Raw genomic sequence first — 454,576 nt, 5'->3', positions numbered from 1 at the left:
GGCGTCTCGGTATGGACCTGATGGCGGCTCGAGGTCACCCAGAGCAGGCGTTCGTGCCGCACGAATTCGGCCGCACCCTTGTGCTCGACATGGGTGATGATGGCAAGGTCGAGATCATTGGCGTTGATGCGATCGATCAGCATCGGTGTCGGCTCGCAGACGATCGTCACCTCGACCCGGGGATTGGCCTGCGAGAACCGCGCCATGATCTCCGGCAGATAGCGATCGGCGTAATCGTCGGGAATGCCGATGCGGACGCGCCCGGTCAGTTCGTTCTGAGAGAAGGCGCAGACCGCATCCATGTTGAGCTTGACGATGCGCCGGGCATAGTCGAGCAGCTTGTCGCCGTCTTCCGTCAGCTTGGAGGCTCGCCCGTCACGCTCGAAGATCGGCTTGCCGATGCGTTCCTCCAGCCTCTTCATCTGCATGGAGACGGCCGATTGCGTCTTGAAGACGATGTCGGCGGCTCGGGTGAAGCTGCCCGTTTCGGCAATGGCGATGAAGGTCCTGAGCTGATCGATATCCAACAGCACGGCCATGGCACCCTCCCCTCGAATAAAGCGCGTTCCGCCCTACATCGCCTGAGGTGCGTGCCTCGCTGAGCCATCAGGGGTACGATAACAATCGCTTATGCTGAACATTAGAAACATTCGTTGGATTGATCAATGCCAATGTTTCATAGTGTTACCGTTCAGTATTGGTGATGAGTTGAGCGGTCCATCCGGGAGCGCAGCATCACCGGCCGCCCGATGGAGAATCCGATGAACAGCGTTGTCGTCAACAGCCAGTCTTCCTCTCTCGTCTCGACCCTCGTCGAGATGGTGCGCGCTGTGTTCGGCAAGGTAACCCGTCTCGCCGTCGCGCTTCACAATCGCCGAGAAATCAATCAGTTGGCCACTGCGGATGCGGCGATGTTGCGCGATCTCGGCCTGACGCCGACCGATGTCGAAGGTGCCCTTTCGCAGCCGCTCTGGCGCGACCCGTCGGCTCAGCTCGTCGCTGCGCAAATGGATTGGCGCAGCTCAGTCAAAGCCGCCAAGCATGACAATTTGGTCGGTCTGCACGTCTGATGCATGACCGGCACGACTTCTGGCCGCTTCCCCTGCGGCAGAACGCCCCGGAAGCGTGACTTCCGCACCTCAGCCCGCTTCGCCTGAAGCGGGCTTTTTCATGTCACATCCGCTACTTCTTGCCGAACCAGGTTTCGAGCAGCGACTGCATCGCCTCGGCCTGCGCCTTCTGGATCTGGCTGCCCGCTTCGAGCATCTGATCCATCACCGCCGTCGCATCGTTCTTGGGAGCAGGTGCCGACATCGGCGCCAGGAACGGCGCCCACAAGACCGATAGGGCGCTGTTATCGAACCAGGGCGCCGGTTTGGCCTGAGGGGGCTGGAAGGCCCGCATCATCGCATCGAACATCTCGCCCAGCGGATGGCTGGGTGCCGGCGGCACGGCCGCCCGCGCCAGGCCGCTGACCAGGATGGAGGCCAGCGACGGCAGCATGGCTGAGATCACTGGGGCGGCGACACCGCTCTGCAATGCGGCAAGCTGGGATAGCGCCTTGGTCATCTCGGACGTGCCGAACAGGGCGGCCATCACGCGCTGGCCCTGCTGAGTCGCCTGCTGGGTGAAGGCCAGCGCGGCGTCCTGGAAGCTGTCGACCTGCGGCACCCCCGACAGGCCGAAGAAATCCGGCGGTTCGGACGCCGTCTTCGCCTTCTCCACCTCTCGCTTCAGACCGAGCGAAAAAGCCGGCATCAGCGCCTCGGCGGCCGCCAGGGCCTGATTCTGGCTGAGCTCGAAATGGCGGGCCAGATTGTCGATCGCCTGCCCGTTCTGTGCGGTGTTCAATAGATCGAAGAGTGTGTTCATGCCGCTTCCCATTCCACCGCCGTTGCGGCTCTCAGACCTGTTCGGGAATCTTGAGCCACCGCAGCGAGCGATAGGCCCACCATACACCAAACACGCCGAAGATCACCGCGCCAAGCCCCTGCCCGGCCAACGCCCCTTCCGCTCCCCAATATTTTGCGCCGAGCATGGCAAAGGGAATGGTTCCCAGCGTGGCCTTGCCCCAGTTGGACAAGGTCGCGGCAAGAGGAAAGCCGAGATTGTTGAAGGAAGCGTTGGCAACGAAGAGCAGCCCGTGAAAAACCCACGATCCCGCCGCGAACAGGCAGAAGAAGGTGATGAGCTGGGCGGCCTGCGGATCGACGATGTTGAACAGGCGGATCACCAATTGGTGGGCGGCCGCCAGCACCGCCCATACCAGCAGGGCATAGAGGGTGGTGAAGGTGAAGGCATCGGTCAGGGCACGGCGCACCCGGTCGAGCCGCCCGGCACCGTAATTCTGCCCGAGAATCGGCCCGACGACGCCGGAGAGCGAGAAGATGCCGCCGAAGCAGAAGGCGATCAGGCGCCCCATCACGGCATTGCCTGCCACGGCGCCGTCACCGAAGGGAGCCAGCACGGCCGTCATGTAGCCATTCGCCACGGGGGTGGCGAGATTGGCGAGCATGGCCGGACCGGCGATCGCCATGATCGGCCTGGTATCGGCGAGCGCCCCGCGCAATGACAACTGGCCGACCAGATCGTGGATGCGGGAGGCGCCATACCAGCCGACCCAGACGGTAACCAGCCGCGAGATCACGATCACGATCGCCGCCCCTTCGACACCGAGGCCGAACCAGAGGATGAAGATTGGATCGAGGATCGCCGCAGCGATAGCTCCCGACAGGGTGACATACATCGCCCGCTTGGCGTCGCCGACCGAACGCAGCACGCCGGAGAGCGCCATGCCGCTGCCCATGAGCACGCCGCTCGGCACGCTGATCTGGAGGAAGATGGTGGCAAGCTCCAGGGTGCGGCCAGTTGCCCCCAATTGTGCGAGCAACCAGGGAATCAGCGGAAAGGCGATCGCAGCCACGCCGGCATTGATCAGGATCATCCAGACCAGGATGGAAGCACCGTAACGCCGCGCCAGTTCGCGATTATGGGCTCCCAATGCGCGCGAGCACAGAGCGCCCGCCGAGATCATCACGCCGATGCAGATCGAGGTCGCCAGAAACAGCACCGCCGCGCCATAGCCGACCGCCGCCGTCGCCGCAGTATCGCCGAGATGGGCGATGTACCAAAGGTTGATGAGGTCGACGGCGAACACCGACATCAGCCCGATCGAGCCCGTCGTGGTCATCACCACGACATGACGCATGATCGAGCCGGTCACGAACTTTGCCGTCGGTGACAGGGAGGCCGGCTGCGCCGGCGCCTCGGCGGGCGAGGCGTCGTCGTCGGCTTGAGGATGGCGCATTTTCAGTCCAGTTCGAACGGACAGGCTGCCCGAAGCGGCTCGCAGCGGCGGGTCGGCCCTGCCCTTTGCCCGTGGCCGGGCGGTCAGGGCTTCGATATAGGCCGATATCCCACGGTGGGAAACCCCAATCCTTTCGCCCCTTCTCTCGCCCCTCGCCACAAGCAACTCGGCGCGGTAGCCTATTTTCGAGCGGAACGCGGACGGTTGGACATCCGTTTCGATCGGCCACATTCTGTAGGGACTTCAAATCTTTGCGGGCCTCGCCAGGCTCACGCCTTTTAGGGGCGAAGCTGACGAATCCTGCCTGGCTGGGAAGCCACGCCATGATTGCGCAAGAACCGATTGCCGACCTGCCGACCCATCAGGTGACCAACCAGGTCCCGCCTCTGCTCGACTACAATCTGTTCGAGAGCGATCCCGGCCTGCAGGCCGCTTTGGAGCGCGAAGGCGCTGGCTGGGCCCGGGACGCCGCAAGCGCCTTCGGGGCGTCGATCGGAAGCGCCGATGCCATCGCCCTCGGCGAGGCGGCCGGCCGGCATACACCCGAACTGCATAGTTTCGACCGCTTCGGCCAGCGTATCGATCATGTCGAGTTTCATCCTGCCTATCATGCGCTGATGGCCTGTGGGCTAGAGGCCGGCATCCACTCTTTGCCTGCCTCCGGGCAGGCCGGAGGCTTCGTCGCCCATGCCGCATTCGAATATATGCTGACGCAGATCGAACCCGGCGTGTGCTGTCCGATCACCATGACCGGCGCCAGCCTGGCCGTGCTACGCCAGGCTCCCGATCTTTATGCCGAATGGGGACCTCGCATCCTGGCGAACGTTTATGATCCCTTGTCCCGGCCGGCGGGTGACAAGGCGGCCGCGACCATCGGTATGGCGATGACGGAAAAGCAGGGCGGCTCTGACGTCAGGGCCAATACCACGCTCGCCAGGCCTCTCGACCAGGATCTCTACGAACTCACCGGGCACAAATGGTTCTGTTCGGCTCCGATGTCGGATGGTTTCCTCACTTTGGCCCAGGCTCCCGGTGGGTTGAGCTGCTTCTTCACGCCGCGCTGGCGGCCGGATGGCCGGCGCAACGCCATCTTCATCCAGCGTCTCAAGGACAAGCTCGGCAACCGCTCCAACGCCTCGGCCGAGATCGAATATGCCGGGGCCCTGGCCTGGCGTATCGGCGAGGAGGACCGCGGCGTCGCCACCATCATGGCCATGGTCAACCAGACCCGGCTCGATGCTGCCCTGGTCTGCGCCGGCATGATGCGCCAATGCGCGGTCCAAGCGGTGCATCACGCCGCCCATCGCCGAGCCTTCGGCAAGCTCCTGATCGACCAGCCCTTGATGCAGCCGGTTCTCGCCGACCTCACGATCGAGGCGGAAGCCGCCACCATGCTGGTGATGCGCGTCGCCCGCGCCTTCGACGGGGATAGCCCGGAAGAGAGCGCATTCGCCCGCATCGGCGCCGCTATTGCCAAGTTCTGGGTGACCAAGCGCCTGCCCAATCTGAGCTACGAGGCGCTGGAATGTCTCGGGGGCAACGGTTTTGTCGAGGAAGGCCCGCTCGCCCGCTTCTATCGCGAGGCCCCGGTCAATGCGATCTGGGAGGGCTCCGGCAACGTCAACGCGCTCGACGTACTGCGCGCACTCGGCCGTGAGCCCGCGACCGCCGAGGCCCTGCGCGTTGAACTGGAAGCCGCGCGCGGGTTGGATCGGCGCTACGATGCTTTCATCACAGCCATCGAGGCAGGAATGCGGGCGGATGGCATGCAGGAAGTGCTGGCCCGTCGCCTGGTCGAAGACCTGGCCCTGGCGCTGGAGGCCTCATTGCTGCTCCGCCACGGCCCCCCAGCGATGGCTGAGGCTTTCGTGGCGGGCCGTCTCAATGGTGGCATGCGCGGCTGCTACGGAGCCCTGCCCGCCGGCTTGAGCCTGCAGCCGATTCTGGATCGGGCGAGGATCTGAGTCATGCCAAAGCCCACGGCGGTCCCAGCCTTGGCGGCAGCTCGACGTCACTTCAGCTTGTCGAAACCTTCGCCGAAGCCCTTCAGGGTGAGGGGAATGCCGATTCCCTCTTCCGGGGTCTGGAAGATGATGAAGGTGGCTTCCTTGCCGGTGCGCAGCATGCCGATCTGGGAATCGTCGAGCACCACGTCGGCCAGGCAGCCCGTCGGCAGGCAGCGCACGAAGGCGGCGCGGCCGACATCCTTGCCGTCGATCTTAAGGCCGAGGCCGGAAGGCAGCAACACGCCGAGCGGCGCGATCACCCGCAGCAGCCGGCTCTTCTGGTCAGCCGTGCGCAGCACCAGCACCGACAAGGCCACGTTCGGGCGATCGGACGCCGTGACCGCCTGCACCAGGGCGCATTGCTCCTGCTGGGCGCCTGGCGGGGTATCGCAGCGCACCTGCCAATTGTCGTGCGTGGAGCGCAGCACGCCGAGCTGATCGGTCTGCTGCGCCACGGCGGGACCGCCGAGCACGACAGCTGCGAGCAGGCCCGCCAGGGAGAGGCCGGCGGCGCGGCGCGCCGTAGCCGCAAGACCTCGAGCCGCAAGACCTCGGGCCGCAAGAGCATGGTCCAGCATATGTGCCAACAAGTTACATCCTCGCCGAATCAGGGCCCGCGGGCCCGGTTTGGATTTCAGCCGCGACGGGTAGCAGACGGGTCCTGCCTGTCAAGCGTAGCGCCGCGACGGCGTCAGACCCAGGTTGACCGCACATCATGGCGCTTTCGCGCCCAATTGCCGCACAAACCGGGGCTGTCGAACCATTGCGATGCGCTGTGGATTATGGTTTTTGAGTGACCGTGTGCTTTACATGAGTTCCAATCCGTGAAATCTGCGCGCCAGATAGTTTTGCGCGATTGGCGCTCCCGACCGGTAACGAGCCAGGTGACGTACTACGTGCCGTATCGGCTGCGTCGTATCGGCGGGGAATTGGAGAGAAGGCGGATGGCTTTCCAGGCTAGGAAGAAAATGGGCGGGGTGGCACTGTCATCGCTGCTGTGGGGCCTCATGATCGGCACGGCCTTCGCCGAAGAGCCAGCCAAGGGCGGCCTCGGCGAGCCGCAGCCCTGGCAGATGGGCCTGCAGGAACCCGCCACGCCGGTCATGGAATATATCAACTGGTTCCATACCTATGTGATGTGGTTCATCGTTCCCATCACCCTCTTCGTGATGGTCCTGCTGCTCTATGTGATCGTCCGCTTCAACAAGAAGGCCAATCCGGTCCCCTCCAAGGTCACGCACAACACCATCCTCGAAGTGGCGTGGACGGTGCTGCCGATTCTGGTGCTGGTGTGTATCGCCCTGCCTTCGTTCAAGCTCCTCTATATGGAGGAAGTGATTCCGAAGGCCGACCTGACCATCAAGGCGACCGGCAGTCAGTGGTACTGGGATTACGAATATCCCGACAATGGCGACATTTCCTTCTCGTCCACCATGGTGCGCGACTTGCCGATGACCGACCCGCTGCGCCTGCTCAAGGTCGACAACGAGGTCGTCGTGCCCGTCAACAAGACGGTGGTGGTCCAGGTCACTTCCAACGACGTCATCCACTCCTTCTCGGTGAACTCCTTCGGCATCAAGGTCGACGCCATTCCCGGCCGACTGAACCAGACCTGGTTCAAGGCAACGCGCGAAGGCATGTATTATGGCCAGTGCTCGCGCCTGTGCGGCCGCGACCATGCCTTCATGCCGATCGCCTTCCGCGTGGTGAGCGACGAGGAATTCCAGAAGTGGGTGGCCAGCAAGAAGACTGCAATGAACGGCGCCGCCCCGGACAAGGTCGCAGCCGCGACCTCCGTCGTAGTACAGTAACGGCCTGACGGCTCGACTAAAGGATTGAATGTGATGGCCACTGCTCAGAACGCATCGGCGCATGATGATCATGCCCATGACGCGCATGATCATCCGACCGGCTGGCGCCGCTATGTCTATTCGACCAACCACAAGGACATCGGGACGCTCTACCTGATCTTCGCGCTGGTCGCGGGCGTCATTGGCGGCCTCCTGTCGGTGGCGATGCGCGCGGAACTGATGTATCCGGGCCAGCAATTCTTCACCAACCCCTACACGTTCAATGCGTTCGTGACCGCGCATGGCCTGATCATGATCTTCTTCATGGTCATGCCCGCGATGATCGGCGGTTTCGGCAACTGGTTCGTGCCGCTGATGATCGGCGCGCCGGACATGGCCTTCCCGCGCATGAACAACATTTCCTTCTGGCTGCTGATCCCGGCCTTCGGCTTGCTGCTCATCTCGATGTTCGTGCCCGGCGGCCCCGGTGCCGACGACCTCGGCGTGGGCACGGGCTGGACGGCCTACCCGCCGATGTCCTCGCTCAAGGGCACGCCCGGACCGGCGATGGACTTCGCCATCCTGTCGCTGCATCTGGCCGGCGCGTCCTCGATCCTGGGCGCCATCAACTTCATCACCACCATCTTCAACATGCGCGCACCGGGCATGACGCTGCACAAGATGCCGCTGTTCGCCTGGGGCGTGCTGATCACCGCCTTCCTGCTGCTGCTGTCGCTGCCGGTCCTCGCCGGCGCCATCACCATGCTGCTGACGGACCGTAATTTCGGCACCGCCTTCTTCGATCCGGCCAATGGCGGCGACCCGATCCTGTGGATGCATCTGTTCTGGTTCTTCGGTCATCCCGAAGTCTACATCATGATCCTTCCCGGCTTCGGCATCGTCAGCCACATCATCTCGACCTTCTCGCGCAAGCCGATCTTCGGCTATCTCGGCATGGCCTACGCCATGGTCGCCATCGGTGTCGTCGGCTTCGTGGTGTGGGCTCACCACATGTATACCGTCGGTCTCGACGTCGACACGCAGGCCTATTTCGTGTTCGCCACCATGGTGATCGCAGTGCCGACCGGCGTGAAGATCTTCTCCTGGATCGCCACGATGTGGGGCGGCTCGATCGACTTCAAGACCCCGATGGTATGGGCGACGGGCTTCATCTTCCTGTTCACCGTCGGCGGCGTCACCGGCGTGATGCTGGCCAATGCCGGCGTCGACCGCTCGCTGCACAACACCTATTACGTGGTGGCGCATTTCCACTATGTGCTGTCGCTGGGCGCCGTCTTCTCCATCTTCGCCGGCTGGTATTACTGGTTCCCGAAGATGTTCGGCTACATCATCCCCGACTGGATGGGCCAGGTGCATTTCTGGATCGCCTTCGTCGGCGCCAACACGCTGTTCATGCCGCAGCACTTCCTCGGCCTGGCCGGCATGCCCCGCCACCTCGTCGACTACAACCCGGCCTTTGCCGGCTGGAACTGGGTCTCCTCTCTCGGCGCTTTCATTTTCTTCATCGGCGTGATCTGGTTCCTGGCCATCAATTTCTACGCAGTCTTCGTGCGTAAGGAGCAGGCCGCCGGCAATCCGTGGGGCGAAGGCGCCACCACCCTGGAATGGACGCTGTCCTCACCGCCTCCGTTCCACCAGTTCGAGACGCTGCCCCGCATCCGCTGAGCCCCTCGAACTATGAGCTTTCGTGAGGGCGGCCGCTTCGACGGCCGCCCTCACGCCTCCACCGGATTTCCGTTGCTTCCTCGAGCCTTCTGCGAAAGTTCGAGCAAGCAACCGGCCTCAGAGCCTTCCACTGAAGCCGGCACGACGAAAAGGAACGTTCATTGACCGATATCGGCATGCCCATCCAAGGCGAGGCTGACGATGCTGTCCCCGTGATCAGCATCGCGTCGGTTGGCGATTTCCTGGCCTTGCTCAAGCCGCGCGTGATGTCGCTGGTGGTCTTCACCGCCCTCACCGGCATGGTGGTAGCCCCGGCCCATATCCATCCGGTCGTCGGGCTTGCGGCCCTGATCGCTATAGCCGTCGGCGCAGGCGCCTCAGGCGCCCTCAACATGTGGTACGACGCCGACATCGATGCGGTGATGTCGCGCACCCGCAACCGGCCCGTACCATCAGGCCGAGTCAGTCCCGGCGAAGCGCTTGCCTTCGGCATCATCCTGTCCGGCCTGTCGGTGCTGGCGCTCGCCGTCTTCACCAATTTCCTCGCCGCCGGCCTGCTGGCCTTCACCATCTTCTTCTACGTCGTCGTCTACACGATGTGGCTGAAGCGCTGGACGGTGCAGAACATCGTCATCGGCGGCGCCGCAGGTGCCCTTCCCCCTGTCGTGGCCTATGCGGCCGTGACAGGCACCGTCACGGTGGAAAGCCTCGTGCTCTTCGCCCTGATCTTCATGTGGACGCCACCGCACTTCTGGGCGCTGGCCCTGTTCAAGTCGGGCGACTACGAGAAGGCCGGCGTGCCGATGCTTCCCGTGGTGGCCGGAGCCCGCGAGACCCGGCGCCAGATCCTGATCTACACAGTGCTGCTCGCCCCGATCGGCATGCTTCCCTGGCTGCTCGGCTATGCGCATTGGAGCTACGGCGTGGTCGCGGGGCTGGGCGGTCTCGGCATGCTGTGGCTGGCCGTCGACATCTGGCGCAAGCCCGACGACATGGGACCGGCCAAGCGCATGTTCGGCTATTCCATCCTCTATCTGTTCGTGCTGTTCGCCTGTCTGCTCGGCGAGGCCCTGGTGATGAGGATACTGGCATGATGGCGCATCATCTGTGGTTCGTCGGACCGGCGCTGATCATCCTGCTGCTGATCATCCTGTTCCGTCCCCTCGCCTTTCAGCGCCCACCACGGGACAGTTGGGTGGGGCAGTTGCCGCCTGACCAGGCCCGCAAACTGCATTGGCGCTCCATCGCGATCGCCGCCGCCCTGATCGCCTTCGTCCTGCTCGTTTATGCCGTGAGCTTCGTCAAAGGCCCCGGTGTTCTGGACAAGGGCTTCTAGGATGACCGGAATGCCCGACACCCCTCCTCCCCGCCCCAAGGTCAGCAATGGCGTGATTGCGGTGTCCTGCATCGCCTTCGTGGCATCGATGGTGGGCGCGGCCTATGCCTCGGTGCCGCTCTATACGCTGTTCTGCCAGGTCACCGGCTTCGGGGGCACCACGCGCGTAGCCGAAACCGCGCCGAGCCAGGTCCTCGACCGCACGTTCGAGGTGCGCTTCGATTCGAACATCAATCCGGCCCTGCCCTGGAAGTTCGAGCCCGAGCAGCGCTCCGTGACGGTCAAGGCCGGCGAGGTGAAGACGGTCTATTACAAGATCACCAACCTTTCCTCGGAAACCACCTATGCCGCGGCGGCCTACAATGTGACGCCGCAGGAAACAGGTGCCTATTTCTCCAAGATCCAGTGCTTCTGCTTCACCAACCAGAAGCTGGGTCCGGGTGAGAGCCAGGAATTGCCGGTGGTCTTCTTCGTCGATCCCGCCATCGACAAGGCCGACTATCTCGCCGGTGTGCACACCATCACGCTTTCCTATACCTACTATCCGGCCAAGCCTCCCGTGACACCGGTCGCGGCGGCCGAACCGAAAACCGACAATTCGAGCAAACCGCAGTTATAAGTTCCCGGGCGACCGGCATCTGGAGAAAACCATGGCTCAAACCAAGAACCATGATTACCACCTCGTCAATCCGAGCCCGTGGCCGTTCGTCGGCGCGATGGCGGCTTTCGTTCTGGCGATCGGCCTGATCACCTGGATGCATAAATATTCCTATGGCCCGCTGGTGTTCGGCGTCGGCCTGATCGGCGTGCTCTACACCATGCTGATGTGGTGGTGGGACGTCATCAAGGAAGCGTCCGAGGGCGATCACACCCCGGTCGTGCAGTTGCACCATCGCTATGGCATGATGCTGTTCATCGCCTCGGAAGTGATGTTCTTCGTCGCCTGGTTCTGGGCCTATTTCGACGTCGCCCTCTTCCCGGGGGACGCGGCTGAGGTCGCCCGCACAGCCCTGACGGGAGGCGTCTGGCCGCCGAAGGGCATCGAGACCCTCGATCCCTGGCACCTGCCGCTGCTCAACACGCTGATCCTGCTGACCTCGGGCACCACGGTGACCTGGGCGCACCATGCCTTGCTCGAAGGCGACCAGAAGGGCCTGAAGAACGGCCTGATCCTGACGGTGGTCCTTGGCGTGATCTTCACGCTGTGCCAGGCCTATGAGTACGCCCACGCCCCGTTCTCCTTCTCGGGCCACATCTACGGCTCGACCTTCTTCATGGCGACGGGCTTCCATGGTTTCCATGTGATCGTCGGCACCATCTTCCTGGCGGTCTGCCTGCTGCGCGCCAATCTCGGCCAGTTCACCCAACGCCATCACCTGGGCTTCGAATTTGCCGCCTGGTACTGGCATTTCGTCGACGTGGTCTGGCTGTTCCTCTTCGCCTGCATCTATATCTGGGGCTATGGTCCCGGCGGCGTGCACGGCTGAGCTGCCTTCACATAGCGTTTTGCGATTTTACGGTGTCACCAAGAATCGCAAAGACGCGTCCGAACAAAGAGTTAGAGCAAAACGCGTTCACACTTGAACGCATTTTGCTCTAGGATCAAAGGGGCGGCCGGGGTCACCCGGCCGTTTCCTTTTGGGGCTCCCACGATGCCGCAAGATCACCATTACGCGCCGCTTTCGCCCTTCCAGACAGGCTCGCGCGGCAAATGCCCCCGCTGCGGGCAGGGCAGGCTCTTCGATGGCTTCATCAGCCTCAAGCCTGGTTGTAGCGCCTGCGGCCTGGACTACAGCTTCGCCGATTCGGGCGATGGGCCGGCCGTGTTGGTGATCCTGGTGGCCGGCTTCATCCTGCTGGGCGCGGCACTTTATGTCGAATTCACCTTCTCGCCGCCGGTCTGGGTGCACATCGTGCTCTGGCTGCCGCTCTCGCTCATCGTTTGCCTGGGCCTGCTGCGCTGGATGAAAGGCGTGCTGGTCGCCCTGCAATACACCAACAAGGCGGCGGAGGGCCGGCTGGAAGAATGACGACGTCCGCAGTTTCCTCACACCCGCGCTCGCTCATCGCGCTGACCCTCTCGATGCTGGTGATGTGCGCCTTCCTGATAGGGCTCGGGGTCTGGCAACTCGAACGCCTGCAGTGGAAGCAGGGCCTGTTGCGGGAAATCGCCGAGCGCACCACCGCCGCCCCCGTTTCTCCGCCGCCCGAAGCCGATTGGCCCGGCCTGACGCGGGACGGTCTCGAATACAAGCATTGGCAGGTCGCGGGAACTTTCGACCATGCCAAGGAGATTCGGTCCTTCACCAACCTGCCGGACGCCAAGGGGCGGTTTCGCGGCGTCGGCTATTGGGTGCTGACGCCTCTCCTGCGCCCGGACGGCTCCACCATCCTGGTCAATCGCGGCTTCGTGCCCGAGGACGCCAAGGATCCCGCCGGCCGCCAGGCCGGACAGATTGTAGGTCCCGTCACCATCACAGGCCTGGCCCGCTGGACCGAGGACCGCAATCTGTTCACGCCGTCTGACGACCCCGGCAAGGGCAACTGGTTCACCCGCGACATCGCCGGCATCGCCAAGGCCGAGGGCCTGACCCGCGTCGCGCCTTTCTTCATCGATGCCGATGCCAGCGGGCCCGGCGGGCTGCCCCAGGGCGGGGAGACCATCCTCACCTTCCCCAACAACCATCTGCAATATGCGCTGACCTGGTTCGGCCTCGCTCTCGGCCTGGTCGGGGTCTACATCGCCTTCGTCCTGCGCCTGAAGCGACGGCCGGGGCGATAGTGGCGGCGCACAGCATTTTGCGATTGGACGGAATCACCAAGAATCGCAAAGACGCGTCGAACCAAGCGCGAGAGCAAACAAGCGCTCATATTTGGAGCGTTTTGCTCTAGCAGGCCAGGAGGCGGCGATACGCGCCTTGCCCGTCAGGCCCGAGCGGATTACAGGATGAAGACTTGTGTCGAAGACGGCGCTTCACTGCCATAGGAGCGTCGCCGACACCGAAAGGATAGAACCGTGCACTATGTTTCCACACGGGGCGAAGCTCCCGTCCTCGGCTTTTGCGACGCTCTCCTCGCCGGCCTTGCCCGCGATGGCGGGCTCTATGTGCCGCAGCATTGGCCGGTTCTCTCCCATGCCAGGATCGCCTCCTTCGCGGGCAAACCCTACTGGCAGGTGGCTGAGGCCGTGATCGCGCCTTTCGCCGGCGATGAGATCGAGCCGGCGGCATTGCGCCGGATGATCCAGGATGCCTATGCCGGCTTCGACCATCCTGCCACCGTGCCCCTGGTGCAGATCGGCGACAATCTGTTCGTGCAGGAGCTGTTCCACGGCCCCACCCTGGCCTTCAAGGACGTGGCGATGCAATTGCTCGCCCGCCTGATGGATCACGCCCTGAAGGCCCGCAACAAGCGCGCCACCATCGTCGGCGCCACCTCGGGCGACACCGGCAGTGCCGCCATCGAGGCCTTCCGCGGCCTCGACCAGGTCGACATCGTCATCCTCTATCCGCATGGCCGCGTTTCGGAGGTGCAGCGCCGCCAGATGACCACGATCGACGCGCCCAACGTGCACGCCGTCGCCCTGGAAGGCAATTTCGACGATTGCCAGGCGCAGTTGAAGGCGATGTTCAACCATCTCGAATTCCGCGACGAGATTGGCCTGACCGGCGTCAATTCCATCAACTGGGCCCGCATCGTGGCCCAGATCGTCTATTATTTCACCGCGGCGGTGGCGCTGGGCGCGCCCCATCGCAAGGTTTCCTTCTCGGTGCCGACAGGCAATTTCGGCGACATCTTCGCCGGCTATGTCGCCAAGCGCATGGGCCTGCCGATCGAGCGGTTGCTGATCGCCACCAATGTCAACGACATCCTCGCGCGCACCATCGCCACCGGCGTCTACGAGGCCCGCGGCGTAAAGGAGACCTCCTCCCCCTCGATGGACATCCAGGTTTCCTCCAATTTCGAGCGCCTGCTCTTCGACGCCTATCGGCGCGACGCCAGCCAGGTGCGCCGCCTGATGGGCAATCTTTCTCAATCCGGCGCCTTCGAGATCGATGAGGGTGCCTATGAGGCCATCCGTGCGGAATTCGACGCCGAGCGCGCGGACGAGAGGGAAGTCGCCAAGGCCATCGGCATGATCTGGCGTACCGCCGGCTATCTCCTGGACCCGCACACCGCCGTCGGCGTGATGGCCGCCTGGAAAGCGGAGCCGGATCGCAGCGTGCCCATGGTCGTACTCGGCACCGCCCATCCCGCCAAGTTTCCCACTGCCGTCAAGGATGCCTCCGGCATCGAGCCCAAGCTGCCCGACGCCCTGGCGGATCTCTATGAGCGGCCCGAGCGCTTCACGGTCCTGCCCAACGATCTTGGGGTGCTGGAAGCCTTCGTTCGCAAGCATTCCCGCGCAGCCCAGGGCGCAGCCGCATGAGCGTGCAGGTTACCCGCCTCCCGTCCGGCCTGACCGTCATCACCGATGCGATGGCCGAGCTCGAGACCGCCTCGCTTGGCGTGTTCGCCGGCGCCGGTGCCCGTTCGGAAGGCGAGAAGGAGCATGGCCTCGCCCATCTGCTCGAGCACATGGCCTTCAAGGGGACTCGCACCCGCGACGCCAAGCGCATCGCCGAGGAGATCGAAAGCGCCGGCGGCGAACTCAACGCCGCTACGTCGGGCGAACAGACCGCCTATTATGCCCGGGTCCTGAAGGAGGACGTCGGCCTCGGTTTCGACATCCTGGCCGACATTCTCACCCAGTCCGTCTTCGACGCCGACGAATTGGCACGAGAGAAGAACGTCATCCTGCAGGAGATCAGTGCCGTCGAGGATACGCCGGACGATCTGGTCTTCGACATGTTCAACCAGGCGGCCTTTCCGGACCAACCCCTCGGCCGTCCGATCCTCGGCACGCCCGAGACGGTAATGTCGTTCGACCGCAAGGCGATCCAGAGCTATCTCGACACCCATTACCGAGCCGGCCGCATGGTGGTATCAGCCGCCGGCGCGGTCGACCATGAGCGCATCGTCGAGGAGGCAACCCGCCTTTTCGCAGGCCTGCCCGAGGGCAGCGGTCCGGAGCCGGTGCCAGCCGTCTATCGGGGTGGCGAAGATGTCGTCGAGACCGATCACGAGCAGGCCAATGTGCTGATCGGCTTTGCCGGCCGGTCCTACCGGGACGCCTTGAGCCCGGCGCTGGGCATCTTCACCAACCTGGTCGGGGGCGGCATGTCCTCTCGCCTGTTCCAGGAGGTCCGTGAAAAACGGGGCCTGTGCTATTCGGTCTATGCCTTCCAGTGGGGCTATGCGGATACCGGGATTTTCGGCATTTCCGCGGGCGCCGGCGCCGGTGAACTCAAGGATCTCGTGCCCGTGATCCTGGATACGGTGGCCGCTGCCGCCTCCGCGCCCACCGAGGCTGAGATCGCCCGCGCCAAGGCGCAGATGAAAGCGGGCCTCTTGATGGCGCTCGAATCCTCGGCCATGCGGGCCGAACAGATGGCCCGCCATATGCTGATCTGGGGGCGCCCTCTGCCGCCGGCCGAACTGATTGCCAGGATCGATGCTGTTACGGCAGAGGACGTGCGCAAGGCGGGCGAAGCCGTACTGGCATCGTCGCCGACCCTGACAGCCCTCGGACCGGTCAGGAAACTGCCCCGTCTCGATAAGATCCGTGCCCATCTGGCCTGACGAGCAAAGAATGTCCTTCCTCCGCCCCTTCTCCTTCGCCGACGTACTGCCGCCGGTTCGGGGCGAGAAGGTGGAGCTGCGGGCCCCGGAAATGCGCGACTTCGAGGCCTGGGCCGCCCTGCGCGGCGCAAGCCGGGAATTCCTGCGCCCCTGGGAACCGACCTGGCCGCCCAATGACCTGACGCGCCCGGCCTTTCGAGCCCGGATCAAGCGCTATGGCCAGGACGCGAGGGCGGATGCCGCCTATCCCTTTTTCATTTTCCGTTCGAGCGACGGCGCGCTGGTCGGCGGCCTCACGCTCGGCCAGATTCGCCGCGGCGTGGCGCAAACCGGTTCGCTCGGCTACTGGATGGGTGAGGCCCATGCCGGCCAGGGCCTGATGAGCGACGCCGTGCGCGCTTTGCTACCCTATGCCTTCGGCACGCTGCGCCTGCGCCGTGTCGAAGCCGCCTGCTTGCCGGAGAATGCCCCTTCGATCCGGTTGCTGGAGCGCGTCGGCTTCATCCGCGAGGGCTATGCCCGCTCCTATCTGTGCATCGCCGGCGCCTGGCGCGACCATCTGCTCTACGCCATCCTGTCGGGTGACGAGATCCGGTAACGTCTTTCCCGGAGAGCGGACATCCCAGCGACATGCCTTCATGTCGCGATGTCCGCTTTTCCTTTTGCGACCGTCGCGTTTTCAAAGAGCGGACAGTATGTCCGCGCTCCCAGGAAGATTCGACCCCAAGGCGATCTGGTATAATTTCAGGGCATCACCGCGCGGAGAGCAACATGATCACGGGATCTCGGACTGTCATCACCCGAGCTGAGGAGCGGCCGCGGGAAGCCTGGGACGATCCTGCCAAAGGAAGCGTGGCCTGGCACACTTTGTTCAGCGCGGATATCACGCCGACGGACAGCCTCAGCGCAGGGATCGCCATCCTGCCGCCCGGCGGCAGCAATCCGCCGCACCGCCATGTCGAAGCGGAGGTCTATCTCATCCTGGAAGGCAGCGGCGTGCTCACGGTCGATGGCACAGAAAGCCTCGTCGGCAAGGGAGCGGCGATCTTCATTCCCGGCAATGCCTGGCATTCGCTGCGCAATGAGCTCGATACCGAACTCCGGCTCTTCTATGTCTTCCCGACCGGGCGCTTTTCGGACGTGGTCTACGACTTTCCCGATTGAACCCGGATATCGTCGCCATGATGTCCGCGCCCAGGAAAATGGCCCGGTTTCCCGGGCCATTTCATTCAAAACCTTGTCAGCCCAGCAAGGCCTTCAATTCCGCCCTCAGCTCGTCGCCCAGCCCCTCGCGCTCGAGCGCATAGGCGACATTGGCGGTCAGGAAGCCGATCTTCATGCCGGTGTCGTAGATGCGGCCTTTGAACACCGACCCGTAGAACTTCTGCCCCTGGGCCAGCTTCAGCATGGAATCGGTGAGCTGGATTTCGCCGCCCGCGCCACGCTCCTGCTTTTCCAGGAGATCGAAGATCTCCGGCTGCAGGATGTAGCGGCCGGAGACCGCCAGGTTGGACGGCGCCGTGCCCTTCTTCGGCTTTTCCACCATCTGGGTGATCTCGAAGGCGTTGCCGCCGACGCTGTCGCCCTTGCCGACGATGCCGTACTGATGGGTCTGATCCTCCGGCGCCTCGAACACAGCGATGTGGTTGCCGCCGACCTTGTCATAGGCCTCCACCATCTCGGCAAGGCATCCCTTGCCCTTGCCGTGATGCAGCATGTCGGGCAGCAGCAGGGCGAAGGGCTCGCGCCCGACGATCTCGCGGGCACACCAGACGGCGTGGCCGAGGCCGAGCGGCGCCTGCTGGCGCGTGAAGCTGGTCTGGCCCGCCCCCGGCAGCGAACGCTGCAATTCTTCATAGGCCTCCATCTTGCCGCGCTCCTTGAGCGTGGCGTCGAGTTCGAAGGCAATGTCGAAATGATCCTCGATCACACCCTTGTTGCGGCCGGTCACGAAAATGAAGTGCTCGATGCCGGCTTCGCGGGCTTCATCCACCACATGCTGGATGACGGGTTTGTCCACCACGGTGAGCATCTCCTTGGGCACCGACTTCGTGGCAGGCAGAAAGCGCGTGCCGAGGCCGGCGACGGGAAATACAGCTTTGCGAATGCGCGTCATTGGAAACCTTTGATACATGCCCTTGGGGAAGGTTGATTGTTCTTATTGCCCCCTCGGATGAAGGAACGGTTTAAGAGACCCTACTCAGAGTCTGGCCTTGCAGCAATCTCGCCCTTGCCTGCCCCAAGCGTCAAAAATGAGGTGGATTCGAAATCGCCCCCAACTTCCCACCGATTTCTGCCCGTTGGAGCCCGGATGTGACGAGGGGCATGGAGATCGCATTCACCATCCAGATCATTCCGCCAACAGGAATCCGACCGGTGCAGCTTGCCCAATTTCACATTGCTGGCTACTGCTTCTCGACACAATTGAGTGGCAGGTGGGCAGGCCCTTCGAAGAGAGATGAACCAGGACCCGCGCAAGGGGGCGTCGGGAAGCCTGGCTGGAGATCGTATGTTGCAGTTCATTCGCGTCGTCGCAGCCTCTGTGGTCATGATGCTCGTCATGGCAATGGTCGGCGGCGTTGCGCATGCCCTGGAGCCGGTTGACGTCAACGGTGAGGTCGATGCCATCGACCTGTTGCCCGCTGTCGAAAACTATTCCAGCCAGGGTGACCGCATCCAGATCCAGACCGCGCCGGGCGCCGATGGCATCGTGCGCCGTATCGAAGTGCGCTCGAAGCAGCCGGGAACCAATCCGCATTGGATCGTGTTCGCCCTCGCCAACACCACCGACGAGCAGATCGACCGCATCGTGGTGGCGCCGCATTTCCGCCTGGTCGGCTCCGGGCTGGTCTGGCCGGATCTCGGCGCCTCGCGCATCGCGGAAATCACGCCCAGCCAGGGCTTCCAGCCCGAACGGCAGGAGGATGACGACGCCGACGTCTTCCGGGTTACACTGGATCCGGGCTCACGTGTGACCTTCGTGGCCGAGTTGCGTACCACCAAGCTGCCCCAGCTCTTCTTGTGGGATCCCGATGCCTATAAGGACAAGGTCAACTCGCTCACCCTCTACAAGGGCATCGTGCTCGGCATTGCCGGCCTGCTCGCCTTGTTCCTCACCATTGCCTTCGTGGTGAAGGGCACGGCGATGTTCCCCGCCGCCGCCGCGCTGGCCTGGGCGGTGCTGGCCTATCTCGCCATCGATTTCGGCTTCCTGCACAAATTCCTCGCCATCCCGCCGGATGGAGACAGGGTGTGGCGCGCGGGCGCCGAGGCGGTATTCTCGGCAACGCTCCTCGTTTTCCTGTTCGCCTATCTCAATCTGAACCGCTGGCATGTGCGCTATTCCGTAGTCTCGGCGCTCTGGCTGGTCGCGCTCGCCACCCTCGTCGGCCTGGCGGTGATCAACGCGCCCGTCGCCGCCGGCATCGCCCGCATCTCCATCGCCACTCTCGCCGTCGTCGGCCTCTTGATCATCCTGCTGCTGGCCTTCTACGGCTATGACCGGGCCGTGATGCTGATACCCACCTGGACCTTGCTGCTGGGCTGGGTGGCGGCGGCGGGATTGACCATCATGGGCCATCTCACCAACGACCTGGTGCAGCCGGCCCTCACCGGCGGCCTCGTGCTGGTGGTGATGCTGATTGGCTTCACGGTGATGCAGCACGCTTTCGCCGGCAGTGCCTTTGCACCCGGGCTGATGACCGATACCGAACGCAAGGCCCTCGCCCTCACCGGCTCGGGCGACGTGGTCTGGGACTGGGACGTGCCGGCCGATCGCATCTATGTCAGCCCGGAGGCGGACCAGTTGCTCGGCGTCGCCCCCGGCGCCCTCGACGGACCGGCCAGCGAATGGCTCGAGCTCGTCCACATCTTCGATCGCGATCGCTTCCGCACCGCCCTCGACGCGGTGATCGACCAGCGCCGCGGCCGCGTCAGCCTGGATTTCCGCATCCGCGCCGCCGACGGCCACTATATGTGGCTCAACCTCAAGGCCCGGCCCGTGGTGGGCTCGGACGGCGAAGTGGTGCGCTGCGTCGGCACCGTCTCCGACGTCACCGAGCAGAAGACGGCCGAGGAGCGCCTGTTGCACGACGCCGTGCGCGACAACCTGACCGGCCTGCCCAACCGCGAGCTCTTCACCGACCGGCTGGAAGCAGCATTGGTCCAGGCCAGGCAGGACGGTACCACCAAGCCGACCGTGCTGATCCTCGACCTCGACCGCTACAAGCAGGTCAATGACGCCGTCGGCCATTCGGTCGGCGATTCGATCCTGCTGACGGTGTCGCGTCGGCTTTCACGCCTGATGAAGCCCCGCGACAGCGTCTGCCGCATCTTCGGCGATCAGTTCGGCGTGCTTCTCATGTCGGAACCCGACCCGGAACGCATCTCGGCCTTCGCCGAGTCGATCCGCCGTTCGCTGCGCGCGCCCATCGCCGTGGCCGACCGCGAAATCTTCCTCACCGCCTCGATCGGCGTAGCGATGTTTGATCCCCAGGCCCCGGTGAAGGCGGACGAGCTGATCAAGGATGCCGAGATCGCCATGTACAACGCCAAGAAGATCGGCGGCGATCGCATCGAGATCTTCCGGGCAGCCATGCGGGTCGAACGGCCGGATCGCTCTTCCCTCGAAGCCGATCTCCGGCGGGCGATCGAACGCGACGAGCTGAAAGTGCTGTTCCAGCCGGTAGTGCGCCTGCAGGATCGCACCATTGCCGGCTTCGAGGCGATCGTGCGCTGGGAGCATCCCAAGCTCGGCCGCCTGCCGCCGGGGGAATTCAACGCCATGGCCGAAGAGACGGGGCTGATCGTCGATGTCGGCCTGTTCGTGCTCGACCGCACCGCTCGCCAGCTGTCGATCTGGCAGCGCCTCGTCGAGGTCGAGCCGCCGCTGTTCGGCATGGTCAACATCTCCAGCCGGCAATTGCTGCGCCAGGACCTCGTCCAGGACATCAAGGCGGTGATGGCGCGGGCAGGCATCGAGCGCGGCTCGCTCAAGCTCGAGGTCTCCGAGAGCCTGGTGATGGAAAATCCCGAATATGGTGCACAGATCCTGGCCCAGCTCAGCGATCTTGGCGTCGGCCTCGCCATGGATGGCTTCGGCACCGGCTATTCCAGCCTGTCCTATCTGCAACGCTTTCCCTTCGACATGCTCAAGATCGATCCGAGCTTCGTGAAGGAAGGCGAGCGCGGTCGCCCGGTGATCCTGCGCTCGATCATCGCCATGGCGGGCGACCTCGGCATGGAGATCATCGCCGATGGTGCCGAGGCCGACAACGACGCGGAGGAGCTCGGCGAGCTCGGCTGCCAGTTCGCCCAGGGCGAAGCCTTCGGCGATCCCGTCACGGCGGAAGAAGCCCGCAGGCTGATCGCCGGCCCGATACGACTGAGAGCGTAATCCGGAGCGCGGACGTCGCAGCCCCGTGACTTCATGGGGCGATGTCCGCTCTGGAATCTCGCCGGTTCCGCCAAATCCGCAATCGGTGGCCTCCTTGGCGTGTCTCAGAACTCGCCCCTCTTGCTTTATGTTGAGCGGGCCGCACTCGAATGAGGCCAATCCTCGGCCTGGGCACACAATCCGGCTGTGACTGCGTTGGTCTCAATGTAGTGAAGCGCACGTTCAAAATGGCTCTCGTCCCTGATCCGACGATCAAAATATTCGGGAAACCAGAGCATGCCGTGTCGTCCCAGCGTGCGATTGATCCGAAGTGCCGTGAAGGATTTCCAGGAATGAACGATGGCGGATAGCGCGTGCGGCACGATAGAGCCAATATCCGGACGGGTCAGCAAAGCCTCCCCATGCCCCTTATCCAGCGCCTCCTCGTAGCGCCGGCGCTGCTCGATTGAATCAGGTCCGCACTCGGATGCTTTCAGATCCTGCGCCCAGCGATTCAGCAGTTCGGCAGGCAGGGAATCCGCAAGGCGGAAGCTAATGCTTTGCGGGTGCTCACCAGCCTCCCAATGCGGGAGATACCCTCGGGAATGCCACTCTACTTCGGGCCGCAACGGATGTTTCTTCTCCGCCAGGGAGCTTCCCTGGAGGCATCTTGCACCGGTTGAGGATCAAGCGCGGACATCGCCCCATGAAGTCATGGGGCGATGTCCGCGCTCCAAGATCAGGCGTGGCCGGACCGCATCTACGCGTGGCCGGCATCCCGCGAAAACAGGCCGGGCTCGATGCCGAGCTTGCGCAGCGCCCGCGTATATTTGGTCGCGACCTGATCGTCGAACAGCAGCCCGGGATCGGCATCGCAATGCAGCCAGCCATTGGCCTGGATTTCGCGCTCGAGCTGCCCGGCGCCCCAGCCGGCATAGCCCAGCGCCAGCAAGGCCTGTTCCGGCCCCTCGCCGATGGCGATGCTGCGCAGGATGTCGAGCGTCGCGGTCAGGCAGATATTGTCCTCGATCGGCATGGTCGAATTGTCGATGAAGACGTCGTTGGTGTGGAGCACGAATCCCCGCCCGGACTCGACCGGCCCGCCATTGACGATACGGATCGGCGCGCCCCTCGGCGCCCGCATGTCCGAGACGCCGTCGATGACGCCGAGTTGCTTGAGCAGGTCCGGAAAGCGAATGTTCTTGGCCGGCTGGTTGACCACGATGCCCATGGCACCATCGGACGAATGCGCACAGATGTAGATCACCGTGCGGGCGAAGCGCTCATCCTGCATGGACGGCGTGGCCACGAGCATTTTACCGTCGAGGAAACCGCCGGATGAATCGCTGCCGAATGGAATGTAGCCTGTCATGGACATGATCGTGCCGTATCGTATCGGCTTTGTTAAGGCATAAATTTGGCCAACCTGGGCGAAGCGCCAAAGGCGAGCCTCACAAGAGTGTCACGCCTTCGTGCATGGCGCTATTGACCATTCGTAGTTATCCGTCTGCCGATAATCTCTCCTTGGAGCCGCAAGCTATCCGAATGTTCAGCCGTCTTGCCCTTCCTGCTCTCGCCTGGCTTCTCGCCGGGCTCGGCCAGCCAGCCCTTGCCGGCCAATCGGATCCGAACCAGTCCGATCCGGAAGCCGTGATCCGGCTGCTGCCGGGACAAGCCCATCCGGAGGGCCTGGCGGGCCTTGAAATCCAGCTCGCGCCCGGTTGGAAGACCTATTGGCGCAATCCGGGCGATGCCGGAATTCCCCCGACTTTCGACTGGTCCAGATCGGAAAATCTCCGCGAGGTGACGGTGCTCTGGCCGGCGCCGAGCCGCTACGACCAGGAGGGCGCATCGTCGGCCGTCTATCACGATGAGGTCGTGCTGCCTCTCAAGGTCAGCGCGATCGATCCGACCAAGCCCGTCAAGCTGGCACTCGGCCTCGACTATGCCGCCTGCAAGACGATCTGCGTCCCCGCCAAGGGCAATGCCGACATCACCCTTTCGCCCGGCACGCCTGCGGAAGGGGGAGGCAGCGCCGAGATCGCGCAAGCCTTGAAGAAAGTACCGGTATCACAGGAGATCGGCGCGGCCGCTCCCCTCGCCGTGAAACAGATCCGCCTCGACACCTCGACCAACCCGGCGCGCCTGACCATCGACGTAACGGCTCCCTCCTCCTCCGCTTTGTTCGTGGAAGGGCCGATGAAGTGGTACCTGCCCATGCCGGAGCCGGCTGATGATGCCGACAAGGCCAATCCCCAGCGCTTCGTGCTGCCGCTCGAGGGCCTGCCGAAAGGCGCGACCATCGCCGGAAACGAACTGCGCTTCACGCTCTCGACTGGCGAGGCAGGCATCGAAAGCCTATATCGGTTGCCGTAGACTCTCGTCATCGCAATGGAGATATCAGTGACGATCAAGCCCGGCGACAAACTCCCCGATGTGACCTTCCGTGCGGTGACGCAGGACATGCCAGAGCCCAAGAGCACCGCCGACATCTTCGGCGGCAAGAAGGTGGTGCTGTTCGCCGTTCCCGGCGCCTTCACCCCCACCTGCCACCGCAATCATCTGCCGGGCTATCTGGAGCATTACGATGCCTTCAAGGCCAAGGGCATCGATACGGTGGCGGTGACCGCGGTCAACGACGCCTTCGTCATGCAGGCCTGGGCCAAGGCCACGGGTGGCCTCGGCAAGATCGAATTCCTCGCCGACGGCAGCGGCGACTTCGCCAAGGCGACCGGCATGGAACTCGACCGGGTCGCGGCAGGCTTGGGCGTGCGCTCGCAGCGCTATGCCATGCTGGTCGATGACGGCGTGGTGAAGGTGCTCAACCTCGATGATGGCGGCAAGCTCGACATTTCCGGCGCCGACACGCTGCTCGGGGCGATCTGATCGCTCGGTGTGCCTTCGGACCGGCATAGAAACACCATGCCTTCGGAAAGAGGCCGGCCCCCCTCCATCTCTCGATGGAGCTGAGAAGGCCGGCCCACCGCCCCTCACGACAAAGCCGCCGCCCTATCCCGCTTTTCCTGCTGATAGGGCGCCATGCCCTCACGCGCGAGCTGGTCGGCCTCTTCGTTGAGGGGGTGGCCGGCATGGCCCTTCACCCAATGGAATTCGACCTCGTGGCGCTCCAGTGCCGCATCGAGGCGGCGCCAGAGATCCTCGTTCTTCACCGGCTTCTTGTCGGCAGTGCGCCAGCCATTTCGCTTCCAGCCATGGATCCAGCCGGTAATGCCGTTCTTGACATATTGGCTGTCCGTATGGAGGTCGACCGCGCAGCCGCGTGTCAAGGCTTCCAGGCCCTCGATCGCCGCCTGCAGCTCCATGCGGTTGTTGGTGGTCTCCAGGGCACCGCCGCACAAGGTCTTGCGGTGCTCACCGAACATCAGGATGGCACCCCAGCCGCCAGGGCCTGGATTGCCCGAGCAGGCGCCATCGGTATAGAGCGTCACCTTCTTGGTCGTCATGGCTCGAACCCGTATTCGGCCGGGCTGGCGATGCGCTGGTGGAAACGCAGCTTCTTCCAATATTCCAGCGGATCCTTCGGCTTCACCAGGGCACCGGGCGGCACGTTGAGCCAATCGACAAGGCGCGTCAGCATGAAGCGCAGAGCCGAGCCGCGGGCCAGCACGGGCATGGCTGCCACCTCGGCATCGGAAAGCGGCCTGATGGCACGATAGCCGGCCAGGAGCGCCCTGCCCTTGGTGGCGTTGTAGGCATGATCCGGCTCGAAGCACCAGGCATTCAGGCAGATCGCAACGTCATAGGCTAGACTATCGGTGCAGGCGAAATAGAAGTCGATCAGGCCCGAAAGCCGCCCGTTCAGGAAGAAGACATTGTCGGGGAAGAGGTCGGCATGGATGACGCCCGTCGGCAAACCCTGCGGCCAATGGGCCCTATGAAAGGCGAGTTCCTCGGCAATGGCTGCATCGAGCCCCGGCTGCACGCTGTCGGCCCGACCGTCCGCCTGCTGGTAGAGGGCCTCCCAGCCGGCAAGAGACAAAGCGTTGGGGCGCTCCATCGGGAAGCCGAGCGTGGCGTTGTGCATGGCGGCGAGCGCACGGCCGACGGCGCCGCAATGCTCTACATTCGGCTTCTTGATCCAGACGCCTTCCAGGAAGCTGATCAGGGCGGCGGGCCGCCCGGCCAGCTCGCCCAGCACCTTGCCGTTCCGTCGCCGGATCGGCGTCGGGCAGGTCACGCCACTTTCGGAAAGGTGCTCCATCAAGGCCATGAAGAAGGGCAGGTCGTCCCGCTTCACCCGCTTTTCATAGAGGGTGAGAATATAGACGCCCTTCTCGGTCCGCAGGATGTAGTTGGTGTTCTCGACGCCCTCGGCGATGCCCTTGCAGGCCAGCACGCCGCCAATGTCGTACTCGGCGACGAAGCAGGCGAGATCCTCGTCATTGACTTCAGTGTAAACGGCCATCAGCGAGCAACATCTTCTGCAATTTTACGCACGTCGTTCTCCCTCAAATCCCTAGGCAGCGGGAAGAACACGCTCTCATCGGCGGTCGAGACGGTCTCGACGGTGATGGCGTAGCGCTCCGCAAAGGCATCGAGGATCTCCTCGACCAGGATTTCCGGCGCAGAGGCGCCGGCCGCGACGCCGAGGGATTTAAGGGTACCGAACCGGCTCCAGTCGATATCCGAGGCGCGCTGCACCAGCTCCGAGATGAGGCAGCCGGAGCGCTCCGCCACTTCGCGCAGGCGCTGCGAATTGGAGGAGTTCGGCGCGCCCACCACGATGAAGCCTTCCACCCGCGGCGCCACCGCCTTGACCGCCTCCTGGCGGTTGGTGGTGGCGTAGCAGATGTCTTCCTTGTGCGGGCCGACGATCGAGGGGAAACGGGTCTTCAACGCCGCGACGATGTCGCGGGTGTCGTCGACCGACAGGGTGGTCTGCGTCACATAGGCGAGGGCGTCCGGATTGGCCGGCGTGAAGGCGGCGACATCGGCGACCGTCTCGACCAGGCTGACGGCCCCCTCCGGCAGTTGCCCCATCGTGCCGATGACTTCGGGATGGCCGCGATGCCCGACCAGCACGATCTCGCGGCCGCGCTTGTGATGGATCTCGGCCTCGCGATGCACCTTGGTCACCAGCGGGCAGGTCGCGTCGATGGCAAACAGATTGCGATCAGCGGCGGCGGCTGGCACCGACTTGGCGACGCCATGGGCCGAGAAGATCACCGGCGCGCGCGTCTCGGGCACCTCGTCGAGTTCCTCAACGAAGATGGCGCCTTTCGACTTGAGATTCTCGACCACATATTTGTTATGCACGATCTCATGTCGCACATAGACCGGCGGGCCATAGATCTTCAAGGCTTGCTCGACGGCGTCGATCGCCCGCACCACCCCGGCGCAGAAACCGCGGGGAGAGCAGAGCAGAATGGTGAGGGCGGGTTTTTCAGCTATCATCTCGGCCCGGATATGGGGCCGCGTCGCAAGGCCCGTCAAGCGCTTTGGCGACATAGCTGCCGCTATCCCCGACCTGCCGGTTTGCCCGGCAGCCCGAGGCGGTCCGCCATGCGGATGAGATCGGCCAGCGTATCGGCCTGCATCTTGCGCATCACCTGGCCGCGATGGATCTTCACGGTAATCTCGCTCAATTCCAGTTCCGCGGCCGTCTGTTTGTTGAGAAGCCCCTGCACCACCAGCGCCATCACCTCCTGCTGGCGCTGCGACAGGGTAGCATAACGCTTGCGCAGGTCTGCCACCAAACCCGTTTCGAAACTCTCCGCACGGCTTTTCTCCAGGCATGCTGTCACAGCGTCGAGAAGATCCTGCTCGCGGAAAGGCTTGAGCAGGAATTCCATGGCACCGGCCTTGATGGCGCGGACCGACATCGGCACGTCGCCATGGCCGGTCAGGAAGACGATCGGGATCGCATCCCCTGCCCCGGCCAGTTCGGTTTGAAAGTCAAGCCCACTTTGTCCGGGCATGCGCACATCGAGCACCAGGCAGGCAGGCCCCTTCGAGCGCGGTTGCTGCATGAACTCGCGGGGTGAGGCAAAGCAGCGGACACGATAGCCGACCGATCTCAGCAGGCTGTCCAGCCCATCCCGGACCATGGGATCGTCATCCACCACATAGACGGTCGCGATTTCTTCCGACATGGGTCTAATCCTTGCGTCCACGTGCCAACGGCAAAGTGAAGCGAAAGACGCTTCCGCGCGGTGCGGCAGCCTTGGCTTCGATACTGCCGCCATGTGCCTCGATGATGGAACGACTGATGGCCAGTCCTATCCCCATACCGTCTTCCTTGGTGGTAAAAAAGGGGTCGAAGACGTGCTCCATCGCCTGCGGCGACAGGCCAGACCCGGTATCGGTGACACCAATGGTGACCTCCCTGTCGTCCGAGGAGGTGTTGATCGTTATCTCCCGATCTCCCTGCCTCGTTTCCACCGTCGCCTCGATGGCATTGGTGATGAAATTGAGCAGGACTTGCTGCAACTGGACCCGATCGCCCATGACGGGCAACGGACCCTGCAGCAGCTCGGTCCGCAGCGGGATGGCATTCGCGCGCAGCTTGCCCCGCATCAGCGCCAAGGTCTCGTCGATCACGTCGACCATGTCGACAGGCTCGCGCGAGGGAGGGGCCCGGCGCACCAGGCGACGGACCCGTTCCACCACCTCGCCTGCCCGTTCGGCGGCTTCCACGATCCGCTTGAGGGCATGCTGGGCCTCGGCCTGGTTGGGCGGCGATGCCGAGAGCCAGCGCAGCGCAGCATTACTGCTGGCACCGATTGCCGCCAGGGGCTGGCTCACCTCATGGGCAATGGAAGCCGTGAGTTCACCCAGCATGGTGATGCGCGAGATACGGGCAAGATCGGCTTCCGCCCGGCGCACCGCCAGATCGGCGAGTTCGATCCGGATGGCGAGATAGGTGGTTGCGCCGATGGCCAGCAGGCTGAGACCGCTATTGGCGATGCCGGCCTCGGTATCGCCCCTCACCGTCATGAAGAAGCTGAGCACGGTGAGGATGCTGCAGACCAGCCCGACGATCAGCACTGTCCGTGGCCGCCCTGTCCATACCGAGATCAGCACCACGGCGACATGCAGCACGGCAACGGCGATCTCCAGATCGGTGACGGTATCGGCGACGAAAATGAACAGGGCCAACCCTGCCATGGCGAGCCATAGCAGGGGCGTGTCGACCATCGATTCCAGGCGTTCGCGTCTCACCAGCAGCGCTCCTCGGAGAAATCGCACTTTCCTGCCAGATATTGCCGCCGCCATCCGCACGAAGCGCATGACCAGGATGATCAGGCGCGATGGCGGGAATGCCGCCTCAGATGTCGGCGCAACAGCACGATACCCATCTTGTTGAAGCCTCCGGCAATCCGAAGCAAGCCTCGTGTCTCCGATGGCAACAGCTTGCGGCGGAGGAAAAGCCGGCGCGTGAGCCGGGAGAGTCCGTCCGCTCCCGACAGGAGCAGGCCGATGGCCAGCAAAGATGCCCTGTTTTCGACCCGACCGCCTGCCTCCTGCAGCGCGATGAGGGCCCGCGCGAGTTCTTCATTGTCCCGGAGCATGTTTCACCTGCCTTCACCATGAAGGATGGCAAGGCTCCCGCCGGCGCCGGTGGCGGGAGCACGACCACGATATCGACGATGATCAAGCCGTCGAGGCGTTCAACTGGGATTCTCCAGCGTGAAGAGATCAGCCGCCTCGTCATAGGCGAAATATTCGGCATAACGGGCAAGGCTGATCACGGCCTGCACGGTGCCGGCCGCATAGTCCTCGGACATGTGATCCTCCAACTCGTCGCGGAAGCGGCGGGCCGGCGCCTGATGGCTCGGCCTTTCGTCGAGGATGCGGCGAATATGGGCCGCCAGCGGCACATAGGTCGCCAATTGCTGTGCAAACTGCCGTTTGCGCTCGTCCACCTCGCTTTCGGCGAAGCGCTTGCCGGCCGCGGTGAGGCGGATGTCGCCGCCCTCCAGCTCGGCGAAACGCAGCAGCTGCAGGGTTTCAGCGACCGGGAAGAGTTCGTCGATCTCCAGATGCAAGCCCGCGGCCAAAGGCGGCAGGTCCGCCTTGCCGTGATAGGGGGCCGCCGCCACCGCCTCGATCAGGCCGGCGAGTTCGTTGGAGGAGACCTTGGGAAGCACCATGGCGATGCCGGTGCCGGGGAAGAGGCCATCCCGCGTCGGAGCCGAACCCGGGCGAGCCGTCATGCGCGCATAGATATCCTCCACCAAGGCGCGAAAGGCCGGGTCGAGCCGGTTACGCGGCTGGGGCAGATCGACCCGGACCTCGCCGATCACCCGGCCCGGATTGGAGCCGAAGATCAGGATGCGATCGCACATCAGCACCGCCTCCTCGATGTTGTGGGTGACCATCAGGATGGCTTCGATCGGCATGCGGCCTTCGCACCACAGATCGAGCAGATCCGTGCGCAGGGTCTCGGCGGTGAGCACGTCGAGTGCCGAGAAGGGCTCGTCCATCAAGAGCAGCTTGGGGTGCACCACGAGGGCACGGGCAAGGCCGACACGCTGGCGCATGCCACCCGAAAGCTCCTTGGGATAGGCATTCTCATAACCATCGAGCCCGATCAGGTCGATCGCGGCCAGGGCTCGCTTGCGGCGCTCGGCCGGCAGGACGCCCTGTGCCTCGAGCCCCAACTCGACATTCTGCTGCACGGTGAGCCAGGGAAACAAGGCAAAGCTCTGGAAAACCAGCGCAATGCCGCTGCGTGTGCCGCTGACGGGCTCGCCCTGGAAAGAGACTTGCCCCTCGCTGGGCCGGAGCAACCCGGCGATGGCGCGCAGCAGCGTCGACTTGCCGGAGCCGGAACGGCCAAGCAGGCCGACGATTTCGCCGGCCTGCAGCATGAGGTCGACCCTGTCGAGCACGACCAGCGGGCTCGACCCGCCCTTGTCATAGGTCTGACGCACGCCGAGGACGGAGACCAGCGGGGTATCCTTGATGGTGACGGGAGCATTCATTGTGACGGGAGCATTCATGGCGATATCTCCGGAAGATCAGTCGAGGCGCAGGCGGCGTTCCGCGAAGACGTAGAGCGGACGCCACAGCAGGCGGTTGAACAAGGTGACGAAGAGCGACATCACGGCGATGCCGAGCACGACACGCGGAAAGTCTCCCGCCTCGGTCGCCCTGGCGATGTAGGAGCCGAGGCCATAGGCCTCGAGCTTGGTATTTCCCCAGCTCACGAGTTCGGCGACGATGCTGGCGTTCCAGGAGCCACCCGAAGCCGTGAGGGCGCCGGTCACGTAATAGGGAAAGATCCCGGGCAGGATCACCCGGCGCCACCAGGTCCAGGACCGGATCTGGTAGACCGAAGCCGCCTCCCTGAGGTCGGTCGGAAAGGCGCTTGCGCCGGCGATGATGTTGAACAGGATGTACCACTGGGTTCCCAGCACCATCAGGGGCGACAGCCAGATGTCGGGACTTGCCCCGGTCGCGACGATGGCGATGACGGCGAAGGGAAACAGCACGTTCGCCGGGAAGGCGGCCAGAAACTGGGCCAAAGGCTGAACCCGCTCGGCCAGAGCCGGGCGCAGGCCGATCAGCACGCCGATCGGCACCCAGATCAGGCTTGCCACCGCGATGAGGACGATGACGCGCAACAGCGTCGCGAGGCCGCCGCCCAGCGCTTCGAGCACATCGCTCCAGGACAGGCTCTGGCGCATATAGGCGATCGCCACCCAGATCCCCCAAGCCGTGACGGCCAGCACCAGGCCAAGCCAGAGGCGATCGATCAAAGGCGAGGTCGCCCGTCCGGACCGAAAGGATGCCTTGTCCGATCGTCCGATGCGCACCAGCATCAGGCGCTGCCAGATCCAGGCCAGCGGCGCGATCTGGCGCTTCACCAGCCTGGTATGGCGGATGAGGTCGTAGACCCAGGACCGCGGCCTTTGCTGGCTGGCCGTCTGCTCGACCCGGAACTTGTCGGCCCAGGCGACCACCGGCCGGGACAGCAATTGATCGTAGAGCATGATCAGGATGCCCATGGTCGCCACGGCCCAGCCGACTGCGACGAAGTTCTTCTGGTCGATGGCGAGCGCCAGGAAAGAGCCGATGCCGGGAAGCTGCACGGTCGTATTGCCCACTGTGATCGCCTCGGAGGCGACCACGAAGAACCAGCCGCCGGACATCGACATCATGGTGTTCCAGATCAGCCCCGGCGCCGCGAACGGCGCCTCCAGGCGCCAGAAACGCTGCCAGCCGGACAGCCTGAAGCCACGGCTCACCTCGTCCAGGTCTCCAGGCACCGTGCGCAGGGACTGGTAGAAGGAAAAGGCCATGTTCCAGGCCTGGCTGGTGAAGATCGCGAAGATCGAGGCACACTCCGCCCCGAGCTGGCTGCCGGGAAACAGGCCCATGAAGAAGGTGACGGTGAAGGTCAGGAAACCCAGCACCGGAACCGACTGCAGGATGTCGAGGGCCGGGATGATGATCAGCTCGGCCCGCCGGCTCTTGGCCGCCAGCGTAGCCACCACGAAGGTGAAGACCAGCGAGGCGATGATGGCGGCGAACATGCGCAAGGTGGTGCGCAGCGCGTATTCCGGCAGGCGGGCCGGATCGAGCGAGACCGGGGCCCCCGAGAGGGCATCGAGCGGCGTCCGCATCGCGGCAGCGCCATGCAGCACCAGAGCGATGAGCGCGATCACCAGCCCGCAGGCGATCAGATCGTAGAGATTGGGCAGGAGGCGCCCACGGGCGAATGCCGCGACTGAGCGCTGACCGGAACGGTCATGGGGTAGGAAAACCATGGCGAACCTCGTTGGAGGGCAAGGTCGGAAAAGGCGGGATGTCGGCAGGCAGGCGGGCGCTGAACGCAGGGGGTCCTCCCGAGACAAGCTCAGTGCGTGCCGGCCATCCCGGCGCATTTCGAACAAAGGGATTGGGAGGCATCCGTCTCTTCATCGGCACCGGACGGGCTCCAGCGGCATTCGAGCCGCCCCGTATCCGGATTCAGATGCCAGGATGCCAGGAGACCGCTACGGATCGCGCCAGGGCGCTTTTCCATCCGACCGGATCGGAAAGACGCATCCAATTCCTTGAATGATGCGCCAGGTGCAACCGCACGGGCCTTGGCCTGGAAGGCAAGGATGACGGCGCCGCGAACATGCGGCGTGGCGGCCGAGATACGGCCGCGGAACGGAATGACGTTGTTCATGTTTCACCTCGTCGGGCCGCCTTTGGCCAGACCCGCGAGGCAAGCCGGCGCGGACTAGAGCAAAACGCTTTAGAGCCGGCCGGTCATCGCCCGGCGCGCGAGACCGCCGGCGTTCCAGATCGATGGCGCACCCCTCCGGCGACGGCCTAGGACCGAAGCCGGACGGCTACTGCGATCGTTGTCCATGTGCTTCCACAGCTGATTTTTCGATGGATATTCAAGGTGTCGGGCACCGCGAATACAGAGCCCTTCTGTCATTGCCCCAAAGCAGGGTCAACCGTGCCTTGGTGTGTGAGAACCATACCTTGGTATGGGCTTATGGACGCGTACGAACGCCGGGCGGCATCGTTCGACGTACAGCGTGTATAATAGCCGCATCCACGGTAAATAAGGCGCGACCCGCCTTCTCCACGCAGTGGGGAAGGCGGCCCGGCGAAGCCGGGTCGGATGGGGTGTGGCGTGCCGCGCAGTATTCTTCCAAGATTGGCACGACAGTCGTGCCAATCTTTTGAGTTCCGTGCGCTGCCCGCTACACCCCATTCGTCATTTCTGCGAAATGAACAGCCACATCTTCGTTTCGAAGATGTGGCGGACTTCCCCACTGCGTGGAGAAGGCGGGTCGCGCCTTGTTCTGCCCTATCTCAGACCGTTGCGAGCTACAAATCCCGGCCACGACGTACGATCCGGAAGCATCGCTTCGGCGGCATCACCCCTGCCCGCGCTTTTCGAAATCCTCGACCTTGATTGCGCCGGTCATGATGGCCACCACGTCGGCCATCGAGTGGGTCTTGGGGCTTACCACGGCGGCCCGGCGGCCCAGGCGCATGATGTGGATGCGGTCGGCCAACTCGAAGACGTTGGGCATGTTGTGGCTGATCAGCACGACGGGCAGGCCGCGATCACGGATAGTGCGGATCAGTTCCAGCACCTGGCCGGTCTCGCGCACGCCGAGCGCCGCCGTCGGCTCGTCCATGATCGCCAGCTTCTTGGCGAACAAAGCGGCGCGGGCCACCGCCACACCCTGGCGCTGCCCCCCCGACAGGGCCTCCACGGCATTATGGATCGAAGGCAACCGGAACTTCAGTTCCGCCATGGCCTTGCGCGCTTCCTCGCGCATGCGTGTCTTGTCGAGGCGACGGAACACGGAGCCGAGCACGCCGGGCATGCGCAGCTCGCGCCCGAGGAAGAGATTTGAGGAGATATCGAGGGCCGGGGCCACAGCCAGGTCCTGGTAGACGGTCTCGATGCCACGATGGCGGGCATCGAGCGGCCCCTTGAAATGCACTGTCTGGCCGTCGAGCAGGATCTCGCCGCTGTCGGGCCGCAGCGCTCCGGTCAGCGCCTTGATCAAGGAACTCTTGCCGGCGCCGTTGTCGCCGACAACGGCAAGGATCTCGCCCCTGCGCAGCTCGAAATCCACCCCGTCAAGCGCCGTGACATGGCCATAGCGCTTGATGATGTTGCGGGCCTCGAGAATGACCTCTGAAGAAGAAGGTGCCGTCATATCAGCGCCTCCCGCGCGAGAGCTGGTCGAAGGCCACCGCCACGATCACCAGCACACCCGTGATCAGGTCCTGCCAGAGCGGATCGATGCCGGCGAGCGTCAGGCCGTTGCGCAGCACGCCGACGATCAGCGCGCCGATCAGCGTGCCGATGATGCCGCCGCGGCCACCGAACAGCGAAGTACCGCCGATCACCACGGCGGTGATCGAATCGAGATTGGCCGTCTGCAGCGAATTCGGATCGGCATTGGGAATGCGGCCGAGCGCCAGCCAGGCGGCGATGCCATAGAGCAGGCCGGCGAGCACATAGACCGAAAGCAGGTGCCGGCGGACCGGGATGCCGACCAGCCGTGCCGCTTCGGCATTGTTGCCGATGGCATAGACGTGGCGGCCCCATTTGGTCTGGTTCAGGAGATACCAGACCAGGGCATAAAGCAGCAGCATGGCGATGACGCCATAGGTGACCACGAAGCCGCCGATCACCTCGCCATTGCCCGTCCAGCTCAGGAATTCATCGTCGACCGGAAAGGCACCGCCGGCCGAGATCAGGCGAAGCGCAGCCGTGATGATGCCGAGCGTGCCGAGCGTGACGATGAAGGGAGGCAGCTTCAGGCCGCTGATCAGGCCGCCAGCGACGGTGCCCGACAGGGTGCAGAGCAGGATTGCCACGCCCATGGACAGGACGGGATCATAGCCGAGCGCCGCCATCTTGCCTGCGATGATGGTGCCGAGCACGCAGATCGCGCCCACGGCGAGGTCGATGCCCGCCGTCAGGATGATCAGGGTCTGGCCGATCGCCAGCGTGCCGACCACCACGGTCTGCTGCAGGATCAGCGATATGTTCTGCAGGGCCAGAAAGCGCTCGTTGATGCTGGCGAAGATGACGCAGAACAGCGCCAGTACCAGGAAGGGTCCAGCCGAAGGCACCGCGAAGATACGCGCCAGGAGGCTGCGCTTCTCTTCGGGCGCGGGAACCGTGGTCGTGCTCATACAATCCTCGACGATACGGATGGCGGTACGCATCCCCTGGCCAAGCCGAATAATGCGCGAGTATCCTTCCCCGGTTTCGGGGAAGGTAGACCGGCAGAGCCGGGCCGGATAGGGGAGAGTAGCGCAACCTGACAGATTATTGCCCTGTCACGCCACCCTCCCCCTTCCGTCATTTCTTCGAAATGCCACCTTCCCCGAAAAGCCGGGGAAGGAAAGCCTGCGCTCTATTCCGAGTACGCAGGGTATGCGGGTATACCGGTTCCAACAAAGTGAGATACCAGTGCGGCTTATTCGCCGCCCCAGCAGTTCTTGAGGCCCCAGGCGGTGTCCTTGGAATCGAGGCCCGACATCGGCTTGTCGGTGATCAGTTCCGAACCGGTGTTGATGAAGCCGCTCGGCTTCTTGCCGGTCTTGGCGTATTCGGCGACGGCATCGACGCCGGCGACCGCCATCTTGTAGGGGAACTGCATCACGGTCGCGGCGACCTTGCCGGACTTGACGTCCTTCACGCCCTGGCAGCTGCCGTCGATCGAGGTCAGCATCACGCCCTTGGCCTTGCCGAAGGATTTCAGCGCCGCATAGCCGCCGGCCGCCGCCGGCTCATTGATGGTGTAAACGACGTTGATGTCGCCATTCTTGGACAGGAGGTTCTCCATACCGGTCTGGCCCTTGTCCTGCGCGCCATTGGTGATAGCGGAGCCGGCGATGACCGGGTCGCCCTCCTTGATGCCGAAGCCCTGCAGATAGCCGTTGTGGCGGAAGGTATCGACTGTGCCGCCCGGCGTGCCGTCGAGCATGGCGAGCACCGGCTTCTTGTCGCCCAGGGCCTTCTTGGCATAGGTTCCCTGCTTCACGCCGGCCTCGAAATTGTCGGTGGCGTAGGTGGCGTCGACCGCATCGGCAGGATCGGTCGCCGTGTCGAGCGCGATCACCAGGACGCCGGAGTCGCGGGCCTTCTTGATGATGCCGAGCATGCCGGTCGAGTTGTTGGGCGTCACCAGGATGCCCTTGGCGCCCGCCGAGATGAGATCCTCGATCGCTGCGACCTGGCCTTCGTTGTCGCCGTCGAACTTGCCGAAGCGGGCGATCAGCTTGATGCCCTTCTTCTTGGCTTCGGCCTCGGCGGCCTGGCGCAGTTTGACGAAATAGGGGTTGACCTCGGTCTTGGTGACCAGGCCGACGATCACCTCCCCTGCCGCCTGGGCCTTGTCGGCCACGGCGAGGGACGAAAACACGGCAAAGCCGAGGGCGGCCGTGGTGGCGAGAGCAGTGGATGCGAAGATGCGGCTCAAGCGGAGCGCTGACATGAAATCCTCCCAGATTTATGAATGGAGCTTAGCGCTCTCTTCTCGACGATGGCCTTTCCATCGTAGGCTGCGGATTAATGCATCATCGCTGAATGAATGCAAATATATTTTGCCTGTTTTCAGGCATAACATTCCGTGCGTCTTCCGGGCTATCGCGGATTGCCGATCCGGTTGAGCGCATGCATCACGCTACGCAAGGATGTATCGCCTGCCAGCGCGGCATAGTTGCGATAGAGATCGGCATAGACGGATGCCGCCTCGCTCCCCGGCCGATAGATCTTGAATTCGCGCGCGCCGAACCGCGCCGCGCCTTCCGGATAGTCGGCGACCACGCCGGCCGCGACCGCGCCATGGATGGCAGCGCCCACCGCTGTGGGATTGTCGATCTCCGGCACCTCGACCTCCTGCGCGAGGACATCGGCCATGATCTGCACCAGCAGGGGGTTGTTGCGGGCCAGGCCACTCGACAGGATGAGACGGTCGATGTGAAAGCCTCCGGCAACGAAGAGGTCCCGGATGCTGCGCGCGCCATAGGCCAGGGATTCCAGCAGGGCCCGATAGATGCCGGCAGCCGTCGTGCCCGTGGTCAGACCGACGAGCAAACCGCTCAAGCCTGAATCGGCTAGGGGCACGCGGTTGCCGCTCCACCAGTCGAGCGCCAGGAGGTGATTGGAGCTCGGCACCAGGCCGGCTGCCTCGGCATTGTAGAGCCGGAAATTCTCCGCCGTCTCAGCAGCGCGCGGAAAAGTTTTAACGAACCAGGCGAGCGTATCGCCGAAACCAGCCTGCCCCGATTCGTAGCACCACAGGTCCCGCACCGATCCGTCGAAGGCCACGCCCTCGATCCCCTGTGGCAAGGGCCGGAACTGCCGCCCCAGCATTAGATAGACGGCGGAGGTACCAAGCGCCCCGACGAGGCAGCCATCGCTGACGCCGCCGACGGCCGGCAGGACGACGTGGGAATCGATCACCGCCACGGCGATCGCCGCCTGCCGGCGAATGCCGGTGCGTTCGCGCCAGGCCGGCGACAAGCCCCCCGCCGAGGTACCGACCCGCCGGGGCTGCGTCAGGCGATCGGCGAGATCGGGAACGATGCCGTCGGGATAGCCCGTCCCTTCGGCATATTGCGCCTTGTAGGCGGCAAAGCCGAGGCTGCGTGTTTCCGCGCCCGTCAATTGCCAGACGAGCCAGTCACCCGCCTCGATGAAGCGTTCCGTCTCGTGCCATAGCCGCGGCGCCTCCTGCGCCAATTGCGCCGCTTTTGCCAGCAGCCATTCGGCCGAGAGTTTCCCGCCGAAATTGTCGAGGAAGGCCCCTCCCCGAGCATTGATGGCCTCGGCCTGCGCCTGGGCTGCCCCATGCTTCCACAGCTTCACATAGGCATGCGGCTCTCGCGGATGGATGCGGGAGAGCGGCACGCCCTCGGCCGTAACGGGCAACGGCGAACTGGCGGTGAAGCCGAGGCCGATGCCTTCGATCTGCCTGTCTCGGCCGAGAGCCGAGAGGATCGCCTGGGCCGTCTCGACATAGTCGTCCGCGTTCTGGAGCGCCCAGAGCGACGGCAGGGCCGGACCATCCGGCAGGCGGGTCATCACGCCATGCCGATAGGGCAGCGCATGGCTGGCGACCTGCTCGCCGCTATCGGCATCGACAAGCACGCCACGCGCCGATTCCGTGCCATAGTCGAGGCCGATCAGATAGCGACGTGTCATGGCTGGGCCTTTCCTGCAAGAGCGGTTTGCGATCTGGCGGGACCGCCAAGAATCGTAAAGACGCGTCGAACCGAAGAGTCCAGAGCAAGCAAGCGTTCACACTTGAACGCGTTTTGCTCTGGTACAGGCCCAGCTTAGGCGTCGGCCCCAGCAAAGCAACACTTTTGTATACTTTCAAGCAAAAGCGTTGCTTTGAGATCCCTATGCCGGGACGGGAGCCAGCGCCTTGCGGACGGCGGGGGCGACCACGGTACCGAACAGCTCGATCGATTTCATCATCTTGGCATGGGGAATGCTGCCCATCGAGAACTTGATCAGGAAGCGCTGGTGCCGGAACAATTCGTGTTCGGCCAAGATCTTGTCGATGACCTGCTGGGGATCGCCGACGAAATCCGAACCGCGAGGCGCGCGCGAGGCCTCGAATTGCGCCCGGCTCAGCGGCGGCCAGCCGCGTTCACGGCCAATGCGGCCCATGACGTCGGCATAGTAGGGAAAGATCTCGTCCGCTGCCTTGTCGCCGTCCTCGCCGATATAGCCATGCGAATTGATGCTGACCGGAAGCTTGGCCGGATCGTGCCCGGCCCGGTGCGCCGCCTCGCGATAGAGATCGACCAGCGGCTTGAAGCGTGCCGGCTCCCCGCCGATGATGGCGAGTGCCATCGGCAGGCCGAGCGTGCCGGCGCGGATCACCGATTGGGGATTGCCGCCGACACCGACCCAGATCGGCAGAGGCTGCTGGACCGGCCGCGGATAGACGCTCTGGCGGTCGAGCGGCGCGCGATGCTCGCCCTGCCAGCTCACCGTGGTCTGTTCGCGCAATTTCAGCAGCAGTTCCAGCTTTTCCGTGAACAGGCTGTCATAGTCCTTGAGGTCGTAGCCAAAGAGCGGGAAGGACTCGATGAAGGAGCCCCGCCCCGCCAGGATTTCGGCCCGCCCGCCCGACAGAAGGTCCACGGTCGAGAATTCCTGGAACACCCGCACCGGATCGTCCGAACTCAGCACGGTAACGGCGCTGGTGAGGCGGATGCGCTTGGTGCGCATAGCCGCCGCCGCCAGTAGCACCGCGGGGGTGGAAGCGGCAAAATCCGGACGGTGATGCTCACCAATGCCGAAAACATCGAGACCGAGCTCGTCGGCAAGCTCGACCTCCTCCATCAGATTGGCGATGCGCTCCCCGGCGCCGATGACGGTGCCGGTGGCGGGATCCGCGGTGGTTTCCGCGAAGGTGTACAGGCCGAGTTCCATATGTATCGCGCCTCACCAGGAACGAAGCGTCCCGGGTTTTCCAGGTTGAAATTTTCTGGTTACAAAACGTAACTGAGGCTAAATATGGTACAGGCATGTAAGGCACAAGGAGGCACATTCATGGCCGTAGGTGACATGGGTGTAACCGGCATGAACGAGGACAAGGGCAGCCTCACCGAGAGCTGCCGGCCGGTCACCGAGATCCTGTCGCGCATCGGTGACAAATGGAGCATCCTGATCGTGATGGCGCTGAGCCAGGGGCCTTTGCGTTTCAGCGAGATCAAGCGTCGGATCGACGGCATCTCCCAGCGCATGCTGACGCTCACACTGCGGGGCCTGGAGCGCGACGGCCTCATCAGCCGCAGAGTGACGCCCAGCATTCCGCCGCGCGTCGACTATGAGCTCACCGAACTCGGCCATTCCCTGCGCATGCCGGTGAATGCACTCGGCCAATGGGCCTTCGCCAACCGCGCCGCCATTTTGGAGGCGCGTGCGATGTTCGACCGGACCTGTCCAGTCCAGCGGGCAACCACACTGGATGAGCAGCGCGCGCCGGCGGCTATTCGGCCGGCGCCACAGCGAGCTTGACGGTCTGCGCCTTCACGCCGCTGATCTGCAGGGAGACCGGCCCCGGCTGCAGGTTGAAGCGCACGCTCTTGCGCAGGCCTGTGCAGGCCTTCTGGCCCGTCGCGGCCGAATATTTCACCGTTGCCCCGGCCTGCACGACGTCGATCCAGCCCTCTTCCGAGAGCGTGACCTGATAGAGGCCGGCCTTTTCGATCGGCGGCAGGGTCAGCAAGGCCCCATAGGTATCGGTTGCCGGCTTGCGGCCGGACGTCACGGGAAATTTCAGATCCGACACCGGGCTGAGCTGGAGGTCGGCGGCACCGTCGACCTTGGCCAGCGTTGCGCCCGAAGCCAAGGTTGGCGGTGAGGCCTGGAACCAGCCCTGTTCCCGCGTAAGCGACCATTTGAACGGCTTGCAGGCCGCCGTCTCGGCCAGGACAGGCCCGGTTTGCAGGGCAATCAGCGCCATGAGGGCCAGGCCGGCGCGGCTGAAGGTGGGCATTGCGCAATCTCTCCGAAGGGAAGGAATGCGCAATCATACCTTGGCGCGTGCCAGAAACAAGAACAATTCACGAACAAACTGCGGCTATGCTTCGAGGGCCGTTTCTTTTCAGAAACGACTTATCAGGCCCTGCCGGGCACGAAAGCCAAAGCCAGCCCATTGATGCAATAGCGCAGCCCTGTCGGCTTCGGACCATCGTCGAAGACATGGCCGAGATGCCCCTCGCAACGGGTGCAGGCGACCGCGGCCCTGACCATGCCGAGACTGGTGTCCCGGCTGGTGCGTACCGACCGGCCGATCGGAGCCCAGAAGCTCGGCCAGCCGGTACCGCTGTCATATTTGGTCCGGGACGAGAACAGGGCCGCGCCGCAGCCCGCGCAGGCGAAGCGCCCTGCCCGCTGCTCATGCAGCAACGAACTGGTGAAGGCCGGTTCGGTACCGGCCTCTCGCAGAATGGCGAAACGGGATGGCGTCAACCGCCGGCGCCATTCCGCCTCGCTGAGCGTGAGGCGAGCAGGCCCCGCCGCAGCCGACTGCGCGAAGGCGGAGCTTGCGCTTCCCAGCAGCGCCAAGCGCAGAAAATCACGGCGTGTCGGCATGGGCAAGTCTCCTCGCAGGATGGTCGTCAGACCCCTCCCCCATCCTACGACAACCGCACCTGCCTTGTTACCACTCCTGGCTCCGCTCCGACGTGGCCACCCTCATCACTGGCGATTATAGGCAATTCTCTTCGAAATTGCCGGCGTTGAGTTCGCTGCCATTGAGCGTGAGCCTGGAACCCGCGGGCTGGGTGAGCGAGCCATTGACATAGGAACCGAAACTCGAGACCAGGCAATTGCGGGGCGTGCCGGAAACCGCCACGTCACCACGGATGTCGATCGCCGGGCCCATGAAATAGAGCCCCGCCGTGCCGGCCTTGTCGACGCGCATATTCTCGAAGCTGACATTCTTTACCGGACCGCCCAGGAAATCCCAGTCGCTGCCATAGATGAAGGCACCGTAGGTGCCGGCATTCGAGATCGAGACGTTCTTGAAATGGATGTCGGAGACCGGGTTGAGGAAGATGCCGGCATTGCGGGTGCCGTCGACCGTCAGGCCATCCACGCGCACATTGGTGGTCCTGGCCGCCTCTGGCAGGGTCGAGGCCGTAACCAGCATCAGTCCATTGATGCCGCCCTTCAGGTTCATGTCCCTGATGGTGACATCCGAAGTGCCCTGCAGCACCACCAGATCCATGTCCAGGCCCTGCTGGGAATTGTCGACACCGACCTTGTTCATCGTCACCCCCTTGGCGGCGACCAGCAGCACGCCTTCGCGCCGCGAGCGGCTGATGGCGACATTGTCGATGCTGATGTTCTCTGCCGCATGGGTGATGACCACAGGCCAGTCGCTGTCGTCGATACGGCTGCCGACGAAGATGCCGTAGGTCACGCTGTCGATCGCCGTGTTGCGGATGGTGAGATCCCGGCTGCCGAGAGCACTGATGGCCGCATGGGGCGCGCGGTTGGGGTTACCGACAGCGAATTCGCATTCGCTGTTGTTGTCGCAGATATAGAGGTCATGAATCCTGGCCCCATCGATAAGGGCGCCGGTGACGTTGTCGAGCCGAATGCCGTCGGCCGCCGTGCGGTTGATATCGACGTCACGGATCGTCAGATTGCTGGCGCCATTGCCGGCAATGCCGGCCAGCCCGCCCGAGATCGCCAAGCTGGCGACTTCGCTGCCGCTGGCCATGGTGACGACATTGGCCAGTGGGCTGCTACCCGTCAGCCGGGCCGTAGGCCCCTGGTTGCGGAACACGGTTTCTTGTCGGCTGGAGGCGCCGCGCACGGCGATCCCACCGCCCCCGCCGAGCAGATGCTGTCCCTGACCCAGTTGCAGCGACTGGTCGAGGGCAATCTCGCCATTGGCGAGCACCAGTGCGTTGTCGCCGCCCGCGGCAAGCCTGTCGTTGATCACCGCGGCACGACCGCTCCCGGAGGTAATCTTGACGACCTTGCCGACGGCCTGGCCGCTGGCGACATATTCGGCCCGCTCGATCGGGCCGGAAGCGCCGGCATAGGTGCGCACCAGGCTGGCGCGCTCGACGCGCTGGAACATGGCGTCGAAGGCGCCGTCTCCGCCACGCGCGCTGCCGCCCAGCGGCACGCGCAGCCGGGCCGTCAGGCCGAACTTGGTGCGGTCCCCCCTGTCGTAGGAGACGGAGGCGCCGAGCGCGAAGGTCGCCCCGGGAAGGCCCGGCACCTTGGCGAAGGTGATTTCCGTCCGGGCCTTAACCCCGGGGGTATCGTCGACGCGATTGCGGCCGTCATACCAATAGGCGCCGCCGAACACCTTCACCTGCGCTGCCATCTCCTCCAGGAAATCGGGCACACGGAAACCGACTTCCGCATCGCCGCCTGCCCGGGCAAACTCGCGGCCGGCCTGGAAACGCAGCTCGTCCCCGGAGACGAAGGCGCGGCTCAGGCCGGGCAGATAGGTCTCCCGGCTCCCGGGCAGGTAGACATTGGCGCGCCCCTCATAGGCGGGGCCGATCGCCTCGACGCCGAAGGACCACTGATTGAAGCGATTGCCATAGTCGCTCTTGAAGAGATCGAAATAGCCATAGGTGCCGATCACCCAGTCCTGCCCGAAGCGACGGCGGTAGCCCAGGCCGAGGGAGGCCTGCCGGGCCGAGCCCTTGGCGAGCCTGCCGCTGGCATCGAAAAAGATGCCATTCCGATCATCGATGAGAAACGGCAGGAAGACGCCGATGCCTCCATAGCCCTTGTTCTGGATGAGGCCGCCCTCGATCTCGACCAGGGGTTGCTGCATCTGCGCGAAGGCATGGCTGGAGAGAGCGGTGCTGGCGAGGAGAACCGCGGCGAACAAGCTCGAAGATTTCATGATGAAAGACAAGATTCCAATTAACGAGCCGCTGATAGGCCTGAAAATTGCTAAAATCCAGTACTATATAGAAATAATTATCTAGAATGCTCAATTCCAATAAAATATATACTTAAGATCAAAGAAAATATGTGCAGAATTTAAATATTATAAACAGAAAGAAGCCTTCGAACGAGAAGTTTCCCTCAGTGGCTACAACTTCTCCTGGATGACGCCTGGAGGCCTAGGGCTGAAATCCGGTATCGTCACTCCGCCTGAGAAAGATCAGCACGATGCCCCCCGAGCTTGGTGCATCCCGGGCTAAAGCGCACCTGGGTGCAGGCCTTGATTGACCATGTAGCCCCGGAAATGTCAGCTTGCCGGGAGCCAGCTGGCACATGGAGGATTTCCCATGGTGAGAAAATTCCTGCTTTCAGCCCTTTGCTTGACCGGATTATGCGTGCCCGCGGCGGCCCAGACCCTGCCGAACAGCGGCGACTATTATCGCGCCGCCTGCCGCAGTCTGGCGGCCAATACCGCGCCGACGCCAAATGAACTCGTACTTCCCTCCTTGGACTGCGCCATCGAGATCGAGGATCTTGCCTCGATGGGGCGCCTGCTGACCTCGGATAAGCGCATCTGCAAGCCGGTCGACGTCTCTGTTGCACAGACGGCAGCCGTCGTCTCCGCCTTCCTCGATGCCCATCCAGACCGGCTCAAGGAACCCTTCGTGGTCCTTGCCACCACGGCCCTGCAGGAGAAGTGGCCCTGCTCCTGACGCTTGCGGCGTCGGGATGGCGCGCTGCTGGATGACATCTGCAATGGCATCGGTGGCATTCTGCTCCACCCGATCCAGCGCCTCGTTTTGAGGCGTCTCCTTTGCGAAAGGCAGAACTGCCTTTCCGGAGGGTGCCCTGGGCGGCCAGTTTCGAGCCATATCATGGATCGACGGCGATCTCGCTCTTTGCTGCAGACTTGACGAATTCATAACTCCTCAGCTATGGATTTAATCCATAGCTGAGGAGTTATTGATTTTGACGCCGCTCTCCCCCGACCTCCTGTTCAGAACGCTCGCCGATCCGACCCGGCGGGCGATCTTCGAACGCTTGTGCCGCAAGGGAGAGCAGACGGTCGGAGCCCTCACGGCCCATGCCCGGGTCTCGCAGCCGGCCGTCTCGAAGCATCTTGCGATGCTGAAGCAAGCCGGGCTGGTCCGCGACCGCCACGAAGGCCGGCAGACCCATTATTGCGCGCAACTCGGTGCCCTCAGCCCCCTCATCGACTGGGCAAGCCAGATGACGCAATTCTGGGAAGCCCGGTTCGACGATCTCGAAGATTTGCTGAACAGGATGGACCAATGACCAACAGCGCGAGCGAAACCCGTACCGTCGTCGTCGAGCGCGAGATTCCGCATCCGCCCGAAAAGCTTTGGCGCGCCCTCACCCAACCCCACCTGATCGAGGAGTGGTTGATGAAGAACGACTTCGACGCGGTTGTCGGTCATCGCTTCAATCTGCGCGGCGAATGGGGCGGCGTACTCGACTGCGAAGTCCTCACCGTCGAGCCGCATCGGAGCCTGTCCTATAGCTGGAATTTCAGCCATGACGATGCCGCCTACGATCTGAAAAGCGTGGTGACCTTCACGCTCACGCCCACCGGCGCGGGCACGCATCTGCGCATGGAGCAGGCGGGCTTCCGGCCCTCCCAGCGCCAGGCCTATGGCGGCGCCAAGACCGGTTGGCAGCAGTTCCTCGCCAATCTGGAGCGGGTCCTGGCGCGGTCGGAATAAGCCTTGGCCCCTATACCATCGCGGGTTACCCGCTCGATATCGACAAAGGGAGGCTTCCTTGAACATCAATGCCTGGATTCGACGGACCCATCGCTGGCTGTCCATTGTCTTCACATTGACCGTGATCGCCAATTTCGTTGCCATGGCGTTAGGCGAACCGCCTGCCTTCGTGGTCTATGCGCCCCTGCTGCCGCTCTTCCTGCTGCTGTTCAGCGGCCTCTATATGTTCGTGCTGCCCTATGTCGCTGGAGCAAAGCGCGTTCATGACTGAGCGGCTTTTGCGCGGCGGGTGATGGGGCGACGTCAGCCCCCAGCCTGCCTCTGTGCGGCCTCCAGGATGGCGACGGCCCGCTCGGCCATCCCGGCAGGAACGAAGACGTGATCGTGATGATAGGCGGCCACCATATTGCAGGGGATCCCGGCGTCAGCCAGGGCGGAGGCGACCGCGGCCGTCAATCCGACACCATCGAGCGCCGAGAAAACCTCCAGCTCGATGCGTTTCATCGCCATGGCGGTGTCGAAGCCGAGGGTGGCGGCTTCTTCCACCAGCAAGATCAAAGTGACGCCTTCCTCTTCCCGGAAGAATGACAGAGCCTGCCTGGCAGCCGCCTCGATCACGGCCGGCGATGTCGTGGTGCAGAAGACAAAGTCCCCTTCCTTGAGGCGTGGGGTCATGCCGGCAATCATGGCCCCGGTATCACGAACACTGTGTGGCATGCGGCCTCCCTGAATTGCCGGTCCGCCTCGGCGAAATCGCGACGCGGGTCTCCCGTCCCCGATACTACAGCCAAAGATTTGATTGCCGGGTTTTTTGCGAGCCTTGCCGATCGAATGAATGGCCAGGCTCGCAGGAACGGTTGGGAAAGCGCCGAAATCAGCAAGAGAGCTGAAGGCTAGGCCGTGCCGGCGCGGGTCGGCCGATCCATCACGCGGCGCCCCATCAGGCTGGCGACGAGATCGACCATCAGCAGAGCCGTGCGGCCACGATCGTCGAGGAAAGGATTGAGCTCGACGAGATCGAGGCTGGCGACCAAGCCGCTGTCATGCAGCATCTCCATGATCAGATGTGCCTCACGGAAAGTCGCACCACCCGGCACCGTGGTGCCCACGCCCGGCGCGATGCCGGGATCGAGGAAATCGACGTCGAGGCTGACATGCAGCACCCCGTTCGCCTCGGCCACGCGGCGCAGGAAGGCCTGCAGCAGCGGGCCGACGCCATGCTCGTCGATGGCTCGCATGTCATGCACGGTGACGCCGGCAGCGGCGAGCGCCGTCCGTTCGGCCGGATCGACGCTGCGGATGCCCATCATGCAGATGTGGTCGGGCTTCACCGGTGCAGCAAGCGGGGGAAAATAGCCTTCGAAGCCAGGCTGGCCGGTGGCATAGGCAACCGGGCAGCCGTGGAGATTGCCGCTCACCGTCGAGTCCAGCGTGTGAAAATCGGGATGGGCGTCGAGCCACAGCACGAAGAAGGGCCGTCCCGTCTCGGCTGCCCGGCGGCTGAAGCCCGCCAGCGTGCCGGCGGCCATGCCGTGATCGCCACCGATGACGATCGGCAGGCCTTCGGCCCCGAGGCGATAGGCCGCTTCGGTGAGAGCCTCGGTCCACGCCACCACTTCGGGCAGGTGCTTGATGGCGGGATTGGCGTGGCGGATCGCACGCTGGGGAGTGGGAGTGAGATTGCCGCGATCCTCGACGCTGTGGCCGAGTTCCTGCAGGGCACCGGCCAGGCCGGCGGCCCGAAAGGCGCTCGGGCCCATGTCGCAGCCGAGCCGCCCCGTGCCTTCCTGCAGTGGCGCACCCAGCAAGATACAATGTTTCGAAGTCATGAGAGCCTCTTGAAAATCGGCGGCAGTCTATCGCCCAGGCTTGGCGGTATGAACGATGCAAATTGGCAAAAGGCTCAATATACCTTATCGAATTGGCATAAACTCCTGATCATTTCGGCAGGCTCATGGACGACATCGACCGCCAGCTCCTCACCTTGCTGCGCCATAACGGCCGGCGCAGCATTTCCGACCTCGCCGGCGAACTTGGCCTGTCGCGCGCCACGGTGCGGGCGCGGATCGAGCGCATGGAAGCCCAGGGCGACATCATCGGCTATACGGTGATCCTCAAGGCCGACGCGATCGCCATGCCGGTGCGCGGCATCGTGATGATCGAAGTCGAAGGGCGGGCAGCCGACCGGGTCATCGACATCCTCGGCGGCTTTCCGGAAATCAGTGCCGTGCATACCACCAATGGCCGCTGGGACATCGTGGTGGAGTTCGCCACCCTCAATCTCAGCGACCTTGACGCCGTGCTGCGTCGCGTGCGCCTGATCCAGGGCGTCACCGCCTCCGAGACCCACCTGCTGCTCGCCACGCCGCGCAGCACGCAGGCACGGCTGTAGAGACGTCTTCGGCAGGACTGCCGCCTCCGCACACGCTCACGCCAACGATACTTTCATCCGGCCCGCTGCTGTGCTTGACTGGGGTGCCACAGGCCTTGCCGGTGGATATCCCGGCGATATCTACCGCGGATCGCAGTCCCATGGAGACCCAGCACAAGCTTTCGGAGTGATGGAATGAGCGCAGTCAGCATCCGACCTGCCCATCTCGACGATGCCAGAGCCATGGCCGACCTGCATGTCGCGGTCTGGCGCCACACCTATCATGCCCTCGCGCCCTCCAAGGCCTTCGTCGTGCTCGACGAAGAGCATCGCTTCGCCAGTTGGCACAAGCGGCTGACCTCGGCCGCTACAGACCAGATCGTGCTGCTGGCCGAGAGCGGAGCCGGACTGGTCGGCTTTGCCGCGGCGGGCCCCCCCTCGCAGGCGATCTTCGACGGACGCAGCGAGATCAAGCACCTCTATGTCGATCCGCTGCACAAGCGCCAGGGCATCGGGCGAACCCTGCTCGAAGCCATCGCGGCACGGCTGGTCGAACAGGGACGCCGAAGCGCCGCCATCGGCGTCGTCGCCGGCAATCAGCCGGCGATCGCCTTCTACGAGGCGCAGGGCGGCAGGCAAGCTGGATCCTATACCGACCCCGGCCCGCTCTGGCGCTCGCATAACCTCGTCTATGCCTGGGACGATCTAGAGGCGCTCGTCAGGCGGCAACCTGTGTCTTCGGCTCCTTGATCCGGTACCAGGCCACGTAGAGGGCCGGCAGGAACAGGAGCGTCAGCACGGTTGCCACCAGGATGCCGCCGATCATGGCATAGGCCATCGGTCCCCAGAACACTTCGCGGGCGATCGGGATCATGCCCAGACTCGCAGCCGCGGCCGTCAGCATGATCGGGCGCATGCGGTGGACGGTTGCGTCCACCACCGCCGTCCAGCGATCCATGCCCTCTTCCTCGTGATCCTCGATCTGTTTCACCAGGATCACCGAATTGCGGATGATGATGCCGATCAGCGAGAGAATGCCGAGGATGGCAACGAAGCCCATCGGCTGGTTGAAGGGCAGCAGGCCGAGCACCACGCCGATCAGGCCGAGCGGCGCCACGCTGACCACCAGGAACAGTTTCTGGAAGCTCTGGAGCTGGATCATCAGGATGGTCATCATGGTCAGAAGCATGATCGGCACGATGGCGATGATCGGTCCCTGGCCCTTGGCGGATTCCTCCACCGCGCCGCCGACCTCGAGCTTGTAGTGGTCGGGAAGCTGGGCCTTGAACTGCGCCAGCTTCGGCGCCAGCCGCTCGACCACGGTCGCTGGCTGGACATTGCCTTCCAGCGCTGCCCGTACCGTGATGGTGGGCAGGCGCGAGCGCCGCCAGACGATGGGCTGCTCCATGCCGTAGCCGATATTCGCCACCGCCCGCAGTGGCACCACCGTGCCGCCGGAAAGCGGGATCTGCAGGTTCTCCAGCGTCTCCACCGAATTGCGCTGGTCCGCCGTCGCCCGGCCGACCACGTTGATCAGATAGATGTGGTCGCGCACCTGGGTGAAGGCGGCCCCCGCCAGCGTGCCGTTGAGGATGGAGGCGATGTCCTGCGAGGTGACGCCGAGCAGCCGGGCCTTGTTCTGGTCGACCTCGACCTTGAGCACGCGCGCCGGCTCGTTCCAATCGAAGGTGATGGTGCCGAGATTGGGATCGGTCGCGATCAGGCCGGCCAGCTTGATCGCCTGCTCGCGCACCTTCTGGATATCGGCGCCGCTGACGCGATATTGCACCGGGCGCCCGACCGGCGGGCCGAGTTCGAGCGGATGCACGAGAATGTCGATGCCGACGAACTTGTCGCGCGCCAGCACCTCCAGCTTCTTCTGCACCCGATCTCGCGCCTCGATATCCTTGGTGACCACGACGGCCTGGCCGAAGAAGGGATTGGAGAGCTGCTGGTCGAGCGGCAGATAGAAGCGCACGGCGCCCTGGCCGATATAGGAACTCCAGCGCACCACGTCGCCATCGCCGGCCAGAGCCTTCTCGAAGCGGTCCATCTGCGCCTTGGTTTCGCCGATGGCACTGTTCTGAGGCAGTGTCATGTCGACCAGGAGTTCAGGCCGGTCGGATGAGGGGAAGAACTGCTGCTGCACATGGCCCATGGCCACGACAGAGGCGCCAAGCAGGCCGAGGCAGATTGCAATGGTGACCCAGCGCCATCGCATGGCCGCGAGCAACGCGCTCTTGAAAGCGGCGGCGAAGCGGCCCGGCTTCTCGTCGTGCTTCTTCATGGTGGCCGGCAGCACCGTCACGCCCACCAGCGGCGCAAACAGCACGGCGACGATCCAGGACACCAGCAACGCAACCGCGATCACCACGAACAAAGTGAAGGTATATTGACCGGCCGAGCTCGAATTGAGCCCGATCGGGATGAAGCCGGCCACCGTCACCAGCGTGCCGGTCAGCATCGGAAAGGCGGTCGAGGTATAGGCGAAGGTCGCAGCCTTGAGGAGGTTGTCACCCGCCTCCAGCCGGCTGATCATCATCTCGACCGTGATCATGGCATCGTCGACCAGAAGGCCGAGGGCGATGATCAGCGCGCCCAGCGAAATGCGCTGCAGGGAGATGCCCGTATATTCCATCACCAGGAAGACGATGGCCAGGACCAGGGGAATTGAAATCGCAACCACCAACCCGGCACGCAGGCCGAGGCTGACGAAGCTGACCGCCATCACGATGATCACGGCTTCGAGCAACGCCCGGGTAAAGCCGGAGATCGCCTCCTCGACCACCGCCGGCTGGTTGGAGACCAGATGCACGCCGACGCCGACCGGCAGGGTCGCGGTAACCTCGGCCATGGCTTCCTTCAGGTCCTCGCCGAACTGGAGGAGGTTGCCGTTGGGCGCCATGGCGATGGCCAGGCCAATGGCGGGCTTGCCATCGAAGCGAAACAGCGAGCTCGGCGGATCGACATAGCCGCGTGTGATGTTGGCGACGTCGCTCAGGCGGAAGAAGCGGTCATTGACGCGCAAATTGATGGCACTGAGGTCCTGTTCCGACTTGAAGCCGCCATCGACGCGCACGCTGACGCGGTCCTGGCCGGCCTGGATCACACCGGCGGCCGATACGGAGTTCTGCGCCTGCAGGGAGGCGATCACCGCCTGGCGGTCGAGCCCGAGACTGGCAAGACGCGCGGTGTCGAAGTCGAGATATACAACCTCGTCCTGCGCGCCGAGAATCTGGGTCTTGCCGGCATTGGGCACCGCGAGCGCACGGTCGCGGACCTGCTCCACATAGTCGCGCAGTTGCCGGAAATCGATCCCGTCGGCGGTGAAGGCATAGACATTGCCGTAGACGTCGCCGAACTCATCGTTGAAATAGGGTCCCTGCACACCGCTCGGCAGGGTGTACCAGATATCGTTCACATGCTTGCGTATCTGGTAGAAGGCATCGCTCAGCGCCCGGCCATTGGTGGTGTCCTTCAGGTTGACCATGATGGTGGCCGTACCGGGCCGGGTATAGCTCTTGGTGTAATCGAGCGCGCCGATCTGCTGGAGTTCCTTCTCGACCCGGTCGGTAACCTGGTTGAGGGTCTCCTCCAGCGTCGCCCCAGGCCAATTCACCTGGACGACCATGGTCTTGATGTCGAAGGAAGGATCCTCCTCGCGGCCGAGCCGGACATAGGAGAGGGCCCCGGCGATCACCGAGGCGATCATCAGATACCAGATGAAGGAGCGATGCTTGAGCGCCCAGTCGGACAGGTTGAATCCGCTCATTTATGCCCCTCTGGGTTCTGGCTACGCTTGAGATCGATGGCCTGGCCGGCCTGCAGAGTGCCGACGCCGGCCTCCACCACAATGTCGCCGTTCTCCAGGCCATCGACGACGGCATAGCCCGCCTTGCGGGAGACCAGCTTCACCGGCCGGGCCGTGACCACGGCCTTGACCGGATCGACGATCCAGACCGATGGCTTGTCGGCAGGGCCAGCCAGAGCCGAAACCGGAACGGCGATGTAGGGAGCGACCTTTCGCGTGGCCGAGACCGAGATGGTGGAGCCGAGGCGGAAGGCATTGGGTGGATCCTGCAGCGCCAGGCGAGCCCGGCGGGTGCGTGTCACCGCGTCCGAAGCGGGGGCGAGCTGGCGCAGCGTGGCGGTCGTCCGGATGCTTGGCTCGCCCGCAAGGACGACGTCGAAGCTGGCATAGGCCTTGAGTTCGTCCGACAGATAATCCGGTACATCGACCACGGCCTCGCGCACATCGGGCCGGGCCAGGGTGACGATGATGTCGCCGGCCGACACCACCTTGCCGACATCCGAATTCACGGCGGTGATCACCCCCTCATAAGGAGCCACCAGTTCGGCATAGCCGAGGACATTCTGGGACTGCCGCAGCGAGGCCTCGGCCTGGGACACCTTGGCTGCGGCGGTCTCGCGGGCTGCCACCGCCGTGTCGACCTGGGCCCGGGAAGCCGTTTCGGTGACCACGAGGGCACGGCTGCGGTTCTCTGTCAGCACGGCATTGGCGAGCTGTGCCTTGGCGTTGGCAAGGTCGGCCTGGGCCGATTGCACGGCTAGCCGCAGCAAGGTGGCGTCGACGGCCGCCAGCCTGGCGCCCTGCTTGACCCTGTCGCCGACATTCACTTCGCGCGCGATGATGCGCCCGCCGACCTGAAAGCCGAGATTGGTCTGGAAACGGGCATCGACACTGCCGACGAAAGGCCCGAAACTCGCCGTATCGACGCTGCGGGCCGTCAATGTCAGCACCGGCCTGGCAGGCTCCTGGGACAAAGCCACGGCCACGGGAAATGCGCCGATGAGCAGCGCGGATATGGCAGCGCCGAGTGTGGTTGGCCTCATTGCCCTTGCTCCAAGACTGTTTCCACGCTCTGGACGGTTTTCTCGATCTGGACAGTCTCGACAATCTGGCCGGGGCGCAGCAACTGGCCGCCCTGCACGACGACGGCCTCGCCATCCTCGAGCCCGCCCGACAGCACGACGTCATGGGTGGTGTAGCGGTCGAGCGTGACTGCGCGCGGCTGCGCCTGATGTTGATCGGCTGTCACGGTCCACACCGCCGGCTTGCCCTGCCATTCGAACAGCGCCGAAGCCGGCAGCACGAAACGCCGCTGCGGGGCAAGGCTCGCCTCACCGCGCACTGCCGTGCCCAGCGACATGCCGGGTGGCGTCTCCTTGAGGCCGATCTTCACCCGGATCGTGCCCTTGCGGGCATCGACGATGGGCGAGACCTCCCGGACATGGCCGGTGGTTTTCACACGAGGGTCCGCCACCAGCGTGATGCCGACTTCGGGCGAACCCGGCGGCTTGTCGATCAAGGCTTCATAGACGTCGAAAACCGCGTCTCGCGGCCCGTCCTGCGCAATGCTGACCACGGTCTGGCCGGCCTGCACCACCTGCCCCGTCTCGGCGTTGCGTGCCGTCACCGTGCCGGCGACACCCGCGCGAAGACCGGCGTAGCCGAGCTGCTCCTTGGCCTGTTCGACCTGGGCCGTCGCGGCCGAAACCGACGCCTGTGCCACACTCAGATTCTCCTGCGCCGCATCGAGGGAACTTTGCGAGGTGGCATTGCTGGTGATCAGTGTCTTCTGACGCTGATAGGCTGCCTGGCTCTGCTGCAGTTGCGCTTGCGCCGAGGCAAGGGCGGCGTTGGCGGTGTCGAGGGCGATGCGTTGTTCCTGCCCGTCGACGCGAGCCAGTACCTGGTCCGGCGTGACATGATCGCCGACATCCACCAGCCGCTCGATGATGCGCCCGCTCACGCGGAAGGAGATATCGCTCTGCACCTGGGCCTCGACATCGCCGGTCAGGCTGACGCTCGGCCGGTAATCCGTGGCCCGGGCCGTGACGATGCCGACGCGCGCCGGCGGCCCTCCGCCCCAGGCGATGGCAGGCGAGAGCATCGCGACCAGGCCTCCGAAAAGAAGGGCACGGCGCAATTGCATGGGATTGCCGAGGTTTGAGATCATCGTCGCCCTCGCTGTTTCATGCGAATGTCGTTCGATTGGGTCGTTTCGGCGGGAAGGCCCGAGCCCTTGCAGTCCACGCATCGCCCTTGCCGCTCCGCAGCGTCCGGAGCAAACCGTGTTCAAACGAAAACACCGTCCTGCTCCATCTTCTTGTTTCGACGCGACTCTGCGATTCAAGGCGATTCCGCCAAATCGCAAAACGCTTTAGGAAGATCACTCAGCCAGCAGCGGGACTCCCCGCTTGCACGGCGTTCCCATATCAATTAAAAACAAAACCGTCCAGACGGTTTTTATTATATCGAGATCGTTCCAGGAATTATGCCCCAGACTCCTCCCCCGCCCCAAACTCTTCGCGCGCGCAAGTTGCAGCGGCGCAGCATGGAAACCATCGGGCAGATCCTGACCGCTACCGTCGGCGTGATCGAGCGCGTCGGCGTTCACAACCTCACCATCGATCTGGTGGCGGCGGAAGCCGGAGTCAGCAAGGGCGGTGTGCTGCACCACTTCCCGACCAAGACGGCCCTGATCGTCGCCGCTATCAGCCAGGACATGGAAACGCTGATGATGGAAATCGACGAAACCGCGGGCTCGACCGTGAATTTCGCCTCGGCCTTGGCTCAGTTCGCCCGCCGCATCGCTCTGGAGGAAGGCGGCGTGTCGCCGGCGTTCCTGGTGACCGCCGCCGAAATCCCGGAAGCGGCCTCCGTGCTTGCCACCATGTTCAGCACATTGGTCGAGAGGGCAAACAAGGACGGCAAGGCCGGGAGCATCGACTCAACCCTGGTGCTGTTCGCGTCCTACGGCATTCTCATCAGCCTGGGCATGAAGTCCTTCCAGCCGAGCGCGGAGCAATTGGCCACCCTGTTCGAGAAGCTGGACAGTTTCGCCGCCAAGGCCTGATGTCGCGGCCAGGTCCTTTTACTCGGAACCTTGCTCACTCTCGTCCGGAAAAAGGCGCGGTGCGGAGCTCTTGATGAAATCGATGAACGCCCGCAGCGGCGCAGGAACCAGACGGCGCCCGGGATAGTACAGGAAGGGGCCGGAGAAGCGCTCCCACCAGGGTTCGAGGACGGGTTCGAGGGCCCCGCTGTGGAAATGGGGGCGCAACCAATCCTCAAACAGATAGATGATACCGGTGCCCGCAATTGCGGCATCGACGGCCAGATCCGTCGCCGTGCCGACGCTCACCAACAGCGGCCCCGTCGTATCGACGGTCACGACCTCGCCATCGCGCTCGAATTCCCAGGCCGGCATCGCCCCGGATGAAAATCGGCCATGCAGGCAGGCGTGATGAAGCAGATCGCGCGGGTGCTCTGGCCGCCCCCGTCGATCGAGATAAACAGGCGCAGCCGCGGCGGCAAAGCGCTGCACACGCGGCCCGATGGGCACGGCTATCATGTCCTGCTCAAGCCGCTCGTCGTAGCGGATGCCGGCATCGCAGCCGGCCGCCAGCACGTCGACGAAGCTGTCCTCGGCCATCACCTCCAGGCGGATATCGGGAAAAGCGGCCAGGAAATCAGGCACGATCGCCGGCAGCACCAGCCGAACCGCGCTGACGGGCACATTGAGCCGGAGCGTCCCAGCCGGCTTGTCGCGAAAACCGTTGACGACGTCCAGCGCCGCCTCCATCTCGGTCATGACCGGGCCGAGCCGTTCGAGCAGGCGCTCGCCGGCCTCGGTAGCCGCGACACTGCGCGTCGTGCGGTTCAGCAGCCTGACACCGAGCCTCGTCTCCAGCCGGCTCACCGCCTCGCTCAAACCAGACGGACTGGCACCGCTCGCACGGGCACCGTCGCGGAATCCCCCAGCACGCGCGACGGTCATGAAAGCATGGAGATCGTTGAGGTCGACTTTCACTGTTCGTAACTCCGAACAACCTGTCCCAATTATGACTGATTGTCGCGCAAGTTGACAGCCCCTAGCTACGCAGGACGAACAGGAGATCGGCTATGACCACAATCGAGCAGTCCGGTAGTTTCACCCTCGGCGACCGTCATGTGAGGCGGCTCGGCTATGGCGCCATGCAGCTTGCAGGGCCGGGCGTGTTCGGCCCGCCCCGGGATCACGATGCGGCATTGGCCGTGTTGCGCGAGGCCATCGCATCCGGCGTGAACCATATCGACACCAGCGACTTCTACGGCCCGCACATTACCAACCGGCTGATCCGCGAGGCCCTGCATCCCTATGCGGACGATCTCGTCATCGTCACCAAGGTGGGCGCGCGGCGCGGGGAGGACGCTTCATGGATTCCTGCCTTCTCGCGGGAGGCCCTCACCCAGGCTGTGCATGACAATCTTCACAATCTCGGGCTCGATGTCCTCGATGTCGTCAATCTGCGCGTCATGTTCGACGTTCACGGGCCGGCCGAGGGCTCGATCGAGGCACCGCTCAGCGTCCTGGCCGAGCTTCGGCAACAGGGCCTGATCCGGCATGTCGGACTGAGCAACGTCACCGCAACGCAGATCGCGGAAGGACGCCGCATCTGCCCGATCGTCTGCGTGCAGAACCACTATAACCTCGCCCACCGGGCCGATGATATCCTGATTGACGATCTCGCCCAAGAAGGTACCGCCTATGTGCCCTATTTCCCGCTCGGCGGGTTCACGCCGCTGCAATCCTCGACGCTGTCGGAGGTTGCCCAGCGCCTCGAAGCTTCACCGCTGCAGGTCGCGCTGGCCTGGCTCTATCGCCGCGCGCCCAACATTCTGCTGATCCCGGGCACCTCCTCCGTGGCGCATCTGCAAGCCAACCTCGCCGCGGCAAAGCTCGATCTGCCGGAAGACGAGGTCGCCGCGCTCGATCGCATTGCGGCCGGGCATTCCTGAGGGAAGCAAGTGAGCCGCCTGGAATGATCCGTTCCCCATCTCGCTCTTTCGCGAGATGGGGGTGCGCCTCGCCCTAGTGGAACAGCTTCAGCGCATTGGAGAAGGTGATCCACACACCCCACAGGATGGGAATGCCGACGGCGAGCCAGGCCAGGACGGCTGGCCCGTTCAATCCGCCCCGCCCGATGCCCGAGGATTTCCCCTCTTGCGTCTGGCCGCGCTTTTGCAGGGCCGCAACCTCGGCATCGCTCATGAACCAGCGGGAAGCCACCGGCTTGATCATGAGGTTGACGACGAAGCCGACGGCCAGCATGCCGGCAAGGATATACATGGTGCGGTCATAGACCTGCGCGCGCGGTACACCCGCGGCGATTTGGGCATCGCGAATGTAATTGATCACCACCGGACCAACGATCCCCGCCGTCGACCAGGCCGTCAGCAGCCGGCCGTGGATGGCACCGACGAACTGGGTGCCGAACATGTCGGCGAGATAGGCCGGCACCGTCGCAAAGCCGCCGCCATACATCGAGACGATCACGCAGAAGAAGGCGACGAACACCGCCAGCAGCCCGGCATGGGCGGCCCAGGGCGCCGAGGCATAGAGCACGATGCCGAGGCCGAAGAAGGTGGCATAAGTGAGCTTGCGCCCGAGCTTGTCGGAAAGCGAGGCCCAGAAGAAGCGTCCGAAGATGTTGAACAGCGACAGCAGGCCGACGAAGCTCGCGGCGATGGTGGCGACCAACTTGGCCTGCCCGGCATCGAGTGTCGCAAAACCGATCTCCGGCTTGTCGATCAGGGAACCGGCGAAGATCTCCTGCAGCATGGGCGAGGCCATGCCGAGCACGCCGATGCCGGCCGAGACGTTGAGGCAGAGCGCGGCCCAGATCAGCCAGAATTGCGGGGTCTTGTGGGCATTGGACAAATGGACATGGCCCGAGGTGATCATGGCCTTGGTGCTTTCGGGCGGCGTCCATCCTTCCGGTTGCCAACCCGCCGGCGGCACGCGATAGCCGAAGGCCCCCGCCATCATGAAGACGAAATAAACAACCGCCAGCGTCACGAAAGTCTGCCAGACGCCGACACTATCGGCGCTCTTGAAATGGTTCATCAGGATGTCGGCCAAGGGCGAGCCGATCATCGCACCACCGCCGAAGCCCATGATGGCCATGCCGGTCGCCATGCCACGCCGGTCGGGGAACCATTTGACCAGCGTGGAGACGGGCGAGATGTAGCCCAGCCCCAGGCCGATGCCGCCGATCACGCCCGAACCCAGCCAGATCAGCCAGAGTTGGTGGATGTAGACGCCTATGGCCGAGATAAGCAGCCCGCCGCACCAGCACAGCGCCGCCACGACGCCGGCCTTGCGCGGCCCGGCCCGCTCCAGCCAGCCGCCCCAGATCGCCGCAGCCGAGCCGAGCAGCACGAAGAAGAGCGTATAGGTCAGGGTCAGGTCGGAGACGCGCCAGTCACAACTCGTGGTGAACAGGGCCCGCCCAAGACCGACGAGAGCGCCCCAGAAGCCCGGATCGACCGCGCAGGCTACCGGCTTGGTTATGCCAAGCGCCTGTCCTAGAGGCAACCAGAACACGCTGAAGCCATAGGCCATGCCGATGCACAAATGGATGGCCAGTGCCGCAGGTGGCACGAGCCAGCGATTGAACCCCGGCCGTGCAACGATGCGCTCTCGATCCAAAAGCCCAGGAGACAGACCGCCGCTCCCGGCGGAAACACTGCTGTTCATTGGTGCTTCCTCATTATTTTATTCTTAAATTCGTGGACGACGAGCCACTTCAGCACGCAAACTTCCACGAAACTGAGGAACACGCAATGACAGGACTGGTGAATTACTGAGCGAGAAACCCTCCATCCACCGGAAGCGTGTGGCCGGTCACCATGGCGGCACCGGGACTGGCGAGGAAGAGGATCGCCGGGGAGACCTCATGCGGTTCGGCGATGCGGCGCAGCGGCGTCATCGCTTCGATGCGCTGCATCAGTTCTGGCTGGGCCAGCAGGGGGGCGATGAAAGGCGTGCGCACATAGGTGGGAGCAACCGCGTTCACCCGGATGCGGTGCGGAGCCCATTCCACCGCCAGGGCACGGGTGAGATTGACGATGGCGCCCTTGGTGGTCTGGTAGGAGATGTTCGGGTAGATGCCGCCCCCCGACAAGGCCATGATCGAAGCCGTGTTGATGACGGCCCCGCCCCGCCCGGCCGCGATCATGTGGCGGGCCGCGGTGCGCGCGCACAGGAAGACGCCCGTCATGTTGACGGCCACCACCTTGTTCCATGCCTCCAGGCTGAGATCCACCGCGGCATCGCGGATGGCGAGGCCGGCATTGTTGACGAGAATGTCGATGCGGCCGTGGCGGGCGACGATCTCGGCGAAACGCGCCGCCACCTCGGCTTCGTCGGTCACATCCATGACGAGGGCCTCGGCAGGCCGGCTTCCCTCGACGCTGGCAAGCACGTCGTCTCCCACTGGCGCCCGATCGAGAATGACGACCTCAGCGCCCGCCGCGGCCAGGGCCTGCGCCGCCGCCAGGCCGATGCCGCTGCCGCCACCGGTCACCGCAGCAACCTTGCCCTCCAGGCCGAAGAAGCCGGAAAGGCTGACCGCGCCAGTTCCCCGCTGCTCTTGTTGTTCGTGCACGCCCATGATCGGTTTCCTCACTTGGCGCCTTCCTGGGAAGGGCGCCTGCGCAGTGCTACGACAGCGGCATGGACCGCCCCGGAGCCTGCTTGTTCTTGAAGCTGTGGCCGTCCTCGAGGCGGAACCGGGGTTCCGACTCAAAAGTCCGACATAATTATCTCTGGCATCAAACCGGATCGCGCGGAAGGCCGGAAATGCGAGAGCACCGTGCCACGGCCCAGCGCCCGCGTTCTGGCTGAAAACGATGCGACAACAAAATCTTACAGCACCGAACCTGATGCATGAATCGAGGCTGACGTCGCCTGTTGGCGCAGATGCTCCGTACACGCCTCCACGAAGGCCCTCAGCTTGGGTTGGCTGCGGCTCGTCCTGGGAAAATAGATGAACAGGCTGTCGCCCGCCGGCGAAAACTCTTCCAGGACCGGCTCGAGCAGCCCCTGTTCCAACTCCCGGGCCGATTGCAGGGTCGAGCCGTAGAGCAGCCCCATGCCCTGCACCGCCAGCGCACGCAGCAGGCCGGGATCATTGGAGACGATGGTGCCGGGCGGATCGATGCTGAGCGCCTGGCCGTCGCGCTCGAATTCCCAGCGATAGATATCGCCGACATCCGGACGTCGATATCGCAGGCATTCATGTCGGGCGATGTCCTCCAGCATCTGCGGCCGCCCCTGCTGGGCAAGATAGCCCGGAGCCGCCATCACCACCCAGCGGAAGATCGGCGTGACACGCACGGCGATCATGTCCCTGTCGATGAATTCACCGACACGAATGCCGGCGTCGAAACCGCCTTCCACCAATTCGGCATGGGTCGAATCCACGGTCACATCCACCCGCATCTCCGGCCAGCGCCGATGGAACTGCGGCAGGACGGGTTCGAGCACATGCACGAGCGCCATGCGATGCACGAGCAGGCGCAGCGTGCCCGAGGGTTTCAGCCGCGACTGCACGAGTTCGTCGAGCGTCCCGACGATGGTTTCGGCTGCCGGGCCGAGTTGGGAAAGCAGCCGCTCGCCATCCTCGGTCAGGGCGATGCTGCGCGTGGTCCGATGCAAAAGCGGCAGGCCGAGCCGTCGCTCCAGCGCCTGCAGAGCCTGGCTCACCGCACCTGGGGTAACCCCCAACTCGATCGCCGCGGCCCGAAAGCTGCCCCGGCGCACGATGGCGAGGAATTCGGAGAGGCCGTCGAACGGGTCACTGCGTGCCATATCCGAACCGTACAATCAAAACCGTCATGTCAAATCATGCGCTCTCGCCTCGAGGCGTTCGCATGGCTCGACAAGGGCTGAAGAGAATTCCGCCTCATGGCAAATCGCCTCACGAGGAGCCCTCCTGCATGTCGGCCCGCAATTGCGCCAGGGCACGGCGCAGCCCATGGAGTTGATCCGTAAGATGCAAGATGACGTCGATGCCCTCGTCATTGGCTCCGATATCGTCCTTCAAATCCCGGATCAGGCGGGCGCGTGCGAGATCGATCTCGGTGAATTGCACGCCGGCATCGGTCTGCCGAGGGATGAGCCAGCGCTGCTCAAGCCACAATTCCAGCGTCTGCACCTGGAGGCCGGAACTTGTCAGAAATTCGTGCTTGTTCATGCTCATGATGCTCCATCCTCACGCGGATCGAAGTCCTTCCCCCTGGCCCAGTTCGAAACGAAGGCTTCGAGTTCTGGGTCCGGTGGCTTCGGCAGAACCACCTTCAGCTTGACGAACTGGTCGCCCTGACCGCCGCCACGGCGGGGAGCGCCCTTTCCTTTCAGGCGCAGGGTCGTGCCGGTATTCGAGCCTTTCGGCACCGACATCGTCACGTCCCCCGTGGGGGTGGGAACCCGCACCCGTCCTCCCAGCACAGCTTCCGACAGCGAGATCGGCAGTTCGAGCGTGATGTCGTCGCCCTCGCGCGTGAAACGTCGATCCGGCAGGACTTCCACTTCGATCAAGGCATCGCCAAAACTGCCCGCTCCCGCGCCCGGCATGCCCTTGCCCTTCAGGCGAAGGGTCTGTCCATCCACCAGGCCCGCTGGAATCTTAACGTCGAGTGTGCCGCCCTCGGGCAGTGTCAGGCGCTTGTTCGCGCCCGTCACCGAATCGGCGAACTCGATCGACATCCGATAATGCATATCGTGGCCACGCCGGTTTGCACGGGCCCGCTGCCCCCGCCTCAGGAGCTCGGCAAAGGCATCCTCTTCGTCCATGAAATCGGCAAAACCGGAGGCGTCCGCATAGGGGTGATCCTGGTCCGATCCTGCGTATTCCCGGTAGAAATGCTGCGGCGGCCGTTCCGCCCCGCTCGCATCGATCTCGCCATTGTCGAAACGCTTGCGCTTGTCTGCATCGCTGAGCAGATCGTACGCACCCGTGACTTCCTTGAATTTGTCTTCCGCGCTCTTGTCTCCGGGGTTGAGATCGGGATGCAGCTTTTTTGCAAGCTGGCGAAAGGCGCTCTGGATCTCGGCGGGAGACGCCGTCGAGGCAACACCGAGAACCTCGTAAGGATTTCTCACAATCGGCTCCGACGCGATTCGAATGGCGAGGAAACAGCGTTCGCGGATGCTAATGCCTTTTGCGATGAGACGGAATGAAGAACCGCCTCAGAATTGACGGCACGGGCTTCGCAAAGCGCTCCGCGTATCCCTCCATCATTGTATAGCACGGCTATATAGCGTGTGGAGCAGTCGCCGGCTTTTGATACCGGCCGCCATGGCCTAACCTCCTTGAGGACGCGAGACGAGATCCCGCGCCTTTCCATGCCGCATGGACGGCAGGATCCCTTCATTTCACGGACATCATCTCATGCGCTACAAGACACTTGGCGGCACTGGCCTGCACGTCTCTGAACTTTGCCTGGGCACCATGACTTTCGGCGGCGGCAATGAATTCTGGAACGCGATCGGCCAGCTCGACCAGACGGTCGCCGACGGCATCGTCGCCCGCGCCCTCGACGCCGGCATCAATTTCATCGACACCGCTGACGTCTATTCCGGCGGCCTGTCGGAGGAGATCACCGGACGGGCCATCGTCAATTCCGGCCACAAGCGTTCGGACGTCGTGCTGGCGACCAAGGCCTTCGGCGTGGTCGGCACCGGCCCGAACGACCGCGGCGCCTCGCGCGGCCACATCATGGATGCGGTCAAGGCGAGCCTGAAGCGGCTCGGCACCGACTATATCGACCTCTACCAGATCCACGGCCTCGACCGCATAACCCCGATCGAGGAAACCATGCGTGCCCTCGATGATCTCGTGCGCCAGGGTCACATACGCTATGTCGGCGTCTCCAACTGGTCGGCCTGGACGATCATGAAGGCCCTCGGCCTCGCGGACCGGCATGGCTGGACCAGGCCCTCGACCTTGCAGGCCTATTACACCATTGCCGGCCGCGACCTCGAACGCGAGATCGTCCCGCTGCTGGAAGCCGAAAAGCTCGGCCTGATGGTGTGGAGCCCGCTTGCCGGCGGCCTACTCTCCGGCAAATATGACCGCGACGGCAATGGTCCCGAAGGCTCGCGTCGCGCCAGCTTCGACTTCCCGCCCGTCGACAAGGAGCGCGCCTTCGCCTCCATCGACGTGATGCGCGAGATCGCCGCGACGCATGGCGTCTCCGTCGCCCGCATCGCCCTGGCCTTCGTGCTGCATCAGCGCTTCGTGATGTCGGTGATCATCGGCGCCAAGACCATCGAGCAGCTCGACGACAATCTGGCTGCCACCGACGTGGTGCTGAGCGAGGAGGAACTCGCTCGCCTCGACAAGGTGAGTGCCCTGCCGCGTGAATATCCCGGCTGGATGATCGAACGCCAGAGCGCCACCCGCCTGCCGACGCCCCAGGGTTGAGCATCGGGCCGAAGGGGATGGCCATCGCCTGCCTCTTCGGCCAGGATGGCGCGGCATTTCATCGGAGACAGCCGCTTGGGTACCGTCAGGACCGCCTATTTCATCACCCATGCGGAAGTCGAGATCGATCCCTCCATTCCCGTGCCGCAATGGCGTCTCTCAACGAAGGGACGAGCCCGGCACGAGGCCTTCAACCGGCACGGCTTCGTGGCTGGAATCAGCGCCGTCTATGCCAGCGACGAGCGTAAGGCTCGCGATGGCGGCGAGATCCTGGCGAGCCCTCTCGGCCTGGAGCTGCAGATCGAGCCGGCCCTGCACGAGAACGACCGATCGGCCACCGGCTTCCTGCCGCCTCACGAATTCGAGGCAACCGCCGACGCCTTCTTTGCCAATCCCGAGCAGAGCATTCGCGGCTGGGAGCGGGCCATCGACGCCCAGGCCCGCATCATCGCAGCCGTCGAGGCCATCCTGGACAAGGATGGCGGCAGCGGGGACATCGCCCTCGTCGCCCATGGCGGGGTCGGCGCCCTCCTGCTTTGCCATCTTCTGTGCGTGCCGATCGACCGCCGTTACGACCAGGCGCCGGGCGGAGGCAATTACTTCGCCCTCGACGTGACGAGCCGCCGCCTGCTGCATGGCTGGCGCCGCATCGAGCCGTAGAGTTATCCGCTTCCACGCACAATCGTTCAAGATCGCCGTCCAGCGCGAAGATACCATTCCACGATTGGAAATTTCGGAACGAGAAACGCGTCGTCATGCCAGTCGGCTTCATCGGTCTCGGCGTCATGGGGGAGCCCATGGCGCTCAATCTTGCACGGTCGGGAACACCGCCGGTGGTCTGGAACCGCTCCCCGGACAAATGTGCCAGCCTGCAGGCGGCGGGGGCCGAGGTTGCCGGCAACCCCGGTGAGCTCTTCGCCAAGGCCGGCATCGTGATCCTGATGCTGGCGAACACGGGCGCGATCGATGCGGTGCTCGGCCGGGACACCAGCGATTTCGAAGACCGGGTCGCCGGTCACATCATCGTGCAGATGGGCACGATCTCACCGGAGGATTCGCGCCGGCTCGACCAGGATATCCGCGCCGCCGGCGGCCACTATGTTGAAGCCGCGGTTTCCGGCTCCCGCAAGCCTGCCGAAGCCGGGCAGCTCGTGGCCATGCTGGCGGGCGACGCCGAGGCACTCGCCCAGATCCGCCCCCTGATCGACAGGATGTGCCATCAGGCCTTCGATTGCGGGGCCGTTCCCGGCGCATTGACGATGAAGCTCGCCGTCAACCTGTTCCTGATCACCATGGTGACCGGCCTGGCCGAGGCCGCCCATTTCGCGGAGCGGCACGGCCTCGACATGCAGCAATTCCAGGCCATCCTCGATGCCGGCCCGATGGCGAGCCCGGTCTCCCGTATCAAGCTGGCGAAACTGGTCGAGGGCGATTTTGCGGTGCAGGCCTCGATCGCCGATGTCTTGAAGAATAACCGCCTGGTCTCGGAGGCCGCCCGCCGCGCCGGGCTCGCCTCGCCCCTCCTCGATGTCTGCCACGCCCTCTATGGCGAAACACAGGATCTCGGCCACGGCTCGCTCGACATGGCGGCGGTGATCCGTGCCATCGAGGCGCGGACAGCGCATTGAACAAGGCGAAAACCCTGCCGCCGCGCTGCCATTGACACAGGAGTGCTATTTCGGCGCGGGGTGACTGCCGCCTGATGTGTGATCCGACGGCTTACCAGCACCACCCGGCGACGGCATGTCGCCACCACCCGAGGGCGACACGTCACCGCCACCAAACGTATTGCGCGGCCCGACCACGGCGCCCCAGGCCTCGCCGACGCGCAGGCGGCTCCAGGGTGCAGGCTTGGCTGGCGCAGCCTGCATACCGGTGAGCTCGGTGCCGAAACCAGGGGTAAGCCGCACCGTTCCCCCCTTGGTGGCGACGTCGACGACACCATTCTCGACATAGACGCCGAACTTGCCCCAGCTCGGCCCGGCGAAGAACCGGGTGCCGCGAGCGGCGATCAGCCCGAAAGGCGTGGTAACGCTGAGTTCGCCCGAGGGCCGGTCATGCGGGCGGTCGAACAGAATGGCACCCCGCTCGAGCACCAGCCTGCCGCCACGGTCGACCAGGAACTTGTCGATACGCACTCTCGTGCGGGCGCCGAGCAGCAAGCGGGTGGCCTCACCCAGTTGCGCCGACAGTCGCGCGCTCTCGCCGGTCGCCAGGAGATCGTTGAGATAGACGGGATCGCCGACGGCAAGCAGACGTGTCTGGCCGCGGGCCTGCGCTGTGCTTTCGCCGCTGGCGCCCAGAATCGAGCCAGCCTCCACGGCCGCCCGAGCCAGGACTCTCTCCGGCCGCAGCCCGGCAAGCAGCAGGCCAGCCAGGAGGGAACGGCGATGGATCGGCATGATGAGCTTTCCAAACGAGGGGTGGCGGATCACGGGAAAACCGGACCCGACACCGCCAAGCCGACGGTATCCCTCCTGTCGGGACGATCCGTTTCAAGGAATGTCCGCAGATGGCGGTACCGCTCTATTCTTGATGTGTACGCTTCTTCCGGCACCGGCCGCAAAGTAAGATCCTCGAACTCCTTGCTCGCGGCCAGTCATTCATCCTAGCTGAAACCCTTTCGTCTACAAGCCCCTCGCACTCATACAGAAGCCTTAGGCTTCTACAGCAAGGAAGGACGATAAGATCAGGCCCGCACCTCGGCGACCCCCATCATTCCCAGTTGCTCATGTTCCAGGATATGGCAGTGATACATGCGCAGGCCCGGCTGGTCCTGTCGCACCAGCAGACGCACTGTTTGGCCCCTCGCGACATTGATCGTATCCTTCCAGGCGCGATAGGGCGCCTTGCTCACCCGGCCGTCCCGCTCGGTCTCCACCAGTTGGAACTGCGTGCCGTGAAGATGGAAGGGGTGATCCATGTCGGCGAGATTGGCGATCTCCCACAATTCGGTCTGCCCCGCTTTGGTGACGACATCGACACGGCCCATGTCGAAGGCGGCGCCGTTGATGAGAAAGCCCATCTTCATGCCCCCCTCCCCCATCGACATGGTTTCGGTGAACTCGAGGCGGCGCGTGGCGACGGGCAGGCCGAGATCGGCAATGCGGCGAAGCCTGGCGGGCAGAGGCGGGGCCGGCTCGGCCCGTTCCTGCGTGACTTCGATGGTCATCAGCTCAGCAGCGGTATCGGGACGTCCGGGGCCCATCCAGCCGCGATCGACATCCTCGGTCCGCAGCACCACCCGTCCCGGCTGCTCGAAGGCGACGATGACCTCCGCCCTCTCGGCGGGAACCAGGTCGATGGCGCGAAGGCCGGTCACCGGCGCTTCCAGCAGGCCGCCATCGCTGCCGATCAGCGTTATCGCCGCCGTGCCGAAGGTGAGGCGCAGGAAGCGCGCATTGGTGGCATTGAACAGGCGGAAACGGCGCCGGCTGCCGGCCGGCAGCGTCAGGACGGGCTTCTTCTGGCCGTTGACCAGGACATGGTCGCCGACCCGCCCGTTCATCAGGTCCGCCATGGTGTTGGCCGGGATCGAACCGTCCGCCGCCAGCCTCAGATCGGTGAAGAACAGCGGCGTGTCGCCATAGGCGGCCGGGATCGGATCCTGGCGGGGCTTGATGATAAAGGCCCCTGCGAGACCGAGATAGACCTGCTCGGCCGTACGGCCGTGGGGGTGGGGATGATACCAATAGCTGCCGGCGCTGCCTTCCGGCAGTTCGAAGGCGTAGAGCCGATCGGCGCCGGATACCACTGGGTCCATGGGATTGCCGTCCTGCTCCACTGGCACCGGCATGCCGTGCCAGTGGATGGTGGTCTCCTCGCCGGGCAGGCGATTGGCAAAGCGGATGGCGACCTTGTCGCCCTCGGTCACTTCGATCAGGGGACCGGGCGTCTCGCCTTCATAGGCGAGGATAGGTGTGTCGATCCCCTCGGCAAAACGGACGATGGCGGGCTTGGCCGTGAGTTCAGCCTCGAAACGGCCCGGTTCGCTGGCCTGGTTGGCGAGACGAGGCAGGTCGCGTAGCGGGGCTCCTTCAGGCAGCGTGGGCAAAGGCCCCGGAGCCGCCATCTTTCCGTCCCCATGCGACATGCCCGGCATGTCCATGCCATGCTTGGAATGGTCCTGCATCTGCGCCGCGGCCGGGCCTGAAATCACCAGGGCCGCAACGCCCGAGAGCAGAAATTCACGTCTGTCCATAGTTCCAATCCTTATTCAGAGCTGGCGTGCGCGCAGGCGGAGCGCATTGGTGATGACGCTGACGGAGGAGAGCGCCATGGCGGCCGCGGCGATGATGGGCGACAGCAGGATGCCGAAGAAGGGGTAGAGCACCCCGGCGGCAACCGGTACGCCGGCTGCGTTGTAGACGAAGGCGAGGAAGAGATTCTGGCGGATATTGGTCATGGTGGCCTGCGACAGCCGCCTTGCCCGCACGATGCCCATGAGATCGCCCTTGACCAGGGTGACGCCGGCACTTTCGATCGCGACATCCGTGCCCGCGCCCATGGCGATGCCGACATCGGCCGCTGCCAAGGCCGGCGCATCGTTGACGCCGTCACCGGCCATGGCCACCACCTTGCCCTCGCGCTTGAAGGCCTCGACCAGCGCGCTCTTGCGTTCGGGCAGGACCTCGGCCTCGACGGCATCGATGCCGAGCCGGCGGGCGATGGCTTCGGCGGTAACGCGGTTGTCCCCGGTGACCATCACGACATGGATGCCCTCCTCACGCAGGGCGGCCAGGGCAGCCGGCGTGGTTTCCTTGACCGGATCGGCAATGGCGAGCAGGCCGGCGAGACGCCCGTCGACAGCGGCGAAGATTACCGTCGCACCGTCGTGGCGCAGCCGGTCGGCTTCCGCCGCCAGGGCGACCGCAACGCCCTCCTGCGCCATGAAGGCCGCATTGCCGAGAAGAACCAGCCGGCCTTCGACCGTCCCCCTCGCACCCTTGCCCGTGGGTGAATCGAAATCCACAACCGCGGACAAGGCGAGGCCCTTCGCCTCCGCCGCCGCGACCACGGCCCGGGCGAGGGGATGTTCGGAGGCGCGCTCCACGCTGGCCGCCAGCCGCAGCAGCTCGTCCTCGCCAAAGCCTTCGGCGGGCCAGATAGCGGTAAGGGTTGGGTGCCCTTCGGTGAGCGTACCCGTCTTGTCGACCACCAGGGTGTCGACCTTTTCCAACCGCTCCAGCGCTTCGGCGTTCCGGATCAGCACACCGAGACCGGCTCCCTTGCCGACGCCGACCATGATCGACATCGGCGTCGCCAATCCCAGGGCACAGGGACAGGCGATGATCAGCACCGTGACCGCCGCGACCAAGCCATAGGCGAAGCGAGGCTCGGGGCCGAACACGGCCCAGGCGGCAAAGGCCGCCGCCGCGACCAGGATGACCAGGGGTACGAACCAGCCGGCCACCTGGTCGGCCAGGCGCTGGATCGGAGCACGCGAACGCTGCGCCTGCGACACCATCTGCACGATCTGGGCCAGCATGGTGTCGCCCTCGACCTCGTCGGCGCGGATGACCAAAGCGCCGGTCTGGTTGAGCGTACCGCCGATGACGCTGTCGCCAACGGCCTTGCTCACCGGCATGGATTCGCCGGTCACCAAGGCCTCGTCGAGCGAGGAGCGACCCTCCAGCACACTGCCGTCCACCGGCACCTTCTCGCCGGGACGGATACGCAGATTGTCGCCGACCGCCACCTTGTCGAGCGTGATCTCCTCTTCCGAGCCATCCGGCCGGATGAGCGTCGCCGTCTTCGGCGCGAGGTTGAGCAAAGCCCGGATCGCCCCCGAGGTATGTTCGCGGGCCCTGAGTTCGAGCACCTGGCCGAGCAGCACGAGCACGGTGATCACCGCGGCCGCCTCGAAATAGACGGCCACGCTGCCATCGTCGCCACGGAAGGCTTCGGGGAACAGGCCGGGCGCCAGCACCGCCACCAGGCTGTAGACCCAGGCAATGCCGGTGCCCATGGCGATCAGGGTGAACATGTTGAGGTTGCGGCGCAGGATGGACTGCCAGCCGCGCACGAAGAAGGGCCAGCCGCCCCACAGCACCACGATACTGGCCAAGACGAGCTGGATCCAGGCCGATCCGGCCGGCGGCACCAGATGATGCAGCGCGGGGACGAGATGAGAGCCCATCTCCAGGACGAAGACGGGCAAGGCCAGCACCAGGCTCACCCAGAAGCGCCGCGTCATATCCGTGAGTTCGGGATTGGGGCCGGCTTCGGCCGTGACTTGGAGAGGCTCGAGCGCCATGCCGCAGATCGGGCAGGATCCAGGTCCTTGCTGCCGGATCTCAGGATGCATCGGACAGGTATAGATCGTGCCCGCCGGCGCGGTCGGCTTGGGTTTGCGCTCGCCAAGATAGCGTCCCGGCTCCGCCTCGAATTTCGACTTGCAGCCGGCCGAACAGAAATAATAGGGACGCTCCTCATGCTGGAGCGAATGCCTGGCGGTTGCCGGATCGACCTCCATGCCGCAGACCGGATCCTTCACGCCGGCATGAGCGTGGTGGTGATCGTGATGATGGTGATGGTCGTTCATCAGCCCGTCCCATGCTTCTCAGTCGATTCCCGCTGGTCTCCCAGCTTTCTGAGACTGGGCGTAAGGCTTGACATCATGGGAAGGTCAAGCCTCTTGCGAGGCAAGGCGGGCAATTTATTTGGCTTGGGAAAGAAACCCCTGCGATCAGCCTACCGCACGTACATGCACAGGCTGCAATTCGTCGAGGTCGCTCACGCCCAGCATGGCCATGTTGCGCGCAATTTCCGCCTGGAGGAGGCCGAAGGCGTGACGAATGCCGCCCTCGCTCCCCACGGCGGCGGCGAACAGGAAAGGACGCCCGACGAAGACGAAGTCGGCCCCGAGTGCCAAGGCCTTCAGGACATCCGTGCCACGGCGGAAGCCGCCATCGATCAACACGGCCATCTCGCCAGCCGCCGAAACGGCCTCGGCCAGGACCGTCATGGGGGCGATGGCCGTATCGAGCTGGCGCCCGCCATGATTGGAGATCCAGACGCCATCAACCCCTTTGTCACGCGCGATGGCAACGTCTTCGGGTGCGAGGATGCCCTTCACCACCAGCTTGCCACGCCACAATTGCCGGATGAGATCGAGATGGCTCCAGTCGAGGCCGTCGCGTGCGCCGATGTCGCGCACGGCGTTGCGGGACAGCAGGGTCGGGCCGCGAAAGGCGTCCATGTTCTCGAAGCGCGGCATGCCGTCGGCCAGGGTGCGGGCGAAGGTTCCCAGCGACCAGGACGGATGGGTAATGCCATCCCAGAACAATCTCAGGCTCGGCTTCAGGGGCGTCGAGAAGCCCGTGCGGGCGTTGTTCTCGCGATTGGCGGCGACCGGCACGTCGGCTGTGAGCACGAGCGTCTCAAAGCCCGCGGCGGCCACGCGCGCCACCATGCGGCTGATGCGTTCGGGCTCGCCCGGCAGATAGGTCTGGAACCAGCGCGCCCGACCCTCCTCGGCCAACCGCTCCAACGGGATCAGCGAGGTGGCGCTGGCCACCATCAGGGCGTTCTCGGCAGCCGCGGCCTTGGCGAGGGCCAAGTCGCCCTCGAAAGTCGCCAGGCCCGACAGCCCCATGGGCGCAATGCCGACCGGAAGGGCATAGGCCTGGCCGAACAGGGAATGGCGCGTCGAACGCGCCCTGGTATCGACGAGCACGCGTGGCACCAGCCCGAGGGCGGCCAGCGCCCGGCTGTTGCCGGCATGCGCGGCGTTCGTCTCGGCGGCACCGGCATAATAGCCATAGATCTGGCGCGGCAGATGCCGGCGGGCTGCCGGTTCGAAATCCGCAAGCGCGAGGAAGCGCCGTAGTGACGGCGGTACGTTGGTTTCGATGCGTCGGGCGGTGACCACCGTTCGGGAATTCGAATTGTCCGGCACTCTTCCTGCTCTTCTCCAGCCTACCCCATTTCCGCATCGTTAGCCCCTTATCCCTTGGCGCAAGCAGGGGCGTCTCGTCAATCAAGGTCGAGGATCAGATCGTCCAATGAATCAAGTATACCGTACAGTGAGTGTACAGGCCGGTCATTCGGGTGAATCGTCCCCGCCATCTATTGAGCTCCCTCGAGAAACGGGATGAAGCGGCGGCGTCGGGAACGCGATCGCCCTCTCCCGAGGAGATGGAAATGGCCCTGTCCGATCCGATCAAAGCCAGGCCCGTATTCAGTCGCCAGACACTGCTGATCCTGTCCGCTGCCGTCATCCTGAGCGCGGCCATGGGCATCCGGCAGACCTTCGGGCTTTTCGTCGAGCCTTTCTCGATGGACCGGGGCCTTCCCGTCACCCTGATCGCCTTTGCCATCGCCATCCACAACCTAGTCTGGGGCGCGGCGCAGCCTTTTGCCGGCGCTGCGGCCGACCGCTACGGCTCGGCACCGGTCGTGGCATTCGGCGCCGCCATGTTCGCCTTGGGCCTCGGCATTGCCGCCATGGCACCCTCAGGGATCATGCTCATCCTCGGTCTCGGCGTCCTGGTCGGCATCGGCATCAGTTGCACGGCCTTCGGTGTCGTTCTGACCGCGGTCGGCCGCAGGACCTCGCCCGAAAAGCGCAGCATGGCCATGGGCATCGCCAGCGCCGGCGGCTCGTTCGGCCAGGTCGCGATGGTGCCCCTGGCGCAGATCGTCTCGGAGCATTCGGGCCTGTCCACCGCCCTCATCGTCTTGGCGCTGGTCATGCTGGCCGCGGCGCCTTTCGGCCTGTTTCTGGATGGCCGGCCAAGGCTGGCCGCGGTCAAAAAGGAAGAGGCAGCCCTGCCGCTGAAAGCCGCGCTGGAACAGGCTCTCGGCCATCGCGGCTATTGCCTTCTCACCCTCGGCTTCTTCACCTGTGGCTTCCAGCTCGCCTTCATCGCCACCCATCTGCCGGGTTATCTTTCGCTCTGCCACATGCCCGCCGGTACCAGCGCGAAGGCCCTCGCTTTGATCGGCCTGTTCAACATGGCGGGAAGCTGGGCCTGCGGCTGGCTCGGTGGCCGCTATCGGCAGCAACATGTGCTCGGCTGGCTCTATCTGATCCGGGGTGTCACCATCGCCGCCTTCTTCCTGGCGCCGAAGTCGGACATATCAGTCGCCCTGTTCGCGGCCGTGATGGGCCTGACCTGGCTCGGCACGGTTCCCCTCACCAGCGGTCTCGTCGCCAAGGTCTTCGGCGTACGCCATCTCGGCACCTTGTTCGGCATCTGCTTTCTCAGCCACCAGATCGGCTCGTTTCTCGGCGCCTGGCTCGGTGGCCTGACTTTCGACCTCACCGGTTCCTACACGCTGGTGTGGTGGGCGACCGCCCTTGCCAGTCTGATGGCAGCGGCGCTGCATTTCCCGATCAACGACACGCCGCAGACGGCGATGGCCTCGGGACGGGCGTGAGGCGGCCCGGGAGGTTTCCTCAATCCCGCGCGAAATTGGCCCGCTCGGCCCGCACGCGGGCCGTGATGTGGTCGGCGACAGCGGCGACGCGGCGGGTGTTGTGCGTGTCGGGGTGGGAAACCAGCCAATAGCTGCGGGTGAAGCGCGTGCCCGGCAGCAGACGCTTCAGCTCGGGATATTGCCGGGCGGCATAATCGTGCAGGATACCGATGCCGTGGCCGGCCCGCACAGCCTCCATCTGGGCGACCACGCTGCCGCATTCGAAACGCCGGCGCATCAGCCTGCCCAGCGTCTCGGCATAGTCCAGCGCCCGGCTGTAGACAAGGTCGTCGACATGGGTGACGAAGAGGTGGCCAGCCAAATCCTCTTCGCAGGTGATGGGGGCGGTCTCTTCGAGATAGCGCCTGGAAGCATAGACGCTGAGCGTATAGTCGGTCAGCTTCTTGACCATCAGCCGCCCCTGCACCGGGCGGTCCAGCGTCACCACGATATCGGCCTCGCGCCGTGACAGCGAAAAGGTTCGCGGCAGCGGCACCAATTGCACCACCAGTTCCGGGTGGCGGGCGGCCAAGGCGCCCAGTTCATGTGACAGGAAGTAATTGCCGAGCCCGTCCGGCGCGCCGACACGCACCGTGCCGCTGATCTCCGCCGTGGTGCCGGAAACCAGGGAACCGACGCGCAGGAATTCGGATTCGGCCTTCTCCGCCGCGACCAGTAGGGCCTCTCCGGCCGGTGTCAGCGTACAGCCCTGGGTCTGGCGCTCGACCAGCCGCGCCCCGAACGTCTCCTCGAGCGCCGTAAGCTGGCGGCCGACAGTGGCATGGTTGAGCCCGAGTTGCCGCGCTGCGCCGAGCAATTGGCCGCTGCGCGCCACCGCCAGGAAGATGCGGACGTGATCCCAGTTCATGACGGGCTCCTGTTCCGGATGCACGGGCATCCTGCCCGTTCTTCCGATCCTGCGAGCTCGACGTTTCCAAAAACGGGCAGGATGTCCGTGCACCCGGGAAGATCATTCGCCAATCACTTTAATTTCTGCACATCGGAAGTGCAATCCTTCTCATTGCTGTGCGAACGGATCAACTGCATAGATCGCGCCGAAAGCCGCCCGATCGACGGACGGAGCGACAGGAGGAAGAGGATGACGCGCGAGATCTCCCATTTCATCAGCGGCAAGCTGGTCGCCGGCCGCAGCGGCCGCAAGGCCGCGGTCTACAATCCCGCCACCGGCGAGGCTGCGGCCGAAGTCGCCCTCGCTTCGGTTGCCGAAGTGCGCGAGGCCTCCGCCGCCGCCAAGGCCGCCGCCCCCGGCTGGGCCGCTACCACGCCGCTGCGCCGCGCCCGCATCCTCAACAAGTTCCTGCACATCCTGGAAGAACGCACCGACGAGCTCGCCGCCGCGATCACGGCCGAGCATGGCAAGGTGCTCTCCGATGCCAAGGGCGAGATCCAGCGCGGCATGGAAGTGGTGGAGTTTGCCACCTCCGCGCCCCAGCTCCTCAAGGGCGAAGTGACGGAAAATGTCGGCACGCGCGTCGACAGCCATTCCCTGCGCCAGCCGCTCGGCGTCGTTGCCGGCATCACGCCGTTCAACTTCCCCGCCATGGTGCCGATGTGGATGTTCCCGGTGGCGCTGGCCTGCGGCAACTGCTTCATCCTCAAGCCTTCCGAGCGCGACCCGTCCGCTTCGCTCCTCCTGGCGCAATGGCTCAAGGAGGCCGGCCTGCCGGACGGCGTCTTCAATGTGGTCCAGGGCGACAAGGAAGCCGTCGACGCCATCCTCGCCGATCCCGACATCTCGGCCGTCAGCTTCGTCGGCTCTACACCGATCGCCCGCTACATCTATGAAACCGCCTCGCACAACGGCAAGCGCTGCCAGGCACTGGGCGGTGCCAAGAACCACATGATCGTCATGCCCGATGCCGATATGGACCAGGCCGTCGACGCCCTGATGGGCGCGGCCTATGGCTCGGCCGGCGAGCGCTGCATGGCGATCTCGGTTGCGGTGCCGATCGGCGAAGCCACCGCCGAGGCGCTGCTCGCCAAGCTCGAACCCCGCGTGCGCGCCCTCAAGATCGGTCCCGGCACCGATCCGGAAGCCGAAATGGGTCCGCTCGTCACCAAGCAGCATCTCGACAAGGTGCGCGGCTATATCGACACCGGCGTCGCCGAAGGCGCCAAGCTGGTGGTGGACGGGCGTGGCTTCGCCATGCAGGGCTACGAGAACGGCTATTATCTCGGCGGTACCCTGTTCGATGGCGTCACCACCGACATGACGATCTACAAGGAAGAGATCTTCGGCCCGGTGCTCGCAGTGGCCCGCGCACCCGACTATGCCACCGCTGCCCGCATGATCAACGAGCATGAATTCGGCAACGGCACCGCGATCTTCACCCGCGACGGCGACGCCGCCCGCGAATTCGCCCATCAGATCCAGGTGGGCATGGTCGGCATCAACGTGCCGATCCCGGTGCCGATGGCGTTCCACTCCTTCGGCGGCTGGAAGTCCTCGCTGTTCGGTGACCATCACATGCACGGCGCCGAGGGCGTGCGCTTCTACACCAAGCTCAAGACCATCACGAGCCGCTGGCCCACCGGTATCCGCGCCGGCGCCGACTTCGTGATGCCGACGATGAAGTAAGCGACCCATCGAACGAAGAACGCCGCCGGAGAGAGATCCCGGCGGCGTTTTCATTCCATGCGGCTCCGACATGGATCTATATCGTCAATTGACAAATAGAACAAATTAAGAACTTTTCTGCATGATGATTCGGAGCTAGGTTGCTCTGGAAATCAGGATCGGAGTTTGAGACGTGAAAATCGCAGGACTGTTCGCTGGTATTGGTGGCCTCGAACAAGGCCTTGCGAAAGCAGGACATGAGAGCTGCTTTCTTTGTGAAATCTGGGAGCCCGCGAGAGCCGTTCTAGCCGACAAAATGCCTGACGTTCCTTGTGAACGTGACGTTAGCGATCTCATAAGCCTTCCTGCGGATATCGATCTCCTAGTTGGTGGATTCCCATGCCAGGATCTCAGCCAAGCAGGACGGACCAAAGGTATTTCCGGTACTCGATCGAGCTTGGTTGGTCATATCTTTCGTCTCATAGATCGACAGCCTGTACCGTGGGTCGTGTTGGAGAATGTGTCATTCATGCTTCAACTCGACAAAGGCAACGCCATGCGATTTCTGGTCGAGGCATTCGAGGAAAGAGGATATCGCTGGGCTTATCGAGTGGTAAACAGCCTCGCCTTTCTTCCGCAACGCAGAGAGCGGGTGTTGTTCGTTGCGACGACGACAGATGTAGATCCCGCGTCGGTGCTTCTTACCGATGAGGCCGAACCCATTTTGGCGGAGACCAATCTGGAGAAACGTGCGCATGGTTTTTATTGGACGGAGGGCGTTCGCGGCCTTGGATGGGCTGCCGACGCCATCCCTACGCTCAAGAATGGCTCGACAGTAGGTATTGCTTCCCCGCCGGCAATACTTTTGCCTTCAGGAAGTATTCTCACTCCCGACATTCGTGACGCCGAGAGACTTCAAGGGTTTCCAGAGGATTGGACCAAGGCTGCAGAGAGAGTTTCTCGAGCATCGTTGCGTTGGTCTCTTGTCGGCAACGCAGTCTCTGTTCCTGTTGCCGAGTGGTTAGGCGCCCGTCTCATTGAACCTGGCACTTACGACACCGACAGAGATGGGGACCTTCCAGCAAATGGCCGATGGCCAAAAGCAGCTAGATTTGATGGCCAACATCGGCATTCAGTGGCCATTGGAGCCTATCCTCATTGGCAGGCTCGACTGCCTTTGACCGAGTTCCTTCGCCACCCTGGGAAACCATTGTCCGCTCGAGCTACGCGTGGCTTCCTTTCGAGAACAGAGCGTGCGACTTTGCGCTTCGCGGAAGGCTTCCAAGATCGATTGCGAAATCATTTAGACAGAATGGAGCTCTCGTCGAAAATGGACGACCACGACCTTCTTGTTGCTGCCGAATGATCACATTCAACGCACGTCCTGAAACGTCCGCTCGAATGGCGAGAATTAGGCAAAAAGATACAAAAGCTGAGAATCTTGTTGCTATTTCCCTGCGCAATCTGGGCCTGCATTTTCGGAAAAATGTAAAGCGGTTGCCTGGCAGTCCCGATTTCGCCAACGCCTCCAAACGCTGGGCCGTATTCGTCAATGGTTGCTTCTGGCATCATCACAATCACACTGGTTGCCGCAAAGCTACAGTACCAAAGTCGAATACCGAGTTCTGGGCAGAGAAATTCCGCGCCAATCGTAAGCGCGACGCCTCAGCCATTCGGCGACTTCGAAGCAGCGGTTACAAAATTGCCGTTATTTGGGAATGTCAATCTGAATGCACTCAAGAGAAGCTAAGCAAGATCCTTGAACCGCGTAGCATAAAGACTCGATAGGCGCGCTATCATCGTCTCGTAGTGATGGATGTCACCCTTCTGGGGTGCGGGAGGCTCTTCCATGAGATTGACAGGCGAGCCATCGTTCGACATGTCGACCACGACGATAGAAAGTGCGTCATATCCCGTATCTCCGGGCTTTGAACGTCTCGGCAGTTGCTTGATTTTATCGACGGCAAGCTGAGCATCACGTGGTTGTTTGTGCTGGCTCCAGTCTGGATCGCTCACGCGGTTCTTCTTGTTCAAATCGGGACTAAGATACCGGTCTGCGACGTTCACCATCGCAAATCCTACGGCGATCGCCTGATCATTCCCTCCATGAACAGTGAGGTGGGAGGAGTTGAGCTCGTCATAAAGCCGGGGAAGAGCACGTTGATGAGCCGTCATGCACGCTTTGGCCTCAAGCGCCATAATTACCGAACCGACAGGAGCTCTCTGCAGAGGGGGTAAACCATCGAGTAACGCCCGCTCGCCATCGCTCAGGACGATGTCATAGTTTTTTGCCAAGCCTACAAGCTTTTCGCCAGTTGGTATCCCGCCAGGCGTGCATAGAACCAAATCGAGATTCTTCTTACGATCGTGTACGAAATCTCGCATTTCGTGATTGATCCCGAAGCAAATAACGCCTGCTTCCACGTGCCTACGCAACAGAGGCGTTGTAGTGAGAAGGTCAAAAATAACGCCCCAACAGGCAACCTTAGAATGATGGTCGCTGCGAGAATGATACTGCCACGGATTTCCATATCGATCCTTTCGCAAACTGGTCGATAAGGTTCGTACTAAAATCTCCGGCCCATACATTCGCATGCTCGAACTTTCAGGAGCTCTAAGAAGTAGACATCGGCATTTACCGATTTGATCTAACTTGGATGGTTTGCAACCGCACTCCTAGTGAAGTCAATGGGGGTCAACCACGATTGCTTCGAATTAAATCGAGCCTTTCAAGATATGATCTATTGCACGAGATCAATGTCTGCCAGTACGGAAACGCCGCCGGAAATGCTCCAGCGGCGCTCTTCTTGGGGTGGACAGAAATTATCCTCTCATCCCATCAGGGACGATGCACGGTCTTCACCTCGAGGAAGTCCTCCAGGCCGAAGATGCCGCCTTCGCGGCCATTGCCGGACTGCTTGTAGCCGCCGAACGGGCTGCCATAGCGATGCGGCCCGCCATTGATGTGCACCATGCCGGCGCGCAGCCTGGCCGCCACCCGCTCGGCCCGCTTGTCGTCACCCGTCTGCAGATAGGCGGCAAGGCCGTAATTGGTATCGTTGGCCAGCTCGATCGCCTGCTCCTCGGTGTCGAAGGGGATGATCGACAGTACCGGGCCGAAGATCTCCTCGCGGGCGATGCGCATGTTCGGATCGACATTGGCGAAGATGGTCGGCTTGACGAAATAGCCCTTTTCATAGCCTTCCGGCTTGCCGGGACCGCCGATCAGCACCCGCGCGCCTTCGGCGACGCCGGCTTCGATCAGAGCCTGTACGCGGCCGAACTGGATATCGCTGACCAGCGGGCCGATATGCTCGCCTTCCTGCTTGGGATCGCCGACGGCCTGCGTCCTGCCGGTGCGCTCGGCGATCTCGACGACCTTATCGTAGACCGAGCGCTGCACCAGCATGCGCGTCGGGGCATCGCAGGACTGGCCGGAGTTGTTGAAGCATTCCAGCACACTGCCGGCAACGCGATCCTCGAGGTCGGCATCCTCGAAGATGATGTTGGGCGACTTGCCGCCGAGCTCGAGCGTGACGCGCTTGACGGTCTCGGCCGCATCCTTGCTGACGGCGATGCCGGCGCGGGTCGAGCCGGTGAAGGACATCATGTCGATATCCTTGTGCTTGGAGAGGGCAGCGCCGACCGAGGGGCCGTCGCCGTTCACAAGGTTGAACACGCCGGCGGGGAAGCCGGCTTCCTCGACCATTTCGGCATAGAGCAGCGCATTGAGGGGGGTGAACTCGCTCGGCTTGAGCACGCAGGTGCTGCCGGTGGCGAGCGCGGGCACCACCTTGAGCGCGATCTGGTTGATCGGCCAGTTCCAGGGGGTGATCAGGCCGCAGACGCCAATCGGCTCCCGCAGCACCACGTCGCCATTGGGCAGGGTGTCACGGGCCTTGAGATGACGCAGCGCGTCGATGAAGCCCTGCAAATGGCCCACGCCCACATCGGCCTGCTGGGCCCGGCTCATCGAAATCGGCGCGCCGAGTTCGAGCGTGATGGTCTGCGCCATCTCCTCATAGCGGCGCTTGTAGACTTCGAGCAGCTTTTCCAGGAGCGCCAGGCGTTCCTCGACGCTGGTGCGCGAATAGGTGGCGAAGGCTTTCTTGGCGGCGGCGACAGCCTTGTCGACATCGGCGGGCGTGCCCATGGAGATCACGGCGACCGCCTGCTCGGTGGCCGGATCCAGCACCTGCAGATCGTTGGGAACGACGGGATCGACCCATTTGCCGTCGATGTAGAATTTGCGCTTGTCGAGCATCTCTCACTCCCTCATTGCGGAGGCTGTCGCCGGCCTCTCGTGATTTCGTCAGACTTACACTGCTCTGCGCCGCCAATCCACGGGGACGGCCATCTTGTCGCAGGCGTGGGCCTACCCTCCCCTTCCAGGGGAGGGTAGAAAATCGCCCCCGGTCACAGGCCGAATTTGTCCCTCAAGCCGTACCACCAGGCGCCGAGCACGGTCAGCGGCACCCGGAAGGTCTTGCCACCCGGGAAGGGGTAGTAGGGCAGGCTGCTCCAGACATCGAAACGCTCGGCCTGGCCGGCCACCGCCTCGCCCAGGATCTTGCCGAGCAGATGGGTGGTGGTCACGCCATGGCCACTGTCGCCATGCGAGAAATAGATCGACGGCGACAGGCGCCCGACATGAGGGATACGCGTCAGGGTCAGCGCGAAATTGCCGCTCCAGGCATAGTCGAAGCGGATATTGGCAAGCTGCGGGAAGGTCCTGGCAAGGCTCGGCCGGATCTTGGCTTCGATGCTGGCCGGATCGCCGCCGCCATAGACGATGCCGCCGCCGAAAAGCAGGCGGTTGTCGGCGGTGCGGCGGTAATAGTCGAGGATGTAGTTCATGTCCTCAACGCAATAATTGGCCGGCAGCAAATCACGGATCACCGCCTCGTCCAGCGGCTCGGTGGCGACGACCTGGCTGGAGACCGGCATCATCTTGCCGCCGATCTCGGGCAGGAGATTGCCGATATAGGCATTGCCGCAGACGAGGAGATAGGTGCAGGTCACCGCTCCATGCCGAGTGCGCACCACCGGCCTGGCCCCCTGCTCGACCGAGACGACCGGCGAGTGCTCGAAAATGCGTCCGCCATGCCGCTCGACCGCAGCCGCCTCGCCCAGCACCAGGCTGAGCGGGTGGATGTGACCGCCCTTGTGGTCGACCAGGCCGCCGACATAGCGATCCGATTTTACGATGGCCGGCAGGCCAGCTCGGTCGATCCGCTCAAGGCCGCCATGGCCATGGCTCTCCCAGATGCGCTGCTGATCGTCGAGTTCGCGCAACTGCTTGTCGGTGAAGGCGGCGAAGAAGCCGCCCGGCACCAGGTCGCAATCGATGTCGTAGGAAGCGATGCGGCCACGGATGATATCGGCGCCCTCCCCGGCCATGGCGCCGAGCGCCTTGGCCGCCTGGTGGCCATATCGCTTTTCGATCACGTCGAGGTCACGGCTATAGCCGTTGACGATCTGGCCGCCATTGCGCCCGGACGCGCCGAAGCCGATGCGGACGGCTTCCAGCACCACCACGCTGTAGCCTCGCTCGGCCAGTTCCAGCGCCGCGGAAATGCCGGTGAAGCCGGCGCCGATGACGCAGATATCGGCGCTCAGATGCTCATTCAGCCTGGGGCGCTCGAAGGCGCCCTTGGCCGTCGCAGCATAGTAGGATGGCGCATGGCCAGCGTTGGACGACGGGGGCTGCGCAGCGGTGAACTCGACGGTGGACATGGCAGGCATACCTCAACAGACCGGTCGCCGCGCAGTCAGGCCAAACCAGGGGTTTAGCCTGGGGCCGCAGCCGGGATCTCGGTGGAACGGATGGCGGTCAGACGATTTCGAGATAGGCGGCGAATTCGTAGTCAGTGACCTGTTCGGTGAAGCCGGCGATCTCCTGGCGCTTGCAGGCGATCAGCATGGAGCGCAGCACGGGGTCGAAAATCTCGGCGGCGATCTCGCCTGCCTCGAAGGCATCGACCGCCTGTCCCCATTCCGAGGGGATCTTGGCCGAGGCACTCGGCAGATGGGCGCGCCCGACGATGGGCTCGGGCGGGGTCCATTGCTTGCGGATGCCGATCAGGGCAGCGCCAAGTATGGCGGCGACCACCAGATAGGGATTGGCATCAGCCCCGGCGACCCGGTGTTCGATGCGCCGCGCCGCCGGGCTGCCGCCGGGGATGCGGACCGCGGCGGTGCGGTTCTCATAGCCCCAGGCGATCGTGGTCGGGGCGTGGGTATCGGGCCGCAGGCGGCGATAGGAATTGAAATGCGGCGCGAACAATAGCGTGGTCTCGGCCATACCGCGCAGCAAGCCGGCGACTGCATGCCGCAGGATCGGCGAGCCTTCCTTGCTGCCGTCGTCGAAGACGTTGCGCCCCTCGGCGTCGAGGAGGCTGAAATGCACATGCATGCCGTTGCCCGAGCGCATGCCATAGGGCTTGGCCATGAAGGTCGCAGCCAGACCATGCTTGCGGGCAACGCCCTTGACGATGCGCTTGAAGAACACGGCGTCGTCGGCCGCCTTCAAGGGATCGTCGCTGTGCAAGAGGTTGATCTCGAACTGGCCGATGCCGTTCTCGGCAACAGCGGCGTCCGCCGCCACGTTCTGGCGCGCACATTCAGCATAGACGTCGGAAATGAACTCGCCGAAATCGTTGAGCTCGTCGATGGAGAGAATGGCGTCCGAATCGAGCCGCTTGCCGGTGTAGGGCGAGATCGGCGGCACTGCGCTGTCCGGCTCCGGATCGATCAGATAGAATTCCATCTCCGTCGCCACCACGGGACGCAGGCCGAGCTTCTGGTATTCGCGCACCACGGCAGCGAGGGCCTGGCGCGGATCGGCGAGAAAAGGCTCGCCATTCTCCAGGAAGAGCCAGAGCGGCACCATGGCGCTCGGCCGTGACGTCCAGTTCACCGGCAGGATGCCGCGTCCGGTCGCCCCGCAGATGCCATCCATGTCGCCGCTGGCGAATACCTGCTCACTGCCGATGATATCCTCGCCCCAGACGTCGACGCCGACGATTGACAGGGGCATGCGGATACCCCCGCCCAGCACCTTCTCGGCCTGCCTGACCGGCACGCGCTTGCCACGCATGATGCCGTTGAGATCGCAGACCACGGCCTGAATGCTCTCGATCGGACTGTCCTCCTTGAGCAGGTCTGCCAAGGTGTCCCGATCGATGCTTTCGGACGTCATCATGCGCACTCCATTTTGTGATCACATTATTAGGTATGTGACATCATATCTGACTGGAAGCAAGCCCGACTTCGCGATAAGCAGATGCTGGTTTGATGAGGAGGCGAGGTTATTGAAGAAGCTGGCACTGCCGCCATTGGTCCGGGCCGATGGCATGACGACGCATGATTATGTCTTCCTGCGCCTCAGGCAGGCCATCATGGTGGGGGCTTTCCGGCCTGGAACCTCGCTGACCATACGCGGTCTCGCCGCCGCGCTCGAAAGCAGCTCCACGCCCGTGCGGGAGGCGCTCAGGCAACTCACCTCGATCGGCGCCCTGAAACTGCTCGAGAACCGCCGGATCCAGGTGCCCGCCGTCACGCCGGACCTCTTCGAGGAGCTGATCTCCCTGCGCGTCGTGCTGGAACAGCATGCGGCACGGCGGGCCGTTGCGCATATCACCGAACGGCAGATCGGCCAGCTGGTCGAGATGGATCTCGCCATCGACCAGGCCATCCACAGGCAGGACAAGGTCGGCGCCCTGCTCGCCAACCAGCAATTTCACCGCACCATCTACGCGATCAGCCCGGACCGCATCATCCTGCCGATGATCGAGAGCGTCTGGCTGCAGCTCGGCCCGGTCCAGGGCGTCGCCATGGAGCATGTCGCCGAACTCTATGTAATCGACCGGCACCAGGAAATCATCCAGGCCTTGCGTCAGCGCAACGAGGAGGGGCTGGCTGCAGCCATCGGCGCCGACATTCGCGAAGGCATCGGCGGCTTCACCTCCTCGGCGATCGCCTCCCTGCTCGATGTCGCGGCGGCCTGAGGCATTCAACCCTCAGGCCGCCGCCCTGCTCGTTCCGCCCGCTGGGCGCTGGCATCGGCCGGAATCGCCTCCGGCTTGCGTCGGCCAAAGAGCTTCATCACCACCCCATAGAACACCGGCACGAAGAACACCGCCAGCAGCGTGGCCGAGACCATGCCGCCGAACACACCGGTGCCGATGGCGTGCTGGGTCTCGGCGCTGGCGCCGCGCGCCAGCATCAGCGGCACCACGCCGAGCGCGAAGGCGAGCGAGGTCATCAGGATCGGCCGCAGCCTGAGGCGCGCGGCTTCGGTGACGGCCTCGTGCAGGGGCCGGCCTGCCGCGCGCAGCGACTGAGCGAACTCGACGATCAGGATGGCATTCTTGGCCGAGAGGCCGATGATGGTGACGAGACCGACCTTGAAGAACACGTCGTTCTCCAGGCCGCGCAGCAGCACCGCGGCGACGGCACCAAGAATGCCGAGCGGCACCACCAGCATGACCGAGAACGGCACGGACCAGCTTTCGTAGAGCGCGGCCAGGACCAGGAACACCACCAGCATCGACAACCCGAGCAGGGCCGGCGCTTGCGCGCCCGAGAGCTGTTCCTGGAGGGACTCGCCGGTCAAGGCGATGGCGAAGCCGGCGGGCAATTTCGCCGCAAGCCGTTCCATCTCGGCCATGGCATCGCCGGAAGAAACACCGGGAGCCGCCGAGCCGGCGATGCGCGCGGCCTGGAAGCTGTTATAGCGCACCAATTGCAGCGGGCTCGTCTGCCAGACCGGCGTGACTACCTCCGACAGGGCAACCATGCCGCCGGCATTGTTGCGCAGGCGCAGCTTGAGCACATCGTCGATGCGCATGCGCGCCGGCGCATCGGCCTGCACGATCACCTGCTGCAGCCGGCCGAGATTGGGGAAGTCGTTGACGTAGGACGAGCCGATGGCGACAGACAGCGCATCGTTGATCGCGGTGAAGGGCACGCCCAGCGCCTCCGCCTTCTGGCGATCGATCTTCAGCCGCATGCTCGGGCCGTTGGGCAGGCCTTCGGCATAGACGCCGGTCACCAGGCTGCTCCTGGAAGCAAGCTCGATCAGCTGGCTCTGTGCCGCCATCAACGCGGCATAGCCCCTGTTCGCCCTGTCCTGCAGGCGCAGCGTGAAACCGGATGTCGTGCCCAATTCGTCGATGGCCGGCGGCTTGAGGCTCATCACGGTGCCCTCGCGGATATCGGCCATGGCTTGCGTGGCGCCGGCAATGGCGTCGTCGACGCTGGTGCTGCGCTCGCTCCAATCCTTCAGCGTGGTGAAGGCGATCGCCGTATTCGGCCCGGCACCGGCAAAGCCATAGCCCATGACGGCAATGGAGCTGGAGACATCGGGGCGCGCGACGACATGTCGGTCGAACTGCTTGACGATGGCAAGCGTGCGCTCGGCGGTGGCATCGGAGGGCAGCGAGAAGGAAGTGATGAAATTGCCCTGGTCTTCCTGGGGCAGGAAGGAGGACGGCAATTGCCCATAGGCATAGACCAGCCCGCCGATCAGGACGAGATAAACAACCATCACCCGGCCCGTCCGCCGGATCAGCCCGCCGACCCAGCCCGCATAGCCCGCCGTCAGGCGGTCGAAGCTGCGATTGAACCAGCCGAAGAACCCTCCCAAGATGCCACTTTGGGCATGATGCCCGGAGGCGACCGGCTTGAGCAGCGTGGCGCACAGGGCCGGTGTCAGCGTCAACGCCAGCAAGGCCGAGAACAGGATGGACACCGCCATCGACATGGTGAACTGGCGGTAGATTGCACCGACCGATCCGCCGGCCAGGCCCATCGGGATGAACACCGCCGCCAGCACCAGCGTGATGCCGACGATGGCGCCGGTGATCTCCTTCATCGCCTTTTCGGTCGCCTGCTTCGGGGGCAGTCCTTCGCTCGCCATGATGCGCTCGACATTCTCGACTACGACGATGGCATCGTCGACGATGATGCCGATGGCCAGCACCATGCCGAACATGGTGAGCACGTTGATCGAATATCCCGCGCCCCACATCACGGCGAAGGTGCCGAGCAGCGCGATGGGCGCCACGATGGCGGGGATCAGCGTATAGCGGACCTTCTGCAGGAAGAGGAACATCACCGCGAAGACCAGGACCATCGCTTCCAGCAGCGTAGCCACCACCTTCTCGATCGACACCTTCACGAAGGGAGCGGTGTCGTAGGGGATGGAATAGCTCATGCCCTTCGGCATGGTGGTGGCGAGTTCGGCGAGGCGCGCGCGCACGCCGTCGGCGGTCGCGACTGCATTGGCGCCGGGCGAAAGCTGGATGGCGACCGCCGTCGACGGCTTGCCATTTTCGCGAATGGAATAGCTCAGGCTTTGCGCGCCGATCTCCACGCGCGCGACATCGCCCAGCACCAGCTTGGAGCCGTCGGCGCGGGCCCGCAACACGATGGCGGCGAATTCCTGCGGGGTCTGCAACTGTCCCTGCACCGTCAGGGGAATGGAGACCATCTGGCCCGGTACCGTCGGCTCCGCGCCCACCCGCCCCGGCGCGATCTGCGCATTCTGGGCCTGGATGGCGCTGGTGACGTCCGAGAGCGACAGTGAATAGGAGATCAGCAGAGCCGGATCGACCCAGATCCGCATCGCCTTCTCCGAGCTGAAGGACTGCACCCGGCCGACGCCGGACACGCGCTTGAGCTCTTCGGCGATGTTGCGTGTCATGTAGTCGCCGAGCGTCAGCTCGTCATAGCGCCCGTCCTTGGCATTCAGGCCGACGATCATCAGGAAGCCCGAGGAAGCGGCCTCCACCGACAATCCCGTCTGGCGCACGGCCTGGGGCAGGCGCGCTTCGATCGCCTTGAGCCGGTTCTGGATGTCGACCTGCGCCATCTGCGGGTCGGTGCCGGGCTTGAAGGTGACCGTGATATCCGCCGATCCCGAGGTGTCGGTCGAGGATTCGAAATAAAGGATGTCCTTCACCCCCGACAATTCACGCTCGATCAGGCTGACGACACCGTCTTCGATCGTCTGCGGCGAAGCCCCGACATAGCTGGCGGCAATGCTGACGCTGGGCGGCGCGATCGGCGGAAAACGCGAAATCGGCAGCTGCGGGAGGGCAATCAAGCCCAACAGGGTGATGAAGATGGCGATGACCCAGGCAAACACCGGGCGATTGATGAAAAACTGGGCCATGTCGGGTCTCGCCGGTTCTCAGCGTAGCAGGGGTTGCGATGGTTTGGCGGCCAGCGCCTCGTCCTCGAAAGGCACCGTTCTCACCGCTTCGCCGTCCTGGGCGCGCTCCTGGCCCTGCACGACATAGATCTCGCCCGCCCTCAGCCCGGAGGCGACGATGACGCGGCCTCCGACGGCGTCGCCGAGCCGGATGGCGCGGCGCTCCGGCTTGCCCTCGGTGAGCACCACGAGCTGGGACTGCCCGGCGGCGTCTCGGGCCACGGCCTGCTCGGGTACCAGCAGGACGTCCTTGCGGATGCCGCGCGGCAAGCGGGCCCGCACATACATGCCCGGCAGCAGCGCGCGGCCGGGATTGTCGACCTCGACGCGCACCATGAGATTGCCGGTACCCGGATCGACGCTGATGTCGGAGAACAGTGCTCGTCCGGAAACCGGGTAGCGCCGGCCGTCGGCGGCGAAAAGGTCGACCGGCAGTTTCGAGGCATCGTCGAGCAGCCCGTCGCGCGCCGCCTGCCTGACCGCCTCGATGCTGACGGCTGGCTGGAGGATGTCGACATAGACCCTGTCGATCTGCTGGATCGTAGTCAGGGCATTGGTATCGTTCGCACTGACCAGAGCTCCCTCGCTGACCAGGCTCCGCCCCGTCTGCCCGCCGATCGGCGCCCGTACCGTGGTGAAGGCGAGATCGAGCTTGCGCCGCTGTAGCGTCGCCTTGGCTTCGGCAACGCCGGCCTGTGCCTGTGCCAGACTGGAGACGGCCTCGTCAAAGGCGTCAGCACTGATCGCCTTGACCTTGACCAACCTCTCGGCCCGCTCATGCGCCTTGCGGGCCCGTTCCAGCATGGCTTCGGCGCGCAGCAGCGCGGCAGCCGCCATGTCGACATCGGCCTGGAATGGCGCAGCGGCGATCTGATAGAGCGCCTGGCCTTGAACGACTTCGGATCCCTGCTCGAACAGGCGGCGCTCGACGATGCCGCCGACCTGCGGCCGGATATCGGCCGTGCGAAAAGCGGAAACCCGCCCCGGCAACTCGTCGAAGAGCGTCACCGTCTCGGATGTCGCCTGCGACACCGAGACGAGCGCAGCCTTGGTTTCCGCCGCATCGGTTCCTTCAGCCATGGATGTTCCACCGGCCGTCCAGACGAACAGCAGGGCGAGGAGGATGAGAAGCAGACACAGACGTGAGATCTTGATCATGGCTTTCGGCTTGCTGGCGATCCGAAGATGGATCACGAGGCGCCGGCTATCGCGTGCCTTGGTTGGGGAACTGTCGAGACTTGATGGAGATCGTATGGAGGCGGCGTCGCAAGCATCGACTGCCGGGCCGCCTCGTGGCACAAACCGCACGACATTGCCGAGAAGCATGTCCCATGACTCTCGGTTCCCGTCTGCGATTTTCGCCAATCCCTGACTTGGTATCGAGAACCATCAGGCGATCGAAACGCGAATACGCCGGCATTTTCGAGTTTTACAATGTTACGTGCCGACGGAGACCCGACATGAGCGCCCTCATCCTGATCGCCGAGGACGAGGCCGAAATTGCCACTATCCTGGAGGCCTATCTGGAGCGGGAAGGCTTCCGCACGGTCCGGGCCGCAGACGGGCGCATCGCGCTCGACCTGCACCAGGCACTCAAGCCGGATCTGGTGCTGCTCGACGTGATGATGCCGCGCGTCGACGGCTGGGAAGCATTGTCGGAACTGCGCCATCGCGGCGACACGCCGGTGATCATGATCACGGCGCTCGAACAGGATATCGACCGCCTGCAGGCGCTGCGCATCGGGGCCGACGACTATGTGGTCAAGCCTTTCAATCCGGCCGAAGTCGTCGCGCGCGCCAAGGCTGTGCTGCGCCGTTCGAGTTCGGCCAAGACCAGCGGCATCCTAAGGATCGACACTCTGGAACTCGATCTCGACGCCTATCTCGCCCGCGTCAACGGACGTGAGGACAGCGAGGTGCTCAACCTGACCCTCACCGAATTCCGGCTGTTGGCCCATATGGCGCGCTCGCCGCTGCGTGTCTTCACCCGCAGCGAACTGGTCGATGCCTGCCTGCCCGGCAGCGATGCGCTGGACCGCACCGTCGACAGCCATGTCAGCAATCTCAGGCGCAAGCTCGAATGCGCCGGCGTCGCCGGGATGCTCGTCAATGTCCGTGGCGTCGGCTACAGGCTGGGCAGCACGCGATGATCCGCTTCCGGGGCCTCAGCCGGCAGATCACCCTGTCGATGATCTATGTGTCGCTGATCGCGGCGCTGGTGCTGATCGTCGGCTCTTACATCTTCTATGCCTTGCTCGTCGCCTTCTTCCCGGACCTGGCCGAAAATGACAGCCTGATTCCGACCGGGCCGGACCTGCTGGCCATCGCGATCATGGTGTTCTTTGCCCTGGTCGCGGCGATCATCGCGGCCTTTCGGCTGGCCGGACGCATCCTGGCGCCCCTTAATTCGGTGGCGGCGAGTGCCCGGCGCATCGCCGACGGCGATCTTTCGGCCCGCGCCGTGGCGGGCGACCGCTCGCTCGGCGAGACCGCGCATCTGGCGGATGATTTCAACGAGATGGCCAGCCGCCTGCAGAAAATGGCCGCCGACGTCACCGCCTGGAACGCCGCGATCGCGCATGAGCTGCGCACGCCGCTCACCATCCTGCGCGGTCGTATCCAAGGCTTGGCGGATGGGGTGTTCCAGCCCTCGCCAGCGCTGTATCGAACTCTGCTGACACAGGTTGAGGGCTTGTCGCGTCTGGTGGATGATCTGCGCGTCGCCACGCTGGTCGACAGCGGCAGGTTCGACCTGCGTTTCGAGCTCGTCCGCCTGGCAGGCGAGGTCGAACGCGCCGTGGACGTGATGCGGCCGGCCATCGAAGCCGGCGGCTTTCATGCCGAGGTGACACTGGAAGACGTGCGGGTCTGGTGCGACGGTACGCGCGTGCGCCAGGCCCTCCTCGCCTTGATCGACAATGCGCTGCGTTATGCCAAGCCGGGGCGCATCCTCATCAGCATGGCAAAGGCGACGGCCACGATCACCATCCGGGTGGAGGATGAGGGCCAGGGCCTGCCGCCCGATTTCGTCGCGCAGGCCTTCGAGCCATTCTCCCGCGCTGAATTCTCACGATCGCGCGCCAAGGGCGGGTCCGGGCTGGGGCTGACCGTGGTGCGGGCCATCGCCGTCGCCCATGGCGGCACTGCAACCTATCAGCCTGCTGCGTCCGGAGGAGCTGCCTTCGAGATCACCCTGCCGATTGGCCCGCGCGATCGTGCCAGCACCGCCGCCGAGCCTCCTCGATAACACCGGGCGGGACGACGGAGAGTCTCGTATTCAGAGCTTGTGAGCACCTGATCTATTAAAAAACACAGACCTTGTCATGCCCGGGCCTGCCCCGGGCATCCAGCGCCTCCGGATCCGCCCGCTGAAAGAGCGGTGGATTGCCGGGTCGAGCCCGGCAATGACAAAAGTCGAGACCGCGCGGGGCGTAACGCCCGACAAATACCGCGAAAGCGCCTTGCCTCTCACGTCCAGAAGCCCTGGTGGGGCACCGCGGCCTCCTCCTCCAGTGCGGGGCCGACCACTTCGATCCGCCGTTGTCCCCGCGCGAAAATCTCGCGGCAGGGCAGCGAGAAGGTCGGATTTTCGGGATGGGCGCCGGTGAGTTCGAGCAGGCGGCGCTCGGAGAGGGCATAGACCACCCGCCCGATGCCCGTCCAATAGACGGCTCCCGCGCACATGCAGCAGGGTTCGGCGCTGGTGTAGAGCGTCGAGGCGGCAAGGTCTTCCGGCGTCCTTGCCTTGGCTGCCGCCGCAGCGGCCACCAATTCGGCGTGCTGGGTCGGATCGCCCTCGGGCGGCATCGAATTGTTGCCGGCCGAGGAGACGACATTGCCGTCCCGGTCGACCACCAGCGCGGCAAAGGGATGGCGGCCGCGTCGCCTGGACTCGTCCGACAGCGCGATCGACTGCCGCAGGAAGGCCAGATCCAGTGCGGACAGACCGTTCACTTGTGTATCGTCGCTGGCGCTCACGTCGCCCTCCCCCATCATGCTCCGGTCGGCGTCACGATATCGCGCTTCGCCGGCCGGAGGGAAGCAGGAGGCAAAGGCTCAGATTGCGGTGAAGCCGTTGTCCACGAACAGGTGGGCACCGTTGACGAAGCTCGACTCGTCGCTGGCCAGATAGAGCGCGGCCCGCGCGACATCCTCGGGCTCACCGATCCGCCCCTGCTGAGCCGCGATGGCAGCGTCGGAGACGTCGACCCCATGCGCCTGCAATTCGGCAACCTCGCGCAGGCCGTGCGGCGTGCGGATGAAGCCCGGGCAGACGGCGTTGCAGCGGATGTTGCGGTCCCGGAACTCCACCGCAATGGCCCGGGCGAACATGTGGCAGGCACCCTTGGTGGTGTCGTAGAGCACTTCCATCGGCGTTGCCGCCACCGCCGAGATCGAGGAGGTACAGACGATCGCCCCGCCACCATTGTCGATCATCTGCGGCAGTACCGCCCGCGTCATCAGGAACATCGAGCGGACATTGACCGCATGCAGCCAGTCCCACTCGGTGAGCGAGATCTCGAGGAAGGGTTTGATCAGGATGGTGCCGGCATGGTTGAACAAAGTGGTCACGGGTCCGAAGCGCTCCTGCACTACCTTGACCGCTGCCTCGACCTCGGCCTCCTCCGAGACATCGGCGATGAAGGCGGCCGCCTCTCCTCCGGCCGCACGGATGGCGGCCGCCGTCTCCTCCGCCGCGACGGCATTGCGGTCGATGATGGCGACCTTGGCGCCCTCGGCCGCGAACAGCTTGGAAGCCGCCCCGCCCATGCCCGTCGCCCCGCCCGAAATGATGGCGGTCTTGCCTGCTAGCCTTCCGGCCATGATGTCCTCGCTTGTATTTAGACTATTCGATCCATAATCGGCCGGCTATCCGGCCGATATCCGTTCGCCCACGCCGGCGCCTCAAGGCTCGCCGAGCGGGCGGCCGCGCGTGCCGCCGGACACCGCGAACTCCTCTTCCGGCGATAGCACCAGGCGATGGCGGCGGTAGAAACCAAAATAGCCGAGCCCGATGAGGTACCAGGCCGCCGCCGCGATCGCCGCCCAGCGATAGAGCGGATCGAAGAACTGGTAGCCGAGCGTGAGGATGCAGATGCCGATGGTGGCGTAGGCCCCGAAGGCGCCGAAGGGGCTGCGGAACGGCCTGGCGATGTCGGGATAGAGCCTGCGCAGGCGCAGGAAGGCGATGCTTTGCAGGATGTAGGACACCATGCCGGCAAACACGATCATGCTGACCAGGAAGCCGGCCATGAAGGCGACATTGTCCTTGCCGCCCAGGAACCAGATCGCCAGCAGCACGATGAGGGCAAAGCCCGCGCCGGTGGCCAGCGCGATGTTCGGCGTCTTGGTGCGGGGATTGGTCACCGACAGGACGGTCGGCAAATAGCCGGCGCGCGACAGCGAATAGATGTTGCGGCCCGAGGCAAAGCTGCCGGCAAAGAAGCTCGCGGCAAGCCCCAGCACCGCCACGCCCGCCAGCAGCTTGGCCCAGCCGTCGCCGAAGATGGTGCGGAAGCCATCGAGCAGCGGCTCGCCCGACGAGCCCATGGCATGGGCGCCCGGCGGAATGGAGGCGCTGAAGAACAGCACGCCGAGGGCGAGCGCGATCAGCGTCAGGATCGACAGGATCAGAGCGCGCGGCATGTCGCGCGTGGGGTTCTTGGCTTCCTCGGCGGTGAGCGGCAATTGCTCGACCGCCAGGAACATGTAGACGCCGAAGGGCAGCGACAACATGATGCCGGTGAGGCCGAAGGGCAGCCAGGGGCCGTTACCGTCAGCGACAAGCTTGCCCTCGGCGCCGATGTTGAGCGCATGCCTGACGAAGTCGACATGCGGGATGGCCACGGCGAAGAAGAACAGCAGGACCAGCACCGCCGCGACGGTGATCCAGACCACCACGCGCATGGACAGCTCCAGGCCGCGGACGGACAGGCCGAGCATCACCATGTAGCCGGCGACCCACCACAGCGGCAACCAGCTGTCGGGCGTACCGAAAATGGCGGCGAGATAGGAGGCCATGAAGAACATGTTGGCGCCGGGCGCCAGCACGAATTCGATGTTCTCGGCCAGGCCCGTGGTGAAGCCGCCCCAGGGCCCGAGCGCGGTGCGCGCGAAGGAATAGGCGCCGCCCGTATGCGGCAGTGCCGCGCTCATCTCGCTGATCGAGGAGCACAGACAGACATACATGAAGCCGATGATCAGGGCACCGAACAGCATCCCGCCGAAGCCGCCCTGGGACAGGCCGATGTTCCAGCCCGAATACTCACCGGCGACGACGGCGCCGACTCCCATCATCCACAGCGTGAACAGCCCGGCATGGCGCTTGAGCTGGCGTTGTTCGAAATAGGCCTCGTCGACACTCTGATAGGTCACGCCGCCGGCTGGGCGGCTGGTCGTCTCGATCGTCATGGAAGTCCCCTCTTGCCGAGGAGCTTGTAAAATTCTCCTCTTTGCGACATCCCGATGATCCGCGAAGCAGCGTTGCGATAAATATCCCTAAAGAGATAGAGGCCATCGCCGGCTGGAACAGGCATATGGGCAAGGCAGGAAACGAGGGATGAAGGAACGGCCATGAACAGCCGCGAACAATCGGCCGCCGATGGCTGGCATCGGGCCACGCCGGACCTGGTCGCCCTGCTGGGTTCACCGCAATTCGCGCCCGCCCTCGATGCGGCCCTTCGGCACCTGGCCCCCTTCGATTTGAGCTGCATCTTCGCATACCCGCTCGAAGACAGGCCGACACTGCTCCATGACGGTCTGAAGGCGGTGTCGTCGTCCCAGATCATGGCCAATTATCTCGCCGGCACCTATCTGCTCGACGCCGTCTACACCGCCTGCGTGCACACCATGCCATCAGGCCTCTATCGCCTGCATGATCTCGCCCCGGACGATTTCTTCGAGGGCGAATATTTCAATTCGCCCGATGTCCATCCCTGCATCTCGATGGAAAGCGGCTCCCTCACCGAGGAGATCGTCTTCCTGCACGCCCTTAGGCCGGATCTCTATCTCGCTTATTCGCTCTTGCGCCAGAACGGTTCATCCCCGTTCGCAGCCGCCGAAATGGCGGATTTCGCCCGGGCAGCGCCGATGGTGCTCGCTCTCCTGGGCCGCCAGTGGCAGGCCCTTGCGGAGGGAAGGGGCCCTGGGGTCGCACCCGCCCCACGCGAACATGCCATCGAACAGGCCTTTCTTAGTTTCGCGCCGACCCTGCTGACACCACGCGAGCAGACCATCGTCAGCCTGGTGCTGCGCGGCCATTCCAGCCTCTCGATCGGCAGCCTGCTCGATATCGCGGAGGGTACCGTCAAGATCCATCGCAAGAACATCTATGCCAAGCTCGGCATCTCCAGCCAAACGGAGCTGTTCAACCAGTTCATCCGCCACCTCCTGGTGGAGAAATAGGGCGCTACGGTATCGAGCGCGAAGATGCGGTGCGCCGATCGAGCGATAGCGTTGCGTCATTCGCTTTTTGAATGATCGCCATGGGGACATTTAATTTCCAAATAGCCGGATGGGAAGTTATCGGTCTGCACTGGTAGGAGGCCGGCCGTGTGCAGACCCTTGTCGAGACGCAATGTCCTGATCATCCTGGCGGGAGGTAGTTTCATGTCCATCGCATCGCAAGGCGCCTCGGCGAATGCCGCGCCATCCCCGCTCATTTCTTCAGCCGAGCAGGGTGACCTGCCCGCAGTGAAGGCCGCCATGGCCGCCGGCGCTTCGCTGGAGAAGCGGGACGGCAACCGCCGCACGGCCCTGCTGGCTGCCGTCCAGGGCAATCACATCGCCGTTGCCCGCCATCTCATTGAGGCCGGCGCCGACGTCAATGCCAAGGACGCCATCGAGGATAGTCCCTATCTGTTGGCGGGCGCACGCGGCTATCTCGACATTCTGCGGCTGACACTCGCGCATGGCGCCGATCTCAAAAGCACCAATCGCTATGGCGGCACGGCCCTGATCCCGGCCTCCGAACGGGGGCATGTCGAGACGGTGCGCACCCTGATCACCGCGGGCGTCGACGTCGATCACGTCAACAGGCTCGGCTGGACCGCTTTGCTGGAAGCCATCATCCTGAGCGACGGCGGGCCGCGCCATGTCGAGATCGTCAAGCTTCTGATCGAAGCGGGTGCGAAAACCGATCTGGCCGACAAGGACGGCGTCACGCCGCTGCAACATGCACGCCAGCGCCGCTATCGCGAAATCACCGGCCTGCTCGAAGCCGCCGGCGCGCGTTGATCGGGACAGCGGCTGACTGATCATGCCCGAAACAAATCCGCAATCTTCCACCCAATCCTCGCCCCAAACCTCTCCCCTGGTGTTGCTGTCCCTGGTGGTGCTGATCGGGCTCAATCTGCGTCCCTTCCTGACCGGCCCCGGCCCCCTGATCGCCCAAATCGAGGCCGATACGGGCCTGGGCTATGGCGGCATCGCCATGCTCACGCTGCTGCCTATGCTGCTGATGGGTCTCGGCGCTTTCCTGGTGCCCGGGCTGCAGGCCAGGATCGGCACCAGGCGGGGCATGCTGTGGGCGCTTGTCCTTCTCCTGCTGGGATCGTTGCTCCGGCTCTGGTCTCCGGGTGGGCTCTCCCTGATCTTGACGGCAGCCTTGTGCGGCGCCGGCGTGGCCTTCATCCAGGCGGCCTTCCCGGGCATCATCAAGCAGGGCTTCCCGCACAAGGTCGCCGCCGTGACCGGCCTTTACTCGGCCATGATCATGGGGGGCGGCGCGGTAGGCGCCCAGCTGACGCCGATCCTCGCCCATGGCGGCCAGGATTGGCGGCTTGCACTGGCCTGGCTGGCGCTGCCGACGCCAGCAGCCCTGCTCCTGGCCTGGCGGGTGCTGGCGGATGGCAAGACAGCCCGCCCCGACAAGGCCTTGGTCTCGCGCCTGCTGGGTCGTCCGCGCAGCTGGCAGTTGATGGCCTGCTTCGGCCTGGTCAATGGCGGCTATTCCTCCATGGTCGCCTGGCTCGCCCCCTATATGCAGGGGCGAGGCTGGGGCGTGGCGCAAAGCGGCAGCCTGGTCGCCATCATGGCCGTGGCGCAGGCCGTGGCCGCCCTGATCCTGCCGATCCTGGCCTCGCGCAGCCACGATCGCCGACCCTGGCTGTATCTCACGCTCGCCATGCAGGCGGCCGGTTTCTGCGGCCTTGCCTTCCTGTCCGATACCGCGCCGGTGCTATGGATCGTGCTGGGCGGCGCCGGCCTCGGCGGTTGTTTCTCCCTGTCGCTGGTAACGGCGCTCGACCATCTGCCGCGCCCCGAGGAGGCCGGCGCCCTTGCGGCGCTCATGCAGGGCGGAGGCTTCCTCATCGCCGGGCTCGCCCCCCTCGCCATGGCCCTGCTGCAGGCCTGGACCGGCAGCTTCGTCCAAGGCTGGGAGATGCATCTCATCTGGGTAGCGATCGCAGCGCTCATCGCCATGCGTTTCGACCCCGCGCATTACGATGCCGCCATGGGCGTGGTTACAACGCACGCGGTCGCCACCGATCGCGCGTTGACGCCAGCGGGCGACTGACGCCGTCCTTCGCTCTGCTCAGCCGACGGGCAAGCCTAGACGCACGGCATAGGCGGCCAGTTCGGCCACATTGTGCAGGTCGAGCTTGCGCATCAGATTTTCCCGATGCTTGCGAGCGGTGAGATATTGAATGCCGAGCCGCCCGGCAACTTCGCGTGCGGTAAGGCCTTGTGCCGCCAGAAGCAGGATCTGGCGTTCGCGCTGGGTGAGCGGAACCGGCGATACGATGCCGCCGGCCGCCGGCGGCTTCACCCGTCCCGCGCCATCGCCCAAGGCAAAGCGCAGGGAAGCAGCCAGATAGGTACCGCCCTCCGCGACGGCCTGCAGAGCGTCGGCAAGCTCCATGGGATCACCATCCTTGGTGAGATAGCCGCAAGCCCCGGCATCGAAGGCCGCCCTCACCGTTCGCGGCTCGACATTGGCCGTCAGCACCAGCACCTTCAGGCGTGCAGCCAGGCGCTGCACCTCTGTGATGACCTGGATGCCGGAAACGCCGGGCATGCCCAGATCGAGGACGAGGAGATCCGCCTGCGTCTCGCGGACCAGCGCCAGCAAGGCTTCCGCCGAGGCCGCTTCGCCGACCACCGCCACCTTGTCGAGCGTGGCGAGCAGTCCCTTCACGCCCTCCCGGACGATGGCATGGTCATCGGCCAACAGAACCCTGAGCGCCCGCTCCATCACGCCATCCTTGCTTTGGCGCAAGCCCATATTGCCATCGAACCGCTCCAGTACAGAAAGTCATCGGCGGCACCGAATTATTAACTCAAAACCTCGAAGTCCAAAAACTCTTGGCTTCAAATCATCGATCCCAGGCCGCATCCGGGATTTGTTCAAGAATCATGAAAGTAATATGGCAGACCATAACATAAGCAAAGCCAGCGCCAAGATTGCCGGATCGAGCTATACCGCCTCGGTTTCCGAAATGGCCCGGCAGATCGCGCTCCGCAGAAGATCGGGCGCCAGGGGCTTATGCAGGACCTCGTGCCCGCTCCCGGCAAGCTCGCGCAATCGTTGCGGCGTGGTGTCGCCAGTGACGATCAGCGCCGGGACCGTATAGCCCAGATGCGCGATCAACTGCTCGATCGCCTGGCTGCCGGTCACGCCGCCGCCCAGGCGATAATCGGCGATGATCAGGCCGACCCGGCCCGGCCGGATAGCGTCGGCATGGTGGCGGCAAAGCTCCGCCACATTGGCGCCGCCGTGAACGCGATACCCCCAGGCCGCCAGCAGCGTGGTGATGCCGTCGAGCACGCCGGCATCGTCGTCCAGCACCATGATCGCCTGTCCGCCGCCCGGCTCCTGGCCTTCCATAGCGGCGCTGTTCATTTCGGCTGCAGGCGACGGGATGCGCGGCACGGTGATCGAAAAGGTGGAGCCTCTGCCCGGTGCGGAGCGCAGGCCCACCGGATGCTGAAGCAGTTCCGCCAGGCGCCTGACGATGGCAAGGCCGAGACCCAGTCCTTGATGCCGGCTGCGCTCGGGATTGTCGATCTGGGTGAATTCCTCGAAGACCAGTCCCTGTTGATCGGCGGGAATGCCCGGGCCGTCGTCGGCGACCACGATCTCCAGGGTCTTTCCGCGCCGCCGAGCCCCGACAACCACCCGGCCTGCCGGCGCATAGCGCAGCGCATTGGACAGGAAATTGTCGAGGATGCGCTTAAGCTGTACCGGATCGCTGTGCACCCAGGCGCTGCAGGTGACGATGCGCAGGTCGATGCCCCGCTCTCGTGCCTGGCCGGCATATTCCTCACGCAGGCTGGAAAGGAGCTGGGAGAGTGACAGGGACTGGGGCTCGACCGGCACGAGGCCGGCATCGAGGCGGGAAACGTCGATGAGCCCATGCAGCAGTCCGCCAAGCGCTGAGATCCCCAAGCGCAGCTTGTCGGCGAGAAGCCTCGCCTCTTCCGCGCGCACATCGCCCTTCCCAGCCATTGATGACAGCGTCGCGGTGAACAGGCCGAGTGCATGGATGGGCTGGCGCAGATCATGGCTGGCCGCGGCCAGGAAGCGGGTCTTGGCCCGGTCGGCTGCGGTGGCGCGGTCACGCTCGCGCTCCAGCCCGGCGACCAGGGCGACATTCTCGAAGCGCAGCGCCACCGTCTCGCGCAGCGAGAGATAGGTGATGCGGCTGTAATAGAGATAGACGACGATCAGGCAGGTCAGGAAAGTGAGATAGACCGAATAGATCGTACCTTCCATGCCGAGGCAGCGCAGAGCGAAAGGCAAGGTCATCGCAATCAGCAAGCCGGCATAGGCCGGCGGATAGGCCGACAGCGAAGGCACTGCCCCGCCCGCCATGCCGACGATCACGATGCAGACGAAGGCGATGAGATGCGGTTCGGCCGGCACGAAGCCGATCCAGCCGACCACGCCCCACAATAGGCTCGACACCACCGACAAGAGGGTGAAATAACGGGCCCAAGCCAACGGCACCCTGCCCTTGCCCTGGCTGCGAAAATAGAGGTGCGACAAGTAAAGTCGCCCGCCGGTCAGCACGTAGATCGAGGCGACCCAGGCCAGGAGCTGGCCGCCCGGCACCACGTGGCGAAGGACATAGGCGACCGGCCAGGGAATGATCAGATTGGCGAACATCACCGCGCGGGACTGGCGGTAGAGCAGATCGATCAGGGCGGCTTGCAGGCGCTCGTCCTTGCGCCTGTCGCCTTGCGAGTGGGTCACGGTCCCGGCTCCGGGGGATAGGATGGCGGGCGTCTCGCCCATGGGCCCATCAATGCGGCCAGGAAAGCGTCGTCGCAAGATGAAAGCTCCGCCGCGAGATGGATGCCGAGTATTTGATCACGCGACAAGCAATCGGTCATTCCTTGCCCTCCCGCGACACCGTCAATTGTAATGCGCCACCAAGGCGACGCTGAGGGCTATCAGGATCGAGCCGGACACTTTGGGCACCAGCCGTCCCACCGAACTGGCCGCCAGCGTGGCGAGGCTGAGCGAGGCAAGGCCGACTGCCGCGAGATCGGCAATCGAAAAGGCGCAATTGACGACGAGCCCCAATACGAGAAACTGCAGCCAGACCGGGGTCGCGGCAGCCGGGTCGACGAATTGCGGCAGGAAGGTCAGGAAGAACAGGGCGGTCTTGGGATTGAGGACTTCGACGACGATGCTGTCGCGCAGGACATTGGGTTGGGGCCGCGCCGTCGCTTCGCAGACGGCGGTCCGGCTCAAAAATATGGTGAGGCCGAGCCAGGCAAGATAGGCCGCTCCGGCGAGGCGGATCGCGACGAAGAGCGCCGGCGCGTGTTCGAGCAGCGCCGCCAGCCCGATGGCCGCCGCCGCGATATGGGCATAGCAGCCGAGATGGACGCCGAGGGCGGCCATCAGGCCGGCGCGCCGGCCATGGGCGAGCGTCTGCGCGGTCATATAGAGGATCGCCGGTCCCGGCATGCAGGCAAAGGCCAGGGTGGCGAGGGCAAAGGGGATCCAAGGCTCCAGAATGGGCATGGCGGTTCCTCAACGATGGGTATGACCGGGCGCGGAGACGCAAGCGGGTCCGAACGGCCTGCGAGGCAGGGGCGCAGCTTCGCGCCGTTCGCCTGAGAGAACTATGCCTGACCGGCACCGAAACACATACGACAGCTGTCGTATTTCGTTGGGACGAGCCTCGGCACGTCACGGCAGTATCACGCCGTACGGCACCCGGCGAAGACGCGTGGGCATCAGTCCCCGATCATCGCTCCGACCAGTGCCTCGCCTTGGTTTTCGGCCAAAGTCGGCCGTCGCCCTGCGGTCGGTAGCCGCCGTGTCACGATTCAAATATCTATATTGTCTATAAATTTAATATAATTCCATTGACGGCAAAGCATCCGCCCGTCTATGCCTAGTGCCGTGGCCGATGGGGCCACGGCATCTGGCCCAAGCCCCCGCTGCACTCCTCTCCAGCAACCGTCCTGCGACGGCTTGCTTCCTATGCAGGCCGGCATGATCAGACTGACGGGCATATCGAAACATTATGGCGTGGCCGGCCGCGCCGTGCCCGCCCTGGACGGCATCGACCTCGAAGTTCACGCAGGCGAAATCCTGGGCATCATCGGCTCCTCGGGCGCCGGCAAGTCCACTCTGGTACGTCTGATCAACCTGCTGGAGCGTCCAACCAGCGGCGAGATCTTCATCGGCGAACGGCGGACGACCGCCCTGGCGGGCCGGGATCTGCGCGATCTGCGCCGCCGGATCGGCATGGTCTTCCAGCATTTCAACCTGCTCAATGCCCGCACCGTCGCCGCCAATGTCGCCTTCCCGCTGCAGCTCGCCGGCGGTTTCGACCGCAAGGCAATCAAGGCGCGCGTGGATGCGTTGCTCGAACGCGTGGGCCTTGCCGCCCATGCCGACAAATATCCGCGCCAGCTCTCGGGCGGGCAGAAGCAGCGCGTCGGCATCGCCCGCGCCCTTGCCTGCTCGCCGCAGATCCTGCTTTGCGACGAAGCCACCAGTGCACTCGACCCGCAGACCACCCGTTCGGTGCTCGACCTCCTGCAGGAGATCAACCGCGAACTTGGCCTCACCATCGTGCTGATCACCCACGAGATGGACGTGATCCGCCAGAGCTGCGACCGCGTCGCCGTGATCGACGCGGGCCGGATCGTCGAGGAAGGCCCCGTCTCCCGTGTCTTCCTGCATCCGAGCCACCCGGCCACGCTACGCCTTGTCCGTGAGGCCGAGCATGATGGCGGCGATACCGATCCCGGCCTGACCGGCGGCAGCACAGGCCCGCTTTTCCGGCTCACCTTCCTCGGCGAGACCGCGCATCGGCCGATCCTCGGCCGCATCGCGGCCGAGACGGGCGTCGACTACGCCATCCTCGGTGGGCGTGTCGGCCGCATCCGCCAGACGCCCTATGCCCAGCTCACGGTCGCCCTCGTCGGCGGCAACAGCGCCGCTGCCATCGGCCGCCTGACGGCAGCGGGCGTCGACGTCGAGCGGTTGAACGGTGAAGGCGTCGAGGCCTCTGCCGGGGAGGCGCTCCATGCTGTCGCTTGAAGCGATCGACTGGGCCGACATCTGGGCCGCACTGCTCGATACCCTGTCGATGCTGGGAGGCGCGCTTGGCTTCACCATCCTGGTCGGCCTGCCGCTCGGCGTGCTGCTCTTCCTCACCGGGCGACGCCAATTGCTGCAGCAGCCGTTTGCCTATGGCGTGCTCTCCTTCGTGCTCAACATCGTGCGTTCGGTGCCCTTTATCATCCTGCTGGTGGTGCTGATGCCGGTCACCGTGCTGATCTCGGGCACCTCGTTGGGTGTGCGCGGCGTCATCCCGCCTTTGGTAATCGGCACCATCCCCTTCTTCGCGCGATTGGTGGAGACCGCCCTGCGCGAAGTCGACCGAGGCGTCATCGAAGCCTCGCAGGCGATGGGCGCTTCCCATAGCCAGATCGTGTTGCGCGCCTTGCTGCCCGAAGCACTTCCCGGCCTGATCGCCGCCGTGACCGTCACCGCCATCGTCCTGATCGAGTACACGGCGATGTCGGGCGCCATCGGCGGCGGCGGCATCGGCGATCTCGCCATCCGCTACGGCTATCAGCGCTTCCAGACCGAGATCATGGTCGTCACCGTCCTGATCCTGGTGCTGCTCGTCCAGGCCATCCAGGCCAGCGGCAACCGGCTGGTCGCCCATTTCTCCCGCAAATGACCCCTTCGGAAGGACCTCCCATGCGCATCTTCAAAGCGCTGCCCGTCATCGCCTCCCTGCTCGCTCTCGGCTTCACCTCGGCGCGGGCGCAGGAAACACTCACCGTCGGCGCCACCGCCGTGCCGCACGCCGAGATCCTGGAATTCGTCAAGCCGATCGTGGCGAAGGAAGGTCTCGACCTCAAGATCAAGGTCTTCTCCGACTATATCCAGCCCAATGCCCAGTTGGTCTCGGGCCAGCTCGACGCCAATTACTACCAGTACCGGCCCTTCCTGAACGACTACAACAAGCAGCGCGGCACCGACCTGGTGCCGATCGTGCCGGTTCATGTCGAGCCCTTCGTGGCTTACTCCAGCAAGATCACCGCCATCGACCAACTCAAGGACGGCGCGACGGTGGCCATCCCCAACGATCCCGTCAATGGCGGCCGGGGCCTGTTGTTGCTGCAGAAGGTCGGCCTCCTGAAGCTGAAGGGCAAGCCGGAGCTGGAGACGCCTGAGGATCCGCTGCCCACCCTCAAGGACATCACGGACAACCCCAAGCATCTCAAGATCGTCGAGCTTGAGTCGGCCATGCTGCCGAGGGCGCTGTCGCAGGTCGATCTCGGCGCGCTGAACGGCAATTACGTGCTGGAGGCCAAGCTCGACGTCAACAAGTCGCTCTATATCGACCGTGGCCAGGACGGCCGCAACATCTGGGGCGAATATCTGGTGACCCGTCCGGCCGACAAGGACAAGCCGGCCATCAAGATCCTGGCCAAGGCCCTCAACAGCGACGCCACGCGCGACTTCATCAAGACCCGCTATCAGGGCCAGATCTTCCCGGCCTTCTGAACGCGCACGCAGGAATTCCTCTCCGGTTTCGGGGAGGGTGGCCTCGCGCAGCGAGGCCGGGTGGGGGAGAGTGGCGCAACTAGCATAGCTTATGCCGCTCGCCCCCTTCCGTCGCTGCTAGGCAGCGACACCTTCCCCGAAGCCGGGGAAGGATTGATCGTGCCTCAATCCAACAAACTCGCGCCAATCGGATTGTCGTCCCCTTCCCCTCCCGGAGCCCCCCGTGACCGCATCCTCCACCTCCCCTGCCCGTCCCGCCACGCCGGCTCACGTCATCGCCGACGATGCCGAGGCCATTGCGGTTGCCGAAAGCCTCGCGCCCGGTTTTGCCGCGGGAGCGGCGGAACGCGATCGCGAGCGTCGCCATCCGGTGGCCGAGCTCGACCGCCTGTCCCAGAGCGGGCTCGGTGGCATCACCATTCCCAGGATCCATGGCGGCGCCGGGGTTTCGCAGGTCACCGTGGCCCGGGTCTTCGCCATCCTGGCGGCGGCCGATCCCTCGCTCGCGCAGATCCCGCAGAACCAGTTCGAGATCCTCGACGTCATCGAAGGATCCGGCAGCGAGGCGCAGAAGCGAGACCTCTTCGCCCTGGTGCTATCAGGCCATCGCCTCGGCAATGCCTTCTCCGAATTCCAGGGCAAGAATGTCGAGAGCTTCGAGACGCGCCTCAGCCGTGAGGGCGACAATTTCCGGGTCAACGGCCGCAAATTCTATTCGACCGGTGCCCTCTTCGCCCATCTCGTGCCCATCGTCGCTCTCGACGAGGACGGGCGGATCGTAGTGGCCGTTGCCGACCGCGACGCCGAAGGCCTTTCGGTGATCGACGACTGGTCTGCCTTCGGCCAGCGTACCACCGCCAGTGGCACGGTGACGCTCGACAATGTCGCCATTCCAGCCGAGCGCGTCCTGCAGGCCCATCTGGTCTATGAGCGTCCGAGCGCGGCCGGTCCGCGCAGCCAGCTGATCCATGCGGCTATTGATGCCGGCATCGCGCGCGGGGCTCTCGCCACCACCATCGACTTCGTGCGCGAGCAGGCCCGTCCCTGGATCGACAGCGGTCGCGACACCGCCCGCGAGGATCCCTATGTCATCGGCGAAATCGGCAATCTGCGTATTCGCCTGCACGCGGCCGAGGAATTGCTCTGGCGGGCCGGGCGGCAGCTCGATGCAACCCTGGCCGATACCAGCGAGCACTCGATCGCCCTTGCCAAGGTGGCCGTGGCGGAAGCCAAGGTGCTCACCACGGAGATCGCCATCCTCGCCGCCAACAAGCTGTTCGAACTCGCCGGCACGCGCTCGACCCTGGCCCGGCACGGGCTTGACCGCTATTGGCGCGACGCCCGCACCCATACGCTGCACGATCCGGTGCGCTGGAAATACAACGCCGTCGGCCAGTTCTACCTCAACGGCGTGCAGCCGCCGCTGCATTCCTGGATCTGAACGCCCCGTCAGGTCACCCAGCCGAGCGCCCGGATCAGCAACGCCGACACATAAAGACCGGCGCCGAAGGCGAGATGGGCAGCCAGACTGCGCAGACGGGCAATGCCGGGGTTCGGCGTCTTGCGGGCCGCGATACCTGCCCCCAGCCCAGGTTGCAGGATGAAGAAGGGCGCCACCAGGCTGACGACGCCGAACACCAGCGCCGGCAGCGGCGTGGGATGCCGGAGCCAATCCGGCCCGACCACGGTCAGAAGCAGGCCGGCAAACACGACTCCGATGGCATAATGGGCAAGCCAGCCGATGGCTTTTTCGCCAGGAATCGCATCCGTCCGGCCGATGCCGGCATGGACGAGGCGACCCCGCGGCAGATGCCCGATCCAGCGCCCGACCATGGCATAATCGAGAGAGGCTATGGCGAATCCATGCTTGAGCAGCAGCGCCCACAGATCCATCACAATGGTGGCGCCGATGCCCACCAGCAGCATCGACACCAGCAATTCACCTACCCCGCTCACCATCGCAGCATTCCTTTCCGGCCCCACTCGTCTTCGCGGCGGGCAGAAGATAATAAATCATTCAATAAATTGATTGATTATTAGAGATCATCTAGTCTTCCGTCAATGAGCGACTCAGATCCCCAGATGCAGATCCTCGGCGAATTCGCCGAGCTTGCCCGCACCCTCGGCAATGCCCATCGCCTCATCCTGCTCGAGCACATCGCCCAGGGTGAACGGCCGGTGGAACGCCTGGCCGAGCTGGCCAATCTCTCCATCGCCAATGCCTCCCAGCATTTGCAGCAGCTGCGCCGTTCGGGCTTCGTGCAGACGCGACGGGAGGGCAAGCATGTACTCTACCGGCTCGGCAATGGTCCGATCCAGCCCTTGCTCGCCGCCCTCAGGGCCTATGCCGAGTACAACCGCGCCGAGATCCGCGCCCTGATCGCCGACAGCTTCGAGCGGCGCGACAAGCTGCAGGCGATCTCGCGGGAGGAACTGGCTACGTGCCTGCGCGAAGGCGTCGTCGTGCTTCTCGATGTCCGCCCCGAGGATGAATATGCGCTCGGCCATCTGCCGGGCGCCATCAACATCCCGGCCGAGCAGCTCGAGCAGCGCCTGGGCGAGCTCCCGGCGGACCAGGAGATCGTCGCTTATTGCCGGGGCCCCTATTGCGTGTTGTCCTTCGACGCCACCGCAATGCTGCGCGCGCACGGCATGCGGGTGCGCCGCCTCGACGGCGGCTATCCGGCCTGGAGCGCGGTGGGCCTGGAGACGAAGGCAGCCACCACAGCCGCTTGACCAGATTCAGGCCGCCAATTGGCGCTCGATCAGGCTGACATAATTGCTCTTCGGCCCGAGCCCGACCATCTGGTCGACCGGACGGCCGTCCTTGAAGACGATCACCGTCGGGATGCTGCGAATCCCCAAGGCGCCGGCGATCTCGGGTTCGGCATCGATCTCGACCTCACCGAAGGCGGCCTTGGTGGCGAGCGTCTGCGCCAGATCCTGATAGAGCGGCTCCATCATCCGACACGGGCCGCACCAGGGCGCCCAGAAGCGGATGACGCTCACACCGGGCTTCTTGATGACTTCCGCCTCGAAATTGCTTTTGGTCAAGGTGGTGATCGACATTGCATACTCCATGATGAAAAGGATTGGCGGACTGGCCATGGCGGGCCGATCCCGAAATCGCGGACGGCCTTCAGCAGCTTTCGAACTGGAAGCCTTCGCCATAAAGGGCGGCCTGGCGTGCCCGTTCTTCAGTCGCCTTGCGCCGGCATGCGGCCATGTCCTCGAAGCTGGCCGCATCGTCTTGCCACGCGCTGGCCGGGGCTTGGCCCCGCGTGGCGCGCCGCCCGAGCAGCCGGCCCTGCCGGAAAACCGCCAGCGTGTTGGGCCGCAGGCAGGCCCAGGCCCGCGCGTCCTCTGATGGATAGCTGGCGATCAGCCGCATCGGCCGCTCGCCTTCGATCTCCAGCACGTGCAGGCTGGTATGGGCATGCACGAATAGATGCTCGCCATCGGCGAGCAGGAAATTGAAGGTGCCATGCGCGTTTATGGCGGAGACGGTATCGGCGAAGCGATCCAGCATTGTGTCGAGCTCATCGCCACCCCCGCTCCAGCCGCTCAGCGTCTCGAGCAGCAGGACGAACGCGCGTTCGGAATCGCTGTCGCCGAGCGCACGGAACCTTGACGTCACAGGCTCGCCGATGCCCGGCAGCGAGCCGGCATGGGCGAAGACCCAGGAGCGTCCGGCCAATTCCCGGTCAAAGGGGCGAAGCTGGCTGAAGCCGGGCTGGCTCTCGTCGACCCCCTTCTCGCCAAATTGCCCCACCATGCTGGTGGCGGTGAAGGTTCTCTCCCTGAGTATTCGCAGCATGGCGTTGTGATTGACCGGCCCGGCTTCCTTGTAGATGCGCGCGGCACGGCCATCATGGAAGGCGATGCCCCAGCCCTGCCGGTCCGGACAGAGCCCTTCCTCGGCTGCTCCGAGCAGTGACAAGGCCACGGCAAGGTCCTCGGCATGACTCGCATTCACGCCAATCAATTGTGGCATCGGCACCTCCAATCCGAAAATGGATAGATGAAACTATCATTCAATATAACTATTGAATGATAGTTTCAGGAAGGCACCCCGTCAACTCTCTATCGGGAGAGTCCCGCAGCCCGCAAAGCGCGGATGCGCACGCCGCCACGCGCAGGACGGATTTCAGTTTGGACAGACCAGGCCGGCCATCGACACCGACCCGCGAGGAGACGCCCGAGCAGCATGCCGGGCGCCACCTTCCCTCACCGGCTCAGGCGTTCGGCATGCCAGGCGAGATGGTCGTCCATGAAGGTGGAGATAAAATTGTAGGAGTGGTCGTAGCCCTCCTGCATGCGCAGGGTCAGCGTAATACCAGCCTTGGCGCAGGCCTCTTCCAGGAGCCAGGGCCGCAGTCCTTCCTTGAGGAAGCCGTCCGCCGTGCCCTGGTCGACCAGGAAGGCGTCGAAGCGATGGCCGTCGGTGATCAGGGCCGTGGCGTCATAGGAACGCCAGGCAGATTCATCGGTGCCGAGATATTTCTCCAGGGCTGGCCTGGACCAGCCTGCGGTGCTTGGCTGCACGATCGGCGCGAAGGCCGAACAGCTCTTGTAGTGCTGCGGGTTCTTGAGCGCGATGGTCAGCGCGCCATGGCCACCCATCGAATGGCCGAAGATCGACTGGCGCGCCATGTCGGCCGGGAAATGCTCGCCGATCAGGGCCGGCAGTTCCTGGGTAAGATAGGAATACATCCGGTAGTTGCGGACATAAGGCTCTTGCGTGGCGTCGAGATAGAAGCCGGCACCAAAGCCGAACTGCCAATTGTCCTTCTCGTCCGGCACGCCTTCGCCGCGCGGGCTGGTGTCGGGGCAGACCACGATCAGGCCGAGTTCGGCGGCGAGGCGGCGATATTCGCCCTTGTCCATCACGTTCTGATGCGTGCAGGTCAGGCCTGACAGATACCAAAGCACGGGGCAAGCACGCTCCGCGGCCTGGGGCGGCACGAAGACCGCGAAGGTCATCTCGCAATCGCAGCTCGACGAGGCATGGGAATAGACGCCCTGGGTCCCGCCATGCGATCGCGAGGTTGAGATGGTTTTCATCGGCTAGGCCTTTCGCTCAGAATCGAGCCGACCATAGCCACCTCAGCCCTCCCCCGTCGAGTTTCGAGCCGGTTGCAGCCCCGCGCTAAATGCCGCGGCATCTTTCGGCAACCTTTCCAACGCTCTCTCATCAGCAATAAAAACGTTTTTATTTTTATTGAAAACGTTTTTATTCGCTGTTATCAGAATCCTGCAATCGTCAGACCCGGAGGGGAGGATGGCCGGAAAAACCTCGCAACCGTCGCGCCCCGCACCGCCCACCATCAAGACGCTGGCGGACAGGACAGGCTATTCCATCGCCACCATCTCCAAGGCCCTGCGTGGCCATGCCGTGGTTGCCCCGGAGACGCGGGAGGCAATCTTTAAGGCTGCCCAGGAGATCGGTTACCAGGCCAATACGCGCGGCATGGCGCTGCGCACCGGCAAGACCTACCAGGCCGCCGTGTTGATGCCGGTGACGGCCGCCCCCGACTATGAGTGGGACGGCGTCGAATATACCCAGATCCTCAGCGGCATCAGCCAGGCCCTCGACGGCAGCGACTACAACATCTCTGTGCATGTCATCCGCGACGCGGCCGATGGCTGCGAGGTTGCTCGCCGCATCGTCGAGCAGGGCCTCGCCGACGGCCTGATCTTCTCGGGGATTCTCGCCGACGACCCGCGCGTCGATTTCCTGGTGGCCCGGGACTTCCCCTTCGTCTCGCTCGGGCGCTGCCGTGGGGAGCTCGATTATGCCTACGTCGATATCGACAATGAGTGGGCCGCCCATGCCGCTACCGCCAGGCTGATCGCCGGCGGCCATCGGCGCATCGCCCTGGTCAATCCGCGGCGGCGCCTGTCTTACGCCATGGACAGGATCGATGGCTTCACCCGTGCCTTCGCCGAGGCGGGCCTCTCCGCATCCACAGATCTGATCGTCGAAGGCGACCTTTCGACGGCATTCGGCCGCAAGGCCGCGATCGAGCTGCTCGGCCGCGCCGACCCGCCGACCGCCTTCGTCTGCGTCAACGAATCCACCACGCTCGGCGTGCTCTCGGGCCTGTCCGGCCTCGGGCGCGAGATCGGCACCGATGTCGATGTCATCGCCTATGACGACATCAATGTCAGTGCCTATTTCAACCCGCCGGTCACCACCTTCTACCAGCCCATCGAGATCTGCGGGCGGTTGCTCGGCCAATACCTGCTGCAGCGCATGGCCGGCACCGGGCCCGAGGCGCTGAAACAGGTGTTCAGGCCCGAGCTGGTGGTCCGGCAACCCGACGATCTCGGCAGCCGCAAGAGCTGACGCATAGAACCAACAAAACCAATGGAGGAGGAAACCATGAAAAAACTGAACGCGATCACGGCCGCCTTGCTGTTGTCGGTCTTCGCCGGCAGCGCGCAGGCTGCCGATCTCGGCGGCAAACTCCTGAAGGTCGGCTCCGACACCACTTCGCCGCCGATGGAAAGCGTCGACCCCGCCACCAACCAGATCGTCGGCTTCGACGTCGACGTGGTCAACGCGATCTGCGTCAAGATCAACTGCAAGGCCGAATTCGTGACCACCGGCTGGGATGGCATCTTCGCCGCCCTCGACCAGGGCAGCTTCGACCTCGTCGCCTCGGGCGTGTCGATCACCGACGAACGCAAAAAGGCGATGGATTTCTCCGATCCCTATATCGTCAACAGCCAAGCGATCCTGGTGCGCGTGGCAGACCAGGACATCTCGCTCGATGGCTTCAAGGGCAAGGCCAAGAAGCTCTCAGCCCAGGCCAACACCACCGACGCCCAGGTCGCCGAGAAGATCGTCGGCAAGGACAATGTCGTGGCCTATGACAGTTTCAGCGCTTCCGTCATCGCCCTGAAAAACAAGGATGTCGACGGCGTCGTCATCAACGGCGCCAATGGCCCGGCCTACGACCGCGAATTCGCCGGAGACCTCGTGGTCGGCATCAAGGGCCTGGAATCCGACCCTCTCGGCCTCGTTTTCCGCAAGGGCGACGACAATGTCGCGGCCTTCAACGAAGGCATCAAGCAGATCAAGGCCGACGGTACGCTCGACAAGCTGATCGCCAAATATTGGGGCGCCAAATAAAGCGCCCGCCCCTCCCCTGGAGGGGTCGGCCATTCCCCCTGGAATGGCCTGGGGTCGACGCGCAGCGTCGGGTTGGGCTGAGCTCTCCGCAAGACTGAGCCGCTTTTACCATTACACCCCAAGCATCTTCACCCCACCCCGGCCCTTCAGGCCGACCCTCCCCCTCCAGGGGAGGGTCGTGTCGGCTCACATCGAAACCGCGATCGCCCCGTTGGGGGAGGACCGAATGAACACTCTCAGACGCATCCGCCCCAGCAATCTGATCATTCTGACGGCCCTGCCCTTCATCATCTATCTTTTCTCGACATCGCGCGACTATCAGCGCTCGCTGCGGGCGATCCTCGGCGTCGAGAACGGCTCTTCCGCCTTCGTGCCCGGCTTCGCCGCCCTGGCCGTCGCCTTTTCGGCCGGGCTCGCCGTGCTGTTCTTCTCACGCGCCCATGCCTACAGGCCGCGCCTCGCCCTCATCGCCGCCGGCCTCACCCTCGCGGCCGCGCTGGCGATCGCGCTGGGCGGTTTCACGCATCCCTATCTCGCCTCGGCCCTGGCCAATGCCGTCGACCCCTTCACCTCGGCTCTGGTGGTGAAGGGCGTCACGCCGCGGCAGCTCACCCCGGACGCCGATATGATGCTGGGCCATGCCGAAGCCTGGCTGCTGCCTGCCTATCTCGGCCTGACCCTGCTGGGCCTCGGCCTCTTCTTCGCCGGCGGGCGCCCGAACGCGGAGCGTGAAACGCAAGTGCGGCGTGCCGGGCGCTGGATCCTCGGCCTTGTCAATGGCGTCGGCGCCGTCGGCCTGTTCTTCTTTGCGCATGTCGCCTTCGCGGCCGGCGTCGCCACCACCATCCGCGCCGCCGTCGCCGCCTATCTCCTGGCTGCCCTGCTCGGCCTCGTCTGGGTCGGCCTCCTACAATTGCGCTACAGCGAGCGCGCCAGCCTGATCTTCGTCGCCCTCACCCTGGCGCTTGCCGTGGCTGCGGGCTGGTTCCTGATGCAGCCGCGCGACAGCTACGTCCTGGCCGGTACGCTCGAAGGCAAGGTGGCGGTCGTCGGCAATACGCCCTCCAGCCTGATCGCCTCGGTACGCGAGGGTGACTTTCCCGGTGGGCCTAACGCGCCGGTGCCGGTGCGCAGCTTCGCCGGCTCGCCCGAGGCTCTTGCCGCCATCGCCAGGAAACAGGACGTCTCGGCTGCCCTCGTCCCGGCCTCCGCCCGGCCCGGCGACCTGCCGGTGCTCTGGCAGACCGAACTCCTGAACGATCGCGACCGCTCAGCCGGCATCACTTTCGCGGTGCTCGCCATCATTCTCGGCCTGCTCACCTTCGGCGGCCATCTCAATTTCCGCCACCCGCTCGCCATCGGCTCGGAGTTCATCGTCGACATCATCCGCGGCATCCCGATGCTGGTGATCGTGCTCTATATCGGCCTGCCACTCAGCGGCGCGCTCAAGGACGCCACCCAGGGCGCTCTCGATCCGCCCAACCTGCTGCGCGGCATCGTCGCCATGGCCTTCGCCTATTCGGCCTACCTCGCCGAAATCTTCCGCTCCGGCATCAATGCCATCCCGATGGGGCAGATCGAGGCGGCCCGCAGCATCGGCCTGTCACGCTGGAAGACAGCGCGGCTGGTGGTGCTGCCGCAGGCCTTCCGCATCATCATTCCCCCGCTCGGCAACGAGTTGATCGCCATCCTCAAGGACACCTCGCTGCTCTCCATCCTGTCGATCCGCGACATCACCCAGCGCATGCGCGAGTTCCAGTCGGCGAGCTTCCTGCCCTTCGCACCCTACAACTCCGCCGCCATCTTCTACATCGTCCTGACCCTCGCCGCGGCGAGCCTGGTCAACACCATCGAGAGAAAATATGACGTCAAGCATCGCTAACGACCGGCAAGCCCTGGAAACGCGCGCCCGCAGCCTGGTCTTCCCCAAGGGCTTCGTCTTCGGCGCCGCCACGGCCGCCTACCAGATCGAGGGCGCCCACGACCTCGACGGCAAGAGCGAGAGCATCTGGGACCGCTTCTGCCGCAAGCCCGGCGTGATCGTCGATGCCAGCAGCGGCGAGGTAGCCTGCGACCACTATCATCTGTGGCGCGAGGACATTGCGGTGATGAAGCAACTCGGCCTCGACGCCTATCGCTTTTCCGTGGCCTGGACGCGCATCCTGCCCGAGGGGACGGGCACGCCGAACACCGAGGGGGTCGCCTTCTACGACCGGCTGATCGACGGCTTGCTGGAAGCCGGTATCGAGCCCTATCTCACCCTCTATCACTGGGACCTGCCCCAGCTCCTGCAGGACCGCGGCGGCTGGTACAATCGCGAGACCTCCGAACATTTCGCCGCCTATGCCTCGGTGGTGGCGCGCGCCTTCGGCGACCGCGTCAAGCATTGGACCACCTTGAACGAACCCTGGACCTTCTGCTGGTCTGGCCATGCCACTGGCGAGGACGCGCCGGGCCTTCATGACGGCGCCAAGGGCGGCGTCGCCGCCAGCCATCACGCTTTGCTCGGCCATGGCCTCGCCGTGCCGGCCGTGCGCGCAGAAGCGCCCGAAGCCTCCGTCGGCATCGTCTTCGACCTCAACGTGGTCGAGCCGGCCAGCGCCGATCCGCGCGATGCCGCCGCCGCCCGGCGTTTCGACGGCGCCCAGAACCGCTGGTTCCTCGACGCCGTCTTCAAGGGCAGCTATCCCGAGGACATGCTGGCGCTCTACGGCCCGATGCTGCCGGAAATCCGGCCCGGCGACAACGCCGTCATCGCCGCCCCGGTCGACTATCTCGGCGTCAACATCTACCGCCGCTCGGTGATCGCCGAGGGCAGCGAGCTGACGCCGCTCAACTACAGGCGCATCCAGCCCGAAGGCGTCTATTCCGCCGTCGACTACGAGATCTGGCCGCGTTGCATCTACGACGTCCTCCACCACGTCCATGCCAACTACCGGCCCAGGCGTATCTTCATTTCCGAGAACGGCGTGGCCACGGCCCCCGAGACCGTGACCGCCGACGGCCGCATCTGGGACGACCAGCGCGCGCTCTATTATGTCGACCATCTCGCCGAGGTCGCCAGGGCCGCGGCAGAGGGCGTGCCGGTGCAGGGCTATTTCGCCTGGACACTGATGGACAATTTCGAGTGGGCCTATGGCTACACCACGCCCTTCGGCATCACCCATGTCGATCTTGCAACCCAGGAGCGGAGGATCAAATATTCGGGTGAGGTCTATGCCCAGATCGCGGATCAGGCCCGGAGCGTCGTCCAGCCGGCGCAGAGCGCCCAACTTGGCTGACGGCGACCTGATTCATATGCGGCAAGATGTCGGGATAGAGCGCGGGTATCCTTCCCCGACTTCGGGGAAGTCCGGAATATCTTCGAAGACGAAGATGTTCCTGACATCGATGCGGTGCAGCGACGGAAGGGGGCGGGCCGGAAAAAGTATGGTCGCGCCACCCTACCCCACCCGGCCCGGCTTGGCCGGTCCACCCTCCCCGAAACCGGGGAGGGACTCCCGCGCTCCACTCGGCATGATCAAGATGCGTGAATTCGACAGCACACCAGAACGAACCCCTACGCCCGGCACGGTGCTGATTACCGGCGCGTCGCGTGGCCTTGGGTTGGCCTTGGCCCGGCACTATGCCGGCGCGGGCTGGCGGGTGATTGCCTGCACCCGCGCCGACACGCCGCCCCCTGACGAAAATGGCCTCGAATGGCGCCGGCTCGATGTCGCCAGCCCGGCCTCGATAGCCGAGCTTGCCGCCAGCCTCGCCGGCACCCCGCTCGACCTCATGATCAACAATGCCGGCATCCGCGGCGACGTCGATGGCCTCGCCACGCTCGACGCCGACGATTTCATCGAGGTGATGCGTGTCAATGCCCTCGCGCCCCTGTTGGTGGCGCGGGCGCTCCTGCCGAACCTGCGGGCGGGAGGCGGCCGGATCATCGCCAATATTTCGAGCCGCGCCGGATCCATCGCCGAAGGCATGATCGGCGATGATGACGGCGACTATGCCTATCGCTGCTCCAAGGCAGCGCTCAACATGGCGACGGCCAAGCTGGCCCACGACCTCAAGCCCGATTGCATCACCGTACTTGCCCTCCATCCCGGCTGGGTACGAACCGATATGGGCGGCATCGAAGCCGAAATTCCGGTATCGGACAGCGCGGCAGCCCTGCAGGGCCTGATCGACCGGGCCACATTGGCCGACAGTGGCAGTTTCCAGGCCTTCGATGGACGGCCGATCGCCTGGTGAGACACGCAGTGCGACAACGCATCGGATGAACGATATGGCCGCGGCGTCGCTGAACGTGTAATCACAGGCATGGCGACGAAGAACGGGCCGGGAAGCGACGCCCGATCGCTGCCGTCGCGAGGCAGCCGCCTGGCCGGCCGGACGATCACGCCGCTGGGAAGCCGATGGAAGTCTTCAACTATCCTGCCTGGAACCTGATTTCCTTCGAGCGCGGCTCCGCCATCCCCCTCTACCAGCAGCTTTTCGCCCAATTGCGTGGATTGATCGCCGACGGACGGATCCCCCGCGGCGCACGCCTGCCGCCGAGCCGCATGCTGTCGGACGAACTCGCCATCTCCCGCAGCACGGTGGTGTTGGCCTATGAGAAACTGGCGACGGAAGGTTATCTGCAGAAGCGCGTCGGTTCCGGCACTTTCGTGGAACAGGTCTTTCCGGAAGATCACGTGCTGCGTCCGGCGATCATCCAGCCCGCCGGCAAGCGCCGCCCCGCTCGTCCTTCGGTACACGCCGAAGCATTGCTCGCCTTGGACGTTCCACCGGAGCGCATCGAGAGATTCGGCCTCAGCCCCGGCATCCCCGCCCTCAACGAACTCCCCTACGAGGTCTTCGCGCGCCTTGCCGGGCAGCATTGGCGTGCCCATGCCGCCTCGCATACGGGCTACGACTATACCCGAGCAACACTGCCGCTCGGCCGGCAGATCGCCGCCTATCTCGAGGAGACGCGCGGCATCCTCTGCCACCCCGAACAGGTCATCATCCTCTCCAGCACGGTGCAGACGGCTGCCATGGCTGCCCATGTGCTGATGAACCAGGGCGAGCGCGTCCTGCTGGAGGACCCCTGCCATGTCACCCAACTGGCAACACTGACGGCCTGTGGCCTCAGAGTTGAGCCCGTCCCCGTCGACGACCAGGGCTTCGACATCACCGCCATCATCAGATCCAGCCTGCCGGCTCGGCTTGCCATCGTCTCATCGGTCGAGCAGTTCCCCTTCGGCTGCACCATGTCCGCGCCGCGCCGACAGGCCCTGCTTGATTGGGCCGTGGCGGAGGATGGCTGGATCCTGGAGGATGATTTCAACAGCGAGATACGCTGGTCGGGTGCGCCGGTTGCTCCACTCTATGCCGGCAATTCCGGTCGTGTGATCTATACCAGCTCCTTCAACCGCGTGCTGGCGCCCGGGCTGAGGCTCGCCTATCTGGTGGCCCCGCCGGAGTTGATCGAGGCCTTCAAGCTGGCCCAGCGCATCTTTTCCTTCTACGCGCCGCTGCCCGACCAGGCTCTTGTCACCGAATTCATGAGTTCGGGCCATTTTGCCTCGCATCTGCGGCGCATGCGGGCGATCTACCGCGAAAGAGCGGGGACACTGGCGGACTGCCTGCGAGACCGGCTCGGCAGCGATTTCATCGTTCCCGACGTCAGGGCCGGGCTCCACCTCACCATCCGGTCGCATCAGCCATTCGACGACCGCGCCGTCTCGAAGAGGCTGCTCGATCACGAAATGGACTGCCCGCCCCTCTCGCGCTACTGCCGCAGCGCGCTGAAGCGGTACGGCTTCGTGCTCGGCTTCGGCAACAATCCGGTCAAACGCATCCGCCGCTACGCCGAAATCCTGGCCCGCACCATCGAAGAGCTTGGCTGACGCCTCGTTCCCGCGGCGGAATTGGACTGTATCGCCACTCGAAATTGGCTCTTGGGTACGACCGGCAAGTCGCCCAATCTCGTGCAAACACCACCGCGCTATAGCGTTTTTGCGATTTAACGGCGTCACCAAGAATCGCAAAGACGCGTCCAACCAAAGAGTTAGAGCAAACAAGCGTTCACACTTGAACGCGTTTTGCTCTGGAGCACGGGACATTCCATGGGGAATCAAGAACAAGTCGTGCTTCGCGCGACGGGTATTCGCAAGAGTTTCGGCACTCTTGAGGTGCTGAGCGGCGTCGATCTCACCGCCCGCACGCATGACGTCATCAGCATGATAGGCGCTTCCGGCTCGGGCAAGAGCACCTTCCTGCGCTGCATGAACCTCCTGGAGATTCCAAGCGCCGGCTCCATCGCCGTGGAGGGCGAGGAGATCACGCTCGACCGGCGCGGCGATCGCACCAAGCTGAACGCCAGGCAGATCAATCGCCTGCGCAGCCGCATGGGCATGGTGTTCCAGAATTTCAATCTCTGGAGCCAGCTCACCGTGCTGGACAACGTCACCATCGCGCCGATCAAGGTGCTCGGCCTGTCACGGCGCGAGGCGCTGGAACGCGGCGAGGCCTATCTCGCCAAGGTGGGCCTTTGGGAGAAGCGCTCGCACTACCCAGCCCATATTTCGGGCGGCCAACAGCAGCGCGTCGCCATCGCGCGGGCCCTTGCCATGGAGCCGAGGCTGATGCTGTTCGACGAACCGACCTCGGCCCTCGACCCCGAACTGGTCGGCGAGGTGCTCGGCGTGATGCGCACCTTGGCCGAGGAGGGCCGCACCATGATCGTGGTCACCCATGAAATGGCCTTCGCCCGTGAGATCTCGGCCGAGGTGGTCTTCCTGCACAGGGGCGTGATCGAGGAGCGCGGCCCGCCGGGCGAGGTGTTCGGTGCGCCGAAATCCGAGCGCTGCCGCGCCTTTCTGCAACGCGTACTGTGAATCCGAAGCTTCAAGAACAATGGAGGGGAATTCCATGAAGAAGATCGCCATCCTTCTGGCCGCCGGGGCCATGACTTCGCTGGCTTGCCTGGCCTCCATGGCCCAGGCCCGGGAGTTGCGGGTGGGCAGCGAATGCACCTATCCGCCCTTCAACTTCAAGGATGCCAGCGGCACCCTGCAGGGCTTCGACGTCGACGTCGCCCGGGAAGTGGGCAAGCGCATCGGCGCCGACATCAGCTTTGTCTGCCAGCCCTTCGATTCGCTGATCCCGGCGCTGATGGCGGGCAAGTTCGACCTCCTGGCCGCCAGCATGTCGATCACCGCCGAGCGCAAGAAAAGCATCGAGTTCAGCCTGCCCTACCGCTCCTCCACGGCCCGCTTCATCGCCGCCAAGGGCTCCAGCCTCACGCCGCTGACGGCGGACGGCAAGGCCAATCCGGACGGAATCAAGGGCAAGGCGATCGCCATCCAGCGCTCCTCGACCTATGAGAAATACATGCGCGACAAGTTCCCCGATGCGGACATCGTGCTCTACGACACCGTCGACAACATGCTGCTGGATCTCACCTCCAAGCGCGTCGACCTGGTGTTCGCCGGACCGATCAAGCTCGCCCAGGACTTCCTCGATAAGCCGCGGGGCAAGGACTACGCCTTTGTCGGCCCCGAAATCAACGACGTGGAATTCTTCGGGCCCGGCGTCGGCATCGGCCTGAGGAAGGACGATACCAAGCTACGCGACGAGGTGGATGGCGCGTTGAAGGCCATGTTCGCCGACGGCGCCTTCAAGGCCATCAACGACAAATACTGGTCGTTCAACGTGCTGCCGGCGGCAACCCAGTAGGGCAGCGCTGGCAGGCATATGTTCTGTCATTCCCGGCACGGCCATAGGCTGTGGGAAGGGGCCACCTCCGGTGGCGCCGGGGATGACGGGGCACGAACCGCAAGCAACCCCAAAAGCCTCGCCGTCAGCTGCGCTGGCTTCTCTTCCAACCCCGCTGTCGGAGCGTGTTGGCCATGGATTTCTTCTTGGGCTGGGGGACGCAGATCGCCTTCGGCTTGCTGGTGACCATCGAGGTTGCCGTGCTCTCGCTGCTGCTCGGCTTCGTCTGGGCCATGCTGGGGGCCTTGGCGCAACTGTCCTCGAACGCCTTCCTACGCGGCCTCGGCCGGGGGTTTGCCGTGGTCGTGCGCGGCACGCCCGAACTCCTGATCATCCTGATCGTCTATTTCGGCGGCACCGTCGCGCTGACGGCCCTGATGAAGACCATTCGGCCCGATGCCGCCTATGTCGAGATCCCGGCTTTGCCGGCGGGCGTCTTCGCGCTCAGCCTCGTCTTCGGCGGCTACGCCTCGGAGGTGCTGCGCGGTGCCTTCCTGGCTCTCCCGAAAGGCGAGGTCGAGGCCGCCCAGGCCTTCGGCATGTCGTCTCTGACCAGCTTCATCCATATCCGCCTGCCCCTGATGTGGCGCTACGCCCTGCCGGGCCTCGGCAACAACTGGATCTCGCTGATCAAGGACACCTCGCTGATCTCTATCGTCGGCCTGGAGGAGATCATGCGTGTCAGCTCCATGGCGACCTCCGTGGCGGGTGACCCCTTCCGCTTCTACGTCATCGCCGCCTTCGCCTATCTCATCCTGACCATCGTCAACACCTCGGCGGTGGACGCCCTCGAGCGCTGGGCCGCGCGCGGCGAAAGGAAGCTCGCGCAATGAACCTCGATCTCATGCTCGAAAGCTTGCCGGCCCTGCTCAAGGGCACGGCAATCACGCTGCAGCTCCTGGCCGCTTCGCTCGCCTGCGGCATGCTCATCGCCATTCCGGTGGCGATCCTGCGCATCAACGGCAACGCCGTGGTGCGCCTGATCCTGCATTGCTACATCTATTTCTTCCGGGGCACGCCGCTGCTGGTCCAGATCTTCCTGGTCTATTACGGCCTCGCCCAGTTCGATGTGGTGCGCGACAGTGCCCTCTGGCCCTATCTGCGCCAGGCTTGGGTCTGCGCTATCCTGACCTTCAGCCTGAACACCGCGGCCTATACCGCCTATATCCTGCGCGGCGCGATCCAGGCCGTGCCGGCCGGCGAGATCGAGGCGGCCCGCGCCTGCGGCATGTCGACCGCCCTCGCCTATCGCAGCATCATCCTGCCGCACGCCTTCCGCCTGGCCTTGCCGGCCTACGGCAACGAGGTCGTCAGCATGCTGAAGTCGACCTCCCTCGCCAGCACGATCACCGTGATGGAACTAACCGGCGTCGCCAACACCATCGTGGCGCGTACCTTCGCCCCCTACGAGCTCTTCATCACCGCCGCGCTGATCTATCTCGTCATCACCTATGTCCTCACCTCGGCCCTGCGTGCGCTCGAGCACCGGCTGAGCCGGCACAGGCGCCCCCTTCTCCAGTCGCGTACCAACCTCTCCGAAAGCTCCCATGCAACGACCTGACCTCGAAGCCTTCGCCGCCTTCGCCGATTCTCTCGCCGATGCCAGCGGTGCCATCATCCGCGAGGCCTTGGCCAACCAGCGCGATTTCCTCACCAAGGATGACGCCAGCCCGGTCACCGAGATCGATCGCCGGGTGGAAGCGCGGCTGCGCGAGGAGATCATGCGGCAACATCCAGGGCACGGCATTCTCGGCGAGGAGTTCGAATCAACCGACCTCGACGCCGAATGGGTCTGGGTGATCGATCCAATCGACGGCACCAAGGCCTTCATCACCGGCCTACCGACCTTCGGCACGCTGGTAGCCCTCGCTTATCGCGGCGTGCCTGTGCTCGGTGTGATCGACAATCCCGTCACCCATGAGCGCTGGATCGGGGCGGACGGCATTCCCAGCACGCTGAACGGCAGGCCCATCCGAACGCGGGCCTGCACCGAGCTGACAAACGCCATCCTCGCCAATGGCAATCCCGAGCCCTTCGACGCGGCCGAGCAGGCCGCCTTCCAGGACCTGCGCAGCCGGACTCGCTGGTGCGTCTATGGCGGCGGCTGCCATGCCTATGGCCGCGTCGCCGATGGCGCGCTCGACATCAGTACCGATGGCGGGCTCGACGCCTTCGACTATTGCGCGCTGGTCCCGATCATCCGCAATGCCGGCGGCGTCATCAGCACCTGGCAGGGCGAGGAGCTGACCATCCGCTCCGGCCGTCAGGCTATTGCCGCCAGCGCCACGCCGGCCTTGCACGAGCAGGTGATTGCTCGGCTCGCCACGCAGGCTCCCGCTTTGCGCGCCAGCCGCTGACGCCGGAAGGATTTGACATGACCACAAGCACTTGGGACATCGAGGCCGTTCGCGCCGCCTTTCCTGCGCTTTCCCTCCGCGACGATGGCAAGCCTCGCATCTATCTCGACGCGCCCGGCGGCTCGCAGGTTCCCCGCCGCGTCGTCGACGCAATGACGCATGTGTTGATCGACAGCTGCGCCAACGAAGGCGGCCCCTTCCGCACCTCGCAGGACAGCGATCGCATCCTCGCCGGGGCCTACCAGGCGGCTGCGGCCCTGCTCGGCGCGGCGGCCGACGAGATCGTGTACGGGCTGAACAGCACCTCGCTGCTCTTCCATTTCTCGCGCATGATCGCACGCGACTGGCAGGACGGGGACGAGATCGTCCTCACCCGCATGGACCATGACGGCAATGTCGGCCCCTGGCTGATCGCCGCCGAGGAACGCGGTGTTACCGTGCGCTGGCTCGATTTCGATCCCGAGACTTACGAATATCGCTACGAGGCGCTCGACCGGCTGATCGGGCCTCGTACCCGGCTGGTGGCCTGCAACCACGCCAGCAACATGTTCGGCACCATCAACGACGTCGCCCGCATCGTCGCCGCCGGCAAGGCAGTCGGTGCAGTGACCATGGTGGATGCCGTGCAATCCGCCCCGCACATTCCGGTCGACGTGCAGGCGATCGGCTGCGACCTGCTCGCCTGCTCGGCCTACAAATTCTTCGGTCCGCATGCCGGGGTGCTCTATGTGCGCGCCGAGCTGCGCGACAGGCTGGTCCCGCTCAAGGTCCGACCCGCCGCCATGGACATGCCCTGGCGCCTAGCCCCGGGCACGCCCTCCTTCGAGGCCCTCGCCGGCACGCAGGCTGCCATCGAGCATATGGCCTGGCTCGGCGAGGCTTTCGGCGGGACGCAGGCAAGTGAGCCGCTCCGGACCCGGATCGTCGCCGGCCTGGAGGCCGCCACCGCCTATGAGGCGGAGCTGATGGACCGTTTCCTGGCTGGCCTTGCCGATATAGAAGGACTCAAGCTCTTCGGCGTCGCCAGCCGCAACCGGCTCGATGCCCGCGTGCCGACCTTCAGCTTTCGCCTGGAAGGCCAGACACCGCAGGAGACCATGGCGCATCTCGCCGCCGGCAACATCTTCGGCTGGGCCGGTGATTTCTATGCCCATGAGGCGTCGGGCGCTCTCGGCCTGCGCGAGACCGGCGGCGTCGCCCGTCTCGGCCTGTCACACTACACCAGCATGGCCGAAGTCGACGCCACCCTCGATGCGCTCGCCCGCTGCGCGTCGAAATCCTGAGTGGGAGAAAACAGCAATGAAATATGCACGCATGGTGATCGAGAAGGAGGCGCCGGAGGAATATGGCTATGACCGTATCCGCTACAACCTCTCCGAGAGCTCGGTCCGTGACAGAAAACTCTCCGATTTCGGCCTCGATATTCCCGATCTCACGCTATTCTACGGCGAACATCGTGGCGAGGAGCGCCTGCGCCGGCTGATCGCCTCGCAGGATGAAGGCCTCTCGCCCGACGACGTGCTTGTGACGGCGGGCGCGGCCGGCGCCCTCTTCATCATCGCCACCACGCTGCTGTCGCCGAGCGACCATCTCGTGGTGGTCAGGCCCAATTACGCCACCAATATCGAGACGCCCCGCGCCATCGGCTGCGCGATCACCTATGTCGATCTCGATTTCGAGACCAGCTTCGCACTCGATCTGGTCAAGGTGGCGGAGGCCATGAGGCCGGAAACCCGCTATGTCAGCGTGACCTGCCCGCATAATCCAACCGGAACCATGCTCAGCCGGGCCGATCTCGACGGGCTGGTCGCCCTGGTCGAGCAGGCCGGCTGCAAGCTGCTGGTCGACGAGACCTATCGCGACCTCAGCCATGGCGGGATCCTGCCGGTGGCGGCCTCGCTCAGCCCGAGCGCCATCAGCGTCTCCTCGCTCTCCAAGGCCTATGGCGTGCCCGGCATTCGCGTGGGCTGGATCATCACGCGCGACGCCGAACTGCAGGAGCGCTTCCTTGCCGCCAAGGAGCAGATCGGCATCTGCGGAAGCGTGGTGGACGAATGGATCGCCGGCAGCGTGCTCGAACGGCGCGGCCCCTTCCTCAGGGAGCAGGCGGGCTTGATCGCCGATCGCCTTGCCATCATGCGCGAGTGGATCGCGGGCGATCCCAAGCTCGAATGGGTCGAACCCAAGGGAGGCGTGGTCTGCTTTCCGCGCTTCCGCCATCCGCCCGGTTTCGACTTCGATGCCTTCTACAAGGATCTGCTGGAAAGCTTCGGAACCTATGTCGGGCCCGGGCACTGGTTCGAGATGCCGCGCAACCATCTGCGCATCGGCTTTGCCTATCCGCTCGAGGAAGAACTGAAGCAGGGCCTGGCGCAGATCTCGGCCGCCATCCGCAAGCACGGTGCCTGAGCGGGAACGGCGGGCAATGGCGAAGATCAAGGCCAGGGACCAGAAATCACTGACGAGCGGCGCTGCGCTCCGTCAGGTCGCGGCCCTGCCTTTTCGCCGGCGCAAGGGCGGCGGCATCGAGGTGCTGGTGCTCACTTCGCGCCAGACCCGCCGTTTCATCATCCCGAAGGGCTGGGCCGAAGGCCCCAAGACCTGGAAATGGGCCGAGCGCGAAGCGCTGGAGGAAGCCGGGATCCTCGGCAAGATCAAGCGCAAGCCTATCGGCCAATACCGCTATTGGAAGCGCTTCAAGAGCCATTTTGGCATGGTCGAGGTCGACGTCTATCCATTGAAGGTCGAGAACGAACTTGAAAGCTGGCCCGAAGAAGCCCAACGCCTGCGCAAATGGCTCTCGCCCGAGGACGCCGCCTTGCTGATCGACGAGCCGCAGCTCGTCTCGCTCATCCGCAAATTCGCCCGTTGAGAGATTGGATGGCGACCGTCCTTGCGGAAGCAACGAAGCAATCCAGCTTTGCGTTCATGCAAGGTTGAATTGCCACGCTGTGCATCCTGATCGCGATCATTGGTGGTCGGGTCCCGGGACCCGGCCACCAAAACCTCACGCCGCCGCCTTGGTGATGGCGTCTATCACCTCGTCCACGGCCGTTTCGACGTTGGCGCGGTCGTCGGCCTCGGCCATGACGCGAATCACCGGTTCGGTGCCGGAGGGGCGGATGACCAGGCGGCCGCCATCCCCGAGCTGCTTGCGCGCGCCCTCGATCACACTGGCCACCTTGGGATCATCCAGCACCTTGCGGCGGCGGATCCGTACATTCTTGAGGATCTGGGGCAGCGGATCGAAGCGATGGCAGACTTCGCTGACCGGGCGATCGGTCTTCTTGAGCACCGCCAGCACTTGCAGGGCGGCGACCAGACCATCGCCGGTGGTGGCGAAATCCGACAGGATGATGTGGCCCGACTGCTCACCTCCGACATTGTAGCCCTGCGCCCGCATGCGTTCGAGCACGTAGCGATCGCCCACCGCGGTGCGTTCGAGTTGCAGGCCGAGCCCGCCGAGATAGCGTTCCAGGCCGAGATTGGACATCACCGTGGCGACGATGCCGGGCTGTGTCAGCTTGCCTTCTTCCTTCCAGTCGGAGGCAACCACCGCCATCAATTGGTCGCCGTCGATGACCCGCCCCTTCTCGTCGACCATGAGGACGCGGTCGGCATCGCCATCGAGGGCGATGCCGATATCGGCACGCAGATCCCGCACTTTCTGGGCGAGTGCCCTCGGAGCGGTCGAGCCGACATCGCGGTTGATGTTGAAACCATCCGGCTCGACACCGATGGTAATCACATCTGCGCCGAGTTCCCAAAGTGCCTCGGGCGCGACCTTGTAGGCGGCGCCATTGGCGCAGTCGAGCACGACCCTGAGGCCGTCGAGACGCAGCCCGCGCGGCAAGGTGCGCTTGGCGAATTCAATGTAGCGGGCATGCACGTCGTCGATGCGCCGCGCGCGGCCGAGATCGCGCGAACCAGCCAGCCGCGACGACAGATTGGTGTCGATCAGGGCCTCGATGGCGCGCTCGGTCTCGTCCGACAGCTTGAAGCCGTCGGGGCCGAACAGCTTGATGCCATTATCTTCATAAGGATTGTGCGAGGCCGAGATCATCACGCCGATGTCGCACCGCAGTGAATTGGTGAGCATCGCCACGGCGGGCGTCGGCATCGGGCCCAGCAGCATCACGTCGACGCCCACGGCGGTGAAGCCTGTTACCAGGGCATTCTCGATCATATAGCCCGACAGGCGGGTATCCTTGCCGATCACCACCCGGTGGCGATGTTCGCCGCGCTGCAAGGCAAGGCCGGCCGCCATGCCGACCTTCATCGCCAGTTCTGGCGTAATGACACTATTGGCTAGGCCACGGATCCCGTCCGTGCCGAAATATTTGCGACTCATGTGATAACCCCGAGCTTTCGAGGCATGGCTGCAGCATCCTGACTGCAGAGCCTCAATTATTGTTTCCGCGTTACTTGCGCCGCTTGCACCAGCATCGGGCTGGCCCAGTTGCCGTCTTGAGGCTCGGTTCCGGCCCGATGCTGCAATCTCACAGAGCAAGGCGCGTTCATGGCTGAACGCCCGTCTGCTCCAACGCTTTGTTTCCTAGCCAATCCAACGGATTGGCTAGAGCGCCCTTGCGATTCCAGGTAATGCCGTCAAATCGCAGGGCGCTTCGGCGATCTGGTGCCTATTCCACCGTCACGCTCTTGGCGAGATTGCGCGGCTGATCGACATCCGCCCCGACGAGCGCCGCTGTGTGATAGGCGAGCAGCTGGATCGGCACCGAATAGACCAGGGGCGAAACCACTTCCGGCATTGCCGGCATCACGATCGTCCTTGCACCGGAAAGCGAAGCGGCCTCGGCGCCTTTCTCATCGGTGATCAGGATGATACGACCTCCACGGGCGGCAACCTCCTGCATGTTCGAGACGGTCTTCTCGAAGATCGCATCGAAGGGAGCGATGACCACCACGGGCATGCTCTCGTCGATGAGGGCGATCGGGCCATGCTTGAGCTCACCAGCGGCATAGCCTTCCGCATGGATGTAGCTGATTTCCTTGAGTTTCAGCGCACCCTCCAGGGCGAGCGGGTAACTGGTGCCGCGGCCGAGATAAAGCACATCCTTGACCTTGGTGAGGTCGCGCGCGCAGGCCTCGATCTCATGATCGAGCCGGAGCGCCTCCGTCATTAGGCGCGGCGCTTCGATCAACGCCCGCACCAGCTCCTTTTCCGCCTCGACGGTCAGCGTGCCGCGGGCCTTGCCCGCACCGATCGCCAGGCAGGCAAGCACCGCCAACTGGCAGGTGAAGGCCTTGGTGGAGGCAACGCCGATCTCAGGGCCGGCAAGCGTGCGCAGCATGGCGTCCGCCTCGCGCGACATCGTGGAGGTGGGCACGTTGACGACGGCAAGCGTGTGCTGGCCATGCTCCTGGCAATAGCGTAGCGCTGCCATTGTATCGGCCGTCTCGCCCGACTGCGAGACGAAGAGCGACAATCCGCCCTTTTCGAGCGGCGCTTCGCGGTAGCGGAACTCGGAGGCGATGTCGACCTCGACCGGCAGGCGCGCATAGCGCTCGAACCAGTATTTCGCCACCTGTCCGGCGAAGGATGCCGTGCCGCAAGCCGAGATGGTAAGGCGGCTAAGGTTCTTCCAATCGAAAGGCAGGTCCGGCAGACGAACGGTTTCGCTGGTCATGTCGATCAGCGAAGCCAGGGTGTGGGAAATCACCTCCGGCTGCTCGTGGATCTCCTTGGCCATGAAGTGGCGATAATTGCCCTTTTCGACGATGGCCGCCGAAATCTCCGCCTTCTGGATGGGGCGATCGACTTGATTGAACCCCGCATCGTAGATAGTCGCGGTAGAGCGGGTGATCACGACGCTATCGCCGTCTTCAAGATAAGCGAAAGTATTGGTCAGTGGACCGAGAGCAATAGCGTCCGATCCCAGGAACATCGCCCCATTGCCATAGCCGACCGCCAGTGGCGGCCCAAGCCGGGCACCGATGATGAGATCATCCTCCCCCGCGAACAGGAATCCGAGCGAGAAGGCACCGCGAATACGCTTGAGGCATGCCTGCACGGCCTCGATCGGCGTAAGGCCCTTTTCCAGCTCTCGCGTGACGAAATGCGCGATGACCTCGGAATCGGTTTCCGACTGGAAGCTGGCGCCATCGGCCCTTAATTCGTCGCGCAATTCGCGGAAATTCTCGATGATGCCGTTATGAACGACGGCCACCCGCTCGGTTGCATGCGGATGGGCATTGTCTTCAGTAGGCCTGCCGTGAGTCGCCCAACGGGTATGGCCGATACCGCTGGTACCGCTAAGCGGTGCCCGACCGAGCTTGGCTTCCAGATTGACCAGCTTGCCCTCGGCGCGCCGGCGGACGATGGCTCCGCCCTCCAGGGTTGCAATACCGGCGGAATCATACCCCCGATATTCCAGTCTTCGCAGCGCATCCACCAGCGGCATGGCCACCGATTCGCTGCCAAGAACACAAACAATACCACACATGTGCTCTACCTTATCTTGGTCCGAATCAAAACAATGATGTTTTCGATTAAGGAACTCTGGATAGTAGGCATATTCAAAATGCCCTATGTTTTGTAACGGCAGGCGGCCGCCACCCATCTCGGCGCAAAGCCGCATGACGGGGTTGGCCAGACATTCGAGCAAGCTTCCGGCACCTTACAAGGCGCCCGCCACCCCCTGCCGATTTGTTGTGATGAGATTGACGGTCAACCGTCGAAATCCCTTGCCGCGACAGGCTGGTGTTGGATTGCCCACCCTGCGGCGACCGGTCCGGACACAGTGCCAAAACGCACGGAATGGCGGCCCGAAATCGAACTGCCCCATACTTCCCTGCCTCGCAACTGATCGCACCCCGGTCATAAAAGATTCATCTACAGTCAGCCCCGTGAACTCAACATACACAATATGTTCAGAATATGGTCAGTGTAAATACAGCACATTTCTTCTGTTATACCAATCACGTTCATATTGATGAACAAAATGGGGTTTGATCAGCCTATTTATGGTTATTCAAAATTGGCTTCACCAAGCAGAAAACATTATAAGCTTGCAATCCATTTTCGATGAGTCTAAAAAGCCGACTCGCTGAGGTTAGCAATGCCATAGGTACTGATGAATCGTGCCGTATGGGGCATTGGTTGAATCGGAGGACGGATGGCGAAAGAGGCCTGTGCGCTATCGATGTTTCTGGGCGCAGCAGCTCCACTCGCTCACGCTGCCCATCCATTCGCCAGAGCTCCGGCGCTCCGTTCGGCTGCGCGGACATTGCTGCAATGCAATATCTGCAGGTCTCGTGCGGGGCGAACGTTCGGCGTGATTGCGCATGTCGGGCCACCGCCACGCGCTGCAACCGACTGCCCAAAACGGACATGACGCCGCCCGAGGGGAAAACAAAAGAAATTGGAATCGCCCAAAGAAGCGACCCACATTTCTTGCTGTAGACGCCTAGACAATCATCAGTTGAAAACCAAATAGTTGCCTTACTTGCGTCATTCTTTTGTAAAGATTATCTGATCTTTATGGAATTAATGATTGAGTATGGAATCTATACATGGGCAACCACGGGATAGGCACTATTGAAACCTAACAGATTTCCATCGTCGGAGACCGCCGACGCGCCTTTACTCTCGGTCCATGAGAGTGGACACGCTTGGTTTTCTACCGTCGACGTCTATTCGCAAGCCGTGCGCGCCGAATGCGCCGATCTGGTCAAGCGTGCCGACAATGCCGAAACCGCCCAGGTTGCGCTTCCGCGCCTGAAATATCTGCTTTCCCGCTTCCCGGGGGAGCTGGACGTCAATCTCTCCCACGCACTCGTCGCCGAGATGACCCGTGTCCGCGAGGGCATGCTGGAGCTATGGACTGACGTCCACGAAAAATTCCCCGACAATTACCGAGCCCTGCAATATCGGTTGCGCTGGCTGTCACGGCATCAGCGCACCACCGAAGGCCTCGAAATCCTGGAGCGCCATTATCCCGGCGTGCCCTCCGACGCGGATCGGCGCCTCAACAAGGCCGAACTCCTCGTCGAACTGCGAGAAATCGCACCTGCCAAGGCACTGTTCGTCTCAACCCTGGCCGATTTCCCGGACTCCAAGAACGCGTCGCTCATCTACGCCAAGCGGCTGCGCGAATGGGGGGAACTGACCGAAGCCCTGGCGATCCTGGATCGGCTTCTGGCAACCGAACAGGCGCCCAAGAATGCCTCGGTGATGGCCGAGGAACTACGCAAGGGCATGGAAGTCCTCGACCGGCACGCACCGGACTGGCGGACATGCGGCATACCTGCACGCATCGTGGTGCTGAGGACGGCCATCGACATCTTCCGCAACCGATCCGTGCGTCCGATGGCGCCGGGCCGGCTCGGCTCCGTCTCGCTGATCACGGGCAGCCTCGGCACCGGCGGCGCGGAACGGCAGCTTGCCCGCACGGCGGCGCGGCTGGAGCGCACCCGGCGCGAAAGCGGCAGCATCTCCGGCCGGCAGATCCGCGGTCCGATTCAGGTCGTGGTCAAGTCGCTCAGCCGCGAGAACAATCACGATTTCTTTCTACCCATGATCGCCTGCGAGCAGGTCGAGGCCTATCAGATCGACAACATGACGCCGGCCCGCCCGGTGGACCTCGTGGCGGAAGACAGCGATCTTCGGCATTTGCTGCCCCTGGTGCCGGCCCATGCCGCCTTCGGCGCCCAGCGCCTGGTCGAGCACTTCCGCCGCCATGGCACCGACGTGGCCTATATCTGGCAGGACGGTGCCGTGCTGTTCGCCGCACTGGCAGCGCTCGTGGCCGGTGTTCCACGTATCGTCCTCAATGCGCGCGGCCTGCCGCCGGTTTTGCGCCCCCATCTGTTCCGGGGTGAATATGAGCCGATGTACCGGGCCCTGGCTCAAATTCCAGGCGTGGAGTTCATGAGCAACAGCCATGCAGCCGCCAAGGCCTATTGCGATTGGCTCGGCCTGCCGCAGGAGCGCTTCAACATCGTTCATAACGGTGTCGAGCATCTGCCGCCCGACCCGAACGAGACCGATGAAGAACGCTGGCAGAAATTCGAGCGCCGTACGGCGGATGCCACCGAAACGATCGGCGGCGTGTTCCGCATCGATGTCGACAAGCGCCCGGAACTCTGGATCGATTTCGCCCGCGCCTATCACGAGGCCCGGCCCAACGCCCGCTTCGTCCTGGTCGGCAGCGGGCCGCTGCTGCCCCGCGTGCGCCAACGTGCTGCCGAACTCGGCATAGCAGACCGAATCCTGTTCGTGGGCCGTTCGGCCAGCGTCGGCTATTGGCTGGCGAAGATGGATGCCTTCGTGCTGCTGTCGCGCTTCGAGGGCCTGCCCAACGTGCTCATCGAGGCCCAGCTCGCCGGCATTCCGGTGGTGACCACCCCGGCCGGCGGCGCCTGCGAAACCTTCACGCCGGGCGTGACGGGATTGGCCACCGACACGGTCGAGGCGGTCGATCTCGAAGCCTTATGCGCCAAGGTGGCCCACGTCGTCGACTGGCGGCGCTCCGATCCAAGCCTTGCGGATCGCATCCGGCAGATCGCTTCCGAACGCTTCTCCACCACCCTGATGGTGCAGCGAACCGTGGATTTATTGGCAAGTCCGCCGGCGGCAGATCCTCCAGCCGAGCAACCACGGAAATACAGGAGGGCCCGCGCCCGCTGAACGCCACAGCCGGAGGCGAGCTGTCGACGATACCGACGACATGGGACCTGATAGCACCAGAGATCGAGCCATAAAAAATTAAATCTGCAGTAAAATGCGTTCATTTTAATAATTATGATCAACATCTCTAAGTATATGAAATATAATATAGTTTACTAAAATTTAATTATTGCCACCGTAACGCCAAATTCAGATGCTGTACTGGCCTAAAGCCCAAAAAGACGCACTGATTCCTACAGAACGCTTCTGATCATCTCCGAGTGATCAGATAAATTGATCACATGTGGTGATCGCCGAGTGCCTGCCCAGGCAAATATGACGAGTGAGATAGAAGATGGATATTGCGAACGACGCCCTCTCGAACGCCTCCTTCGGCCATAGCGTCATTCCCGGCCCCGCAAGCTGGACCCAGCCAAAGCGGCGTATGTCGCCTTCGGCACCGGAATTGCGCAGCCATCTCGAAACCATGCGCGATGCCTGGCAGGCCTCGAACTGGGACGCGGTGATCGCGGAAGCCGACAAACTGCTGGCGATTTCGCCCAGCCACGCCAATGCGCTGAAGATGCGTCTGAGAGCGGCCATGAATACCGGCGTGCTCGACAAGGTCGCGCAATCAGCCGTCGCTGCAGCCGAAGCGCATCCCTCGACCGCATTCCTGGCCGCCAAGAAGCTCCTGAGCGGCCAGCAGATCGAAGACGCAGCCAAGGTCCTGATCGCCATTCGCCATGCCGACGCCGGCACGATCGAAGGTTTCGAGGAGATCATCGCGCGGGTCGGCAGCAATCTCGCCAAGGCCGCCGTCGAGCTCGATCGGGCTGGCGACCAGGACGGCTATCGTCGCGTGCTTCGCCTCGGCAACGCGGTGGCGCCCGCCGATCCAATCCTGCGCAAGCGCATCATCGCCCTGCGCAACGACGTGGTGGACCAGGCCAAGCAGGCCGATTTCGAGCAGGATCCCGCCGGTTTCGCGGCCGCTTGGGAACAGGTCCTGAAGGTTGATCCCCGCCATCCCACGGCGACCAAGCGCCTGGCGACCGCCGCCGAGCGCACCGGCACCCCGAAACGGGCGCTGGAATTGTGGTCGCGCCTGCTCGATATCGATCCCACCGATCAGGTTGCCGCCAAGCGCCTCGCCCGGGCCGCCGGACAAGCAGAACTGGAATATACGGGTCTGGTGACCCTGTATCAGGCCGGCTTGGCTTCACCCGAGGTCGACTATGTCGGCCGCCTGATCCAGCGTGTCCGCCGTGCCAGCAAGCTTGCCCTGCGCGGTGGCGAGGCCCGCCAGGCAGCGCTTCACCTGGCGCTGCTGGCCAAGGTTGGCCAGGATGACGACGAACTGCAACTGCTCCGCCGCAAGGTCGCCGCCATCCTCTCCAAGGAGTTGAGCGCCCATCGCCGCGAGAAGCGGCCGGCCGAGGCTGCCGAGGTTGCTTATCTCCTGCTCCAGATCGATCCGGAGAACGTGCCGGCTCTGACAGCGGTGGCTCATCATCTCTACCAGACGCACGCTTTCACCGACTCGGCCGACTACTACCAGCGCGTCCTCGAGCTCAAGCCTGACTCAGCCACCCATTGGCTGCATCTGGCTCGCGCGAGCCATCGGGCCGGTGATCTTGCCACAGCCTCATCCGCGGTCGCCCGCAGCCGCGAACTCGCCCCGGACAACAGCGCCAGCAAGAACCTGGAAGGCCTGCTGAACCTGAAGCTGGCGAGCTGAGCCCAAAACGTCTTGCGATCCGGTGTCCGCACCAGGCTTCGCATGACGCATCCGCACGAAAAGTTGGAGCAAAGGCGCGTTCTGCCTGAACGCGCCTTGTTCCGAGGAGCCGGAGATCAAGGTGAGCAGAGTGACCGAAGCGCCCAGGCTGCATCGTAATGGTGATGGAACGGCGGAGCATGTGAGTCCCAGGACGACGCCCTTCGACGACCGTCAGCTCGAAGGGGCGGCGATTACCATGGACAGCGGCTTGCACGATTCCAACTCCCCCGACCGCCGCAAAGCCAGGCTTGCGGCCGTTTCCGCGCCGCCTGCTTCCTCTGGTACCGAGCTTCAGGCTGCGCTCGACCGCGAAGCGGCTGCGACACGGCGCATCAGGGAGCTCGAAGCCGAACTGGCCGAGCGCTCACTGGCCGAGGACAAGGTGGCGCTGACCACCCGCCTGCAGCAGCTGGAACGTGACCTCGACGTCTATCGCGAGGCCAAACGCAGTGCGGAACTCGCCGTGCTCGACACGCGCAGTGTCTGGAAGCATGCCGAGCAACGCATCACCAAGCTGCGCGAAGGCCATACCTACCGGCTTGGCCAGGTGATGATGACCGGATTTTCGAGCTGGCGTGACAGCATGCGCCTGCCGGCCCGCATCGCCGAATGGTATCGGGATTATCGCCATTCGCTCTCGCTGCCGGCCGATCTCATCCCGACCGGCGTGGCCCCCGAATATCTGCAACTGTCCGAGATCGCCCTCGCCAAGGCGCAGAAGGATGGCCTGGCAGCGGCCGAACGCTGGATTCAGGACCAGCGCCCGCGTGGCAGCGTGCTGTCGCGCGTGCTGCTCGATCTCGCCAAGCAAGCCCGCGCCGCCGATCCGGCCACCGCCGTCGCGCTCGCCAAGGCCGCTGCCGAAGCCGATCCGAACGAGGGACGGGTCAAGCTCCTGGCCTTCACGCTCATGGACACCGGCTCGATCAATGAGGCCAGCGCCATTCTCCAGGAAGCCCTGCGCACCGGGGCGGCCCTCAATGCGACGGAGACCCGACGCTATGAGGAACTGATGGCGCTGGAGCGCTTCAAGGACCAAGGCATCCGTCTGCCCAAACAGGTCTCGCGCAAGGCGCCGGGAGCACGCCTCAACGTGCTGCTCTATGTGCCGCAATCCCTGCCCTATCACTGGTCCTCCATCAGCATGCGTACGCATGCCCTGGCCCAGGAGTTGGCCAAGCATGACTGCTCGGTGCGGGTGGTGACCCAGCCCGGATATCCCGTGCGCAACACCGGGGCTTCCCGTAAATCCGGGCCTGACATGGTCGATGGCATCGCCTATCACCGTATGGCCCCTATCGAGACCGCACCGGCCATCATCGATCAATACGGCCGCGACGCCGGCGTCGCACTGGGGCGCACTGCCAGGACGCTCGAAGCCGATATCATTGTGGTGGCCACCGATCTGGAGGCGGCTTATCCGGCCGCCATCGCGGCGCGGATGTCGGGCGCCACTCTGGTGCTTGATTGCCAGCGTGTCGCGGCGGGGACCGACACCGCGTCGGCGAACGACAAGGAAACGCTGCTTCGCCAGGCTGACGATGCTCTCATCGCGGAGGCGAGCCTCGTCCTCACCCGCTGGCCCGGCGCATCGGATGCCGTGGCCGCCCGAAAGGTGCCGCCGGCCAAGCTGCTGATGCTCGGAGAGAGCGTGCCCGCCTTCAAGGCGGATGAGAAGACCCCCGCCTGGCGCAGCGACCCCGCCCTCAGAAACCGGCTGGTCCTGGGCTATGTCGGAGATCCCTATGAGGACCTCGATCTGGAAGGTATCGGGGATGCTTTCGACAAGCTCGTCGCCAATGGCATTGATGTTGGACTGGCGGTTTTCGGTGTCGGTTCCCGCTTCCTCAAGCTGCATGAGCGCCTGAGCCATATGGGCCATGGCGAGCGCGTGCTCTTCCCCGGCCGTCCCAAGGTCGGCTCGATCGCCGAAGCCTACAAGACCATCGACATCTTCGTCACCCCGACGCTCGCAGGTTCGAGCCGAACCGAGCGGACCCGGTTCGAACTCGTCGACGCGCTCCTGCATGGCAAGACCATCGTTGCATCCGATGGGCCGGTGGCGCGCGCCATCCTGGGCAACGCCGCGGTCTGGATCGGTGAAGGCGAGAATGGTCTCGTCGAAACGCTCAACCAGCTCGCTGGCGACGCCTCGCAGCGTAGCGCGCAGCAGGAAAAGAGTGCCGGCCGCGCCGAGGAATGGCGCTCGCTGTCCTCCGCAGGGGCCCTGGTCGAACGGCTTCGCAAGGCGCGGGCGGTCTCATCGTCATGATGGCTTTCCGCACCCAGTCTGCCGTACAGCCGGTGGATGACGCCGGGGCGAGCGACGCCACGCCGGCGCCTCCCCTCGAGACCTCGGCCCGTGACATCGTCTCGGCCGCGGTAGCCAGCGGCCTGCGCGCAGGCAATGGCGCGCAACGCGTGACCACCGCCGAGGTCAACCAGGCCCGCGACATCTCCGGCGCGATGCGCCGGCTGCCCGAACTGTCCGAAGCTCTCGACAAGCTGCTTCCCTATGTGATCAAGCACCCACGCGAGGAGCGCTTCCAGGCACTGGTCGCCCGGGCCCTGGAACGCGTGCAGGATCCACGGGCCCTCCTGGTCTGGCGCGGCATCGACGAGCGTTTTCCGACCTCGCGGGAGGCCTTCTTTCGCGTGCTGCGCTGGACCATCCGCATCGACGGCGTCGATGCCGGCAGGACGCTCCATTCCGATCGCTTCGCCGAAGAACCGGAAGATCCCTCGCAGCTGCTGATCTACGGGCGCGGCCTGATCGAGCTGAAGGATTTCGACGGCGCCGAGGCGGCCTTCGGCCAGCTCGTCGAGATGGACTCGACGCCTGAATCGGTGCTGGTCGCGCTCGGACGTCTCTATGTCTCGTTGGGACAGCCGATGCGGGCCCGCGAGATCATCGAATTCGCGCGCGACAAGTTCGGTGAGACCAAGCACATCGCCCAGACGCAGGCACGGATCGAACAGGATCTGCGCAGTCTCAGCGAGCTCGTGCCCGATCACGCCGACAGCGACGACCATCTGCCCAATCTGGTGATCGAACGCGTGTTCGAGATGGCTATCGCCCAACGCGAGGCGAACACAACCTTCGAGCCGCGCCGCTTCGTCGGACCGGTCGTGTTGATCAATGGCAGCCTGGGATCGGGCGGTGCCGAACGCCAGTTCACCAACACGGCGCTCGGCCTGAACCGCGCCATCCATGCGGCGAGCCCTATTGCCGATGCCGACATCATGGGCCCCATCCATGTGATCTGCAGCTCGCTGCATTCGCGTGCCGGCGCCGATTTCTTCGTGCCGCAATTTGTGGAAGCGGGCTTGCCGATCCACGAATATTCGCTGTTTGCCGAATATGGCGGACGGCCGCGCTATTCCCGCGTCAAGGAACTGATCGGCTTCCTCGATCACCTGCCGACGCAGATGCGGACAGGCGTGATCCGGCTCACCGACGCACTGAAATATATCAGCCCCGACATCGTGCATATCTGGCAGGACGGCTCGGTCCTTGCCACTGGGCTGGCCGCCCTGCTGGCGGGCGTGCCTCGCATCCTGCTCGGCGTGCGCACGCTGCCGCCCGAAGATCGCTTCGAACGCAACAAGCCGGAATATGAAGCGGTCTATCGCTCGCTGCTCTCGGCTCGGGGCGTTGCCATCGTGGCGAACTCGCAGGCCGCCGGCGAGCGCTACGAGGCCTGGCTCAAGCTACCGCGCGGATCGGTGCGCATCATCCCCAACGGGCTCGATCCCCTGAGCACGGCGACGGACGAGAAGACCTTGGCCCTCACCCAGAAGCTCGAGAGCTTCGACGTCAAGGCCGGCTTCACCATCGGTTCGGTCATGCGCTTCGACGACAACAAGCGCCCGCTGCTCTGGCTGGAAACCGCGGCGAGCCTGGCCGCACGCGTGCCCGATGCCCGCTTCATCCTGGTGGGTGACGGGCCCCTGCTCGGCAAGGCCACCTCCTATGCCGAGGAGCTGGGCATTGCCGATCGCGTGCTGTTCACCGGCCGCTCGCCTCGGGTCGGCCATTGGCTGTCGCATATGGACGTGTTTCTGCTGCTGTCCCGGCACGAGGGCCTACCCAATGTGCTGATCGAAGCGCAGTTCAGCGGGGTTCCGGTCGTCACCACGCCGGCCGGAGGCGCCGCCGAGACGCTGGTGCCCAAGGTGAGCGGCACCGTCCTGCCCTCGATCGACAATCTGGAACCGGATGCCATCGCCAGCCAGGTGCTGGCCTGGCGCCGCGACCCGCAGGAGCGCGCGGAACTCGCCACCAATGTGGCGCAATGGTCCCGCGAGCGCTTTTCCATGCGCCGCATGCTGGAGCTGACCGTCGATGCTTATCTCGACCGCTAATTCGCGAGGCGACAGCGCATGAAGCGAATGACCGAACAAGACACCAAGGCCACGGATTCGAGGCAGGCGATCGACGAGGTCCTCGCTCTGGCCGGGGGCGGTCGGATGCAGGACGCCCTCGCCTTGCTGACGTTGCCCGTGGCCGCCGTGCCGCGCAATCGCAACCAGGTCCGGCGCCTCGTCGTCGCGCCGGCCATGCGCGCCGGCGAACTCGACACGGCCCGCAACTTCCTGGAACGTCTGGTCGAGGCCAATCCCTCTTCCAGCGACGACCTCCTCACGCTCGGCAGCGTGATGATGCGCTCAGGCCAGCGCGATGCCGGCCAGGCGCATATCGAACGGGCCGGAGAACTCGACTCCGACAATCTTGCTATCGCGGCGGTAAGGCTGCAGGCCCTGGTCCAGGCGAACGATTTCGATGCCGCCCGCGACTTCGCACGCCGTTATGCCGAGCGCAGTCCGGAGCATGCGCGGCTGGCCCAGCTCTGCCTGATCGCCCTGACGCGGGCGGGTGACCTCGATGCCAGTCTCGTCATCGTCGAGCGCTTGCAGGACCGGACCGACCTTACGGCGGATCTCGCCCTCGAAGTCGCCCAGGTCCTGCAACTGGCGGGGCGCCACCAACAGGCGCTGGCCATCGGCCGCAAGGCCCTTGAACAGGGCGGGGAATCGCCGAGGCTGCATCTTGTCGTCGCCAATGCGATGCTGTCGCTCGGCGGTAACGACGCCGAGATCCTCGAGCATCTGCGCCAGGCGCGCGACAAGGCCGCCAAGGACGTGCTGCTGCTGCGCACACTCGGCGAGACTTTGCTCAGGCTGCGGCAGAACGAGGAGGCGGTCGACGTCCTCCGGCAGGCCAGCGAGCTCGCACCGGATCTGCGCAATCTCAAGATGCTGCTGGCGCGTGCCCTGCGACTGGCCCGCCACTATGACGAGGCGGCCACGCTGCTGCGCAAGCTGGCTCAGGAAGACCCTCATTCGCCGGCCCTGCAGCGCTACACCATCTCGACGCTGCTGCAAGCGGGCCTGAAGGAAGAAGCCCAGGGGCATTATGCCGACCTCGTCGGCCGCAAGCGGGCCTATCTCAAGGACTCCTTCGCCGATACCCTGGCCCGTCTCGACGAGAACCTGGCCAGCGCGCCCATCCCCAAGGGCAGGCTCGATTTTGCCTGGTCGCTCGCAACCCGTCTTGCCGGCGGCGAGCCCAGTGATCGCAAGGCCTGGGATCGCAAGGCCTGGGACGACCGGGCGCGGTGGGGCTGCCTCGCCGACCTGCTGCTGCTCGACTGGCTCGAATGCGCGCCCGAACGAACCGGCGAAGTGGCTGAAATCCTCGATGGCATCGACGCGGCCGTGGCCGGCATCCGCGAGGGGTTGGACAAGGGCAAGGGCGCCTTGCTGATCAGCCCGCATATGGGACCGATGTATGCCGGGCCCCTGGCGCTGCACATGGCGGACATACCGATGAAATGGCTCGCCTCTGCCCCCAAGATCGCCTCCTTCCCGCATGTCGGCTCCCTGATTTCCACCAGTGAGCACTCCGAACTCGAGGTGACGCGCGAGGTGATGACCTCCCTGCGCCAGGGCAGTGCGGTTGTTATCGCCATCGACGGTGCCATGAGCCCTTCGGCTCCTCGGGTCGGCTGGGAAGGCCGGCAGGTGACCTATTCCCAGTTCGCCGCCGGGCTCGTCCATCGCCTCGGCGTTCCAAGCTTCATCACCATTCCCTATTGGCAGGAGCGCCGGGTGAAGTTCCACGTCGAGGCCATGCCTGCCAAGCAGGAGGGCCAGGAATTCCCGGCCTTCGCCGAAGCCTATCAGGGCGCGTTCTTCAGGGAAGTCGAGCGGCAGATCCTGCGCGGCCCCGAAAACCTTCGGCTCAGCGGCGGCATCTGGCGAGGCATCCGCTGATGGTCCCGATCCATACATTTTCGCCTTTTTCGAAAACCTGTCCGCCTCCCGCAGGAGGACGGTGACGTACGGACGATCCGCCGGCTTCGGCGATCGACCCACTCAACCGCCCTTAGGGCGTCGCAATGACAAACCGCAAGGAGTTATGTCTTGAGTCAGAAACGCAAGATCGCAGTCATCGGGCTGGGTTATGTCGGCCTGCCGGTCGCGGTAGCCTTTGCCAAGCATGGCTATGAGACGATCGGCTTCGACATCGATCAGGCCCGCGTCAAGGAACTGCAGTCCGGCGAGGATCGGACGCGTGAGATCTCCAGCGAAGAGCTGAAGGCAACGCCGCCGATCTTCTCCTGGAACCCGGCCGACCTCAACAAGGCCGATTTCTTCATCGTTACCGTGCCGACCCCGGTCGACAGCGCCAACCAGCCCGATCTGGGCGCACTGCGCGCAGCATCGCGCACCGTCGGCGGCGCCCTCAAGCGCGGCGACATCGTCGTCTACGAATCCACCGTCTATCCCGGCGCGACCGAGGAAGAATGCGTACCCGTGCTGGAAAAGGCCTCCGGCCTCACCAGCGGTGTCGACTTCACCGTCGGCTATTCCCCCGAGCGCATCAATCCGGGCGACAAGGAGCACACCTTCACCAAGATCAAGAAGGTGGTGTCCGGCCAGGACGAGGAGACCCGCGGCATCGTCGCCGACGTCTATGGCTCCGTCATCACCGCCGGCGTGCATGTCGCTCCCACCATCAAGGTTGCCGAAGCCGCCAAAGTGATCGAGAACGCCCAGCGCGACATCAACATCGCCTTCATGAACGAGCTCTCGCACATCTTCCAGCTCCTCGATGTCGATACCAGCGACGTGCTCGAAGCGGCCTCCACCAAATGGAACTTCCTGCCCTTCAAGCCGGGTCTGGTCGGCGGCCATTGCATCGGCGTCGACCCCTACTACCTGACCTATCGTTCGGAGAAGGCCGGCTACCATCCCCAGGTCATCCTGTCGGGCCGGCGCATCAACGACTCCGTCGGCGAGCGCATCGCCCGCGAATGCGTGCGCCTGCTGCTGCAGGAGGGCCGCAAGGTCGAGAACGTGCTGCAGCTCGGTCTGACCTTCAAGGAAGACGTGCCGGATCTGCGCAACTCCAAGGCGGCAAGCATCCTCAAGGAGCTCAACCGTTTCGGCATCCAGACCGCGGTGCACGATCCCTGGGCCTCCAACGAGGAGGCACTACACGAATATGGCGTCGAGCTTTCCGAGCTGGACGACGTCGAACCAGCGGATGCCATCATCCTGGCCGTTCCCCACAAGGAATATGCCACCAAGGGCTGGCCACTGATCAAGTCGCGCCTGCGCAACGGCACGGGCGTGGTCATGGACGTCAAGGGTGTACTCGATCGCGCGACCGCGCCGGAGGGTGTCACGGTCTGGCGGCTGTGACCTCGCGCCCTTGAACGCCCAACAGACCATAGGCGCTTCGGCGCTTCGCCTGTCCCCCGCTTGGGGGACGGGCACAGGCCTTTGCCTCTCCCTGCGCCGATCCGGCGCGGGGTCGAGGCGTCGTGCCCCTATCGATGCCGTGACGAGGAGTGCACAGCTCCTTCGCGGTTCCTGCCGTCACCGGCCCATGGCAGACAGAAGGATCATGGCCGATGACCTCCGCTAACGTTCTTCAACAAGATTGGGACGGATATCTCACCCTCCTGCGCCATGCGCTACGCGATCTGCCTGACAACAACATCAAGACGCGGCGGGCCGTCTACAATCATGCCGAAAAGACCCAAAAGCAGATCTTTGACGAAGACGACGGCGGGACCGATGCCGAAGATCACGACTATCACCATCGTCTGCTGAGGACGACGATCCGGATTCTCGAAAACGACATACGGGCCGATATCGACGTCTTCGACGATGGCTATGCACCGTCAGATCTGCGCGAAGCCGCCATCAAGCTGGCCGAAGCGCGCGATCTCAGGCGCTCCCGTAAGCGCGACGCCGCCGCCCGGGAGGCACGCCTGGTCGAGGGCGGCGTCCAGGAGGATTATCTCAGCCGCGCCAGCCGCCAGGATCTGGAGCTGATCGCCCATCTCAGCAATGGGTTGTTTCTCGCCGATCCTGCCCGCGGGAAGAACGGCCGTGGCACGCGGGTCGCCGGCGCGATCGGCGTGATCCGCGCCATTCTCATCGTCCAGTTCCAGCTCATCGCCTCCGAAAGCCGCTTCGGCATCCTCTGGATGCTGATTCAGCCCGCCGTATTGCTGACGCTGATCTCGCTGGTCTACTTCATTCTTCAGACGCAGTTCATCATGAACATGGACGTCCCGACCTTCGCTTTGGTCGGAAGCACGACCTGGATCATGGTCCGCCAGGTGATCTTCCGGGTGAGCACCGCCGTCGCGCACAACCGCGTCTTCATCAATCTACCGCCTGTCCGGCCGATCCATCAGGCGCTCGCCTATGCGGTCCAATATCTGATCATTTATGCCGTCGTCTTCATGATCCTGCTGTCCTGCGGAAGACTGGTCAACATGATCACCCTGCCGGCCAACGTGCCCCTGGTGATCAGCTATGTCGTGAATATGTGGCTCTACGGGCTGGCAATCGGTCTCATCTTCGGCGCCATTGCCGTGCATTGGCCATTCTTCCTGCGCCTGGCTTCGGTGCTCGAACGCGCCTTGCAGCTGTTCTCGTCGGTCTTCTTCGTGACCGAGCAACTGCCCGAGGAATATCGCGGCTATGTGCTGTGGTCACCGACCTCTCATGGCATGCAGCTTCTGCGGGCGGCCTATTTTCCAGGCTATGCCTCCTCGGACGCCAACCCGACCTATTTCTTTCTGTGTCTGATCGCCGTGTTGGGCATCGGCCTCCTGGCCGAAAAGCACGCGCGGCCTCGTATCCAACCCGTGTGAGGACCATGATTGCGCTCGAACATGTCGTGGATACACCGCTGGTGGGGGGCTCGCCCTACCCGGTGGCGCTCGACATCACCATGACGCTGCCGACAGCACGCTATGCCGTCGTCTCGCCGGATCCGATCGCGCGCAAGCCCGCCATCGACCTGCTCGCCGGCCTGCGCCCTCCCAGCAGCGGCCATGTTGTCCGCGGTGGCAGTTGCTCCTGGCCCATCGGCCGCGCGGGCTTTGTTCGCGGTAAATTGAGCGGGAGACAAATTGTAGCCTTAATCTCCCGTTTGTATCATCTTGACTATAGATTCTGTATATACCTCGTCGAGTTGATGTTGACTCTGCCGGAATATCTCGACGAGTTCGTAGAGCATTGGCCGGCCACAGCGCGTCAGGAATTCGGGTATATTTTGCCGCTCCTGCCGACATTTGAAATTTACGTCGTCGACGGCACATTCCCCTATCGGAAAGATCGCTTCACCTTGTTGTGGAGAGCCCTTTTCGAGCAGCGCATTGCCGGTCGGATGCTCCTCCTGTCGACCGTCCGCAAAACCGAAGTCGACGAGTTCTGTGACACCGCCCTCATCCTCAATCAGGGTCTGATCGAAATAGAGAGCCAACTTGACGAAGTCATCCGCAAATTCCCTCTCCGTCCCGACATCAACGACACTGGACGAGGTCAACCCGAGCCCCTTGTCGACGATCAATTCGCTTAAAAGCGAGATCGCTCCGGAGGAGAGTGCGGCATTTTTGCGCTACCAGCACAAGGTGCGGCGGCGGCGGCGGCGTTTTTCCTTGATCGCACTGACGCTGGCTTTGCTACCGTTGGCGCTGACGGCGCTCTATGTCTTCGTTCTCGCCACGCCTCTTTATACTGCGGAGTCGCGGTTTGCGATCCGGGGCGGCGATGTCCAGCCACAGGCCGGCGTCGGCGGCCTGCTCACCCCCGGCTCGTCCGGCATGGGTGTCACCGGCTTCGTCGATGGCTACGCGGTTCGCGATTTCCTGCAGTCTCGCGAAGCAATGGACGGGCTCGCCAAGAAGATCGACCTGGCCAAGATGCTCACCGAGCATCCGGCCGACCCACTGGTGCGCCTGCCAGACGATCCGACGCCCGACGATCTCTACCGAGCCTATAAATCGCTGATCACCGTGCGCTACAACATGATCGAGCAGATCGTCGTCCTGCAGGTCGAGGCCTTCACCCCGGAAGATTCCGTCAAGATCTCCAATGCGCTAATCGATCTTTCCGACACCTTCGCCAACAACATGAACCAGCGCGCCCTCAACGATGCCCTCAAGGTCGCCCAGGAGGAGGTCTCACGCAGCGAACAGCGCGCAGCCGATGCCCGCCTGGGGGTGGCAGACTGGCGCAACCGCAACGCCAATGTCGATCCGACAGGCGATCTGACCGTGCTGACCAATTTGATCGGGCAGCTCGAAGCCCAGCTGGCCGCAGCCCAGACCGATCTCGGTCAGCTCAAGGTAACGCAGGGCGACAATCCGCGACGCAAGAGCGTGGAGACGCGGATCGTCACCCTCCGCAAGGAGATCGACGATACCCGCCAGCGGCTGGGTGGCGGCAGCGAGACGGTGGCCAAGCAGCTTTCCACCTATGAAAGCCTGAAGATCGCGCAGGACTTCGCCGACACCAATCTGGCCTCGGCCCGCCAGTCCCTCGACCAGGCGCGCGTGGCAATCCTGCGCCAGCAGCGCTATGTCTCGCCGATCGCCCAGCCCAAAGCCGATTATACGCCGACCTACCCGCAGAAGCTGACCGCTCTCGGCTCCTCCCTGCTGGTGGGCCTGGCGCTGGTCTTTCTCACTTCGGTGGCCGGCGGCCTGATCCGAAACGCGATCTCAGGCCGATGAGGTTTGGCGATGAAATTTGGCTTTGGCCGTTCAACTCTCCAACTCTCCCGCTATCCCATTCATGCAAGGAGTGACGCGCGATGAAGGTATTCGTTCTGGGATCCTGCCGTCTGCACAGGCCGATGGAAGAGATCGCGGCCACGGGCCGTTGCAGCCACTATGACGGCGGTTCACGCGCCTATCTGCATTCGGTCGGCGAAGCCGTCCAGCGCCTGCGCTGGATGCGCGGCGAATGCGTCATCCCCGACGGTATGGCGCCCTATGTCTTCTCGACGGAGCGGGTGCCCAGGCTTTCTGCCAATGCCCAGAAGGAACAGGCCAAGGCCGATTTCCTCCTCGTGGAGGTCGCTTCCGAGAAGGAGCTGATCTGCGACGGCATCTATCTCCAGCTCAACTATCTTCACCGCCATTTGCTCAGTCCCCTGGGCGAAGGGGGCAAAATGTGGTGGAAGGAAATGCTGCAGAAACGCAGCATCTCGGCCGAGACTGCCAAGAAAGTCATCGCTTCCGAGCAGTTCGCCGAGGCCGGCTTCGGCGAGGCAGACGCCCGGATCCTGCGCGATGCCCATTGCGAACTTGCCGACGAAGATGCGTTGCGCCAGGGCTTGATCGAGCTCAAGCAGCTCTGGGGCAAGCCGATGGCCGCGGTGTCGCATGTCGGCCTGCCGCTCCAGGACGGACGCGTCCTGCAGAGCCGCGAGGCCTTCATCACCCGGGTGAGGAAGGTCGGCACCGAACTCGGCATTCCCGTCTTCGAGCCGCGCGGCGTGATCGAGGCCGTCGGCCGCACGCGTGCCCTCGAACGCCAGGGCGCCGATCTCGACCATTACGATCCGGGCTTCGAACAAATGTATGGCTGGTATCTGCTCAACCGCGTGATCAAGCCGAATGTTTCTGCCATTCCCGACCTGGCGGCCTGACGGTCCGCCGCGTCGGCTTTATCCACCTCGGAGCAAAGCGCGTTTTGGTGCGACCGCCGCTCTGCTCCAGCTCTTTATTGTGACGCGTCTTTGCGATTCTCGGCGATACCGCCAAATCGCAAAACGCTATGAAAGGACTGACCCTTTATGCGCTTTCTGATTACCGGCACGGCTGGCTTCATCGGCTTCCACCTTGCCCGCCGCCTGTTGGCCGACAGCCACTTCGTGGCGGGCGTGGACGGCATGACGCCCTATTACGACGTCACGCTCAAGCAGGCCCGGCACGCCATGCTGGCCAAGACCAATGCGTTCCGCGAACACATCCTCATGCTGGAGGATTTCAGCGCGCTCGAAAAGGTCGTCGCCGACGAGAAGCCCGATGTCATCGTCCATCTCGCCGCCCAGGCCGGCGTACGCTACAGCCTCGAAAATCCACGCGCCTATGTCGACGCCAATCTGATCGGCACCTTTAACGTGATGGAACTGGCTCGGGCTCATTCCGTCGGCCATTTCCTGTTCGCCTCGACGAGTTCGGTCTACGGCGCCAACAAGGACATGCCCTTCAACGAGCGCGAGCGTACCGACCATCCGCTCACGCTCTATGCGGCGACCAAGAAGGCCACCGAGGACATGGCGCATTCCTATGCGCATCTGTGGAAGATCCCGACCACGGCCTTCCGCTTCTTTACGGTCTACGGCCCCTGGGGCCGGCCTGACATGGCCCTGTTCAAATTCGTCAAGGCGACGCTGGCCGGCGAGCCGATCGACGTCTACGGCCATGGCAAGATGCAGCGCGACTTCACCTATGTCGACGACCTGGTCGAATCCATCGCGCGCCTCACCCAGGTGCCACCCATCGAGGGTCAGCCCGTCAGCGACATCGATTCCCTGTCACCGGCCGGCCCCTATCGTGTCGTCAATATCGGCGGCGGCCAGCCCGTCGGCCTGCTCGACTATGTCGACGCCGTCGAAAAATGCCTGGGAATGCCGGTGAAGCGGAATTTCCTCGACATGCAGAAGGGTGACGTTCCCGCGACCTTCGCGGCTGCGGATCTCTTGGAGAAGCTGATCGACTACAAGCCCACGACGACGATCGATGTCGGCGTCAGGAACTTCGTCGAATGGTACCGCTCCTACTACCGGGTCTGAGCTGAGCTCCGACCTCGATTGCACGCCACCGGCCCGGCTCGCCGCAAAGAAATTCCGCGACGAGCCGGATGCCAGATCCACCTCCCCCGACCCGGGGCAAACGCCGAGTTGTCAAGATGACCCTAGCCTCTCCAGCGGAGTCGCATACACGCGCCAGCGTGGCACTCTTCAAGCTTGAACGCTTCGCCGAAGCTGCCGAGGAAGCACGGACCGCTCTGGCGATCACGCCCGATGACAATATTGCCCTGCGCACCCTGGCGCGCAGCACTCTGAGCCTGGGCGATATCGAAGGCACCATCGCCGCCCTCACCCATCTCCTGCCGTCTTCGATCAACGAGGCCGTAGCCGGCATCCGTGGCCTGCTGCGCCATGGCGAGGTACAGGCCGCCGCGCGTGTCGCGACGGTGGCACCGGCCAGGATCCAGTCCTGCGATTCCGAGGTGCTGCCGCGCATCGTCACGCTGCTCCGCCAGCAGGCGTTGCGAAAGCAGAACCCGTCTCAGGAGCGGGTGACGGCCTTCGAAATGGCGCTCTCCCTCGCCCCGGACAATGTCGCCCTTCGCATCGATTTCCTGCGCCTGCTCGCCGCCGCTGGAGAAGCCGGCGAGTTCGCCCGCAATGCCGGGCTGGTTGCCGATGCCGCCGCCTTGGCCGATGCCTCGGCAACCCTCTCTCGCGATGTCGGCAACCGCGCCAGGCAAGCCTTCCGGGACCAGGCCTGGCAGGAAGCGCATGCATGGCTGCAGGCGGGCAGCCGGCTCGGCCTGGAGGCAGCGGCCGGCGACCTCGCCGAGCGCATCAAGGCGCGCAGGCTGGCCGAAGCGCGCAAGGCGCTGGTCGCCAAGGAACCGGACAGCCATGAGCACACGGCCGCCCTGCTCGAAGATTATCCGGAGGACGGTGCCGCCCGTAGCCTGCATGCGCGCGCCCTGATCGCCAACCGGCAATATGCGCAGGCCAAGACACTGCTTCAGGCTGTTTCCGCCCAAGGCGCTGCCACGGCCGACGACTATGTCCAGCTGGCGCGTGCCTGCCGAGCCAGCCAGGATATCGAAAACGCCATCGGCGCCTGCTTCGACGCCCTCGCTTTGCGCCACGAGGATCCCACCGCCCTGGTTCTCTTGGATCACCTCCTGCCGGGCCGGGAATAGGCGTCAGCCTCCAGCTCGGCTGGGGGCTGTCAACTTCTCGGCGAGGTCGGGACGCGGCGCATACGCACACAGATCAACGGAAGAGCCATGCTGCAAAAACATCTGAGTTTCGGCATTGCCGTCACCGTCTCCCTCGTGGTTGGGAGCGCAGCCCTGGGGCAGCAAAGCGTGGCGCATCCGGAGACCGTGGACCGGATTCCGCGCGCCCAGATCTTCAACAATCACATGCAGTCACCCGGCAATCTGCCGAATGTCGGCTTCGTCTGGGGCTCCAAGACACCCCTGCGTTCGAACAAGGTTATCGACAGTTTTTACTATCCCAATCAGCGCGATCTCAACCGCGCCCACACGGCGGAATGGTACAAGGCCAATCATCCCAGCTGGATCACCTATCAGTGCGACCAGCAGACGCCCTCCTTCGGCTACACCTATTCCTGGGGTGCCTATGCGCCGCTGGACACCAGCAATCCCGAGGTACGCCAATATCTCCTGAAGACCTATATCGAGCCGGCTTTGGCCAAGGGTTATCATTCCATCGCGTTCGACAATGTCGCCCTGCCCAACACGGACAAGCGTTGCGGTGTCTGGCGCGACGGCAAATGGGTGCAGCTTTTCAGCGGGCAGTCGCGTGATCCGGCTCATACCGCCCAGAAGCTCGATTATATCGGCTGGCTCGCCAAGGAGATCCATCAACGCGGCGGCCTGATCGCATTAAATGCCAAGATCGACCCCAAGCAACCCGATGAGACCAAGGCCCTGATCAACCTTGCCGATATCTGGGTCGATGAAGGCGGCTTCAGCGACAGTTGCCGGCGCCGCATCACCGACGATGCCTGGCGCCTCAAGCGTGAGCTGATCCAGCAGCGCAAGGATCGGGCCTATGTCTCGATCAACTACACCTGCACGGACGCCCCCGCGCGCCCCGACAACGCCGAACTGTCCTGGATCGTCGCCAGCTTCCTGGTAAACCGCAACAATCGCAGTTATCTCGCCGTGCTGCCGCAGAAGGACACCGGGCGCTGGGTCGAATATCCCAATCTCGATCCGCCCGTCGGCCCTCCGGTCGGCGCCTCACAGCTTCAGGGCACGCTCGCCTGGCGCAACTACCAGCGCGGCTACGCCGCCGTGAACTTCTCGGACCGGGAATCGGCCACGATCCAGCCGCCTGCGGGCAGCTGGCGCGACCTGTCCGGCCAGGCGGTCAGCGGCCCGATCGAACTCAAACCGCGATCTGGTGTCGTGCTGCTCCGGGCGGAGGGATGATTGCCATCTGAGATGGTTTCAAGGATGCATTAATGAAAATAGCCGGCTTTTAGCCGGCTATTTTCATTGTTTGCCGAGGACGTTCTCGGAGCGCAGACATCCTGTCCGCATTTTTTTGCATGCCAAGCCTGGCGTTCACGGCCAAAGCAGCGGACACCGCAACATGCGAGCATGTCGCGAGATGTCCGCGCTCCCGGCGTATCTTCATCCCTTGGACTTGGCTTCCTTCTCAGCCTTCTTCTTGGCACGATAGGCCTTGGCCCAGCCATCGATTCCGACCTGCCGGCCGCGGGCCACCGCCAGGGCATCGGCTGGCACGTCCCTGGTAATCACCGAGCCGGCGCCGATATTGGCGTTGTCTCCGATCGTCACCGGGGCCACGAGGGCGGAATTGGAACCGACGAACACGCCCGCGCCGATATCGGTGCGATGCTTGAGATAGCCGTCATAATTGCAGGTGATGGTGCCCGCGCCGATATTGGCTTCCGCACCCACCCGGGCATCGCCGATATAGCTGAGATGGCTGATCTTGGCGCCCTTTTCGACGCTGGCCGCCTTGACCTCGACGAAATTGCCGACCTTGACGTCCTCGGCGAGCTTGGCTCCGGGCCGCAGCCGCGCGAAGGGGCCGACTGAGGCGTCGCTGCCGACATGCGCACCTTCCAGATGGGAAAAGGCATGGATCACGGATCCGCTTTCGATGGTCACGCCCGGGCCGAACCAGCAATTGGGTTCGATCACCACGTCGTTACCGATGCGGGTGTCATGGGACAGGAAGACGGTCTCGGGCGCGATCATGGTCACGCCTTCGCGCATGGCGACGGTGCGTAGACGCGACTGCATGACGGACTCCGCCGCTGCCAGTTGCAGGCGATCGTTTACCCCCTGCACTTCTTCCTCGGCAATCGGGCGAGCAACGGCCCGGAGCCCTTGCCGATGCGCGATCTCGGCTGCGTCGGTGAGGTAGTATTCGCCCTTGGCATTGTCATTGCCGATGGCTTCGAGCAAGGCAAGGCCGTGCTCGCCGCTGAGGGCCATCAGGCCGCCATTGCAGAAACCGACGGTCTTCTGTTCGGGCGTGGCGTCCTTTTCCTCGACGATGGCAGTGAGCACATCGCCCTCGATGATCAGGCGGCCATAGCCGGCGGGATCGGCGGCATGGAAACCGAGCACGGCCACGCTGGCGCCATCCGCCAAGGCCGCCTTCAGCGTCTCGATCGACTGCGGGCGCACCAGCGGCGTGTCAGCATAGAGGACGATGATATCCTTGCCGTCGGCCAGGGCCTCCTTCGCCGCCAGCACGGCGTGGCCGGTGCCCTTGCGCTCGACCTGGGTGAACACGGCACAGCCCGGCAGTTCCTTCTGCGCGAGCCTGGCGACGTCCTCCCGGCCGGGTCCGACGACGACGGCCGCGTCGGTGATACCGGCCTGCTTCACGCTCGCCAGGACATGGGCCAGCATGGAACGGCCGGCGATGGTGTGCAGCACCTTCGGCAGCGATGATTTCATGCGGGTGCCTTCACCTGCAGCGAGGATGACGGCTAGGGTCGGTCGGGACATGGCATGATCCGTATACGTTGCGATAAGTTTCCTGCGCTCCATAAGACGTTCGGCATCAGTTGATCGAACGACAGTTTCAGTGTCAGAGCGACAGCGTTACGTCATTGATGTCGACACTCCTGTCTCCTCATCATGACGTTTGTGTGATTGTTCGGTCGAATCCTGGGGCTTTATAAAGTTCCAGCCGCCAGTGATCAACGCAGGCCGCGCACATCCTCGGGGAGAGGATGAGACGATACAAACCTGCTCCGAGAGAGCGGCTGCAGGAAACCTATCGACGTGGATCATGTCAGAAATGCAGGCGAAGGGATGGAGCGCGCGCTCAATTCGCCGCCGGCACCGAACAGCTCAAATCACCTTCCGAGCAGTTGAGATAGGTCTTGAAGGTCTTGATGCGATCCTTCGTCAAGCCGTCGCGGCACTGCGTCACCGCCAACGGATAGAGGGTGCCGCCGGTGACCCCGGCGCTCGAGAAATTGCATTCGGCGTCGCGAAAAGCGACCCAGGCTCTTTGCGCCGCCACCAGCAATTTCGTCTTGTCCGCATCGTCGTTCAGGCGTTTCTGGATCTGCTTGTAGAGCGTGTTGAGCTCGCCGTCGGACGCCTTCAACGATTTGCCGGCGCATTGGTTGAGTGCAGCCTCGTCTGGTGCATTGGCGCAGTCCCCGGCCGCAAGGGCCGGTCCTGCCGCGGAGAGCACTGCCAGTCCCATCAAAATGGTTCGTATCAGGCTGGGCAGCCGCATGTCATTCTCCTCGATAGGCATGGCGATCACGAAGGACGGGCAGCCTCTCACAATTTTCAGCTGCGGGCATCGGACTAATACGACGCCCCCATCAACCATCAACAGAAAGGGACTCTTCGCTCCGTCAGCCCAGCGGATTCGAGGGCGATTTGCGCCAATCGGCCGCGGCCGGCACCGAGGCCAGGTTGCATAAAGCGGTTGACACGCTCTCATTTGCTGGCATCTTGTATACCAGAAGACCACAAAGAGGGCGGAACATCCATGGCCAGAATGCGCGCAATCGACGCTGCCGTCAGGGTGCTGGAACGCGAGGGTGTGGCGTGCGCCTTTGGGGTGCCGGGCGCTGCGATCAACCCACTCTATTCGGCCATGAAGGCGCGCGGTTCGATCAACCATTACCTTGCCCGCCATGTCGAGGGCGCCTCGCACATGGCTGAGGGCTATACGCGCGCCAGGGCCGGCAATATCGGCGTGTGCATCGGCACCTCCGGCCCGGCCGGCACCGACATGATCACCGGCCTCTATTCAGCGGCGGCCGACTCCATTCCGATCCTGTGCATCACCGGCCAGGCCCCTCGCGCCCGCCTCTATAAGGAAGACTTCCAGGCCGTCGATATCGAGGCGATTGCCAAGCCGGTGGCCAAATGGGCGGTCACCGTGCGCGAGCCGGCTCTGGTGCCGCGCGTGTTCCAGCAGGCCTTCCATCTGATGCGCTCGGGCCGCCCCGGCCCGGTGCTGATCGACCTTCCCGTTGACGTGCAATTGGGCGAGATCGAGTTCGACGACGAGGTCTACGCTCCGCTGCCCGTCTACAAGCCGGAGGCGACACGGCTTCAGGCCGAGAAGGCCATCGCGCTGCTGCAAGAAGCCGAGCGCCCGCTGATCGTGGCCGGCGGCGGCATCATCAATGCCGATGCCTGCGACAAGCTCGTCGCCTTTGCCGAGTTGACGGGCGTGCCTGTCATCCCGACCCTGATGGGGTGGGGTGCGATCCCCGACGACCATCCCTTGATGGCCGGCATGGTCGGTCTGCAGACCAGCCATCGCTATGGCAACGCGACGCTGCTCGCCTCCGACTTCGTCTTCGGCATCGGCAATCGCTGGGCCAACCGCCACACCGGCTCGGTGGAGGTTTACACCAAGGACCGCAAATTCGTGCATGTCGACATCGAGCCGACCCAGATCGGCCGCGTCTTCAATCCCGATCTCGGCATCGTCTCCGATGCCGGCGCCGCCCTCGACCTCTTCCTCGAGGTTGCCCGCGACCTCAAGGCGCAGGACCGGCTCAGGGACCGCTCCGAATGGGCCGCCGAATGCCGCGGGCGTAAAAGCAGCCTGCTCCGGCGCAGCCATTTCGACAATGTGCCGCTCAAACCCCAGCGCGTCTATGAGGAGATGAACACCGCGTTCGGCCGAGACGTCTGCTACGTCTCCACCATCGGCCTGTCACAGATCGCCGGCGCCCAGTTCCTGCGTGTGCACCATCCGCGCCACTGGATCAATTGCGGCCAGGCCGGCCCGCTGGGCTGGACGATTCCCGCCGCCCTCGGCGTGCGCGCGGCCGATCCCGACCGGGAAATCGTGGCCTTGTCCGGCGACTATGACTTCCAGTTCCTGATCGAGGAACTGGCGGTCGGGGCCCAATTCAAGCTGCCCTATATCCATGTCGTGGTGAACAACGCCTATCTCGGCCTGATCCGCCAGGCCCAGCGCGGCTTCGACATGGACTTCCAGGTCCAGCTTTCCTTCGAGAACATCAACGCGCCGGACCTCGAAAGCTATGGCGTCGACCATGTCGCCGTCGCCGAGGGGCTCGGTTGCAAGGCGATCCGGGTCCGAAGTCCCAACGAGTTCGGGCAGGCTTTTGAAAAGGCCCGCGAATGGATGCGCGACTATCAGGTGCCCGTCGTCGTCGAGTTCATCCTGGAGCGTGTCACCAACATCGCCATGGGCCCGGAGATCGACGCGGTGACCGAGTTCGAGGACATCCTCGACCTGCCCATCCGGTCGGAAGCCGTCGCGGCCGAATGAGGCTCTTTACCCTCCCTTGGAGGGGTCGACCATTCCTCTTGGAATGATCTGGGGTCGACGCGAAGCGTCGGGGTGGGGTGGGAAGTGCTGCCCTAACCAAAACCATTCCAGGGGAAGTTCGGCTCATTCATCAACGGCCGGGCTGCCACCCCACCCCGGCCCTACGGGCCGCCCCTCCCCATCGACGGGAGGGTAAGACACCGGGAATCGCCATGCCTAAATTTGCCGCCAATCTGACCATGCTGTTCAATGAAGTGCCGTTCATGGAGCGCTTCGCGGCAGCCGCCCGCAACGGCTTTGCGGGCGTGGAATATCTGTTCCCCTATCCCTTCCCGGCGGCCGATCTGGCTGCCGCCCTGAAGGAGCACAAGTTCACCCAGGTCCTGCACAATCTGCCGGCCGGCGACTGGGCGGGCGGGGAGCGCGGCATCGCCGTGCTGCCCGATCGCAAGGCGGAGTTCCGTGAAGGCGTTGCAGAGGCCATCACCTATGCCAAGGCGCTGGACTGCAAGCTGGTCAACTGCCTGGCCGGCATCGCGCCCGCCTCCGTCGATGCGGGGCAGGCAAGGGCCACCTTCGTCGAAAACATCGGCTATGCCGCAAGCGAGCTCAAGAAGGCCGGCATCCGCCTGGTGATCGAGGCGATCAACACGCGCGACATTCCCGGCTTCTACCTGACCAACACCCGCCAGGCGGCCGAGATCATTGCCGAGACCGGCTCGGACAATGTCGGTCTGCAATACGACATCTACCACATGCAGATCATGGAAGGGGATCTGGCCCGCACCATCGAAAAGCACCTGCCTGAGATCTGGCACGTGCAGCTGGCCGACAATCCCGGCCGCAACGAACCGGGCACCGGCGAGATCAACTACCCCTTCCTTTACCAGTGGCTCGACCAGCACGGCTACGCCGGCTGGATCGGCTGCGAATACAAGCCCAAGGGCGAGACCGAAGCGGGCCTGGGCTGGTTCAAGGCGGCGGGCGCCGCTCGCTGAACCTATCGAGGCACTTGCCTTCTCCCCCTGCGGGAGAAGGCGACTGGCTGGCGTTTATGCTTAAGAAACAAGGATCTTCACCATGAATATCGGCTTTGTCGGACTTGGCATCATGGGTTCCCCGATGGCGGGGCACCTGATCGCGGCCGGCCACACCCTCTTCCTCAACACGCTCGGCAATGTGCCCGAGGACCTGATCAAGGCCGGCGGCAAGGCCGAGGCGAGCGCCGCCGATGTCGCCCGCAAGGCCGACATCATCATCACCATGGTGCCCGATACCCCGGACGTGGAGACGGTGCTGTTCGGCAAGGGCGGCGTCGCCGAAGGCCTCTCCGCCGGCAAGCTCGTCATCGACATGAGCTCGATCTCCCCGGTGGAGACCAAGAAGTTCGCCAAGCGCATCAACGAGCTCGGCGTCGACTATCTCGACGCGCCGGTCTCGGGCGGCGAGGTCGGCGCCAAGGCCGCCTCCCTCACCATCATGGTCGGCGGCCCGGAAGCCGCCTTCGAGCGCGCCAGGCCGCTGTTCGAAAAGATGGGCAAGAACATCACTTTGGTCGGCGGCAATGGCGATGGCCAGACCACCAAGGTCGCCAACCAGATCATCGTCGCCCTCAATATCGAGGCCGTCGGCGAGGCCCTGCTGTTCGCTTCGCGCGCCGGTGCCGACCCGGCCAAGGTGCGCCAGGCCCTGATGGGCGGTTTTGCCGCCTCGCGTATCCTGGAAGTGCATGGCGAGCGCATGGTCAAGCGCACCTTCGATCCGGGCTTCCGCATCGCCCTGCACCAGAAGGACCTTAATCTCGCCTTGACCACGGCCCGCCAGCTCGGCCTCTCCCTGCCCAACACCGCCACGGCCCAGGAATTGTTCAATGCCTGCGTCTCGCATGGCGGCAAGGATTGGGACCATTCCGCCATGGTGCGGGCCCTCGAACTCATGGCCAACCACGCCGTCACCACCACGACCAACTGAAACTGAAGACCCGCAAGGCGGGCGGCAACTCTTTGTTTTTGCGCATTTTTTAATCGAAAAATCTATCACCTTTTCTGAAAAATGCTCGAGGGGAGCGACATCATGAAGATCTGCATCTACGGCGCCGGCGCGATCGGCGGCTACATGGCAGTGATGCTGCAGCAGGCGGGTGCCGAAGTCTCGGTCATCGCACGTGGAGACCATCTCAAGGCCATGCAGGCCCGCGGCCTCAAACTGCTCGTCGACGGGCAGGAACTGACGGCTTCGCCCACGGCCACGCAGAACCCGGCCGATCTCGGGCCGCAGGATTATGTGATCGTCGCCCTCAAAGCGCACCAGGCCTGGGAATCGGCTGAAGCGCTCAAGCCGCTGCTCGGCCGCGACACCGCCGTCGTCACCGCCCAGAACGGCGTGCCCTGGTGGTATTTCTACGGCCTGCCCGCGCCTCATGGCGACACCCGCCTCGCCAGCGTCGATCCGGGTAACCGGCAGTGGCAGGCCATCGGCCCCGAGCGGGTGATCGGCTGCACGGTCTATCCGGCCACTGAGATCACCGAGCCCGGCGTGGTCAGGCACATCTACGGCAACCAGTTCGGCCTTGGCGAGCCCAACCGCACGGAGAGCCTGCGCGTGGCCAGGCTCGCCGAAGCGATGACGGCTGGTGGCCTGAAGCCCCGGCTCTACGAGGACATCCGCGACGACATCTGGCTGAAGCTCTGGGGCAATCTGTGCTTCAACCCGATCTCCGCCCTCACCCATGCCACGCTCGACGTGATCGCGACCGAGCCCGGCACGCGGGCGCTGGCGCGCGCCATGATGGTGGAGGCCGAGCAGATAGGGCTCAAATTCGGCGCACGCTTCCGGGTCGGCGTCGACCGGCGCATCGACGGGGCGGCAGGGGTCGGCGCCCACCGCACCTCCATGCTGCAGGATCTCGACAAGGGCCGGGCACTGGAGATCGACGCCCTGCTCACCTCGGTGCAGGAAATGGGACGCATCGCCGAGATCGCGACGCCGCATATCGATGCCGTGCTCGCTCTGGTGCAGCAGATGGCTCGGGTCAGGGGGCTCTACCCCACCTTCCCGCAAGAGGTGGCGCCGGCTCCGCTGCGCGCCGTCGGCCAAGCCTGACCGGGCACGACGAATATTGTCGAAAGGCGGCGAGATCGTCGCCGCCTTTCGAAAATCCCTCATGCCATCACAGGGAGGCAAAACCGCCATGTCACAATGGATCCGTTTCGAGGAAGACGGGCAGGCCCAGTTCGGTACGCTCGAAGGCGATGCCATCCACATCCATCGCGGCGACATGTTCGGCATCGCCGCCGCCACCGGCCGTACGCTGCCTTTGGCGAAGGCCAGGATCCTTGCACCAACGGTGCCTAGCAAGATCATCGCGCTCTGGAACAATTTCCACCAGCTCGCCGCCAAGCTGAACGTCGCCGTGCCGCCGGAGCCGCTCTATCTGCTCAAGGCGCCCACCAGCGTCACCGCCCCGGGCGCGACGGTTGCAAGGCCTTCTTCCTATGATGGCCGGGTCGTCTATGAGGGCGAGCTCGGCATCGTCATCGGCAAGCCTTGCAGCAACGCCTCCGAGGAGGAGGCCGCGGACGCTATCTTCGGCTATACCTGCGTCAACGACATCACCGCCGGCGACATCATCACGCGGGACTCGACCTTCGCTCAATGGGTTCGCGCCAAGAGCTTCGACGGCTTCGGGCCGTTCGGTCCGGTGATCGCCACCGACATCGATCCCGCCACCCTGGTGGTGCGGACGCTGCTCAACGGCGACGAGCGCCAGAACTACCCGATCGCCGACATGGTCTTCCCGCCGGCCAGGCTGGTCAGCCTGATTTCCAGGGACATGACCCTGTTGCCGGGCGACCTGATCTGCTGCGGCACCTCGCTCGGCGTCGGCGCCATGAAGGAAGCGCAGAACGATATCCGCGTCAGCATCGAGGGCATTGGCTGCCTGGAGAACCGCTTCGTGCAGTAAGCAACGAAGAAGCCGGGTGTGCGGGCATCTTGCCCAACCCAAGCAAATACCGACAGAAAGAAAGAGCGAGAAAGATACCCGTAGACGCGAACCTAAGCCAGGAAGAACTGGCGTTCTTCCTGGCTTAAATTATCGTCTTTGAGCATCCTGCCCGCGCACGCGACGAAATTGCTTTCAAGCCGCTTTCGCCTTCGCGGCGAGCGCCCGGCCAACCGTAGCGCCGACCAGATGCGGGCTTGACGCAACGGTAATACCGGCCTTCTCGAAGGCGGCGATCTTGGCGTCCGCCCGGTCACGGCCATGCATGGTCAGGGCACCGGCATGGCCCATGCGCCGCTCGGCCGGGGCATGCAGCCCGACGACCAGGCCGACGATCGGCATGGCCGGCCTGACAGAGGCGACATAATCGGCTGCTTCTTGTTCTTCCTCGCCACCGATCTCGCCGATCAGCACGACGCCCTCGGTCTTGGCATCGGCAAGGAACAGTTCGAGGCAATCGCGCATCGACAGGCCATGCACGGGGTCGCCGCCGACCCCGACGGTGGTCGACTGCCCGAGACCCGCGGCGGAGATCTGGGCGATCACCTCGCTGGTCAGGGAGGCCGAGCGCGAGATGATGCCGACGCTGCCCGGGCGCTCGCTGCCGGTTGCCATCACGCCCATCTTGCACAGGCCCGGTGACAGGATCCCCTGCGAATTGGGGCCGATCAGCCTAGTCTTCGATCCGGCGAGCGCATGACGCACCCTGATCATGTCGAGTACGGGCACCCGTTCAGTGATGGCCACGACCAGCGCGATCTCGGCCTCGACAGCCTCGATGATGGCGGCGGCCGCCCGGGCCGGCGGCACGAAGACCATGCTCGCATTGGCGCCGGTCTCCCTCGCGGCTTCGGCGACGGTATCGAACACCGGCGCGCGGAGATGGGATTGCCCGCCCTTGGCGGGCGTGACGCCCGCCACGACCTTGGTACCATACTCGATCATCGCAGCAGTATGATGGGTTCCCGCCCAGCCGGTCATGCCCTGGCAGACGACACGGGTTTCACTGTCGATGAGGATAGCCATTCCGCCCTCCCTTAAGCGCCAACGGCGCTATTGGCGTTATTTTGGATTTATCAGTCCGGAACTGCAGCAAAATCGCCGTCAGCGTGCGGCGGCAACGGCCTTCGCGGCCGCCGTCCACATGTCCGGGCATTCGATGATGCGGCAGCCAAAATTGGCGAAGCGCGAGCGGGCATAATCGGCATTGTTGCCGGCGAGCCTGGTCACCACCGGCAGCGTGCGCCCGGCCCGGCGCATGGCGATGCCGAGCCCTTCGGCAACCGTGTCGCAGGACTGCATGCCACCGCCATGCACATTGATGAGCAGTGCGCGCACCTGGGGATTGTCGAGCAGCAGGCCGAAGCCATGCGCGATATCGAGGCTGGTTGCCGTGGTGCGGATATCCATGAAATTGGCCGGCGCGCCGCCAGCGGCGTGGACGAGATCGACCGTGGCAAGCCCGAGCCCGGCACCATTGGCCGCGATGCCGACGGTGCCGTCCATGCGGACATAGTTGAGCTGGCGCTGGCGGGCCCTGACCTCGTATTCGTCGCCATCTTCCTCGCGCAGCTCCGCCAGGGAAGCCTGGCGGAACAGGGCATGGTCATCGATGATCATCTTGACGTCGAGCGCCAGCAGCCTGTCGTCGGCGGTCAGGACCAGCGGGTTGATCTCGATCAGGCTGGCGTCGAGTTCCAGGAAAGCGCGTCGCAGGCCATCGGCAAGATTGGCGAAAGCTTCAGCCGGCTGCCCGGTCAGGCCGAGACGCGCCGCCAGGGCCTGCAGGTCCTCGAGCCTCGCCTGGCTGCCGTCCCCGAGGGAGAGCCGCTCGAGACCGTCTTCTCCGGCAAGAACCCGCTCCTCGATATCGTCACCGCCGGCAGCGCTGGCGGCCAGGACGAGGGTGCCGCTGGCGGCATGCACGCTGAGCGACAGATAGAAGCTGCGGATGTGGTCGACGGCCGCCTCTACCAGCACGCGTTCGACCACGCGCCCATGCGCGCCACTCTGCTCGGTGACCAGACGCCGGCCTATCAGCGCTTTGGCCGCCTCCTCCGCCGCCTCGGGAGAGGAAACGATAGGGACGCCCCCGGCCCGGCCACGGCCACCCGCATGGATCTGCGCCTTCACGGCGAAACGGGAACCACCGAGGCGACGTGCCACCTGCCCGGCCTCGCCGGCCGTGATGGCGACGGCACCCTGCGGCGCCTCGACGCCATAGGATGCCAGGATCTGCTTGGACTGGAACTCGTGCAGTTTCATCATTCCCTCCCATGCATGGATATCGTTCTTATCTGGTATAACGTATACCAAATACCAAAACTGTCAAAGCGGAAAGTCTGGGAGCGCGAATGGAGTACCGCCCTGGCGTGCCGGTCCTCAGACCGGCATGGAAATGCCATGCTTGCCTGCAAAGGCACGGGCCGGTCTGGAGGTCGCCCCACCGACACAAAAAAGGGCGGGCACCACGACGGCACCCGCCCCATCATCTCAGCGGGACAACCTCACTCCGCCGCCATGGCCACGGGATTGCCAAGCGCACCGCTTCCGGCGATCTCGTCGATCCGGTGCTGATCGAAGCCGAGGACGTCGCGCAGCACCTCCTGTGTATGTTCGCCTAGCAGCGGCGAGCGCTCGACCACGGTGGGGCTGTCGGAAAGCTTGATCGGATTGCCGACCGAGAGGTAAGGCCCGCGTTCGGGATGGTCGACCTCGACGACGGTCCCCGTCACCCTGAGCGAGGGCTCATTGGCGATCTCGCGCATTGACAGGATCGGTCCGCACGGGATGTCGTACTTGTTGAGGATATCCATCGCCTCGAACTTGTCCTTGGTCTCCGTCCATTTCTCGATGGTGTCGAAGATGGAACGAAGCCGCGGCAAGCGCGCTTCCGGCGTGGCATAATCGGGATCGGTGATCCACTCTTCCTTGCCGATCACCTTGCAGATGGCGCCCCAGACCGGCGCCTGGGTGATGAAGTAGATATAGGCGTTGGGATCGCTCTCCCAGCCCTTGCATTTGAGGATCCAGCCGGGCTGGCCGCCACCCGAGGCGTTGCCGGCGCGCGGCACGGCATCACCGAATTTGCCATTGGGATATTGCGGATATTCCTTCATGGGCCCGCGTTCGATGCGCTGCTGGTCGCGCAGCTTCACGCGGCATAGATTGAGCACGCCGTCCTGCATGGCGGCATCCACGCGCTGGCCGCGCCCCGAATGGGTGCGGTGGTAGAGCGCTGTGACGATGCCGAGCGCCAGATGCAGGCCCGTGCCTGAGTCGCCGATCTGGGCCCCCGTCACCAGAGGCGGGCCGTCATCGAAGCCGGTGGTCGAGGCCGCGCCGCCGGCGCATTGAGCGACATTCTCGTAGACCTTGCAGTCCTGGTAGGGACCGGGGCCGAAGCCCTTGATCGAGGCCACGATCATGCGGGGGTTGAGTTCCTGGATGCGCGCCCAGGAAAAGCCCATGCGGTCGAGCACGCCGGGGGCGAAATTTTCCACCAGCACGTCGCAGCTCTTGACGAGCTCCTCGAGCACCGCCTTGCCGGCCTTGTTCTTGGTGTCCAGCGCGATCGAGCGCTTGTTGTGGTTGAGCATGGTGAAATAGAGGCTGTCGACATTGGGAATGTCGCGCAGCTGCGTGCGGGTGATGTCCCCCACGCCGGGCTTTTCGACCTTGATCACGTCGGCACCGAACCAAGCCAGCAACTGGGTGCAGGTCGGGCCGGACTGGACATGTGTGAAATCGAGGATGCGCACGCCTTCGAGTGCTTGTCCCATGGTTCCCTCCTCGGAAATATCATCTGTTATGGCGAGGGAGCGGGATGGCCGGGCCGGGCACCTGTCGCAAGGTTGGCCGGCCATCCCGCGGTCTCACTTGTACATGGTCTGGTTCTTGGTGCCTGGCGCGTATTCGTTCGGATCGACCCAGATGTTCACCAGCGCCGAGCGCCCCGTCTTGGCCATGGCCTCCCGGGCCCGTCGCAGCGCCGGCTGGATCTCGGCGGGGTCGCGGACTTCCTCGCCGTGATTGCCGAGCATCTGGGCAAATTTCGAGAAGGCCACGTCGCCGAGCTTGTTGCCGACATTGCCGCGCTCCTCGCCATATTTGGCAACCTGGCCATAGCGGATCTGGTTCATCGAGGAGTTGTTGCCGATGACGGCCAGATAGGGCGCCCCGAAGCGATCGGCAGTTTCCATGTCGAAGCCGGTCATGCCGAAGGAGCCGTCGCCGTAATAGCACAGCACCTCCTTGTTGGGGTTGGCGAGCTTGGCCGCCAGGGCAAACCCGGTGCCGACGCCGAGCGAACCGAGCGCGCCCGGATCCATCCACTGGCCCGGTCCGCGTGGACGCACGGCCTGGGCCGAGATCGTCACCACGTCGCCGCCATCGCCGATATAGATGGTGTCCTCGCCGAGGAACTCGTTGAGCTCATAGGCGACGCGATAGGGATGGATCGGCGTCTGGTTGGAGAGGAACAGAGGCATCAGCTTCTCGGTCGCCGCCGCTTCGGCATCCTGAAGCATCTGCATCCACTGCTGGCGCAGCTGGCGCTTGCCCTTGTCCATGCGCCCGGAGGCCGCCTGCAGCACCGCACCGAGAATCGCGCCGGGATCGCCGACCAGGCCGAGATCAATGTCGCGGTTCTTGCCGACGGTGCGGTAATCCATGTCGATCTGGATGAGCTTCAAGTCCTTGCTGATGCGCTTGCCATAGCCCATGCGGAAATCGAAGGGCGTGCCGACGATGACGAGCACATCGGCCTTGGCGAAGGCGAGCGAGCGCGTGCGGTCGAAATGGTGGGGATCGCCGGGGGGCAGCAGGCCGCGGCTGGCGCCGTTGAAATAGCCGGGAATGTCGAGCCCGCGTAAGAGCGCAATGGCCTCATCCTGCCCGCGGCCGGTCCAGACCTGCTGGCCATAGAGGATGGCGGGGCGCTCGGCGCCAACCAGGATATCGGCGAGTTTTTCGATATCGGCGGGATCACCGATCGACTTGGTCGAGGCGCGATAGCTGCCGGAGGCCGGCAGGACCGCGCGGTCGAGGGAGACTTCCCGGTCGAGCACGTCACGCGGGATCTCGAGATAAGACGGGCCATAGGCACCGGCGAAACATTCGCGCGCCGCCATCGAGATCATGTCCGCCACGCGTTCGGTGGAGGAGACCGTCGCGGCGAATTTGGTGATCGGCTTCATCATGTCGACATGCGGCAGATCCTGCAGCGACCCCATCTTGTGCTGGGTCAACGCACCCTGCCCGCCAATATGCAGAACCGGGCTTTCCGAACGGAAGGCGGTGGCGATGCCGGTCATCGCATTGGTGCAGCCTGGACCGGCCGTGGTAACGACGCAGCCGAGCTTGCCGGTCTGGCGCGCATAGCCATCGGCGGCATGGGCGGCAACCTGTTCGTGACGCACGTCGACGATGCGGATGCCTTCGTCGAGACAGCCGTCATAAATGTCGATGATATGCCCCCCGCACAGGGTGAAGATCGTATCGACGCCCTCGGCCTTGAGCGCTTTGGCGACGAGATGTCCGCCGGAGACAACGCTGCCGTCGCGGGCTTTTTGCTTGAGCGTATCTTCGGCCGTCGTGGTCACGGGCTTTTGCAGTGCTGTAACCGTTGCCATTGGGGCAATTCCTCCCGTTGTTCTTCGCAACGATATGCCGCTGAAAGCATCGGCCGGCTTGTTGCCCATCGCATAGGAATGGACGGGATCAACTGTGCCGATATCGCCTTCTACTTGGCGGAGTGACGCCATGGCATGCCGTATGTCTCGACATTGGCATGCCAGATACCAGAGTGTCAATCCGAATTTTCCGGCCTGCGTGGCGGCTGGCATCGGCCTCTTCCACTGCCATGAGGAAAGATGAATTCTCTTTTATTTCAATGGCTTGATGTTCAACTCCAAGCGAAAATCGCGTGGAGTTACGGCAGCAGGGAAGCACGATTTTGCCGGCTTGAAAGACCGTCTCTGCAGCCAGGGTCGCGTCATGATGGTGTGAGCGAATTCATGCCGCGATGCAGTAAAGGCTATAAGAAAGCCTCGAATTTTCGTGTTTAGTATGGAGCTGGCCCTAAACCAGTTTCAGCCTATGTCGCCCCGCCCAACAGGGACACTGACGGCCTGGAGGTAAGTGGCGGTTGTTTACTTCGCATTGCAAAGAGCGCATGACTGCAATGCAACATCGGCGCTTTCCATCTGGGCTCTGGCATGCCAGATTCGCAGCAACAAAAGATCTTTCCTCGAACCCCAACGCGGAGAACGACCATGACCACTTCTGCTCTGTCCCGTAGCCCCGCCGCCCGTCCGCTGTCGGCCCGTATCTGGACTGCCTTCTCGGGCTTCCTGATGAAGATGGCCCAGGCCGATATCCGCGCCGGCTCCCGCGAACCCTTCGGCCTCTAAATACTCTGGATCGTCGCTGCCGTGCCTCGCCAATGGCCTGGCACGATGGTCCCGGAGACCGCGCTGGTGAAAACGATTCGACTGGGATCGCTGGCGGGTCACTCGATTGACAGGCCCTCTCTCCAATTGTCGAAAGCGTGGGCCGGGTGGACGCGATCACACCCCTTCGGCGCAGCCAGACGCATTGTCTGGAGAGCAAATCCGAATCTGGCATGCCAGAAGATTATATCTAAGAATCGACTATTCCTACCTTATTTACGACGTGGGGCAGCGTTGCGACTGCTTCCCTGCAACTTTTTTTGATCTATTCGCAACTGCGCCGGCCATCGAAGTACGCGGAACGAAGATCTCAGTTCTTTCCGTAACTTGATGCCGATCGTCTTTCCTGCTCATCCGTGCTGAAGCCCCCTGGAAGACGTCTCTTCCGGGGCCGTTCGGCATGCGTCGATGAAAAACGACGCTTGCCAACTGGCATGCAAGATACCAATATGCCCTCACAACCTGCTTAATGGAGCCTGAGCTCCGTCCAACCTCCAACAAAAACCAAGGGGGACTGCAATGGTAGGGTCGCAAGGAGAGGAAAGCCTGCCGAAGGTATCCAATGCCTTCCGCTGGACACAGCTTGCAATCGGCGTCGTCTGCATGGTGATGATCGCCAACCTTCAATATGGCTGGACATTCTTCGTTCCCGACATCCAGAAAACGTTCGGCTGGGACAGGGCCGCGATACAATGGGCGTTCACCTTGTTCGTCCTGTTCGAAACCTGGCTCGTGCCGGTCGAAGGCTGGTTCGTCGACAAATACGGGCCGAAACTCGTGGTGGTCTTCGGCGGCGCGCTCTGCGCCATCGGCTGGGTGATCAATTCCTACGCCACCTCGCTTTCTCTATTCTATCTCGGGCAGATCATCGCTGGTATCGGGGCCGGCGCCGTCTACGGTACCTGCGTAGGTAATGCGCTGAAATGGTTCCCGGACAAGCGCGGCCTGGCGGCCGGCATCACCGCAGCCGGCTTCGGCGCCGGCTCGGCCCTGACCGTGGCCCCCATCCAGGCCATGATCGCCAATGACGGGTTCCAGGCTGCCTTCTTCTGGTTCGGCCTCGGCCAAGGCATCATCGTCATCATCTTCGCGCTATTCATGCACACGCCTCGCAGCGGCCAGGTGCCAGCTCCGGTGCAGAACAAGAACATCGTGCAGACCCGCCGCAATTTCGCACCGACCGAGGTACTGCGCCAGCCAATTTTCTGGCTGATGTACTTCATGTTCGTGATCGTCGGGGCCGGTGGCCTGATGGTAACCGCCAACCTCAAGCCCATCGGTGCCGATCTCAAGCTCGACGGCATCCCGGTCTCGCTGTTCGGCCTGACCATGACAGCCGTAACCTTCGCCGCGACGCTCGATCGTATCCTCAATGGCCTCACCCGTCCCTTCTTCGGCTGGGTGTCGGACAAGATCGGCCGCGAGAATACCATGTTCATCGCCTTTGCGATGGAAGGGGTCGGCATCTACCTGCTGTACAAATTCGGCCATGACCCGGTCTGGTTCGTGCTGCTCAGCGGCTTCGTGTTCTTCGCCTGGGGCGAGATCTACTCTCTCTTCCCCTCGACCTGCACGGATACGTTCGGCTCCAAATATGCGGCCACCAATGCCGGGCTGCTCTACACGGCCAAGGGAACGGCCGCCTTGCTCGTCCCCTTCGCCAACGTCCTGCAGCAGCAGACCGGTAGCTGGGACCTGGTGTTCCTCATCGCAGCCGGTGCCAACATCCTGGCTGCTGTCCTCGCCATCGGGGTGCTCAAGCCCTGGCGGGCGGGCGTGGTGCGCAAGCACGAATTGCAACAGCCGGCGAGCACCGCAGCCGCATAACCCTCGCGTGGCGGGCATCGACAGCCACGTCCGATCATCAAAAGCCGGTGCCGCCGACAGGCACCGGCCGGGATTATCGAACCCGATCCCAGGCTGCACTCTTCGTCACGATCGCGACATGGTGCTCCAGCGGCGTTGAGGCCCTGGATCCTCCGACATGCGGCCAAGAACCGAATACGGTTCTTCGCACTCAAGCACTTGCCGCCCGCCGGATTTGTCGGGATTCGCAAAGACAAGCCCAAACAAAGAGTTCGAGCAAAAGTGCGTTTCCTTCAAAGCCTGCTTTAGGCCTCGCACGACAGCCAAGACCGGGCTTGACAAATTCAAATCTGGCATACCAGATACCAGCAATTCGAATTCTCGCCGATAGGACGACGCTTCGAACCGGCAACGACCAGGGAGAAACCCCCATGAACATCCAGGCGAAACCCGCGCATTCCATCCAGGCCGATGTCCGGGCCGTTCTCGATGCCGTCAAGGCATCCGGCCGCACCAGCCTCACCGCACCAGAAGGCAAGCTCGTCTGCGACGCCTACGGCATTCCCGTGCCGCAGGAGGGGCTGGCGCGTTCCGGCGCCGAGGCCGCCAAGCTCGCAGGCGAGATGGGCTTTCCGGTCGTCATGAAGATCGTCTCGCCGGACATCCTGCACAAGACCGAAGCCGGCGGCGTGATCGTCGGGGTGGCCTCCGCGGCCGAAGCCGAAGCCGCCCACGACAAGATCCTCGCCAATGCCAAGGCCTACAAGGCCGATGCCCGTATCGAGGGTGTCCAAGTCCAGCAGATGCTGAAGAGCGGCCAGGAAGTCATCATCGGCGCCGTGACCGACGACAGCTTCGGCAAGCTCGTCGCCTTCGGCCTCGGCGGCGTGCTGGTGGAGGTGCTGAAAGATATCACCTTCCGCCTGGCGCCTATCGACCGTGACGAGGCTCTGTCCATGCTCGACGGCATCCAGGCTGCCGAGATGCTCAAGGGCGTGCGCGGCGGCGATCCGGTCAATCACGATGCGCTCGCCGACACGCTGGCGAGGGTTTCGCAGCTCGTCACCGATTTTCCAGAGATCACCGAGCTCGATCTCAATCCGGTCTTCGCTACCAAGGATAGTGCCGTCGCGGCCGACGTCCGCATCGTGGTGGACTTCGAGGTCAGGCCATCCCGCCCCCGGCCCTCGCAGGAGGCCATCGTTACCGCGATGAACCGCATCATGCGCCCCGAGGCCGTGGCTGTGATCGGCGCCTCCTCCGAGGATGGCAAGATCGGCAATTCGGTGATGAAGAACCTGATCAATGGTGGCTACAAGGGCCAGATCTATCCGATCCACCCCAAGGCCGACGAGATCCTGGGCTACAAGGCCTATAAGAGCGTCAAGGATGTGCCCGGCACCATCGATACGGCCGTCTTCGCCATTCCCGCGAAATTCGTGGCGGGCGCCCTGATCGAATGCGGCGAGAAGGCCATCCCGGGCGCCGTACTCATTCCCTCGGGCTTTGCCGAAACCGGCAATGAGGAGGGCCAGCGCGAGATCCAGGAGATCGGGCGCAAATACAATATCCGCCTGATGGGACCGAACATCTATGGCTTCTACTATACCCCGTCCAATCTCTGCGCGACCTTCTGCACTGCCTACGACGTGAAGGGCTCGGCGGCCCTCTCCTCCCAGTCGGGCGGTATCGGTATGGCCATCATCGGCTTCTCGCGCTCGGCCAAGATGGGTGTTTCGGCCATCGTCGGCCTCGGCAACAAATCCGACATCGACGAGGACGACCTGCTCACCTTCTTCGAGCAGGACGACAACACCAAGATCATCGCCCAGCATTGCGAGGACCTGAAGGATGGCCGCGCCTTCGCCGAAGTCGCCAAGCGCGTCTCCAAGAAGAAACCGGTGATCGTGCTCAAGGCCGGCCGCACCTCGGCCGGCGCCAAGGCGGCGAGTTCCCACACCGGCGCGCTTGCCGGCAATGACCGCATCTATGAAGACGTCTTCAAGCAGGTCGGCGTCATCCGCGCCCGTTCGCTGCGACAATTGCTGGAATTCGCCCGCGGCGTGCCGATTATGCCGACGCCCAAGGGCGAAAACGTGGTCATCATCACCGGCGCCGGCGGCTCGGGCGTGCTGCTCTCCGATGCCTGTGTCGACAACGGCCTGTCGCTGATGTCGATGCCCGATGATCTCGACGCGGCCTTCCGCAAATTCATCCCGCCCTTCGGCGCAGCCGGCAATCCGGTCGACATCACCGGCGGGGAACCGCCCTCGACCTACAAGAACACCATCAAGCTCGGCCTGGAAGACGACCGCATCCACTCGATCATCCTGGGCTATTGGCACACCATCATCACGCCGCCGATGACCTTCGCCAAGCTGGTGATCGAGGCCAAGGAAGAGATGAAGGCTCGCGGCATCGAAAAGCCGATCGTCGCTTCCCTCGCCGGCGACGTACAGGTCGAGGAAGCTTCCGAATATCTCTATGCCCATGGCGTGCCAGCCTATGCCTATTCCACCGAGCTGCCGGTGGAAGTGCTCGGCGCCAAATATAAATGGGCTCGCGGGGCTGGGTTGCTCTGAGGCCAAGCTTGCTGATGACGTCGGCGCACCGCGCCGGCGTCGTTCACCCCCTCTTCCCTCAATCGAACAGCCCATCCAGCCTGTGCTCCCTCATCGGGATCGCGGGAATGGCGGAACTATGCCTCATGACCGGCAGGCACCATCCCATGACAGCGACGAGGTCCAAGAAGAATGAACATCCATGAATACCAGGCGAAAGCGGTCCTGAAGGAATTCGGCCTGCCCATATCGAAGGGCGTGCCTGCGCTGACGGTTGAGGAAGCGGTGAAGGGGGCCAAGGAGCTTCCGGGTCCGCTTTATGTGGTGAAGTCGCAGATCCATGCGGGCGGGCGCGGCAAGGGCAAGTTCAAGGAACTGCCTGCCGATGCCAAGGGCGGTGTGCGCCTGGCCAAGTCGATCGAGGATGTGCGTGCCAGTGCGCAGGAGATGCTGGGCAACACGCTGGTGACGGTGCAGACCGGTCCGGCCGGCAAGCAGGTCAACCGGCTCTATATCGAGGACGGCTCGGACATCGAGAAGGAGTTCTACCTCTCGGTGCTGGTCGACCGCGAGACCAGCCGCGTTGCCTTCGTGGTTTCCACCGAGGGCGGCATGGACATCGAGAAGGTGGCCCATGAGACGCCGGAGAAGATCGTGACCTTCTCGGTCGATCCGGCCACCGGGGTGATGGGCCATCACGGCCTGGCGGTCGCCAAGGCGCTCGGGCTTTCCGGGGACCTGGCCAAGCAGGCGGTCAGCCTGACCACCAAGCTCTACACCGCCTTCGTGGCCAAGGACATGGCGCTGCTGGAGATCAATCCCCTGATCGTCACCAAGGACGGCCAGCTCAAATGCCTGGACGCCAAGATGGGCTTTGATGCCAACGCCCTCTACCGCCATCCCGACATCGTGGCGCTGCGCGACGAGTCGGAAGAGGATCCCAAGGAGATCGAGGCCTCGCGCTACGATCTCAGTTACATCGCCCTCGACGGCTCGATCGGCTGCATGGTGAACGGGGCTGGCTTGGCCATGGCCACGCTCGACATCATCAAGCTCTATGGCGAGGAGCCGGCCAACTTCCTGGATGTCGGCGGCGGTGCCACCAAGGAGAAGGTGACGGCGGCCTTCAAGATCATCACGGCCGATCCGAAAGTGAAGGGCATCCTGGTCAACATCTTCGGCGGCATCATGAAATGCGACGTGATCGCCGAGGGCGTGATCGCCGCGGTGCAGGAAGTCGGCCTGAAGATCCCGCTGGTGGTGCGGCTCGAAGGCACCAATGTCGAACTCGGCAAGCAGATCATCCGTGAATCCGGCCTCAATGTGATTGCTGCCGACGACCTCGACGATGCCGCCCAGAAGATTGTCAAAGCCGTGCGGGAAGCCAAGTAATGTCGATCCTGATCAACAAGCAAACCCGAGTGATCTGCCAGGGCTTCACTGGCAAGAACGGCACCTTCCATTCCGAGCAGGCGCTCAAATATGGCACGCAGCTGGTGGGGGGCACCTCGCCGGGCAAGGGCGGCTCGCAGCATCTGGGCCTGCCGGTGTTCGACACCGTGGCCGAGGCGCGCCATGTCACGCAGGCCGATGCCAGCGTGATCTATGTGCCGCCGCCGGGGGCGGCCGATGCGATCTGCGAGGCCATCGATGCACAGATCCCGCTGATCGTGTGCATCACCGAGGGCATCCCGGTCGCCGACATGATCAAGGTGAAGCGGTCGCTGTCGGGTTCGAAGTCGCGCCTGATCGGGCCGAACTGCCCGGGTGTGATGACGGCGGACGAATGCAAGATCGGCATCATGCCGGGCAACATCTTCAAGAAGGGCTCGGTGGGCATCGTGTCGCGCTCGGGCACGCTGACCTATGAGGCGGTGTTCCAAACCTCCAATGAGGGGTTGGGGCAGACCACGGCGGTGGGCATTGGCGGCGACCCGGTGAAGGGCACCGAGTTCATCGACATGCTGGAGATGTTCCTGGGCGATCCCGACACCCATTCGATCGTGATGATCGGGGAGATCGGCGGCTCGGCCGAGGAGGATGCGGCGCAGTTCCTGATCGACGAGGCCAAGCGCGGGCGCAAGAAGCCCACCGTCGGCTTCGTGGCCGGCCGCACCGCACCGCCCGGACGGCGCATGGGCCATGCCGGCGCCATCATCTCCGGCGGCAAGGGCGATGCCGGCTCCAAGATCGCCGCGCTCGAAGCCGCTGGCGTCAGGGTATCCCCATCCCCCGCTCGCCTCGGTACCACGCTCACCGAATTGCTGAACGACTGGTCGCCTCGCCGCCGCCAGGCAGCCACGGGCTGACACGGTGCTCCCGAAACACTCATGAATGCCGGTCCCCCGACATTCACCATACCGCCTTCTCCCGGGCGGTATGGGTCTTTCCTTCCGGCGGCGGGTGCGCAGCATTGCGATCCCGCCGCCAACACGACGATGAAACAGCGACAGACTGCGACGAGGAAGCCACGAGGACAACAATAACGAGAATCGCTCTTCCGGTCCGGGCGTCATCGGCTTGAGGGCGACTTATAGGCCGTTTTAGGTATACCTAATGCAAGACCGGATCGCGTATATGCGCTATGAAGAGCATGGCACTATCCGGTCGATATAGGCGTTTTGAGAGAGGAAGAGTTCGTGGCCCCCAAGATTCAAGCGCGTTGGCCCATCGCCGACGAATCCACCCCCGAACTGGTGCTGGAACGTTTCTCTCCGGAACAGACCTACAAGACCAAAGTCTATGCCGCGCTCAAGCATGCCATCGCCCATATGGACATCTACTCTTCGCCCGACCCCACCTGGATCGACGAGCGCCAGCTCTCAGAACGCCTTGGTGTCAGCCGGACGCCGGTGCGCGAGGCTATCGCAATGCTCGAGCAGCAGGGCTTCGTCAAATCCCTGCCCCGGCGGGGCATCATCGTGCTGAAAAAAACCAAGCGCGAGGTGATCGAGATGATCCAGGCTTGGGCAGCGCTGGAAAGCATGGCGGTGCGCCTGATCTGCCAGCGCGCCAGCGACCGGGAAATCGCGCGGCTGCGCACGATCTTCCACGAGTTCAACGAAGCTCATAAGCCGGCTGACTATCCACACGAATACTCGACCGCCAATATCCGCTTCCATCAGACCATCATCGAGCTCTCCGGCTCGCAGATCCTGGCCGAGATGACCGAGAACCTCGTACTGCATGTGCGTGGCATCCGGCAGATCACCATCGGCCGCGACGATCGCGCCAGCAAATCGATCGTCGATCACCTCAACATCATCGAGGCCCTCGAAAAGCGCGATATCGCCAAGGCCGAGGCCTATGCCCGCGACCACACGCTGGGCCTGGCCGATTATGTCGCCAAGCATAGCGAAGGCATCTTCGACTGACGTCCCGGCCAAAGCGCCCTGCGACCGTAAGGTAGCGAGCGAGAACCGCCAAGACGCGTCTAAACCAAGACGCGTCGAAACAGGGAGTGAGAGCAAAAGGGCTTTTTTTTAAAAACGCACTTTGCTCTGGGAAAGGCCGATCAAAAGCAGCTTTTTTGCGATCGGTCCCCTCCCCTCAAACGATCGGAATCGACCATGCCCGACCTGCCCACCACCATGACCGCCATCGCCATCAGCCGGCCGGGCGGCCCCGAAGTGCTGGTGCCCGAGGAGCGCCCGGTGCCGCAGCCCGGTGAGAGCGAGATCCTCATCCGCGTCGCCGCCGCTGGCGTCAACCGCCCGGACGTGCTGCAGCGCGCCGGTGCCTATCCGCCGCCCAAGGGCGCCTCCGATCTGCCCGGTCTCGAGGTTGCGGGCGAGGTCGTCGCCGTCGGACCGAAGGCCGCTCGCTGGAAGATCGGCGACAAGGTGGCCGCCCTCACGCCCGGCGGCGGCTATGCGCCCTATGCCGTGACGGATGCCGGCCATGCCCTGCCGGTTCCTGCCGGCCTCGACATGATCCAGGCGGCGGCCATCCCCGAAACCTTCTTCACCGTCTGGCACAATGTGTTCCAGCGCGGCCGCCTGCAGAGCGGCGAAACCCTCCTCGTTCACGGCGGCTCCTCCGGCATCGGCACCACGGCCATCATGCTGGCCAAGGCCTTCGGCGCCACCGTCATCGTCACTGCCGGCTCTCCCGAGAAATGCGAGACCTGCCGCAAGCTCGGCGCGGATGTTGCCATCGACTACAAGGCCGAGGACTGGAGCGCGGCCGTCAAACAGGCGACGGGCGGGCGCGGCCCCGATGTCATTCTCGACATGGTGGGAGGCAGCTACATCGCCAAGAATTACGAGGTGGCGGCGATGGAAGGGCGCATCGTCAACATCGCCTTCCTGCAGGGTTCGAAAGTCGAGGTCGATTTCGTACGGCTGATGACCAAGCGCCTGAGCCATATGGGCTCCACCTTGAGGGCCCAGTCGGTGGCAGCCAAAGCGGCCATCGCAGCCGCGGTGGAAGAGCATGCCTGGCCCCTGCTGGCGCAAGGGCGTTGCCGCCCGCTGATCCATGCCGTCTTCCCCCTGTCGGAAGCGGCCAAGGCCCATGCATTGATGGAGAGCAGCAGCCATAGCGGCAAGATCGTGCTCACCGTGTGAGCCCGGCGGTTCATCGCACCGCCAAAGCATTTTGCGATTTCATGAAATCACCTGGAATCGCAAAAAGGCCCCAGTCAATCCTTCGGATTGGCTGGGAAACAAAGAGTTAGAGTAAAAGTACGGTGCAGAGAAATCGCACTTTGCTCTCGTAAATTCAGCCCGATCGTATCCGCTCTTTTCCGCAGGTCCGAAGTCCTCATGCTGCGGCAAGACTATGAGGCCGGGGCCTCATCCCGTCTTTCGATCATCTCTTCGGTAAAACGCAAAAAAGCCGGCACGGTCCCTCGCGGGACCGTTCCAGCCATCAACTCGAGATAAGGCGAGCCCCTCAGCCAGCCTTGGCGGTCTTGGCCGGCGGCGTGCTGCGCCCCCAACGCAGCGACCCAAGGCCAGCGGCCTTGGCGAGGCGGGAGCGTTCAGCAGCATAATTCGGCGCAACCATGGGATAGTCGTCCGCAAGACCCCATTTGCTACGGTATTCCTCCGGCGACATATTGTATTTGCTGCGCAGATGCCGCCTCAACGATTTGAATTTCTGGCCATCTTCCAGGCAGACGATGAAATCCGGCGTAACCGACTTGCGTACTGGTACAGCTGGACGCAACGGGGTGGCTTCTTCGACTACTGGCTGCTCCCGCAGCTTAGACAGGCTGTCGTGAACCATTGATATGAAAGATGGCAATCCGTCCGTCGGAATAGAATTATTGGCGACGTAAGCTGCGACGATATCCACCGTAATATCGATTAAATTATTGTGAGCTTCCTGCATATCCGAAATGATCCCCGCGTTACGTTTGACGAAAGCAGCATTTTGCCACGTTGGGCCAAAAAAGCACATTACATTTCGTTATAGTTAGGAATCTCTGCCTGGGTCGGCATCCAAAGACCGCGACATATTGAGGCAGCGGCATAGATAAACCGGGAATATTTGCTCAAATACCATCTCTCCTCATTCCTCAGACATGCCTTGGTTTACTGAGCATGCAACAACACAGATGATCGCCTTGCTTCCTCTGCTAACTGGCGTCGGCGCATTGGGTTGCGGGATTCGGGTCATCCGACCTCTTTTTCTGAGCAAGTAGCCCTCGGCGCTCCCCCGCCCCCTCCACCAGCCCATCGCCAGGTTCCCTTCGTCAGAGAGCGGTTAGAGATCGTCGAGGGCAGAAAGCGGCTCGGAGCGTTGCACACCGGTTCGAGAGCCAAGCACCAGCACCAGGACCGCCGCCAGACCGACAAGGCCGGCGACGACGACGGCTAGGCAGAACCCGTCCGCAAAGGCACGAGCGAGCACGTGCCGGAAGTCGTGTTCAGCCATGATCAAGCCGGCCGGCATCTCATGCCGACGCACGGCAAGACTGGCCAGCGCCAGCGGAGACGTGACACCGGCTCCAGCCAAGGCCTGCGCCATCGTCGCCACCGCGCGGCCAGCCATCATGGTGCCGAGCAGGGCGATACCGATGGTCATGCCGCCTTGGCGCAGAGCGTTCATGGTTGCGGATGCGGCGCCGGACCGCGCGCGCGGAGCAGCGGCCGTCGATGTCTGGCCCCCCGTAACGACCATGTCGCCCGGCTTTCGGCCTGGATCGGCGGCGCCGTTGCCGCCTATCTCGTCAATTTCCAGCTGCACGACGTGGTCTTCCACGACTTCCCCCACAACCAGCGGCAATCGCGCGAGAAGGATACCGTGATTACCCAGCTTGTCGCCCTGCTGGACGAGGGGCGCGCCGCCGGTGTCTGGACCGTTCCGCACAGCCGCGCGGTGGCGCTCGTCCTGTTCGACGGCATGCACGGGGTCGTCGACGACGCCATCGCCGCGGGCGAACACGAACCGCAACCTCTATGCCGCCTGCTGTCCAGCTTGTTTTCGCGCATGCTCGCGGCCTGAGCCGTCAAATCGCAAAACGCTTTAGCGCAGCGATTGGGTGAGCGATACCGAGCGGCCCGGGCCCGACATCGGCCTTTTCTTCAAGGTGGCGGATTCGACGATCACGGTCAGCAGGATCGCAATTGCCAGAACGGCGACGATGCAGATGGAGAAATGGAACTGTCGACCAGCATCGCCCCGCGAGACGCGGCGGAGGCGATGATTTTCCTCGGTGAAGTCCAACAGCGTTTCGTCGCGAGGCATGGCAGCACTCCCTCTGTCACGACAGGCTTCCGATACCTCTCAATGACAGCGGACCGGTGCTCCGCTCTGTGCGAAATGGCACAGCAGTCTTTTGAAATTCCGGCTCTCCGATACAAGAAATGACGATACATTTTGGTTCAAAAAGATGAAGTATTATCGTAAGATGTAAAAAATCTGGGCGTTATACGGGAAGCAATCTGTAAGAATGCCTTCCATTTTGATGCAAGGAAGCGCTCGTTACCCCTTACGCTACGACATTATCCGGTCCCCGCGGCTGATCTCCATGCCGCTCGGATCGAAACGACATCGCATCGAAGGAGCCTCGTTCGGTAGGCGTTGGGGTTGTTGCCCAGCCGAGGGCCCAGCATCCTGAGCTTGAGACAGGAACATTTGAGCGCCTGGATGCATTCCCCTTACAGAGAGGTAGTGCAATCATGATCCTAGACGACAAGAACACCCTCGTGCTGGTCGGAGACGGCAGGAAGGCGCTCTTTCTGCGCCAGGTCGGACGTGGCAACAAGGCCAGTCTCACCGTCGACCAGGTCCTGCAGGAAGACAATCCCGCCACACGCGAACAGGGCACCGATCAGCCGGGGCGTACCGGCACCGGCACCAATGGCCGCACCAGCGCCATCAAGGAGACCGACTGGCATCGGCTGGGCGAGGAACGTTTTGCGGCCGGGCTCGCCGAAATCCTGTATCGACGCGCCCATGCCGGCCAGTTCGACAAGCTGATCGTGGTCGCCCCACCCAAGGTGCTCGGCGACCTCCGCCAAGCCTTCCACCAGGAAGTGGTGGAGCGCATCAGCCGCGAAATTCCCAAACAGCTGACCTCGCATCCGATCGAGGATATCGCAAAGATGCTGCGGGACTAGCCACGCCGCCATCCGATGCCATCGAACTTGGCCTGAGTCCGGAACACCAAGCTGGCAAGGGAGAGGCAGCAGCCTCCCCGCCCGCTTCCTCATCTCTCCGGCGATGCCGCTATCCAACCGCGCCTGCGGCTTCGTCGATCAGTTGACTGACCTCCACCGGCCTGGAGGCGAGTGAAGCATGGCTGGCCTCGAGCGTAATGACCTTGCGCGGGTTCATGCGCGCGGACATGCGCTTCTGGTTGTCGGGGGCGATCATGCGGTCATGGCTGGAAATCTGATACCAGACCGGCTTCGCCTTCCAGGCAGGTGTGGTGACATTGTCGCCGAAGGTGGAGGTCAATGGCGCTTTCTGGGTGACGGCCATGATCCTGGCTTCCTCCGCGCTCAGATCCTGGCAGAAACTCTCGCCGAACTTGTCGTATTTGATCCAGAGATAGCCATCGCTGTCCGGCGCGATATTGGGGAACGCCTCGGGCGGGCTCTGCTGGCTGATCGCGCCGGGGCTCTCGCCGGCATCCGGCGCGAAGGCGGCGATATAGACCAGGCCCGCCACATTCGGCAGGCCTCCGGCCTCGGTGATCACCGCGCCCCCATAGGAATGGCCGACCAGCACCACCTTGCCTTCCTGTTGCTTGACCATCTTGCGGGTACGCTCGGCATCATCGGCCAGGCCGGTGAGCGGCAGTTCCACCGCACGGACCTTGTCATATCCCAGGCGCGTGAGTTCCGTGATCACCTTGGCCCAATGGGCCGCGCCGCCCCAGAAGCCATGGACGAGCACAATCGTCGTATCCTTAGCCATCATATGCCTCACCTGTGCTGAGTGCCCTTGCGCGCGCCATTCTATCGCGCTTTCGGATCGGCCATGCATGAAATGACGCCAAGGAAGAACGCAGTTTCGTAACGGGCATTGCCGGAACGTGCCCTCGAAGGACCTGGACAGCGATTTTCAGGTCACCCCATGGGCACCCCTTAGGGGGCCGGACCGCACCACTCGGAGAGTGCCTGGCTCAGGGTCACATTGACCGGGCGCAACCTGGCCTGGGGATGGCGGCCCATATATCGCTCAAGCAGTTCGACCACCGCCTTGTCGGTCACGCCGGCGAGGCATTGCCTGCGGTGGCGTGTAAGGCTGCAGCCCTCACCGAGGCAGGTCGAGAGCTGTTCCATCACGATGGCCAGGGCGAAGCCGCGCTTGTAGTCGTCGGGCCAGGCGAGCCAGGCATCATAGCCCTGCGCCTGCACCGGCCCGTTGCACAGCAAGGACGCCGCCCCGATGAGCAGTCCGCCTATCGCAAGCCAGTTGCCGCCCTTCATCGCGCGCTCCCGACGTTCCGGATGGCAGTCTCGCATCTTTTGCCGAAAGCCGGCAGGTTTTTCAGATTGGGAAAAGACGCCAGAACAACCAGTTGCGGACGAGGTTCGCTTCACGGGCATCACGTCTTGCGGCGACCAAGAAGAAGCTATTTGAACGGGCGCGCCCATTCGGCAAGCTCCGGGCAAACGAAGGTGCACCGTCAAAGTAATTCCTGTTGTCCAGCGAAGGTGCATTCGATCGCTCAACGCCGGTAGAAACGGTAATTTTTACCGGACATCTTATCGATGCCGGCCTCCCTTCCGCTCTACGGCGGCGGCGCCTCGACGGCCGGCGTCTCAAAACCCCGACGATAGCTCCAAAAAAGCGAAACTGCGGAAATCCTGCTATCGGGCTGTGAGGCAGAGCAACGGCGCTTGAGGGGCAGCCCCGTTTGATGATCCAGCCAAGTGTGACAGGCTAGCGCCTGCCGGGCATTCGGTTTTTCATCCGCGTAGCTGAACTGATAATTCCATATGTCGTAGTCCTTGCCCAAAAGGCGCTCGGAACCGGCAAGGACGCAATCGGAATGGATGGCCTCTTTTGGCAGCCCATCCCGCCTGAATACGAAATTGCTTTCAACGTATTTCGATCCGGGATTGTTGCGTCGGTAGGCCTTCGTTCCGATCACGACAAGCTCACCATGGACCACCTTTCCATCGGAGTATTTCAGGTCTCTGACGACCTGAAACTGCTCAAGTGACCCTAGCTTGTCATTGGCCTCGAGTAGCGGCTGGCAGGAAGCATCGACTACCGCTTCCGCGGCGGCGCCTGCCGATGAGCAAAGGGCGACGATCACGATGCTCAAGGCAAGAGTCTTAGACGCAGGTCCCATTGCAGCTTCGCCTCAATCTCGAGGAAGCATGCGTTGCCTCGCCCTGTTCTGCAAGCCCCGCCCGCATCGTGAATGAAAACGAATAAGCGAGTGGATAGGCACCTAACGAACCGCGCGACCTGTTCTGCGTTTTTATCGCCAGCATGCCTGTCCACCGCAGGCAAGCACGCGAGCCATGCCTGCTCCATATCACTGGATATCTGCCCCTGGATGAGAGCATCACTTCGGCCAGGTTGGCGGTAGCGTGAGAGCGTTTCATTCGTTCTCACCGACAGAGCATCGCCTATGGCGTGGGAACGGCGGCGGTTCGGGGATGGTAGGACGGTTCAAATCCGAGGGAGGGATTTGAACTGCCGACACCTCCCGTGTGAAGGGAGCGCCCTCCCTCTCCAGCCCAAAAGCCAGAATGCAACCTGTTCATGAGGCCGATCGGGGGGTATAAGTTCGACGCGCCGAAAGGCTTCTTTATGGGATGAATTCGACATGAGCACTGGAACGGTCAAATGGTTCAACGAGCAAAAGGGCTATGGTTTCATTCAGCCGGATGACGGCTCGAAGGATGTTTTCGTTCACATCAGCGCCGTAGAGCGTGCTGGCTTCCGTTCCCTGCAGGAGGGCCAGAAGGTCAGCTATGAGCTGGTTGAAGATCGCCGTTCCGGCAAGCTGTCGGCAGATAACCTGCAGGCCAAATAAGGCCTCTGAAGCGCGAAAGCCCTCTGGCCCGAAGGCCAGAGGGAACAAATCTGAAACGAAATCCGTGGAAACGGCACAAAGTGGGGAAGCGGTGAGTGCCTTTGCGCCCTCCCCGCGCTTGGCGCTATCCCCTCAGATAACGGCATGAAAAGTCGGGGGAAATTCATTAGCGCAACTCGACTGCAGGAGCCGGAAGTTCGCGTAATGTTCCGGGGTGAGCACTTCCCTGCTTGGACGGGATCCCGCCGGGCGGCGAACAAGATGTCTGCCCCAAACCGCAGATACTTGAAGGGTATGCTCAAATCTGAGCAGTCCAGTGATTTCAGTGGGTTAAAGCCGCTTTGATCGCCTTCGGAGCCATCCTAACCCGATAGCCTTTCACGCCACCGTCACGTCAGGAATGCGGAGATAGTGGAATGGGGAGGCAAGTCGCATGAGCGATGAAATCGTGACCCTGCAGGTTCAGGTCGAAACGTTGACTGCATTATTTGGCGCGATTACCGAGGAACTGGAAAACGACGATCACGGAGCCAAAAAACGCATAGCCCTTGCTGCAGCATCCACCATCCGAAGAAAAATGGGCGATGAGATGATGCAATCGAGGCGAGATCTATGTCTCATGCTGATAGCTCGATCGCTCGATTTACCGTTTGGGACCCTTTCAAACTGAATTAGACGAAAGCTCGCACTCAAGGTGCCAGGGATTCCCTCAGGCCAAATTCATGCTATGCAATTGCCCTCGGAGCGTCAGGCGGGGTCGTTTCCATGAAATTGGTCATCGAAAATTCGGAGAAAGACCTGGCCCGGAACGCGGCTTCGGAGGAAGTCGAGAAGACGCTCAGGGAATTCGCGATCAACTTCCTGCGGGTAGTCGCTGGCGGCGGTCGGCCATACGAGATCTACGGCGACATGGTCGGATGCATCGAGGCTGCCCAGGCCTATCAAAAGGCCCACGGCCTCCTCCCCTCCTCCTGGGACATCTCCAACGCCATCGATGGCAATAGGGCCGATCGGGAGCGGATGGAGAGCTGGTCACAAAAGGATAGGGAACGCTGGTGGGCGGATGGTTACGCGTCCACGATCGACACTCACATGGATATTCGCCAAGCAAGCCTGCGCATTATCGCTGCCCAAATGGCGGGCCAGAAAACAATTCAGCGCAATGCCGAGAACTTATTCGATAAGGGCTTGCGACGGCTCGACGATGTTCGTGAAGAACGGCGGCGAGCGCGCGCGGAGGCCGCCAAGCCACAGCGAAGGAAAGGCGGCAAGTCCAAGTGGAGCACCCCTCGCCTGTAGTTGTGATATCCGCCGGTGAGGCTCAATTGGTCGGCCCACACCACCACAGCCGCCGTTCTTCCCGCGCTGCAGCCCCTGCCTTCCACGGCCTAGCCAGGTCTTCGCGAACCAACTGCATGCCAGCATTGACTTTGCCATCCGCCTGCCGAAGGCTTGGGCACTAGTCGCGGTCTAAATTAGAGTGTTTCGAGTTCGATTTTTGCAATAGGAGCTAGCATGTATTCGAGGCTGTGCGCGACACTCAGCGCTGTTTTGCTTTGTTCGTGCGTCGCAACGCATGACACGAGCGCGCCGCCGAATAGAAATCTTGTATCTCTTAGCAATGCGGAAATCGAAATAGTCAAACGAGATCTCCTCAAATCCCTCAAAGGCGCCGCGTCTGCAACATATGGGCGGATGCACGCGTCGAGTGACGGCAAATGGGTCTACGTATGCGGCTTGGTCAACGGCACGAATAGGCTTGGAACACCATCAAGAATGGAGCCGTACTTTGGAATTCTTGAGGGTCCGCCGGGTAATCCTACTGTATTTTCACCGATTATTTTAGGAACCGATGGCAATAAGCAGGCGGAAATTGATACGATGTGCGCCAAGTTCGGGACTTACGTTGAGCAGTTCCCAATGTGATTGAGGATCAAGCCCGGTTCGCGTGACAATATCGAACCAGATCCAGCCGACCTGATGGTCCCGTATCCGTCAAATCTCATGGACATGTGGCCGATCTCCACCAAGGTGAATTCGCCGGCCTATAACGAACCCAGCATCCTTGACCCGCTCTAGTAGCGTCAGCCGGTATCGTAGGCCTTTAGCGAATCTCTTGAGGGATCCCCTATATACCCATGTTAGTCAGTTGTTGAACTGATGTAGGCCACCATTCGCGCATTGCGATCGTCGCATAGCGTGGAGGGATATCTGCAATGCGAGGAACGTCTGCTTCAGTGATCGGAACACCCTCATCCGCTATCGCTGTTGCAAGAATGTTGCGAGCCTCAAGAGGCAACAAGAGCGCGATAGCAACATATTCTGCGAGCCTATCTACATTAGTCGCCCAGCCATCATTGGGCGCGTCCTGCATTCCCGGGGGAGACCAATCTTGTCAACCAACTCTACGATCGATTCTCTAGAGGAGGATTTAGCCTCTTCCGGGTTTGCTAGGTGCACTAATTCTTTACAAGTGATAAAGCGCTGCCAACTCGCATCGGCTCCAATATGATAGTAAACGTTTGCGCAATTCAACGTCTCGCCGTAAACGCCAGTTTGGCGTCGAAATCTCTTAAACTGACCTAACATGACTTGAGGATCGAACTCGACGCCAACAAACGTGATCTCGTCCTGCACTCCATTCGCGATTAAGAAATCCCTGACATCATTTACATCAACAGGAAGAGTCTTAACTGCAGAGAAGTGTTGGATCATACGTGTTAGCAGCATGCTTACTCGCACAAAAAAAAGAGCCTAAGGAATCAACCTAGGCTCTTTTGCGGCTTTGCTAAAGATTTTTCTAGAGGGAATTCACGAATTCTTGCACATCGCGAACAGGAAAAGTGCTGCGCGGCGCATCGCGCGAAATATGCGCTTGCCCTAACTTCTCCTGCATAATTGCCGAGTGCGCCTGCTTACAAATTTCCTCTGCCGTAATGACGTCATTACGCAGCCCACGAAAAAACTTCACGTCAGCCAAGTCGCTTCCGTGATCGGAAGCTAGGCATTCAAGGAGCCCGTTCCTATTTTCGTGCGACACAATAGCCTCCGTTACAGGCAGCAATTTCAGACCAGCATGCCACCACGCCAGTCGTTGATATCTGCCCAGTTATGCGCCGATGGACATCCAGCGACGCGCTCCCCCATAATATGGTGAGCATTATGTCAATAGCAAGAAAACGATTGACTTAATGCTAACGATGGTCCTTGACGGCGAAACCAGCCTAGACCGTGCTAGAGCTATGAACAGGATTCCCCGCCGTGTCAAACGCTGTAATGACGCTAGCTGTTCCGCAAACTCCTATTTGACAAATATGCGGTAAAAATGTCGCAGCAAGTGCGACAGTGCACGTACCGCTCCCAATGGCACTCAACGCTAGTCGACGTCGTAAGTGTCGCGCAAACGTATATGGCATGCGAAACTGCGCTCGATAACGTCGATATCACCTATTTCAGTAAATTACTCTTACGCACGCAAATAGCACTCCATCGCTCTCTCCATCCTCGATGCTCTCCATGTGAACAAATAATGAATTAGCTATGGCAACACCTCAACGGCGCGAGTATTAAAAAAAATAGAGAGTCTTCCGCTTGCCTTCTCGAAGAAGGAGGAGGGGTTGAATTGGCGGCTTCTCTAGCAACAGCAAGGGAGCTTTCCTTCGTTCCTCATCCGGTTCAGGAGAGTGAATGCGTCGCTGTCAGAGTGAGGATTAATTAGCGCGGCCCACTCGTCACCGGCCGGTTCACCCGGTTCTGATCCTCGAGTGATCGGGTGAGCACTTCAACCTTTGTGCCTACAGCATTCACGTCCTTGCGCAGCTCTTTCAATTGCTCTGAGAACGAATCTACAATGCGATCTATGCGCGCGTTGGCCGCGACGATATCGGCTTCCTGCTTTCCAAGACGGAACTGAACCGCCTCGATCGGCGCGACTTTGGCCTCTAGCGCGGAGAACCGTGCATCAATCATGACACGCCGCTCGGCGATCTGCTTTTCCAGAGTCTCTTGCCAGATTTTCACCTTGTCCTGATTGTTCTGCAGAGTGTTGTAGTTGGTGACCATGGCAACGGCGACACCAACCACGGCAATGAGACTGCCGATATCAACCTGTGGCTTGAACCATGATGGCGTCTGCATTGGCTTCTCCTCCATCGCTCACTTCCAACACCCTGCGGCCCGGCCGCGCTCATAATGCGCGCCAAGCCGGCGCTCTCCTTCGCTTGAGTTGGGGGTGACACCGATCAGGCTATCGCGGATCACGCCGCACGGCATTGTCACCGGGACCGGTGAGGCACACCCGGTTAGCCCGATCCCAGCTACCGCCAGCAGAGCGGCACTGATCAAAGCGCTGGTAGTAATCCGCCTCTGCCTGGTCGGCGTTCTGGTTCGTGACATTGTTCGCCCTCTCGATGGCGCTGGTAGCGTTGCTGGCGCCCTGGTTGATGAAGTGCTGACGGAAGTAGAGGGCGGCCGCCACGGCGGCGACGATGGCGGCGATGATGAGCCAGCCCCGCGGCGAGATCTCCTTGCGGAGGGAGAGGAGCCAGAGGAGCCAGGTCATACGCCCTGCTCCTTCGCAATCTTGTGCCGCAAGTAGATGGTGGCGAGCCCGATAGCCACGATCACGATGCCGACAGCGACCATGATCGAGGGCGACGGCATCCAGGCGGCCAACCCCTGCGAGGTTTCACGAATGGTGGTCACGGTCTCGACGGCCTGCGTGGCGGTATCGCGCACAGTGGTCACAGTCGAGTTGACGGCTTGTACGCCAGCTTGAGCCGCAACGATCGTGCCGCCTACGGCAGCGCCGGCACCGGCCCAGTTCACCGGCTGCTTGGCCGGTGGGGCGGGCTCAGGTTCGGGGGCGGGAACAACGACAGTTGCCGTGTCGGGCTCGGTGCTGGCCAGGATCGCCGCATAGAACTGCTTGGCGATGGTGGCGATAGCGTCGGCCTTGTCCATGCCGTTGATGATGCGCCGGGCCTGCTGCCAGTCGGTGACCTTGACGTTGAAATAATCAGCCAGCTTCTTGCCGGTGAACATGCCCTTGATCGTGCCGTCAAAGAGCGCGGGGAGCGCCTTGGGCCAGGTCAGAAGCTGGCCGGGTGCCGTGGCTCCGAACTTGCGGTGATTGGTCTCCCACGTCACCTGCACGAGGCCCTCGCCAACCCACGGATAGTACTTCTTGGATTTGAGGTACTTTTCTCCGCCCTTCTCTCGAATGGGCTGCATCTCGTTGGCCGTCTCCCATTTGACGGTAGCGAGCATGTAGGCCAGCCAGCGGGCGTCGGTGAGCAAGCGCCTCTCCCATTCGTCGAGAATGCGATTCAGGCCGTCGACCTGCCCTTGATCATAGGAGCCACCGAAGATCGGTTTGGCGTGGGAGAAGAAGGCTACGCGGTCAATTTTCATGCCGAGGCTCCAAAAAGAAAGGCGCCCCAAAGAGCGCCTGTGATCAATTCACCGATTGCGATACCGGGACTTCGGAGCCGCCAGCCGATTTCGTAGGCGGCCACCTGCAGCGGCCCGAGCAAGATCCAGGGCCAGCCGAAGCAGAAGGCCATCGGGATCAGGAAGAGCGTGGTGCGGTAGCTGAAGGCTAGGTAGGGATTGCCGTAGCTCCAGCGGATGAACAGCGCCTCGTACCAGCTGGGTTGCCGGACATCGATCGGCCCAGGACCACGCCCCAAGCCCTGCAGGAAGCCATGGGCGGGTGTGGACCAACACAGCCAGCACAGAGCGAAGAGGAGAGCCGCGAGCGCGGGGAAGCCTGCCAGCCATGCCAGCAGGGCGACGAAAGGCGCAGCGGTGATATCCCCGTTACCAGGGATGCGCTGGAGCGCCGCGACCACACGCGCGCCGAACAGCCCGCCGCCGCCGCGGATATGGTTCAGCACGGCGAAGGCCAACACCACCAGCAGCAGGCTCACCATTTGCGGATCTCCTTGGAGACCGCGGCCCAATTGGGCGCTTCAGGCTGACGGGTGGCGCAGCCGCAAAGGGCGAGAGCCAGCGGCCCGCAAAGCAGGATCCTGTTCATGAGTTCACCAAAATGTCGGGAGGGTCAGAACCGGGCTGCAAACGCCGCAAGTTCAGGGGAGAGGGTCGGCCAGTTGCTGTCGTCTTGGTAGGCAGTGTTGCCGATCAGGCCTGGACACGCACCGCGCATGGCGTTGATCCAGCCCATTGCCGAGGCAAATGTGACTAGATCGGCCGTCTCGGCGTCTGTCAGCGACCCCTGATGCAGAACCTTGGCGTTCAGGAGATTGATATAGCCGTTGAGATTGGATTGGGTAGCCTGGGAGGCTACGGCATAGATGCGCCGGGCACATTCGGCGCGTACCGCCTCGGGGGTGGCCTTGCACCCTTCCCATGCGGCGATTTCGTCGGAGGTTGCGTCCCGGTCTCCCGGCTGACAATCGCCAAGATAGATCTCACCCGTCTTCGTATCGATCCACATTCGAGCCTCACCAAGTGCTTGTTGCGATCATGATGTAGCGCCAGTTGGCTGCAGTTAGGGTTGAGCCCGCGCCGGTCGTTGCGTGCTGCAGTAGCCATGGCGAAAAATTAGCGGTGGTGAAGTAGAACGAGTTTCTCGCTATGACGGCGGCGGTGCTGAACCAAAATGGGCCGGAGCCCGATTCCTGCACGGCGCAATATACGATGTCGCCCACCGCATAGCCGAACTCGGCGGTCACGCAGACAATACCCACCACCCCGGTAACGCCGACTGATGTCCCGAAATTGTGGTTCTTGGAAACCTTCGTTCCCGACCCAGGCAGCGAAGCCGTATCGGTGTACTGGAATATTCTCTGATAGGCATAGGCCACCGTCGACGTGATCGCGCTGCCGCTGGCAATTGCCTCACCGATGAAGACGCGATTGGTCGGCGCCGCGACCGAGCCGTTGCCGACGTACATTTGGCCCTGGCCGATGATATAGGTGTGCTGCCCAGATGCCACGCTGGCTGTGCCGCCGTACTGGTAGATAGGCGCCAGCGTCGAGGCCCCTAGGACCCCGGTATCATCAAGCCAAATGAAGTTGGTGGCCGACGCGTTCGCGGTGACAGCGAGGTTGCTGTTGACCACGACAACCAGATCTTGCTGCCCCTGGGCGCCGAAGCTCTGAGCGATCGTTGCGATGAGTTGGGTGGACGGGCTCACATTCTGCATTGTCAGCGTGAGGTTTGCTGAGGTCGCAGGGAAGAAGGTCGGCAACCCATTGGCGTCCATCGGACCTTGCAGCACGGTCTGGCGCTTCGGGACCTCAATGCCGGTCAGAAGGAGCGACGCCCGCTGATACGTAACCACCTGCCAATTGCCGCTTCCAAGATAGAGCGCAATGGCTGTGTCGCCCGCCCTGGTCAGGATATTCGCCGCGCCTGGCAAGATCAGCGACGTGGCGTTGTAGGTCAGCGTCAGGGCACCCGCGAAGGTCAGGAAATACAGCGGGAACGCCGTGCTCGCGGCCGAGCCAAACGAGGTGATCGTGGTGGTGCCGGTGACGCCGATGTTGCGGCTGGGGATCGTGCCAAGATCGGTCGTGGCGGCCGATACGAGAGAGGTTCGCGGGCCGGTCTCTGCGGCCACATTCTGCAGCAGGATATATTGCGTCCCGTCATAGAGAACTTCGGTTTCCTGACCAGCGACCATTTCGCCACCCGCCAACGGCAGAAGGCCAAGCGGGCTCAGTTTCATAATGTTCTTGGCCGCGATCACGGGCGCCGTGATCGCGAGCGTAGTCGCGCCGGTCGGCGTAAAACCGGGCGTGAAAACGATGCGATAGCCCGCCGTCAGCGTGAAGGTGTTCGGGCTGACGCTGGCAAGAACCTGGGCGCTGGCCGTCCCGGTCGTGGTGCCACCTATGAAGGTCGTGGCGCTGCCGGAAATCTGCCCGTCCACATAGCTCTTCGTTGCTGCGTCCTGGGCACCCGTGGGATTGGCAAGCAACGTGATCCTGTTGTTGCCCATGGGCAGCGCGGCGTTCATCGCCTTCGTGCCGGAAACGTTCACCGAGTTCGTCAGCTCGTTCCCAATGTCGGCAACCAGGTTGTTGTACGGCGTGGCATAGATAACCTCACCGTCAACACCAGCGGTGCCGGCCGGCTGAATGTAGGTTCCAGAGCCGTTACGAGGCATCGGGCATTCTCCAAAGTAAAACCCGCCACTTAGGGCGGGCTGGATTTCACGGGACGGTCACGGTGAATGTAGTTCGAAAGAGGTATCCGCAGTGGTGCGGATCAGGGGGCCATCTCGATGATCAAGATTGTGTTCGCCGCGTTAGTCGCGGCGATGTTCTCATTTGCAGTTGCACCGGCCTTCGCCGGCAGCTGCGATCATTCCTGGCAGCAAGCTAAGGACGGGTCCTCGTGCGGCGATCGTGCCGCGGATCGGCGTCAAGGTGGGGATGACGATTAAAATATTCTGAGCGGGGTCCAGACTCCGCTCATGACCGCCTGGGGGCTAGAATGAAGTCAGCGCTGAATACAATTTTTAGCAGCGTATTTGGTATTGTTTGGGCGCTAGGCGGCCCGATAACCTATATCCTGTTGGTTGTGGATACATGGCAAGGCAGAGCCTCCCCATTCGTCAAAATATTGATAAATCTTACGCTTGACGCGTTTCTTGCTACCATATGGCCAATTACAGTAATTTTTTGGGCACTTCGCGCAGCTTTTCCAGGGGTGTTTTAGATGAATAGAATTACAATCGTTGTTTTAGCTTGCGTCGACGTGGTGGCCACCCCCCTAGATACACAGTAGTGCCTGGCGAGTGCAGGGAACTTAGCACTGTGATATTGAGGTGGGATGCGCCAAACCAAATCCGACACAGACCCCAAAGAACCATTTTTCGGGCCGAACGCGATTCCGTGGGTCCTATCCCTGGTTGCTGCTCTGATGGTTGGCTGGCTGGTGGCCAGATTCATCAACCCTGCCCTACAACCCTATGACCAAGCTATCGCGCATTTTATTGTGACCAAGCTGGGCCTATAGCCCTCGCCTCCATGCCGCTCTGTTGGATCAGAGCATTCACCACCGCGCGCATCCCAGGGGAGAGTTGCGGGTTGGTCTTGCCGGCCTGGTAGTTGATCAGGGCATTGACGACACGGTCGCGAGCATCGCCCTGAGATACCGATAGGCGCCCAAGCTGGCTCGCAAAATCAGCAGCAGCTTTCTCGCCGCTCCGACTGCGAACCATATCTAGCCCCTTTTTCCCGGCCCAGCCCAACAAGCCAAGGGTGGTCACGTTCGGGGGGAGATCGGCCGGCTTCTCCAGCCCCTTCATCGCTTCACGAAAGCCCTGCGTCATCCCGGTATCAGAGCCATTTTCCACACGGTTGCGAGTGGCGTTGAAAACAGCCTCGCGATCACCGGCCGCTAGAACCGCATCGGCATTGTCCCGACCAAAGAGCGAACCAAGCTTTTCACGGTTCCAGTCGCCGTCACCACGCATCAGGCGATTCCAGGCAACAGGATCATTGGCATTCGTGCCAACAACACGATCGATCTCCGCCCGTGCTCCTTGGGCAAGTCTCTGCGGTGCCAGCGAGGGGCCATTCCCGCCAACAGCAAAAGCGCCGCTCTCCTTTGCCAACTCTTCCGGCCGAATGGCGCTAGGGCCATTGCCAAGAACCTGCTGGCCGCGCTCCAGGGCATTCGATTGGCTCATCAGATCTGCATAGGCAGCATCAGCCGCCTTGATGCCGGGGACGCTGGCAGTCAAGCTTTCGTCAACAGACTTGCGCGCCTCGGAAAGGACGCGCCGGACGTTGCTGTCCTGCGTCGAATTCAGTAGGCCATCAATAGCCTTCCGGGTCTCCATCAATGAGCGTGGATTGGGGTCAAGGGCGCCGGTGCCGTGGACGTTCAACATTCCACGAACACGCTCAGCCGCCGCTCGCGCATCTCCTCGAAGATCGACAATCGCCGTGTCAAGCTTCTGGGCAAGCGGAGCCGTATCCACCGCTTTCGCGCCCTCGAAGGCCTTTTCATAAACGGGGCTGAGAGCCTGACGCTGCGCCTTCAGGCCGGCTTCAACCTCAGATGGGATGACGCGAGGGCCAAGGGCATTGTCAAGATCGCCCGCGAGACGCGCATTGGCGCCCCTGCCACGTTGCAGCAACGCGTCAACCACGGCACCGCGGCTGTCCGGAACCGAGGCGGCACCGCGTGCCACCCCGAGCCATTCGGGCGAAACATCTGCCAGCGTTCCCAGCGGGCCAAGCCCCTGGGCAGATTGCAGGAGATCCGGCGAGATATTGCGGCGTGCATAATCGAGAGCCGGCTTCGACAAAGTGCCGATTTCGGGATCGCGGAAGGCCTTGATATAATTGGTGATGACAGGAATTGTCTTGCTGGCCGCGCCAATAGCACCGCCTGCAGCACCCCCCACCCTTGCGCCTTCCAATGTGCTCGACAGCCGATTTTCGGCGCCCCCCTCACCGGATCCAAATCCCTGGAGAGCACCATAGCCGGCCCCTTCGGCCGCTCCTTTCCAGATGCTGGGCGCACCCTTGAGCAAGGTTAGGCCTGCCTCCTGGGCCTTGCCGCCGAGCATTAGGCCGCCAGCGAGATTGCCGGCACCGGTTGCAATGGGGTGATCGGCTTCAGCCTGGTGGAGCGTGCCGCGCTCGCGATCGAGGGCGCGGCCATAGGCATCTGCCATACGCTGGCCAAAGCCCTTGTCAGCGTCTTCGCCCGTGATAGCCCCCTTCAGCGCCTCGATCGGAGACAGGGCGCCGGCCATCAGCTCATCGCCGAAGCCGAGCGTCATGCCCTGCTGAATGCCAGTATTACCGGCGGCCAGCGCCCCTCTCGTCGCGAACCGATGCAGGGCGCTATCGTCATCCTGACGCCCCGACGCTGCATGAGGCGCAAACTGACGATTGATGGTCTCGGCTATCTGCGCGGCGTCGATGGACGGTGTGGGGGCAGGCGCTGCATATTTCGCCCATGGCGGCACGTCTGCCGGAGTGGCTTCAACGGGCGCAGCATATTTTTCCCAAGGTCCGGCCATTACTGCACCTTTTCCCAGCTTTCAGGCTTGCTCGGGTCACCGCCCTTGAAACGAAAGCCGCCTTCAACCGTACCAGGCTGCGGGGCGCCAGGAGGTGCCTGCGTGGCCTGTGCGGTCGGAACAACGCCGCCCTGCTTCGGTGCCTCCTGGGGCCCTGTCGCCGCCTTCAGGGCAGCGAACGGATCCGGCAGAGATTGCAATTGCTTCATGCCTTCCTGCCGGTTCATCTGGTTGGTGGTGACCAGCGTCGCGATGCGGGCCTGTTCAAGCCGCTGCTGCGCCAGGGCTTCCATCGTGTCCATGATCAGCGCGTTGCCTTCTGGGGTGTTCGACAGCTTGGGCAGGGCATCGCGGAACATCTGCACGTCGCGATCGGACGCAGCGCCCGGCATGCCCTGCCGCTGGGCCGGCGTGAGTTTCGACAGGATGGCGTTGGCATATTCGAGGTTGCCGGCGTTCTCGCCCAGCTTGATGCCGTACTGGTTCGCAATGGCCTGGGCACCGCCGAGGAAACCGCCCGGCAGCGTGGCAATCGCCTTGCGCAGATTGGCGATGTTGCCCAGATCGGCCTTGGCCTGCGGACCATCCTCAGCGAGCCCGAGAAACATCTTGCCCTGGCCCTCGCCAACGGTCTTGTCGAACTGGCTTTCGCCGCCCTGGATGCTGACTGAAGTCTGCGGGCCAAGGCTGGCGGGCTTGCCATCGGGGCCGAAGTAGAGAGGCATGCCAGGGGCGATGCCATACTGCGCGCGCTCCTGATCGGTAGCAGGGCGGTAGCCCGAAGGAACCCCGTCTGGCGTGACATCGCGAGCGCCGCCGCTGCGCGGATCAAAGGCAAGCGCGCGCCCGTTCAACTCCTTGTATTCCTGGTTCGGAGGCGCCTGAAAGACGACTTGCCCGGTCTTGGTATTGACGATGTTATTCCCGACAGTCGCGGTCGGCGGTGCCGAGAAGTCGGCCACGACTTTCCCATCCGGCATGACCAGCCTGTCACCCACCTGCATCGGCTTCGGCGTGGCCTGATAGATCGGTGCCACCGTGCCGGTGCGCGGATCGGTGCGCAGAATTGTGCCGTCCGGCAGGCTCTGAAATCCGTATTCATTCGGCTTCATGCGCTGCTGGATGATGCCGGCGACAAGCTGCTTGTCAGCAGGCGAGGCAAAGGGGTCATTGAGCACCGCGGAGAACTGCTGGAGCTGCTGAGGCGAGAGACTGCCCTGAGCGGCAGAGGCCGGGGGTGGGCTCATCGCATTCGCCACCGCCTGCCCACCCGGGGAGAGATTGGCCGCTGCCTGGGCAACCTGCTGGGGAGCAGAGGCGATGGCATTGGTGACGGCAGCAGCGCCCGATTGCGGCGCGGGTGCTGTCTGCGGATTTCCCGCAGATGGCGCTGCCGGCGCGGCTTCCTGCCCCCAGTTGATCGCCTCGTTCGGGACATTGTAGCCATTGTTCGCGTAGGTCTTCGCCTGGTCAGGCGTGAGCGAGCCGGGCTTGAAATTGCCCTGCTTCAGGTCTGCGCTAGGCGTGAAGGGGCTCGCGGGCCGGCCGGCAGCACCAGCGGATGCCGGCACAAAGCTGGGATCGGCAGAGGCGACCTGTACAGGGGCCGGCGCAGCCTGGGGCGCGGCAGCAACAGCACCATTGCCATAGCGGCCTAGATTACTCGCATAGGCCTGGGCAAAACGGTTCTGGTTGGTGCCTGCCTCGATGCCGCCGGGAAGGCTCGTCCAGACACCAGACAACGCCGAACCAATCGCGCCAGCCTGGTTAGGGTCGCTCAGGTCGGCCGTCAGATCGCGGCCGGTCTTGCCCTTGTAGGTCGTAGCCGCCAGATCCCAAGCGGCTAGATCCTGATTGGCCGGCGAAAAGTCAGCGAGCCCCAGCTTTTTGGCCTGGGAATTCCAAGTCGAACCGAGGAACTGATAGCGGCCGGCCGCCGATGAGGTCTTACCAGCGTTCGGCCCGCTGCCGATCGGCACGGCGACGCCGGGGTGCGCGGCATAGCTGTCAAACTTCTTGCCGCCATAAATCGTATTGTAATCCGGGCTTTCGGTACCGGCGATGGTATCGAGCAGCGCGCGCTGCGCCGGTGAAAGGCTGGAGTTCGCCGCCTGCGTGACCCTACCGCCCGAGGGAGAAGAAGACGCCCCACCGTTGCCCGCGCTCGGGGCGGTCACTGCGGCCTGAGGCCCCGCCCCGCCGCCCAGCAAGCCGCCGAGCAAAGATGAGGTGCGCTGAGAACTCGCATTGCGCGCGTTCTTCTCGTCGGTATCGGCCCAATAGTTCTGAAGCGTGCCGGACAAAGCATCCGTGACGCGGGCCACGCCCTGCCAAGGGGATTGGATCGGGGAACTGTCCGAACCCTGCTTCATCAAGGCCATGGCGAGCATGCGCCGACGCTCCAATGCCTCGGGCGAGAGCGCGCCGGCCTGGGCGGCCTCTTCGGGCGACGGGCCGGAAATGAACGAAAGAGCCATGGTCTACCCCTCAGAGGTGGGAGCCGCCGCCCACGCCGCCATGGGTGCGATTGTCGTCGAGATAGTTGGGGTTCGCCCGGAAACCTGACTGTTGCGCCCCTTGGGCGGCCGGGTTCCACGTCCCACGCGGCGCCGAACTGGGAGAGGATCCCATCATGCTCCCCATGCCGCGCTGCGGGCTCCAGGAGCCGCCCAAGATCGCATTGGTGACGTTCTGGGCTCCCGCGCTCTGCGTGGCCTGCTGACCATTGGTGCGCCAATCCGGGCCAAACAGACCTCCGAAAATCATATCCTGCACCTGCCGCACGACAGGCTTGTTGGGATCAGCGGACATCTGAAAGGAAGAGCTGGGATCGATAGGCATCACATCACCGCCTGTTCATAATTGACGTGTTTGACGCCGCCGAACTCGCGTACCGCCCATGGCTTCACACGCTCGACTTCCTGAGCCAGGAGGCCGATTTCACGGGCGCCACCGATCTCATAGGCATGGAACGAAATGCCGTTCCTGAGCGCGCCCAGGCGCCGGATATTGCGTTTCAATCGGCGATCTGACCGGAGCCAGCCGCCAAGGCCCATGCCGGCAATGTTGCCGAGCGTGCCGAAGATGCCACCCATGCTGGCCGCATTCGCTTGGTTCTGGGCGTTGTAAGCTCCGAGCTGGGCATTGTAGGAATTGTAGACATCACCCTCGTAGTCGGCGGGTTTGATCTGCGTACTCGGCGTCTGGCCATAGGTGGGGTTCGTCACCTGGGAGCCTGACATGAGCGCGTTCAGTTCATTGATCGGCTCCTGGCGCTGCGTCACCATCTGCTGAACGGCCTGTTGGCGCCCGTTGAGCAGCATCTGATTCCACTGATCGCTGTTGCCCTGACCCTGCAGCTTTATGGCGTTGTTGTAGGCCTCCGAGCCAGCCGTGACACCCTGGGCCGCAAGCTGGGCCTGCAGAGCCTGTCCCTGCCGGTTTTGCTGATCGGTGATGCGAGGCGAATAGAGGTCGTAGAGGTGCTGATCGATCGTGGAATCGGACAGATCCAGTGGCGTGTTCAGCAGATCGCCCATCCTCTTAGACTGGTCGACGCCGATTTGAGCAACCGTCTGCTTGGTCTGATTGCTGAGGTCGTAGAGCCTCTGCTGGTCTGGCGAATAGGTCTGCGTCGCCGTGAATTGCGGGATTTCATACTCGTGCCAAGCACCATTCGCATCCTGCATCCGGTACTTGTTCATGCCGGTCTGCGAATAATTCAGGGTGCCCTGCGGCGTGACCTGGTTCGTCTGGTTGATCAGCTGCGTGCCGATCGCGCTCGCGATGTTCTGGCCAGTTTGCGCATTCGCGGTCTTGACCGGATCCGGTGCCGGGGGTGGATCAGGCGCGTCGCCCATTTTGCACCTCTAATTTCAACCAGGGAAAATCTTCGGGCAGCAGCCCGTAAATGATGGCATCCTCATCGCCGTAGCCGCGACGCTTCACGCCTTCGATCTTGAAGCCACAACGGCCGGCCAGACGGTGCACGAGATGATTGCTGACCCGAACCGTCATCGAAACGCGCCGGCATCCGGCCTGCACGAAAGCGTAGTGGGCCAGGGCCTTCATCACCTGCCGGGACAAGATGCCAGGGCCCGCGATCGTCATGTGAATGTCGGAACCGGTCCAGCAATTGAAGACCGCGCCACCGATCAGATCACCACCTCGAGCAACGCCGATCGAGACGAAGGGCGGCGACAAGGTGAAGCCGATCAGATCGCCGACCAACCGGGCCACTTCCACATCGCAGCCCGTGACGATCTCCATCAGAAATAACCGCCGGGCTCATACAGGACGTTCATTTCAGTGATCTTGCAGTTCACGCCGACATTAGGCGTTGCCGGCAAAGCCTTGATCGAGACAGCCGCGGCCATCTGGTAGCCTTCGCCGGTCACGGCAACCCACTTCGCCATCGTATTGTTTTGAGCCGCCCAGCGGGCCGTGCCCCACCGTGCCGAACCCCAGAGAGACCCGCTCAGCACCGGAGACGATTGGGCGGCGGTCGGCGCTACAATGTTATAGTCGACGCAGACGGCCACCTGGGCAGCGATGCCGGGATCCGTGATGAATACCGGGCGCGCCATGCGGGCCGACTTCGTGCGCCCTTTGATGCCCAGATCGTTGAAAGCAGAGATCCATGTCGCGGCGATCGCGGTGTTATTGTCGGCACTGCCGATTTCGGCCTGGAACACCTTGCCGGCGACGTCGCCGAAAAACAGATCGTCGCGCCGGATCCCCCAGGATGAGGCATTGAGCCCGAGATACCGGCACCAGGCACCCGTAAGCACGTTCATCACATACTGGATCGAGGTCACGCCCTCGGCGGTCGGTATGTTGATGATCGCCATGTTGCCCTTGGCATAGCTCAGGATCTGCCATCCGAAGTTCTGGCCGTAGAGGGCGTAGGCGTCTGTGAAAGCCTTTTGGATGTTCCAGGTGAAGGCAGCTCGAGCTGCAGCGGCGCGATCGATATTGATCGCCTGCGAGCCCGGCATCAGACCATCGGAGCACAACAACACCACGTCAGCGCCGATGTTCAGCGTGCAGCGCCTGCCGATCGGCCGGCCGACAACGAAGCGCGCCACTATTGACCATGTGGTACTGCTGGCTGGGTCGGTGCCGGCATAGACGAAAACCTCTCCCTCGGATGAGAGGAAGACGCAGTAATCTTGCGGTCCCTGGCCAGCATCATGCGTCCAGGTGCAGCCGCTGATCAGAGAACCGCCTTTCACCATCAAGGAGCCGAGCGGGAATTTCGTCGCCGCGCCGCCAATGGCGTTCGGGGCGAGATACCAGGCGTCAGCCGTGCCGCTCTCGATAAACCAGAGGCGCTGTTTTGAAGCCCAGACATGAACGAGCGCGTTCGGATTTGCCGGCCCGGTGATTGCCGGCGACGTGCTCCAGTTCGTGCCATCATAAAAGCGCGGGGCATCGAAGCCGTTGACGGCCACCAGAAATTGCCCGCCAGGCGTGGAGAATTCCAGCCACTGCCAGCGATTGTTGCTCAGTCCAGAGACCGCGGCCGATGCGACGTTGCCGCCATTGGTGACGTCGTAGATCTTGTTGCCGACGCAGGCGAACATCTTGGTAGAGCTGCCGCCTTGCCAAACCATGATGGTTTCAACCGGCGTTGTTTCCGGCGTCGTGGCGAAGACCTGAGAACCGGGGCGCCAGCGGAGGCCATCCGGGTCGGGAAAGAAATTATCCAGCACGACAGCCGCTTGCGGGTCCATCATGCTGATCGCCTCGTTCGCAACCCATCCCTTCGTTGAGGCCGGGATGGTGTGCTGGCGAGAGATGACATTCCGACCATTGCCGGGGCGCAGCGGCTTCCTCATCACGGCCCCGGATAGCTGATGATGCCGGGGTACCACGTATCCGCCGGCTCAAGGAGTTGGGTCGTGCTGATTTCTCGCCCGGTGTTCTCCTGGCCGGCATTGGTGTCGAAGGATGCTTCATAGCTGCGGAATTCCTCCGCATAGTCGAGACCCTTGGACCGCTTCCACATCCAGATCGTGCCGAGCATGATAAGGCGCTCGGGAATGATCGAGGTATCGGTGTCGGCGCTCCATTCGAGCTTTCGCGTCACACCGTCCTGATCGAGGATCCAAGGCGCCGTGGCATAGACATAGGTCGCTACCTCTCCGACGCCGAGAACCGGGAAGAACTCGATTTTGTTGTTGATCAAACGCCAGCAGGAAGGCTGCACCGAAACCGGCAACGCCTTGAGGCGCAACAGATCCTCTTCGTTGACCGGGCCTGGCATCGTCAGCGTGGGATAGCTGCTGGAAATGAAGGTATCGGAGGGCGACAGCGTCGCAAAGTTCGCCGGCAAAGGGAACTGTGCGGTTGCGCCATCGCCCGTGAAGGTGGCATTGCTCGATTTCAGATTGCGCCATGTCCAGCGCTCGCGCAGATCGTCGCCTGCGTCCTGGGCGAACGCCACAAGTTGCTGGATGGTCGGATCTGGCGAGCTGAAAGCCGATTGCGGAGGCAAAAGCCCTATCCGCGTGGCGGCCTTCTGGACGATGGACAGCAGGGACATCAGGGAGCGTCCTTCCTGGGTCGACCAGGCCCGCGGCGCTCGTCGTCAGACTGGGATTTGACGAGCGCCGAGAGTTCAGCGAAATCGCTTTTGAGAGTGGCCATTTCATCCTTGAGACGCTGGTTCTCTTCGGCCATTTCGATCGCGAAAGCGTTGTCCGCGGCGTTCTTCAGCCATGCCGACGCCTTGTCGCGCCATTCACGCAAGCCGTGGTGCTTGGACAACTGGGCATCGGCGACGGCTGCCAGTCCTTCCACGTTGAAGATGGCCAGGGCCTCGAATTCCTTGAGCCGGGCCGGCGTCATCAATGGCCACTGCCTGAGCGGGGTGCCGGTGATTTGGTCGGCGTTCTCGCGGTCTGCCTTCCACTTCCCGTAGGCCTCAGCGAAGCGCTCCCGGTAATGGTCGGTAACCGGCGAAGAAATCTGATTGAAGGGGTCGCCAGCGACGAAGATTCGAACGGTCTCGATCTCATCGAAGATCGGGCGCCCAGCCTTTGCGGACGCAGCGGGATTTTCGACCGGCTCCATGTAGAAGATGGGGGTGACGCCCCTATTCATTTCAATCCATTGCTCATGGCCGTTGTGACCGATCGTCATCATCGGGTCGCCGGCATCGCCGAGCATGTCGGTATAGCTCATTGGGGTTTTTCCTGTTGATGGGAAAAGAAAAGAGGCCCCGAAGGGCCTCTCTGGTGTCATCAGCCAACCTGATCAGTTGGTCTTGTCGATGTACGGCCATTTGAAATAGGCCTCGACATAGCCGTTGGCAGTGATCGCCACCGCCGTGCCATTCGCCGTTGCATTGGCGCTCAGCGTGATCGTGTAGTTGCCGGGATTGCCGTTGATCGAGGCAATCGTGGTGGAGCCGGGGATGCCGGTGCCGGCCACGGTCTGACCAGGATAGAGGCCGGCGATGTTCGAGATATTCGTCAGCGTCGGCGAGCCGTTGGTGGTGTTCGCGGTGAACGCCACATTGGTTTGCGCCAGATAGAGGCCGACGATGAGCTTGGAGCCGACAGTTGCCGACGCCGGGGCATTGGCCTGGCCGGCCGTTGCCGTGGTCTCTGCGAGGTTGCCGGCAGCGGCGGCGGAAGCCGCCTTGAGCAGGCTGACGCCCGAGCGCTGAACCCAGATCCCATAGGTGCCCGTGGCCGGGAACACATAGGAGAAGGGAGTGGCGGCGGGATCGCCATACCGGCCGCCCAGATAGAAGGCACCGACAGACTGGCCGCGAACGCCGGCAGCCGTGGTGAGCTGCGCAGCGGTGCCGTTGTTGTCCCACTGGAACAGGTCGCCCTGGTTCACGGTGAGCGGGGCAGAGCCGACAGTGAAGAGGAGAAACACAAACTCCGCTTCCTGATCGCCGCTGACCACTTCGCCAACGCGGAAGGACGGCAGGGGGCCGGACTTGCCGGTGATGTCGAGAGGGCCTTCGGGCGCGTAGAGACGCGGGCCAATGCCCCCATACTGGAGGTATGCAATGGTCATTGTGAGGATCCTTACTGCCAGAGCACGCCCTGGAGGGACAGGTTGTCAGCGGACATGTTGCCCGCCCACGCGTAGATCCGCACCGTGGCGTCCTGATTGGCGTTCTGGCGATTGCCGCCAACCACCTTGAAATTCCGCTGAGTGTGGGGGCGGTATTTCAGGAAGTCGGTGTTCAGGAAGTACATGGTGTTGACGGGGATCTGGCCGTTCTTGCCGCCGTCGAGGATGACATCGACCGACTTGCCGGCGCCGTAGTATTTGAGGCCGGTGAAGCCCATGCCAACCTTGTCCCCGCCGCCATCCGTGATGCGCTGGATGCTCTGCAGGGAGCTCAGATAGGCGAGGTAATAGTTGTTGTCGGCCACGATCAGATTGACGCCGTCCTGATTGCGCTTCAGGCCGATCGTGGTCTTGTTCATGTACTGGACGACGTTGGTCGACGTGACCACGCCCAGCGGATCGGTGTTCGCGTTCACCGACACGTTGCGCCACCAGGGATTTGCAGCGCGATCGATGCCGCCGATCAGGCCCGTGGTCGGCGCTTTGGAGATCAGGGCTGCAAGGCCGGTGATCTGCTTGCCGGACCAGCCGGTACCATCGGAATAGATGCCGGCAGACATCTGGTTCCAGAAAGTATCTTCGGCGCCGTCGACGCGAGCTTCGATGAGGTCGATCATCTGCTCTTCGCCGGTATTCTGGAGCTGCTCCAGGCCGGAAATCACGACTGCAATCGATGCCTGTTTGATGGGGAATCGCGCGGCGGTCATGGTGTCGTTGAGCGTGATGTTCAGGAACTCGTAGCCCGAATAGAACATGAACGTCTGGTTCTGCGCGTAGCGCAGTTCCTCGATGATCTCGCGGCCACCGGAAAAGGGCTTGCGGCTCTTATCCTTCATGTAGGCGAGCAAGGCGTTGTTGTTGGTGATGTTGTCCGACAGCTTCTTGGAGCGGTTCTCCAAGGTGGTCGTGACGACATCGCCCCAGTCAACGGAAGTGACGAGAGGTGCAGGCATCTGCCTATGTCCTTATGATGATACTCAGGCCTCGCCGCGCTGCTCTGCGATAGAGCGCCGGATAGTCTCTCTGAGCGATTCATTGGCGGGTGGCGCGTTGGTCGGGGTCTCACCTCGAGCCGGTGCGCCGGTCACGGCTTTGGAGGCCTGGCGGGCTTGAGCTGCCGCATTGGCCTTTGCCGCGTTTGATGCGGCGGGAGTGGTGGCACGCTCGTTGATGAGCAACTGCCTGACGTCGGGATGCATCCAACAGGCCGTTTCGTAGATCGCGGGAAGGTCGATTTTCTGCCCGCTGGTGTTGGCCTGGTTGATGAGGCTCACCATGATCTCCGACACGTTGTCGGCATACCTGTTCTTGGGATCGGCAAAGAACGTGTCGACGTTCTGAGCCACGGTCTGCCTGTGCTGGTTGGCTCGTTCACTCTCTTGATTGGTGACGATGCTTTTCAGCTGGGCAAGTTCTTGCAGCAGAGCCGGATGGATCTGCATCGCGTTTGGGTCGGCGTCGGTCTGTGGCTGCTGGCCACTACCCAGACGCTGCAGGAGGGCCTGCGCAAACTTTTGCGGATGAATCCCTATATTGCCGGCGAGATGGGCGACGGCAGCAAACGGATCACGCCTGAAAGAATCTTCCCAGTTTGTGTAGTTGGTTAGGGCAGCTTCGAGCGTCGTACGAGCCTGACGCGCCCGTTCAGCAAATGGCTCCAGTCCCTTATATTCCGTGAGCTTGGCAAACCCCTGGTTCACCTCCTGCTCACGCTTGACGATATCGGCCTTTACCTCGGGCGGCAGGCTGTCAAAGGCGGCCTTGCTCTTGGGAGACCAACCGGGAGGCGGCCGGATAGCTTGCTGATCCTCCTGCGGAGTCTCAGGAGCGGCATTGTCGCCCTTCGGGGCATCAGCCGCGCCGGCCTTCTGCTCCTTGCCCTCTTGGGGCTTCTCCTGGGCCTTCTCCTGGCTGGCGAACCGGCCGCTCTCGTCGCGGGCGCGGGCCTGCTTTGCCTCTTCCTGCTCATTGGCAAGGGGAGTTTCAGCCGGGGTTTCCGTGACGGCTGCCCGCTGCTGCTCAATAGCCGCGGTGATCGTCGCACGCAGGTCATCGCCCGCTGGCGTCTCAATGACGCCCTCGTTCAGGACTTCGTCGGTCATGCTCTCTTGGGGGTTGCGCCGCTACCCGTTGATGTCGGGCTGGCTATTCGTCCTCAGGAAGGACAGAGGTCGGAAGAGGATCGGGCTTGTAGCCCTGCTTTACCTTCTGGACTGCCTCGGCAATTTCAGCCTTGGTCACCGGGGGGCGATCGGGCCGGGACGGTTCTTCGCCGGCTTCCATGATGCGAACGCCCTGGTCTTTGTAGGAGCGATAGAGAGCGGAACGGCTGTCGTAGAATTTGCCGTCCTGCATGCTCTTCACGGCGCCGATGTCATCGCGAACGAGCATCGGGCACGGCAGGTCAGAGCGCGCGCCGCGTGAGCGCTCAGGCTTCACCGTCTCGATCGGTATCGACCAATCGATCAGCTTGAAATTGTCGCGGTATGCCTGGTCTGCGTTCATGCTCAGTGCCCCCAAGGCAGTGTCACCGGGACGAACAGGGTTTCGCTGTCCATGACATGGATCGGAAGCGTTCCCAGCGAAGGCACCCAAGCGGCATAGGCCGGATCGTTCAGGAGACGCGCCGGCAACACGAAGAGGCCCACCAGCGTGCCAAAGCCCAGATTGTTGGCCAAAGTGTTGGTGACCACCTGAGGCATTACCGCAGCATCGGGACTATTGAGCGCGGCAGCCGCGTTTTTTTGGTCTGTGTCGAGCACGATGAAGGCTTGGACGGTCATTAGACGTTTGCTCCTATCGCGGTCATGTAGGCCTGGATAGCGGTGTAAAGCTGCCCCTGCATCGTCACGCCAAGGCTTGCTCCAATCGTGGCACAGCCAACTTGATCGGTGGTGAAGCCAAGAGAACCGCCGTCAGATGTAATGAATAGAATGCCGAATTGAGCGGCGTTCGTCGGGGCGGTGCTGGCGATCACCGACGTTCCAACTTGCGCTCCGTTCTTGAACGCCAAGAATTGCGCAGAGGATGCGCGGTCAATGGCATAGAGGCCGGGGTTTGCGGCATTCGCTATTGCCGGTGCCGAACCAGCATCGTTGAGGGCTTGATTAAACTGATCACCGGTGCCGCGTGTTTGTAGGTATGTCGCCGTCGAGCCGGTGAATACTCCCATTTGGATTGAGGCATCGGCCGCGCGCACCGAGCGATTGTAGAAAGAGATATGAGAGCTGTCCTGCTTGAACTTGAGACTGGCTGTCGCTGGAGTTATTCCGGTGACAAGGCTCGATGTCGAGCCGTCGCCAGCGTATCCACGGTCCACGGTGAATGTAGGCGCGTTTATCGCCGTCAGATTGTAGAGGTCCTGTACCCAGTTAAGCCGAGCGGACTGCGCATCATGTGCGGCCGTCACGTAAAGCGCGTCTGCCTTGGCCCATATGCCGCTGGCCTTCAACCCCACGATCGTGGAGTTGATGAGCGCCTTCCGGGTGTTGTCGGGCTGCACGGTCATGCGAGCAAAGAGAGCAGTGGCGGCCGGGTCGAAGAGCGCTGCCGAGAACGTACCGAGGGAATTCCAGTCCGGTGCGCCGTTCGCAATCGCAAAGGCGGCCATCGCCCCGTTGATCTCGGTGTAAGGGGTGCCGAGCTTTAGATTGATATAAGCCAGTAGGCGGCCATTCCAGTCATAGGCAGGCACGCCGGCCAGGTCGAACAGCGCAGACCAGTCGCCGTTATAGTCGTAGGCGGTGCCCGTGGCGGCCCGCACTGAGGCTTGGCGCAGCGCCTGGTTGGACATCAGGGTTGCCCCGTGTTCTTCGGCCGTAGCATCCCGTTCACAGCGTCCTGTGCCACCATGCGGCGCTCGTCCATCAGGACCTGCTGCTCAAGCGTGCGCATTTTGATGGCGTGATCGGCCTGCATGGCCTCCAGGCCCATCTGATGCTCCTGGGCGGCCCGATCCATTTCCATCTTGGTGTGCCCCATCTTGGCCTGAGCTTCGAACTGGGACGTCTGCGCCTCGGTGTTCGCCTTCTGGATCTCCGCTTGCCCCTTGATCTTGGCGGTTTCCATCTTGATCTGCTCATCGGGCGAGGGCTGCGGCGGCTGCTTGGGCTGGCCGGCCATCGCCATCAGCTTGTCAGTGGTTTCCTCGATCACGTTCTGCAGCTCACGAGCGACAGGGAAGGCGCGGACACCAAACAGCAGGAACTGACAGGCCATCGGTGCCAGGTCAGGCTGCTGCTGAACCATCGGCCCCCAGACCGTCATGAACTGGCTCACTGCCTGCAGGAACTCGGTGCGGTCCTGCTTCTCCTGCGTCTCGTCGGCCGACACAGTGCTGTCAGTCTCGATATCGAGGCGGAAGCGGCGAAGAACACCATTGCGGAGCAGTTCCTGAACGTCTTCCTGTGTCGGCCCGAGGTTGTTCAGGACCTGCGGCGGCTGAGGCTGGGGAGGAGGCTGCTGGCCCTGCTGCTGCGCCATCTGAGCTGCCTGCTGCCATTGCGATTGAGCTTTCTGGAACTCAAGCGCGGCCTGCTGCTGCTGCATGGCCACATCCTGCCGAGTGGGAAGCTGCGTTTCCGACACTTCCATCATCGTGGAGAGCTGGAATTGCTCGGCGATGATCTCCCCCGCCATGCTGACGATATCGCGGGCAACCCGGGCAAGCTCCTTCTTGCGATCCCCCATGCGGGACGAGCCGTATTGCGCCTTGAGATTCTGCGCATGCGCTGTCTCGTTCGGATCGGTGTCACCGCGCATCAGGTCGGAAATGCCGGTTATCTCCCGAACATCATCCTTGAGCTGTTTGCGAAGGTTGATGCACTCCACAATGATCTTGGCGACCTGATCGACGGGTAGCCAGACGATCGGCGCCCCGCCCTGGGCCTTGTCGGTGAAAGCCGCCCAAGACTTCACAGCGATCATCTTGTTTTCGACGCCGGGCGTCATTGCACGCTCGATTTCCGGAGCGCCTTCACCCTGCGGCCCAGCCGGATAGAAGCCGATGAGCTTTAGAGCATCGGTCAGGGCCGCGATCCGGTTCGTCAGATCGTCAATTTCCTCGGTCTGATCCTGGTAGAAAATGAAATCCGGGATCGGCTCCAAGCTGTCGTTGGTCAGCGTGCCATAGGCGGGACGAGGTGACGGATAGAAGCCGTTGAGCTTGAGATAGGGCGCACCCTCCTCCAGGACCTCGGCGCATCCCTTGGCAACCCACAAGACGCGCTGGTTCACCTTGTCCCAGATTTCGAATATCTCAGCCTTGCGGGTTTCGCTGTCCGAAGGCTGCCCGTCACTGGTTTCGCGGCTTTCGGAACTGTTGAGCGGCACGGCGCCGGGATAGTCGGGGAACCTCTCCTTGAACTGCTTTCCCGTCAGATAGGCCCGATATGCCAGCCAGGGCAGCTCTTCCCACGTCCGGCCCTTGGGGTGAATGAAATCCTCGCGCTGCACATAGTCCAGCCGGACATTTTCAAAGGCGAGCACTTCCGTAGGGCCTGCCTCTTCGGCCTCGGCACGCTGCTCCTGCGGAGCCTCGGTCAAGCCGTCTTCGACATCAGCCTCTTCGAACACCGCTTCATAGCGCAGCCTGGGAACGCCGCGGGCATAGAGCAAATAGTCGTCGCGGATCTGCTTCAGGAATCGGTCGAAATCGTTGGCGTCGAACTGGAACTGGATTGTCCGCTCGAGCAACTGCGAGGCGATGCGGGCGACAGGGTTGCCAGTGCGAAAACGGGTGTCCACCACCGCCTTGGGCGTCTGGGCATAGACGGCCGGCTTCATGGTCTCGATATTCGACCAGAACAACTGGAACCGCCGACGCTTGGCCGTGCGGCTGCTGTCATACCGGTAGAACCTGCGGATCTTGTTGCACCGCGTGCGGTATGGCTGCATGTCGCGCTGGGCGGCCTCGATCTCCGATAGCCATTTCATGGCCACGGTGCCGGGCTGTTCGCGCGAATTGTAATCGTCTGCCATCAGGCGCGCTCTCTGCGATCTGTCATCAAGTTCGCGTCCTCGTGCAGCTCATCAAATGTCCAGTCGGACAGCCCGAGCTTGGGCTTTTCTTCCTCTGGATCCTTGGGAACCAGCACGTCAGAAATCATGTGCCGGCTCACCGACAGGTACCGGAAAGCGTCGGCGCCATGGCTGGGCCAACCGTGCCAGGGCTTATCCAGCCACATGCCCCGATCGTCCGACCACTCCTTGCGGTAGGCAGACAGGGCCTTGCGGCCTTCGCTTGTCGCGCCTTCGTCAAAGTCGCAGAGCGGCAGCGTGGAGCGCACCGCGTTGATACCGTCATCGATACTGAGATCGGCGCCGATGATGATCTTCAAACCGTGCTGCAAGCCTTGCTCGACACGGCCCAGGCCTGAGCCCCATTCCGTCACGCGGCCATCGTGCGGCCATATCTGCGTGCCGAGCGTCCAGCCGCGCTGCTTGGCCAGATCCTTGATCTCCTTGGCGTGGTGCGGCAGGCCCTCACCGGCCTGCTGGTAATACCCGACAATGCGAATCCGGCCGCCGATGATCTGGAAAAACCAGATCGCCGTATAATCGTGCCTGCCGATATCCCAAGCGCCGTGAACCAGAAACTTCGGATCGGCCGGAAATATCCCGATGCCGCCGCGAAGCTCCAGCTTGGCCAGCTCATCAGCGTAGTAGGCGCCCTCCACAGCCGCCTCGAAAGCCTCTTCCGGTGTCGACGGATATTCCCGCTTCATGTCCGAAAGCTGAGTTTCCGCCTTCTTGACGTACCAGGCTTTCTGCCCTGGCCGCAGGCTGACCACGGTCTTGGCCAGCTTGTCGAAATACTTGGCCATGTCATCGCCGATGACGACGCCGGCCGGGTCAATCTCGTATTCCGGGTTCTTCCACCATGGGAAGAAATGGAATTTGAAATCGAGTGTCGTCAGAGGCGTGCCGGTGCGCTGTTTGGCCTGGGCAATCGTGCACGTCTCGTAATAGTGGCCTTCCTGCCCTTCCGCCGTGCTCTCGACAAAGACAAGCTGGCCAGCCTGCACGGTGTTCAGCGCGCCGGTTCGAACCTCCCTCGCCTTCTCGGGGAACTTCGCGCAGAGTTTTCCGTACTCAGACACATGCAGATATTGCAGCGTGCCGGATCGGAGCGACGTGCCCACCCTCACGCTCGAATTGTTCTTCAGCAACAGTTCCTGCGAGTTGCTGTTGACGATCGGCACCGCGTCTTTGATGCCATCGGGCAGATGATCATAGGGGAGCTTCACCTTGTCCCGAAAGATCGTCTGCGCGTCGCCCAGGGTGTGAGCGATGGTGCCGCACCGGATGTTCGAATTGAACACCGCGGCGTCCAGCATGAAAATCTGAATGAACGTCGTGAAGCCGAGCTGACGCGCTTTCAAGATGACGTTCTGGTAGTGCATCTCCTCGAATAGGGCCTCTTGAGCCCAGTTCATCCGAAACCGGACGCGATGGCCTTCCTTGTCCACGATCCAATAGAGGTTGCTCAGCCTCCAGCGGACGTCAGAGAACTGCTCAACCGCCGCTTGGAAGGCCGCGCGTTGTGCCATCGATCGCTTTCAGCAGTTCAGAGACTTCGCCGCTCACACCGTGTTCAACAGCGGTCTTTTCGCCGTAGACCTTGGGCCGAAGCTTGCCCGCCATCCACCGCCGCGTTTCGATCCGCAATTTGGAGCGCTGGATATTCTCGCCATTCGCTTGCCAGCCGGGATTTTCAGGGTCGTTGCGCCGCATCCAATCGTTGCTGCCATCGTCCGCAATATCCAACGACTCGTCGAAAAGCGCATCCGCCTGGGCCTCCCGCGCGTGGGCGTACTGCTCGCGAAAACTGGCGATCGCTGCCAGCCAACGAAAAACCGTCGACTGTGCCGGCATGTTCCCGTCAAGGCAGATGCTGCGCAGGCTCTCCCCGTTTGCCAGGCGTTCGCAGATGCCGTCGGCTATCTCCTGGGTAAAGCTCGACGGGCGCCCAATCTTTGCAGCGTCGGCAGCGACATCTTGTGTAGAATGCGCATCGTCAGTCATCGAAGCTCGCTCGGTTGATGGAGCGCCTTCTAGTTGGGAGGTTGAATTGAAAAGAGAAGATCTGACTGCTGAGCAGCTGAGGTTGCTTCAGCGAGTGGTGAACGGCACAGCTCAGCTTAACGTCGACTACCAGACCCTTGAGGAGCTGCGAGCGATGGGCCTTGTGGAACAGAAACTTGGGGGCACCGGCCCGACTGCAGCTGGCAAAGCGTTGCTATTTGTTCGTCGCCCAGTCGGTCGCCTGTAACGCCATCTGATTTGTATGAAAATCTATCGTGTTAGAGACCCGATATGCTCCATACAATTTCGCGAGATTTCCTTCAGTTTCTGCTGAAGCGGCATGATTTTTATGTGGAGCAGGTCAACGCCAGGGTTTTGTCTCACTTTGCCAATATTGACGCAGAGGCAGACGATATCGTTGATGCAGAATATAATCGTGCGGCGTCTGCCCTCTACGCTGTCAGCGAAAACCATCCTGCCGATATAGCAGACGCGGCTAGAGGTGCCGCGTACGAGTATTATGGCCTTCTACAAGACCTTCGAAAACAGACTCTACTTGGAGCGCTTGCCGGCTGCTTTCATCAGTGGGACAAGCACTTACGAGATCTAATCGAAAGAGAGCTTCATTGGCATTATTCGGCCAAGGACGTCGAGAAAATTTCATGGGAGACGAATGCCAAAGACCTATTCGACGTCTTAAATCAACTCGGCTGGGATGTAACCACAGAGAGTTTCTACCCGAAGATTGAGGCCTGCCGACTTATCGTAAACGTCTACAAGCACGGACAGGGAAAATCTCTCGACGAGTTGGCTTCCAGGTATCCAGTTTATCTGAAATCACCCGGTGGGGTACCATTGCCAAGCAGCTTTGGACCTCCCCGCCATGAGTATCTTGAGATTTCAGAGTCTGAGTTTCAGGATCTCACTGGCGCCATGCGGTCATTTTGGCTGAAGTTTCCGGCAACCCTGCAGTTGCCGTGACGCCGGAAGGGCGCCCATTCATATTCCCGGCGCAAATATCCTCAGGTACCATTAGAGACGATGAATTTCTGACATGGGGGTTGTCAAGCCTAGTCGACGCCAACCCTTAGAAATATCCGGTAAATTGCCGTGAGGCCGATACGCAGATCGCTGTACATGTGATGCAGGTTTGGCGTCTGGCGATGAAGGATGTGATCGAAGGCGGAAATGATCGGCATGCGGGCGATCGTGGACGCCACCTGCAGGCAGTTCATGATCTCGTCCCACTTCAACATTGTGCGCCTGCACCACCGGGCATACGCCTCCGGATCGCCCTCTTCCGGCAGGACGACACGGTTCGATACGGCGCCGGGCGCTACAATCGCCTGAAGGTATTCATTCCGCTTGCCCAGATACCATTCTGCTGCCTGGAATTGATCTTTGTTCAGTTCGCCCTGGATCCGCAGCCATCCCTGCGTGGTGCCGACATTGGGCTTCCCCAGTTCGGGCCGGCCATCCACCAAGCTTTCAGGCAATCCCGTCTGGCGCATGCGGGCTGAAATCATCACGGCCTTGATATCCTTCTCGCGTTCGATCCTGGCTGGCTTCGAGCGCGACAGGCGCCCATTCGGTTCCCGAATGCCAAGCTGTCGTTTGCGTCCTGCACGAGCCATGGATCACCTCGTTTCATAATCGGTGGAGACGTAGCGGCGCTTCTCAAGGTCGTAATTCAGTCCGACCTTGCAGACGTAGCCCAGCTCTTCGAAGCGAGCTTTCCGCTGGTAGAGGTCTGCTTCCGTGCAGCGCTTGCCGTCCTTGAAGAAGTCAGGCCGGTGTACGACAAATCCCTGATCCACCCTGTTGAACCAGTTCATGGAGCCCGAGATGTCCTCCAGTTCCGGCGGTTCTTTCCTCAGGTGGCCATCGCGTTTGGACGGGTGCGCCAGAATCTGGACATGGCAGTGCATGTCTCGAGCGAACTGGATGACCGCGTTGAGACAGCGCCCGATGTAGTCGGTCTCGCTCTCCCGCCCTTCTCGCTTGTGCTCCATGCGGTTCCAAGGATCGACCTGGATCGCTTTGACGCCGTAGCGCACAACCGCGACCTCGGCGCGATCGAGGAGCCAGTTCAGATCCGGCTGCCCTTCGGGGTGCTTGAGGAACACGTAATGATCGTCAATGAAGCGATCGGCCGCCGCCATCATCCGGCCATCCATGTTCATCTCAGGGACGAGGCTGTGCAGGGTGCGGATCTGCCGGCGAAGGTGGGGCTTTTCGCCGGTCTCGAAAGACGCCATCGCCATGCGGAATCCGTATTTGCGCACGATCTGGAACCAGATCTGAGCCCATAGGACCGTCTTGCCGTGGTTGGGCAGACCCGTGACGACACTGAGCATGCCGGGCGCGAGCTTGATCTTGTTTTCCCACTCGTCGAAACCGGGCGACCAGGTGAAGATCGGCGGCGGCTCCGGGATCTCGCTCATGAGATACAGACCGTCTACCGGCCAAGGCAGCGAGCCTTGTTCGACCATTTCGCGAAGCGCATCGGCGCCGTCGCTCAACAGGAAATCGTTGGCGTCCTTCACCCCGTCCGGCCATTCGAGGAAGTGAAAGCGAGCCTGCCCGAGGATCTTCGCCATGATGCGGCGCAGGATCCGTCCGGGGCCGTCACTGTCGCCGCACCAGACGAATTTCCGAACCTTGTTCAGGCCCATCGCAAGCGCATCGAGAACGTACCCGAAACCGTCAGTGCTCTCCTCGTCCTCCTCGCGCAGCTTCTCAGGCGCGCCACCAGGGACAGACAGCACGCGATTGAGGGAGATGCCGGCCTCGATCAGCGATGCCGCGTCGAACTCCCCTTCCGTGATGTAGACGACGTCGAGTGGACCGTTCAGCACGTTGTCGAGATTGAAGAACGAAGCCTTGGCGTCCTTCTGCGACACAAAGGTTTTTTCCGAGAGCGCCCTCGCCTTCCAGTAGGTTCGCTGGCCGCCGACGAAGTAGGGCCAGAAAAGCGCCTCGTCCCGCCGCTCAATGCCCGGGAAAAAGGTTGTACCGGACTCGGCGTTGAGCCGATCCAAAGTCGCTGAACTGATACCCCTGCTCGTGGCGTAGGCCGTTGCCGCTGCGCTGCGTTTCGAAGAATTCGCCGCCGTTCCATCCGCAGTGGTGGCAGTACCACTGGGCGCCGCTCCCATCGACCTTGACGGAGAGGCACCGGTCGCGCTTGCGCTTCCGTTTGGCGCTGCACTCGGGGCAAACTGTTCTGAAACGTCCATTGCGGTTTGACCTGGCCTGAATGTGATGTTCTCGGAAAATCTCGTCGACGTTGCGCGCTACCATCCGGTCAGCCTCCCCTCGTCGTCGTAGGTGTTGCCGCGGGATGCCCATTGGTTCGGGCCGATCGGCGTGACCGTCTCGCCTGCCTCTCGCCATTCGCTCACCCAAGGAGGGACCTTTTTGCCGTTCTTGGCCTGGGTGATCTGCTTGGCCCTGGTGACGCCGGCCTCATCCTCAAGCTCTCGGATGGTGGCGCCGAAATAGGTCGAAGGGTCTTTTGCCTTCAGGCAGCTCTGCACCAGCCGCGTGGCTGCCGGCATGGTGGTTGCCCCAGCGTGGGCGAGCTTCAGGAGTTTGCCGAGGCGTGACCGGACGATGCCCTTCGCCTCGCATTCCTTGGCCAGGGACCAGAACAGATCTTCGTCGGACTGTTCTTCGGGCAAGGCGGCCGCAGGCTGGGCAGGCGGCACCTCGGAGGTTGATACGCTAGTATCAACCGTAGAGGTGGAACTATCTAATCTAGCTTCTGGAATATGGTACGCGGACGTGCGCGTACTATGGGCTTTATCCTCCCCCTTATCCCCTTCATCGTCTTGGGGGTTAACCCCTCCGTTAACCTGAGGGATAAGGTTCGGGTTGCCTCCCCCTTTACCGTTGTTTCTGTCGCGCTCCGCTTTCTCGATATCCCGCACCATGCGCCGGCTATAGATCGCGCCGTCTTCGCTCACGCTGTAGACTGCTGCCTCCTGCAGCTCCGCGAGGAGAGCAGAGCATTCCTTCAGGCTGATGCCGGCCAGCGATGCCAACTGCTTGGGCGTAACCGCTCGATCATTCACCAGCAGATGCCCGCGCTGGCTGGACTCCCACATCAGGCAAATGACTTCCATCCACAGGCCGCGCGCCGCGATGCTGCACATGCGCAGCTTTGGATCTGCCCGCCAGTCGGTGGGGTAGAATTTCAGCCAGGGGCTTTTGCGTTCAGTCTTTGCACTAGCCATTGCTGAGCCCTGCCGCCGCCGCGATGATGCGGCCAGTCTGAAAATCAATGATGGAATTGATGGCCTGATCGGCGCACAGGCCGACGGCCGCGGTGATCTCCGTGCCGGTGAAATGGAAGGCGCCGATGCCGTGGGCGCGCAGCTGGTTGGCCCATTGGAAATAGTCGTCGATCTCTGGCGATGTCTTCTCATTCCAGCCCACGGGGTCGATCGTCACGGCTAGAGAGAAATCTGCGCCGTGAAAGGTCATGCTCACCAACAGGTCGGCATTTCGGTCGCAAACCAATCTGTTGCGCTCGATCACGATCGTGTCGTTGCCCCCGATCCGGTTCGAGACCTCATAGCCAAGGTCAAGCGCCAGTTCGCGAAGGCACGCCCGGAAAGCATGGACGAGATCAGACTTCTGGAGGCTCGGCATCGTCATTCGGCAGATCCCCTCTGCCGGGTGAGGTCCTTGATCGCCGTCCGAGCCTTCTGAAGCGCAGTCTGAGCCGTCGATATTTCATCGCGACCAGCGCCGACACCGCATTGCTCAGCAAAAGCAACCTCTGCCTCCAGAGCGCGGATTTCCTTTTGAAGCTCACGTATCACGGCTCCTTGGATGCGAACGAAAAGGCCAACGGAAATGCCCTTGCGCCGGCCGCGCCGGATGTTCTCAAGCGTACCTGAGCCAGCGCCGATGGCGCGCGCTGCACCATCCCGACCTCGCAAATCTTCTAAACGCCCAACGAAACTGCGGGCAGCATCGTCAAAATCGACAGCTGTCGCGGCACTCATCTTTTCGGCCTCGTTTGGAGAAAATATCCGGTTCTCGTGGATGAACTCGCGCGGCATCTCGTGCTCCTGTTGCGGGGCACGAGTCCGGCCACTGATGCCGGGATTGAGGATGGTCGAAGGCACTGCGCGGCGACCGCCAAGAAGACGCGCATGCCAAAGGAGAAACGATGGAAGGGATCTGGGAACTGACGAGCCGCATCATCAAGCGGCTCAAAGAAGAGCGACGGAGAGCAAGGCGGCCAGCATTGCGCCGGCTGCCCACGCGCCGCTATCGGCATCCGCCTGCGGACGGCAATCGATGATGGCGCTACCGTACAGCCGCTGATCGTGGTGGCAGTGAAGGTCATTCGACCTTTACTCCGCGCGAGCTGAACGCGAGATGTTTAGGATTAACTGTGAGAAAATCCGACAGCGTGATCGGCAAGCCCGAGGTCAGAGCCGTTTCAAGAATTAGCTCGTGATGGCGCGGATGTATGTATCCCGATTGCTTCCACCGCTGCACCGTCGATTTTGAGATTGAAAGCGCAGTTGCTGCGGCTGAAATCCCCCCAAATCTACCGATAATTCGGTCGGCCTGCGTCTCGCCAATCATGCAAATCTCGCCTCATTTCAAAATTGCACGCCATTAGCGTATGTATAACACACGCAATGTGCGTACAGCAAGGACGTAGCGCCAGAAAGATGGATGTGGCACTAGATATGCTGGAAGCGTACGAAATGAGAGGACAAGCCAGTGACGAATACCCCGCCATCCGCGGCAGAGAAATTAAAGGCGCTTCGCGAGCGCGCTGGTTTCTCAATGGGAGAGATCGCGCGCATGATCGGTTATCGGACTCCGTCAGGCTACCAAAGGCTTGAGGACCAGTCTTCTTATCCTGACGAATTGCCGTTGCCCGCCGTCCGCAAGGTGGCGACGGCAATAATTGGACGGGGCGAGCCGCCGATACGAATTTGGGACATCGCGCCTTTGCTCGGCATTTCAGTTGCTCGTTGGACACTCAACGAGGCAATCGCGATGCATCGGCTGCTCAACATCCCTGTGGGCGATGACCTCACAGACCTTCAGATGAGCCTGTCTAATTATTCGCAAATCCGCGTAATAGGAAATGTGCAAGCTGGGGCCTGGGTTGAGGAAGCTCTCGTTGGAATATATGACAATTTCTTGCCTATCGGCCCTGATATACGATTTCTAGATCGAGAACAAATAGCCTATGAAGTTGTCGATCATTCATTCGATGTAATGTTTAATAAAAATGACTATGCGATTTGCGTTGTAAATCCATTTACGCATGTATTATCAGACGGACAATACGTCATAATCCATCGCGTGCGCGGTGGTGTTGCAGAAACTACTATACGCACTGTGAGATTGACACCAAATGGTGCTCAATTCAGCCTTAGCAGTACTCAGCCGGAACTCGGAGATCGCCGAGCGACCATCGAAGGACGACCTGAGGTAGTGCGCCTACCTGACGGAGGATCGCTTCCGTTCAAAGAAGTCGGAGTGTCAGAGCCCACTGATATTTTCATAGGCGGCACCGTCATAGGCGGATATCGCCATTTATGAACGCCTTTTGCGTTTGACATCCTACGCAATAAGCGTACGCTCTCCATACCGGGCCGTCCCCCCGGATGGAGAGCACTCACATGAACATGCAGGTTCAGAACTTCACCACCGCCACCGCGATCCCCGCGCCGCTGACAGCCTCCAACAATGATGAAATGCTCGCTCTGGTCCGCGAGTATCGAGCGCTTCTGGCCGCTCACAACGATGCCCCGCTCGACATCGCCCGCGAGGAGCTTGAACGCCTCGGATATGCGAGCGGTGTGCCTTTCCACCGACTGCTGGACGAAACCCCTAAGGTCACCTCACTTGCAGGAGCTATTGCCGCGATTGAACTTGCGCGGGAAGAGGCTGTCGATGATGCGTGCAACGGCTTCGGCCCAAACCTTCTTTCGGCCGCTCTGGATTATCTGAAATCCTCACCTGTCGGTGCTTCTCTTGTTCATTCCGACGCCGAATTGCTGGTCCTCGGTCAGCAGCTCGACGATCTATATGCCAAAATTGATCTGAATTGTGAGAGGGATAGCCTGCTAACTGAAGGCTGCAACGCGGTCTATTACGACGTCCCAGCCGCACTGATTGTCACTGAAAAGGACGTCAGGTGGTTCAATATCAATGAACGCCCTGGCCAAGCGTGGAACCAGGAAATCGCCAAGGAAGTTAAGGCGCCTTCTTCGCTAGTTTATTATGCGTCTCTCAACAAAATCAAAGAGATTGAAACTCGGGCTGCGGAGCTGAGGCAGGCCGCCAAAGAGCACGGTGAACGATACAGAGCTTATCAGCTCGAATGCGGAGACACGGCTAACGAAGAGGAATACATCGCCCTGTGCGAAGAGCTAGACAGTCTCATGCTTCGGGCTATGGCAATCCAGCCCCGAACTGTCGCCGGCTTCATTGTCCAGGCCAAGATCGTCAAGCGCCAGCACACCCTTTGGAGCAGATCGCCGGACGATCTCGATATTGGCGATAAAGAAGTCGTCAGCTTCGTGAACAACGTCCTAGCGCTCGAAAGCTGCGTTATATGAACACACGTGGCGACATCACGAACGAAAAGCGCTTCATGGCCGTGCCCGCTCGCAAGCTCACCACCTATGACCATGCGCTCGACAAGGCCCGGAACATGGTCGAGCACAACGGCATGACCGTCCGCGTCATGGAGGTTCGGGAGACGATCTATTGCTTGCCCAAGAACGCGAAGGAGGGGCATTGCGCCGATGGCTAGCCCCGCCCTACCATCCCCCGCGCTTGGGGGCGGCCGTTGCAACCAATTGCAGCGGCCGCCAGATCCGCTCTTAATCGAGTTCGTTCAAGCATTGGCACGGCGTCAGGCGCGCATCGATCACGCCCGTCTCGTCACAAACACATCGGGAAGCGGCAATGAACACCAAGCGCGGGGCGATCTACGCCAGATACTCGACTGACCTGCAGAACGATCGCAGCGTCGAGGATCAAATCGCGCTTTGCCGCTCCTACGCCGATCGAAACGGTATCAATGTCGTTTCCACCTTTCACGATCGCGCCCGTTCTGGCGCCTCTGTATTCGGGCGTGACGGGCTCCTCAGCCTGATCGACGCGTCGAAGACCGGCAGCTTCACCACCATCATCGTCGAGGCCCTGGACCGCCTCTCCCGCGATCAGGAAGACCTTGCTGGCCTCTACAAGCGCCTGTCTTTCCGTGGCGTTGAAATCCTCGCCGTTCACGAGGGCAAGGTTGATCAGGTCCAGATCGGCGTGCGCGGCATGCTCGGCAGCCTTTATCTAGCTGACCTCGCCAACAAGGTGCGCCGGGGCCTGGCTGGCGTCATCCGAGACAAAAGGCATGCCGGCGGCCGTGCCTATGGCTACCGGCCTATTCCCGGCAAGCCTGGCGAGATGGAAATCGTGGAGGAAGAGGCCGCCGTCGTGCGCCGGATCTTTACCGAGTATCGGGCGGGATCCAGCCCGCGCACCATTGCCATTGGCCTGAACCAGGATGGCGTGACTGCACCTCGAGGTGGCCGCTGGGCGGCGTCAACGATCAACGGGAATGCCAAGCGCGGGAACGGGCTGCTGCAAAACCCTCTCTACAGCGGCCGGCTTGTCTGGAACCGCGTGCGCATGGTTCGCGACCCCGATACCGGCAAGAGGGTGTCGAGGCCGAACCCTGAAAACGAATGGCAGACGGTCGACATGCCGCATTTGCGGATTGTACGGGAAGATGATGCCGGCGAGGCAGCCGCCCGAAAGCAGGCTCTGGCGCGTGGGCCGAACTCTCGCGGCGGCCGACCGGGGAAAAGGCTCCTGTCCGGTCTGATGCGCTGCGGTGCCTGCGGCGGCAGCATGGTCATTCAAGGCCCCGACCGCGGCGGCCAGCGCATCATCTGTTCGAACCATAAGGAGGCTCGAACCTGCAACAACCAATCGCGCTACTATGTCGAGCGCATCGAAGCCGCCGTCGTCGACCACCTGCGGGCACAATTGAAAACGCCCGAGCTGCTGGCGGCCTATGTCGCCGCCTATCGAGAAGAGAGGCGAGCGCTTGAGGCCGCGTCACGGCGCGGGCGTGCGAAACTGGAGAAGGGACTGGCGGACGCTAAAGCCGGGATCAGCCGAATTGTCGATATGATCGGAGCGGGAATTCTTGACGCTGGCGAGGCCGCTGAGCGTCTGGCGCCATTGCGCGCCGACCGGGACCGCTATGCTGCGGAGCTGGCGACAGCCGCCAACGAGACGAACGTGATCGAGCTTCACCCCACGGCAGTGAAGGCCTTCCATCAAAATCTGGAAATGCTGCACGTGATCTTGAGCGGAGGCTTCGGCGATATCCCCGCCGATCTGCGCAATCTCTTCCGGGTATTCGTCGAAGCCGTAACCATCCGCCCAAGGCAGGCGCACGAGCCATATGTCTTTGAAGTGACTGGCCACCTTGCGCCGCTCTTGAGCGATCTGTCGGTGAATTCGATGGTAGCGGGAGAGGGACTTGAACCCCCGACACGCGGATTATGATACTTCTTTCGCTTGTTGATTCATCTAGTCTTTCTGACCTGATGTTGCAACCGTGTTGCGTCAAGCCATCAAAGCTGATGCCGCATCGGCCATTTCTCGGCCGTCGTCATCGGAGGGAAAAAGATGCCCGTACGTGTCCAGGGTAACGGTAATGGAGGAGTGCCCCATGCGGCTTTGAACAGTCTTCGGCGGCAGCTCAAGCCCGCCGTCGGCCTTCCGGTTGATGCACCAACTCGCATAGAAATGGCGCAGCGCGTGCATGCCTTGATACTTGGCCGCAACGACAGGTTTGCCGTCCTCATCGACCTTGCCAGTGCCTTCGACAATACCGGCAGCTTCCCAGGCAGGCACAAGGCCCCTGTTGCGGATGTTGGCAAGCGACTCGACGTTGCCGGCGCCATTCGGAAACGCGAGCCCCAGCTCCCCTTTGGGGCAAATCGCTTTCCACTTTTCCAATTCGGCCACCAGCGCCGACGGAATGGGAACGGTACGCCAGCCGCTGGCCGACTTGGGCGCTCCGATATCGTCATATCGATCGGCTCGCTGCGAAACTTCGATCTTCGCAGCTTCGAGGTCAATATCATTCCAACGCAGGCCGCGCAGTTCCGAAGCTCGCAGGCCGGCGAAGATTGCTGTCATGATCATGGGGCGCCAGCGGCCTTCCAGTTTACCCAGCAGCGCCCTGATTTCGGCACGGCTCGGAATATCAACGCCGATGCGAAGCTTGCCGGTGGCGCGTTTTTCGGCTCGCTTGTCGGTGCCGCTGCGCCGAGCCCTGCCCCGCTCCCGCACGACATTGCGAGTAGCGATGCCCCGATCCATTGCATCGGCCAGGATGGCGCCCAGCGAAGTGCGAACCTTGCGGATAAGCGCCACCGACCGGCCGTCGGCGCGAAGCTGATCTTCCCAGGCCCGCACCATCGCAACAGTCAGCTTCTGAAGCGACGTCGCACCGATGTAGGGTTTGATGTGAAGATCGATGTGTTGCCGATACTGCGCCGCTGTGGATCTCTCTCGGCCCGCTGCATCGACCGTTTCGAGCCAAAGCTTAGCCGCCTCGGCGATCGTGCTGGCTTGGCTGTCGGGGATGTGGAGCCCCTGCCCCACTTCATGCCGCGCCTTCACGAGCCATGCGTCGGCGTCCTTCTTAAGAGAGAACTGCTTAGAGCGGCGTTTTCCGGCCGCGTCGCGGTAGTCGCATTGCCAAGCGGTATCGCCGGAGGACAGCACTCTTTTGCGTATTGTCGCCATGCAGAACAGCTAGCCGACACGCGGACTATTTGCAACATGCGGAATGGAGGAAAATAAACGACATAAATCTTGACAGAAAGCGTGCTTTAGCGCTAGCTATCAGATTGCGCTTACAAAAAGCCCAGCAAGCACCCTATGTCAACAACCTTATGAACGCGTTCTGAGGGCCCGTCAACATAAATGTGAGGAAACATGAATTTTCCGCAAGAAAGTCTGGCAACGGATGTTCTGAAAGGCGCCGATGCCATTGCGGCTTTCATCGGCGTGCCCAAGCGGTCCGTCTATCACGCCGTTGCCACCGGAAGTTTGCCCACCTTCCGGCTCGGCGAAACCATTCTTGCTCGCAAATCCACGCTGCTTCGGTGGATCGGTGAGCAGGAACAGGCTGCCGGCCCCACCAAGATGGCAGCCTAGCTAACCCGCCCTGCGCCAATCGCCTTGTGCGACCCGTGGAACACTTGTGCGGGGCGGCCCCCTTCCAATCCCAAGCCTGCCCAACCTTCTTCGGAGGGAACGGCGAAGCCGTGTCCGTACGCGGGCGTGGACCTTCCAACCACAGTCATGCCGCTATGTGCGGCACCACCAGAGGTCAATTCGATGCAAATCGAAATCATGAATATCAAGCCGTTCGATGGCCTGCAGAACGATCGATTCCCCGACTACGGTCGCGGCGTCGCCAACTTCACGGCGCTCATCGACGGCCAGATTTATATCTATCGCGCCGTGCTGCGCGAGCGCTCGGATGGCTCATCCTTTGTCGTCCTTAAGGACGGCCCGCGGGCGGCCGGGCGTCACTGCATAACTATGCGCGAAGGCCCGATGCGCCGGGCGCTCACACAAGCCGTTATTGCCGCCTACCAAGCGCTTACCGTTCGGGTGGCCGCATGATGCGGGCTCCCGAATTCAATCCGCCCTATAGCCGTCTGGAAGACGTGCCCGAGCCTTTGCTTGACCGGGCACTGCACTTCACTGTCGAGGGGCCACCGCCTTATGCAAGGTCGGGCCGATACTCGCGCATCCTCATGGAGGTCGTGCAGTTCTGGATGCTCAAAGGCGGGCCGGCTGTTGTGGTGCCTACGGCCATGGCTCGCGCCTACGGCATGCCCCGCCGCTCCATCTGCCGGTTTCTCAATCGCCTTCGCGAGCATGGCGCCCTCACGCAAGTAGGACGAACTGACACTGGCAGCCCTATCTTCCTTCCCAATCTGGATCTCACTGAAGAAAGCTATTTGAGGCACAAGCGCGACCTCGAAATTGAGATGGCCGAATATGACCGCCTTGATGCGGAGGCCGCCAATGTCGAAGCCTGATACCGACGATGGCTTGCTTGCGCGTTGGAAGTTCATTGGTCGATTGTTGCTCGACCGCAGGAAGGAGGATCGTCACACCAGCGTCGCGTACTGCGTTCTGGACACCTACTATGCAAAGTACAAGAACGCTCGCGCCAGCGTTCGTTACATCGCCCAGGAAATGGGGATGTCCACGCGGACGGTAATGAAGGCAACGCAGGAACTGGTCGAGTGGGGTTACTTCATTCGTGTCCCTGGCATAGGTACCAGGCCGTCGGAATTCGTTCCAAAATGGGATAGCGTGGTACCCGTGGAATACACTAAAGGGCAATGCGCTAGTGTAGTACCCGTGGAATACACAAGTGTAGTACCCGTGGAACACACTACGGTCTCTAGTGTGTTACCCGTGGAATACGAATCCTACTTACCTAGCCCGCTTACAAGCGGGCCTACGGGAAGTAGGAACCCCGAAGGGGAAGGCACCCACGCCCCGGCTTCCGGGTCTGGCGCTGCGCCGGCAAACGCCGGCTTGGCCGCCCCTCCACCGGGTGCGCGGGACCCGAAAGAGCAAAGCGGATTTGAGCAGCTCTGGCAAGCATGGGGCAAGAAGGTAGACCGCCACAAGGCCAAGGCGGCGTACGACAAACTTCGCCCCGACGGCGAGTTGCATGCTGAGTTGGTTGCCCGAGCTACGGCGTGGACAAACCACTACGCCGCTATCGGTCGGGAGAAAAAATACCAGACCAGCCTCGCCAATTGGCTCTCGCTGGAAAAGTATCACGAGGACCTGCCGGAAGCCTACCAGGATGCCAAGGAAGCGGCCGTTGCTCGCGCCAAGGCAAACGGCGGGGCCAAGCCGGCGAAGTCTGACGTGAGCGAGATAGGCAAGCATGGGCACAATCTGCCGCGCGGCAGTAACGTTGTTGAAATTACCGACGTCGCCGCAATGGGCAGTGTGTTCGACATCATGACCTACCGCCTCTCACTGACGGGAGAGAACGGTGGCGAGTACATTCATGAGTTCACGCCGTGCCATCCCACCGACGAAGCGCTGATGGGAATTGGAACCTCAATGGTTTCTCAGCTTTGCCGGGCGCTCACCCTCGGTCAGCTAACTAGTACAGATGACTGGCTGAACAAGCCGCTACTCGCACGTGTCGATGCGCGCGGCGCCGTCGAATATGGCGCCGCGTCCTAACCAACCCACCCCGCGCCATCCCGGCGCGTCTCCATTCATTCAGGACACCAACATGAACCCCACCACAAGTTTCGCCTTCGGCCCCTTCTCGGCTCACCTCCCTGGTAGCGGCGATGAGGTCGATGTTATCGGCATTCTCGTGACGCCAGGCGGCGCGAAATTCGTCGCCCTTTCCAATCAGGCGGACGGCTCAATCGTCCCGATCATCGCACCGGCCGTGTTCGGCTTGGAGAAGGAAGAGGATACTGCCCATGTCGAATGAGTTTCTATCGTTCGACTTCACCAGCTTTCAGCGAATGGCCGATCGGCTGGGTGTCGCGGCCAAGCAGCTACCGTTCGCGTTGTCCAAGGCGCTCAACGAAAGCGCTTTCGCCACCAGGGCTGAGTTGGTCAGCATGTGGCCCACTAAGGTTGAAGCAAAGAACCCGAGCTTCATTGGCTGGGCTCTCGGCGTTCGCAAGAGCACAAAGATGGATCTCTCGATCGAGATCAACGATGCCCGCTCCGATGGCCGTGGACATCTCCGCCTTCATGCTTTCGGCGGCACGCGGCAGGGCCAGGGCAGCTTGGCTATCCCAATCGGGGCGAAGCGAGGCCGGCATGGCGTGGTGTCATCTCAGCGGCCAGTAAACCTGAAGCGCAAGTTCCGGCGTGGTGACGCCCTCTATGTCGTCACCGGCAGAGGCAGGAAGAAGAAGCTCAAGTTGATGTATGTCTTGAAGCGTACGACACCAGTGAAGATGGACGTTCCATTTGTGCAGGTTTTCCGCGAGACAATCACACGCGAGATGATGCAGAGGGGGCCGAAGGCGATGCTGGACGCGATGAAGACGGCCATTCGCAGATAACGCAGCGGCTGGTAGTCGGCCTGCCAAAAAAACCCAAGGTACCTCTGTGGATATAGCCATGTAGGTCCCGCGCAAGCTCGATCTGTGTCTAACTAACAGATTCAAAAAGGTCTTACTTCATCATCATCGTGCCCCGGAGCCAGTAATTACGGGCACTTGGGCGTGCAATCCCCCTGCAAACACCACGCGCAATCTGCGCACAATTCATCATCATTTTCGCACTGGCGGCCGGGGTTCTCCGATCGGCGGAAGCACAGCCATAAAAGGATTCGAAATGGCAACCATTACCGAAATCGCTCTCGACCTCGATGTGTCGAGCCGCTGGGTCTCACAGTTAATTGCCGAAGGTGTGCTGCCTGGCGCGCCGAAGGGGCAGCACGATCTGGAGGCGTGCCGCCGGGCTTACCTCGTGCATGTCCGCGAGGGGATTATCGAGCGCTCCCCAAACCCTCCGCGCGAACGTGCGGCGATGCTGGCCCGACTCCGCAAGAACGGTCCGAACGTCTACGCGGACGACCTCGAAAAGAACAATGGGGAAGAGACCAGGGGCCGGTATCTGCCAAAGGCAGCGTAGGGCATAGCGGAAGCCCCTGGCGCCGGGAGGGTGGCGGCAACCCTTCTGCTCCTCCCAGGTCCACCGGGAGCACTCCACACTTGTGTGGAACACGCGGCCGCCGAAACATGCGAGAATGGAATCGCTGGAACGCATCCAGGGCCGTCGCTGATGCAATATAGAATTGAACTCACGCCGGATGACAACGGCACATTGCTTGTCACATGTCCGACGCTGCCTGAGGTCGTGACCTTCGGAAACGACAGAGCGGACGCAGCCCGGCACGCCCGGGATGCGATCGAGGAAGCCCTAGCGTCGCGCATAGCCGATGGAGAGGACATCCCGTCCGGTGACCGTGAGGCTCCCCGTAATGTCATGGTTCGACCTTACCTAGGGACGCAACTCAAGGTGCAACTGTACAGCGCATTACGTGCTGCCGGCATCACCCGTGCCGAGCTAGCTCGCCGGCTTGGCTGGCATCGCGAGTCAGTTGACCGTCTATTCCGGCTTGATCATGCCTCAAAGCTTGAGCAGATGGACGCGGCGTTTGCCGCGCTTGGTCTGATCATAGAAATTCAGGTACGGAGTGGCCGAGCCGCACGGTCGGGTGGAGCAGCGGTCGGACAAACGGATCAATACTAGCATTGTCAGGCCTGGCTTTTCTGGAAGTATAAATATACCTCTTAATATTAAATAACTAGAATTTTCTGGACTTACCTTATGGAATATCGTCTTCTTGAGACTATGCAGCGAAGTATCTGGCCATAGAATTCGAAGACATCGGTGACTTCTAAGTGATGTCTTGCTTTGTGGTGCCCCTAAATTGCAGAATCTATCGAGCTATTTTTCCAACGAAGCGCACGCAAAGCGCGTTCTGCACCATCTCTGGCGCTATCTGCATCCGGTCGAAGGCTCGCGACCGGATGGGTGGGAGCCTGCACCTGTCGAAGTGGCAGTACTGGATCTGACGATCGTACCCGGCATAGGGCGGCAGAGTATCACGGTGATTGCGAAGTGGCTCTCTGAGAACGACTGAGAGAAATCGTATCACTCGCCTGAATCAACGAAAAAAGGGAGACCGAAGGCCTCCCTCAAATCTCGATTATCGTTAGGTCATCAAGGTCGAAAATCCACGCCTGCCTCTGCGCTATGGCAATGATCTGGCGAATAAAGTCCCCGACTTCCATCGTTCCAACGTGATGCTGGAATTGAAGGCAACATTATACCTGATATTGATGGTGTCAACCTCTTCAGGGCGTACGTCCACTGGATACACTTATCAATGTTAATTGGTAATCGGTGCTCATCTAATCATAATTAACAAGATAATCTTTTTTACAGTTTGACCGGCTTGAGAATGTGTACCTTCCCTTGCCGTCCCCTTGAACGCCTAGATCTGAAGCTTGAGCTTCACGGTCGCGTCAAGTTGGTTGCTGATATTTAATACGCTAAATGTTGACTCTATTCACCTAGAGTCATACTAAATCTAGTAGCAAGAGCTCCCATGAAAACGACGAAGCCGACCCTGACCGGATAACCGGCAGGGAATTTTCTGCGAGGGTTTTTGCATGCCGAAGACGGCTCGACTTTCTATTCCTGTAGCAGCCAATGATAACTTTCCCTCTGAGGGACCAAGCTCCGAATATAAGCGCCTGTGGCTCCAGACGGAGGCATGCCGGCCATTTATCGATGAGGGCTCGGCGCCTCCTGGCCCACGCCCTGCCAATGAATGGCACCGAGCCGCATTTGCGGAGATCGGGGATGTAGACTTTGACTTCGATTACCTGTCCGGCAAGGCCACGCACCAATTCCCGCTTCTGACGAGGGCGAAGACGGGCGAGCTTGGCCCCTATGCTGTCGATGCCATTGAATGGCTGGAGGGCATACTGGAGCGCGCCGTGGCGGACGCCAGCGCCATTCCTTCCCCTGCCTATGGCGCGATCACCGAAGACTTCTTCGAGATCAGCGACAGTGGGCGGTTCGTACGGCCCGACGGATTTAATGTCGATAGGGAGCCGACCTATGGCCCCACGCCGGAATGGCTGACCGCACGCGCAACCCACGGCTTCGAATTCAACCGCGCGAGAGCGAAATCCGGCGCCAGGAGCGGTCGTATTCTCGCGATCGGCGTTCGGATGGAAGACGAAGATGGCAACCAGTTCACGAGCTGGCACACCATGAAAGAAGGCGTTGATCGCACCAAAGGATCGCGTCGCCCGGAACCCGTTGACCCAACGCCTGATAAGATGAAAGGCGAGGACGACCCCCAGATTGCGTGGACACGCCAGATGCATCGTACCGGCAATAGAGGCGGACCCAACGTCCAGACACCCCTTGCTCTGCATCGGGCTTATGCCTTGCGGACCATGCACAGGTTGCGCAATCGAATTGGCGAGGAGTCCCTCGACGTACTTGTGAGGGCTATCCTGCAAAGGCAAACCGCGACGGAAATCGGAGAGGCTCCGAAGGTGACCTATAGCCGCGCAACCAAGCGCGGGGCCGATCTCATCAAGCACGCCGTTGAAGGACTTATAGAGTTTTGGGCCGAAACAACGGCCCCAGAAAAGCAGGCAGCGTAGGAGTCTGCCAAGTCTGGCCTCGGGCGCATTATAGGTAGAGCACGATTTTCGTCTTCACGGGCTCTCCTTCGCAAGACTTCGCCGCTCAGGGAAACCTGGGCGGTTTTTTATTTGCGCCCATACTTTTCAGCCATCACGAAAGGAAAACATCATGCCCGCCGCCATCCGGCAGGTGGCAGCGCTGCTTGACCGCCACCTAAATCTGATCGCCCCTCGCGGGCGATATTATGTCGATCGCCTTCGCGCTGTCGGCCTCATGCCAAACACGCCCGGCGTGCCCGAACCTGCCACGGTCGAGCACGTCGCGCTCCTACTTGTCAGCGCCATGATCGGCCCGTCACCCGCACTCCCAAGTGCCGAATATTTGCGCCTGGCCAGCCACACCGGTGAGACATTGCTCCAGGCCCTGGAACGCTTCCTGGCTGCCCCGCAAGATCTGTTCGAGCTTGGGCTAGACACGGTCAGCCCTGCCGCCCTGATCCGGTTTCGGGAGCCCAACGGCAATATCGCGGAGGAGTCATTTCTCCCCGAAGTCGAGATGCCCAGGTCGAAGATCCGCCGCATCGCGATTGTCGACGGCAACGCCTTCAATGCCCTGGCAATTGCCATTCGCACATCAACCATTCCCACCCGCTCGCGCCGCCGTCGGCGCCGGAGAATTCAATGACTGAACCATCACCAGTCGAGGCCCTGACATGGGGCATCGCCGCCGCAGCTATCGTCGAATACGCCGAGGCGCCTCCCAAGCAGCGCAAACAGATCCTGGCCGTGTGCCGAACGATTATCGAGGGTGTCGGCGAACTGGCCGAGCTAACCAAGAAGCTGGAGGCCCAACAGTGAGTATTTTGAACGTTATTTCGAATGCATTCAAAGGCAAGAAGGCCCCGGACTCCACCAAGCTCGCCGAACTGCTCGCCCAAGCCGGAAACGAAACTGCCACGGCCTGCGCTCGTCTGGCCGAACTGGAGTCGCAGCGGCCAGAAATGGCCCTCGCCGATGAATCCGACCGTCGTCGTTTCCGTGCAGAATTGGCCGAGACTCGCGACTTTGTCGAAGGTGCTGAAGACGCTATCGCGGCCTTGCGTACCAGACACGCCGCAGCCGTTGAGGCCGAAGCGGAGGACGCCAGGAAGACGAAGCACAAGGCTGCCAAGGCCAAGGCAGCCGAGTTGCCGGGGCTGATCGACGAATACGGTCGTGCCGCCCAGGCTGTCCGCGATGCCATTCGACGTATTGCCGAGGTCGACGGTGTGGTGCGAGCTGCTAATCAGGACCTGCCTGCCAATGTGGCGCGCATCGTGGACTCCGGCGATCTGCGTAGTGTTCCAGCGGTGCCGCCTGAGATTTTGAGCGAGAAGGTTCTTGACCTTTGGTTGCGCCCTGGCTCGTCGGATCCACTCGGCGAAGAATACCAGAAGACCGTGAGCCAGCAGCCGGACGGCACCGGAAGTTTCCCGCGCCACGGTGGTGGAGCAAGCCGAGTACATCGCGGTCGCTTCACCCGCCGCGAGTTTCGCGCTGCCGAGACCGCTGTGCACGCCGTCGGATTCGACAAGATCGTGCTGCCGGACGCCCGCGCCTCCAAGCCCGCGAATGAGCGCCCCGTAGTGGTCGAACTTATTCCCGTGAGGGACGCAGCATGACCCCGGAACTTTGCCTTTTTGAGGGGATTGGTACCGATCCCGAAACCGGCCAGGGTTTAACGGCCAAGCAGTTCGACGCGAACCTTAAGGCGCTGAGAGATCCCAGCGCCTTTTTGCTGCGCATCAATAGCCCGGGCGGTGATGTGCTCGAAGCGATGGCAATCTACACCATGCTTCGGAACTCTCGCGCCAAAATCACCGCCCGGATCGAGGGCATTGCCGCAAGCGCGGCTTCGCTGATTGCGATGGCCTGCGATCGTATCGAGATCGCAGAAAACGCGTACATGCTGATCCATCAACCGTATACCACGGCGCAGGGCAGCAGCGACGACTTGGCCACAGCGGCCGGCGACCTGAAGCGGATGAGCGATCAGTACGCTCGCATCTATTCGAGTCGTTCCGGTCAGTCGGTTGCCGCAGTGCGCTCGCTTATGGACGAAGACAGGCTGATGAGCGCTGAAGAGGCCGTGAAGCTTGGCTATGCCGATTCACTGGCCAGCTCTGTGGGTGATGCTCCGAACATGTCGGGCCTGCCCAGGCGGCACCGCGCGGCGATCAAAGCGGCACGCCGTGACCGTAGCCATGGTTGGGACGCTGCGTTCGCCTTGGCCTTTGGCAAGCGCAAGCCGGTTGGCATCCGTGTCGACCCGAAGATCGCCGCCAGTTGGGAGCGCGCGGCCGCGACAGTGAAGGCCGAATGTGGCGGCGCAGCTGGCAACCATGGATGGGACGCTGCAATTCGCAAGACCTTCGGGAGGCGGTGATGGCCGAAGAACTCATTTTGCCGGCATCCGTCAGCGACAAATTTAGCAAGCCGTTGCAGGATTTGCAGCGGCGCCTGCGTGATTTCAAGGCCACCCCCGGCCTGGCCGCAGTCGAGAAGCACTTTGTGGGGCTCCGCAAACAAATAGAGGCCGCTACCGGCGCTATTCGCTCGGCTGGAAATGGCCTTGCAAGCGGCCTCGGACTCGGAGGTCTGTCGATAGGCGCTCTTTCCGCCGCGAGCGCCATGGCGACCCTGGGCGCAAGCGTCCAGAGTTTCGCAAAAAACACGGTCGACATTCGTAAATTCACGCAAGAGACCGGCATTGCTGGCCAGAAGCTGAAGGAGCTGAAGGCCGTCGCCGCTGGCCTCGGGATCGATGAATCGGTTGTTCGGGGCGGCCTGGTCTTCGGCGCTCAGAACTATGCCGGCCTCAAACGCGGCCAAGGTAATTACGCCGAGATTGCGAACCTTCGTGGCGGTGGGCAATCGATCGCGAATGAGCTGAAGGGCGCTAAGGATGCCAACGACTATACGGAACGTGGCCTTTCGATTCTGAATCGACAGAAGACCGCTGAAGAGCGGCGCACCCTCTCGCGTTTGATCTTCGGCACCGAGGAGTACTCTCCCTTTGGCGCCCAAGGCCTTGCCGACCTAAACCAGCGCCGCACAGCAGCACGCGCTTCGATCGGCGGGCAATCGGCCCAGGACGAAAAGAACGCTGAGAAGTTCTTGGACGCCACAAGCAAGATATCGCTCAGCATCGAGCGCCTGACGAATGCCACAGGCGGCACTTTGGCGCCTTACATCACCGCCTTGGCGGAAGCCATCAACTCGTTCGGCAACGAGCACAACGACGATGTAAAGCGTTTCTTCGACGACGTTGGTAAGGCCCTACGCGATCATGACTGGAAGGCAGACGGCGTCGCGATCAATACGGCCTTGGAGGCCGTTAAGGCGTTCTTCGAAGAGCTGAACAGCATCAAGACCACGCTGGACGGTGCCGCCGATAGCATTCACAACGCCGGCAAGCACTTCATTGACGGGCTACTCGGCAAGGAAAAGGTGCAGGACCGTCCAATTGGTCCGCCTGTGGGCAGCGGTGGTACCGGTGCCTCGCGAGATCCGCAAGCTGGCCAGGGCACACAGTCGCCTAATGTCCAGAACAACGGCGACGATGTCCTAAAAGGCTCCCGCTACGACGATGGGCTGCTGCATAAGTCGGCGTATAATCCTGGCAGCCGCATGGCTGCTGCTGGCATTGCTGGAGCAGCCAACAGCATGGCTGTGGCAACCATAGCAGCCGGCGTGCTGAAGGGCATGACGGACTTCGCTTCCACGCTACAGGGTGGTGGTGAAAGTGCCGGTGGTGGCCTGACGAAGGCTGCGTACCACCCCGGCGAGGGTGGAATTCGCATGGGTGGCGGTGGCAGTGGTGGCAGTGTGCACGCGGCCGGAGTTAAGACACTGGCAGCGCGCGGCAACCTGGCAAAGAACCAGCGCGAAGCCTATGCGGCAGCCCGTGCCGAAGGGCTGAGCCACGAAGCTGCGCTGGCTTGGGTCGCGAACACGTCTGGCGAGTCTCTGGCGGACCCAGCCAACCGAACCGGAGACGGCGGCCGGGCTCAAGGCATCGTCCAGTGGCATGGCGACCGCGCCAGAGCGATCAAGGACAAATACGGACTGTTCCCTTTTCAAATGTCCGTCGCCGACCAGACGAAAGCCGGGCTCGACGAAATGAAGCGGAAGTACCCAAAGTCGTGGAAGATCCTGACAGATCCGAATTCCACGGCGGAGGAGAAGACGGCGGCCCTGGTTGATCACTACGAGATGCCGGCCGACCGCGCTAAAGCGAAATGGCAGCGCTATGGGTTCCTGAAGGGGCTGCCCAAAGATATCGGTAATCGCGATGTCGCCAATCGGCCAGATACCTACAAGTCTAAAGCTAAGGCCGACGCCGCCGCTGCCGGCAAGAATGGCGCTAACGGCAAGGTCGATATTCACGTCCACAGCAAAGACCAGCCCGTGGATATGAAAACGAACAACTCTCCGGTGTTTGGAGAGACAAAGCTGAACCGGGGTAAGTCCGTCGGTCTGATGGATATCTAGCGCTGCTCACCCCCTCCAATCCCAACACAGCCCCGCTTCGGCGGGGCTTTTTCATAGGAGCGCCCATGACCGGCGTTGTAACGAATTTCGTCCCCAATACACTAGCAAGCGCCACGCAGGTGAATGCTGCTTTCTTGCAGTGTTTCCCTGCTTCGGCTGTGTCTGGATTCAGCGAAAGCGTGCTGTCGAAGACCACGGGCACAACGTGGCGTGCTGCTGCGGGCGCCATAGGTGCACCGGTTGCAGCCAATGACAATGAAGTGGCTGTATTCGACGGCTCTGGCGCACTGCTGAAAAGCAGCGGCACGCTTTGGAGCAGTGTTGCGCGGATTAATGCGAACCAGTCGTGGACAGGAAACCAGAATTTCACCGGCGCGGTTGTTACGGTTGCTGATCAGCCCAGTTTTAGTTATGACGCGTCTGCTGCAAACACCAAGTTTGTAGGAGACTTTTTTCAGTCGATATTTCCGAGTGTCATCGCGCCGGTTGCCTCGCCCGCCTTCACTGGCAACCCCACGGCCCCGACGCCTGCCACAAACGACAACGACACCAGCCTTGCCACCACCGCCTTCGCCAAGTCGGTCATCGGCAACTACGCTGGCTTTCTTTTTGTCGGCACCAACACCACTCTCACGGCGGCCGACCACGGCAAAGCTATTCAGGCGGCTGGGCTAACACCGTTTAATATCACGTTGCCTCTCGGTGGCGGGTGGGGCGCGAGCGTTGCGGGGCCAGCTATCCACGTGTTCAATCACGGCACGGCGGCGTGCTCGATTGTCAGGCAGGGCACGGACTTCCTCTATTGCCCTCCTGCTGGTCTCAGCGGCACTGGCAATACGTCATTAACTCTGGCCCCTGGCGAGAATGTTACCCTGCTGAATCGGGGCGGCACAGAGTGGGATGTAGTTGGTGGAACGTGGTTGACCAATCATACCGCGAACATTCCAAACACCTCCGTTACTGGCCTCGGCACGGCCTCCACGAAGAACGTTGGCACCGCCGCCAACAACGTGGTGCAGCTCAACGGCTCGGCGCAGCTCCCGGCTTTGGATGGGAGTCAGCTGACGAATGTGAATGCCAACAGCGTTCCGGTTCGTCAAACAGTTCTCATCGGCCCTGCAACCAACGGCTTGCCGAACTTTCTGCCAACCTCGTCGGGCAGTCTAAGCCTGACCAGCCAGAACATTTCGACTGGTACTGCGGCACTTGTTGTCACGGCTGCGGGCGGTTTTGGACTGGCGGGACAGATTAATGTCATCGGTCAGGCCACCAGCAATCTGACTTGGAGCGGCCTCGCGCCGTCATCGACCGTTTTTCTCGGCGTGACGATCAGTGCGGGTGCACTGTCTCCATTTTCTACGAACCTCGCTCCGATCTACCAGTACGGCGGCACGATCTCGACGACAAACGGGCAGTATACCTTCGATATCGTTGGGATGCAGATGTATCTCGGCAATGGTTCGGTCGCGAACCCCGTCAATGCCGTCTTTGTTGGCGAGGCTGTGACTACCGGCAGTGCAGTAACCAGCACGGTGGCCTATGCCTACCGACGTGCCTATCGCTACGTTGACACGGGGTCTTTCCCGAGTGCCGGCACAGCAGTTTCAAAGGCACACAACATTGGCACGTCCGTCGGTCTCATCGGCACTCTCAGCCTCGTCTGTGCGGTCGCCGAGGGTGGATACAATGTGGGCGATGTCGTCAAAAACATCGGCATGTCGTCGGCAGGCCCTTGGTATTCTCCGCTCAGCCTGGGCATCGACAACTACAACGCCAAATTTGCCTCGGGCACAAACGTGCCGTTCCTCATCGCAAACGCGTCGAATGGTACTGTTCTGACAGCTCCCACGCTGTCGAGGTGGCGCTATGCCATTCAGGTTACGAGCGCCTGGTGATGTAGATCTGACCTAAAAGCGAAGGCCCGGCAGCTCCACGAAGCCGGGCCTTCTCCCCCTGATACGCAACGCGGGGCAGGGCAATGGATAGCGTGGAAGGATGGCGGTAAGGGTTAGCTGATTGAGAGGGGGTATTAAAAAATTGTCACGGCATAGAAATACGGTAATGTCAACATTATCTCGTATCTGAAGCGCGTTCGATTCGTAGAAAGGAGGATCCGATGCACGACAGCAAGATTGTCGCCAACCGTTTCCTCGCTTTAGCGGGGGAACAGGGCGACGCCATCACGCCCATGCAGTTGTTGAAACTTGTTTATATAGCGCACGGTTGGATGTTGGGCTTGTACGGCCGTCCTTTGATAAAGGACGATATTCAAGCATGGCAATATGGCCCGGTTATCCCAAGGTTATATAACGCTATCCGTCAATTCAGAAGTCAGCCTGTCGTTGGTCCACTCTCGGCGCCTGCTGAAGAATTGGACAAACAAGAAAGTAGCATCGTCGATCAAGTCTACAAAATTTACGGCTCCCTATCCGGGCCGGAGCTGTCTCGAATGACTCATGCTGAGAATACTCCCTGGCAATTGACATATCGCCCGAATGAGTTCGGGTTGGTCATCTCCAATGACGTCATCGAAGACCATTACCGTAGAAAGGCTGCTGAGACTGGCAGCACGCCCGATTGACAGACAATGCCGACGACTCTCAACACAAAGAGGCCGGGGACGAGTTAAAGCGCGTCCCCGGCCTCTCGCGAGGAGATCTCTTTCCCGCAGCTATCGTTCCAGCAAGTGATACTGGTCTAAAGGAAGCGAAGCTTCTCGGTAAGAATTTTACCCAAGAAGAGATAGCTGCGATATCTGCCAATAACGAACATGACCGCACCGAAAGATTTCGCGACCATTTCGAACGCATAGCAATTTGCGGCTTATGGATTTTGGCCGTCGTTTTTCTTGTATTTGCCGGTGTGTGGTTTTGGCACTCCGTTACCCCAGACAGTTGGCATTGGCTAACCACGGATGTGGTCGCTCGCATCCAAAACCTGCTTACTGGGGGGATCTTTGCAACCATGGCCGGCGGTTATCTTAAAAAACGCATGTAGAACCGTGATAGTCCATAGTCGCCGCCGGGCCTGACCTTCTTCCGTCCTGAGCCCCGTTTTTTGGATTAGAAATACCTGTTTACTCTGCATTCATTACGCTTCATCACGCCCCATTAAGATTCAATCCAGCACTCTTCTTGGGTTGTGCTCGACGGGAGCGTTCGATGAATCAGCTTTGGTTTGGTGACAACCTCACCATTCTGCGAGAAGAAATAAAGACCGAGAGCGTTGATCTGGTCTACCTAGATCCGCCATTTAACAGCAATGCAAACTATAACGTCCTGTTCAAAACGCCAGCAGATGAAGCGGCCGGGGCGCAGGTAGAAGCGTTCCGAGATACATGGACTTGGGGAAGCGAAGCGCAATGGGCACTTGATGAGATAATGCGCTCTGGCGGCTCCGTAGCGACAATCATTCACGCCCTGCACTCCGCACTAGGCGAGAGCGACATGATGGCCTATCTAGTCATGATGGCGCAGCGGCTGAACGAACTTCGACGTGTCCTGAAGTCAACCGGCTCTTTGTATCTGCATTGTGATCCGACAGCCAGCCATTACCTTAAAATCATCATGGATACTGTTTTCGGCCCAACACGTTTTCTCAACGAGGTTGTGTGGAAGAGGACCAGTGCGCACAGCAGTGCGCGTCGATACGGGCCGATCCATGACGTCATCTTGTTCTATGCCAAATCTCCAGATTTCCAGTGGAATCATCAATATCTGCCGTATGATCAGGAGTACTTGGACCGTTTCTTTGATCAGACCGATGACAGAGGCCGGAAATGGAAGCGATCGGACCTCACAGGTGCCGGAACTAGGAATGGAGAAACCGGAAATCCTTGGCGCGGCCTCGATGTGACAGCAAAAGGAAGGCACTGGGCCTATCCCCCCGCTAAACTTGAGGAATTAGACGCGGCAGGCCGGGTTCACTGGCCAAAAAAAGAGGGCGGGATGCCGCGCTTGAAGCAGTATCCCGAGGATCTGCCGGGCGTTCCTCTACAAGACATATGGTCTGATATCCGCCCCCTCCACAACCTGATGGCCGAACGACTTGGATATCCGACCCAGAAGCCACGAGCGCTGTTGGATCGGATCATCAAATCTTCGTCTAATCCAGGTGAGATCGTGCTCGACCCCTTTTGTGGGTGCGGCACCACCGTTGCATCTGCCCAAGTAAATGGTCGCCAATGGATCGGCATCGACATTGCGTTCCACGCGATCAAGGTTATCGAAGGACGCATCCGGCAGCAAAGCCCTGATGTTGAGTATCAAGTTGGGGGTATCCCCGAAGACTTCGAAAGCGCGCAACGTCTTGCCAAAGACGACAAATTTCAATTTCAGTGGTGGGCTAACTATCTCGTCGGCGTTCAAGCGCTGAAAGAAATTAAGAAGGGACCGGATCGCGGCATTGACGGCCAGATGTACTTCATGAATGGCCCTCGCGGCTGGGGCAAGATCTTGACCTCGGTAAAGGGCGGTCAGAATGTTGGCGCCAAGGATGTCCGCGAGTTCAAAGCCGTGATTGGCCGTGATCAGGCTGAAATGGGACTATTTATCTGTCTGTATCCACCTACGCGCGAAATGGCGTCAGAGGCTGCCTCCTTTGGCTTCGTGGACACAGCTCATGGCCACCTGCCAAGGCTTCAGATCGTCTCGATTGCCGAGTGGTTCAAAGGTAAGCGTCCCTTGTTACCTTCACTAGGACATGTCTCCCGTGAGTTCTTCGAGCCGGAAAAGAGCACTAAGGCCAAGAAGGTCAAGCGCCCCAATCCTAACGCCCCCGAATTTACATTCAGTTTTCCGGGGCAGAAGCAGGAGGGTGCCGTGCTATATCTGAACCCTGCCGCGCAAGCAGAGGAGAAGTCTGCGTAACTATCCCAGCCCGGAGCGAGCGCACCACCATAGCCGTCGTTCCTCGCGCACCGTTAAGGTTTCGCCCGATAACTCTCCATAATCCGCCTGGCCTGTAGCATACGAGAAGGCGCATCTTGATCGCGCGCCAGGCCGCTGTAGTAGATGTCGGCGAGCCGGAGTGCGGCGTCGGCCTCCTCGGCGCTCAAGCACAGCCGCTCGGCCATTTCGCCGATATCCCGATACCAGCCCAGCGCGATCCCCTCTGAGTAGCGTTTTGCACGCTGGCAGACGCGTCGGAAGGCGACACGAGCTGAGGCCAGCGCTAGGCCAAAAGGACGGCCCACCTCTTGGAAACTCGTCCCTGCCAGGTGAGAACGGAATATCTCGGCATTCCTCTCCCGCATCAGTTTGACGATCGGCCGCTGCTTCCAGATCGCTCTCAGGCCCTCCTTCGCGGATAGCAGGGCCTCTGGCACGCTACTGGCGCCATAGAGCTGCACGCCGCCGCGCGGATCCTCTCGGATATCGACGGCATCCCATTCGATTCCTAGGTCGGCCACGACGCCCCGGGCGGGCGTGTACCGCCAATCCTTGGCGTCAGCTATGACAAGGATATCTTCCTTTTGTTTTTCCATAGGCGCCGCTCTTCCAAGTCCGGGAAGACGGAAGATTAGCTTGGGCGCATCACGGTTGAATTACGCTGGACCTACCACGAGACAATGAGCGTCGCCAATCACAGCGACATTCGTCCCCGTCCACGAAAAAACCAGCCCGACCGAGGAACGGATAAGCCGGGCTGGATAGGGACATGTACAATCAGGGGTAGCCGACGCGACTGGCGTTACCGGTGCTGGAGGATCGAACGGTGCCATATCTTTCGATCTGTGCGCCAGCCGCGTCAACGGTCGCGGTTTCTAACGCGCCAATCGGATAACATTAAGAAAATTCATTGAAATTTTTGTGGCGAGCCGCCCCAGCGCAAACGGGCTTTGCCCAGAGGGACGATCAAAGGGCGCAACTAGGAATTGTCAGTTCAAAATTTCACACGCAGGTCACGCCAAGACATGATACTTTTCTGCGCGGCGCAATGAGGCACCGCAGGCAACCACTTCGGCCCAGCGCTCCGACAACGCTGGGTTTTTCTTTTTCGCGAGCGCCGCCAATTTTTGCACATTTTGGTTGTGTACTACATGCAGGTTCTGTGTGACCTGACTTGCCCGCTTATGTGCCGCGTAGCGGGCGTTTCTTTTGGCAGTGCGTCGCCTCGTTTGGTGCGGAACCTTTCCCACTACCCAGCGTTGCAGCGATGCCATGAAGTTCTCTCTTGGCAAGGCTGGCGCTCAACCCGCCCGTTCCAGTGCCAGCCAGCGACCCGACCCGACAAAAACGGTCGGGTCGCTCCGTAGAAATAATTTCCAGTTTGGTAGTGCGGGACCATGATCCCCTCAAGGTCTCGCGGCGCCCCGGTCTTCTTTTCCCGCCAGAGCGAAGTCGGCCGGGGCGCATCCGTCGGGAGAGCCTATGCGTCATCTCTCCAGACCTGCTTCAGGATCTTTTCGGCGAGGGGTAGCCAAATAACCTGTTCGATTTTTCCGTTTTTACTGGCGGAACGTAACAGCCGGCCGGGTCGATATTTGTCGGAGCAACCTTTTCGGCCGTTTCCATAAGAGGCTCGCCGCCGATCTTTTGAATGGCGTGCCTGGTCCGCTTAAACGGCGCCAGCGTCAGGACGCGCCTATTCGGATCCATCGTGAGGTAGTTATAAACCACAACCATGACTTTGCCTCTCTACCGGCGGGAAAGAAAGGCGTTAGATTTTAGACCCGAGGCCACCCGCAGACCAGTGAAAAAACGTCACAGTTGGGCAGCGCCGACGCCGGGGCGGGAACAAATGACCGACGTTTAACGTAGCCGTTCACGATCTATCCAAACCAGCGCTAGGCTGTCGGACGCCTAGCTTTGTGGCGCGCCGACAGGGCAATTTAACCCGGGGACGCTACATCCTTCAAAAAAGTTGGGACCTTCGGGAACGAGTCGGGAGAATCTCAGTTTGAGGCGCGCGGAGGTTCCAACGACCTTCGTTCGGCCGGTGTCAACTGGCCGCGACCCGACCGCGATGTGGCGCCAGAGGCATTCGGTCGGGTCGTCCGGATTCCGAAACTCCTCGTCCCCCCTTGGGGTTTCGGCTGTGCGAAGTTGGCGGACCCTGCGCCCCTGACACCAGCTTCGCCGAGCGGCTCGACCTCGCTCCTGATCGTCCCCTCGGCGCCTGGTCGAGCCGCTACTTTTCCGTGCAGATCCCTTGCCCAAGTCAAAGCAAGGCAGAGCGGCTTTCGTAGACTTTCCCGGGTAGCCCATCCGTGGCGGTGCCGCTTGTGGACCACAACTTAGACTGGTTTATTCAATATTGGCCGGGGGGCTCCTATTCGTCATCCCTCCAAACCTGATTCAGGATCTTCGCCGCCAGCGCCGCCTTGTCCTGCGGCAGGAAGCGCCCGTAGTGCTGGGCGACCATATCGGGCGTGTCCTGAATGGCGTAGCTGGCCTGCTCGTAGGAGCCCGTCTGTTTCAAGATGTGGGTCGCCAGCACGTCCCGTACATTGTGCGGGCCGTGGGGCAGGAGCCCTTTGATTGCGCCGCGTCCGGTATATGGGTTGTAGACGCCATAGCGCTGGATCGTCAGGCGCCATGCCTCATAGAACGTATTTTCATCGTATGAGGCATCCCGGCTGTTGAGCTTCACCGTCTTCACGAAGAACGTGCCAGGGTCGGCTATACCGCCCAGCAAGATACGGCGATGGCGACTGATATAGGCCCCGATGTGGTCGTAGAGATCGACAACGTTCGGCAGCACTAGACGAAAGGGCTTGTTCCCAAAATACGAGGAATTGTAGTTCTTGAACGCAATGGCCGGAATTAACACTTCCCAGCCACCGTCGCGCTCGCTCCAGCGAAGTTCACCTCGCTTCATGTCTTCTAATTGCCGCTCTGTTCGCGGCAACTGGCCGCGAGGGCACAGCATCAATTGACGTAGGTTCTTCTGGCGTAAGCCGAGATGGAGGCCCAGCCGGAGCAGGAGGAATGACCGAACGGCCTCCGCCGCGTCGCGAGGATATCGCCGCTCATCGGGAATTCGCCGCAGGATCTCGTCAGTGATCTTGCGGTACTCCCCAACGGGGCTCGGTGCTTCCAGGATGGGCATGATCGGCTCGAACGGGTCTCGGTGAACTCGTGCGATCCTGCTAATCTCCCGCACGCGGACGGTTGCGTGTTTGCAGAATGCGTCACAAGCGCCATGCCAATCGGTTTTCGCTCGCTCGATTTCTTCAGAGCTAACTAATCCGGCAACCGGGTGCACGCGTTGCGCAAGCTGCCCGTGCTGTCTGAGCCACCCCGTTTCCTGCCGCGTCAGCGCCAGTGCAATGCGTAGCATGTCGACTTCCCATGAGGTGTAGAAGCCACGACGACTCTCTCGCCATTGCAGGTACCAATCCCAGACGCCAGGGAAGGCCAGTAGCGCCAAAGTCAGGTGCGAATGAGGAACGCCAAGCCCTTTAACTTCGCCATTGGGAGAAGCGGACAAAGCGCCCAGCATGAGACCAAGGTGCTCAAGCTTCTGGGATGCAGTCTCTTCACCCCATACGCCATTTCGCTGCAATCCGAGCGCTGTCAGTGTCGACGTCTTGAAACTGATCAGCGCCGCCATCTCCGTTCTTAAGCGTGGGGGAGCATCGACAACGCCGGAAAACAGTTCCGGGTCGACGTCGAGATGTTCGGAAGATGAATCCTCTGTATCAAACTTGTCCCAGCCTAGCCTGCTGGAACGCCCGTAGATGATTCCAGGGAATCGGATCGCGTAACGCTGCTTCATCGCAGCGGCTTGGAACCGTCGATAGTCGGTGGCCGCGCTAATGATTACGCGCCTAACCCACTCGACAATCTCCTCCTGTTTGTCGATCGGCAAGTGGTTGAATTCTGGAGGTAGGTGCCATGCCATACGGCGACGCTCTGAAGGAGATACGTCGTCGAGACAAAAGCCAGTTGACGCGCGGGACTGATGGGGAAGTTTGCTGGTGAAATATCCTTCTGGCAGCCGATAGCGCCGCCCGATGCGTGCCAAAATCTCCATACTTTCTACACTGCGGGGAACCTTAGTCCCCTTGATCCAGCTAAAGATGGTTTTTCGATCTGTCTTGTCATCGGGGTCCACAACGGCGCGATGGAGATGCCATGCTGTATCGTCATGGCGCCGCATCTGTAGGGCCAAAGCCTCGGAAAATGTCGAGGGGTCCTCTTGGACGTCGAAAAGTGCCTTCGGAAATTCCACCACGGGCTTTGGCGGGACACCGGTCTTTTTCCGCGCAGCCTGTTCGCTTAGCGGCTGGGAATAGGTGACTAGCTTCGTCGTCGCTGCGGCGTGGCTAGAACGGAGTTTGGTCCGATCGGGGGGGCGCAAGGTGCGGTCGCGCCCCAAAGTCTCATAGGTCATAATGTCTTTCTTGCTCAAGCTAACATATTCGCCCTCCCACTACATCAAAGGAATAAAAGGCGAATCACAGCAGTAATCGACCCTGATACAAGAAAGAACTCAAGAAAAATATGCATATCTTGATAATCGCGCGCACCAACGATGCGATTTTCGCACAAAAAATGTGATTTTCGCGCAACACATTTCGTATTGAACCGTGAATACAATTCGTGTTGTCTAAATTTTGAAAACTGAATTATGCGTTTCTTTTTATTTGAAGGCATAATTCAATTTAGTATTGCGTCCGAGCGCAGTGAATGGCCCCGCAGATGCGACCGACGGGACCAGCGCAGCGGGTTGAATCAGCCGGAGAGCAAGAAAAGAAAACGGCCAGCCGTTACACTGGCCGTCGCGTTCTTATTTTAAGTTCAGGCGCTCGCTCGCCCCATCGAGCAGGCGGACCTGATCGTGCAATTCGGCAAGGCGCTCCCGCCTACCCGCTTTCTTGGCCCGGTCAACTGCCCGAATCTCAAGGAAGGCCGCACGAAGGGCGCGTTCAATCTGCTTACGAACGATATTGGTGGACATAGGTATTCTCCAACGCAAAGCACCGTGTACCCGGTGCGGGCTGTCTCATTGCGTTGACGCGCTTGCCGGCGGTTCCAGACAGAGAACCAAGTCAGTGGCTGCTGAGGGCGCGTACCTCACCACGAGAAATGCTCGCGAGCTTGGACTTTGTCAAGCGGTCTTCCTCAGCCGCACGCCCGGCCCTTCGCCGTTCTCGTCGACGAAGATGACGCCCGCCATTTCGAGGGCGGTGCGGATGGCGGAGATGGTGCGGGGCTGGAGTTGTTCCCCCCGTTCGAGGCGGACAATTGTGTTCGTCGATACGTTTGCAGCAGTCGCAAGGTCCGTGGTGCTCAATCTGAGCGCGGCGCGAGCCATACGGCACTGAGCATCATTGAGCAAAATCGCCTCCAAATAGCGAACGCGCCTTTACAAGGCGATTAGATGATGATATCGCCTTGTTATAGCGAAATCGCCAACAAGCCGCAACACGAGGCGCTCCAATGCCCCAGAACAAGGTTAACGAACCCGCGCCTCCCACATGGGATGAACTCGCCAAGATGTTTTCATACATCGCGATCATGTGGGACAGCCACCCCGATCCGGCCAAGCTGTTCGCCCACCTAGCATCGGCCTGCCAGGAGATCGCAGCCGGCAAGTGACCTGTTATGGCCCGCTAGCAAAACTGGAGAATGCGCCGGAAGTTCTACTCCGGGAGGTGCACGTTCGAATCGTGCGCGGGCTGCCACTCTCACCGCCGCTAAAAAAATTACGGGCAACCGAAAAAATCTTCGATTTCGACACGCGGATTTTCGGAGATTCGTGTTGCATCGTGTTGCATGGACTCTTTTGCAACACTCGAAAACAGACGGAATATGCGGAAATGTTGCAACGTTTTTGGGGTTTTGCAACATATCGTTTTCGACTGAATTTTTCCTAAGTCGTTGTTTTTGCTTAAGAAAAAATGGTAGCGGGAGAGGGACTTGAACCCCCGACACGCGGATTATGATTCCGCTGCTCTAACCAGCTGAGCTACCCCGCCACGGGGCCCGGCACTGCCGGGACGGGCGGCTTATGCAAGGCTGGGCCGAAACTGTCAAGCGGGCGGGAGAGGAAATCTTCTCCCCTCCCCGTTTTTGCTGGCGTCTCGCCCCAGCGGCCGCGATGTCAGGCCCAATATCAGGCCTTGGTAAGCAGACCGAGCAGGCCCTTGTGGATGGCTTCGTTGCCGGCCACGATGTCGCCGGTGTCCAGCATGGTGTCCCCGCCCCGGATGTCGGAGATGAAGCCGCCGGCTTCGCGTACCAGCACGATGCCGGCCGCCAGGTCCCAGGAGGAGAGCCAGCGCGCGGCCAGGCCGTCGAGCCGGCCGGAAGCGACATAGGCCAGGTCCAGGGCGGCGGCGCCGAAATTGCGCACGCCGGCAACCTTGCCCATCACGGTGCCGAGATCGGCGAGATTGGTCTGGTGCTGGCCGCGGCCGAGGCGCGCCAGGCTCATGCCCACGATCGAATCCTCCATCAGGCGGCGGCCGGAGACACGGATGCGGCGTTCGTTGTGGAAGGCGCCCTTGCCGCGCTCGGCCACGAACAGGTCCTCGGTGGCGGGATTATAGACGACGCCGGCTACCAGCAGGCCCTCGCGCTCCAAGGCCACGGAAACGGCGAAGAAGGGCACGCCGTGCAGGAAATTGGTGGTGCCGTCGAGCGGATCGATATGCCAACGATGGGTCTTGTCCGCGCCTTCGACGACGCCGGCTTCCTCCATCACGAAGCCATAGCCCGGACGGGCCCGCTCCAGTTCCTGATGCAGCGTGCGCTCGGCCTTCTTGTCGGCGACGGACACGAAATCGCCCGGCCCCTTGGTCGAGACCTGCAGGTTCTCCAGCTCGCCGAAATCGCGCTTGAGACCCTTGCCGGCCTTGAGCACGGCAGCAACCATCACATTCATCAAAGGTGAACGCAGCATCATGAAACTTTCAAATAACAGCCGCCCCGGAGCACGGGGCACGGGAATGGGAAGCGGCCTGTCTAATGGAAAATGCCGCCGATATGAACGGGAAAATGCGACCGGCGTGAAAATTCGAATCGCAGCGGCCCTTAAGGTTCACAGGCCCTGATAATAGGCCTTCCAATGGCTGCGCAGCGCCTCTTCCTCGGCGCCGATGTCATAAGCGGGCGATGAAATCGGCTTCACCGTCTCGACGCGAACACGCACGAAATGGCGTATGCGGTCGGCAAGGGCGCCCCAGCGGTCGAAATGCGGACGCAAAGCCGCGAAAGCCTCGCTCTCCTTGGCGATGATCTCGCAACGGCCGCGGATGCGCACGCCCTTGCGGGCCAGCACATCGACGAAATTGATCTCCACCACCGGGCGCTCGCGTATGTTGCGCAAGGTTCCCGGGGAGCGCGCCTCCCCGAAAACGATATGGTGGTCGTCCAAGGCCAGCATCATGCCCTTGGGCGACAGATTGGGCGTCCCGTCAGGATTGACGCTCGCCACATAGCCGAGCGAATGGCGCTCGATCACCGCCCTCGCCGCCGCATCCAGCACCGCCAACCTCCCCTATCGATCCTTCGTACCAACCTGAAGAAAAAGATCGGTTGGCATTACATGCCGTAGTAGCGGGCGCCTTGAATGGCCGCCGCCCGCACCTCCGGCGTTTGTCGGGCGACATATTCGTCGAGCTGCTTGTCGTCGAGCCCCGCCGCCTTGGCGAGCAGATGCCACATGCAGGCCAGCACCGGATTGGGCGCCAGGCCAATGCCGGCCGCATACATCCGCGCCAGGCGATTGCGGGCGATCGGCGAGCCGCGCCGGGCCGCGCGCTCGAACCAGTCGGCCGCCATCTCCTGGTCGCGCGGCACGCCCTCCCCGTTGAAGAGGGCGATGCCATATTCCACCATGCCGTCGATATTGCTGGCATTGGCCGAGGCCAGGAAGAACTCGGTCGCCTTTTTCTTGTCGGCCGGCACGCCCTTGCCGTCCTTGGTCAGCACGCCGAGCGAATAGAGGGCATCGCCATTATTGGCGAGAGCCGCCTGGCTGAAGCGCTTATAGGCGGTGGCGTAGTCGGGCGGACCGTTGGTGGTACGCAGGGCGATGATGCCGAGATTATAGGCCGCCTCGGGCACGCCCAGTTCGGCGGCGCGGTTGAGCAGCAGCATGCCGCCCGGCTCGTCCTTGGGCACGTTCTTGCCCAGGAGCTTTGTCATGCCATAGGCGAACATGGCGTTGCGATCGCCGCGCTCGGCCGCCTCGGAATACCATTGCGCTGCCTTCACAGGATCGGGCGGCACGCCCAGGCCATTGGCATAGAGCTGGGCGATCAGGGTCATCGCCGCAGGATCCTTGTCGGCCACCACGCGCTTGGTGGCTTCCTCCAGCGCCCTGAGATAGTAGCCGCGCTGGAAAGCGCCATAGGCAAGATCCGGCGGCGGCCCGCCCGGCACGGCGGGGGCTGCCGCCTCCGCGGGCTTGGCGGCATCGGATGGCGGCGCGGCCTCGCCAGGCGCGTTCTCCGCGGGCTTGGCGGCTTCCGATGCGGGTTGAGCAGCCGTGGCCGGCGCACCTGCCTCTGCCGGCTTGCCCGCCTCGCCGCCATTGGCTTCGGCCGGCTGTGCGGCGTCGGCAGGGGGCGAGGGTTCCGCGCGGCCCGGCAACGAGGCGAGAAGGACCGGCAGCGCGAGCGCGGCCGCAACAGCGATGCGCTTCATGCGAGACTTCCTCTCTGCTTCAGCAGCCGGTCCGCCAGCGCAACCGCTTCGGCGGGCCCCTGCTCGTGATTCCAGACGGCATTGCCGAGCGCCACGAAATCGGCACCGGCATCGGCGAACAGCGGCACCGCCGCCAGATCCGGCGCGAAGGCGACGCAAGGCACCTCGAAGAGCTCCGCCCACCAGGCGGTGCGCTCCACAACGCCCTCCAGCGGCGGCAGGCGGCCATCGCGCGCCGGCTCCCCGAACATGACATAGTCGACGCCGCTTTCGGCCACGGTCATGGCCTCGTCACGCGTGCGGATGCCGCCCGCTCCGACGATGCGCTCAGGCTTGAAGCTGTCGAGCGCGTCGGTCAGGCCCTTGCGGCCGTCATTGAGATGCACGCCATCGGCACCCGCCCGCGCCACCACCGCGCTCCAGCCGCTGACGAGCAGCGCCGCGCCCGCGCCTTGCACCACCGGCGCGATCTCCTTGATCAGCTTCTTGGCGCCGTTGTCGTCGCCGGCCACCGGGGTGAACAGCACGCAGGCAATGTCGCCGGCCGACAACGCGGCCCGCAGGGCCGGCAGGAAGGCGGCGACATCGTCGAGGGCGGGGGTGACCAGATAGATCTGGACGGGAGGGCGGGATGGAACTTCAGCCATGGAGGGAATCCCGGGCGTCCTTCTTCTTGCTACGGCATCGGGGCCGATCCCGGGATCGGCTCCGATACTGTACGATTTCGTTGTCGTCTCGCTCAAGCCGAGAGGCGCGAGGCGGTTTTCCGGAACCGCTCAAGCGAATTTCGGCTCGAATTTGCCGGCCTTGTAGCTCTTGGCCATCTCGTGAAGCGGAATGACCTTGATCTTGGCCGCCTGGCCCGCGGTGCCGAATTCCTCATAGCGCTGCTTGCACAGCTTGATCATCGCATCCTGGGCCGGCTTGAGATATTTGCGCGGATCAAATTCGCCCGGATTTTCGGCAAAGATACGGCGGATCTGGCCGGTGATGGCCATGCGGCAATCGGTATCGATATTGACCTTGCGCACGCCGTATTTGATGCCGAGCTGGATCTCCTCCACCGGCACGCCCCAGGTCTGCGGCATCTCGCCGCCATATTTGTTGATGATGTCCTGGAGCTCCTGCGGCACCGAGGAAGAACCATGCATGACCAGATGCATGTCGGGCATGCGCTGGTTGATCTCCTTGATGACGTTCATCGCCAGGATGGCGCCATCGGGCTTGCGGGAGAATTTATAGGCGCCATGCGAGGTGCCCATGGCGATGGCGAGCGCATCGACCTTGGTGTCCTTGACGAACTTCACCGCCTCGTCGGGATTGGTGAGGAGCTGGTCATGCGAAAGCTCGCCTTCGGCGCCGTGGCCGTCCTCGGCCTCGCCCGTGCCGCTTTCGAGGCTGCCGAGCACGCCGAGTTCTCCTTCCACCGAGGCACCGACCCAATGGGCCATGTCGACGACGCGGCGCGTGATGCCGGCATTATAGCCATAGTCGGCCGGCGTCTTGCCGTCCTCCTTGAGCGAGCCGTCCATCATCACCGAGGTGAAGCCGGCCTGGATGGCAGTAAGGCAGGTCGCTTCGTTGTTGCCATGGTCCTGGTGCACGCAGACCGGAAGGTCCGGATAGATCTCGACTGCCGCATCCATCATCTTGGTCAGCATGATGTCGTTGGCATATTGGCGCGCACCGCGAGAGGCCTGCATGATCACCGGCGAGCCGGTGGCCTTGGCCGCCTCCATGATGGCGATCACCTGCTCCATATTGTTGATGTTGAAGGCGGGGACGCCATAGCCATGCTCGGCGGCGTGGTCGAGCAACTGGCGAAGGGTGATGCGTGCCATGAGAAGTCTCCGAAATTTGCCGAGGCGCGAGCGATTGGCCGGACGCGTCAGGCGCGCAGGATCTCCACGCCCGGCAACGGCTTGCCTTCCAGCCATTCGAGGAAGGCGCCGCCGGCGGTGGAGACATAGGAGAACTGTTCGGCGACCTTGGCATGGTTGAGCGCCGCCACCGTGTCGCCACCGCCCGCGACCGACAGCAGCTTGCCGGCCTTGGTGCGCGCGGCGACATGCTTGGCCGCCGCCACCGTGCCGTGGTCGAAGGGGTGCAGTTCGAAAGCGCCCAGCGGGCCGTTCCACACCAGCGTCTCCGCCTCGTCGATGGCACCCTTGATGCGCTCCACCGATTGCGGCCCGACATCGAGGATCATGCCGTCATGCGGGATCGAATCGAGGCCATAGGCGTGGTTCGGCGCATCGGCAGCGAAATGATAGGCCACGATGGCATCCACCGGCAGGATGATGGCGCAGTTGACCTTCTCCGCCTTGGCGAGGATGGCGCGGGCGGTATCGGCGAGGTCGCGCTCGGCCAGCGATTTGCCGACGCCGACGCCCTGGGCGTGCAGGAAGGTGTTGGCCATGCCGCCACCGATGATCAGCGCGTCGACCTTGCTGACGAGATTGCCGAGCAGCTCGAGCTTGGTCGAGACCTTGGCACCGCCGACCACGGCGACGACAGGGCGCTTGGGCTGCTCAAGCGCGCGCGACAGCGCCTCGATCTCGGCCTGCATGGTGCGTCCGGCATAGGCTGGCAGGAGGTGGCCGAGGCCTTCAGTCGAGGCATGGGCGCGGTGGGCGGCCGAGAAGGCGTCGTTCACCCAGATGTCGCCATTGGCGGCCAGCGCCTTGACGAAGTCAGGATCGTTCTTCTCTTCGCCGGGATGGAAACGCGTGTTCTCCAGGCAGAGAATGTCGCCCGGCTGCAGGGCGGCGACCGCCTTGGCCGCAACCTCGCCGATGCAATCCTCGGCAAAGGCGACGGGACGCTTGGCGATTTCGGCGAGCTTGGCGGCGACAGGCTTCAGGCTCTCCTTGGGATCCACACCCTTGGGCCGGCCGAAATGGGCGAGCAGGATGACCCTTGCCCTGGCGCGCGCCAGCTCCAGGATGGTGGGGATCACACGCTCGATGCGGGTGGCATCACCGACGACGCCATTCTCCATCGGGACGTTCAGGTCGACGCGTACCAGAACGCGCTTGTTTTCCACATTGACGTCGTCGAGGGTGCGAAAAGCGCTCATGCCTGTCCTGTCCATCTGTTTTCGGCAAGGTGCCTAGCATACCGCGCCCGCCTCGCAAAATCACCGGCGAGCAATAGAGCAAGCTGCCGGATCGATAAAGCGCTCAAGACGACGGAAGGACCTAAATTGCGTCAAAAGATTGCTCGGCGCGCGGTCGTCTTCAGCGCTCATCGGAACAATTGCGTATCGAGCTTTCGCACCGCCAGCTCGATGAAAGCCTTGATCAGAGGCGATAGATGCCGGCTGCTGGGATAGACGACATAGAGGCCACCGGCTGACATGGTATGATTTTCGAGAATACGCCGCAGCCTCCCGTCTTGCAGGGCAGACTCTGCGAACTGGTAGGGCAATTGGGCGATGCCATAGCCGGCAATCGCCGCCGATAGCGCCGAATGCATGTCGTTGACGGCGAAACGGCCTGAAACCGTCACCGTTTCCTGGCCCCCTGGCCCCTCCAGTACCCATGGCGCGCCGTCCACCGATGGGCCGACGATCACGCAGGCATGCCGGGCGAGATCCGCTGTGGCCTGCGGGGTTCCGAACTGCGCAAGATAATTCGGGCCGGCACACAAGATTCTATGCGTGACGCCGAGCTTGCGCGCGATCAAAGTGGAATCCGGGAGGATACCGGTCCGGAAGGCCAGATCGATCCCATGCTCGATCAGATTGAGCCGGTCATCGGTCAGGATCAATTCAGCCTTGGTCTTGGGATAGGCGGCAAGGAAATCGAACACGGCACTGTTGAGCAGATGGTCGGCAAATCCGGCAGGCGCGGAAATGCGGATCGTACCCGAAGGTTCCGTTCTTGCTTCCGCAAGGCGCAGATTTGCCTCTTCGATCAGCCTCAGCGCCACGCTGCTGCGTTCGTAATAGAGGCGTCCGGCCTCCGTCATGGCGAGGCTCCGCGTCGTGCGCTGCAGCAGGCGCGCACCGACGGCCTGTTCGAGCGCAGCAATGCGGCGACTCACTGTGGTCTTGGGCGCACGGAGCAGCCGTGCGGCTCCGGTGAAACTGCCGGCCTCGACCACCCGGGCAAAAACCAGAATGTCGTTGAGATCAAGCATTATATCCAAACTTGGAACAATGTTTTCCAATAATAGCCCATTACGGTTCGATGTGGCAGCGCTAAATTTGCTTCATCACAAGCAAGGAGCGGTGAAATGACCACCAAACGGACTGTATTGGTTACCGGTGCCACGGGTCAGCAGGGAGGTGCAGTCGCCCGCGACCTGCTTTCCAGGGGGCATCACGTCAAGGCATTGAGCCGCAGACCCGACAGTGCCGGTGCGCAGGCCCTGGCAGCGGTGGGCGCACAGATCGTGCCTGGTGACCTCGACGACACGGCCTCTATCGTCAAGGCAGCCAGCGACGTCGACACGATGTTCTTGATGGGAACCATGCTGGCTGGCGGAACTGACGGAGAAACCCGCCAGGGCATCGCCGCCGCCGACGCGGCCAAGGCAGCCGGTATCGGGCACTTGATCTACTCATCCGTCGCCGACGCCGACAAGGCTACCGGCATTCCGCATTTCGACAGCAAATATCTGGTCGAACAGCATATTGCTGGGCTCGGCGTGCCCTATACGATCAGCGCGCCGGTCTTCTTCATGGAAAACAGCGTGGCCCCCTGGTCGATCGACAGCCTGCGCCAGGGTGTGTACGCCCTCGCTGTCCCGGCCAAGCGCGCCTTGCAGCAGGTGGCGCTGGCAGACATCGGCGCGTTCAATGCCGCCCTGGTGGAGCGTCGCGAAAAGGTCTTCGGCAAACGCTTCGACTATGCAGGGGACGAGCTCTCCGGCGAGGAGCTGGTGAGAATTCTCTCGCGGGCAACCAACCGTCCGATCCGTTACCAGGAAGTGCCGGCCGCCGCGATCCGCCAGCAGAGCGAGGATACCGCCATCATGTTCGAGTGGTTCGATCGGGTCGGCTACGACGTCGATGTCGCCGGCCTGCACAAGGATTTCCCCGAGGTGAACTGGCACAATTTCGCCGACTGGGCAGGCAGCTTCGACTGGCGCATCCTGGATCCGCAATAAACAAGCGGGCCATTGCCGCCGACAATCATGTGCAAAACGGCGTCCAGGATCATCCGGGGCGCCGTTTCCGTCGGAGAAATACGCGCAAGTTGCGAAATCCGGCTGGCGAACGGCCATCCGGCCAGCAAAGCCTCCTCCATGGAGGAGGCGGACGAGCAGCCTGTTCTGCTTCAACTCGTCTTGGCATGGCGAAAACGCCACTCCGCCGCCGGGGAAATCACGATTACCAGCCCGCCTACGAGCCAATGGGAGTGTTCGGCCGCTGCGTCGGAGGCAAAGCGCAGCGCCCATGGCGCCACGATGAGCCAAACACCCAGTCCTAGTGTCACCCACTCCTCCCATTGCCTGGCCTCGCTCAAAGCCGCCAATGCCAGATAGGCAAGCAGGAAAGCCATCAGCCAGGCATGCCATGTCGGCACTTCCATCGCCCTGAATCCGGCGAGCCAGGGCGCACTGAACAGGCCGAGCGCCACCAGCAGCAACAGCCAGTCCTGTGCTCGTTTTCCTGAAAAAAGAGTCGAAATCATCGTCGTCTCCACAGTTGCCGCAAACGTGTTTGGGCATGGAAAATTATATCGTATTGCGATATAATTTTCCAACGCGAAGCCTATCGCTCGCGAGGCTGTGAAGGGACTTAACCGTGGCTGCCGATCCCAACCCCGACGTATCCTCCCCGTTCATGCCTATGAAGGGCAGCGACGATACGATCGCATGCGCCCGACAGGTGCTACGCGTCGCTCGAAGAAAGTTCTTCACCAAGCCCTATGACGCCGTGAGCATGGAGGAGATCGCCACGCGCGCCGGCCTATCCGAGGCCAAGGCGTTGGGCCTGTTTGCCAGCAAGGAAGAGCTGTTCGCATCGCTCGTCGTGCAGGAAATGGCCGCCGCCGCGGTCGAGATCTGGTGCAGCACGTTCGGATCGACCGACATGGAAGCGGTCTTGCTGCAAGTGGCGCGCAATTATGTCGGCTTGTTCGGTTCCAACCGGGCCACGGAGATCTATCGCTCGCTGATCTGCGTGTCGGCGCGCTTTCCCCATCTCGGCCGCATCATTTACGAACATGGTGCAAGGGTGCTGCTCGAAAGACTGTCCGCCTACATCACCGCCCGCAGTGCGGAAGGACACTTGGCCGTCCCCGATCCCGATCTCGCCGCCCAGCAATTCCTGAGCCTGGTCCACGGCAATCTGCATCTGCGCGAGGTACTCGCCGCCCGGCGAGTCAGCGATAGGGAGATCGACCGGGTGATCGAAAGCGGCGTCCGCCTCTTTCTGGCCGGCTACCGGGGCGATCACTGCGATGCAGCACAGACCACCCAGCCCGGACGCCGTGCAAGGGAGGCGGGGACACGCGGCTCGGCAAAGCATTGACCGAGAGAGTACCGCGCGTGATGCATGCCAAGACGGCCACCTCATCTGCGGCGCCGACGGCCTCCAGATCAGCACTAAGGCATTGTCCGGTAATAACTGAAGCGCCACCTTTGTCATGCCCGTGCTTGACCCGGGCATCCAGGGGCTCTTCTTCGACGTCCGGAAGGAGGAACTGGATTGCCGGGACAAGCCGGCAATGACAAGGTCGAGCCAATTGGACTCGTTTGTTGACGGACGAATCCTAAGTCAGCGCTGCCTGGGATTCTGCAGGAACACGACATAGCCGCGAAACCAGGGATTGCCGGCAAGGCCAGGCGGCTCCTGCCAGTCGCCGGCCTGCACGAGGCCGATGCGGAAAGGCATCCGGAGCCGGCCCAGACCCGAAAGATAGGTGGCATAGCCGGGGATCGTGTTGCGGCCCTGATAGGTCTGGATGATCACCTCGTCCACGACGCCGCCAAGCGCTTCGAGCCCCCTGGGATCAGCATTGCTGCTCCAATCCATCAGGCCGGTAATGCCGAGCCTGTACTCCGCCGGCAATTGGCGGCGCAGGCCCGAGAGGAAGGAGGCGTAGCTCTTCAGATGGCGCGTACGGGCATCGAAATCGATCTGCAGGCCGATGACACGATTGCCTGCCGCTTGCCAGCGCCCGAGCTGAGCGAGAACCTGATCGTAGATCTGCGGCGGCCATGCCAGGGTCTCGACGCGCACCACCAGCCATAGCGGCGTGTCGGGAAGGCGGGGAACGGCGCTTCGTCGCGACAGGAGGCGAACCGGTTCCCGGGCACCGACCTCCGAGCCGAGGAGATAGAGTTCGCGAGCCCGCGCGAGCTCCGGCTGCGTCTTTACCCCCGCCCAGAGCCAGAAACTGTGATAGCGCCCGATGTCGACGGTTGCCTCCGCCGCGACGCCGCCGGAGGCAACCGCCAGGAAAACGGCGAGGACACACGCCGAGCGCAGCATGTCTACCAATAATATTCCAGAGACTGCGCCCAGCGTGATTGCGAGTAATCGCGTTTCAGCTTCCGGAACCAGGCCTTTCGCTGCGCAACGGGCACGACATTATCGTCGCAACTATTCTTGCTCGTCGGCGCGAAACACCAGATGGCGCGATAGAGGGAATAGGCCTTCTGATCGGATGTCGCGCCCGCTGCACCGATGATGGAGCGATAGGCTTCGAGCCGCGAAAATTTCCTGCCCGGGAAAAGGACTCCGTTGCCGCCGAGTTCATCCTTCGCCGGCAGCGTGTCCAGGAAAGCCTGATCGAGGCCGTTGAGACGGATGAACTCCCCCAGACACAAGCGTGCCCCGATGTGGCGCGGATTGGCGGACAGCGTTGCAACGCTGCTCTTGAGATCGGGGCAAACGAAATCCGATGCCGTTTCCGGCTTGATGAATACATTCGAGGATGGCGTGCCGTCGCCTTCGGCGCCACTGGCATCCGCCTCAGGCTTGGCATCGGTAGGCACCAGCGCCAAATCCCCCGGAAAGGCCTTGTAGGCACCGCGGGTAAGATCGCGATAAAGCAGCGTGTAGAGGGCTGTCGCCCGCTCGGCCGGTGAGGCGGCGGCATCGCCTGCCTGGCGGCGCAGCAATTGGAGACCGGCGCTGTAGCGCAGCAAGGTCTGCCGAATGGTCTGGTTGCGCACCGGCGAGGCTGGCTCGAAGCTGCGTTCGGGCTTGCCTGCCCGCTCGTCATGCATGGACAGGGCCAGTTCGACGACGACGCGTTGGCTGGTTGGGCTCGCCCCCCGATGAGATCGAGCCAAAAGCCGCGGGCGTTACGGTCCTTCACCGAGTCCAGCGCCAGCCCGCGCAGCACCTGCCGGCTGAATTTGAGATTGCTGTAGCTTTTCTGTTGTGCCCGATCCGGCAGCAAGCCCAGAACGGCACGCGGCTGGCGAGCGACATGGAACTGATAGGAGGCGACGAGATAGTCGAACAGGTCCGTCTTGCCTGCGAAGAATTCGCGTTGCCCGTTCAGCTCCTCCAAGGTCAGGGCCTTGCTGCAGCACGCTTCACCACTGAGAGAGCCGCCCTTGCGCATGCGAACCAGGTCAAGGGTTGCTAGCAACACGGGCGAGCGCACCTGTTCCGCCCCCAAAAGGGGCAACAGCTTGCTATCCAGTTCTTGAGCGAGATCGGCATCGGAAATGCCGCGCTCGCTCGCCTTCTGCTCCACGAGGCGCTCATATTCGGCGAGCAACTTGGCATTGGCGCCGCTCATCCAATAGACCCGGCGCAACAGGCCGCGCGCGGAGGTGGCGTATCGCCCGTTCGGATAGGCCGTCAGATAGTCCAGCAGGCCCGTTTCCGCCTCGGTCGCCTTGCCGGTATCGCGCTGCGGGACTTCCCTCAGATTGCCATATTCGTCAAAGGCGCCGGCCTGCAGATGGTTCACCTCCACGCGCCCCAGAAGATAGCGTCCGCTCTCCCGCAGCCAGGGCTGGGTCGAACGGCTCAGGGCAACAAAATGCCGGGCGGCCGCGTCGAAATCACCGGCATAGAAGGCTGCCGCTCCCGACAGATAGGCGGCAAAGTCCTTGGCCAGGGGCGACTGGGCATGCTCGGCGGCCGCGGAAACGGCCTCTCGTCCCGCCCCGGCTCCGCTGCAATCGGGCCGCAGGCCCTGCCGGGCGGCGATCAACTCATCCCTTTCAGCGGATGTGACGCCCTGCTCTGCCCTGAGAGCCGTCACGAAATCGGCTGTACCCGCATCGTTGCTGCGGCAGCGCGAGCCCTCGCCCGCGGCATAGAGCCCGTTGCCGCCCGTCGAGGGTGGTGGGTAGAGCGCGCTACGGAAGGTGGCCCAATCGCTCGGCTCAGCCAGCACCTTGCTTGCCTCCTCCTCATCCGACCGGACCGGCGCGGGCTGCGCATCGTCTTGGCCGGCGAGCAGGAGCAGCAGATTGGCACGCGTGTCGTTGCCGGGTTGCAGCACGGCGAGATTGCTGCAGGTGTTCGATCCCGTGCCCGCGATCTTCCAACTCGGCTTACAGTCACCATCGGAACTGGCCCGAGCCGCCATGGGGCTCAAAACGGCGAAGATCAGAACGACCAACCAGACGCCTCGCCGAGCCATATGGCTTCACTCCCCTTCGCGCCGCCCATTGCGGCGCCACTCAATCACAGCCACCCGTCCCGGGACAAGCAAACGATGCCTGGCGCCGGCAAACTCGGATGTGGAGGCTACACAAAAGAAAAGGCGCCGCAGTTACCCGCGGCACCTTGCTCACTTCACTGAAAAAGGCGCTCAGATCAGGCTGGCGAAATGCACCGCCGTGTCGGCCATGCGGTTCGAGAAGCCCCACTCATTGTCGTACCAGGTCAGGATACGCACGAACTTCTCGTCGATGACCTTGGTCTGGTCGAGCGCGAAGATCGAGGAAGCCGGGTTGTGGTTGAAGTCCCGGCTCACCAGCGGCTCGTCGGTATAGGCCAGCACGCCCTTGAGCGGACCGCGCTTGGAAGCCTTGATGATAGCCTCGTTGATCTTCTCGACGCTGGTCTTCTTCTTGGTGTTGAACTTGAGATCGACCACCGAGACGTTGGGCGTGGGTACGCGGATGGAGGTGCCGTCGAGTCGGCCCTTCAACTCAGGCATCACCAGGCCGACGGCCTTGGCGGCGCCGGTCGAGGTCGGGATCATCGACAGCGCCGCCGCGCGGGCGCGGTAGAGATCCTTGTGCATCTGGTCCAGCGAGGGCTGGTCGTTGGTGTAGGAGTGGATCGTGGTCATGAAGCCGCGCTCGATACCGAAGGCATCATGCAGCACCTTGGCCACGGGCGTCAGGCAGTTGGTGGTGCAGGAGGCGTTGGAAATGACCAGGTGGTCCTTGGTCAGGTCCTGGTGATTGACGCCATAGACCACGGTGAGATCGGCGCCATCGCTGGGGGCCGAGACGATCACGCGCTTGGCGCCGGCCTTGAGATGGGCGGCCGCCTTGTCACGCGCGGTGAAGATGCCGGTGCACTCCATCGCGATGTCGATGTTCAGCTCCTTGTGGGGAAGCTGGGCCGGATCCTTGATGGCGGTGACCTTGATCTTCTTGCCCTGCACGACGATGGAGTCGCCCTCGACCTTCACCTCGGCGGGGAAGATGCCGTGGATCGAATCGTAGCGCAGCAGATGGGCGTTGGTCTCCACCGGCCCGAGATCGTTGATGGCCACGACCTCGATATCCTTGCGCTTGCCCTCGACGATTGCGCGCAGGATGTTCCGGCCGATGCGGCCAAAGCCGTTGATGGCGACACGAACTGTCATCCGATATTTCCTTTCTCTGCCTTCAGCTAGAGCATTTTACAGAAAAGCCGACAGGCTTTTCGATTAAGAAAATGCGTCAAAACAAAGAGTTAGAGCAAAGCACACTTGCGTGCGCCCTGCTCGTTTACAGCTCATGCTCAGCCATTGTGGCGGCGCAAGGCGGTTTCGGCCACGGCTTCCGCCGTGATGCCAAAATGGTTGTAGAGGTCCTTGATCGGGCCGGAGGCGCCGAAGCCGGTCATGCCGACGAAGCCGCCATCAGCACCGATCACCGCATCCCAGCCGAAGCGGACGGCGGCTTCCACCGCGACCTTCACCGGAGCGTCGCCGATGATCTTGGCCTTGACCTCTTGCGACTGCCCGATGAGCAGTTCCAGCGAAGGCACCGAGACCACACGGGTCGGCACGCCGCGCTGGTTGAGGATGGCGCGGGCATTCATGGCGATCTCGACCTCGGAACCCGAAGCGAACAGCGTCACCGCGGCCTTCTCGCCGCCGGTGCCGGCCAGTTCATAGCCGCCCTGGGCGCACAGATTGGCCGAGGTGGCTTCTCGCAGCAGCGGCAGATTCTGGCGGGTCAGCGCCAAAATGGTCGGCCCGTTGGTGCGCTCCAGCGCGAGCTGCCAGCATTCCGCCGTCTCGATCGCGTCGCAGGGACGGAACACGCGCATGTTCGGCATCGCGCGGCAAGCCGCCAGATGCTCGACCGGCTGGTGGGTCGGACCGTCCTCGCCGAGGCCGATCGAGTCATGGGTCATGACATAGACAGGAGCGGTTCCCATCAGCGCCGCAAGGCGGATGGCGGGGCGGGCATAGTCGGTGAAGACGAAGAAGGTGCCGCCGGCCGGAACGAAGCCGCCATGCAGATAGATGCCGTTCATCGCGGCAGCCATGCCATGCTCGCGAATGCCCCAATGGATGTAGCGGCCCTTGAAGTCCTTCGGGGTGATCTCCACCAGGCCCTTGGCCTTGGTGTTGTTGGAGGGCGTCAGGTCGGCCGAGCCCAGCACCAGTTCCGGCATGACCTCGACAATGACGTTGAGGGCAGCCTCGGAGGATTTGCGGGTCGCCATCGCGGTGGGATTGGCGGCGAGCGCCTTCTTGTGGGCGAGGATGGCCTTGCCGAGCTTGGCGGGACGCACATGATCCATGCGGCGCGTGAACTCGGCCTGCTTGCGCTCGGACAAAGTGGCGAAACGCTCTTCCCAGGCCTGGCGGGCACCAACGCCGCGAGAACCCGCCTCGCGCCAGGCCTTGAGCACGTCGGCGGGCACCTCGAAGGGCGCGCCGGTGATGCCGAGATTCTCCTTGGAGAGCTTGGCTTCTTCCGGCCCGAGCGGCTCGCCATGGGCCTTGGAGGTGCCGGCACGATGGGGCGAACCGAAGCCGATCGTGGTCTTGCAGGCGATCAGCGTCGGCTTGCTCGACTTCTGCGCAGCCTCGATGGCGGCGGCGATGGCATCCTGGTCATGGCCGTCGACATTCACCGCGCGCCAGCCAGCGGACTGGAAGCGCTTGATCTGGTCAACCGAGTCCGAAAGGGTCAGCGGGCCGTCGATGGAGATGCCATTGTGATCCCACATCACGATCATCTTGTTGAGCTTGTAGTGACCAGCAAGAGCGATCGCTTCCTGGCTGACGCCCTCCATCAGGTCGCCGTCGGAGGCGATGACATAGGTATAGTGATCGACAACCTTCTTGCCGAACTGGGCAGCGAGCATCTTCTCCGCGAAGGCAAAGCCGACGGCGGTCGCGATGCCCTGCCCGAGCGGGCCGGTGGTGGTTTCAATGCCGACGGTGTGGAAATTCTCAGGATGGCCGGGGGTCTTGTGGCCGAGTTGGCGGAAATGCTTGAGTTCCTCGACCGTCATGCCTGGGACGCCGGTCAGATAGAGCAGCGAATAAAGTAACATAGAGCCATGGCCCGCCGACAGGATGAAGCGGTCGCGGTCGGCCCAATGGGGATTGGCGGCATCGAACTTCAGGAAACGCGTGAACAGCACGGTGGCGACATCAGCCATGCCCATCGGCATGCCGGGATGACCGGATTTGGCTGCCTCAACCCCATCGATCGCCAAGCCACGAATGGCATTGGCTAGGCGGTTCTGCATTTCGGTGAGTGCCATGGAGTGTTTCCTGATGATTTCAGCCGGAATTTGGCAAAAAAGGGCGGTGGGTTCTTAGCACCTCATCCCCGACTGTCAATGATCCCCGGGCTTGTGCCTGAAATTCACGCAACCGGCGGTGGGGTGATCGAAAGCCGGTCGTATCACCAGGGGAAGGCTGGCGGCTTTCACTTGGCCCTTGGGCGAAACCGCGATACTTTGATATTTAAGCAAAAACGCGGAGCGGCCCTGTCATGATTCGACGAAATGCCGCTATAGGGAAAGAGTGAGTAAGCCCTTGTCTGTGGATGCAGCCTTGCAACGATTGAATATGGCCCTGGTTCAGCTCGAAGAGGCCGCCGAGCATCGCGCGGAACTCGACCGGACCATCGGCGGACATCGCATCGAAGTGCAGGCCCTCTCGGAAGATCGCAATCGCCTCGCCTTGGAACTCGATGCGAGCTATGCACGCTTCACGGCGATGGAAACCGCCAATCGCGACGTATCGCGACGCCTCGACCAGGCGATGGATTCCATCCGTCACGTGCTTGAGCCGCAGGACAGCTAGCATGGCGCATGTATCCGTCACCATTGCGGGCCGCGCCTATCGTATGGCGTGCGACGAGGGCCAGGAAGAGCATCTCCTCGGCCTCGGCCGCCAGCTCGATGCCAAGATCGATGCCCTGCGTTCGTCATTCGGCGAAATCGGGGATATGCGTCTCGCCGTGATGGCCGGCATCATGGTCGCGGACGAGCTGGCTGAGATGCAGCGGCGGGCGGCCGGATTGCAGCATGATCTCGACGAATTGCGCCAGACCCGCGACAATGCGCTGCAGCGCGAGCAGCAGACCCAGATGCGGGTGACCCAGGCCCTGACCGATGCCGCCGTCCGGGTCGAGAAGCTGATCGATTCTCTGTCGAAGACAGGCGTATAGGGCATCTGAATTTTCCGGGAGAGCAGGCATCTCAGGAAGCCAGCGCTCCCAGCAATATTTTCATCGACCTCTGGCGCTCGCACCGTCTCGCCCTTATTATCTGAATGCGGTGCTGCCTGGTTCGTCAGGACAACTGTATCCCCGGGGCCATACGACTCCCAAGGGAGCTGTCACTGTTCTTGCTCGAGGGCTCGGACATTACGGCGCCCACCTACATCAGTAGGCACCCGGGATCGAAACGTCCAACGGCCGAGGTGGCCCGCTCCCTCCTCTTTCCAAACGTGTAATGGCCTCTACCGATCACAAGACCCAGTTGCGCCACAAAGCAATGGCGGCACGTGCAGAGATCCGCGGTCATCAGCGCCAGTCAGCGACGGCCAGAGCCGCTCATCACGCCTTCAGCCGCCTGAAATACACCAGCGGTATCGTCGGTCTCTACCAGGCCTTTCGCGACGAGATTCATCCCGGCGAAATCGCCGAGCGCCTGCACCATACGGGCCGCAAGCTGGCCTTGCCGACCACACCGAAATATGGCCACCCCCTCACCTTCCGTGCCTGGGCACCGGGCGATCCGCTGGTGGTGGGACGCCACAACATCCCCGAGCCCTCGCCCGAGGCGGAGGAAGTGCATCCTCAGGTGCTTCTGGTGCCACCCGTCGCCTTCGACCGGCGCGGCTACCGCATCGGCTATGGCGCGGGTTTCTACGATCGCACCATTCCGCAATTGCGGGCGATGCATCCTGTCTTCACCCTCGGCTACGCGTTCGCCTGCCAGGAAGTCGCGGTCCTCCCGGCCGAGCACCATGACGTGCCGCTCGATGCCATCGCCACCGAAAACGAAATCATCACAGTGACGGGGCGTTAGGGCCTGCCCTCAGCTATGGTTTGGAATTTGATGAGATCAAAAATGGTTGGATGGGAGGAGCGAGCGCTGCCAAGACTTCTGTCTTTGCAAGCGAAGCGACGCTGCAGACGACCATTTTTCACCTCACCGCCTTCGGCGGCGGGGCGCTTTTGGCCGATGAGCACGTCATTCCAGCCACAGGCAAAGCCTGTGGCGGACGTAGCAAGCCGAAAGGCTTGCGTCCTCGAACTCCCACGCACTTGCGAAGCAAGTGCGGACATCCTCGGCCAAAATCGCTCCCGTCAAATCCAATCCATAGCTGAGGGCAGGCCCTAATATGCGTCTGTTGTTCCTGGGCGACATCGTCGGCCGCACCGGCCGCAACGCCGTGATCGAACGCCTACCCGGCTTGCGCGAGGCCTGGAAGCTCGACGCCGTCATCATCAACGGCGAGAACGCCGCCGGCGGCTTCGGCCTGACGGAGGCAATCTTCGACGAGGTCGTCGCTTCCGGCGCAGATGTCGTGACGCTCGGCAATCATTCCTTCGATCAGCGCGAAGCTCTCGTCTTCATCGAGCGGGCACCGCGGCTGATCCGTCCTGCCAACTATCCCAAGGGCACGCCGGGGCGCGGTGCCACGCTGGTGGACCTGAAGAACGGCATGCGGCTGCTGGTCGTCCAGGTGATGGGCCGGGTCTATATGGACGCACTCGACGATCCCTTCGCGGCCCTCGAGCGCGAGCTCGCCGCCTGCCCGCTCGGCCTCGGCGCCGACGCCGTGGTGGTGGACGTGCATGCCGAAGCCACCAGCGAAAAGCAGGCGCTCGGCCATTTCGCCGATGGGCGCGCCAGCCTGGTGATCGGCACCCACACCCATGTGCCGACATCAGACCATCAGATCCTCGGCCACGGCACCGCCTATATGTCGGATGCCGGCATGTGCGGCGACTATGACAGCGTGCTCGGCATGGACAAGGAAGAGCCCATCCGCCGCTTCATCCAGAAGACGCCGGGCCTGCGCTTCGAGCCGGCGACGGGCGAGGCAACCCTGTCGGGCCTGGCCGTGGAAACCGACGATCGCACCGGCCTGGCGGTGAAGATCGCGCCTGTACGCATCGGCGGAAAGCTGTCGCAGGCCGAGCCCGATTTCTGGCTCGAATGACCTGATTCAGTAACGACGCCTCGCTCTATTGTCGCTTGGCTTGCAGGAGAGCGATCAATTCAGCAGGATCAAATTCCTGCTCCGCATTCAACCCGAGATAGATCTTCGCGGCATCGGCGAAGTCATCAACGTGACAAGTCGGCGTCAACAGCTCCTCGATCAGATAAGCGACGGCGCGGCGATCCTTTCGCCGGGCGAGGCCTTGCAACGCTTCTGTCCGCACGATCTCATCCTCGTCCACGGCATTCGCCAGGAGGGCGTCGCGGATGGCCTCGCCATCTGCCTCCGACAAACCCAGAGCTCTCGTCGCCCAATCGCGAACGCGAACTTCTTCCCGTTCCTTCATGAGGCGCAACAAGGTCTGGACGGCTTCCTCCGTCTGCGGTGCATGAAAGGAAAATGCCACCGCATAACGAACAAGCGGGTCCGTATGATTGGCGAACCGCATGAGATCGGGTTGGCAGCGCGGATTGGCAAGGTGACCAAGTGAAAACAGCGCGCATCGCAGCACTTCCAGTTCCGGATTCGATCTGACGAGCTCCAGCAGGATGTCGCAACACTCTTCCGGGAAACTGCGTGGGTTACCGAGTTGTCCGAGAATTGTGGCACCGACATTGCGTCGGACCGGGTTTTCCGAACGGCAAAGCATTATGGCAGCTTCCAGAACCTCACGGCTGCCACGGGCCTGCAAGATGACAAGCGCCTGATTACGGGAACAGTCCTCCTGTCTTTCATGCTCGACAGCCCGTTCGATCAAGTCGCTGGTCTCCTGCGGGAAGATTGGACCAGACGGATTTTCAGCCGGCTGAGAAGTGAGGCGGCGGCTATCATTCAAAGCAGCACCACTGTACCCTGGTAAAAGCCCACGCCATATGATGACGTCCTTGCCTGAATCGCCAAGCCGGGATGGATTTTTCTCGCCACCAATTCTATAAGCCGGCCACAATTCACTCGGCTCGCGCTTCGCCGAGCCCGCAGACGACATCAAGGCAAGATACACACATGGCCGGTCATTCCCAATTCGCCAACATCATGCACCGCAAGGGCAAGCAGGATGCCAAGCGTTCGAAACTGTTTTCCAAGCTCGCCCGTGAAATCACCGTCGCGGCCAAGCTCGGCCTGCCCGATCCCAACATGAATGCACGGCTGCGGGCCGCCATCCTGGCCGCGCGCGCCGAAAACATGCCTAGGGACAACATCGACCGCGCCGTCAAGAAGGCCGCCGGCACCGATGGCGAGAACTATGACGAGATCCGCTATGAGGGCTATGGCCCGGGCGGCGTGGCGCTGATCGTCGAAGCGCTCACCGACAACCGCAACCGTACTGCATCGGACGTGCGCTCCTATTTCACCAAGGCTGGCGGCAACCTCGCCGAGACCGGCGCCGTGTCCTTCATGTTCGACCGAGTTGGCGTGATCGAATATGACGCGGACAAAGGCTCCTCCGACGCGATGCTCGAAGCGGCACTGGAAGCCGGCGCCGACGATTGTTCTTCCTCCGAAGACGGCCACGAATTCATCTGCGCCGCCGAGAACCTCGCCGAAGTGACCAAGGCTCTGGAGACCCAGCTCGGCGAAGCCCGTAAATCCAGCCTGGTCTGGCGGCCGCAGAACACAGTGGCCGTCGATGACGAGACCGGCGAAAAGCTGATGCGCCTGGTCGACAATCTCGACGACCATGACGACGTGCAGCATGTCTACGCCAATTTCGAGCTTTCCGACGCCATGATGGCGAAGCTGGCGGAGTAAATCCTGGGATCGCCGGCTTCCAGCCGGCTCTTCCCATCCTGCAAGCACAGCGATTCCAAGAGCCGGCAGGGATGCCGGCGGTCCCAGGAAGTCATGCCACAGACCCCCATCCGTATCCTCGGCGTCGACCCCGGCCTGCGCCGCACCGGCTGGGGCGTGATCGAGGTACTGGCCAACCGGCTGACCTTCATCGCCTGCGGCACCGTATTTTCCGATGACAGCGAAGAACTCGCCCACCGCCTGCTCGCCTTGCATGAGGGCCTGACGGAGGTGATGACGCGCTTCGAGCCGGACGAGGCCGCCGTCGAGAAGACTTTCGTCAACAAGGACGCCACGGCGACCCTGAAGCTCGGCCAGGCCCGCGGCATTGCCATGCTGGTGCCGGCCCAGGCTGGCCTCGCCGTCAGCGAATATGCGCCCAACCTCGTCAAGAAGACCGTGGTCGGCTCCGGCCACGCCGACAAGAAGCAGATCGGCCTGATGATCAAGGTGCTGCTGCCCAAGGCCGATCCGAAATCGGAGGACGCGGCCGATGCCCTCGCCGTCGCCATCACCCATGCCCATCACCGCACCAGCCATAATCTGGCGGCGATCCTGAAGTAATTCCCTGGCGGCGCCCACTGGACCCGCAGGTTGAGAAGCGCCGGCCCCAGGGAAATAGCGCTTGCCTCCCGCGCTTCGCGCCCCTAGAACAAACCGTGAATTTATCTGAGGATTCGCCATGACCCAGGCTCGCCGCGCCGCCATCTTCTCCGAACTGCACCAGCGCCCCGAACTTTTCCTCATACCCAACGCCTGGGATGCCGGATCCACCAAGCTTCTTGATTCACTAGGCTTTTCAGCGATCGCTACCACCAGTGCCGGCCTGGCTTTCACGGTGGGACGCAAGGACGGCCAGATGACGCGCGAGGAAACCCTCGCCAATGCGCGGGTCATCGTGGAAGCGACCAGCCTGCCGGTAAGCGCCGATCTCGAAAACGGTTTCGGCGACTCACCCGAGGATTGCCGGCGCACCATCCTTGCCGGCATCGAGGTGGGGCTCGCCGGAGGCTCGATCGAGGATGCCACCGGTCGACCCGACCGGCCGATCTACGAGTTCGGCCATGCCGTCGACCGCGTCCGCGCCGCGGCCGAGGCGGCACGCGCCGGGGGATTCGTGCTCACCGCCCGCGCCGAGAACTTCCTGCATGGTATCGCCGACCTCGACGACACCATCCGCCGCCTCCAGGCCTTCCAGGAAGCGGGAGCCGAAGTGCTCTACGCGCCTGCCTTGACCCGCCTCGACCAGATTTCCAGCGTGCTGAGCTCGATCGACAGGCCGCTCAACGTCCTGTTCACCGTGGGCGGGCAGGATTTCACCGTCGCCGATCTCGCCAGGCTCGGCGTGCGCCGCGTCAGCGTCGGCGGCTCCTTCGCCCGGGCGGCTTTCGGCGCCTTGAAGCGTGCCGCCCTCGAGCTGCGCGACCAGGGGAGCTTCGGCTTTGCCAAGGATGCCATGTCCTATGCCGAGCTCAGCGCCCTGTTCGGCAAGGGCGCCTGAGACGGGACCCCGGCACGTGAAGCGGGCGCACGAATCAATCGAAACCGCTAGATATGGCCCGATGAGGGTCTCATGATTGGTAAACTGCGCGGCATCGTTGACAGCTATGGCGAGGATTGGGTGATCCTCGACGTGCAGGGTGTGGGCTATGTCGTCTATTGCTCCAGCCGCACGCTCGGCGCCCTGCCCTCCGCCGGCGAAGCGGCTGTGCTCGCCATCGAGACCTATGTGCGCGAGGACCAGATCCGGCTGTTCGGCTTCACCAGCGACAATGAGCGGGACTGGTTCCGCCTGTTGCAGACGGTGCAGGGCATCGGCACCCGGGTGGCACTCGCCATCCTCTCCACGCTCAAACCGGCGGACCTTGCCTCTGCCATCGCGCTCGGGGACAAGGCCGCCGTGGCGCGGGCTCCTGGCGTCGGTCCCAAGGTGGCCCAGCGCATCGTCACCGAACTCAAGGACAAGGTGCCGAGCTTCGGCCACGTCCCCGCCGATGTGATCAGCCTGCAGGCCGATCTCGGCGAGCAGCGCGCCGCCGGCCCGATCAGCGACGCCGTCTCAGCCCTGGTCAATCTCGGCTATGGCCAGACCCAGGCCTCGGCCGCCATCGCTTCCGCCCTGCGCGAAGCTGGCGAAGGTGCCGAGACGGCCAAGCTCATTCGCCTCGGCCTGAAGGAATTGTCGCGATGAAGCCGACGCGGCGACAATCCGGCGCTGAGGCGCCCAAGGCTGCCCGCCTGCTGGACGGTGACCAGCGCAACGAGGATACGACCGACTCCACGCTGCGCCCGCAGGATCTTTCCGAATTCGTCGGCCAGGCCAAGGCACGCGAAAATCTCTCCGTCTTCATCGAGGCTGCCCGCAAGCGAGGCGACGCCCTCGACCATGTGCTGTTCGTCGGCCCCCCCGGCCTGGGCAAGACCACGCTGGCCCAGATCGTCTCGCGCGAACTCGGGGTCAATTTTCGTGCCACGTCGGGGCCGGTGATCGCCAAGGCGGGCGATCTCGCCGCACTGCTCACCAATCTCGAGGAACGCGACGTCTTGTTCATAGACGAGATCCATCGCCTTAATCCGGCGGTGGAAGAAATCCTCTATCCGGCGATGGAGGATTTCCAGCTCGACCTCATCATCGGCGAGGGACCGGCGGCACGGTCGGTGCGCATCGATCTTGCCAAGTTCACACTGGTCGGCGCCACCACCAGGGCCGGCCTGTTGACCACGCCGCTGCGTGACCGCTTCGGCATTCCCATCCGCCTGCAATTCTATACGGTGGAGGAGCTCGAGCTCATCGTGAAGCGTGGCGGGCGCGTGATGGGTACGCCGATCGCCGAGGACGGTGCCAACGAGATCGCCCGGCGCGCGCGCGGTACGCCCCGCATCGCCGGGCGCCTGCTGCGCCGCGTGCGCGACTTCGCCTCGGTTCTGGGCGCCGAGACCATTACCCGCACCATCGCCGACAAGGCCCTGAGCGCGCTGGAAGTCGACCAGGCCGGGCTCGATGCCATGGACAACCGCTACCTCAATCTGGTCGCCCTCAGCTTCGGCGGCGGCCCTGTGGGCATCGAGACCATCGCCGCAGCCCTCTCCGAACCGCGCGATGCCATCGAGGACATCATCGAGCCCTATCTGATCCAGCAGGGCTTCCTGCAGCGCACGCCGCGCGGCCGGGTGATGACCCCGCATGCCTATCGCCATCTCGGCCTGGCAGTGCCGAGTTCGACGACGCCGCAGATGCCGCTGTTCACCGACGAAGAGTGATGGTGGGGTGGGTCTTCGGACCCGTCTTCTTCCAATGGAAAGGGCGCCTCGATGGGCGCCCTTCTTATGCATAATCACGATCCGGCCACGGGTCAGGCGGGTCCGAAGACCTGCCCCCCAACTTAGGAATTGCCGCCGTTCAGCACGGTGACGGCGCGGCGGTTCTGCGACCAGCAGGAGATGTCGTTGCAGGTCGCGACCGGGCGCTCCTTGCCGTAGGAGATCGTGCGCATGCGACCGCCGGAAATGCCCTGCGCCATCAGATAGTCGCGCACCGACTGGGCGCGGCGCTGGCCGAGGGCGAAGTTGTAGTCACGCGTGCCACGCTCGTCGGCATGACCTTCGACGGTGACGGAGTAGCGCGGATAGGCCTTCAGCCACTGGGCCTGCTTGTTCAGCGTCTGCTGACCCTCAGGGGTGATGTCGGACTGGTCGACGAGGAACAGCACGCGATCGCCGACATTCACGACGAAGTCCTGTTGGCTACCGGGCGATGCAGCGCCACCGGCTCCGTAGCCGCCACCGCCGGCTCCACCGGGACCGCCGAGGCCACCATCGGCACCCGATTTGCTCTTACAGGCCGCCAGTGCAAGCACGCAGGTCAGTGCAGCGGCAAAGCGCAGTGCGGGGACCGCGCGCAGGGACGTCATCATTCCGGTTACTCCTCCGGTCGTCAGAATTGGTAAACCAGCCATAGCGAAAGCTGGTTAATCGAACGTTCTGGAAACACGGCCCGTGGCGATTTCTTGGCCGCTGTGGTACCGCCGCGCCTCGCCGCAAGAGCCAAATTGCCACTATGGTTAACCAAGTGCTGATCAATTCCGGCGCAAAGGTGGCTCCGGCTGGGCTCGGGCAAGGCAGGCCGCCTTTCTCATGCACTGTGGCAATCTTGTCACACATCCACTTCATGTGAATTGATTTATAATACCATTAATCTATGCATTTTATGGATTGACAAGGTCGATTGATTTAGTGGACATTCGGGACACGCTTCTCCCGACTGGAAACCGACATCATGACGATCAAAACACTCCGCCTTGCGCGCCTGAGGGACACGCTCGGCGTACTCCTGGCCCTCGGCCTCGTGCTCTGGCTGGTTTTCGGCGCTCTTGCCGGCGCCCGCGCCGCCGAATTGCTCAATGTCTCCTATGATCCGACGCGCGAGCTCTACAAGGAGATCAACACCGCCTTCATCGCCGACTGGAAGGCCAAGGTCGGTGAGGACCTGACCATCAAGCAGTCGCATGGCGGTTCGGGCAAGCAGGCGCGCTCGGTCATCGATGGCCTGGAAGCCGATGTGGTCACCCTCGCTCTGTCCGGCGACATCGACGCCATCGCCAAGGCGACCAAGAAGCTTCCGGACAATTGGCAGTCACGCCTGCCGCACAATTCCTCGCCCTATACCTCGACCATCGTCTTCGTGGTGCGCAAGGGCAATCCCAAGGGCGTCAAGGATTGGGACGATCTGGTCAAGCCCGGCATTGCGGTGATCACGCCCAATCCCAAGACGAGCGGCGGCGCTCGCTGGAACTATCTGGCCGCGTGGAGCTACGCCTTCGACAAGAATGGCGGCGACGAGGCCAAGGCCCGCGACTTCGTGGCGGCGCTCTATCGCAACGTTCCCGTGCTCGACTCGGGCGCCCGCGGCTCCACAGTCACCTTCGCCCAGCGCGACACCGGCGACGTCCTGATCGCCTGGGAGAATGAGGCCTTCCTAACGCTGCAGGAGTTCGGTGCCGACAAATACGAGATCGTCTCACCTTCCTCCTCGATCCTGGCCGAGCCGCCGGTGGCCATCGTCGACGCCAATGTCGATGCCAAGGGCACGCGCAAGCAGGCCGAGGCCTATCTCAACTTCCTCTACACCCCGGCCGCCCAGAAGATCATCGCCCACAACTTCTATCGGCCGATCGATGAAGCCGCAGCCGACAAGGCCGATCTCGCCCGCTTCCCCAAGCTCAAGCTGGTGACCATCGACGATCCCCGCTTCGGGGGCTGGAAGACCGCCCAGCCCAAGCATTTCGGCGATGGCGGCGTGTTCGACGAGATCTACAAGCCGCAATAAGGCGCACAAACGAACGCGATCAGAGCGGGCCCCAAGGGCCCGCTTTCCTTTTGGCGGCAGCCGCCATATAACACACAATTGTTGTGGAATTTATTGCATTTAACACATTGACAATGTCGATTGATTTAGTGGATATATAAAGAAGTTGTAAATTCCCCTTTCCCACTTCCAGGTTGTGAAATGAACGGCATGACCAGCCCCACCCGCCTTCGCGACACTCTCGCCGTGCTGCTGGCTCTCGGCTTCGTGCTGTGGATGACCTTTGGCGCGCCCGCGCGCGGCCATGCCGCCGAGCTTCTCAACGTGTCCTATGACGCCACGCGCGAGCTCTACAAGGACATCAACAAGGCGTTCGCGGCGGACTGGCAGGCCAAGACGGGCGAGGACGTCACCATCAAGCAGTCCCATGCCGGCTCCGGCAAGCAGGCGCGCGCCGTCATCGACGGGCTCGATGCCGATGTGGTGACGCTGGCCCTGTCCAACGACATCGATTCCATCGCCAAGGCGACCAACAAGATCCCGGAAAACTGGCAGTCCCGCCTGCCGCGCAATTCCACGCCCTATGCCTCCACCATCGTTTTCGTGGTGCGCAAGGGCAATCCCAAGGGCATCAAGGACTGGGGCGACCTCGTGCGCCCCGACGTCGCCGTGATCACCGGCAATCCCAAGACAGGCGGCGGCACGCGCTGGAACTATCTGGCTGCCTGGGGCTATGCCTGGGACAAGACCGGCGGCGACGAGACCAAGACCCGCGATTTCGTGGCTGCGCTCTACCACAACGTGCCGGTGCTCGACTCGGCGGCCCGCGGCGCCACCATCACCTTCGCCCAGCGCGAAGTCGGCGACGTGATGATCGCCTGGGAGAACGAGGCCTTCCTGACGCTGAAGGAATTCGGCGAGGACAAGCTGGAGGTCGTGGTTCCCTCGATCTCGATCCTGGCCGAACCGCCCGTCAGCATCGTCGACGCCAATGTCGACGCCAAGGGCACGCGCAAGCAGGCCGAGGCCTATCTCAATTTTCTCTACACCCCGGCCGCCCAGAAGATCATCGCCCACAACGGCTATCGCGCCAGCGACGAGGCAGCCGCCGATCCGGCCGATCTCGCTCGTTTTGCCAAGCTGAAGCTGTTTACGATTTCCGAGCCCCAATTCGGTGGCTGGGCCAAGGTTCAGGCCAAGCATTTCGCCGATGGCGGCATCTTCGACCAGATCTACAAGCCGAAGGGGTAGTGGACCTACCCTCCCCTGGAGGGGGAGGGTCGAGGCGAAGCCTCGGGGTGGGGTGACTCTCCGTGGTGAGGTCCCCCCGCATCCATTTCCAGCGCCCCCTATTTCACCCCACCCCGGCCCTTCGGGCCGACCCTCACCCTCCAGGGGAGGGTAAGGGAATGCGATCGCCACAGGACACCCATGGCTCTTGCCGCCACCTTGCGAGCCCCCTTCGTCAAGCCGACCGCCCTGCCGGGCTTCGGGCTGACGCTGGGCTACACGATCTTCTATCTCAGCCTGATCGTGCTGATCCCCCTGGCCGCGCTGTTGCAGAAGGCGGCCGTGCTCGGCCCTTCCGGCATCCTGGCAATCGCGACCGAGGGACAGGTTTCCGCCGCCCTGAGGGTCACCTTCGGCATTTCGCTCCTCGCGGCCCTGGTCAATGTCGTCTTCGGCGTCATCGTCGCCTGGGTGCTCGTCCGCTATGACTTCCCGGGCAAGCGCCTGGTCGATGCCGCCGTGGACCTGCCCTTTGCCCTGCCGACAGCCGTGGCGGGGCTCGCCTTGTCGAGCCTCTATGCCTCCAATGGCTGGATCGGCCAGTTCTTCGCCCTTGCCGGCATCAAGGTCGCTTTCACCACCAAGGGCATCTTCGTCGCCCTCGTCTTCATCGGCCTGCCCTTCGTGGTGCGTACGCTCCAGCCGGTGCTCGCCGAGATCGACAAGGAGATCGAGGAGGCCTCGGCCACGCTCGGTGCCACGCGCTTCCAGACGGTGACGCGCGTGCTGCTGCCGCCCTTGCTGCCGGCGGTGCTGACCGGCTTTGCCCTCGCCTTCGCCCGCGCCGTCGGGGAATATGGCTCGGTGATCTTCATCGCAGGCAACATTCCCTATGTCTCGGAGATCGTGCCGAGCCTGATCTTCCAGAAGCTCGAGCAGAACAAATATGCCGATGCCGCCGCCATCGCCATCATCATGCTGGCGATTTCCTTCGCCATGCTGCTGGCGATCAACCTGATCCAGGCCTGGAGCCGCAGGAGGATGGGTGATGCCTGAAGCGACCTCCGAACTCGCGATCGAGCTCTATCGCGAACCGCCCGTCTCGCGCGAACACAACGTCACCAGTGAATCCCGCCTGGTCCGGCGCGTGCTGATCGGCATCGCCCTCGCTTTCCTGGCGGCCTTCCTGGTGATGCCGCTGATCGAGGTGTTCTACCAGGCCTTCCGCAGCGGAGCGGCCGCCTATTTTGAGTCCTTCGAGGACCCGGATACCCGCACGGCCGTCTGGATGACCTTGATCGTCGCCCTGATCGCGGTGCCGCTCAACATCGTCTTCGGCGTGATCGCGGCCTGGGCCGTGGCCAAGTTCGATTTCAAGGGCAAGAGCCTGCTCATCACCCTGATCGACCTGCCCTTCTCGGTGTCACCGGTGGTGGCGGGCCTCGTCTTCGTGCTGCTGTTCGGCGCCCAGGGCCTGCTCGGCCCCTGGCTATCAGCCCATCGCATCCAGATCATCTTCGCCCTGCCCGGCATCGTGCTCGCCACCATCTTCGTCACCTTCCCCTTCGTGGCGCGCGAACTCATTCCGCTGATGCAGGCCCAGGGCAAGGCGGACGAGGAGGCGGCGCTGACGCTGGGCGCCTCGCCGCTGAAAATGTTCTGGACGGTGACCGTGCCCAACATTCGCTGGGGCCTGCTCTATGGCGTACTCTTGTGCAATGCCAGGGCCATGGGCGAGTTCGGAGCGGTCTCGGTGGTATCGGGCCACGTCATCGGCGGCACCAACACCATGCCGCTGCATATCCAGATCCTCTATGAAGGTGGAGGCTCGGCCGCGGTTGCCGCCTTTGCCGTCGCTTCCCTGCTTGCCCTGCTGGCCCTGGTGACCCTCGTGGCCAAGACGCTGCTCGAATGGCGCTATGGCGATGAACTCGCCCACGGCGCCAAGCACTGATAAGGACCAGATCCATGGATATCCGCGTTACTGGCCTGACCAAGAGCTACGGCGTCTCGCCGGCCTTGCACGGCATCGATCTCGACATCAAGTCAGGCGAGTTGCTCGGCCTGCTCGGCCCTTCCGGATCAGGCAAGACCACGCTGCTGCGCATCATCGCCGGGCTCGAGCGCCCTACCACAGGCACGGTCTTTTTCGGCACGGACGACACGGCCGGCCTGACGGTGCAGGAGCGCCGGGTCGGCTTCGTATTCCAGCATTATGCGTTGTTCCGCCACATGACGGTGGCTGACAATGTCGCCTATGGCCTGCGGGTGCGCCCGCGCGCCAAGCGGCCGGCAGAAGGCGAAATCGTCCGGCGTGTGGCCGAACTCCTCGATCTGGTGCAACTCGGCGCTTTCGGCCAGCGCTTCCCGTCCCAGCTCTCCGGCGGCCAGCGCCAGCGCGTCGCCCTCGCCCGCGCCTTGGCGGTGGAACCCAAGGTATTGCTGCTCGATGAGCCCTTCGGCGCCCTCGATGCCAAGGTCCGCAAGGAATTGCGCAGCTGGCTGCGCACCATCCATGACAAGACCGGCCACACCACCATCTTCGTCACCCACGACCAGGACGAGGCGCTGGAGCTGTCGGATCGCATCGCCGTGCTGGACAAGGGCCGCATCGACCAGCTCGGCGTGCCCGACGAAATCTACGACCATCCGGCCACCCCCTTCATCTTCGGGTTCATCGGCGAGTCGAGCCGTGTGCCGGTGACGATTTCGCAGGGTCGCATCCTGCTCGAAGGCACCGCTTTGCCCTTCAATGCCGACGGCCTGCCGGACGGGCCGGCCAGCCTGTTCTTACGCCCGCACGACGTCGCACCGGTCGAACCGGGCGCATCGGTCCTCAACGGGTTGATCGTGGCGCAGCGCCGCGTCGGCGCCACCCGCCGCCTGGAGGTGGCCCTGGGCACCCAAGGCACGGTGGTGGAGGTCGATACGCCCAGTCTCAGGACCAGCGAGAACAACAAGCCGGTCGGCCTGAAGCTGCTCAACGCCGCTCTTTTCGCCGGCAATGGCGAGGCCCGCTATTTCCGCGGCGCGGCCACCGAACCGGTGGTCGTCCGGCCGAGCGCCTTCCAGCGCGCCTGACCCCGCCGATGGTGCGGCACAGCAGCGCTGCGAGCGTCCTGCTCCCACACGGCGCGTGCATGGCAGGTCTGCGCCTGCCCGCCACGGCGCTGGTGAGGCTTCCGCCCCTCGCAAGGATGGGTTAACGCTGAGCGGCGTTTTCGGCGCCGGTCCTTTCGGCAACACCGTCTCTCCCCGTCAGGTGGTCATCAACTTGTTCTCGCGCTTCCGCCCCGACAATTTCATGCTGATGCTGCTGGGCGTCGTGGCGTTGGCGAGCTTCATGCCCATCGCGGGCAAGCCGGCCGAGATATTCGGAGCCCTGACCAACGGCGCGATCGCCCTGCTCTTTTTTCTGCACGGTGCCCGGCTCTCGCGCGAAACGGTGATTGCCGGTCTTTCGCATTGGCGCCTGCACCTGACCATCCTGCTATCGACCTACGCCCTCTTCCCGGTACTGGCGCTCGCCCTCGATTACGGCCTGGTCTCGGCGCTGACGCCGACGCTGGCCAGCGGCATCCTCTTCCTCGCCATCCTGCCCTCGACGGTACAGTCCTCGATCGCCTTCACGTCGATAGCGGGCGGCAATGTCCCTGCTGCCGTCTGCGCGGCATCGGGCTCCAACATTCTCGGCATCTTCATCACACCGCTGCTGGCGGGCCTGCTTTTCGCTTCGCGCGGCGCGGGCTTTTCCGGTTCCGTCCTGATCACCATCGTCACCCAGCTCCTGCTGCCCTTCGTGCTCGGCCAGGTGCTGCAACCCTGGATCGGTAGTTTCGTGCGCCGGCACCGCTATGTGCTGAGCTTCGTCGACCGCGGCTCGATCCTGATGGTGGTGTATCTGGCCTTTTCCGATGCCGTCACAGGCGGCCTGTGGCGGCAATTCTCGGCTACGGCCTTGCTCACCATGGTGTTCGTCGATGCCGCCCTGCTCGCTTTGGTACTGGTTATCACCACCTATGGCAGCCGCCGTCTCGGCTTCTCCAAGGAGGATGAGATCACTATCGTGTTCTGCGGCTCGAAGAAAAGCCTCGCCACCGGCGTGCCGATGGCAACCGTGATTTTCGCCGGCCAGAACATCGGGGCCATCGTGCTGCCGCTGATGCTCTTCCACCAGATCCAGCTGATGACCTGCGCCATCCTGGCGCAGCGCTATGCCCGGCGCCTCAAACCGGTGGCGCTCGACGAGGCTGAAATTGCGGACGAGGACTGGCCCACCCGCAAGGCCGCCGCGAAGGAAGCAATCGTCGCAGGCCAAATGAAAAACCCTCCCCGATGAAGGGGAGGGCTTGAGCCGATACCTGAAAGCCGAACAGCTTCCCCCGTTAATTCCGCTTGAACAGATTGGCGGACCAAGCCGGGTCGGAGGCATAGCCTTGCGTCGGCACGCGCTGCTCGGGGGTGCCGAAGATCGAGGCCTGCCAGAGCTGCGGGCCCTGGCCAAGGTCGCGGAACCACATCAGATAGAGACCGTTGGGGGCCCAAGTCGGGCCTTCATTGTGGAAGCCCTCGGTGATCATGCGCTCGCCCGTACCGTCCGGCTTCATGATGCCGATGCCGAACTGGCCGCCTTTCTGGCGGGTGAAGGCGATCAGGTCGGAGCGGGGCGACCACACCGGAGTCGAGTAGCGAGCACCGCCATCACCGCCGGTGATGCGCTGCTGGTTCGAACCGTCGGCGTTCATGATGTAGATCTGCTGGGTGCCGCCGCGGTCCGACTCGAACACGATGCGGCTACCATCCGGCGAATAGGATGGCGAGGTATCGATCGCGCTGCCATTGGTGAGCTGCGTCGCCTGCTTCGACTGCAGATTCAGCAATTGGATGGTCGAGGAGCCGTTCTTCTCCAAGCTCATGATGACCTTGCGGCCATCGGGCGAGAAGCGCGGCGAGAAGGTCATGCCCGGGAAGTTGCCGACCACTTCACGCTGGCCGGTCTGGACATTGGCCAGATAGACGCGGGGATCGGCATTGCCGAAGGACAGATAGGTCAGCTCCTGGTTGGTCGGAGAGAAGCGCGGCGTCAGCACCAGATCGGTGCCACGGCTGAGATAGACGGTATTTGCGCCATCCTGGTCCATCACGGCAAGACGCTTCACGCGCTTATCCTTGGAGCCGGATTCGGAGATAAAAGCGATGCGTGTGTCGAAAGCACCGGGCTCACCCGTCACTGCCTTGAATACCGCGTTGGCGGCGACATGGCCGAGCTGACGCCAGTTATTGGCAGAGGTCGAGAACTGCTGGCCGGCAATCTGCTTGCCTTGGACGACATCCCAGACACGAACCTGGATGCTGAGACCGCTCCCACCTGCCACTACTTGGCCGGCCACCACGACCTGGGCATTCAGCGTCTGCCAGCTGGCGAAATTAGGCGCCGCGTTTGGTCCTACCTGCTCGACGAAAGCCTTGGAATCGATCGGCTGGAACAAACCCGAGCGACCAAGGTCGTTGCTGATTACGCCCGAGAGATCGCGTCCGCCCCCGCTGATGGGCATAACAGCAACGGAAACAGGGGTAACCGCCGTCGCTCCATCATAGGTCAGCGTCAATATGCTGCTCTGCGCAGCCGCTGGTACCGTCATGCTCAAAGTGGCCACGGCCAATGCGGCCAATAGGAAGCTGACCTTTTTATGTAACAAGGAGGCGATGGACATTCTCATCTCTCGATTTTTCGGAAGACCTTACACTCGGTCAAAAGCTGCCGGGCTTCACGACATAGTTGAAGACCTTCCAGGATGCGTAGAGGTCTCGTTTGAACTTCAAGGGGTTCTCTGCTGTGATGCAGCGCTTGACTGCACGCGTAACAGCACCGGCGACCGTCGGATTGCTTGCACTCACCAATTGGGCGTCCGCAATGGTGCCATCCTCATTCATATGCAGGCGGATGGTTGCGCTATCACCGGCCCCATCCTTACCAAAGGAGGGATTTAGACAACTCCTGATCTGACTGTTGATCATGCTCTGCATCGCCATTTGCTCGCCCATACTCAGGCGGGGCGCACTAGCGTCTGGCCTGCCGGTGGATGCGGTCTGGCCAACATTATCGCGGGTATTGCCCGCCCGCCCGGAGGGCTTGCTCGGCGTCGTTGCCGGAACATTGCTCGCCACCTGCTGGCCTTCCTTAGCCTTGCGCTTGGCCAGGATACCGTCAATGCCGTCGAGCTGCTTGGCGTTCTTGGCGGCCGCAGCCTGCTTGGCAGCCTCTGCCTTCTTGTCGGCGATGGCCTTGTCGATGGCAGCCTGACGCTCGGCATCAGCCTTGGCCTTGGCATCGGCGAGTTGTTTCTGCTTTTGGGCTTCCGCTTTCTTGGCGGCCTCGGCGTCAGCGATCTTCTGCTGTTTCTCGGCCTCAACCTTCTTGGCGGCCTCCGCCTCGGCGATCTTGCGCTGTTTATCGGCCTCGGCCTTCTTGGCAGCTTCGGCTTCGGCGACCTTGCGCTGCTTGTCGGCCTCGGCCTTCTTGGCAGCCTCCGCGGCCTCGGCGAGCTTCTGCTGCTTTTCGGCCTCCGCCGCTTCCTTGGCCGCAGCATCGGCCTTGGCGGCAAGCTCGGCGCGGGCCTGAGCCTGCGCCTTGGCAGCAGCATCGGCGGCAGCCTTGGCCTGGGCCGCCTTCGCCGCGGCTTCCGCCTTGGCCTGCGCAGTCTTGGCCGCGGCCTCGGCCTTGGCTTGTTCCTGGGCCTTGGCGGCCGCCTCGGCAGCAGCAGCGGCCTCAGCCAGCTTGGCGAGGGCCTGAGTATCTGGTTTCGATTCGGGCTTGGGCGTCGGCAATCGCGGCGGGGCGTCGTCGGAAGTGTCAGCGACTTCCGCATCCGGCACGTCACGCGACGGCGGCAGAGCCTGCACCTGCTGCGGCGCTTCCTGTCCGCCGCCACCGCCGGCCGACGGTGTCGGATCGCCCTTCATGATCTGGTCGTATTGTTCCGGCGTGACCATATTCACCGGAACGGCCGGGGCCGAGTTCGAGCGGCTGGGCGGCCGGAAACGCGAACAGCAACGCTCCCAGCAAAATTACATGCACCGCCGCCGAAACGGGAAGTCCATAATCACGCATCGTACTCAAACCGGCCTTTCAAACCCCAATCCCGACGTCATCGCCTGCTCGATATTCCGCGACGTCGCCAAGCTACCCCGCCCCCATGCCGCCCGCCTGTCAGCGCGAACATCAGCCGAAACGAGGTAAATGCGAGCATTCCCGTTTCTAGCTCTGCGGCTGGGTTACCAGCGCTGCCTTCTTGAACCCCGCGCTCGTGATATCGCTCATCACCTTGGCAATTTGATCCCAGCTCGCCTTGCCGTCGCCCTTGACGAAAATGCGCTCTTCGACCCCTGCCCCGTTCTCCGTCATCGCCTTGAGGCGGCCGAGCAAATCAGGCTCCGGCTTGTCGCTGTCGTTCAGATAGGACTGGCCGTCCGCCTTGATGGAGACGGTGATCGGGCGCTTGTCCACCGAAATGGCCTTCGCCTGGGTCTGTGGCAGATCGATATCGACGCCTTGGGTCAACAGCGGCGCAGCGACCATGAAGATGATGAGCAACACCAGCATGACGTCGATGAACGGCGTCATGTTGATATCGGCAATCGGCGCCTTGTGACGGCGGCGGCGGCGTGTTCCGCCACCCGAGCCGCCTGAACCTGTCGCGACACTTCCACCCATGATGCTTTCCTTGAATGAGGGACCGGAACGAGGCGGCCGCTCAGGCGGCCATGCGCTCGTCGATCTGGCGCGACAGGATGGCGGAGAATTCGTCGGCGAAGCCTTCCAGACGCGCCTGCTGCTTGGCGACTTCCGCGTTGAACTTGTTGTAGGCGATCACCGCCGGAATGGCGGCGACCAGACCCATCGCGGTGGCGAACAGGGCTTCGGAAATACCGGGCGCCACGGCGGCGAGCGAGGTATTCTTGGTGGCCGCGATCGACTGGAAAGCGGTCATGATACCGACCACCGTGCCAAACAGACCGATGAACGGGCTGGAGGAGCCGACGGTGGCGAGCACCAGGAGCTTGGATTCCAGGCGCTCCACCTCGCGCTGAACGGTGACGTCCATCACCTTTTCGATGCGGGCCTGCAGGCCGAGGAAGGAGCGGCCGGGGGATTCGAGCGAGCGCTTCCACTCGCGCATGGCGGAGACGAACAGGCCGGCCATGCCGTAGTTCTGGCGCTGCGACAGCGAACGATAGAGCTCTTCCAGGCTCTGGCCCGACCAGAACACCTGCTCGAAACGATTCATGGCGGCACGCGAACGCGAGAACAGGATGGCCTTGTCAATGATGATGGCCCAGCACCACACCGAGGCTGCCATCAGGCCCAGCATGACGATCTGGACGACCAGACCGGCATTCATGATCAATCCGAGCAGGCTCACATCGGTTACCGGAGCCAGGGCCGTCTGGGCCATATCGGCGGTCGCTTCCATTCCTTCAATTCCTCGTCCTGAGGCCGACGGGCCAAGCCGGTCCGCAGGGGATCGGCACATTCGTAGCTAAGCGGATCCGTGCAAGATCAGCATAGTCGCAACAATAATCGGCGAGCCTGATCTCGATCCCGCGCATCGAGCCAACATCAAGCCTGCCTCAGGCACCGCCCCGGCACACACCAAACGTTACTCGGGAAATCCACGCACCTGGTTGTGCAGAGCAACAACACCAAGCGTCACGGGCTCCTTTTGACGTTTGAATGTGACCGCAGTGCGGCACCCCTTCCCGACCGCGATAAACGGCGGATTCCAGGCCTATTGATCATCGGTACCGTTAATGTCGGGTTACGGCCGACCTCGATTCGCGAATTCTTATTTACGATGCGCTGCAACATTGATGACGGCGGCTCCAACGCCGACCGATTACTGATCCCGACTAAAGCGTTTTACGATTTGATGGAAACAGCCCAAACAGCGAAGAAGTGCGGAAACAAGACGTTGGCGCCAAAAAGCATTTACGCTTCAATGCACTATGCTTTGGACAGCACGTTGCGCAGACTCTCCGGCAGGCGCTGGGGCCGGCCGTTGCGGATACAGACCACCAGAACCTTGGCGGTGGTCAGGACTTCCTCGCCCCGCCGGATGCTCTGTTCGAGATGCAGCGAAGGCCCGCGCACCTCGCTGGCCTTCGTCTCCACTTCGACGATGTCGTCCATCAACGCAGGGCGCAGGAACTCGACCTGGATCGAACGCACGGCAAAGGCGATGCCCTCTTCGCGGTGAAGGGCGAGTTGATCGACACCGAGCGCGCGGATGAACTCGGTTCGTCCCCGTTCGAAGAAGCGCAGATAATTGGCATGGTAGACGATGCCGGAGAAATCGGTGTCCTCGTAATAGACCCGAAGAGGCAGGCTGTGGCACGCCTCATTAAGCACGCCGCCGAAATTCGGCGGGGTTTGCGCCATTTCTATCATGGGGAAAGCCGTTTGTTCAAAGTTTCGCCTGACTTGACCTGTGTGGTATCGACGTGACTGGAGCAGGATGTGTTTTTATGAGAACACGCCTTGCCTGAATACCGAGTTTCGACCCATCCTTGCGATTTACGGCGATTCCGCCAGATCGCAGAACGCTTTGGATTGATTGCAACCGAATGAGCCGCCTCATGCTCCGCCCCGCTTCCGCCGCGCTTTTGCTGGCCGTGACCCTGGCCCTGCCCTTGGGCCCGGTGCGCGCAGCGTCCTATGACGAGGGACTGATGCCGCCCGGCAGCGTCGGGCAGGACCAGTCCACGCAGGACAACAGCTACACGCCCGACCAGCCTTACCCCCAGCCGCCCGCACAGGCCGGGTATGACGGCAACGTCACAGGCTCGACCGATGAACAGCCCCCCGCGGCTGCGGCCCCGAGCGCGCCGCAGAACGGCTATGTCGTAGCCCAGGAATCCACTATGGGCGATCTTCTCGTGCGCGTACAACGGCTCGAAGGCGAGAATCGCCGACTGCTTGGCACCGTCGAGGATCTACAGTCACAGGTGCGCAAGCTTCAGGACGACATGAAGCGGCAGCAGGAGGATACCGAATATCGCCTGCAGGCCCTCGAAGGCGGCGGGGGCAAGGCGTCCGCTCCAAAGCCGGCGCCCAGCGCGCCTTCGCGCCAGAAGAGCGGCCAGAGCGCCCCGGCCACGCAGCCCAATTCCCTGGGCAGCCTTCCCGCCCGCGGTGGCAACGATGTCGCCATGCAGGACTCCACAGGCGATGTTCCCGAACAGGCCCCGCCGCCCTCGACACCGCGCCCGCGCAACTCCACCGTCTCCCCTGGCCTGCCGGGTATCGCCGTCGATACATCGCGTCCCATGGCCAGCAATGCGCCGGAAGCCGGCGCTGAACCGGCACCGGCACCGGCCGCCCCCGCTACGCCGGAGGCCGAATATGCTTCCGACTATCGCCTGATCGAGACCCAGCGCTACGACCAGGCCGAGGCCGCCTTTCGCAATTTCGTCGCCAGCCATCCCAAGGACAAGCGCGTGCCCGACGCCATCCATTGGATCGGCGAGAGCCTCTATCAGCGCAAGCAATATACCGATGCGGCCGAGCAGTTCCTGAAGGTCACCAAGACCTACTCCAATTCCAGGCGCGCACCCGCCAGCATGCTCAAGCTGGGCATCACGCTGGCGGCCATGGGTGAGAAGGATGCAGCCTGCGCGGCTCTTCAGGCCGTCGGCAGCAAATACCCCAAGGCCGGCCCGACCATCCTCAGCGGTGCCGATCGCGAGATCAAGAAGAACGCCTGCAAGGTGGGGTGAGTCAGGCATCTGCAGATGCCTGACCGGAACATTGCCATTGCGGACGCAAACCGCGCGTTCGGGGACTGAGCCGTGTCCGCAGCCATTGCCCTGCAGGAACTTCCTGCCCTCTTCGCCGATTTCCACAATCGCGCCCATGTAATCCTCGCTGTCTCGGGCGGCGGCGATTCCACCGCCCTGATGCTGCTGGCCGCGCGCTGGCGCGAGCAAAGCCCGCAAACCCGTCTCACCGTCGCGAGCATCGATCACGCCCTGCGTGCCGAAAGCGCGGAGGAATGCCGTATCGTTTCCGCAAGTGCCGTCGATCTTGGTTTGCCCTGTATCGTCAAGCGCTGGGAGGGCGACAAGCCGGCCGCACGCTTGCAGGAAGCGGCTCGCAGCGCCCGTTACGCCCTGCTGACTGCGGTGGCCACCGAAGTCGGAGCGGACGCGATCGCCACGGCCCATACGCTCGACGACCAGGCCGAAACCGTGCTGATGCGGCTGCTTCACGGCTCGGCCGTCGACGGCCTGGCGGCGATGCGTCCCCTCACGCCCCTGGCCGACCTCAGCCTTCTCCGCCCCCTGCTCGGCACGACGCGAGCCCGGCTGGTGGCGACCCTGCAGGCCGCCGGGGTGGCCTGGCTCGAAGATCCCTCCAACCGCAATCCCCGATTCGAGCGCGTACGCTTGCGCGCCCTTCTCGCCCAGCTCGCGCCGCTCGGCCTCGACCCGGCACGCCTGGCCTTGCTCGCCCGCCGCGCCGCGCGCAGCAACGATGCCCTTGAGGCCGTTGCGGCCGAGCGTTTCGAGATTCTCGCCCGACGGGAACAAGACCGCCTGCATCTCGACGGCCCGGGGTTTGCGGTCTGCCCCGCCGATATCAGGCTGCGTATCCTGGAGCGAGCCGTCCTGCTGATGCAGGACAAGAGCAAGGCATCAGCCTATGGCCTGCGCCTCGAACGGTTGGAGGCGCTGGCCGCAGCACTCGATCAAGCCCTCGACCCGGCTCTCGGCCAAGGCGGATCCTGGCAGCGCAGCCTCGGCGGCACGCTGCTGCGGCTGGACAAGGCCGGCAATCTGCAAATCACCCGTGAGCCCGAACGCCGGCGCGGTGCTGCAAAAACCAAGATGTAGAAATTGTCATTTTCCACCGGCCTTGCCCTAGAAGCGGCAAAATAATGGCCTATTTCAAGAAATTAGCGGCGCATGCGCCACTCGAATCTTCACCGTGACAAGCCCTCGCCACTTCTATAAGGGAGCGCAGGGCTATCTATCCCACGGGCTTGGCTTGGCATTTGGCTCGCCCGTGCCTATTTTAGCCGCGATATGCTGTGGCGTCTCCTGCACAGGCAGGCCGTCCGCCGCGAAAGGCAAGAGATGAACGCGAACTTCCGAAATTTTGCGCTTTGGGTGATCGTAGTGCTGCTGTTGCTGGCACTCTTCACTCTGTTCCGGCAGACGGGTAGCCAAAGCGCTTCCGCCGACAGTTCGATCTCCTACTCCGAACTGGTGAAATCGGCCAAGGAAGGCAAGGTCAAGGACGTCACCATCACGGGTAGTGAGCTCAAGGGCAGCTACGTCAATGGCGGCTCGAACTTCACCACGCAATTGCCCAACGACCCGGGACTGGCCAAGACATTGAATGATCTGGGTGTGCAGGTCAGTGCCGCGCCGCCCGCCGAAACACCTTGGCTGCTGCAGCTCCTGCTGCAGGCCTTGCCGATCCTGGCTCTGATCGGTGTGTGGATCTTCCTGTCCCGCCAGATGCAGGGTGCCGGCGGCAAGGCCATGGGCTTCGGCAAGTCCAAGGCCAAGCTGCTGACCGAGGCCCATGGCCGCGTCACCTTCGATGACGTGGCCGGCATCGACGAGGCCAAGGAGGACCTGCAGGAGATCGTCGAGTTCCTGCGCGATCCCCAGAAATTCCAGCGCCTGGGCGGCCGTATCCCGCGCGGCGTACTGCTGGTCGGCCCGCCCGGCACCGGTAAGACGCTGACGGCGCGTGCCGTCGCCGGCGAAGCCAACGTGCCTTTCTTCACCATTTCCGGTTCCGACTTCGTCGAAATGTTCGTGGGCGTCGGCGCCAGCCGCGTGCGCGACATGTTCGAACAGGCCAAGAAGAACGCGCCCTGCATCATCTTCATCGACGAAATCGACGCCGTCGGCCGCCATCGTGGCGCCGGCCTGGGTGGCGGCAATGACGAGCGCGAGCAGACCCTCAACCAGTTGCTGGTCGAGATGGATGGCTTCGAAACCAACGAGGGCATCATCATCATCGCGGCAACCAACCGCCCCGACGTGCTCGACCCTGCCTTGCTGCGTCCCGGCCGCTTCGACCGTCAGATCGTGGTTTCCAACCCTGATTTGTCCGGCCGCGAGAAGATCCTGCGCGTGCATGTGCGCAAGGTTCCGCTCGCCCCCGACGTCGACCTCAAGATCATCGCCCGCGGCACGCCCGGCTTCTCGGGCGCCGATCTGATGAACCTGGTCAACGAGGCTGCCCTGCTCGCAGCGCGCCGCAACAAGCGCATGGTCACCCATCTCGAATTCGAGGACGCCAAGGACAAGATCCTGATGGGCGCCGAGCGTAAGACCATGGCGATGTCGGAAGAGGAAAAGCGCCTCACCGCCTATCACGAGGCGGGCCACGCCGTCGTCGGCCTCAACGTGCCCAAGGGCATCCCGGTGCACAAGGCCACGATCATCCCGCGTGGCCGCGCGCTCGGCATGGTGAAGTTCCTGCCCGAGGGCGATCGCTACTCGATGAAATTTGTCGAGTTCACCTCCCAGCTCGCCGTCGCCATGGGCGGCCGCGTGGCCGAGGAGATGATCTTCGGCAAGGAGAACATCACCTCCGGCGCCGCCGGCGACATCGAGCAGGCCACGCGCATGGCAAAGGCCATGGTCACCCGCTACGGCTATTCGGATGAGCTCGGCACCGTGATGTATGGCGAGAACCAGGACGAGGTCTTCCTCGGCATGTCCATGGGCCGTACGCAAAGCGTGTCCGAGGCGACCTCCCAGAAGATCGACGCCGAAGTGCGCCGCCTGATCAACCAGGGCTGGGAAGACGCCAAGCACATCCTTACCGAAAAACGGGACGAGCTCGAGGCCCTGGCTCAGGCGCTGCTCGAGTATGAAACGCTGACCGGCGACGAGATCCGCGACCTCCTCAACGGCAAGCCGCCTTCGCGCGATCCGCTGGACGAGCCCCAGACGACCCGCGGCTCGGCCATCTCCGCCGGCAAGCCACGTCGCCCGCCCCCGCAGACGGAAGGCGGCATGGAGCCGGCCCCTTCGGCCTGATGGCGCATTGACATTCGATATGATCAAGGCCGGTCTCGCGACCGGCCTTTTTCGTGACTCGGCCGTCGAAGGTTGCGGCTGGCCGCCGGGGAATCGGAGACGAGCCGCATTTCAGGACATCAGATCCGACCAGGCTTGGTAGAGGCCGCTGACCGCGATCGCGGCGAGGAAGGACCATACCAGCCACCGTACCCATGTCAGCCGCCATAGGCGGCGCCCGACATAGATTTTGAACAAAGTGCCCATCGCCGAGAGGACCGGATAAAGGAAGACGAGCTGGATGATGGCGGCCAGGGAGAAAAAGAACAGCAAGGCCACTGCCCTGCTCGGCAGGATGCCTTCAAAGGCAAGCGCGCCCCACATCAGGGCAATGATCAGTACCAGAAGCAGGAATGACCACCCGATCCCCCAGCCAAGATCGCGCCAAGCCCGGCTCTTCTCGTCCGCAAGGCCGCGATCTTCGTTCCCGGGAGCCTGTTCCACCCCAAATCTCCGATCGAAGAGAGGCCGTAGCCGAACTCTTTATGTCACGGCGTATCCCACCTACCGATCTGCCTTGTCATCCTCGGCCAGCAAGTATCCTGCGAAACAGCAACCCGATAGCCATCGAATTTCTTCTATTCCCGTAGTGGTAGGTAGCTTATGCACGGATGGTCATGATGGATTGCCTCGCTCTCCACTGTGATGTCCCCGGACCAAAGTGCGGTTTATCCGAACCGTGCCTTGCTCTAACTCCTTGTTTCCAGGCCAATCCAACGGATTGGCGAGAGCGCCTTTGCGATTTGAAGTGATCCCGTCAAATCGCAAAACGCTTTAAGCCATCGCCGACCGGGGCCCGGCGGCAGCCAGAGATGTTTCCATGCTGAAGAATATTGCCGGCGCCGCCGCGCTCGCTCTCCTGATCGCCTCACCCGCCGCTGCGCAAAGCTGCGCGCAGAACTTCAAGAGTTCCGGCGTGCCGTTGCTCACCGGCCTGACCTATAGCACCTGGGCAGTCTTTCCCAAGGTTGCTCCGGCCAAAGCGCTCGACAATGTCGGGCGTGCCCTGTCCGCTGAGGGTATCGACGTCGTCAGCGTCAACAAGAAGGCCGGTGTGTTGATCGCAACCCAGGACGGCGCCAATTCCGGCCGACCCCAGACAATCCGGGTCATCGCCCGCAAGACTGGCAGCGCGACCCGCGTCGATCTCGAATTCCATGTGCAGCCCGGCCAGTTCTCGACCGAAAGCGCCCTGCGTACCCATATCTGCGCCGTCGTGAACGCGGCGGGACGATAGGAGCGCGGCTGGTGTGCCGATCTTCAGATCGACATTCTTGAAAACACCGCGTTCATCAACACGGGAAATGCCGGTCTGAAGACCGGCACACCGCTCCTCCGGCTCAGGCCGCGTCCCTGAATTGCAGCTGTGCCAGCCGGGCATAGAGGCCACCGCGCGCCACCAGGGCCTCATGTGTGCCCTCTTCGACGATGCGTCCGTCATCGAGCACGATGATGCGATCGGCAGCCTGCACCGTGGCCAGGCGATGGGCGATCACCAGGGTGGTGCGTTGGGTCATCAGGCCATCGAGCGCCGCCTGCACCGCCTTTTCGCTTTCGGAATCCAGCGCCGAGGTCGCCTCGTCGAGCAGCAGCACGGGGGCATCCTTGAGGATGGCACGGGCGATGGCGATGCGCTGGCGCTGGCCACCCGACAGCGTCACGCCGCGCTCGCCGATCGGCGTGTCGTAGCCCTGTGGCATGGCCCGGATGAAGCCGTCGGCCGCGGCCAGGCGAGCTGCTTCCTCGACCTCGGCGTCACTGGCGTCAGGACGGCCGAAACGGATATTGTCGCGGGCGGTCGCCGCGAAGACCACCGGATCCTGGGCCACCACCGCGATGCGCTGGCGCACGCGCTTGGGATCGGCCTGCGGCAGCATCACGCCGTCCAGCGTTATCAGGCCGAACTGGGGGTCGTAATAGCGCAGCAGGAGCTGGAACAGCGTGCTCTTGCCGGCTCCGGACGGCCCGACGATGGCGACCGTCTCGCCCGCCTTCACCGCAAGATCGATATCGTGCAGCACCGGCCTGTCCGGCTGGGTGGGATAGGCGAAGGTCACGCCCTCGAAGGCCACGGCACCGCGCGCCGGCTCGGGAAGGGCCAGCGGCCGGGCCGGCGCCGATATCGCCGGCCTTTCGCCAAGAAGTTCGCCCAGACGCTCGGCGGCGCCGGCCGCCTGCACGATCTCCGCCCAGACCTGGCCAAGCTCCGAAAGGGCACCGGCACCGAACACGGCATAGAGCACGAATTGCGACAGGGTGCCCGGGGTCATCACACCCGCCACCACATCATGGGCGCCGAGCCAGAGCACGCCGACCACCGAGGCGAATACCAGGAAGAGGGCGATTGCCGTCAACACGGAGCGCGAGCGGGTCGAAATCGCAGCGGCCTGGTAGGCGCTCTCCACTTCGCCCGAAAAGCGCCCTATGGCGAGGCGCTCGGCCGTGAAGGCCTGCACCGCCCGCATGGCACCGATGATCTCCCCGGCATAGGCGGAAGCATCGGCCAGGGTGTCCTGCGCCTTGCGCGAGCGGGTGCGCACGGACCGGCCGAAGGCAACCAGCGGCAGCACGATGATGGGAATGGCGATCAGCACCAGCGCCGAGAGTTTGGGGCTGGTCCACACCATCATCACCGCAGCGCCGGCGAACAGGAAAAGATTGCGTAGGGCCACCGAGGCGGACGAACCGAACGCAGCCTTGATCTGGGTCGTGTCGGCGGTGAGGCGAGAGAGCACCTCGCCGGTCTTGGCCGTATCGAAGAACACCGGTGAAAGGTCGGTCAAGTGGGCAAACACGGCGGTGCGCACGTCGGCGACCACCCGTTCGCCCAGTGTCATCACCAGATAATAGCGGCAGGCACTGGCCAAAGCGAGAATCAGCACCACGCCGGTCATGGCCAGGAAGTAGGAATTGATGGCGACGGCATGATCGGCCGAGAAGCCGTGATCGATCATGCGGCGCATGGCAATCGGCACCACCAGCGTCGCCGCCGCCGCCAGCGTCAGAGCCAGGAAAGCCAGCAGGATGCGGCCACGATAAGCCAGGGCATAGGGTGCCAGCGCCATCAGCGGGCGCAAGGTCCGGCTGTTCCTGGCGGATTCCGCGGTATTTTCTCGGGTTTTCGGGTCAGTTTCCGTGGCCACGTAGTATTCTTCCTTTCGAGCGCGCGGGACAATGCCCCGCTGTGGGCGCTGCTGCAATCGCACGGGCCCAAACCGCTTCAGTTTGCCGCGCTCTCCATATTATCGCGCAGTGCAAAAAAGCGCTTGACTGCGACGGCGGAGAGGCGCAAGTCGCGATTGTTCCGGCCTTTGGATTTATTCCAAAGGAATCGTCACTGGCCGGACCCCACGAGATCAACGAGATCATGCCAAGCGACAGTAGCAGTCGAATGTTCGCGCCGTTGACGGCTTGTAAGGACTGACCGCTCGCGGGCTCGTCCTTCCGGCCGGCAACGGCCGAGAGGAAGGAAGAGCCATGGAAGACCTGGCTGAAAAGACCGTTGACGTTGCTGACCGCGACATCCTTGAGGTTTGCCTCGGCCTCGAGCACGTAGCCGACATCGTCGAGCTGCTCAACGAGCAGGAGATCGAGGAACAGGCGCATGTCCTCGTGCACCTGCCCGACGAGCGGGCCATCGAGGTGCTCGACCAGCCAGGCCTGGACGATCCTGCGGCACTGATCGAGGCCCTGCCCGCCGAACGGGCGCTCAAGCTGATGGCCGGCATGTCCTCGGACCGTGTGGCGGATGTCTTCCGCTACATGGACGATCCGCCGCGCACCGATCTGCTCAATCGGCTCGATCCTGAGACCCGCGCTTCGCTCGACAGGCTGCTGTCCTATCCCGAGGACACCGCCGGCGCGCTGATGACCACCGAATTCGTGTCCGTGCCCTCGTCCTGGACGGTGGAGCAGACGCTCGACCATATCCGCCGGGTCGAGCGCACGCGCGAGACGATCTATTCGGTCTATGTCCTCGATCCCAAGACCCGCCAATTGCTCAAGGCCGTGGCGCTGCGCCGCCTGATCACCGCCGATCCCAAGGCCTCGGTGCTGACGGCCGCCCGCTTCGACAAGCCGATCACCGTCGCGCCGACGGCCGACCGTGAGGAAGTGGCACGCCTGATCGCCAAATACGACCTCCTGGCGGTGCCGGTGGTCGACGACAGCATGCATGTCATCGGCATCTGCACCTTCGACGACATCATCGACGCGATCGTGGCCGAGGGCACCGAGGACGCCCAGAAGTTCGGTGGCATGGAGGCCCTCGACGATCCCTATGACCAGATCGGCTTCTGGTCGATGATCAAGAAGCGCGCGGGCTGGCTGTCGGTGCTGTTGCTGGGCGAGATGCTCACGGCGAGCGCCATGCAATTCTTCGAGGGCGAACTCGAAAAGGCAGTGGTGCTCACCCTGTTCATCCCGTTGATCATGTCCTCGGGCGGCAATTCCGGCTCCCAGGCAACCTCCCTGCTCATCCGCGCGCTGGCGCTGAGCGAGGTGAAGCTGAAGGACTGGTGGCGGGTCGCCCTGCGCGAACTACCGACCGGCATCGTGCTTGGCGCAATCCTCGGCCTGATCGGCATCGTGCGCATCGTGGTCTGGCAGAAGGCCGGCTTCTACGACTACGGGCCGCATTGGGCCCTGCTGGCCCTGACCATCGGCTGCGCCCTCACGGCGATCGTCACCTTCGGCTCGCTGACCGGCTCCATGCTGCCCTTCATTCTCAAGAAGGTAGGCTTCGACCCCGCCAGCGCTTCTGCGCCCCTGGTCGCGACGCTGGTCGATGTCACCGGCCTCGTCATCTATTTCACCGTCGCCCTGGTCATTCTGCGGGGGACATTGCTGTAGCCTCGGCGAGATGACGTTTCCCGCATGTGAGAAATGCGGGAGCGGTGCTTGTATCCGGACCGAAATTGCGCTATCGAGCCGCCCACTCATTCGAATTTGACTTGTCCGACCGGGGTAGCGCTCCGGCACAGAGCAGGATTTGACCCCATGAAGTCCGACATTCATCCCGACTATCACAAGATCAAGGTTGTCTTCGTCGACGGCACCGAGTTCCACACCCATTCGACCTGGGGCAAGGAAGGCGACACCCTTCAGCTCGACATCGATCCCAAGACCCATCCGGCTTGGACCGGCGGTTCGCAGCAGCTCCTCGACCGCGCCGGCCGTGTGTCGAAGTTCAACCAGCGCTTTGCCGGCATCAGCTTCAAGCGCTGAGCCTAGAGCGTTTTGCGATTTGACGGAATCGGCAAGAATCGCAAAGACGCTCAAGCCAATCCTTTGGATTGGCTTGGAAATAAAGAGTTAGAGTAAATAAGCGTTCATGCTTGAACGCGTTTTGCTCTAGCAGACATGGCTGGGACGATGAGAGCGGGCCTTCGGGTCCGCTTTTGTTTTTGGGCTGTCCTGGTCGTGGGAGGCAGGTCTTCAGACCCGCCCTGCTCTTCCATCGAGCCTCGCGCCTCCAGGCGGATCCGAAGATCCGCCCCCCACGCACAAAAAGAAGCCGCGATACGGATGATCGCGGCTTGTCCAAGTCGAAACAGGGAGGCGTCAAACAGAGTGAACAGGAGCCACTCGAACATCCAGCGAGCTGGAATGGCGTGAGGTTATCGCGGAATTCTTGATATTCGGTTAACGCCCGCCGGTTCGAGAGCAAAGCGTGCCTTATCCGAGTCGCATTTTTTCTCTAACTCTTTGTTTTGACGCATTTTTCTTAATCAAGAAATCTATCAACTTCTTTGGAAAATGCTTTAGTCAGGCGGCCGCCGCGCATAGCCCGTCCTCTTTCGCTACCGGCGTCAGCCTGCACGAACCCAGCAGCGCAACCGTGAGCGCGACGATACCGGCCGCAAAAGAGATCCAGAAGCCGTCGGCAGCACCAAAGCGATCAATAACCCAGCCCGAGGCGAAGGAGCCGACTGCCATGCCGATGCCGATGCCGGTCATCGCCCAGGTGATCCCCTCGGTGAGCTTGGCCGCCGGCACATGCCGCTCGACCAGACCCATGGCGGTGATCAGTGTCGGCGAGATCGATACACCCGACAAGAACAGCAACAGCGCCAGCATCACCACATTGGAAACGAACAGCAGCGGCACAGTTGTAGCGGCGGCTACCGCAATGGCAACGACGAATTGACGCTCGAGCGGCGTCTTCAGCTTCAACGCCCCGAACACCAGGCCGACAATGAGGGAGCCGGCGGCGTAGCCAGCGAGGACAAAGCTGGCTGCCGTCGCCTGCCCCAATTGTTTGGTAAAGGCGATCACCGTGACCTCTGCCGTTCCGAAGATAGTGCCGATGGCGATCAGGACGAAAGTCAGGATGCGCACCGAGGGCAAGCGGATGGCGGAGGAAGCACTGGGGCCGGTGAAGCGGCCGGGCGGTTCGGTGGACTTTTGCATCACGAAAAGCACCGTGCCGACGGCAAGGAACACGGTCGAAACCAGCGGACCGGCCTCAGGGAACCACGCCACGCTCAGCCCGACCGAAAGGATGGATCCAGCCATGTAAACGACTTCGTCGGCCACCGATTCAAAGGCGAAAGCAGTGTGCAATTGCGGCGTATCGCGATAGAGCTCCGACCAGCGTGCCCTGACCATCGCAGGCATGCTGGGCATGGTGGTCGCGAACAGGGCCGCAACGAACAAGATCCATGCCGGCCAATGGAAATGCGCGGCCAGGAGCAGAACCGAGAAGGCGACAACCGACAGACTCGTCGCGGGAATGAGGACGCGGCTCTGGCCGAGGCGGTCCACCAGGCGGGAGATTTGCGGAGACATGAAGGCATTGCCGAGGGCGAAGGTCGCCGAGACGGCGCCGGCCAGCCAATATTCGCCGTGGGTCTGCGAGATCATGGCAACGATACCCATGGTCACCATCGCAAGTGGCAGGCGCGCCAGGAAACCGGCAGCCGCGAAGGCTTTTGCCCCCGGCGCTCGGAAGATCAGGCTGTAGGGATTGGACATCGGGCACTCCAAGGGAAAAGGACGCGCTGACATACGCAACGTATGTATTCGACATAGTTGCATACGTCTCGTATGTCAACTAATATACGCAGTGTATGTAAAGGAGAGGACATGGCCCGCAAACCGCGAGCACAAATGATCGCCGAGACCCGCACCAAGCTGGTGGCGGCGGCACGCGCCGCCTTCGGCACGGCCGGCTATGCGGAAGCGTCGATGGATGATTTCACGGCGGCTGCCGGCCTGACGCGCGGCGCTCTCTATCACCATTTCGGCGACAAGAAGGGCCTGCTCGCGGCGGTGATCACGGAACTCGACGCCGAGATGTCCAAGCGGCTCGCCGCCGTTTCGGCCCAGGCTGAAGATCCCTGGCAGGGTTTCGTCGCCGAATGCTCGGCCTATATCGAGATGGCGTTGGAGCCCGAAATCCAGCGTATCCTGTTTCGCGACGGCCCGGCCTTCCTCGGCGATCCCTCACAATGGCCGAGCCAGGATGGCTGCATCGCCTCGATGAGTGCCACATTGGCCGCGCTGAAGCGGGACGGTGTTCTTGCCGATGTCGACCCGGAGGCCGCAGCCCGGCTGGTCAATGGCGCCACCTGGCATGCCTCGCAATGGATCGCCAATGCGGCCGATCCACAGTCGGCGTCCAAGCAAGCGGTGAAGGCCTTTCATGCCTTGCTGAACGGCCTCCTGCGTCACCCCGCCTGAACGGCGGGTTTGGCTTACAGGCTCAAGTCTTGAAGAAGGCACTCGCCGCCGAAAGCGAGGCTGCCTTGCGGGCCTTGGCTTCCTCCAGGCGTACCATCTCCTGTTTCAGGGCCGCGATGCGTTCGTCGAGCTCATGCAGCGACAAGGTCGAGAGGTCCTGCCCGATCTGATGTGCCACCGGCACCTTTCGCGGCTCTTCGTCGAAAATCGCCATTTCGTCTCCTCACATCAAATACGGCGCTGCTCGGCGAGTTCCGCCGACGTCGCCATTCTAAACCCATTGGCATCGAGCACAAAAAGCTCGTCCGTGAGCGGATGCGAGCGCGACTTGGAATCTTCGCTCACTTTCGCGGCAAAATCAGCCCTTGCCGAAAAGTCGGGCGTCCAGGCCACCAGGAAATCCCGATTGGGAATGCCGGCGATCACAAGGTCGCTCCCCAGCGCCTTCAGCAGCCTTTGCCGGATCGAGGGCAGCAGCAGGCGGGCGGCATCATAGCCATCCTGGGTCAGGATGGTCGCGTAGGCGCCCCGGCCTCTCGCCGATTTCTTGGCCCCGATCGCCAGCGCGCCGGAGGCGGCCTCCAACCCCACCAAGGCTGCTTCGTGGACGGCGTCGGCATTGACGCCCCATGTCTTCAGATCATCCGTCGTAACGAGGGAATAGCGCTCACCCTGATCGAGCGCATAGGCGATCACCACCGTGGCCGTCAGATCGAGCGAGATCAGCTCCTTGGCCTGCTGGCGATATTCGATAGGCACGATCTGCAGGCGCAGTTTTGCACGCGCATCCTGCCAGTGCCTGCGCTCGTCGTCATCGGCGGGCCGGACGGCCAGGATACCATCGAAGAAAGCAAGGATTTGACTCTCCCGGTCCGCCCCCCGCGCCGTGCCGAGCTGGCGCTGCAGATTGCCGAGATAGACCTGCTTAGTATCTTCGCCGACCTTGACATGCACGCTCTCGGGATCATCGCCGGGCAGAGTGAATTTCAAAGCGGGCCGGTGCCGGCGGAGCAGGCTGACCACTTCCTCGCGAAAGCTCTCGGGAGCGCCCACCGCCGCGGCCGGGACACCGGCAACCACCAGCCCCACCATCGCTTCCATCACCCGGCGGCGTCCAATCCCGTCTAAGCAGAGTTCTCCGGTGAGGCCCGCAGATGCGTCGCGCCAGAAAACTCTGCCAATGTTTGATATCCTGCAAATTCCTCCTGATCGTGCCCGTGGCACAATCAGGAGGAATTCGCTTGGGCTCCGCCCTGCCATCCCGTCCGCTCCCACCTGCCCGCACCGAGGGGATCATCATAGCCAGGATGGCTCCCTGTCGACAATCCTGGCGGGAAAGCGGTGCAACAGGCTTCCCTTTCGGGCGAACGACGACTATATGAGGTATGAATCCCGACAATCAGCTCGCGTCGGGCTTCGTTCCAGGAGGCTGGAGCGAGGCGGCAGCGGGCTCATGCTTTCCGAGGAGATGCCAATGTCGACCGCCCCGCTGATGCCGAAGGCCACCGCCGTCTGGCTGGTTGAGAACACTGCCCTCACCTTCGACCAGATCGCCGAGTTCTGCAAACTGCATCCGCTGGAGGTCAAGGGCATTGCCGATGGCGAGGTTGCGGCCGGCATCAAGGGCCAGGATCCTGTGATCGCCAACCAGCTCACCCGCGAGGAGATCGCCCGCGGCGAGCGCGATTCCCATCACCGCCTCCGGTTGGCCGAGCCGAAGGTCAAGATCGCCATCGCCAAGGTCAAGAAGGGCCCGCGCTATACGCCGGTCTCGCGGCGCCAGGATCGCCCCAACGCCATTCTCTGGCTGGTGAAGAACCATCCCGAACTCAAGGACGCCCAGATCATGCGTCTGGTCGGCACCACCAAGACGACGATCGCCGCCATTCGCGATCGCACCCATTGGAACACCGCGCAGCTGGCCCCGGCCGATCCAGTCATGCTCGGCCTCTGCACCCAGATCGATCTCGATTTCGAAGTCGCCCGCGCCTCCAAGGATCGGCCGCCCGAGCCCGAGAGCGCCACGCTGCTGCCCGCCGAAATCACCACCGGACCGACGGCTGATCGCGGCCATAGGCAAGACAATCCCTTCGCCTCTCTTGGCAACACGCCGCGCCAGGCGGAAGAGGAGGACGAACTGGACGTCGCCAACGTGTTCGCCAAGCTCAAGGGTATCAAGCAGAAGGACGACTGAGCCCCAGGCGGCCAGCTCAGATCCATCACTTGAAAGGGCTTTTTCGCCAGCGCGGAAAAGCCCTTTTGCTTGTGAAGATTGGAAGCCGGCTTCAGCCGTGCTTTCCCGGACCCGTTGCGACCTAATACCGGCAACAAGAAAGGGCGCGATCGGTGATCGCGCCCTTTTTGTCATCCGATAGAATCCAGGAACTTCACCTTTATGGAAGCCGGCGACCGAACTCGTCGCGCACGCCCTCATAGCGGGCATAGCGGATCGGCGGGACATCGTCATCGCCATAAACGTCGCGCTGATGCCCCATCGCAACTGTCTGATCCTGCCCCCTGAGCTGTGCCAGGCCGGCGGAGATCGCTTCGACGAAGGATGTGGCCCCCTCGACCAGAATGGCGGCGATCGAGTAGTTCAGGCGCACCTGCGTCCCGTGTAGAGCGGGGGCATAGCTCCAATGCCGGCCCCATTCATCTTCGTGGAATTCGACGCTCGACATACTCGTACCCTCAACAAAAAGTAAATACGCTCTCGCGATATGTTTCCTATTTTCAATGCTTTATGCTAGATTATCAATGGAGCAAACCTTTCTTCACCATCAACAAAAACTTGATGACCACAGGTAGGGCATGAGCAGATCGGGAGCTGGCCTCGGTGCATTGTGGACCTTTGCCGTCGCCGCTCGTCATCTGAGCTTTGCCAAGGCCGCGATCGAGCTCGACGTGACCCCCGCCGCCGTCAGCAGCCAGATCCGCGCTTTCGAGGACCGCCTCGGCACCCGGCTGTTCTTTCGCACCAGCCGCAGCATGAAGCTCACCCATGCAGGCGAGGAACTGCTCGAAGCGACCGGCGGCGCCCTGCGCACCATCGACGAAGCCTTGCACAGGGCCGCCAACACCACCCAGCGCAAGAGCTTCACCGTCTCTTCCGGCTCATCCTTCGCGGCCAAATGGCTGGTGCCGCGCCTGCCGCGCTTCCGCCAGCAATTTCCCGACATCGACATGCGCATCGATATTTCCGATACGCTCGCCGATTTCAGCCGCCAGGAAGTCGACGTCGCCATCCGCTTCGGCCGTGGCGCCTATGCCGGCCTGCGCTCGGACCGCCTGTTCGTCGAGGACGTCTTTCCGATCTGCAGTCCGCAGCTTCTGCATGGACCCATTCCGCTGCGAGAGCCCAACGACCTGCAATATTTCACCCTGATTCATCTCGACTGGCACAGCCAGGATTCGATGTGGCCGGATTGGCGCATGTGGCTGATGGCCGCCAAGGCCGACAAACCCGACCCGATACGCGGCCTGCATTTCAGCCAGTCGATCATGACCCTGCAGGCGGCCGTCGACGGCCAGGGTGTGGCGCTCGGCAACACCAGCCTAGTCGGCGACGATCTGGCGGCGGGCCGGCTGGTGCGCCCCTTCGACCTGTCGCTGAAGATCGCGCCGGAATTCGCCTATCATTTGGTGGCACCGCGGACAAAGGCGGACAAGCCGATGATCAAGGCATTCCGGGACTGGGTGCTGGCCGAGATCACCAGCGGCAAGGCCGTCTGACGGCCCGGTTCGCGCGCACGCCCTATCGTGACCCGCGCCCCATGCAATGCCGGTGACGCAAAAGCGTCAGGCGATGATATCCGGCGTCAGCAGGTCCTCCAGCAGGGACATGCGGTCCTTGAGATGGAGCTTGCGCTTCTTCAGGCGTTGAAGCTGCAGACGGTCGGGAGTTCCCACCTGTTCCAAAGCGGCAATCGCGGAGTCGAGATCGCGGTGTTCCTGGCGCAACTGCCCCAGTTCCGCAATCATCGCGGCTTCCTCCTCCTCGGTGAGTGGATTTGACAAGCCCATACCCTTCCATTCCGAATGGCAGCCTCGGTATTTGGACCGTCCTGCCGCCCCATGCCCCTTCGGGCACGGTGCCGAACTATGCCGAGCCGATTTCTTGCCCGCAAGCGCTGCGGCAAGATATCGCCATCTATTTACACCCGTTTGGCAAAGCTTGCCGGACAACTTTCACAAGCCCTTCCTAGGCCTTTGATCCAGCATTCTTTTTGGCTCTTCCACACTGCATTACCGTGCGGTAAGCTATTGTTCTGACTAAATTTATTGTTGCTTTGCACAATCGATTCACGGCGAGAATCCACGATTTTCCTTCGACATGCGTACCGTTTCGTGAGAACGTTGAATGTCGGAACTGTGACACAAGGAGCCGTTAATGCCTGTGCAGTCGCATTTGGTCGAACTGGAGCGCAAACATCACGCTCTCGAAACAGAACTCACCATCGCACTGGCTCATCCCTCCTCGGATGACCTCAAAATCGCAGAGCTGAAGCGCAAGAAACTCCTTCTGAAAGACGAAATTGCAAGATTGAAGAGCACCGAGAGGTTGCACTGAACCAGTCAAAGCTGGTGTATTCTGACCGCCGGACCGGAGCAAAATCCGGTACCGGCGGTTTCATTTTGTGGCCACTTTGTGCCAATTGATACGGACGGCTCCCCCAAACAGGTTCATCATCGGCCGTTATCGAAGCAATAACCCATGGAGGGGTTTGCTATGGCCGGCACGACACGCCATCTGGGGATTGGCCTCGTTTCTTCCTTCCTGCTGGCCTGTGCCATCCTGCCTACTGCAGCCACATTCGCGGACCGGGCGCGGGCCGCGCCCGTCGCCGCCATCCAGACGCAGGCTCCCAGCCTCGAAGAATTCAAGACCGTGCTGTCGGGCTACGGCCAATACATCTATTCCGAACGCTATGGCGAGGTCTGGAAGCCTTCGGTGGTGCCTGCTGGCTGGCACCCCTATCCGGCTTGCCGCTGGGTCTATGACCGCAATTTCGGCTGGACCTATGACGATCCCACCGTCTGGGGCAAGATCATCCATCATTACGGTCGGTGGGCCTCGGACGGCAGCAATGGCTGGGTCTGGATACCCGGCACGCAATGGAGCCCCGCCTGGGTGATCTGGCGCGGCGGCGGCGACTGGACCGGATGGGCACCGACACCGCCCGCAACCGACCAGCAGGAAATCAGCCTCGCCAATTTCAACGTGGACAGGCAATGGACCTTCATCGAGACGGCCAAGCTCGGCAATCGCTGTGAGGGTGAAGCTTCGGCGGCGCCAGTCGGCACCTTCGCCGGCTCGGTCCCGGTGACACGCATCAAGATCGTGCGCGGCATTGCCGTGTTCGTGCTGCCGCCGCCTGCAACCGTCATCGACTACGACACCGGCCCGGTTGCGCCCTGGCCGGCCGCGTTTCTCGGCGAATGGCTGCTCTGGCTCAATACCGCCGCCTCGGCCGCCTCGCTGACCGTCGGTGACAGCCTTGCTGCTGCCTGCGCGCCGCCGCCGCCAGCAGCGCCGGCCGTCACGCCCATCGCCTTGCCGACGCCGGCAGCCTCCCGCTTCAAGTCCTGGAGCCCACCTCCGCCCCGCTATACCAAACGGCGCGACCTGCGCCGGGTCGATGCGCCGGAAGCCCCGCGCAGCAGGCGGCGGATTTATCCTGCGCTGGACTATGTCGACGAGCCACCGATCTACAGCCCGCCGGCCCGCCGCCGCCCACCTGTCTGGAATGATGGCCCCGTGGTCCAGAGGCCGCCTCGCTACCCGCCGCCGGGCCCGGTGGTAACGCCCTCCAACAATCCGATTTCACCCAATTCCGGCCAGCGTTATCGTAGACCCCGTCCGCCCGGCCCCTATCGCGGCCAGCAAGTCTGGTAGCAGGCACTGGCTGGCCGGACGGAGAATGCAGCGGGGCGTTGTAATGGCGCCTCGCGGCTGTATGGTTCGGGTATCCTTTTTCCTGGAATCGATCATGCCCGCCTCCACTTCCCTGCCCCGCCGCCAATGGTTCGAGATGACGACGGAGGATTTCCGCACCCGCGAAACCGCCGATTGGATCGCCGTCTTGCCGATCGCCGCCGTGGAGCAGCACGGGCCCCATCTGCCGGTTGGCGTCGACAGCATGATCATGCAGGGCTATCTCGACCGCGCCATCCCGCTGATTCCCGCCGACATTCCCGCGACCTTCCTGCCGATCCAGACCATCGGCAAATCCAACGAACATCTGGAATTCCCAGGCACCCTCAGCCTTTCGGCCGAAACTGTAATCCGGGCCTGGGTCGAGATCGGCGAAAGCGTGCACCGGGCCGGTATCCGCAAGCTCCTGATCGTCAATTCCCACGGCGGCAACATGGCGGCGATGGATATCGTGGCCCGCGAATTGCGCGTGCGCCACGGCATGCTGGTCGCCTTCACCTCCTGGCACATGTTCGGCTACCCCAAGGGCGCCTTTTCGGATGACGAGACGCGCCTGGGCATCCATGCCGGCGAGATCGAGACAGCCTTGATGCTCGCCTTCCGGCCCGACCTCGTGCGCATGGACAAGGCCAGGGACTTCCGTCCGGTCACCTACGAAATGGAGCAGACCTTCAAATATCTGCGCACCGGCCGTCCCGGCGGCTTCGGCTGGATGGCCCAGGACATCCGCCCCGAGGGCGCGGCGGGCGATGCCGGGAAGGCAACGCCGGAACACGGCGAACTCTCGGCCGAATTCGGCGCTCAGGCGCTGGTCGACCTGCTCAGGGATATCCGGGACTTCGATCTTTCACGTTTGAGGAACGGGCCGCTCAAGGAATGAGGGCGCACAGCCTTGTCCCGCAAGGAGAGAAGGATGCAGCCCTCAGGCCGCGACCTTCTCGACCTCTTCCAGCAATTGCAGATCACCGCGGCCGAACGACACCGTCACGTCCTCGCCCATCTGGGGGGGCGGGGCACCCGGATTGTTGAAGGTATCGAGCGAGACCACGTTCTCGTCGAAGCGCACGCGGATGCGCACGATCGAGCCGAGGAAGCTGACGAGCTCGATGCGGCCGGTGAGGCTATTGCGTCCCTCGCCGCCGGTGCCCAGCACCACGGCTTCGGGGCGCAAAGCCAGCGTGCGCGTCTCACCATTGCTGGCACCCTGCAGGCCACGGCTGGTGATCACCTCCTGCCCGTCGACCGAGAAGCGTCCGGCAGCGGCATCGACGACCTTGCCCGTGAGGAAATTCAGCGTGCCTACGAAAGAGGAGACAAAGCGCGTCTTGGGGAAATTGTAGATCTCGAAGGGCGTGCCGACCTGTTCCATCTGCCCGGCGCTCATCACCACGACGCGGTCGGACATCGACAACGCCTCTTCCTGATCATGCGTGACGAACAAGGTGGTGATGCCGAGTTCCTGCTGCAGCACCCGGATCTCGTCACGCAGGGACACACGGATCTTGGCGTCCAGCGCCGAGAGCGGCTCGTCCAGCAGCAGGATCTTGGGGCGCACCGCAATCGCGCGCGCCAGGGCCACGCGCTGCTGCTGGCCACCGGAGAGTTGGAAGGGATAGCGGTCAGCGATCTGCGGCAGCTTGATCATCTCCAGCATCTGCTTGACGCGAGCGTCGATCTCGGACTGGGATTTCTTGGCGATCTTCAGGCCGAAGCCGATATTCTCGACCACGGTCATGTTGGGAAACAGGGCATAGGCCTGGAACACCATGCCGACATTGCGCTGGTTGGGCGCCAGGCCGGTGATTTCCTTGCCGTCCATGCGGATCGAGCCGGCGGATGGCGACTCGAAACCGGCGACCATGCGCAGGACCGTGGTCTTGCCGCAGCCGGAGGGACCGAGCAGGGTGATGAATTCCCCCTTCTGGACCGACAGATCGAAACGCTTCACCACCTGATTGGCGCCGAAGCTCTTCTGCAGCCCGGTGATCTCGAGAAAGGACATCTTGACCTCCAGTAGCAGTTTCAGCGTGCCGGCCGGGCGCCGCGCGAGCGTCCGACCAATTGCAGCAGGCCCATGCAGGCCCAGGTGATGATGAAGGCAACGATGGCCAGCGCCGAGGGCTCATAGGCCCGGTTCGCGCCGATCAATTGCAGATAAGTACCGAAGACCGGCCGGTTGAGCAGGCTGGCAAAGGTGAATTCGCCGATGACGATGGCAAAAGCAATGAAGGAGCCGCTGAGCACGCCCGAGCGAATGTTCGGCAGGATGACTTGCCACAGGATGGTGAAACCGCTGGCACCCAGGCTCTGGGCCGCCTCGGTCAACGTCTTGACGTCGATGGCGCGCAGGCCTGCATCGACGGAACGGTACATATAGGGCAGCGCCAGCACGACATAGCCGAAGGTAAGCAGGAGGTCCGTGGTCCATTCGCTATCGGTCAAAGGCAGCCAGGACGACGAGTTGAACATGCGGATATAGCCGAACACGATGATGATTGCCGGAATGACCAGCGGCAGCAGCGTGACGAACTCCACCGGCGACCGCCATCGCGGTAGGCGCAGGCGCACCAGATAGGCCGCCGGCACCACCAGCAGGATGCTCAGAATGATCGTAGCAAGCGCGAGCAGGATCGAACGGATGAACGCGTTCTGGAACTCCGCCTGGGCGAACACCACGCGATAGGCTTCGAAACTGTATTGCCCGCGCAGCATGCGCAGCGAGAACTCGAAGGTGGAGAGCAACGGGATGATGAAATAGCTGATTGCCAGCAGGATGATCAGCCAGGACAGCACGGAGGATTTCTTCATCGCACCCACCGCTCGCTATAGCTGCGCAGCCAGATATAGGCGCCGCTGGAAATACTGGTGATCACCACCATGCCGAAGGCGATGGCGTAGCCCAGATTGGGATTGCTGAGCACGTCGCCGCGGATCTGGGCAAAGAGCTGGATGGGAATGATCGGCAGGCTGGATCCGGTAAGCGCATAAGCGGTCGCCACCGCGCCGAAGGCATTGGCAAACAGCAGCAACGTCGCGCCCAATATGCTCGGCAGCAGGATCGGCAGTGCGATGTGCCGCCAATAGTGGAAATTGCTGCCGCCCAGCACGGCATTGGCCTCGCGCCATTCGCGCTTCAATCCATCGAGAGCCGGCGCGATCACCAGCACCATCAAGGGAATCTGGAAGTAGAGATAGACCACGGTCAGACCGGTAAAGCTGAGAATGTTGAATCCGGTCGAATAGAGGTTGAAGCCGAGCCAGTCCCGCAGCAGGACGGTGACGAGACCCACCCGCCCCAGCGTAGCCAGGAAGGCGAAGGCCAGCGGCACACCGGCGAAATTCGAGGCGACCCCCGAAAATGTCATCACGGCGCCGCGCATCCACTCGGGCAGCCCACCGAGAATGACCGCATAGGCCACGAAGAAGCCGATGAAAGCACCACCGAGGGCCGAGGCGAAGCTGATCTTGATGCTGAGCCAGAAAGACGAAACGATCGCCGGATTGGTGAACAGCTCGAAGATGTTGCCGAAGGTGAAATGCCCCTCCCGGTCGAAGAATGCCCCGACCAGCAGCAAGGCCGTCGGGACCACCAGGAAGAGCAAGGCGAAGAGCACGAAGGGCGCCATGCCCAGCACGGCCAGCCCTCCACCGGCTCTGGCCGAGCCTGGAGCTGCAGCTGGGGCAGTGTTTGCGGTGGTATTCATGCGGCGACCACAATAGCACGCGTCCTGCCCGGAGAAACCGGACAGGACGCGCAGGAGATGACAAACGATCTTACTTGACGGCGGCGCCGACCACGCTGTCCCAATCCTTGGTGATCTCGGCCTTGGCAGCGCCCTGCTCATCAAGTGTCGGGAACACGGCCTTGGCATAGGCTTCCGCCGGCGGAAGCTTGGCAAGCAGGTCAGCCGGGATCTTCTTGTTGGCGACGAGGTCGTTGAAGCGGATCGGATGGCAATAGCCCTTCAGATAACCGATCTGGCCTTCGTCGGAATAAAGATACTCCATCCACAGCTTGGCGGCATTGGGATGCGGTGCGTAGGCGCTGATGGCCTGGACATAGACGCCAGCCACCACACCGCTGGCGGGAATCACCACGTCGACATCCGGATTGCCCTTGAGCGTGTCGCGATCGGTAAGGGCGTTGTAGTCCCAACGCAGCACGATCGGGGTCGCGCCCTGGGCGAGCGAGGCGGCCTTGCCGATGGTGGGCACGAAATTGCCCTTCTTGTTGAGTTCGGCAAAGAATTTCAGCCCCTCGGCGGCAGCCTTGCTGGCATCGCCCTTGGCGGCGGACAGGCCGGCGGCATAGACACCCTGGATCGCCTGGTTGGCTGTGCGGGGATCGCCAGCCAGCGCCACGGCATTCGCGTAGTCGGAGCTCAGCAGGTCGCTCCAGTCCTTGGGCGAATTCTTGACGATGTCCTTGTTCACCTCGAAGGCGAGCACGCCGTAATAGTCGCCGTACCAATGGCCATCGGCGTCCTTGGCATTGTCGGGAATGGAAGCCCAGGTCGCCACCTTGTAGGGCTGGATCAGGCCATCCTTCTTGGAGGTCGGGCCGAAGGAAAGACCGACATCGATCACATCGGGCGCCTGCGGGCCGGTATTGCCCTTGTTGGCCTTGATGGCCTCGACTTCGTCGCCCGAACCGGCGTCCGGATTGAGCTCGTTGACCTTGAGGCCATACTTGGCCTTGAAGCCCTCGATGATGGCGCCGTAGCCGCACCAGTCATGCGGCAGCGCGATCGTGGTGAGCTGGCCTTCCTTCTTGGCGGCGTCGATCAGCTCCTGGCTCTGGGCCAACGCGCTGCCCATCGAAGCCGCCAAGGCCAGCACGGATACCGATGCGATACCCAGCCACGTTTTCCTGCTCATTTGTCCAACTCCTAAGATGGTGCCGCGCCGGCCCATTTTTCCGTAAAGGTTTTTACAGCGGCGCTGGTATCAATGACGGTTGACACTTTTGTGTCAATAGTGGCCGTCATATATGACAGCCTCAATATTCACTGTTTGCAGCGATTTTTACGGGTTTACGACGCCCGCTCGATCCGTTAGGAAGTGAAAAAGCCCGGCCATCGGATGAGCCGGGCTTTTGCGTGTCCGGGTTTTGGAATTCCGTGCGAAGGTGTTTTACGATTTGGTGGAACCACCAGCGATCGAAAAACGTATCGAAACGAGAGAGTTAGAGCAAAACGACGTTTCCACTTGAACGCGTTTTGCTCTCGGAATTTCGGGGCCGAGGGCCAGAGAGAGAAGGGAGATCACCATGGCCAATGTCGTCGTGGTCGGGTCGCAATGGGGCGACGAAGGCAAGGGTAAGATCGTCGACTGGCTGTCGGAACAGGCCGACGTCGTCGTACGCTTCCAGGGCGGCCACAATGCCGGCCATACCCTCGTCATCGGCGACAATGTCTATAAGCTGTCCCTGCTGCCCTCGGGCATCGTGCGCGGCAAGCTCTCGGTGATCGGCAATGGCGTGGTGCTCGACCCCCGCGCCTTCGTCGCCGAGGTGAAGAAGCTGACGGAGCAGGGCGTTTCGGTGACGCCCACGACATTACGCATCGCCGAGAACACCCCGCTCATTCTCTCGCTGCACCAGGACCTCGATCGCCTGCGCGAATCGGCGACCGATGGCACCAAGATCGGCACGACCGGGCGCGGCATCGGTCCCGCCTATGAAGACAAGGTCGGCCGCCGCGCCATCCGCCTGATGGACCTGGCCGATCTCGGCTCCCTGCGCCCGAAGATCGCGCGCCTGCTCAACCATCACAACGCCCTACGCCGCGGCACCGGCCAGAACGAAATCGATCCGGAAGCCCTCTATCAGGAACTGGCGGACGTGGCGCCGCTCGTCCTGCCCTTCATGGACGACGTCGGCGCCCTGCTCGACAAGGCGCGCAAGGCCGGCAACCGCATCCTGTTCGAGGGCGCCCAGGGTGCCCTGCTCGACATCGACCATGGCACTTACCCCTATGTGACCTCTTCCAACACGGTCGCGGGGCAGGCCGCCATCGGCTCCGGCCTCGGGCCGGGCGCGCTCGACTATGTGCTGGGCATCACCAAGGCCTACACCACGCGCGTAGGCGAAGGCCCCTTCCCCACCGAACTCACTGACGAGACCGGCCGCCTGATCGGCGAGCGCGGCCGCGAATTCGGTACGGTCACCGGCCGGGCCCGCCGCTGCGGCTGGTTCGATGCCGCCTTGGTGCGCCAGACCATCCGCACCTCCGGCATCACCGGCATCGCCCTCACCAAGCTCGACATTCTCGATGGCTTCAAGACCATCAAGGTGTGCGTGCGCTATGAACTCGATGGTCGCGAAATCGACTATCTGCCGGCCAGCCAGGCCGCCCAGGCGCGCGTGAAACCGATCTATGAGGAGATCGAGGGCTGGCAGGAAACCACGGCCAAGGCCCGCTCCTGGGCCGACCTGCCGGCGCAGGCGATCAAATATGTGCGCCGCATCGAAGAGCTGATCGGAGCGCCGGTGGCCGTGCTCTCCACCAGCCCCGACCGGGATGACACGATCCTTGTGCAAAATCCCTTTCAAGTCTAAGAGCAGACCTAATCCCGTCAGATTCGGGCATTAGTGCGTGATCTGCTGCGATGGCACTGTGCGGGTTGCGATCCGCGCGGCGCCAGGCGTATCCGGCGATGGTCTTGTTCCCAGGGGCAGGATCAGGCGTGGTTTCGACCACGTCTTGGCAGCCGGGCCTGCCTGCAGCGGATCATGGGCCCGGAGCAAACTGCGATTTCTCCGAATCGCATTTTGCTCTTACGTCTTGTTTTGACGCATTTTCCTAACCGAAAAGTCCATAAACTTTTCTGGAAAATGCTTCTGTGAAGAGATCGAGCCAGAACGCGTGTCGACGGACTATTTTCCTCCCATCCAGCGAGCCGTGCAGGGTCTTTCCCCCAATACGCAGGAAACCCGCCAGGCGCTCTATGAGAAAGCCCGCTCCGCCCTTCTCCGCCAGCTCAATGCCGCTGATCCAGCGCTGACGGAGGGGCAGATTGCGAGGGAACGCAACCTGCTCGAAGAGGCCATACGGCGCGTCGAGCACCATTACGACGAAGCCGAGTTCACGCCCGAGCCGGTCGTCTCCGAGCGCCCGGCCGCTCCCCAGTCCCAGTCCGATGGCGAGCCTGCTGACAACGATGCCGTGGACGATGAGGCGCCCTCGCCTGCCTCGTCCCGGCCGAACGGCTTGCCGGCTTTCGCCGAGCGCAAGACCGAGAAGCGGCGGCCTCAGGCGCCTCGTCGCAGCAGTTCCAACGGCAATTTCCGGCGTTATGCCGTGATGGCCGCGCTGGCAGCCGTCATCATCGGCGGAGGCGCCGCCACTGCGCTCTATTTGCGCGGAAGCGACGACAGCCCGGCGCCGGTGCCTCAGCCGGGCCCCGCACCACAAGCATCATCCAAGCCCGCACCCGAGCCTGGCAAATTGAATGACCGCCTCGGCGGCGCGCCGGCCGCCCCCGACCGAAGTCGCCACCGGCAATCCTTCGGCACCGGCGCCAGCCGCCCCGCAGCCTGCCGCACCGGCGCCGCAGGTTCCAACAGCGCCCGCACCGCTGCTGCCCTCGACGCAGTCGGAGGCGCCGGAGGGGCAACGCGCGCGCCTGATGGAGGAAGACCCGAGCGCCCCGATGAAGGGCCGCCTCTTCGAAGGCACCGTGAACTGGCGTACGGAATCGCAGGCCAGCGGTACCAACGGACCGCTCGACACTGTCGTCGTCGGTGAAATCACCGTTCCCGACCGCAAGATGAAGGTGCTCCTCACCCTCAGGCACAATTCCGACCGTTCCCTGCCGGCAAACTACCTCTTGAACATCCAGATGAGCGTACCGGCCGACTATCCCAGCGGCGCCGTCGGCGACGTCAAGAGCGTGAACGTCAAGTCCGATCCGCAGGTCCCTGGCTTGCAGCTCGACGGGGCGTTGATGAAGGTCACGACGGGCGTGTTCCTGATGGGTCTGCTCGACCCACCCGACGAGAAGGGCCGCAACGCCAAGATGTTGCAGGCCAATCAATGGTTCGACCTCGTGTTCACCTTCGCCAACGGCCGCAACGCCGTATTCACCTTCGAGAAGGGGCCGACTGGCGAGAAGGCCTTCAACGACGCCATGGCGGCCTGGAACACCGACGCCGCCGCGGCGCAATAGATCACGGCGCCCCTTTCAGGATGCCTTTACGGTCGTGACGCGCAATTCGTGCTCGCGGCCGTCACGGGCCTTCCAGGTGATCGACTGCCCCGGCGACAGGCCCAGCAAGGCCGTGCCGATCGGCGTGAGGATCGAGACCTTGCCCTCGGCAATGTCGGCCTCGCCCGGATAGACCAGTTTGACCTCGCGCAAGGCGCCGCCCTCCGTCTCGAAGCTGACGACGGAGCCGATTTGCACCACACATTCGCCGACCTGCACCGCCGGAACGATCTCGGCCCGGTCGAGCTCGCCGAGCAACGCCTCGGCCACTTCAGGGAACCGATCGAGGGCGGAGGTGGCAAGCTGCGTCAGGCGCTCGAAATCGATCTCGTTCACGATGATATTGGGCTTGGTCTGGTTCTTGATGGGTTGATTCATGATTGGATACCTCAGAATAGGCGCGACATGGCACGCCCACCTGCCAAGCGGCTACCCGCTGAGCATGGCGACGAAAAATGGATGCGCCGGCCCCGCGCTTGGCGCGAGCCTGCCGGCGACAGCTTTGCGATTTGACGGATTGAAAAATGCGCCGGGTGGTATGCCGCCCCGTATGGGAAGCGGCGCGCCCCGCAGCTCGGGGCGCAAACGGCCGAGCCCGGGGCTACGCTTCCGCGATCGGGAAGAGACGAAGGGTGATTTTGACCACGGTGCTCATGGCTCCACCATGTTGATCGACACCGATCCTGTCAAGCCAGATCGGATGATGTCCCGAACGCGCTTTACATCGAGGCATGGAGACAGCTGCGCCCCCTAGAGCAAAGCGGGTTTAGACCGAAACGCTGTTTTGCTCTAGCTCTTTGATTCCAAGCCAATCCAATGGATTGGCTGGAGCGTTTTGCGATTCTTGGCGATTCCACCAAATCGCAAAACGCTTTAAGGAAAAAGCCGCCCGAAGGCGGCTCCCCTTTCGGCTATCGCGAGCAGTATCAGGCCGGCGCGTGCGCGGCTTCCAGACGGGCCACGCCGGAGCGCACTGCCGCCTGGATCTTTTCGAAGGCCCTGACCTCGATCTGGCGTACACGCTCGCGCGAGACGCCGAACTCGTCGGAGAGTTCTTCGAGCGTGATGGGATCATCGGCAAGGCGGCGTGCCTCGAAGATGCGCCGCTCGCGATCGTTCAGCACATTCAGGGCCTGGCGCAGGGCGGTGGAGCGGTTCTCGCTTTGCTCCGTCTCGGCCAGGCGGGTCTCCTGACTGACAGAATCGTCCACCAGCCAGTCCTGCCACTCGCCGTCGCCTTCCTCGCGCACGGGAGCATTCAGCGAAGCATCGCCGCCGAGACGGCGGTTCATCTCCACCACTTCCTGCTCCTGCACGCCGAGCGACTTGGCGATCGACTTGACCTGCTCGGGGCGCAGATCACCTTCATCCAGCGCCGAAATCTGGCTCTTGGCCTTGCGCAGGTTGAAGAAAAGCTTCTTCTGGTTGGCGGTGGTACCCATCTTCACCAGCGACCAGGAGCGCAGAATGTATTCCTGGATCGAGGCGCGGATCCACCACATGGCGTAAGTAGCGAGGCGAAAGCCTTTTTCAGGCTCGAAACGCTTGACGGCCTGCATCAGGCCGATATTGCCTTCCGAAACCACCTCGCCCAACGGCAAGCCATAACCACGATAGCCCATGGCGATCTTGGCCACGAGCCGCAGATGCGAGGTCACCAATTGATGTGCAGCCTCACGGTCGCCATGCTCGCGCCAACGCTTGGCAAGCATGTACTCCTGCTCCGGCTGGAGCATCGGGAAGCGGCGAATTTCATCGAGATAACGCGACAGGCCACTCTCGGCGGCCAAAACGGGAAGCGCGGCAGAAGCCATATGTTCCTCTCCTCTGAACCCCCATCGAGGGCGGTTCAAATCGCCATCCCTCCTTACGAAGCAGACGGCGCCTACGTGATATGGGGACGATACCGGCCCTTGTGAAGACCCTTGTGGATCTTCCCGGTCACGGCATCTCGCGGCCCCGCATGTGCCACCCTCGGCAAATCTATTGACTTGCTTTCACCGAGGACGTCTCACCGGCCATTGGACATTCGTCACCCGGGCGGCTGAGGCACGGACCAATCCCGATCACCCAACTCATCATGCGCCCGATTGCGGCGTTTTCACGTTGCAATTTTTCCCAGGCGGCCATGCATTAATGTGACAGCTCGGTAACATTGTCAAATTAAGGGATGTTAATCGATTTCCAGGCTGAGGGAACCGCCGCCCGTCGTACCGCGTTTACCGTAACGCTTTGTTTACCTTGCACCAACCACCCGTCGGCCTAACTCTTCTAGAGTGCCCTCCGCCATCGCAGCCCGCGATGCTGGAAACCGGCCGCGGCCCTTCACTGTTCACCAGACAGGAGACATCAGTATGGACGGCGATAAGCGCACGGCGCAGGCCAAGGCCGATCTTTCCGAGAGCCTCAGCAAGGATCTCGACGCTCTGAGGGCTGAAGTTGCCCGCCTGACCGAGCAGCTCAGCGCCTATGTCGACGCGGAGAAGAGTTCCTGGTCGAAATTCCTGTCCAAGGAAGCCAGGCATGCCAGGCAGGTGCTCGACGACAAGGTGAACGAGGCTGGCGCCAAAGCCAGCGAAATCGGGGATGCCGCTAGGGAACAGGCATCCGACCTGCAGAAGGCGACGCTCGACTACATCACCCGCAAGCCGCTGCAATCGGTGGCGCTCGCTGCCGGCATCGGCCTGATCCTCGGCCTGTGGAGCAAGGGGCGCTCGTGACTCGTCTCCTTGCTTTAGGTGCCCTCGCCAAGGAGGAACTGAGCGCCGTCCTGCGTCAGTACGGCACTGTCCTCCTTTGGCGCTTGCTCGCAGGCTGCTGCGTTGTCGCGATGGCGATCATCGGGCTGATCAGCCTGCACCGTTTCCTGGCTGAAACCTATGGCCCCTATTGGGCCGACGCAGCGCTCGGCTGTGGATTTGCAGTGCTGGCGGTGTTGGCTCTGGTTGGGGCCCAGGCCGCCGAAAGGAAAGCCAAGCGCCGCCGGCTCCTCGCCGCGACCCTGGTGACAGCGGCGGGCGTCGTCGAGGAGAGCCTGCCGGACAAGAAGACGGTCAGCGGCGCCCTGGCGCTCGCAGCTCTGGCAGGTGGCTTCTGGCTCGGCCGCAAGCGCTAGAGCAAAGCGCGTTCATAACTGAACGCTTGTTTGCTCTAACTCATTGTTTCGACGCGTCTTTGCGGTTCTTGGCGACTCCGTCGAATCGCAAAACGCTTTAGCTTCGGCTTCAACCGGTGCGCAAGGCCTTGGCCAAAGCGGCGAGGTCCGCCGGCAACGGGCTTTCGAACATCAGATGCTTGCCGCTGACGGGGTGCTCGAAACCGAGCAGCCGGGCATGCAGTGCCTGTCGCCCGAGAGAGGCAAGCACTGCGCGCGGCGCCTCCGGCAGGAGGGCCGCCTTGGTCTTGAAGCCGCTGCCATAGACGGCATCGCCCAGCAGCGGATGGCCGAGATGGGCCATGTGAACGCGGATCTGATGGGTCCTGCCGGTCTCCAGCCGGCATTCCACCAGGCTGACCAGCGGCTGGCCGCCGTGGCTGCCCAGGGCCTCGACCAGAGAATAATGGGTGATCGCCTCCCGCCCGCGCCCGAGCGCCACCACGGCCATCTTCTCGCGATTGCGGGTGGATCGGTCGATGCCGGTCTCGATCGTGCCATGCGCGCGCGCCGCCCCCCAGACGAAGGCGAGATAGGCCCGTTCCAGCGGTCCGGTACGGCCATGATCGGCGAACTGGGCCGCCAATCCCTGATGCGCCCTGTCGTTCTTGGCGACCACGAGCAGGCCTGACGTATCCTTGTCGAGGCGGTGCACGATGCCGGGCCGTTTCACGCCGCCAACACCCGACAGCGAATCACCGCAATGGGCGATGAGCGCATTCACCAGCGTGCCGCTCTCATGCCCCGCCGCGGGATGCACGACCAGGCCGACCGGCTTGTCGATGACCAGGAGGTCGTCATCCTCATAGACGATGGCAAGCGGAATATCCTCGCCCTGCGGCTCGGCAGGCTCCGGCTCGGGGACCCGCAGCGCAATTCGTTGCCCCGGCTTGAGGATCTGGCCGGCATCGAGCACCGCACGGCCATCAATCGTGGCATGGCCGGCTTCGATCAGGGCCTTGATGCGCGTGCGTGACAGAGGCTGCAGATCGGGCCTGTTATCGGCGCCCTGGCATTGGCGAGCCAGGAAGCGGTCGATGCGCTCACCGGCTTCGGCGACCTCGAAAAGCGTCTCTTCGGAGTTGTTGGCGATGCTGTTCATGGGCGCCTACTAGAGCAAAACGCGTTCAAGTGGAAACGTCATTTTTCCCTAACTCTTTGTTTCGACGCGCCTTTGCGATTCCTGCCGATTCAATCAAATCGCAGGACGCTTTAAGCGGGAATGTCAGCAATGCCAAGAATTCAAACCACAAATGCGCCAATCGTGCAGATTGCCGCTTGCCGACGGCCTGATTTGCCGCTATAGGCGCACTCCTTGCCGCTGCTCCCATCGTCTAGTGGCCTAGGACGTCGCCCTCTCACGGCGAAAACACCGGTTCGAGTCCGGTTGGGAGCGCCAAGCTTTTCAAGCGCTTAAGCAAGCATTTCCAGAACATCGGCTGATTTGCACGGCCATGCGGCGTCGAACACGCGCTTCGCCGCTGATCGTCCTACGCGCCAAACGAAAAGCGCCACGGTTTCCCGCGGCGCCCGTCAGATTTTCATTGGAAATGAGGTCTGGGTCGGCGCGTCAGCGCATGCCGACCAGACGCTTGGGCGTACGATATTCAACCACCACGGCCCGCGGCGCGACCGCCGCGCGGGGCGACTTAGCAATCGGCAGGCTGAGACGACGCTCGGTCGGCTTCACCGACCGCTTGGCAATGGCACGCACGTCTTCAACGGCGATACCGAGCAGCGATGCGGCGATCTCGACCTGCTGGTCGAAGTCATCATTGAGACATTCGGCGGCGACCAGGGCTTCCTCGATGGTCGGAAGGGCCTGCTTGACGCGCCGGCTGCCGAATTTCGTGTTCCAGGTCTCGCTCACGGATCTATGCCTTCTCTTTCACTTGACGGCACCATAGCAGGATTCTCGCAATGTTGCAGTGCAACAAAGGCTGAGCAGCTATGCGTTGCAATTTCGGCAAAAGTTGGGATCGACGTGCCGAAAAGCCGCTGACGGCATACGAGCGACGCCGCTACCCCAAAGCGTTTTGCCATTTGGCGGTCACGCCAAGAATCGCAAAGACGCTCTAGCCGATCCGTTAGATTGGCTTGGAACCAAAGAGTGGGAGCAAACAGGCGTTTCTGTCTAAACGCGCTTTGCTCCAGGGATGTCCGACGCCCCCCCTATGCCGGTCTGCAATAATTTCCAGGCGCACAAAGTACCGCAAAGGCCTGCCTGATTTCGATCAGCAACCGGCATGCGGTTGAAGCGGGATCAAGCCACGCAAGGGGCATGGCACCTCAAATACCTCCACGTAAGAAATACCAATAAAGAATAATTTACCCAATGGAATCCCAGAAAACCCTATCCCTAATTTGGCTAACCCTGGCAATTCTAATCCAGACGCTTCCGTAGCTACTTCTATCAGATCACCCGCTGCCACCTCGTCGCAACGCGATACACTGCGCTAGACTGCGATGCAAAAACGCAACAGGCCGCTTGGTTTCCAATGGATGAGCTCTGCACATGCTTAATAAGCCTTCACTTTTCGGCTACCGCAGCGCTATGATGACACCGGCTAGATACCGCGTTGATCCCACCTTCGAGTAACGGTTCGATATTTGTCATGACACTACGTTTCCCGCGCCTGGCACCGGTGCTGTTCATCCTGCTTGCTGCCTTCTCTACACAGACGGCCGCCGCCCAGACCGCTCCGACGAAGCAGGGACCTGAAGTCATCGGCGACGTCGTCGGCTTGACGCCGGCCGTACATGGTTCGATGTCCGGACGCCTGGAAATCGGGTCCAGCGTGCATCAGGGCGAGAAGATCGTCACAGGCCCAAGCGGCGTTATCGAACTGCGTTTTCTCGACAATACCCATCTGATGCTCGGCTCCAAGTCGTCGGTCACGCTCGACAGCTTCGTCTATGCCGGCAATGGCAAGGCTAAGTCCGTCGTGCTGCAATTCGCCAAGGGAGCCTTCCGCTTCGCCACTGGCGATTCGGCCAAGAGCGCCTACAAGATTCACGCTCCGCAGGCCTCGATTGGCGTGCGCGGCACCAAATTCCAGGTCGATTCCCGCAGCCCCACCAGCGCCATCACCCTCTATGAGGGCAAGACCTTCATCTGCCCGCCACGGCGCCCCATCCGCTATTGCAAGCTGGTGAAGCCTGGCGAGACCGCACTGGTCGGCGAGGATCGCATCATCCGCATCGTGCCTGCCGCGGGTTCACCCACCGAGCACTGCACGGGCACGGCCAATTCCAAGATCTGCGACACTTTCGGCGGCAAATAAGGGCCTCGAGCCGAGCCGGACAGGCGATCGCGACACGTCCTTGGCGGGCCCCTCCGGGGGCCCGTTTTCGTTTGTGCTTGGGATATCAGAACTTCTTGCTGAGGAATTTCGAGCCGCTCCAGCCGAAGCGCCAAGGCCGTTCGATTGCCTTGCTGATACCGATGCGGGGGCCGGCGGCGATGGGTGGCTCATGGGCTCGCCGCAGGAGCTCGAAGGGGAGCTGGGTCATCGCCAGCCCGTTCTGACCGCCGGTCAGCCCCAAGGCCTGGCAAAGCCGCCCGGGTCCAGAGCAGAACAGGGCCGGATTGGCGAGCCCCCGCCTCTGCGCCATGCGATCGAGTCCCGCAGTCGGTTCCAGGGCTCGCAGCAGCACCGCACTGGCGCGGCCGGGCTCTCCGGATACGATATTGGCGCACCAATGCATGCCGTAGGACAGATAGATGTAGATATGGCCTGGCGGGCCGAACATCACGGCGTTGCGCGGCGTCGGCCCGCGATAGGTGTGAGAGGCCGGATCGTCACGGTCATAGGCCTCGGTCTCGACGATGACGCCGCCGACGCCATCGACCAAGAGGGTCATGCCGATCAGATCTCTGGCAACGGTGAGAACGTCGCGTCTATAGAAGGCGGCGGGAGCATAGGCCTGGGATGAATTGGGCATTTCTCAGATTTTGGAAGATTATTGGGTTCTTTTGAGCTTTTTTGCGCAAAATTCTCGCTCAAATTAATCTATTGTCACGAAATCGACGCGGTTTGAAGCGCCACGGCATTGACAGGCGATAATCCCTGTTTAGCTTGCGGGCGCAGTAGAAGTTAGGAACTTGTTGATGAACGACGCTTTCGACCGACGGCTTTTCCTCCAGGGAGCCGTAAGTCTCTCGACTCTGATGGCACTGGGCCTTCCGACCGCAGCATTCGCCGACGAGGGCGCGCTGACTTTCGGTCCGCCTGCGCCTTTTTCCTTCGAGGGTCTGGTCGAGCGTGCCAAGAAGCTGGCGACGGAGGCCTATGTTCCGACCGAGAAACCAGCGCCCGACATCACCTCCAAGCTGACTTATGAGGAACTCGGCAAGATCAAGTTCAAGACCGAGGACGCTCTGTGGGCCGATGGCCCAGCGCCCTTCCCGGTCACCTTCTTCCATCTCGGCACCTTCTTCCAGAAGAAGGTCACCATCAACGTGGTCGAAGGCAAGAACGCCAGCGAGATCATCTACCGCAAGGCTTCCTTCGACATGCCGACGGACAGCCCGGCGCAGGCCATGCCCGACGGCGTCGGCTTTGCCGGTTTCCGCTTCCAGGAGCCCCGCAACGGGCCGGTCGACTGGAAAAAGAACGACTGGGTCGCCTTCCTCGGCGCCTCCTATTTCCGCGCCATCGGTGAGCTCTATCAATATGGCCTGTCGGCCCGCGGCCTTGCCGTCAACGCAGCCGATCCTAACCCGCCCCATCAGGAAGAATTCCCCGATTTCAAGGAGTTCTGGCTGGAAGCCGTTCCCGGCTCAGCCGACCAGATCAAGGTCTATGCCCTCTTGGACGGTCCGTCCGTCGCCGGCGCCTTCTCCTTCCTGATGACGCGCGCCAAGGCCGTGCTGATGGATATCGAGGCGCAGGTCTTCACGCGCAACGATATCAGCCGTTTCGGCCTGACCCCGCTGACCTCGATGTACTGGTTCTCCGAGACGGCCAAGCAGACCGCAGTCGACTGGCGCCCGGAAGTGCATGATTCCGACGGCCTGGCCATGTGGACGGGCGGCGGCGAGCATATCTGGCGCCCGCTCAACAATGTGCCGGCCACCACCACCTCGGCCTTCACCGATACCAACCCGCGCGGCTTCGGCCTGCTGCAGCGCGACCGCCTGTTCGATCACTATCTCGACGGCGTCAAATATGATCTGCGGCCCTCGCTGTGGGTGGAGCCCCTGGCGCCGTTCGGCGAAGGCACCGTCCAGCTCATCGAAATCCCCACCAATGACGAGATCCACGACAACGTCGTGGCGATGTGGGTGCCGAAGGATCCGGTCAAGGCCGGCCAGCAATTCACGCTGAAATATCGTCTGCACTGGTCGGCGGACGAGCCCTTCCCCACCAATCTCGCCCGCGTGGTGGCGACGCGGCTGGGCAATGGCGGCCATCCCGGCACGCAGCGACCGGTCGGCTTGCGCAAATTCGTGATCGAGTTTCTCGGCGACCCGCTCAAGGACCTGCCCTACGGCGTCAAACCCGAGCCGATCATCACCGCCTCGCGCGGCGAGCTCTCTTACGTCTTCACCGAAGCAGTGCCCGACGGCATCAACGGCCATTGGCGCGCCCAGTTCGACCTGCACGCCACGGGGCCGGAGCCGGTGGAACTGCGCTGCTATCTCAAGCTCGGCGACAAGGTGCTGAGCGAGACCTGGCTTTATCAGTACCATCCGTTCGTATAGCGCTGGATGATCTGAGATATCATGCTCTGGTGATCCGGGGGCACCGCCCCCCGGAAGCCGTGCCCGCTTGTCGCACAAGTCGGATACGAAAGCTCCGCATCCGCCGGGATCAAAGTGACAAATGAACGGCTGCTGTCGATACTTTGCAGCTCAGACCCAGCCCGGTCACCTCACTTCAATTCGGCGCAGCCAGCCGACACCGCGGTCTTGATTTCGCCGAAAGAGATGGCGAAGCTCCGCAGGCGTCAAAGTCGGGGGTGCATGAGATGGCCACCTTTATCCTGATACCCGGTGGCTGGCAGGGCGGCTGGGTCTACCAAAAGGTGGCCGATCTACTGACCACGCACGGGCACAAGGCCCTGCCGATCACCCTTTCGGGGCTCGGCGACGCTCCGGCCCCAGCGGCCAATCTCGAAACTCACATAGGTGAGGCCGTTCGTGCCGTGAAATCGCATGGCGACGATGTGGTCCTGGTTGGACAATCCTACGGCGGAATGGTCGTAAGCGGCGCAGCCGATGCAGCGTCATCCCAAATCCGGGCGCTGGTCTATGTGGACGCCTATGTGCCTGAGTCCGGCGACTCTGTCTGGTCGCTGACGACTCCTCGTTTTCGAGATGTCTTCATCGCTGGCGCGGCGGCTGACGGACTGACCTGCACGCCGCCCTCCCATCTGGATCCTCGATGCCGGCCACATCCAATCGGAACGTTTCTCCAATCGATCAATCTCAGCGGGCGTTGGCGTGAAGTGCCGCGCAAGACCTTCATCGGCGCGTTTGGATGGGAAGGGAGTCCGTTCCTTGACCTTTACCGGCGCCTGAGCAGCGAGCCGGATTGGGCGACCCATGCCTTCGATTGCGGGCACAATGTCGCGCGGCTGAAGCCCGAGGCCCTGGCCGAGATATTGCTGGCCCAGGTTTGAGCAACCCATGGCTGCAATCCTCCCAGCTGCGATATGCCATGCGGGGAAATTCCTGATTTCGACGACGGTGCAGAAATCAGGTACTAAATTCACTACAGAATGCGGAAGTTTTGCGACGTAGGACCGGATTGAAACTGGGAGCGCATCATGAGCAAGAAGTGTACGTTCGCAAAGCTGGTTTCAACGCGCCTTGGATCGACGTTGTTCTTTATCGTAGTCTGGACGATCTTGATGTTGGGCATTCAATCAGCGTGGCATCCCGCACAGAGCTGGACGGCCACGCTGATAGGGCAAGCCATAGGGAGTGTTGTAGCTGGCGGGCTCTGGTTTTTGCTTTGGCCGCGTTTCTCGCGAAAGTCGTGATTTTTGTGGCGCCCGAACTCCCTTTGAAATCATCCACCTATTCGTATCGCAAAAGTCCGTGGCGGAGAGCATGCGCGTCCTTCCCGCAAAATAACCTTGCCCGGAGGCTCGTCCCCGCCAGTGGCGCGCAAGTCAGGCGGAGAAGAACACGCTGCCTTCCCAAAACCGGCATCTTGCTCTAGACACCCCTTTTGCCGAAGGGAGTCCCGATGCCATCCAGCACCGCGGCGGGGCAGGCCGTGCCTGTCGCCATCATCATGGGAAGTCAGTCCGATTGGGCCACGATGCGCCACGCTGCGCAGACCCTGGATACGCTCGGCATCGGTTATGAAGCCCGCATCGTCTCGGCACACCGCACGCCCGACCGCCTCTACGACTTCGCCAAATCGGCAAAGGCGAAGGGCTTCAAGCTGGTGATCGCTGGCGCTGGCGGCGCGGCCCATCTGCCCGGCATGGCTGCGGCCCTCACCCCGCTCCCCGTCTTCGGCGTTCCGGTTGAATCCAAGGCGCTTTCAGGCGTGGACAGCCTGCATTCCATCGTGCAGATGCCGGCCGGCATACCGGTGGGCACCTTGGCGATCGGACGTGCGGGCGCCGTCAACGCCGCTTTGCTCGCCGCCGCCGTGCTCGCCCTCCACGACGAGGCCCTGGCGACGCGGCTCGAGCGCTGGCGCGCCGCCCAGACCGAAGCGGTTGCCCATCATCCCGTTTCCGACGACACGGTGAAGGCATGAGCCAGGGTATCCAAACACCGCGCGTCGGACCGGGAGGAACGCTCGGCATTCTCGGCGGCGGCCAGCTCGGCCGCATGCTGGCCCTGGCGGCCGGACAGCTCGGCATACGCTGTCACATCTATTGCCCCGACGATACCAGCCCGGCCTTCCAGGTCGCCGAGCGCTTCACATGTGCCGCCTATGAGGACGAGGCGGCGCTTGCAGCCTTTGCCGAAAGCGTCGATGCCATCACCTATGAGTTCGAGAACATCCCGGCCGCCACGGCGGCGATCCTTTCCGCGGCGCGCCCCGTCCTGCCGGCCGTGCGCGCCCTGGAAACCACCGCGGACCGCCTGACGGAAAAGAACTTCGTGCGCTCGCTCGGCATCGGCACCGCCGAATTCCGGGCCGTCGACAGCCATGCCGACCTCGCCTCCGCCGTTGCCGCCCTGGGCCGCCCCAGCGTGCTCAAGACCCGGCGCTTCGGCTATGACGGCAAGGGGCAGACCATCATCCGGCCGGGCAACGACCTCTCGGAGGCACTGGCCCGCATGGGTGGCCAGCCCGCGATTCTGGAGGCCTTCGTCCCTTTCGAGACGGAAGTCTCGGTCATCGCAGTCCGGGCCGACGACGGCGCCGTGCGCACCTACGACCTCACCGAGAACCTTCATCACGACCACATTCTCGATCAGTCGATCGTACCTTCCCATTTTTCGGCGCTGGTCGAGGTCGAGGCCCGCGAAATCGCCGCCCGGATCATCGCTGCGCTCGACTATGTCGGCGTGCTCGCCGTCGAAATGTTCGTGACCTCGGACCGTCAGGTCCTCGTCAACGAAGTCGCCCCGCGCGTGCACAATTCCGGGCACTGGACGCAGAATGCCTGCTTGGTCAGCCAGTTCGAGAATCACGTGCGCGCCGTTTGCGGCTGGCCGCTGGGTTCCACCGAACGCCACTCAGACGCCGTGATGACCAATCTGATCGGCGACAGCGTGCATGCCTGGCGTGCTCTGACCGCTGAACCGAACGCCTCGGTGCACCTCTATGGCAAGCGCGAGGCACGTGCGGGACGGAAAATGGGCCATGTCACACGGATAACGCCGAGATCGCGCTAATCCGTATGGACAGCGGCGATACCTTCTGATATGACCCCGCTTCCAAATTCGGCGGTGCTTTGGCACCGGGTTTCCTGTTGCCAAGCCGCCGCAGCGATTCACACCAGGATAATAGGACAGCACGCGTGCAGGTTCTCGTTCGCGATAACAATGTTGATCAGGCGCTGAAGGCGCTCAAGAAGAAGATGCAGCGTGAAGGCATCTTCCGTGAAATGAAGCTGCGCGGCCATTACGAGAAGCCGTCCGAGAAGCGCGCCCGCGAGGCTGCCGAGGCCGTTCGCCGCGCCCGCAAGCTGGCTCGCAAGAAGCTGCAGCGCGAAGGCCTGATTCCCGCAACGCCGCGCGTTGTGAAGAAGTAAGTCTGATTTTTGATCGGAAGATAGGTTGAACGAACGCCCGAGCCATTTGGCCCGGGCGTTCACGTTTGTAGCGTATGAGGTCGCCGGGGGTGCGCCGGCCAGGTGAGATGCGTCGAAATGCATGGAAAGGCTTTACTTTCCAGCAAGGTTAATGCGGCAGATTGCCGGTCGAGGACTCGCAGCTCCCGTAACTCGTCTCGATGGATCCGGACCGACAAGATGACATTTTCCACGACAACCACGGCAGAGTCCCCAGCCAGAACCTCCATCTCCCGTATCGCCGCCCTCCTGCTGCTGGGCGTTGCGGGCCTCGGTCTGGTCGGCTGTGCCTCCACCGGCAGCGGTGGCGATGATGGCGATGCCAGCAGCCGCCAGGTCTCGTCGGCCGATATCGGTTCACTTTCCTCGGTGATCGAAAAGAATCCCAACGATCCCGAAGCCTGGAACATGCGCGGCTCGGCCTATGCGCGTTCCAACCAGTACGGACCGGCGATCTCCGACTTCAACCGCGCGCTGCAGATCGATCCGAACTTCGTCCAGTCCCTGGCCAACCGCGCTTTGGTCTACCGCAAGACCGGCCAGACGGCCCAGGCCCTCGCCGACTACAATCAGGTGATCACCCACGATCCCAATTATGCGCCAGCCTATGTCGGCCGCGGCAACATCTATCGCCTGCAGGGCCAGACCCAGCAGGCCATGGCCGACTATGACAAGGCCATCAAGATCAAGCCGGAGACGGCCGAGGCCTATTACAATCGCGGCTTGATCCGCCAGGCCAGCGCCAATCATGAAGTCGCGATCGACGATTTCACCTCGGCGATCTCCAACGATCCGCGCGCCGAGGCCCCCTATTATTCACGCGGCAGCTCCTATCTGCAGTTGCAGAAATACAAGGAAGCACTGTCCGACTTCGATCAGGCCCTGCAGATCAACAACCGCAACGCCGCCTCCTGGGCGGGCCGCGGCTATGCCCAGGCCGGCTTGAACGACACCCAGAAGGCACGCGAGAGCTTCCAGCGCGCGCTGGCGATCGATTCGAGCAACGCAGCGGCTAAGAGCGGCCTCAGCCGGCTCGGCGGCGGCGCCTGAGGGCACGGCTGCAAGGCAACGCGCCTCAAGTCGGTGAGGGCGGCCATCCGCGAGTGGCAGGCCGTCTCACCCTTGCGTGGCGTCCCCCTGCCCGTTCGGCTGGAAGGCAGGGCCCTCAGTGGGACCCGCCTTTCTCACGTCCGAGCGCCGTCTCGGCCGCGGCAACGATTTCCTGGGCGGAAGGAAACTTCCCGATTCCCGCCAGGCCCTCGCTGCATTCGATGTGGGTCCAGCGCACCAGCCCCTCGCGATCAATGAGAAATTGCCCCTTGAGCTGAGGCCATTGCCGCTCCAGATCGGCATGATCGGTCTGGTTCTCGATGTAACCGTCGAGCTGGGCCAGCGCCTCTGCGGCTTGCCGAACCGGCAAAGGTTCCGCCAGCTCACCGGTGGGATTGACTCGGGTCTCCGCCAAGGCGGCCATCAGCTCCGGTGTCGGCAGCGGCTTGGGGACACCATAGGCCCGGTGCGTCGACAGCGTCGGATCGGTTGCGATGCGCAGCGGGCTCGGCCTGAACTTGAAATAGAGCCGGGCATTTTCGAGTTCGGTCGCGACGACGCCGAGCGTCTCGATCCCCAGCGCCTGCAATTGGGGAGCCGTTGCGGCCATCTGCGCGATCGCCCTGCGGCAGAACGGGCACCACAATCCGACGAACAGGGCAAGAAACAACGAATTCCTGCCGCGAAAATCGGCGAGCGATACGCTGCCCGACCCGTCGAGAGCGGGCAACGAGAAATCCGGCGCGCGTTCACCCAAGGCAATCGGCACCAGTGTCGGCTGCATGTTCATGCAAAACCCCTTTCATCGTGGCCAAAAACATCGTGTCGAAAATTTAGGGTGTGCCGTCCGTGATGGTTTCGGCGGAAACGATGCGACGACAAGGAATGGAGTTAACAAAGAAACGGCAAGACCATCAGGGCGTCTGGCTCCAGGCCGGCACGCTGACAAACCTCCTGCGACTTGGCCAAGTATAGCGCCGCTTGCTCCTGGTTCCCAGCGTCCAGATGGAGCGTGCCCAAGCCATCATAGCAGGGAAACAGGAATTGCGGCTCGCCCATGCGTTCGGCCAGGCGCAAGGCTTCCTCATAGGAGGCGAAGGCGAGCCGGTGTTCGCCGCGACATTGATAGATCTGGCCAAGGATGATGAGCGGCGCGGCCAGGTGATCGAGCAGGCCGAGCCGCCGGTCGAGATCGACCGCCATCTGCGCCGCTTCGACGCCCTCCGCCTCACAGCGATCGGTCAGCGCACAATAGGCGACCGCGAGATTGGCGTAGATCCGGGACTGGAAACCAAGGTCTCCTACCTTCTTGGCCATCTCCAAGCCACGCAGGCAGGTTGCGATGCTGCGCTGCGGATCGAGGGAGCTGTAGAGCACGCCGAGATTGGTATAGCCACGGCAGGCAGCCTGCAGCAGGCGATGGTCCTCGGCGAGCCGCACGCTCTGCTCGATCTGCTCGATCGCATCCGCCGGCCGGCCGATGCGCGCTAGCGCCACGCCGATGGTGTTGTAGGCCTGAGCCCGTATCGCAGCCAGTTCCCGCAGACGTTCCTGCTCCGTATCGGCACCCTCACGATCCGTCTCGGCAAGGGCTCGTTCCGTCCAGGCGATCGCACCGTCATTGTCGCCGGTGCGAAAGGCCAACCGCCCGACCTCCTGGAGCAATTGCGCACGCTCGGGCGAATATCCCTCGCCCCCGATCAAGGCGAGGCCCTGCATGAAGCAGCCCCTGGCTGCCTGGCGATCGCCCGCTTCCCAATGCAGACCACCGATCTTGCGCTGGAGGCGCGCCGCCGCGGCCGAATCCGCCGCGGCCTCGAAGGCCTGACGCACGGCCTCATAGTGAATAGCCGCCTCTGTTCGCCGCTCGGTCAGCGCCAGCAGGTCCGCCAACCTTTCCCGTGTCGCCAAGCTGTCACCTTCGCAGCCGGCGCAGTAGGACAGAATACCAAAGGCCCGCTCATAATGGCGGATGGCATCGTCATTGGCGTAGACGGCGCGGGCCCGGTCGCCAGCCGCCATGAGATAGCGCGCGCCCTTGGCCTTGTCGAAGCTCAGGCTCCAATGATGGCCCAACGCCTCCAGATCGCTCAGCCTCTCGGGACGGCTACCCACGGCCCGTTCGAGTGCGCGGCCGGCCCGTTCGTGCAGTTCGGTCCGGCGGGCAAGCAGCAGGTTCTGGTAGACGGCTTCATGGATGAGAGCATGGGTGAAGCGATAGCTGCCCGCGCCCTCGCTGACCCGGACGATGAAATTTGCCTCGGTCAGGTCGCGGAGAGCGGCTTCCACTCGAGCCGGTTCGGTGGCGATAGCCGCAAGATGGGCATCCTCGAACGCCATGCCGAGTACGGCTACCTCATGCAGCACACGCCGCTGGTCCGCCGGCAGTTCATCGACGCGCGACAGCAGCAAGCCCTGCAGGGTCGGCGGGACATTGTCGGCTTCGAGCGGGGCCGCGCGGATCCAGCGATCTCCCTCGCGCCGGAGCACGCCCCTGGCCACCAGGCTTCGGACGATCTCTTCCACGAAGAGAGGATTGCCACCGGACCGACGGATGACGAAGGCCCGGATTTCATCGAGAGTATCCGCGTCGGCCTCCCCAAAAAGGGCGCCGACGAAGGCCCGCGTCTGATCCGCCGAAAGGGGAGCCAGGGGAAGGCTCGATTGCACGGCGTGGGCAAAGCATAGCGGGGGCCGGCCGGGGCGGTGGGACAGCACGATCATCAGGCGCCGATCCGCTAGGTGATCGGCGATGTCGCACAACAGCTCCACCGAGGCCATGTCGGCCCAGTGCAGGTCTTCGACGACGGCCAGCAAATGTCCCTGGTCCAGGCGGCGCCCGATCAGCATGCGCGCGGCCAGGGCGATCTGGCGTTTCACCTGTTCGGGCGCGAGTTCGTCGGCGCTCGCCCCCTCCATGCCGAGCATGTAGCTCAGGACCGGGATGACGGCCTCGGCCATTTCGAGTTCGGCACCCAGCCCGACAAGTCCAGCCGCAAGCTTTCGGCTCGCCGTTTCGAGCGTATCGTCGCGGTTCACCCGATAGGCCTCGCGGAACAGGGCGCCGAAGACGCCATAGGCCGGTTCGCCAAGGGAGGAACACGCGGTGCGGCGTACGGCACCGCCGGCCAGCCTGTCCTGCGCTTCGAGCACCGCCAGGAATTCGGCGACCAGCCGCGATTTGCCCGAACCAGCTTCCCCCACGAGGTTGACGATCTGGGCAGATCCCGTCTGCGCTCGATCGAAGGTGGCGATCAGCCCCGCCAATTCGTCGTCACGGCCGATCATCGGGCTTTCCAACCCATGGGCAGCCAGCCCGCGCGCCGAAGCGGGCGTGGTCGACAGGCCGATTAGCCGATAGGCCGCCACCGGCTCCGCCTTACCGCGCAGAGCCAGGGCATGCGCCGGCTCGAAACTAAAACGGTGCTGGGCCAGGGCATGCGTGGCCGCGGAAACCAGGATAGTGCCTGAGGCCGCCGCCAGTAGGCGTGCCGTCGTGTTGACGGTGTCGCCGGTCACCGCATAGGCGGCGCCGGCGGCCTGGCCAAGGCGCCCCGCAACCACAAGACCGGTATGGACGCCGATATGGAGGCTCATCTGCTGCCCCAGCCGCCCGGCCCAGCGTTCATTGAGCCGGACGCTCTCCTCCGTCATGTCCAGCGCAGCGCAGAGGGCCCGCTCCGGATCGTCTTCATGGGCAATGGGTGCACCGAACGCGGCCAGGACAGCATCGCCGACGAATTTTTCCACGAAGCCTTGATAACGCGTCACCACGCCCGCCAGGGTTTCGAACAGGGCGTTCTGGAACGCCCGCACTTCCTCGGGATCAAGCCGCTCGGCGAGCTGGGTGAAGCTCGAGACATCCGCAAAGAGCACTGTCACCTGTCGCCTGTCGACCTCTGGATCGGCGCGCGTCTTGGCCGGCACCAATGGCGCAGGGGCGACGGGTTCGGCGGCCGGGCCAGCTGCGCCGAGCGTCCGCGCCGTGCCGCAACGAGGACAAAAGGCAAATCCGGCCTCACAGAGGAAGCCGCATTTTGCGCAAGGTGCCGGTTGCGCACATCCGCATCGCGGGCAGAACGCGAAGACCGATGTCAGCTCAAGACCGCACCCGGCGCACACCATAGGACGATCCGCCAGAGATAATGCGGGCCCACCGCCCCGCCCATGGCCGCGATAGCCGGTCGGCGCCAGACCAGATCCAATTCCATGTTCTGATGGATCGAGCGACGCCAGGTGGAAGGAAATACATCTTCCTGCTCCAAACGCAGGATTTTGCTCACGTTTTTATTCTAGGCGGCGCATAGGGGCACAGCAAGCGTCTTTTGAGCCGGCCACTCGTAACCTCCTTCTTCCTTGGCAAAGAGTAGATATGAATGTTTCGCCGCGCCCCGTCCGTCACACCAACTTCAATCGATAAGTATTTCGATTACAATTATCCGTATTTCCCGGTATTTTGACTTCAGGCACCGACCGAAGACCACCTCACTCAAGTCGTGTGCGCTATTGGTACGAGGGAGCGGTGAAGCAAGAGCCCATGCCGAGCATCCAGGCCGAGGCGCCCGGCCGGGGGGCCATCGAGCCGGCGGCGGATGGCAAGACGCTCCCACCATTGTTTGTCTATATTTGGCGCACCAGCCGGCGGCAGCAGATCATTATCCTGGTCGCGGTCCTGCTCTCCTTGCCGTTCTACTTTCTGTCGCTCGACCTGCCCCGCAGTATCGTCAACGATGCCATCCAGGGTCGCGCTTTCCCGCACGAAGTTACCGAGGCGCCCCTTTTCGCCCTCAGCCTGACCCTGCCGGCCTTTCTGGGCGGCGGCACGCTGAGTTATGCAGGCGTCACCTTCTCCCGCATCGCCTATCTGATGGTGCTCAGCTCCGTCTTCATGCTGCTGGTGCTGGTCAACGGTGCTTTTCGCTATGTCATCAACATGCAGAAGGGCAAGCTCGGCGAGGAATTGTTGCGTCGCCTGCGCCTCGATCTCTTCGATCTGTTGCTGCGCTTCAGGCCCGAAGCCATCCGCACGATTCGCTCGGCAGAGGTCGCTACCATCATCCGTGACGAGGTCGAGCCGATCGGCGGCTTCGTCGGCGACGCCTATATCCAACCCGCTTTTCTTGGCAGCCAGGCCCTCACCGCCCTCGGCTTCATCCTGCTGCAAAGTCCCCTGCTTGGCCTTCTCGCTGCGGCCATGGTGCTGGTCCAGGGCCTGATCATCCCGCGGCTGCGGCGCGAGCAGCTCAGGCTCGGGCGCCAGCGCCAGGCACGCTCACGCTCGCTTGCCGGTCATGTCGGCGAGATCGTCGACGGCATCGGCGAGGTCAGCAACCATGGCACGGCTGCCTACGAAAGGCACAGGATCGTCGGCATTCTCGATGAGCTCTTCTGGATCCGCTATCGCCTTTATGGCCGGAAGTTCATGGTGAAATTCATCAATTCCGTGCTGGCGCAGGTGACGCCCTTCCTGTTCTACGCGCTGGGCGGCTATTTGGCCTTGCGCGGTTCGCTGGACATCGGCCAGTTGGTGGCGGTGATCGCGGCCTATCGCGACCTGCCACCGCCCATCAAGGAGTTGATCGACTGGGACCAGCAGCGCCAGGACGTCGAGGTCAAATATGAGCAGATCCTGGAGCAGTTCTCCCTGGCCGAACTGCCTCGGCCCGCCGGAGCGGCCCCCGACCTGACGTCCGGCGGCTCTATCGCCGTCGAAGCCCTGCGGATCCACGCGCCAAGCGGCGACGTCCTCCTCGACAACGCCAATCTCACCCTGCCGCTGGGGTCGCATGTGCTGTTCACCGGCTCCCGCGGCGAGGGCTTCATCGCCCTGGCCCAGGTTCTGGCGCGCCGCCTGACGGAATTCAGCGGCAGGATACGCTTTGCCGGACAGGACATCGCCGCCTTGCCCGCTGACTGGATCGGGGAAAATCTCGGTTATCTCGGTTCCGATTGCAGCATTTTTGGGCGTTCGCTGCGCGATAACATCGTCTACAGCCTGCTAAACCAACCTGTTGGCGCGAGCGCGGGCGCCCTCGATCTGAGCAGGGCCGGGGCCACCGATTCGCGGGAACTCGACCAGCTTATCGTCAACCTGCTGGCCGAGGTCGGCCTCGCCGAGGCTGTCTATGGCTTCGGCCTTGCCCGCAAATTCGCCGTCGAGCCCGATCCCGAGCTTGCCCAACGCCTCGTTGCCTGCCGCCGGCAGCTCATCCGGGAACTCGAAACGACGCATCTGGCTGAGCTGATCGAGCCTTTCGATCCGGCCTGCTTCAACCCCTATGCCACCCTGGGCGAGAACCTGTTCTTCGGCGTGCCGACTGCCGAAGGCGCCATCGAAGCCCTGATCGACGACCCGCAGATCGCCGCCTTGCTGGCCGAGCAGGGACTCGATCGCAGCCTCGCCGACCTGGGACTGAAAATCAGCGCGACCATGGTGGAGGTCTTCTCGCAGATCGCCGCAGATCATATCGCATTCGAGCGCTTTTCCTTCATCTCTTCGAGCGATCTGCCGCACTTTGCCGAGATTGTCGCCCGCGCCGGCGCACGAGGCACCGGCGCCCTTGCGCCAACCGAACGCAAAAGCCTGCTCATGCTGGCGCTCAATTATGTCGAGACCCGCCACTGGCTTGGGCTGCTGACCGATGCCCTCGCCGAGACGATCGTGCGAACCCGCAGGCAGATCATGGCCCTCGATCCCGCCCGGTTCGTCCGAAAGCTGGAATTCTACGCGCCCGACCGGCTCTGCCCCGCCGCACCGCTGCGCGACAATCTGCTGTTCGGACGCATCGACCATGCGATGGCCGGCGCCGAAGAGCGCGTCATGACCACCCTGCGCAAGGTCGTGCAGGATTGCGGGCTCGAGCCTGTCATCTACCGGCTCGGCCTCGATCAGGAGGCCGGCCCCGGCGGACGCCTGCTGCTGCCGGCCCACAAATGCGCCCTTGCTTTGGCGCGCTGTCTCATCAAACGCCCGAAGATCCTCATCCTCGACCAGCCCGACCTGATGTTTCCGGAAGGCCAGCGCGCCCTCATCCTGGAGACGGCGCGCCGCCGCATGGCCGGGTGTACCCTCATCGTCGCCACGCGGGACGACACGGCGCGGACTTCGTTCGATGTCGTGGTTGCGACCCGTGGCAACCGCATCGAAACGGTGACCCGGCTATCCGCGCCGACGGCGCCCCAGGAAGCCGTGCCCGAGACGCTGATCGAGGACTTGCCCGAGGTCCAGGCCCTGCGCGACGTGCCGATGTTCGCGGCCCTGGACACGCCACGCCTGAAGCTGATCGCCTTCACCTGCGAACACGTGGCGTTCGCACAAGGCCAGACCCTGTTTCGCCAGGGCGATGTCGCCGATGCCGCCTATGTCATCCTCTCGGGCACCGCCGACGCCTTCATGGAACATGAGGGCGAGAGCTTTCATCTGTCCACGACCGAGCGGCATTCCATCATCGGCGAGATGGGACTGATAGGCAGCTTGCCTCGTTCGGCCACGGTGGTGGCGGCCACTGACCTCGGCACCCTGAAGATCGCCAAGGACATTTTCGTCAATCTCCTTACCGAACTGCCCTCCGTTGCGCTCGTGGTGATGCGCGACCAGATCAAACGGCTGGTCCTTGCCGAGAGCCGCCTCACCCGCCTGATGCAAGGCCTGCCTCCCTTCGGCGCGGATGACCCCGGTCCGTCCTGAGCGGAAACGGGCCGGCGCACGAGGCCTTTGAACGCGGCGTCAAGAATCGCGCGCTTTGGGGCTTACATCTCGGGCCATCAATCCAATATAAGGCTGAGCGAATGCGGCTGGGACGAATGCGCACCCGGCCGTGCGCCTATCCGTTGCTGAAGAGTGCGTCCGCGCTCCGGAGATTGCCATGGCCGACACGATTGCTTCCGAAAGCAAGACGTCCGACAAGATTCCCGTCACCGTTCTCACCGGCTATCTCGGCGCCGGCAAGACCACCCTGCTCAACCGCATCCTGACCGAGCCCCATGGCAAGCGCTATGCCGTCATCGTCAATGAATTCGGCGAGATCGGCATCGACAACGACCTCATCGTCGACGCCGACGAAGAGGTGTTCGAGATGAACAATGGCTGCGTGTGCTGCACGGTGCGGGGCGACCTCATCCGCATCATCGACGGCCTGCTCAAGCGCAAGGGCAAGTTCGACGCCATCCTGGTGGAGACCACGGGCCTCGCCGATCCCGCGCCGGTAGCGCAGACCTTCTTCGTCGACCAGGATGTCGCCGAAAAGACCCGCCTCGACGCTGTGGTCACCGTGGCCGATGCCAAATGGCTCAAGGATCGCCTCAAGGACGCCCCCGAGGCCAAGAACCAGATCGCCTTCGCCGACGTCATCGTGCTGAACAAGACCGACCTCGTCACTGCGCCCGAACTGCATGAGGTCGAGATGCGCATCCGCGCTCTCAACCCTTATGCCAAGCTGCACAAGGCGACCCGTTCCAACGTGGCGATCTCAGATGTGCTCGGCCGCAACGCCTTCGACCTCGACCGCATCCTGGACCTGGAACCCGCTTTCCTCGAGGTCGACGATCACGACCATGATCACGACCATCACCATGGCCATGACCATCATCACCATGACCACGGCCTGAAGCACTATCACGACGAGACCATGCAGTCCTTGTCGCTGAAGATCGATGGCGATGTCGATCCGGCCAAGTTCATGCCCTGGATCGACCGCATCGCCCAGAGCGAGGGGCCGAGCCTGCTGCGCTGGAAGGGCATCCTCTCCTTCAAGGACGAGCCGCGCCGTTTCGTGCTGCAGGGCGTGCACATGATCGTGGATGGCGACCTCCAGCGGGAGTGGAAGCCGGACGAAAAGCGCGAATCGCGTCTCGTCTTCATCGGACACAATCTCAACCGCGACGAGCTCGAAAAGGGCTTCCGCGCCTGCGCGGCGTGATCGTATACCCTCCCCTGCAGGGGGAGGGCCGGCCTGAAGGCTGGGGTGGGACGAATTCACCGCCCACCCGGACCCATCACCTCCCGACGCTACGCGTCGACCCTCCCCCTCCAGGGAGGGTGTAAGTTCCAAGAGTCTCCCTTGAACACCACCACCTTCCCTTCCCTGTCCGAGAGCGTCACCTCGATCGAGGCCGGCAGCCATGTGCTGGCCTGCCATTGGCTTGGCCGCACGCCTGTCTTTGCGTTGGCCGACGGCACCGTACTCAGGGCGGAGATCTGCGAAGAGAAGCGCGACGCCCTGTTCGGCGATGCCGGCCTGCTGGCCGTCACCGCCAATGCCACCACACTCGTCGCCGGCGGCGATGACGGCCGAATCATGGCCCTCTCCGCCAATGGCGAAATCGGCCAGATCGGGCAGGCCGGCAACAGATGGATCGACGCGGTGGCGGTGTCCGCAGGAGGCGCAACGGCCTGGTCGGCGGGCAAGGCCGTCTATGCCCGCGACGAGAAGGGTACTGTGAAGCAGTGGACGGCGCCGTCCAGCGTGCGGGGCCTTGCCTTCATGCCTAAAGGCTACCGCCTCGCCGTGGCGCACTACAATGGCGTATCCGCCTGGTTTCCCAATTCGAGCGCTGCCCCCGAATTCTACGAATGGAAGGGCAGCCATCTCGACATCACGATTTCGCCCGACAACCGCTTCATCGTCACCTCCATGCAGGAGAACACCCTCCATGGCTGGACTGTGGCCGAGAAGAAGCACATGCGCATGTCGGGCTATCCCTCCAAGACACGCTCCTTCTCCTGGTCGCATGACGGCAACTGGCTGGCGACTTCCGGCGCCGATGCCGGCATCGTCTGGCCGTTCCAGAGCAAGGACGGTCCCATGGGTAAGGCTCCGCGCGAATGCGGTATCCGCCACGCCAAGGTGACGCAGGTGGCCTTCCACCCCAAGGCGCTGGTGCTGGCGCTCGGCTATGAGGACGGCTGCGTGCTGCTTTGCCGCCTGACCGACGCCTCCGAAATCCTGGTGCGCCGTGCCATACCCGGATCGGGCATCACAGCCCTGGCTTGGGACAAGACAGGAGCCCAGCTCGCCCTCGGCGCCGAGGATGGCGCTGCCGGCATCCTCACTTTGCCCGGAGCTGCCTGAGGCGATGTTCGGCCTGTTCCGCAAATCCAGCCAGGCCGAGCGCGACAGGGCAGCCACCATCAAGCAGATGGCCCGGGAGATCCTGGACCTCGGCGAGGAGACCACCATCTCCGTCAGCGAAATCCAATGCGGCGATGCCGCCTGCCCAGGCACGGAAACGGTGATCCTGGTGATGCAGCCGGGCGTCAAGACCAAGGCCTACAAGGTGCTGGCGCCGCTTCTGGAGGTGGAACGGGCTGCAGTAGAGCGGGCCTTGGCTGGATAGGGCCAGCTGGAAACCGGCGTTCCAGGAGTGCCCCTACACCCCGCGCCTTTCCAGTGCATCGACGTAGCGCGTCAAGGGGAAGCAGATCACGAAGAAGATCAACGCCACGCAGCCATAGACGATGAAGGGCTGGAAGGTGGCGTTGTTGATGGCATTGGCCGTGCGCAGCAATTCCTCGAAGCCGATGATCGAGGTCAGCGCCGTGCTCTTCACCAGCTGCACCAGGAAGCCGACGGTCGGGGCGCGCGTCATCGAGAGGACCTGGGGCAGGACGATCAGGCGCAATTGGCGCCAGTAATGCAGGCCAAGGCTGGCGCTCGCCTCCCACTGGCCCCGCGGCAAGGCCTCGACGCCGCCCCGCCAGATCTCGGCGAGAAAGGCGCTGGCGCACAAGGTCAGGCCGAGCACTGCCGTCAGCCAGGGGTCGATGCGCAGGCCGATGCGCGGCAGACCGAAGAACACCAGGAAGAGCTGCAGCAGGAGCGGGGTGCCCTGGAACAGCCCGATATACCATTCGGCCGGCCGGCTCAGCCATCTGCGGCTGTCGATGCGGGCGATCAGGATGGCGAGGCCGACCAGGCCGCCACCGATGAAGGCGACGATCGAGAGAAGCACGGTCCAACGGGCTGCCAGCAACAGATTACGCGCGATGTCCCAGAAGGTGAACTCGATCATGCCAGACCTCCGAACAGGAAACGCCGGCCGCCGAACTGCAGGAGACGCCGCAGGACGATGCTCAGCACCAGATAGATCAAAGCGACCACCAGATAGGTCTCGAAGGGCAGGAAGGTGCGCGCCTGGATGAGATCGGCTTCATAAGTGAGTTCCTTCACCGCGATCTGCGAGACGGCCGCCGATTCCAGCATCATGATGACGATCTGGCTGCTGAGGGCCGGAAAGATCACCTTGAGGGCCTGAGGCAGCACGATCTTGACGAAGACCTGCCGTGGTCGCAGGCCCAGGGCCAGCCCCGCCTCCTTCTGCCCCCGCGAGACGGCGTCGAGGCCGGCGCCGACGATCTCGATGCCATAAGCGGTGAGGTTGATGGTAACAGCCACGATGGCGACCATCAGCGGATTGAGCAGGATGCCGAGGCTCGGCAGCCCGAAGAAGATGAAGAACATCTGCACGATGAACGGCGTATTGCGGATCAACTCCACATAGACAGTCACCAGATAGCGGACCGGCGCATGGCGGCTGCGCCGGCCGGCGGCACCCAGAACGCTGAGGAACAGGCCGAGCACGGCCGAGACCAGGATCATCAGGATCGTGATCCCGGCGCCTCTTGCGATCGCGGCAAGCGCGGCGCCGAGCCAGCCGAAGTCGAGACTACTGCCCATTTCCGTGCCCTTCCCTTCAAAGCCGGAGCGTACCAACGGCCTTGATGCCTGAACGATGAGGCGTCGTCATTGCGAGAGGAGCGAAGCAATCCAGGTCCCTGGATTGCCGCGTCGCAGTGCTCCTCGCAATGACGTGCGGGTCAATTTTGAGAACCGCTCAGTCCTTGAGATCCTTGGGATCGAGCGGCTTTTGCAACCACTTCATCGAGATCTCGTTGAGCTTGCCATCCGCCAGCAACTTGGCGACGGCGTCATCGAGAGCCTGCTTGAGGCGGGGCTCGTTCTTGTTGATGGCGATATGATCGGGCGAAGACAGCAGCTGGAACTTCTGCTCGGGCTTGAGATCCACCCGCTTGGCCAGCACCTGCGAGCCGACATCGTTGCCGACCACCATCACCTGGGCCTGGCCGGAGAGGAAGGCCTGGATCACCGAATTGTAATTGTCGAAGCGGCGAACATCGGCGGAAGCCGGCACCACCGCCGTGAGGGAAGTGTCCTCCAGCGTGCCGCGATTGACGGCAATGGTCTTGTCGCCAAGGTCTTCCTTTCCGGCCACCTTGAGGGCCTGTGGGCCGATCACGGCGATGTAATAGGGCGCATAGGCCGATACGTAATCGACCACCTTCTCGCGTTCGGCGCTGTAGCCGACGCTCATCAAGAGGTCGACGCGCTTTTCGGTCAGGAAGGGAATGCGATTCTGGCCGGTCACGCTGACGAGGTTGAGCTTGACCTTCAGGCCGTCGGCGAGGATCTGCGCGACGTCGATGTCATAGCCCTTCAGGCTCATATCCGGGTTGACCGAGGAGAAGGGCGGGAAGTCACCGAAGACGCCGACATTGATCACGCCGGCCTTGGTGATGTCGTCGAGTGCGTCGGCCTTGGCCGCGACGGTCGCGGCAAACAGGGCGGCCGTCAGGGTGGCGGCCCGCAGGAGACTGCGTAGGATCATGATGTCGGTCCTTTCCTTGAATGGTTTGTTCTGGTTGGAGGAAATGGCTCAGGCTGCAACCGGCACCACCACGCAGCCTTCGGCCGGCAGCCCGACGATGACCGGCTGGCCGAGGCCGTGCACGTCACCGCCGCGGTTGGGCTGGACGGCGAGGACCTGCCCGCCGCCCTGCAATTCGACCAGGATCTGCCGCATGGCGCCGAGCGGCGTCACCTCCAGCACCTGGCCCGGGATGCGGTTGCGCTCACTGGAAAGAGCCGCCGCCTGCAGCGGCATCAGATCGATGCTCTCGGGCCGCACGCACAGATCGACCTCGCTCCGCCCAGCCGTATCGTGCGGGGTCGAGACCACCAGCTTCAGGCCGTTGGCACCGACAAAGGCGGCAAGGCCGTTGCCCTGGGCTTCCAGGCGGCCACGGAACCAGTTGGCCCGGCCCATGAACTCAGCCACGAAGCGCGAGCGAGGCTTGCCATAGACCTCGTTCGGCGGTCCTTCCTGCACGATGCTGCCGCTCTTCATCACGAAGACACGCTCGCCCAGGCTCATCGCCTCCTCCTGATCGTGGGTGACCACGATGGTGGTGGCGTCGACGGCGGCGAGCACCTGCTTGAGTTCGGCCCGCAATTCCTGGCGCAGCTTGGCATCGAGAGCGGACAGTGGTTCGTCGAGCAGGACCAGGCCAGGCCGCGTCGCCAGGGCGCGCGCCAGGGCGACACGCTGCTGCTGGCCGCCACTGAGTTGATGGGGCTTGCGATGGCCGAAATCCGGCAGGCGCACCAGTTCCAACATCTGCGCGACGCGGTCGTCGATCTCGTTTCGCGGGCAGCCGCGATAGCGCAGCCCGTAGGCAATGTTCTCGGCGATGGTCATATGCGGAAACAGCGCATAATGCTGGAACAGCAGGCCGACATTGCGCTGATAGGGCTTGAGCCGTGTGACATCCTCGCCGGCGATGCGCACCGTGCCTGCATCCGGCCTTTCGAAGCCGGCGATGATGCGCAGAATGGTGGTCTTGCCGCAGCCGCTCGGTCCCAGAAGGGCAACGGTCTCGCCGCCGGCGATCGAGAACGAGACGCCGTCGACCGCCGTCACATCGCCGAAATGCTTGACGGCATCGATGAATTCCACGGAGTTCGCCATGTCTCGCTCCCGTTATTTGAAGAGTAGGTCGTTACCTGAACATTCCTTGGCCGATCAGACGATCGAAGCCGACGAGCCGTTCCAGGATGATGATGAGGATGGCCGTGATGCCGACGAGCAGGACGGCCGCGGCCGCGATGGTGAGATCGAAGGAGGCCCGCATATTGCTCACCAGCGCCACCGGTAGCGTGTAGGTGGTGGGATCGGTGAGGAAGAGGCTGACGGCGACATCGTCCATCGAGATGGCGAAGGTGAAGACGGCGCCGGTGACGATGCCGGTGCGGATCAGCGGCAGGGTGACGCTCCAGAAGGCCTGCCGCTCCGTGGCGCCCAGGATCAGAGCCGCCTCGGTCAAGCGCTTGTCGCGGCCGACCAGGCTGGCCAGCGTGGCGCGCAGCGCATAGGGCAATGTGATGATGATGTGCCCGGCCAGCAAGCGCGGAAAACCGCTGATCACGCCAATCTTGGAGAGGAAGAGCAGGAGGGCGAAACCCGTCACCACCGCCGGCACGATCAGCGGCGACAGGAAGGCCCCCATGATGACACCCTTGCCGCGGAAGTCGCCGCGGTCGAGCCCCACCGCCGCTGCGGTCCCGATGACCACATTGACGAGGGTCGCCAGCACCGCGATCTCCAGGCTGGTGCTCAGGCCCGCCACGACATAATCCTGCGAGAACAGTTTTTCGAACCAGTGCAGCGACAGGCCGGGCGGCGGCAGCGGCCCGAGATAGTCGCGGGCGTCGAAGGCGAGCAGCCCCGCCACCAGCAACGGCACGATCAGGAAAGCCAGGCCTAGCCCGATCACGATGTTCGTGGTGGAGATGGCGACACGGTCGCCCCACAGCTTGGTCTTGCCCTCGGCGGTCATGCGCGTTGCCTCCGGCCATGCTGCACCAGCGAGACCAGATAGACGACGATGAGGGTCAGGATCAGCATGGTGATCGAGACGGCGGCGCCGCTGGGATAATTGGAGACGTCGCTGAAGCGGTTGTAGATCACGTTGGAGATGAACAGCACCCGCCCCTTGCCGAGCACCATCGGAATGACGAAGGCGCTGATCGAGAAGGTCAGCGAGACCAGGAAGGCCGAGACCAGCGACGGCAGGCTGCGCGGCAGGGTGATGTCGAGATGGGCCCGCCAGGCGGGCGCACCCAGCGACTGTGCGGCATCGATCAGGCGAGGATCGAGATTCTGCACCGTGCCGATCAAAGTCAGCACGCTGATCGGGATCACCGCATGCAAGAGCCCGGCCCCGACCAGCGTCTCGATATACCAGCGGCTGGTCGGCGCTATCCCCAAAAAGGTGAGCAGTGGACGGGCGATGCCGACCGAGCCGAAGGTGAGCTCCAGCGCATAGGTTCGCACCAGCATGGACAGCAGCACCAGCGTGATCATCAGACCGATGCAGGCGACCCGCCAGCGCTTGGAAAAGCGCCGCACGACGCCATAGGCAATCGGGAAGGCGATGATCATGCCGACCAGCGAGGCGGCGACGCTGATGCGGAACGTCTCCATCAGCACGCCTGCGAAGGACGGGCTGACCAGTTCGCGGTAATTGTCGAGGACGAAGGGCGAATCCGCTGCCGAGCCGATGCGGCCCGGCACGAATTGACGGAAGCTCTCTAGGGCGAGGTCGAGGAGCGGCGCGGCAAAGATCAGGACGAAGACGGCGAGCGCCGGCACGAGCAGCAGCATCGCGCCGCGATTGGGGGATGGCGTCGACAGGCTGGCCGCCGGATTGGCTTGAGACGACAAGGCGATAACCTCCTGCAGACGGGACAGGCGAGGAGAAAGGTGCGAGCGAAATAGGCGTTGACTTCACCCTCCCCTGGAGGGGTCGGCACTTCCTCTTGGAAGTGCCTGGGGTCGACGCGAAGCGTCGGGGTGGGGTGACCTGCCCCCGACTAACGTGGAGTGCTTGCCGCCCCAATCCGAGAATTTTTGCGAGGTGAGTCACCCCCCCCCGGGCCTACGGCCCGCCCCTCCCCCTCCAGGGGAGGGTTGAGAACCTCAAAGCAGCGGGGCGATGTCGGCTTCCCAGCGCTTGGCCCAGGCATCCTGGTTGGACAGCACCTCATTGTAGTCGGGTACATGGACGAATTCGTCCATTTCGGCTGGCGTGAAGATGAGATGCTTGAGGTTCTCGGGCTTCTCGGCCTTGGCGTTGAGCGGCGCTTCGCCCGCGACCTTGGCGTAGAGCGTGTTCATCGCCGGGCTGATGGCGAAATTGATGAAGTCCAGCGTTGCCTTGAGATTGGGCCGGTTCTTCAGGACGGCAAAACCGCTCTGATAGAGGAAGGTCGCCATGCCTTTCTGCTTGGTCAGGCGGGTCACCGGGAAATTCTTGGCGACCGCCGCCCAACTCGGTTCTGCAAAAAAGCCGACGGAGGTCTCGCCTGCGGTGAAGGAATTGGTGAAGTCGACATCCGTCACCGCGATGCGACCGATATTGCCGGACTTGGCGAGATCCGCCATCAGCTTCCAGCCCGGCTCCATGTTCTTCTCGTCGCCGCCGCCATGCAGGGCCAGCGCCACGATCTGCAGCATCATGCTCTGGGTCGGGCCGGGCCAGCAGATCGCCCCTTTGAGCTTGGGGTCGAACAGGTCGTCGATCTTGGCGACGGGCATCGGCACGGTATCGGTGCGATAGCCGAAATACATGCCGCCGACGGCGCGCGGCACCGCCATGATGCCGCCCTTGTCGTTCTTGATGATCATCTTGGCGGGAATATCGGCGAGATTGGGAATGTCGGCTGGATTGACGGTTTCCAGCCAGTCTTCCTTGATCATCGAGTTGAAAGAGCCTTCCCAGCCGGCGACATAGTCGAAATCGGTGCGCGGCCAGATCGCCTTGATCTTGGGCAGGATGGCGGCGGCGCCGCCCTGGTGCAGCACCCAATCGACATCGACGGCGCTTTGCTGCGCGGCGATTTCCTTCATCGCCTTGACGACATCGCCGCCCCATTCGATGGCCGTCAGCTTGGTGCCGGCCGCCCGGGCCGGTGCGGCCTGCCCCAGCCAGACGGGCAGGCTCAGCGAACCCATGAGAGCGAGCAGGTTCCTGCGCGACAATTCGACCATGATGTTTCCCCTCGGTAGCCATCACCATGCCCTCGTCGTGGATCGACTGTTATGGACAGGCTCGGTACGAGGCCAAGGGGCCTGAAAAAGGCAGGCTGCGGTAGCCGGATAATTCGCGTGAGGGTATAAGCGTTGCTGAATGCTCCCCGGGGGAAACGGATCATCTCATACAGAAGATACGGAGTGTCTGTTTGTCATCCCCGGCGAGGCTACAGGCCTCGGGAAGGGGATCCAGGGGCCAAGAGATTCTACCTGCGGCCCCCTGGATCCCCTTCCCCTCGCTTCGCTCGGCCGGGGATGACAAAACACTCGCCCGGATCGATATCAGGCGTGGCCGAGTTCGACTTTTCGTGGCGATTTTGTCGAGCTCGGGTCGGTCACTGAAAACAGCTCAGGCGTGGCCGAGCTCGACTTTTCGTGGCGATTTTGTCGAGCTCGGGTCGGTCACTGAAAACAGCTCAGGCGTGGCCGAGCTCGACTTTTCGTGGCGATTTTGTCGAGCTCGGGTCGGTCACTGAAAACAGCTCAGGCGTGGCCGAGCTCGACTTGGCGCAACACGAAATCGGCCAGGAAGCGCGATTCCTCGCGCGCGCCGCTGCGAACGTACAGGCCGATGTCGATCCGGGCCGAGCCTGGCATGTCGATCGACTTGTCGAGGGCGCGGCAACCCTCGGGAATCGTCGCCGCGATCATCGGACCGATGCCGATGCCGACGCGCACCGCCGTCGCCATCGCCACCAGGGTCGAAGCCTCGCAGACGATGCGCCAGTTGCGGTTGCGCGTAGCCAGCGTCGCCATGGCCGGTCCCCGCCAGGGACAGCTCTCCACGAACATGATCACGGGAAGCGGCATGTCCGGCGTGAACTCGATATCGGCACGCCCGACCCAGTGCAGATATTCGTTCCAGACATGCGCCGGCTTGCGGCTGCAGCGGCTGGTATCGCACACCGCGATATCGAGTTCGTCATTCTCGAGCATGGCGGCCAGGCGCGCATTGGACTCGACCAGGATGTCGATGTCGACACGGGCATTCTTGTCGCGGAAATCCCGGAGAATATCGATCAGGCGGGTAGCGGCAAAATCCTCGACCACGCCGAGGCGGATGCGCCCCTCTATCTGCCGGCCATTCAGGCGCTTGCCGACTTCGTCGGTCAAGGTGAGGATCTCACGGGCATAGGGCACCAGGAGCAGCCCGTCCGCGGTGAGCGTCAGCCCCTTGGGGCTACGCTCGAACAGGTCCGAGCCGACCAGCGCCTCGAGCTTGCGGATCTGCATGCTGACCGCGGCCTGCGTGCGATGCAGCGACAGCGCCGCACCGTTCACCGTCCCCACTTCGGCGACGGAGAGAAAGGCGCGAAGCAGATAGGGATCGAGATTCAGCATGCGGGGCGCCGGATAGGGTGGTCCATGCTTTCGGTCCCCTTGTCTGGCGCCCCCACCTGTGCTGGCTGGCCTTCTGCGACCTGAGGACACCTGTCGGCATTGTTCCACACCGATCGAAAATCACAAGGGCTTATACCGCTCGGCGACAGGTCCCCTTGCCCCCTGGAGCAAAGCGCGTTTAGCCGGAAACGCTTGTTTGCTCTAACTCTTTGGTTCCAAGCCAATCTTACGGATTGGCTGGAGCGTCTTTGCGATTCTTGGCGTCACCACCAAATCGCAAAACGCTCTCGGCTCTCACGCCTTTGCAGCCACGACCTCCACCTCGACCTTGAATTCCTCACGCGTGAAGCCCGAGACGATCATCAGGGTGGAGGCAGGCGGCGGATCGGCGACCACCGCGTCGCGGGCCTTCATATAGCCGGCCATGTGCTCGCGGCCGGTGACATAGGCATTGATCCTGACGATGTCGGCGAGCGCCATGCCGGCCTCGGCCAGGATCGCTTCGATCGCCCTGAAGATCAGCCTGGCCTGCGCTTCCGCACCCTCCGGAATCGACTCGTCCGGGCCGATGCCGAGCTGGCCGGAACAAAACACCATGCGGGCGCCGGCCGGCACCTCCACAGCATGGCTGTAGCGGGCGAAGGGCGCACGCAGCGAGGACGGCGTGATGGCGCGAAGCATGACGGGTCTCCGAAAATCTGGCCGGCGCAAAATTAATCGTGATCACGACTTGTGCAAGCTTGAATTGGCGCTAACAATCGTGCGTCGGCGTTGCGGCAATCCGATACCAGAAACTCGCAAGACGAACCGAACAGAGGCGACAGGAATGAACAGCATGCTCAAGACCGCCGTGCTTGCAGCAACGGCCGTGGTTTTTGCCGGCTTGAACGGCGCCTATGCCGAGGAACTGGTGAAAGTGCGCTTCGGCACCAACTGGCTGGCGCAGGGTGAGCATGGCGGCTACTACCAAGCCGTGGCCGACGGCACCTACAAGAAGTTCGGCCTCGACGTCGAGATCGTGCAGGGTGGCCCAACCGCCAACAACGCCACTGCCCTGGTTGCTGGCAAGAACGACTTCTATATGGGCGGCAATCTCGTCGAGGTCTTCTCGGCGGCCAAGGAGGGCGTTCCCCTCGTCGCGGTGGCCGCGACCTTCCAGAAGGACCCGCAGATCCTGATGACGCATCCCGGCGTCGGCCTCGATAGCTGGGATGACCTGAAGAAGGCCAAGACCATCTTCATCGGCCCCGATTTCCAGGCCACCGGCTATGCCTGGATGAAGGCGGCCTTCGGCTTTACCGACGAGGTGGTCAAGCCCTATGACTTCAATCCCGGTCCCTTCATCGCCGACAAACAATCTGTGCAGCAGGGTTATGTGGCGTCCGAGCCTCTCCAGGTGGAAAAGGGCGGCGGCTTCAAGCCCAATGTCTTCCTGATCGCCGACCAGGGCTGGAACACCTATTCGACCCTGATCGTCACCCGCCAGGACATCATCGATGCCAAGCCTGACGTCGTGCAGAAATTCGTCGACGCCTCGGCGATCGGCTGGGCCACCTATCTCTACGGCGACAACAAGCTCGGCAATGCGGCGATCCAGAAGGACAATCCCGACATGACCGACGAGAACCTCGCCTTCGCCGTCAAGCAGATGAAGGCCTATGGCATCGTCATGTCAGGTGACGCCGAGAAAAACGGCATCGGCGCCATGACCGACGAGCACATGAAGTCCTTTTTCGACAAGATGGTCACCGTCGGCCTCTACAAGCCCGATTTCGACTTCAAGAAGGCTTATACGCTGAAATTCGTGAACAAGAATGTCGGTTCCGACCTGATCAAGAAGTGAGCATGGTCAATAAAGTGCATTTCCCGGGAGCGCGGACGTCCATGTCCGCTCTTGGAAACGCCGAGGATGCAGAAAGGAAGAGCGGACATCGCGACATGCCACGCATGTCGCTGCGACGTCCGCACTCCCAGGAACAGCCCCTCTCCGCGGGAGCTATGCCTTGACGCCATCCTCCAGCCGCCCGATCGTCGTCTCGCTGCGCGACGTGGGCAAGACCTTCTCCTCGGGCACCACCGCGCTCCAGCATCTCGATCTCGACATCCGCCAGGGTGAGATCCTCTCTTTGCTGGGTCCCTCGGGCTGCGGCAAATCGACGGCACTGCGCATCATCGCCGGGCTGGGCGAGGCCTCGAGCGGCAGCGTGGTCTGGACCGATGGCGACAGCGACCATTCCCGCGACGTCGGCTTCGTCTTCCAGGAGCCGACGCTGATGCCTTGGGCCAGCGTGTTCGACAATGTCTGGCTGCCGTCGCGGCTCAAGGGCGTGTCGCGAAAGGCTGTCCGGGACAAGGTGATGCAGGCCCTCGACAGCGTCGGCCTCACCGCCTTTGCGCAGGCCTATCCGCGCGAACTCTCCGGCGGCATGCGCATGCGCGTCTCCATCGCCCGGGCCATGGTGACCCGCCCGAAGCTCCTCCTCATGGACGAGCCCTTCGCGGCGCTCGACGAAATCACCCGCCAGAAGCTCAACGACGATCTGATGCGCCTGCAGGCAGAGCTTGGCTGGACGGTGGTGTTCGTCACCCATTCGGTATTCGAAAGCGTCTATATTTCCGATCGCATCGTGGTGATGGCGGCTCGGCCGGGACGCGCTTTCGCCGAGATCGCCGTCGACGCCGAGCGCCCGCGCGGCGCTGCCTTCCGCACCACGCCCGTTTACGTCGACTATTGCCGCCAGGCCTCCGCCACGCTGACCTCGGCCATCGGCAAGGCGGTCGAGAGCGTCGATGGACATTGATCGCCAAGAATTTGGACCGGGGGGCAGAAACAGGATGAGCGTGATCAGTTCGGCGGGCGATGCCGCCACTCCTCCCGTCACAACTCGCCGGAACCCGTCGGCACTCCTGAAATGGCTGCTGCCGCTCGCCTTTCTGGTGATCGTGCTGGGGGCCTGGGAATATTGCGTGGCCGCCGGCCTTACCCCGATGAAGGTGGTGCCCGCCCCCAGCGAGATCTGGGCTGCCTTCTTCCGCGAATGGGAAACACTGGGGCCGGCCTGGCTCTTCACCCTGGAAGTGACGTTGAAAGGCTTCGTGCTCGCGGTGGTGGGCGGCGTTTCGCTCGCCATTCTGTTCTCGCTGTCGCGGCTGGTCGAATATACGCTCTATCCCTATGCCATCATCCTGCAGGTCACGCCGGTGCTCGCCCTGGCGCCGCTCTTGCTGGTGATCTTCTCGCAGGCCACCGTGCTCCTGATTTGCGTATGGCTCGTCGCCTTCTTCCCGGTGCTCGCCAACACGCTGATCGGCCTGCGCTCGACCGACCATAATCTGCTCAACCTCTTCGAGCTCTACCGCGCCTCTTCCTGGCAGAAATTGTGGCTGCTGCGCCTGCGCGGGGCCCTGCCCTATTTCCTCGGCGGCGTGCGCATCGCCGGCGGTCTTTCCCTGATCGGCGCCGTGGTGTCGGAACTCGCCACCGGTGCGGGTGGCGCGCGCGGGGGGCTTGGCTATATCATCTATCTCGCGCCACGCTATTTTGCCTATCCGCGGGCTTATGCCGCGCTGGTGCTGCTGTCGCTGACGGGCATCGCCATCTTCCTCGCCCTGTCCTATCTGTCGCATCTCCTGCTGTACAAATGGCATGAGAGCGCGCTGAAGCGGGAAAACTGACCGTGTCCAAGCCCCTCGCAGTTCCCACCGATGGCCGATGGTCGGTCGAGGCCAGCGTACCGGCCTGCCTGGTGTCGCAACCACTGGCCGGCGCCGACCAGGATGGCCTGGCACGCATCTGCCTGACCGTCGCGGACGGGCGCATCGAGGCGATCGAGGCCGTGACAGGTCCCTCCGGTACACTCAGCGCAGGCATGGTCTTCCCGAGCTTCGTGGAACTGCACACCCATCTCGACAAGGGCCATATCTGGCCGCGCCGCCGCAATCCCGACGGCACCTTCTTCGGGGCTCTCGACAACGTGACCCTGGATCGCGAGGCTCATTGGTCGGCCGCCGATGTCGCCGCCCGCATGGATTTCTCACTACGCTGCGCCTATGCGCACGGCACCTCCGCCATCCGTACCCATCTCGATTCGATCGGCAAGCAGATCGGCATCTCCTGGCCTGTTCTTGCCGAAATGCGCGAAAAATGGGCCGGCCGCATCGAATTGCAGGCCGTCGCGCTGTTTTCCATCGAGCATGTGGCCGATCGCGCGCACATGTCCGACATCACCGCCGCCCTGCGCGCGCATGACGGTATCCTGGGCGGCGTCACCTACATGGTGCCCGAGCTCGACCAGGGCCTGGACACGCTGTTCCGCCTCGCCGCCGACAACGGCTTCGATCTCGATTTCCATGTCGACGAGACCCAGGACCCCGAAGCCCGCACACTAAGCCATATCGCCGAGGCGGCCCTGCGGCATCGCTTCGCCGGCCAGATCACGGTCGGCCATTGCTGTTCCCTCGCCCGGCAGGAGGGGGACGAGATCAAGGCTACCATCGACAAGGTGGCGCAGGCCGGCATCGCTGTGGTCTCGCTGCCAATGTGCAATCTCTATCTGCAGGACCGCGTGCCCGGCCGCACCCCCCGCTCGCGCGGCGTGACGCTGCTGCACGAATTGAAGGCTGCGGGCGTGCCGGTCGCGGTCTCCTCCGACAATACACGCGACCCCTTCTATGCCTATGGCGATCTCGATGCCCTCGAGGTCTTCCGCGAGGCGACGCGCGTGGCCCATCTCGACCATCCCTTCGGCGAGTGGCCAAAGGCGGTTACGGCGACGCCGGCCTCGGTGATGGGCATCGATGCCGGGCGGCTGCGCGTCGGTGGGCCTGCCGATTTCGTGTTGTTCAAGGCCAGGAGCTGGACGGAGCTGCTGTCCCGCCCGCAGGCCGATCGCATCGTGGTGCGCAAGGGCCGGGCCATCGACACCGCTTTGCCGGACTATGCGGAACTCGATGCGGTGCTGTCAGACCGAACCGAAGGTTTGGTCCGGCGATCGCAGGCCAGCGGCCCCTAGGCGCCCAATCAACCAGACTTGACGCACCAGACATGGTGTGCCGATCTCCAGATCGGCATTTATCTTCGACGGAACGCTTCGCTTCCAAGAATGCCGATCTGGAGATCGGCACTCCGAGATCCGCCCATGACCGACATCGCCGCCCTCAAGACCCGCCTGCCCGACATCCGCATCGAGGATCACCCGACCTTGGTGCGGCAGAAGAGCCGCGACTTCTTCTGGTATTCGCCGGTGCTCAAGCGCGAGCTCGACCACATCACCGGCGATTGCATCATCTTCGCCAAATCCACGGACGACGTCGTCGCCACGCTCGCCGCCTGCTACGCGCTCGACATTCCGGTGACGCCCCGCGGCACCGGCACCGGCAATTACGGCCAGGCGATGCCGCTGTCGCGGGGGGCCGTGCTCGATCTGTCCTTCATGGACAAGATCATCTCGATCGAGCCGGGCGTGCTGGTCGCCGAAGCCGGCGCGGTGATGGCCGACATCGACAAACAGACGCAAGCCCATTCCGGCCAGGAATTGCGTCTGCATCCCTCCACCGCGAAGACGGCCACCATCGGCGGCTTCGTCGCCGGCGGCTCGGGCGGCGTCGGCTCGATCACCTGGGGCGGCCTGCGCGACTGGGGCAATATCACCCGCCTCAAGGTGGTGACGATGGAGGCAAGCCCACGCATCCTCGATCTCACCGGCGAGGATCTGCACAAGGTCAGCCATGCCTACGGCACCAACGGCATCATCACCGAAGTCGAGATGCCACTGACATCGGCCTTCAAGTGGATCGACGTCATCGTCGGCTTCGATACGCTCGCCGAGGCGGCCGCCTTCGCCAACGAGACCGGCGAGGCTGACGGCATCCTCAAGAAGCAGCTCGCGGTGGTGGCCGCGCCGGCCGCGCATGACTATTTCAACCGGCACCGGCGCTGGATCCCGCGCGACAGGCATATCGTCTGCGCCATGATCGCCCCGCAGAACTACGATGCCTTCCTCACCATCACCCGCCGGCGCAAGGGCGCAGAACTGTTGTTCTCGACGTCGGGCATAAGCGAGGCGGACCGCAAGGGCCTGCCCGACATCTACGAACTCGGCTGGAACCACACCACGCTGCGTGCCCTCAAGCTCGATCCCACAATCACCTATCTTCAGACGCTCTACCCCTTCCCCAACCAGCTCGAACTCGTCTCCAAGATCCATGCCGTCTTCGGCGACGAAGTGGTGGCCCATCTCGAATTCGTGCGCTTCGACGGCAAGATCACCTGCTTCGGCCTGCCGCTCGTCAAGTTCACCACCGAGGAGCGCCTCGACGAGATCATCCGCATCCACGAGGACATGGGTGCGCCGGTGTTCAACCCGCACCGCTACACGCTGGAGGAAGGCGGCATGAAGCAGACCGACGAGATGCAGCTCGCCTTCAAGCGCGAAGCCGATCCCAAGGGCCTGCTCAATCCCGGCAAGATGATCGCCTGGGACGATCCCGATTATGACTATTCCTCGAACCGGACCTATCTTTTCCGGGGCATGCAAATGGAAGCCTGATCGGCTTGCCAGGATATCGGACACACTCGCCTGCCAAATGCACCTCGCCACGAAATGGCGAGGTCCAACACCAAACCATAGCTATGAAAGGCCCTGCCATGTGTGGAGCACACAACAGCGACAACACCAATCTGGCGACCGGAACGCTCCAGGTCGACGATGAGCGGGTGCGCATCACCCGCTACGATTTCGAGCCCGGCCAGGAGACGGGCTGGCACCGCCATGAATACCCTTATGCCGTGGTGCCATTGGTCGACGGCACGCTGCGTATCGTCGACACGCAAGGCGAGAAGCTGGTTCCACTCGCTGCCGGCACCTCCTACTCGCGCCCGGCCGGCGTCGAGCACAATGTCTTCAACGGCGGCCAGTCCCACATGGCCTTCGTCGAGGTCGAGATGAAGGGCTGATGCGGGTCCTCGTCCTCTTCTCGCACCCTTGCGAGGAATCCTTCGGCGCGGCGCTGCATACCTGCGCCGTGGAGACCTTGCGCAAGGCCGGCCATGAGGTCGACGACTGCGACCTCTATGCCGAAGGGTTCCAGCCCGTGCTCACGGCCGCCGAACGGCGCACCTATCACGACACCGCAAAAAACCGCGATGGCGTGGCTGATTATGTCGAACGCCTGCAACGGGCGCAGGCGCTGGTGATCGTCACGCCGATCTGGAACTACGGCTTTCCGGCCATCCTCAAGGGGTTTTTCGACCGGGTCTTCCTGCCCGGCGTGTCCTTCACCCTGGTCGACGGCAAGGTCCAGGGCAATTTGCACAACATCACCAAGGTGGTGGCCGTCACCACCTATGGCGGCTCGCATCTGAAGGCCCTGCTGATGAGCGATCCGCCCCGCCGCGTGGTTACGCGCATGCTGCGGGCGGTGGTGAAGCCCTTCGCGCGCTTTCAATACCTTGCCCATTACTCGATGAATCTGTCGACCGACAGTTCGCGCGCCGCCTTCCTGGCCAAAGTGGAGAAGACGCTAGGCAGGTTTTGAATTCTTCGCTAATTTTCTCTGCTTAATGAATACCGCTAATTTACTGAATAAATAATACATTCTTCCACTACATTCGACCAATGCGATATCATGTGGATTATTGGGATTGTAAAGAATATTTACCCAATCGCCAACCTTATAAGAATTACTACAAACACCAAATTTAGGATATTCCTTGAAAACAACATTACTTACTTCATATTCAAAAAGATATTTATAAATTGGGCCATCGGCATCACCAATTATATTGGCTTCACGCACGGTTGATGAAGTGCTTTTCCAATCAATTGTACGGAATACAATGCAAAAAGTCGCAGTCCACATGGCCAACAAGGCGAGGCCAAGCGCCGCAAACAGAATGAGTCCGTCCATGGTTACATCCCGATGCTCCACCCTCGATTACAGAAACGAAGGTCTGAGCATGTTCTGAACTATAGTTGCGGATGTCGGATTGCTCAAGCCGGTCAAATATTGAAAGGTCACCCACTACATGAATCCGCGGCGATCCCGTTGCCCAGAGAATCCAGCTGCACGACGTCATTTGAACTAAGGCTCACTAAATCCTCGACATTTTCTGCCAGAAACTGTATCTGAAGCCGGCTACAGCAAATCATCAGCCGGCGGATCATCACCATGCGACATCCGGCCTCCAAGACACTTGGTTATCAGTTGATCCACGTGGCCCGCCTGCATCGGGCCCGCACCGCCAAGCTCCTCGAAGGACTTGGCCTGTTCCCGGGCCAGGAACAGGTGCTCGAAGCCCTTGCCGGGCGAGAAGCCCTGTCGATGAGCGAATTGGCGGAAATCCTGCGCGTCAGGCCCCCGACAGCCTCCAAGACGATTGCGCGCCTGTCGGCCGCCGGCCTGATCGAGCGCAAGGCGACCGACGGTGATGGGCGCGTCGTGCGCGTGGGCCTGAGCGCGGACGGCAAGGAAAAGGCCGCGGCTATCGCGGCCCTGGCGCTCGACATCGAGGCGGAAGCCACCAGCCATCTCGACAACAAGGACCGCAAGCGCCTGCGCAAATTACTCAAGCGAGTCGAGAAAGGCTTCAAGCACGCGCTCGGCGGCGAGATCGACGCCGATGATGACGACGAGGGCGACGCCGACGAGGCTTGAGGAGTGGGAAAGCCTTCTCCCCTTGCGGGAGAAGGTGGCGCGAAGCGCCGGATGAGGGGTTTTGCAACCTTACCGTTCTTCGTGGCTCAACGCCCGCCTCCGATTCGAATTGGATGAGTCGGGAGACCCCTCATCCGCCCCTTCAGGGCACCTTCTCCCGCAAGGGGAGAAGGGAAGTCGCGCACCTCACCTCGCCATGATGGCCTCGACCAACTCCTTAGCCCGGAACTGGTAGCCAGCATTGTCGACGGCCGCCCATCCGCCCTTGCCGTCATCGACGATACGGCTGCGCATGCCGCCGGCCTTGGCGATGATGTCATAGTCCTGGCCTGAGTCGGCGGGATAGGCGAAGGTCATCACCAGATCGGTCGAGCCGACATTGACCGAGCGGTGGATCCAGTAGGGCGGCACATAGCACAGGCTGCGCGGCCCGATCTCGACGCTGCGGATTTCTCCGGCCGGCGATTCCAGCAGCATGATGCCGTGTCCGCTCTCGCCGTAATACATTTCCGGACGATTGGGATTGGCGTGGATGTGGCCGCGCGTGAGGAAATATTCCCGCCCCACCTTGCCTGGAATCATGCGGGTAACCCCGATGATCATGTCGCCGGCATCCGCCGAGGGCTTGTAATCCGTCACCTCGTAAACCACCTTGTCGCCGAGTTCGGCGAGGACGGTTCGATAGGCAGCCTCGTCTTCATAGAGGCCGGCAAGATCGCCCATCGTCTTGGTGTAGCGGTTGGTTGCCCCCCGCAATTCCCCGTTCTCGACATCGACGACGCACAGACCCGGCTCGCGCATGGGCATATCAACCAACCTTTCTTTTGATTGCGGCGCTCTTGGAAGCTCGCCATTCTGTAGCATCACTACATTTTTATCAGCACCCCGACAACCCTCGGCGCACTATTTTAACTCATTTTAAGCTAATTTAGACAATATTGCGTTGCAATATTTCACGTATGTGATTTTGTTTCAATTTTTTAAAATTTGGATCGCTTGACCCCTGTCAAAAAATGTACTTATGCTACAGAACAGGGCCAGGAAAAACGCCCTGACGGACGACGTGGAGGAGAGAGCCAATGAAGAAAACCCTTTTGGGCGGCAGCCTGGCCGCAGCACTGCTGGCCGGCACGATGGGCATGGCGAGCGCCGCCGACTGCAAGATCGGCGTGGCGATGTACACGCTGAGCGCCCCCTATTTCGCCGCCCAGCAGGCCGCCGCCATCGATCAGGGCAAGAAGGCCGGTTGTGAGGTCACCACCTCCGATGGCCAGAACGACATGGGCAAGCAGATCTCCGACGTCGAGGACATGGTCGCCAAGGGCGTCAACCTCCTGATTCTCAACCCGCGCGATCCGGAAGGCCTCGTCGGGGCAGCCAATGCCGCCACCGCGGCTGGCGTGAAGGTGGTGGTGATGGATTCCTCGATCAACACCAAGGCCAAGATCGTCACCCAGGTGCGCTCCTCCAACGACCAGAACGGCTTCCTCGTCGGCCAGTGGCTGGCCAAGAAGATGCAGGGCAAGCCCGTCAAGATCATCCTGCTCTCCGGCTCCCAGGGCAATGAAGTGGGCCGCGACCGCCGCCTCGGCGTCTTCCGCGGCCTTGTAGAAGGCCAGCTCGTCAATGACGGCAAAGCCAGCTTCGAGGTGCTCGGCCAGGGCTGGGGCAATTGGGCGACCGAGGACGGCCTCAAGGCCGCCGAGGACCTGCTGCAGGCCCATCCTGACGTCACCGTGCTGCTCGCAGAGAACGATTCGATGGCGCTGGGCGGCATGAAGGCGCTGCAGGCCGCCGGCAAGACCGACGTGCTGGTGCTCGCCGCCGCCGATGGCCAGAAGGAAGCGCTCGCTCTCATCAAGGACGGCAAATATGGCGCGACCGGCCTCAACGATCCGGATCTGGTGGCGCGTACCGCTGTCGATATCGGCCTGAAGGCGCTCAAGGGCGAGCTCTCCCCCGACACGCCCAAGCTCGAACTCACCACGCCGGCGGTGATCACGCAGGAGAACGTCGACAAGTTCTACAAGAAGGACGCGGTGTTCTAAGCGGCGGCTTCGGCGTCATGCGCCTTCTCCCTTTGGGGGAGAAGGTGCCCCGAAGGGGCGGATGAGGGGTCTCGTACCCCATCCGAAACAACTTCAGGGACAAGCACCAAGAACAGAGAGGTTTCGTCAACCCCTCATCCGGCGCTTCGCGCCACCTTCTCCCACACGGGGAGAAGGCAATAGTCGCCCTGCGATATCCAAACCAGCGAGGCATCATGTCCGAACTCGCCAGGCTCACCGCCATCACCAAGTCCTTCGGCGGCGTACATGCCCTCAAGGGCGTCGACTTCGACGTCCAGAGTGGCGAGGTTCATGCCTTGCTCGGCGAGAACGGCGCCGGCAAGTCGACGCTGATGCGTGTGCTGGGCGGCGAACTGCACCCCAGCAGTGGTGAGGTGACGGTCGCCGGACGTCACGTCGACTTCCGCGATCCGCGCCTGGCCAGGGCACTCGGCATTGCCGTGATCCATCAGGAATTGGCCCTTGCCCCCGATTTGTCGGTGGCGGAGAACATCTTCCTGGGCGAACTGCCCGGGGTCTTCGCGGGGCCGGGGCTGAGAAAGCGCGCCGGCGAATTGATCAAGCGGCTCGGCTTCGACATCGATCCCGGCGAGCGCGTCGGCAATCTCGCCGTCGCCCATCAGCAGGTGGTCGAGATCGCCAAGGCGCTGTCGCGCGAGGTCAAGATCATTATTTTCGACGAGCCGACCGCCGTGCTGTCGGATCGGGATGCCGAGCGCCTGCACAAGGTCATCGCCGATCTGCGCAGCCATGGCGTCGGTGTCGTCTATATCTCCCATCGCCTCGAGGAGGTGATGCGGATCTCCGATCGCATGACGGTGATGAAGGACGGCCAGCTCGTCGGCACCGTCGCCGCCAAGGACGTGACCATCGACGACATCATCCGGATGATGGTCGGCCGGCCGCTCTCCGCCCTCTTTCCCGAGAAGGGGGAGCGCAGGATCGGCGAGGAAGTGATCAGCGTGTCCGCGCTCCATGCCGGCCGCAAGGTCCGCAATGTCAGCCTCGCTGTGCGCGCCGGCGAGATCGTCGGCCTCGGCGGCCTGGTCGGCTCCGGACGTACCGAGGTCGCCCGCCTGATCTTCGGTGCCGACAGGCCCGATAGCGGCGCCATCAAGTTCAAAGGCAAGCCGGTGCATTTCCGCTCGCCGCGCGACGCCGTCGCGGCGGGCGTCGGGCTGGTCCCTGAGGATCGCAAGCATCAGGGCGTCATCCTCGACAAGCCCATCCGGGTGAACGCCACCATGGCTCGGATGTCGTCGGTCACTACTGCGCTCGGCTTCCTGCGCCGGGGCCTGGAACGGCGCACCGTTGGCGAACTCGGCCAGAGCCTGCGCCTCAAGGCCGCCAGCGTCGACGCGCCCGTATCGAGCCTGTCGGGCGGCAACCAGCAGAAGGTGGTGCTGGCTAAGTGGTTCCATGCCGACGGCGATCTCATCATCCTCGACGAGCCGACCCGTGGCGTCGACGTCGGCGCGAAGACCGAGATCTACACGCTCGTCAACCGCCTGGCGGAAGCCGGCAAGGCCGTCCTGGTAATCTCTTCCGAACATCAGGAGCTCTTCGGCTTGTGCGACCGCGTGCTGGTGATGCGCGAGGGCGAGATCCGCGGCGAACTCAGCCCGGGCGATTACAGCGAGGAAAACCTGCTTTCCCTGGCCATGAGCGAAGGCGGGCAACCCGGCAAAGCAATTCAAGCGGCGAATGGTATAGGACAATGACAGCTCTCAGCGAGAACCGCGGCGACGGCAAGCGCGGCTATGATCTCGGCGCCCTGGTGCAGCGTTTCGCGACCCTCGGCATCTTCCTGGTCCTGGTCATCGTCGCCTCCGTGTGGACCGACAGCTTCCTGACCAAGAACAACATCCTGAACGTGCTCCGCCAGGTCGCCTCCGGCGCTGGCATCATGTCGGTTGGCATGCTTTTCGTCATCCTCACCCGCGGCATCGACCTTTCGGTCGGTTCGGTGCTGGCGCTGGGCTGCGTGCTCACCGCCTATTTCATCGCCAAGCTCGGCTATGGCGTCGGCGTCAGCATCGCGCTGGTGATCTTGTGCGGCGCCGCCTGCGGCCTCGCCGTCGGCTTCTTCGTCGCCTATATGCGCCTGCCCTCCTTCGTGATGTCGCTGGCCATGATGGCGATCGCCCGCTCGCTCTCCTTCATGATTTCGGAAGGGCGGCCGATCTCGATCGGTGACGGCGGCCAGGCCCTGGCCGATTTCGGTGCCGGCTACTGGCTCGGCATACCCCAGCCCGTCATCCTGATGTTCGCGGTGTTCATCGTCGGCGGCATCGTGCTCTCCTTCACGCGCTTCGGCCGCATCATCACCGCCATCGGCTCCAACGAGGAAGCGGTGCGGCTGTCCGGCATTGCGGTGCCGCGCTATGTCCTGGCCGTCTATGTGATCTCCGGGGCGCTGGCCGGCCTCGCCGGCGTGATTTCCGCCAGCCGCACCACCATCGGCTCGGCCCAGGTCGGCGTCGGCATGGAGCTCAACGTCATCGCAGCCGTGGTGATCGGCGGCGCCAGCCTGATGGGCGGGCGCGGCGACGTGGTCAACACGCTGCTGGGCACGCTGGTGATGGGCATCATCGCCAACATCATGAACCTCGCCGGGGTGCCCGGCTACAGCCAGCAGCTCTATACCGGCCTGATCATCGTGGTCGCGATGCTGCTGCAATACGCAACCGGCACTCTGAAGCGATAGACGACAACCCAACGCGCTGCCGACTCCGTTGACAGCGCGTATTTTTCTGTCTAAATTTTCACATAAATGATCTTATTTCACAAATGTGAATATTGATCATTCATCGCCACCAGGCGATGCGACACAGGGAATTCTTCCAATGGCTGAACCTCGCGGGTGGCACAGCGCACAGGGCCGGGCCTTCGGTGGTCCGCTCAAATACATCCAGCGGGCCGGCGAAATCGGCCGCCTCGCCGATCATTTGCGCCCTCTCGGCAAGCAGGCCTTCCTGCTCGTCGACGGCTTCGTCTTCGAAAAGCTCGGCGCCTCCATCCTCGCCTCGCTCGAAGGCAGCGGCCTCGGCCTCACCATGGAGAAATTCAACGGCGAATGCTGCCGCGAGGAGATCGACCGGGTGACATCCCTGGTCTCCCAGGCCAAGGCGGATATCGTCGTCGGCATCGGCGGCGGCAAAACCGCCGACACCGCCAAGCTGGCCGCGATCGCCAACGATGCCCGCATCGCCATCGTGCCTACCATCGCCTCCACGGACGCACCGACCAGCGCCATCGCGGTGACCTACACGCCGCAGGGTGTGTTCAAGGAATCCTTCATGCTGCCACGCAATCCGGACGTGGTGGTGGTTGACAGCGCCCTGATCGCCAAGGCCCCCGCCCGCTTCCTGGTGGCCGGCATCGGCGATGCCCTCTCCACCTGGTTCGAAGCCCGCTCCAACCTGGAATCGCGCTCCGACAACTTCATCGCCGGCGGCTATCCGGCCCCGCTGGCTGGCATTGCCATCGCCAAGGCCTGCCATGAAGTGCTGATGCGCGATGCGCTGGCAGCCAAGCTCGCGGTCGAGAAGGGCGCGCTGACGCCAGCCGTCGAGAACATCATCGAGGCCAATACGCTGCTCAGCGGCCTGGGTTTTGAGAATTGCGCTGTTTCCGCCGCCCACGGCATCCATGACGGCCTGACGGCTCTGGAGGAAAGCCATGGCTTTTTCCACGGCGAGAAGGTCGCCTTCGGCGTGCTCTGCCTCCTGATGCTGGAAGGGCGTCCGCTCGCCGAGATCGAAGAAACCGCCCGCTTCTGCAAAGCGGTGGGCCTGCCGACCACCCTTGCCGACCTCAGGCTCGGCAAGGCCACAGCCGCCGACATCGAGCGCGTCGCCAAGGCGGCCCTCAAGGAGGGGTCGATCACCTGGCGGGTCGCGGTGCCCTTGTCGGTGGAAATCGTCCGCGATGCCATCATCGCCCTGGACGCCTTCACTTCCTCACTCTTCGGCGCGGAGCGGCAGGCCGTTTGACGGCCCCTGCTCCCCCTTCCCCAACACCTCCTCCATATTCAAGGACTTTGACCATGCGCGCAGCCGTCATGTATTCGCCAGGTGACATCCGCCTCGAGGACGTTCCCAAGCCGGTCGCGGCAACCGGAGAGGTGCTATTGCGTGTTGCGGCTGTCGGGGTATGCGGCTCGGACCTTCCTCGCATGCTGACCAAGGGCGCCCATCGCATGCCGATCATCTGCGGGCATGAATTCTCGGGCCATATTTCGGAGATCGGGTCGGGCGTGACCGGTTTCGAGAAGGACGAACTCGTCGGCGTCGCCCCGCTCATCCCCTGCCGGGTCTGCGATCAATGCGCGACCGGCAATTTCTCGCGCTGCCGCAACTATGACTATTTCGGCAGCCGGCGCGACGGCGCCTATACCGAATTCGTCTCGGTGCCGGTGGGCAATCTGCTCAAGGCCCCGGCGGATGCCGATCCCCGCGCCATCGCCATGACCGACCCGGCCTCGATCGCCCTCCACGCCGTCTGGAAGGCCCCGCCCACCGTTGGTCAACGCGGCGGCGTCATCGGCTGCGGCCCGATCGGGCTGTTCGCCATCCAGTGGATGAAACTGATGGGCTGCACGGAAGTCGTCGCCGTCGACGTCTCCGAGCAGAAGCTCGAACAGGCGCGCGAGGCCGGTGCGACCCACACCCAGCTGATCACCGATCCGCTGCCGGCTGGGCTGAACTGCGACCTCATCGTCGAGGCCGCCGGCCATCCCTCCTCGATCAACTTCGCCGCCAAGCTGGCCGGCCCCGGCGGTCATGTCGTGTTCATCGGCATCCCTGTCGGCGAGGTCGCGCTGGAGAACCAGACCTTCCAGCACTTCCTGCGCCAGGAAGTGTCGCTGCACGGAGCCTGGAACTCCTTCGGCGCCCCGTTCCCCGGAAAGCAGTGGACGGTGTCGCTCGAGGCTCTCGCCACCGGCAAGCTCAAATGGGAGTTCATGATCACCCATGAACTCACGCTCGAGGAACTGCCCGGCATGTTCGAGAGCTTCAAGCGCAAGAACGAGTTCTTCTCCAAGGTGATGTTCAGGCCGTAAACTGTAAAATCGACACAAAAGCACGTCGATCCTTACCATCCCCTGGAGGGGGAGGGTCGGCCTGAAAGGCCGGGGTGGGGTGAAAGAGCACCGGCTTTGATAATCTGGCGGTAGTTTCGACTAGAGAGTCACCCCACCCCGACACTGCGTGTCGACCCTCCCCCTCCAGGGGAGGGTGAAGCGGACAAGATGTCCGCGCTCCCGGAGAACCACTCATGCCACGTCTTCTCGGCCTGGATTTCGGCACCGGAGGCATCAGGGTCGGCGTGTTCGACCTTGAAAGCCGTGCGATGCTTGGTGAGCGGGAGGTCCAGTACCCCACCCGCCACCCGCATCCGGGCTGGGCGGAGCAGTCGCCGATCGACTGGTGGGACGCGCTCGGACAGGCCAGCCGCGGCCTGATGCGCGACCTCGGCTCGCCTCATATCGATGGCGTCTGCGCCGCCACCACGGCCTCGACCGTGGTCGCCTGCAAACGGGATGGCACGCCCCTGCGCCCCTCCCTCCTGTGGATGGACTGCCGGGCTGCCGAAGAAGCGGCCCGGACCGCGCTCTCGCAGCACCCCGTGCTGGCCTATGCCGGCGGCGGCGATGCGGCCGAATGGCTGGTGCCCAAGGCGATGTGGCTCTCGCGCCACGAGCCGGACGTCTATGCCGGGGCCGACATCATCTGCGAGTGCCTCGACTACATCAATTTCAAGCTGACGGGCCTGTGGGTCGGCTCGCGCATGAACGCGACCTGCAAATGGAACTACGATTCCGTCACCCGCCGCTTCCCTGACGAGCTCTACGCCGAATTCGGCATTCCCGACCTCGCCACCAAACTGCCAGATGATATCAAGGCAGTGGGCGCACCGATCGCGCCGGTCAGCGCCGCGGCGGCCGAGCATCTCGGCCTCGTTAACAGACCCATGCTGGCCCAGGGCGGCATCGATGCGCATACCGGCATCGCAGGCGCAGGCACGCTGCGGCCGGGCGAACATCTGCTGATCGGCGGCACCTCGATCGTCCATCTCTTCCAGCTCGCGGCGCAGGCACCGGTCACCGGCTTCTGGGGGCCATATCCCCATGCCCTGGTCGATGATTATTGGCTGGTGGAAGCGGGCCAGGTTTCTGCCGGCTCCGTGATGTCCTGGTATGCGCGCGATATGTTCGGGCTCGACCAGCAGGAGCGCGCTGCCCTGGTGCAGGAAGCGAGCGCGTTGCCGGTCGGCGGCACCGGTCTGCTCACACTCGATTATTTCATGGGCAACCGGACGCCCTATCGCGATCCCCTGCTGCGCGGCGCCGTACTCGGCCTGTCGCTCAGCCATTCCAGGGCGGACCTCTATCGCTCCGCCGTCGAAGCGGTGGCGCTGGGTTCGGCAAACGTGTTCCGCCGCATCCAGGAACTCGGCATTGCCTGCAACCGCATCGTCTCTTCGGGCGGCTATGCCAAGAACCCGCTGTGGCTGCGGGCCACGGTCGACGCCATGGGCATGCCCGTCGAACTCCTCAGCCAAACCAATCTCACCCTTGTCGGCACGGCCGCCTGCGCCGCTACCGGCGCCGGCCTGTTTGGCGACCTCTTTGCCGCGGCGGATGCGGTGGCCCAGCCGGTTACGCTGGTCGAGCCCGACCTCGCCGCCCATGCCCGCTATGGTGAATTGCTGCAGGATTATCTTGAAGCGACCGAGCTTCTTGCGCCACTCTCGCGCAAGCTGGCATCAAGACAGCTTGAGGGATCGCGTTGATGAGTGTCGGCAATCTCGACCATGACGTCCAGTTCAGGACGATGTCCGGCGAGCAGCGCGAACTCCTGATGATCCAGGTCGCCAAGCGCTATTATGAGCTCGACATGACCATGGGCGACCTTGCCAAGGAGCTCAACCTCACGCGCTGGCAGGCCAGCCGCCTGCTGACCGAGGCGCGCGAGGCCGGCATCGTGCGCATCGAGATCGTGCCGCGGGCGCCGCGCTCTCCTGACATCGAGTCCAGGCTGCAGCGCCGCTGGAACCTGAAGGAAGCCGTCGTCGTCCCCAACAATGGCGAGGAGGACGAGGGCCTCCTGCTCGATGCCGTGGCGCAGGCTGCCGCACGCATGCTCGCCGGCCTCGGCAAGGTGCCGCTGATCGGCGTCTCCTGGGGCCGCACCATGAGCGCGGTTGCGCACCGCCTGCCGCCCTTCTGGAACGAGGGCGTGGAAGTGGTGCTGCTCAATGGGGCCATGAACATCCGATCGCCCTCTATCCGCACCAACAACACCGCCGAACTCTTCGCCCGCTCGGCCAATGGTACGGCGACCTTGCTGCCGGTGCCGGCCATTCTGGGCCATGCCGCCACCCGCGTGGCGCTGGAACAGGATCCCACTATCGCCAGCGTGCTGGAGCTTGCCCGCAAAGCGCCGGTGATCTGCTTCGGCATGGGCACGATCAGCCCCGATTCCGTGCTGGTGCAATCGGGCTTCGTCACCGAAGCGGAAACGGCGGCCCTCAAGGCGAAAGGCGCCGTCGGCGATATTCTCAGCCGCTATGTCGATGCCCATGGCAATATCGTGGACGCGGACATCGATGCCCGAACCATCGGCCTGGATCTGCGTTTTTGTCGGGAGCGGAAATTCTCGATCGGCGTCGCCGCCGGCAAGTCGAAACAAGCCATAACCCTTGCCTGCCTCAGGGCCGGCTATCTCAACGTGCTCGTCACCGACGAGCAGACAGCACGCTTCCTCCTGGATGAAACCCACCATGGATAAGACCGATAAAGGCACGCCGGCTGCCTCCAAGAAGCCGGGCCAAGTCTCCTCTGCTCAAGCCGCTCCGGCCCTTAGCGTGGTGCCCACCGGCTCCGCCCTGATCGTATCAGGCCAGGGTGCCCATGCCCGCAATCCCGGCACGGCCCTCAAGCCCGAATGGTTCGAGGCGATCGAGGTCAATCTCAGCGCCACCGAACGCCGGGCCGCGACCCTCGGCGGGCGCCGCACGGTGAAGAAGGAATACCAGGCCGCCTGGCTGGTAAAGGCGGTGCAATGCATCGACCTCACCACCCTGGCGGGCGACGACACGCCCGGCCGCGTGCATCGCCTCGCCCTGAAGGCGCGCCGCCCCATACGCGAGGATATCGTTACAGCCCTCGGCCTCGCCGATGCCCCGCCCACGGTGGGCGCCGTCTGCGTCTATCCCACCATGGTCGGCCCCGCCGTCAAGGCGCTCGCCGGCTCCGGCATTCCCGTCGCCTCGGTGGCGACGGGCTTTCCCGCCGGCCTCACCCCGCTGCCGCAGCGCCTTGCCGAAATCCGCTATGCCGTCGACCAGGGCGCCCAGGAGATCGACATCGTCATCAACCGCGCCCAGGTGCTGACGCAAGACTGGAACGCCCTCTATGATGAGATCCGCGCCATGCGCGAGGCCTGCGGCGAGGCCCATCTCAAGGCCATTCTCGCCACCGGCGACCTCAAGACGCTGCGCAATGTCTACAAGGCCAGCATGGTCGCGATGATGGCGGGCTCCGACTTCATCAAGACCTCCACCGGCAAGGAGGACGTCAATGCTACCCTCCCCGTCAGCCTCACCATGCTCCGTGCCCTGCGCGACTATGGCGAGTTCACCGGCGAGGCGGTGGGCTTCAAGCCGGCCGGCGGCCTCAGGACGGCCAAGGACGCCCTGGCCTGGCTCGCTTTGATGAAGGAAGAGCTCGGCCGCCCCTGGCTGGAACCCAATCTTTTCCGCATCGGAGCCTCATCGATGCTCGCCGACATCGAGCGCCAGCTCGAGCATTTCGTGACCGGGCGCTATTCGGCGCTGACTCACCACGCTCTGGCATAGGAAACGCAACGCGAGAACCTTCTCCACGAAGTGGGGAAGGTGGCCCGACGAAGTCGGGTCGGATGGGGTGCGGCCCGCTAGTGGCACCCTCTTCGGACTGAAAGCGCTAGCGGCCCACACCCCATCCGTCATTGCTTGGCAATGACACCTTCCCCACTTCGTGGAGAAGGCCAGGCGCACCTCCCTCCGCTAGGGAAAAGGCACGCCGAAACCTATGCCCAGGAGGCCCCCGATGCCCACCGTCAAGGAAATTCTGCAAACCATGGACTATGGTCCTGCCCCAGAAGCCGACAATCACGTCACGGCCTGGCTCGCGAGCCATGAAAAGGGCTTCAAGCACTTCATCGGCGGAGCCTTTGTCGCCTCCAAAGGCAAGGAAACCTTCGAGGTTGTGAACCCCGCCCGCGATACCCTGCTCGCCAAGGTCGCCGCCGGTACATCCGAGGATGTCGATGCCGCCGTCAAGGCCGCGCGGAAGGCTTTCCCCGCCTGGTCGGCGCTGCCTGGCCATGAGCGCGCCCGCTATCTCTATGCCATCGCCCGCCACATCCAGAAGCGCGAGCGTTTCCTCTCGGTGCTGGAGACGCTGGACAATGGCAAGCCGATCCGCGAGAGCCGCGACATCGACATTCCCCTGGTCGCCCGGCATTTCTATCACCATGCCGGTTGGGCCGAACTGGTCGAGACCGAATTCGCCGGCTACGGCCCCGTCGGGGTTTGCGGGCAGATCATTCCCTGGAACTTCCCGCTGCTGATGCTGGCCTGGAAGATCGCGCCGGCGCTCGCGGCCGGCAACACGGTGGTGCTCAAGCCCGCCGAGTTCACCCCGCTGACGGCACTCGCCTTCGCCGAGATCTGCCGCGAAGCCGGGCTGCCGGATGGCGTGGTCAACATCGTCACCGGCGATGGCGCCACGGGTGCGGCCCTCGTCGCTCATCCCGATGTCGACAAGATCGCCTTCACCGGCTCCACCGAGGTCGGCCGGCTCATCCGCCAGGCCACGGCGGGCTCGGGCAAGAAGCTTTCGCTCGAACTCGGCGGCAAGTCGCCCTTCATTGTCTATGAGGATGCCGATCTCGACGGCGCCGTGGAAGGCGTGGTCGATGCCATCTGGTTCAACCAGGGCCAGGTCTGCTGTGCCGGTTCGCGCCTGCTGATCCAGGAAGGCATCGCCGAACGCTTTCTCGGCAAGCTGCGCCGCCGCATGGAGACGCTGCGCATCGGCGATCCCCTCGACAAGTCGGTCGACATGGGAGCCATCGTCGCACCGGTGCAGCTCCAGCGCATCCAGGACCTCGTCAAGAAGGGCGAGCAGGAGGGCGGCACGCTCTGGCAGGCCGATTGCGCCCTGCCGGCCAAGGGCAGCTTCTTCCCGCCCTCGATATTCGTCGATGTGGAACCATCCTCCACGGTCTCGGAGGTCGAGATTTTCGGCCCGGTTGCCGTGGCGATGACCTTCCGCACGCCCGACGAAGCCATCCAGCTTGCCAACCACACGCGCTATGGCCTCGCCGCCTCGATCTGGTCGGAGAACATCAATCGCGCCCTCGATACCGCCGCCCGTATGAAGGCCGGCGTGGTCTGGGTCAACTCGACCAATCTGTTCGACGCCGCTGCCGGCTTCGGCGGCTATCGCGAGAGCGGCTTCGGCCGCGAGGGCGGCCGTGAAGGCCTCTATGAATATCTCAAGCCCGACTGGGAGAAATCCCTGCCCGCGGCCGAGGACAACAAGGCTGGCGCCCTTGGTGTCACGCCAGCCGAGGCGCCTGCAGGTACCGCCCTGCCCAGCATCGACCGCACCGCCAAGCTGTTCGTGGGCGGGAAGCAGGCCCGCCCTGATTCCGGCTACAGCTATACGGTCAAGAGCACGGCCGGCGCTACGCTCGGCCAGGCCGGCCTCGGCAATCGCAAGGACATCCGCAATGCGGTAGAGGCGGCGACCAAGGCAAGCGGCTGGGGCGCCGCCACGGCGCATAACCGCGCGCAGGTGCTCTACTACATCGCCGAGAACCTGTCGGCCCGTGCCGCCGAGTTCGAGCAGCGCCTGGTAAGCTACGGCCACAGCTCCAAGGCGGCCAAGGCGGAAGTCGAGAAGGCGATCCGGCGCATCTTCTACTACGCCGCCCAGGCCGACAAATATGATGGCCGCGTGCATTCTACCCGTTCGCGCAACGTGACGCTGGCGATGAACGAGCCCTTCGGCGTGGTCGGCATTCTCTGCCCGGATGAGGCGCCGCTGCTCGGATTCGTCTCGCTGGTGCTGCCGGCGATCGCCATGGGCAACCGCGTCGTCGCGGTGCCGTCGCCGGCCTTCCCGCTGGCAGCGACCGACTTCTACCAGATCCTGGAGACCTCGGACGTACCAGCTGGCGTTGTTAACATCGTCACCGGCGCGCGCGACGAACTCGCCAAGACCCTGGCCGAGCACGACGACGTCGACGCCCTCTGGTATCACGGCTCCAAGAGCGGCGCCGCCTCTGCCGAGAAGGCCTCGGCCGGCAACCTCAAGGCGACCTGGACCAATCAGGGCCGGCCCCTCGACTGGCTCAAGGACGCGCAGGCCCAGGGCGCCGACTATCTGCGCCATGCCACCCAGGTGAAGAACATCTGGGTGCCCTACGGCGAGTAAGGCCCGCACTTCCTTTGGAGCGCGGACTTCCAGTTCGCCTTTGCCATCCTGCAAGCGCGGCATTTCCAAAAGCGGACATCGCGACATGTCTTCATGTCGCTGAGAAGTCCGCGCTCCAAGAAAGCCTCACGGCTGATCGGCGGCAACCTCGCCGGGCTGTTTGGGTCGATACTGGCCCTTGGTGATCACCTCCTCACCGACCTCGACCAGATGGTGCCCGACGGTGCGCAACAGATGCAGGGCGACGGTGATGTCGCTCTCGACGATATCCAGGAATTCGCGCGTGCCGATGCGCAGGCCCGTCAGATCGGCTATCGCGATCATCGACACCATGCGCGTCTGGCCGAGGATGACGGCGAGGTCGCCAATCAGGCGTCCCGGCAGGATGGTGTCGATCAACTCCTCCTCACCCACCACATTGATCCAGCGCAGCTCGGCACTGCCGGAGGCGACGACATAGGCGCCATCGGGCACCTCCCCGGTTCGGAAGACATAGTCGCCGGCTTTGGTCGACATCCAGCGTGAGGCATAGGCGAGCAGCTCGATCTGGCTACGCTTCAGGCCGCGGAAGCTCTCCACGGCCGAGAGCACCTCGACCTTGGCCTGCAGATCGCCCGACATCGAAGCGTGATAGGCTGGGACCGGTGGGCGGCTCGCCCCATTGATCGGGCGGCCATCGCGGATGGTAACCACCAGATCGAAATCCTCGCTCTGAGCGATCTGTGGCTCCAGCACGATGATGGTGCTCTCGGGCAGCAAGCCCCGCAGCCTGAGCCGGATGGCGCGGCGGTCCGCCTCGGAGGCACTCGCCATGGCATGATCGAGCAAGACGAGATCGGGCCGGCGGATCAGGGCCCGGCCGAGGCCGATGCGCTCGCGCACCGCCGGCGAGAGATTGGTGCCGGCGATCGCGGTGCGCACGTCGCCCACCAGCAGACGCAAGGCGCCGGCCAGCCCTTGTGCCTCCACCACCTCCATCAGCACATGATGAATCTGCCGGCGGGTCGCCTCCGACGGCGCCACGGACAGGCCGAACACCAGGTTTTCCAGCACGGTCAGGTCATAATTATAGGCTCCGGCCTCAATCGGCGAGAAGGTCCCGCCCGCCAGCTCCCTCAGACGCGCGCCGTGGCGGGCGCGCGCCGCCAGGATGGCCGCAGCAAGCTCGGCAGGAAAATCGGTACCCAGATCACTCGGCGCGATGTTGAAGAGCAACGACAGCAGCGTGCCATGCTCGGCGACGCTCATGCCGGCGACATCATGGGTCTGCTCCTTGGACGCGACCGACCTCAAGCGTTCGAACAGCTCGGGGCCGATGGTGGTGAAGCGGCGCAGCAGCGGATGCCGCGGCCCGACTTCGCCGAAGGCCCTGACCAACGTCGAAGCGAGATCGATCGAGAAGGCCAGGAGCTGTTCGGCGATGTCGAGTCCCGCGATGTCAGCCAGGAGAGCTTCACCCGGATGGCTTGATTCAGTCTCGCTGTGATGGTGCACGGCGTAGAGCAGATTCTCACCGATGGTCAGGCCGGGATTGATGGCACCGGGGTCGAAACGGTCGATCTGCTCGGCCAGCCCTTCGGCCTGGAGGCGCAGCGTCACCTCTTCCCGCAGGGCGCGGACGCGGCCAGCGAGATCGTCATGCTGGCCCGCGACAAGATAGCCGTCGAGGGCGCGATCGAGCAGCATTTCCGAACGGCCGATCACCTCGATGACATCGAGCCACCAGGCATCGACCTCGCTGTCGTTCTTGAAACCGACGAGCCCGCCATCCCTCCAGGAAACATCGAGGCGATCGGTACTGTTGGCGGTCTCCGTCGCTTCGACCAGGGCCTTGGCCGCTTCGCCCGACGGTTCGCCGGAAGACTCCGGCTCTAGATAAAGCGGCAGCCGGGTATTCTGAGCGATGGTGCCGCGAAACAGATAGGGCGTGCTGTTGGCGACGCCGATACGCGCGGCCAGCATAGTCGGGCTGGCGCCGGCGAGATCGAGGCCGGATATGGTCACCTGCCCAGCGCTGGGCATCGAAGCACCAGAGAGCAGATCGCACAGGGCCCGTCGCACCAGCATGTCCGCGCTCTGAATGGCAACGAGCGACCCGCCGGGTATGACAAGATCGACCTGGTCGAGCAGAGGCACGCCGCCAAGGCCCGGCATGGTGACGTCGCGCAAATGGATCGCCCCGTTCAGGCGGGGGACGTCGGCATCCGCCACCACGGGAGCCAGCGCCTCCGGCACTTCGAACTGCTCCAGCAGGCTGTCATAGCGCGAGGACGCCTCCTGGGCCTGGTTCCAGTAGGTCAGCAATTCGCGCCAGGGATCGGCAATGTCGCGGGACGCGGAGAGCGCCGCGATCAGGGCGCCGACGCTGAGTTGGCCATGGATGACCAGATAGCCGCCGATCAGGAAGAACAGGAAGGGGGTGAACTGGGTGATCGAATTGTTGACGAACTTGATCAGGAATTTACGCTCGAAAATGAGCAACCGGATCGTATAGAGCTCACCCAGCTGATTGCTGAATTCGGCAAGCCGGTAGCGCAAACCGCCATTCTGGCGCAGATCGGCGACGCCGGCGACGCTTTCCCCAATGCGCTCCGACAGGGCGCGCACCCTGCCGACGCGCTGATGATGAAGCCTGTTCACATAGCGCTGCATACGTGGGATCAGGTAGGCCTGGACCGGGATGAGGCCGATACCGGCAACGCCGAGCCAGACATTCTGGAGAAAAAGGAAGGCGACGATGGTCAGGATCTGGCCGAACTGGAACACCGGCTGGGCGAAGGCATCGCCCATCACTCCGCTCAACGGCTCCGCCTCGGCGGTGACCATCGAAACGACCTCTCCCTGCGAGACAGTATCGAAGCGCTGCAGGGGAAAGCGCAGCACCTGGGCGATCAGCTTGTAGCGCAGCCGCCGGATCATGCGTTCGCCGATGACGCCTCTGTAGATGCTGAGCTGCATCTTGATGACGCCATTGGCCAAGGTGCAGATCAGGAAGGCAACGCACAGCACCACGAGGAGCGTGGTCTGATCGAGATGAAGACCCAGGCGGTTGAGCGGCGTGGCGTGCCCCTGAAGCGCCCCGTTCAGGATGTATTTGGGCAGCTCCAGCGATAGATATAGGACCGGAAAGGAGGCCACGGTCGCGGCAAGCAACAAAAGCTGATGCCGCCTGCTATGGCGCCAGACGAAGGAAAATAGTCCGGATTTGTCCGGATCGCCATTGTTGGACAAAAGCCGCCTCCCGCCCGTTGCGAGATCCCCACATCTTCATGTGTGACTACAACCCACAATAGCAAGCCGCCGGCAGGCGAAAAGCGCTTCGATGTACGTATTGTCGAGCGATGAAGGCCTGTTTCCATAGCGTTTTGCGATTTGACGGTTTCACCTGGAATCGCAAAGGCGCCCAAGCCGATCCGTCGGATTGGCTTGGAAACAAGGAGGCGGAGCAAACCAGCGTTCAGTCATGACCGCGCTTTGCTCAAGGCCATCACCACATATGCAGGGACGTCGTGCCCTGCGCCGTACCGCACCAGGAGGCCGTCTCGATATTGAAGATGAGCGCGCTGACGACCTGCCTGGCGACGTTCTGGTGGAAGGCCATGACGCTCTCGGCCTTGATGAAGAAGGATTGCGTCAGCAGGCGATGGCCCGATCGGGCATCGGACAGGGTCACGATGACATTGAGGTGGGGCACGCCGGCCACGACCTGCCCTTCGACCAGATAGTCGATACCGGCGACCGATCTGGACGATGTCTTGCGCCGCGCCGGCGGCTGCACCAGGATCACGCGCGAATTGGCGATCGCCCCCCTGATTTCCTGCACGATGGTGTCGAAGGCAGGCTTCATCGCGCCATCCACCCCACGCAGGCTGAATGGCATCACCGCGACTTTGGCCTCCGCCGCACCACCATCGAAGTCAACGTCGTCGGGCGCCTGCTCCAGTGCCTCCGGCGAATCGGTGAGGCCGCCGGTCGGCGTGTACATGTAGCCCCGGCCCGGTACGGTATGGATGATGCGATGCCGCTCGTCTCCGACACTCTGCCGCGCATCGCGAATGCAGCGCAGCAGGGCTGCTTCCGTGACCACCGCGCGCGGCCAGACCGCCGCGAACAATTCGTCCTTGCGGACGACCCTCCCGGCATTGCGGGCAAGGTAGCTCAGCAATTTGAAGGTTCTGGAACGCACCGGCACGCGAGCACCGGCCTTGCGCAATGTACCTCGGCTGAGATCCAGAACGGATTCGCCGAGCCTGTATGTCAGCTCCTGATCCATGTCTCTACTCTCTCGGCAGTGGGTCCGGGCGGGGTTTGCCCCTGCTCCATCTGATCTGGTGCCGCCGAGAAAGCGCAGGAGGATTTGCAGGAAGCCTCCGACTGTCTCAGCCGCAGGTCCAGTTTCGCTATTATTGCGAATGAAACATCACCAAAACAGATGAGAGAAAGCCGGTTTTGCCACGACCACGACGCCCTTCGAGCGATTGAAGGGAAGATCCAGCCGGCTTCACGCCATGCGCGGCAGCGGCGCCAGCCCGGCGAGCAGGGCGACCACCTCTGCCTGGCGCCTGCAACCGGTCTTCTCCAGCACACCGCGCACCTGGGTGCGCACCGTATTCGACGTTACCCCGCTATGCTGGGCAATGTCCTCCACGCTGTCGCCCGTGGCGAGGCTGCGGGCGACACGGGCCTCCGCCGGCGTGAGATCGAAAAGGGACTGCACCAGTTCCACCGGCGGTGCCTGCGGCGCCGTCACCGGCGTCAGGATCAGGGTCGCCGCGCTGCTCACGAAAATATCGCGCGCGCTCAGGCGGATCGGCACGATATGGGCAACCATGGCCTCAGGTTCACCCCGTACCGGGAAGGAGCGTACGCTCGCGCCATGCGGCTGATCGATGGTGATGATGGCATCGCGCAGGAGCTTGTCAGCCGCCTTGTCGACGAAGGAGACGCCATCGAAGGCGCGCCAATGCACGAAATCGCCGAGATCCTCGATCAGGTCGTTGGCGGCCAGCACCTTGCCCAGCCGGTCGAGCACCAGCGCCGGTAGACCGAGCGCGGCCAGGGTCTGGCTGGCGACGCGGGCGCGCTCGAGCTGCAGGCGGGCGGTCATCAGCGCACTGCGGGCAAGGTGGGGGCGCAGCGTGTCGAAACGATCGACGAGGGCGCGCTCGGCCGGCCCCTGGGCGAGCCAGCGCGTGAACAAGAGCAGCAGCATTTCCCGGGTCGGCAATTCCACCGTGGTCACGATCATCGAGCCGATGCCGGAGGGGCGCCAGAAATCCCGATAGAGCGGCTCCTGCTCGAGCTCGATCTCCGTCATGATGTCCCGCTCGGTGATGAAGCCCGCTCGCGAGGACGCCAGCACCCGGTTCAGCCCATGGCCGCGCTGCGCGAAACCGCCGGCCAGCGCCGCCTTGGCCCGCTCCCGGGCGCCGGACGACGCCGTGAGCATGGTGGCGTCCTTGCCGAAGACATAGAGGCTGCCGCCAGCGCCCGACGTCATGTCCGAAAGCGCGTCCAGCGTGCCCGGCCATTGCTCCGGCACGAAGGCACATTCGTAGATCCGATCGACCAGTTGCTGATCCATGACGGCTTCCTCGCGAAAGCAACGCTGCATTATTCCAGATCACGTCGCTTTTTCACAAAGGAAATAAGGCCTTCGGTGTCTCATCAGTCGAGTTTCAACTCGAAAAACACCTGATCGCGTAAGAATATACCATCAATCAGCATCCCCTCGGGGTAGCCGGTCTCCGGCCGGAAGGCATCCGGCACGATTCGGGTCATGCGAAAACCCCGGCGCTGATAGAAGCGCAGATTGGCAATATCGGCCGTTGCCGTCGAGACGACCAGCGAGTGCGCGCAGCGTTCCCGGCAGAAGGCGATGGCCGCCTCGACCAGTTCTCGCCCGATACCCACGCCCCGATGCTCGGCCAGCACCGCCAAACTCTTGAGCTCGAGCACGCCGGGCTCGTCGGTGGCGAGGATCTGGGCATGGCCGATGATGGCCTCCCCCTGGCGGGCTACCAGCACATCGCCCAGTCCGATATAGGAGGCGACCTGAACGGGTGAATCATCGGCCAGAGCGAACAGCGCCAGCAAGGCCTCGCGCGGCTCCTCATATCGTTCTATCGGCATCGACACATCCGCAGGCAGGGATCGGGCATCACACGGGTCCGCGCAGCCAGTCCGGGACCTCGCCGAAACCTTCGACCAGGTGATCGACAATGGCCCGCAGCTTGCGCGGCATCGGCTTGACCGGCGGCCAGACCGCGGCGATCGGCAGGGGCAGCGGCGGATGGTCGGGCAGCAGGGCAACCAGCCGGCCATCGGCCAGTGCCTCATGGGCGATGAACATCGGCAGCAGGGCCAGTCCCAGGCCGGCAATCGCCATGTCCCGCATCACCTCGCCATTATTGGCGGCGATGCGCCCGCGCATCGGGACGCTGACGACACCGCCAGAGCCATCGGCCAACTGCCAGACCTGGGTGGCCTGCAGGTTGCGATAGCCGATCGCGGGATGATCGGGCAGGCCGGCAAGATCCTTCGGTGTCCCTCGCCGTTCCAGATAGTCGGGGCTGGCACACACCACCCGCGGATCGTCGCACAATTTGCGGGCGATCAGGCCGGAATCCGACATCTGGCCGATGCGCACGGCGAGGTCGAAGCCGCCGCGCACCAGATCGACGAAGCGATCCTCGTAATCGACCACCAGTTCCAGATCGGGGTGGCGCAGGGCGAAGGCTGCCAGCAACGGGCTGAGATGGCGAATGCCGAAACTCATCGGCGCCGAGATGGCGAGCGAACCGCGCAGGCCCGACATGCCCCAGGCCACGCTCTCGACCGCATTGGTCATCTCGGCCAGAGCCGGCCGCAGCCTCACGGCCAGTTCGGCCGCCGTCTCATTGGGCAGGATGCGCCCGGCATGGCGCTGGAACAGCGGCGCGCCCAAGGCCAGCTCCAGATCGGTGATGCGCTTGCTGACCACCGATTTCGACAGGTTCGCCCGCGCCGCCGCGCCGGAGACCGTGCCGGCCTCCATCACATCCAGGAAGGTCTTGATCTCGTCGATGGTCCATTTCATGGCGAGCGTCCAAATCGGTGGGCCGGTCCCACCTCTGCCTACCCCGTCAGCCCTGCCTTTCCAAGCCCAGCCGTTCGAAATTTTCGAACGCAGCGTGTGCAATGATCACGCTACACGGCACAACCGTTCGCGGCGATATTACGGTCAACGCAACACATAGGAGGCTGCCATGCAGCTCACCGGCATTCATCATCTCACCGCAATCACCGCGAACGCCCCAGGCAACAAGCGCTTCTACACCGATACGCTCGGCCTGAGGCTGGTCAAGAAGACCGTCAACCAGGACGACACCAGCGCCTATCACCTGTTCTACGCCGACGGCGAGGCCACGCCCGGCAGCGACCTCACCTTCTTCGACTGGCCGGTAGCGCCAGAGCGCCGCGGTACCCATTCGATCAGCCGCACGGGCCTGCGTGTGTCCGGCGAGGATAGCCTGAACTACTGGGCCGCCCGTCTCAAGGATTTGGGCGCTACCGCCGGTGACGTCGGCCTGATCGACGGCCGCGCCGGCCTCGAATTCGAGGATCCGGAGGGCCAGCGTTTCCGCCTGGTGGACGATGGCGGCAACGGTACGCTGCACCCCTGGAGCCGCAGCCCCGTGCCGTCGGAACACCAGATCCGGGGCCTTGGTCCGATCACCATCTCGGTGCCGAAGAAGGAGCCCACCGATGCCATACTCACCCGCGTGCTCAACATGAAGGAGGAGCGCGACTACGCTTCGCCCGACGGCGAGGGCCGGGTGCATGTCTACCGCATGGGCGAAGGCGGTGCGGCCGCCGAGTTGCATGTCGCGGTGCAGCCAGGGCTCGGCACTGCCCGGCAGGGTGCCGGCGCCGTGCATCAGGTCGCCTTCCGCACCCCCGACGTGGCGGGGATCCATGCCTGGACCGAACGGCTCGGCCAGTTCGGCATTCCGAGCTCGGGCGAAGTGGAACGCTACTACTTCCGCTCGCTCTATTTCCGCGAGCCCGGCGGCAATCTCTTCGAGATCGCCACCGATGGCCCCGGTTTCGCCGTCGACGAGCCGCTGGAGACCCTCGGCGAACGCCTGTCGCTGCCGCCCTTCCTCGAAGGCCGCCGCGCCACCATCGAAGCCGGCCTGCAGCCTCTGTAGAAGTACCAGGACGGCGACAATCAGCAAACCTACAGCTGGCGCCGGGGCATGCCCTGGCGCTGGTTTTTTGCTGAGGACAGGCCTCGAAGCCACGCCACAACGGAAACGCACAATCGTTCAAGATCGCGGCCGCTGAAGGCCCCATAGATTGCGCCATTCGAGAATGGAGCAAAGCAGCATGGAAACGACACCCAAAGCGATCAACTTCGCCGAGAAAATCTCAAGGATCAGCGATCTCTGGCAGCCTCGCGTCATCGCCGAAATGAACGACTATCAGTTCAAGCTGGTGCGCATCGAGGGTGATTTCATCTGGCACGATCATCCCGAGACGGACGAGACATTCATCGTCCTCAGCGGCCGCCTGCGCATCGATTTTCGCCATGGCGCCGTTGTCATCGGCCCTGGCGAGATGGCCGTGGTGCCCAAGGGGCTGGAGCACAAGCCCTATGCGGAAAGCGAGGTCCATCTCCTGCTGATCGAACCACGCGGCACCCTCAACACCGGCCATAAAGGCGGCGAGCGCACCGCCCAAAACGACGTCTGGGCCTGAGATCGCAGCGCACTCTGCCTCAACTCTCGACCACCACGTCAAGCAACTCGCCACCGAGAGAAAACTTGGCTGCAAACAATTCGTTGTCGTTACGGGCCGGCAGGATCGCATAGTCGAGGGTCAGCGCCGCGCCGCCGCTTTTCTCGGGCGAAAGCGAAAAGCATCCGCGCTTGAGAACGAGCGCCGCGGCAAAGGCCTGTGGAGAGACGGCACCAGGATCCGTTGCATCGGGAAAGATCTGATCGAGAGCCCGGCGCAGGGTCGGGGTACCATATGTGAAACGCTCCTCCAGCCATTCCAAGCGCATTGCCTCGGGAAAGCCCAACCGCACGCCGGCATCCAGCCTGTCCAATTTCTCGACCAGGGGTACGAACGGATCCAGATGCTCCGGCTCGAAGGCAGCCATGGTTTTCTTGGTCATGAAGAGATTGAGCGGAATCTTGCGCCCCGCAACGGTCGACGTTGTCAGGCGCGAAAAATCCGACAGCTTGCGTCGCCCGAAATAGGGATGGCGATATCCCGCCTCCCACCGTGATGGTGCGATTGAATCCGGCAGGTCGCGCATCGCCTGTTCGACCTGGTACTCGATCCCCGAGAAATTTCCGGCCACATCGAAGAGAGCGGCAAAAACCGGCGGCCACCAGGTGACGCCGGCAAACTCCCAGGCAGCTTGGTCAAGCGCGCGATATTGCAAGGCGAAGGGCCGCTGATCATAGGGGTAAGGCGTGAGCGAGGATGGAAGCAATTCATCGCCGCCGCCCATCATGGCGCAGATGAGTTCGAATGCCCCCACGGAGGGTGGCCAGGAACGAAAATGATCGCGAACGCGCCGGTCATTCTCTTCCAGATTGCGGCAGAAGGCTTCGAAGGCCGGCAGGCGCGGTAAGAGCGCCTCGTAATGCTCACGCGTCGGATGGCACATATACCCCGCCCTGTAGGCGACGTCGGAGCGATTGTCAGACGGATGGAAGATGAGATCCCACCCGTCCGCCGTGACCTGTCGGAAATAGGCGTGCGTAGCGATTGTCTCGGGAGACTGCATGACGACCTCGAGGTTCGATCCCCGCACGGTGCCGCAACTGTGCTCGGGAGGCAATCAGGCCAGATCCGATCGCCCCAGCTTGAGCAGTTCCGTTAGATCTTTCGCCAAGAAGAGAAGCCGTGGAGCTACGCCGTCGCCGGCGGATCCTCACCCGGCGCCAGCGTCATCACGTCGGCCCAGTCGGGATGCTTGCGGTATTGCGCCCGCACATAGGGGCAGAGCGGCAGGATGCGAAATCCGTCCCTGCGGGCATCCTCCACCATGTAAGCCACCAGCGCGGCGGCAGCACCGGTGCCGCGCATCGTCTCGGGCGCGCCGGTGTGGTCGGCACTGATCAGGGCGGGATCGCGCCTGGTGAAGACGATCTCTGCCTCCCCTTCCACGCCGTCGATGCGCGCGACATAGCGCCCGCGCGGCTCGGCAAGCTCTTCGCGATGAATATCGATGTCAGCCATTCCGGCCTCCCTCACTGCTTTCTTCATACCAATGACGCGCCGCCGACAGATCGGCGGATGACAATTCGTGGCCGGCATCGACGCTGCGGGCGGCGACGTCAGCGCCCCGATCCCGCAGCCAGGCCTCGAGCCGGGACGCCTCCTGTCCGAAGGGATCGCGTGCCCCGGTCAACATCAGGGCCGATGTCCCGGCAAGATCGGCATCTGGCAAGGTCTCGAGCACCGGCATCGCCCGCAGGAAAATGGCGCGCCTGACGATGCCGGGATGCAATCCCATCACGGCGGCGATGAAGTTCGCGCCGTTTGAATAGCCCAGAAAGGTCAGACGGGTGGGGTCGAGTCCATAGCCTGCCACGGCCCCGTCGACGAAAGCCGCGAAGGCCTTCGCCTCGAAGGCGATATCGGCCTGATCGAACTTCGTCATCCCCATGCGCCGGAACCAACGCAGCACGCCTTCCTCATGGCTCCGCCCACGCACGCCGAGCAAGGTCGCATGGGGTGCGATCTGCCGAGCGAGCGGCATCAAATCGGCCTCGTTCCCGCCGGTGCCGTGCAACAGGACCAGGGTGCTGCCGTCGGGCTGGTCCGGCGTATGGAAGCGATGCACGAAGGGCAGATCCCGGCGCGGCAGGCGCGGCTCTCCTGGCAGGGAGAATTGCGGCAGCATCGCCTTCAGGTCGTCCGCCCGCTCGGCATCGCCCGGCGGCACGAACAGGCGTTCGCCAAGATGATCGGCCGCCTCGTCGATGGCAAAACCTGGGCCATCCGTCGCCACTTCGATCAATGTGCCGCCCGGCTCGCGCACATAGAGCGAGGTGAAGTAGTTGCGATCGTGGAAATTGGTCGGCGACGAATTGAGACGCGACAGCGCAGCCTCATGCTTGCGCACCTCGGCTACATCCGCCGCGCGAAAGGCGACATGATCGGCCGTGCCGGTGCCGGGAATGCCGGGCACATAGCCGGAGGCATCCCGGATATCGACAGCATCCGTATCCGACAGCATACGCTGGAGATTGCCCTCGCGCGGCCCGGGCCGATAGCCGAACCGCGCGATGAAGGCCGCCGTTTCCTCTGGCTGGTCGGTCAGCAGGGTCACGGCGCGCAAGCGCCTTGGCGCGATCGCTTCATTGCCCCAGGGCGTGGCCGCCGGTAGGTCGGCGCCGACGAGCTTGACGATGACGCCGTCGGGATCCTTGAGCCGTAGCACGGATTCGCCGAATTCCTGCGATGGCCCCGTCATCGGCACGCCATGGCTCAGGGCCCGCGTCATCCAATCGCCGATGCTCGCCGAAGGCACGGCAAAGGCGATCTCGGAAACCTGGCCATTGCCGACACGGCCCGGGGCACCGTCCTCCCAAACGAGGAAGGTGACGATGGAGCCGGGCGAGCCGAGACGATCGCCATAGAAGAGATGGAGCTGCTGGGCATCTTCGTAACCACCCGTGCGCTTGATCAGGCGCAAGCCGAGGAAGCCGACATAGAAGTCGACATTCGCCTGCACGTTGCGCGTCATCAAGGTGACGTGATGGATACCGTTCGCGGCAATTGCCGTCATGAGCGCGCCTCGTCTTCCCCGCTGGTGATTTGGCAAACCTCGCATGATCGTTTCCATCAGTCCAAGCCACTGATGCCGAATTCGGCGTTCTCGATTGACGAACGGCAAAAAGGTTTTGGGCGGACGGCTCCCTGTTTATGCTGAGCCATGGGCCGCGTATGGCCGACAACGTCCGCAGCATCAAGCGGACTGGAGGATCGAATGAGCTGGAATCCCGCCCTGACACCCGGTTGCCCCGATGCGATCGGCATCGACGCGATCGAAACCTTGATCGTACCGCGTTCGCGCGATCTCGGCGGCTTCGAAGTGCGCCGCGCCTTGCCGGCCCCCAAGCGCCAGATGGTGGGACCGTTCATCTTCTTCGACCAGGCGGGGCCCGCCGAATTCCTGACCGGGCAAGGCGTCGACGTGCGCCCGCACCCCCATATCGGCCTGGGCACCGTCACCTATCTCTATCGCGGCGATTTCCACCATCGCGACAGTCTGGGCACCGACCAGGTCATCCAGCCCGGCGCCCTGAATTGGATGGTGGCCGGGCGCGGCGTCACCCATTCCGAACGAACCTCTGCGGAAGCCCGCCAGGGCCCCAACAGCCTGTTCGGCATCCAGACCTGGATCGCCCTGCCTGAAACGCATGAGGACATGGCGCCGATGTTCGAGCATCACGGCAAGGAGAGCCTGCCGGTGATCGAAAGTGACGGCGTCAGCGTGAAACTCATCCTCGGCAATGCCTATGGCGAGAAGGCGCCGGCGACATTGTTCTCGGAAACCTTCTATGGCGATGTCGTGCTGGCCCCCCGTGCCAGACTGCCGCTGCCGGACGAGCACGAGGATCGCGGCCTCTATATCACGCAAGGCTCCGTCACCATCGCCGGCCAGGATTTCGCGGCCGGGCAGATGATGGTCTTCCGCCCCGGCGATGCCATCACCGTGGCGGCCGGCGACCAGGGGGCCCGCCTGATGATCCTGGGCGGCGCCACCCTCGGCGGGCCGCGCTATATCTGGTGGAACTTCGTCGCCTCCTCCAAGGAGCGCATCGAGGAAGCCAAGACCCAGTGGCAGGCGCAGAAGTGGGGCCAGGGCCTGTTCGATCTGCCCCCGGATGATCGCGCCGAACATATTCCTCTACCGGATTGAGGCTGGTCGCGGCATCCATTCTCCCAGGCAAACAGTCGTCGACGAACCTTCTTCATCACCTGGAGAAAGTTCGTCATATTTTAGGGATGACTTTGCGCAAGATTCTTCATACAACTTCACCTTGCGCGTGACCTTGCCCATTGACTCAGTTTGTGGAAATGCGCAACAAAATGAAGGGCGCCCCCATGATGTGGCTCGGGCGCCTATCCCGTCGCCACGCGGGCAAAAAGAAACAAGCCATTTCCAGGGAGAAACCAGATGTACAGGAAGATAGGAGCCGGCCTCGCCGCACTGACGGTCAGCGTCCTGCTCGCCACCACCTCCGCCTATGCCGATTTCTGGTCCGACGCCTCCAAGGACCTCCAGGGCGTCACCATCCACGGCATCTCGGAGAGCACGCCGCCCTCCAACTATGTGAAGAACGTGCTGGGCCCGGCTTTCACCAAGGCCACCGGCATCAAGGTGGAGTTCGAAGCCACCTCCTGGGACCAGATGTACGACAAGGCGATCAAGGACATGGAGGCCAAGACCGGCGTCTATGACTTCGTCTATATCGAGCAGGACATCATCTACAGCTATCTGGCCCGCAACTTCCTGGTCGACATCACCAAGACGCTCGCCGACAAGCCGGCGCTGAAGGCACCGGACTACGATCCCGCCAAGTTCACCACCTTCGCCAACTACTTCAAGGACGACAAGGGTGACCTCTACGGCGTGCCGATGGAGGCCTTCATCAAGATCTATCTCTATCGCAAGGATCTGTTCGATGATCCGGCGGTGAAGGAAGCCTACAAGAAGAAGACCGGCAAGGATCTCGCCCCCGCCAAGACCCACGAGGACTACAAGGCCATCGCCGATTTCTTCACCGAATGGGGCAAGGACAAGGGCGAGGAATTGTGGGGCTCGACGGTGCAGGCCAATACCGGGCATCCCGCCTCCTGGTACGAATTCTTCGAAAGCGTCGCACCGACCTTCGGCGTCTATAATTGGGGCATCGACGCCTCCAAGAACTATGCCGCCACCGTCGCCAATGGCGGCTCGATGAACAGCCCAGAGGCCAAGAAGGCGCTGGAATACTGGTTGAGCCTGCTGCCGGACGCTCCGCCCGAATCCACCGCCAGCACCTGGGACGAAGTTGCGGCCACCTTCGCCGCCGGCCGCGCCGCACAGGGCCTCGTCTATGGCGAGAATGCCGCCTGGATCGCCACCGATGCCGGCAAGTCCAAGGTGGTGGGCAAGGTCGGTGTCGCCCTGCCTCCGACCTCTCCGGGGGTGATCGAGGCCGCCGAAGCCGGCAAGGGCTATATCGGCTATTATGACGGCGGCGCCTTTGGCATCTCCTATGCCTCCAAGAACAAGGAGGCGGCCTTGCTCTTCCTGCAATATATCGCCCAGGAGAGCGTCCAAGCCGATTGGGCCGTCGCCGGCTCGCGCATCACCCATAACTCGACTTATGACGATCCCAAGGTGAAGGCGCAGGACGAGAAGACCAACGGCTATTATTCGCTGATGAAGAAGGACGGCAAGCTCTTCGCCGGCGCACCGCCCTACCCCTTCCATGCCCAGGTGCGCGAAGCGACCGCCTCTATCTTCTACAAGGCGATCACGGGCGATCTCTCGGCGTCCGACGCCCTCGATCAGATGGCGGCCACGACGGAGGCCGAACTCAAGAAGCTGGGCTATCGCAAATAGCGGGCCTGCCGGAGCCGCCCAGGGCGGTTCCGATTTACCGGAAATAGCGGCGGGGCCCCTGGCTTAGCAGGAGTCGCGCCGCTGTCCTTTACTGCCTCGCGGGTGAAGGAATCCCCATGCGATCGTCGACAACCGGCTGGCTGCTGCTGGCACCCACGCTGTTCATCCTCGCTCTGTTCGGTATCGTGCCGTTCATCTACGTGATGGTGGTCTCCTTCACGCAGTGGAACAGCTTCGCCGCCGATCCGGCCATGCATTTCAACGGGCTCGACAATTTCCGCGCCCTGGTATTCGACACCGACTTCCTCAAGTCGATCTGGGGGACGTTGAAATTCGGCTTCTTTGCCGTGGTCAGCGAGATCGTGCTCGGCTATTTCCTCGCCCAGCTCTTCATGCGCGATTTTCCGGGCAAGGGCTTCTTCCGCACCATCCATACCCTGCCGCTGGTGATCGCGCCCATTGCCGTGGGCGCGATCTGGCGCCTGCTGCTCACGCCGGGCCTCGGCCCGGTGCCGAGCTATCTGCGCAGTTGGTTCGGCTACGACCTCAATATCAGCCGCTTCTCGGACCAGGCCTTCGCGGCCGTGGTGATCATGGACATCTGGCACTGGACGCCGCTGGTGACGCTGACCCTGCTCGCAGCCCTTTCCTCCCTGCCCAAGGATCCTTTCGAGCAGGCGCAGATCGACGGGGCCAGCCGCTTCCAGATCTTCTGGCACATCACCCTGCCGATGCTGAAGCCGGCCATCCTCGCCACCGTGTTCATCCGCCTGATGGACGCTTTGCGCACCTTCGACGAGATCTTCATGCTGACCAGCGGCGGCCCGGGCGACGCCACCCGCTTCGTCGGCCTCTACATCTACCGCGTGGTGTTTCCCAAGAAGGATTACGGCTATGGCGGCGCCATGTCCGTGCTCGTGCTCTACCTCACCATCGTGATGTGCTGGCTGCTCTATTCGGCCCTGGTAGCCCGGCGCGACCTCAGGAGGCCCGAGTGATGCGCAAGCCCAATGTCTTCGTAAGCCTGCTGCTCTGGATCGTGCTCAGCCTGATCACGCTGGCGCCGATCTACTGGCTGTTCGTCGTCTCAGCCAAAAGCCGTGTCGAGCTGTTCGGCAGGCCGAGCTTCCTGTTGACCTCGTTCTTTCCGGACAATTACGCCAACGCCCTGACGGATCCGAACCTGCAGAAATACATGCTGAATTCGGTCATCGTCGCCACCTCCAACGCGCTGCTGGTGACCCTGCTCGGCTTCCTGGCCACCTATGCGCTGACGCGCTACAAGCTGGTCGGCAAGGAAAACGTCTTCTTCTGGACCATCACCAACCGCATGGCGCCACCGGCGGTATTCCTGCTGCCCTTGTTCCTGCTCTATACGCAGGTCTTCGCCATCGGCGACTGGAAGCTGTACGATACCCGCATCGGCCTCATCCTGCTCTATTGCGTGTTCAACCTGCCCTTCGCGGTGTGGACGCTGCGCCCAGTGCTCGACGCCATTCCGCAGGAACTCGACGAGGCTGCCACCATCGACGGCGCCTCGACCTTCCAGCTCCTGACCAAGGTGATCTATCCGCTGGCCCGCCCGGGCCTCGCCGTCACCATGATCCTCACCTGGATCTTCGCCTGGAACGAGTATCTGCTGGCAGCCACCCTCACCAGCGTGGAGGCACGCACCATCACCACGCTGCTCGCCGAATATGTCTCGGTCACCGGTACCAATTGGGGCCAGCTCGCCGCCACCGCCATGCTGACGCTGATCCCGGCCCTGGTGATCCTCGGTGTCGTGCAGCGCCATATCGTCGCCGGCCTGACCTTCGGCGCCGTGAAGGGATGAGGCCATGAACCAGTTTACGAATCTCGACGAACAGAACGAAGAGGCCAAGAAAGTCGCCGAGAAGACGGGCTTCCTGCCGATCCACACCAACGGCTTCGACCGCGGCTTCATCGCCGTGGTGTTGCTGATCGCCATCCATCTGTTCTGGATGCGCTTTCTGGAGCAGTCGCTGTCGATCTACATCGCCACTGCGATCTCGCTGGTGCTCGGCTATGTGATCATCAAGAAGGGGTGAGTTCTTCGCCTGTCGAGGCATACTGCCAGGGTAGAATCTTGCTCTTGCACTTCGGCGCTCTCCCACTATTGTCATACAAAATAACATGACAATAGTGGGAGACAGCGAGCATGGCCAAGCGCATCATGTTCACCGGCGGCAGCGGCAAGGCCGGGCGCCATGTGGTGAAGGATCTCCTCGATCACGGCTACCAGGTGCTCAATATCGACACCCGGCCATTGGACGATCCGCGCGTACGCACGCTGATCGCCGACATCACAGATGCCGGCCAGGTATTCAATGCGCTGTCGAGCTATATGGGCACCCACGAGTTCGACGCCTCCTTGCGCCCGCAGAGGGTCGATGCCGTCGTTCATTTCGCCGCCATTCCGCGCATCATGATCGTGCCTGACAACGAGGTGTTCCGCGTCAATGCGCTCGGTACCTACAACGTCATCGAGGCAGCGACCAAGCTCGGCATCCGCAAGGTCGTGATTGCCTCGAGCGAGACGACCTATGGCGTCGTCTTCGCCCATGAACATCGCAGTCCCGCCTATTTTCCCCTCGACGAGGACTATGACGTCGACCCGATGGACAGCTACGCCCTCTCCAAGGTCGTCAACGAGAAGACGGCTCGCGCCTTCGCGCTGCGCGAAGCCACCGACATCTATGCGCTTCGCATCGGCAACGTCCTCATCCCCGAAGACTACACCGAAAACTTCCCCAAATGGTTCGCCGATCCAGGCTTCCGCAAGCGCATCGCTTGGAGCTATATCGATGCGCGCGACCTCGGCCAGATCACCCGGCTCGCCATTGAGAAGGACGGCCTCGGCTTCCAGGTCTTCAATGCCGTCAACGACGACACCTCGTCCAATCTGCCGACCGCCGAACTGCTCCGGCGCTTCTATCCCGATGTGCCGGTGAAAGGCACGCTCGGCGAATATGAGACGCTGCTTTCCAACAAGAAGGCTCGCGAGCTCCTGGGCTTCCGGGAGGAACATCCCTGGCGGCGCTATGTGAAGGGCTAGGGCGGCTTCGACCGGGCCAGTTCCTGCCTGCGTCATGGCGCGCTGAGCGAGGCAATCCAGGCCAGGAAACCGCGGCATTTGACAGCATAACTTATGCGTCCTACTTGTACGGACAGGATTACAAGATACGAACCATCTGGGAAACGCCATGAGCTTCGACGAACGCCCCGCCCTCTCCCCGCGCGACCTCGCCAACGCCATCCGCTTCCTGACCGTCGATACCATCGAGGCGGCTGGGACAGGTCATCCCGGCACCGCCATGGGCATGGCCGATATCGCCGAGGTGCTGTGGAACCGCTTCCTCAAGCACAATCCGGCCGACCCGGCCTGGATCGATCGCGACCGCTTCGTACAGTCGAACGGCCATGGCGCGATGCTGATCTATTCCCTGCTGCATCTGTCAGGCTATGATCTCTCGCTGGAAGATTTGAAGGCCCATCGCAAGCCTGGATCCAAGACGCCGGGCCATCCCGAACATGGCATGACGCCGGGGGTCGAGACGACCACCGGCCCGCTCGGCCAAGGTTTCGCCAATGCCGTCGGCATGGCGCTTGCCGAGCGCAAGCTGGCGGCCGAATTCAACCGCGATGGCTTTCCTGTCATCGATCACCACACCTATGTCTTCCTCGGTGACGGCTGCCTGATGGAAGGCGTGGCGCAGGAGGCTGCTTCGCTCGCCGGCGCGCTCGGCCTCGGCAGGCTGATCGCCTTCTATGACGACAACGGCATCTCGATCGACGGCGAGGTCAAGGCGTGGTTCGCGGACGACACGCCGGCGCGCTTCCGGGCGCTGGGCTGGCACGTGGTCGCCGATGTCGACGGCCATGATGCGGGCACCGTGCAGGCGGCGATCGAGGAGGCGCGCGGCGCGCATGACAGGCCGAGCCTGATCTGCTGCCGCACCATCATCGGTTTCGGCGCCCCCAACAAGCAGGGCAAGGAAGAAGTCCACGGCGCCCCGCTGGGTGCCACCGAGGCTGCCGCGACCCGCGAGACACTGGGCTGGCCCTATCCGCCGCATGAGGTGCCGCCCTCCATCCGCGCCGGCTGGGATGCGCACGGTCGTGGAGCTGACAGCCAGGCGGCCTGGGAGGCGCTGTTCACCCGCTATCAGGCAGCCTATCCAGATCTGGCCGCGGAGTTGCAGCGTCGCATGGCCGGCGAAGCGCCCGCAGCTTTCGCCACGGCCGTGGCCGATTATGCCGATGCCCTGGTGAGGGAGCCGCCGGCCCGCCAGCCTCTGCGCAAGGCCTCCAGCAAGGTGCTTGCCCGTTTCACCGCGATGCTGCCGGAGCTGATCGGCGGCTCGGCCGATCTCAGCCAGTCCACTCTGGCCTGGACGCCGGCTTCCAAATCAATCCTGCCCGGGGATTTCGCCGGCAATTTCATCCACTACGGCGTGCGCGAATTCGGCATGTCCGCCGTGATGAACGGCATGGCTGCTCACGGCGGCCTGATCCCCTTCGGCTCGACCTATCTGGTCTTCAGCGACTATGCCCGCAACGCCGTGCGCCTCGCCGCCCTGATGAAACTCAAGGCGATCTTCCTCTACACGCATGATTCCATCGGCGTCGGTGAGGACGGGCCGACTCACCAGCCCGCCGAGCAACTCCTCGCCTTGCGCGCCATTCCCGGCCTGTCGCTATGGCGCCCCGGGAGCGAACTCGAAGCGCTTCTTGCCTGGGAAGCGGCAGTGGGCCGTGAGGGGCCCAGCGTCATCGTCGCGGCCCGCCAGGACGCTCCGGCGATTGCCCATGTCCCTGAACACCGGCAGGCGATCCGGCGTGGCGGCTATGTGCTTTCCGGACCGGCGGAGTACCCTGATCTCGTCCTTGCCGGAACCGGCTCCGAGCTGGGACTCGTTGCCGAAGCCGCAGCGCATCTCGCAGCAGAGGGCATCCGCACGCGGGTGGTATCGATCCCCAACGCCAATATTTTTGCCAGCCAGCCCGCGGCCTATCGCGACGCGGTGCTGGCCCCCGGCACGCCCACTTTGTTCGTCGAGGCTGCCTCGTCGATCTACTGGTACCAATTCCTGCGCGGTCCCGGCGCGGTTGTTGGCATCGACGCCTTCGGCGAGAGTGCGCCCGGCCCGCTACTTTACCGGCATTTCGGCCTCACGCCCGAAGCGATCGCGGCAAAAGCGAGAGCTTTGCTCCCGGCAACTTCTTAAGAACCGTCCTTCAGCGCGCCCGATGCAATTCGATGGTCAGGCGCGTACGATCGGGATGGTGCCAGGATTCGTAATATTCCACCGGCCTCCCTTCCTGATCATAGGTAAGTTCACGGTTGAAGAGCACATGCGATCCGGGATCGAGCCCGAGATGGCCGGCAATCTCCGCATCGGCCGTGCCGATTTCCACAGTGCGCTGGCCGCTGGAAACGATCACGCCGAAATCCCGTTCGAGGCATTCGTAGAGCGAGACCTGCTCGAGCCCCGGATGGGTCAGCAATCCCGGCACCCGGCCATAGGGCAGGTAGTTGCGCACCAGCAGCAGCACCTCGCCATCGGCATAGCGCAGGCGTTCGATCAACACGGCCTTGCTGTCGCCGATACGCTCGGCGATGGCCACGGGGGCGTCGATCAGGCGTTGCGCCAGGATTTTTGTGCTCAGTTTGAAGCCGGCCCGCGCCAGATCCTCGCGCAACGGGTCAAGGCGTTGGCTTAGATTGATCGGCACCTTGCGCTCGCGCACGAAGGCACCGCGTCCCCGCTCGGTTTCGATCAGCCCCTGCAGCGCCAGCGACTGCAGTGCCTGGCGCACGACGCTGCGCGAGACGTCGTAGCGGGCGCAGAGCTCATGTTCAGAGGGAAGCCTCCCGCCCGCGGCATAGAGGCCCTGCGAAATTCCAGCTCTCAAGGTCTCGGCGAGTTGGAAATAGAGGGGAACCGGCGTGGAGCGATCGAGCATGAAGGGAGCGGGCAAATCGGCAAAGGGGACCAAAGGACCCTATCAGCTTTACCGCCGGAGCAACAGGCGCGCCTGCCCCTCCTTGCCCAGCGTTTCAACCGCGCCGGCGATCAAGCCGCGTCAGTTTCCTGAGCGAGCACGCCGCTCACACCAGCACTGCCGCGGATCGCATAAGTCAGCGGATCTCGGCCCATCTCTACCGCGAGAGTCACGAAAGTTTCGGCATTGCAAGGCAGATAGGAGGATTCAAGGCGCGCCAGCGTGCTGAAGGTCACGCCCGTGAGCGCACCGAATTGCCGATAGGTCAGCCCGCGCGTTGCGCGCACACTCCGCAAATCGTCGCCAAATCGCTTCCAATCGATCTGTAGCGATGTGGCGTTCTTCTGGAAGGGACGGCTCGCTCTTTCCTGCATTTCTTCACTCACTTCACGCCCGGTTCGATCGCGCTACATTGCCTGACACTCTTTCAGCAAACACTTTGAAATATTCCATCGCGACTTCCCCAGGACTGGGAAGACTCCGCAAAATGCACTGCACTTCAACAGCTATACGTAAGGTATTCCAATATACGGAACCATATCGAAATACATTTAGCGTTACATCTAAAAAACGTAACATCACATTTTCTTGAGGGCACTGCAAAAACGCACAGCACAACTTCGTGGCAACAAGCACAATAGGCCAAGCGGGGCCCGGCTCACGCCGGGCCCCGCTTTCAGATCGTCCAGTTCGGATCAGAAGGTGCGCTTCAGGCGAACGCCACCCTGCCAGGAGTTGGCGGAGCCATCCAGAGACCCCAACGGCCCGATGCCAACTTCCTGCTTGGTGTGGGTATAGGATACTTCGCCAGCCACTGAGAGGCCCTTGACGATCATATAGGTCAGATTGCCCGCGATGGAGTATTCCTTGAGCGAGATATCGATACCCGGGACAACGTTGCGCAGGATGCCGTCGGCCTTCACGTCGATGTAGCTACCCACAAGATTGGCGTTGAGCTGCGGCGTGATATTGCCACCGAGTTCGGCCACGATCGACCAGCCCTTGGTTCTGCCATAGCCCGAAATACCTCCTGGCCCGATCGACGAGGGGAAGAGGTCCGACAAGCCGATGAGCGTGCCGAGGCTGTTCTTGACACCGAGATATTCGGTGGCGCCATCAGCATACTGACCTTCAACGATAAAATGCCCGCCATCGATAACCGGAATTTTAATGAGGGCAGTACCACCGATGGCGTAGCCATATTTGTTGTCATGAGTTGTGGGGATCGAAAAGGGGATGTTGGTGCCGCCCAACGTCAGCGTCCCGTCGACAGTCTCGGGTGCGCGCAACTGGTGAAGAGCTCCTTGGAGGGCCAAGGATCCCCAACTCGAGTCATAACGCAATTGACCAACGACATCCGGGATTTGCTGCCCGCCCTGCAGATTGATGTCCACGCCGGCAGGACCCAAGCCGGTGATCGTGCCACTGATGCCCACGTCGTTGACACGGTGGTCGCGGCCATCTTCGATCGATAGCGTGGCGCTGAAGCCACCGCCAAACTGAGCAGTGTAGGCGAGCAGGTTCACCGTGCTGGTTTCTGCGTAATAGGGCGCCCAGATCGTATCGCCATACTCGTTGTCGTAGAAGCCGAAGAACGAATGGGCGTAACCAGCCGTCAGGCCACCGAACTGGATGAAGGCCTTGTCGATCGTGAAGGTGTTGCCGTTGTAGATGCCGCCACGGCCTTGAGCCGAAATCGGATGCGAGTCGGCATTGATCTGGAAATAGGAGCGCAGCAAGCCCCAATCGGTCTGCGTGCGGGCGTCGAACCAGATACGGGCCTGAGTGTTGAAGGCCGAGCGATCATCGTTCCGGTTCTGCCCGACATTGGTCAAGACATTGTTAAGTGATGTCGGAGCTGAATTGATGCCTACCCGGTCGCCGCCGAACACACGATAATCGGCGCGGATCTCTCCGCCGATCTTGAGGCAGGTGTCGCTGCCGGGAATGTAGAAAAAGCCAGGCCCGAAGGCCGAGCAAACCTTCACATATTCAACGGCTTCGCCCTTGGTCATGGGCAGGTCGGCAGCCTGCGCGGCGCCAATGGCGGCAATGCCTGCAGCAGCGCCGAGAAGTGCGGATTTCATCGTCATCAGAACCCCCTCCGGGACATTATTTTACTTGCACGAGGGGGCTTCTTGACATGACACCCCACTCGCAACAGCCGACCGAACTTGGCGCATGCTTGAGAAGCATTTGGCCGCCGCGTGAATTGTCGCAGTAAGGGTGCGATATTCTAGAAAGCACTACAATAGAATTCCCACGCCTCGGAACCGACAGAAAACATTTTGGCGAATATGTGTCACTCAAAAGACACAACCCGGATACACGAGCTTCCGCTGAATAAATTACTACCGATTTCGGTATTTTTAATTTATAAATCTGCACATTAGAAGTCTATATTGGCGTTTTATAATTGGAACATATTAAATAAACACATATTATCTCTACCCATCAGGCAAAAGTCGAAATACGACTCCCACCACGGGCAAATCATTTTCCGTGTGGTAATATAAGACTTGCAGGTCCGCTGCCGACGCGTAGGGACGCCGGAACGAGTTCGCAAAAATGCCTATCCGGCATCACGTTTTGCTTGCAGGCACGGTTGCCATGCAACGAGATGGAGAGCTCCTCCTGGATCAGGCACGAGCACACCTACGCCGGACCAGGGGTCCGGCGGGACTCGACAGTCGTGTACGCAGATGCAGCCGCCGGCCCTCAGGTCGTCTTTCGCGGCCAGGGCGTTTCAGCCACCGGCGTCAGCGGGCCCTTGCCATCGCGCCAGGAGACGAGATTGTCGACCACCAACTGGCCCATGGCTCGGCGGGTATGAATGGTGGCCGAGCCGACATGCGGCAACAATACCGCATTGTCGAGCGCCGCCAGCCCCTCGGGCACGCGCGGTTCGTCGGCGAAGACGTCGAGCCCTGCCGCGAGAATGGTGCGATTGCGCAATGCCTCGATGAGGGCGTTCTCATCGACCACCGAACCGCGGGCGACATTGATCAGCACGCCTTCGGGGCCAAGTGCCTTGAGCACATCGGCATCGACCAGATTGCGCGTTTCCGCCCCGCCGGGGACGATGATCATCAGCGTATCCACCGCCTCCGCCAGCGCCCGCACGCTGGCATGATAGGCATAGGCCACATCCGCCTGGCGGCTGCGTCCGTAATAGGCGATCTTCAGGCCAAAGGCCTCGGCGCGGCGTGCGATCGCCTTGCCGATCCGGCCCAGGCCCACGATACCCAACGTGCGTCCGCGCAGCGTTGCCTTCGTCAGCGGATAGTTCTCGCTCAACCATTTGCCCTGCCGAAGGAAGCGATCCGCCTGCGGTATTTCGCGGATGGTCGCCAGCAGCAAGGCCATGGCGAGATCGGCGACATCCTCATTGAGGACTTCGGGCGTATTGGTGACGATGACACCATGCCTCGCGGCTGCCGCGGCATCGACGGAATCATAGCCGACGCCGAAATTGGCAATGATTTCGAGCTTGGGCAGGGCCGCGAGCAGCGCCTCGTCGACATGGGCGTGACCGCCGGCAGCGAGGAAGCGCACCCGGTCCGCAATTCCGGCCAGCATGGCCTCGGGATCTTCGGCCAGCCAGAGCTTGTGCACGGTGAAGGCCTGGTCAAGGGCCTCGACCGTTTGGGCAAGCATGGGCTTGGGCATCAGAAGATCGGGTGCGGACATGCCGGAATACTCTCGCGGAACGGAATTGATCGAAGGGCGCTGCCAACGCCTACAGCATCAGGTCCGATTCCGGAATTGGGCCTGATGCTGCAGGTTGTTGTTACCGCGTGGTTTTTGCCGAAAATCAGCATCTATTTTTCGGCCCAGCGCTCCAAAACGTTTTGCGGTTTGGTGAAATCGCCTGCCGCAAGGAGGCGTTTTGCCCAAACACGCCTCGGTCAGAGAGCCGTCAGCTTGCCGCCGAGTTCGTCCTCGATGTGAGCCTGCACGATGGCATCCATGTCGCGGTCCGCGATGAAGCCGAGTTCGAGGGCACGTGCCGTATCGAAATCGCGCGGCCAACCCGCCACGATCTTCTCGATCACGGGATCGGGCTGATGTTTGATCAGCGCCACCGCCTTGTCGCCGGCCGCCCTACGCAGGGCCTCGATCTCCTCGGCCACCGTTGCGGAAAGGCCGGGCATGGAAAGATTGCGCCGAGCGCCCAGGCGGGCCGTGTCGATCGCCGCGGAATGATGCAGGAAACCGACCGCCGAGCGCGGGCTGGCGAACCAATGGCGCACGTCGTCCGAGACAGGCAGGATCGCCTCCTGCCCGTTCAGCGGCTCGCGCAGAATGCCCGAGAAGAAGCCGGAGGCCGCCTTGTTGGGCTTGCCCGGACGCACCGCGATGGTCGGCAGGCGGATGCCGATGCCGTCGAAGAAGCCGCGGCGGCTGTAGTCGGCCAGCAGCAATTCGCCGATTGCCTTCTGCGTGCCATAGGAAGTCAGAGGCGTGTTGAAGAACTCGTCGCCGATACGCTCCGGGAAGGGCGCGCCGAACACCGCAATCGAGGAGGAAAAAATCACGCGCGGATAATAGCCCTCGCCCGGCCTGGCATCGCCATGGGCCTGACGGATCGCGTCGAACAGGCGCTGGGTGCCTTCCAGATTGATACGATAGCCCTTTTCGAAATCGGCCTCGGCTTCACCCGATACGATGGCGGCGAGATGGACGATCACATCCGGGCGGGTATCGATCAGGCGCTCGACCGTACCGGGCACGGGCAGGTCGTCCTGGCTGGCGCTGCAGGCGAAGGGCAAGCCGGCGGGGACCTCGGGCAGCACGACGTCGCTGAGCAGGGCTTCGCTTACGGGCTTGCCGCCAAGCTTGCCGTCGCGGCTCATGCTCTCCAGCAATTTGCGGCCAACCATGCCGGCCGCACCCAGAATCAGGACTTTCATCGCCTCGCCTCGTCATTTCCCCGCGACCGAAAACCGCCAGCCGAAGCCCCGCGCATCGCGTCGCACCTTTTGTCTCATGATGCCCGTTGCGGGCCCGAAGGACGGCTCGAATCCGCCGTTTCTCCTTGTAGCGATAAGGCCTTTGCCAGAGCGAGGCAAGCTCTTGTCTTACAAATTGAGCGAGAGCGTTTGCGATGGGACCTGGTGTATGACGAAGGCTCCGCAGCCACTTCCTGCGGAGCCTTCGTCATCCCCAATCGGGTGTCGTGATCAGGACCGGGGTCGGGGTCCGACCATGGCGGTCAGCGCACCCTGAGGATCACGGGCCTGGATCACCCACATCTCGCCGGGCACTTCCATCGGCTCCAGCGTGATCGTGCCGCCATTGGCGGCAACGCGCCGGGCCGTCTCGTCGATGTCCTCGACCTGGACATAGTAGACCCACATCGGTCCGCACATGTCCTCAGTCCGGGTCATCATGCCACCATAGTCGGTGCCCTTCTTGCCATAGAGCTGATAGACGCCCATCGGCCCCATATCGAGGCCCTCGCGCTTCTCCCAGCCGAACAGCTTGGAATAGAATGCAAGAGCGCCCGCCGCGTCGCCGGCATGCAGCTCACGCCAGGCGATATGGCCGGGCGTGCCCAGGCCCGGCATCTCCGGTGCCTCGCCCTGCCCCTTGAACAAGCCGAACACGGCACCGTCGGGATCGGCCGCAATGGCGAAACGGCCGATGCCCGGAATATCGTCCGGAGCGCGGTAGATCTGGCCTCCGAGCCTGGTCACCTCGGCTGCCGAAGCGTCGACGTCGTCGGATGCGACGAAACCGCTCCAGTTCGGCGGGGTGTTGCGGGCGGCGGCATCGGGCGGAATGTCCATGAGGCCGGCGACCAGCGCGCCCTTGTTGGAAAACAGCATATAGGCCGGGCCCGGCATGCCGGAATCCGCCGCCTCCCAGCCCAGCACGGCGGCATAGAAGGCCGCGGCCCCCTTCACATCCGTGGTCATCAATTCATACCAGACGAAGTCTCCGTGTGTGACCGCCATGACAAGCTCCCTTGGATGCCGGATTTCTGTTCTTGGAAAAAACGATAGGCGAACGACATGGCGGCCCGGCGACAGGCCTCCGCTGCTCATGAATGCAACCGCCTCGACCGCGACAATCTGGAGCAAAGCGCATTCATGACTGAACGCGCTTTGCTCCAGCTCTTTGTTTCCAAGCCAATCCAACGGATTGGCTGGAGCGTCTTTGCGATTCTTGGTGACGCCGTCTCATCGCAAAACACTTTAGTCCTGGTATTCGTCGTGCCGGCACACGAAATCCATGGTGGTCGCCTCGTTGCGCCCCTTGGGCGCCCGGTCGAGGATCATCAGGGTGCCGATCAGTTCCTCCGGACCACGGGCATAGCTCGAATAGGTATGAAACACCTCGCCCTGCTCATCCTTGTAGAAGGCGCTCAGCCCGGGCAGTTCGTCATGGCCCTGGGCACTCGGCTGGCTGGTGAAATTATAGGTGATCTCTTCGCCCGCCAGGTCCTCCCGGCTGAAGGAGACCTGGTAGTCGAAGTTGAAATTGCTGCCGAAGGCCGAAGCCCAGGGGAAACGCCAGCCCATGCGCGCCTTATAGGCCTCGATCTTCTCCTGCGGCGCGCGCGAGACGGCGGTGAGCGTGACGTCGTGATGGTTGAGATGGACCAAAGCGCCGTCGAGATGATCCGCCAGGAAGGAGCAGCCGGGACAGCCAGCCTTCCAATCGGGGCCCAGCATGAAATGATAGACGATCAACTGGCTGCGCCCGTCGAACAACTCCGCCAGCGTGCGCCGCCCCTCGGGCGTGTCGAACAGATAGGCCTTGTCGACCTTGACCCAGGGTAGAGCCATGCGCTCGGCATTGAGGCGATCGCGCGCCTGCGTCGCCTCCTTTTCCTTGATCAGAAGCGCCTTGCGCGCCGTCAGCCACTCTTCCCGGGACACGACTGAATGGGCCGGCATGTCGACCTCCCTCGCTCGGATTTGTATTGCTTGACTAAATAGGTTGATATCAACATTATTAGATCATGTCAAAACACCTTTCCCATGAGCGGTTCTCCTCCAAGATAGGGCTCGATGCCGAAGAGCCTCCCGCTTCGGACTGCGAACCGCAACCTCTGGTTGCATTTGCAACGACCCTGATCGTGCGCGATACCTGCCTATGCCTGCATGTGCAGCGGGCAGCGCGAACGCTGGCGCGCCGCTTCGACGATGCCTTGCGGCCGCTGGGGCTGACCAACAGCCAGTTTTCGCTGCTGATGGCGCTCAACCGCCCCTCCCCCCACCGATGGGCCCTGTGGCGGCACTTCTGGCCATGGATCGCACCACCCTCACCGCCGCGCTCAAGCGGCTCGAAGCCCGTGGCCTGGTGCAGGTGATGCGCGATCCCGTGGACCGGCGTTCGCGCCTGCTGGCGCTGACGCAGGCTGGAAAGCAGCTCCTCGCCCGGGCCATACCGATCTGGCAGGACAGCCATGCCCGCCTCGAGGCCGGGATGCCCGACGGCCACGCCATCCGCCTGAGGCAGGATCTCGCCGCTCTCGGTTGACCCATGACACGACAAAGGCCCCGGTTGCCCAGGGCCTCGGTCAGAGACGTCCGATGTCTGTCGCCTCAGTTGAAGGTGTAGGACAGGCCGCCCATCACGCCGAAATCAGGCTTGCGTCCACCGGGCGAATAGGTGCCGGCGACATTGGCGCGCCACTTGGCATCCTCCGAAGTCCAGCCCAGGCCCGCGGCCATGCCGACCTGACGATGATAGACCGCCATACCTCCGGCAACCGAGACCTTGCCCGGCCTGTCGTCATAGCGCAGGGCCGAGGCCGCCATGGCAGAGGCAATGCCCTGCCGGGCTTCCTTGAGATTGTTGGACACCTGGCTCTGCAGATTGGCGATGTTGCCGCCGATGCCGTCGAAGCGCTTGTCGAGGGCGGTCAGGGCACTGCCGACATCATTGTATGTGCCCGTGCTCAACTTGTAGGAAGTCCCAGTAAGTTGGCCGTTGCCATCAACGGTGGTGTTGCCACCCAACGCGGCCGCCACGGAGCTGGCGGAATTGTAAAGCTGCGATCCGTTGATAGCCTGCTTTGAGTTCCTTCGACACTGCCCCATTGGCGACATTGTCGATGGTCACCGGTGTGCCGGCATTGCCTAGGGTGATGCTAGTTTTGGTCGATGGATCATCATACTTCACCGCCGCATTGGCGAGATTGGTGGTGTTGGTGTTGAGCTGCGTCATCGCGTCCGACACGGTGCTGTACTGGGTAGGGCCGGCCGTATCGACATTGCCCTTATTGTCGATCTTGGTGACGTTCTGCTGGAAGCCCGAGATCGTACCCGTCTTCGCATCATATGTCGCGTTGCCGCCCAGCGTCGTGGCTGTAGACGTGCCGAGATTGTTGACGTTGTTGCCGATCTGCGTGACCTGCTGGCTGGCAGCCTCGATCGCCTGGTTGGTAGCATAGAGCTGCGAGCCGTTGATCGCATCCGTCGAGGTCGCCGAAATCTGGCCGGCCGCGACATTGGTGATCGTGCGCTCATTTCCCGTCGAACCCACGCTGACCGTGCTGGTCGCGTTGGTGCCGGCGAAGATGTAGTCGGTGCCGTTGATGGTCGTGCCCTTGGTGTTGACCACCGTCGAGGTCACCGAGCCCGCACCGAGCGCCACGTCGCCATCATTGGCCGAGGCCTGAGCGCCATTGCCGATGGCGGTCGAGTTGGTCGTCGTCGCCTTTGAATTGGCGCCAACCGCCGTAGCCCCATCGGCCGAGGCCTGGCTGCCCGAACCCATCGCGGTTGAGCCATCGCCGCTGGCCTCGGCATTCTTGCCGGTGGCAATCGATCCCTCTCCGCTGGCCTTGGCCTGCGTGCCGGTTGCGATCGAGTCGTTGCCGGAAGCCTCGGCACTATTGCCGACCGCCACGGACGACTCGCCACTCGACTGCGAGCCATTGCCGGCGGCCAGAGACTTGTCGCCGCTCGCCACCGACTTCGGTCCGATAGCCACGGCACCATCACCGCTGGCGACGGAATCGGCATCCGTCGAATTGGCGTGGAAATATTTGATGCCGCCGCCATTGATGGAACCGCCGATCTTGTCGATGACGCCCTGCACCGAACTATAGGTACTGCCACCATAGTTCAGGCTGGTGATCACCGTGCCCGTCGTCGGATCGAAGCTCGAGCCACCGCCGAGGCCGCTCGCCACCGAATTGCCCAGGCTGAAGATCTGCGAGCCGTTGACCGCATCGGTGGAGGTCGTCGACACGTCGCCCTTGGCGACATTGGTGATCTTCTTGCCGCCGGCATCGATGCCACTGGTGGTCACGCTCGGGCCGCCATCAATGACAAGGCCGGTCGTGTCGATCTTGGCGGCCCCGATCGTCAGGCTGTTGGCGATGGTGACATCATTGGCAAGGTTGAAGGTAACCGCGTTGCCCGACTTGGTGATGGCGATATTGCCGTCGGTGTTGTTGAGGTCCACCGTATCGCCCGGAGCGACATTGGACGAATTGGCGCCGTTGGCGGTGAGGTTCCAGCCCTTGTTGGCGGTCTGGTTTACAGCATCCAGCTGGCTGACGTTCACCACATCGTTCGGAGCGACGCCGTTGGCGACATTGGAGATCTTCTGCGGCGAGCCACTGCCATGGCTGGCGTCATAGGCACCCAGTGCCGAGTTCCATTGCAGGGCATCCGTCTGCAAGGCCGTCACTGAGGTGTTCACCGCGTTGAAGGCATTGCCGACATTGTTGTAGTCCGTGCCGCCAATAGTGTAGCTCGGCGCGCTCACCGTGCCGGTGGTCGGGTCATAGGTCGAGCCGCCGCCGAGATTGCTGGCGACCGAATTGCCCAGATTGTTGGCGGCGTTGCTGACCGTCTGCAACTGGCCGACATTCACCGCATCGGTGACGTTGGTGCCCGCTGCGACATTGGTGATCGCCTTGTTGCCGGCGTCCACACCGTTGATGGTCACGCTCGGACCGCCCGCGATGGTCAGCCCCGTCGCATCGAGCCTGGAGGCGCCGACCCCCACGCTGCTGGTATCGATGGTCACGGCGCCGACTGACAGGCTGTTGGCGATCTTCACATCGGAGGCCAGGTTGAACGTCGCATTCGACCCGGCCTGTGTGATCACGATGTTCTTGTCGGTGTTGTTGAGATCGACCGTGCCTCCAGGCGCTACGTTGCTGGTGGTCGTGCCGTTGTTGGTGCTGAGGTTCCAGCCCTTGTTGGCCGTCTGGTTCACCGCGTCGAGCTGACTGACATTGACGGCATCATTGGCGGCAACGCCATTGGCGACATTGCCGATGGTCACCGGCGTGCCGGCATTGCCCAGGGTGATGGTGTCCTTCTTGGTCGGGTCGTCATATTTGACGGCCGCGTTCGACAGGTTCGTCGTGTTGATGTCGAGCTGTGTCAGCGCGCCGGCCACAGTAGTCTGCGGGGTCGTGGCCCCGATATTGCCCTTCCCGTCGATGGCCGTGATGTTCTGACTGAAGTTCGCGATCTTGCCGGTGGTCGGATCGTAAATCGCCCCGCCGCCGATGGTCGAGACCGTGGTGCTGCCCAGATTGTTGACGTTGTTGCCGAGATTCGTCACCGACGTGGCGACAGTGTTGAGCTGGCTGAAGTTCACGGCATCGTTGGGGTCGCTGCCATCGGCGACGTTGGTGATCTTCTGGCTCGCCGCGTTGATACCGGCCGTCGTCACGCTCGGCCCGCCCGCGATGGTCAGCCCCGTGGTTGTTACCGTGGTGCCGCCCACCGTGAGGCCAGTGGCGTCGAGCGTGTTGCCGCCTGCCGTAATGCCGTCCAGGGTGATGCTCTTGGCGAGATCGAAGGTCGCGTTCGGGCCGTTATGGGCGATGACGATATTGCCGTCGGTGTTGCTCAGATCCACCGTGCCACCGGGCCCGACATTGCTCTTGCCCGCCGTATCGCCGCCCGTCGACAGGTTCCAGCCGGCATTGGCATTGTTGCCCACCGCCTGCAGCTGGCTGACATTGACCGCATCATTGGCGGCCACGCCGTTCGCAACGTTGCCGATGGTCACCGGCGTGCCGGCATTGCCCAGGGTGATCCTGTCCTTCACTGCCGGGTCGTCGTACTTCACCGCGGCATTGGCGAGATTGGTCGTGTTGGTGTCGAGCTGCGTCAGCGCGCCGCCGACCGTGGTGTAGTCGGTTGGTGCTCCGGCAGCGTCACCCTTGTTGTCGACGGCCGTGACATTCTGGCTGAAGCCGGACAGCGTGCCGGTGTTGGGATCGTAGGTCGTGCCGCTGCCAATGGTAGAGGCGCTCGATTTGCCCAGATTGTTGACGTTGTTGCCCAGGTTGGTCACCGAGGTGGAGACGGTGTTGAGCTGGCCCAGATTGACCGCGTCCGTCGCATTCGTGCCGGCGGCCACATTGGTGATCGCCTTGCTCCCCGCATCAACGCCGGCCGTGGTCACGCTTGGCCCGCCCGCGATGGTCAGCCCATTGGTGGTCACCGTGGTGTTGCCGACCGTCAGACCGGAGGAGTCCAGCTTGTTGCCGCCCGCCGTGACGCTGTCGAAGGTTGGCGTCATCGAAGTGGCGATGGCGATGGTGTTCCCGGTCTGGGTCAGCGCGATGTTGTTGCCGGCCTGGTAGGTCACCGTATCGCCGGGAGCGATCTTGGTCGAGCCGCTTCCCGTGGCCGTACCGGTGCTGCCGGCTACCGTGCCGGTATTGGCATTCCACCCCTTGTTCGCCGTAGTATCCAGGGCCGAAAGTGCGTTACCGACATTGTTGTAGGTGTTGCCCGAGATATTATAGCTCGGTGCGCTCACCGTGCCGTCCGGATTCACTACCGAGCCACCGCCGAAATTGTTGGCGACCGAATTCGACACGCCGTAAAGCTGGCTGCCGTTCACCGCGTCGGTCGAGGTCGCGCTGATATTGCCCTTGGCGAGGTTGGTGATCAGGGTGAGATCGCCAGCCCCGATGCCGCCCAGCGTGATCTTGGTCTTGCTCGTGGGGTCGTCATACTTCACCGCGCCATTGGCGAGATTGGTCGTGTTGGTGTCGAGCTGCGTCAGCGCGTTGGACACCGTGGTGTACTTGGTCGGCGCACCGGCCGCATTGCCCTTACCGTCGACGGCCGTGATGTTCTGATTGAAGCCCGTCAACGTACCCGTATTGGGATCATAGGTCGTGCCGCCGCCAAGGGTCGAGGCGGTCGAATTGCCCAGATTGTTGACGTTGTTGCCCAGGTTGGTCACCGAGGTGGAGACGGTGTTCAGCTGCCCCAGATTGACCGCGTCGGTGGCGTTGGTGCCGGCGGCCACATTGGTGATCGCCTTGCTGGCAGCATTGATGCCGGCCGAAGTCACACTCGGGCCGCCGGTGATGGTCAGGCCGTTGGTATCGAGCTTGGAATTACCCGCCGTCAGGGTGTCGACCGTGACGTCCTTGGACAGGTTGAAGGTGACGGCGTTGCCGGTCTTGGTGATAGCGAGATTGCCGTCGATATTGTTGAGGTCGACCGTGCCGCCGGGCGCGACGTTGGAAGAATCGGCGCCATTGGCAGTCAGGTTCCAGCCCTTGTTGGCGGTCTGCTGCACGTCATAGAGCTGCGAGCCATTGACCGCGTCGGTAGAACCCGCGACCACCGCACCATTGGCAAGGTTGGTGATCTGGGTCGGCTGGGTCGCACCGACACCGCCGAGGGTGATCTTGGTCTTGGTCGCATCGTCATATTGCACCGCGTTGGCGGTGGCGTTGCTGACGACACCGAACAATTGCGAACCATTGATCGCATCGGTCGAGGTTGCCGTCACATCGCCATTGACAACATTGGTGACCTTCTTGCCGCCCGCATCGACGCCAGCGGTGGTTACGCTCGGACCGCCCGTGATGCTCAAGCCGGCCGCGTCGAGCTTGGAGGCGCCCACCACCACGCTTGAGGTGTTGATGGTGACGGCGCCGACCGACAGGCTGCTGGCGATCTTCAAATTGGAGGCGAGATCGAAAGTTGCGTTCGGGCCGTTATGGGCGATGACGATGTTGCCGTCGGTGTTGCTGAAATCCACCGTGCCGCCGGGGCCGACATTGCTCTTGGCGCCTGTCGCGCCATTGGTCGACAGGTTCCAGCCGGCATTGGCGTTGTTGCCAACCGCCTGCAACTGGCTGACATTCACAGCGTCATTGGCGGCAATGCCATTGGCGAGATTGCCGATGGTGGTGCCGCCGGCCCCGCCGAGCGTGATCTTGGACTTGGTCGCCGGGTCGTCATACTTGACCGCGGCATTGGCAAGGTTGGTCGTGTTGGTGTCGAGCTGCGTCAGCGCAGCGCCTACCGTCGTCGTCGCCGTCGGTGCAGCCGCCGCGTTGCCCTTGTTGTCGACGGCGGTGATGTTCTGACTGAAGCCCGACAGTGTACCGGTCGCCGGATCATATTTGGTGCCGCTGCCGATGGTCGAGGCGGTCGAGTTGCCCAGATTGTTGACGTTGTTGCCCAGGTTCGTCACCGAGGTGGAGACGGTGTTCAGCTGGCTCAGATTGACCGCGTCGGTGGCATTGGTGCCGGCAGCCACATTGGTGATCGCCTTGCTCGCAGCGTTGATGCCGGCCGTGGTCACGCTCGGACCACCGGTGATGGTCAGGCCGGTCGTCGTCACCGTGGTGTTACCGACCGTCAAACCGCTGGCATCGAGCTTGTTGCCGCCCGCCGTCACACTGGTGAAGGTCGGCGTCATCGAAGTGGCGATGGCGATGGTGTTGCCGGTCTGGGTGATCGCGATGTTGTTGCCGGCCTGATAGGTTACGGTGTCGCCGGGCGCGATCTTGGTCGAGGCACTGCCGGAAGCCGTGCCGGTGCTGCCCGCCACTGTGCCCGTATTGGCGTTCCAGCCCTTGTTGGCAATGGTGCTGACGGCGGTCAACTGACTGACGTTCACCGCGTCATTGGCGGCAATGCCATTGGCGACGTTGCCGATGGTCACGGGCGTGCCGGCATTGCCGAGGGTGATGCTGTTCTTCGTCAGCGGATCGTCATACTTCACCGCGGCGTTGGCGAGATTGCTCGTATTCTTGTCGAGCTGCGTCAGCGCAGCGCCCACCGTCGTCGTCGCCGTCGGTGCAGCCGCCGCGTTGCCCTTGTTGTCGACGGCGGTGATGTTCTGGCTGAAGCCGGACAGTGTGCCGGTCGCCGGATCATATTTGGTGCCGCTGCCAATCGTCGAGGCTGTCGAATTGCCTAGATTGTTGACGTTGTTGCCCAGGTTCGTCACCGAGGTGGAGACAGTGTTGAGCTGACCCAGATTGACCGCATCGGCGGCATTGGTACCGGCGGCGACATTGGTGATTGCCTTGCTGGCGGCATTGATGCCGGCCGTCGTCACGCTTGGCCCGCCCGTGATCGTCAGGCCGGTGGTGTCGAGCTTGGAATTGCCGACGGTGATGCTGCTGGCGATATTGAGATTGCTCGCCAGGTTGAAGGTCGCGTTCGGACCGGTGTGGGCGATCACGACATTGCCGTCGGTGTTGCTCAGGTCAACCGTCCCGCCAGGCCCGACATTGCTCTTGGCGCCGGTCGCGCCATTGGTCGACAAATTCCAGCCGGCATTGGCATTGTTGCCCACCGCCTGCAACTGGCTGACATTGACCGCATCATTGGCAGCCACGCCGTTGGCCACATTGGTGATCGCCTTGCTGGCGGCATTGATGCCGGCCGTGGTCACGCTCGGACCACCGGTGATGGTCAGGCCTGTGGTGTTGAGCGTGGAATTGCCGGCCGTGACGCTGGTGAAGGTGGGCGTCATCGAGGTGGCGATGGCGATGGTGCTGCCGGTCTGCGTGATCGCGATGTTGTTGCCGGCCTGATAGGTCACGGTGCCGCCTGGCACGATATTGGTGAGCGCACTGCCGGAAGCCGTGCCGGTGCTGCCGGCAACCGCACCCGTATTGGCATTCCAGCCCTTGTTGGCTGTCTGCTGCACGGCAAAGAGCTGAGAGCCATTGACTCCGTCGGTGGAAGCAGCCGTTACCGCGCCATTGGCCAGGTTGGTGATCGTCACGCCGCCGGCCGGAGCTCCCACGCCACCCGTGGCGCCGAGCGTGATCTTGTTGCCGCCGGGAGCATCGTATTTGACCGCGACATTGGCCAAATTGGAGGTGTTGGTGTTCAACTGGTTCAGGGCACCGGCGACCGTGGTCTGCGCCGCCGCCGCACCGACCGCGCCGGTGTTGCTGACCGGATTGATACTCTGGCTGAAGCCCGACAGCGTGCCGGTCGCGGTGTTGAAGGTCGTGCCGCCACCGATGGCCGAGGCTGCCGAATTCCCAAGATTGTTGACGTTGCTGCCGATCGTGGTCACCGAAGTGCCGATCGCGTTCACCGCCTGGTTGGTGGCGAAGAGCTGCGAGCCGTTCACCGCATCGGTGGAGGATCCGTTGATCCGGCCGGCCGCGACATTGGTGATGGTCCGTTCATTGCCGGATGTGCCGACACTCACCGTCGAATTGGCGGCATTGCCGGCATAATTATAGCTCGTGCCATTGATCGTACTGCTGGACGTGTTCACCACGGCTGTCGTGGTCGAACCCGCGCCGAGTGCGACGTCATTGCTGTTGTTAGCCGTCGCATTAGAACCGATCGCAGTAGAGGAGCCTGCAGAAGCATTGGCCTTCCCACCGATCGCCGTTGCCGAACCGGCCAAGGCATTGGCGCCGCTGCCCACTGCCGTGGCGTAGGTGCCGCCGGAGGCATTCGCGAAGCCACCGATTGCCGTCGCTGACCCATTGCTGGCGACAGAGCCGGCACCTAGGGCCGTCGCATAGGTGCCCCCGGACGCGACAGAATTATAGCCCAGCGCCGTGCTTGATCCGCTGCTCGCATTAGCCTTTGTGCCGATAGCTGTGGCGAACCCCACCGTGGCCGCCGCACCGGCACCAACCGCCGTGGTCGAGCCACTCGCAGCGTTCGACCCCGAGCCAACGGCGACCGCGTTGGTCGCCGCACTGACGGCTGTGTCACCAATTGCGATTGCACCTGCGGCTGCGGCGTTGGACAAATTGCCGAGTGCGACGGAACCTTGGCCGATCGCGTTATTGCCGTTGCCGATCGCCACCGCGCCATTGGCGGCCGAGGTGCCGGTCGTATTGCCGGCTGCAATATTGTTGGCACCGAGCGTGACCGCGCCAGTGCCATTAGCCACATTCGGATCGCCGATCGCCACGGCGCCATTACCGATGGCCTTCTGGCCCAGGCCAATGGCCACGGCGCCCCCCGCAGCCGTGCCCGCGTTGGCATTTGCCCCCGCGCCAATGGCGACGTTCTGGCCCGTCGCGCCAGAGACGGAATTCGTGCCCATCGCGATGCCGTTTGCGCCGGAAGCCGCCGCATTACGTCCGAAGGCGATCGAGTCGGCAGCCGAGGCATTGGCGGCCAGGCCGAACGAAATGGCATTGGCTGCCAGCGCCAGCGAGTTGGTCCCGATTGCGACGGCGTTGGCGCTGTTGGCGTTGGCGTTGAATCCCATGGCTGCGGCGGTGGCGACCGAAGCGTTCGAGTTGACCCCTAACGCAAAGGAATTCTGGACGGCGTTTGCCCCCATGCCGATCGCCATCTGATTGGCATAGACATTGAATGTCGTCGCTTGGCGGTTCGGATCACCGAGTTGGATGAAGACGTTGTTGCTGTTGTCGATGCCGCCACGGAAGAATTGGGCGATGCCGGCTGTCCCCGTATTTCCGCCGCCGCCCAGGACCAGATCTTCGGGCGTCGCGCCCTGTGCACCGTCCTGATTGGAGATGATCTGCAGAGCCTGCCCGGTGCTCGGAGAACACCGCATGGTGTTCTGGGCCGGGATCGAGCCGATTGCCGTGTTGACGGTACTGCAAGACAACTGTGCCCAGGCCTTGTCCGGGCACAGGCCGACGACACCTAAGACAGCGAGGGCAGTCGATGCGAGCAGAAACTTGTAGTAGCCGCTCACTGCGCCGCCGGAAGCCTGGGCTGCGACAGATATCCCGCACGATAAGCTCCCGCCCGTCGTCAAGGAGCCGACGCCCAGTCTCTTGTTTCGCATGCCCATACAACGATGCGCCATGCGCAAAACGGCATGGATGCGCCGGCGCAGGCTGCGATGGGCATGCTTGGCGAGATGAAGGCTGTCGTGGTTCGGCATGGGCCCCCGGTCTGTCTTGAACGTCGCGTCTTGCAGGCAAAGCCGTCCCTTCCGAAGACGGCCCTGATAGCAGTTGACCTGGGGATTCCCGTTTCCCGGGCAACGATTCATGCTTCGAATACTTGATCCCCCGACCTCGGGTACCCCTTTAGGAATAGCCGACAGCCGTAGCGTCAGGGCAAAGAATCCCGCGCGTTCTTAGCTAATACCCTCGATTACGTAGACGTGCAAACACAGACTAAAACATTAAGTGAAGTATCTTTTTACCTTCAAGCAAATTTATAACTTAATTTTATTCGAGAAAACTATTTCTATGTCAAATTATTATAGTCCTAAAGGATTATTTCCTAGAGGATATATGAAATTATTGGGATAAAAATTTCAAAAAAAATGATAAAAATATTTTAGATTATTTATGATCGAATAAAGAAAACAAATCAGTAAATCGATTTATAATTTTGTATAATTTAGTATCAAAGCACAATAAAGAACGCCTGACGTAATTTTAATTTCGCCAAATCACGCAAATACATTTAGGCGATACGATGAGATGCGCATGAGAAATTCTGGGTCACCTCGTTGACCAGGAATGCTTTCCTGAATAGCTAGCCTGCCACAAGCGAGATGGAGGGCACCCCTAATTCGAAGGGATTAAGCCTATTGAGCAGGCCCCGCCGACCCTCGGGACTGTTGCGAACAAGCAACAAGGCGAAAAAATCGGATGCCGCCAGCCCGGCACGCGCCTTGCGTCAACAAGTCAGTCAACAGGCGCCAGAAAGGCCGACTAGGCCCAGGCAGCAATCGAGAACTTCCGGATTTGAACCGCGACAAAGAAAAAGGGCGGCCCGAAAGCCGCCCTCTCGCAAGATCTATTGGATCGGAGCCGGATCAGGCTCCGGCTTCGGCTTGGGTTTGGGTTTCGGCTTGGGTTTCGGTTTCGGCTTGGCTTCCGGCGCAGCCGCTGGTGCGGGCGTCGCGGGAGCGGCGGCGGCCGGCGACGCTTCCGCCGGCGGCGACACTGGTATCTGCGCTGCGTTCGGTCCACCGGCCGAGGGCGACGCACCCGCCTGCGCGATGTTGACGCTGAGCCCATCGACGAGCAAACGCCGATCGCCCCCCTGGAAGAGCAGCTCGAAAGTCAGCTTCGTGTCGCCATTCACCGGAAAGAAACCCGCGAGATGGAGCAAGCCGTTCTTCTCAACCTGGGGAGCGAGGGTGATCGTCGGCTCGAGCACCAGCGCCGCCGCCAGATCGAGCCCCGCCTTGCGCTGGCCGGCGAAGACTTCGGCCAGTTTGGCATCGCTGTTCTCGCGCTGGAATCCAGGCGAGCCGAGATCGCGCAGCACCGAGTAATTGCCGGTCTTATTGGCCTGGTCGAGCGCGACCAGGGTGGAGCGCACCAGTATCAGCACCGTCTTGGAATCGAGATTCATCGCCTGTGGGCCGGCCGGTGCCGCATTTGCAGGAGCCGGCGTGGCGGGAGTGAGCACTGGCTGCTGCTGGGCCATGGCTGGCAAAGCCAGGCCGGCGGCAACGGCGAGGGCAAGCAGGCTGACGCGTGTGAAAGGAGAAGAATGCCTCCGGCAGGCCGCTTTTCTCTGCGATACACGAAATTTCATGAGGATCGAGGTCTCGTTGGAGAGGAGCACAATGATCAAGCTTTCACAGATTTCCTCGTGCCTGTCACCTCGCATGTTTCAATCTATCCACGCCAGCCGAGACCCGATACATGTGACGGCAGCAGATGGTCGAGCATGATGGCACCGCCGCCGCGTACTTCGGCTCGACAACGTTACGGAAAGAAACAATGCGCGTTCGTGTCGGTTGCCTTCTCCTCGCCTTGGCCGCAGGCGGCCTCGGGCCGGTTCCACCCATCCCGGCCATGGCGCAGGATCAGCCGGCCCCCAAGCCGGCCAGAAAGCACAAGCCCGCCGCAAAACAGCCCGCCAAACCTGCCCCTGCGCTGCCGGCCCCGGTGGTGCTGCCGGAGCCGCCGCTGCCCGTGCAGCAGATACGCCAGTTCGGGACGACGTCCTGCACCAGCCTGGTCGACCAGATGTCACGTGGCTCGCTGAACAGCAAATATGACGTGCAATCGGGCTGGAACCGCCAGGACCCGAAGCAGCATGTGTTCCAGAGCGTCGCCGTCATCGACCGGCCGGAAGTGACGCCGGCCAACGGCCTGGCCGCCATCATCGCCACGCCAACGCCATCGGGCAGTTGCGACGGGGTGACGGTGCAGGTCTTTCCGCTTGCCAGCGATTGCGCCACCGCGCAGACCTATATGCGCTCGACAGGTGCCAGCCCGATCCCCATTCTCAACACTCAGATCATGATCGACCGCAACGGCAAGCGCATCTTCCTGCTGCCGGGCGTGAACAAGACCTGCATCGCCGTCTCCGTCGATTCCAGCTTCGGTCCCGCACCTGTCGCGCAGACGCCGTCGTCACCGGCTCCTGGGCCTGCACCTGTGCCGGTCCCCGCACCGGCGCCGGCACCGGACGCCATCGTGCCGCATGCCGTCCCGGTCACACCGCCAAGCTCGGAAATCCTGCCAACGGCCCAGCCGCCGAAATGAGCCCGAGCACGCGGGAAAGCTTCCCGCGGACCGGCTGTGCATGACCGAAGGGAATGGCTTGATTCGGGTTTCCAACCTGCTCTAATCGCCGAACGCGCCGCTTCCCTCGCCATCCGGCGCACCATCAGGCCTCAATAGAAAAGCAGGTCATGCTCGATATTTCCGCGCTCCAGTCGATGAAGGTGTTGTTCGCAACGCCCTGCTATATCTCTGCCGTCAGCATGAATTATGTGGTCAGCATGTATAGCCTGGCCTGCGATGCCACGCAGCTTGGCCTGAAGACCGTGCTGCACATGCATTCGGAGAGCCTGATCACACGCGGACGCAATATGGTCGTGCTGAAGTTCATGCAGGACGAGTCCTATACGCATCTATTCTGGATCGATTCCGACATTTCCTTCACCACCCAGCAGGTGGTCCGCCTGCTGCTCGCCGATCGCGACGTGGCCGGCGGGGTCTATCCGATCAAGTCGCTGGCTTGGCCCGATCCCCTGCCGGGCGGCTTGACCAAGGACGAGATGGAAATCCGCTTCGCCCGTTATGCCTTCAATCCCGTCGACCACGGCAAGACGCCGATCGGCCAGCATGTCGACGATGAAGGCTTCATCGAGGTCTCGGAGGCGCCCACCGGCTTCATGGTGATCAAGCGCCATGTCTTCCCCAAGCTGATGCAGGCCTATCCCCATCTCAACTACACGCCGGACGGCCCCCCCGACAATCCGCTCAAGCCGCTGCACTGGCTGTTCTTCGACTGCATGGTCGATCCCGATTCCGGGCGCTATCTGTCGGAAGACTATGCCTTTTGCCGGCGCTGGCGCGACATCGGCGGCAAGGTCTGGGTCGATTCCCAATCCAAGCTACAGCATCTGGGCCAGTACAATTATGTCGGCGATGTCGAGACCAGCCTGAAGCAGCAGGGGCACTGGTAGAGCCGCATCGAGACGGCGAGGAGCACGAATGCCGGACTATGCCATGACGGCGCCCCTCGTCGAGCTTCTCGGCCCGGTGCGCCGCACTCATATCGTCGATATCGGCGCCAATCCCATCGATGGGGAGCCGCCCTATAAGTCGATGCTGGCGGCAGGCCTCGCCCGGCTCACCGGTTTCGAGCCGCAGGCCGAGGCGCTGGCCAGGCTGGAGGCAACCAAGGGGCCCAATGAGAATTATCTGCCCCACGCCATCGGCGACGGCAGCGAGGCCTATCTCAATCTGTGCGCCTATTCGGGCTGGAGCAGCCTGCTCACCCCGCGCCAGGCCGCGCTCGAGGTGTTTTCCTATTTCAAGCCCAATGCGGAGGTGATCGGCCGCATTCCCGTGCGCACCACCCGCCTCGACGATCTCTCGGTGCTCCCGGAGATCGACATGCTCAAGATCGACGTGCAGGGCGCCGAGCTCGCGGTGTTCCAGAACGGTCGCGAGAAACTGCGCTCGGCCGTGGCCGTCCAGACCGAGATCTCCTTCATCGCGCTCTATGAAAACCAGCCGGGCTTCGGAGAAATCGACATCGAACTGCGCTCGCAGGGTTTCGTGCCGCATTGCTTCAAGGCGGTGAAGTTCAGCCCGATGGCGCCCTATGTCAGGCCGGAGAACTGGACGCCGGCCGCCAACCAGCTGCTGGAGGCCGACATCGTCTATGTCCGGGATTTCGTCGACCCGGATGCCATGACCGACGAGCAGCTCAAGCATCTGTGTCTGCTGGCTCAATATTGCTATGGCAGCATCGAGCTCTGCGGCCGCTGCATCGACCTGCTGTGCCGGCGCGGCGCCCTGCCGCAGGACGCGCTCGCCCGCTACACCGCACTGCTGGAGGCGGCGCGTCCCTCCACCACCGCCTGAGAGGGCTTGACGACACAGCGGCGGGCGCGTTCTGTGGAGCATCAGTGAGACCCCTCCCCATGCCCGCCGACACCAGCGCTTCCCGTCACCCCGAAGTCGCCGCTTTTCTTGCCGCCCATCCCGATACCCGCTTCATCGAAGCCTTTACCCCCGATTTGACCGGCTATGGTTTTGGCAAGCGCCTGCCGATCGAGGAGATCGACAGCCTCTACCGTTCCGGCATGGGCTTTTCCGCCGCGCCCTATGTGCTCGATGCCAGGCATGACGGCTATGGCTCCGGCGGCATCGGCTGGGACGATGGCGACCCGGATGCCAAGGGCGTGCCGATACCAGGCACGCTCAAGCCAATGCCTTGGGCAGCCGTGCCGACGGCGCAGGTCATGCTCAACATCTCCTATGCCGTTTCGGGCGAACCGTTATGGACCGATCCGCGCCACCTGCTCAAGACCATCCTCGCCCGCCTCGCTGCCGACGGGCTCCATCCCACCGTGGCTTGCGAATACGAGTTCTTCCTCACCGACGGCACTCGCGAGGCCGATGGCCGCATCCGCCCGCCGATCCTCAAGCGCACCGGCCGGCCGCTCGGTCCGCCGACCAACCTGTCGGTGCTGACGCTGGAGGAAGTGGCACTGTGGTCGGCGAAGGCCGATGATGCGGCGCGGGCGCAGAATGTGCCGATGGGCAGCATCATCGCCGAGATGGGTGTGGCCCAGTTCGAGACCAATCTGCATCACACTGATGATGCCATGCTTGCCGGTGATCACGCCGTGCTGCTGAAAAGACTGATCCGCGGTACCGCCCGTGCCGAAGGCTGGGACGCCACCTTCATGGCCAAACCCTATGAGGACGAGGCGGGATCGGGCCTGCATGTGCATGTCAGCCTCGCCGATGCCGAAGGCCGCAACATCTTCGCCAATCCCGCCACCGGCGAACAGACGATCCGCCATGCCATCGCCGGCATGCAGCGCCTGATGCCTGAATCGCTCGCCTTCTTTGCGCCCAACCACAATTCCTTCCGCCGCTTCGGCGGGCTGTTCGCACCGGTCAATCGCAAATGGGGTGAGGATAACCGCACCGTCGCCCTGCGCATACCCACCGACAAGGGCGCGGGACGGCGCATCGAGCATCGCGTCGCCGGTGCGGATGCCAATCCCTATCTGGTATTGGCGGCCATCCTCGCCGCCGCCCATTACGGCATTACCAGGAAACTAGAACCGGATGCGCCCGTTGTCGGCAAGCATGCCGGCTTCACGCGCGATCCCGGCCTGCCGGCCGATGTCTTCGAAGCCGCGCGCCGGCTGGCGCGGGCGAGCCTGTTGAAGGAGTATTTCTCCAAGCGCTATCTGGAGACCTACGCCCATTTGGTCCATGGCCAGCACGAGGATTTCCTCTCGGTGCTGAGTCCGCGCGAATACGATCTGTTCTTCTGAAACCCGCCCTCATCCCGATCGGCGAACAAAGTTAACCGCCATCGCGAGCGGAGCGAAGCGATCCAGACCCCAAAAGGCCTGGATTGCCGCGTTGCTCTGCTCCTCGCAATGACTTCAAGCGGGTTGAACGTTCCAGCCGGCCTCAGATCCCCCGCGCGCCCCGGGCTCTTAGCCGGATCATCACGCCGCGGTCGTGCTCCTCGGCGCGCCGATGCGCCCTGACCTGGAGCAGATCCTTGCGCGCCATCAAGCCGACCAGGGTCCCGCTCTTGCGATCAAGCACCGGTACCCGGCCAATATCGGCAATCGCCATGCGATCGGCGAGCGCGCCGGCGAGTTCATCGGCATAGCCGATCTCGAGTTCCTGCCCCTCGAGTATCTCCTCCAGCGACAGGGATTGAATGTCGTCATCCTCCGAGGCATGCACCGACCAATCGAGGATATGACCCCGAGAAACCATGCCGACCACGCGCCGTTCGGCATCGACGACCGGATAGCTCTTGTGGCGGGGCTCCCCGCCAGTGAAGAAGGCAACTGCCCGCGCCACCGTCATCGCTGCAGGTAGCGTGTCGACCTCACGCACCATCAGATCGGCCACACGGGCGAGATCGAACGGATCGGTGTGGTACTCGCCCGAAATATGATGGCCACGACGAGCGATCTTCTCCGTCAGGATGGAACGCTTCATGGTCAGCACGGTGGTGGCATAGGCCATGCCGCAGGCCGTGAGGAGTGGCAGGAGTACGCCGAGATTGCCGGTGAGCTCCACCGCAAAGAGCGTCGCAGTCAGCGGCGCGCGCATGGTGCCGCCCATCATCGCCGCCATGCCGAGCAGGGCCCAGAAACCCGGATCGGCTTGCGGCAGGACAAGGCCTGCCAGCGCTCCCAGCGCGCCGCCGAGCATCATCAAGGGCGCGAGGACACCGCCGGATGTCCCCGAACCGAGCGAGATTGACCAGATCAGGGACTTGACCACCAGGAGCAGGATCACCGCCTTGAGAGCCATCTCGCCGGAGAGCAGATGGCGGATATTGTCGTAGCCCACGCCGAGGGCACTCGGGTCAAACAGGCCGCCAATGCCGATCGCCAGGCCTCCGAACAGAGGCCACCACATCCAATGCAGCGGCAAACGATGGAAGAAGTCCTCGCTGGCATAGACCATGGCTGTGAGGACGCCCGAACCCACGCCGGCGACGATACCCATCAAGACCCAGCTGAGGAAACCGGGCAGGGACAACGCCATGTGCCCGGTGAAGCCGAACAGGGGTGTGGGGTCGAGCAGCAGTCCGCGTTCCGCGGCTGCCACGGCGGCCGCGACCACCACCGGCAGGAAGCTGCGAGGCTTCCATTCGAACAGCAAGAGCTCGATTGCCAGCAGCACCGCTGCGATCGGGGTACCGAACACCGCCGTCATGCCCGCCGCGGCGCCGGCGACCAACAACGCCTTGCGCTCATTGGCGCTGAGATGGATCATCTGGGCGATGAGGGAGCCGATGGCCCCGCCCGTCATGATGATCGGCCCTTCGGCGCCGAAGGGACCACCCGAGCCGATCGAGATTGCCGAGGACAGCGGCTTCAGCACCGCCACCTTGGGATTGATCCGGCTCTTGCCGATCAGGATCGCCTCCATCGCCTCGGGAATGCCATGGCCGCGGATCTTCTCAGAGCCGTAGCGTGCCATCAGGCCGATGATCAGGCAGCCGATCACTGGCACGAACACGGCCGCCCAACCGAGCGGCGTACTGGAGATCGGCAGGCTCTCCAGCGAAAAACGGCCATAATAGGCGATGTTGGTGCAGAGCGTGATCAGGCGCAGCAGCACGAAGGCGGCGCCCACGCCAGCCGTGCCGACAAAAACGGCGATCGCCATCAGGAGGATCACCCGCCTGTCCGTGGTGAAATCGCCCAGGCGCGCCGGCAACCCGCGGGTCCCCGCCTCGGCATCATGCCCCGGGGTGCCCAGAGTCGAAGTGGTCATGTCTCTGATATCCATCTGTCGGGCCTGGCCCGGCTGAATTTTGTATCGCAATACGATATATTTTGCGCAAGTCAACGGATTTTCGTAGAGAGTGCGGCAGACAGGAGAATCGTGGAGCGATGGACCCTATGCGGCAACAAGATCCGGACTACGCCGCCCTCGCACGCTTTCGGCATGCCTTGCGCAAATTCCTCGCCTTCAGCGAGGAGGCGGCGGGCGCGGAGGGCCTGACCTCGCAGCAGCACCAGGCCTTGCTCGCCATCGCCGGCCTGTCGCAGGGCGGTGCCCTCTCGATCGGCGAATTGGCCGAGATCCTGATCCTGCGCCACCACAGCGTCGTCGAACTGGTCGACCGGCTCGGCAAGCTCAGCCTGGTCGAACGCATGGCCGATCCGTCCGATGGCCGGCGCGTGCTGGTGCGGCTCAGCGAGGCAGGCCGACAGAAGCTGCAGGCCTTATCGGAAACCCATCTGAAGGAACTGGCAGCCATCGGACCGACGCTTTCCGAGCTCCTGCAGGCCTTCCGCGGCTGATCACGCGACCGGTATCCGCGGCGGCATCGACCTCAAATCGGCGTGAAGCGTAACGAACCTACCCTGCCCGCGCGTACAATCCTCCAGACGCGATGATGTCTTGCTTCGGCAAAGCGTTCTGTGACTTGAATGAATCATTCCTGATCGCAAAGGCGCTCCAGCCAATCCTTTGGATTGGCTTGGAAACAAGGAGTTAGAGCAAATGAGCGTTCACGCTCAAACGCGTTTTGCTCGAGTGGAGGACGATGATGAAACGACGCGGCATCCTGATCCTGGCGGCAGCCCTTACGACCTGCCTCGGCACCGGCCTGTGGTTCTCGGTTTCGAACGCCGAAGAATCGCCGCGCAAGGTCGCCGCCCCCGGCCTCGACACCCGATCGACAGCAGGCTCGGAAACAGCGGTGCTGGCAGGCGGCTGCTTCTGGGGCGTGCAGGGCGTGTTCCAGCATGTGAAAGGCGTCACCTCGGCGGTTTCGGGTTATGCCGGCGGCACGGCCGACACCGCCACCTACGACACCGTCTCGACCGGCTCGACCGGTCACGCCGAAGCGGTGCGCATCCGTTTCGACCCCCGCCTCATCTCCTACGGCCAGATCCTGCAGATCTATTTCTCGGTGGCGCATGATCCCACCCAGCTCAATCGGCAGGGTCCCGACAGCGGCACGCAATACCGCTCGCAGATCTTCACCGCCAGCGCGGAACAGGCCCGCATCGCCGCCGCCTATGTCAGCCAGCTCGACGGTGCCAAGGCCTTCGCCCGGCCGATCGCGACGCGCATCGCGCCGCTGCAGGGCTTCTTTGCGGCGGAGGCCTATCACCAGGATTACCTGACCCGCCATCCGACCCAGCCCTATATCGTCATCAACGACCTGCCCAAGGTCGCCGCCCTCCGGCAGCTCTTCCCGTCCGTCTATCGCAGCGACCCGGTCCTGGTAGCCGGCCGCTGAGGCCGAACTACGGAACAAGAGCCGTGACGTCGCGGCTGAAATGCACGATGCGGCGATCGGGGCGTTCCTCCACCCGCTCGATGGCGTAGCCGCGCCGCTGGTACCAGGCGACATTCTCGGTGAAGCGCTCATTGGTGTAGAGCCGCACGAGCCCATGCCCGTCGCGCCGGGCCCGGTCTTCGGCAAAATCGAGCAGGGCCGAACCCAGGCGACGGCCCTTGAGCGCAGGGGCCACGGCAAGGCTCCAGATCAGCAGATGATCGGGTTTCGGCTCGACGATGAGGGCAGTTTCGAGGGCCTCGGACGAACCGGACACCCAGATCTCCATCGCCTCGAACAGGGCCATGAAATCCGCATCATGCGGCGGCAGGGATATGCCGATGCGCTGTTTCAAGGGAGCATAGGCCGCCTGCTGCAGGACGGTGATCGCAGGGATCTCGGTTCTGGCGGCGCGACGAAATTTCATGACGAGGCTCGAAATCGTGCAGCTATCGGGGATCGAGGGGGACCGGCGATGATGCACATCCGAATCCGCCCGATCGAGCATTCGCGCAATCGATGCCGACCCGCAAGAGGTTCCAAAGCAAGGACGTTCATCCGCCCTCGAAGCCTCGCCGGGATTGTCGGCTCTCCCGGGCTCCCCCTCAATTCGCCATCAACCGTTCGAGATAGGCGCACACCATGTCGGCCATGGCATCGGAATAGGCCTCGATCTCCGCCGGCGTCCGCGGGCTTTCCGAAAATTGCTTGCCGATCGCGCTCAGCGTAGAGGCGATCAGGTCCCCGGCCAAGGTTCGTGTCGTTTCCGAAGCCTTCGGCAGAGCCTCCCGCATGAAGGCCTCGACGATGCCGTCTCCCGCTGCCTTGGCTGCCTCCGCCTCGGGCGCGTCACGGTAGAGCGGCGCAGCATCGTCGAGCGCCCCGCGCACCGTGGCCTCGTCGCATTCCGAGCGGATGAAGGTATGGACGAGAACACGCAGCCTTTCGAGCGGCGGCTTGTCGCCGTCCTGCAGGATGGCGCGCAGTAACTCGGTCGTCTGCCGCCATTCGTCGCTCTGGAGCCTGAAGAGAATCGACGCCTTGTTGGGGAAATATTGATAGAGCGAACCGACGCTGACGCCGGCCTTCTCGGCCACCCGCGCCGTGGTGAAGCGCTGAGCGCCCTCCTTCCTCAAAACCTGAATGGCGGCCTCCAGAATGACGGCGACCAGCTCGGTCGAGCGGGTCTGCCGAGGCTGTTTTCGTAAGGAAACAGAAGAGCTTCGACGATCGGTCATCGGGATGCAGGCCAATGCGAATAGTGAACGCGACGAATTAATCGTATTTCTAGTCCGGCGCAAGAATGCGTTTTCCCAAACCGGAGCCTGCCATGACCACCCTGACCGCCGCCCCGCTTGCGCTCCTGCTGGACCGCCTGTTCGAAGAGGCCGACGCCACCTCGCCGGCAGCGATCCCCGCCGTGGCCGAGCTCTCCCGCCCGGAACGCGAGCGCCTGATGCGCAGCAAGACCGAATATCTCGACCTTTATGGCCGGCTGAAGGACCTGCCGCTCGCCGTTTCGCGCGAAACCGGCCTGCTGCTCTACATGCTGGCCCGCAGTTGCCGGGCGCAGACGATCGTCGAATTCGGAACCTCGTTCGGCATCTCGACCCTGCATCTGGCCGCGGCGCTGCGGGACAATGGCGGCGGCCGGCTGATCACCAGCGAGTTCGAGCCGTCCAAGCTGGAACGGGCCCGGCAAAACCTTGCCGCCGGCGGTCTTCTCGATCTCGTCGAAATCCGGGAGGGAGACGCACTGCGTACGCTGAGCACCGGCCTGCCGGAGGCGATCGATCTGGTCCTGCTCGACGGCGCCAAGGCCCTCTACCCCGAGATCCTCGATCTGCTGGAAAGCCGGCTCAGGCCTGGCGCCCTCATCGTCGCCGACAATGCCGACTACAGCCCCGACTATCTCGCCCGCGTGCGCTCGCCGGCCCGAGGCTATCTGTCGACCCCCTTCGGCGAGGATGTCGAACTCTCGATGCGGATTGGCTGAGCCCAATCCCATCGCTGCGAGGCGCCAGGAACGCTGCAAGGAGCTGGAGGCGAACTTCCGGCCCTTGCCAACCGCGACGTGATGGCAGATTGCCGAGCCGGCACATTGCCATCACGATGTCGACGCAACCCGTGCAGCGCTCGACAGGTCGAAACGATGCAACAGCAGCGTCCCTCCATTTACCGGCAATTGGGCGGCGAAGACGGTATCTCCCGGCTTGTGGATTTGTTTTACGACATCGTCGAGCAGGATCCGGCGGCGGCCGCACTCCACATGCTGCATCTCGACGGCCATGGCGTCGCTCATTCCCGCGTCGAGCAGACCCGCTTCCTGATGGGCTTCTTCGGGGGACCGCGTCTCTATGTCGAATTTCACGGCCATTCGGATGTGAGGGCCATCCATGCCCATGTGGCTGTGACAGCCGAGACGCGCGACATCTGGATCCGCAGCATGGACAAGGCGTTCGACCAGACCGGCTTACCCCCGGAGGTGAAGAAGAGGGCGATGACCGCTCTCGCGACCGCAGCCCGCCTGGTGCACGACGTCAATCCCCTGCGCAATCGTGACGAAGAAATCGAAGCTGGAACGGACTCGGATCTACCGTAAAGACCAAGGAACCCGATTTTGAATCGGCCCGTTTTCGCCCGGCAAGCGTTCAGCCGAAGCTCAGCTTGCTCTTCTGCTGACCTTGAGCGTCAAAATTGGCTGGATCCAGCCAGGCTTCGTAGCCCGCCTTGAGACGTGGCCATTCGCCGTCGATGATCGAGAACCAGGCAGTATCGCGGTTTTGGCCCTTGGCCACCATATGCTGGCGGAAGACGCCCTCGAAGGTGAAGCCGAAGCGCGTCGCCGCCCGCTTGGACGGTTCGTTGAGATTATGGCACTTCCATTCGAAGCGCCGATAGCCAAGCGTCTCGAAGGCATGGCGGGCGAAGAGATAGAGAGCTTCCGTTGTCACCCGCGTGCGGGCGATCGCGGGCCCCCAGAGAATGCTGCCGATCTCGATGACGCCGTGCACGGGCTCGATCCGCATCAGGGCCTGTCGGCCCTCGGCCTTGCCGCTCGCTCTGTCGATCACCGCAAAGAACATCGGATCCGCCGTCGAGGACGCTTTGTCGAGCCAAGCCGAGAAGTCGGCGGCATTCCCCGGTACGCCCTCGAACAGGTAACGGAAGCGCCCGTCGGCCCCCGGCTCCTGGGCCGAATGCAGGAGATCGGCGCCGTGGAGCGTCGGATCGAGTGGCTCCAAGCGGGTATAACGTCCATCGAGCACGACGCGCTCCGGGCGCGGCACGCCCTTCCAAGTCGACAAGTCCATCGAATGTCCTTCGCGCCTATGCGATCAGGAAAGCGGCCCGTGCCGATTCCGATCCATCATCCCAACGATCAAATGATCAGATGATCGCATTATTGCGGCGGCGCGATGCGTTGTTCAAGCGAAAGCACCTGCTGGCGCACTACGCCGGACAGGGCCTTGGAGGAGGCGACCGAGCTGAAATCCGTATCGGGGTGAGGCACATTGCCAGCGCCGCGGAACACCTTGAGGCCATCCGGCATCACCACGATGTCGCCATTGCGCAAAGTGGGATCGACCGAGATCGGGATCTGCGGCAGGCCACGCGCATTGGACTGGCAGGTACAGGCCGGGTTTTCGCTGTCGCGGAAGGCATAAGCGGTGGGCAGCGCGGTGTAGAGCGCGCCTGCACTGTCGACGGCCGATTCGATCGCCGGCTTGGTGTTGCCATTGCTGCCATCATTGGAACCGCTGGCCTTGTAGAGCACCATCTGGCCGCCCGAGCACGAGGCTTCGCACATCGAGCTCTGCATGTCCTCGTCGCGCTGGGAGCGGATGAAGCCGGTGGCGAAATAATAGCCGTCACAAGTGCGCACGCAGTAGCCCCGCGCCTTGGGCGCGCTGACCACGGGCGCGGGTGCCGGACGAGCGCGTTGCTGCTGTTGCTGTTGCTGCGGCACGGGTGCTGGCGCCGGCCGCGATTCCTGGCGGGGCCGGAACAGGAAATCGAACAGGCCAGCCTGAGCGCTGCCACCCACGGCAACCGTCAGGAGCAATCCGGCGGCAAGGGGAGCGGCAAGGCGTTTCAAGGTCATGGCACGGGTCCTGGCAGGTCCAAGCGAAATTTCCCGATATTACTCACGGATGAGCAATATCGGGAAATTCCGCAAGCGTTTGAAATCCCGTGGGTTCCTCCTGATCGAGCCTGTGGCTCGATCAGGAGGAACCCACTTGGGAAGGGCCGGCAACGACCGGCCCCGTCTTCTATGCGAGCATCCCGTCAAAATCATGTCGGTGACACTTTGTCACCAACTAGTGATTGTCGCGGGGGATGCCATAGGTCTGGGCGACCCTCTGATACTTGACAGCAGGCTTGAGCACCATACCGTCGCCGAGTTGATCCACCATGGCGCGCTGGATTTCCTGCCAGGGCGTCTGGCTCGGCGCATAGTGAAAACCACCCGCCGCGGCGAGATCGGCCCGACGCTTGGCCAGTTCCTCGTCGGAGATCAGGATGTTGGCCTCGCCCTTGTTGAGGTCGATGCGCACCCTATCGCCAGTCTGCAGGATCGCGAGACCGCCGCCCGCGGCTGCTTCCGGCGAGGCGTTGAGGATGGAGGGCGAGCCCGAGGTGCCCGACTGGCGCCCGTCGCCGATGCAGGGCAGCGAGGTGATGCCGCGCTTGATCAGCGCGGCCGGCGGCTGCATGTTCACCACCTCCGCCGCGCCGGGATAGCCGATCGGCCCGGTGCCGCGGATGAACAGCATGCAGTGTTCGTCGATGCCGAGAGCCGGATCCTCGATGCGGTGGTGGTAGTCCTCGGGCCCTTCGAACACGATGGCCCGCCCCTCGAAGGCGCCGGGGTTCTTGGGATCTGCGAGATAGCGGTCGTGGAATTCCTTGGAGATCACGCTGGTCTTCATGATCGCCGAATCGAACAAATTGCCCGAGAGCACGATGAAGCCGGCATCCTGCACCAGCGCGGTGTCGAAGCTGCGGATCACGTCGGGCAGCTCGATCTTGGCGTCCTTGCAGTTTTCGCCGATCGACTTGCCGTTCACGGTGAGCGCATTCTCGTGGATGAGTTTGTGCTTCATCAGTTCGTTGACCACCGCCGGCACACCGCCGGCATGCTGGTAGTCCTCGCCGAGATATTTGCCGGCCGGCTGCAGGTTCACCAGCAGCGGCACCTTGTGGCCGACGGTCTGCCAGTCGCGGATGTCGAGCTCGACCCCGATATGGCGGGCGATGGCGTTGATGTGGATCGGCGCATTGGTGGAACCGCCGATGGCCGAATTGACCACGATGACGTTTTCGAAGGCCTCGCGCGTCATGATGTCGGAGGGCTTAAGGTCCTCATGCACCATGTCGACGATGCGCTTGCCGGTCTCGTAGGAAATCTGCTGGCGTTCGCGATAGGGCGCGGGAATGGCGGCCGAACCGGGAAGCTGCATGCCGAGCGCCTCGGCCAGCGAGTTCATGGTGGTCGCGGTGCCCATGGTGTTGCAATAGCCGGTCGAGGGGGCCGAAGAGGCCACCATGTCCATGAAGTTCTCATAGTCGATCTCGCCGGTGGCGAGCATCTCGCGCGCCTTCCAGACGACCGTGCCCGAACCGGTGCGCTCGCCATGCCACCAGCCGTTGAGCATCGGGCCGACCGACAGGGCGATGGCCGGGATGTTCACGGTGGCCGCCGCCATCAGGCAGGCAGGCGTGGTCTTGTCGCAGCCGATGGTCAGCACCACGCCATCGATCGGATAGCCGTAGAGCAATTCGACCAGGCCGAGATAAGCCAGGTTGCGGTCGAGCGCGGCGCCGGGACGCTTGCCGGTCTCCTGGATCGGATGCACCGGAAATTCGAAGGCGATGCCGCCCGCCTCACGGATGCCCTCGCGCACGCGCTCGGCGAGCACGAGATGATGGCGGTTGCAGGGGGAAAGGTCCGAGCCGGTCTGGGCGATGCCGATGATCGGCTTGCCCGACTGCAATTCCTTGCGGGTCAGGCCGAAATTGAGCTGGCGTTCGATATAGAGCGCGGTCATACCCGGATTGTCCGGATTGTCGTACCAGGCTTGCGACCGCAATCTTCTCGTCTTGTTATTGGTGTCAGCCATGGCAAGCCTCCCTGTCTTTCGTGCCCCGCCCGCGCTCTACCGCGGACAGCATTTACGCTCTACTTCACGAGTTAACACTTTTGTCAGACTATTCGCAACGGCAAAGCTCATGCGGCCGATTGCCGATTCCCAGTTTCGTGATTCTGGTGCTAGCAATGCAGTTCAGCCGACATCCCGCCGCAATGGAATGACCCAAATGCCCGATCTCGTTCCCGCCTTTTCCCGCATCGGCGAGGAGAACGCCTTCGCTGTCCTCGCCAGGGCCACGGATCTGGCACGCGAGGGGCGCGACATCATCAATCTGGGCATCGGCCAGCCTGATTTTCCCACACCTGACCATATCGTCGAGGCCGCCATCAAGGCGCTGCGCGACGGTCATCATGGCTATACGCCGGCCACGGGCATCCTGCCGCTGCGCGAAGCTGTCGCCGCCGATGTCGAGCACCGCACCGGCGTTGCCGTCTCGCCCGACGAGGTCATCGTGGTGCCCGGCGGCAAGGTCACCATGTTCATGGCCATCCTGATGTTCGGCGAGCCCGGCGCGGAGATCCTCTATCCCGATCCCGGCTTTCCGATCTATCGCTCGATGATCGAGTTCACCGGTGCCACGCCGGTGCCGGTGCCGATCCGCGAGGAGAACGGCTTTGCCTTCTCGGCCGCCGAGACGCTGGCGCTGATCACGCCGCGCACCCGCCTTCTCATTCTCAATTCGCCGGCCAACCCCACCGGCGGCGTCACGCCCAAGGCCGAGATCGATGCGCTGGTGAAGGGGCTGGAGGCCCATCCCCATGTCGCCATCCTCTCCGACGAGATCTACAGCCAGATGAGCTATGACGGCCTGCAGCATGTCTCGCTGCTGACCTATCCCTCCATCCGCGACCGCCTGATCCTGCTCGACGGCTGGTCCAAGACCTACGCCATGACGGGCTGGCGCATGGGCTTCTCGCTCTGGCCGAAGCTTTGGGGGGATGCCGCCCGCAAGCTGGCGGTCAATTCCTATTCCTGCGTCAATGCCAGCGCGCAATGGGCCGGGCTTGCCGCCCTCACCGGCCCGCAGGATGCGGTGCATGCCATGGTCGCCGAGTTCGACCGGCGCCGGAAGATCGTGGTGGATGGCCTCAACGGCCTGCCCGGCGTCAGCTCCGTGGTGCCGAAGGGCGCCTTCTATGCCTTCCCCAACATCCGGGCGACCGGCTGGAAGGCCAAGCCCCTCGCCTCCGCCCTTCTGGAGAAGGCCGGCGTCGCCACCATCGGCGGGCCCGATTTCGGCGTATATGGCGAGGGCTATATCCGGCTGTCCTACGCCAACTCAGCCGAGAACATCAGGCGGGCTTTGGCACGGATGGGCGAGTTCCTCAGCGCCAATCCGGGAACGGGCATGTAAGCCCCAGCCAAGCCAACGGATTGGCGATTGCGGCTTTGCGGTTCCAGGCGATTCCGTCTAATCGCAAAACGCTTTGGCCGCCGCCCCGCAATCCGCAAGGAAAACGATATGACTGATCTCGTCGCCATCGGCGAATGCATGGTGGAACTGTCGCGCCGCGGGGACGGCATGTCCCTGGGCTATGGCGGCGATACCTTCAACACCGCCGTCTATGCGGCCCGCCTCGGGCTCGACGTCGCCTATGCCACGGCGCTGGGGGACGACCCCTATTCCCAGGCGATCTCGGACCTCGCCGTCGGCGAGAAGGTCGGCATGGCCGGCGTGCCGCGCCTGGCCGGCCGCGTGCCGGGGCTCTATGTCATCGAGACCGATGCCAAGGGCGAGCGACGCTTCTATTACTGGCGCGACAGCGCGCCGGCCCGCAGCCTGTTCGAGCTCGCCGAGGCCGAGGCGCTGATCGCCCGTATCGAAACCGCCGCGATCGTCTATTTCTCCGGGATTACGCTGTCGCTCTATACATCTGCGGGCCTCGAGCGTTTCGATGCCGTCCTGAAACGCGCCAAGGCTGCTGGCGCCAGCATCGCCTTCGACGGCAATTACCGCCCGCGCGGCTGGGGTGGCGATCCCGCCCGGGCCCGGCAGGCTTTCAGCCGTTTCCTGCCCTTGGTGGACATCATGCTGCCTACCTTCGACGACGAGCAGGCGCTGTGGGGCGATGCCACGCCGCAGGACACGCTCACGCGCCTGGCCGACCATGGCATCGGCGAAATCGCGGTGAAGGACGGCACCAACGGCGCCTTCCTGCGCCGGGACGGCATCGATGGCCACGTTCCGGTGCCGCAAGCGGTCTCGCCCGTCGACACCACCGCCGCCGGCGACAGCTTCAACGCCGGCTATCTTGCCGCCCGCCGGCGTGAGCGCTCCAACGAGGAGGCGGCGCTGCAGGGCCACCGGCTCGCCGCGCGCGTGATCACCCATCGCGGCGCCATCATTCCCCCCGAGGCGATGGCCGGATTGTGACCCATATTTCACGCGACTGCCGTTGGAATGCCATCTTCTGTCAGCATGAACGGCCCGTCTCCTGATCTTAGACTGAACAATTCAGGAGTGGATACCGGGCACGGTGGCCACTTCGAACCCGTTCTACTGCTGACAGGAGGCTCTGATCGTATAGAAACGATTCAGTAGCTGGGACAATCGCATTGAAACGGGAACAAGGCATGGCTGAAGTGGTGGGCTCGCTCGACCGCGCTGTGGCGCGCGACGACGGCCCCAAGGTCTCGGCGGCCGCCATCCCAACGGCTGAGCGCCCGAAGACCGGCCTGCTCAAGCACATCGACTGGAGCAAGGCCGGCCTGCTGGTCGGGCTGGTGGTCTTCACCATCGCCGCGGCTGCGCTCTACCAGATTTTCGCCGGCATCACCTGGTCCGAGGTGAGCAATGCGGTGTCCCGCATCGCCTGGAGCCAGGTTGCGCTCGCCTTCGTCGCCACCGCGCTCTCCTATGGCGCCCTGATCGGCTATGACCTGCTGGCCCTGCGCCATGTCGGCGCGCGGCAGGTGCCCTTGCCGGCGATCGCCTTCACTTCCTTCATCAGCCACGCCTTCACCTATACGCTCGGCTTCGGCGTGCTGACCGGCGGTGCCGTGCGCTGGCGCCTCTACCAGGCCCATGGCCTGAAACCGAGCCAGATCCTGGCCGTGGGCGCCCTGACGACGCTGACCTTCTGGCTCGGCATCGCCACCGTCGCCGCGGTCTGCCTCTTGTTCCAGCCCTCCGTGCTGGCGCCCCTGGATGGGCTTGCGCCCGGCCTCAACCTCGCCATCGGCCTCACCGTGATCGGCGGCGTCGCGCTCTGGCTGATCATCTCGGCCCTTCGCCCGCGGACGATCAGCATCGGCGAGCACACCATGCCCCTGCCCGGCCCGCAGGCGACGCTCGGGGCCATCCTGGTCGGCCTGCTGGATACGGTGGCCGCCGCCGGCGCGCTCTGGCTGATCATGCCGGCCGGTCCGGACGCCGGTTTCGTCAGCTTCCTGGTGGTGTTCGCCATCGCCACCGTGCTCGGCGTCATCAGCCATGTGCCGGGCGGCGTTGGCGTGTTCGAGACCACGCTGATCCTGGCCCAGCCGCAGATTCCCGCCGCGGACATGCTGGTCTCGCTGATCCTGTTCCGGCTGGTCTACTACGTCATTCCCTTCGCCATCGCCTGCGTGCTGTTCGGCGCCTATGAAATCCGCCAGCGCCAGCATTCGGTGGGCCGGATCGCCAAGACGGTGCATGCGATCGCCCGGCCGATCATCCCGCGCATCGCCAGCGTCGCGGTGTTCATCGGCGGCGTCATCCTGCTGTTCTCCAGCGCCACCCCCGAAGAACATTATCGCATCGATATCCTGAGCGATCTGGTGCCGCTGCCCTTCCTGGAGGTCTCGCAGCTCGCAGCCAGCATCGCCGGCCTCGTGCTGCTGATCGTCTCCTATGGCCTGGTGCGGCGCATGGCCAATGCCCAGCGGCTGGCCGTCTTGCTGCTGATCGCGGGCGCCGTCTCCGCTTTGTTCAAGGGTCTCGATATCGAGGAGGCCATCATCTGCAGCATCGTCGCCGGGCTGCTGGTGCTCTACAGGGACGAGTTCTATCGGCAGGCCGATCTGTTCTCGGTGCGGCCTTCCTTCGAATGGATCATCGCCTGTCTCGTGGCGGTGGGCGCAACCGTCTGGCTCGGCTTCTTCGTCTATGCCAATGTCGACTACCAGCACAAATTGTGGTGGGATTTCGCCTACAACGCCGATGCCCCGCGCTTCCTGCGCGCGACGCTGGCCATGGCCGTGGTCGCCATCGGCATCGCTGCCTATATCCTGATGCATCCCAGCCGCGCCGCCTTCGATCCGGCGACGCCCGAGGAACTGGAAACGCTGGTGCCCCTGATCAGCGATTCCACCCGCTCGGATGCGCATCTGGCCCTGCTCGGCGACAAGCGCTTCCTGTTGTCGGCCAGCGGCAAGGGCTTCACCATGTATGGCGTGCAGGGGCGAAGCTGGATCGCCATGGGCGATCCCGTCGCGCCCGAGGACGAGGTCGACGCCATGGTCTGGCGCTTCAAGGAACTGGTGGACCGCAATGGCGGCACGCCGGTGTTCTACCAGGTCACCACCGGCCATCTGCCTGCTTATCTCGACGCCGGCTTTTCGCTCGCCAAGCTCGGCGAGGAAGCCTGGGTCGACCTCGAAAAGTTCACGCTCGAAGGCAGCGAGGGCCGCCGCCTGCGCCAGGCCCGCGCCAAGGCCGAGCGCTCCGGCGCCTCCTTCGAGATCGTGCCGGCCGCCGAAGTCGACGCCGTCCTCGACGAGCTCCAGGCGGTCTCGGACGCCTGGCTCGAGGAGAAGGGCAACAAGGAAAAGGGCTTTTCGCTCGGCTTCTGGTCCTCAGACTATATCAGGCGCTACGACCAGGCCGTGATCCGCCAGGACGGCCGCATCGTCGCCTTCGCCAATATCTGGCGCGGCGCCGACAAGCAGGAATATACGGTCGACCTGATGCGCTATCTGCCGCAAGGCCCGGCCGGCATGATGGACCTGTTGTTCATCGGCCTTCTGGCCCAGGCCAAAAGCGAGGGCTTTGCCTGGTTCAATCTCGGCATGGCACCACTGTCAGGCCTGGCGCGCCATCGCCTGGCGTCGCTGTGGAGCCGCATCGGCTCCTTCGTCTACAAGCGCGGCGACCGCTTCTACAATTTCGAAGGCCTCAGAGCCTATAAGGACAAGTTCAAGCCGGATTGGCGACCGAAATATCTTGCCTTCCCCGGGGACTGGCCCTACCGCAGATTCTCATGGATGTTACCGGCTTGATCGCTTCGAGCCCGAGACGCGCTTTGCCCGAGGAGGCCAGTTGATGCGCCGCATCGCCTTGTTCTGTTTCGCCCTGCTGGCCTCCACGGCATCGGCGCTGTCGGCCCCGCGTGAGGTCAAGGTGCAGGAGGAGGTCCTCGGCACCGTCACGGTGCTCGCCCCCGAGGAGGAACCCACCAAATTCGTCGCCTTGCTGTCCGACAAGGACGGGCTCACGCCGGCCTACCGCGCCGTGGCCGACAAATTGGTGGACCAGGGCGCGGCCGTGATGCTGATCGACAGCCAGGCCTTCATCGACGGCCTCGCCAAGGGCGACGAGGAAGATTGCCACTATGCCTTCGGCGACATCGAGGACTCGGCCCGCGAGGCCCAGCGCCAACTGGGCATGCAGACCTGGCGCTGGCCGGTGGTCGTCGGCCTCGGCACGCTCGGCGGCACCTTCGCCTACATCAATCTTGCCCAGGCCCCGGAAAACACCGCCGCCGGAGCCGTCTCGACCGGCTTTTCCGACGAGATGGCCTCCAAGCTGCGCATGTGCGAAGGCGCGCCGGTCTCCAAGGCCGCCGACGGCAAATGGCAGTACAAGCCGCTCGCCAAGGTGCCGGGACGCTGGACCTATGTCGGCGCTTCCGCCCCCGATCCGACGACGCAGGCCTTCGTCGCCGGCACCAAGGATGCCCAGTCGGTCTTCGCCGACGGCGGGGCTGACGCCGTTGTCGATGCCGTGGTGAAAGCCGCCGTCGAGATGGGCGCGCCGCCCAACCAGGAACTCAGCGACCTTCCTCTGGTGGAGCTGCCGGCCTCCGGCCCGCCGACGGGCCTTGCCATCTTCATCTCCGGTGACGGCGGCTGGCGCGACATCGACAAGACCATCGGCGAGATCCTGCAGAAGGAAGGCGTCGCCGTGGTGGGGGTCGATTCGCTGCGCTATTTCTGGAGCACCAAGGAGCCCGATGTCATCGCCGGCGACCTCACCCGCATCATCGGCTATTACACCAAGCTGTGGGGCGCCAAGCGCGTCGCCGTGATCGGCTATTCCCTGGGCGCGGACGTGATCCCCTTCGTCTGGCAGAAGCTGCCGCCGCCCATGCAGAAGAAGATCAACCTCCTCGCCATGCTGGGCCTGGAGCCGACCGCCGATTTCGAGATCTCCGTCTCCGGCTGGCTCGGCGTCGCCTCCTCCTCGGACGTCGACCTCAAGCCCTATCTGCCCGGCCTGCCCTTCGAGAAGACCATGTGCTTCTACGGCAAGGAGGAAGTGGTCGAGAACGGCACCGCCTGCGTCTTCCCCGAAATGAGCAAGGCCACGCTGGTGGAACGCCCGGGCGGGCATCATTTCGACGGAAATTACGAGCCGGTGGCGCGGGCGATTTTGGAGAGGTTGAAGAAGTAGGGCGAAGCATCGGCCTGGGCCCATCCATAGGCTCCCTGGCACGGCTGGAACGGCCTTCCATCGTCTCGCGGCGTAACGCCCGGCGCTACGCGAGAGTACAACCTTCATAGGAGACATCGATGAAGCGTGTTGCCGCCGGCGAGCATCATGCCGCCTATGAATTCGGTCGCATGACGTTGATTTCTCTCCGGGACGGCTATGTCGACATGCCCGTCACCCGGTTGCGCCAGCCGGGCGACCGCCCCTTCGGCCCCGACCTGCCGCCACAGCTTCATCTCGTCGAGGGCGGACTGAGGCTCTCGGTCAACGCCTTCGCCATCGATGACGGCGAGGCGGTTACGCTGATCGACAGCGGATCATCGAACGCCTGGCACCCGAGCATGGGCTTCCTGCCCCAGGCCCTGCGCGAGGCGGGTATCGCCGCCGGCCGGATCCGGACCGTCGCCTTTACCCACACGCATCTCGATCATATTCACGGGCTCATTCTGCCCAATGGCGAGGATGCCTTCCCGAACCTCTCCCGTCTCTTCGTACCCCGGGCGGAACTCGGGCTGTTCCGGGACGAAGCCAGACTCCAGCGGTTCCACGAGAGAGCGGAACCCTTCGAACCGGGGCAATTCCTGGGGGCTGATGTCGAGGCCCTGGCCGCGCCGGGCCACGAGGCCGGCCATACTTGTTTTCGCGTCACCAGCGGGGGCGAGACGATCCTGATCTGGGGTGACACGATCCACGTGCCATCGCTTCAATTCGACAGGCCGGAGCTGACCTGGGAGTTCGACGCCGACCAGGAACAGGCGCGCGCAAGCCGCATGCACCTCATGGCCCTGGCCGCCGACAATGGCTATTGTATTGCAGGGGCCCATCTCGACTCACCCGGCGTCGGCCGGATCTCACGCAAGGAGAAGGGCTTCCGTTTCGAGCCTTTGTAGGATCGGCAAGCTGCGATTAAAGAAGAGGCCGTTGCCGCCATACCAATTCACCCTCTGGAACGACGATTTGGACGCGAGCCTCGAAACGACTCAATTGGGGACGGTAGTGGACTGTCTGCCTTGAGAATCTCACACCAAAAAAGCCGCCGTCGCAGATGGGGATGGTGGTTGTGAGAAGCATATTACCGCGTCTCGTGCCAATGTAGGCTAGGCTCTAATGGGAGATCCTTACGGTCAGATGTTTTTTTGAGGGTTTCGTACAAGTAAGTACAGCGATTAGTGTTTCCTGGAGCATCCAATCTGCGGTGATATATTTCTCCGGACATCATCGCATTCAGCCCATGCCAGCAATTACGATTGTACGGTGGATTCCAGCTAAGGGACAGTCTTAATCCGCGCTGCATAGTCAGCCTTAACAGCGGCTATCCGTTGCAAAAGCGGCATAAATCGTTTAAAGTCGACCTTTGTTTTGCCTTTCTTAATAATCGTTTTAGCAAAATCGTTTTTGAAATAATGAGTGCTTTTGTTTTTCTTGCCAGTAACGTCGAATTTCTTGCCACCAAGGGTTTTCTTTAAAATTTTTTCGGAGAAAAGTCGCTCAATATACATATCTTTATCGTCAATTTTCGGAATGGCGACAACGTAAAGATTGGCGTAAATATAGTAAAATGGCTCTGAACCGTCCACAGGCGTCGCGGACTTGGTTATATTCTTGATGTGACTAAACAGTCCCTTCGATTCCTGGTCATTGTCAACGACGATAATCAGGGGATGCGTTCCGCCATGTTTGAAGTCGTTTATCCGGTCGCGATACTCCCCCAGGAAATTGCTCAGCTCGGTCACGCCACCACCCAGCTTTTGTAGCTTCCATGTGAGACTGTCTTTTGTGTCTTTCACATCGCTTCGATTGAAAAATCGTACTGCGGGCTTGATCACGCCGCCGTTTGACTCGATCAGTGTAGGGAAACTAGTCGCAAGGCTCTCGACGGCGCACTTGATGTAAATGTTATCTGTCTTACCCTCACAAAGGACAGTAGGTTTGTCAGTACCCCAGAATGAGAGATAGTCCAAGAGCTTGGCATAGGTGCATGCGTAACCGGGCAGAGGTACGCTCGGGTCAAACTCGGCGCCATCAGCTTGCCGGACCTCTTCGCGCTCCTTAATATGATAAACGAAATTCATTATGCCCCGAACTTGCTCCGGAGTTTTCACCAATTTCAGCTTCCCGTTCTTCTGGAAAGCCGCGCCCTTTGTCCATAATTGGTGGCACATAGCGCGCGCCATCCGAGAGTATTCAGCGCGGATGTTCACCTTCTCATTAACAACAAGCCCCGTGACGTCCTGACGGGAAATGCGATACTGCATTCGGGTCTTCTTTGGATTAATTTCAAAGCCGCTTTGCTTGATGATTCTCTTGAGTTTTTTTCCAATTTTCCAAGCATTATCTTGGTCGTGTGACCTCGCGGCGAGAGCGCCCGGAAACCCTTTTTCATTCGTCGAAAAGGTCAAGTCATCAACATAGCGGGTGTACGTGCAGTTCAGGGACGCGGCCAGTTTATGCAGCCGTATGTCGAGGATATGCGCGACAATGTTGGATATCACGGGCGAAGACGGGCTACCCTGCGGTAGCCGGTTCTCGTAGCAGGCTATCTGGGCGATCAGTGTGGCGACTGTCTTACTGACCCCGTATCGGGAATTTTTCAGGAAGAAGCCGTAGACGCGCCCGAAATTGATGCTTGGGAAGAAGTTGGCGAGGTCCATATTGAACACCCAGCGTCGACCTTTGTGCGCTCGAGCGTTTGTTGCGATAGAGAGAGTTGGTTTGAACCCATGCGAAAGCACATGCTCATCCGTGGTGAGCTCGCCCTCGAGTACTGTTTCAATCTCTTTAAGCCTGTTGGCCAGCCGCCGCTGAATGCGTTTCAGATGGGAGACAGGCGCACAAATCTCGCGTTTGCCTCCGCTCTTTTTTGCAATTTCGAACTTAGTGTATTTGCTGGCTTCAGGAATACCGTGGATGGCATGCCCCAGTGCCTTCGGACTTACTCCAAGAAAGGCGGCGAAGCCGTGCAGAGTCTGGACGGCCTGGAGGGTCTTAAGGGTAGAACTTGTCACGGAAATCCCCGAAGGAAGACGGCTTGCGGACACTCCTAAGCACGGAGAGACATTGATAAATTGTAGAGACCGCAGGTGGGCAATCCACCCCAGCAACTTTTCCACCTATCACGAAACATGATAGAAGAATCTGTCCGCAAGCCTATCGTTAGTTAGGCCGAAAACTTAGAGAAATTCAAGCTGTGAAAGTCTGAAATTACCTACTACCGCTTCCCAGCTAGAACTGTTTTGGAGTGGTGCTAGTATCGCGTTGCGCCTTACGACCAGTACGCGAAGCACTACCGGATCAAGATGCAGATAGGCCGGACCCAATGAACCAAATTATCGCCCTGCAACCAGGAATGCTTCGAACTAACCTCCGGGGGCAGATCCGGCAGACACAGCTTCCGAGGTGGAAGGCGCTACTTCCGCTTTTCGAGGCGGTGATGAACTCCTTTCAAGCAATCCAGGACGCGAAGTCCGACAGGCGGCATTGTGTCACGATCGTCGTCGAGCGGGACGAAGATCTCGTCGGTGAGGACAATGCTCCTATCGTCGGCTTCGAGATCCGCGATACCGGCATCGGCTTCACCGACGAGAACTTCGACTCATTCAACACGGCGTATTCTGAACATAAGTATGAACGAGGCGGGAAAGGCCTCGGCCGGTTCATGTGGCTCAAGGCTTTCGAGACAGTCCACGTCAGAACGACTTTTCAAGCCCAGGACGGCTATGACGAGCCAAGTCACTGGCTGCGGGATTTCGAGTTCGGCTTCGACTACGACCCCGACGCGGCCAGCGCGACGCAGACCGGTAGCGGTGTGCCGGGAACCACGGTCAGACTCGGAGGCTTCCTTTCGCCCTACCGCGAGGAATGCCCGGCCGACATCGAGATACTGGCGCAGCGACTAGCCGAGCATTTCATCCTCGTCCTGATGCAGCCGGAATGCCCCGCGGTCGAGCTTCATGACGGTGGAACCAAGCTGTCCCTCAACAAAGTGTTCGACGACAACTTCAAGCGCGGCGGGCACAGCGGGAACTTTGAGATAGCCGGGCGGAATTTCCGCATCGATGGGTTCCGCCTCCACTCGCCTCGCGCATCGAAACATCGCCTGATCTACGCGGCAAACTCCCGCGCCGTGATCACCGAAAGGCTCGACCAGTTCATTCCCAACTTCATCGGGCGCCTGCAGGACGAGGGGGGAGCCAGTTTCGTCTACCTCGCGGTGGTCCAAGGGAACTATCTCAACGACAGGGTCAACAATTTCCGCACTGACTTTGACATGCGCGAGGAACCAGAGGACGGGCAAGGCGATCTGCTTCAAGTCGAAGACCTCCGACGGTCCGACATCCGGACGGAATGCCTCGCATTCGTGCAACGGGACCTCGCCGAACTGATCGAGGGTCTCAACACCGCAAAAGCCAAGCGGGTCCGGAATTACGTTCGAACGGAAGCGCCGCAGTATAAACCCCTCCTTCGTTACTTGGATGAGTTCATCGGCTCGATCTCGCCGAACGCCTCTAAAATGGACATGGAGTTGGCGCTCCATCGAGAACTCCATCAACGCGAGGTCAGCCTGAAAAGGGAAGGATCCCGCATACTGACCGAGGCGGCCAAGCAGGAGGACTACGAAGGGTACCGTCAGCGCCTATCGGAGTTCATGGAGCGTTCAAACGAACTCGGCGTCTCGGCTCTCGCCCAGTACGTATCCCATCGCAAGATCATCATCGAGCTGTTGGAGAAGGCGCTCTCCAATGACAAGCGGACGGGCAAGTACCCGCTCGAGGAGGCGGTGCACAATATCCTGTTCCCAATGAGAGCGACGGACCAGGATATCCTCTATTCGCAGCAAAATCTTTGGATCATCGACGAGCGCCTCAACTTCCATTCGTTCATTGCTTCCGACCGGCCTCTCAACTCCCACACCGATTTCACCTCGGAATCGCGCAAGCGGCCGGACCTTTTCATCTTCGACCGGAAGATCGCATTTTCCGAGAAGCTCGACGACGGTATGCCGCTTGTCAGCATCACCGTCATAGAGTTCAAGCGACCGCAGCGAGACGATTACACCGGCGACGATAATCCGCTCAGACAAGTGTTCGAGCAAATACAACTCATTCGCGGTGGCCAGTTCAAGGATGACAACGGACGATCGTTGTCGGTTGCGGGGGACAAAATCCCCGCTTTCGCCTACGTCGTCTGCGACATCACGCCGAGCATGCACGCCGAGCTGAAGATGTCGGACGCGATGCCCACCCCGGATCAGCGGTCCTATTACGGATATCACCGGACCTTCGGAATCTACTTCGAGGTCATCGACTACGGGCGGCTTCTTGCCGATGCTAAGCGACGCAACCGCGTCTTCTTCGACCGCCTGAACCTCATGGACGCCCAAAGTCCCTAGAATACGACAAAAGATGTCGTGTAGGGAAACGACCTGCCCGAGTCCCTCAAAAAGTCCGCTTAAGCCGAATGGCAGCTTTTTGGACATCGCGAAATGTTCTGAACGGCCGAAGGGGGCGCAAAGTAGTCATTCCGATGTGCCGCCCCCCTCTCCCCCTTCGATAGCTGACTGCCCCCAATCCCCCACTCCTTCCACCCCATCCCGACTTGCCTCCGTCACATCCCTGTGGAACCCTCCCTCCTCCACCGCCTTTCGGAATGCCCGCCATGCCTCGTCTCAATCGCCGCCAGACGCTGGGCCTCGGCCTTGCCGCCGGCTTTTCCGTCACCATGCTGTCGGGCGCTGCCGAGACCGCCGAGGCGGCGCCGGCCGGCACCACCTTCTCGCTGCTGCTCGTCAACGACATCTACAAGGCCGGCGACACCAAGGGCCGCGGCGGCTTTGCCAAGCTCGCGGCCGTGGTCAAGGCCGAGCGCGCCCGCGGCGTGCCGATGCTGTTCTGCCATGCCGGCGATTGCTTCTCGCCCTCGCTGATGTCGGGCTTCGACCAGGGCGAGCACATCGTCGCCCTCACCAACATGATCCGGCCCGACATCTTCGTGCCCGGCAATCACGAGTTCGACTTCGGCACGGAGGTCTATTTCAAGCGCATGGCCGAGGCGAACTTTCCCTTCTACGCCGCCAATATGCGCCGGGCCGACGGCAGCCCCATCCCCGGCATGAAGGACAATTCGATCCACGAGCTCGGCGACATCAAGGTCGGCGTCACCGGCCTCGCTTTGGCGGCGACGCCGCATATGTCGCAGAGCGGCGACCTTACCTTCGCGCCCGAACTGGAGACGCTGAGGCGCGAGGTGGAGATCCTGCGCAAGCAGGGCGCCGAATTCATCGTCTGCGTCGCCCATACCGATCGCGACATGGACAACCAGATCGTGCGCTCGCGGCTGGTCGACGTGCTGCTGACGGGCCACGACCACGATCTCGCCATCAGCTATGACGGCCGCACGGTGATGGTGGAATCCAACGAAGAGGGCAATTTCGTCACCGCCATCGACTTCGTGGTGACGGCGAGCGGCGAGGGCAAGAGCCGCAAGCTCGCCTGGCTGCCAAGCTTTCGCGTGCATGACAGCCTGTCGGTCGAGGCGGATCCTGAGGTGCAGGCCGCCGTCGACAAGCTCGAGGCCGAGCTGTCGCGCGAACTCGACGTGACCATCGCCACCACCGCCGTCGAGCTCGACAGCCGCACCGCCAGTGTGCGGTCCCAGGAAACCGCCATGGGCGATCTCATCGCCGATGCCATCCGCGCCCGCACCGGCGCCGATTGCGCCATCACCAATGGCGGCGGCATCCGTGCCAACAAGCTCTATCCGGCCGGCGCCCGGCTGACCCGCCGCGACATCCTTTCCGAACTCCCCTTCGGCAACACCACCGTGCTGGTCGAGCTCAAGGGCTCGGACATCAAGGCCGCGCTCGAAAACGGCGTCTCCCAGCTCCAGAACTATGCCGGCCGCTTCCCGCAGGTTTCGGGCCTGGCCATCGTGGTGGATACCAGGGCGCCCGTCGGCGCGCGCATCGCCTCGGTCAGCGTCAACGGCGAGACGCTCGATCCTGTCAGGCGCTACAAGGTCGCCTCCAACAACTTCATGCTGGCGGGCGGCGACGGCTATGACGCCATCGGCCGGGGGCGCGTGCTGATCGGGGAGACCGACGGCAAGCTGCTCGCCAATGAGGTGATGGTCTATCTGCGCGAGAAGGGCACGGTCACCACTGGCGCTGGGGGGCGGATCAAGGTGGAGAGCTGAGGCGAGGACTCTCTACCCTCCCCTGGAGGGGGAGGGTCGAGGCGAAGCCTCGGGGTGGGGTGACTTCCTTACAAGAAGATGTCGTCTCATCCTCAAAGCCGGAGCTTCTTCACCCCACCCCGGCCTTCCAGGCCGACCCTCCCCCTCCAGGGGAGGGTAAAGAGCGTACTCTCATCGCAAAGTAGCGCCTATGGACGAGGACATCTGCGCCCCAGGCCTGCCCTCAATGCCCGTGATTACCGCTCACGCCGGCCCGGGCATGGCGCTCCACCGCCGGGGCAGACAGCAGCGGCGCCACGATGAGATCGGCCAGGCGCTCGGCATCGCCGCTGAAGCCATGGCCGCCCGCCTCGCGCAGGATGGCAAAATCCGGACGGGCCTTGGCCAGGGCCGGACAGGCCAGTGCGGCCATGCGATCGTCCTGGCCGTAGATGCATTGCACATTCGGCGCGTCGATGCGCGCCGCTTCGGGCAGGAGCGGGATCTCGTTGGGATAGTCGTCGTCGCTCAACTCGACGCGCATGTCCGTCACCGGCGCGATCGACAGCAGGGAGACCACCGCGACGATGCTCTTGATGCGTTTGGACAGCCGGTTATAGACCAGCGGCAATGCGTCGCCGCCGAAGGAATAGCCGACCAGCGCCACCCGCTCGACCGGCCAGGCCGCGCGGTAATGCTTGATGATGCGCTTGAGGTCGGCGGCGACTTCGTCGGGATCGCGCTTGGCCCAGAAATAGCGCCTGGAATCGATGGAGACCACGCCGACCCCGCGCCGGGTCAGCGCCGTCGCCAGATCGACGTTGAGCTGGCCCATGCCGCCATCCCCCGTCAGCACCACGGCGAGGCGGCTGGCGGGCTGCTCGGGTTCGGAGACATAGAGCGGCAGGTCGGACAGATCGCCCGGACCATGCGGACCGGCGTCCTTGCCCAGGGCCTCCGCCGCCTCTTCGGCGGCACTCTCGTCGCCATCCTCGATTTCACGCAGCGCCACAAAACTGGCGGTGGTCGCCGCCGAAACGTCGGCGCTGGCGAGGGCCGCCTTGTCGACGAGGCAGGCCGAGATCGTATCGGGCTTCATCGTGGTGGTGTGCACCGCGATCACGCCGGCGAGGCGATGGCTGTCCGCCTGCAGGGCCAGGGAGCGCGCGGCATCCCGGCCCAGACCGGCCCCGGCCAGCACGGGCGTGACATAGGGGGTGATCGCCTGCTCGCGTTCGATGCGCAGCGTGGTGTCTTCGATATGGCCGGCGAGTTCGGGGCAGGTCATGCGATGGCGGCCGCCGGCGGTGCGTCTCGATGTCGGCCAGTCCAGGCCGATCACCAGATCGCCGCGCTGCTGGAACTCCGCGGCGAGGGTTTCCTCGTCATTGCCGAAGCCGTCGGCATCGGACAGCAGCACGATGACATTGGCCGGCTTGTCGGCCGGACGATACAATTTGACGTCGTCGAAGATCGCGTCTTCCAGCTCTTGCGGGGCGGCAGCCTGCGCCGCGGCCGGCAATTGCGCGAGGATCATCACGGCGGACAGGGCAAAGAACAAACGCATGCATCACCTACTGGCAAGCGACGGCCCACCGCTTCGCATGCCTCAAGGTAAACTATGCCGGGCTCGATGTGCTGTCGAGTCCGCGAAAGGACGTAGCCCCATCACTTCATGTTGATGCGCGTCATCATCACGGCCGCCAGGATCAGGATGCCGCCGACGAGCTGGTCGAGGCTCAGGGCTTCGCCGAAGACGAAATAGGCGATGATCGCCGACAGCACCGGATGCGAAAGCAGGATGATCGCCACCACGCCGGCGGGCAGCCGCCCGATGCCGACCGCGCTCAGCCCCTGGCCGAGCACCTGGCAGATCAGGCCGAGGCCGATGACCACCGCCCAGCCCTGCGGCGACTGCGGCAGGAAGGTGCCGCCTTCGACCAGCATGATCGCCACCAGGCCGAGGGCGGCGACCACCGTCGAAACCAGCGAGGCATCGGCGGCCAGGCGCGTGTTGCGCGCCACCCGGAGGGCGACGAGATAGAAGGCATAGGCGAGCGCCGCGCCGAGAGCCAGGAGGTCGCCCCTGCCCATGGTGAGGCCGGTGCGGTGGGCGCCGCTGGTGATGGCCACGCCGACGAGGGCGATGGCGAGCGCTCCCAGCACCGCCGGCCGGATGCGGTCGCGCAGCAGCACGAAGCCGGCGACCACCGAGGCCACCGGGGCGAGGTTCGAAATGAAGCTGGCATTGGCCACCGAAGTCAGCGGCAAGGCGGCATGGTAGAAGGCAAGATCGGCTGAAAAAGCCACGCCGGCGAGGCTCGCCGCCAACAGGCCCGGGCGCGTGAGCAGGGAGGCCATGCTCGTGCCGCCGGCCCGCCGCCTTTCCGCCTCGGCCCAGACGAACAGCACCGGCAGAGAGAACACCAGCCGCCAGAAGGCGGCGGCGGCCGGCGCGACATCGCTGAACCGGATCAGGATGGGCGACCAGGCAATCGCCAGAACGGAGGCGATCATGGCGCCCAGGCCAACGGAATCGAGCGCCGGCAGGGGGGTGGGGCGGGGGGCGGAAACGATGTCGCTCATGACATACTCGGAGGCTGATACGCGTACTTGCCGCGAAGATAGGTCACGCTTCACATAAGCGAAAACGAATGTATCTTATGGCAGGATTTCATTTTCTTATGGAACGCCGGATATGCGCCATTTCGATACGGATAGCCTGGAAACGCTGGTCACCATCATGGATCGCGGCGGCTTCACGGCCGCCGGCGAAGCGCTGGGCAAGACGCAGGCCGCCGTCAGCGTGATCGTCTCGCGCATGGAAGCGCGCATCGGCAAGCGCCTGCTGGAACGCTCGCGCAAGGGGGTGACGCCGACTTTCGCCGGCGAGATCCTGATCGGCTATGCCCGCCGCATCCTCAGCCTGGAGGATGAGGCGCTCGCCGCCATCGGCGGCGACGAGGCGGCAGGCCGGGTGCGCCTGGCCGTGCCGGATGACTTCGTCGACATGATGGTGTCGCCGCTGATCGGCGCCTTCTCCCGGCGCTTCCCGCGCGTGCAGCTCGAAATGCGCTGCGATCTCTCCTTCCGCCTCGAACCCATGCTGGAACGCGGAGAGGTCGATCTTGCCATCATCACCCAGGACCCTGCCCGCCCGCTCGGCGAAGTGCTGCGCCGCGAGCCGAGGGCCTGGTGCGCGGCGCGCGACCATCGGCCGGAGCTGATCGATCCCCTGCCGCTCGCCATGTTCCCCGAGGGCTGCCGCTGCCGGCCCGATGCGCTCGCCGCCCTCGACGCCATGAACAGACCCTGGCGCATCGCCTATACGTCGAGCCACATGCCCGGCATCCATTCGGCCGTGAATGCCGGCATGGCGATCACCATTCTCGGCATTTCCTCGATTCCCAAGGAATGGCGCCGCCTGGGCGAAGACGAGGGCTTCCCGGAGCTGCCGCATCTCGACATCGCCCTGGTCGTGCCCGCCAATGCCAGCGTCGCCACCAAGCGCTTCGCCGCTTTCCTGCGCGAAACCGTGCTGCAGCAGGAGGCCCTGGCGGCCTAGAGCAACGCGCCCTTGATCCCCTCTGCGCGCTGCGACAGCAGGAAGGCGGCGCTATCGGCCAGCGCCTCGCTCTTGCGGCCGATCAGGTTGACGCGCACGGCGCGCCGCTCGGCCGCGGCCGCCAACCCGGCCCGGCAGGCCGCCTGCGGCCAGCTGTCGGCATCGGCCCCGACGATGAACAGCATGCTGCCGGTCGGCGCCAGCACGGGCAGCGCCGCGTCCAGGGCCTCGACGCCATGGCCGAGATTGAGCGCCAGTTCCGCCTGCCAGGCCTCGCGTTCCTGCCCCTGCCCGGTCGCCATGGTCGCGTTGCAGACCAGGCCGTCCAGGCGCCCGAAGATCTCGATCACGGCGCCGATGAAGGCGGTCGCCTCTCCGGCCACGGAAAGGTCGCAGGCATAGGCCAGGCAGCGCCCGCCATGGCCCTCGATCGCGGCATGGGCATCGGCCAGCTCCTGCGCCGAGCGCGCCGCGATCGCCACCGCCGCCCCTTCCGCCGCCAGGCGCTCGGCAATGGCCCGCCCGACACCGCGCGAAGCCCCCGTCACGGCGATGACCTTGCCGGCAAACTCCAGATCCATGCAGCCCTCATTCACAACCGAGCAGCGACAGTGTCAGATTGGTGAAAAGGGGGCAACTGGGCGCTTTCGGAGTGCGGACATCTTGTCCGCCTCTTTCTTTCCAACGAGCATTGCGCTTGGGTTGGGGGAAGAAGCGGACAGGATGTCCGGGCTCCGTCCCTTACCGCATCAGGCGCGGCACCGTGCCGATCAGGCCCGTAGCCTCGCGGATGAACAGCTTCTTGGCAGCCGGAAAACGCTCGACCAGGCCAAGGCCGACATCGCGCACCAAGCGGATGGCATCGTGGTCGTTGGAGAACAGGCGGTTCAAGCCATCGGTGGCGATGCCCATCGAGACGGTGTCGAAACGCCGCCAGCGCTGATAGCGCTCCAGCACGTCCGGGCTGCCGATATCCAGGCCGAGCGCGGCGGCATCGGCGACACATTCCGCAAGAGCGGCGGCATCGCGGATACCCAGATTGAGGCCCTGCCCGGCAATGGGATGGATGATATGGGCGGCATCGCCGACCAGGGCCAGCCGGTCGCCCACGAAATTGCGGGCGATGCGCATCGACAGCGGGAAGGCGGCGCGCGGCCCGATCACCTTGAGTTCGCCGAGCTTGAGGCCGAAGCGGCGCTCCAGTTCGGCATGGAAGCCGGCATCGTCGAGACCGAGGATGCGGGTCGCCTCCTCGGTCTTCTCGGTCCAGACCAGGGAGGAGCGCCGGCCCGTCAGCGGCAGGATGGCGAAGGGACCGGCGGGCAGGAAATGCTCTTCCGCCCGCCCTTCATGATCGAGTTCATGCTCGACGGTGGTGACGATGCCGGACTGGCCGTAATCCCAGCCATGCATGGCAATGCCGGCCTGCTCGCGCAGCCGCGAGCGCCCGCCATCGGCCGCCGCCAGCAAGTGCGTGGCGATGTCGTCGCCGGAAGGCAGTTCGGCGGTGATGCCGTCCTCGGTCAGCTTGTAGCGGCTGACAGTGGCCCCCTGCCCGCGCAGCTCGATGCCGAGGGCCTCGGCCCGCGCCACCAGGGCATCGAGCAGCAGCCGGTTCTCCACCATATGGCCGAAAGGCTCGCCCGGCTCGACGTCACCGCCGAAGGACAGGAAGGTCGGCCGGATCGGATCGTCGAGCTTGGAATCGGTGATCACCATGTCGAGGATCGGCTGGGCCTCACCGGCCACGGCTTCCCAGACCTCGAGCTTCTCGAGAAACCGCCGCGCGCCGGTGGCGATGGAGGAGGAGCGCGGATCGCGCGAGGGACCCTTACCGAGCATGGGATCGACGATGATGACCGAAAAGCTCGCGCCGAGCTCGGTCTTCAGTGCCAAAGCGAGGCCGAGGCCGGCAAAGCCGGCACCGGCTATGACAAGATCGGCTTTGCTGGCCATGTGCGAACCCCGCGCTTGACTTTCCAAAGCGTTTTGCGATTTGACGGAACCATCTCAAATCGCAAAGACGCGTCCGACCAAAGAGCTAGAGTAAAAGGGCGTTTCTACCAAAACGCGCTTTGCTCTAGGAAGGACCGATGCTCTGCCTCCATCAAGGAAAGCTTCATGTCCGATCCCTTTGCGAATCTCCTCTCGATACTCGATCTCGAACAGCTCGAACACAATCTTTACCGCGGCACGAGCCCGCAGGGCGGCTGGCAGCGCGTTTTTGGCGGCCTGGTGATCAGCCAGGCCCTGGTGGCAGCGACCCGCACCGTCGAGCCCGACCGCCATGTGCATTCCCTGCACGGCTATTTCCTGCGGCCGGGCGATCCGAGCGTGCCGATCATCTACCAGGTCGACCGGCTGCGTGATGGCAAGAGCTTCACCACCCGCCGCGCCATCGCCATCCAGCATGGCCAGCCGATCTTCTCGCTATCCTGTTCCTATCATCGCCCCGAAGAAGGCTGGCACCACCAGGCGACCATGCCGGATGTGCCCACCCCCGATCAATTGCCAAGCATCGCCGAGCTCAAGGATCAGTTCCTCGGCCATCTGCCCAAGATGGTCCGCGACTATTGGGAGCGCGAACGCCCGATCGAGCTCAGGCCCGTCGACATGAAGCGCTACATCGCCCGCACGCCCCAGGAGCCTCGGCAATATATCTGGATCCGCGCCGCCCGTAAGCTGCCCGACGACCGGGCCCTGCACGAGGCCGTGCTGGCCTACACCACCGACATGACCCTGCTCGACACCACGCTCGTCGCCCATGGCAAGAGCGTGTTCGATCCCGACGTTCAGCCGGCCTCGATCGACCACGCCATGTGGTTTCATGCCCCGTTCAAGATGGACGAATGGCTGCTCTACGCGCAGGAGAGCCCCTTCACCGGTGGCGCCCGCGGCTTTGCCCGTGGCGAGATCTGGCAGGATGGCCGCCTGATCGCCTCGGTGGCCCAGGAAGGCCTGATCCGCAAGCGCTGGGACAAGCCGCCGGCATGAGACATCGCGTCGAGAGGGAGCTTGGCTGTCGCGGCTATTTCGCCGTGAAGAATGTCAGGAGCACCTTGCCCTTCTCGCCGATGAGGCAGACGAAACGGTCGGGCCGGCCCGTCTCCTTGGCCCGCTTGATATAGGCCTCCCCGAGCACGACGACCTTGACCGGCACATCGCCGACCTTGGTATCCGCCGCCGAGACGGCGATGCTTTCCTGGTCGATGACGAGATCGGCGATGTCGGGCGACTTCTGCTGAAGGGCGAGCAGGCCGCTTGCCTTGCAGGCTGCGACCTCAGGAGCTTCGGCCGCCTGGGCATCGAGCGCCAGCACCATGCCGCCCGCGGCCAGAAGTGAACGCAAAATCATCGCCATATGGCCAAATCCCCTACCCTTGCCTGTGCAAAATTGCCCTGGTTAACGCAAGGTGAGGTCATTTGTTCCGCAACTATCTGCCCATCCTGGCGAGAATTGATTGTTCCAGTGCGGCGCCGTCGCCCTCCACCAGCACCAGCTTGATCCGGCTGGTCGCTCCCTGCGTGATCGACACGCGGCTCGTCGGCACGCCCACAGCCTTGGCGACCAGCTTGACCAGGGCCTGATTGGCTTCTCCACCGGCGGGAATTGCCCGCACCTTGGCCGTCAGCACGGATCTGCCGTCCGACATGATTTCCACGGCCCCGATCACATCCTTGCCGCCCCGAGGCGTCAAGCGCATCGCGACGAGCAGCCCATCCGACGTGATTCGCCAGGGTTTGCCGAAACCGGTATCGCTCAAAGCACGTTGGGATAGATGTAATAGGCGATGATCCGCTCGATGAAGATCGCGATCAGGATCGCCACGAAGGGCGCGAAATCGATGCTGCCGAAATCGGGCAGGCGGCGCCGGATCGGTGCGAAGACCGGCTCGGTCAAGCGATAGAGGGCATCGCCGATCGCCGCCACCGTCGGATTGCGGCGGCTGACGACGTTGAACGCCACCAGATATGAAAATACCACGGAAGCCAGCACGATATAGATATAGAGCTGCAGCAGGATGAGGATGATGTCGAGGATTGCGCGCATCGGGTCTCCAAGCCTTCCGGGCCATTCACACCTGCCCCTGATCTAGCGACCGGAAGGGTGCACCGCAAGTGCGGGGGATTGGGAAGAAGCGGACTTGACGTCCGCCCGTCCACCGCACCATTGCCTCTCCTTGCGATCTCTGCGACACATTCGCCATGAGTACGCACGATCACGATCACGACCATGACGACCATCACCATGGCGCGCCGCCCTCCCCCATGGCCGAGCGGGTGAAGAAGCTCGAAGCCGTGCTGGTCGAGAAGGGTTATGTCGACCCGGCTGCCCTCGACGTCTTCATCGACACCTATGAGAACAAGGTCGGCCCCCGCAACGGCGCCCATGTCGTCGCCCATGCCTGGCGGGACGAGGAATTCCGGACCTGGCTCCTGGAAGACGCCACGGCGGCCATCGCCTCGCTCGGCTATTCCGGCCGCCAGGGTGAACATATGAAGGTGGTGGAGAACAAGCCGGGGCTCCACAACCTCATCGTCTGCACTCTGTGCTCCTGCTATCCCTGGTCCGTGCTCGGCCTGCCGCCGGTCTGGTACAAATCTGCGCCCTATCGCTCGCGCGCCGTGATCGATCCGCGCGGGGTGCTGGCCGAGTTTGGCGTCACCCTGCCTGATGACACCGAAATCCGGGTCTGGGACTCGACCGCGGAACTGCGCTACCTCGTACTGCCCCAGCGGCCCGACGGCACCAAGGGGTGGAGTGAGATGGCATTGGCCCAGCTCGTCACCCGCGATTGCATGATCGGTACCGGCCTTGCCATCCAGCCTGGAGGGCTGTGAGTTCCAACTCGCAACGACGAAACTTCAACTGGTGCCTGCATGACCCGCTTTATCGCCAATGCCCGCATGTACTCGGTCACCCCGGAGGTCGAGGACCATTGGAAGACCCTGCTCGGCCATGTGATGGCGAGCGCCGGTGTGGCCTTCGACTATGAGCCCTACCCCGCCCCGCAGCCCCTGGAAGTGCTGTGGGAGCGTGACGATCTCGGCTGCGTCTTCATGTGCGGCTATCCGATCGCCTTCCAGCTCTCCGAGGTGATCCCGATTGCGGCGCCCATCCCGGCCGCCGAATGGGCCGGCGGCAAGCCGCTCTATCGCTCCGATCTGATCGTGAAGGCGGACAGCCCCTTCCGGCGCATCGAGGATACGTTCGGCCATCGCATCGGCTGGACGGTCGAGCACTCCCATTCCGGCTTCAACGCGCTACGCCATCACCTGCTGCGCTATCGCTCGCCCGATCATCCGGTCCTCTATCGCGAGGTGGTCGGCAATCTCGTCACCGCGCGCGGTATCCTCGACAAGGTGTTGGCGGGGGAGATCGATGTCGGTCCGCTCGACGGCTATTGGCACGAACTCATTCGCGCCTATCGCCCGGACCTGACCGAGGGTATCCGCGTGATCGGCTCCACCGGGCTGGCACCGATCCCTTCCTTCGTGGCGGCTCCCGGCCTGCCGGCGGAGACCATCGTGCGGCTCAAGGCCGCCTTTGCGGCCGCCCATCACCTGCCCTGGTTCCCACCGCTCGGCGAGGCGCTTCGGCTCAGCGGCTTCGCGCCGGTGGAACAAGCGGATTTCGAGAAGACGCTGGCGTGGGACCGCGAGGCGCGGGAACAGGGCTACGCTACCATCGCCTGACCGCCAGGGTCTCAAAAGAAAAGGGCGGAGAGACCCCTCACCCGCCCTTCGGGAGCCTTCCCTGTATGGGGAAGGCTCGACAGATCTCGATGTGCCTCAGTAGAGCGGTTCCGGCTCCAGGCTCGAACGCCGCTTGGCCTTGGGAGCGGGCGCCGGCTCGGGCATGCCGCCCATATCCGCCTGCACGGCTTCGGGCTGGATACGGATCGTGGGAACGGTACGCGACTGGGCCACCATGGGCCGCCTCGGCTTGGCCGCAGGTGCAGAGGCCTCAGCACCGGACGGCCCTTGCTGGAAGTTGAACTGCGGCTGCGAGCGGCCACGAACCGGCGGCAACGCGACATGAGAGCCGTCAGCCTGGCTTGCACCGATATGCGCTTTGCCGATGGAACCGCGCGGCCGCGCCGGCGGCAAGGCCTCCGGCATCATGCCGGCATCCGGGTCATTCTGGGCGACCTGCACCTGGGGTTCGGCGCGGCGCTTGACCGGGCCGAGGCGAGGACGGGTCGGCGGCAGGATGTCGATGACGGGATCGGCCTGCGGACCGGCATCATCCTGATAGGCCACAGTCGGCAGAGGCCGGGCGGCAGGCCGCGAATATTTGCGCGGCTGCGGCGAGGGCATCGGCTCGGCAGCGGCCACCGTCGTCGGCAGCGGCGGCATCTCGGCCTGGGCCACCATCACCGGCGGAGCATAAGGCGCATCGCCACCGCGGCGGCGCTTCTCGTAGAAGGCATTGCCACCGGCAACAGCGACGTAATGCATGTTGTTGTAGGGGTAGGTGTAACCGGCCGTGTGGAAGAAATGCACATTCTTCGACATGCCCGGATAGCGCTTGCCGCTGATCACCTGATCCGCCACGCGGAAGGCACGCTCGCGGCCGGAGTCGTTCATCCGCTTCGTCAGCACGCCCGGGGCGAACTGCACGCGCTGGCCGACCGTGCCGCAGATCGAGCGCGGATATTTGCCGGACTCGACGCGGTTCATCACCACCGTGCCGACGGCAAGCATGCCGTCATCGCTGGATCGGTTGGACTCGAAATACATGGCACGGGCCAGACACTCACGCTCATTCGTGGTGCTGGCCACGCGCGAGGTCGAAAAGAGGGCGCAGCCGCCAAGAGCCGAGGTTACCGCCGCTATCGCGAGGAAACGCAGGGCAGATGTGAGGGTTCGTGTCTTCATGCGCTCGTTGTGTCGTGAGAAAGTTAACGACCGGTAATCATTTTTGTGGCGGAATTGCAACGAGCCTGCAAAACTTCTCCATAAGGGTGTCTTTTTAACGGGATGGTTACCCGAATCTTGCCAGCCGTGCCCGATTTGCAACACTTTTGGGCGGGCGGAAGCGTCTGATACCAAGTCTCGAAAACGCTGACCTGTCGAAGTATGTGCTCTTGAAAGTGCTTCGACTGATGGGTGGGAAGTGCAGGCGAGGACGCCTGCGATCCCGGGAAAAGTCAGCATCTTCGCGACTTGGTATGAGAACGAGACGCCTTTAGTCACCCTCCGCGGCGGAACGACCTCCGATCTCCTGGCGCAGCCATTTGAGCAAGGTCGATATGGTGCGATGGCGCCAGCGCGTTTCGGGGGCGATCAGCCAATAGCCACCGAGCGAGACGTCGGTCTGCAGAAGTTCGACCAGCCGCCCCGCCGCGATGTCCCCGTCTGCCTGCAGGCTGGTCGACAGCGCCACGCCCTGGCCCGCCAAGGCTGCATCATGGGTGGATGAGGCCGACCACAGCCACGGCCCCTTGAGCGTGGCGGCCCGGTAGCCGGCGAGACGCAAGAAGCGGTGCCATTGGCTGGCATTGTCTTCATGAATGAGCTTCTGGCCGGCAAGGTCGGCCAGGCTGGCTATCGGCGCCTGCGTCGCCAGCCAGGCCGGGCTGGCGACGGGAAAGATGCGCACGCGCTGGAGAAGTGCAGCCATCACGGGCGATGCTGGAGCCTCCTCGGCGAAGATGATGGCGGCATCGGCTTCATGCCGCTCGAAATCGGGCTGGTCGGAGGTCGCACGCACCATGATGATCGTGTCCCGCAGCACCGACTGCAGGGCATCGAGCCGCGGCGTGAGCCAGCGTGCTGCCAGGCCCGGGGCGCACCACAGCCGCAACTGGCCGCGCAGGCGCTGGGCCGGCCGCAGTTCCACGGTGACTTCGGCGAGCTGGCCGAAAGCCGCGGTCGTCACCTCGAACAGGCGGGCGCCGGCCTTGGTCAGCCTGACGCCGCGCGCCCCGGAGGTGACGAGGTGAAGATCGAACCAGGCCTCCAGGTGGCGCACATGCCGGGACACCACGGTGTGGCTGACGCCGAGCGCCTCGCCGGCCTTGCGCATGGAAGAAAAGCGCCCGACCGCCTCGAAGGCCCGGAGCATCGACAAAGGCGGCAGCCGGCCGCCGAAGGCCGCCTCGGCGCCATCGCCGGCATTCATCTCCTCGCCGCCGCTCGGTGCGTCTTCGCTCGAAGACTGATTGCCTGGACCCACCACCACGCCGCGCCCTTTCCATGCCCGATCCCGACCCGCAGCCCTGCCTGCTGCAATGCGCCGGGTGACTGGTGCCTCAAGGCTTCAGTGGTTACAAATCCGCACCACCGCGGCAGGCATAAAGCACCTGCCGCCTTGCGGCAAGACGTGGCAGGATTCCAGCCAAGCGCCTGATCAGCCGCAATCCAAGAGCGTCGTCACGGAAGGGCTCCGAACCGATCGGACAACAGCCCGTCGATGGTCCCGCACGGAGATTGACGAGCCGGTCGCACAGCGCCATAGCATGCGCCCACAGCGCATTGATCAAGCAATCGGAGTTCGATCCATGAATGCACCCGCCACCAAGGCGCATGGCGCCAACCGCACCCAGACGGAAGACCTTCTGGAAAGGCGCGCCAGCGTCTTCACGCGCGGCATGAGCGCGGGCCAGCCGGTCTTCGCCGCCAAGGCCAAAAACTCCGAGATCTGGGACGTGGAAGGCCGCCGCTTCATCGATTTCGGCGGCGGCATCGCCGTGCTCAACACCGGCCATCGTCATCCCACCGTGATGAAGCGGGTGCAGGAGCAGCTCGAGCGCTACACCCATACCTGCTTGATGGTGACGCCCTACGAGCCGGCCGTGCAGGTCGCCGAGAAGCTCATCGAGATCGCGCCGATCTCTGGCCCCAAGAAGGTGATGCTGGTCACCACCGGCGCCGAGGCCGTCGAAAACGCCATCAAGATCGCCAGAGCCCATACCGGTCGCTCCGACGTCGTGGTGTTCAACGGCGCCTTCCACGGCCGCACCCTGCTGGCGATGGCGATGACCGGCAAGGTCGTGCCCTACAAGACCAAGTTCGGCCCCTTCCCGGGCGGTGTGTGGCGCGTGCCCTATCCGATCGAGCACAAGGGCATTTCCGTCGACGACACCTTCGAGGCGCTGAAGTGGCTGTTCAAGACGGATGTCGATCCCAAGAACGTCGCCGCCATGGTGATCGAGCCGGTGCAGGGTGAAGGCGGCTTCTACATCGCCTCGCCGGAATTCCTCAAGCGCCTGCGCGCGCTGTGCGACGAGCACGGCATCCTCCTGGTCGCCGACGAGATCCAGACCGGCTTCGGCCGTACCGGCAAGTGGTTCGCCATGGAGCACACCGGCGTCGAGCCCGACATGATCACCACCGCCAAAAGCCTGGCCGGCGGCTTCCCGCTCGCCGGCATCGTCGGCAAGGCCGCGATCATGGATGCGCCGGAGCCCGGCGGCCTGGGTGGCACCTATGCCGGCAATCCGGTGGCCTGCGCCGCCGCGCTCGGCGTGTTCGAGGCCTTCGAGGCCGAGGACCTGCTCGACAAGTCGATGAAGCAGGGTGAACTCATCCTCAAGCGCCTCAAGGCCATCAAGCGCAAGAAGACCGGGCGCCCGATCGGCGACATCCGTGGCCTCGGCGGCATGACGGCATTCGAGCTCGTCACCAGCCATGGCGGCAACGAACCCGATCCCGCCGCGGCCAAGGCCCTGGCGGCCGAGTGCCTCGAGCGCGGCCTGATGATCCTCACCTGCGGCGTGTATGGTGAGACGGTGCGCCTGCTCGCCCCGCTCACCATCCAGCCGAAGGTGCTCAAGGAAGGTCTCGACATCCTCGAAGCCGCCCTGCTCGGGCAGAAGTAAAATCGGCGCGATGGGCCCTTTGCGGCTCCTCGCCGTCACCATCCTGCTGGCGCTCCTCGGCGCCGGCGGGTCTGCTCTTGCCGAGGTCCGCTTCGGCAAGAACGTCTTCATCGGTGGCCACGACTTCTCCCACCGCCGCTACAAGTCCGTGCATATCGAAACGACGACGCGGCGCCCGCCCTGGTATGGCTGCCGCTGGTATCGGCCGGGATCGCGCTATCAGGGCCGGCTGATCCGCACCCGCACGCAGATCTGCAATCTCAGGCAGATCCCGTATTCGCAAAGGCGGCGGTGATACTCGAAGGGCGGGTCTTCAGACCCGCCCTTCGAGAACCTGCGCTGCAATCGAGAGTTCTCGCCTGCTCAGCACCTCTCACGATAGATATTCTCCCTGCCGTTTCTTGGCGGCGGCTCATCCATCAGAATATCCATGCACTCATCGGCTTCTCCAGCGGGAGAAAACTGCAACTTTTGTTGCAATCGAACGAAAGTTCCAAGGTATTTCCAATCTTTCGAAGGAGTATCCGACTTCATGACAAATGAATCGCTGGAAATTCTGAACGTGTCACCAAAGTCCATAATGGCAATATTCTTTGAATCCACGCGGTAGAGATTCACTCTTAAATTCGGCCCCCAATCCGCGATAAGCTTTTGATCCAGCGTATTTCCGTTGCGACTGACAACCGATAGAGATCTATCCCCTCCATACTGGATAACCGTTAAAGTAATACCAATATCCAAAATTGTTATACTAGCTTCCTGATATCGCAAAGAAAATACATCGCGCGCATAAGATCCAAACAAAATACCCAATGCCAGCAAAAACATGCTGCACCCAGAACGGTATCTGCGACCTGTATTTCCTCTTTTCCTCATGACAAGCAATTGAACGGCTTGCCATGAAGACGTGTCGGCTTCCACGACACAATTCCATGCAAAACTCATGGATTATCGACAAAGGGTCGTCACCCGTCCGGAGCCGACGCAGGCCTCATGCCGGTCCGAAGACCGGCACACCAGGACACCTACACCGTCTCCCACGCGCCGCTTTTTTCCGAGCGGAAGAGCGCATCGATGATCTTCATGTTCTGCACGGCGTCGGCCGGGCCGTAGGGCAGCGTGATCTCGCCACGGATGGCGGCGGAGAAGGCATCGACCTCCTCGGCATATTGATCGACCGGGGCGATGGTCTCAGCCACCGCCGAGGCGTCGCCGAGCGTGGAGCCGTCATCGGTATAGACGGTCACGGCCTCGGCCTGGGGTGCGTTGAAGGGGATGGTGATCTCGAAACGCTTCTTGGTACCGACGATGTCGACCCGCTGCAGCGGAGTGAGCTGGGTCGACACTGTGAACTCCGTGCGGCGCCCCTCGCCGAAATCGAGAATGGCCGAGGCGAGGCGGTCGACGCCCGTCGCCGGATCGCGATCGATGAGGGCGATTACCCGCCGCGGCTCCGCATCGAAGATGAAGCGGCCGGCGACGATCGGATAGCAGCCGATATCCAGGATGCCGCCACCGCCGATGTCGAGCTGGTTGCGCACATTGGCCGGATCGACATTGTAGTAGGAGAAGAAGGCCTGAATGGCCCTGACCTCACCCAATTCGCCCAAGCGCGCGGCCTCCCTGGCCCGCAGCCATTGTGGATGGAAGCGCACCATGAAGGCTTCCATCACCAGCCGGTCGCGCGGCAGCACCAGGAGCTGCGCCGCGTCCTGGGCCGTCAGCCCGATCGGCTTCTCGCACAGCACATGCTTGCCCGCCGCCACGGCCTGCAGGGTGAGCGGCACATGGAGATGGTTGGGCAGGGGATTGTAGATGGCATCGATATCCGGATCGGCGAGCAAGGCTTCATAGGAACCATAGGCCTTGGGGATGCCGAGATCGTTGGCAACGGCCTCCGCGCGGGCAAGGTCGCGCGAGGCGATGGCGACAGCTTCCGCGCCCTTCGCCCGCTGGATGCCGGGAATGACCTTGCCCGTGCCGATCTTTGCCGTGGATAGGATACCCCAACGTGTCTTGGCCATGCCGGCTCGCTCCCAGGAAATTAGTCCGACTTATCGATGGGCGGCATTCTTGGCATGGCCAGAGACGAGAGGGAAGACCTGTCGTGGCTGTGGATGACCAAACGCATTTGCGCTGCCGCATCAGGCCCCGGCTATGGACTCGACCTTCTTATTGGCGGCAGATAGACAGATCCCACCATTCGCCAACAGAAACAGTTTCAGCCCATGAGCAACAACAGAACACGCCGCCCGGGCGATCCTTGGAAGAATGCCGAGGCGGTCTTCAAGCCCGCGGCGCCCAAGGCTCCGGCGGCTACCGCGCCGCGGCCGGCGCTGCCCAATGCCAAGGAATTGGTTTCGCTGCGGATTGACCGCGACGTGCTGGAGCACTTCCAGGGCGATGGGCCCGGGTGGCAAGACCGCATCAATGCGATCCTGCGGGAGGCTTCCGGCGTCGATCACTAGAGCAAAACGCTTTAGCCCGGTCTTCGGCCGGACAAGCTGAATGCGGAAAACGAAGGCTGAAAACTCGATCTCAGCCCGTCACCAGAAACTCGGGATCGGCCGGAATCTGCATGGCCGTGACCAGATGATTGGTCTTGCCGGCCAGGCCGATGATGGCGAGCAGCTCGCCATATTGTGCGTCGTTCATCCCCTTGGCCCGCGCGGCAGCCGTATGGGAATGCACGCAATATTGGCAGGCATTGGCCGAGGAGACCGCGATATAGATCAATTCGCGCACCAGCGGATCGAGGGCACCCTCGCCCACCATCACCGCCTTGACCTCCTCCCAGGTGCGTTTCAGCAGCACCGGATCATTGGCGAGACCACGCCAGAAATTATTGACGAAATCGGATTTGCGCGTCGCCCTGATATCGTCGAACACCGCCTTCGCGGCCGGATTGGCCGCGACCTCGTCGTCGCTGAGAAGTTTTACTGTGGCCATTATGTGCTCCTGTGTAAGGTGGACGTCGATCGGGGGGCGCACATCTTTACCCTCCCCATCGAGGGAAGGGTAAAGAGAGAGCCTGTTCTCCTCCTACGCCAGCCTCTCCCCGCTCTCGCCATCGAAGAGATGCAGGGCCCTGTCGTCAAATCCGATGCCGACCTTTTCCCCGATATCGCGCTGAAAATCCTTGTCGACCTTCACCGTCACGCTGGCGCCACCACAGCGGCAGGTAACCAGCGAATGATCGCCGATCAGCTCGATGGCGAAGACTTCGCCGGCGAACTTGCCGAGATCCGGCTCGGTCACCCGGCAATCCTCGGGCCGTATGCCGGCAACCGCGCGCGGCGCCGAGGTGGTGTTGGTGGTGCTGAAAGCGCCGGCCTCGGAGGAAAAACGCCCCTCCTTCAGCCCCCCCTCCAGGAAGTTCATCGGCGGCGAGCCGATGAATCCGGCGACGAAGAGATTGGCGGGGCGGTTGTAGATGGTCGCCGGCGTATCCAATTGCTGCAGCACGCCCTTGTCGAGCAGGGCCACGCGATGGGCAAGCGTCATCGCCTCCACCTGGTCATGGGTGACGTAGATCGTGGTGATGCCGAGCTCATGCTGCATGTGCTTGAGCTCGGCGCGCATGTGGCCGCGCAGCTTGGCATCGAGATTGGACAGGGGCTCGTCCATCAGGAACGCGGCGGGACGGCGGATGATGGCTCTTGCGAGCGCCACACGTTGGCGCTGGCCGCCGGAAAGCTGGCGGGGCAGGCGATCGAGCAGATGATCGAGCTGCACCTGACGGGCCACGTCCTTCACCGCTGCCTCGATCTCGGCCTTGGGGCGTTTGCGCACCGTCAGAGGGTAGGCGATGTTGGCGAACACCGTCTTGTGCGGATAGAGCGCATAGGACTGGAACACCATGGCGATGTCGCGATATTTCGGCAGGACATGGGTGACGTCGCGCTCGCCGATCCGTACCGAGCCCGATGTCACCGTCTCCAGTCCGGCGATCATGCGCAGGGCCGTGGTCTTGCCGGAGCCGGAGGCGCCCAGCAGCACCAGGAACTCGCCTTCCTTGACCTCGAGATCGAGCCCCTTGACGACATCGACCGCGCCGAAGGATTTGTGGACGTTGTTGAGCGTGACTTGCATCTTCAACCCTTGACGGCGCCGACCATCAGGCCTCGCGCGATATGCTTTTGCAGGAATGCGGCAATGGCGATGACGGGCACGATCATGATGACGATCAGCACCGACATGTACCACCATTGCGGGCCGCGGGTGGTGTTCTGCGCCGAGACCAGCACGGGCATGGTCTGCGCATTGGCATTGGAGAGGAACAGGGCCAAAAGATATTCGTTCCAGGCCAGGATCAGCACCAGCATGAAGGTGGCGGCCAAGCCCGAACGCACCAGCGGCAGGGCGATGGTGAAGAACACGCGCAGCTTGGAGGCGCCGTCGATCTCGGCGCTCTCCTCGAGGTCGAGCGGAATGCCGGCGAAGAAATCGCGCGTCAGCCACACCACGATGGGCAGGTTGATGGCAGTATAGGTCGAGATCAACGCGATCTGGGTATCGAGCAGCTTCAGGTTCTGGAACATCACATAAATCGGCAGCACGGCCACGATCGGCGGCATGATGCGGTTGGAAATCATCCAGAATTCGATGTCGTTGTTGCCGAGCGCCGCCTTGAAGCGCCGGCCGATGGTGCCGAGGATCATGAAGAACAGCACCAGGGCCGCCACCACCGCTGCCGGCCAGGGCACGGCAAATAGGGTCACGGCGACGACGACGCCGGCGGCCAATACGATGAAGGCAAGGATTGCCGCAAGCTTGACCTGGAAACGGATGCGCACCAGGGCATAGGCGGCGAGCGAGCCGATGATCAGGGCCAGGATCGTGCTCACCAACGCCACGATGATCGAGTTCACATAGGGCCAGAGCGTGTTGTTCTGGAACAGCATGAAGTTCCAGGCATCCAGCGTCGGCTGGAAGTCGATGAAGGGCAGGTAATAGGGGCCGGCATCGACCTGGATCTGCACCTTCAGCGAGGTGACCAGCACCCAATAGAGCGGGAAGAGTACCACGAAGGTCCAGCCCAGCAGCGCGGAATAGGTCAAGGCCTTCGGGATCGGTGCCAGTTCCTCGAGGCTGCGGCGCTCGAACAGGCGGCGCAGCAGAGGACGGTCGTCTGTGTCGGCATTCATCCCTGATACCTCCGGCTGGGGCGCACTACGAAGTTGAAGAAGGAGACGCAGGTGATCGTCGAGACGAACAGCAAGAGGTAGCCTACCGCCGCCGAGCCGCCGAAATCCTGGGTGCGCCAGGCGATGAAGGAGTGCAGGGTCAGCGACTCGGTCGCCAGGCCCGGGCCACCGGCCGTGAGCACATTCGGCATGTCGATGATCTTGAAGGCCTCGATCAGGCGGATCAGCACCACCGTCGCCGCCACCGGCGCGATCGCCGGCCAGGTGATGTCCCTGAAGATCTGCCAGGGGCCGGCCCCGTCGAGATGAGCGGCCTCGAGCTGGTCGCGCGGCTGATTCTCGATCGCCGCCAGCAGCACGATGAACATGAAGGGCGTCCATTGCCAGGTATCGCCGACCAGTACCATCAGCCGCGCCGACCAGGCTTCCGTCGCCCAGGACCATTGGCTGACGCCGAAGAGCTGGCTGAGCGGAGCGAACGGTCCCTTCTGCATGTCGGCCAGCATGCGGAAGATGTAGGCGACGCCCACCGGCGTCACCATCACCGGAATGAAGAAGATCACCCGGAACCAGCTGCGGGCGCGGATCGGCTGGGCGCAGAGCAAAGCGAGGCCGAGCCCGATCAGGAACTGCACGGAAACGCCCACCACGACATAGAGCAGCGTGTTGAGGAGCGTGCCGGGAATGCCGCCCGCCACCGTGGTCGCAAGCACGACGTAGAAGATCCCGGCGATCAGGCTGGCGGTGATCAGCCGCCCGAGGAAACCGAAGAGTGCGAACCCATTGGTCGCAAAGCGAAATAGCCAGAGCCCGAGCAAGGCGAGAAGGGCTGTGAACAGCAGCCATTCCAGCCAGCCGAAGGCCTTGAGCGTGCCGAGGAAATGATATTGCTGGGCGCCGAGGAACAGGCGCAGATAATTGTAGAAGCCGATGAAGGTGAGCGTGAAACTGCCGCCGGCGAGCTTGAAGCGCGACAGCGACAGATAGGCCGAGGCGATCAGCGGGAAGATGGCGAAGGCCAGGAGGATGAGCACGGCCGGCAGCACCATGATGCGGCCGGAATGGCGATCGACCCATTGGGAAAGACGCTCCCGCCGGTCCGTTTCATCAGGGATGGAGAGGTTGACGGCCATGGCTATCCTGGCTTGGGTTCTGCGCGCTCAGATGATGTCGGGACGGCCGACTTCCTTGCTCCTCGGAAGGCTGGCGTGGGTACCGATTCCTAGCTCTCAAGATAAGGCGCAACAATCCTTCCCCGACTTCGGGGAAGGTGTCGATGCACAGCATTGACGGAAGGGGGAGCGTGGCTCGAACTGAACCAGTAAAGCAGCAAGGTCACGCCACCCTACCCGAGCCGGCTATGCCGGCCCACCCTCCCCGAAGTCGGGGAGGATTGTCGCGTCCTACATGGCTTGGTTAAAGCCTGCCACCAGAGGTTGCCCCCTATTTCGCGCCCAGCGTGTTCTTGTAGAACTTCAGCTGGTCTTCCGTACCGATCTGCTCGTTGAGATCCTTCCAGCCGTCGGCAACCGCCTTGATCGTGGCCTCCTCGTCGATCTCGCCGGCCAGGAAGCGCGCGATCGCCTCGTCCAGCACGACCTGCTGATATTTCTGGTTCTGCGGGATACGCAGGTCCAGGATCATGTTCGGGCTGTTGAGGCTGTCCTTGATGGCGCCGAGATAGAAAGAAGCTGCCTTCTCGCTCATGCCACCCTTCTTCCAGGAATCATTGTAGCTGAGCTGCGACAGGCGATAGGGATTGAAGCCAGTCTTGCCGATGGTGACGTCGACATTCGACTGGGCCGGCGCGGTCATATAGGAGAAGAAGGCGTAGGCCGCGTCCTTGACCTTATCCTGCGCCTTGGCATTGATGCCGCCGCTCCAGCCGCCGAAGGCGGCATAGGGCGCATGGTTCACGCCGTCGATGGCATTCGGGCAGGTCTCCTTGGAGCAAGCTTCCAGCTTGCCGCTCTCCCAGTTCAGCACCTGCTTGGAGCCGGACATGAGGGTGGCGCCGGTCTTGTCGATCACCTTCGAGGTCGCCGGATCGATGGCGAGCACGCCGACGTCGCCCCAGTCGAGATTGAGGGCGCATTTGCCGGAGGTGAAGAGCGGGCGGGTATCCGACACGTCCATGTTCAGTTCGTCCGGCGGACCATACTTGCCGGATTCCTTGAGGAAGGTCAGCGCCTTGCGGAAGGCCTCGTTATCGACGAGAGGCGCCATGTCCTTGGTGTTGAAGAAGGTGCCCTGCGACGTCCCCTTCGACTGCGTCATCGACCCGACCACGTCGGTGACGAACCAGTAACTCTGGGCGTTGCGCTTCTTGGCGATGCAGGAGCCGTAGACCTTCTGGCCGTCGACCTCCATGCCGTTCAGCTTCTTGGCCGCTTCCAGATATTCGTCCCAGGTCGTCGGCGGCTTGAGGCCGGCCTTCTCGAAGATGTCGGTGCGATAATACAGCATATGAAAATCGCCATCGAGCGGGACCAGATAGGTCTTGCCGCCATAGCTCGACGAGAAGTCGCGGAAGAAAGGGGCGATGTCGTCCCAGGCGATCGCCTTGTCCTTGGCGACCCGGCCACCGATGTCCTCCAGATAACCACCGGAGACATAGTCCACCATCCATTGAGGCGCGAACACCGCCGCATCGACGGAATTGGTGCCGCTGGCCCAGTCTGTCAGCACCTTCTGATAGAGATCGGAGAAAGGCACCGCGATCACGTTGATCTTGGCGCCGGTCAGTTTCTCGAATTCCGGGGCGCGCCGCTGCAGCGGCTCCTGGATGGCGCCCGTCTGCGTCATGATGTTGACGGTAACGCCATCGAATTCGCCCGCCTTGGCCGGCAGCGCCACCCCAGCGAGCGCGACTGCCATCAACGCAGCACCAATAACTCCGTTTCTCGAAGCCATTCGTCCCTCCCAAATGTCGTTTTTGTTTTTATGCCGATATCAGGCGCTGCATTCACGCCAACACATCCCTGCAGCAGGACATCGCGGTTCGATTATGGCACCGCCGCTCAGAAAACGTCAAATGTCTGATCAATGACGGGAAGATCGCTTTTATTCTAGAATCAGCTATAGGATCCGCGATGAGTTCTTGAACGCTATACCGTCGACGAAAGCATTGTTTACCTGCTTTTCAAGTTCCCCTTTTCGCCTCCTTGCCGCAAGGAACAGTACAGTCTATCGTTCAATATTCTCCTGCCAATTCCTCTACTGTATTCTCCCGATTTAGTCGCCAACAACCACAAAAGCCCAAAGACCAGCAACGACATGTCTCTCCGGTTCGCGATGAATGACTGGCCATGTGAGGAAGCGGCATCGTGTTTACGCCCGTGATGAAAGGCCATAAGGGGCTGGCTCGCGTCGGGGGATCGCAGTGGAGCGTGCGCGAGGCCGATCCTCATTTCATCTTCAAGCTCGGCCCCTGGCCGGCCAGATATATCGCCATCGAGATCATCTCGAGCGGCCCCGAGTTCGAATCGCATCTTTATATCGATACCGGTTATGGTTTTCGGCCCGAGCAGGTGCTGCCGCTGCCGCCGGAGCGCCATGGCGTCTATGCCTTCAGGACCGGGGGGATCAGGGGCTTCCGTCGTGTGCGCTTCGACCCCTGCGAGGAATATCCCGGAGCGGATGCGGAGCCAGGCAGCTTCACCCTGAACATTCGTACCGCCCGCTCGCTGGCCTCCCTCCGCCGCCAGCTCGGCACTGCCGCCGATCGCCTGCATCTCATCGAACTCGACGAGTTGGCCAACGCGCCACCGCCGCCGCGCCAGCTCGCGCCGGAGGAGCACTTCCAGGCCGTCCTGCACCTGGCGGAAGCGGGCCTCGCTGATAGGGAGCAGCCTGACGAAGGGCTGCCGGCACCGCTGCTTTCCTTCGTGGTTCCACTGCACGATACGCCGCCCACCTTTCTCGACGCCCTCCTGAACTCACTGCGCAGCCAGCGCGCGCGCAACTGGGAACTGCTCCTGTGCGACGACGCGTCCAGCAGCAGGGCCACTCTTGCCTGGCTCGAACGCATGGCGGGGCAACCCCAGATCCACATCCTACGCACGCCGCACAATCTGGGCATCGCCGGGGCGACCAATCTCGGGCTCGCTGCGGCGCGCGGGGACTGGGTCGGCCTCATCGACCATGACGACGCCCTCGCGCCGCTGGCCCTCGACTATCTCAACGATACCATCCGGCGCCATCCCGATGCGCAGTTCATCTATACTGATGAAACCATCACCGATGCCAGGCTGAAGCCGATGGGGTATTTCTTCAAGCCGGCCTATGACCCCGTGCTGCTGTCCGGGGTCAACTACATCAATCATCTCTCGCTCTATCGCCGCCAGCGCCTGCAGGCGCTGGGCGGCCTGAGTTCTGGCTTTGACGGGTCGCAGGACTATGAACTCCTGTTGCGCTATCTCTCGGAGCTCCCCCGGCAAGCCATCATCCATCTGCCTTACCCCGCCTATCTGTGGCGACGGCATCGGGCCTCCTATTCCGCCACCTTCACGGCCACGGCTGTCAGCCATGCCCGCCGGGCCCTGGCCGCGCATTACGCCAGCAACGGTGTCACCGCCCCCGTCGGCCCGGCACTGGTGCCCGATCTCCACCGTGTCGAGCTTTCACCCGATCGCCGTGTTTGGCCCTTCATAAGCATCGTCATTCCCAATCGCGACAGCCCCGCCCTCCTCGCTCGCCTGCTGGCCGATCTCTATGAGCGTACCGATTACGCCGACTTCGAGATCATCATCGTCGACAATGGCAGCACGAACGCGCAGACGCTGTCGCTCTACGAGACCATGCGCCGGCAGCATGAGAACTTCCGGACATTGATATCGGCCGAACCCTTCAATTTCTCGCGCCAGGTCAACCGCGGCATGCGGGATGCGAGGGGCCAGGCGATCCTTCTTCTCAACAACGATATCGCAATCATCACCGCCGACTGGCTCAAGGAAATGGTGAGCTGCCTCGACTATCCTGAAACCGGCATTGTCGGGGCCCGCCTGCTCTATCCCACCGGCAGGCTGCAGCATGCTGGGGTTATCGTCGGGCTGGGTGGCCTGGCCGGCCATTGGTACGCCAATGCAGCGCAGGACACGTCGGGGCCGATGAACCGCCTCAAGGTGCGCCAGACCCTGAGTGCCGTCACCGGCGCGTGCATGCTGATCTCGCGCCAATGCTACGTCCGGGTCGGCGAGTTCGACGAGACAGCTTTCGCCATCGCCTATAACGACGTCGACTACTGCCTGCGCGCAGCGGCCGCCGGCCTCCGCACCGTATGGACGCCCTTCGCCACTCTCACCCATCACGAATCCGCCTCACGGGGCAGCGACGAGACAAAGGCGAACAGGGAACGCTTTCAGCGCGAAAAGGAGGCCCTGCGCCAAAAATACCGCACGGACGTTTTCCAGGACCCGGCCTACAGCCCTTGGTATTCCAGACATTCGTCCGCCCCTCGCGACATTCTGCCGCCGAACCTGCCGCCGCCGCGCTCTTGGGCGGCAACAACGACCGTTCCCGACGAATCCGATGCTTTCCTCGTGTTCAAGGCCGACCAAGCATGACCGTCATCATCGGGTGTCATTTCCGCAAGGCGCGGCCACCGGCATGAAGCTCACGCCGCTCGTCGATGTCGTCCTGCAGGACGGCCGGACCATCTCGCAGAGCCGCCTGCCCTGGTTGCGGATCGAAGCCCCGGTACGGCAATGGGCCGGGCGCTGGGTCCGCCTCGTCTTCGAGGCCAGTCTGCTGGATCCGTTGACCCGGCCGATCCTGCGCATCATCCGTCCGGGCGGCGAGGAGGATGTGATGCTGCCTGCGCCATCCTTTGGCCGCGGGATTTGGATCGGCTTCCTGCCCCCGGACGCAACCGAGCTGCATCTGTCACCGGCCGACTGGGTCGGTCCGTTCGCCTTCCGGGTGGTGAGCCTGGGCCGCATCGGCCCCCTCCCGCGGCTGGCCAGGGGCGCGAGGCGCCATCCCAAGGCGGTCCTGAGCGCATTGTGGGCGAGCATGCGCGGCAATCGGCGCGTAGAGGTGGCCCGGCTCAGGCGCGCCCTCGGCGCGACGCCCCTCGCGATGTATGAAGCCTGGCGCATCGAGCGCAGCCGCGCCGTCGAGTGGACGGGCCTCGACATGCCATCACCTGCGGCAGCCAGTGCACGCTTCCGTCTCGTCATCATCGGAGATCCATCGAAGCACGGACCGGCATGGCATGACTTCGCCGCTAACCAGCCTCTCAAGGGCATCGCCCTGTCATGGGCTTCGCCGCAAATGCCGCTCTTCCCCCTCCTGGACGAGAGCGGGGACGACGACCTGGTGATTGTCCTGCATGTTAATGATCGGCTGAGCGATTTCGCCCTGGCGGCGGTCGCCCAGCGATCCGTCGAGGACCCCGCGGCCCTCTATTATGGCGACGAGGAATGCGATGGGGCGCCCCGCTTCAAGCCGGACTGGAGCCCTGTCCTGGCCCGCCATGCCGCGTTGGTCGGGCGAGCCTGGTTTGCGCGTGCGGGTTGGCTGCGCCAAGCCATGCCGTCCGGTGCGACGGCGGAAGACCTGCTGTTTCGCCCGCCCGTCGACGCCCTCGCCCGGGCCGTGCATGTCCGCCGCATTCTGCTCGCCACCTCGCATGCCAGCCCAGCGGCTCCTCTTTCCCCGCTCAGCCCTGCCGCCATCACTGCCGGCGGACAGCCGCCAATGTCGACGATCATCATTCCGACCCGGGACCGCGCCGACCTGCTGTCGGCCTGCATTCGCAGCCTGCTCGACCACAGCACCCAGGACCATTTCGAGGTCGTCATCATCGACAATGGCAGCACGGAGCCGGGCACCCTGGCCTATCTGGACAGCGTGGCGAAGGACCCTCGCTTTTCCATCCTGCGCAGCCCCGGCTCCTTCAACTTCGCGGCAATCTGCAACGAGGCCGCCGAGCGAGCCCGCGGCGATATGCTGGTCTTCCTGAACAACGACACCGAGATCCTGTCCGACGATTGGCTGTCCCGGCTGACGGGCTGGGCTCGGCAACCGGATATCGGAGCTGTCGGCGCAAAACTTCTCTACAAGGACGATACGCTGCAGCATGGCGGCGTCGTCCTCGGCATGGGCGGGCGGGCCGCCCATTTCGAACGACGCCTTCCGCGCTCCGATACTGGCTTTTTCGGGCGCCTTTCCATACCGCATGAATTGTCGGCCGTCACGGCCGCCTGCCTGGCGGTTTCGCGCGAGAAGTTCCGGGGTATCGGCGGCTTTGACCAGAACAATCTCCCGATCGACCTGAACGATATCGATCTATGCCTGCGGCTCAACGAGCGCGGCTGGCGAACCTTGCTGGATCCGTGCGTGGTGTTGCACCATCACGAGTCCGCCTCGCGCAACAACAAGATGCCGTCCGAGATGCTGTACAGAAAAGAAATAGGATATTTTCGCTCGAAATGGCTTCACCTGCTCAGGAACGACCCCTACTTCCATCCTGCGCTCTCACTGGAGTGGTATAGGGCTGCGCTTGGTTGAGTGCGGAATTTTGTGAATTCGTCCCGGTATAGATCATTTGGACAAAAATTTAGGGCTACATATTGCGGCGCAGCGATTTTAAGGTCTCATCCATGCCAAATTGCGCTATGAAGAGATGGAGGCTGGGCCATCATAGTGGGGCATCTAGAAACACCGCCGAGTGGAAAAGTAAATGTTATCGAAATGGCTTGGCAAGCAGAGGCGCCGATCGGTTGCCGCATTCCAATCCGCACAGAAACCGACAAAGATATTTGACCGCTATGTAATTTCGATGCCCAGCCATCAGAACGCCGTTGATGTCATTCAAGGTTGGAGCAGTGCTTTTCCGCCGGAACTGGGTATTACGGCTGGACCGCTGGCCACCTATACGGATTCCCGGATCGCGTGGATGATGAACCAGCATGGTCCGCTCGAGGGCAAGGTCGTTCTGGAGCTCGGGCCGCTGGAGGGCGGCCATACGGTCATGCTCGAACGTGCCGGCGCCATCGTCGATGCCATCGAGGCCAATCAGTCGGCTTTTCTGCGCTGCCTGATTACCAAGGAGATCTTTGGTCTGTCGCGCTCTCGCATCTGGCTCGGCGATTTTGTCAAATGGCTCGAGGGCACCGAGAAGACCTACGATCTCATCGTGGCTTCCGGCGTGCTCTACCATGCCAACGATCCTCTGCATTTGATCGAACTGATCGCCAAGCGAACCGACGCCACCTATTTCTGGACCCATTTCGTGGACGACGAGCTCATGCCGCCATCCGACCCGCGACGGGCCGTCTTCGCCAGCAAGCCCCAAATCCAGGATTTTCATGGCATCGCCGTGCGAACCTATCTGCGCACCTATCGCGGCGCCGCCAAGCATGCCGAGTTCTGCGGCGGTCCCATGGATCAGCACCGCTGGCTCAATCGCGACGACATGCTGGCGGCCCTCAGGGCGGTCGGCTTCACGCACATCACCTTGGAGGACGAGCAACCCGACCATCGTTACGGGCCGGCGATGTCGATCTATGCGCGAAAATAGAACGGTCGCCCCCAAGATCCTCGAGCAAGCCGGCGCCCGCCGCGGCAGGCTCGATTGGACAGAAACAGCGATACGGATGAGCGCGATCTGGATATGAGAACGGATCTGAAGCAGCAAAAGGACGGCGAAGCCGAGGAGCTTCTGCCGCCCCCCGTCAAGGAGGACAAGCGCCGGCGCACCGGGCTTGCCTTGCGCCAGTTCGCCAATGCCACCAAGGTATTCCGCGGGCGGAGCACCGACGTCACGGTCGTCGATGAAGCTCCCTCTCCCGAAGTCATCCCCGACCTCGGTTCGCGGCGGTCGAGACCTTATCTGTGGAGCTTCCTCCTGCTGGTGCTCATTCCGAGCATCGCTGCCTTCGTCTATTTCTTCGCCATCGCATCGGACCAGTTCCAGTCCGAAGCCCGTTTCACCGTGCGGGCCATGGAGCCGGAACTATCGGAGAAAGGCGGCGAGTCGGAAACTGCGGCCACTCCGACGAGCGGCTCAATGATACCGGTGTCCACCGCCCAGAACGCCCATATCGTTGCCAATTACATTCGCAGCCGCGCCATCATCGACGACATCGGCGCGCAATTGAATATCCGCGAGATCTTCCAGCGCCCCGAGGTCGATCGAATTGCCCGCTTGTCCGAGCATTCGACGATCGACGAGCTCACCGACTATTGGCAGCGCAAGGTGGATGCCTATGTCGATCCAGTCTCCAGCATCGTCACTGTGGATGTCACCGCCTTTCGGGCCGAGGATGCCCTCCGGCTCAACCAGGCCATACTCGCCGAAAGCGAGAGGCTGATCAATCGTCTGTCGGAGCGGGCGCGGCGGGATGCGACGCAGGCCGCCGAGATCGAAACACGCCAGGTCTTCAAGCAGTTGCAGGATAGCCTCAAGGCGTTGCAGGACTTCCGCAACAAGGACGCCCTGATCGATCCGAGTCAATCCGGCACCCAGATCACCACTTTGCTGATGCCCTTGATGACGGAACGGCTGAAGCTGAAGAATGACGAGGCTGTGATGGCCGCCGAGCTTCAGTCCGACGCCCCCAGTCTGCGCGTCCTGCGCAATCGCATCGCCTCCCTGGACGAGCAGATCGCCACATTGCGTGGACAGTTGACGGGCAGCGACTCCCAGACCCTGGCAGCCTCACTTGCCAAGTACGAGGAACTCGACGTGGACCGCCTGCTCAACGAACGCAAATATGCCCGGGCTCAGGCAGCGCTGGATCGCGCCGAAATCAGGGCACGGCGGCAGGCCACCTATCTGAGCATGTTCGTGCCGCCGAGCCTGCCCGAATTCGCCAAATATCCCTACCGTCTCATCTACCCGCTGATGTGCTTTTTGTCCCTGCTGATCATCTGGTCGATCGGCGCCCTCACCTACGCTTCCGTGGAAGATCATCGGCTGTGAGAAACGCAGGTCGACATCGGTCAATCGGAGCGATGGCCCGAACGCACCCAGCCCCGCGGCGTGACCGGTATTCCAGTTCGGTGAGGCGGATGGGAGGTCGCGGCCGGTGAAACGGCTCAGGTCCCTGCTGAAATCGTTCCGGGAACGCCCCGTGATCGCGCGGGATTTCGATCCCGTTTTCTATGCCGCGCACCACCCCGATCTGCAGGATCTGCCCAGTGCCGAGCGCCTGTGGGCGCACTATGTCGAGCACGGCCGGCGAGAAGGGCGTCCGCGTAATCTCGACGAGGCGATCGCCGCTTGGGAAGAACGCTTCGGCCCACTGCCGCCCGCCTTCGACGTCACCGCCTATCGCCTCCTCAACGAGGATCTCGGCCGCGCTTACGCGCATGACCATCAATTCATCCGTCATTTTCTGGAACATGGCAGACAGGAAGGCCGGCCTTTCCTTGTAGACATGCCCATCGGCGGATCGAATGGTGTTCCCGCTGGCGCCTGGCCTGCTCTGTTCCGCACGGCCGAATTCACGGCCATGGCGCAGAATTGGCTGCCCTCGATCACCCTGTCGCGTACCGAAGCGTTGCGCGTCTTCGTGGAGCAGGGAATCGAGCGTCTCGCTCCGATCAGCTTCAAGCACGGTTTCGATCCGCAGTTTTATCGCCAGACCTATGATCTGACCGATCCGGCCGACACGGTCGACCTTTACCGGAACTGGCTCACCGAAGGTGTTTCGGCCGGTCGTGCCCCCAACGAAACCGCCTTCCTGCAGCCTTATCTCGGTGAGCGCTGCTATCCCACGGATTTCGCCTGGCAGGCCTATCGGACGGGATTGCCGCCGGCCGATAGGGCCGGGATCGCCAATCGCGCCGGGGCCCTGGCGCATTTGTTCGAGCGGGGCTTCGAGGCAAACGAGGAAGTCGCGGACAGCATCGATTTCGATCTCCTTGCGGCGATCGGCGACTTTCAACTGCGGCGAGGCCGCCTCGGGCTGGCAGCCCGAGCCTATGACCTAGCCGAGCGGCACGATCCGGCCAGGTTCGATGCCTCCCTGCTCTATCGGCGCGGCAAAGCCCGCCAAGCTCGATCCGCCGGCGAAGCCCTGTCCGATTTCCGCTTGGCAATCGCACGGGATAGCCATCCCTGGGATGCCGTGGAAGCAGCGGTCACACTGCTGATCGGCGAGAAAGCCTTCGAGCAAGCCCTGCACATCCTGCGCGAGCAGCGGGAACGCTGGAGCGAGCGTGCCGATTTCCTCGCCTGTGTCCATCGCACCCTGGAGGCTTGGTTCGATCATGCCAAGGCCAGCGCTCTCGAGCTCTACGGTCGCGGGGTGCGCGAGAAGGCCGATGGCGTGATCGAGGCAGCGCTGGGTGGGATCCAGGAGGCACTCGTCGCGCTCGACCGCCTGCCGCCCACGCTACCGTCCCAAGCCGAAGGCGCCGTCGTCATCCTGGCCAACCAGGAACTGCGCCAATGCCGGCATTACCGGGTGGAGCAGAAACTGCGCCAGTTCGAACAAGCCGGCTTGCAAGCCCAGGCCTTTGCCGAGACACAAGCCGAAGCTTTCATCGCCGCCCTCACGGGCGCCAAGGCAGCGTTCTTCTATCGGGTCACAGCCTCGCCCGCCGTACTGCGTGCCATTCTCCATGCCCGCGCCCTCGGCTTGCCGACCTATTACGAGATCGACGATCTCGTGTTCGACAGCCGTTATTTCCCACAGGACCTGGCAACCTATGAGGGCCAGATCACGCCGCAGGAGCATCTCCATCTCCAGCTCGGCGTGCCGCTCCATCGCTTTGCCATGGCGCTATGCGACATGGCGATCGCCTCCACATCCGCTCTCGCCCAGCACATGCAGCCACTGGTTCGCCTGGGCAGGTCCCTGGTGCTGCCCAACGGCCTCGACGCGCGCAACGACAGCTTCCTCGCGCACAGGCGCGAATTGCAGCTCGCCGATACACCGGTGACCCTGTTCTACGGATCGGGCACCAGAGCGCATAATCTCGACTTCACCCGGACGCTGGCCCCAGTCCTCCTCGACCTCCTGCACGAATATCCGCGGTTGCGCCTGGTGGTCGCCGGCCATCTGCGACTAGGGCCGGAATTCGCTACCCATGCCGCCCGGATCACCCAGATCGGCTTCGTCGACGACATCGACGAATATTGGAGTGTGCTGCAGGCTTGCGACATCAATCTCGCCGTGCTCTCACCCGGAGAGATCGCCGACTGCAAAAGCGAGATCAAATGGCTGGAGGCTGCTGCCTGCGCCATTCCGTCCGTGGTCAGTGCCACAGCCACCTATCGCGAGGTACTGTCGCATGGCGTCGACGGCTTTCTGGCCGGAAACGAACAGGAATGGCGAGACGGCCTGACAGCTCTGATCGGCGCCTCGAAGCTGCGCCTGGAGATGGGAAACCGCGCCCGCGAGAAAGCGCTGCAGCTCTATGCCATCGGCAGGGGCGCCGAAATTCTGGCGGCGACCTTCACGCCTTCGCAGCCGGAACCCCTCGCCCGACCATCCCCACCACGGCTTAAAGTACTGATCTGCAACGTCTTCTTCGCACCGCAAAGTTATGGCGGCGCCACGCGGGTGGTAGAGGACAATGTCGATTATCTCATCGATCATTGCCCGGATATCGAGGTCAGCGTCTTCGCCGGCGACGAAGGGCGCCTGCCCTATGAGGCCCTGAGCTGCGACAGTTACAGAGGCCGTCCGGTCTTTCGGGTTTCCGTCCCGCCGGACCGGCTCCGCGACTGGCGTCCCTTCAACCAGAGCCATGGCCGGGAATTCCGCCGAGTGCTCGATCTCGTCCGGCCGGACATCGTGCATTTTCACTGCATCCAGCGCCTGGGCGCCTCCATCGTCGAAGCCACGGAACAAGCCGGGATTCCATATCTCATTACCCTGCACGATGGCTGGTGGATCAGCGACTCCCAGTTCTTCATCGATCGCGACGGCGTTCTGCGACTGCCCGATCAGGATCCGTTCAACATCTGCCCGGTCGAAGGCGTCAGTCTCTCCCAGTCGGTCGCGCGCCGCCAGGCTCTGGCCGCGCTGCTGGGCAAGGCTGCTGCCGTCCTCGCCGTGTCACAGTCCTTCGCCGCCCTCCACCGTCATGCCGGCATCGCCGCGGTGGGCGCGCTCGAAAACGGCGTCTCTCCCCTCCAACTCCATGCGCGCCGCCCCAGAACGGACGGACGCCTCGCTCTCGGACATCTGGGCGGCCGCTCGATCCAGAAGGGCGCCATCCTGGTCGAGGCGGCCCTGCGCAAAGGCCGTTTCGAGCGGCTGGCTCTAACCATGATCGACCACACTCTCGCGCCGGATGAACGCCAGTCCACCTGCTGGGGCGCCACGCCGATTCTGTTGCGCGGGCCTTGTCGCTCCGCCGAGGTCGCGACACTTTATGGGGAAATCGACGCGGTGCTGGCGCCTTCGATTTGGCCGGAGAGCTTCGGCCTGGTGGCCCGAGAGGCGCTTTCACTGGGCCTGCGTGTGGTGGCTTCCGACAGGGGAGCGATCGGCGAGTGCATCCGGGTGCCCGAGCAAGGCGCGATCATCGACGTCTCCAGCGATGCGGCGCTCAGCGATATTCTGGGTGCCATGAACGCCAATCCCGAGGCGTGGCGCGCCGGATCCTCCCCAGCGCAGGCCCCCCTGCGTCAGTCGGCTGACCAGGGCCGGGAATTGGCGCATCTCTATCGTACCATCGCGCAGCGCTGAGCGCAGCGGATCGGGCCCGCTCAGGCCAGACGGCGACGAATGACACCCACCAGGCCGATACAGGTGAACCAAGCCAGGATCGAGCCCAGCAAGACCAGGCCAATATTGAGCCAGCGGCGCGGATAGCGGGGTTCCTCGGCCTCGGCCGGCATTTCGACGGGATGCAGATACAGCATCTTCCGTTCGCTGTAGATGCGCGCCATGTTCAGGCTGATCGAGGCCTGGGCATAGCGTCTTTCCGCGATCTTCTGCTCGAGCTCGAGATTGGCGAAGCGGCTGAGCTTCTGGGACAGGGCACCCTCGTCGCCCTGTTGCTGCATCGTGGTGATGCGGCCCTGCATGCCCTTCACCTGCTCCTTGAGCGAGGCGATCCGCTGGGCGGCCAGGCGCATCTGGGGCGCGTCGGCGGCGATATAGGCCGAACGGGTCGCATATTCCGACTGCATCTTCAACAGTTGGCCCTCGATCTGGGTCAGAAGCGTACCCAGATTCTTGCTCTCCTCCTTGATGTCGAAGACCCCTTCAGCGTTACGGGCCTTCTCATAGGCGACCCTCGTACTCTTGAGAGCCTCCCCAGCCAGCGTCAAATCCCGCTCCGACGCCGCGACGGTATCCTTGAACATGCGCTCATTGAGCTGGTTGATCATCGCCTCGCATTGCTCGATCACCGCGGTTGCAATCGTCTTCGCATCCGCTGCACTGAATGCCCTTACCCGCAACGTGACGATGCCGGATGGCATGGAGACTGCAGCCGAAGAACGTCGTGTCCAATAATTCGTGAACTTCTCGATCGGCAGCGCAGCGTTGAAGCGGGAGAAATGATCGATCGTGTCCGAGCTATAATATTTGCGCAGATTGATGGATTCCTGCAGCTTTGATACCAAAGTCTGGCTCTCGGCATAGGATACGACAATCATCGTATCCTGCACGATCGCCATCGGCGGCAGGCCCGTGGCCGAGCCGAGATCGTCCATCTTGGGCAAAGCGCCACTGGAGACCGTGAATTTGGCGATCGATTCATACTGGTCGGAAGCGATGAAACCGAAATAGCCTATCGAAGCGATATTCGGCAGAACCACGACAAGAACCAGCAGAACGAGGCGGATGACGCGTTCGCGCGCACGCCGGCGCTGGCCCTGCGCCCCATAGAAGGCCTGCTTGGACCGGCTGGAGAAGCGGGCACGACGCGAGGCATCGGACAGCGCCCTGGAGACGGACCGAGTGCGTTCGATCGATCTGCTTTGCCGATCATCGATTTCAGTCTGGATATCGTTCATCGATCCGTCAGCGGTTCAAGCGGTTATACATGGCAATGGCATCGGGCACGTTCGGGTACATGGTCAGCCGTCCATCCGCCAGCACACCGCCACGGTCGCAATAGGTCGCGATCGTGCCCATCGAATGGGAGACCACGATCAGGCCGGCATTCCTACGCCTCTCGTCGAAAGCCTGCCGGCAGCGCAGTTGAAACTTGGCGTCGCCGACGGCCGTGATCTCGTCAATGAGGTAGACGTCGAACTCGATCGCCATCGACAAGCCGAAGGCCAGGCGGGCCGCCATGCCCGAGGAATAGGTCTTGATGGGGACGTCGAGATAGTCGCCGAGATCAGAGAAATCCTCCACGAAGCGGGCTGCCTTGGCGATATCGGCGCCATAAGCCCTGGCGACGAAATGTACGTTCTCGCGGCCCGACATAGCAGGATGAAAGCCTCCCCCAAACCCGATCGGCCAGGATATTCGGACGGATCGACGGATCTTGCCGCCGTTGGGCATCTCCGTCCCGGCAATAAGCCGCAGCAGAGTGGATTTCCCCGCCCCGTTCACCCCCATCAGGCCATAGGAATAGGAGGTATCGAAGATCATGGAGACGCGGTCGAGGATCATCTTTCGATGCTTCTCGACCCTGTAATACTTCGTCACATCGCTGAGTTGAATCATCTCGACCGAAGAATTGCCATCCAGGATTGATGCCCCATCCCTCGCGGACGACGGCACCATATCAGGTTCACGCCCAATTCACTATTCAAATGGCCAGGCACAGTATCAACGCGACCGTTCGAGGACCGGCAGGACATGCGACAAAGCTTCTTTGTACCTTTCCTTGCTATGCTCTGATTGCAGCCTATCGCAGCTGCCTTGCCGGAGACGCTGCCACAGGTCTTCGGAACGGTAGAGCCGGACGATCGCTGCGGCGAAGCCCTCGGCATCGTCCACCGGCACGGCGAGCACTTCCTGTTCATGCTTCCAGCCGAGCTGAGCTGCCAGCAGATCGGTGATCACCGTGGGTACACCGAAGGAAGCTGCTTCGTAGACCTTGTAGGGCGTCCCCGCGGCAAAGCGCGTCGGTGCGATGGCGATGCGGCAGGCATCGTAGATCGGAGTGAGATCGGCCACAGGTCCATGCCAGGTGACCCGGCTATGCGCCAGGAAACGGTCGAGAGCCAAGCCCGGAGCGACGTAACCGACCAGATTGAGCCGGGTTTCCCAGCCGAGTTCCGCCTCGACACGCGGCAGGATTTCCTCGATGAACCAGTTCAATGAATCGTAGTTGGGCGTGTTCTCGGCATAGAGGCTGCCGACGAAGACCAGGCCATCCCGGTCCTGGAAGTTGCGGAGGGTCGGGGTCACGGGCCGATAGGTCCCCACGACCCTGGCATGGGGGAAGCCGAATTTGTGCAATACTTCGGCTTCGGACGGGCTGACCGTGATGATCTCCTGGCAGAAATGCCCATGCTGGAATTCACGCGCCATGGCCTCGCCGAGATCGAAGGGTCTGTTTTCCCGCTTGGCCTGCAATTCCTCTCGAAGCGAAAATATCGCCTCCGTATCGAGGACGACGCTCGTCTTGTTCGGATTCAAATTGAGATCCTCAAGATATCCGTAAAGAAAATTCAGATTGTGTGCGCGACAAATCCAGATGCAGTCGAAATAACTCTTTCTATCATGAATAAATTTATTGAAATCATGATGATTGAGATCGTGGATTATCTCGACGTTGTCAGGAAAATCTGCATAGATTTCGGCAAGTGGCGCTGCCGTGCCATGCACCGGGAATACCGTGACCTGATAACCCGCCTCCGCCATCACGCGGATGAGGTCATTACTGCGTACCGCACCGGCTCCGAGGCTGCGCAACGGTATATAGTCTTCGATATAGAGGATCTTCGACTGGATCCTGCCGGCGAAACGTGCCTCCAGTAGTGCCTCCGGCGTGTTCGGAAAGCGATGCTTCAAAGCCTGGAAATGCTTGGCGTGGAAGGCCTTCTGGTTCCTGTGCATCAGCCCGAACGCCGCGCCCGAGTCGCGCGAGCTGCCATATTCGTAATGGTAGACCACCACATTCGGATCGTAGACGACGCGGTAGCCTTCCTTCCACACCTGCAGACAGAGGTCGGCATCCTCGTAATAGGCCGGAGCGAATTGCGGATCGAAGCCTCCGA

General features: G+C 62.9%; 411 protein-coding genes, 3 tRNA genes, 1 other RNA gene and 3 pseudogenes (2 of these 418 cut by a window edge). 214 read left to right on the top strand and 204 right to left on the bottom strand.

Annotated features, from left to right (window positions below; translation table 11 throughout):
• Window positions 1-539: the 5' portion of a LysR substrate-binding domain-containing protein gene (locus ACR9ZN_RS30335; RefSeq protein ID WP_434955323.1), read on the bottom strand. It extends 340 nt beyond the left edge of the window; the window shows 539 of its 879 coding nt (coding positions 1-539); the start codon lies at window positions 537-539; its stop codon lies beyond the left edge, outside the window.
• 222 nt (window positions 540-761) lie between these two features.
• Here ACR9ZN_RS30335 and ACR9ZN_RS30330 point away from each other — a divergent pair, with 222 nt between their 5' ends.
• Window positions 762-1,070: a DUF1127 domain-containing protein gene (locus ACR9ZN_RS30330; protein WP_454813082.1), complete on the top strand. Its 309-nt coding sequence runs from the start codon at window positions 762-764 to the stop codon at window positions 1,068-1,070.
• 112 nt (window positions 1,071-1,182) lie between these two features.
• Here ACR9ZN_RS30330 and ACR9ZN_RS30325 read toward each other — a convergent pair whose 3' ends face one another.
• The gene (locus ACR9ZN_RS30325) at window positions 1,183-1,872 is read right to left on the bottom strand and encodes a DUF937 domain-containing protein (RefSeq protein ID WP_481273973.1); all 690 of its coding nucleotides are present in this window, start codon (window positions 1,870-1,872) and stop codon (window positions 1,183-1,185) included.
• A gap of 31 nt (window positions 1,873-1,903) precedes the next feature.
• Window positions 1,904-3,307 carry an MATE family efflux transporter gene (locus ACR9ZN_RS30320; RefSeq protein ID WP_481273972.1) on the bottom strand — a complete coding sequence of 468 codons (1,404 nt, stop codon included), beginning with the start codon at window positions 3,305-3,307 and terminating at the stop codon, window positions 1,904-1,906.
• 323 nt (window positions 3,308-3,630) lie between these two features.
• Between ACR9ZN_RS30320 and ACR9ZN_RS30315 the strand changes: the two genes are divergently transcribed.
• A complete protein-coding gene (locus ACR9ZN_RS30315; protein ID WP_481273971.1) occupies window positions 3,631-5,271 on the top strand; it encodes an acyl-CoA dehydrogenase family protein in 1,641 nt (546 codons plus the stop codon).
• A 47-nt stretch (window positions 5,272-5,318) separates the two neighbouring features.
• Here the strand turns inward: ACR9ZN_RS30315 and ACR9ZN_RS30310 are convergent, their stop codons facing one another.
• The gene (locus ACR9ZN_RS30310; RefSeq protein WP_454816700.1) at window positions 5,319-5,891 is read right to left on the bottom strand and encodes an invasion associated locus B family protein; all 573 of its coding nucleotides are present in this window, start codon (window positions 5,889-5,891) and stop codon (window positions 5,319-5,321) included.
• Between the two features lie 390 nt (window positions 5,892-6,281).
• Here ACR9ZN_RS30310 and coxB point away from each other — a divergent pair, with 390 nt between their 5' ends.
• The 12 genes from coxB to ACR9ZN_RS30250 all read left to right on the top strand — a co-directional run bounded on the left by coxB (window position 6,282) and on the right by ACR9ZN_RS30250 (window position 16,971).
• Window positions 6,282-7,124 (top strand): cytochrome c oxidase subunit II, encoded by an 843-nt coding sequence (gene coxB, locus ACR9ZN_RS30305; RefSeq protein ID WP_441772848.1) that lies wholly within the window; start codon window positions 6,282-6,284, stop codon window positions 7,122-7,124.
• Between the two features lie 33 nt (window positions 7,125-7,157).
• Complete coding sequence (ctaD, locus tag ACR9ZN_RS30300; RefSeq protein ID WP_434955317.1) at window positions 7,158-8,789, top strand: cytochrome c oxidase subunit I; 1,632 nt, start codon at window positions 7,158-7,160, stop codon at window positions 8,787-8,789.
• Between the two features lie 170 nt (window positions 8,790-8,959).
• Window positions 8,960-9,883, top strand: coding sequence for a heme o synthase (gene cyoE / locus ACR9ZN_RS30295; RefSeq protein WP_454816698.1), 924 nt, complete (start codon window positions 8,960-8,962; stop codon window positions 9,881-9,883).
• The gene (locus ACR9ZN_RS30290) at window positions 9,880-10,125 is read left to right on the top strand and encodes a hypothetical protein (protein ID WP_434955316.1); all 246 of its coding nucleotides are present in this window, start codon (window positions 9,880-9,882) and stop codon (window positions 10,123-10,125) included. The genes cyoE and ACR9ZN_RS30290 overlap by 4 nt, the downstream gene beginning before the upstream one ends.
• A gap of 1 nt (window position 10,126) precedes the next feature.
• Entirely contained in the window at window positions 10,127-10,744 is a 618-nt protein-coding gene (locus ACR9ZN_RS30285; RefSeq protein WP_434955315.1) for a cytochrome c oxidase assembly protein, read from the top strand.
• Between the two features lie 31 nt (window positions 10,745-10,775).
• The gene (locus ACR9ZN_RS30280) at window positions 10,776-11,612 is read left to right on the top strand and encodes a cytochrome c oxidase subunit 3 (RefSeq protein WP_434955314.1); all 837 of its coding nucleotides are present in this window, start codon (window positions 10,776-10,778) and stop codon (window positions 11,610-11,612) included.
• A gap of 165 nt (window positions 11,613-11,777) precedes the next feature.
• Window positions 11,778-12,155: a DUF983 domain-containing protein gene (locus ACR9ZN_RS30275; protein WP_434955313.1), complete on the top strand. Its 378-nt coding sequence runs from the start codon at window positions 11,778-11,780 to the stop codon at window positions 12,153-12,155.
• Complete coding sequence (locus ACR9ZN_RS30270) at window positions 12,152-12,907, top strand: SURF1 family protein (protein ID WP_481273970.1); 756 nt, start codon at window positions 12,152-12,154, stop codon at window positions 12,905-12,907. The genes ACR9ZN_RS30275 and ACR9ZN_RS30270 overlap by 4 nt, the downstream gene beginning before the upstream one ends.
• 234 nt (window positions 12,908-13,141) lie before the next feature.
• A complete protein-coding gene (thrC, locus tag ACR9ZN_RS30265) occupies window positions 13,142-14,554 on the top strand; it encodes a threonine synthase (RefSeq protein ID WP_481273969.1) in 1,413 nt (470 codons plus the stop codon).
• Complete coding sequence (locus ACR9ZN_RS30260; protein ID WP_454813076.1) at window positions 14,551-15,807, top strand: M16 family metallopeptidase; 1,257 nt, start codon at window positions 14,551-14,553, stop codon at window positions 15,805-15,807. Before thrC ends, ACR9ZN_RS30260 begins: the two co-directional genes overlap by 4 nt.
• A gap of 10 nt (window positions 15,808-15,817) precedes the next feature.
• The gene (locus tag ACR9ZN_RS30255; RefSeq protein ID WP_434955309.1) at window positions 15,818-16,405 is read left to right on the top strand and encodes a GNAT family N-acetyltransferase; all 588 of its coding nucleotides are present in this window, start codon (window positions 15,818-15,820) and stop codon (window positions 16,403-16,405) included.
• Window positions 16,406-16,578: 173 nt separating this feature from the next.
• Entirely contained in the window at window positions 16,579-16,971 is a 393-nt protein-coding gene (locus ACR9ZN_RS30250; RefSeq protein ID WP_481273968.1) for a cupin domain-containing protein, read from the top strand.
• 76 nt (window positions 16,972-17,047) lie between these two features.
• Here the strand turns inward: ACR9ZN_RS30250 and ACR9ZN_RS30245 are convergent, their stop codons facing one another.
• Window positions 17,048-17,923 (bottom strand): UTP--glucose-1-phosphate uridylyltransferase, encoded by an 876-nt coding sequence (locus tag ACR9ZN_RS30245; protein WP_454813074.1) that lies wholly within the window; start codon window positions 17,921-17,923, stop codon window positions 17,048-17,050.
• Between the two features lie 396 nt (window positions 17,924-18,319).
• Between ACR9ZN_RS30245 and ACR9ZN_RS30240 the strand changes: the two genes are divergently transcribed.
• Entirely contained in the window at window positions 18,320-21,202 is a 2,883-nt protein-coding gene (locus ACR9ZN_RS30240) for an EAL domain-containing protein (RefSeq protein ID WP_434959597.1), read from the top strand.
• Window positions 21,203-21,327: 125 nt separating this feature from the next.
• Here the strand turns inward: ACR9ZN_RS30240 and ACR9ZN_RS30235 are convergent, their stop codons facing one another.
• Window positions 21,328-21,810 carry a transposase gene (locus ACR9ZN_RS30235; RefSeq protein ID WP_454813072.1) on the bottom strand — a complete coding sequence of 161 codons (483 nt, stop codon included), beginning with the start codon at window positions 21,808-21,810 and terminating at the stop codon, window positions 21,328-21,330.
• 131 nt (window positions 21,811-21,941) lie between these two features.
• Window positions 21,942-22,553: a YqgE/AlgH family protein gene (locus ACR9ZN_RS30230; protein ID WP_434955305.1), complete on the bottom strand. Its 612-nt coding sequence runs from the start codon at window positions 22,551-22,553 to the stop codon at window positions 21,942-21,944.
• A 173-nt stretch (window positions 22,554-22,726) separates the two neighbouring features.
• Here ACR9ZN_RS30230 and ACR9ZN_RS30225 point away from each other — a divergent pair, with 173 nt between their 5' ends.
• Both ACR9ZN_RS30225 and ACR9ZN_RS30220 read left to right on the top strand, forming a co-directional pair.
• The gene (locus ACR9ZN_RS30225; RefSeq protein ID WP_481273967.1) at window positions 22,727-23,557 is read left to right on the top strand and encodes a protein-disulfide reductase DsbD domain-containing protein; all 831 of its coding nucleotides are present in this window, start codon (window positions 22,727-22,729) and stop codon (window positions 23,555-23,557) included.
• A 27-nt stretch (window positions 23,558-23,584) separates the two neighbouring features.
• Window positions 23,585-24,067 (top strand): peroxiredoxin, encoded by a 483-nt coding sequence (locus ACR9ZN_RS30220; RefSeq protein ID WP_434955303.1) that lies wholly within the window; start codon window positions 23,585-23,587, stop codon window positions 24,065-24,067.
• 104 nt (window positions 24,068-24,171) lie between these two features.
• Here ACR9ZN_RS30220 and rnhA read toward each other — a convergent pair whose 3' ends face one another.
• From rnhA to ACR9ZN_RS30150, 14 genes are all read right to left on the bottom strand, one after another.
• Window positions 24,172-24,645, bottom strand: a complete 474-nt coding sequence (rnhA, locus tag ACR9ZN_RS30215) for a ribonuclease HI (RefSeq protein ID WP_149251830.1) — start codon at window positions 24,643-24,645, stop codon at window positions 24,172-24,174.
• Window positions 24,642-25,607, bottom strand: coding sequence for a homoserine kinase (locus tag ACR9ZN_RS30210; RefSeq protein ID WP_434955302.1), 966 nt, complete (start codon window positions 25,605-25,607; stop codon window positions 24,642-24,644). The genes rnhA and ACR9ZN_RS30210 overlap by 4 nt, the downstream gene beginning before the upstream one ends.
• Window positions 25,607-26,596: a 4-hydroxy-3-methylbut-2-enyl diphosphate reductase gene (ispH, locus tag ACR9ZN_RS30205; protein WP_434959596.1), complete on the bottom strand. Its 990-nt coding sequence runs from the start codon at window positions 26,594-26,596 to the stop codon at window positions 25,607-25,609. Before ispH ends, ACR9ZN_RS30210 begins: the two co-directional genes overlap by 1 nt.
• A gap of 62 nt (window positions 26,597-26,658) precedes the next feature.
• Window positions 26,659-27,294 (bottom strand): response regulator transcription factor, encoded by a 636-nt coding sequence (locus tag ACR9ZN_RS30200; RefSeq protein WP_434955301.1) that lies wholly within the window; start codon window positions 27,292-27,294, stop codon window positions 26,659-26,661.
• A 4-nt stretch (window positions 27,295-27,298) separates the two neighbouring features.
• On the bottom strand, window positions 27,299-28,363 hold the full coding sequence (locus ACR9ZN_RS30195) for a sensor histidine kinase (protein WP_454813065.1): 1,065 nt from the start codon (window positions 28,361-28,363) through the stop codon (window positions 27,299-27,301).
• A gap of 80 nt (window positions 28,364-28,443) precedes the next feature.
• On the bottom strand, window positions 28,444-28,713 hold the full coding sequence (locus ACR9ZN_RS30190) for a hypothetical protein (RefSeq protein ID WP_434955299.1): 270 nt from the start codon (window positions 28,711-28,713) through the stop codon (window positions 28,444-28,446).
• A 99-nt stretch (window positions 28,714-28,812) separates the two neighbouring features.
• Window positions 28,813-30,147 (bottom strand): ABC transporter ATP-binding protein, encoded by a 1,335-nt coding sequence (locus ACR9ZN_RS30185; RefSeq protein WP_481273966.1) that lies wholly within the window; start codon window positions 30,145-30,147, stop codon window positions 28,813-28,815.
• A gap of 18 nt (window positions 30,148-30,165) precedes the next feature.
• A complete protein-coding gene (locus ACR9ZN_RS30180; protein ID WP_481273965.1) occupies window positions 30,166-31,917 on the bottom strand; it encodes an ABC transporter permease in 1,752 nt (583 codons plus the stop codon).
• Between the two features lie 89 nt (window positions 31,918-32,006).
• Window positions 32,007-32,324, bottom strand: coding sequence for a hypothetical protein (locus tag ACR9ZN_RS30175; protein ID WP_481273964.1), 318 nt, complete (start codon window positions 32,322-32,324; stop codon window positions 32,007-32,009).
• Window positions 32,325-33,030: 706 nt separating this feature from the next.
• Window positions 33,031-33,828 carry an ATP-binding cassette domain-containing protein gene (locus tag ACR9ZN_RS30170; RefSeq protein ID WP_434955296.1) on the bottom strand — a complete coding sequence of 266 codons (798 nt, stop codon included), beginning with the start codon at window positions 33,826-33,828 and terminating at the stop codon, window positions 33,031-33,033.
• A 1-nt stretch (window position 33,829) separates the two neighbouring features.
• Window positions 33,830-34,816, bottom strand: a complete 987-nt coding sequence (locus ACR9ZN_RS30165) for an ABC transporter permease (RefSeq protein ID WP_434955295.1) — start codon at window positions 34,814-34,816, stop codon at window positions 33,830-33,832.
• Between the two features lie 287 nt (window positions 34,817-35,103).
• Window positions 35,104-36,123, bottom strand: coding sequence for a substrate-binding domain-containing protein (locus ACR9ZN_RS30160; RefSeq protein WP_434955294.1), 1,020 nt, complete (start codon window positions 36,121-36,123; stop codon window positions 35,104-35,106).
• 149 nt (window positions 36,124-36,272) lie between these two features.
• Window positions 36,273-37,835, bottom strand: a complete 1,563-nt coding sequence (locus ACR9ZN_RS30155) for an FGGY-family carbohydrate kinase (RefSeq protein ID WP_481273963.1) — start codon at window positions 37,833-37,835, stop codon at window positions 36,273-36,275.
• A 201-nt stretch (window positions 37,836-38,036) separates the two neighbouring features.
• Window positions 38,037-39,080, bottom strand: coding sequence for an LLM class flavin-dependent oxidoreductase (locus ACR9ZN_RS30150; RefSeq protein WP_481273962.1), 1,044 nt, complete (start codon window positions 39,078-39,080; stop codon window positions 38,037-38,039).
• Between the two features lie 120 nt (window positions 39,081-39,200).
• Between ACR9ZN_RS30150 and ACR9ZN_RS30145 the strand changes: the two genes are divergently transcribed.
• The gene (locus tag ACR9ZN_RS30145) at window positions 39,201-39,668 is read left to right on the top strand and encodes a winged helix-turn-helix transcriptional regulator (protein ID WP_434955291.1); all 468 of its coding nucleotides are present in this window, start codon (window positions 39,201-39,203) and stop codon (window positions 39,666-39,668) included.
• Here the strand turns inward: ACR9ZN_RS30145 and ACR9ZN_RS30140 are convergent.
• The 3 genes from ACR9ZN_RS30140 to ACR9ZN_RS30130 form a co-directional block, all read right to left on the bottom strand.
• Window positions 39,640-40,149 carry a hypothetical protein gene (locus ACR9ZN_RS30140; RefSeq protein WP_454813050.1) on the bottom strand — a complete coding sequence of 170 codons (510 nt, stop codon included), beginning with the start codon at window positions 40,147-40,149 and terminating at the stop codon, window positions 39,640-39,642. The genes ACR9ZN_RS30145 and ACR9ZN_RS30140 overlap by 29 nt on opposite strands.
• Window positions 40,150-40,271: 122 nt before the next feature.
• Window positions 40,272-40,748 carry a peptide-methionine (R)-S-oxide reductase MsrB gene (msrB, locus tag ACR9ZN_RS30135; RefSeq protein WP_481273961.1) on the bottom strand — a complete coding sequence of 159 codons (477 nt, stop codon included), beginning with the start codon at window positions 40,746-40,748 and terminating at the stop codon, window positions 40,272-40,274.
• 115 nt (window positions 40,749-40,863) lie between these two features.
• Complete coding sequence (locus tag ACR9ZN_RS30130; RefSeq protein ID WP_481273960.1) at window positions 40,864-43,035, bottom strand: right-handed parallel beta-helix repeat-containing protein; 2,172 nt, start codon at window positions 43,033-43,035, stop codon at window positions 40,864-40,866.
• A gap of 391 nt (window positions 43,036-43,426) precedes the next feature.
• On the opposite strand from ACR9ZN_RS30130, the gene ACR9ZN_RS30125 reads away from it, so the two are divergent.
• The 4 genes from ACR9ZN_RS30125 (at window position 43,427) to ACR9ZN_RS30110 (ending at window position 45,074) form a co-directional block, all read left to right on the top strand.
• Window positions 43,427-43,792 carry a Rap1a/Tai family immunity protein gene (locus tag ACR9ZN_RS30125; protein ID WP_434955287.1) on the top strand — a complete coding sequence of 122 codons (366 nt, stop codon included), beginning with the start codon at window positions 43,427-43,429 and terminating at the stop codon, window positions 43,790-43,792.
• Window positions 43,793-44,048: 256 nt separating this feature from the next.
• The gene (locus ACR9ZN_RS30120) at window positions 44,049-44,375 is read left to right on the top strand and encodes an ArsR/SmtB family transcription factor (protein WP_434955286.1); all 327 of its coding nucleotides are present in this window, start codon (window positions 44,049-44,051) and stop codon (window positions 44,373-44,375) included.
• Window positions 44,372-44,803 (top strand): SRPBCC family protein, encoded by a 432-nt coding sequence (locus tag ACR9ZN_RS30115; protein WP_434955285.1) that lies wholly within the window; start codon window positions 44,372-44,374, stop codon window positions 44,801-44,803. The genes ACR9ZN_RS30120 and ACR9ZN_RS30115 overlap by 4 nt, the downstream gene beginning before the upstream one ends.
• Before the next feature lie 58 nt (window positions 44,804-44,861).
• Window positions 44,862-45,074: a hypothetical protein gene (locus ACR9ZN_RS30110; RefSeq protein WP_454813043.1), complete on the top strand. Its 213-nt coding sequence runs from the start codon at window positions 44,862-44,864 to the stop codon at window positions 45,072-45,074.
• Between the two features lie 32 nt (window positions 45,075-45,106).
• On the opposite strand, the gene ACR9ZN_RS30105 is transcribed toward ACR9ZN_RS30110, so the two are convergent.
• Together ACR9ZN_RS30105 and rocF are read right to left on the bottom strand one after the other, a co-directional pair.
• Window positions 45,107-45,520, bottom strand: a complete 414-nt coding sequence (locus ACR9ZN_RS30105) for an ACT domain-containing protein (protein WP_434955283.1) — start codon at window positions 45,518-45,520, stop codon at window positions 45,107-45,109.
• Between the two features lie 176 nt (window positions 45,521-45,696).
• Window positions 45,697-46,632: an arginase gene (rocF, locus tag ACR9ZN_RS30100; protein ID WP_454813039.1), complete on the bottom strand. Its 936-nt coding sequence runs from the start codon at window positions 46,630-46,632 to the stop codon at window positions 45,697-45,699.
• Window positions 46,633-46,757: 125 nt separating this feature from the next.
• Between rocF and ACR9ZN_RS30095 the strand changes: the two genes are divergently transcribed.
• The gene (locus ACR9ZN_RS30095) at window positions 46,758-47,195 is read left to right on the top strand and encodes an Lrp/AsnC family transcriptional regulator (protein ID WP_454813037.1); all 438 of its coding nucleotides are present in this window, start codon (window positions 46,758-46,760) and stop codon (window positions 47,193-47,195) included.
• A gap of 174 nt (window positions 47,196-47,369) precedes the next feature.
• A complete protein-coding gene (locus ACR9ZN_RS30090) occupies window positions 47,370-47,924 on the top strand; it encodes a GNAT family N-acetyltransferase (protein WP_454813035.1) in 555 nt (184 codons plus the stop codon).
• On the opposite strand, the gene ACR9ZN_RS30085 is transcribed toward ACR9ZN_RS30090, so the two are convergent.
• The 3 genes from ACR9ZN_RS30085 to ACR9ZN_RS30075 are packed head-to-tail and all read right to left on the bottom strand — an operon-like array spanning window position 47,893 to window position 53,155.
• The gene (locus ACR9ZN_RS30085) at window positions 47,893-50,946 is read right to left on the bottom strand and encodes an efflux RND transporter permease subunit (protein WP_481273959.1); all 3,054 of its coding nucleotides are present in this window, start codon (window positions 50,944-50,946) and stop codon (window positions 47,893-47,895) included. The two genes, ACR9ZN_RS30090 and ACR9ZN_RS30085, sit on opposite strands and share 32 nt — an antisense overlap.
• On the bottom strand, window positions 50,943-52,028 hold the full coding sequence (locus ACR9ZN_RS30080; RefSeq protein WP_481273958.1) for an efflux RND transporter periplasmic adaptor subunit: 1,086 nt from the start codon (window positions 52,026-52,028) through the stop codon (window positions 50,943-50,945). The genes ACR9ZN_RS30085 and ACR9ZN_RS30080 overlap by 4 nt, the downstream gene beginning before the upstream one ends.
• The gene (locus ACR9ZN_RS30075) at window positions 52,025-53,155 is read right to left on the bottom strand and encodes an efflux RND transporter periplasmic adaptor subunit (protein ID WP_481273957.1); all 1,131 of its coding nucleotides are present in this window, start codon (window positions 53,153-53,155) and stop codon (window positions 52,025-52,027) included. Before ACR9ZN_RS30075 ends, ACR9ZN_RS30080 begins: the two co-directional genes overlap by 4 nt.
• 378 nt (window positions 53,156-53,533) lie before the next feature.
• Between ACR9ZN_RS30075 and ACR9ZN_RS30070 the strand changes: the two genes are divergently transcribed.
• Complete coding sequence (locus tag ACR9ZN_RS30070; RefSeq protein ID WP_434955276.1) at window positions 53,534-54,055, top strand: TetR/AcrR family transcriptional regulator; 522 nt, start codon at window positions 53,534-53,536, stop codon at window positions 54,053-54,055.
• Between the two features lie 18 nt (window positions 54,056-54,073).
• Here the strand turns inward: ACR9ZN_RS30070 and ACR9ZN_RS30065 are convergent, their stop codons facing one another.
• Window positions 54,074-55,012 (bottom strand): LysR family transcriptional regulator, encoded by a 939-nt coding sequence (locus tag ACR9ZN_RS30065; RefSeq protein WP_481273956.1) that lies wholly within the window; start codon window positions 55,010-55,012, stop codon window positions 54,074-54,076.
• A gap of 92 nt (window positions 55,013-55,104) precedes the next feature.
• On the opposite strand from ACR9ZN_RS30065, the gene ACR9ZN_RS30060 reads away from it, so the two are divergent.
• On the top strand, window positions 55,105-55,980 hold the full coding sequence (locus ACR9ZN_RS30060; RefSeq protein ID WP_481273955.1) for an aldo/keto reductase family oxidoreductase: 876 nt from the start codon (window positions 55,105-55,107) through the stop codon (window positions 55,978-55,980).
• A 73-nt stretch (window positions 55,981-56,053) separates the two neighbouring features.
• On the opposite strand, the gene ACR9ZN_RS30055 is transcribed toward ACR9ZN_RS30060, so the two are convergent.
• The 5 genes from ACR9ZN_RS30055 to ACR9ZN_RS30035 form a co-directional block, all read right to left on the bottom strand.
• Window positions 56,054-57,721, bottom strand: coding sequence for an OFA family MFS transporter (locus ACR9ZN_RS30055; protein ID WP_481273954.1), 1,668 nt, complete (start codon window positions 57,719-57,721; stop codon window positions 56,054-56,056).
• Between the two features lie 103 nt (window positions 57,722-57,824).
• Window positions 57,825-58,652, bottom strand: coding sequence for an SDR family NAD(P)-dependent oxidoreductase (locus ACR9ZN_RS30050; protein WP_481273953.1), 828 nt, complete (start codon window positions 58,650-58,652; stop codon window positions 57,825-57,827).
• A gap of 239 nt (window positions 58,653-58,891) precedes the next feature.
• Window positions 58,892-59,836, bottom strand: coding sequence for a LysR family transcriptional regulator (locus ACR9ZN_RS30045; protein WP_481273952.1), 945 nt, complete (start codon window positions 59,834-59,836; stop codon window positions 58,892-58,894).
• Between the two features lie 109 nt (window positions 59,837-59,945).
• Window positions 59,946-60,221, bottom strand: coding sequence for a chaperone modulator CbpM (locus ACR9ZN_RS30040; protein WP_454816692.1), 276 nt, complete (start codon window positions 60,219-60,221; stop codon window positions 59,946-59,948).
• A gap of 2 nt (window positions 60,222-60,223) precedes the next feature.
• Entirely contained in the window at window positions 60,224-61,129 is a 906-nt protein-coding gene (locus ACR9ZN_RS30035) for a DnaJ C-terminal domain-containing protein (protein WP_481273951.1), read from the bottom strand.
• 289 nt (window positions 61,130-61,418) lie between these two features.
• On the opposite strand from ACR9ZN_RS30035, the gene ACR9ZN_RS30030 reads away from it, so the two are divergent.
• The 3 genes from ACR9ZN_RS30030 to ACR9ZN_RS30020 all read left to right on the top strand — a co-directional run bounded on the left by ACR9ZN_RS30030 (window position 61,419) and on the right by ACR9ZN_RS30020 (window position 64,081).
• Window positions 61,419-62,453 (top strand): aldo/keto reductase, encoded by a 1,035-nt coding sequence (locus ACR9ZN_RS30030; RefSeq protein WP_481273950.1) that lies wholly within the window; start codon window positions 61,419-61,421, stop codon window positions 62,451-62,453.
• 75 nt (window positions 62,454-62,528) lie between these two features.
• On the top strand, window positions 62,529-63,113 hold the full coding sequence (locus ACR9ZN_RS30025) for a histidine phosphatase family protein (protein ID WP_434955268.1): 585 nt from the start codon (window positions 62,529-62,531) through the stop codon (window positions 63,111-63,113).
• A gap of 95 nt (window positions 63,114-63,208) precedes the next feature.
• Complete coding sequence (locus ACR9ZN_RS30020) at window positions 63,209-64,081, top strand: NAD(P)-dependent oxidoreductase (protein WP_481273949.1); 873 nt, start codon at window positions 63,209-63,211, stop codon at window positions 64,079-64,081.
• 45 nt (window positions 64,082-64,126) lie between these two features.
• On the opposite strand, the gene ACR9ZN_RS30015 is transcribed toward ACR9ZN_RS30020, so the two are convergent.
• The 4 genes from ACR9ZN_RS30015 to ACR9ZN_RS30000 form a co-directional block, all read right to left on the bottom strand.
• Window positions 64,127-64,855 carry a FecR family protein gene (locus ACR9ZN_RS30015; protein ID WP_434955266.1) on the bottom strand — a complete coding sequence of 243 codons (729 nt, stop codon included), beginning with the start codon at window positions 64,853-64,855 and terminating at the stop codon, window positions 64,127-64,129.
• Window positions 64,856-65,142: 287 nt separating this feature from the next.
• Window positions 65,143-66,654, bottom strand: a complete 1,512-nt coding sequence (locus ACR9ZN_RS30010) for a multicopper oxidase family protein (RefSeq protein WP_481273948.1) — start codon at window positions 66,652-66,654, stop codon at window positions 65,143-65,145.
• Between the two features lie 15 nt (window positions 66,655-66,669).
• Window positions 66,670-68,997 carry a heavy metal translocating P-type ATPase gene (locus ACR9ZN_RS30005; protein WP_481273947.1) on the bottom strand — a complete coding sequence of 776 codons (2,328 nt, stop codon included), beginning with the start codon at window positions 68,995-68,997 and terminating at the stop codon, window positions 66,670-66,672.
• A 144-nt stretch (window positions 68,998-69,141) separates the two neighbouring features.
• Entirely contained in the window at window positions 69,142-70,353 is a 1,212-nt protein-coding gene (locus tag ACR9ZN_RS30000; protein WP_481273946.1) for an alpha-hydroxy acid oxidase, read from the bottom strand.
• Between the two features lie 245 nt (window positions 70,354-70,598).
• Here ACR9ZN_RS30000 and ACR9ZN_RS29995 point away from each other — a divergent pair, with 245 nt between their 5' ends.
• Entirely contained in the window at window positions 70,599-71,837 is a 1,239-nt protein-coding gene (locus tag ACR9ZN_RS29995; RefSeq protein WP_481273945.1) for an MFS transporter, read from the top strand.
• A 19-nt stretch (window positions 71,838-71,856) separates the two neighbouring features.
• Here ACR9ZN_RS29995 and ACR9ZN_RS29990 read toward each other — a convergent pair whose 3' ends face one another.
• Window positions 71,857-72,744: a LysR family transcriptional regulator gene (locus ACR9ZN_RS29990; RefSeq protein WP_481273944.1), complete on the bottom strand. Its 888-nt coding sequence runs from the start codon at window positions 72,742-72,744 to the stop codon at window positions 71,857-71,859.
• Window positions 72,745-72,975: 231 nt separating this feature from the next.
• Here ACR9ZN_RS29990 and ACR9ZN_RS29985 point away from each other — a divergent pair, with 231 nt between their 5' ends.
• The 3 genes from ACR9ZN_RS29985 to ACR9ZN_RS29975 all read left to right on the top strand — a co-directional run bounded on the left by ACR9ZN_RS29985 (window position 72,976) and on the right by ACR9ZN_RS29975 (window position 76,242).
• Window positions 72,976-74,475, top strand: coding sequence for a CoA-acylating methylmalonate-semialdehyde dehydrogenase (locus ACR9ZN_RS29985; protein WP_481273943.1), 1,500 nt, complete (start codon window positions 72,976-72,978; stop codon window positions 74,473-74,475).
• 172 nt (window positions 74,476-74,647) lie between these two features.
• Window positions 74,648-75,820: a DNA cytosine methyltransferase gene (locus tag ACR9ZN_RS29980; protein WP_481273942.1), complete on the top strand. Its 1,173-nt coding sequence runs from the start codon at window positions 74,648-74,650 to the stop codon at window positions 75,818-75,820.
• Window positions 75,817-76,242: a very short patch repair endonuclease gene (locus ACR9ZN_RS29975; RefSeq protein ID WP_481273941.1), complete on the top strand. Its 426-nt coding sequence runs from the start codon at window positions 75,817-75,819 to the stop codon at window positions 76,240-76,242. The genes ACR9ZN_RS29980 and ACR9ZN_RS29975 overlap by 4 nt, the downstream gene beginning before the upstream one ends.
• Here ACR9ZN_RS29975 and ACR9ZN_RS29970 read toward each other — a convergent pair.
• The 4 genes from ACR9ZN_RS29970 to ACR9ZN_RS29955 all read right to left on the bottom strand — a co-directional run bounded on the left by ACR9ZN_RS29970 (window position 76,201) and on the right by ACR9ZN_RS29955 (window position 81,655).
• Entirely contained in the window at window positions 76,201-76,878 is a 678-nt protein-coding gene (locus ACR9ZN_RS29970) for a hypothetical protein (protein ID WP_481273940.1), read from the bottom strand. The genes ACR9ZN_RS29975 and ACR9ZN_RS29970 overlap by 42 nt on opposite strands.
• Window positions 76,879-77,293: 415 nt before the next feature.
• The gene (locus tag ACR9ZN_RS29965) at window positions 77,294-78,718 is read right to left on the bottom strand and encodes an aldehyde dehydrogenase family protein (RefSeq protein ID WP_481273939.1); all 1,425 of its coding nucleotides are present in this window, start codon (window positions 78,716-78,718) and stop codon (window positions 77,294-77,296) included.
• Window positions 78,719-78,870: 152 nt separating this feature from the next.
• Complete coding sequence (locus tag ACR9ZN_RS29960; RefSeq protein ID WP_454812991.1) at window positions 78,871-80,190, bottom strand: NAD(P)/FAD-dependent oxidoreductase; 1,320 nt, start codon at window positions 80,188-80,190, stop codon at window positions 78,871-78,873.
• 97 nt (window positions 80,191-80,287) lie between these two features.
• Window positions 80,288-81,655 carry a glutamine synthetase family protein gene (locus tag ACR9ZN_RS29955; RefSeq protein WP_434959593.1) on the bottom strand — a complete coding sequence of 456 codons (1,368 nt, stop codon included), beginning with the start codon at window positions 81,653-81,655 and terminating at the stop codon, window positions 80,288-80,290.
• Between the two features lie 112 nt (window positions 81,656-81,767).
• Between ACR9ZN_RS29955 and ACR9ZN_RS29950 the strand changes: the two genes are divergently transcribed.
• Entirely contained in the window at window positions 81,768-82,463 is a 696-nt protein-coding gene (locus tag ACR9ZN_RS29950; protein ID WP_454812989.1) for a GntR family transcriptional regulator, read from the top strand.
• Between the two features lie 5 nt (window positions 82,464-82,468).
• On the opposite strand, the gene ACR9ZN_RS29945 is transcribed toward ACR9ZN_RS29950, so the two are convergent.
• Together ACR9ZN_RS29945 and ACR9ZN_RS29940 are read right to left on the bottom strand one after the other, a co-directional pair.
• On the bottom strand, window positions 82,469-85,633 hold the full coding sequence (locus tag ACR9ZN_RS29945) for a multidrug efflux RND transporter permease subunit (RefSeq protein WP_481273938.1): 3,165 nt from the start codon (window positions 85,631-85,633) through the stop codon (window positions 82,469-82,471).
• Between the two features lie 18 nt (window positions 85,634-85,651).
• On the bottom strand, window positions 85,652-86,830 hold the full coding sequence (locus ACR9ZN_RS29940; RefSeq protein WP_454812985.1) for an efflux RND transporter periplasmic adaptor subunit: 1,179 nt from the start codon (window positions 86,828-86,830) through the stop codon (window positions 85,652-85,654).
• 302 nt (window positions 86,831-87,132) lie between these two features.
• On the opposite strand from ACR9ZN_RS29940, the gene ACR9ZN_RS29935 reads away from it, so the two are divergent.
• Together ACR9ZN_RS29935 and ACR9ZN_RS29930 are read left to right on the top strand one after the other, a co-directional pair.
• Window positions 87,133-87,822: a response regulator gene (locus tag ACR9ZN_RS29935; RefSeq protein ID WP_441772685.1), complete on the top strand. Its 690-nt coding sequence runs from the start codon at window positions 87,133-87,135 to the stop codon at window positions 87,820-87,822.
• Window positions 87,819-88,919, top strand: coding sequence for an ATP-binding protein (locus ACR9ZN_RS29930; protein ID WP_454812983.1), 1,101 nt, complete (start codon window positions 87,819-87,821; stop codon window positions 88,917-88,919). The genes ACR9ZN_RS29935 and ACR9ZN_RS29930 overlap by 4 nt, the downstream gene beginning before the upstream one ends.
• A 221-nt stretch (window positions 88,920-89,140) precedes the next feature.
• Here the strand turns inward: ACR9ZN_RS29930 and ACR9ZN_RS29925 are convergent, their stop codons facing one another.
• From ACR9ZN_RS29925 to ACR9ZN_RS29915, 3 genes are all read right to left on the bottom strand, one after another.
• Window positions 89,141-89,650, bottom strand: a complete 510-nt coding sequence (locus ACR9ZN_RS29925; RefSeq protein WP_454812981.1) for a nucleoside deaminase — start codon at window positions 89,648-89,650, stop codon at window positions 89,141-89,143.
• 78 nt (window positions 89,651-89,728) lie between these two features.
• Entirely contained in the window at window positions 89,729-90,496 is a 768-nt protein-coding gene (locus ACR9ZN_RS29920) for an SDR family NAD(P)-dependent oxidoreductase (RefSeq protein ID WP_481273937.1), read from the bottom strand.
• Between the two features lie 81 nt (window positions 90,497-90,577).
• The gene (locus tag ACR9ZN_RS29915; RefSeq protein WP_481273936.1) at window positions 90,578-92,083 is read right to left on the bottom strand and encodes an amino acid permease; all 1,506 of its coding nucleotides are present in this window, start codon (window positions 92,081-92,083) and stop codon (window positions 90,578-90,580) included.
• Between the two features lie 162 nt (window positions 92,084-92,245).
• Between ACR9ZN_RS29915 and ACR9ZN_RS29910 the strand changes: the two genes are divergently transcribed.
• From ACR9ZN_RS29910 to ACR9ZN_RS29900, 3 genes are all read left to right on the top strand, one after another.
• Window positions 92,246-93,076 (top strand): helix-turn-helix transcriptional regulator, encoded by an 831-nt coding sequence (locus ACR9ZN_RS29910; protein ID WP_441772682.1) that lies wholly within the window; start codon window positions 92,246-92,248, stop codon window positions 93,074-93,076.
• Window positions 93,077-93,280: 204 nt separating this feature from the next.
• Window positions 93,281-93,907, top strand: coding sequence for an ankyrin repeat domain-containing protein (locus tag ACR9ZN_RS29905; protein WP_454812977.1), 627 nt, complete (start codon window positions 93,281-93,283; stop codon window positions 93,905-93,907).
• Window positions 93,908-93,929: 22 nt separating this feature from the next.
• On the top strand, window positions 93,930-95,189 hold the full coding sequence (locus ACR9ZN_RS29900) for a cyanate transporter (RefSeq protein WP_481273935.1): 1,260 nt from the start codon (window positions 93,930-93,932) through the stop codon (window positions 95,187-95,189).
• Window positions 95,190-95,207: 18 nt separating this feature from the next.
• Here the strand turns inward: ACR9ZN_RS29900 and ACR9ZN_RS29895 are convergent, their stop codons facing one another.
• The 3 genes from ACR9ZN_RS29895 to ACR9ZN_RS29885 all read right to left on the bottom strand — a co-directional run bounded on the left by ACR9ZN_RS29895 (window position 95,208) and on the right by ACR9ZN_RS29885 (window position 98,648).
• Entirely contained in the window at window positions 95,208-95,897 is a 690-nt protein-coding gene (locus tag ACR9ZN_RS29895; RefSeq protein WP_481273934.1) for a response regulator, read from the bottom strand.
• Between the two features lie 192 nt (window positions 95,898-96,089).
• Window positions 96,090-97,868 (bottom strand): sensor histidine kinase, encoded by a 1,779-nt coding sequence (locus ACR9ZN_RS29890; RefSeq protein WP_481273933.1) that lies wholly within the window; start codon window positions 97,866-97,868, stop codon window positions 96,090-96,092.
• A gap of 162 nt (window positions 97,869-98,030) precedes the next feature.
• Complete coding sequence (locus ACR9ZN_RS29885) at window positions 98,031-98,648, bottom strand: LysE family translocator (RefSeq protein WP_441772677.1); 618 nt, start codon at window positions 98,646-98,648, stop codon at window positions 98,031-98,033.
• Window positions 98,649-99,125: 477 nt separating this feature from the next.
• Between ACR9ZN_RS29885 and ACR9ZN_RS29880 the strand changes: the two genes are divergently transcribed.
• The 4 genes from ACR9ZN_RS29880 to ACR9ZN_RS29865 all read left to right on the top strand — a co-directional run bounded on the left by ACR9ZN_RS29880 (window position 99,126) and on the right by ACR9ZN_RS29865 (window position 103,104).
• Complete coding sequence (locus tag ACR9ZN_RS29880) at window positions 99,126-100,181, top strand: methionine ABC transporter ATP-binding protein (protein WP_441772676.1); 1,056 nt, start codon at window positions 99,126-99,128, stop codon at window positions 100,179-100,181.
• Window positions 100,168-100,830, top strand: a complete 663-nt coding sequence (locus tag ACR9ZN_RS29875; RefSeq protein WP_481273932.1) for a methionine ABC transporter permease — start codon at window positions 100,168-100,170, stop codon at window positions 100,828-100,830. Before ACR9ZN_RS29880 ends, ACR9ZN_RS29875 begins: the two co-directional genes overlap by 14 nt.
• 20 nt (window positions 100,831-100,850) lie before the next feature.
• Window positions 100,851-101,663 (top strand): MetQ/NlpA family ABC transporter substrate-binding protein, encoded by an 813-nt coding sequence (locus ACR9ZN_RS29870; protein ID WP_434955239.1) that lies wholly within the window; start codon window positions 100,851-100,853, stop codon window positions 101,661-101,663.
• 223 nt (window positions 101,664-101,886) lie between these two features.
• Window positions 101,887-103,104, top strand: coding sequence for an SfnB family sulfur acquisition oxidoreductase (locus ACR9ZN_RS29865; protein WP_481273931.1), 1,218 nt, complete (start codon window positions 101,887-101,889; stop codon window positions 103,102-103,104).
• A gap of 8 nt (window positions 103,105-103,112) precedes the next feature.
• Here ACR9ZN_RS29865 and ACR9ZN_RS29860 read toward each other — a convergent pair whose 3' ends face one another.
• Window positions 103,113-103,622 carry a DUF2938 domain-containing protein gene (locus tag ACR9ZN_RS29860; protein WP_454812965.1) on the bottom strand — a complete coding sequence of 170 codons (510 nt, stop codon included), beginning with the start codon at window positions 103,620-103,622 and terminating at the stop codon, window positions 103,113-103,115.
• A gap of 102 nt (window positions 103,623-103,724) precedes the next feature.
• Here ACR9ZN_RS29860 and ACR9ZN_RS29855 point away from each other — a divergent pair, with 102 nt between their 5' ends.
• Window positions 103,725-104,399: an ArsR/SmtB family transcription factor gene (locus ACR9ZN_RS29855; RefSeq protein ID WP_454812963.1), complete on the top strand. Its 675-nt coding sequence runs from the start codon at window positions 103,725-103,727 to the stop codon at window positions 104,397-104,399.
• 6 nt (window positions 104,400-104,405) lie between these two features.
• Here ACR9ZN_RS29855 and trxA read toward each other — a convergent pair whose 3' ends face one another.
• From trxA to fghA, 3 genes are all read right to left on the bottom strand, one after another.
• Window positions 104,406-104,732: a thioredoxin gene (gene trxA, locus ACR9ZN_RS29850; protein WP_454812961.1), complete on the bottom strand. Its 327-nt coding sequence runs from the start codon at window positions 104,730-104,732 to the stop codon at window positions 104,406-104,408.
• A gap of 70 nt (window positions 104,733-104,802) precedes the next feature.
• Entirely contained in the window at window positions 104,803-105,657 is an 855-nt protein-coding gene (locus tag ACR9ZN_RS29845) for a class II glutamine amidotransferase (RefSeq protein ID WP_481273930.1), read from the bottom strand.
• Window positions 105,658-105,890: 233 nt separating this feature from the next.
• Window positions 105,891-106,727, bottom strand: coding sequence for an S-formylglutathione hydrolase (gene fghA / locus ACR9ZN_RS29840; protein WP_441772671.1), 837 nt, complete (start codon window positions 106,725-106,727; stop codon window positions 105,891-105,893).
• A 217-nt stretch (window positions 106,728-106,944) separates the two neighbouring features.
• Here fghA and ACR9ZN_RS29835 point away from each other — a divergent pair, with 217 nt between their 5' ends.
• The 14 genes from ACR9ZN_RS29835 to ACR9ZN_RS29770 all read left to right on the top strand — a co-directional run bounded on the left by ACR9ZN_RS29835 (window position 106,945) and on the right by ACR9ZN_RS29770 (window position 121,782).
• The gene (locus ACR9ZN_RS29835) at window positions 106,945-108,012 is read left to right on the top strand and encodes a LacI family DNA-binding transcriptional regulator (RefSeq protein WP_481273929.1); all 1,068 of its coding nucleotides are present in this window, start codon (window positions 106,945-106,947) and stop codon (window positions 108,010-108,012) included.
• Window positions 108,013-108,048: 36 nt separating this feature from the next.
• Complete coding sequence (locus tag ACR9ZN_RS29830) at window positions 108,049-108,801, top strand: transporter substrate-binding domain-containing protein (RefSeq protein ID WP_481273928.1); 753 nt, start codon at window positions 108,049-108,051, stop codon at window positions 108,799-108,801.
• 226 nt (window positions 108,802-109,027) lie between these two features.
• On the top strand, window positions 109,028-110,683 hold the full coding sequence (locus tag ACR9ZN_RS29825) for an amino acid ABC transporter permease (RefSeq protein WP_481273927.1): 1,656 nt from the start codon (window positions 109,028-109,030) through the stop codon (window positions 110,681-110,683).
• Window positions 110,664-112,082 (top strand): GH1 family beta-glucosidase, encoded by a 1,419-nt coding sequence (locus ACR9ZN_RS29820; protein WP_481273926.1) that lies wholly within the window; start codon window positions 110,664-110,666, stop codon window positions 112,080-112,082. Before ACR9ZN_RS29825 ends, ACR9ZN_RS29820 begins: the two co-directional genes overlap by 20 nt.
• Before the next feature lie 292 nt (window positions 112,083-112,374).
• Window positions 112,375-113,043, top strand: a complete 669-nt coding sequence (locus tag ACR9ZN_RS29815) for an SDR family oxidoreductase (protein ID WP_481274406.1) — start codon at window positions 112,375-112,377, stop codon at window positions 113,041-113,043.
• 164 nt (window positions 113,044-113,207) lie between these two features.
• Window positions 113,208-114,683 (top strand): MocR-like pyridoxine biosynthesis transcription factor PdxR, encoded by a 1,476-nt coding sequence (pdxR, locus tag ACR9ZN_RS29810; RefSeq protein ID WP_454812947.1) that lies wholly within the window; start codon window positions 113,208-113,210, stop codon window positions 114,681-114,683.
• Window positions 114,684-114,902: 219 nt separating this feature from the next.
• Window positions 114,903-115,673: an ABC transporter ATP-binding protein gene (locus tag ACR9ZN_RS29805; RefSeq protein ID WP_454812945.1), complete on the top strand. Its 771-nt coding sequence runs from the start codon at window positions 114,903-114,905 to the stop codon at window positions 115,671-115,673.
• Between the two features lie 34 nt (window positions 115,674-115,707).
• Entirely contained in the window at window positions 115,708-116,514 is an 807-nt protein-coding gene (locus ACR9ZN_RS29800; RefSeq protein ID WP_454812943.1) for a transporter substrate-binding domain-containing protein, read from the top strand.
• Between the two features lie 173 nt (window positions 116,515-116,687).
• Window positions 116,688-117,386, top strand: coding sequence for an ABC transporter permease (locus tag ACR9ZN_RS29795; protein ID WP_454812941.1), 699 nt, complete (start codon window positions 116,688-116,690; stop codon window positions 117,384-117,386).
• Complete coding sequence (locus tag ACR9ZN_RS29790; protein WP_481273925.1) at window positions 117,383-118,114, top strand: ABC transporter permease; 732 nt, start codon at window positions 117,383-117,385, stop codon at window positions 118,112-118,114. Before ACR9ZN_RS29795 ends, ACR9ZN_RS29790 begins: the two co-directional genes overlap by 4 nt.
• Window positions 118,101-118,910: an inositol monophosphatase family protein gene (locus tag ACR9ZN_RS29785; RefSeq protein WP_454812937.1), complete on the top strand. Its 810-nt coding sequence runs from the start codon at window positions 118,101-118,103 to the stop codon at window positions 118,908-118,910. The genes ACR9ZN_RS29790 and ACR9ZN_RS29785 overlap by 14 nt, the downstream gene beginning before the upstream one ends.
• 17 nt (window positions 118,911-118,927) lie before the next feature.
• Window positions 118,928-120,193: a cysteine desulfurase-like protein gene (locus ACR9ZN_RS29780; protein ID WP_481273924.1), complete on the top strand. Its 1,266-nt coding sequence runs from the start codon at window positions 118,928-118,930 to the stop codon at window positions 120,191-120,193.
• A gap of 16 nt (window positions 120,194-120,209) precedes the next feature.
• Window positions 120,210-121,319: an aminotransferase class I/II-fold pyridoxal phosphate-dependent enzyme gene (locus ACR9ZN_RS29775; RefSeq protein ID WP_481273923.1), complete on the top strand. Its 1,110-nt coding sequence runs from the start codon at window positions 120,210-120,212 to the stop codon at window positions 121,317-121,319.
• Between the two features lie 16 nt (window positions 121,320-121,335).
• Window positions 121,336-121,782 carry an NUDIX hydrolase gene (locus tag ACR9ZN_RS29770; RefSeq protein ID WP_434955220.1) on the top strand — a complete coding sequence of 149 codons (447 nt, stop codon included), beginning with the start codon at window positions 121,336-121,338 and terminating at the stop codon, window positions 121,780-121,782.
• Window positions 121,783-121,917: 135 nt separating this feature from the next.
• Here ACR9ZN_RS29770 and glmM read toward each other — a convergent pair whose 3' ends face one another.
• Window positions 121,918-123,261, bottom strand: a complete 1,344-nt coding sequence (gene glmM, locus ACR9ZN_RS29765; RefSeq protein ID WP_481273922.1) for a phosphoglucosamine mutase — start codon at window positions 123,259-123,261, stop codon at window positions 121,918-121,920.
• Window positions 123,262-123,550: 289 nt separating this feature from the next.
• Entirely contained in the window at window positions 123,551-125,374 is a 1,824-nt protein-coding gene (gene glmS, locus ACR9ZN_RS29760) for a glutamine--fructose-6-phosphate transaminase (isomerizing) (RefSeq protein WP_481273921.1), read from the bottom strand.
• 1,094 nt (window positions 125,375-126,468) lie between these two features.
• On the opposite strand from glmS, the gene ACR9ZN_RS29755 reads away from it, so the two are divergent.
• From ACR9ZN_RS29755 to ACR9ZN_RS29695, 13 genes are all read left to right on the top strand, one after another.
• On the top strand, window positions 126,469-128,559 hold the full coding sequence (locus tag ACR9ZN_RS29755) for a glycosyltransferase (protein ID WP_481273920.1): 2,091 nt from the start codon (window positions 126,469-126,471) through the stop codon (window positions 128,557-128,559).
• A gap of 334 nt (window positions 128,560-128,893) precedes the next feature.
• Complete coding sequence (locus ACR9ZN_RS29750; protein ID WP_454812923.1) at window positions 128,894-130,279, top strand: tetratricopeptide repeat protein; 1,386 nt, start codon at window positions 128,894-128,896, stop codon at window positions 130,277-130,279.
• A 121-nt stretch (window positions 130,280-130,400) separates the two neighbouring features.
• Window positions 130,401-132,593, top strand: a complete 2,193-nt coding sequence (locus ACR9ZN_RS29745) for a glycosyltransferase (RefSeq protein ID WP_481273919.1) — start codon at window positions 130,401-130,403, stop codon at window positions 132,591-132,593.
• Window positions 132,590-134,686 (top strand): glycosyltransferase, encoded by a 2,097-nt coding sequence (locus ACR9ZN_RS29740; protein ID WP_481273918.1) that lies wholly within the window; start codon window positions 132,590-132,592, stop codon window positions 134,684-134,686. Before ACR9ZN_RS29745 ends, ACR9ZN_RS29740 begins: the two co-directional genes overlap by 4 nt.
• 27 nt (window positions 134,687-134,713) lie before the next feature.
• On the top strand, window positions 134,714-136,597 hold the full coding sequence (locus ACR9ZN_RS29735; RefSeq protein ID WP_481273917.1) for a tetratricopeptide repeat protein: 1,884 nt from the start codon (window positions 134,714-134,716) through the stop codon (window positions 136,595-136,597).
• Window positions 136,598-136,747: 150 nt separating this feature from the next.
• Window positions 136,748-138,031 carry a nucleotide sugar dehydrogenase gene (locus ACR9ZN_RS29730; protein ID WP_434955212.1) on the top strand — a complete coding sequence of 428 codons (1,284 nt, stop codon included), beginning with the start codon at window positions 136,748-136,750 and terminating at the stop codon, window positions 138,029-138,031.
• 212 nt (window positions 138,032-138,243) lie between these two features.
• Window positions 138,244-139,500, top strand: a complete 1,257-nt coding sequence (locus tag ACR9ZN_RS29725; RefSeq protein WP_441772657.1) for an ABC transporter permease — start codon at window positions 138,244-138,246, stop codon at window positions 139,498-139,500.
• Window positions 139,501-139,505: 5 nt separating this feature from the next.
• Window positions 139,506-140,210, top strand: coding sequence for a P-loop NTPase family protein (locus ACR9ZN_RS29720; protein ID WP_481273916.1), 705 nt, complete (start codon window positions 139,506-139,508; stop codon window positions 140,208-140,210).
• Window positions 140,188-141,366, top strand: a complete 1,179-nt coding sequence (locus ACR9ZN_RS29715; RefSeq protein WP_454812915.1) for a KpsE/RkpR family capsule polysaccharide export protein — start codon at window positions 140,188-140,190, stop codon at window positions 141,364-141,366. Before ACR9ZN_RS29720 ends, ACR9ZN_RS29715 begins: the two co-directional genes overlap by 23 nt.
• Before the next feature lie 80 nt (window positions 141,367-141,446).
• Window positions 141,447-142,286 (top strand): hypothetical protein, encoded by an 840-nt coding sequence (locus tag ACR9ZN_RS29710; protein WP_454812913.1) that lies wholly within the window; start codon window positions 141,447-141,449, stop codon window positions 142,284-142,286.
• Window positions 142,287-142,433: 147 nt separating this feature from the next.
• Window positions 142,434-143,435: an NAD-dependent epimerase/dehydratase family protein gene (locus tag ACR9ZN_RS29705; RefSeq protein ID WP_481273915.1), complete on the top strand. Its 1,002-nt coding sequence runs from the start codon at window positions 142,434-142,436 to the stop codon at window positions 143,433-143,435.
• A 116-nt stretch (window positions 143,436-143,551) separates the two neighbouring features.
• Complete coding sequence (locus ACR9ZN_RS29700; RefSeq protein ID WP_454812910.1) at window positions 143,552-144,586, top strand: tetratricopeptide repeat protein; 1,035 nt, start codon at window positions 143,552-143,554, stop codon at window positions 144,584-144,586.
• An 87-nt stretch (window positions 144,587-144,673) separates the two neighbouring features.
• Complete coding sequence (locus ACR9ZN_RS29695; RefSeq protein ID WP_481273914.1) at window positions 144,674-145,849, top strand: endo alpha-1,4 polygalactosaminidase; 1,176 nt, start codon at window positions 144,674-144,676, stop codon at window positions 145,847-145,849.
• Between the two features lie 204 nt (window positions 145,850-146,053).
• Here the strand turns inward: ACR9ZN_RS29695 and glmU are convergent, their stop codons facing one another.
• Together glmU and ACR9ZN_RS29685 are read right to left on the bottom strand one after the other, a co-directional pair.
• Window positions 146,054-147,409 carry a bifunctional UDP-N-acetylglucosamine diphosphorylase/glucosamine-1-phosphate N-acetyltransferase GlmU gene (glmU, locus tag ACR9ZN_RS29690; protein ID WP_481273913.1) on the bottom strand — a complete coding sequence of 452 codons (1,356 nt, stop codon included), beginning with the start codon at window positions 147,407-147,409 and terminating at the stop codon, window positions 146,054-146,056.
• Window positions 147,410-147,731: 322 nt separating this feature from the next.
• Window positions 147,732-148,154, bottom strand: coding sequence for a lysozyme inhibitor LprI family protein (locus ACR9ZN_RS29685; protein ID WP_434955203.1), 423 nt, complete (start codon window positions 148,152-148,154; stop codon window positions 147,732-147,734).
• 261 nt (window positions 148,155-148,415) lie between these two features.
• On the opposite strand from ACR9ZN_RS29685, the gene gcl reads away from it, so the two are divergent.
• The 5 genes from gcl (at window position 148,416) to ACR9ZN_RS29660 (ending at window position 154,149) form a co-directional block, all read left to right on the top strand.
• Window positions 148,416-150,185 (top strand): glyoxylate carboligase, encoded by a 1,770-nt coding sequence (gene gcl / locus ACR9ZN_RS29680; RefSeq protein WP_481273912.1) that lies wholly within the window; start codon window positions 148,416-148,418, stop codon window positions 150,183-150,185.
• Between the two features lie 212 nt (window positions 150,186-150,397).
• Window positions 150,398-151,183 (top strand): hydroxypyruvate isomerase, encoded by a 786-nt coding sequence (hyi, locus tag ACR9ZN_RS29675; RefSeq protein ID WP_481273911.1) that lies wholly within the window; start codon window positions 150,398-150,400, stop codon window positions 151,181-151,183.
• A gap of 82 nt (window positions 151,184-151,265) precedes the next feature.
• Window positions 151,266-152,156, top strand: coding sequence for a 2-hydroxy-3-oxopropionate reductase (gene glxR, locus ACR9ZN_RS29670; RefSeq protein WP_481273910.1), 891 nt, complete (start codon window positions 151,266-151,268; stop codon window positions 152,154-152,156).
• A gap of 102 nt (window positions 152,157-152,258) precedes the next feature.
• Window positions 152,259-153,287 carry a 2-dehydropantoate 2-reductase gene (locus tag ACR9ZN_RS29665; protein ID WP_481273909.1) on the top strand — a complete coding sequence of 343 codons (1,029 nt, stop codon included), beginning with the start codon at window positions 152,259-152,261 and terminating at the stop codon, window positions 153,285-153,287.
• Between the two features lie 88 nt (window positions 153,288-153,375).
• Complete coding sequence (locus ACR9ZN_RS29660) at window positions 153,376-154,149, top strand: fumarylacetoacetate hydrolase family protein (protein ID WP_481273908.1); 774 nt, start codon at window positions 153,376-153,378, stop codon at window positions 154,147-154,149.
• Between the two features lie 174 nt (window positions 154,150-154,323).
• Here ACR9ZN_RS29660 and sucD (ACR9ZN_RS29655) read toward each other — a convergent pair whose 3' ends face one another.
• The 4 genes from sucD (ACR9ZN_RS29655) to ACR9ZN_RS29640 all read right to left on the bottom strand — a co-directional run bounded on the left by sucD (ACR9ZN_RS29655) (window position 154,324) and on the right by ACR9ZN_RS29640 (window position 159,821).
• Window positions 154,324-155,214 (bottom strand): succinate--CoA ligase subunit alpha, encoded by an 891-nt coding sequence (gene sucD, locus ACR9ZN_RS29655; protein ID WP_481273907.1) that lies wholly within the window; start codon window positions 155,212-155,214, stop codon window positions 154,324-154,326.
• 78 nt (window positions 155,215-155,292) lie between these two features.
• Window positions 155,293-156,456 carry an ADP-forming succinate--CoA ligase subunit beta gene (gene sucC, locus ACR9ZN_RS29650; protein WP_481273906.1) on the bottom strand — a complete coding sequence of 388 codons (1,164 nt, stop codon included), beginning with the start codon at window positions 156,454-156,456 and terminating at the stop codon, window positions 155,293-155,295.
• 239 nt (window positions 156,457-156,695) lie between these two features.
• Window positions 156,696-157,970: a formyl-CoA transferase gene (frc, locus tag ACR9ZN_RS29645; RefSeq protein WP_481273905.1), complete on the bottom strand. Its 1,275-nt coding sequence runs from the start codon at window positions 157,968-157,970 to the stop codon at window positions 156,696-156,698.
• 93 nt (window positions 157,971-158,063) lie between these two features.
• Complete coding sequence (locus ACR9ZN_RS29640) at window positions 158,064-159,821, bottom strand: thiamine pyrophosphate-binding protein (protein ID WP_454812888.1); 1,758 nt, start codon at window positions 159,819-159,821, stop codon at window positions 158,064-158,066.
• Window positions 159,822-160,463: 642 nt separating this feature from the next.
• Between ACR9ZN_RS29640 and ACR9ZN_RS29635 the strand changes: the two genes are divergently transcribed.
• From ACR9ZN_RS29635 to ACR9ZN_RS29605, 7 genes are all read left to right on the top strand, one after another.
• Window positions 160,464-160,601 (top strand): hypothetical protein, encoded by a 138-nt coding sequence (locus ACR9ZN_RS29635; protein ID WP_434955194.1) that lies wholly within the window; start codon window positions 160,464-160,466, stop codon window positions 160,599-160,601.
• A 558-nt stretch (window positions 160,602-161,159) separates the two neighbouring features.
• Entirely contained in the window at window positions 161,160-162,467 is a 1,308-nt protein-coding gene (gene oxlT / locus ACR9ZN_RS29630; protein ID WP_434955193.1) for an oxalate/formate MFS antiporter, read from the top strand.
• Between the two features lie 410 nt (window positions 162,468-162,877).
• Entirely contained in the window at window positions 162,878-165,028 is a 2,151-nt protein-coding gene (locus ACR9ZN_RS29625; RefSeq protein ID WP_481273904.1) for an acetate--CoA ligase family protein, read from the top strand.
• Window positions 165,029-165,199: 171 nt separating this feature from the next.
• Complete coding sequence (gene sucC, locus ACR9ZN_RS29620) at window positions 165,200-166,399, top strand: ADP-forming succinate--CoA ligase subunit beta (protein ID WP_454815946.1); 1,200 nt, start codon at window positions 165,200-165,202, stop codon at window positions 166,397-166,399.
• Window positions 166,399-167,316, top strand: a complete 918-nt coding sequence (sucD, locus tag ACR9ZN_RS29615; RefSeq protein ID WP_454812881.1) for a succinate--CoA ligase subunit alpha — start codon at window positions 166,399-166,401, stop codon at window positions 167,314-167,316. Before sucC (ACR9ZN_RS29620) ends, sucD (ACR9ZN_RS29615) begins: the two co-directional genes overlap by 1 nt.
• Window positions 167,317-167,646: 330 nt before the next feature.
• Window positions 167,647-168,381, top strand: coding sequence for a GntR family transcriptional regulator (locus ACR9ZN_RS29610; RefSeq protein WP_434955189.1), 735 nt, complete (start codon window positions 167,647-167,649; stop codon window positions 168,379-168,381).
• A gap of 195 nt (window positions 168,382-168,576) precedes the next feature.
• Window positions 168,577-169,575, top strand: a complete 999-nt coding sequence (locus ACR9ZN_RS29605) for an NAD(P)H-quinone oxidoreductase (RefSeq protein ID WP_441771201.1) — start codon at window positions 168,577-168,579, stop codon at window positions 169,573-169,575.
• 328 nt (window positions 169,576-169,903) lie between these two features.
• Here ACR9ZN_RS29605 and ACR9ZN_RS29600 read toward each other — a convergent pair whose 3' ends face one another.
• Complete coding sequence (locus tag ACR9ZN_RS29600) at window positions 169,904-170,413, bottom strand: Ros/MucR family transcriptional regulator (RefSeq protein WP_434955187.1); 510 nt, start codon at window positions 170,411-170,413, stop codon at window positions 169,904-169,906.
• Between the two features lie 306 nt (window positions 170,414-170,719).
• Complete coding sequence (locus ACR9ZN_RS29595) at window positions 170,720-171,064, bottom strand: hypothetical protein (RefSeq protein WP_481273903.1); 345 nt, start codon at window positions 171,062-171,064, stop codon at window positions 170,720-170,722.
• Between ACR9ZN_RS29595 and ACR9ZN_RS29590 the strand changes: the two genes are divergently transcribed.
• Window positions 171,047-171,460, top strand: a complete 414-nt coding sequence (locus ACR9ZN_RS29590) for a hypothetical protein (protein ID WP_481273902.1) — start codon at window positions 171,047-171,049, stop codon at window positions 171,458-171,460. The two genes, ACR9ZN_RS29595 and ACR9ZN_RS29590, sit on opposite strands and share 18 nt — an antisense overlap.
• A gap of 21 nt (window positions 171,461-171,481) precedes the next feature.
• On the opposite strand, the gene ACR9ZN_RS29585 is transcribed toward ACR9ZN_RS29590, so the two are convergent.
• The gene (locus ACR9ZN_RS29585) at window positions 171,482-171,703 is read right to left on the bottom strand and encodes a hypothetical protein (protein ID WP_434955184.1); all 222 of its coding nucleotides are present in this window, start codon (window positions 171,701-171,703) and stop codon (window positions 171,482-171,484) included.
• Window positions 171,704-172,137: 434 nt separating this feature from the next.
• Between ACR9ZN_RS29585 and ACR9ZN_RS29580 the strand changes: the two genes are divergently transcribed.
• Complete coding sequence (locus tag ACR9ZN_RS29580) at window positions 172,138-172,578, top strand: baeRF12 domain-containing protein (RefSeq protein ID WP_434955183.1); 441 nt, start codon at window positions 172,138-172,140, stop codon at window positions 172,576-172,578.
• A gap of 109 nt (window positions 172,579-172,687) precedes the next feature.
• On the opposite strand, the gene ACR9ZN_RS29575 is transcribed toward ACR9ZN_RS29580, so the two are convergent.
• The 3 genes from ACR9ZN_RS29575 to ACR9ZN_RS29565 form a co-directional block, all read right to left on the bottom strand.
• Window positions 172,688-173,380 (bottom strand): alpha/beta hydrolase, encoded by a 693-nt coding sequence (locus ACR9ZN_RS29575; protein WP_481274405.1) that lies wholly within the window; start codon window positions 173,378-173,380, stop codon window positions 172,688-172,690.
• 170 nt (window positions 173,381-173,550) lie between these two features.
• Window positions 173,551-173,895 carry a hypothetical protein gene (locus tag ACR9ZN_RS29570; protein WP_481273901.1) on the bottom strand — a complete coding sequence of 115 codons (345 nt, stop codon included), beginning with the start codon at window positions 173,893-173,895 and terminating at the stop codon, window positions 173,551-173,553.
• 305 nt (window positions 173,896-174,200) lie between these two features.
• Complete coding sequence (locus ACR9ZN_RS29565) at window positions 174,201-174,740, bottom strand: hypothetical protein (protein WP_481273900.1); 540 nt, start codon at window positions 174,738-174,740, stop codon at window positions 174,201-174,203.
• A gap of 510 nt (window positions 174,741-175,250) precedes the next feature.
• On the opposite strand from ACR9ZN_RS29565, the gene ACR9ZN_RS29560 reads away from it, so the two are divergent.
• From ACR9ZN_RS29560 to ACR9ZN_RS29545, 4 genes are all read left to right on the top strand, one after another.
• On the top strand, window positions 175,251-175,460 hold the full coding sequence (locus tag ACR9ZN_RS29560) for a cold-shock protein (RefSeq protein WP_434955179.1): 210 nt from the start codon (window positions 175,251-175,253) through the stop codon (window positions 175,458-175,460).
• Between the two features lie 433 nt (window positions 175,461-175,893).
• Complete coding sequence (locus tag ACR9ZN_RS29555) at window positions 175,894-176,130, top strand: hypothetical protein (protein ID WP_481273899.1); 237 nt, start codon at window positions 175,894-175,896, stop codon at window positions 176,128-176,130.
• 95 nt (window positions 176,131-176,225) lie between these two features.
• Window positions 176,226-176,759 carry a hypothetical protein gene (locus tag ACR9ZN_RS29550; RefSeq protein ID WP_481273898.1) on the top strand — a complete coding sequence of 178 codons (534 nt, stop codon included), beginning with the start codon at window positions 176,226-176,228 and terminating at the stop codon, window positions 176,757-176,759.
• Window positions 176,760-176,975: 216 nt separating this feature from the next.
• A complete protein-coding gene (locus ACR9ZN_RS29545) occupies window positions 176,976-177,386 on the top strand; it encodes a hypothetical protein (protein WP_481273897.1) in 411 nt (136 codons plus the stop codon).
• A gap of 874 nt (window positions 177,387-178,260) precedes the next feature.
• On the opposite strand, the gene ACR9ZN_RS29540 is transcribed toward ACR9ZN_RS29545, so the two are convergent.
• From ACR9ZN_RS29540 to ACR9ZN_RS29425, 24 genes are all read right to left on the bottom strand, one after another.
• Window positions 178,261-178,440 (bottom strand): hypothetical protein, encoded by a 180-nt coding sequence (locus ACR9ZN_RS29540; protein WP_481273896.1) that lies wholly within the window; start codon window positions 178,438-178,440, stop codon window positions 178,261-178,263.
• Between the two features lie 734 nt (window positions 178,441-179,174).
• Window positions 179,175-179,597 carry a hypothetical protein gene (locus tag ACR9ZN_RS29535; RefSeq protein WP_481273895.1) on the bottom strand — a complete coding sequence of 141 codons (423 nt, stop codon included), beginning with the start codon at window positions 179,595-179,597 and terminating at the stop codon, window positions 179,175-179,177.
• A 109-nt stretch (window positions 179,598-179,706) separates the two neighbouring features.
• A complete protein-coding gene (locus tag ACR9ZN_RS29530) occupies window positions 179,707-180,021 on the bottom strand; it encodes a hypothetical protein (protein WP_481273894.1) in 315 nt (104 codons plus the stop codon).
• Window positions 180,018-180,872, bottom strand: coding sequence for a hypothetical protein (locus ACR9ZN_RS29525; RefSeq protein ID WP_481273893.1), 855 nt, complete (start codon window positions 180,870-180,872; stop codon window positions 180,018-180,020). The genes ACR9ZN_RS29530 and ACR9ZN_RS29525 overlap by 4 nt, the downstream gene beginning before the upstream one ends.
• Window positions 180,869-181,393, bottom strand: coding sequence for a hypothetical protein (locus tag ACR9ZN_RS29520; protein ID WP_481273892.1), 525 nt, complete (start codon window positions 181,391-181,393; stop codon window positions 180,869-180,871). Before ACR9ZN_RS29520 ends, ACR9ZN_RS29525 begins: the two co-directional genes overlap by 4 nt.
• A gap of 131 nt (window positions 181,394-181,524) precedes the next feature.
• Entirely contained in the window at window positions 181,525-181,920 is a 396-nt protein-coding gene (locus tag ACR9ZN_RS29515; protein ID WP_481273891.1) for a hypothetical protein, read from the bottom strand.
• A gap of 7 nt (window positions 181,921-181,927) precedes the next feature.
• Window positions 181,928-183,598, bottom strand: coding sequence for a hypothetical protein (locus ACR9ZN_RS29510; protein ID WP_481273890.1), 1,671 nt, complete (start codon window positions 183,596-183,598; stop codon window positions 181,928-181,930).
• An 828-nt stretch (window positions 183,599-184,426) separates the two neighbouring features.
• On the bottom strand, window positions 184,427-186,475 hold the full coding sequence (locus tag ACR9ZN_RS29505) for a hypothetical protein (RefSeq protein WP_481273889.1): 2,049 nt from the start codon (window positions 186,473-186,475) through the stop codon (window positions 184,427-184,429).
• Window positions 186,475-188,952 (bottom strand): lysozyme family protein, encoded by a 2,478-nt coding sequence (locus ACR9ZN_RS29500; RefSeq protein ID WP_481273888.1) that lies wholly within the window; start codon window positions 188,950-188,952, stop codon window positions 186,475-186,477. The genes ACR9ZN_RS29505 and ACR9ZN_RS29500 overlap by 1 nt, the downstream gene beginning before the upstream one ends.
• 10 nt (window positions 188,953-188,962) lie before the next feature.
• The gene (locus tag ACR9ZN_RS29495; RefSeq protein ID WP_481273887.1) at window positions 188,963-189,316 is read right to left on the bottom strand and encodes a hypothetical protein; all 354 of its coding nucleotides are present in this window, start codon (window positions 189,314-189,316) and stop codon (window positions 188,963-188,965) included.
• Window positions 189,316-190,335 (bottom strand): tail fiber domain-containing protein, encoded by a 1,020-nt coding sequence (locus tag ACR9ZN_RS29490; protein ID WP_481273886.1) that lies wholly within the window; start codon window positions 190,333-190,335, stop codon window positions 189,316-189,318. Before ACR9ZN_RS29490 ends, ACR9ZN_RS29495 begins: the two co-directional genes overlap by 1 nt.
• The gene (locus tag ACR9ZN_RS29485) at window positions 190,319-190,744 is read right to left on the bottom strand and encodes a GNAT family N-acetyltransferase (RefSeq protein ID WP_481273885.1); all 426 of its coding nucleotides are present in this window, start codon (window positions 190,742-190,744) and stop codon (window positions 190,319-190,321) included. The genes ACR9ZN_RS29490 and ACR9ZN_RS29485 overlap by 17 nt, the downstream gene beginning before the upstream one ends.
• Window positions 190,744-192,315 carry a hypothetical protein gene (locus ACR9ZN_RS29480; RefSeq protein ID WP_481273884.1) on the bottom strand — a complete coding sequence of 524 codons (1,572 nt, stop codon included), beginning with the start codon at window positions 192,313-192,315 and terminating at the stop codon, window positions 190,744-190,746. Before ACR9ZN_RS29480 ends, ACR9ZN_RS29485 begins: the two co-directional genes overlap by 1 nt.
• On the bottom strand, window positions 192,315-193,022 hold the full coding sequence (locus tag ACR9ZN_RS29475; protein WP_441771229.1) for a phage adaptor protein: 708 nt from the start codon (window positions 193,020-193,022) through the stop codon (window positions 192,315-192,317). The genes ACR9ZN_RS29480 and ACR9ZN_RS29475 overlap by 1 nt, the downstream gene beginning before the upstream one ends.
• The gene (locus tag ACR9ZN_RS29470; RefSeq protein WP_481273883.1) at window positions 193,022-193,663 is read right to left on the bottom strand and encodes a hypothetical protein; all 642 of its coding nucleotides are present in this window, start codon (window positions 193,661-193,663) and stop codon (window positions 193,022-193,024) included. Before ACR9ZN_RS29470 ends, ACR9ZN_RS29475 begins: the two co-directional genes overlap by 1 nt.
• Window positions 193,664-193,735: 72 nt before the next feature.
• Entirely contained in the window at window positions 193,736-194,512 is a 777-nt protein-coding gene (locus ACR9ZN_RS29465) for a hypothetical protein (RefSeq protein ID WP_481273882.1), read from the bottom strand.
• Between the two features lie 11 nt (window positions 194,513-194,523).
• A complete protein-coding gene (locus ACR9ZN_RS29460; protein ID WP_481273881.1) occupies window positions 194,524-195,525 on the bottom strand; it encodes a phage major capsid protein in 1,002 nt (333 codons plus the stop codon).
• 24 nt (window positions 195,526-195,549) lie between these two features.
• The gene (locus tag ACR9ZN_RS29455; protein WP_481273880.1) at window positions 195,550-196,674 is read right to left on the bottom strand and encodes a hypothetical protein; all 1,125 of its coding nucleotides are present in this window, start codon (window positions 196,672-196,674) and stop codon (window positions 195,550-195,552) included.
• Window positions 196,675-196,717: 43 nt separating this feature from the next.
• Window positions 196,718-197,077, bottom strand: a complete 360-nt coding sequence (locus ACR9ZN_RS29450) for a hypothetical protein (RefSeq protein WP_481273879.1) — start codon at window positions 197,075-197,077, stop codon at window positions 196,718-196,720.
• Window positions 197,078-197,079: 2 nt separating this feature from the next.
• A complete protein-coding gene (locus ACR9ZN_RS29445) occupies window positions 197,080-197,355 on the bottom strand; it encodes a hypothetical protein (protein WP_481273878.1) in 276 nt (91 codons plus the stop codon).
• Entirely contained in the window at window positions 197,355-198,365 is a 1,011-nt protein-coding gene (locus ACR9ZN_RS29440; RefSeq protein ID WP_481273877.1) for a hypothetical protein, read from the bottom strand. Before ACR9ZN_RS29440 ends, ACR9ZN_RS29445 begins: the two co-directional genes overlap by 1 nt.
• Window positions 198,365-200,551, bottom strand: a complete 2,187-nt coding sequence (locus ACR9ZN_RS29435; protein WP_481273876.1) for a hypothetical protein — start codon at window positions 200,549-200,551, stop codon at window positions 198,365-198,367. Before ACR9ZN_RS29435 ends, ACR9ZN_RS29440 begins: the two co-directional genes overlap by 1 nt.
• A complete protein-coding gene (locus ACR9ZN_RS29430) occupies window positions 200,551-202,122 on the bottom strand; it encodes a terminase (RefSeq protein WP_481273875.1) in 1,572 nt (523 codons plus the stop codon). The genes ACR9ZN_RS29435 and ACR9ZN_RS29430 overlap by 1 nt, the downstream gene beginning before the upstream one ends.
• Window positions 202,088-202,597, bottom strand: coding sequence for a terminase small subunit-like protein (locus tag ACR9ZN_RS29425; RefSeq protein WP_481273874.1), 510 nt, complete (start codon window positions 202,595-202,597; stop codon window positions 202,088-202,090). The genes ACR9ZN_RS29430 and ACR9ZN_RS29425 overlap by 35 nt, the downstream gene beginning before the upstream one ends.
• Before the next feature lie 291 nt (window positions 202,598-202,888).
• On the opposite strand from ACR9ZN_RS29425, the gene ACR9ZN_RS29420 reads away from it, so the two are divergent.
• Window positions 202,889-203,578 carry a hypothetical protein gene (locus ACR9ZN_RS29420; RefSeq protein ID WP_481273873.1) on the top strand — a complete coding sequence of 230 codons (690 nt, stop codon included), beginning with the start codon at window positions 202,889-202,891 and terminating at the stop codon, window positions 203,576-203,578.
• A gap of 89 nt (window positions 203,579-203,667) precedes the next feature.
• On the opposite strand, the gene ACR9ZN_RS29415 is transcribed toward ACR9ZN_RS29420, so the two are convergent.
• The 7 genes from ACR9ZN_RS29415 to ACR9ZN_RS29385 all read right to left on the bottom strand — a co-directional run bounded on the left by ACR9ZN_RS29415 (window position 203,668) and on the right by ACR9ZN_RS29385 (window position 208,204).
• Window positions 203,668-204,231, bottom strand: a complete 564-nt coding sequence (locus ACR9ZN_RS29415; protein ID WP_481273872.1) for a hypothetical protein — start codon at window positions 204,229-204,231, stop codon at window positions 203,668-203,670.
• Between the two features lie 3 nt (window positions 204,232-204,234).
• Window positions 204,235-205,638 carry a DnaB-like helicase C-terminal domain-containing protein gene (locus tag ACR9ZN_RS29410; RefSeq protein WP_481273871.1) on the bottom strand — a complete coding sequence of 468 codons (1,404 nt, stop codon included), beginning with the start codon at window positions 205,636-205,638 and terminating at the stop codon, window positions 204,235-204,237.
• Complete coding sequence (locus ACR9ZN_RS29405) at window positions 205,589-205,900, bottom strand: hypothetical protein (protein ID WP_481273870.1); 312 nt, start codon at window positions 205,898-205,900, stop codon at window positions 205,589-205,591. Before ACR9ZN_RS29405 ends, ACR9ZN_RS29410 begins: the two co-directional genes overlap by 50 nt.
• Window positions 205,894-206,835, bottom strand: a complete 942-nt coding sequence (locus ACR9ZN_RS29400; RefSeq protein WP_481273869.1) for a hypothetical protein — start codon at window positions 206,833-206,835, stop codon at window positions 205,894-205,896. The genes ACR9ZN_RS29405 and ACR9ZN_RS29400 overlap by 7 nt, the downstream gene beginning before the upstream one ends.
• Entirely contained in the window at window positions 206,828-207,139 is a 312-nt protein-coding gene (locus ACR9ZN_RS29395) for a hypothetical protein (RefSeq protein WP_481273868.1), read from the bottom strand. Before ACR9ZN_RS29395 ends, ACR9ZN_RS29400 begins: the two co-directional genes overlap by 8 nt.
• 116 nt (window positions 207,140-207,255) lie before the next feature.
• A complete protein-coding gene (locus tag ACR9ZN_RS29390; protein ID WP_481273867.1) occupies window positions 207,256-207,669 on the bottom strand; it encodes a hypothetical protein in 414 nt (137 codons plus the stop codon).
• A 286-nt stretch (window positions 207,670-207,955) separates the two neighbouring features.
• Window positions 207,956-208,204 (bottom strand): carph-isopro domain-containing protein, encoded by a 249-nt coding sequence (locus ACR9ZN_RS29385; RefSeq protein ID WP_481273866.1) that lies wholly within the window; start codon window positions 208,202-208,204, stop codon window positions 207,956-207,958.
• Between the two features lie 141 nt (window positions 208,205-208,345).
• Here ACR9ZN_RS29385 and ACR9ZN_RS29380 point away from each other — a divergent pair, with 141 nt between their 5' ends.
• From ACR9ZN_RS29380 to ACR9ZN_RS29365, 4 genes are all read left to right on the top strand, one after another.
• Window positions 208,346-209,179: a helix-turn-helix domain-containing protein gene (locus tag ACR9ZN_RS29380; protein WP_481273865.1), complete on the top strand. Its 834-nt coding sequence runs from the start codon at window positions 208,346-208,348 to the stop codon at window positions 209,177-209,179.
• 80 nt (window positions 209,180-209,259) lie between these two features.
• A complete protein-coding gene (locus ACR9ZN_RS29375) occupies window positions 209,260-210,201 on the top strand; it encodes a hypothetical protein (protein WP_481273864.1) in 942 nt (313 codons plus the stop codon).
• The gene (locus ACR9ZN_RS29370) at window positions 210,198-210,398 is read left to right on the top strand and encodes a hypothetical protein (protein ID WP_481273863.1); all 201 of its coding nucleotides are present in this window, start codon (window positions 210,198-210,200) and stop codon (window positions 210,396-210,398) included. Before ACR9ZN_RS29375 ends, ACR9ZN_RS29370 begins: the two co-directional genes overlap by 4 nt.
• A gap of 155 nt (window positions 210,399-210,553) precedes the next feature.
• On the top strand, window positions 210,554-212,161 hold the full coding sequence (locus tag ACR9ZN_RS29365; protein ID WP_481273862.1) for a recombinase family protein: 1,608 nt from the start codon (window positions 210,554-210,556) through the stop codon (window positions 212,159-212,161).
• Window positions 212,162-212,221: 60 nt separating this feature from the next.
• Here ACR9ZN_RS29365 and ACR9ZN_RS29360 read toward each other — a convergent pair whose 3' ends face one another.
• On the bottom strand, window positions 212,222-213,412 hold the full coding sequence (locus tag ACR9ZN_RS29360; RefSeq protein ID WP_481273861.1) for a tyrosine-type recombinase/integrase: 1,191 nt from the start codon (window positions 213,410-213,412) through the stop codon (window positions 212,222-212,224).
• Window positions 213,413-213,604: 192 nt separating this feature from the next.
• On the opposite strand from ACR9ZN_RS29360, the gene ACR9ZN_RS29355 reads away from it, so the two are divergent.
• The 18 genes and pseudogenes from ACR9ZN_RS29355 to ACR9ZN_RS29270 all read left to right on the top strand — a co-directional run bounded on the left by ACR9ZN_RS29355 (window position 213,605) and on the right by ACR9ZN_RS29270 (window position 229,262).
• On the top strand, window positions 213,605-213,826 hold the full coding sequence (locus ACR9ZN_RS29355; protein ID WP_481273859.1) for a helix-turn-helix domain-containing protein: 222 nt from the start codon (window positions 213,605-213,607) through the stop codon (window positions 213,824-213,826).
• Between the two features lie 183 nt (window positions 213,827-214,009).
• Window positions 214,010-214,300 (top strand): hypothetical protein, encoded by a 291-nt coding sequence (locus ACR9ZN_RS29350; protein WP_481273858.1) that lies wholly within the window; start codon window positions 214,010-214,012, stop codon window positions 214,298-214,300.
• Between the two features lie 44 nt (window positions 214,301-214,344).
• Entirely contained in the window at window positions 214,345-214,722 is a 378-nt protein-coding gene (locus tag ACR9ZN_RS29345) for a hypothetical protein (RefSeq protein WP_481273857.1), read from the top strand.
• Window positions 214,682-214,930 (top strand): annotated as a pseudogene (locus ACR9ZN_RS29340) (hypothetical protein); the annotation flags it as partial. The gene ACR9ZN_RS29345 and the pseudogene ACR9ZN_RS29340, both read left to right, overlap by 41 nt.
• A gap of 300 nt (window positions 214,931-215,230) precedes the next feature.
• Window positions 215,231-215,899: a hypothetical protein gene (locus ACR9ZN_RS29335; RefSeq protein WP_481274430.1), complete on the top strand. Its 669-nt coding sequence runs from the start codon at window positions 215,231-215,233 to the stop codon at window positions 215,897-215,899.
• A gap of 52 nt (window positions 215,900-215,951) precedes the next feature.
• Window positions 215,952-216,161: a hypothetical protein gene (locus ACR9ZN_RS29330; RefSeq protein ID WP_481273855.1), complete on the top strand. Its 210-nt coding sequence runs from the start codon at window positions 215,952-215,954 to the stop codon at window positions 216,159-216,161.
• Window positions 216,151-216,747, top strand: coding sequence for a hypothetical protein (locus ACR9ZN_RS29325; protein ID WP_481273853.1), 597 nt, complete (start codon window positions 216,151-216,153; stop codon window positions 216,745-216,747). The genes ACR9ZN_RS29330 and ACR9ZN_RS29325 overlap by 11 nt, the downstream gene beginning before the upstream one ends.
• A 274-nt stretch (window positions 216,748-217,021) precedes the next feature.
• Window positions 217,022-217,321: a hypothetical protein gene (locus ACR9ZN_RS29320; RefSeq protein WP_481273852.1), complete on the top strand. Its 300-nt coding sequence runs from the start codon at window positions 217,022-217,024 to the stop codon at window positions 217,319-217,321.
• A gap of 1,547 nt (window positions 217,322-218,868) precedes the next feature.
• Window positions 218,869-219,879 carry a hypothetical protein gene (locus tag ACR9ZN_RS29315; RefSeq protein ID WP_481273851.1) on the top strand — a complete coding sequence of 337 codons (1,011 nt, stop codon included), beginning with the start codon at window positions 218,869-218,871 and terminating at the stop codon, window positions 219,877-219,879.
• A 151-nt stretch (window positions 219,880-220,030) separates the two neighbouring features.
• Window positions 220,031-220,546 carry a hypothetical protein gene (locus ACR9ZN_RS29310; RefSeq protein ID WP_481273849.1) on the top strand — a complete coding sequence of 172 codons (516 nt, stop codon included), beginning with the start codon at window positions 220,031-220,033 and terminating at the stop codon, window positions 220,544-220,546.
• On the top strand, window positions 220,543-220,719 hold the full coding sequence (locus tag ACR9ZN_RS29305) for a hypothetical protein (protein ID WP_481273848.1): 177 nt from the start codon (window positions 220,543-220,545) through the stop codon (window positions 220,717-220,719). Before ACR9ZN_RS29310 ends, ACR9ZN_RS29305 begins: the two co-directional genes overlap by 4 nt.
• Complete coding sequence (locus ACR9ZN_RS29300) at window positions 220,716-221,522, top strand: hypothetical protein (RefSeq protein ID WP_481273847.1); 807 nt, start codon at window positions 220,716-220,718, stop codon at window positions 221,520-221,522. Before ACR9ZN_RS29305 ends, ACR9ZN_RS29300 begins: the two co-directional genes overlap by 4 nt.
• The gene (locus ACR9ZN_RS29295; protein WP_481273846.1) at window positions 221,519-222,286 is read left to right on the top strand and encodes a head maturation protease, ClpP-related; all 768 of its coding nucleotides are present in this window, start codon (window positions 221,519-221,521) and stop codon (window positions 222,284-222,286) included. Before ACR9ZN_RS29300 ends, ACR9ZN_RS29295 begins: the two co-directional genes overlap by 4 nt.
• On the top strand, window positions 222,286-224,394 hold the full coding sequence (locus ACR9ZN_RS29290; RefSeq protein WP_481273845.1) for a phage tail tip lysozyme: 2,109 nt from the start codon (window positions 222,286-222,288) through the stop codon (window positions 224,392-224,394). The genes ACR9ZN_RS29295 and ACR9ZN_RS29290 overlap by 1 nt, the downstream gene beginning before the upstream one ends.
• 65 nt (window positions 224,395-224,459) lie before the next feature.
• Window positions 224,460-226,289 carry a hypothetical protein gene (locus ACR9ZN_RS29285; protein ID WP_481273844.1) on the top strand — a complete coding sequence of 610 codons (1,830 nt, stop codon included), beginning with the start codon at window positions 224,460-224,462 and terminating at the stop codon, window positions 226,287-226,289.
• 221 nt (window positions 226,290-226,510) lie between these two features.
• Window positions 226,511-226,975, top strand: coding sequence for a Panacea domain-containing protein (locus ACR9ZN_RS29280; protein ID WP_481273843.1), 465 nt, complete (start codon window positions 226,511-226,513; stop codon window positions 226,973-226,975).
• Complete coding sequence (locus tag ACR9ZN_RS29275; protein ID WP_481273842.1) at window positions 226,972-227,391, top strand: hypothetical protein; 420 nt, start codon at window positions 226,972-226,974, stop codon at window positions 227,389-227,391. Before ACR9ZN_RS29280 ends, ACR9ZN_RS29275 begins: the two co-directional genes overlap by 4 nt.
• Window positions 227,392-227,555: 164 nt before the next feature.
• Window positions 227,556-229,262 (top strand): DNA methyltransferase, encoded by a 1,707-nt coding sequence (locus ACR9ZN_RS29270; protein WP_481273841.1) that lies wholly within the window; start codon window positions 227,556-227,558, stop codon window positions 229,260-229,262.
• 53 nt (window positions 229,263-229,315) lie between these two features.
• Here ACR9ZN_RS29270 and ACR9ZN_RS29265 read toward each other — a convergent pair whose 3' ends face one another.
• The 6 genes from ACR9ZN_RS29265 to ACR9ZN_RS29240 all read right to left on the bottom strand — a co-directional run bounded on the left by ACR9ZN_RS29265 (window position 229,316) and on the right by ACR9ZN_RS29240 (window position 234,657).
• Window positions 229,316-229,879 carry a hypothetical protein gene (locus ACR9ZN_RS29265; protein WP_481273840.1) on the bottom strand — a complete coding sequence of 188 codons (564 nt, stop codon included), beginning with the start codon at window positions 229,877-229,879 and terminating at the stop codon, window positions 229,316-229,318.
• Window positions 229,880-230,296: 417 nt separating this feature from the next.
• On the bottom strand, window positions 230,297-230,557 hold the full coding sequence (locus ACR9ZN_RS29260; RefSeq protein WP_481273839.1) for a hypothetical protein: 261 nt from the start codon (window positions 230,555-230,557) through the stop codon (window positions 230,297-230,299).
• A 232-nt stretch (window positions 230,558-230,789) separates the two neighbouring features.
• Window positions 230,790-231,020 carry a hypothetical protein gene (locus ACR9ZN_RS29255; RefSeq protein ID WP_481273838.1) on the bottom strand — a complete coding sequence of 77 codons (231 nt, stop codon included), beginning with the start codon at window positions 231,018-231,020 and terminating at the stop codon, window positions 230,790-230,792.
• Between the two features lie 646 nt (window positions 231,021-231,666).
• Window positions 231,667-233,733 (bottom strand): hypothetical protein, encoded by a 2,067-nt coding sequence (locus ACR9ZN_RS29250; RefSeq protein ID WP_481273837.1) that lies wholly within the window; start codon window positions 233,731-233,733, stop codon window positions 231,667-231,669.
• A 396-nt stretch (window positions 233,734-234,129) separates the two neighbouring features.
• Complete coding sequence (locus ACR9ZN_RS29245; RefSeq protein ID WP_481273836.1) at window positions 234,130-234,300, bottom strand: hypothetical protein; 171 nt, start codon at window positions 234,298-234,300, stop codon at window positions 234,130-234,132.
• 150 nt (window positions 234,301-234,450) lie between these two features.
• On the bottom strand, window positions 234,451-234,657 hold the full coding sequence (locus tag ACR9ZN_RS29240) for a helix-turn-helix domain-containing protein (RefSeq protein WP_481274404.1): 207 nt from the start codon (window positions 234,655-234,657) through the stop codon (window positions 234,451-234,453).
• Between the two features lie 125 nt (window positions 234,658-234,782).
• Here ACR9ZN_RS29240 and ACR9ZN_RS29235 point away from each other — a divergent pair, with 125 nt between their 5' ends.
• Both ACR9ZN_RS29235 and ACR9ZN_RS29230 read left to right on the top strand, forming a co-directional pair.
• Window positions 234,783-234,941, top strand: coding sequence for a hypothetical protein (locus ACR9ZN_RS29235; RefSeq protein ID WP_481273835.1), 159 nt, complete (start codon window positions 234,783-234,785; stop codon window positions 234,939-234,941).
• 8 nt (window positions 234,942-234,949) lie between these two features.
• A tRNA-Arg gene (locus ACR9ZN_RS29230) sits at window positions 234,950-235,027 on the top strand.
• A gap of 217 nt (window positions 235,028-235,244) precedes the next feature.
• Here the strand turns inward: ACR9ZN_RS29230 and ACR9ZN_RS29225 are convergent.
• The 8 genes from ACR9ZN_RS29225 to ACR9ZN_RS29190 form a co-directional block, all read right to left on the bottom strand.
• Window positions 235,245-235,321, bottom strand: a tRNA-Met gene (locus ACR9ZN_RS29225).
• A 137-nt stretch (window positions 235,322-235,458) separates the two neighbouring features.
• Window positions 235,459-236,247: an inositol monophosphatase family protein gene (locus ACR9ZN_RS29220; protein WP_434959589.1), complete on the bottom strand. Its 789-nt coding sequence runs from the start codon at window positions 236,245-236,247 to the stop codon at window positions 235,459-235,461.
• 138 nt (window positions 236,248-236,385) lie between these two features.
• Window positions 236,386-236,832, bottom strand: coding sequence for a pyridoxamine 5'-phosphate oxidase family protein (locus ACR9ZN_RS29215; RefSeq protein ID WP_481273834.1), 447 nt, complete (start codon window positions 236,830-236,832; stop codon window positions 236,386-236,388).
• A 56-nt stretch (window positions 236,833-236,888) separates the two neighbouring features.
• Window positions 236,889-237,995 (bottom strand): tetratricopeptide repeat protein, encoded by a 1,107-nt coding sequence (locus ACR9ZN_RS29210; protein WP_454812847.1) that lies wholly within the window; start codon window positions 237,993-237,995, stop codon window positions 236,889-236,891.
• Window positions 237,992-238,642 (bottom strand): thiamine phosphate synthase, encoded by a 651-nt coding sequence (locus ACR9ZN_RS29205; RefSeq protein WP_481273833.1) that lies wholly within the window; start codon window positions 238,640-238,642, stop codon window positions 237,992-237,994. The genes ACR9ZN_RS29210 and ACR9ZN_RS29205 overlap by 4 nt, the downstream gene beginning before the upstream one ends.
• Window positions 238,643-238,771: 129 nt before the next feature.
• Window positions 238,772-239,836 carry a class II fructose-bisphosphate aldolase gene (fba, locus tag ACR9ZN_RS29200; protein WP_441771255.1) on the bottom strand — a complete coding sequence of 355 codons (1,065 nt, stop codon included), beginning with the start codon at window positions 239,834-239,836 and terminating at the stop codon, window positions 238,772-238,774.
• 47 nt (window positions 239,837-239,883) lie between these two features.
• Window positions 239,884-241,074 carry a phosphoglycerate kinase gene (locus tag ACR9ZN_RS29195; RefSeq protein ID WP_481273832.1) on the bottom strand — a complete coding sequence of 397 codons (1,191 nt, stop codon included), beginning with the start codon at window positions 241,072-241,074 and terminating at the stop codon, window positions 239,884-239,886.
• Between the two features lie 167 nt (window positions 241,075-241,241).
• The gene (locus tag ACR9ZN_RS29190) at window positions 241,242-242,138 is read right to left on the bottom strand and encodes a LysR family transcriptional regulator (RefSeq protein WP_454812844.1); all 897 of its coding nucleotides are present in this window, start codon (window positions 242,136-242,138) and stop codon (window positions 241,242-241,244) included.
• A gap of 96 nt (window positions 242,139-242,234) precedes the next feature.
• Between ACR9ZN_RS29190 and ACR9ZN_RS29185 the strand changes: the two genes are divergently transcribed.
• A complete protein-coding gene (locus tag ACR9ZN_RS29185) occupies window positions 242,235-243,110 on the top strand; it encodes an NmrA/HSCARG family protein (protein WP_481273830.1) in 876 nt (291 codons plus the stop codon).
• Between the two features lie 170 nt (window positions 243,111-243,280).
• On the opposite strand, the gene ACR9ZN_RS29180 is transcribed toward ACR9ZN_RS29185, so the two are convergent.
• Entirely contained in the window at window positions 243,281-243,637 is a 357-nt protein-coding gene (locus ACR9ZN_RS29180) for an SPW repeat protein (protein WP_481273829.1), read from the bottom strand.
• 113 nt (window positions 243,638-243,750) lie between these two features.
• On the opposite strand from ACR9ZN_RS29180, the gene ACR9ZN_RS29175 reads away from it, so the two are divergent.
• The gene (locus tag ACR9ZN_RS29175; protein WP_481273828.1) at window positions 243,751-244,479 is read left to right on the top strand and encodes a TetR/AcrR family transcriptional regulator; all 729 of its coding nucleotides are present in this window, start codon (window positions 243,751-243,753) and stop codon (window positions 244,477-244,479) included.
• Window positions 244,480-244,725: 246 nt separating this feature from the next.
• Here the strand turns inward: ACR9ZN_RS29175 and ACR9ZN_RS29170 are convergent, their stop codons facing one another.
• The 5 genes and pseudogenes from ACR9ZN_RS29170 to tkt (ACR9ZN_RS29150) all read right to left on the bottom strand — a co-directional run bounded on the left by ACR9ZN_RS29170 (window position 244,726) and on the right by tkt (ACR9ZN_RS29150) (window position 250,869).
• Window positions 244,726-245,442: a DUF3142 domain-containing protein gene (locus tag ACR9ZN_RS29170; RefSeq protein WP_481273826.1), complete on the bottom strand. Its 717-nt coding sequence runs from the start codon at window positions 245,440-245,442 to the stop codon at window positions 244,726-244,728.
• Window positions 245,443-245,444: 2 nt separating this feature from the next.
• A complete protein-coding gene (locus tag ACR9ZN_RS29165) occupies window positions 245,445-246,182 on the bottom strand; it encodes a hypothetical protein (protein WP_481274429.1) in 738 nt (245 codons plus the stop codon).
• Between the two features lie 41 nt (window positions 246,183-246,223).
• A pseudogene (locus tag ACR9ZN_RS29160) lies at window positions 246,224-247,561 on the bottom strand (PA5441 family protein); the annotation flags it as partial.
• Window positions 247,562-247,732: 171 nt separating this feature from the next.
• Entirely contained in the window at window positions 247,733-248,743 is a 1,011-nt protein-coding gene (gap, locus tag ACR9ZN_RS29155; protein ID WP_434955164.1) for a type I glyceraldehyde-3-phosphate dehydrogenase, read from the bottom strand.
• Between the two features lie 137 nt (window positions 248,744-248,880).
• Window positions 248,881-250,869, bottom strand: coding sequence for a transketolase (tkt, locus tag ACR9ZN_RS29150; protein WP_434955163.1), 1,989 nt, complete (start codon window positions 250,867-250,869; stop codon window positions 248,881-248,883).
• 265 nt (window positions 250,870-251,134) lie between these two features.
• Here tkt (ACR9ZN_RS29150) and ACR9ZN_RS29145 point away from each other — a divergent pair, with 265 nt between their 5' ends.
• From ACR9ZN_RS29145 to ACR9ZN_RS29125, 5 genes are all read left to right on the top strand, one after another.
• Window positions 251,135-251,416, top strand: a complete 282-nt coding sequence (locus tag ACR9ZN_RS29145) for a DUF4164 domain-containing protein (RefSeq protein WP_434955162.1) — start codon at window positions 251,135-251,137, stop codon at window positions 251,414-251,416.
• A 1-nt stretch (window position 251,417) separates the two neighbouring features.
• On the top strand, window positions 251,418-251,783 hold the full coding sequence (locus ACR9ZN_RS29140; protein WP_434955161.1) for a cell division protein ZapA: 366 nt from the start codon (window positions 251,418-251,420) through the stop codon (window positions 251,781-251,783).
• Between the two features lie 106 nt (window positions 251,784-251,889).
• Window positions 251,890-252,047, top strand: a non-coding RNA gene (gene ssrS, locus ACR9ZN_RS29135) — 6S RNA.
• 22 nt (window positions 252,048-252,069) lie between these two features.
• A complete protein-coding gene (locus ACR9ZN_RS29130; protein ID WP_434955160.1) occupies window positions 252,070-252,648 on the top strand; it encodes a 5-formyltetrahydrofolate cyclo-ligase in 579 nt (192 codons plus the stop codon).
• Window positions 252,649-252,964: 316 nt separating this feature from the next.
• Complete coding sequence (locus tag ACR9ZN_RS29125; RefSeq protein WP_441771263.1) at window positions 252,965-253,789, top strand: TIGR00282 family metallophosphoesterase; 825 nt, start codon at window positions 252,965-252,967, stop codon at window positions 253,787-253,789.
• 25 nt (window positions 253,790-253,814) lie between these two features.
• Here ACR9ZN_RS29125 and ACR9ZN_RS29120 read toward each other — a convergent pair whose 3' ends face one another.
• Window positions 253,815-254,546 (bottom strand): HEAT repeat domain-containing protein, encoded by a 732-nt coding sequence (locus ACR9ZN_RS29120; protein WP_481273825.1) that lies wholly within the window; start codon window positions 254,544-254,546, stop codon window positions 253,815-253,817.
• A gap of 245 nt (window positions 254,547-254,791) precedes the next feature.
• On the opposite strand from ACR9ZN_RS29120, the gene ACR9ZN_RS29115 reads away from it, so the two are divergent.
• From ACR9ZN_RS29115 to ruvB, 5 genes are all read left to right on the top strand, one after another.
• Window positions 254,792-255,538 (top strand): YebC/PmpR family DNA-binding transcriptional regulator, encoded by a 747-nt coding sequence (locus tag ACR9ZN_RS29115; RefSeq protein ID WP_434955158.1) that lies wholly within the window; start codon window positions 254,792-254,794, stop codon window positions 255,536-255,538.
• 93 nt (window positions 255,539-255,631) lie between these two features.
• Window positions 255,632-256,141 carry a crossover junction endodeoxyribonuclease RuvC gene (gene ruvC, locus ACR9ZN_RS29110; RefSeq protein ID WP_481273824.1) on the top strand — a complete coding sequence of 170 codons (510 nt, stop codon included), beginning with the start codon at window positions 255,632-255,634 and terminating at the stop codon, window positions 256,139-256,141.
• Between the two features lie 118 nt (window positions 256,142-256,259).
• A complete protein-coding gene (locus ACR9ZN_RS29105; protein WP_481273823.1) occupies window positions 256,260-257,078 on the top strand; it encodes an isocitrate lyase/PEP mutase family protein in 819 nt (272 codons plus the stop codon).
• Window positions 257,079-257,150: 72 nt separating this feature from the next.
• A complete protein-coding gene (gene ruvA, locus ACR9ZN_RS29100; RefSeq protein ID WP_454812824.1) occupies window positions 257,151-257,768 on the top strand; it encodes a Holliday junction branch migration protein RuvA in 618 nt (205 codons plus the stop codon).
• Window positions 257,765-258,838 (top strand): Holliday junction branch migration DNA helicase RuvB, encoded by a 1,074-nt coding sequence (gene ruvB / locus ACR9ZN_RS29095; RefSeq protein WP_434955154.1) that lies wholly within the window; start codon window positions 257,765-257,767, stop codon window positions 258,836-258,838. Before ruvA ends, ruvB begins: the two co-directional genes overlap by 4 nt.
• Window positions 258,839-258,960: 122 nt before the next feature.
• On the opposite strand, the gene pal is transcribed toward ruvB, so the two are convergent.
• On the bottom strand, window positions 258,961-259,491 hold the full coding sequence (pal, locus tag ACR9ZN_RS29090) for a peptidoglycan-associated lipoprotein Pal (RefSeq protein ID WP_434955153.1): 531 nt from the start codon (window positions 259,489-259,491) through the stop codon (window positions 258,961-258,963).
• A gap of 362 nt (window positions 259,492-259,853) precedes the next feature.
• Between pal and ACR9ZN_RS29085 the strand changes: the two genes are divergently transcribed.
• The 6 genes from ACR9ZN_RS29085 to ACR9ZN_RS29060 all read left to right on the top strand — a co-directional run bounded on the left by ACR9ZN_RS29085 (window position 259,854) and on the right by ACR9ZN_RS29060 (window position 266,451).
• On the top strand, window positions 259,854-260,903 hold the full coding sequence (locus tag ACR9ZN_RS29085) for a sulfate ABC transporter substrate-binding protein (protein WP_481273822.1): 1,050 nt from the start codon (window positions 259,854-259,856) through the stop codon (window positions 260,901-260,903).
• A 255-nt stretch (window positions 260,904-261,158) separates the two neighbouring features.
• Complete coding sequence (locus tag ACR9ZN_RS29080; RefSeq protein ID WP_441771460.1) at window positions 261,159-262,133, top strand: sulfate ABC transporter substrate-binding protein; 975 nt, start codon at window positions 261,159-261,161, stop codon at window positions 262,131-262,133.
• A 180-nt stretch (window positions 262,134-262,313) separates the two neighbouring features.
• Window positions 262,314-263,168 (top strand): sulfate ABC transporter permease subunit CysT, encoded by an 855-nt coding sequence (cysT, locus tag ACR9ZN_RS29075; protein WP_454812816.1) that lies wholly within the window; start codon window positions 262,314-262,316, stop codon window positions 263,166-263,168.
• Entirely contained in the window at window positions 263,161-264,066 is a 906-nt protein-coding gene (gene cysW / locus ACR9ZN_RS29070; protein ID WP_454812814.1) for a sulfate ABC transporter permease subunit CysW, read from the top strand. The genes cysT and cysW overlap by 8 nt, the downstream gene beginning before the upstream one ends.
• A gap of 14 nt (window positions 264,067-264,080) precedes the next feature.
• On the top strand, window positions 264,081-265,193 hold the full coding sequence (locus tag ACR9ZN_RS29065) for a sulfate/molybdate ABC transporter ATP-binding protein (RefSeq protein WP_434955149.1): 1,113 nt from the start codon (window positions 264,081-264,083) through the stop codon (window positions 265,191-265,193).
• 223 nt (window positions 265,194-265,416) lie between these two features.
• Window positions 265,417-266,451, top strand: coding sequence for a bile acid:sodium symporter family protein (locus ACR9ZN_RS29060; RefSeq protein ID WP_441771461.1), 1,035 nt, complete (start codon window positions 265,417-265,419; stop codon window positions 266,449-266,451).
• A 46-nt stretch (window positions 266,452-266,497) separates the two neighbouring features.
• On the opposite strand, the gene tolB is transcribed toward ACR9ZN_RS29060, so the two are convergent.
• The 5 genes from tolB to ybgC form a co-directional block, all read right to left on the bottom strand.
• Window positions 266,498-267,826, bottom strand: coding sequence for a Tol-Pal system beta propeller repeat protein TolB (gene tolB / locus ACR9ZN_RS29055; RefSeq protein ID WP_481273820.1), 1,329 nt, complete (start codon window positions 267,824-267,826; stop codon window positions 266,498-266,500).
• A 37-nt stretch (window positions 267,827-267,863) separates the two neighbouring features.
• Window positions 267,864-269,105, bottom strand: coding sequence for a cell envelope integrity protein TolA (gene tolA / locus ACR9ZN_RS29050; protein WP_481274403.1), 1,242 nt, complete (start codon window positions 269,103-269,105; stop codon window positions 267,864-267,866).
• Window positions 269,106-269,370: 265 nt separating this feature from the next.
• Complete coding sequence (locus tag ACR9ZN_RS29045) at window positions 269,371-269,826, bottom strand: ExbD/TolR family protein (protein WP_434955146.1); 456 nt, start codon at window positions 269,824-269,826, stop codon at window positions 269,371-269,373.
• 40 nt (window positions 269,827-269,866) lie between these two features.
• Complete coding sequence (tolQ, locus tag ACR9ZN_RS29040) at window positions 269,867-270,586, bottom strand: protein TolQ (protein WP_441771270.1); 720 nt, start codon at window positions 270,584-270,586, stop codon at window positions 269,867-269,869.
• A 530-nt stretch (window positions 270,587-271,116) separates the two neighbouring features.
• Window positions 271,117-271,551, bottom strand: a complete 435-nt coding sequence (ybgC, locus tag ACR9ZN_RS29035) for a tol-pal system-associated acyl-CoA thioesterase (RefSeq protein WP_481273818.1) — start codon at window positions 271,549-271,551, stop codon at window positions 271,117-271,119.
• A 197-nt stretch (window positions 271,552-271,748) separates the two neighbouring features.
• Between ybgC and ybgF the strand changes: the two genes are divergently transcribed.
• The 3 genes from ybgF to ftsH all read left to right on the top strand — a co-directional run bounded on the left by ybgF (window position 271,749) and on the right by ftsH (window position 276,176).
• Window positions 271,749-272,888 carry a tol-pal system protein YbgF gene (ybgF, locus tag ACR9ZN_RS29030; protein WP_434955144.1) on the top strand — a complete coding sequence of 380 codons (1,140 nt, stop codon included), beginning with the start codon at window positions 271,749-271,751 and terminating at the stop codon, window positions 272,886-272,888.
• A gap of 72 nt (window positions 272,889-272,960) precedes the next feature.
• Window positions 272,961-274,004: a tRNA lysidine(34) synthetase TilS gene (gene tilS, locus ACR9ZN_RS29025; protein ID WP_481273817.1), complete on the top strand. Its 1,044-nt coding sequence runs from the start codon at window positions 272,961-272,963 to the stop codon at window positions 274,002-274,004.
• 243 nt (window positions 274,005-274,247) lie between these two features.
• Entirely contained in the window at window positions 274,248-276,176 is a 1,929-nt protein-coding gene (gene ftsH / locus ACR9ZN_RS29020) for an ATP-dependent zinc metalloprotease FtsH (RefSeq protein WP_434955142.1), read from the top strand.
• Between the two features lie 111 nt (window positions 276,177-276,287).
• Here ftsH and ACR9ZN_RS29015 read toward each other — a convergent pair whose 3' ends face one another.
• The gene (locus ACR9ZN_RS29015) at window positions 276,288-276,659 is read right to left on the bottom strand and encodes a hypothetical protein (RefSeq protein ID WP_454812801.1); all 372 of its coding nucleotides are present in this window, start codon (window positions 276,657-276,659) and stop codon (window positions 276,288-276,290) included.
• A gap of 376 nt (window positions 276,660-277,035) precedes the next feature.
• On the opposite strand from ACR9ZN_RS29015, the gene ACR9ZN_RS29010 reads away from it, so the two are divergent.
• Window positions 277,036-277,452 carry a hypothetical protein gene (locus ACR9ZN_RS29010; RefSeq protein ID WP_454812799.1) on the top strand — a complete coding sequence of 139 codons (417 nt, stop codon included), beginning with the start codon at window positions 277,036-277,038 and terminating at the stop codon, window positions 277,450-277,452.
• Between the two features lie 103 nt (window positions 277,453-277,555).
• On the opposite strand, the gene ACR9ZN_RS29005 is transcribed toward ACR9ZN_RS29010, so the two are convergent.
• Window positions 277,556-279,358, bottom strand: a complete 1,803-nt coding sequence (locus ACR9ZN_RS29005) for an ABC transporter transmembrane domain-containing protein (RefSeq protein WP_481273815.1) — start codon at window positions 279,356-279,358, stop codon at window positions 277,556-277,558.
• A 334-nt stretch (window positions 279,359-279,692) separates the two neighbouring features.
• Here ACR9ZN_RS29005 and mgtE point away from each other — a divergent pair, with 334 nt between their 5' ends.
• On the top strand, window positions 279,693-281,066 hold the full coding sequence (mgtE, locus tag ACR9ZN_RS29000; protein WP_434955137.1) for a magnesium transporter: 1,374 nt from the start codon (window positions 279,693-279,695) through the stop codon (window positions 281,064-281,066).
• A gap of 147 nt (window positions 281,067-281,213) precedes the next feature.
• Window positions 281,214-281,441 (top strand): 50S ribosomal protein L31, encoded by a 228-nt coding sequence (gene rpmE, locus ACR9ZN_RS28995; RefSeq protein ID WP_434955136.1) that lies wholly within the window; start codon window positions 281,214-281,216, stop codon window positions 281,439-281,441.
• A 540-nt stretch (window positions 281,442-281,981) separates the two neighbouring features.
• Here rpmE and ACR9ZN_RS28990 read toward each other — a convergent pair.
• Window positions 281,982-283,190 (bottom strand): MFS transporter, encoded by a 1,209-nt coding sequence (locus ACR9ZN_RS28990; RefSeq protein ID WP_454812794.1) that lies wholly within the window; start codon window positions 283,188-283,190, stop codon window positions 281,982-281,984.
• A gap of 111 nt (window positions 283,191-283,301) precedes the next feature.
• On the opposite strand from ACR9ZN_RS28990, the gene ACR9ZN_RS28985 reads away from it, so the two are divergent.
• Window positions 283,302-283,898: a TetR/AcrR family transcriptional regulator gene (locus ACR9ZN_RS28985; protein WP_481273814.1), complete on the top strand. Its 597-nt coding sequence runs from the start codon at window positions 283,302-283,304 to the stop codon at window positions 283,896-283,898.
• A gap of 22 nt (window positions 283,899-283,920) precedes the next feature.
• On the opposite strand, the gene ACR9ZN_RS28980 is transcribed toward ACR9ZN_RS28985, so the two are convergent.
• Window positions 283,921-284,112, bottom strand: a complete 192-nt coding sequence (locus ACR9ZN_RS28980) for a DUF1192 domain-containing protein (protein ID WP_434955133.1) — start codon at window positions 284,110-284,112, stop codon at window positions 283,921-283,923.
• Between the two features lie 14 nt (window positions 284,113-284,126).
• Complete coding sequence (locus ACR9ZN_RS28975) at window positions 284,127-284,999, bottom strand: DUF1444 family protein (protein WP_481274402.1); 873 nt, start codon at window positions 284,997-284,999, stop codon at window positions 284,127-284,129.
• Window positions 285,000-285,372: 373 nt separating this feature from the next.
• On the opposite strand from ACR9ZN_RS28975, the gene ACR9ZN_RS28970 reads away from it, so the two are divergent.
• Window positions 285,373-286,092: a DUF1013 domain-containing protein gene (locus ACR9ZN_RS28970; protein ID WP_434955131.1), complete on the top strand. Its 720-nt coding sequence runs from the start codon at window positions 285,373-285,375 to the stop codon at window positions 286,090-286,092.
• Window positions 286,093-286,291: 199 nt separating this feature from the next.
• Here the strand turns inward: ACR9ZN_RS28970 and ACR9ZN_RS28965 are convergent, their stop codons facing one another.
• A complete protein-coding gene (locus ACR9ZN_RS28965) occupies window positions 286,292-286,579 on the bottom strand; it encodes a hypothetical protein (protein WP_481273813.1) in 288 nt (95 codons plus the stop codon).
• A gap of 130 nt (window positions 286,580-286,709) precedes the next feature.
• On the opposite strand from ACR9ZN_RS28965, the gene gcvA reads away from it, so the two are divergent.
• Window positions 286,710-287,630: a transcriptional regulator GcvA gene (gcvA, locus tag ACR9ZN_RS28960; RefSeq protein ID WP_481273812.1), complete on the top strand. Its 921-nt coding sequence runs from the start codon at window positions 286,710-286,712 to the stop codon at window positions 287,628-287,630.
• 66 nt (window positions 287,631-287,696) lie between these two features.
• Here the strand turns inward: gcvA and ACR9ZN_RS28955 are convergent, their stop codons facing one another.
• Window positions 287,697-287,921 carry a YdcH family protein gene (locus tag ACR9ZN_RS28955; protein ID WP_434955128.1) on the bottom strand — a complete coding sequence of 75 codons (225 nt, stop codon included), beginning with the start codon at window positions 287,919-287,921 and terminating at the stop codon, window positions 287,697-287,699.
• A 367-nt stretch (window positions 287,922-288,288) separates the two neighbouring features.
• Here ACR9ZN_RS28955 and ACR9ZN_RS28950 point away from each other — a divergent pair, with 367 nt between their 5' ends.
• The 3 genes from ACR9ZN_RS28950 (at window position 288,289) to ACR9ZN_RS28940 (ending at window position 290,713) form a co-directional block, all read left to right on the top strand.
• Window positions 288,289-288,468, top strand: coding sequence for a YdcH family protein (locus ACR9ZN_RS28950; protein WP_434955127.1), 180 nt, complete (start codon window positions 288,289-288,291; stop codon window positions 288,466-288,468).
• A gap of 159 nt (window positions 288,469-288,627) precedes the next feature.
• Entirely contained in the window at window positions 288,628-289,794 is a 1,167-nt protein-coding gene (locus ACR9ZN_RS28945; RefSeq protein ID WP_481273811.1) for a DUF6600 domain-containing protein, read from the top strand.
• 94 nt (window positions 289,795-289,888) lie between these two features.
• Entirely contained in the window at window positions 289,889-290,713 is an 825-nt protein-coding gene (locus ACR9ZN_RS28940; protein WP_454812782.1) for a creatininase family protein, read from the top strand.
• A 42-nt stretch (window positions 290,714-290,755) separates the two neighbouring features.
• On the opposite strand, the gene ACR9ZN_RS28935 is transcribed toward ACR9ZN_RS28940, so the two are convergent.
• The 4 genes from ACR9ZN_RS28935 to ACR9ZN_RS28920 form a co-directional block, all read right to left on the bottom strand.
• Complete coding sequence (locus ACR9ZN_RS28935; RefSeq protein WP_434955124.1) at window positions 290,756-291,835, bottom strand: ABC transporter ATP-binding protein; 1,080 nt, start codon at window positions 291,833-291,835, stop codon at window positions 290,756-290,758.
• A 20-nt stretch (window positions 291,836-291,855) separates the two neighbouring features.
• Window positions 291,856-292,641 carry an ABC transporter permease gene (locus ACR9ZN_RS28930; protein WP_434955123.1) on the bottom strand — a complete coding sequence of 262 codons (786 nt, stop codon included), beginning with the start codon at window positions 292,639-292,641 and terminating at the stop codon, window positions 291,856-291,858.
• Complete coding sequence (locus ACR9ZN_RS28925; RefSeq protein ID WP_434955122.1) at window positions 292,638-293,537, bottom strand: ABC transporter permease; 900 nt, start codon at window positions 293,535-293,537, stop codon at window positions 292,638-292,640. Before ACR9ZN_RS28925 ends, ACR9ZN_RS28930 begins: the two co-directional genes overlap by 4 nt.
• Window positions 293,538-293,607: 70 nt before the next feature.
• Window positions 293,608-294,651, bottom strand: a complete 1,044-nt coding sequence (locus ACR9ZN_RS28920) for an ABC transporter substrate-binding protein (RefSeq protein WP_434959586.1) — start codon at window positions 294,649-294,651, stop codon at window positions 293,608-293,610.
• A gap of 451 nt (window positions 294,652-295,102) precedes the next feature.
• On the opposite strand from ACR9ZN_RS28920, the gene ACR9ZN_RS28915 reads away from it, so the two are divergent.
• A complete protein-coding gene (locus ACR9ZN_RS28915) occupies window positions 295,103-296,392 on the top strand; it encodes an adenylosuccinate synthase (protein ID WP_454812779.1) in 1,290 nt (429 codons plus the stop codon).
• Window positions 296,393-296,636: 244 nt separating this feature from the next.
• On the opposite strand, the gene ACR9ZN_RS28910 is transcribed toward ACR9ZN_RS28915, so the two are convergent.
• Complete coding sequence (locus ACR9ZN_RS28910; protein WP_481273810.1) at window positions 296,637-296,903, bottom strand: hypothetical protein; 267 nt, start codon at window positions 296,901-296,903, stop codon at window positions 296,637-296,639.
• Between the two features lie 382 nt (window positions 296,904-297,285).
• On the opposite strand from ACR9ZN_RS28910, the gene ACR9ZN_RS28905 reads away from it, so the two are divergent.
• Entirely contained in the window at window positions 297,286-298,002 is a 717-nt protein-coding gene (locus ACR9ZN_RS28905) for a hypothetical protein (protein ID WP_481273809.1), read from the top strand.
• Between the two features lie 15 nt (window positions 298,003-298,017).
• Here ACR9ZN_RS28905 and rnk read toward each other — a convergent pair whose 3' ends face one another.
• Together rnk and rpoH are read right to left on the bottom strand one after the other, a co-directional pair.
• A complete protein-coding gene (rnk, locus tag ACR9ZN_RS28900; RefSeq protein WP_481273808.1) occupies window positions 298,018-298,419 on the bottom strand; it encodes a nucleoside diphosphate kinase regulator in 402 nt (133 codons plus the stop codon).
• Window positions 298,420-298,967: 548 nt separating this feature from the next.
• Window positions 298,968-299,855: an RNA polymerase sigma factor RpoH gene (gene rpoH, locus ACR9ZN_RS28895; protein WP_434955118.1), complete on the bottom strand. Its 888-nt coding sequence runs from the start codon at window positions 299,853-299,855 to the stop codon at window positions 298,968-298,970.
• A 540-nt stretch (window positions 299,856-300,395) separates the two neighbouring features.
• Between rpoH and ACR9ZN_RS28890 the strand changes: the two genes are divergently transcribed.
• Entirely contained in the window at window positions 300,396-300,761 is a 366-nt protein-coding gene (locus ACR9ZN_RS28890) for an ElaB/YgaM/YqjD family protein (protein ID WP_434955117.1), read from the top strand.
• Window positions 300,758-301,156 carry a hypothetical protein gene (locus tag ACR9ZN_RS28885; protein WP_434955116.1) on the top strand — a complete coding sequence of 133 codons (399 nt, stop codon included), beginning with the start codon at window positions 300,758-300,760 and terminating at the stop codon, window positions 301,154-301,156. Before ACR9ZN_RS28890 ends, ACR9ZN_RS28885 begins: the two co-directional genes overlap by 4 nt.
• A gap of 109 nt (window positions 301,157-301,265) precedes the next feature.
• On the opposite strand, the gene ACR9ZN_RS28880 is transcribed toward ACR9ZN_RS28885, so the two are convergent.
• Window positions 301,266-302,297, bottom strand: a complete 1,032-nt coding sequence (locus ACR9ZN_RS28880) for an RluA family pseudouridine synthase (protein WP_481273806.1) — start codon at window positions 302,295-302,297, stop codon at window positions 301,266-301,268.
• Between the two features lie 221 nt (window positions 302,298-302,518).
• Here ACR9ZN_RS28880 and ACR9ZN_RS28875 point away from each other — a divergent pair.
• A tRNA-Glu gene (locus ACR9ZN_RS28875) sits at window positions 302,519-302,594 on the top strand.
• Between the two features lie 171 nt (window positions 302,595-302,765).
• Here the strand turns inward: ACR9ZN_RS28875 and ACR9ZN_RS28870 are convergent.
• Window positions 302,766-303,065 (bottom strand): hypothetical protein, encoded by a 300-nt coding sequence (locus tag ACR9ZN_RS28870; RefSeq protein WP_434955114.1) that lies wholly within the window; start codon window positions 303,063-303,065, stop codon window positions 302,766-302,768.
• Between the two features lie 745 nt (window positions 303,066-303,810).
• On the opposite strand from ACR9ZN_RS28870, the gene ACR9ZN_RS28865 reads away from it, so the two are divergent.
• Complete coding sequence (locus ACR9ZN_RS28865; protein ID WP_434955113.1) at window positions 303,811-304,479, top strand: FecR family protein; 669 nt, start codon at window positions 303,811-303,813, stop codon at window positions 304,477-304,479.
• Between the two features lie 85 nt (window positions 304,480-304,564).
• Here the strand turns inward: ACR9ZN_RS28865 and ACR9ZN_RS28860 are convergent, their stop codons facing one another.
• A complete protein-coding gene (locus tag ACR9ZN_RS28860; protein ID WP_454812771.1) occupies window positions 304,565-305,140 on the bottom strand; it encodes a DNA-3-methyladenine glycosylase in 576 nt (191 codons plus the stop codon).
• A gap of 166 nt (window positions 305,141-305,306) precedes the next feature.
• Here ACR9ZN_RS28860 and ACR9ZN_RS28855 point away from each other — a divergent pair, with 166 nt between their 5' ends.
• From ACR9ZN_RS28855 to ACR9ZN_RS28830, 6 genes are all read left to right on the top strand, one after another.
• Entirely contained in the window at window positions 305,307-306,902 is a 1,596-nt protein-coding gene (locus ACR9ZN_RS28855) for an OpgD/OpgG family glucan biosynthesis protein (protein ID WP_454812769.1), read from the top strand.
• Between the two features lie 143 nt (window positions 306,903-307,045).
• Entirely contained in the window at window positions 307,046-307,822 is a 777-nt protein-coding gene (locus ACR9ZN_RS28850; RefSeq protein ID WP_481273805.1) for an alpha/beta hydrolase, read from the top strand.
• Between the two features lie 572 nt (window positions 307,823-308,394).
• Window positions 308,395-308,919 carry a 5-(carboxyamino)imidazole ribonucleotide mutase gene (gene purE, locus ACR9ZN_RS28845; RefSeq protein WP_434955109.1) on the top strand — a complete coding sequence of 175 codons (525 nt, stop codon included), beginning with the start codon at window positions 308,395-308,397 and terminating at the stop codon, window positions 308,917-308,919.
• Window positions 308,916-310,010, top strand: coding sequence for a 5-(carboxyamino)imidazole ribonucleotide synthase (locus tag ACR9ZN_RS28840; RefSeq protein WP_481273804.1), 1,095 nt, complete (start codon window positions 308,916-308,918; stop codon window positions 310,008-310,010). Before purE ends, ACR9ZN_RS28840 begins: the two co-directional genes overlap by 4 nt.
• A 125-nt stretch (window positions 310,011-310,135) precedes the next feature.
• Entirely contained in the window at window positions 310,136-310,369 is a 234-nt protein-coding gene (gene rpsU, locus ACR9ZN_RS28835; RefSeq protein ID WP_068285423.1) for a 30S ribosomal protein S21, read from the top strand.
• Between the two features lie 219 nt (window positions 310,370-310,588).
• Window positions 310,589-311,458 (top strand): tetratricopeptide repeat protein, encoded by an 870-nt coding sequence (locus ACR9ZN_RS28830; protein WP_434955107.1) that lies wholly within the window; start codon window positions 310,589-310,591, stop codon window positions 311,456-311,458.
• Window positions 311,459-311,573: 115 nt separating this feature from the next.
• Here the strand turns inward: ACR9ZN_RS28830 and ACR9ZN_RS28825 are convergent, their stop codons facing one another.
• From ACR9ZN_RS28825 to ACR9ZN_RS28815, 3 genes are all read right to left on the bottom strand, one after another.
• Window positions 311,574-312,248 (bottom strand): redoxin domain-containing protein, encoded by a 675-nt coding sequence (locus ACR9ZN_RS28825; RefSeq protein ID WP_481273802.1) that lies wholly within the window; start codon window positions 312,246-312,248, stop codon window positions 311,574-311,576.
• Window positions 312,249-312,349: 101 nt separating this feature from the next.
• Entirely contained in the window at window positions 312,350-315,385 is a 3,036-nt protein-coding gene (locus tag ACR9ZN_RS28820) for an ATP-binding protein (protein WP_481273801.1), read from the bottom strand.
• 167 nt (window positions 315,386-315,552) lie between these two features.
• Window positions 315,553-315,741, bottom strand: a complete 189-nt coding sequence (locus ACR9ZN_RS28815) for a hypothetical protein (protein WP_481273800.1) — start codon at window positions 315,739-315,741, stop codon at window positions 315,553-315,555.
• Window positions 315,742-315,995: 254 nt separating this feature from the next.
• On the opposite strand from ACR9ZN_RS28815, the gene ACR9ZN_RS28810 reads away from it, so the two are divergent.
• The 4 genes from ACR9ZN_RS28810 to ACR9ZN_RS28795 all read left to right on the top strand — a co-directional run bounded on the left by ACR9ZN_RS28810 (window position 315,996) and on the right by ACR9ZN_RS28795 (window position 321,793).
• A complete protein-coding gene (locus ACR9ZN_RS28810) occupies window positions 315,996-319,145 on the top strand; it encodes a cyclic nucleotide-binding domain-containing protein (RefSeq protein ID WP_481273799.1) in 3,150 nt (1,049 codons plus the stop codon).
• A 178-nt stretch (window positions 319,146-319,323) separates the two neighbouring features.
• Complete coding sequence (locus ACR9ZN_RS28805) at window positions 319,324-320,376, top strand: CobW family GTP-binding protein (RefSeq protein WP_454812755.1); 1,053 nt, start codon at window positions 319,324-319,326, stop codon at window positions 320,374-320,376.
• Window positions 320,377-320,517: 141 nt separating this feature from the next.
• Window positions 320,518-321,528 (top strand): WD40 repeat domain-containing protein, encoded by a 1,011-nt coding sequence (locus ACR9ZN_RS28800; protein WP_481273798.1) that lies wholly within the window; start codon window positions 320,518-320,520, stop codon window positions 321,526-321,528.
• Window positions 321,529-321,532: 4 nt separating this feature from the next.
• A complete protein-coding gene (locus ACR9ZN_RS28795; protein ID WP_454812751.1) occupies window positions 321,533-321,793 on the top strand; it encodes a hypothetical protein in 261 nt (86 codons plus the stop codon).
• A gap of 33 nt (window positions 321,794-321,826) precedes the next feature.
• Here the strand turns inward: ACR9ZN_RS28795 and ACR9ZN_RS28790 are convergent, their stop codons facing one another.
• From ACR9ZN_RS28790 to ACR9ZN_RS28750, 9 genes are all read right to left on the bottom strand, one after another.
• The gene (locus ACR9ZN_RS28790) at window positions 321,827-322,468 is read right to left on the bottom strand and encodes an amino acid ABC transporter permease (RefSeq protein ID WP_454812749.1); all 642 of its coding nucleotides are present in this window, start codon (window positions 322,466-322,468) and stop codon (window positions 321,827-321,829) included.
• The gene (locus tag ACR9ZN_RS28785; protein WP_441771287.1) at window positions 322,465-323,133 is read right to left on the bottom strand and encodes an amino acid ABC transporter permease; all 669 of its coding nucleotides are present in this window, start codon (window positions 323,131-323,133) and stop codon (window positions 322,465-322,467) included. The genes ACR9ZN_RS28790 and ACR9ZN_RS28785 overlap by 4 nt, the downstream gene beginning before the upstream one ends.
• Before the next feature lie 157 nt (window positions 323,134-323,290).
• Complete coding sequence (locus ACR9ZN_RS28780; protein ID WP_454812747.1) at window positions 323,291-324,082, bottom strand: transporter substrate-binding domain-containing protein; 792 nt, start codon at window positions 324,080-324,082, stop codon at window positions 323,291-323,293.
• Between the two features lie 48 nt (window positions 324,083-324,130).
• Window positions 324,131-325,222 carry an ABC transporter ATP-binding protein gene (locus ACR9ZN_RS28775; RefSeq protein ID WP_434955096.1) on the bottom strand — a complete coding sequence of 364 codons (1,092 nt, stop codon included), beginning with the start codon at window positions 325,220-325,222 and terminating at the stop codon, window positions 324,131-324,133.
• Window positions 325,223-325,253: 31 nt separating this feature from the next.
• Window positions 325,254-326,090 (bottom strand): ABC transporter permease, encoded by an 837-nt coding sequence (locus ACR9ZN_RS28770; protein ID WP_434955095.1) that lies wholly within the window; start codon window positions 326,088-326,090, stop codon window positions 325,254-325,256.
• Complete coding sequence (locus ACR9ZN_RS28765) at window positions 326,087-326,977, bottom strand: ABC transporter permease (protein WP_454812744.1); 891 nt, start codon at window positions 326,975-326,977, stop codon at window positions 326,087-326,089. The genes ACR9ZN_RS28770 and ACR9ZN_RS28765 overlap by 4 nt, the downstream gene beginning before the upstream one ends.
• 255 nt (window positions 326,978-327,232) lie before the next feature.
• Window positions 327,233-328,303 carry an ABC transporter substrate-binding protein gene (locus tag ACR9ZN_RS28760; RefSeq protein WP_481273797.1) on the bottom strand — a complete coding sequence of 357 codons (1,071 nt, stop codon included), beginning with the start codon at window positions 328,301-328,303 and terminating at the stop codon, window positions 327,233-327,235.
• A 525-nt stretch (window positions 328,304-328,828) separates the two neighbouring features.
• A complete protein-coding gene (locus ACR9ZN_RS28755) occupies window positions 328,829-329,686 on the bottom strand; it encodes a LysR substrate-binding domain-containing protein (protein WP_434955092.1) in 858 nt (285 codons plus the stop codon).
• 294 nt (window positions 329,687-329,980) lie between these two features.
• Entirely contained in the window at window positions 329,981-330,367 is a 387-nt protein-coding gene (locus tag ACR9ZN_RS28750) for a RidA family protein (RefSeq protein ID WP_454812738.1), read from the bottom strand.
• Between the two features lie 145 nt (window positions 330,368-330,512).
• Here ACR9ZN_RS28750 and ACR9ZN_RS28745 point away from each other — a divergent pair, with 145 nt between their 5' ends.
• From ACR9ZN_RS28745 to ACR9ZN_RS28715, 7 genes are all read left to right on the top strand, one after another.
• Window positions 330,513-331,529, top strand: a complete 1,017-nt coding sequence (locus tag ACR9ZN_RS28745) for an ABC transporter substrate-binding protein (protein WP_454812736.1) — start codon at window positions 330,513-330,515, stop codon at window positions 331,527-331,529.
• 160 nt (window positions 331,530-331,689) lie between these two features.
• Window positions 331,690-332,487 (top strand): ABC transporter ATP-binding protein, encoded by a 798-nt coding sequence (locus ACR9ZN_RS28740; protein ID WP_481273796.1) that lies wholly within the window; start codon window positions 331,690-331,692, stop codon window positions 332,485-332,487.
• 34 nt (window positions 332,488-332,521) lie between these two features.
• Window positions 332,522-333,361 carry an ABC transporter permease gene (locus ACR9ZN_RS28735; protein ID WP_481273795.1) on the top strand — a complete coding sequence of 280 codons (840 nt, stop codon included), beginning with the start codon at window positions 332,522-332,524 and terminating at the stop codon, window positions 333,359-333,361.
• Between the two features lie 2 nt (window positions 333,362-333,363).
• Window positions 333,364-334,698, top strand: a complete 1,335-nt coding sequence (locus tag ACR9ZN_RS28730) for a cytosine deaminase (protein ID WP_481273794.1) — start codon at window positions 333,364-333,366, stop codon at window positions 334,696-334,698.
• A 126-nt stretch (window positions 334,699-334,824) separates the two neighbouring features.
• Window positions 334,825-336,234 carry an FAD-binding oxidoreductase gene (locus tag ACR9ZN_RS28725; protein ID WP_481273793.1) on the top strand — a complete coding sequence of 470 codons (1,410 nt, stop codon included), beginning with the start codon at window positions 334,825-334,827 and terminating at the stop codon, window positions 336,232-336,234.
• A gap of 98 nt (window positions 336,235-336,332) precedes the next feature.
• On the top strand, window positions 336,333-336,641 hold the full coding sequence (locus ACR9ZN_RS28720) for a cupin domain-containing protein (protein WP_434955085.1): 309 nt from the start codon (window positions 336,333-336,335) through the stop codon (window positions 336,639-336,641).
• Window positions 336,641-337,222, top strand: coding sequence for an NAD(P)H-dependent oxidoreductase (locus ACR9ZN_RS28715; RefSeq protein ID WP_481273792.1), 582 nt, complete (start codon window positions 336,641-336,643; stop codon window positions 337,220-337,222). The genes ACR9ZN_RS28720 and ACR9ZN_RS28715 overlap by 1 nt, the downstream gene beginning before the upstream one ends.
• On the opposite strand, the gene ACR9ZN_RS28710 is transcribed toward ACR9ZN_RS28715, so the two are convergent.
• Window positions 337,208-337,594: a DUF3592 domain-containing protein gene (locus tag ACR9ZN_RS28710; RefSeq protein ID WP_454812726.1), complete on the bottom strand. Its 387-nt coding sequence runs from the start codon at window positions 337,592-337,594 to the stop codon at window positions 337,208-337,210. The genes ACR9ZN_RS28715 and ACR9ZN_RS28710 overlap by 15 nt on opposite strands.
• Before the next feature lie 261 nt (window positions 337,595-337,855).
• On the opposite strand from ACR9ZN_RS28710, the gene ACR9ZN_RS28705 reads away from it, so the two are divergent.
• The gene (locus tag ACR9ZN_RS28705; RefSeq protein ID WP_149252054.1) at window positions 337,856-338,341 is read left to right on the top strand and encodes a MarR family winged helix-turn-helix transcriptional regulator; all 486 of its coding nucleotides are present in this window, start codon (window positions 337,856-337,858) and stop codon (window positions 338,339-338,341) included.
• A 186-nt stretch (window positions 338,342-338,527) separates the two neighbouring features.
• Here ACR9ZN_RS28705 and ACR9ZN_RS28700 read toward each other — a convergent pair whose 3' ends face one another.
• Window positions 338,528-339,148, bottom strand: coding sequence for a glucose-6-phosphate isomerase (locus tag ACR9ZN_RS28700; protein ID WP_434955082.1), 621 nt, complete (start codon window positions 339,146-339,148; stop codon window positions 338,528-338,530).
• A 272-nt stretch (window positions 339,149-339,420) separates the two neighbouring features.
• On the opposite strand from ACR9ZN_RS28700, the gene ACR9ZN_RS28695 reads away from it, so the two are divergent.
• The 9 genes from ACR9ZN_RS28695 to ACR9ZN_RS28655 all read left to right on the top strand — a co-directional run bounded on the left by ACR9ZN_RS28695 (window position 339,421) and on the right by ACR9ZN_RS28655 (window position 351,904).
• On the top strand, window positions 339,421-340,389 hold the full coding sequence (locus tag ACR9ZN_RS28695) for a substrate-binding domain-containing protein (protein ID WP_434955081.1): 969 nt from the start codon (window positions 339,421-339,423) through the stop codon (window positions 340,387-340,389).
• Between the two features lie 215 nt (window positions 340,390-340,604).
• Window positions 340,605-342,131: a sugar ABC transporter ATP-binding protein gene (locus ACR9ZN_RS28690; RefSeq protein ID WP_454812723.1), complete on the top strand. Its 1,527-nt coding sequence runs from the start codon at window positions 340,605-340,607 to the stop codon at window positions 342,129-342,131.
• On the top strand, window positions 342,128-343,117 hold the full coding sequence (locus tag ACR9ZN_RS28685; RefSeq protein ID WP_149252057.1) for an ABC transporter permease: 990 nt from the start codon (window positions 342,128-342,130) through the stop codon (window positions 343,115-343,117). Before ACR9ZN_RS28690 ends, ACR9ZN_RS28685 begins: the two co-directional genes overlap by 4 nt.
• Window positions 343,118-343,256: 139 nt before the next feature.
• Window positions 343,257-344,405, top strand: a complete 1,149-nt coding sequence (locus ACR9ZN_RS28680) for a glycerol dehydrogenase (RefSeq protein WP_454812720.1) — start codon at window positions 343,257-343,259, stop codon at window positions 344,403-344,405.
• A 53-nt stretch (window positions 344,406-344,458) separates the two neighbouring features.
• Window positions 344,459-345,475, top strand: coding sequence for a galactitol-1-phosphate 5-dehydrogenase (locus ACR9ZN_RS28675; protein ID WP_481273791.1), 1,017 nt, complete (start codon window positions 344,459-344,461; stop codon window positions 345,473-345,475).
• A gap of 215 nt (window positions 345,476-345,690) precedes the next feature.
• The gene (locus tag ACR9ZN_RS28670; protein ID WP_481273790.1) at window positions 345,691-347,208 is read left to right on the top strand and encodes an FGGY-family carbohydrate kinase; all 1,518 of its coding nucleotides are present in this window, start codon (window positions 345,691-345,693) and stop codon (window positions 347,206-347,208) included.
• Window positions 347,208-348,206 (top strand): sugar-binding transcriptional regulator, encoded by a 999-nt coding sequence (locus tag ACR9ZN_RS28665; protein ID WP_434955076.1) that lies wholly within the window; start codon window positions 347,208-347,210, stop codon window positions 348,204-348,206. Before ACR9ZN_RS28670 ends, ACR9ZN_RS28665 begins: the two co-directional genes overlap by 1 nt.
• A complete protein-coding gene (deoC, locus tag ACR9ZN_RS28660; protein WP_434955075.1) occupies window positions 348,199-349,275 on the top strand; it encodes a deoxyribose-phosphate aldolase in 1,077 nt (358 codons plus the stop codon). Before ACR9ZN_RS28665 ends, deoC begins: the two co-directional genes overlap by 8 nt.
• A gap of 232 nt (window positions 349,276-349,507) precedes the next feature.
• Entirely contained in the window at window positions 349,508-351,904 is a 2,397-nt protein-coding gene (locus ACR9ZN_RS28655) for an aldehyde dehydrogenase family protein (RefSeq protein WP_481273789.1), read from the top strand.
• 126 nt (window positions 351,905-352,030) lie between these two features.
• Here the strand turns inward: ACR9ZN_RS28655 and ACR9ZN_RS28650 are convergent, their stop codons facing one another.
• From ACR9ZN_RS28650 to ACR9ZN_RS28630, 5 genes are all read right to left on the bottom strand, one after another.
• Entirely contained in the window at window positions 352,031-355,135 is a 3,105-nt protein-coding gene (locus tag ACR9ZN_RS28650; protein ID WP_481273788.1) for an ABC transporter transmembrane domain-containing protein, read from the bottom strand.
• Between the two features lie 256 nt (window positions 355,136-355,391).
• Complete coding sequence (locus ACR9ZN_RS28645; RefSeq protein ID WP_481273787.1) at window positions 355,392-356,177, bottom strand: winged helix-turn-helix domain-containing protein; 786 nt, start codon at window positions 356,175-356,177, stop codon at window positions 355,392-355,394.
• Between the two features lie 228 nt (window positions 356,178-356,405).
• Window positions 356,406-357,488: a helix-turn-helix transcriptional regulator gene (locus tag ACR9ZN_RS28640; RefSeq protein WP_434955071.1), complete on the bottom strand. Its 1,083-nt coding sequence runs from the start codon at window positions 357,486-357,488 to the stop codon at window positions 356,406-356,408.
• 83 nt (window positions 357,489-357,571) lie between these two features.
• Window positions 357,572-358,036, bottom strand: a complete 465-nt coding sequence (locus ACR9ZN_RS28635; RefSeq protein ID WP_481273786.1) for a GNAT family N-acetyltransferase — start codon at window positions 358,034-358,036, stop codon at window positions 357,572-357,574.
• A gap of 28 nt (window positions 358,037-358,064) precedes the next feature.
• Window positions 358,065-358,982: a LysR family transcriptional regulator gene (locus ACR9ZN_RS28630; protein ID WP_434955069.1), complete on the bottom strand. Its 918-nt coding sequence runs from the start codon at window positions 358,980-358,982 to the stop codon at window positions 358,065-358,067.
• Between the two features lie 169 nt (window positions 358,983-359,151).
• Here ACR9ZN_RS28630 and ACR9ZN_RS28625 point away from each other — a divergent pair, with 169 nt between their 5' ends.
• Window positions 359,152-360,096: a ring-cleaving dioxygenase gene (locus tag ACR9ZN_RS28625; RefSeq protein ID WP_481273785.1), complete on the top strand. Its 945-nt coding sequence runs from the start codon at window positions 359,152-359,154 to the stop codon at window positions 360,094-360,096.
• 178 nt (window positions 360,097-360,274) lie between these two features.
• On the top strand, window positions 360,275-360,646 hold the full coding sequence (locus ACR9ZN_RS28620) for a cupin domain-containing protein (RefSeq protein WP_441771306.1): 372 nt from the start codon (window positions 360,275-360,277) through the stop codon (window positions 360,644-360,646).
• Window positions 360,647-360,665: 19 nt separating this feature from the next.
• Here ACR9ZN_RS28620 and ACR9ZN_RS28615 read toward each other — a convergent pair whose 3' ends face one another.
• The 3 genes from ACR9ZN_RS28615 to ACR9ZN_RS28605 all read right to left on the bottom strand — a co-directional run bounded on the left by ACR9ZN_RS28615 (window position 360,666) and on the right by ACR9ZN_RS28605 (window position 363,698).
• On the bottom strand, window positions 360,666-361,688 hold the full coding sequence (locus tag ACR9ZN_RS28615; RefSeq protein ID WP_454812704.1) for a hypothetical protein: 1,023 nt from the start codon (window positions 361,686-361,688) through the stop codon (window positions 360,666-360,668).
• Between the two features lie 125 nt (window positions 361,689-361,813).
• Window positions 361,814-362,143 (bottom strand): GNAT family N-acetyltransferase, encoded by a 330-nt coding sequence (locus tag ACR9ZN_RS28610; RefSeq protein ID WP_454812702.1) that lies wholly within the window; start codon window positions 362,141-362,143, stop codon window positions 361,814-361,816.
• Window positions 362,136-363,698, bottom strand: a complete 1,563-nt coding sequence (locus ACR9ZN_RS28605; RefSeq protein ID WP_481273784.1) for a VOC family protein — start codon at window positions 363,696-363,698, stop codon at window positions 362,136-362,138. Before ACR9ZN_RS28605 ends, ACR9ZN_RS28610 begins: the two co-directional genes overlap by 8 nt.
• A 201-nt stretch (window positions 363,699-363,899) precedes the next feature.
• On the opposite strand from ACR9ZN_RS28605, the gene ACR9ZN_RS28600 reads away from it, so the two are divergent.
• From ACR9ZN_RS28600 to tkt (ACR9ZN_RS28570), 7 genes are all read left to right on the top strand, one after another.
• Window positions 363,900-364,835: a pirin family protein gene (locus ACR9ZN_RS28600; RefSeq protein WP_454812698.1), complete on the top strand. Its 936-nt coding sequence runs from the start codon at window positions 363,900-363,902 to the stop codon at window positions 364,833-364,835.
• 258 nt (window positions 364,836-365,093) lie between these two features.
• Window positions 365,094-366,527 carry an ABC transporter substrate-binding protein gene (locus tag ACR9ZN_RS28595; protein ID WP_434955062.1) on the top strand — a complete coding sequence of 478 codons (1,434 nt, stop codon included), beginning with the start codon at window positions 365,094-365,096 and terminating at the stop codon, window positions 366,525-366,527.
• A gap of 116 nt (window positions 366,528-366,643) precedes the next feature.
• A complete protein-coding gene (locus tag ACR9ZN_RS28590; protein WP_434955061.1) occupies window positions 366,644-367,525 on the top strand; it encodes a carbohydrate ABC transporter permease in 882 nt (293 codons plus the stop codon).
• Window positions 367,525-368,361, top strand: a complete 837-nt coding sequence (locus ACR9ZN_RS28585; protein WP_434955060.1) for a carbohydrate ABC transporter permease — start codon at window positions 367,525-367,527, stop codon at window positions 368,359-368,361. Before ACR9ZN_RS28590 ends, ACR9ZN_RS28585 begins: the two co-directional genes overlap by 1 nt.
• Window positions 368,362-368,365: 4 nt before the next feature.
• Window positions 368,366-368,596 carry a DUF2160 family membrane protein gene (locus ACR9ZN_RS28580; protein WP_441771311.1) on the top strand — a complete coding sequence of 77 codons (231 nt, stop codon included), beginning with the start codon at window positions 368,366-368,368 and terminating at the stop codon, window positions 368,594-368,596.
• Between the two features lie 110 nt (window positions 368,597-368,706).
• Window positions 368,707-369,603 (top strand): NAD-dependent epimerase/dehydratase family protein, encoded by an 897-nt coding sequence (locus ACR9ZN_RS28575; RefSeq protein ID WP_481273783.1) that lies wholly within the window; start codon window positions 368,707-368,709, stop codon window positions 369,601-369,603.
• A 148-nt stretch (window positions 369,604-369,751) separates the two neighbouring features.
• Complete coding sequence (gene tkt, locus ACR9ZN_RS28570) at window positions 369,752-371,776, top strand: transketolase (RefSeq protein ID WP_481273782.1); 2,025 nt, start codon at window positions 369,752-369,754, stop codon at window positions 371,774-371,776.
• A gap of 10 nt (window positions 371,777-371,786) precedes the next feature.
• On the opposite strand, the gene ACR9ZN_RS28565 is transcribed toward tkt (ACR9ZN_RS28570), so the two are convergent.
• The 7 genes from ACR9ZN_RS28565 to ACR9ZN_RS28535 form a co-directional block, all read right to left on the bottom strand.
• Entirely contained in the window at window positions 371,787-372,548 is a 762-nt protein-coding gene (locus ACR9ZN_RS28565) for a GntR family transcriptional regulator (RefSeq protein WP_481273781.1), read from the bottom strand.
• A 77-nt stretch (window positions 372,549-372,625) separates the two neighbouring features.
• On the bottom strand, window positions 372,626-372,940 hold the full coding sequence (locus tag ACR9ZN_RS28560; RefSeq protein WP_434955055.1) for a helix-turn-helix domain-containing protein: 315 nt from the start codon (window positions 372,938-372,940) through the stop codon (window positions 372,626-372,628).
• A 309-nt stretch (window positions 372,941-373,249) separates the two neighbouring features.
• Window positions 373,250-374,647: a porin gene (locus ACR9ZN_RS28555; RefSeq protein ID WP_454812693.1), complete on the bottom strand. Its 1,398-nt coding sequence runs from the start codon at window positions 374,645-374,647 to the stop codon at window positions 373,250-373,252.
• A gap of 625 nt (window positions 374,648-375,272) precedes the next feature.
• Window positions 375,273-376,244: a 2-hydroxyacid dehydrogenase gene (locus ACR9ZN_RS28550; protein ID WP_434955053.1), complete on the bottom strand. Its 972-nt coding sequence runs from the start codon at window positions 376,242-376,244 to the stop codon at window positions 375,273-375,275.
• A 218-nt stretch (window positions 376,245-376,462) separates the two neighbouring features.
• Complete coding sequence (denD, locus tag ACR9ZN_RS28545) at window positions 376,463-377,467, bottom strand: D-erythronate dehydrogenase (protein ID WP_454812692.1); 1,005 nt, start codon at window positions 377,465-377,467, stop codon at window positions 376,463-376,465.
• Window positions 377,468-377,737: 270 nt separating this feature from the next.
• Window positions 377,738-378,514, bottom strand: a complete 777-nt coding sequence (locus tag ACR9ZN_RS28540; protein WP_454812691.1) for a VOC family protein — start codon at window positions 378,512-378,514, stop codon at window positions 377,738-377,740.
• 240 nt (window positions 378,515-378,754) lie between these two features.
• On the bottom strand, window positions 378,755-379,459 hold the full coding sequence (locus ACR9ZN_RS28535; protein WP_481273780.1) for a DUF899 domain-containing protein: 705 nt from the start codon (window positions 379,457-379,459) through the stop codon (window positions 378,755-378,757).
• Between the two features lie 155 nt (window positions 379,460-379,614).
• Here ACR9ZN_RS28535 and ACR9ZN_RS28530 point away from each other — a divergent pair.
• Window positions 379,615-380,045, top strand: a pseudogene (locus tag ACR9ZN_RS28530) (MarR family winged helix-turn-helix transcriptional regulator).
• A gap of 65 nt (window positions 380,046-380,110) precedes the next feature.
• Here the strand turns inward: ACR9ZN_RS28530 and ACR9ZN_RS28525 are convergent.
• The 3 genes from ACR9ZN_RS28525 to ACR9ZN_RS28515 form a co-directional block, all read right to left on the bottom strand.
• Entirely contained in the window at window positions 380,111-380,470 is a 360-nt protein-coding gene (locus ACR9ZN_RS28525) for a YadA-like family protein (RefSeq protein WP_481273779.1), read from the bottom strand.
• A 34-nt stretch (window positions 380,471-380,504) separates the two neighbouring features.
• Complete coding sequence (locus ACR9ZN_RS28520) at window positions 380,505-389,648, bottom strand: beta strand repeat-containing protein (RefSeq protein ID WP_481273778.1); 9,144 nt, start codon at window positions 389,646-389,648, stop codon at window positions 380,505-380,507.
• Between the two features lie 869 nt (window positions 389,649-390,517).
• Entirely contained in the window at window positions 390,518-391,306 is a 789-nt protein-coding gene (locus ACR9ZN_RS28515; protein ID WP_481273777.1) for a hypothetical protein, read from the bottom strand.
• 149 nt (window positions 391,307-391,455) lie between these two features.
• Here ACR9ZN_RS28515 and ACR9ZN_RS28510 point away from each other — a divergent pair, with 149 nt between their 5' ends.
• The 4 genes from ACR9ZN_RS28510 (at window position 391,456) to ACR9ZN_RS28495 (ending at window position 395,492) form a co-directional block, all read left to right on the top strand.
• Entirely contained in the window at window positions 391,456-392,226 is a 771-nt protein-coding gene (locus ACR9ZN_RS28510; protein ID WP_454812687.1) for a hypothetical protein, read from the top strand.
• 149 nt (window positions 392,227-392,375) lie between these two features.
• Window positions 392,376-393,155 carry a hypothetical protein gene (locus ACR9ZN_RS28505; RefSeq protein ID WP_434955047.1) on the top strand — a complete coding sequence of 260 codons (780 nt, stop codon included), beginning with the start codon at window positions 392,376-392,378 and terminating at the stop codon, window positions 393,153-393,155.
• A 28-nt stretch (window positions 393,156-393,183) separates the two neighbouring features.
• On the top strand, window positions 393,184-394,062 hold the full coding sequence (locus ACR9ZN_RS28500; protein ID WP_481273776.1) for an FkbM family methyltransferase: 879 nt from the start codon (window positions 393,184-393,186) through the stop codon (window positions 394,060-394,062).
• Window positions 394,063-394,121: 59 nt separating this feature from the next.
• The gene (locus tag ACR9ZN_RS28495) at window positions 394,122-395,492 is read left to right on the top strand and encodes a glutamine synthetase family protein (protein WP_481273775.1); all 1,371 of its coding nucleotides are present in this window, start codon (window positions 394,122-394,124) and stop codon (window positions 395,490-395,492) included.
• A gap of 142 nt (window positions 395,493-395,634) precedes the next feature.
• On the opposite strand, the gene ACR9ZN_RS28490 is transcribed toward ACR9ZN_RS28495, so the two are convergent.
• The gene (locus ACR9ZN_RS28490) at window positions 395,635-397,470 is read right to left on the bottom strand and encodes a chloride channel protein (protein ID WP_481273774.1); all 1,836 of its coding nucleotides are present in this window, start codon (window positions 397,468-397,470) and stop codon (window positions 395,635-395,637) included.
• Between the two features lie 128 nt (window positions 397,471-397,598).
• On the opposite strand from ACR9ZN_RS28490, the gene ACR9ZN_RS28485 reads away from it, so the two are divergent.
• Both ACR9ZN_RS28485 and msrA read left to right on the top strand, forming a co-directional pair.
• Window positions 397,599-398,003: a MarR family winged helix-turn-helix transcriptional regulator gene (locus ACR9ZN_RS28485; RefSeq protein ID WP_481273773.1), complete on the top strand. Its 405-nt coding sequence runs from the start codon at window positions 397,599-397,601 to the stop codon at window positions 398,001-398,003.
• Between the two features lie 248 nt (window positions 398,004-398,251).
• Window positions 398,252-398,950 carry a peptide-methionine (S)-S-oxide reductase MsrA gene (msrA, locus tag ACR9ZN_RS28480; RefSeq protein WP_454816679.1) on the top strand — a complete coding sequence of 233 codons (699 nt, stop codon included), beginning with the start codon at window positions 398,252-398,254 and terminating at the stop codon, window positions 398,948-398,950.
• Window positions 398,951-398,957: 7 nt separating this feature from the next.
• Here msrA and ACR9ZN_RS28475 read toward each other — a convergent pair whose 3' ends face one another.
• Entirely contained in the window at window positions 398,958-399,416 is a 459-nt protein-coding gene (locus tag ACR9ZN_RS28475) for a GNAT family N-acetyltransferase (protein WP_481273772.1), read from the bottom strand.
• Between the two features lie 178 nt (window positions 399,417-399,594).
• On the bottom strand, window positions 399,595-400,227 hold the full coding sequence (locus tag ACR9ZN_RS28470) for a TetR/AcrR family transcriptional regulator (protein ID WP_454812681.1): 633 nt from the start codon (window positions 400,225-400,227) through the stop codon (window positions 399,595-399,597).
• Between the two features lie 92 nt (window positions 400,228-400,319).
• Here ACR9ZN_RS28470 and ACR9ZN_RS28465 point away from each other — a divergent pair, with 92 nt between their 5' ends.
• Both ACR9ZN_RS28465 and ACR9ZN_RS28460 read left to right on the top strand, forming a co-directional pair.
• Complete coding sequence (locus ACR9ZN_RS28465; RefSeq protein WP_454812680.1) at window positions 400,320-400,985, top strand: O-methyltransferase; 666 nt, start codon at window positions 400,320-400,322, stop codon at window positions 400,983-400,985.
• A gap of 156 nt (window positions 400,986-401,141) precedes the next feature.
• The gene (locus ACR9ZN_RS28460) at window positions 401,142-401,591 is read left to right on the top strand and encodes a group II truncated hemoglobin (RefSeq protein WP_454812679.1); all 450 of its coding nucleotides are present in this window, start codon (window positions 401,142-401,144) and stop codon (window positions 401,589-401,591) included.
• Window positions 401,592-401,640: 49 nt separating this feature from the next.
• On the opposite strand, the gene ACR9ZN_RS28455 is transcribed toward ACR9ZN_RS28460, so the two are convergent.
• The 3 genes from ACR9ZN_RS28455 to ACR9ZN_RS28445 form a co-directional block, all read right to left on the bottom strand.
• Complete coding sequence (locus tag ACR9ZN_RS28455) at window positions 401,641-402,303, bottom strand: GNAT family N-acetyltransferase (RefSeq protein ID WP_454812678.1); 663 nt, start codon at window positions 402,301-402,303, stop codon at window positions 401,641-401,643.
• A gap of 89 nt (window positions 402,304-402,392) precedes the next feature.
• Complete coding sequence (locus ACR9ZN_RS28450) at window positions 402,393-403,094, bottom strand: DUF2865 domain-containing protein (protein ID WP_434955037.1); 702 nt, start codon at window positions 403,092-403,094, stop codon at window positions 402,393-402,395.
• 217 nt (window positions 403,095-403,311) lie between these two features.
• On the bottom strand, window positions 403,312-405,114 hold the full coding sequence (locus ACR9ZN_RS28445) for an IlvD/Edd family dehydratase (RefSeq protein WP_434955036.1): 1,803 nt from the start codon (window positions 405,112-405,114) through the stop codon (window positions 403,312-403,314).
• Between the two features lie 196 nt (window positions 405,115-405,310).
• Here ACR9ZN_RS28445 and ACR9ZN_RS28440 point away from each other — a divergent pair, with 196 nt between their 5' ends.
• The 5 genes from ACR9ZN_RS28440 to ACR9ZN_RS28420 all read left to right on the top strand — a co-directional run bounded on the left by ACR9ZN_RS28440 (window position 405,311) and on the right by ACR9ZN_RS28420 (window position 412,665).
• Window positions 405,311-406,498 carry a pyridoxal phosphate-dependent aminotransferase gene (locus ACR9ZN_RS28440; RefSeq protein ID WP_454812677.1) on the top strand — a complete coding sequence of 396 codons (1,188 nt, stop codon included), beginning with the start codon at window positions 405,311-405,313 and terminating at the stop codon, window positions 406,496-406,498.
• Window positions 406,499-406,606: 108 nt separating this feature from the next.
• A complete protein-coding gene (locus ACR9ZN_RS28435; RefSeq protein ID WP_481273771.1) occupies window positions 406,607-407,518 on the top strand; it encodes a sugar kinase in 912 nt (303 codons plus the stop codon).
• A gap of 200 nt (window positions 407,519-407,718) precedes the next feature.
• On the top strand, window positions 407,719-410,343 hold the full coding sequence (gene mprF, locus ACR9ZN_RS28430) for a bifunctional lysylphosphatidylglycerol flippase/synthetase MprF (RefSeq protein ID WP_481273770.1): 2,625 nt from the start codon (window positions 407,719-407,721) through the stop codon (window positions 410,341-410,343).
• 43 nt (window positions 410,344-410,386) lie between these two features.
• Complete coding sequence (locus ACR9ZN_RS28425; protein ID WP_481273769.1) at window positions 410,387-411,736, top strand: virulence factor family protein; 1,350 nt, start codon at window positions 410,387-410,389, stop codon at window positions 411,734-411,736.
• Window positions 411,737-411,855: 119 nt separating this feature from the next.
• Window positions 411,856-412,665 carry an MBL fold metallo-hydrolase gene (locus ACR9ZN_RS28420; protein WP_481273768.1) on the top strand — a complete coding sequence of 270 codons (810 nt, stop codon included), beginning with the start codon at window positions 411,856-411,858 and terminating at the stop codon, window positions 412,663-412,665.
• A gap of 375 nt (window positions 412,666-413,040) precedes the next feature.
• Here ACR9ZN_RS28420 and ACR9ZN_RS28415 read toward each other — a convergent pair whose 3' ends face one another.
• Window positions 413,041-414,780: a retron Ec67 family RNA-directed DNA polymerase/endonuclease gene (locus ACR9ZN_RS28415; protein WP_481273767.1), complete on the bottom strand. Its 1,740-nt coding sequence runs from the start codon at window positions 414,778-414,780 to the stop codon at window positions 413,041-413,043.
• A gap of 425 nt (window positions 414,781-415,205) precedes the next feature.
• Between ACR9ZN_RS28415 and ACR9ZN_RS28410 the strand changes: the two genes are divergently transcribed.
• Window positions 415,206-417,164, top strand: a complete 1,959-nt coding sequence (locus tag ACR9ZN_RS28410) for an ATP-binding protein (protein ID WP_481273766.1) — start codon at window positions 415,206-415,208, stop codon at window positions 417,162-417,164.
• A 266-nt stretch (window positions 417,165-417,430) separates the two neighbouring features.
• Window positions 417,431-418,966 (top strand): bifunctional metallophosphatase/5'-nucleotidase, encoded by a 1,536-nt coding sequence (locus tag ACR9ZN_RS28405; RefSeq protein WP_481273765.1) that lies wholly within the window; start codon window positions 417,431-417,433, stop codon window positions 418,964-418,966.
• Window positions 418,967-419,189: 223 nt separating this feature from the next.
• Here the strand turns inward: ACR9ZN_RS28405 and ACR9ZN_RS28400 are convergent, their stop codons facing one another.
• Together ACR9ZN_RS28400 and ACR9ZN_RS28395 are read right to left on the bottom strand one after the other, a co-directional pair.
• On the bottom strand, window positions 419,190-420,512 hold the full coding sequence (locus ACR9ZN_RS28400) for an AcvB/VirJ family lysyl-phosphatidylglycerol hydrolase (protein WP_454812658.1): 1,323 nt from the start codon (window positions 420,510-420,512) through the stop codon (window positions 419,190-419,192).
• 101 nt (window positions 420,513-420,613) lie between these two features.
• Window positions 420,614-421,531 carry a DMT family transporter gene (locus ACR9ZN_RS28395; RefSeq protein WP_434955026.1) on the bottom strand — a complete coding sequence of 306 codons (918 nt, stop codon included), beginning with the start codon at window positions 421,529-421,531 and terminating at the stop codon, window positions 420,614-420,616.
• A 112-nt stretch (window positions 421,532-421,643) separates the two neighbouring features.
• Between ACR9ZN_RS28395 and ACR9ZN_RS28390 the strand changes: the two genes are divergently transcribed.
• The gene (locus ACR9ZN_RS28390) at window positions 421,644-422,510 is read left to right on the top strand and encodes a LysR substrate-binding domain-containing protein (protein WP_481273764.1); all 867 of its coding nucleotides are present in this window, start codon (window positions 421,644-421,646) and stop codon (window positions 422,508-422,510) included.
• Here ACR9ZN_RS28390 and ACR9ZN_RS28385 read toward each other — a convergent pair.
• Together ACR9ZN_RS28385 and ACR9ZN_RS28380 are read right to left on the bottom strand one after the other, a co-directional pair.
• Entirely contained in the window at window positions 422,507-423,091 is a 585-nt protein-coding gene (locus tag ACR9ZN_RS28385; RefSeq protein ID WP_481273763.1) for an SDR family NAD(P)-dependent oxidoreductase, read from the bottom strand. The two genes, ACR9ZN_RS28390 and ACR9ZN_RS28385, sit on opposite strands and share 4 nt — an antisense overlap.
• Window positions 423,092-423,251: 160 nt before the next feature.
• The gene (locus ACR9ZN_RS28380) at window positions 423,252-424,466 is read right to left on the bottom strand and encodes a ubiquinone biosynthesis hydroxylase (RefSeq protein ID WP_481273762.1); all 1,215 of its coding nucleotides are present in this window, start codon (window positions 424,464-424,466) and stop codon (window positions 423,252-423,254) included.
• A gap of 165 nt (window positions 424,467-424,631) precedes the next feature.
• Between ACR9ZN_RS28380 and tesB the strand changes: the two genes are divergently transcribed.
• Window positions 424,632-425,504 (top strand): acyl-CoA thioesterase II, encoded by an 873-nt coding sequence (gene tesB / locus ACR9ZN_RS28375; protein WP_454812651.1) that lies wholly within the window; start codon window positions 424,632-424,634, stop codon window positions 425,502-425,504.
• Between the two features lie 34 nt (window positions 425,505-425,538).
• Here the strand turns inward: tesB and ACR9ZN_RS28370 are convergent, their stop codons facing one another.
• The 3 genes from ACR9ZN_RS28370 to ACR9ZN_RS28360 form a co-directional block, all read right to left on the bottom strand.
• Window positions 425,539-425,871 (bottom strand): hypothetical protein, encoded by a 333-nt coding sequence (locus ACR9ZN_RS28370; protein ID WP_441771341.1) that lies wholly within the window; start codon window positions 425,869-425,871, stop codon window positions 425,539-425,541.
• Window positions 425,872-425,944: 73 nt separating this feature from the next.
• Window positions 425,945-426,214: a DUF167 family protein gene (locus ACR9ZN_RS28365; protein ID WP_454812649.1), complete on the bottom strand. Its 270-nt coding sequence runs from the start codon at window positions 426,212-426,214 to the stop codon at window positions 425,945-425,947.
• A gap of 56 nt (window positions 426,215-426,270) precedes the next feature.
• Entirely contained in the window at window positions 426,271-426,561 is a 291-nt protein-coding gene (locus tag ACR9ZN_RS28360; protein ID WP_434955019.1) for a YggT family protein, read from the bottom strand.
• Window positions 426,562-426,716: 155 nt separating this feature from the next.
• Between ACR9ZN_RS28360 and nthA the strand changes: the two genes are divergently transcribed.
• Together nthA and ACR9ZN_RS28350 are read left to right on the top strand one after the other, a co-directional pair.
• Window positions 426,717-427,352 (top strand): nitrile hydratase subunit alpha, encoded by a 636-nt coding sequence (nthA, locus tag ACR9ZN_RS28355; protein WP_481273761.1) that lies wholly within the window; start codon window positions 426,717-426,719, stop codon window positions 427,350-427,352.
• Between the two features lie 39 nt (window positions 427,353-427,391).
• Window positions 427,392-428,207, top strand: a complete 816-nt coding sequence (locus ACR9ZN_RS28350; RefSeq protein ID WP_481273760.1) for a phosphate/phosphite/phosphonate ABC transporter substrate-binding protein — start codon at window positions 427,392-427,394, stop codon at window positions 428,205-428,207.
• Window positions 428,208-428,303: 96 nt separating this feature from the next.
• On the opposite strand, the gene ACR9ZN_RS28345 is transcribed toward ACR9ZN_RS28350, so the two are convergent.
• Together ACR9ZN_RS28345 and ACR9ZN_RS28340 are read right to left on the bottom strand one after the other, a co-directional pair.
• Complete coding sequence (locus ACR9ZN_RS28345; RefSeq protein WP_481273759.1) at window positions 428,304-429,392, bottom strand: cell wall hydrolase; 1,089 nt, start codon at window positions 429,390-429,392, stop codon at window positions 428,304-428,306.
• Between the two features lie 310 nt (window positions 429,393-429,702).
• A complete protein-coding gene (locus ACR9ZN_RS28340; RefSeq protein WP_481273758.1) occupies window positions 429,703-430,698 on the bottom strand; it encodes a LysR substrate-binding domain-containing protein in 996 nt (331 codons plus the stop codon).
• 319 nt (window positions 430,699-431,017) lie between these two features.
• Here ACR9ZN_RS28340 and gabT point away from each other — a divergent pair, with 319 nt between their 5' ends.
• Together gabT and ACR9ZN_RS28330 are read left to right on the top strand one after the other, a co-directional pair.
• A complete protein-coding gene (gabT, locus tag ACR9ZN_RS28335) occupies window positions 431,018-432,337 on the top strand; it encodes a 4-aminobutyrate--2-oxoglutarate transaminase (protein WP_481273757.1) in 1,320 nt (439 codons plus the stop codon).
• Window positions 432,338-432,347: 10 nt separating this feature from the next.
• The gene (locus tag ACR9ZN_RS28330; RefSeq protein ID WP_481273756.1) at window positions 432,348-432,632 is read left to right on the top strand and encodes a hypothetical protein; all 285 of its coding nucleotides are present in this window, start codon (window positions 432,348-432,350) and stop codon (window positions 432,630-432,632) included.
• A 68-nt stretch (window positions 432,633-432,700) separates the two neighbouring features.
• On the opposite strand, the gene ACR9ZN_RS28325 is transcribed toward ACR9ZN_RS28330, so the two are convergent.
• Window positions 432,701-433,258: a hypothetical protein gene (locus tag ACR9ZN_RS28325; protein ID WP_481273755.1), complete on the bottom strand. Its 558-nt coding sequence runs from the start codon at window positions 433,256-433,258 to the stop codon at window positions 432,701-432,703.
• Window positions 433,259-433,362: 104 nt separating this feature from the next.
• On the bottom strand, window positions 433,363-434,361 hold the full coding sequence (locus tag ACR9ZN_RS28320; RefSeq protein WP_481273754.1) for a Gfo/Idh/MocA family protein: 999 nt from the start codon (window positions 434,359-434,361) through the stop codon (window positions 433,363-433,365).
• 204 nt (window positions 434,362-434,565) lie between these two features.
• On the opposite strand from ACR9ZN_RS28320, the gene ACR9ZN_RS28315 reads away from it, so the two are divergent.
• The gene (locus tag ACR9ZN_RS28315; protein WP_454812639.1) at window positions 434,566-434,805 is read left to right on the top strand and encodes a BrnA antitoxin family protein; all 240 of its coding nucleotides are present in this window, start codon (window positions 434,566-434,568) and stop codon (window positions 434,803-434,805) included.
• A gap of 70 nt (window positions 434,806-434,875) precedes the next feature.
• Here ACR9ZN_RS28315 and ACR9ZN_RS28310 read toward each other — a convergent pair whose 3' ends face one another.
• The 5 genes from ACR9ZN_RS28310 to ACR9ZN_RS28290 form a co-directional block, all read right to left on the bottom strand.
• Window positions 434,876-435,286, bottom strand: coding sequence for a carboxymuconolactone decarboxylase family protein (locus tag ACR9ZN_RS28310; protein WP_434955011.1), 411 nt, complete (start codon window positions 435,284-435,286; stop codon window positions 434,876-434,878).
• A gap of 93 nt (window positions 435,287-435,379) precedes the next feature.
• Window positions 435,380-436,429: an ABC transporter ATP-binding protein gene (locus ACR9ZN_RS28305; protein WP_481273753.1), complete on the bottom strand. Its 1,050-nt coding sequence runs from the start codon at window positions 436,427-436,429 to the stop codon at window positions 435,380-435,382.
• A 2-nt stretch (window positions 436,430-436,431) separates the two neighbouring features.
• Window positions 436,432-437,484, bottom strand: coding sequence for a carbohydrate ABC transporter permease (locus ACR9ZN_RS28300; protein WP_481273752.1), 1,053 nt, complete (start codon window positions 437,482-437,484; stop codon window positions 436,432-436,434).
• Window positions 437,481-438,617, bottom strand: coding sequence for a carbohydrate ABC transporter permease (locus ACR9ZN_RS28295; RefSeq protein WP_454812631.1), 1,137 nt, complete (start codon window positions 438,615-438,617; stop codon window positions 437,481-437,483). Before ACR9ZN_RS28295 ends, ACR9ZN_RS28300 begins: the two co-directional genes overlap by 4 nt.
• Window positions 438,618-438,927: 310 nt before the next feature.
• Window positions 438,928-440,361, bottom strand: coding sequence for an ABC transporter substrate-binding protein (locus ACR9ZN_RS28290; protein ID WP_454812629.1), 1,434 nt, complete (start codon window positions 440,359-440,361; stop codon window positions 438,928-438,930).
• 449 nt (window positions 440,362-440,810) lie between these two features.
• Here ACR9ZN_RS28290 and ACR9ZN_RS28285 point away from each other — a divergent pair, with 449 nt between their 5' ends.
• The 5 genes from ACR9ZN_RS28285 to ACR9ZN_RS28265 all read left to right on the top strand — a co-directional run bounded on the left by ACR9ZN_RS28285 (window position 440,811) and on the right by ACR9ZN_RS28265 (window position 451,136).
• Entirely contained in the window at window positions 440,811-443,048 is a 2,238-nt protein-coding gene (locus ACR9ZN_RS28285) for a glycosyltransferase family 2 protein (protein WP_481273751.1), read from the top strand.
• Window positions 443,049-443,091: 43 nt separating this feature from the next.
• Entirely contained in the window at window positions 443,092-444,996 is a 1,905-nt protein-coding gene (locus ACR9ZN_RS28280; RefSeq protein ID WP_481273750.1) for a glycosyltransferase family 2 protein, read from the top strand.
• 388 nt (window positions 444,997-445,384) lie between these two features.
• Window positions 445,385-446,008, top strand: coding sequence for a class I SAM-dependent methyltransferase (locus ACR9ZN_RS28275; protein ID WP_454812623.1), 624 nt, complete (start codon window positions 445,385-445,387; stop codon window positions 446,006-446,008).
• Window positions 446,009-446,101: 93 nt separating this feature from the next.
• Window positions 446,102-447,412 carry a KpsE/RkpR family capsule polysaccharide export protein gene (locus ACR9ZN_RS28270; protein ID WP_454812621.1) on the top strand — a complete coding sequence of 437 codons (1,311 nt, stop codon included), beginning with the start codon at window positions 446,102-446,104 and terminating at the stop codon, window positions 447,410-447,412.
• 106 nt (window positions 447,413-447,518) lie between these two features.
• The gene (locus tag ACR9ZN_RS28265; protein ID WP_481273749.1) at window positions 447,519-451,136 is read left to right on the top strand and encodes a glycosyltransferase; all 3,618 of its coding nucleotides are present in this window, start codon (window positions 447,519-447,521) and stop codon (window positions 451,134-451,136) included.
• Between the two features lie 20 nt (window positions 451,137-451,156).
• Here the strand turns inward: ACR9ZN_RS28265 and ACR9ZN_RS28260 are convergent, their stop codons facing one another.
• From ACR9ZN_RS28260 to ACR9ZN_RS28250, 3 genes are all read right to left on the bottom strand, one after another.
• Window positions 451,157-452,413 carry a KpsE/RkpR family capsule polysaccharide export protein gene (locus ACR9ZN_RS28260; RefSeq protein ID WP_454812617.1) on the bottom strand — a complete coding sequence of 419 codons (1,257 nt, stop codon included), beginning with the start codon at window positions 452,411-452,413 and terminating at the stop codon, window positions 451,157-451,159.
• A 7-nt stretch (window positions 452,414-452,420) separates the two neighbouring features.
• A complete protein-coding gene (locus ACR9ZN_RS28255; protein WP_454812615.1) occupies window positions 452,421-453,074 on the bottom strand; it encodes an ABC transporter ATP-binding protein in 654 nt (217 codons plus the stop codon).
• 105 nt (window positions 453,075-453,179) lie between these two features.
• On the bottom strand, window positions 453,180-454,576 hold the 3' portion of the coding sequence (locus ACR9ZN_RS28250) for a glycosyltransferase (RefSeq protein WP_481274401.1). 1,579 nt of this gene lie beyond the right edge of the window; the window shows 1,397 of its 2,976 coding nt (coding positions 1,580-2,976); its start codon lies beyond the right edge, outside the window; the stop codon is at window positions 453,180-453,182.

The organism is Labrys sp. HAY1-8F (assembly GCF_056754975.1).
The sequence above is the reverse complement of the archived record's forward strand: the minus strand, read 5'-3'. Positions and strand labels throughout refer to the sequence as shown.

What these genes read in the sequence shown, in the direction of transcription:
- ACR9ZN_RS30330 (WP_454813082.1), top strand. Translation starts at nt 762, where the DNA reads ATGAACAGCGTTGTCGTCAACAGCCAGTCTTCCTCTCTCGTCTCGACC.
- ACR9ZN_RS30325 (WP_481273973.1), bottom strand. Translation starts at nt 1,872, where the DNA reads ATGAACACACTCTTCGATCTATTGAACACCGCACAGAACGGGCAGGCG.
- ACR9ZN_RS30320 (WP_481273972.1), bottom strand. Translation starts at nt 3,307, where the DNA reads ATGCGCCATCCTCAAGCCGACGACGACGCCTCGCCCGCCGAGGCGCCG.
- ACR9ZN_RS30315 (WP_481273971.1), top strand. Translation starts at nt 3,631, where the DNA reads ATGATTGCGCAAGAACCGATTGCCGACCTGCCGACCCATCAGGTGACC.
- ACR9ZN_RS30310 (WP_454816700.1), bottom strand. Translation starts at nt 5,891, where the DNA reads ATGCTGGACCATGCTCTTGCGGCCCGAGGTCTTGCGGCTCGAGGTCTT.
- coxB (WP_441772848.1), top strand. Translation starts at nt 6,282, where the DNA reads ATGGGCGGGGTGGCACTGTCATCGCTGCTGTGGGGCCTCATGATCGGC.
- ctaD (WP_434955317.1), top strand. Translation starts at nt 7,158, where the DNA reads ATGGCCACTGCTCAGAACGCATCGGCGCATGATGATCATGCCCATGAC.
- ACR9ZN_RS30290 (WP_434955316.1), top strand. Translation starts at nt 9,880, where the DNA reads ATGATGGCGCATCATCTGTGGTTCGTCGGACCGGCGCTGATCATCCTG.
- ACR9ZN_RS30285 (WP_434955315.1), top strand. Translation starts at nt 10,127, where the DNA reads ATGACCGGAATGCCCGACACCCCTCCTCCCCGCCCCAAGGTCAGCAAT.
- ACR9ZN_RS30280 (WP_434955314.1), top strand. Translation starts at nt 10,776, where the DNA reads ATGGCTCAAACCAAGAACCATGATTACCACCTCGTCAATCCGAGCCCG.
- ACR9ZN_RS30275 (WP_434955313.1), top strand. Translation starts at nt 11,778, where the DNA reads ATGCCGCAAGATCACCATTACGCGCCGCTTTCGCCCTTCCAGACAGGC.
- ACR9ZN_RS30270 (WP_481273970.1), top strand. Translation starts at nt 12,152, where the DNA reads ATGACGACGTCCGCAGTTTCCTCACACCCGCGCTCGCTCATCGCGCTG.
- ACR9ZN_RS30260 (WP_454813076.1), top strand. Translation starts at nt 14,551, where the DNA reads ATGAGCGTGCAGGTTACCCGCCTCCCGTCCGGCCTGACCGTCATCACC.
- ACR9ZN_RS30255 (WP_434955309.1), top strand. Translation starts at nt 15,818, where the DNA reads ATGTCCTTCCTCCGCCCCTTCTCCTTCGCCGACGTACTGCCGCCGGTT.
- ACR9ZN_RS30250 (WP_481273968.1), top strand. Translation starts at nt 16,579, where the DNA reads ATGATCACGGGATCTCGGACTGTCATCACCCGAGCTGAGGAGCGGCCG.
- ACR9ZN_RS30245 (WP_454813074.1), bottom strand. Translation starts at nt 17,923, where the DNA reads ATGACGCGCATTCGCAAAGCTGTATTTCCCGTCGCCGGCCTCGGCACG.
- ACR9ZN_RS30230 (WP_434955305.1), bottom strand. Translation starts at nt 22,553, where the DNA reads ATGACAGGCTACATTCCATTCGGCAGCGATTCATCCGGCGGTTTCCTC.
- ACR9ZN_RS30225 (WP_481273967.1), top strand. Translation starts at nt 22,727, where the DNA reads ATGTTCAGCCGTCTTGCCCTTCCTGCTCTCGCCTGGCTTCTCGCCGGG.
- rnhA (WP_149251830.1), bottom strand. Translation starts at nt 24,645, where the DNA reads ATGACGACCAAGAAGGTGACGCTCTATACCGATGGCGCCTGCTCGGGC.
- ACR9ZN_RS30210 (WP_434955302.1), bottom strand. Translation starts at nt 25,607, where the DNA reads ATGGCCGTTTACACTGAAGTCAATGACGAGGATCTCGCCTGCTTCGTC.
- ispH (WP_434959596.1), bottom strand. Translation starts at nt 26,596, where the DNA reads ATGATAGCTGAAAAACCCGCCCTCACCATTCTGCTCTGCTCTCCCCGC.
- ACR9ZN_RS30200 (WP_434955301.1), bottom strand. Translation starts at nt 27,294, where the DNA reads ATGTCGGAAGAAATCGCGACCGTCTATGTGGTGGATGACGATCCCATG.
- ACR9ZN_RS30190 (WP_434955299.1), bottom strand. Translation starts at nt 28,713, where the DNA reads ATGCTCCGGGACAATGAAGAACTCGCGCGGGCCCTCATCGCGCTGCAG.
- ACR9ZN_RS30185 (WP_481273966.1), bottom strand. Translation starts at nt 30,147, where the DNA reads ATGAATGCTCCCGTCACAATGAATGCTCCCGTCACCATCAAGGATACC.
- ACR9ZN_RS30180 (WP_481273965.1), bottom strand. Translation starts at nt 31,917, where the DNA reads ATGGTTTTCCTACCCCATGACCGTTCCGGTCAGCGCTCAGTCGCGGCA.
- ACR9ZN_RS30175 (WP_481273964.1), bottom strand. Translation starts at nt 32,324, where the DNA reads ATGAACAACGTCATTCCGTTCCGCGGCCGTATCTCGGCCGCCACGCCG.
- ACR9ZN_RS30170 (WP_434955296.1), bottom strand. Translation starts at nt 33,828, where the DNA reads ATGACGGCACCTTCTTCTTCAGAGGTCATTCTCGAGGCCCGCAACATC.
- ACR9ZN_RS30165 (WP_434955295.1), bottom strand. Translation starts at nt 34,816, where the DNA reads ATGAGCACGACCACGGTTCCCGCGCCCGAAGAGAAGCGCAGCCTCCTG.
- ACR9ZN_RS30160 (WP_434955294.1), bottom strand. Translation starts at nt 36,123, where the DNA reads ATGTCAGCGCTCCGCTTGAGCCGCATCTTCGCATCCACTGCTCTCGCC.
- ACR9ZN_RS30155 (WP_481273963.1), bottom strand. Translation starts at nt 37,835, where the DNA reads ATGACACGTCGCTATCTGATCGGCCTCGACTATGGCACGGAATCGGCG.
- ACR9ZN_RS30150 (WP_481273962.1), bottom strand. Translation starts at nt 39,080, where the DNA reads ATGGAACTCGGCCTGTACACCTTCGCGGAAACCACCGCGGATCCCGCC.
- ACR9ZN_RS30145 (WP_434955291.1), top strand. Translation starts at nt 39,201, where the DNA reads ATGGCCGTAGGTGACATGGGTGTAACCGGCATGAACGAGGACAAGGGC.
- ACR9ZN_RS30140 (WP_454813050.1), bottom strand. Translation starts at nt 40,149, where the DNA reads ATGCCCACCTTCAGCCGCGCCGGCCTGGCCCTCATGGCGCTGATTGCC.
- msrB (WP_481273961.1), bottom strand. Translation starts at nt 40,748, where the DNA reads ATGCCGACACGCCGTGATTTTCTGCGCTTGGCGCTGCTGGGAAGCGCA.
- ACR9ZN_RS30130 (WP_481273960.1), bottom strand. Translation starts at nt 43,035, where the DNA reads ATGAAATCTTCGAGCTTGTTCGCCGCGGTTCTCCTCGCCAGCACCGCT.
- ACR9ZN_RS30125 (WP_434955287.1), top strand. Translation starts at nt 43,427, where the DNA reads ATGGTGAGAAAATTCCTGCTTTCAGCCCTTTGCTTGACCGGATTATGC.
- ACR9ZN_RS30115 (WP_434955285.1), top strand. Translation starts at nt 44,372, where the DNA reads ATGACCAACAGCGCGAGCGAAACCCGTACCGTCGTCGTCGAGCGCGAG.
- ACR9ZN_RS30105 (WP_434955283.1), bottom strand. Translation starts at nt 45,520, where the DNA reads ATGCCACACAGTGTTCGTGATACCGGGGCCATGATTGCCGGCATGACC.
- rocF (WP_454813039.1), bottom strand. Translation starts at nt 46,632, where the DNA reads ATGACTTCGAAACATTGTATCTTGCTGGGTGCGCCACTGCAGGAAGGC.
- ACR9ZN_RS30095 (WP_454813037.1), top strand. Translation starts at nt 46,758, where the DNA reads ATGGACGACATCGACCGCCAGCTCCTCACCTTGCTGCGCCATAACGGC.
- ACR9ZN_RS30090 (WP_454813035.1), top strand. Translation starts at nt 47,370, where the DNA reads ATGAGCGCAGTCAGCATCCGACCTGCCCATCTCGACGATGCCAGAGCC.
- ACR9ZN_RS30085 (WP_481273959.1), bottom strand. Translation starts at nt 50,946, where the DNA reads ATGAGCGGATTCAACCTGTCCGACTGGGCGCTCAAGCATCGCTCCTTC.
- ACR9ZN_RS30080 (WP_481273958.1), bottom strand. Translation starts at nt 52,028, where the DNA reads ATGAGGCCAACCACACTCGGCGCTGCCATATCCGCGCTGCTCATCGGC.
- ACR9ZN_RS30075 (WP_481273957.1), bottom strand. Translation starts at nt 53,155, where the DNA reads ATGATCTCAAACCTCGGCAATCCCATGCAATTGCGCCGTGCCCTTCTT.
- ACR9ZN_RS30070 (WP_434955276.1), top strand. Translation starts at nt 53,534, where the DNA reads ATGGAAACCATCGGGCAGATCCTGACCGCTACCGTCGGCGTGATCGAG.
- ACR9ZN_RS30060 (WP_481273955.1), top strand. Translation starts at nt 55,105, where the DNA reads ATGACCACAATCGAGCAGTCCGGTAGTTTCACCCTCGGCGACCGTCAT.
- ACR9ZN_RS30055 (WP_481273954.1), bottom strand. Translation starts at nt 57,721, where the DNA reads ATGAACAGCAGTGTTTCCGCCGGGAGCGGCGGTCTGTCTCCTGGGCTT.
- ACR9ZN_RS30045 (WP_481273952.1), bottom strand. Translation starts at nt 59,836, where the DNA reads ATGGCACGCAGTGACCCGTTCGACGGCCTCTCCGAATTCCTCGCCATC.
- ACR9ZN_RS30040 (WP_454816692.1), bottom strand. Translation starts at nt 60,221, where the DNA reads ATGAACAAGCACGAATTTCTGACAAGTTCCGGCCTCCAGGTGCAGACG.
- ACR9ZN_RS30030 (WP_481273950.1), top strand. Translation starts at nt 61,419, where the DNA reads ATGCGCTACAAGACACTTGGCGGCACTGGCCTGCACGTCTCTGAACTT.
- ACR9ZN_RS30020 (WP_481273949.1), top strand. Translation starts at nt 63,209, where the DNA reads ATGCCAGTCGGCTTCATCGGTCTCGGCGTCATGGGGGAGCCCATGGCG.
- ACR9ZN_RS30015 (WP_434955266.1), bottom strand. Translation starts at nt 64,855, where the DNA reads ATGCCGATCCATCGCCGTTCCCTCCTGGCTGGCCTGCTGCTTGCCGGG.
- ACR9ZN_RS30010 (WP_481273948.1), bottom strand. Translation starts at nt 66,654, where the DNA reads ATGGACAGACGTGAATTTCTGCTCTCGGGCGTTGCGGCCCTGGTGATT.
- ACR9ZN_RS30005 (WP_481273947.1), bottom strand. Translation starts at nt 68,997, where the DNA reads ATGAACGACCATCACCATCATCACGATCACCACCACGCTCATGCCGGC.
- ACR9ZN_RS29995 (WP_481273945.1), top strand. Translation starts at nt 70,599, where the DNA reads ATGGCCCTGTCCGATCCGATCAAAGCCAGGCCCGTATTCAGTCGCCAG.
- ACR9ZN_RS29990 (WP_481273944.1), bottom strand. Translation starts at nt 72,744, where the DNA reads ATGAACTGGGATCACGTCCGCATCTTCCTGGCGGTGGCGCGCAGCGGC.
- ACR9ZN_RS29985 (WP_481273943.1), top strand. Translation starts at nt 72,976, where the DNA reads ATGACGCGCGAGATCTCCCATTTCATCAGCGGCAAGCTGGTCGCCGGC.
- ACR9ZN_RS29975 (WP_481273941.1), top strand. Translation starts at nt 75,817, where the DNA reads ATGATCACATTCAACGCACGTCCTGAAACGTCCGCTCGAATGGCGAGA.
- ACR9ZN_RS29965 (WP_481273939.1), bottom strand. Translation starts at nt 78,718, where the DNA reads ATGCTCGACAAGCGCAAATTCTACATCGACGGCAAATGGGTCGATCCC.
- ACR9ZN_RS29960 (WP_454812991.1), bottom strand. Translation starts at nt 80,190, where the DNA reads ATGTCCACCGTCGAGTTCACCGCTGCGCAGCCCCCGTCGTCCAACGCT.
- ACR9ZN_RS29955 (WP_434959593.1), bottom strand. Translation starts at nt 81,655, where the DNA reads ATGACGTCCGAAAGCATCGATCGGGACACCTTGGCAGACCTGCTCAAG.
- ACR9ZN_RS29945 (WP_481273938.1), bottom strand. Translation starts at nt 85,633, where the DNA reads ATGGCCCAGTTTTTCATCAATCGCCCGGTGTTTGCCTGGGTCATCGCC.
- ACR9ZN_RS29940 (WP_454812985.1), bottom strand. Translation starts at nt 86,830, where the DNA reads ATGATCAAGATCTCACGTCTGTGTCTGCTTCTCATCCTCCTCGCCCTG.
- ACR9ZN_RS29935 (WP_441772685.1), top strand. Translation starts at nt 87,133, where the DNA reads ATGAGCGCCCTCATCCTGATCGCCGAGGACGAGGCCGAAATTGCCACT.
- ACR9ZN_RS29930 (WP_454812983.1), top strand. Translation starts at nt 87,819, where the DNA reads ATGATCCGCTTCCGGGGCCTCAGCCGGCAGATCACCCTGTCGATGATC.
- ACR9ZN_RS29920 (WP_481273937.1), bottom strand. Translation starts at nt 90,496, where the DNA reads ATGGCCGGAAGGCTAGCAGGCAAGACCGCCATCATTTCGGGCGGGGCG.
- ACR9ZN_RS29915 (WP_481273936.1), bottom strand. Translation starts at nt 92,083, where the DNA reads ATGACGATCGAGACGACCAGCCGCCCAGCCGGCGGCGTGACCTATCAG.
- ACR9ZN_RS29910 (WP_441772682.1), top strand. Translation starts at nt 92,246, where the DNA reads ATGAACAGCCGCGAACAATCGGCCGCCGATGGCTGGCATCGGGCCACG.
- ACR9ZN_RS29905 (WP_454812977.1), top strand. Translation starts at nt 93,281, where the DNA reads ATGTCCATCGCATCGCAAGGCGCCTCGGCGAATGCCGCGCCATCCCCG.
- ACR9ZN_RS29900 (WP_481273935.1), top strand. Translation starts at nt 93,930, where the DNA reads ATGCCCGAAACAAATCCGCAATCTTCCACCCAATCCTCGCCCCAAACC.
- ACR9ZN_RS29895 (WP_481273934.1), bottom strand. Translation starts at nt 95,897, where the DNA reads ATGGGCTTGCGCCAAAGCAAGGATGGCGTGATGGAGCGGGCGCTCAGG.
- ACR9ZN_RS29885 (WP_441772677.1), bottom strand. Translation starts at nt 98,648, where the DNA reads ATGCCCATTCTGGAGCCTTGGATCCCCTTTGCCCTCGCCACCCTGGCC.
- ACR9ZN_RS29880 (WP_441772676.1), top strand. Translation starts at nt 99,126, where the DNA reads ATGATCAGACTGACGGGCATATCGAAACATTATGGCGTGGCCGGCCGC.
- ACR9ZN_RS29875 (WP_481273932.1), top strand. Translation starts at nt 100,168, where the DNA reads ATGCTGTCGCTTGAAGCGATCGACTGGGCCGACATCTGGGCCGCACTG.
- ACR9ZN_RS29870 (WP_434955239.1), top strand. Translation starts at nt 100,851, where the DNA reads ATGCGCATCTTCAAAGCGCTGCCCGTCATCGCCTCCCTGCTCGCTCTC.
- ACR9ZN_RS29860 (WP_454812965.1), bottom strand. Translation starts at nt 103,622, where the DNA reads ATGGTGAGCGGGGTAGGTGAATTGCTGGTGTCGATGCTGCTGGTGGGC.
- ACR9ZN_RS29855 (WP_454812963.1), top strand. Translation starts at nt 103,725, where the DNA reads ATGAGCGACTCAGATCCCCAGATGCAGATCCTCGGCGAATTCGCCGAG.
- trxA (WP_454812961.1), bottom strand. Translation starts at nt 104,732, where the DNA reads ATGTCGATCACCACCTTGACCAAAAGCAATTTCGAGGCGGAAGTCATC.
- ACR9ZN_RS29845 (WP_481273930.1), bottom strand. Translation starts at nt 105,657, where the DNA reads ATGCCACAATTGATTGGCGTGAATGCGAGTCATGCCGAGGACCTTGCC.
- fghA (WP_441772671.1), bottom strand. Translation starts at nt 106,727, where the DNA reads ATGAAAACCATCTCAACCTCGCGATCGCATGGCGGGACCCAGGGCGTC.
- ACR9ZN_RS29835 (WP_481273929.1), top strand. Translation starts at nt 106,945, where the DNA reads ATGGCCGGAAAAACCTCGCAACCGTCGCGCCCCGCACCGCCCACCATC.
- ACR9ZN_RS29830 (WP_481273928.1), top strand. Translation starts at nt 108,049, where the DNA reads ATGAAAAAACTGAACGCGATCACGGCCGCCTTGCTGTTGTCGGTCTTC.
- ACR9ZN_RS29825 (WP_481273927.1), top strand. Translation starts at nt 109,028, where the DNA reads ATGAACACTCTCAGACGCATCCGCCCCAGCAATCTGATCATTCTGACG.
- ACR9ZN_RS29820 (WP_481273926.1), top strand. Translation starts at nt 110,664, where the DNA reads ATGACGTCAAGCATCGCTAACGACCGGCAAGCCCTGGAAACGCGCGCC.
- pdxR (WP_454812947.1), top strand. Translation starts at nt 113,208, where the DNA reads ATGGAAGTCTTCAACTATCCTGCCTGGAACCTGATTTCCTTCGAGCGC.
- ACR9ZN_RS29805 (WP_454812945.1), top strand. Translation starts at nt 114,903, where the DNA reads ATGGGGAATCAAGAACAAGTCGTGCTTCGCGCGACGGGTATTCGCAAG.
- ACR9ZN_RS29800 (WP_454812943.1), top strand. Translation starts at nt 115,708, where the DNA reads ATGAAGAAGATCGCCATCCTTCTGGCCGCCGGGGCCATGACTTCGCTG.
- ACR9ZN_RS29795 (WP_454812941.1), top strand. Translation starts at nt 116,688, where the DNA reads ATGGATTTCTTCTTGGGCTGGGGGACGCAGATCGCCTTCGGCTTGCTG.
- ACR9ZN_RS29790 (WP_481273925.1), top strand. Translation starts at nt 117,383, where the DNA reads ATGAACCTCGATCTCATGCTCGAAAGCTTGCCGGCCCTGCTCAAGGGC.
- ACR9ZN_RS29785 (WP_454812937.1), top strand. Translation starts at nt 118,101, where the DNA reads ATGCAACGACCTGACCTCGAAGCCTTCGCCGCCTTCGCCGATTCTCTC.
- ACR9ZN_RS29780 (WP_481273924.1), top strand. Translation starts at nt 118,928, where the DNA reads ATGACCACAAGCACTTGGGACATCGAGGCCGTTCGCGCCGCCTTTCCT.
- ACR9ZN_RS29775 (WP_481273923.1), top strand. Translation starts at nt 120,210, where the DNA reads ATGAAATATGCACGCATGGTGATCGAGAAGGAGGCGCCGGAGGAATAT.
- ACR9ZN_RS29770 (WP_434955220.1), top strand. Translation starts at nt 121,336, where the DNA reads ATGGCGAAGATCAAGGCCAGGGACCAGAAATCACTGACGAGCGGCGCT.
- glmM (WP_481273922.1), bottom strand. Translation starts at nt 123,261, where the DNA reads ATGAGTCGCAAATATTTCGGCACGGACGGGATCCGTGGCCTAGCCAAT.
- glmS (WP_481273921.1), bottom strand. Translation starts at nt 125,374, where the DNA reads ATGTGTGGTATTGTTTGTGTTCTTGGCAGCGAATCGGTGGCCATGCCG.
- ACR9ZN_RS29750 (WP_454812923.1), top strand. Translation starts at nt 128,894, where the DNA reads ATGGATATTGCGAACGACGCCCTCTCGAACGCCTCCTTCGGCCATAGC.
- ACR9ZN_RS29740 (WP_481273918.1), top strand. Translation starts at nt 132,590, where the DNA reads ATGATGGCTTTCCGCACCCAGTCTGCCGTACAGCCGGTGGATGACGCC.
- ACR9ZN_RS29735 (WP_481273917.1), top strand. Translation starts at nt 134,714, where the DNA reads ATGACCGAACAAGACACCAAGGCCACGGATTCGAGGCAGGCGATCGAC.
- ACR9ZN_RS29725 (WP_441772657.1), top strand. Translation starts at nt 138,244, where the DNA reads ATGACCTCCGCTAACGTTCTTCAACAAGATTGGGACGGATATCTCACC.
- ACR9ZN_RS29720 (WP_481273916.1), top strand. Translation starts at nt 139,506, where the DNA reads ATGATTGCGCTCGAACATGTCGTGGATACACCGCTGGTGGGGGGCTCG.
- ACR9ZN_RS29710 (WP_454812913.1), top strand. Translation starts at nt 141,447, where the DNA reads ATGAAGGTATTCGTTCTGGGATCCTGCCGTCTGCACAGGCCGATGGAA.
- ACR9ZN_RS29705 (WP_481273915.1), top strand. Translation starts at nt 142,434, where the DNA reads ATGCGCTTTCTGATTACCGGCACGGCTGGCTTCATCGGCTTCCACCTT.
- ACR9ZN_RS29700 (WP_454812910.1), top strand. Translation starts at nt 143,552, where the DNA reads ATGACCCTAGCCTCTCCAGCGGAGTCGCATACACGCGCCAGCGTGGCA.
- ACR9ZN_RS29695 (WP_481273914.1), top strand. Translation starts at nt 144,674, where the DNA reads ATGCTGCAAAAACATCTGAGTTTCGGCATTGCCGTCACCGTCTCCCTC.
- glmU (WP_481273913.1), bottom strand. Translation starts at nt 147,409, where the DNA reads ATGTCCCGACCGACCCTAGCCGTCATCCTCGCTGCAGGTGAAGGCACC.
- ACR9ZN_RS29685 (WP_434955203.1), bottom strand. Translation starts at nt 148,154, where the DNA reads ATGCGGCTGCCCAGCCTGATACGAACCATTTTGATGGGACTGGCAGTG.
- gcl (WP_481273912.1), top strand. Translation starts at nt 148,416, where the DNA reads ATGGCCAGAATGCGCGCAATCGACGCTGCCGTCAGGGTGCTGGAACGC.
- hyi (WP_481273911.1), top strand. Translation starts at nt 150,398, where the DNA reads ATGCCTAAATTTGCCGCCAATCTGACCATGCTGTTCAATGAAGTGCCG.
- glxR (WP_481273910.1), top strand. Translation starts at nt 151,266, where the DNA reads ATGAATATCGGCTTTGTCGGACTTGGCATCATGGGTTCCCCGATGGCG.
- ACR9ZN_RS29665 (WP_481273909.1), top strand. Translation starts at nt 152,259, where the DNA reads ATGAAGATCTGCATCTACGGCGCCGGCGCGATCGGCGGCTACATGGCA.
- ACR9ZN_RS29660 (WP_481273908.1), top strand. Translation starts at nt 153,376, where the DNA reads ATGTCACAATGGATCCGTTTCGAGGAAGACGGGCAGGCCCAGTTCGGT.
- sucD (WP_481273907.1), bottom strand. Translation starts at nt 155,214, where the DNA reads ATGGCTATCCTCATCGACAGTGAAACCCGTGTCGTCTGCCAGGGCATG.
- sucC (WP_481273906.1), bottom strand. Translation starts at nt 156,456, where the DNA reads ATGATGAAACTGCACGAGTTCCAGTCCAAGCAGATCCTGGCATCCTAT.
- frc (WP_481273905.1), bottom strand. Translation starts at nt 157,970, where the DNA reads ATGGGACAAGCACTCGAAGGCGTGCGCATCCTCGATTTCACACATGTC.
- ACR9ZN_RS29640 (WP_454812888.1), bottom strand. Translation starts at nt 159,821, where the DNA reads ATGGCAACGGTTACAGCACTGCAAAAGCCCGTGACCACGACGGCCGAA.
- ACR9ZN_RS29635 (WP_434955194.1), top strand. Translation starts at nt 160,464, where the DNA reads ATGACCACTTCTGCTCTGTCCCGTAGCCCCGCCGCCCGTCCGCTGTCG.
- oxlT (WP_434955193.1), top strand. Translation starts at nt 161,160, where the DNA reads ATGGTAGGGTCGCAAGGAGAGGAAAGCCTGCCGAAGGTATCCAATGCC.
- ACR9ZN_RS29625 (WP_481273904.1), top strand. Translation starts at nt 162,878, where the DNA reads ATGAACATCCAGGCGAAACCCGCGCATTCCATCCAGGCCGATGTCCGG.
- sucC (WP_454815946.1), top strand. Translation starts at nt 165,200, where the DNA reads ATGAACATCCATGAATACCAGGCGAAAGCGGTCCTGAAGGAATTCGGC.
- sucD (WP_454812881.1), top strand. Translation starts at nt 166,399, where the DNA reads ATGTCGATCCTGATCAACAAGCAAACCCGAGTGATCTGCCAGGGCTTC.
- ACR9ZN_RS29605 (WP_441771201.1), top strand. Translation starts at nt 168,577, where the DNA reads ATGCCCGACCTGCCCACCACCATGACCGCCATCGCCATCAGCCGGCCG.
- ACR9ZN_RS29600 (WP_434955187.1), bottom strand. Translation starts at nt 170,413, where the DNA reads ATGTGCTTTTTTGGCCCAACGTGGCAAAATGCTGCTTTCGTCAAACGT.
- ACR9ZN_RS29595 (WP_481273903.1), bottom strand. Translation starts at nt 171,064, where the DNA reads ATGAACGCTCTGCGCCAAGGCGGCATGACCATCGGTATCGCCCTGCTC.
- ACR9ZN_RS29585 (WP_434955184.1), bottom strand. Translation starts at nt 171,703, where the DNA reads ATGCCTCGCGACGAAACGCTGTTGGACTTCACCGAGGAAAATCATCGC.
- ACR9ZN_RS29580 (WP_434955183.1), top strand. Translation starts at nt 172,138, where the DNA reads ATGATCCTAGACGACAAGAACACCCTCGTGCTGGTCGGAGACGGCAGG.
- ACR9ZN_RS29575 (WP_481274405.1), bottom strand. Translation starts at nt 173,380, where the DNA reads ATGGCTAAGGATACGACGATTGTGCTCGTCCATGGCTTCTGGGGCGGC.
- ACR9ZN_RS29570 (WP_481273901.1), bottom strand. Translation starts at nt 173,895, where the DNA reads ATGAAGGGCGGCAACTGGCTTGCGATAGGCGGACTGCTCATCGGGGCG.
- ACR9ZN_RS29560 (WP_434955179.1), top strand. Translation starts at nt 175,251, where the DNA reads ATGAGCACTGGAACGGTCAAATGGTTCAACGAGCAAAAGGGCTATGGT.
- ACR9ZN_RS29555 (WP_481273899.1), top strand. Translation starts at nt 175,894, where the DNA reads ATGAGCGATGAAATCGTGACCCTGCAGGTTCAGGTCGAAACGTTGACT.
- ACR9ZN_RS29550 (WP_481273898.1), top strand. Translation starts at nt 176,226, where the DNA reads ATGAAATTGGTCATCGAAAATTCGGAGAAAGACCTGGCCCGGAACGCG.
- ACR9ZN_RS29545 (WP_481273897.1), top strand. Translation starts at nt 176,976, where the DNA reads ATGTATTCGAGGCTGTGCGCGACACTCAGCGCTGTTTTGCTTTGTTCG.
- ACR9ZN_RS29535 (WP_481273895.1), bottom strand. Translation starts at nt 179,597, where the DNA reads ATGCAGACGCCATCATGGTTCAAGCCACAGGTTGATATCGGCAGTCTC.
- ACR9ZN_RS29530 (WP_481273894.1), bottom strand. Translation starts at nt 180,021, where the DNA reads ATGACCTGGCTCCTCTGGCTCCTCTCCCTCCGCAAGGAGATCTCGCCG.
- ACR9ZN_RS29525 (WP_481273893.1), bottom strand. Translation starts at nt 180,872, where the DNA reads ATGAAAATTGACCGCGTAGCCTTCTTCTCCCACGCCAAACCGATCTTC.
- ACR9ZN_RS29520 (WP_481273892.1), bottom strand. Translation starts at nt 181,393, where the DNA reads ATGGTGAGCCTGCTGCTGGTGGTGTTGGCCTTCGCCGTGCTGAACCAT.
- ACR9ZN_RS29515 (WP_481273891.1), bottom strand. Translation starts at nt 181,920, where the DNA reads ATGTGGATCGATACGAAGACGGGTGAGATCTATCTTGGCGATTGTCAG.
- ACR9ZN_RS29510 (WP_481273890.1), bottom strand. Translation starts at nt 183,598, where the DNA reads ATGCCTCGTAACGGCTCTGGAACCTACATTCAGCCGGCCGGCACCGCT.
- ACR9ZN_RS29505 (WP_481273889.1), bottom strand. Translation starts at nt 186,475, where the DNA reads ATGGCCGGACCTTGGGAAAAATATGCTGCGCCCGTTGAAGCCACTCCG.
- ACR9ZN_RS29500 (WP_481273888.1), bottom strand. Translation starts at nt 188,952, where the DNA reads ATGGCTCTTTCGTTCATTTCCGGCCCGTCGCCCGAAGAGGCCGCCCAG.
- ACR9ZN_RS29495 (WP_481273887.1), bottom strand. Translation starts at nt 189,316, where the DNA reads ATGCCTATCGATCCCAGCTCTTCCTTTCAGATGTCCGCTGATCCCAAC.
- ACR9ZN_RS29490 (WP_481273886.1), bottom strand. Translation starts at nt 190,335, where the DNA reads ATGGGCGACGCGCCTGATCCACCCCCGGCACCGGATCCGGTCAAGACC.
- ACR9ZN_RS29485 (WP_481273885.1), bottom strand. Translation starts at nt 190,744, where the DNA reads ATGGAGATCGTCACGGGCTGCGATGTGGAAGTGGCCCGGTTGGTCGGC.
- ACR9ZN_RS29480 (WP_481273884.1), bottom strand. Translation starts at nt 192,315, where the DNA reads ATGAGGAAGCCGCTGCGCCCCGGCAATGGTCGGAATGTCATCTCTCGC.
- ACR9ZN_RS29475 (WP_441771229.1), bottom strand. Translation starts at nt 193,022, where the DNA reads ATGTCCCTGCTGTCCATCGTCCAGAAGGCCGCCACGCGGATAGGGCTT.
- ACR9ZN_RS29470 (WP_481273883.1), bottom strand. Translation starts at nt 193,663, where the DNA reads ATGAGCTATACCGACATGCTCGGCGATGCCGGCGACCCGATGATGACG.
- ACR9ZN_RS29465 (WP_481273882.1), bottom strand. Translation starts at nt 194,512, where the DNA reads ATGACCATTGCATACCTCCAGTATGGGGGCATTGGCCCGCGTCTCTAC.
- ACR9ZN_RS29460 (WP_481273881.1), bottom strand. Translation starts at nt 195,525, where the DNA reads ATGCCTGCACCTCTCGTCACTTCCGTTGACTGGGGCGATGTCGTCACG.
- ACR9ZN_RS29455 (WP_481273880.1), bottom strand. Translation starts at nt 196,674, where the DNA reads ATGACCGACGAAGTCCTGAACGAGGGCGTCATTGAGACGCCAGCGGGC.
- ACR9ZN_RS29450 (WP_481273879.1), bottom strand. Translation starts at nt 197,077, where the DNA reads ATGAACGCAGACCAGGCATACCGCGACAATTTCAAGCTGATCGATTGG.
- ACR9ZN_RS29445 (WP_481273878.1), bottom strand. Translation starts at nt 197,355, where the DNA reads ATGACCGTCCAAGCCTTCATCGTGCTCGACACAGACCAAAAAAACGCG.
- ACR9ZN_RS29440 (WP_481273877.1), bottom strand. Translation starts at nt 198,365, where the DNA reads ATGTCCAACCAGGCGCTGCGCCAAGCCTCAGTGCGGGCCGCCACGGGC.
- ACR9ZN_RS29435 (WP_481273876.1), bottom strand. Translation starts at nt 200,551, where the DNA reads ATGGCAGACGATTACAATTCGCGCGAACAGCCCGGCACCGTGGCCATG.
- ACR9ZN_RS29430 (WP_481273875.1), bottom strand. Translation starts at nt 202,122, where the DNA reads ATGGCACAACGCGCGGCCTTCCAAGCGGCGGTTGAGCAGTTCTCTGAC.
- ACR9ZN_RS29425 (WP_481273874.1), bottom strand. Translation starts at nt 202,597, where the DNA reads ATGACTGACGATGCGCATTCTACACAAGATGTCGCTGCCGACGCTGCA.
- ACR9ZN_RS29420 (WP_481273873.1), top strand. Translation starts at nt 202,889, where the DNA reads ATGCTCCATACAATTTCGCGAGATTTCCTTCAGTTTCTGCTGAAGCGG.
- ACR9ZN_RS29415 (WP_481273872.1), bottom strand. Translation starts at nt 204,231, where the DNA reads ATGGCTCGTGCAGGACGCAAACGACAGCTTGGCATTCGGGAACCGAAT.
- ACR9ZN_RS29405 (WP_481273870.1), bottom strand. Translation starts at nt 205,900, where the DNA reads ATGGTAGCGCGCAACGTCGACGAGATTTTCCGAGAACATCACATTCAG.
- ACR9ZN_RS29400 (WP_481273869.1), bottom strand. Translation starts at nt 206,835, where the DNA reads ATGGCTAGTGCAAAGACTGAACGCAAAAGCCCCTGGCTGAAATTCTAC.
- ACR9ZN_RS29390 (WP_481273867.1), bottom strand. Translation starts at nt 207,669, where the DNA reads ATGCCGCGCGAGTTCATCCACGAGAACCGGATATTTTCTCCAAACGAG.
- ACR9ZN_RS29385 (WP_481273866.1), bottom strand. Translation starts at nt 208,204, where the DNA reads ATGATTGGCGAGACGCAGGCCGACCGAATTATCGGTAGATTTGGGGGG.
- ACR9ZN_RS29375 (WP_481273864.1), top strand. Translation starts at nt 209,260, where the DNA reads ATGAACATGCAGGTTCAGAACTTCACCACCGCCACCGCGATCCCCGCG.
- ACR9ZN_RS29370 (WP_481273863.1), top strand. Translation starts at nt 210,198, where the DNA reads ATGAACACACGTGGCGACATCACGAACGAAAAGCGCTTCATGGCCGTG.
- ACR9ZN_RS29365 (WP_481273862.1), top strand. Translation starts at nt 210,554, where the DNA reads ATGAACACCAAGCGCGGGGCGATCTACGCCAGATACTCGACTGACCTG.
- ACR9ZN_RS29360 (WP_481273861.1), bottom strand. Translation starts at nt 213,412, where the DNA reads ATGGCGACAATACGCAAAAGAGTGCTGTCCTCCGGCGATACCGCTTGG.
- ACR9ZN_RS29355 (WP_481273859.1), top strand. Translation starts at nt 213,605, where the DNA reads ATGAATTTTCCGCAAGAAAGTCTGGCAACGGATGTTCTGAAAGGCGCC.
- ACR9ZN_RS29350 (WP_481273858.1), top strand. Translation starts at nt 214,010, where the DNA reads ATGCAAATCGAAATCATGAATATCAAGCCGTTCGATGGCCTGCAGAAC.
- ACR9ZN_RS29330 (WP_481273855.1), top strand. Translation starts at nt 215,952, where the DNA reads ATGAACCCCACCACAAGTTTCGCCTTCGGCCCCTTCTCGGCTCACCTC.
- ACR9ZN_RS29325 (WP_481273853.1), top strand. Translation starts at nt 216,151, where the DNA reads ATGTCGAATGAGTTTCTATCGTTCGACTTCACCAGCTTTCAGCGAATG.
- ACR9ZN_RS29320 (WP_481273852.1), top strand. Translation starts at nt 217,022, where the DNA reads ATGGCAACCATTACCGAAATCGCTCTCGACCTCGATGTGTCGAGCCGC.
- ACR9ZN_RS29315 (WP_481273851.1), top strand. Translation starts at nt 218,869, where the DNA reads ATGCCGAAGACGGCTCGACTTTCTATTCCTGTAGCAGCCAATGATAAC.
- ACR9ZN_RS29310 (WP_481273849.1), top strand. Translation starts at nt 220,031, where the DNA reads ATGCCCGCCGCCATCCGGCAGGTGGCAGCGCTGCTTGACCGCCACCTA.
- ACR9ZN_RS29305 (WP_481273848.1), top strand. Translation starts at nt 220,543, where the DNA reads ATGACTGAACCATCACCAGTCGAGGCCCTGACATGGGGCATCGCCGCC.
- ACR9ZN_RS29295 (WP_481273846.1), top strand. Translation starts at nt 221,519, where the DNA reads ATGACCCCGGAACTTTGCCTTTTTGAGGGGATTGGTACCGATCCCGAA.
- ACR9ZN_RS29290 (WP_481273845.1), top strand. Translation starts at nt 222,286, where the DNA reads ATGGCCGAAGAACTCATTTTGCCGGCATCCGTCAGCGACAAATTTAGC.
- ACR9ZN_RS29285 (WP_481273844.1), top strand. Translation starts at nt 224,460, where the DNA reads ATGACCGGCGTTGTAACGAATTTCGTCCCCAATACACTAGCAAGCGCC.
- ACR9ZN_RS29280 (WP_481273843.1), top strand. Translation starts at nt 226,511, where the DNA reads ATGCACGACAGCAAGATTGTCGCCAACCGTTTCCTCGCTTTAGCGGGG.
- ACR9ZN_RS29270 (WP_481273841.1), top strand. Translation starts at nt 227,556, where the DNA reads ATGAATCAGCTTTGGTTTGGTGACAACCTCACCATTCTGCGAGAAGAA.
- ACR9ZN_RS29265 (WP_481273840.1), bottom strand. Translation starts at nt 229,879, where the DNA reads ATGGAAAAACAAAAGGAAGATATCCTTGTCATAGCTGACGCCAAGGAT.
- ACR9ZN_RS29260 (WP_481273839.1), bottom strand. Translation starts at nt 230,557, where the DNA reads ATGGCATCGCTGCAACGCTGGGTAGTGGGAAAGGTTCCGCACCAAACG.
- ACR9ZN_RS29255 (WP_481273838.1), bottom strand. Translation starts at nt 231,020, where the DNA reads ATGGTTGTGGTTTATAACTACCTCACGATGGATCCGAATAGGCGCGTC.
- ACR9ZN_RS29250 (WP_481273837.1), bottom strand. Translation starts at nt 233,733, where the DNA reads ATGACCTATGAGACTTTGGGGCGCGACCGCACCTTGCGCCCCCCCGAT.
- ACR9ZN_RS29245 (WP_481273836.1), bottom strand. Translation starts at nt 234,300, where the DNA reads ATGTCCACCAATATCGTTCGTAAGCAGATTGAACGCGCCCTTCGTGCG.
- ACR9ZN_RS29240 (WP_481274404.1), bottom strand. Translation starts at nt 234,657, where the DNA reads ATGGCTCGCGCCGCGCTCAGATTGAGCACCACGGACCTTGCGACTGCT.
- ACR9ZN_RS29235 (WP_481273835.1), top strand. Translation starts at nt 234,783, where the DNA reads ATGCCCCAGAACAAGGTTAACGAACCCGCGCCTCCCACATGGGATGAA.
- ACR9ZN_RS29220 (WP_434959589.1), bottom strand. Translation starts at nt 236,247, where the DNA reads ATGCTGCGTTCACCTTTGATGAATGTGATGGTTGCTGCCGTGCTCAAG.
- ACR9ZN_RS29210 (WP_454812847.1), bottom strand. Translation starts at nt 237,995, where the DNA reads ATGAAGCGCATCGCTGTTGCGGCCGCGCTCGCGCTGCCGGTCCTTCTC.
- ACR9ZN_RS29205 (WP_481273833.1), bottom strand. Translation starts at nt 238,642, where the DNA reads ATGGCTGAAGTTCCATCCCGCCCTCCCGTCCAGATCTATCTGGTCACC.
- fba (WP_441771255.1), bottom strand. Translation starts at nt 239,836, where the DNA reads ATGGCACGCATCACCCTTCGCCAGTTGCTCGACCACGCCGCCGAGCAT.
- ACR9ZN_RS29195 (WP_481273832.1), bottom strand. Translation starts at nt 241,074, where the DNA reads ATGAGCGCTTTTCGCACCCTCGACGACGTCAATGTGGAAAACAAGCGC.
- ACR9ZN_RS29190 (WP_454812844.1), bottom strand. Translation starts at nt 242,138, where the DNA reads ATGCTTGATCTCAACGACATTCTGGTTTTTGCCCGGGTGGTCGAGGCC.
- ACR9ZN_RS29185 (WP_481273830.1), top strand. Translation starts at nt 242,235, where the DNA reads ATGACCACCAAACGGACTGTATTGGTTACCGGTGCCACGGGTCAGCAG.
- ACR9ZN_RS29180 (WP_481273829.1), bottom strand. Translation starts at nt 243,637, where the DNA reads ATGATTTCGACTCTTTTTTCAGGAAAACGAGCACAGGACTGGCTGTTG.
- ACR9ZN_RS29170 (WP_481273826.1), bottom strand. Translation starts at nt 245,442, where the DNA reads ATGCTGCGCTCGGCGTGTGTCCTCGCCGTTTTCCTGGCGGTTGCCTCC.
- ACR9ZN_RS29165 (WP_481274429.1), bottom strand. Translation starts at nt 246,182, where the DNA reads ATGCATGACGAGCGGGCAGGCAAGCCCGAACGCAGCTTCGAGCCAGCC.
- gap (WP_434955164.1), bottom strand. Translation starts at nt 248,743, where the DNA reads ATGACAGTTCGTGTCGCCATCAACGGCTTTGGCCGCATCGGCCGGAAC.
- tkt (WP_434955163.1), bottom strand. Translation starts at nt 250,869, where the DNA reads ATGGCACTCACCGAAATGCAGAACCGCCTAGCCAATGCCATTCGTGGC.
- ACR9ZN_RS29140 (WP_434955161.1), top strand. Translation starts at nt 251,418, where the DNA reads ATGGCGCATGTATCCGTCACCATTGCGGGCCGCGCCTATCGTATGGCG.
- ACR9ZN_RS29130 (WP_434955160.1), top strand. Translation starts at nt 252,070, where the DNA reads ATGGCCTCTACCGATCACAAGACCCAGTTGCGCCACAAAGCAATGGCG.
- ACR9ZN_RS29125 (WP_441771263.1), top strand. Translation starts at nt 252,965, where the DNA reads ATGCGTCTGTTGTTCCTGGGCGACATCGTCGGCCGCACCGGCCGCAAC.
- ACR9ZN_RS29115 (WP_434955158.1), top strand. Translation starts at nt 254,792, where the DNA reads ATGGCCGGTCATTCCCAATTCGCCAACATCATGCACCGCAAGGGCAAG.
- ruvC (WP_481273824.1), top strand. Translation starts at nt 255,632, where the DNA reads ATGCCACAGACCCCCATCCGTATCCTCGGCGTCGACCCCGGCCTGCGC.
- ACR9ZN_RS29105 (WP_481273823.1), top strand. Translation starts at nt 256,260, where the DNA reads ATGACCCAGGCTCGCCGCGCCGCCATCTTCTCCGAACTGCACCAGCGC.
- ruvA (WP_454812824.1), top strand. Translation starts at nt 257,151, where the DNA reads ATGATTGGTAAACTGCGCGGCATCGTTGACAGCTATGGCGAGGATTGG.
- ruvB (WP_434955154.1), top strand. Translation starts at nt 257,765, where the DNA reads ATGAAGCCGACGCGGCGACAATCCGGCGCTGAGGCGCCCAAGGCTGCC.
- pal (WP_434955153.1), bottom strand. Translation starts at nt 259,491, where the DNA reads ATGATGACGTCCCTGCGCGCGGTCCCCGCACTGCGCTTTGCCGCTGCA.
- ACR9ZN_RS29085 (WP_481273822.1), top strand. Translation starts at nt 259,854, where the DNA reads ATGACGATCAAAACACTCCGCCTTGCGCGCCTGAGGGACACGCTCGGC.
- ACR9ZN_RS29080 (WP_441771460.1), top strand. Translation starts at nt 261,159, where the DNA reads ATGACCTTTGGCGCGCCCGCGCGCGGCCATGCCGCCGAGCTTCTCAAC.
- cysT (WP_454812816.1), top strand. Translation starts at nt 262,314, where the DNA reads ATGGCTCTTGCCGCCACCTTGCGAGCCCCCTTCGTCAAGCCGACCGCC.
- cysW (WP_454812814.1), top strand. Translation starts at nt 263,161, where the DNA reads ATGCCTGAAGCGACCTCCGAACTCGCGATCGAGCTCTATCGCGAACCG.
- ACR9ZN_RS29065 (WP_434955149.1), top strand. Translation starts at nt 264,081, where the DNA reads ATGGATATCCGCGTTACTGGCCTGACCAAGAGCTACGGCGTCTCGCCG.
- ACR9ZN_RS29060 (WP_441771461.1), top strand. Translation starts at nt 265,417, where the DNA reads ATGCTGATGCTGCTGGGCGTCGTGGCGTTGGCGAGCTTCATGCCCATC.
- tolB (WP_481273820.1), bottom strand. Translation starts at nt 267,826, where the DNA reads ATGTCCATCGCCTCCTTGTTACATAAAAAGGTCAGCTTCCTATTGGCC.
- tolA (WP_481274403.1), bottom strand. Translation starts at nt 269,105, where the DNA reads ATGGTCACGCCGGAACAATACGACCAGATCATGAAGGGCGATCCGACA.
- ACR9ZN_RS29045 (WP_434955146.1), bottom strand. Translation starts at nt 269,826, where the DNA reads ATGGGTGGAAGTGTCGCGACAGGTTCAGGCGGCTCGGGTGGCGGAACA.
- tolQ (WP_441771270.1), bottom strand. Translation starts at nt 270,586, where the DNA reads ATGGAAGCGACCGCCGATATGGCCCAGACGGCCCTGGCTCCGGTAACC.
- ybgC (WP_481273818.1), bottom strand. Translation starts at nt 271,551, where the DNA reads ATGGCGCAAACCCCGCCGAATTTCGGCGGCGTGCTTAATGAGGCGTGC.
- ybgF (WP_434955144.1), top strand. Translation starts at nt 271,749, where the DNA reads ATGCTCCGCCCCGCTTCCGCCGCGCTTTTGCTGGCCGTGACCCTGGCC.
- ftsH (WP_434955142.1), top strand. Translation starts at nt 274,248, where the DNA reads ATGAACGCGAACTTCCGAAATTTTGCGCTTTGGGTGATCGTAGTGCTG.
- ACR9ZN_RS29010 (WP_454812799.1), top strand. Translation starts at nt 277,036, where the DNA reads ATGCTGAAGAATATTGCCGGCGCCGCCGCGCTCGCTCTCCTGATCGCC.
- mgtE (WP_434955137.1), top strand. Translation starts at nt 279,693, where the DNA reads ATGGAAGACCTGGCTGAAAAGACCGTTGACGTTGCTGACCGCGACATC.
- rpmE (WP_434955136.1), top strand. Translation starts at nt 281,214, where the DNA reads ATGAAGTCCGACATTCATCCCGACTATCACAAGATCAAGGTTGTCTTC.
- ACR9ZN_RS28990 (WP_454812794.1), bottom strand. Translation starts at nt 283,190, where the DNA reads ATGTCCAATCCCTACAGCCTGATCTTCCGAGCGCCGGGGGCAAAAGCC.
- ACR9ZN_RS28985 (WP_481273814.1), top strand. Translation starts at nt 283,302, where the DNA reads ATGGCCCGCAAACCGCGAGCACAAATGATCGCCGAGACCCGCACCAAG.
- ACR9ZN_RS28980 (WP_434955133.1), bottom strand. Translation starts at nt 284,112, where the DNA reads ATGGCGATTTTCGACGAAGAGCCGCGAAAGGTGCCGGTGGCACATCAG.
- ACR9ZN_RS28975 (WP_481274402.1), bottom strand. Translation starts at nt 284,999, where the DNA reads ATGGAAGCGATGGTGGGGCTGGTGGTTGCCGGTGTCCCGGCCGCGGCG.
- ACR9ZN_RS28970 (WP_434955131.1), top strand. Translation starts at nt 285,373, where the DNA reads ATGTCGACCGCCCCGCTGATGCCGAAGGCCACCGCCGTCTGGCTGGTT.
- ACR9ZN_RS28965 (WP_481273813.1), bottom strand. Translation starts at nt 286,579, where the DNA reads ATGTCGAGCGTCGAATTCCACGAAGATGAATGGGGCCGGCATTGGAGC.
- gcvA (WP_481273812.1), top strand. Translation starts at nt 286,710, where the DNA reads ATGAGCAGATCGGGAGCTGGCCTCGGTGCATTGTGGACCTTTGCCGTC.
- ACR9ZN_RS28955 (WP_434955128.1), bottom strand. Translation starts at nt 287,921, where the DNA reads ATGGGCTTGTCAAATCCACTCACCGAGGAGGAGGAAGCCGCGATGATT.
- ACR9ZN_RS28950 (WP_434955127.1), top strand. Translation starts at nt 288,289, where the DNA reads ATGCCTGTGCAGTCGCATTTGGTCGAACTGGAGCGCAAACATCACGCT.
- ACR9ZN_RS28945 (WP_481273811.1), top strand. Translation starts at nt 288,628, where the DNA reads ATGGCCGGCACGACACGCCATCTGGGGATTGGCCTCGTTTCTTCCTTC.
- ACR9ZN_RS28940 (WP_454812782.1), top strand. Translation starts at nt 289,889, where the DNA reads ATGCCCGCCTCCACTTCCCTGCCCCGCCGCCAATGGTTCGAGATGACG.
- ACR9ZN_RS28935 (WP_434955124.1), bottom strand. Translation starts at nt 291,835, where the DNA reads ATGTCCTTTCTCGAGATCACCGGGCTGCAGAAGAGCTTCGGCGCCAAT.
- ACR9ZN_RS28930 (WP_434955123.1), bottom strand. Translation starts at nt 292,641, where the DNA reads ATGAAGAAATCCTCCGTGCTGTCCTGGCTGATCATCCTGCTGGCAATC.
- ACR9ZN_RS28925 (WP_434955122.1), bottom strand. Translation starts at nt 293,537, where the DNA reads ATGAATACCACCGCAAACACTGCCCCAGCTGCAGCTCCAGGCTCGGCC.
- ACR9ZN_RS28920 (WP_434959586.1), bottom strand. Translation starts at nt 294,651, where the DNA reads ATGGGCAGCGCGTTGGCCCAGAGCCAGGAGCTGATCGACGCCGCCAAG.
- ACR9ZN_RS28915 (WP_454812779.1), top strand. Translation starts at nt 295,103, where the DNA reads ATGGCCAATGTCGTCGTGGTCGGGTCGCAATGGGGCGACGAAGGCAAG.
- ACR9ZN_RS28910 (WP_481273810.1), bottom strand. Translation starts at nt 296,903, where the DNA reads ATGGTGCTCGACGCGCCGTATGGCCTCTTCGAGCAGGTTGCGTTCCCT.
- ACR9ZN_RS28905 (WP_481273809.1), top strand. Translation starts at nt 297,286, where the DNA reads ATGACCGCCTCGGCGGCGCGCCGGCCGCCCCCGACCGAAGTCGCCACC.
- rnk (WP_481273808.1), bottom strand. Translation starts at nt 298,419, where the DNA reads ATGAATCAACCCATCAAGAACCAGACCAAGCCCAATATCATCGTGAAC.
- rpoH (WP_434955118.1), bottom strand. Translation starts at nt 299,855, where the DNA reads ATGGCTTCTGCCGCGCTTCCCGTTTTGGCCGCCGAGAGTGGCCTGTCG.
- ACR9ZN_RS28890 (WP_434955117.1), top strand. Translation starts at nt 300,396, where the DNA reads ATGGACGGCGATAAGCGCACGGCGCAGGCCAAGGCCGATCTTTCCGAG.
- ACR9ZN_RS28880 (WP_481273806.1), bottom strand. Translation starts at nt 302,297, where the DNA reads ATGAACAGCATCGCCAACAACTCCGAAGAGACGCTTTTCGAGGTCGCC.
- ACR9ZN_RS28865 (WP_434955113.1), top strand. Translation starts at nt 303,811, where the DNA reads ATGACACTACGTTTCCCGCGCCTGGCACCGGTGCTGTTCATCCTGCTT.
- ACR9ZN_RS28860 (WP_454812771.1), bottom strand. Translation starts at nt 305,140, where the DNA reads ATGCCCAATTCATCCCAGGCCTATGCTCCCGCCGCCTTCTATAGACGC.
- ACR9ZN_RS28855 (WP_454812769.1), top strand. Translation starts at nt 305,307, where the DNA reads ATGAACGACGCTTTCGACCGACGGCTTTTCCTCCAGGGAGCCGTAAGT.
- purE (WP_434955109.1), top strand. Translation starts at nt 308,395, where the DNA reads ATGCCATCCAGCACCGCGGCGGGGCAGGCCGTGCCTGTCGCCATCATC.
- ACR9ZN_RS28840 (WP_481273804.1), top strand. Translation starts at nt 308,916, where the DNA reads ATGAGCCAGGGTATCCAAACACCGCGCGTCGGACCGGGAGGAACGCTC.
- ACR9ZN_RS28830 (WP_434955107.1), top strand. Translation starts at nt 310,589, where the DNA reads ATGACATTTTCCACGACAACCACGGCAGAGTCCCCAGCCAGAACCTCC.
- ACR9ZN_RS28825 (WP_481273802.1), bottom strand. Translation starts at nt 312,248, where the DNA reads ATGAACATGCAGCCGACACTGGTGCCGATTGCCTTGGGTGAACGCGCG.
- ACR9ZN_RS28810 (WP_481273799.1), top strand. Translation starts at nt 315,996, where the DNA reads ATGCCGAGCATCCAGGCCGAGGCGCCCGGCCGGGGGGCCATCGAGCCG.
- ACR9ZN_RS28805 (WP_454812755.1), top strand. Translation starts at nt 319,324, where the DNA reads ATGGCCGACACGATTGCTTCCGAAAGCAAGACGTCCGACAAGATTCCC.
- ACR9ZN_RS28795 (WP_454812751.1), top strand. Translation starts at nt 321,533, where the DNA reads ATGTTCGGCCTGTTCCGCAAATCCAGCCAGGCCGAGCGCGACAGGGCA.
- ACR9ZN_RS28790 (WP_454812749.1), bottom strand. Translation starts at nt 322,468, where the DNA reads ATGATCGAGTTCACCTTCTGGGACATCGCGCGTAATCTGTTGCTGGCA.
- ACR9ZN_RS28785 (WP_441771287.1), bottom strand. Translation starts at nt 323,133, where the DNA reads ATGGGCAGTAGTCTCGACTTCGGCTGGCTCGGCGCCGCGCTTGCCGCG.
- ACR9ZN_RS28780 (WP_454812747.1), bottom strand. Translation starts at nt 324,082, where the DNA reads ATGATCCTACGCAGTCTCCTGCGGGCCGCCACCCTGACGGCCGCCCTG.
- ACR9ZN_RS28775 (WP_434955096.1), bottom strand. Translation starts at nt 325,222, where the DNA reads ATGGCGAACTCCGTGGAATTCATCGATGCCGTCAAGCATTTCGGCGAT.
- ACR9ZN_RS28770 (WP_434955095.1), bottom strand. Translation starts at nt 326,090, where the DNA reads ATGACCGCCGAGGGCAAGACCAAGCTGTGGGGCGACCGTGTCGCCATC.
- ACR9ZN_RS28760 (WP_481273797.1), bottom strand. Translation starts at nt 328,303, where the DNA reads ATGGTCGAATTGTCGCGCAGGAACCTGCTCGCTCTCATGGGTTCGCTG.
- ACR9ZN_RS28755 (WP_434955092.1), bottom strand. Translation starts at nt 329,686, where the DNA reads ATGCTGAATCTCGATCCCTATCTGCTTCGCGCCTTTCTCTCCGTCGCC.
- ACR9ZN_RS28750 (WP_454812738.1), bottom strand. Translation starts at nt 330,367, where the DNA reads ATGCTTCGCGCCATCACGCCGTCCTCGCTGCGTGCGCCCTTCGCCCGC.
- ACR9ZN_RS28745 (WP_454812736.1), top strand. Translation starts at nt 330,513, where the DNA reads ATGAACAGCATGCTCAAGACCGCCGTGCTTGCAGCAACGGCCGTGGTT.
- ACR9ZN_RS28735 (WP_481273795.1), top strand. Translation starts at nt 332,522, where the DNA reads ATGAGCGTGATCAGTTCGGCGGGCGATGCCGCCACTCCTCCCGTCACA.
- ACR9ZN_RS28725 (WP_481273793.1), top strand. Translation starts at nt 334,825, where the DNA reads ATGACCGACATCGCCGCCCTCAAGACCCGCCTGCCCGACATCCGCATC.
- ACR9ZN_RS28720 (WP_434955085.1), top strand. Translation starts at nt 336,333, where the DNA reads ATGTGTGGAGCACACAACAGCGACAACACCAATCTGGCGACCGGAACG.
- ACR9ZN_RS28715 (WP_481273792.1), top strand. Translation starts at nt 336,641, where the DNA reads ATGCGGGTCCTCGTCCTCTTCTCGCACCCTTGCGAGGAATCCTTCGGC.
- ACR9ZN_RS28710 (WP_454812726.1), bottom strand. Translation starts at nt 337,594, where the DNA reads ATGGACGGACTCATTCTGTTTGCGGCGCTTGGCCTCGCCTTGTTGGCC.
- ACR9ZN_RS28705 (WP_149252054.1), top strand. Translation starts at nt 337,856, where the DNA reads ATGCGACATCCGGCCTCCAAGACACTTGGTTATCAGTTGATCCACGTG.
- ACR9ZN_RS28700 (WP_434955082.1), bottom strand. Translation starts at nt 339,148, where the DNA reads ATGCCCATGCGCGAGCCGGGTCTGTGCGTCGTCGATGTCGAGAACGGG.
- ACR9ZN_RS28695 (WP_434955081.1), top strand. Translation starts at nt 339,421, where the DNA reads ATGAAGAAAACCCTTTTGGGCGGCAGCCTGGCCGCAGCACTGCTGGCC.
- ACR9ZN_RS28690 (WP_454812723.1), top strand. Translation starts at nt 340,605, where the DNA reads ATGTCCGAACTCGCCAGGCTCACCGCCATCACCAAGTCCTTCGGCGGC.
- ACR9ZN_RS28685 (WP_149252057.1), top strand. Translation starts at nt 342,128, where the DNA reads ATGACAGCTCTCAGCGAGAACCGCGGCGACGGCAAGCGCGGCTATGAT.
- ACR9ZN_RS28680 (WP_454812720.1), top strand. Translation starts at nt 343,257, where the DNA reads ATGGCTGAACCTCGCGGGTGGCACAGCGCACAGGGCCGGGCCTTCGGT.
- ACR9ZN_RS28675 (WP_481273791.1), top strand. Translation starts at nt 344,459, where the DNA reads ATGCGCGCAGCCGTCATGTATTCGCCAGGTGACATCCGCCTCGAGGAC.
- ACR9ZN_RS28670 (WP_481273790.1), top strand. Translation starts at nt 345,691, where the DNA reads ATGCCACGTCTTCTCGGCCTGGATTTCGGCACCGGAGGCATCAGGGTC.
- ACR9ZN_RS28665 (WP_434955076.1), top strand. Translation starts at nt 347,208, where the DNA reads ATGAGTGTCGGCAATCTCGACCATGACGTCCAGTTCAGGACGATGTCC.
- deoC (WP_434955075.1), top strand. Translation starts at nt 348,199, where the DNA reads ATGGATAAGACCGATAAAGGCACGCCGGCTGCCTCCAAGAAGCCGGGC.
- ACR9ZN_RS28655 (WP_481273789.1), top strand. Translation starts at nt 349,508, where the DNA reads ATGCCCACCGTCAAGGAAATTCTGCAAACCATGGACTATGGTCCTGCC.
- ACR9ZN_RS28645 (WP_481273787.1), bottom strand. Translation starts at nt 356,177, where the DNA reads ATGGATCAGGAGCTGACATACAGGCTCGGCGAATCCGTTCTGGATCTC.
- ACR9ZN_RS28640 (WP_434955071.1), bottom strand. Translation starts at nt 357,488, where the DNA reads ATGGATCAGCAACTGGTCGATCGGATCTACGAATGTGCCTTCGTGCCG.
- ACR9ZN_RS28635 (WP_481273786.1), bottom strand. Translation starts at nt 358,036, where the DNA reads ATGCCGATAGAACGATATGAGGAGCCGCGCGAGGCCTTGCTGGCGCTG.
- ACR9ZN_RS28630 (WP_434955069.1), bottom strand. Translation starts at nt 358,982, where the DNA reads ATGAAATGGACCATCGACGAGATCAAGACCTTCCTGGATGTGATGGAG.
- ACR9ZN_RS28625 (WP_481273785.1), top strand. Translation starts at nt 359,152, where the DNA reads ATGCAGCTCACCGGCATTCATCATCTCACCGCAATCACCGCGAACGCC.
- ACR9ZN_RS28620 (WP_441771306.1), top strand. Translation starts at nt 360,275, where the DNA reads ATGGAAACGACACCCAAAGCGATCAACTTCGCCGAGAAAATCTCAAGG.
- ACR9ZN_RS28615 (WP_454812704.1), bottom strand. Translation starts at nt 361,688, where the DNA reads ATGCAGTCTCCCGAGACAATCGCTACGCACGCCTATTTCCGACAGGTC.
- ACR9ZN_RS28610 (WP_454812702.1), bottom strand. Translation starts at nt 362,143, where the DNA reads ATGGCTGACATCGATATTCATCGCGAAGAGCTTGCCGAGCCGCGCGGG.
- ACR9ZN_RS28605 (WP_481273784.1), bottom strand. Translation starts at nt 363,698, where the DNA reads ATGACGGCAATTGCCGCGAACGGTATCCATCACGTCACCTTGATGACG.
- ACR9ZN_RS28600 (WP_454812698.1), top strand. Translation starts at nt 363,900, where the DNA reads ATGAGCTGGAATCCCGCCCTGACACCCGGTTGCCCCGATGCGATCGGC.
- ACR9ZN_RS28595 (WP_434955062.1), top strand. Translation starts at nt 365,094, where the DNA reads ATGTACAGGAAGATAGGAGCCGGCCTCGCCGCACTGACGGTCAGCGTC.
- ACR9ZN_RS28590 (WP_434955061.1), top strand. Translation starts at nt 366,644, where the DNA reads ATGCGATCGTCGACAACCGGCTGGCTGCTGCTGGCACCCACGCTGTTC.
- ACR9ZN_RS28585 (WP_434955060.1), top strand. Translation starts at nt 367,525, where the DNA reads ATGCGCAAGCCCAATGTCTTCGTAAGCCTGCTGCTCTGGATCGTGCTC.
- ACR9ZN_RS28580 (WP_441771311.1), top strand. Translation starts at nt 368,366, where the DNA reads ATGAACCAGTTTACGAATCTCGACGAACAGAACGAAGAGGCCAAGAAA.
- ACR9ZN_RS28575 (WP_481273783.1), top strand. Translation starts at nt 368,707, where the DNA reads ATGGCCAAGCGCATCATGTTCACCGGCGGCAGCGGCAAGGCCGGGCGC.
- tkt (WP_481273782.1), top strand. Translation starts at nt 369,752, where the DNA reads ATGAGCTTCGACGAACGCCCCGCCCTCTCCCCGCGCGACCTCGCCAAC.
- ACR9ZN_RS28555 (WP_454812693.1), bottom strand. Translation starts at nt 374,647, where the DNA reads ATGACGATGAAATCCGCACTTCTCGGCGCTGCTGCAGGCATTGCCGCC.
- ACR9ZN_RS28550 (WP_434955053.1), bottom strand. Translation starts at nt 376,244, where the DNA reads ATGTCCGCACCCGATCTTCTGATGCCCAAGCCCATGCTTGCCCAAACG.
- denD (WP_454812692.1), bottom strand. Translation starts at nt 377,467, where the DNA reads ATGAAAGTCCTGATTCTGGGTGCGGCCGGCATGGTTGGCCGCAAATTG.
- ACR9ZN_RS28540 (WP_454812691.1), bottom strand. Translation starts at nt 378,514, where the DNA reads ATGGCGGTCACACACGGAGACTTCGTCTGGTATGAATTGATGACCACG.
- ACR9ZN_RS28535 (WP_481273780.1), bottom strand. Translation starts at nt 379,459, where the DNA reads ATGCCGGCCCATTCAGTCGTGTCCCGGGAAGAGTGGCTGACGGCGCGC.
- ACR9ZN_RS28520 (WP_481273778.1), bottom strand. Translation starts at nt 389,648, where the DNA reads ATGCCGAACCACGACAGCCTTCATCTCGCCAAGCATGCCCATCGCAGC.
- ACR9ZN_RS28510 (WP_454812687.1), top strand. Translation starts at nt 391,456, where the DNA reads ATGCGCGTTCGTGTCGGTTGCCTTCTCCTCGCCTTGGCCGCAGGCGGC.
- ACR9ZN_RS28505 (WP_434955047.1), top strand. Translation starts at nt 392,376, where the DNA reads ATGCTCGATATTTCCGCGCTCCAGTCGATGAAGGTGTTGTTCGCAACG.
- ACR9ZN_RS28500 (WP_481273776.1), top strand. Translation starts at nt 393,184, where the DNA reads ATGCCGGACTATGCCATGACGGCGCCCCTCGTCGAGCTTCTCGGCCCG.
- ACR9ZN_RS28495 (WP_481273775.1), top strand. Translation starts at nt 394,122, where the DNA reads ATGCCCGCCGACACCAGCGCTTCCCGTCACCCCGAAGTCGCCGCTTTT.
- ACR9ZN_RS28490 (WP_481273774.1), bottom strand. Translation starts at nt 397,470, where the DNA reads ATGACCACTTCGACTCTGGGCACCCCGGGGCATGATGCCGAGGCGGGG.
- ACR9ZN_RS28485 (WP_481273773.1), top strand. Translation starts at nt 397,599, where the DNA reads ATGCGGCAACAAGATCCGGACTACGCCGCCCTCGCACGCTTTCGGCAT.
- msrA (WP_454816679.1), top strand. Translation starts at nt 398,252, where the DNA reads ATGAAACGACGCGGCATCCTGATCCTGGCGGCAGCCCTTACGACCTGC.
- ACR9ZN_RS28475 (WP_481273772.1), bottom strand. Translation starts at nt 399,416, where the DNA reads ATGAAATTTCGTCGCGCCGCCAGAACCGAGATCCCTGCGATCACCGTC.
- ACR9ZN_RS28470 (WP_454812681.1), bottom strand. Translation starts at nt 400,227, where the DNA reads ATGACCGATCGTCGAAGCTCTTCTGTTTCCTTACGAAAACAGCCTCGG.
- ACR9ZN_RS28465 (WP_454812680.1), top strand. Translation starts at nt 400,320, where the DNA reads ATGACCACCCTGACCGCCGCCCCGCTTGCGCTCCTGCTGGACCGCCTG.
- ACR9ZN_RS28460 (WP_454812679.1), top strand. Translation starts at nt 401,142, where the DNA reads ATGCAACAGCAGCGTCCCTCCATTTACCGGCAATTGGGCGGCGAAGAC.
- ACR9ZN_RS28455 (WP_454812678.1), bottom strand. Translation starts at nt 402,303, where the DNA reads ATGGACTTGTCGACTTGGAAGGGCGTGCCGCGCCCGGAGCGCGTCGTG.
- ACR9ZN_RS28450 (WP_434955037.1), bottom strand. Translation starts at nt 403,094, where the DNA reads ATGACCTTGAAACGCCTTGCCGCTCCCCTTGCCGCCGGATTGCTCCTG.
- ACR9ZN_RS28445 (WP_434955036.1), bottom strand. Translation starts at nt 405,114, where the DNA reads ATGGCTGACACCAATAACAAGACGAGAAGATTGCGGTCGCAAGCCTGG.
- ACR9ZN_RS28440 (WP_454812677.1), top strand. Translation starts at nt 405,311, where the DNA reads ATGCCCGATCTCGTTCCCGCCTTTTCCCGCATCGGCGAGGAGAACGCC.
- ACR9ZN_RS28435 (WP_481273771.1), top strand. Translation starts at nt 406,607, where the DNA reads ATGACTGATCTCGTCGCCATCGGCGAATGCATGGTGGAACTGTCGCGC.
- mprF (WP_481273770.1), top strand. Translation starts at nt 407,719, where the DNA reads ATGGCTGAAGTGGTGGGCTCGCTCGACCGCGCTGTGGCGCGCGACGAC.
- ACR9ZN_RS28425 (WP_481273769.1), top strand. Translation starts at nt 410,387, where the DNA reads ATGCGCCGCATCGCCTTGTTCTGTTTCGCCCTGCTGGCCTCCACGGCA.
- ACR9ZN_RS28420 (WP_481273768.1), top strand. Translation starts at nt 411,856, where the DNA reads ATGAAGCGTGTTGCCGCCGGCGAGCATCATGCCGCCTATGAATTCGGT.
- ACR9ZN_RS28410 (WP_481273766.1), top strand. Translation starts at nt 415,206, where the DNA reads ATGAACTCCTTTCAAGCAATCCAGGACGCGAAGTCCGACAGGCGGCAT.
- ACR9ZN_RS28405 (WP_481273765.1), top strand. Translation starts at nt 417,431, where the DNA reads ATGCCTCGTCTCAATCGCCGCCAGACGCTGGGCCTCGGCCTTGCCGCC.
- ACR9ZN_RS28400 (WP_454812658.1), bottom strand. Translation starts at nt 420,512, where the DNA reads ATGCGTTTGTTCTTTGCCCTGTCCGCCGTGATGATCCTCGCGCAATTG.
- ACR9ZN_RS28395 (WP_434955026.1), bottom strand. Translation starts at nt 421,531, where the DNA reads ATGAGCGACATCGTTTCCGCCCCCCGCCCCACCCCCCTGCCGGCGCTC.
- ACR9ZN_RS28390 (WP_481273764.1), top strand. Translation starts at nt 421,644, where the DNA reads ATGCGCCATTTCGATACGGATAGCCTGGAAACGCTGGTCACCATCATG.
- ACR9ZN_RS28385 (WP_481273763.1), bottom strand. Translation starts at nt 423,091, where the DNA reads ATGGATCTGGAGTTTGCCGGCAAGGTCATCGCCGTGACGGGGGCTTCG.
- ACR9ZN_RS28380 (WP_481273762.1), bottom strand. Translation starts at nt 424,466, where the DNA reads ATGGCCAGCAAAGCCGATCTTGTCATAGCCGGTGCCGGCTTTGCCGGC.
- tesB (WP_454812651.1), top strand. Translation starts at nt 424,632, where the DNA reads ATGTCCGATCCCTTTGCGAATCTCCTCTCGATACTCGATCTCGAACAG.
- ACR9ZN_RS28370 (WP_441771341.1), bottom strand. Translation starts at nt 425,871, where the DNA reads ATGGCGATGATTTTGCGTTCACTTCTGGCCGCGGGCGGCATGGTGCTG.
- ACR9ZN_RS28365 (WP_454812649.1), bottom strand. Translation starts at nt 426,214, where the DNA reads ATGCGCTTGACGCCTCGGGGCGGCAAGGATGTGATCGGGGCCGTGGAA.
- ACR9ZN_RS28360 (WP_434955019.1), bottom strand. Translation starts at nt 426,561, where the DNA reads ATGCGCGCAATCCTCGACATCATCCTCATCCTGCTGCAGCTCTATATC.
- nthA (WP_481273761.1), top strand. Translation starts at nt 426,717, where the DNA reads ATGAGTACGCACGATCACGATCACGACCATGACGACCATCACCATGGC.
- ACR9ZN_RS28350 (WP_481273760.1), top strand. Translation starts at nt 427,392, where the DNA reads ATGACCCGCTTTATCGCCAATGCCCGCATGTACTCGGTCACCCCGGAG.
- ACR9ZN_RS28345 (WP_481273759.1), bottom strand. Translation starts at nt 429,392, where the DNA reads ATGAAGACACGAACCCTCACATCTGCCCTGCGTTTCCTCGCGATAGCG.
- gabT (WP_481273757.1), top strand. Translation starts at nt 431,018, where the DNA reads ATGAATGCACCCGCCACCAAGGCGCATGGCGCCAACCGCACCCAGACG.
- ACR9ZN_RS28330 (WP_481273756.1), top strand. Translation starts at nt 432,348, where the DNA reads ATGGGCCCTTTGCGGCTCCTCGCCGTCACCATCCTGCTGGCGCTCCTC.
- ACR9ZN_RS28320 (WP_481273754.1), bottom strand. Translation starts at nt 434,361, where the DNA reads ATGGCCAAGACACGTTGGGGTATCCTATCCACGGCAAAGATCGGCACG.
- ACR9ZN_RS28315 (WP_454812639.1), top strand. Translation starts at nt 434,566, where the DNA reads ATGAGCAACAACAGAACACGCCGCCCGGGCGATCCTTGGAAGAATGCC.
- ACR9ZN_RS28310 (WP_434955011.1), bottom strand. Translation starts at nt 435,286, where the DNA reads ATGGCCACAGTAAAACTTCTCAGCGACGACGAGGTCGCGGCCAATCCG.
- ACR9ZN_RS28305 (WP_481273753.1), bottom strand. Translation starts at nt 436,429, where the DNA reads ATGCAAGTCACGCTCAACAACGTCCACAAATCCTTCGGCGCGGTCGAT.
- ACR9ZN_RS28300 (WP_481273752.1), bottom strand. Translation starts at nt 437,484, where the DNA reads ATGAATGCCGACACAGACGACCGTCCTCTGCTGCGCCGCCTGTTCGAG.
- ACR9ZN_RS28295 (WP_454812631.1), bottom strand. Translation starts at nt 438,617, where the DNA reads ATGGCCGTCAACCTCTCCATCCCTGATGAAACGGACCGGCGGGAGCGT.
- ACR9ZN_RS28290 (WP_454812629.1), bottom strand. Translation starts at nt 440,361, where the DNA reads ATGGCAGTCGCGCTCGCTGGGGTGGCGCTGCCGGCCAAGGCGGGCGAA.
- ACR9ZN_RS28280 (WP_481273750.1), top strand. Translation starts at nt 443,092, where the DNA reads ATGAAGCTCACGCCGCTCGTCGATGTCGTCCTGCAGGACGGCCGGACC.
- ACR9ZN_RS28275 (WP_454812623.1), top strand. Translation starts at nt 445,385, where the DNA reads ATGATGAACCAGCATGGTCCGCTCGAGGGCAAGGTCGTTCTGGAGCTC.
- ACR9ZN_RS28270 (WP_454812621.1), top strand. Translation starts at nt 446,102, where the DNA reads ATGAGAACGGATCTGAAGCAGCAAAAGGACGGCGAAGCCGAGGAGCTT.
- ACR9ZN_RS28260 (WP_454812617.1), bottom strand. Translation starts at nt 452,413, where the DNA reads ATGAACGATATCCAGACTGAAATCGATGATCGGCAAAGCAGATCGATC.
- ACR9ZN_RS28255 (WP_454812615.1), bottom strand. Translation starts at nt 453,074, where the DNA reads ATGATTCAACTCAGCGATGTGACGAAGTATTACAGGGTCGAGAAGCAT.